Below are 449,975 nucleotides of genomic sequence, written 5' to 3'. Positions count from 1 at the left end.
GGAAGTTTTATAAAACAGGCCGGTTATGCGGTTATTGATGGGGGCCGTACAAACGGAGACGGCGCTAATATTAGCGCCGCACATTTAACCGGGTGTTTTTTCGGATTGACCGTTACCATCGCAAAGTCTGCGAGGCTTTGGATGCTGTGCTTTTAAGAAAAGCGAACGTTTTCAAGCGGTTTTGGCGGCGGGCTTGCGCTTCAGCATCAGGGCTGCGGCCGCAACGGCCTTCAGTCCGAGCGGTCGGTAGTGGCTATTGAGGTCGGGCTTCGCCTGCGGCTGTGCCTTCGTCTCGTTCGTCATTTCTCTTTCTCCACAATTCACGTCAATCGCCGTTTCGATGCGTGTGAGCTACTTCTTTCGTGGGTAATCTTGACGGATTCGAGGCGAAAGAAAGCGAAGCCCGCTTTTCGGGCTGCGACATTTTGTGTCACGTCAAACGACGGTTCGTGGGAGAAAAATAATACCTGCGGTTTCAAATACCGCGATCGAGGCCGTTGCCGCCATTGGCGTCGTCATGCGCGTCTTCCTCAATCGTCAGCGTGCCATAACGGCGGTGCCAGAGGCGGGCGCTGATGGGGATGAACACGAGATAGGCAGCAACCGTCAGAACCAGTACCTCCCAGGTGAAGCTCATCAGCATCGCGACGTAAAGCACGACGACGAGGATCATCGGCAGCACCAGATCGCGGCGAATGCGGCTGGTACCTGACTTCCCCGACCAGACCGGCAGGCGGCTGATGAGAAGATAACCGATCAACACGGTGTAGGCGGCGGCGATATAGGCGAAGGGCTTGCCCGGCTCGACACCAAGGAAGCCGAGATAAACAGGCAGGAGCACCAGCATGGCGCCCATCGGCGCCGGAACGCCCACGAAAAATTCGTTCTGCCACGGCGCCTTCACCGGGCGCTCGATCATGACATTGAAGCGCGCCAGACGAAGGCCTGCGGCAATCACGTAGATGAGGGCGGCGATCCAGCCTATAGAACGCGCCTGATCGAGCATATAGATATAGACGACGAGGGCAGGGGCAACGCCGAAATTGACGATGTCTGCCAGACTATCCATTTGTTCGCCGAATTTGGATGTCGCCTTCATCATCCGGGCGATGCGCCCGTCGATGCCGTCGAGGAAGGCGGCAAGGAGCACCATGCCCACGGCCAGCTCGAACCGGCCTTCAATGGCAAGGCGCACGCCGCTCAGGCCCGCGCAGATGGCCAGAACGGTGATGAGGTTGGGTATCACGAGGCGAAAGGGAATTTCCCTCAGGCGCGGCCCACGGCCGCTGTCGTTGCGGCCCTCATGTTTTCCGTTCTGTTGCGGCTCCGAGATCGGCGTTTCCATGGCGCATGCCCTTCCTGTTTTCGTCAGCCGCGACGGCTAAGGACCGGACCCTTGGCGGAGCCGAACTCGGCCAGAACGGTTTCGCCGGCAATTGCCGTCTGGCCTACCGAAACGCGCGGCTGAAAACCTTCGGGAAGGAAGATATCGAGGCGCGAACCGAAACGGATAAGACCGAAACGCTCGCCGGCATCAACTGGTTCATTCGGCTTGACCCAGCAGACGATACGGCGGGCGACCATGCCGGCAATCTGCACCACGCCAACCTTGCCATGCGCTGTCTCGATGACGAGGCCGTTGCGCTCATTGTCTTCGGAGGCCTTGTCCACTTCCGCATTGAGGAAGAGGCCGGGGCGGTAGGCGACATTGACGATGCGGCCGCGCACGGGCGCGCGGTTCACATGGCAGTTGAACACGTTCATGAACACCGAAATGCGCACCATCGGCTCCTTGCCGAGTTCCAGCTCCAGCGGCGGAACGACGGTCTGGATGGCGGACACCTTGCCATCGGCAGGGCTGATGATCAGGTCGTCATCCTGCGGCGTCACGCGCTCGGGGTCGCGGAAGAAGTAGGCGCACCAGGCCGTCAGCACCAGACCGACCCAGAACAGCGGTTCGGATATCCAGCCGAGCACCAGCGATGCGACGAAGAAGGCGGCCACGAAGACGTAGCCTTCCTTGTGGATCGGTACGATGGTGTTGCGAATGGTGTCGAACAGATTCATAAGTTTCCTTGCTCCGGTTTCCGCCTGCCGTGTCTGTATATGGTCGTGATACGACATCATCCATACGGGCATGCGACAAAGTTCGCTTAGCTGGTTACAGCCAAACTCCCCGCCCGGCAATGGTCCGGTTGGTGTGCCGCCCTGTTGTCAGGGGTTTATGCCCGTCAATGCGCGGGTTCGCCGCGGTCCACAACGCCAAGATCGTCGGTTTCGCGAACATGGCGCAGCATTTCCTCTGCGCGAATGGCTTCGCGCTGGCGGCTCCACATCGAGGCATAAAGCCCGTTCTGTGCCATCAGCGAGGCGTGGGTTCCGCGCTCGGCGATCAAACCTTCCTTCAGCACGATGATTTCATCAGCGCTGATGACGGTGGAGAGGCGATGGGCGATGACCAGCGTCGTGCGGTTTTTCGAAACGATATCAAGCGCGCTCTGGATTTCCTGTTCCGTGTGGGTGTCCAGCGCAGAGGTCGCTTCATCGAGAATGAGGATCGGCGGCGCTTTCAGAATGGTTCGGGCAATCGCCACGCGCTGCTTTTCGCCGCCGGAAAGTTTCAAGCCGCGTTCGCCAACCATGGTGGCGTAACCCTCCGGCAGTTTGCCGATGAAAGCGCTGATCTGGGCCGCATCCGCCGCTGCCGTGACCTCCTCGGTCGTTGCCGAAGGGCGTCCGTAACGGATGTTGTAGGCGAGAGTATCGTTGAACAGCACGGTATCCTGCGGCACCATGCCGATCATCGAGCGCAGGCTCTTTTGCGTCACGTCGCGAATGTCCTGCCCGTCGATGGTGACGGCGCCTTCCTGAATATCGTAGAAACGATAAAGCAACCGCGAGATCGTCGATTTTCCGGCACCCGAAGGACCGACGATCGCCACCGTCTTGCCCGCAGGCACATCGAAGGAAATGCCCTTCAGGATCGGTCTTTCCGGATCGTAGGCGAAATGCACGTCGCGAAAGGAAATGGCACCCGGTCCGGCCACAAGCGGCTTCGCATCCGCCCTGTCGGTAACCTCGGCCTCGACCTCGAGAAGTTCGAACATCTGTTCGATGTCGGTCAATCCCTGGCGAATTTCACGATAGACGAAACCGATGAAGTTCAGCGGTACCGAAAGCTGCAGCAGAAGCGCATTGATGAACACGAAATCGCCAATGGTCTGCTCGCCGCGTTGCACGGCCATCGCCGACATCACCATCATGACAGTGGAGCCGATGCCGAAGATCACGCCCTGGCCGAAGTTCAGCCAGCCGAGCGACGTCCAGATCGAGATCGCCGATTTTTCGTAACGCTCCATGGCGACGTCAAAGCGCTTCGCCTCCATCTCCTCATTGCCGAAATATTTGACGGTTTCGAAGTTCAACAATGAATCGATCGCCTTGGTGTTGGCGTCGGTATCGCTGTCGTTCATGGCGCGGCGAATAGAGATGCGCCAGTTGCTGGCCCGCACGGTGAACCAGATATAGGCCCAGACGGTGACAACCGTGACCAGCACATAGGAAAAGCCGTAGGAGGTCCAGAAAATGATCGCCGTCAGCAGGAATTCGATGAAGGTCGGTGCGGTGTTGAGAATGGTGAAACGGACAATGGTTTCGATGCCCTTGGTCCCACGCTCGATAACCCGTGAAAGCCCGCCTGTCTTGCGCTCCAGATGGAAACGCAGGGAAAGCCGGTGCATGTGCACAAAGGTTCGGTAGGCGAGCTGGCGCACGGCATGCTGGCCGACGCTGGCAAACAGCGAATCGCGCAGCTGGTTGAGCCCGACCTGTATCAGCCGCGTCAGATTATACGCGATGACAAGCGCGACAGCACCGAGCAGGAAGGCCGGAACCAGCCCGACCATGTCCAGCTTGCCGTTCAGCGCATCCGTTGCCCATTTGAAGAAATAGGGAACGAGGATCAGCACCAGCTTGGCGATAACGAGAAACGCCGTCGCCCAGATCACCCGCATTTTCAGGTCAAGGCGGCCTTCCGGCCACATGTAGGGCCAGAGGTTAATGAGGGTTTGCGTGGGATTGCTGGAATCCGCCGAAATGGTTTTTTTCTTGGTGGCCATCATTTGCTCCGGGCACTGCCGGAAGCCGACAGCAGGGCGGCGGCTCTGGAAAGCCGCCGTGCTTGTCACAGGTAGGGTTGTTGCTGGGTCACCGCAATGTCTTGAACGATCAGGAACCGCTCTTCAGACGCTTGCGATGAAGTTCTTCCGCATTCGGCAGTGCCTTCTCCGGCACACCGAAAATCTGGCCGGGCTCGATCAGGTCAGGATTTTTGATCTGATCCTCGTTGGCGAGGTAGATCGTGGTGTAACGCACGCCCTGTCCGTAAACGCGACGGGAAATCTGCCACAGCGTATCGCCGCGGCGGATGATGACGCTGTTCTGGCTTTCGGCAAGTGGCGGCTGCTCGAACGTCTGCGGACCGGCGGGCGCCTGCGGTGCAGGTGCGGGCGGCGCGATGATGTGGAGGTCGGCAAGGCGGCTTGCCAGCGTGGCGATGCCCTTGCCGATCCCGGCAACGTCGTTCGGCCATGCCTCTACCGATGTCAGCAGCTGACGTGCCTTAGCGGCGATATCGCCGGCAAAGGCGGTAAAGGACGGCTCGGTGCCGGCGGCAGTGCGGAACTCGGAGAGCGACTTGAGGCCGATCACCACGGCGGAGCGGCCGGCAATGGCCTGGTCGAGCGCCGGTGTGGCCTGATCCTTGTAGAGATTGGACAGAATGCCGAAGGCCTTGGCGACATCCGTGCGCAGCTTTTCGAAGGCAGCGCGGTCGCTTGCCGTGCTCTGGTTTTCAGCGGGCGCGGTCGTCGTGGCGGCGGATGGCGTTGCGGACGGTGCCTGCATGGCGACGGTTGCCTGGTCGGTCTGCGGGCGCTCGAAAGGAACGCGCACGCGCACCTTCACCGTGCCATCGGCATTCAGCTCTTCGACAGTGATGATATGGCTGCCGACGGAAAGATCGACATTGCCTTCAATGACGAAATGGCCGGAGGCCTCCGTGGTGCTTTTGCCGATTTCCTTGTCATCGACCAGCGCGCGCACGCTCGAAGCGGCAGGCGCGGAACCCGCAACGAAAATCTTCGAGCCTTCGAATTCGACGGCGGTTACCTGAACGGTCGAAGTCAACGGAGCGKCGGCAGCGGACGGAGCCGGGGTACCAGCGGCAGGCGCGGGCGTCGTGGTGGCGGCAGCTGTTGCCGACTGGCCCGGTTGCGCGGCTTGCGGGGGCTGGAGTGCTGAAGGTGCCGCCTCCGGCATTGCCAGCACGCGGCTTGCTTCACCGGGCTTGGACACCATTGCCAAGAGTTCGCCCGCCTTGCCGTTGGGCACGGAAACGGTTGCGACTTCTTCGGATTGCGTTGCCTTGCCGCTGGCGTCGGTCGAGCGCAGCACCAGCTCATGGTCGCCCGGTGGCAGGGGATTGTCAAAAACGGCGGCGAAATCGCCTGATCCGTCGATGGTCGTCTGCGCGATCACCTTGCCGTTGCTGAGAATTTCAAGCTTGGAGCCGGGCTGTGCCTTGCCTGCGACCACAGCCGAACCATCGGGCTCGACGCGAAGCACGTCAAAGGTCGGTGCGCCCGATGTGGACTGCGCTGCATCGGCGGCAGGAGCGGCGGGTTGGGTCTGCTGTGCAGCACCATCGTCGGTGCCGGTGAAGACGCCCGCCAGACGGCGAACCTGCGCCGCCGCCGCCGCTGCACTATCCGGCAGACCGCGCAGGAAAGCGGTGGTGCGTTCGGCCGCAGTGCGCGCCGTGGTGATGAGGCGCGACGTCGTTTCATCGAGCGTCTCGGGAATTTCGATATTGGTCAGTTCCTTGAGCGATGCCTCGACCTTCTTGCGTGCTGCCGCAAAGTCGGCGTCGGACGGAACCTTGCTGTCGGCGAAAAGCGTGGTCAGATCCTTGATCGACTGGGTTGCGGAAGCCGCGAGGCGCCCGACCTTGTCGGCGATATTGGCGGTCTCCTGAGCGGCGTCGGACAGGATGTCGCCCGCCTTGTCGCTGCCCATTTCAACGCTGTTCTTCACCGCGTTGCCCGCTTCGTTGATGGCATCGCCGATGGGTTTGCCGTCATTGGAAATTCTAGGCAGGACGAAAAAGATCATGAGCAGGGACGCGATGCCCAGCACGATCAGTGCCAGCAAACCGGCTTTATTGTTTTTCATCCTGGAATCTCCGGGTATTGTAAGCTTTTTACACGAGTTGAGATTGCTAGCGTCTTACCTTGCCCCAGACAAGCGGCGTGGCCGTAAAAGGCCATATTTGCAAGGGATTTCCCAAATTTTCTTGACGTGTCGCATCCGGCATAGTTCCTTCCCATCATGACGGACAAAAATACAGCGATTCGATCCATCTGCGTTTATTGCGGCTCCCAGCCCGGACGTGACCCGGCTCACATGGAAGCAGGCCGCGCGCTTGGGAAATCCATTGCCGAAAACGGCATTCGCCTGGTCTATGGCGGTGGCACCAAGGGCATCATGGGCGCGGTCGCCAGCGGCGTTCTTTCCAACGGCGGCGAAGTAACGGGTATCATACCGGAATTTCTGGTCGATATGGAGGCTACACGCCATTCTCTCGGACAATTGAACGAGCTTATCGTCACCAAGGACATGCATGAGCGCAAACATATGATGTTTGAGCGCTCGGATGCTTTCGTAACGCTGCCGGGGGGCGTCGGCACGCTGGAAGAGATCGTCGAAATCATGACGTGGGCGCAGCTCGGCCGTCACGCCAAGCCGATTGTCTTCGCCAATATCAACGGCTTCTGGAACCCGATGCTGGAACTCGTGCAGCACATGCGCGATCAGGGTTTCATCCATCGCGCCCATCTTCTGAACCCGCTGGTCATCGATGAGGTCAAGGACATCGTGCCCGCCATCATCGACCGGGCGCTTGCGCAGCAGAACCCGGACGGCGACCCTTCGGTAATTTCCCGTCTCTAGGCATCGAATAACTGTTAACGAGCCGCCTCGCGGTTCGTTACAATTTTAAGTGTATATTAATAGAGATTTGACTGCCGCATCGCACCGCCCGCTGTTTTCATGGCTCCGCGCCCGATCCTGTGCCAGCGTCTACAAGGCGTAGGCTGAGCGCGGAATTTGATTTTCGCCGCCATGATAGCGGGGCTCATTGGGGAATGATTGCTTTTTTGGTGCGGCTGAAAAGCCGGACGCATTTTATTATTCAGAGAAGTCCGTTTCAGGGCAGGGATGCGATCCTCGGTTCCGCTGCCCGCCGCCGGGTGGACGCGAAAAAGCGGCTCGGAATATTGATCGCCGTCTTTGCCGTTATCTATGGCGTCGTTGCAGCACGGCTTGTCCAATACGGCCTTGCCGAACCCATTGCGACCGCATGGATCAATACCGGCGCTACAGCAGTCGCCTCCCGTCCCGATATCCTCGACCGCAACGGCACGCTGCTCGCGACCGATCTCAACATGGTGTCGCTTTATGCGGATCCGCGCCGGGTCGTGGACGCGGATGAGGTTGTCGAGAAGCTCGCAACCGTCATCCCCAATCTCGACTGGCGCGAGACGCACCGCAGATTGCGCTCGGACACCGGCTTTCAATGGCTGCGGCGCCAGCTGACGCCGCGCCAGCAGGCCGATATTCTCAACCTCGGCATCCCCGGCATCGGTTTCCGGCCGGAGAAACGGCGCTTTTATCCGGGTGGCCCCGCAGCCTCGCATATCATCGGCCACGTCAATGTCGACAATCAGGGCCTTGCGGGTATGGAACGTTATCTCGACCAGCAGGGACTGGCCGACTTGCGCGCGACCGGCCTTGCCAGCGGTGCACCGCTGGAGCCGGTGAGGTTGTCGATCGATCTGCGGGTGCAGAACATCGTTCGTGAGGTCGTGCTCAAGGCGAAAACCGCCTATCAGGCGGAGGCTGCCGGTTCAGTGATACTGGATGTGGAGACGGGCGAGGTGCTAGCCATGGCATCGGTGCCGGATTACGACCCGAACGAGCCTTCCCGCACCCTTGCCGATGGCAGCATCGACAGGGAGTATGAAAAGGGCTGGTTCAACCGCATGAGCAATGCGACCTTCGAGATGGGATCCACCTTCAAGAGCTTCACACTTGCCATGGGACTGGATGCAGGTGCCATAACGCTCAACTCGGTGGTTGACGCGTCGCGGCCCATCCGCATGGGCGGCTTCACCATCAAGGATTTCAAGGGTCGGAACCGCCCGCTGTCGATCCCGGAAGTGTTTCAATATTCATCGAATATCGGCACGGCGGCTGTTGCCGACAAGGTCGGGGTCGAAGGCCACCAGCAGTTCCTGACGAAACTGGGACTTCTTTCCAGAATGGATACGGAAATGCCTGGCGTTGCCACGCCCACCCAGCCGAGAACATGGAAGAAGATCAATTCCGTCACCATTTCCTTCGGCCATGGCGTTGCCACTACGCCTTTGCAGACGGCGGTTGCAGCAGCTGCTCTCATCAATGGCGGCAGCCTTATTTCGCCGACCTTCCTGCCGCGTTCCCGAGAGGATGCGGCAGTGCTTTCCCGCACCGTCATCAACGGAAAGACGAGCGCCGATATGCGTTACCTTTTCAACTGGAACGGCATCAAAGGGTCGGGCAGGGGTGCGCAGGTGGAAGGATTTCACGTTGGCGGCAAGACCGGAACCGCCGACAAGGTCATCAATGGCCGTTATGCCAAGGATATCAATTTCAACGCCTTCGTTGCCGGTTTTCCGATGCACAAGCCGAAATATGTCGTGCTGACGATGATCGACGCGCCCAGGACCGGCGTGAACGGAGGACGCACGGCTGCCTCGACGGCCGCACCCATGACCCGTGAAATCATCACCCAGACGGCTGGACTTCTCGGCGTCAAACCGCGCTTCGGTTATGACGCGACACCGCAATTGCTGGTCGATTATTGAAGACCCACATTCCCGTTACAGATACGGGAATGTGGAGAGCTGGCATGACGCGGAAGGTTATCGCTTCAGCCGCATCAGGCTAGATGCGGTATAGATCGCCAGCGCCACCCAGATCATTGCAAAGGCCGCCATCCGCACCATGTCGAACGGTTCCTTGAAGATGAAGATGGCGATGAGGAAGATCATCGTCGGAGCGATATATTGCATGATACCGATAGTCGACAGCCGCAGAAGCTTTGCACCATTGCCGTAAAGAATAAGCGGAACGGCGGTGACGATGCCGCTGGCCGCAAGCAGCCAGGTGTCGGTCGCATTGCCGGCCATGAAATGCGCCTGTCCGCTAATGGCAAGCCAGGCCAGCACCAGCACGGCCGGAACGGAAAGAAGCATGACTTCAAGCAGGAAGCCCTGCGTGGCGCCGATTGGCAGCGTCTTGCGGAAGAAGGCGTAAAAACCCCAGGACACGGTGAGCGCAATGGAAACCCATGGCAGGCTGCCCGCATGCCAGGTGAGGATCGCAACGGCCAGCCCCACGAGGCCGATGGCGGCGATCTGCGCCGGATAAAGCTTTTCCTTGAGCAGTACCGCGCCGAGGAAGATGCTGAACAGCGGATTGATAAAATAGCCGAGCGCGGCATCGAGTGCGCGGCCCGCGCCGATCGCCCAGATATAGATGCCCCAGTTGATGCTGATGAGCGCGGCCGTGAGGCTTGCCATGGCGAGCATTTTAGGGGTTTTCAGCGCAGTGCGGATTTCCGCCGTGCGACCGAGAGCGATGAGGACGGCGGCGCCGATCGGCACTGACCAGATGACGCGGTGCACGATGACCTCTATCGGCGAAATATGCGCAACCGCCTTCATGTAGATGGGAAGGAATCCCCACAGCAGATATGCGGAGAGCGCGAAAGCAAAACCGCGTGCGCTATCGCCGCCCTCTTGGGCCGGAAGCGTTTTATCGAGTGCCATGGGAGTACCGCCAATTATTAGGGATTGCCCTTCATAACGGATCGGCGTAGCGCGGGCCAATTCATTTCCGTGAAGCGTTCATGAGAAAAACTGCATGAATAAAAGGCGATTTGCTCTTGAAACAGGCGACTTTGCGATCGGAGGGATGATCCACGCACGAAAATCTGCGTGAATCATTGTCTCATCAGGCCGCTTCAAGCATCTGAAAGGCCTGCCTATTTCCCCCCGAAACGATCGGTTGCGCGGATCAGCTGGTCAAGAATACCGGGTTCGCTCAGGGCATGCCCGGCTGCCTCGACAATATGGAAATCCGCCTTCGGCCAGGCCTTGGCAAGCTGCCAGGCATATTTCAGCGGGCAGGGCATATCGTAACGCCCGTGCACGATGACGCCCGGAATATCGCGAAGCTTGCCGGCATCGCGCAGCAATTGCCCTTCCTCCAGCCAGCCGCCATTGACGAAGAAGTGGTTCTCGATGCGTGCGAAGGCGATGGCGTATTTATCCTCGCCGAAATCCTCGACGCGCGCCGGATCGGTAACAAGGGCGATGGTTGCGCCTTCCCACTGGCTCCATGCTCGCGCGCATTCGAGTTTCTTGGCTTCGTCCATACCGGTGAGATAGCGATTATAGGCCTGCATCATCTCGCCGCGCTCGGCTTCAGGAATTGGCGCTATGAAGTTTTCCCAGCGATCGGGATACATTTCAGAAACGCCGAACTGGTAATACCAGTCCAGTTCCGGCCTGGTGACCGTGTAGATGCCGCGCAGCACCAGTTCGCTCACGCGTTCGAGATGAGTCTCGGCATAGGCGAGTGCCAGCGTCGAGCCCCAGGAGCCGCCGAAAACCAGCCATTTTTCAAAGCCGCACAGCGCACGGAGCCTTTCAATGTCGGCAACCAGATGCCAGGTGGTGTTGGCTTCCAGTTCCGCATGCGGCGTGGAGCGACCGCAGCCGCGCTGATCGAACAGGATGACGTCGTAAAGTGCCGGGTCGAAAACGCGGCGATGCGTGGGATTTACCCCGCCGCCCGGACCGCCATGCAGGAAAACCGCCGGTTTCGCACCGCGTGTACCAACCCGCTCCCAATAGATCGTGTGCCCATCGCCGACATCGAGCATGCCGCTCTCGAAGGGTTCGATCTCGGGGTAAAAGCTGCGCAATTCTTCGGTCATGTCTTACTTTCCTTCGGGTGGCCATTCGGCCGTGTCACGATCCGGGTGTTGCCGGTTGTTGACCGGTAGCCGGTTTTCATCCGGCGCAGCTTCCGGCTCGACCGGCAAGCCGTCAAGGTCACCGAACCAATGCATTTTGCTGTCGAGATTTGATTGCGCCTCGGGCTTTATCAGCTCCGGCTCGTCCAGCGAACCAAGCGTGATGTTGATGAAATCGGCGTCCGGCATGTCATAGAAAAGCGGCGTGCCGCACCGTTCGCAAAAACCGCGCCGCACGTGATCGGACGACTGGAACCACGAAGCCTCGCCACGGGTCATTCCAAACTTCGCGCGGGTACTTGCTGCAAGCGGCATGAAATAGTTGCCCGATGCCTTCTGGCACATGCGGCAATGACACAGATGCGGATAGCGCAACCCGCCATCGATCCGGTAACGCACGGCGCCACACTGGCATCCGCCGCTGAGGCTTTCTGAACCGTTCATGCGCGGTCATCTTCCGGCGGCCAGACCTTGGTGTCGTGGTCCGGGTGTTGGAAGGAGGTGATATCAGCCTCATCGACGCTCTGCTCGATTGCAGGTTTTGAAAACAGCTGCTCGATCCAGGGCATGCGCTTGTGGATATTGACCTGCACCTGCGGTTCGATCCGCTCCGGATGATCGAAAGCGCCGATCGCGATCTCTACGCCGCCAGGATAATGATAGGTCAGCGGCGTGCCGCATTTGTTGCAGAAGCCGCGATGGATTTTCGCAGATGAACGGAAGAGGGAAGGCTGGCCGCGCGTCCATGTCAGATGCGCCTGATCGGCGGTGACGAGTGCACCGAAGAAATTGCCGAAATGCTTCTGGCACATGCGACAATGGCAAATGGAGGGGCGACCGATCTTGCCCGCATGAAACCGCACGGCGCCGCACTGGCAGCCGCCGGAAAAGCCTGTTTCGCTCATCGTTTATTCTCCGGGGGCCAGCTCTCGGTGTCATGGTCGGGGTGCTGGTAGGAAACGAGGTTGGTCAGATAGTCGACCGAGGTCAGATCGTCTTCCGTTGGGACGGCGGGTAGCGTGTGGATGCTGTCGACGAAATCGATTTTGCGTTCCACGCCCCACTGAATGGTGGGCGGCAAGGCGGCGGGATCGTCGAAAGCACCGGCCGCAACCGCCATGCCATCCGGCGCCTCATAGGTCAGCGGCGTGCCGCATTCGGGGCAGAAGCCGCGCTTGACGACGCTGGAGGACTGAAAACGTTTCGGCTCCCCCCGCGTCCATTCGAAATCGACGCCGCGCACCGAAACCAGCGGCGCGTAATAGGCCCCAAAAGCCTTCTGGCACATGCGGCAATGACAGATGGAACTGTCCTTGAGATCGCCGGTCGCGCGGAACCGGATCGCGCCGCACTGGCATCCGCCGGTGTAGGTGGTCATGGTTGGCTCTCCTTTACCGTCCGGATAATGTGGAGACAGACATTGTCGATGTCTTTCACAACATCTTCGTTCCAGAAACGCAGAACCCGCCAGCCACACTGCTCCAGCGTCTCCGTTCGTTGCCGATCATAGTCTGCCGCAGCATCTTCCGCATGCTGAAACCTGTCTAACTCGACAATGATCTTATGCGACGGGCAGGTGAAATCAACGATGTATCCTGCGACAGGCAGCTGGCGTCTGAAAGACAGACCTGCAAGACGATGGGCACGGACGGCGTTCCAGAACTTGAGTTCGGCGCCTGTCATGACCTTGCGCATCTGCCGAGCATGTTTCCGATGTCGGGGGCTGACCTTGGCATGGGGCATCGGGATGCTCGCGACTTGATCGGTTGCCGCGAGATTGTAGCATGGTGTGGACGAAATCAAGGGCCTGTCGTGGGGCATCACCACCCTCTGCCCTGCCGGGCATCTCCCCCTCAAGGGGGGAGATCGACAAGCGGCTAGCACCCTACCTATGGAATGCGCGGGGACTTATCGCACTAGCGCGCGGCATCTGATCTCCCCCTTGAGGGGGAGATGCCCGGCAGGGCAGAGGGAGGTAAGTCCCAAGCCGCAGCAGCAAATTACCGCTTCAACTCCCAGGTCGTCGTCCGTTCCCCGGTTTCCTTATCCTTGCCATCCTTCAACTGAATGCCCTTTTCAGAAAGCTCGTCGCGCAAACGATCCGCCTCTGCAAAGTTCTTCGCCTTCAGCATTTCCAGACGCAGTTGCACTAGGGCATCGACTGCCGAAACGATAGCCTCGTCCACTTCCGCTTTCTTCGGCAATACGCCGAGCAGGGCGGCGCTGGCCGCAAAGGCGGGCAGGCGGGCAGGATCGGTATTGGCGGCATGTGCCAGCGCGTGAAGCGCCTGCACGGCGGCAACGGTGTTCAGGTCGTCGGCAAGCGCATCAAGCACGGTTTCGTCCGGTGCCGCGTCGGAGGCTTCGGCCGCCGGCCACTTGGCGAGAAGACGTTCGGCCTCTTCGAGACGCTTCACCGAAAAATCGATTGGCTCGCGGTAATGCGTCATCAGCATGGCAAGGCGAAGAACCTCGCCCGGCCATTGGCGGCCGCCGAATTTTTCGGTGTGCAGCAATTCATAGATGGTCACGAAGTTGCCCTCGGACTTCGACATCTTGCGGCCTTCCACCTGCACGAAGCCATTATGCATCCAAACATTGGCCATCACCTGCGTGCCGTGGGCGCAGCGGGATTGCGCGATTTCGTTCTCGTGATGCGGGAAAATGAGATCGAGCCCGCCGCCGTGAATGTCGAACACTTCGCCGAGGTAGCGACCGGCCATGGCCGAGCATTCGATGTGCCAGCCCGGACGGCCGCGGCCCCAGGGGCTTTCCCAGCCGGGCTCATTATCAGAGGAAAGTTTCCACAGCACGAAATCGCCGGGGGTCTTCTTATGTGCTTCCACCGCCACGCGCGCGCCGGCCTGCTGTTCGTCCAGCGGGCGTTTGGACAACTGGCCGTAATCGGCCATCGAGCGGGTGTCGAACAGCACTTCGCCGCCCGCCGCATAGGCATGGCCGCGTGCGATCAGCTTCTCGATGATGTCGATCATCTCGGCGATGTAGTCGGTGGCGCGCGGTTCAACGGTCGGCTGCAGGCAGCCGAGTGCTGCCACATCCTCATGGAACTGGTCGGCGGTCTTTTTCGTCACCGCGTGGATGGCGTCATTCAGCGGCAGATGCGGATAGTCGCGCAGCGCCCTTGCGTTGATCTTGTCGTCGAGATCGGTAATGTTGCGGGCGTAGGTCACATGGCTTTCGCCATAGACGTGGCGCAGCAGCCGGTAAAGAACATCGAAAACGATGACCGGGCGCGCATTGCCGATATGGGCGAAATCGTAAACCGTTGGTCCGCAGACATACATGCGCACGTTGTCGGCGTCGATCGGCGCAAATTCCGTCTTTTCGCGTGTCAGGGTGTTGTGGAGTTTCAGGCGCAAGGACATGCGGGCGTTCCCTAAAGGCAGTCAATTGTCCTGGCCGGACCGTTTGTCTGTTGGACCTTGCGGGGAGACGAAAACGATCTGGCCGGTGGTGAACCAGCAAAAATTATTCAGCAGCAGGTGCAGATCGTTGTTTTCATGCCTTGCCTTATGGCGTGCCGGTGTTTCGCGGTCAAGCGTTTCTCGCAGGCGCCAGAAGCACCTTAAGAGACCGCCTTGACCAAAAGCCTATTCCGGCTGGCGGTAATCCAGGAATTTGCCTTCACGCACCACGAAGAGCTTGCCGGTTTCGGTAAGCTCAGGCGAGGCGAGTTGAACAATGGCGGCGGCAACTTCAGAAGGGTGTGGCACGTCTGCGGGGTCTTCGCCGGGCATGGCCTGGGCGCGCATGGCGGTGCGTGTCGCGCCGGGATTGATGCTGTTGATGCGCAGTGCGGTTTTATCGGTTTCCGCAGCCCAGGTCCGGGCAAGTGCCTCAACGGCGGCCTTGGAGGTGGAATAGACGCCCCAGAAGGGACGACAGCTATGGGCAGCACCCGAAGACAGGATCAACGCGCGCCCCGCATCCGATCGCAGGAGCAACGGTTCGACAGAGCGGATCAGCCGCCATGTAGCGGTGACATTGATGGTCATGACCCTTTCGAAGACTTTCGCTTCGATATGGCCGACCGGCGAGATGACGCCGAGAACACCGGCATTCGCGACCAGAATATCGAGCTTGCCCCAGCGCTCGAAGATATTGGCGCCCAGCGCATCGATGGCGTTCATGTCGGCGAGATCGAAGGGAACCAGCGTCGCGGTGCCGCCGACGGCCTTGATGGCGTCGTCCAGATCCTCGAGACCGCCGACCGTGCGGGCGCAGGCAATGACGTGCGCACCGGCCTTGGCAAGTTCCAGCGCCGTGAAATAGCCGATACCGCGCGACGCGCCGGTGACGAGCGCGATCCTGCCCTTGAGATTGATGGTCATTTTGCCCCCTCCGAAATTCATTCCGCTTGTTTTATGAAGCCCCTGACGCCAACCGCAAGCGATCAAAACGCCGCAGCGGGCACGGTTTCAATCGCCCGCCACAAAAAAGCGGCCACCGGAAGCCGGTGGCCGCTTGTTATTTCAAGATTATCAGCCGTTGCTGGCCAGCACGGAAATCTTGCTGCCCATCGCCTCGCCGTTCTGGTCGAGAAGGCGGGTAGGGTAGTCGCCGGTGAAATAATGGTCCGTGAATTGCGGACGCGCATTGTTGCGGTTCTCGCCACCGACGGCGCGGTAAAGACCGTCGATCGACAGGAAGGCAAGCGAATCGGCGCCAATGAATTTCGCCATGGCGTCCACATCGGCATATTGGTTGGCGAGCAGCTTGTCGGCATCAGGCGTGTCGATGCCGTAGAAATCCGGATGGAAAATCATCGGGCTGGCAACGCGGATATGCACTTCTTTCGCGCCCGCTTCGCGGATCATCTGCACGATCTTCAATGAAGTCGTGCCGCGCACGATCGAATCATCCACCAACACCACGCGCTTGCCTTCAATCATCGCCCGGTTGGCGGAGTGCTTGAGCTTGACGCCAAAAGCGCGAATCTGCTGCGTCGGCTCGATGAAGGTACGGCCGACATAGTGGTTGCGGATGATTCCATATTCGAACGGAATACCGCTTTCCTGCGCAAAACCGAGCGCTGCCGGCGTGCCGCCATCGGGAACCGGAACGACAACGTCAGCTTCCAGCGGCGCTTCCTTGGCAAGGTTCATGCCCATGTTCTTGCGCGTCGTATAGACGTTGCGGCCGCCGACGACGGAATCGGGGCGGGCGAAATAAACATATTCGAACAGGCAGAGACGTTCCGGCTGCGGCTTCGAAGGCTTGCGCGCATCGATGGTGATCGAACCATCAGGCTGAATTTCACAGATGATGACTTCGCCGTTTTCGACGTCACGCACGAATTTCGCGCCGATGATATCGAGAGCGCAGGTCTCCGAGCAGAAGATCGGCTTGCCGTCCAGCTCACCCATGACGAGCGGGCGGATGCCGATCGGGTCGCGGGCTGCGATCAGCTTGGTGCGGGTCATCGCCAGCATCGAATAGCCGCCTTCCATCTGGCGGATGGCGTCGATGAAACGGTCGGCAGTGGAGCTGTGACGCGAACGGGCGATGAGGTGCAGCACGACTTCGGTATCCGATGTCGACTGACAGATGGCGCCGGTGGCGATGATCTGTCGGCGAAGCGTCAGGCCATTGGTGAAATTGCCGTTATGGGCAATCGAAATGCCGCCTTCTTCCAGCTCGGCAAACAGTGGCTGCACGTTGCGCATCGCCACTTCGCCTGTTGTGGAGTAGCGGGTATGGCCAATCGCGATGGAGCCGGGCAGGCGGGCAAGGGTTGCCGGATCGGTATAATGATCGCCGACGAGGCCCATATGGCGTTCCTGATGGAAGCGCTTGCCATCGAAGGAGACGATGCCTGCTGCCTCCTGGCCGCGATGCTGAAGCGCATGCAGGCCCAGTGCAGTCAGGGCGGAGGCATCGGCGTGGCCGAGAATGCCGAACACGCCGCACTCTTCGTGCAGCGTGTCGCCGTCGATCTCTTCATTGAAAGTGGAATGCGAAAGCGGCTCAATCATCCGGCTTGCCCTTGCTCTCTACCGAGAAAAACGAAAGACCTCTCCGGTGAGCTTGTCTCCCGGTCGGCCAGTCTGTGTCGTGCTTGATATTTAGCACAAATAGCGCGCCTTGCATGCATTGCAAGGCGCGACACTGTGTCAATTATTCGTTGCCGGCGGATTTGTCGCCGGTACATCTTCCGCAGGCGTCTGCGCGGCTGCCGGTTCCTGCGGTTTTCCGAGGATACGGGCGCGGATCTGCGGCTCGATATCGTCAGGCAGAACCGCTTCCAGCTTGCCCACCAGCCCGTCGAGGAAAGGCTTGGACTTGGCCTGGGTTACCCATTGCGGCTGCGTCTTCACATCCACCAGCCAGTTCCAAAAGGCAACCGCGACGACCAGCAAGAGAATGCCGCGCGCTGCGCCGAACAGGAAACCCAGCGTGCGATCCAGCGCACCAATGCGGCTGTCGATGATGAAATCGGCAATGCGCGAGGTGATGAAGGAAATGACGACAAGGGAGATGAGGAAGACGACGCCTGCCGAACCGGCGATGGCGATCTTGTCGTCATCGGTATAGTTGCGTGCATAGGGCAGCAGGATCGGGAAAAGATAATAGGCGGCGGCGACCGAACCGGCCCAGCTCGCGATGGACAGAATCTCGCGGGAAAAACCGCGCACCATCGCGAGAATGGCGGAGAAAAGAACAACGGCGATGACGATGCCGTCGAAAATTGTAATGGGCATATACCAACTCCGGAGGTGCGACGCCCTGTCAGGCGCTGCCTTGCCAATTGTGCGATCCTCTTACACCACTGTTTCCCTTGGCGAAAGGATCAATCTTAGTCGTCCTCAACCTGTTTGAACCGGTTGCCGGAACCGGCGATGCGCGCCACGAGGTCCGGCAGGCTTTCTATTTCCGTCCAGCGCCCCTTGCCCGCTTTCGGCAATTCAGCCGAAGCAGACGGCAGAAGTGCGGCGGAGAAACCGAGTTTTTCAGCTTCTTTCAAACGCTGGCCCGTATGCGAGACGGGCCGTACCGCGCCCGACAGGCTGATCTCGCCGAAATAGACGCAATCGGCGGGCAGGGCAAGACCGGCAAGCGAGGAAACCAGCGCAGAAGCTATCGCCATATCCGCAGCCGGTTCGGAAATGCGGTATCCGCCGGCGACGTTCAGATAAACGTCGTGCTGACCGAGCTTCACGCCGCAATGGGCTTCCAGCACGGCAAGGATCATGGCGAGCCGCGAACTGTCCCAGCCGACCACGGCGCGGCGCGGCGTGCCGAGCGAGGTGGCCGCGACCAGCGCCTGCACCTCGACCAGAATGGGACGGGTGCCCTCCATGCCGGCAAAGACCGCGGCACCGGGAGATTTCTCGTTGCGCTCGCCAAGGAACAGTTCGGACGGGTTGGAGACCTCGCGCAATCCGCGGTCGGACATTTCAAACACGCCGATCTCGTCCGTCGGCCCGAAGCGGTTCTTGACGGTGCGCAGAATGCGGTAATGGTGGCCGCGGTCGCCTTCGAAATAAAGCACGGCGTCGACCATGTGCTCCACCACGCGCGGACCGGCGATCTGGCCTTCCTTGGTCACATGGCCCACCAGCACCATGGTCGCGCCCGTCTGCTTGGCGTAACGGATCATTGCCTGCACGCCGGTGCGCACCTGCGTTACCGTGCCGGGAGCGGAATCGGCCGTGTCGCTCCATAGCGTCTGGATGGAATCGATGATGACGAGATCGGGGCGTTTGCCCTCGGAAATCGTCGCCAGAATATCCTCTACATTGGTTTCTGCCGCCAGCAGCACGTCGGTTTCCGCCGCACCCAGCCGCTGGGCGCGCAGACGCACCTGCGCTACCGCTTCTTCGCCAGAAACATAGATGACGCGATGTCCGCGCCGTGAAAGGGCAGCTGCCGCCTGCATCAGCAGGGTCGATTTGCCGATGCCGGGATCGCCGCCGATCAACACCGCCGAACCGCGCACGAAACCGCCACCGGTTGCCCGGTCCAGTTCGCTGATGCCGGTCGGAATGCGCGGCGCCTCCTCGATCTCGCCCGAAAGCGCCGTGAGCGCGACCGCCCGGCCCTTTTTCGGCGTCTTGCCGGGGCCGGAGCCGATGCCGCCCATCGGATCTTCTTCGACGATGGTATTCCATTCGCCGCAGCCTTCGCATTTTCCCGCCCAGCGGGTATGAACCGTGCCGCAGTTCTGGCACACGAATTGGGTCTTGGCTTTGGCCATCTATGTCAGTTTTCTTTTTCGATTACGTCTTCAGCATCAATGTGCTGGTGGCCATGGACGACACGCAATATGCGCAGTTCATTCTCTTTAACGCGAAAATAGATAAAGCGATTTTTGTGGTGCACGGCGCGAAGGCCGTTGCTGATCCAGTCTCGAGACACTCCCGTGAGGCCCAATCGAGCCGTGTCTTTGATCTTGCGCTCAATGGATGACACGAGCCGTTCGCCTGCGATCGGATTTTTATCATCCAGAAACTTATAAATATTGATGAGATCGCGAATGGCCTGCGATGACAGAGAGTAGGTGCGGGCCGTTATCACTTTTCGTTTCTGGCTCGTTCGATGATGTAGGCGGTTAGATCATCGGCCGTCGTAAACGTCACATACTCGCCCCGCTCAAACTCTTCGTCAGCCTCGCGAATCATGTTCCGAAGCTGAACGATCCTTCCCTCATCGCTGCTCAGTAATTGCAGGCTCGCATGAATAACGGCGTCCGCATCGCTATAGACACCCGCAGCCACCTGCTCTTCGATGAACTTTTCGTCCTGCTCGCTCAAATGGATTTCGGGCATTTCGATCTCCTTTTGTTCTCTTTTAGCACAGGTCGCTTCCGCTTTCCAAGAGCTAAAGACGTGGTTCAGTCGTCAGCCATCAGATATTGCCGCTCGTAGCGCAAACCAAGCCCCGTCAGCATTTCGTAACCGATGGTGCCGGCGGCGCGCGCCACCTCATCGAGCGGCACTTTCGGGCCGAAAAGCTCGATATAATCACCGGTGCGGACGGCATTTGCCGGTATGTCCGTGATGTCGAAAATGGTGAGATCCATGGTTACACGACCGGCGGCCGGCGCCTTGTGGCCGTTGACTATGCCGTAAGCACCGCCATGGCCCATTTCGCGCAATGGAATGCCGGAACCGGAAAGCGACCGCTGGTATCCGTCCGCATAACCAACGGAAGCGATGGCAAGGCGGCTCGCCCGTTTCAGCAAATAGGTGCCGCCATAGCTGACTGTCTGGCCTTCGCCGGCCTCGCGAATCTGGATGATCCGCGCTTCGGCCTTTGCGACGGGCCGCATCGGGTTTGCCACATCGTTGATTGCCTCGCCGCCGTAAAGGGCAATGCCGGGGCGGGTGAGATCGAAATGATAATCCGGCCCCAGAAAGATTCCGGCAGAAGCGGAAAGGCTTGATTCAATTCCTTCGAAAGCAGCGCTAACCTTGCGGAATGATTCGAGCTGGACCTTATTCATGGGCGAAGACGGCGTGTCGGCGCAGGCGAGGTGGGAGAGCACCAGAACCGGATCGAAACTCGCCGGCCTGGTCACGTCGTCTGCCAGAAACAGCGCGTCGTCCAGCGGCAGGCCAAGCCGGTTGAAGCCGGTATCCACATGCAGCGCGCAGGGGTGTTCGCCGCGTTCGGCAACCGTCGCCATCCAGAAGGAGAGCTGTTCCTCCGAGGCCAGAACCGGCACGAGATCATTGTCGAAGACCTGACGCTCCTGGCCCTGCCAGATGCCTGACAGCACGAAGATGCGCGCTTCCGGTGCATAGGATCGCAAGGTCGCACCTTCGGACACCGTTGCCACGAAGAAGTCGCGTGCGCCGGCATGGTAGAGCGTCGCGCCGCAATCCTCGATACCGAGCCCGTAGGCATCTGCTTTCACGACAGCCGCCGTCCGCGCCTTGCCGGACCGCTTTTTCATGTCGCGCCAATTGTCGGCAAGCGCGCCGAGATCAACGGTCAGCCTCAGCGGCGCATGTTCGAAAGCGTCGGTTTCGTGTTCGGTAAATGTGTCTTCGAAGTCGTCTGTCATGCCATGCGTCCGGTTGATTTGGAACCGGTTCGGACCCTAGCACTTTTGTTCAAGACGGTAATGACCGATTGGTTTAAAGTCGTTCTATGCACAATGTTTCGCAGGAACAGGCCATAGACGTCATGCCGGTTGCAGCGACGGAAACGACGCGTTTCTGGCGCGACCCGCGTTTTGGCGGCATGGAATGTCTGAGCGCGACGTTCCTGACACATGAATATTCGCCGCACGCGCATGATACCTTCTCGATCGGCGCGATCGAAAGCGGCTCGCAGATTTCCACCATTCAGGGCACCAGGGAACAGACCGGGCCGGGGCATCTCTATCTCATCAATCCGGACGAGATTCACGATGGTGCGCCGGGTGGCGGCGGTTATCGTTATCGGATGATCTATCCCGACGCAGCGCTGCTGCGTGATATTATCGAGGATGTGACGGGCAGGGCTTTCCACGGAATGCCGTCCTTTCCAAGGTTTCTGCCGCGTGATCCGCAGATGGCCGCTGCTTTTCAGATGGCGCATCGCAGGCTGGAGGCCAAGTCCGGCGCTCTTGAGGCAGATGAGGGCATGTTCTCGGTTCTGGCGGCACTGTTCGGCAGGCATGGCAGCGCCATTATCCTGGCCGTTGAAACCCGCGAGAAGACGGCGGTCTATACCGCCCGCGACTATCTCTCCGATAATTACGAGACCGATATCGGCCTTGAGGAATTGGCGTCCATCGCTGGTCTCAGCCGCGCGCATCTCATCCGGGCCTTCCGCAAGGAGTTCCACATCACCCCGCATGCCTATCTGACGGATGTGCGCATAAGGCGCGCGCGCCGTCTTCTGCGTTCCGGCGAAATGCCGGCCGAGGTGGCTGCGCTGTGCGGTTTTGCCGATCAGGCGCATTTTACGCGGCATTTCAAGGCGCGCACCGGCGTCACGCCGGGACAATTCCGGACGGCGTGATTTTGGTGGCCATTCCGAAGCACAACGTCACTTTCATTCAAGACTGGAAAAACTTGCAGGCGTAATCGCATGTCTCTGAAAAGGAGAATGCAATGTCCGTACTGGAAAAACGTGCAGAGCTTGGCGCAGGCCTGAGAGCTGCGGCACCCCTGCTGGTCGCCATGGTGCCGATCGGCGCCGTGTTCGGTGCGGTCGCGGTCGGCAAGGGATTGTCGCCGCTGGAAGCCTCGTTGATGTCGATTCTCGTCTTTGCAGGTGGCTCACAATTCGTCGCCATGGATCTGTGGACGCATCCGGCAAGCTGGAGCGCGCTCGGTTTTGCCGCGCTGCTGGTCAATCTTCGCCATGTGCTGATGAGTGCTTCCATCGCTGGCAAGCTCGATGATTTTACCGGCTGGCGAAAATATGCGGCCATGCTGGTGCTGACGGACGAATCCTGGGCGCTATCGGAATTCAGGGCAGTTGCCGGTAGGCTGACGGCCGCATTTTTCACCGGCGCTGCGCTGCCAATCTACCTCGTCTGGAACATCGCCACGCTCACGGGCGCGCTTTTAGGCTCGGTGATGGGCGACATGACGGTCATCGGTCTGGACTTCGCTTTTCCGGCCGTGTTCATCGTGCTGCTGATGGGGTTCTGGAAGGGCAGGGAAACCGGCCTGGTGCTGCTGGCAAGCGCTGCCGCCGCCTTTGTCACGCACGCGCTGGTCCCAGGCGCCTGGTACATAGCCGCCGGTGCGCTTGCGGGGCTTTCCGTCGCAGCCTTCGGCCGCGAGGACGAGGTGGAGCAGCCTGCATGACGCTTGATACGAACACCCTGCTGGCGATCCTCGCCATGATGGCGGCCACCGTCGCTACGCGTCTCGGGGGTCTGCTGCTGGTAAACCATTTCACCCTGACGCCGCGTCTGAAAAAAGCGCTCGGCGTGGTTCCGCCTGCCGTCTTGATGGCTGTGGTGACGCCAACGGCATTCTCAAGCGGAATGGCGGAAACAATCGCCTGCGCGGTGACGGCAGTCGCGGCACTTCGCCTCAGCCTGCTCCCAGCCGCAACGCTCGGCGTCGTCACCGTGGCGCTTTTGCGCGGAATCGTATTGTGAGGTAACTCTGCCAAAGCCCTGAAAAGGCTCCACTTTGGCGTAGTGAACATCAAAATGAAATCTCGAGTGATGGAAAACACGTGTTGATATAATCAACTTATAGTATAGTCTTGAGCAAGGCTTACGTGTATTCTTAAGTATGCGCCTTTATTTTGCTTTAAATTTCACTGGGGTCGAATAGATGGGTATGAATAATATTCTATTAGTGTCAATTGTTGTCGTGCAGGCATTTTCATCGACATCGTTGATAGCGGCAGAAAAATGCAACATGAATAATATCGTTACTCACGGTGATAAAAAAGTAGAGATTTACTCATCATCACATAAGGTGAAATCATTATATTACGCTACGGATATGGCGGTGAATACGGATGGAACAGCTCGCTCTTATCATCCGCAAGATCCGTGGGCAACGAAAGGCCTAGCCTTTAATAATATGGGAAATGCCATAACTAATATTTATGACGAAAAAGGAAAGTTGGCGAATTGCGGAGAAAGAAAGGGGGCGTGCTACAAAAAAATAATCAATACTTTCGAAAAGGCGCGGGACTCTGGATACAATCCTGCAGGCTATCCGAGGGTCGAAACAGACCAGATCATACCGTGGAAGTATGATAACGCCTTGCGAAGAATGGTGCCCTGCACAATTCTTAGTGGTCCGTTCAAGGGCTATTTTGTGTCTCAGACGTCTATTCACGTCGACACGAGCAGGCCTGAATGCGATCAAAATCGCTATCTTGACAGCCGTGAATTCAAAGCAGTCGTTTTGCCCAAAAATGTCGATTGGCGTTCTGGGGGCATACGAACTGATGACGGAGATATTGTTGTCGTTAGAGACGCAGAATCTGGTCGCATAGCTTATGCGATCAATGGCGATCGCGGCCCCGCTAAGGCCATTGGAGAAGGTACGATTGCGCTTACGTCTTATCTCAGCGGTAAAACCATAAAAAACGATTCAACATATGAAGAAATCAAGAAACTGCATCGTAAGCGAGTGCAGTACGTCACTTTTCCTGCCGATGATATTCGCAAGAAAAAAGCTACGGGTATTTTCACGCAGGCTGATATCGACCAAGAAGGTGAAAAGCTTTTCGAAGCATGGGGTGGACAAGAGCGGCTTAAGGCGTGTGAATCGCTGCCTTGAAAAATTAAGATTACATTTCTATGGGCGTCTATGCGGCTTAGCATTGTGTGTTTCAAAGCCGCCTGGAATTATGAGTATGGACAGAGTATTGAGCGCGAAAACCTGTTCGCCCTCAATACTCAATACTCAATTCCGATCAATGCTCTTCGTACTGGCTGAAGCTCGGGTCGGCCAGATCCGCGAAGCGGGTAAATTCGGACTGGAACGCGAGTTTCACTGTGCCGGTGGGTCCGTGACGCTGCTTGGCGATGATGACGTCGGCGGTGCCTTTCACCTTGTCGAACAGGGCCTCCCACTCGGCATATTTCGGATCGGAAATATCGCGCGGCTCCATGTTCTTGACGTAATACTCCTCACGGAACACGAACAGCACCACGTCGGCGTCCTGCTCGATCGAGCCCGATTCACGCAGGTCGGAAAGCTGCGGGCGCTTGTCTTCACGGCTTTCCACCGCACGGGAGAGCTGTGAAAGCGCGATGATGGGAACATTGAGTTCCTTGCCGAGCGCCTTAAGGCCCGTGGTGATCTGGGTGATTTCCTGCACGCGGTTCTCACCGCTCTTGCCGGCGCCAGTCATCAGCTGAATATAGTCGACCACCAGAACGTCAAGACCACGCTGGCGCTTCAGTCGACGGGCACGGGCGGAAAGCTGGGCGATGGAGATACCACCGGTCTGGTCGATGTAAAGCGGCACCTTCTGCATCATCTGGGAGCAGGCGACGAGCTTCTCGAAATCGGCCTCGGTAATGTCACCGCGGCGGATTTTCGAGGAAGACACTTCCGTCTGCTCTGAAATGATACGGGTTGCCAGCTGTTCGGACGACATTTCGAGCGAGTAGAAGCCGACAACGCCGCCGTTTTTCGCCTTGAACGAACCATCAGGCTGTACTTCCTGATCGTAGGTCGCGGCGATGTTATAGGCGATGTTGGTGGCAAGCGAGGTCTTGCCCATACCCGGACGACCGGCAAGTACGATAAGGTCGGAACGCTGCAGGCCGCCCATGCGGGCGTCGAGCGAGTGGATGCCGGTGGAAATGCCGGAAAGATTGCCGTCACGCTCGAAGGCGGCGCCCGCCATGTCGATCGCCAGCGCCACGGCGTCGTTGAAAGACTGGAAGCCGCCATCGTAGCGACCGGTTTCCGCCAGTTCGAACAGGCGGCGCTCGGTGTCTTCGATCTGCGCTTGCGGCGGCATGTCCAGCGGCGCATCATAGGCGATGTTGACGACATCCTCGCCGATCTGGATCAGCGCGCGGCGCAGCGCCAGATCGTAAATCGCCCGGCCGTAATCTTCCGCATTGATGATCGAAACGGCTTCTGCCGCCAGACGCGCCAGATATTGCGCCACCGTCAGGTCGCCGACCTTGTCGTCTGCGGGCAGGAAGGTCTTGATGGTCACCGGATTTGCGGTCTTGCCCATGCGGATGATGTCGCCCGCCACTTCGAAAATCTTGCGGTGCAGCGGTTCGTAAAGATGCACGGGCTTCAAGAAGTCCGACACGCGGTAATAGGCGTCGTTGTTAACGAGGATGGCGCCCAGCAGCGCCTGTTCGGCCTCGATATTGTTCGGCGCCTCGCGGTAATGCGGTTCCGCCGGTTGCGCGGGGGTGATCTTTCTCACAGCGTCGTTCATGGTTTGCACGATCTCCCTTTGCCTTGCCACTACACTTCGGGTTTGGCTTCCTTGGCCATGGCAGTCAATGATATTGTTGCAACACTCTATGGCAGCCTGACGTCCTGTCTGCGAAGCTGGATCACATCTTCAGTTGTCCCCAGCAATCCACAGGCGGGTGGGGACAAGGGGCGGGAAATTCCCGGCAACGTGATTCGCTGCCATGAGTTTATCGCATGGCAGACCCGACGTGAAAGAAACTTGAAAATCGGCAGGCTTCCAAATAAATAGGCAGAAAATAAGTAGTGTGCTAATTATAAGGCTTGCTGACATGTCCCGCGAAACCGACAAGGAACAGCTTCTGGACGAGGTGTCCGCCTTCACCCGCAAGCTGCGCGCATTTTTTGACGCGCGGGTAGGGGAAAGCGGCCTGACTTTGGCGCGTGCGCGTGCGCTTTTCGCGCTGTCGCGACGCGGGCCGCTGACCCAGACGGAGCTTGCAGAGGAAATGGAAATCGAAACGCCGACGCTGGTGCGCGTGCTTGACGGCATGGAGAAACAGAACCTCATCGAGCGACGCTCCGACGAAACCGACCGCCGCGCCAAACGCATCCACATGACGGAGGAGGGCGAGAAAACCTCCGAAACGGTGCAGGCGGTGGCAAAATCGCTCCGTTCTGAAATCGCCGCCGATGTTTCCTCGCAGGATCTGGCGATGGCGCTGGATGTCATGCGCAGGCTTTCGGCCAATCTGCAAAATCTGGCAAGCGGGAGGGCGCTATCGTGAGTACCGTGGTGCCGCAAACGGCAGACGAGAACGCCTCTGAAAATGCCGACGTGACGGTAAAGCCGGCGAGCGCGCCGGAATCTGCTGCTGCGGCCGCCGCGCCGCAACCGGTGGAGCGGCCAGTGTGGCTGCGGCTGTGTTTCATCTTCGCGGGCCTGGCGTTCTTCATCACCCAAGGGTTGGGCATGAACCTCGTCATGGCCAATCTATACCAGTTGCAGGGCGAATTTTCCGCCACGGTGGCCGAGGTCGCCTGGCTCTCCGCCGCCTATATGGCCCCCTATGCCACGTTTTCCATCGCGCTGTTCAAGGTGCGAACGCAATATGGCCTGCGTCCCTTTGCCGAACTTTCGATCATCGTCTTCGTGGTTGCCTCCTGCCTCAACCTGTTCGTGACAGATTTGCATTCGGCGATCGTCATCCGCTTCCTCAGCGGCATGGCGGCGGCACCTCTTTCTTCGCTCGGCTTTCTCTACATTCTGGAGGCCTTTCCGCCGGCGCGGAAATTCTCGCTGGGCTTCAGCATCGCGCTCACCGGAACCTTGCTGTCTGCACCGCTCGCGCGCATCGTCTCGCCTTCCTTGCTGCAAATCGGCGGCTGGAATGCCCTCTACACGATGGAAATGGGCTTCGCGCTGATCTCGCTCGCCTTGATCTACCTGTTGAAAGTCACGCCGCCGCCGCGGGCGAAAGTCATCGAGCGCACGGATATTCTGAGCTACCTTCTGTTTGCGGGTGGCCTTGGCTGTCTTGCGGTCATGCTCACGCTTGGCCGGTTTTACTGGTGGTTCGAAACATGGTGGCTGGGCGTGCTTCTGGCCACGTCGATCACGCTTCTCACGCTGATGGTCGTCATCGAGTTGCCGCGCAAGAACCCGCTGCTTGACCTGCGCTGGATTTTTTCGAAAACCAACCTGCATGTCATAGCGGTCCTGCTCATCTACCGTGCAGTTTCCTCCGAGCAATCCTCTACGGCGGTGAGTTTCTACCAGCAGCTTGGCCTTTTGAACGACCAGACGATCACGCTTTATGCTCTGGTGCTTTTGGCGACGGTTCTCGGCGGTGCCGCCTGTGCCTGGCTGATGCTGACGAAATATGTCGATACCGCTCATGTGATTGCGCTTACCCTGATTGCGGCCGGCGCTTTTCTGGACAGCCAGTCCAACAACCTGACGCGGCCAGCGCAGATGTATCTGAGCCAGATGATGATCGCCTTCGGTGCGGCCATGTTCCTGCCGCCCGTTATGGCAAAGGGGTTCGCTGCCGCACTTGCGCGCGGAGCGCCCTATCTGGTGAATTTCATCACCATCTTCCTGTTCACCCAGATCACCGGATCGATGTTGATGACCGGGCTGCTCGGCAGTTTCGTGACGCTGCGCGAAAAATTCCATTCCAATATTCTGGTGGAAAATATCCTGCTCACCAACCCATTGGTCGCCCAGCGCGTGTCGCAGCTTTCCGGCGCCTACAGCCACGTCATCACCGATCCGGCGCTGCTGAAGGCCGAGGGGCTTTCCCTCCTTGGCCAGCAGGTTACCAAGGAAGCCTATGTGCTCGCCTATAACGATACGTTCCTGTTGATTTCCACCGTTGCGGCGCTGGCGCTCATGGCGCTTTTGCTCCACCTTGCATGGCTGCGCATCCGTCCCCGCTTTTTCCGGGACAATGTCGATGCCGCGCCGGCGCCACAGTCTTGAACCTCCAAGAGTGATAATATGCTGAAGAAGATTTTTACCCCCGTTTCCATTCTCGTTCTGCTCGGTGGCCTCGCCGGCGTCGCGCTGGTGCTCTATGCATGGCGCCTGCCGCCATTCCTTTCCACCGTCGAAATGACCGACAACGCCTTCGTGCGTGGTTACGTGACGACGATGAGCCCGCAGGTGAGCGGTTATGTCGTGGATGTGCCGGTGAAGGACTATCAGGAGGTCAAACAGGGTACGTTGCTGGCGAAGATCGACGACCGCATCTACCGCCAGAAGCAGGCGCAGGCGGGAGCCGCGCTGGATACGCAAAAAGCGGCACTGGACAATTCCCGCCAGCAGGAAAACGCCGCCAACGCCAATATCCGTTCCAGCGAGGCGGCGGTCGATAGCGCGCAGGCATCTCTGAAACAGGCGCAACTGGCATCAGACCGTCAGGACAACCTCATCAAAAGCGGTGCCGGCACCTCCAGCCTGCAGGAAGAGGCGCATGCCGCGCTTGAAAAGGCGAGGGCATCGCTCTCGCAGGCGAAAGCGGCACTTGAGGTCTCGCGGCAGGATTTGCAGACGATCATCGTTAACCGCAGTTCCCTGCAGGCCGCTGTCGCCAATGCCGAGGCTGCGGTCGAACTCGCCAGGATCGATCTCGACAATACCGAAATTCACGCGCCGGTGGACGGCAGGCTCGGCGAAATCGGCGTGCGCACCGGTCAGTATGTGACAGCCGGAACGCAGTTGATGGCGGTTGTGCCGCATGATGTCTGGGTCATCGCCAATTTCAAGGAAACCCAGCTCGCGGGCATGCAGGTCGGCCAGCCGGTGACGATCTCGGTGGATGCCCTGCATCGCCGCAAGCTCAACGGCCGCGTCGAGCGGTTCTCGCCCGCCACGGGATCGGAATTCGCTGTCATCAAGCCCGACAATGCCACCGGCAATTTCGTGAAGATCGCCCAGCGTCTCGGCGTGCGTATCGCAATCGACGCCGATCAGCCGCTGGCAGCGGATCTGTCGCCGGGCATGTCGGTGGTCGTGCATGTGGACAAGAGCGTGGCGCCTGAGGGGGCGGAGACGGCGGCGAGGTAGTCTGGCTATTGGAGTATGCCGAGAGGCGCCCCCTCTGTCCTCCCGGACATCTCCCCCACAAGGGTGGAGATCGAATTGTGGCTTGCGCTCGACAACCTCAACGTTGCGGCTATTAGCGATGTGGGATCGCCCTGCTGATCTCCCTCCTTGTGGGGGAGATGCCCGGCAGGGCAGAGGGGGGGGGTAACCTCTCCGCACACTCCAGTCACAAAACCAAAAAAACCCCGGATGTCGCCATCCGGGGTTTTCCTTATGACCACAAGGCCAAATCTTATTCGTCGTCGTCGTTGCCGTCAGCTTCCGGATCGAAGAAGTCTTCCGGACGCAGGGCGTCTTCGTCAACGCCGTAGATGGCGTCGGCGGAGGTGAGGCTTTCGCCCTTGGACTGACGCTCGGCTTCTTCGGCAGAACGGGCAACGTTCAGCTCGACCTGAAGCTCGACTTCGGCGTGCAGGTGCAGGGTAACGTTGTGCAGGCCGATGGTCTTGATCGGCGTGTTCAGTTCAACCTGGTTGCGGCCGATGTTGAAGCCTTCGGCGCCGAGGATTTCAACGACGTCGCGAGCAGCAACAGAACCGTAAAGCTGACCGGTTTCGCCAGCCGAGCGAACGACGATGAAGGACTTGCCTTCGAGTGCTTCGGCAACCTTCTGGGCTTCCGACTTGCGCTCGAGGTTACGGGCTTCAAGCGTTGCGCGCTCGGTTTCGAAACGGGTCTTGTTGGCGGCGTTGGCGCGCAGCGCCTTGCCCTGCGGCAGCAGGAAGTTACGTGCGTAACCGTCGCGAACCTTTACGGTTTCGCCCATCTGGCCGAGCTTGTTGATGCGTTCGAGAAGAATAACGTCCATCTTCTTGATCCTTTCTATGTGTTGGTTTCGTTCGTATTGTCAGTTTTCCGCGTTGGGGTGAGGGAGATCGTGCTGCGCACGTCGCTCAATCCCAAAACGAGAATGATAAGCAGCGGGAAGACAAAGACCGCCGAGAGATAGGCGAGGATGAGAACCGGCAGACGCCAGTCCTTTCCACGCGCGCGTTTGTGCAGCGAGGCGTAACCCGCCATCAGGAAGCCCGCGCCGAAGGTGCCGCAGACGACTGCGCCGACCATGGCGGCGACGCCCCCGAAGAACATGGCGACGATGCCGCAGAGAAAAACGAAGATGGCGTTGCGGTGCATGCGCAGTGCGGAAGGAATGTCCTCGCGTGGGCGAAGACCCTTGCCGAAGGAACCGACCAGCCGGGCCGCGAAATAATAGGCCGCAAACAAAAGGATGACCCACAGGCCGCCCTGAACGATCGGCAGCATCAGAACCAGCAGCGACTTCGTCTGCGCCAGTGCCTCGACATTGGGTTCGAACAGCGGTTCGCGGCTCTGCACGGAGGTCATCATCAGATCGACCATGCGCGCGACGAGATCGGGACCGTAACCGATCATCCAGCCGAGAATGACGACGGCAACCGAAACCAGAAGGCAGAGATGCAGGACGATGCCGGACAGCGGATACCAGGCAAGCAGGTCATCCGGGCCGCCGAGTTCCGAGGCCGGGCGCGCCAGATTGGCAAGATGCGAAAGCCAGCCCGCCGGGATCAGCGTGAAGATCGCAATGGTCAGCGAGAAAAGCGGCGATATGACGAGCGCGCCGATGATAGCCGTGGTGATGATCGCAACGACGGCTGCGCGATTTCCCCAGCCCATGCCGGCGATGAAGATGGGCATGGCGGAACCGGCGTAAAGCAGGAAGGAAAAGGACGACTGTGCCGTTGCGCCAAGCGTTAGAAACGCGGCGCATATGCCGGCGAGAACGCCGGTGATCAGCACTGTCTGGTTCAACTTTTGCACTTCGCTGTCCTGCTGGAAACTTGAGCAGTTAGAGGACCGGTCCAATCAGGATCGTCGTCCCCAACATGGGTTTTATGGTATCGATCCGCGCCCAACGCGGAAGGATTTGAACTCGCAACCTACTGATTAAAAGTCAGTTGCATCGTGGAAGACGAGGCCGCGCCAAAGCGCGGCCTCGCTTCAAATCATTACGCTACGACGTAAGGCAGCAGGCCGAGGAAACGGGCGCGCTTGATCGCCTGGGCGAGTTCGCGCTGCTTCTTCTGGGAAACGGCCGTGATGCGGGAAGGAACGATCTTGCCGCGCTCGGAAATGTAGCGCTGCAGGAGACGAACGTCCTTGTAGTCGATCTTCGGAGCGTTTGCGCCGGAGAAGGGGCACGTCTTGCGACGGCGGTGGAACGGGCGGCGTGCCTGGGAAGAGGATGTATCAGCCATTGGTCAATTCTCCTTATGCACGGTCTTCGCGCGGACGGCGCGGACGGTCTTCGCGGTCGCCGAAGCCACCTTCGCGCGGTGCGCGGGGACCACGATCTTCACGCGGGCCACGATCCGGACGGTCGCCATCGCGGCGCGGACGGTCGTCACGGTCGCGCTTCTGCATCATCGCGGACGGGCCTTCTTCGTGGGCTTCGACGGCGATGGTCATGTAGCGAAGAACGTCTTCGTTGATGCGCATCTGGCGCTCGATTTCGTGGATCGCAGGCGCCGGAGCGTCGATGTCCATGAGAGCGTAGTGAGCCTTGCGGTTCTTCTTGATGCGGTAGGTGAGGGACTTCAGACCCCAGTTCTCGACGCGTCCGACTTTACCGCCGAACGATTCGATAACGCCCTTGTACTGCTCGACAAGTGCGTCGACCTGCTGGGCAGAAATATCCTGCCGGGCAAGGAAGATGTGTTCGTAAAGAGCCATTTAAGCTTTGCCTTTCTTGCGTTTCGTCCTTCACCCGGCAACGGCGCTAAGCCTCAACGACTGCTCCTGGTTAGGCTGCGAAGCCTTAAAGCAAGAAAAGCGTTGTTCGAGACGGTCGAGAGCGGAGACACGGGAGGCCGGAAAAACCTTATGGTTCCTGCTGTTTCGTTACCGAAACCAGCCCTCCGTTCAGCCACCAGCCAATTGGACCGGGTGTTGTGAACAGCGCGCTTATACCCATTTTTGCCCGGAATGCAAGGACCGGAGGCGAAAAAGCGCGCTGCGCTGTCGTCAGATCGGCATCGGATATTGCCGATGGATCGCGGCGATGCCTTTCAGGACGTCGTCGGACAAGGTGACATCGGCTGCTGCGATATCCACCTTCAGCTGCTCCATGGTCGTTGCCCCGATGATGGCGGAGGCCATGAAGGGGCGTGTCAGGCAGAAGGCGATGGCGAGCTGGGCCGGATCGATGCCGTGTTGTGCGGCTAGCTCCAGATAGGCCTTGACCGGCGCTTCCTGATGCGGCTGCAGGCGACCGCCGAGGTCCTTGTTGATGGTGCCGCGCGAGCCCGCAGGGCGTGCGCCGTTCTGATACTTGCCGGTGAGCAGCCCCGCCGCCAGCGGCGAGTAGGCCAGCAGGCCGACATCTTCGTGATGGGCGACTTCCGCCATGTCGAGATCGAAGCTGCGATAGAGCAGGTTATATTCGTTCTGGATGGTTGCGACGCGCGGCAGGCCGCGGGCCTCGGCAATATCGATATATTTCTGCGTACCCCATGCGCTTTCGTTGGAAAGGCCGATAGCGCGGATCTTGCCGGCCTTTACCAGCTCGCCGAGCGTGTCGAGCTTTTCGGTGATCTCGGCAAGCGTGCGCTCCTTTTCCTGACCGGAAGCATCAAAGCTCCAGGCGCCGCGGAAGTGATAGGTACCGCGGTTCGGCCAGTGGATCTGATAGAGGTCGATGTAATCCGTTTTCAGGCGCGTGAGGCTGGTATCTACTGCCTCGCGGATGGCGCTCGCATCGATATCGCGCCCGCCGCGAATATAGTCACGCCCGGAACCGGCGACCTTGGTGGCGAGCACGACCTGGTCGCGCTTGCCGGTCTTTTCGAACCATGTGCCGATATAGTCTTCCGTCCGTCCCTGCGTTTCGGCGGAAACGGGGGTGGTGGGGTAAAGCTCGGCCGTATCGAAGAAATTGAGGCCGTTCTCCAGCGCGTAATCCATCTGCGCATGCGCTTCGGCTTCAGTGTTCTGCGTGCCCCACGTCATTGTGCCAAGGCAAATTTCGGACACGGAAATGCCCGTGCGGCCCAATAGTCTCTGTTTCATGGAAATGTCCCGGTGCTTGGCCAGATATTTGAAAGGTGGCATGAAAGTAATGGGGAATTGCCGCAGTGCAAGAAAAAATATGATGAAAAGAAAGGGGAAAATAGATCGGCAAAACCGCGTCGATGGGGTGCCGAAGGGCTTCAAGCCTTGACTCCGCAGGCCGGAATGTGAATGGAAGTCGAAAAGAATAAAGGCAAGGCCAGACAAGAAGGACCACATCCCATGGGTATTGCATTCACATTTCCCGGTCAGGGAAGCCAGGCCATCGGCATGGGCAAGGAACTCGCCGATACCTATCCGGAAGCACGGGCTGTGTTCCAGGAGGTCGATGACGCGCTCGGCCAGAAGCTTTCCGACATCATGTGGAATGGCCCGGAAGAAACGCTGACGCTGACGGCCAATGCCCAGCCGGCGCTCATGGCGGTGTCCATGGCGGTCATGCGGGTTCTGGAAGCGCGGGGTCTGAAGCTCTCCGACGCCGTCTCTTATGTCGCTGGCCATTCGCTCGGTGAATATTCCGCGCTCTGTGCTGCCGGCACCTTCTCGGTTGCCGATACCGCACGGCTTCTCCGCATCCGCGGCAATGCCATGCAGGCTGCCGTGCCGGTGGGCGAGGGCGCGATGGCAGCGATCATCGGGCTGGAGCACGATGCTGTTTCGGCAATCTGTGAAGAGGCTGCCATTCTCGGCGTCTGCCAGATCGCCAACGACAATGGCGGCGGCCAGCTGGTCATCTCCGGCGGCAAGGCGGCTGTCGAGAAGGCGGCTGCGATCGCTTCCGAAAAGGGCGCCAAGCGCGCCATCATGCTGCCGGTTTCCGCGCCCTTCCACTCCGCGCTGATGGCGCCGGCGGCGGAAGCCATGCGCGAGGCGCTGGCGGCTGTCGAAAAGAATAACCCGGTCGTGCCTGTTATCGCCAATGTGCGTGCCGCCCCCGTTTCCGACGCCAATGAGATCGCCGCTTTGCTGGTCGAGCAGGTGACGGGCCAGGTGCGCTGGCGCGAGACGGTGGAATGGTTCGCCGCCAACAATGTGACGCAGCTTTACGAGATCGGCTCGGGCAAGGTGCTGACGGGTCTTGCCCGTCGCATCGACAAGACGGTGAACGGCGTTGCCGTCAACGGCGCTGCCGATATCGACCAGCTTCTCGCCACTCTTATCGGTTGAGACGGGCTTCGCCCCGCATCGGCTTTTTGTTTTACGGTAATTCCCGATGCAATTCCGCTAAAAGGCTTTTGCGGAATTGCTCTAAAGAAGGAACGGAACATGTTTGATCTGACAGGCCGCAAGGCTCTCGTAACCGGCGCGACCGGCGGCATTGGCGAGGAAATCGCCCGCCTTCTGCACAGCCAGGGCGCAACCATCGGCCTGCACGGCACGCGCGTTGAAAAGCTCGAAGCCCTGGCGGCGGAACTTGGCGACCGCGTCAAGATTTTCCCGGCCAACCTTGCCGATCGTGCCGAGGTCAAGGCGCTGGGCGAAAAGGCCGAGGCCGAGCTGGAAGGCGTCGACATTCTCGTCAACAATGCCGGGATTACCAAGGACGGCCTGTTCGTGCGCATGAGCGACGAGGACTGGGACAACGTCATCGAGGTGAACCTGACAGCGATGTTCCGCCTGACGCGTGAACTGACGCATCCGATGATGCGCCGCCGTTTCGGCCGTATCATCAACATCACCTCCATCGTCGGCGTCACCGGCAATCCCGGTCAGGCGAACTATTGCGCCTCCAAGGCCGGCATGATCGGTTTTTCGAAGTCGCTGGCACAGGAAATCGCCACCCGCAACGTCACCGTCAACTGCGTGGCGCCTGGCTTCATCGAAAGTGCGATGACCGGCAAGCTGAACGACAAGCAGAAAGACGCCATCATGGGTGCCATTCCCATGAAGCGCATGGGGACGGGCGCCGAAGTCGCTTCGGCCGTACTTTATCTTGCTTCCAATGAAGCTGCCTACATGACCGGCCAGACCTTGCACGTCAATGGCGGCATGGCGATGATCTGACGCCACCTGAAAGGCGTCTTGAAACGATTGCGGCGCTGTTTCTGCACCTTGTTTGGTGTCGGGCGCCGCAAGACCCTCCATGCCGGTTTCCGGCGAAATTGCCTGTCATACGTTGTGCTTAGCGCGTTTTCAGGCTTTTCGACCGGTTGAAACCGTGTTAATCGGGCCAAGACTGTGAACAGTCGTCCCGGAGAGACAGGAAGCCGTTGCGATTTTGCGCGACGATGTCTAGCTTGGACCGGGTTGAACGGGTTTGCCAGCAGTGCCGGATTTGAACGGCGCATGAGGGCTTCTAACAGGGCAGGGTGCCGTAAGGCATTCCCTTCAAAATAAAGGTCGAGGAAACCGACATGAGCGATATCGCAGAACGCGTAAAGAAAATTGTAATTGATCATCTGGGCGTCGACGCCGACAAAGTTGTTGAAGGCGCAAGCTTCATTGACGATCTGGGCGCTGATTCGCTCGATACCGTTGAACTGGTCATGGCTTTCGAAGAAGAATTCGGCGTCGAGATCCCAGACGACGCAGCTGACTCGATCCTGACTGTTGGCGACGCTGTCAAGTTCATCGAGAAGGCCCAGGCCTGATCGACCTGTATTGGGGAGGTGTAACAACCTCCCGTCTTGGCCCGGCTTGTCCGGGCCAATATTTTATCGTGAAACAGAACGCGCCCGAAAGACGTGCGTCCTGACGAATGCATAAGTTTCCGAACCGGCTCCGGCCTGGGGAAGATTATGCGGACATTCAAAATGGTGCAGCGCCTGTTCCCGCCATTCCATGGTGTGTGGCGTTGCAAAAAGACCGATGATTTGGATAAGGGCGGAGCGTTGGCGATGAGGCGTGTCGTTATCACCGGTACCGGCATGGTATCTCCTCTTGGATGCGGAACGGAAATCACCTGGGAACGGCTGCTTGCCGGCCAGAACGGTGCCCGTCTCGTGACTGAGTTCGAAGTCGAAGACTTGCCCGCAAAGATTGCCTGTCGCATTCCCGTCGGCGATGGCTCCAACGGCACGTTCAATGCCGATGACTGGATGGAACTCAAAGAGCAGCGCAAGATCGATCCGTTCATCCTTTTCGGTGTGGCCGCTGCCGACATGGCGCTTGCGGACGCCGGCTGGCATCCCGAAACGGACGAGGACCAGATCGCCACGGGCGTTCTGATCGGTTCCGGCATCGGCGGTCTGGAAGGTATTGTCGAGGCGGGTTATACGCTACGCGACAAGGGCCCCCGCCGCATTTCTCCATTTTTCATTCCCGGCCGTCTGATCAACCTGGTTTCCGGCCACGTTTCCATCCGTCACAAGCTGCGCGGGCCGAACCACGCCGTAGTGACGGCTTGCTCGACCGGTGCGCATGCCATCGGCGATGCTGCCCGGATGATTGCGTTCGGCGATGCCGAGGTCATGGTCGCAGGTGGCGCCGAATCGCCGGTCTGCCGCATCGCGCTTGCCGGCTTTGCCGCCTGCAAGGCGCTTTCCACCCAGCATAACGACGATCCGCAGAAGGCATCGCGTCCCTATGACCGCGACCGTGACGGTTTCGTCATGGGCGAAGGTGCCGGCATCGTCGTTCTGGAAGAGCTGGAACATGCCAAGGCCCGCGGCGCAAAGATTTATGCCGAAGTCGTCGGTTACGGCCTTTCCGGTGATGCCTATCACATCACCGCACCGTCTGAAGATGGCGATGGCGCCTACCGCTGCATGGCAATGGCGCTGAAGCGCGCCGGCCTCACGCCTGACGATATCGACTACATCAACGCCCACGGCACCTCCACCATGGCCGATACGATCGAGCTTGGTGCGGTCGAGCGGCTGGTTGGTGACGCGGCGTCGAAGATTTCCATGTCTTCCACAAAGTCGGCCACCGGCCATCTTCTCGGAGCAGCTGGCGCTATCGAGGCGATTTTCGCCACGCTTGCGATCCGCGACAACATCGTTCCGCCGACGCTGAACCTCGACAATCCCGACGTGGAGACGAAGATCGATCTGGTGCCGCACAAGGCGCGCAAGAGGCAGGTCAACGTCGCCTTGTCGAACTCCTTCGGGTTTGGCGGCACCAACGCCTCCCTCGTACTGCGTCGCTACGAAGCATAAATCACGACGAAAACCCGGCGCCGCAAACCGCCTAAAGCGGTGCGGCTCCCTCCCGCCGGGTGCCTGAGAGCGCTCTTCTTTGAAGAACGCATTGCGGCTTGCGAAAGCCATTTCGATTTTCGCGCCGATATTGTAGTCGTTTACGGAAGACGGTTTGCCGGTTTCGGAATGATTTCCTGCTGCGGGTGAATTTCCCGCCGCAGATGGCTTTCCTTGACCGGCTTTGCCGGAAACGACGATTCGTGAAGGAGGACAATGAGGTCTTCACGATGTCTCTATGTGGTGCAGGAAGGCATTCCGAACCTGTTTTTGCCGCATTACCTGCGCAAAAAGCGCTGACAACGCCGAACTGAAAAGGACCGACGGTGAGCGACACGAACCAGAACAGCCAGGGACCATACGGACGAGACGGCGCGGGTGAGGGCAATCGCGGCCCGATCATCCCGAAATCCCCGACCGAAGCGCTTCGGCCGGAAAAAGTGCCGGCTCCACCGAAGCGCTCCCGCAAGGCCCATGGCCAGCTGGTGATCTTCCTGAATTTTCTGATGACGCTTGCGGTTGCCGTCTGTGTGCTTGCTGTCGCAGCCTTCTATTACATGATCAATGCGTTCCAGGAGCCCGGTCCGCTTCAGACGAACACACATTTCACGGTGCGCAACGGCGCAGGCCTCATCGAGATCGCCAATAATCTAGAGCGCAATGACGTCGTATCCAATGCCCGTGTCTTCCGCCTGATGACGGGCAGCTACCTGCAAAAGGACCAGACGCTGAAGGCGGGCGAATACGAAATCAAGGCCGGCGCATCGATGAAGGATATCATGATGCTCTTGGAGTCGGGCAAATCGATCCTTTATTCCGTATCGTTGCCGGAAGGTCTGACCGTCAAGCAGATGTTCGCGCGGCTTGCCGCCGACGAGGTGCTGGATGGCGAATTGCCCGCCACCCTGCCGCCAGAAGGCAGCCTTCGCCCCGATACCTATCGCTTTACCCGTGGTACGAAGCGTGAGGAAATCATCAACCAGATGAGCGCGGCGCAGGAGAAGCTGATCGACATGATCTGGGAACGTCGTGACCCAGACCTGCCGATCAAGACGGTCGAGGAATTCATGACGCTCGCCTCGATCGTGGAGAAGGAAACCGGCAAGGACGACGAGCGCGCCCATGTCGCTTCGGTGTTCTACAACCGGCTGAAGAAGGGCATGCGCCTGCAATCCGACCCGACGATCATCTACGGTCTCTTCGGCGGCGACGGCAAACCGTCCGACCGTCCGATCTACCAGTCGGACCTGCAAAAGCAGACGCCGTTCAACACCTATGTCATCAAGGGCCTGCCACCGTCTCCCATCGCCAATCCGGGCCGGGCCGCACTCGAGGCGGTTGCCAACCCGTGGCGCACCGATGACATCTACTTTGTTGCCGATGGCACCGGCGGCCATGTGTTTGCAAAGACGCTGGACGAACATAACGCCAATGTGCGCCGCTGGCGCAAGATCGAGGCCGAAAAAGCGGCTTCCGGCGCCAATCCCGATGTTGTCGTGGATGGTCAGCCCGGCGGCACCGAGGCGGAAAAACCGGCCAATAACTGATAGTTCTGACCGGGCCTTGTCATCACAAGGCCCGGTTTTTTGCACGGCATGATGGGGGCTTTCTGAATATGACATTGCAATCGATGACCGGGTTCGCGCGCAGCGAAGGAACCTCCGGCCGTTACCGCTGGGCGTGGGAATTGCGCTCGGTGAACGGCAAGGGGCTCGATGTGCGCCTGCGCCTGCCAAACGGTCTGGAAGCGCTGGAAACGGGCCTGCGGGAAATCGCGGCACAGCATCTTTCCCGCGGCAATATTCAGGCGGGATTGACGCTGGCGATTGCGGAAAACCGGCTGGAGGCGGTGATCAACCGCGATGCTCTTGCCGCAGTTCTCGCTCTCAAGAAAGAACTGGGCGACGTCGTCGACGACAAGCCGCTGAGCTTCGATACGCTACTGTCGCTGCGCGGGCTCGTCGATTTTCGCGAGGCGGAAGATGATGCCGAGGCGCAGGCCGCGCGCAACGCCGACGTGCTTGCGGGCTTTGCCGCCGCCGTCGAGAAGCTGAAGGACATGCGCGAGCGGGAAGGGGCGTCCCTGTTTGCCATCCTGTCCGGGCAGATCGACAGGATCGAGCAACTCGTGAACCTCATCGAAAACGATCCTTCCCGCCAGCCGGAACAGATCGCTGCAAGGCTTGCCCAGCAGATTGCCCTTATTGGCGATGGCATGCACGGGCTCGATCGCGACCGTCTGCACGCCGAGGCCGCATTGATCGCTACCAAGGCGGATCTGCGCGAAGAGGTCGACCGGCTACACGCACATGTCCAGGCATCGCGCGAACTTTTGGCTCATGGCGGGCCAGTTGGCCGCAAGCTCGATTTTCTTGCACAGGAATTTAACCGCGAGTCGAATACAATCTGTTCCAAATCGAACGCCAGTGCGGTAACCGCAGCAGGCATAGAGCTGAAAGTGGTTATCGACCAGTTCCGCGAGCAGGTCCAAAATCTGGAGTAGACCCATGGTTCCGGTGAACAATTCCCCTGTTACGATTGCCCGCAGAGGGCTGATGCTGGTGATTTCATCGCCATCGGGCGCTGGTAAATCCACGATAGCGCGCAACCTGCTCGACAAGGACAAGAACATCAGCCTGTCCGTCAGCGTGACGACGCGCCCGCGCCGCCAGAGCGAGATTGAAGGCATCCACTACCACTTCATCTCCAAGCGCGACTTCGAGCGGCTGCGTGACAGCGATGAGCTTCTGGAATGGGCCGAGGTTCACGGCAATTTTTACGGCACGCCGCGCGAGCCGGTGGAAGTGGCGATGGCGGCCGGACGCGACATGCTGTTCGACATCGACTGGCAGGGCGCCGAACAGCTTCAGGACAAGATGAAGGCCGACGTCGTGTCGATCTTCATCCTGCCGCCAACCATGACCGAGCTGCAATCGCGCCTGCACCGCCGCGCCGAAGACACCGAAGCGGTGATCCAGACCCGGCTTCTCAATTCCCGCGCCGAGATCGAGCACTGGCGCGATTACGACTACGTCATCCTCAACGACGACCTGCAGGCGGCCTTCGAGGCCGTAGAAGCGATAGTCAAGGCCGAACGTGTGCGCCGCGACCGCCGCCACGGCATGTTCGATTTCGTGCGCGGACTGCTTGCGGAAGAACCGCAGCTCTGATTTGGCAGTTAAAGCGGCGTGTTATCTCTAATGCTGACGTAGCCATTGCCGGGACAGGCGCTCGTCTGCCGCGTTTGCTGCCCAGCCGTGGCCTGTGTCGAGTGTCTCCAGTACCACATCCGCGCCCGCAGTCGAAAATTGATCGGCCAAATGGGGCGCATCATCGCGATGCCGCCGCTCATCATGTGCACCTGCCAGCAGGAGCGCAGGATATCCGGTGAGCTTCGGAAAATGCTCGTTATTGCGGGGGGATAGTGGCCGAAGCAGAATTGCACCCCTCGACAGATGACGATTCTGGCAGATTGTTTCAGCCGCGATGATCGCACCGTTTGAATACCCCGCGAGAAAGGGTCTTTGCCCCGTCTGCTGAAATACGAATTCGATAAACCGGCAAAGCCCGGCGGCTTGATGTTTCAGGTCGTCGATATCGAGTTGTCTGTCGGGCTTTCTGCGAAAAAACGCAAAGCCATTTTCCCATGGCACAATGCCTCTCGGAGCATACAGAATGCCGTTGGGAAAAACGGCACGGCCAAACGAAGCGAGATCTTCCTCCGTTCTTCCCGAACCGTGTAGCAACACGACCGCGCAATCAGGCGATCCGACGGGCATGTGGAGCTTGTAGTGAAAACCGGCACTCTCCACGCGCTTGTCCTCTAATTCTGTCACCCGCGTTAGAAGTGCCGAAACGTCGCCTTCAATTAGAGGCAGTTCGCTAGCGTCACAAATTCCTCGACCGACAGCGTTTCAGCCCGTCGTGTCGCGTCAATGCCTGCCTTTTCCAGCAGAACTTCACCGCCAAGGCTTTTCACGCTCTGGCGCAGCATCTTGCGGCGTTGGCCGAAGGCGGCTTCCGTTACCTTTTCGAGCTTCGCGACATCGCAGGGCAGCGGCTTTTCCTTTGGCAGCAGATGCACGACCGTCGAGGTAACCTTAGGCGGTGGGCTGAAGGCCTGCGGCGGGACGTCGAAGGCCATTTCCGAAACCGTGCGCCAGCCGGCGAGAACGCCAAGGCGGCCGTAATGGTTGTCGCCTTCTTCTGCCACGATGCGCTGGCCGACTTCCTTCTGGAACATCAGCGTCATGGAGAGCCAGAAAGGCGGCCATTCTTTCGGCAGCAGCCAGTTGACCAGCAGTTGCGTGCCGACATTGTAAGGCAGGTTGGCAATGATCCGCACCGGTTCGCCAGCGGGAACCAAACCCTCGAAATCGGTCTTCAGCGCATCACCCTCGATGACCTCAAGACGTCCGGGATAGTGCGCTTCGATCTCCGCAAGTGCTGGCAGGCAGCGGCTGTCCCGCTCAATGGCGATAACCTTTTTGGCCCCGAGCGATAGAATGGCGCGGGTGAGGCCGCCAGGCCCGGGGCCAACCTCAATGACCGTCACGCCGTCAAGCGGCCCAGCGGTTCGGGCGATCTTCTGGGTGAGGTTGAGATCGAACAGGAAGTTCTGCCCGAGCGACTTCTTAGCGTCTAGCCCATGGCGCTGAATGACATCGCGTAGCGGCGGCAATCCGTCAATGGCGGCCATTATGCGCCGACCCGGCTGCGAAGAGAAATCTCCGCCGCCATCTTCAGCGCTGCGACAAGGCTCGTTTCGCTGGCAATGCCCTGGCCGGCGATGCCGAAGGCGGTGCCGTGGTCGGGCGAGGTCCGGATGAAGGGCAGGCCGAGCGTGACATTGACGGAATCGTCAAAGCCAAGCGCCTTGGCCGGGATAAGGGCCTGATCGTGATACATGCAGACGGCGACATCATAGCGCCTGCGGGCGGCATCGTGGAACATCGTATCGGCGGGCAGTGGGCCGAAAGCGTCGATCCCGTCTTTCCGCAACCGTATGGTCGCAGGGTGAACCACATCGCGGTCCTCCGTGCCCAATGCCCCATCTTCACCCGCGTGCGGATTGAGACCGGCGACCGCCAGTCGTGGTGCTTCAATGCCGAATTTCTGCCGCAGATCAGCATCGATAATGCGGCAGGTCGTAACGATCAGCTCTTCCGTCAGCGCCGAAGGCACGTCTTTTACTGGGATATGGATCGTTACCGGCACGACGCGGACCTTGGGTCCGGCAATCATCATCACCGGCATCACCTGTTTGCCGGTCAGGCGCAAAGCCAGATCGGCGAGAAATTCCGTGTGACCGGGAAAACCGAAGCCTGCTTCGTAAAGCACGGATTTCGCAATCGGATTGGTGACGACGGCGGAAGCCTTGCCCTCGACCGTCAAGGCAACGGCGAGCTCGATCGCCTTGATCGTCGCATGAGCGGCTCCGACATGCGGCTGGCCGGCCTGAACCTCGAAACCGACGGGAAGAGGAAGAACGGGAAAAGCACGGTCGAACACGCCGACGGCATCCGCCGCTTCGCAGGTCTCGATATTGACCGGTATGCCAAGCAGCGCCGCACGGCTCGCCACCACATCGGGATCGCCGATGAAGATGAATGGCGCCACGCCGTTCTCCCGGCGGTTGGCCCAGGCGGCAATGGCGATATCAGGGCCGATACCGGCTGGATCTCCCTGTGTCAGGGCAAGCGGCAGGGATGCATGTGTCACGGAAAGGCCGGCTCTCGTATCAGGTGTTGACGATCTGCGCCTTCTTGCGCAGCTCATCCATATATTTCTTCTCGTTCGGGTTTTCGCCACCCTTGGCCTTCATCAGGTCTTCGGACTTGAACACCATTTCCGCTGCGTAATCGTCGGAAACCTGACGCTGCTTGCAGATTGCCAGATATTCGACGCCCTTTTCGGTCACGCGTGTTCCTGTGGTGCCGCCTTCCTTGGTCTTTTCCACGAGAGGCTTCCACTCTTCCGGCAGTTCGGGCGCCAGAATCCGTCCAAGATCCTTGATCGCCACGTCCCGCATGGTGGCCGCGAAAGTCATGGCCTGGTCGCAGCCGGGATAACGCTTGCGCGAGGCTTCAGCCTCGGCCTTGCGCTTGCCGGTGATGGCATTACGCTTCGATTCCGGAATGACAAAGATCACCTGTTGCAGGAAATATTCCGTCGTTACCGGCTTGTCGCCGCGTTCCCTCAGGCGGGTGACGAGGTCCTGGTTAGACATCTTGCCACGCGCACCATAACGGGCGTTCACAAGGCGCGGCCAGCTCATCTGCACGGCAATGAAGGCTTTGAAGTGGTCGGCGCCGACACCGGCCTTGGAGAGGATCTGCGTCAGCTGTTGCGGGTTCATCTTGTTGTTTGCAGCAAAGCGCGCAAAAGCCGCATCGACTTCTTCGGTGCTGACCGACATTTTCACACGGCCGATTTCTTCGCGCTTTAGCGCCTCATCAACCAGCTGCTCGCGTGCCTTTTCGGCGAGATTGCCGGATTGACGCTGCAACTTCAGAAAGGCGACACGCCTGGCAATATCGTCGTTGGTGATGGGGGTCTTGTTGACGACGATCTTGACCGTGCTGTCGGCGAAGGCCTGGCTGGCAAAGGGCGCAACGGCCATGGGAACGGCGAATATCGCAAAGGCGAAAGCAGCGCCACGCAAAGCCGTCTTTCCGAAATTCATCATATCCTTCTCCCTTTCGTCGGGCGGGGGTCTGTTTCCCCGTCCCGCCAATCTGTTCTGTCTGCCAATGGGGAATATTCCTTACCCCGGCTTTTCAGATCTGCACCTGTGCATCCGCACCGCGAATTTGCCACGTATATATCATCGCGATCTGCAAGACGGCAATGTGTCGGTTTGTTGAAAGAAACCCGATGGTTCTATACCGGACGAACCCTGGCGCGTTGTTGCGGCAAAACCGTGACTTTTACTGGCTGGATGGCAAAAAGGCAGGCCACGATGCTGTATGGCCTGCCTTTAAACTCAGTAATTGTTCGGTTTCCAGCCGATATCCATATCGGCCCAGTCCTCGTTTGCGGAGCCTATGCTGACATCGCCGAGCGTGCGGAATGCCAAACGGGCATTGATCGACCAGTCATTGGCGGCCTGCCGGCTGGAATTGATATTGCCCTCGTCGGAGTAGCTGACCGTCAAGATCGTGCATTCATCCTGATAGGCGATGCCAATACGGCGCTCGGCGGCAAATTTTCCGTTCAGATCGTAGTTGATCGAGCCGAACAGCGACCAGTTGTCGTCCATGCGCAGTGTACCGGACGCCTGAACGATATCGCGGTCTTCATTGTAGCCGTACTGCGGCTGCGCCTTGACCTGCGTATAGCTGAGCTTGCCGGTGAGGCGGCGGTCCGAATAGCTGACGCCTGTCTCGGAACGGTTGATCTCGAGATTGTCCTTGTCGAAGCGCAGGCTCGACGACAGCGAAAGACCGATTGGCGCATCGAAGGCTGCCATGGCGACGTAATCCGAGCGGTCGGATTCGAGACCGGAATTCGCGCCGACATTGACGAGATCGTAGGAGGCGAAAGAATTGTCGCCCGCCAGGTGGAAAGACTGACCGGCAATGGCGCGAATGCCGTAGCCATTGTCGAATGTGCCGTTGTAGCGCAGACCGATGTTTGCGCGCGTGCCGCCCTCGATCCGGTCGAAACCGGAGAACTTGTCACGTTCGAACAGGTTGGTCGCGTCGAACACGAAAGCCTGCGAATCTTCGTTGGGGAAGCGGCCGGCATATTGTTCGTTCGGACGCACGAAAATCTGCGCAATCGGCTCGATCACGTGGTTGCTGTTAAGCGCCGTGAACAGCCAGGGGTAACGCACTTCCAGACCGCCGGTTACCATGCCTCGCAACGCCGCATCGTCCTGCATCATGCCCTGATAGGCATAAGACGTGCCACCCGATGTAAAGCTTGCAGCCGACATATCCGTCCACAGCGCATCGCCACGGGCGGCAAGGATCGGCGTGATCTGCAGGCCGCTATCCATCGTGAAGGTGCGCTTCCATTCGGCTTCGGTGGAAAGGCGCGTATAGTTTCCTTCAAGCCCGTTGAACCGCGAATAGCCTCCAAGCGCGTAGGCATCCTGTTTCTGGCGGGTGATGCTGGTCAGGTTGGTGGTCAGCGAAAGTTCGCCGCCATAGATCGGATCCGGTACGAAATAACGGTAGTCGACAACCGGATGAACGATGGCCTGCTTGCGTTCGTTGGATTCGTTGTTGTCCGTATCCTGAACGTTGAAATAATAGCCGCGGGCATCGAAGCTGTTCCGCTCGCCTGCGCCAGCCAAATAGATCTGATTGGTCTGGACGTCGTTCTTGTAACCCTTCAGCCCATAGGTACGCGAAAAGTTGTTGTCGGTCTGCACCATGGCATCCCAACCGAACGCCCAGCGCGGATTGATGGAGAAGTTACCCTTGCTGGCAATCATGCCGCGATTGTCGTTGAGGGCGTCACTGGTTCCGGCAGTAAATGTATCGGACTTCAGCTGGCTGATGCCGGCGACGGTCACGGTGTGCATGCCGGTTTCGAAACGCTGGCGCAGTTCCGCCTGCAGAAGCAGACCCTGCGTCGTGTAATAGGTCGGGGTAACGGTCACATCCGAGGTGTCGGACAGAACCTGGAAATAGGGCACGCCGATGCCGAAACCGAGGTTGTCGGTAATGCTCATCTGCGGAAACAGGAATCCGGACTTCCGCTTCACCGTATTGTCCGGAACCGTCAGGAACGGCACATAGGCGATCGAATGGCCGAAAAGCTGCAAGCGGGCTTTTTCCAGCCGGATCGTATGGGTCTTGCCGTCCTGAATGACACGTTCAGCCTTGACCTGCCACAGCGGCGCCTTTTCGGGCCGTTCGGCGCATGGCAAACAGGCAGTGTAGACGCCGTTATTGAGGACCATGCGGTCGCCTTCGAGCCGTTCGGCACTTTCACCCGCGATGCGGGTATTGTCCGGGGTCTCGACGCGCAGCGCATTGACGAAGCCCTGACCGAAATCGTCAGTGACATCCATCTCGTCGGCATAGATCTTGTTGCCGCCGGGCTCGATCAGCTCGATGTTGCCGTGCGCAATCACGCGGCCCGTCTGCTGATTATATTCCACTTGCTGGGCCACCATACGGTAGCCCGAATAATGCATGCGAACCACACCCTTCGCGATGACCCGCTGGGAATCGCGATTATAGGTCAGTTCATTTGCCGTAAGCAGGAGTTTCGAATCGTCTTGGCTTCCGGGCGCAAGCAAACCACCCTGGCCGAAAGCGACCGGGCTGGATGCCAAATATGCGCACACAGCGGCACCTGTCAGAAGGGCCGTCCAAAGCCGCCTGATATTCCCGCGGTCATATACCGCCACTAGCCGTCCTCCTGATGAAGCAGAATGGTTGCCCCCAAAGCCAACGCCACGATGACTGGAACCCAGACCGCGACGGTGGGAGGGACAACGCCACCACTCCCGAATGCCCTTACGAGCACGGTTACTACATAAAGCACGAAGCCGGAAACGATTCCACCCAGAATCACGGAGCGCGACTGGGCGAAGCGGCTGAACTTTAATGAAACTGTCGCGGCGATCAAGGTCATCGCAACCAGAAGCAGGGGGGTCGATAGCAGGAAATGATACTGCGTCTCAAGCGCTTTCGAAGACAGTCCAAAAGACTTTGCAACTTCGATCTTGTGAGAAAGATCAAAGAAAGCAACGGTTTCCGTCTGTGTCATGCGTTCCTGAACGAATTCCCGTCTCAGATTGGTACTGATCCGCGTGCTCTCTTGCCGAACTGGCACATGTCCCGCGCGGGTTTCCGCGACGCCGTTAAGAAGCCAGTAACCATCTTCCAACTTTGCCGACTTCGCGTCCTGCCGGGAGACGATGTTGCCGGCCTTGTCGAGGTGTATCAGAACCACGTCGAGAAGCATGGTCCCGTTGTCTTCGAAGCTCTTGGCGCCGATGATCGTATCCTGGCCGCCGCTCGACTGGCGCATCCAGGGAATGATATCCTGCTGGCGGCCGCCGCTGCCTTCGTTACGCCAGCCCGCTTCCATCGACAGCGACTGGTTTTGCCCCCAGGCGGCGATAGGGTTGAGGACGAGGACGGACAGGATGCCGAGAAAGACCGCACCAAGGACAAAAGGAAGGATGAATTGCCAGGCGGAGACGCCTGCCGCACGCGTGACGACGAGCTCGTAACGCCGGTTGAGCGAGATCAGCGTCGTCATGCCGACAAAGAGTGCGATGAAGGGAATAGTCTGCTGCAGGATCAACGGCAGGCGAAGTGCGGTGAGACCAAGTGCGCCTGGAACCGAATAGCCCGGCACGCTGGACATGCGCCGCGCAGTTTCGCTGAAATCGGCAAGATAGATAATTGCAGATACGCCGAGCAGGAACCAGATGGCCGTGATCAGATACCGTTTGAGGAAATACCGGGCGAGGGTGCTGAAAATCATGCGTTACCGCTCCCCGAGCTTCGCGCCAGCCGGCTGGAGAAAAGACGGCGCAGACGGCTGGCCGTATCCGCGATGATCTTCGGCATTCTCGGCTTGCGACCCGTGATGAGAATAAAGGCGGCGGCGGCGCCGCTGAGGCCCGGCACGGCATAGACCAGCGGAATGAAGGCCGCGCTCTGCTTGACCTGGTTGGTGACGTAAAAACCGAGCCAGCGCAGCATGAAGGCCGTCACCAGCGCAGCGACCATCGGATGCATCCGCGCTTCACGATGCGAGCGCGCATCAGCGGCTATGACCAGCGATATCAGTGCGAAGGCGAAGGCGAACATCCAGTCCGACAGGCGCTTGTGCAGCTCACTGCGGAAGCTTTCGGGAGACCGCTTGTAACTCGCGTTGTTCTCGTCTGGCGAGAGAAGGAAACCGAGGCTCGCATCGCCCGGAGAAAGCGACGGTTCGGAAGTCTGCTTTTCCGACATGGTCGAAAGGTCGAAGGCATAGGACAGGAACTTGACGATGGAGACCTTGCCATCAGGTGTTTTCTGCTGGACTTCGCCGTCGCGCATCGTCAGCGACGTGCCGCTTTCATCGATCATGCCTTCCTTGGCGTAATAGATAAGATCGAAATTCGGATCGCGGCGGTCGGCGACGAACAGGCCCTTGAGGATACGGCCCTGACGCTGGGCGATCTGCACATAGAGGCCGTCCTGAACAGCGCGGAAGGTCTTTTCCTCGATCACCGACGAGAGGAGGTCGGCATAGGCAGCCGCCACCATCTGCCTGGCCGAATTTCGGGCAGGCGGCTCGATGAAGTTGGTGATGGTGAAGGAAAGCGCACTTAGAACGGCAGCCAGAATGATAACCGGGCGAAACATCACAGAGCGCGACGATCCGGCCGCATCGATGATGGCGAGCTCGGAATCGTTGTTCATCGCCGTGAACGTCTGGGTGATGCCGATGACGAGGGCGAAAGGCAACACGACGGGAATCAGCGTCGGCAGGATCATCGTCGCCAGCGCCATGAAGGAGCCCATCGACTGGCCGGTATCGGTGACGAGGTTGATTCTCTGGAGAACCTGGATGGTCCAGATGATGGCCAGCACCGGCAGCAGCGCGACCAGAAACATCTGCGTTGTCCGTCGCAGGATATAGTTCTCGAGAAGCTTCATACTGCCCTTGTCGACATTGTTTTTCTGCGCGATCGCTCGCCGGATTTCCGCCTATCTAATCGCATCGTTTGCAATTGGCTATTCCGGCACGCTCACAAAAATGTTTTGCACGATGATTTTTCCACCGCCTGTGTCTTTTTGTGGAACAAGCTGTCGGTTTCATGACGCGATCGGCCATTCCACAAAAATGCCTTTCCTTTAGCGAATGTCGGCCGTTAAAGAATGTGAGCCTTTAAAAATGCAGGGTTGCGCCGGGGGCCGAAAAGGCCATGATCGGGCGCACACGCAAGTTATCCACGAAGAGCAGGAAAACATGTCCGCCAAATTCGATATTTCTTTCGCCAATTCCGCCTCGCTTGAAAATACCCTTGCCGTTGTGCTGCAAGCCTCGGGTGAGGCGCAGGCAGCTGCCGGCGCATCGGAAGCCGATCCGGGCGGCGTGCTTGAACGGGCGGCAAAGATTTCAGGCTTTTCCGCAAAGTCCATGACGACACTCGACGTGATTGCGCCGCAGGGTTCGGGCGCCGACCGGCTTCTCGTCATTGGCCTCGGCAAGCCGGCGAAACTTGTCGCCCATGACTGGTTGCGTGCCGGCGGCACCGCTGCCGCCAATTTCAGGAAGGCGGACAAGGTAGCCGTCTATCTAGATGCCCCGGGCGTCGATGTCGGTGCGCAGGCGGCTGCGGATTTTGCGCTTGGCCTGCTGCTGCGTGCCTATAGCTTCGATGCCTATAAGACCAAGAAGAAATCCGATGATGAGAAGTCGCCGAAGAAAGTAGAAATCGTCATCGTGACGGCAGTCCATCAGGAGGCGGAAAAGGCCTTTGCCGTGTCCGAGGCCGTCGCGGGCGGCGTTGTCCTGGCGCGTGATCTCGTCAACCTGCCGCCGAATGTTCTCGGTCCTGTCGAATTCGCTGAAAAGGCGGAAGAGTTAAAGAAGCTCGGTGTCGAGGTCGAAATTCTCGGCGAGAAGGAGCTGAAGAAGCTTGGCATGAACGCGCTTCTCGGTGTGGCGCAGGGTTCGGCGCGTCCGCCCCGGCTTGCGGTCATGCAGTGGAACGGCGGCTCCAAGAAGGATGAGCCTATCGCCTTCGTCGGCAAGGGCGTCGTGTTCGATACCGGCGGTATCTCGCTGAAGCCCGGCCTTAACATGGAAGACATGAAGGGCGACATGGGTGGCGCTGCCGCCGTGACCGGCCTCATGCAAACGCTCGCGGCCCGCAAGGCGAAAGCCAATGTGATCGGCGTCATCGGTCTGGTGGAGAACATGCCTGATGGTAACGCCCAGCGTCCCGGCGATATCGTCGCCTCCATGTCCGGCCAGACCATTGAGATCATAAATACCGACGCCGAAGGCCGGCTGGTTCTCGCCGATGCGCTCTGGTACACCAAGGAGCGTTTCAACCCGAAATTCATGATCAACCTCGCCACCTTGACGGGAGCGATCACGGTTGCACTCGGCAATCTTCAGGCTGGCCTTTTCTCGAATGATGACGAGTTGGCTGCACGTCTTTCGCAGGCGGGCGATGTTACGGCGGAAAAGCTGTGGCGCATGCCGCTGGGCAAGGATTACGACAAGATTATTGATTCCAAATTCGCCGACATGAAGAACAGCTCCGGCCGTCTGGCGGGCTCTGTCACCGCCGCTCAGTTCCTCAAGCGTTTCGTGGGCGAAACACCCTGGGCGCATCTCGATATCGCCGGCACCGCCATGGGTTCGCCGATGACCGAGATCAACCAGTCCTGGGGATCCGGCTATGGTGTGCGGCTGCTGAACGAACTCGTTCGCGCCCATTACGAAGATTGATGCGACCGGAGCTGCAAGTCCGCAGATGACTGAAATCCTGTTCTACCATCTGACGGAATCGAAGCTGGAGGATGCATTGCCGCCCTTGCTCGAAAAATCGCTGGAACGCGGCTGGAAGGTCGCGATCCAGACGGTGGACGAGGAGCGCCGCGATTTCCTCGACACGCATCTGTGGACCTTTCGTGACGACAGTTTTCTGCCGCACGCAACGGATAGCTCTGCCGCGCCGCAAAATCAGCCGATTCTTTTGACGGCGTCGAATGCGAACGGTAACGAGGCGAGTGTCCGCTTTCTCGTCGACGGTGCCGAACCTCCGGCGGTGGAGGGCTATGAGCGGATAGTGTTCATGTTCGACGGATACGATGCCTACCAGCTGGAAATGGCGCGGAACCACTGGAAAAGGCTGAAGACCGAAGGTCATGCGCTGACCTATTGGCAGCAGTCGCCGGAAGGCCGCTGGCAGAAGAAGGCCTGATCACAGTTTCCCACACAAAAAGACTGGCAAAAATTCGCATGTGGCGCCGCCTGTCGGTTTTCGCATTATGAGCCGAATCAGACATAGCTGTCTGATCCGGCCGACAGGTGACGGACGGTGGCGGCTGCCACAGACGAAACAGCAGAAGGACATCATCATGGGACAGGCGATTTCACGGCCCGACGGGGAAATAGAGCGTCTGGTCGCGGTGCGGTCAATCATGTCCGTCAAGAATGCCGAGATGCCGGAACTGGAAGTGCTGTCTCGATTGGGGCAGGGCGTCTTTGACGTCCCGCGTGCGGCCGTCCATATCGTCGACGAGGACTGGCTCCATATTGCCGAACAGGCGGGAATGCAACTTTCGGAATGCCCGCGCGATCTGTCGATCTGCAACCGAGTAATTGCCAGTCAGGATGTCGTGGTCATTTCCGATCTGACCCAGCATCCGGATTTCCGCTTCATGTCCTATGTGAAGGGCGGTCCCGGATTGCGTTCCTATGCTGGCGCGCCGATCGAGCTGGAACCGGGTCTTGTGGTCGGCGCCTTTTGCCTTGTCGATACGGTGCCGAGAAAATTCTCTCAAAGCGAAATTGACAATCTGAAGCACTTTGCGCTGCTGGCGGCCGCACTCCTGCGTCTACAGAAGGCCAATTTCACAATGAGTCTGGCGGAGCGTGAATTGCGGGATGCGGTGATGACTGATCCGTTGACCGGCTTTTACAATCGCAAGGCGCTGGAGGCGATTGTCGATGGCCAGCTTGGCGCGGCTCTGCGTGAGAACGAGGCCTTCGGCGTGCTCTATCTTGATCTGGACGGTTTCAAGGCGATCAATGACACGTTCGGCCACCCGGCGGGTGACAGGGTGCTGACCGCTGCCGCCGACCGCATTCGCAATTCGATCCGCAGCGAAGATACGGTGGTGCGCATGGGAGGCGACGAATTCGCCATTTTCATTCCCCGTCCCAGCAGGTCTGAGGTGATGAACGGACTGGCAGACAGGCTTCTGGCAGCCTTCCGTGAACCCTTTGATGTTGACGGGCAGGCGGTCGGTGCGCGTCTCAGCATTGGCGGCGCCATCGCCCCTCAGGCCGGTGCTGACCGCGCCACGCTTTTGCGCAGCGTTGACGAGGCACTGTATCAGGCAAAAAAGTCAGGGCGCGACCGTTTCGTCAGCCGCGCCCTTTGATGCACCTGTCTTCCGGAAGGCTTCCAAAAGCCTTTCGGCTCCTCAGTCGTAGAAGGAATCCACGAATTTGTGGCGGCCGAGCAGGAAGGCATCGGCCACATGAGTCAATGGCGCAAGATCGACATCAGAGCGTCCGGCCTTGATGATTTCCGCAAAACGCTCGTAGAGCGCCGGATATTCCCGCTCAGGTTCCGACACCGCCTGCTCGCCATTGATGGAGAGCTTCGCGCCGCCTTCCGAAAGCACCATCTGCCCGGCCGCCGTTTCGGCAACGATATCCCAGCTCTGCTTGCCGGTCTGGCGCCAGTCGAACTCGGCGCGCACGGGCATTTTCGTAACATCGGAAAAATGCAGCTCGGCAGCGATGGGCGCGTCGCGGTTTTCCGGGAACTCAAGCGTTGCCTTGGTCAGGAACAGCGCGCGGGGCAGGATGTGGGTGATGATCGACAGCGCATTGATGCCGGGATCGAACACACCGAGACCGCCCGCCTGCCAGATCCATGCCTGGTTGGGGTGCCAGTGGCGCACATCCTCTTTCCAGATGACATGCACGCTGTCGATTTTTGTCGAGGCGAGAAACGCCTTTGCAGCTTCAACGCCCGGCGCATAACGCGAGTGCCAGCTTGCAAATAGCGAAAGACCCTTCGAATCCGCAAGACGAACGAGATCCTGAACTTCCGAAAGCGTTGCGCCCGGCGGCTTTTCGAGGAAAACGTGCTTGCCGGCATTCAGCGCCGCATAAGCAGCCTCGTAACGGTACTGCGGCGGCATGCAGAGCGATACGGCCTCGATATCCTCGACGGCCTCCAGCATGGTCTCGATGGTGCCGTAAGAAGCGACGCCATCCACGGTACCGTGGCGGCTGGCCGTGCAGATCAATTCAAAATCCGGATTGCCTGCGATGGCGGGAAGGTGCTGGTCGCGAACGATTTTGCCGACGCCGACGATGGCAAGCTTGGTGGCTGACATGAAGTGGGACCCATTTGTATGATGCGTGGGATAAAGTGTGACTTTACGAGTTTTTTAACAGAAACGCTCAAAGGAGCAAGGCGATCGTCCTTGCAGGTCTCGTCTTTTTTCGGTGCGTAACGGCATGGCAAAAATCGGTATGCATATTTTATGTTGCCTAATATTTGAAATGTGAAAATATTGTTTCAAATTTAAAAGTATTGATTTTCATAACTTAATGCTTTTAAAATTCGAAATCGAAGTTAAGTTCCGAAATATTAATGTATAGTATATATTTAAATCAATATAAATTTCATTATTAAATGTATTATAATCAGAATTGAAAATACCTCGTTATATGGATTTTTTCAGGATTTCAGCGAAGGCAATTGTCAAATAAATACATACAGCGTAATTCTCGCATCTTATCTACACTAAGTTCTTTAGTGTCGGCGTAAAATTCGTGCGGCAGACTGTCTCGATGGTTTTTTCGTTTGGTTGTTGGTTGGCGCTTCGCTTCGTTTCTTGATTTTCCTGCTCGGCATTGTGCGACGCCGGCGGTGAGGAGGTACTCGAACTCGTGTCTTGTCAGTCGCTTGCTGTTGGCACCTGTCCGGCGATTTCGCCGAGGGCAGCCCGCGGTGGAGCGAGAGGTCGTGTGGAGCGATTGGCTATATGTACTGATTTTCCTGCGTAAACGCGGGATTTGTGAAGGTCAAACGCCGGAACCACGGCAAAAGAATAGTAATGACCGGGGGACATGCAGAGATGATGGAATTGATCGCCGCCCAGGCGGCCGCGTCAGCCGCCGAGTTGCCATTCCTGCTGCTCCAGGCTGCGGCCCTTGTCGGCATGGTGTCGGTGCTGATCCTTCTGCAGCGAAACATCGCTCTCGATGACGCTCGTTACAAAATCTACTACGGCATCATCTTCGGGGTTACCGGTTTCTTGCTGACGCTACTGGTATCCGAGTTCATCAAGCTGCCTTCCAAGCCCTATATCCGCTCTGACCTGCTGTTCCTGGCTGGCGTGTTGGGGTCCTGGCAAGGCGGCTTGATAAGCCTGGCGCTCGTCTCCGCAGGGCGATTTTTGTTTGGTGGTCCGGCACTCTTTGGGGCCGCTTTTCTGGATATGAGCATTATCTCGGCTTTCGGGATGGCAATGTATGGCTGGATGCGCCGGCGCAGTCTCACTGAACTCGGCGTCCGCGAGGTCTTCGGCGTATTCGCGGTCAGGATTTTCGCGGCGTTGTTCGCTGTTTGCGTGACCTATAGTCTCAGCATGATAAATCAGGACGTTTTTCTCAGTAACGTCGGACGGCGCATCTTCGGTTCGTTGGTCGGGTTGCCGATGATCGCCTGTCTGTTTCTGTTGCTGCGCAGCGAGGCGCGGGCGCGTGAAGAGGCAAGGACACGCGATGCTGCGGCGCGGACGGATTCGTTGACGGGCCTGCCCAACAGGCGTGCCCTCAAAGACCATATCGAAGTCGTGATGCGGCAGGAGCCGGCCGTTCCGCACGCTCTCCTTCTCATAGAAATCGTCAATATGGCCGATGTCGCCGCCTGCCAGGGCGAGGATTGGGGCGATCTTTTCTGGCCGAGGCTGGCACAGGAAATCTGCAACGATGACAACGGTCTGCTGTCGAGTTCCAATGCACCGCGCAGCTTCATGTTCGGCGATACCACGCTTGCAGTCGTCATGTCGGGGATTTCGCTCGAGAAGTCGGAAAGCACAAGGCTGATAATGCGTCTCCACGACGGGTTAAGTACATTTTCACGGTCTGCGGATCCAGAACCGGTGCCGCATCTGAAAATCGGTGCCGCTAATCTGGATAAGCTTTCCCGGCAGAACGTGGCTTCCTTCCTCCGGCAGCTTAGTCTTGCGCTGCGAGGAAGCGAAAATCCGGTGCAGATATTCCCCTTCTCCTTCGCCGATAAGGCCACGCGGGACGAGGGGGTGCGCCAGATGCTGGTCAACTGGATCAGATCCGGCAAGCCGCCGATATTTTATCAGCCGAAATTCGAAATGCACAATCGCCGCATGATTGGCGCGGAGGCTCTTTTACGGGCCGTGGATGCGTGCGGACAGCCGCTTTCGCCCTATTACGTGCTGGAGATTGCCGAGCGTCACCGGCTGCTGGTGGAGTTTGAATGGTCGACGATCGAAGCCGTCGTCCGCGACCTCATCGACCTGCGGGGCCTCGACCCGGACTTTCATCTGGCGGTGAACATTTCGGCATCGTCTTTTGCCACTGCGGGCTTCGGAGAGCGGGTTGTGGCCTTTTTGAACGAGATGGGGGTCCCGGCGCACCGTCTGTCGATCGAAGTGACGGAGATGAGCAGGATACCGGCCATCGACATCGTGCAGCAGAATTTCGACAGATTGAGCGAAGCGGGCGTGCGGCTGGCGCTCGATGATTTTGGCACCGGTTATGCGGCACTCACCCTGCTTGCGCGGTTCCCCTTCAAGGAGGTCAAGATCGATCACTGGATGACGTCCCGGCTTGAACAGTCGCGGTTCCGGGAGGCCATCGCGCTCGCCTTCGAAAGCGCCGAACGTTACGGCGCCACGCTGGTGACGGAAGGTATAGAAACGGAAGAGCAGAGCAGGCTGCTCATGCAGATGGGAATCCGTTTCGGTCAGGGCTATCTTTATTCGCCCGCCGTGCCGCTCGAGCGGCTGCAGCCTCGCAGGGAATGCGCTTAGATTTTCGCACCAGCATGATGACGCATCACTGCGTCATCGCATCCTCATATTCGCTCGAAAGCATCAGCCACTGCTCCTCGGCGTCCGAAAGCTTACTCGCGGCTTCGCCACGCTCTTTGACTTTCTGCGCGGCCTTGGCAGGTGCCTTTTCGTACAAAGCAGGGTCCGCCAGTTCCTTGTCGAGCGACTGAATCATTTTCTCAAGCTTCGCCGTCAAAGATTCGATTTCATTGATCTTTTTCTTCAGCGGCGCAAGCTGAGCGCGTTTTTCGGCGTTGGCCTTGCGCTGGTCGGCTTTCGATGTCTGGTCGGCGGCGGCTTCTGTCTTCTCTTCCTTCTTTTTTCCGGAAGAGACGACGAGGTCGCGATATTCCTCCATGTCGCCTTCAAAGGTCTTCACCGTGCCGTCGGCCACCAGCCACAGGCGGTCGACAGTTGCCTCGATGAGATGCCGATCGTGCGAGATGAGGATGACGGCGCCGTTATAGTCGTTCAGCGCTTCGATCAGCGCCCGGCGACTGTCGATGTCGAGATGGTTGGTCGGTTCGTCGAGGATGAGCAGATTTGGCGCATGGAAGGCCGCAAGTCCCATCAGCAGTCGGGCCTTTTCACCGCCGGACAGGTCTTTCGCAGCCGTCGCCATCTTCTCCGTCGCAAGGCCCATCTGCGCCACCCGCGCCCGCACCTGCGCTTCAGACGCCAGCGGCATCAGCTTGCGCACGTGTTCGACCGGTGTCTGGTCCGGCACGAGATCGTCCAGCTGATGCTGCGCAAAGAAGCCGATCTTCAGGCCCGGGGCGATGCGAAGATCGCCCGCTTGCGGCGCAAGCCTGCCGGAGATGAATTTCGCAAAGGTCGATTTGCCGTTGCCGTTGGAACCGAGCAGCGCGATGCGGTCGTCATTATCGATGCGAAGATTGAGCTGCTTCAGAATGGATTTGCCCGGCTCGTAACCCACGGCACCGCCATTGATGGCGACGATGGGTGAGGCGGGCTGCTTTTCCGGCTCCGGGAACGTGATCGGCTGGACGTGGTCCTCGATCACGGCGGCGACGGTGCCCATGCGCTCCAGCGCCTTGATACGGCTTTGCGCCTGGCGCGCCTTGGTGGCCTTGGCGCGAAAACGGTCGATGAAGCTTTGCAGATGTTTGCGCGCGGCGTCGTTTTTCACCTTCGCCTTCATCTGCAATTCGTCTGCTTCGGCTTTCTGGCGCTCGAACTGGTCGTATCCGCCGCGATAGAAGGTCAGTTTCTTCTGGTCCAGATGCACGATGGAATTGACGGCATTGTTCAGCAGATCGCGGTCGTGGCTGATGATGATGACGGTATGCGGATAACGCCGGATATAGTCTTCCAGCCAGAGCGTGCCTTCAAGGTCGAGATAGTTGGTCGGCTCGTCGAGCAGCAGGAGGTCGGGTTCGGCAAACAGCACGGACGCGAGCGCCACGCGCATGCGCCAGCCGCCGGAGAACGAAGAGGCGGGGCGAAGCTGCGCCTCGTGATCGAAGCCAAGACCGGCAAGAATGCTGGACGCGCGGGCTTCGGCCGAATGCGCGTCGATATCGACCAACCGCACCTGAATTTCTGCGATCCGGTGCGGGTCTGTTGCGGTTTCCGCCTCGGCCAGCAGCGCGCTGCGCTCCTTGTCGGCGGAAAGCACGATGGAAATCAGCGATTCTTCCGTTCCCGGCGCTTCCTGCGCAACCTGGCCGATGCGCGCCAGTTTCGGGATCGTTACCGAACCGCTTTCCGCTGAAAAGTCACCGGTGATGACCCGGAAAAGAGTGGATTTGCCGGCGCCGTTGCGGCCAACGAGGCCCACCTTCACGCCAGCCGGAAGCGTCACGCTGGCGTGGTCGAGAAGCAGGCGCCCGGCGATGCGGGCGGAGAGATCGGTAATCGTAATCATGGCGCCGTTTTGGCCGAACTGCGTGGCCAAGGCAAGAGCGCGCGCGCCACACCAGATCAGATATGCAGCTTCAACAGCCGAGCTGCGCCAGATAGCTGCTGCGGCTGCGTTGAGCCACGTCCCGGGAGTAGCCTATGACGCAATTGCGCGTGCCGCAGCGTGCGGACAGCAGGGCGAGCTCGGCATGGCTGAAAAATTCCGCTGATGTCGCGGTGCAGTCCACTGCCGCAACGCCGATCGAGACGGTCAAATGCTCGCCGTCTCCCTCACTGGTGACGAAACGCAGCGCCTCGACGTTCTGCCGCAACCGCTCTGCAATTGCTTCAGCCGTATTTTGCGAGACGTCGGCGAACAGAAAAGCGAACTCGTTTCCGCCGATGCGGGCAACGAAATCGTCCTTCTTGATCGTCTTGCGGAAAAGCGCTGCCAGCCGGCGCAGCGCCTTGTTGCCGGCGGTGGGGCCGTATTTGCCGTTGATTTCGCGGAAATGGTCGATGTTGAGCAGCACAAGCGATGTGGCGGATGCTCTCTGATCGCCCGAAAACAGGTCGCCGAGCTTCTCGAGGAAAGCCGCCCGATTGGGAAGCGCCGTCAAGGCATCACGCAGGGAACTCGCCTGAAGATCGGTCCGGCTTTTCTCAACCTCGCGGATTTTCATCAGCCCCATGGAAACGAAATGCCGGAGACTCGTTTGTTCCTCGTGAATATCGCCCATCAATTGCGCAAGCCGCTCCGTTGCAGGCAGCTCTGAGTGATCTTGCCCGGAAAGACTGGCAATAAATGTTTCGGTGCGTTGCAGGCCGGCTTCCAGTCGCGCGGAAATCTGCTTCAGCGTCTCGAAGGCCGTCGCTGCCATCTGCTCGGCCTCGATCTTCGAAAAACCCGGCAGATTGTGTCTCTGGCCGACAATATCGATTTCATGCTGTTGCGGCGCGTTGCCAAGGGCGAGAATATCACGTCCCATCGCCGGGTTATGCCCCGACAATATTTCGTAGATCAGTTCGTAGTTTCGCGGCAGCGGTGCAATATTCATCTTGTCGATGAACTGAGCAATTTTTGTAAAGACGAGACCGTTCCTTGCCTTCTCGCGTTTTTTATCGCCCGCCGTTGACGTCACTGACAGCCCCAATACCAATAAATTATGAATGCACCGGTGATAACCGATTGTTGAACACGATTATTCTTACAAGCAACGGTTTAAAATAGGCTAAACCTGACGAGGTTTTCATTGCCGTGAGACCCCAATTCTCGTGGAGGGGACGGTTGAGCGCCGGATGCGTTTGTTGATCAGTAGTATGACAAATCCTGATTTGATTTCAGGCGGCGGTCGTTTTTATATCGCATCATCGATGTAGCAGAAGAGGGTGCAGCCTATGACGACCTCCAGAACCTTATATTCACTTTGCGGAAGCGATAGCGCACGGCCGTTCTCCCCCCATTGCTGGAAAACCGTGCTTTCGCTGGCGCATAAGGGGCTGGAGTTCGAGGAGCGTCCCTTGCCCTTCACGGTCATCCCGACGGTGGAGGACGGTTTTTCGAGGACCGTGCCGATCCTTCGTGATGGCGACCAGCTGGTGAGCGACAGTTTCGAGATCGCCCTTTATCTGGATGAGGCCTATCCGGAGCGGCCGTCGCTGTTTAACGGGGAAGGCGGCAAGGCGATGGCGCGTTTCGTTGAAAGCTGGTCGCAGACGGTACTGCACCCGGCCATCACCCGCATTGCCGTGCTCGATATCCACAATATGCTTGATGAGCCTGACCGCCTTTATTTCCGCGACAGCAGGACGAAGGCGCTCGGCCGGACGCTCGAGGATGTGGTGGCGAACCGTGAGGCGGAAATCGCGGCCTTCCCAGCGCTCCTGGCGCCGATCCGCCGCATGCTGGGCTTCCAGCCTTTCATCGGCGGCTCATCGCCGCTGTTTGCGGATTACATTGTTTTCGGTGCGCTGCAATGGGCAAGGATTACCACCGGAGCGGATCTGTTTTCCGAAAACGACCCCGTCCGTGACTGGTTCGAAGGCTGCCTTGACCTCCACGACGCCAGAGGCCGCAGTGTGACAGCGGCGTGAAATGTCTGCAGCCATCGTCGCAATGTGGTTGATCCCCCTTGTTTTCGGGCCTTTGGGCGGGTAAAGACCGCCCACTTTCTCTATAGGAAAAGGAAACGGACACATGGCGATTGAACGCACATTTTCGATGATCAAGCCGGACGCAACCAAGCGTAACCTGACTGGCGCGATCACCAAGGTATTTGAAGACAACGGTCTGCGCATCGTCGCCTCCAAGCGCGTCTGGATGAGCAAGCGCGAAGCAGAAGGCTTCTACGCCGTTCACAAAGAGCGTCCCTTCTTCGGCGAACTCGTTGAAGGCATGACCTCCGGCCCGACCATCGTTCAGGTTCTGGAAGGCGAAAACGCTATCCTCAAGAACCGCGAAATCATGGGCGCAACCAACCCGGCCCAGGCTGCTGAAGGCACCATCCGCAAGAGCTTCGCGCTTTCCATCGGCGAGAACTCCGTTCACGGTTCGGACGCTCCTGAAACCGCCGCACAGGAAATCGCCTACTGGTTCGCCGAAACCGAAATCGTCGGCTGATTCAAAATATCAACGGCTTGAATCGCCATCTCAGGCGATGGCATGAAGCCGCTGAAAAGACTCGATGAAACGGAGCCGAAAGGCTCCGTTTTTTTTGTTTTATTGCCGATAGAAGTTTACGCCGAAGCCATCCCCACGGGCCTCAGTCCTGTGACGAGCCCATGGATGAGGGGAGGTTTTCACGACGCCGGACACCCCTCGACTGGCCGCATATCCGTCGTGCCGTCCGCTTTGAACACGTCCGGGTTGGGCGTGTAGAGCGGGCCGATCGTCAGCGGTTTGGCGGGAAGGAGCGATTGGTCGGTGTCGGAGCGGATGGTGGTCTCTATCGTCTGCAGCACATCGCCTTCCGGCCCTTTGATGCGGATCGTGACCTTGTAGGGGCGGTCCTGCTTGACGCATTCGACCGGCGGACTTTGAACGGCGATCTTTTCATCTGCCGGGAAAATCTTCTCCCTGGTCGTCAGCTCGGTGCCGCCGCGGGGATTTTCGAAGGTCGCTTCCAACGTGCTGCCGTCGCGGATGGGGGCGATGCGCTGCAAGGTCACGAGATAGGTGGCAATCGCCACACGGTAATTGAAGACGAACATGCGGCCGGAAACCTTCGCGACATCGCGCGGCTCGTCCCGCTGACAACCGCAAAGACCGAGCACCATAGTGATCGCCAGCAACGGAATGGTTATTCCTTTCATGCCTGCGCTTCCTTCTTGCGGTGATAATGCCGGCTGGCTTTCTGCCGGTTGCCGCACACCGTCATGTCGCACCAGATGCGGCTTCTGTTCTTGCTGCGGTCGATGAAAAGCCAACCGCAATTGCCGCAAATCCGCAGCCGTTTCCGCGTCTCCGCCGCAAGCAGCGACAGAGCTGAATGGGCGGTCGCATTGGCAAGGCTCTCTCGCAGAGGAAACAACTTTAGTGCCGTGCCGCAAGCGAAGAGAAGCCCTGCCAGCCGGCCGTCGTCATCGTCGCCATTCGTCATCGAAGCGCGGAAATAATCGTCGATCGCCTCGCGAAGATCGAGAAATACCTGCCTCATGTCCGCTTCGGGCACGATGAGTGCGGGAAACCTGTCGCGCTCCGCTCCGAGTCGGGTCGACGCCTCGGCAAAGGTGGCGATCTGCTCAGGCACAGCAAAACGGTCGACCGATTTTGCCGCGTCCGCGCGCAGGATGACGCTATTGGCGACATCGAGGGCCAATGCGCCGCCTGCGAAACGATGTTCTGTCCAGCGAAATGTCATGGCGACATTATAACTATCAAAATGGATTTTAATAGTTATAATGCGATGGGGAGAACGGATTGGCTTATTTCCTGCAACAATTGCTGAATGCCGTACCGGTAGCCTCGCTTTATGCGGTTCTGGCGTTCGGCTATGCCATCGCCTTTTCGGTCACGAAACGGGCCGATGTCACCTATGGCGCGATTTTCGCTTTCGCCGGTCAGACCTGTCTGCTGTTTGCCGATTTTGGCTGGAACCGGCTGTGGCTGATCTTGCCTGCAACACTCGCGCTTGGGGCAGGGGCCGGTCTTTTCGGCGGTCTGTGGGCGGCGGCTTTCATCGGCAGGGCGGTGATGCGGCCCCTGGCGAAAGCCTCCCCCAATGCGGTGACGGTCGCCGCCATTGGCGTGCTGATCGCGCTCACCGAAAGTGCCAGACTTGCCGCCGGCACGCGACAATTATGGCTGCCGCCGCTTTTGTCGGAGCCGGTGCGATTCTGGGCCGATGGAAGCTTCGCCGTCACCCTGACGTCGATGCAGATGCTGAACACGGCTGTCTTCTGCCTGCTCGTTCTCACAGGCACTTTCTACCTCCAGCGTTCCGGCTTTGGCAGACGCTGGAAGGCGGTGTCGGACGATGCTTTCGCCGCGTCACTGTGCGGGGTAAATGCAGGCAGGGTGTTCCTGCTGTCTTACTGTGCAGCGGGTCTGCTTGCCGCCATCGCCGGCGTCCTCGCCACGTTTTATTACGGCACCATGGATTTCGGTGCCGGTCTGGTGTTCGGCCTGAAGGTCGTGCTGATTTCGGCAGCGGGCGGTTATGCAAGCCCGCTCGTCTGCGCGCTCGGGGCTGCTGCCGTCGGGTTCGCGGAAACGCTATGGGTCGGTTACGGCCCGGTTATCTGGCGTGATGCGGCGGTTCTGGCGCTTCTGGTGGGCTGGCTGATCGTCATGCGCAGCAGAGTGGAAGCGCCCTAGAGCATTTCCAGGAGGGGTGGCGTCCGGTTTTCGTCCGGAAGTGCGGGAAAACACAACGCGTTACCGCCATTTGTCCTTGGCCGTGTCGTCGGTCGTCTTTGCGGCAACCCAGTCGCCCTTCGTGCCATCCTTGCCGTGTTCCTTTTTCCAGAATGGGGCGGACGTCTTGAGGTAGTCCATCACGAAATTTGCACCGTCAAAAGCGGCCTGCCGGTGCCGGGAAGCGGCAATGACGAGGACGATATTCTCGCCGGTGGCGATCTTGCCATGGCGATGAATGGCGGTGAGGCCGAGGAGGTCGAAGCGTTCGATGGCGAGTTGCGCGATACGGGTCATTTCCGCTTCGGCCATGCCGGGATAATGCTCGAGTTCCAGCGCCGCGAGCGTGCCGCCATCATCGCGACAAAGCCCGGTGAAGGCCACCACCGCGCCAATGCTCTTGTCGCCTTCCGTCAGCCTGCGGGTTTCTTCCGCAGCGTCGAAATCCTGTGCCTGCACGCGGACCGTCGGCTGCATCCGGTTATCCCCCCGTCATGGGCGGGAAAATGCCGATCTCGCGCGCACCGGCAATGCTTTCGTCATGTTCAACATGTTCCTGATTGACCGCAACGCGGATCACATCCGGAAATTCGAAGGCGGCTTCGTAGTTTTCGCCAAGGGTTGAGAGATAGGCGATCAGCTCACCGGCCGTGGTAACGGAGGAGGGGATATCCAGCTCCTCTTCCGCCGTGCCGATCTTTTCGCGAACCCAGGCGAAATAAACGATCCGCGTCATCATTCTTCGTCCACGATGTGCTTGAGACCCGCCTTGAAGTAGTCGTAGCCGGTGTACATGGTCAGCGCTGCTGCAAGCCAGAGAAGCGTAATTCCCATCTCGGTCGTGTAGGGCAGAACCTTGTCTCCCGCGGGACCGGCGAGAAGAAAGGCGATGGCTACCATCTGGATGGTGGTCTTCCACTTCGCGATGCGGGTGACGGGAACGCTGACCTTCAGCGCCGCCAGATATTCACGCAGGCCCGAGACCAGAATTTCGCGGCAGAGAATGGTGATGGCGGCCCAGAGCGACCAGCCGGCAATGGTGCCGTCCGCTGCCATCAAGAGCAGCACTGAGGCGACCAGCAGCTTGTCGGCGATCGGGTCCAGCATGCGGCCGATATTGGAGGTCTGGTTCCAGATACGCGCCAAATAACCATCCAGAAAATCGGTCAGCGAGGCGACGATGAACAGCCAAAGTGCCGTCCAGCGCGCAAAATCCGAGCTTTCCAGCTTTCCTTCGATGTAAAAACACAAAACGATGACGGGAACCGCCAGAATGCGGGCATAGGTGAGAAGGTTGGGAATGCTGTATGCGCGCGAAGCCATGGGAAACCTGTCAGTCTGGATAAGCTGCCTTGATGCCGCCCCTGACGCATAGGGTCAACACGTTATTATGTTTTTTTAGCAGTTCGTTGCGACAGTGCGCCTTCAATCACCACTGCTCTCATGGAAGTGATTGTAGATTTGCCGCGCTACTGCTTCTGAAATGCCGGTGACATTCATTAGATCGTTGAGGCCTGCGCGTGAAACTGCCTTGGCCGTACCGAAATGCTGCAACAGCGAGCGCTTGCGTCCTGGGCCGATCCCCGAAATTTCATCCAGCGGATTGCGCACCATTTCCTTCTTGCGTCGCGCCCGGTGTGAGCCGATGGCAAAACGGTGGGCCTCGTCGCGCATGCGCTGGATGAAGTAAAGCACGGGATCGCGCGGCGGCAGGGAAAAATCGCTGCGGCCATCCGCAAAGAAGCGCTCGCGGCCCGCCTCGCGGTCCACACCCTTGGCGACACCGATGGCAATCACGCTGTCGCGAATGTCGAGCTCATCGAGGATGGCACGCACCGCCGTCATCTGTCCCTGACCACCATCGATCAGGATAACGTCCGGCCAGGCGGGGAAGGGCATGTCCGCGGCTTCCTCGGGTGTGGGCGTCAGCGTCTGCGCGCGGTCAGGCTTGCCCTCTTCCTTCAACAGGCGCGAGAAGCGGCGGGTCATGACCTCACGCATCATGCCGAAGTCGTCACCGGGAGTGATATCGGTCGATTTGATATTGAACTTGCGATACTGGTTTTTCACGAAGCCTTCCGGCCCCGCCACCACCATGCCGCCCACGGCATTGGTGCCCATGATGTGCGAGTTGTCGTAAATCTCGATCCGGCGCGGCACGTAAGGAAGGTTGAAGGTTTCCGCGAACCCCTTCAGCAACCGCGCCTGAGACGAGGTTTCCGCCAGCTTGCGGCCATGCGCCTCGCGGGCATTGGCAAGAACATGGTCGGTGATGTCCTTCTTCTCGCCGCGCTGCGGCACGCTGATCGTGACCTTGTGTCCGGCTTTTTCGCCAAGAGCAGCGGCCAGCAATTCCTGTTCCTCTACGGTTTCGGAAAGCAGGATCTGTTTCGGCACCGGTTTGTCGTCGTAAAATTGCGCCAGAAACGCATTGAGGATTTCCGAGCCGGGCAGGGACGGGTCGGCCTTAGGGAAATAAGCGCGGTTGCCCCAGTTCTGGCCGGTGCGGAAAAAGAACACCTGGATGCAGGATATGCCGCCCTCGTGATGGATGGCGAAAACATCCGCCTCCTCGATGCCGGCCGGATTGATGCCCTGATGGCTCTGGACGTGCGAGAGCGCTGCCAGCCGGTCGCGATAGACGGCGGCGCGCTCGAAGTCGAGATCCTCGGCCGCCTCGTTCATCTGCCGGGCAATCGCGGTCTTGACGCTCTGGCTCTTGCCGGACAGGAAATCCTTTGCTTCCTTGACGAGTTCCGCATACCCCTCATCGCTCACCTCATGTGTGCAGGGGCCGGAACAGCGCTTGATCTGGTAAAGAAGACAGGGACGCGTGCGGGTTTCGAAAACGCTGTCGGTGCAGGTGCGGATCAAGAACGCGCGTTGCAGTGAGTTGATCGTGCGTCCAACGGCTCCGGCAGAGGCGAAGGGTCCGAAGTAGTCGCCCTTGCGCGCCCGCGCACCCCGGTGCTTGAAAATCGCCGGTGCACGATTGTCGGCTGTGATCAGGATATAGGGAAATGACTTGTCGTCGCGCAAAAGCACGTTAAAGCGCGGCCGCAAGCGTTTGATGAGATTCGCCTCGAGGAGAAGCGCCTCGGTTTCCGTACGGGTGGTGACGAATTCCATATGGGCGGTCAGCCGCACCATCTGCGCAATGCGGTTGGAATGCACGCGACCCTGGGCATAGTTACCGACGCGCTTCTTCAGCGAGCGCGCCTTGCCGACGTAGAGAACGTCGTTCGCCTCGTTGAACATGCGGTAGACACCCGGCGAGTTCGGCAGGTGTTTGACGAATTCGCCGATCAGATCCATGCCCTTCAGGCCGGATTCGTTTTTCCAGCCGGCATTCCAGTCCATGCCGGCAACGTCGCGCGGTGCCTCGGCCGCGTCTGTCGCGGCAAGGTTTGCATCGTCGTCTTCGTCATCGGTTTCATCGAAGAGAATACCGCCGTCAGGCAGCTTCTTTCCGTTCATTCAGGTATCTCCGCCACATCAGGGGTTTCCCAGCCAAGATGCTGGCCGCCATCGAGCGCGATCATTTGTCCGGTGATCGACGGCGTATCAAAAAGAAAGCGAATCGTCCGCCCGAACTCGTCGGGTTCCGGACCGCGCTTTAATATAAGGCCGTCGATCTGCGCCTGAAAGTCCTCCGGCGCCTGTCTTTCGCTTTTGAAGGAGGGACCCGGCCCGATGGCGTTGACGCGCACCCGCGGCGCAAAACTCTGCGCCATCGTCCGTGTGGCTGTCCAAAGTGCCGATTTCGAAAGCGTATAGGAGTAAAAACGCGGCGTAAGCGCAAGTACGCGCTGATCGATGATGTTGACGATCAGTCCGGATTTATCCTGAGGCAATTGCTGAACGAAGGCGGCCGCGATGAGGGAAGGCGCCCGCACGTGCACGGAAAAATGCGCGTCGAAGATTGCCGGATCGGGCGTTTCTGCCGAATCGTCCAGAAAAATGGATGCATTGTTGACGACCACGCCTATCGGGCCGAGCGCCGAAGATGCCTGTTCGACAAGCGCCATTGTTGGCGATGATTGTGTCAGATCCGCCTGAACGGCAACGGCCTTGCCGCCTTTTTGCCTTATTTCGTTAGCGAATTCCTCGGCTTGCCCCATAGAGGCGTTGGCGTGGACGGCAATCGCAAAGCCATGCGAGGCCAAATCCGTGGCGATCGCCCGCCCGAGCCGCCGGGCGGCACCCGTTATCAAGACTGTCTTCGGTATATTTTCTTTCACAGCGGACCTGCATTTGCTCATACACGCCCTATTTGCTGGATATAATCGCAAATCGCAAGCTGTCCGTGGGCCGTAAAAGAATTGTGTGGATTTTTATTGGTAATGTAATTTAAATTTAATTTGAATATAACTAAGTTTAAATTCGATATATTAGAAATTAAGTTTCCGGTAGGGTTAATAAAACCCTTGTGGCAATTAGGCAACGTCTAATTCTAGTCACGTGTCTGCCCCAAACAATTCACATTTTGGCTCTTTGATCTCCGCATTCTCCCATCAAATTCAATTTTCAGAGGGGCGATTAACCCGACGAATTTACCGCGTCTAAAAACAATGTTTTGAGTACGGCGCGGTCCTGAAAGGAGAATAACATGCGTATTTTCGTAGCAACCATTATGGCTTCGACCATTGCAGCTGCCGGTTTCTCGGCTGCTCACGCCGCTGACGCCGTAAACGACGTGCCGCAGGCACCGGTAGCCTACGACCAGCCCGCTCCGGTCAAGAACTGGACCGGCGCTTACCTCGGTGGTACCGCCAACTACGATTGGGGCCGTTTCAGCTCCAGCAACGACGGCCGTGACGCCAAGGGTGCCGGCGGCGGCATCTACGGCGGTTACAACATGCAGAACGGCCAGATCGTTTACGGTGCCGAAGCAGACGTTAACCTCGGCCGCGAGCGCGGTTCCGCTGGTACGGTTGGTGGCAACGCCGTCGAAGGCAAGCAGGGCGTCAACGGCTCGCTGCGTGCTCGCGTCGGTTACGACATGAACCCGTTCCTGCTGTACGGTACGGCTGGTCTCGCAGCCTCCGACAACAAGGTACGTGACGCGACCTCCAAGGACAGCGCAACCGCCCTCGGCTACACCGTTGGCGCCGGCGTTGAAGCCATGGTTACGGACAACATCACTGCCCGTCTGGAATATCGCTACAGCGACTACCAGAAGAAGGACTACAGCCTGGACTCCGGCGCGTTCTCGCGCGGCTTCGACGACCACTCCGTCAAGGCCGGTATCGGCGTCAAGTTCTGATCCTTCGAGGATCGGTAAAAGAAAAGCCGGGGTTTACGCCCCGGCTTTTTCGTTTTTGCCATCAGCTACAGCATCCATGCCCGGCGATCAGGCCAGGCATGGCGCTCACATTGGCGTCAGGCGGCAGCCCTCATGTCCTTATAGGCTTCGAAACGCTTGCCGAATGTTTCCGGCCATTGCGCCAGCGCCTCGTGCCCTTCGGCCCATTCACCTGCAAAACGCAGATCGAGATAACCGATCAACGCCGCAAGGGCGAAATGTCCGCCATGCAGCTTCTTGCCGGTTTTCGGCAGGTTGGCGTTGAGATGATCCAGACCCTTCACCGCCTTTTTCCACTGCTTGTCGATCCATGGCTGGTGAACTCTGTCCTCCGGGCGGGAACGGCGCTCGTAAACGATGGCCAGCAGGCAATCCATGATGCCGTCGCAGAGCGCTTCCAGAATTTCCGCTTCGGTGCGCTTGCCGTTCTTTTTCGGGTAGAGCTTGCCGCCCGAAAGGCGGTCTAGATAGTGCATGATCGCGACGCTGTCATAGACCGAGCCGCCATCGTCCAGAAGCAGGACCGGAATTTTGCCGAGCGGATTGTTGTCAACCAGCGTCGCGGGCTCGGCATTGGTGTCGACGGCGACGTTGGTAATGTCGATGCCTAGATGGCGGGCGGCCATGCGCACCTTGGCGGAGTAGGGGGAAGTGACGGAATAAAGCAGTTCCATAGTCGGGTCCTGACATATGTTGATGTGTGGGTATTAGCGAATGGGGACGATTTCGGTAGCGCTGACGCGGCAGCCCTTGCGGTCAAGCTCAGGGCAATCGCGGAATGTCATGTCCTTGTTGAGGCAGATACGGACTTCCTCAAGGCGTTTTCCGTCGCAGCTGATCGAGACGCCGCGTTTCGACATGCCGGGGTTGGCGTCGGTGAAGGCGGTTTCGATGGCGTCGGCGGAAAGGGTGGCGCCTTTAGCGCCCGAGGCAATCGTCTCCGGCAGCTTGACCGCCTCGAAGGCGGTTCGTGTTGCCGAAAAATAATCCTTCTGCGAAAGGCCGGAGCAGGAGCCGTGCTTGCGCCACTGGTGGCCGATCAGGCCCATGGAGGGCATGATGTCGAACATCGTGCGGCCGATTGCGTCGGGTACACGGTCCGGCTCGCTGCTCGTGCAGAATTCGGGGTATCCGGTTTCGTTTTGCGGCCAAAGCCCGTGTACGACGAAACCGTACCGCCTGTTGCTGCCGCATTGCTGGCGATTGCCGGAACCTTCGGAGCTGGCGCAGAACGCCGGCGACCAGGAGAGCGAAAGCACATAAAAATCGAAGCCTGTTCCGGCGGGCACAGGGTTTTTGCCCGTGTCTCGTCGGGCAATTTCCGGCTGGGATTTTTCGGGCCTGGAATTGCCGGCGGGCTGCGTTTGGGATTGGGTCTGCCGGTTGGTTGCAGAACCGGTCGGGGCCGGATTTTCCCGCGAAAACCACAGGGCCGCAAGCGACAGAAGACCGAGGGCGATGAAACCGGCATAACGCTTCATTTCGTGCACGTTCTCCGGAAAATGGACGACCTCGTATCGCCCGCAGACGACAAAGCGGTCTTACATAAATTTGTGAACGAGGCAAACGGGCAAAAAGGTTGAAAGCTTCGCCGCATAACGAATAGAGTCGAACGAATCTTCTGCGGAGTGCGGAAATCGGGTTGGGGTGAAGCTGGGGGAAATAGGCGGGCATGACCGCATGACATTGAAGAAATACATCTGGCCCATCATTGGTCTGGCAACGATCGGTTTTTCGGCCTGGCTGCTCTATCACGAGCTGCGCGGCCTTTCACTCGATGATCTATGGGAAAGCCTCACGGCCATTCGCGCGCGGGACTGGGTGTGCTCCGGCCTGTCGACGCTTGTCGCATATGCCGCCCTTGCCGGTTACGACCGCATTGCTCTCCAGCATCTCGGCCGGAAGGTAAACTGGTTCTTCATCACGCTCACCTCCTTCACCACCTACGCGCTTTCCCACAATGTCGGGGCATCCGTGTTTTCCGGTGCCGTCGTCCGATACCGGGCCTATACGTCCAAAGGGTTGAGCGCTGCCGAAGTCGGCATTCTCGTCGGCCTTTGTTCCTTCACCTTCATCATCGGAACGATCATGCTCATCGGTCTGGTGCTGGTCTATGAACCGGACATTACCGAGCGCTTTACCGGCATCCTGCCCGTGGAAGCATCAACGACAACCGGCGTCCTGCTGCTCGCCATCGTCGCACTTTATGTGCTCGGCAGTCTTTTGAAGCTGCGGCCGCTGAAAATCGGTTCGTTTTTTCTGCCATATCCCGTGCCGAAACTGGTGGCGCAACAGCTTGTCATCGGTCCGATCGAACTGATCGGAGCTGCAGGCATCATCTATTTCGCGCTGCCGGAAGCCGGAAATCCCGGTTTCATGATCATTCTCGGGATTTTCCTGATTTCCTTTTCCGCGGCGCTCATCTCGCACGCGCCGGGCGGGCTTGGCGTGCTGGAGCTGGTGTTCGTCACCGGCCTGCCGGATATGAACCCGGCTGACGTGATTGCGGCGCTGCTGGTGTTCCGGCTGTTCTACCTCATCATCCCGTTCATCATGGCGCTGTTCGTGATCCTGTTCTTCGAACGATCGCAGCTTGCACAGGCGCGGAAGGGGTTAGGGTAAGCCCTCAATCCTCTTCCGGCTTTTCCTCGCCGCGCAGCCAGAAGGCGCGGTGCGAGGCGTATCTGTCCTGCGCCATCACCGTCTTCAGGAATGGCAGCAGCGTGTGCAGCTCGTCCTTCAGCGTGTAGGGCGGGTTGACGACGATGAGGCCTGAGCCGCTCAAGCCTTCCAGCCGGTCGCTTTTCACGGAAAGTTCCGCGCACAGCATCTTCGGAATATCGAAGGATTGCAGCCGCTCGTGGAAATCCTTGATCGGTGCGCCTTTTTTGAGCGGATACCACAGGCAATAGGTGCCGGTGGAGAAACGCCGATATGCCTTGTTCAACCCATCCGCCAGCCGCTGATATTCATTTTCAAGCTCGAAAGGCGGATCGACGAGGATGAGGCCGCGTTTTTCCTTCGGCGGCAGATGCGCGCCAAGCGACAGCCAGCCATCGAGCTCCGTCACCCGAACCTGATAATCTCCCTCGAACAGACGCGCCAGCGCGCGTGCGTCGTCCGGGTGCAGTTCCATGGCCGAAAGCCTATCCTGCGGGCGGAACAGCATGCGCGCGAGCTTCGGCGAGCCGGGGTAGAACTGCATGCCGCCTTCGGGGTTAAGCTCTCTCATGGTGGAAAGATAGGGTTCGAGCAATTCGGCGACAGGGGCCGGCAGATCGGCGTCCATCAGCTTGCCGATGCCGGTCTGCCATTCGCCAGTCTTCTGCGCCTCTTCCGATGACAGGTCGTAGAGGCCGATGCCGGCATGAGTATCCAGCACCCGAAACGCCTTGTCCTTGTTCTGCAGGTAACGGACGAGACGGGCGAGAACGGCGTGTTTGAGAACATCCGCGAAATTGCCGGCGTGGTAGATGTGGCGATAGTTCATGGGATGTGTCTCGCTTCCCGATGGGGATGATGAATATTCTTGATGGACGTCACTTCGGCCTTTTTGCCGCGTCGCTGATGCAATATAGAAAAGACATGAACCTTGCGACCCCGATTTCCGCTAAAAACGCCGCCCCGAAAGCCGAAAGTGCCACGCGCATCGGCCACACGGTCTGTCCGCACGACTGTCCGAGCGCCTGCGCGCTGGAAGTGGACATCAATGCCGATGGCCGCATCGGCCGCGTTCGCGGCGCCAATGCCAATACATACACTGCCGGCGTCATCTGCGCCAAGGTGGCGCGTTACTCAGAGCGTATCTATCATCCCGGCCGTCTTTTGACCCCGAAGCGCCGCAAGGCTGCGAAGGGTGCCGGCGACTGGCAGGAGATATCCTGGGCGGCGGCATTGGACGAGGTTGCTGACGCCTTCGTCAAAGCCGAGGCAAAGCACGGCGCCGAGGCCGTCTGGCCTTATTTCTATGCCGGAACCATGGGACAGGTTCAGCGCGATTCCATCGAGCGCCTGCGTCACGCCAAGAAATATTCCGGCTTTTTCGGATCGATCTGCACCAACATGGCCTGGACGGGTTATGTGATGGGTACAGGCGCGCTGCGCGGGCCCGATCCGCGCGAAATCGGCAAGGCCGATGTCGTTGTCATCTGGGGTACGAATGCTGTCGCCACGCAGGTCAACGTCATGACCCATGCGGTAAAAGCCCGCAAGGAACGTGGTGCGAAGATCGTCGTCGTCGATATCTATGACAATCCGACCATGAAACAGGCCGATATGCGCATCGTCCTGCGTCCCGGCACCGATGCGGCGCTCGCCTGCGCCATCATGCACATTGCCTTCCGCGATGGTTATGCCGACCGCGATTACATGGCGCGCTTCGCTGACGATCCGGCGGGACTTGAAGAGCATCTGAAATCGAAGACGCCGCAATGGGCGTCCGAAATCACCGGTCTTTCCGTGGAGGAAATCGAGGATTTCGCAAGGCTCGTGGGCACGACGAAAAAGACGTTCTTCCGGCTCGGTTATGGTTTCGCCCGCCAGCGCAACGGCGCGGTCGCCATGCATGCCGCCCTTTCGATCGCCACCGTTCTTGGCTCCTGGCAATATGAAGGCGGCGGCGCCTTCCACAATAACGGCGATATCTTCCGGCTCAACAAGGCGGAACTGATGGGCACAGCCTATGCCGACCCCAACGTGCGCCAGCTCGACCAGTCGCAGATCGGCCGCGTGCTGACGGGGGATGCGGAAGCGCTGCGACATGGTGGCCCGGTGACGGCGCTGCTCATCCAGAACACCAACCCCGTCAATGTCGCACCCGAGCAACGGCTGGTGAAACAGGGTTTCCTGCGCGACGATCTTTTTGTTGCCGTGCATGAGCAATTCATGACGGAGACGGCCGAGTTGGCCGATATCGTGCTGCCGGCCACCATGTTCCTTGAACATGACGACATCTACCGCGCCGGTGGCCAGAACCACATTCTGCTTGGCCCCAAGCTGGTGGAGCCGCCGGAAACCGTGCGCACCAATCTCTTCGTCATTGAAGAACTGGCGAAACGTCTTGGTATTGACCATATGCCGGGCTTCGGTCTTTCAGCCCGGGACCATGTCGATCATATGCTGAAAGTCAGCGGCTGGGGCGATTTCGATACGTTGGCGGAAGAAAAATGGATCGATGCGCAGCCCTCTTTCGAGGTGGCGCATTATCTCGAGGGTTTTGGTTATGGTGACGGAAAATTCCGTTTCAGCCCCGAATGGGCGACAGGGCCGTCTCCAAACAAACCGCCGAAAAATATCGGCGTTATGGGGCCGGTTGCGCAATTTCCGAAATTTCCGGATCAGGTAGATGTCATCGAAACCGCCGACGGAGAGCATCCTTTCCGACTGGCGACATCGCCAGCGCGCAACTTCCTCAACTCCACCTTCGCGGAAACGAAAACCTCCGTGCAGAAGGAAGGCCGTCCGGAAGTGATGATCTGTTCCGAGGACGCCACCCGCAACGGTATAGCCGATGGCGACATCGTGCGTATCGGCAATGGCCGCGGCGAAGTGCGCCTCCATGCGAAAATCGTGGAGGGTGCGAGGCCCGGCGTTCTGGTTGCCGAAGGGTTGTGGCCCAACAAGGCGCATCTGGACGGCGAGGGTATCAATGTTCTGACGGGCGCCGATGCCGTCGCCCCCTATGGCGGCGCGGCTTTCCACGACAACAAGGTGTGGCTCCACCGCGACGAGGAAGCCTGAAAGGCTTGATATTGCACCGCAACAGGGCCAAGCTGAACACTTCCGCGACAGGCAAGGGAATATCCGGTGACACAGACGCAAGCGAAAAACGTTCCGGCCGACACTGATTCCGGCAGGGTCCGGCTGGTGGAAAAGGAAACGGTGTGGAAGGGCTTCGTGCATATGCAGAAGCTCATTTTCGACCAGCGCATGCCGGATGGCAAGACAATCCGCATCATCAGGGAAGTCCACGATCACGGCAGCGCCGCCGCCATCCTTCTATACGATGCCAAACGCGACAGCGTGGTGATGGTGCGCCAGTTCCGCCCTGCTGTCTTCGTGAACGGCGATCCAAGCTTCATGATCGAAGTGCCAGCGGGGCTCCTCGATGACGACAACGCCGCCGACGCCATTCGCCGTGAGGCGATGGAAGAATCTGGCTACGCGGTGGAAAAGGTGGAATACCTGTTCGACATGTATGCCAGCCCGGGAACGCTCACCGAAAAAGTCAGCCTCTTCGTCGCCCGCATCGATCTCGACGTGCAGGCCGGTAGCGGTGGCGGTCTGGAAACCGAAGGCGAGGATCTGGAGGTTCTGACCTACGGCCTCGACGAAGCCTTCGCGATGATCGCGTCCGGCGAAATCACCGATTCCAAGACGATTATTCTGTTGCAGTGGGCGATGTTGAACCGCGCGGCTCTACGCAAACCTTAAGCGAGCGCAACGTTTTCCAGCTTTGCCGCAGCCGCAAGCTTCCTGTCATGTGTTGCTAAAGGCACATTGTGCGAAATCGCAAGCGAGAGGTAGGCAGCATCATAGGCGGGAAGCGCATGTTTTGTGCCAGGCGGATGATAGAGACGTGATCGGCGATTGTGCCGTCCTCGTCAGGCAGGAACTAAGCCGCGACTACCGAGCCGTCAACGACAAAGGCCATTACTTGCGGCCTTCTTCTTTCCACGCCTTGACCTCATCCGGAGTTGTCTTTTTTCGTTGCGACCGTTTTGTCCGCATCGCAGAGATGAGCTGTCGACGAGATTGAGGATCGCTCGCTTTTACGAGGCATGCCACAGCTTCGTTCTGCGTGCGATAATAACATCTTCTCCCGCCTCAACCGGAAACCGTCAACTCAGAATCTGCCCTTTACGCCGGCCCCAACGAAAAGCGACTGCATATCGCCGCCCGCCGTATCTTTATAAAACAGGCCGGTAGTTCCGCCAGTCGGTGTGAGGGTTTTGTCACCGCGACCGAAGCTCGTATATTCGTATGCGCCATCCAAGTAGAGGGAGGCATTCTCAGTCAGGGCATAGGCGATGCCAGCTTTTGCTCCGAACATGCCGCCAACATGGAATTTGTCGGTGAAGCGGATCGAACGCATCCAGTGATCGTCCGTGGCTTTCGCATAGATCATTGCGCCGCCTTCGAGGCCGGCATTCAGCGACCAGTTCCCGAATTTGCGCCCACCGGTCACATTGCCGTAAAATACGGGGATTTGCTGCCGGTAGGTGATGGCTTTTTCGCTATTGTTGAACTCACCGACATTATTGCGAAATCCTCTCCAACTGTAGATGTAGTCACCGCCATAGGCGGACCACTGCACGTCGGTATAGCGAAAGCCGATACCGGCACTGAGGTGATGCAGCGGGTCTTCCAGCAGTGTTCTGTTGAGTTCGATGCTTCCGGTCAGGTAGTGGTCGAGGCGAGTGTCGCCGTGCTGTGAGCGGTCGCTCCATCCAGTTTTCGATGTATCCCTGTAATAAGGAGGCAGCCAATCGTAGTCGGTCATGTAGCCATCGCCAGCAAAGCCGATTCGACCTTCCGTTTTTATGCGCCACTCGGGTGACAGCTCAAGTCCAAGCGATCCGCGTAACGCCATGGCATTTGTTGTTTTCCAGTCAAGTTGACTGTTTTTGTGGCTTCCGTTGTAAAAGGTCTCGGTGGCCTTGATGTTTAGAACGCCGGCATCGAGCGAAGCGGTGATGCCGCTTTGCTCGGCGGCGAGCGGCAGGCTCGTGCCCACCAGTAAAACGGCCGAAAGCGGCAGGGAAAACCTCGAAAATAGCATAATCGCTCCTTAATGACCGGAGGGCTCCAAAATGCGGGGCCGTTGCGGGCATTAGAGGTGATTATGGTAAACGTTCGGTTTATTTTATAGGAAATACCACTTTAAGTATCTTTGTACTTTAGTGAAATATTTATCAGTAAACAGAAATCAGGCTGGGATACTCGGATTTACTTGCGTCGCCGCTGGAAATGGCTTTTCCACCTTCCATCCGCACCTTGCCTTCCGCAAGCTGCTTCAGGGCAAGTGGATAAAGCTGGTGTTCGACGGTGAGTATCCGCGCTGCCAGCGTCTCGGCCGTGTCGTCGGAAAGAACCGGCACCGCGCCCTGCGCGATCGTCGGGCCTTCGTCCATGCCTTCGGTTACAAAATGTACGGTGCAGCCGGAAATCTTCATGCCGCTGTCGATGGCGCGCTGGTGGGTGTGCAGGCCGGGGAAAAGCGGCAGCAGGGAAGGGTGGATATTGATAATGCGGCCTTCATAGGGGGCGATGAAATCCCCGGAGATCAGCCGCATGTAACCGGCAAGACAGATGATATCAGGCGCAATCTCGCCAAGTGCGGCCAGAATGGCGCCCTCATGCTCGGCTTTGCTGGCATAGGTCTTGCGCTCGAAAACGAGCGTGGGAATACCGAACGCCTGTGCCTTTTCCAGCCCGCCTGCCGACGCCTTGTCCGAAATTACACAGGCGATCTCGGCCGGAAAATCCGTCTCCTGACAGGCCTTGGCAAGCGACACCATGTTGGAGCCGCTGCCGGAAATGAAAACGACGACACGTGCGCGGCCAGATCGAAAGGCGGCGCTCATCATAGGCTGAGGGCGCCCTTGTAGATCGTGCCGTGCGCACCCTCTTCGCGGGCGACCATGCGGCCGAGCGGGAACACGGTCTCGCCTTCCGCCGTCAGAGCATCGGTGACCTTGGCGGCATTTTCAGCCGAAACGACCACGATCATGCCGACACCGCAGTTGAACGTGCGCAGCATTTCTTTGGCTTCAACGCCACCGGTTTTTGCAAGCCACGAGAACACAGCCGGAACCTCGATCGCGTCGAGATCGATCTCGGCGGCGAGATGCTTGGGCAGAACGCGCGGAATATTTTCCGGGAAGCCGCCGCCGGTAATATGCGCTAGCGCCTTCAGCGCGCCGGTCTCGCGGATTGCCTTCAAAAGCGGCTTTACATAGATGCGCGTCGGCGTCAGCAGTGCTTCGCCAAGCTTCTTGCCATCTGCGAAGGGTGCCGGGGCGTCCCAGTCAAGACCGGAGATCGAAACGATCTTGCGCACCAGCGAAAAACCGTTGGAATGAACGCCGGAGGACGAAAGTCCGAGAATGACGTCGCCTTCGGAAATATCGCCGGCGGGCAGAAGCTGGCCACGTTCGGCAGCACCCACGGCAAAGCCCGCGAGATCGTAGTCGCCATCGGAATACATGCCGGGCATTTCAGCGGTTTCACCACCGATCAGCGCACAGCCGGATTCGCGGCAGCCGGCTGCAATGCCGGAAACGATGGCAGCGCCCTGATCCGGGTCGAGCTTGCCGGTCGCGAAATAGTCGAGGAAGAACAGCGGTTCTGCGCCCTGCACGACGAGATCGTTGACGCACATGGCAACGAGATCGATGCCGACGGTGTCATGGAAATTCGCGTCGATGGCGATCTTCAACTTGGTGCCGACGCCGTCATTGGCGGCCACCAGAACCGGATCGGTAAAGCCTGCGGCCTTCAGATCGAACAGGCCGCCGAAGCCGCCGATTTCGCCATCCGCGCCGGGACGCCGCGTCGAGCGCACCGCCGGTTTGATCTTTTCGACCATCAGGTTGCCGGCGTCGATATCCACACCTGCGTCACTATAGGTAAGACCGTTCTTGCCCGACTGGCTCATCGCTCTCGTCTCCGCTGGTTCCTTTGGCGTCGCCATTCGCACGGGACGGGGCCTGATGCAAGGGTTTGAGTGGCAAAAGCTCCGGTTTTTAACGGCTTTGCGACGGTTTGACGTTTTGTGTGCCTCGGGCCTCTCGACAGCGATATGCGCAGCGCAGACTTGAAAACCCGTCGTCGTTGCACAGACCTGGCAACCGCCGTGTCTATCGCTACCGGGCCACCGGCCTTGACCATGTGCATATGCGCATCCTATCTCCATCATGGGCAATGACGGCACGGCGACAAGAGGATGAACGGATGCAACCCCATGTGAGCGGTACGAGCCTGCGCCGGCAGGTTTTTTTCTGGATAGGCGTGCTTGCCGTCTTTATCTTTTTCCTGATGGTCTTCAGCTCTATCCTCCTGCCTTTCGTGGCGGGCATGGCACTTGCCTATTTTCTCGATCCGGTTGCCGACTGGCTGGAGCGCCGAGGCCTGAGCCGGTTGATGGCCACCGTCGTTATCCTCGTCTCCTTCGTGCTGATTTTCGCGCTGTCGCTCATCATCATCATTCCGCTGATTGCCGCCCAGGCATCCGAATTCATCACGCGCATCCCGCAATATGTCTCGTCCCTGCAGCAGTTGATCGCCGGTGCGGACGCCAATCTGCTGCCTGACTGGGTGAGCAACCAGATCAATGCAGTGAAGGAGAATTTTTCCAAGCTGCTGACCGAAGGCGCAGGCTTCATCGGCACCCTGCTGACGCAGATCTGGAATTCCGGTAAATCGCTGGTCGATGTCATGTCGCTGCTGGTCGTCACACCCGTCGTCGCCTTCTACCTGCTGCTCGACTGGGACCGGATGATCGACAAGGTCGATAGCTGGATACCGCGCGACTACGTGCATACGGTCCGCCAGATCGCCCGCGACATGGACAGGACGATTGCCGGCTTCGTGCGCGGGCAGGGGTCGCTCTGCCTCATCCTTGGTGTTTATTACGCTGTCGGCCTGTCGTTGGTGGGCCTGAATTTCGGCCTGCTGATCGGCCTTTTCTCCGGCCTTATCAGCTTCATTCCATATATTGGTTCGATGGTCGGCCTCATCCTTGCCGTCGGCGTCGCCATCGTGCAGTTCTGGCCTGATTATATCTATGTATTTCTGACACTTGCCGTGTTCTTTTCCGGCCAGTTCATCGAAGGCAACATCCTGCAGCCGAAGCTCGTCGGCAGCAGCGTCGGCCTGCATCCGGTGTGGCTGATGTTCGCATTGTTCGCCTTCGGTGCGCTTTTCGGTTTCGTCGGCCTTCTGGTCGCCGTACCGGCGGCGGCAGCCGTTGGCGTGCTTGTCCGCTTTGCATTGTCGCGATATCTTGAAAGCGATCTTTACCATGGGCACGCCGCCAACCTTCCCTGGGAAGAACAGGAAACGTCCTCCGGCAAGGTTGACTCTCAGGGCTAACGATGACTGACCAAATCAAAAACGACAACGCCCGGTCGAAGGCCGAGCAGCTGCCGCTCGCATTCTCGCACCAGTCCGCTTCCGGAAGGGACGATCTTCTCGTGTCCGACTCGCTCAAGGCTGCCGTCAGCCTTGTGGATGAATGGCCGAACTGGCCTTCGCCCGTAGTGGTGCTGGCCGGGCCTCCGGGTTCGGGAAAATCGCATCTCGCCAATATCTGGAAAAATATCAGCAGCGCGCAGGATATCCACCCGCAAGCCGGTGTTGGCGCTGCGCGTCTTGCCGAAACCGGAGCGGTTCTGTTCGAGGATGCCGATCGCCGCGGTTTTGACGACACCGAACTTTTCCATGTCATCAACAGCGTGCGCCAGCACGGCACCACGCTTTTGATGACCAGCCGGCAATGGCCGGCCGCATGGCCGGTGACCTTGCCGGACCTGCGCTCACGCCTGAAAGCCGTGACTGTGGTGGAGACAGGCGAGCCCGACGAGGGTCTTCTGGCACAGGTTCTGGTGAAACTCTTCGCCGACCGGCAGCTTTATATGGATGACAAACTCATAGGCTACATCGTCAACAGAATGGAGCGTTCACTCGATACGGCGCAGACGATTGTGGACCGTATCGACAGGCTGGCGCTCTCGCGTGGAACAAGGATAACCCGTCCCTTGGCGGCGGAAGTCCTTAACGCGATGGGCGAAGGGACAAGGGGTAGCGGGCTGGAGGTCGATTGACTGTCACAGTTCCGTCGTCAAACTGTTATACGGGCAAGAGGGACGATCGCGGGATGCAGCAGGATCACGGGACGGAAAGTCAGGGGATGGTACAGGACATGGACGCTATTGTGCAGGACGACTTCAACAAGGTTCAGCCGATGACCGAGGGCGAGAACCTCTGGGACAGCCCCGCGCGCTTCATCAACCGCGAATTCTCCTGGCTCCAGTTCAATCGCCGTGTTCTGGAAGAAACGCTGAACACGGATCATCCGCTGTTGGAGCGGCTGCGTTTTCTGTCCATCTCCGCCGCCAACCTCGATGAATTCTTCATGGTCCGCGTCGCCGGCCTCGAAGGCCAGGTGCGCCAGAAGATTACGGTCAAGACACCTGACGGCAAGACACCGGCCGAGCAGCTGGAAGATATTCTGAAGGAAATCGACAATCTTCAAATGGAGCAGCAGGCTTCGCTTGCGGTTCTGCAGCAATATCTCGCCAAGGAAGAAATCTTCATCGTGCGGCCTGCCGCACTTTCCGAAGCGGATCGTACCTGGCTGGGCACTGAGTTCGAGGAACGTATTTTCCCGGTGCTGACGCCGCTGTCCATCGACCCTGCGCACCCGTTCCCCTTCATTCCGAACCTTGGTTTTTCGATGGGCCTGCAGCTCGACAGCGTCAACGGCCGCGAGCCGATGACAGCGCTGTTGCGTCTCCCGACGGCGCTCGACCGCTTCGTTCGTTTACCGGATGAGAAAAACGCTATCCGCTACATAACGCTTGAAGATGTAGTCGGCCTGTTCATTCACCGTCTTTATCCGGGCTATACCGTCCGGGGATTCGGCACGTTCCGCATCATCCGTGACAGCGATATCGAGGTGGAGGAAGAGGCGGAAGATCTGGTCCGCTTCTTCGAAAGCGCGCTGAAGCGCCGCCGCCGCGGTTCGGTTATCCGCATCGAGACCGACAGCGAAATGCCGCAGTCGCTCCGCCAGTTCGTGGTGCACGAGCTTGGCGTGCCTGATAATCGCGTTGCCGTTCTGCCCGGCTTGCTCGCGCTCAACACCATCTCGGAAATCGTGCGCGCACCGCGCGACGACCTGAAGTTCGAGCCTTACAACGCCCGTTTCCCCGAGCGCGTGCGTGAACATGCCGGCGATTGCCTTGCCGCCATCCGCGAAAAAGACATGGTGGTTCACCACCCCTATGAAAGCTTCGACGTGGTTGTGCAGTTCCTGTTGCAGGCTGCGCGCGACCCCGAAGTGCTCGCCATCAAGCAGACGCTTTACCGCACCTCCAACGACAGCCCGATCGTTCGCGCGCTGATCGACGCGGCGGAAGCCGGCAAATCCGTGACCGCGCTGGTCGAATTGAAGGCGCGTTTCGACGAAGAGGCGAACATCCGCTGGGCGCGCGATCTGGAGCGGGCCGGCGTGCAGGTGGTGTTCGGCTTCATCGAACTCAAGACGCATGCCAAGATGTCTATGGTGGTGCGCCGCGAGGACGGCAAGCTCAGAACCTATTGCCACCTCGGCACCGGCAACTACCACCCGATCACGGCCAAGATCTATACCGACCTGTCCTTCTTCACCTGCAACCCGAAGATCGCCCACGACATGGCGAATATCTTCAACTTCATCACGGGTTACGGCGAACCGGAAGAGGGCATGAAGCTCGCCATTTCGCCCTATACGCTGCGTGCGCGCATCGTGAAGCACATCAACGAAGAGATCGAGCACGCCAAGCGCGGTGCGCCGGCGGCGATCTGGATGAAGATGAACTCGCTGGTCGATCCCGAGATTATCGATACGCTTTACCGCGCCAGTGCGGCTGGCGTGGAGATCGATCTCGTCGTGCGCGGCATCTGCTGCCTGCGCCCACAGGTTGCGGGTCTGTCGGACAATATCCGCGTCAAGTCGATTGTCGGCCGCTTCCTCGAGCACAGCCGAATCTTCTGCTTCGGCAATGGTTTCGGCCTGCCGTCCGACAAGGCGCTGGTCTATATCGGCTCCGCCGACATGATGCCGCGCAACCTTGATCGCCGCGTTGAAACGCTGGTGCCGCTCACCAACCCTACCGTGCACGAGCAGGTTCTTTCGCAGATTATGCTGGGCAATCTCATTGACAACCAGCAGAGCTACGAGATACTTGCGGACGGAACGTCGAGGCGCATCGAGGTGCGTAAAGGCGAAGAACCGTTCAACGCGCAGCACTATTTCATGACCAATCCCAGCCTTTCCGGACGTGGTGAAGCCCTGAAATCAAGTGCGCCCAAATTGATTGCCGGGTTGATTTCTTCCCGCAAGAAACAGGCTGAATGACTCGATCAGAAGCACAGGGGCGGCTGACCGGCCTTGCCCCCGTTTCCGTCATAGATATTGGTTCGAACTCCGTTCGTCTCGTCGTATATGAAGGTCTTTCCCGCGCGCCCGCCGTGCTGTTCAACGAAAAGGTCCTTTGCGGTCTCGGCAAGGGACTGGCCCTCACGGGCCGGATGCATGAGGAAGGCGTTAGCCGGGCTTTGATGGCACTGCGTCGCTTCCATGCGCTTTCCGAACAGGCGCAGGCGCAGCAACTCTACGTACTGGCGACAGCGGCAGCGCGTGAAGCGGAAAACGGCCCGGATTTCATCCGTGAAGCCGAAGCCATACTGGGTTGCGAGATCGAGGTCCTATCCGGCGAAAAGGAAGCGCTTTATTCCGCCTATGGCGTGATCAGCGGTTTCCACGACCCGGATGGCATTGCAGGCGACCTGGGCGGCGGTTCGCTGGAACTCATCGACATCAAGGGCAAGAACTGCGGCGAGGGCATCACCCTGCCGCTCGGCGGCCTTCGGTTGTCGGAGCAATCGGATGGTTCGCTGGAGAAGGCGACGACCATTGCCCGCAAGCACGTCAAATCCTTCGCAAAGCTGCTAGCGGCCGGCGAGGGGCGTACCTTTTATGCCGTGGGCGGCACGTGGCGAAACATCGCCAAGCTGCACATGGAGATCACGGGTTATCCGCTGCACATGATGCAGGGATATGAATTGCCGCTGGCGGAAATGCTGAATTTTCTGGAAGAAGTCATCGTCTCCAGGGACAGCAAGGACCCGGCCTGGCAGGCGGTCTCCAAGAACCGCCGTTCGCTTCTGCCGTTCGGCGCCATCGCCATGCGTGAAGTTCTAAAGGCGATGAAGCCGGCAACGATCGCCTTCTCGGCGCAGGGCGTGCGCGAAGGTTATCTTTATTCGCTGCTGACGGAAGCGGAGCGGGATACCGACCCGCTGCTGGTCACGGCCGACGAGCTTGCCATTCTGCGTGCCCGTTCGCCCGAACATGCGCGCGAACTGGCCGACTGGAGCGGCCGCACCTTTCCGGTCTTCGGCATCGAGGAGACGGAAGAGGAAAGCCGTTACCGGCAGGCGGCCTGCCTTCTCGCCGATATCAGCTGGCGTGCACATCCGGACTATCGCGGTCTGCAGGCGCTCAACATCATCGCCCACTCCTCCTTCGTGGCGATCACCCATCCGGGCCGCGCTTATATTGCGCTTGCCAATTATTACCGCTTCGAAGGGTTGAACGACAACGGCACCACACAGCCGCTCGCCGCCATGGCGGGTGACCGCCTGCTGGAACTCGGCAAGTTGCTCGGCGGCCTGCTGCGCGTCGTTTACCTCTTCTCAGCCTCCATGCCCGGTGTCGTCGATCACCTGAAATTCCGCAAATCCACCAATCCGGATCTGGATCTGGAATTCGTCGTACCACACGCCTATTGCGATTTTGCCGGCGAGCGTCTGGACGGACGCCTGCAGCAACTGGCGAAACTGACGGGCAAGCGGTTGGCGTTTGTGTTCGAGTAACGGGCAGACGCCGGCCATTTGGCACCGCAGACAGTTGTGGAGCTATACTAGGACCAGCGCTGACAAAAGGCGTCGATATCGCTTGATTGAAAGTCGGCTAGCCGCGCCATGATCGTCTCGAAGGGCCAGTCCCACCAGGCGATTTTGGCAAGCTTCCCCGCCACGGTTTGCGAAAACCGCTCGCGAATGATCTTCGCGGGAACACCGCCGACGATGGTGTAGGGCGGCACGTCCTTGGTGACGACCGCGCCTGCTGCGAGCACGGCGCCGTCTCCAACCTTCACGCCCGGCAACACGATGACCCCGTGACCGATCCAGACATCGTGACCGATGACGGCGCGATCCTCCTTGCGGCGATCGAAAAAAGCGTGGTCGCGCACCGCCTCTGTAGCGTAATATTCCGGGCAGTAGCTGAAACGGTGCATGGACGGTCGGTCCATTGGATGGTTCGGTGCGCCAATCCTGACGTCCGCGGCAATAGCGCAGAATTTCCCGATTGTCGCATCACCGACAATACAACGGGGTCCGAGGTAGGAGTAATTCCCGAGTTCGACGTTGTGCAGAGAGGTATCGGCCAAAATTTCGCAGCAGCTACCTATGTTCGAGTCCCTTATGCTTGCCGTCGAATGGATAACTGTCTCTGCGAGCTTGGGGCGATTGAGTTGTGCGGTTGAGTGCATGCCTGTCTCCGGATTTCGGCCTGCGTAACCGGGGACTATGAAGGGCATATGACATGAAATTGCGAAGGCAAGCCGATTAGGCCAGATATCCTTTTGAAATGCAGATCGTGTACGCGCTTTGCTTGGAACGAAATCAGGCTTCACACAGCGCCGTCAGCCGCCGGAACCATCCGCGGTCGCAGCTTTTTTACTTCCAGTAATGATCGGATATGTTTTGGGCATTCTGAATGATGTGACGCGCGACTTCGGGATCTCCGCCCTCGAATGTTTCCAGGTCGGCTCCGCATAGCAGCAGGAAAAGCTGCTGGTGTGCGACAGCGGCAAAATAGTCATGAGGCGGTGGCTGTATTTCAGACCCGATTGACTGGAGTTCGTCAGCAGCCTGTTTGCTTGCCCGCTCAAGCGCTGCGAAAATAGTGGACACCATCGCCGATTCTGTCCGTTGCAATATATCCTGAACCTGCCGTTCGGCGGGCGTCAGGACCGGGCAGCTCTCACTCATCGCACAACTCTCCTCTCGGCACACCTCGTTTACCTGCGGTACTATGCCATGGATTGTGTCTGCTTTGAGAGGAGAAGCTGAAGTTGTGGATTTGAAACCGCAAACGAAAAACACGACAGACCGAAATCGGTTTGTCGCCGAGACAAACCGGTCGCCTCGCTACAAGCCGTTATTATTCAACCGTGCCCCAGCGCCTTCCTGATACAGGCGCTGAGATAGGCATATTGCAGGGGCGTGGCCCTTGCCATCGCCTCCGTGCGGGTGGCGGGCCTGTCCTCGTAACCGACCGGAATATCGAACTGGGTGAAGGTGAAATCCCAGCGGATGCCGTTGACGATATTGTAGAAATGGTCGGCGCCGCTAACGACGGTTTTGGCGAGGTCGCCACCGAAAATATCCTGCACCACAAGAGCTGTAACGCCGCCTTGCCCCCTGGCTGGGTTTTCTCTCGACCACAGGCTGCTGGTTTCCAGCGACCAGCTTTTCCTCAGGGCGTAATACAGTCGTTCGGCATTGTCCTGCATGACGGGTCTTTCCTGTTTCGGAACCGGGTTCCGGGTCAGGTTGGGTCGGTACAGTAACGGAGCGCCTCGCTTCCTTTTGCAGGCCGCAGGAACGCTCCGTTCAGTTGAGATTGCGCCGATGCGCTGACGGTGCCGGAACGAATTCCGGCACCCTTTTCCTTACTTCGCGTCGAGAAGGTCCTTGACTTCCAGCAGGACGAACTCGTTGTCGTCAGCCTTGTCCAGCGCACGACCGGCCGAGAAGGGCAGGTTGTTGTCGTTGCCGACGATGATATGGGTGGCGTCGACACGGTCGACATTCTCGATGGTCACGAACGGCATGTCGTAGAAACCGTTGCCGCCGCCCTGACGCTTCCTGTTATCAGGATCGGAGATCTTCAGCAGATCGATATAGCCGATCTTGCGCGCTGCCTTGCCGGCATTGGCGTCGTTGAATTCGATCTTGTAGATGCGCTTGACCTTGGAAGGTACGGCAAAGCAGTTTACATCCGGCTTCTTCGGGTCAGCGCAGGCCTTGTCGGCGGTGCCGGCGCCATTGTCACGCTCGATGACCAGCGCGGTGCTCTCGTCCAGCATGTTGAAATCGCCGATGGCTTCGCCACCTTGCGCCAGCGGGTAGAGCCAGGTGCGGCCTGTCCATTCCTTCTTGGCGGTATCGAGCTCGATGATGCGAAGGGCGGTTGAGCCGTCTTCGGTCTTTTCGACCTGACCTTCGGCGGTGTAGAGCGGGCCTTCGAGAAGGCCGTAAAGCTTCGAGCCGTCCTTGGAGAGCGCCATGCCTTCATAACCACCTGATCGTTTCAGGTTGAAAGCGGGCATTTTCTGCGTGGGGTTGCCGGGCAGTGCCAGGGTCGGATGATCCGGGGACTTCACCTCGATATCGCCGGCCTTGGTGGCGATGACGTCGGTCAGCTTGCCGTCGCGGGTGAATTTCAGGATGTAGGGACCGAACTCTTCGCCCACCCAGAAGCCGTCGGCAACGGGCTGAATGGATTCGACGTCGAAGTCGGCGCCCGTCAGGTAACGTTTGGTCGAACCTTCCATGACGATGGGGAAGGGAGCTTTCTTGTCCGGGTCGGAAAGGAACACCGTCTCCAGCGCGTTGACCTTGCCGGCATCCCAGTCGAATTTGATGTGGTGGAGCATCAGCATGGCGTCGCTGGAGTTGAGCTTCGAGCCGAAACCATTATCGGAAAGGCTCCAGAAGCTGCCGTCCTCCATGGCCTTGATGCCGGAAAAGCCCTGCATGGCCTGGCCGTTGAACGGCATGGAGAGGCCGGTCGGGCGAACGCCATCCTTGCCGGGCACGGTGCCGAGACCCTCGGCGCGCTTGCGGTCGGCCGTCGTGAACTTGGCGGATGTCTTGAGGTATTCCGGCGCATCGGCAGGTGCTGCGATGATGGTGTTGGCGGGCAGAATGGCGTGCGAGACCAGCTTTGCCGAAAACTCCTGCTCTGCATGGGATGCGGTTGCGAGCGCAAGAACGGCGAAAGGTGCGAAAAGAATATGCTTCATGGTGGAGACCCCTCAATGCCTGTTGAAGACAGGACTGAGGCGATAGGGGTGCCACATGACAGGCAGGTGATTGCAGTTTGAAGCTTTGATGAATTTTGATGACGGGCGGCCTCGGAAACGAAGCTACCCGTTTGTTTTCAGGGGTTTTTTCAGGCGGCTGGGGCCTGATATTGGCTGAGCGTACACACGCCGAGCGTCTGCCCGCGTCCCTTGACAGCATGTTCGCCGAGATATTCGCTGCGAACACCTTTGGGTAGCACCAGCTGATGGGCGAGATCGGCAGAAATCAGCACGGGATGGCCGAGCATCTTGCTCAGTGATTCGAGCCGCGAAGTGGTGTTCACCGTGTCGCCAAAATAGGTGATCTTGTGGTGATCGACGCCGATTTCGGCTGTTATGACCGGCCCGCCATGAATCGCAAAGCGAAGGCGCGGCACTTCGCCGAAACGGGCGAGCCACATGTCGCGCTTGTCCTCGATGGTCGCCTGGATATCGAAAACACAGCGCACGCAGGCTGCCCGCCTTATCGCCATGTGATAGGGCCAGGTGATGATGGCCGCGTCGCCGATGTAGTCGTCAATGACGCCGCCATGTCTTCTGACGGGGGCTGCGTAGCTCGCGAAGATTTCGCCCAGAAACTCCTGCGCCTTCAGGTCGCCATGGGTTTCGGCAAACGAAGTGGAGCCGACGAGGTCGATGAAGATGAAGACGCGGTCTTCGCTGACTGGACGGCGATAGCGCCCAAGGATGAGATCGATGAAGATGTCACGGCCCAGCAGTTCGCGCACGCGCATGATGAAAACGATGATGCCGCAGACGATGAGGGTGAAGATCAGTGTCTGCACCTCGGCATGCACCGCCCGTTTCCAGGTGCCGGGAAATATGCCGCTAACCCACAGAATGGTACCGCCAAGCCCGAAGCCACAGAAGACGAGGACGGCGTAGATGATGAGGCCGACGGCAATATAGGCCGGTGTCGGCAATGCGCTTACCTGCCGCGACAGACCGGGCAGCACGTAACCACGCTCGAAGGCGAGGATTGGCGCACAGGCGAACAGCGCATAGGTGGCGCCAATGAGCGCGCCGCCGCCATATTCCAGAAACGCGTAGGCCACCCCGCTGCCGGCCACGGCAACGAAGAGCACCACGTAATCCAGAATGGGCAGCAATTTTCTCATGTCGGTTCTTGATCTCGGGGAAGGGAAGCGTCGTGCCCCCGTCAGGCGAAGCTTCTGTTCAGGTCATATGCGACATTAATGTGGAAAATGCGCTGCAAAAAGTGACCATTCGGTAAGGTCACATGAAGGATTGGAAAGGCTGTTGCCCCGTTGCCGCAAAAGGGCTGTGCACCCGGCTCTACTACTTAATAGGATGTTCTGTAATAGACCGTTTCAAGCGGCGATTGCGGACGGTCGTCCGGCGAGCGGTTCGACCATGTGACGGGGAAGGCGGCAAAACGCAGCCGGTTGCCGTCTATCCATGCCCGGTCGAACAGGGTTTCTCCCTTGCTGGCAAAGGTGATGGCCGCGCAGGTCCGACCATCGACATCGAAGGGAATATTCTCTTTCCAGCCAGTCAACCCGCAGCCGATACCCTTCGGGTCACCATTATAATGCTCGACAACCGCGGGGTCGTTGGGCGTCATGGCGATTGAGGTGACGGTATGGGCAAAGAGCATGCTGTCGTTGTCCTTCAGGCCACCATCCAGCGTGCCTTCGTAACGCACCTGCACCGTGGGCTGCTGGCAGCTGCTGCGGGCGTAAATCTGTGAGACAGCATGCATGCGGCCACCGCGTATGGTGATGCGCGTGACGATGCCGTGACGATCGTTCTTGCCGATCTTAAGGCAATCGGTCGTCCATTCGCCCTGAAGATCGACCTTGCCGTCATCGGCGCGCGCTGACGTGGATGAAAAAGTAGGGAAAATGCCTGCGGCCGCGATAGATGCGGCCAACAGCAGAGCACGGGCAGGTTTCATGGAAATACCCTCAAAGCGAGACCATCTGCAAAGAGATGGACCGCGATGCGGGCAAAATTTGGGTTGGCGCAGGTCCGGTAAAAGCAGAAGCGCTTTCGCGTCCGCACAACGCGCAAAACTGTGCGAGGCGCGGGCGATCAGGCCTCGCTCACCGCCACATCAACCGCCTCGACCTTCTTGCCGGCGAAACGCAATGCTACTTCGCCATTGATGAGCTTCAGCGCCACATCGCCAAACAGTTCGCGCCGCCAGCCGGTCAGCGCTGCCACGGTGGCAGCCTCGCCCTCGGAAGCGATCTTGTCCAGATCTTCGCTGTTGGCGATGACCTTTGCTGCGACGCCGTGCTTGTCTGCCGTCAGCTTCAGGAGAACTTTCAACAGCTCCACGGCAGCGCCGGAGCCTTCCGGTGCGTGGCTGTGACGTGGCGCCTTCGGCATTTCCTCTTTCGGAAGTGCCAGCGCCGCATTCACGGTCTCGATGATGGCCGTACCGGAGGAGGAGCGCTCCCAGCCCTTCGGGATGGTGCGAAGCCGCGACAGCGCCTCGGTGTCCTTCGGCTGCTGCTGTGCGATTTCGAAGATCGCATCGTCTTTCAGCACGCGTGAGCGCGGCACGTTGCGCGACCGCGCCTCACGTTCACGCCATGCTGCTACAAATTTGAGGATGGCGAGTTCAGTCGGCTTGCGCAGGCGCGATTTCAACCGCAGCCAGGCATCGTCGGGATGCATGTCATAGGTTTCGCGCGATTCCAGAATGTCCATCTCTTCGGTCAGCCAAAGCGAGCGGCCTTCACGCTCCAGCTGCGCTTTGAGCGCTAGATAGACATCACGCAGATGGGTGACGTCGGCCAGCGCATAATCCAGCTGCTTTTCCGTCAGCGGGCGGCGGCTCCAGTCCGTGAAGCGTGAGGATTTGTCGATCTGCACATTCTTGATCCTCTGGACCAGCTGGTCGTAAGAGATCGAATCGCCGAAACCGCAGACCATGGCCGCGACCTGCGTATCGAAGATCGGGTGCGGAATAAGCCCGCCAAGATGATAGATGATTTCGATATCCTGACGCGCCGCATGGAAAACCTTCACGACATCGGGATTGGCCATGAGTTCGAACAGCGGCGTAAGGTCGAGACCCTTGGCGAGCGGGTCGACCAGTACCTCAAGGGTAGGGCTCGCCATCTGCACGAGACAAAGCTCGGGCCAGAAGGTCGTCTCACGCAGAAACTCGGTGTCGATGGTAATGAATTCCGATTTCGCCAGTTCCGTGCAGGCTTCGGCGAGGGCGGCAGTCGTTTCAATCATTGCAAATGGCCACTCGTGAAAATTATCCGTCTTACTTTCCCTTTGCCGGGCGCATGTCAATACAAAGCCCGCTTTTGAAGGCTCAAGGATCGTTTTTCTCAGGTGGTTTTGGCGTCGGCCCGTCGTTTTTGGGTGGTGCAGGGGCGGCCAGCTTCTGAAAATAGGCCGAGGTGCGCAAAAGCGGGCGGAACCGCCAGTTCCGCTCCTCAACGGGTACTCCCTCGCGCACCCGTAGCCGGTATATGGTGTAGGCGATGAAAACGATCTGGATCGCGGCCGTGTAGCTGAACAGCGCTTTGGGACCGAACTGGTCGATCAGGACGGAGGCGAGCAGCGGCCCGACGGTTGCACCCACCGACCAGAAGAACAGCAGCCCGGCAGACACCATCGCATGTTCGCCCTCTTTGGCATGGTCGTTGCCATGGGCGGAACTCAGTGAATAGAGCGGCAGGGCAAAGGCGCCGAACACGAAGACGCCGATGATGTTGCTCCATTCGTCCGAGCCGGCGAACAGGGCGAGAAACAGACCGACAATCACGGAGCAGGCCGTGGTAGCGAGAATGATGATGCGGCGGTCGTAACGGTCGGAATAGACGCCGAGCGGATATTGCAAGACCACGCCGCCGATGATGCCCGCACTCATGAAGGTGGCGATGGCGGTGACGGAAAGGCCGATCTGTTCGGCATAGATTGGCCCGATGTTGCGAAAAGCCGCCATGCTGAGGCCGACAGCCACGCAGCCGACGACGGCAAGCGGTGAGATGCGCCACACCGCGAAAAGATTGAACGGGATCTGTTTCGGCGGCGCGGGGTTGGATTTGTCGGCAATCGAGATCGGCACCAGCGACAGCGTGAGCGCCATGGCGATCAGCGAAAACACCACAGGCCCGTCAATGCCGGCGACGGGGATGATATATTGGGCGAGCGTTACGGAACCGAGATCGACGAAACGATAGATGGACAGCGTGCGCGCACGGTTGGAATTCGTCACCTGCGCATTGATCCAGCTTTCGATCGCGGCGAAAAGACAGGCGACCGCAATACCGATGACGAAGCGCATCAACATCCAGAACAAGGGATGAAGGACAAGCGGCATGGCGATCGAGGCGGCCGATGCGACCGCCGCCATAGTGGCGAAGGTGCGGATATGGCCAATCTTGCGCAGAAGGCGCGTCACCGAAATGCAGCCGAGCGCGAATCCGATGCTGTAGGCGGCGCTGATGAGGCCGATGGTGCTGGCCGAAAACCCTTCGGACAGGCCCCGCAGCGCGATATAGGTTCCCTGCAGACCGTTGCCGCCAATCAGAATGCCGGCGGTGACGAGAAGCGGGATAAGAGGTCTGATCTGGCTCATTGCGGGCCGACTCGGTTTGGCGGGCTGAATAAGCACTATCTAAAGCGAAGGTGCGCGAAAGGACAGGCTGAACGCGACATTGTTGTGCTTTGCCTTGACAAATCGGGCTGGTCATGCGCTTTTCCGGCAAATTTCGACAGTGCCGCCCATCTGGCCCACGACACGCTCCAGGATATTAAAATGCATCGTTACCGCAGCCACACCTGTGCCGCTCTCCGCAAGTCCGACGTCGGCGAAACCGTTCGCCTTTCCGGTTGGGTTCATCGCGTGCGAGATCATGGCGGCGTTCTCTTTATCGACCTTCGCGACCACTACGGCATTACCCAGGTCGTGGCCGATCCCGATAGCCCGGCCTTCAAGGTTGCGGAAACCGTGCGCGGTGAATGGGTGATCCGCATTGACGGTCTCGTCAAGGCGCGGTCCGAAGACACCATCAACAAGGGCATGGCCACTGGCGAGATCGAGCTTTATGCGCAGGAGATCGAGGTTCTGGGCGTTGCCAAGGAACTGCCGCTGCCGGTCTTCGGTGAGCCTGAATATCCCGAAGATGTTCGCCTGAAGTATCGCTTCCTCGACCTGCGCCGCGAAACCCTGCACAAGAACATCGTCAAGCGTACGCAGATCATCTCCTCCATGCGCAAGGGTATGGGCGATCTGGGCTTTGCCGAATATACGACGCCGATCCTCACCGCATCCTCGCCGGAAGGCGCGCGCGACTTCCTCGTTCCCTCGCGCATCCACGAAGGCCAGTTCTTCGCGCTGCCGCAGGCCCCGCAGCAGTACAAGCAGCTTCTGATGGTGGCCGGTTTCGACCGCTACTTCCAGATCGCTCCATGCTTCCGCGATGAAGACCCGCGTGCAGACCGTCTACCGGGCGAATTCTACCAGCTCGACGTCGAAATGAGCTTCGTGACCCAGGAAGACGTCTGGACCACGATGGAGCCGATGATGACGGCCGTTTTCGAACAGTTTGCCGAAGGCAAGCCGGTGACGAAAGAATGGCCGCGCATTCCCTATGACGAATCGATCCGTAAATACGGCTCCGACAAGCCGGACCTGCGCAACCCGATTGTCATGGAAGCCGTGACCGAACATTTCGATGGCTCGGGCTTCAAGGTTTTCGCCAACATGATCGCCTCCAACCCCAAGGTGCAGGTTTGGGCTATCCCGGCCAAGACCGGTGGGTCGCGTGCATTCTGCGATCGCATGAACGCCTGGGCGCAGAGCCAGGGCCAGCCGGGCCTCGGCTACATCTTCTGGAAGGAAGAAGAAGGCAAGGTTGCCGGCTCCGGTCCGCTTGCCAAGAACATCGGCGAGGAACGCACCGAGGCGCTGCGCCAGCAGCTCGGCCTTGAGGCGGGCGACGCCTGCTTCTTCGTCGCGGGCGATCCCACCAAGTTCTACAAGTTTGCCGGCGAGGCGCGCACCCGTGCCGCCGACGAGCTGAACCTGATTGACCGCGACCGTTTCGAAATGTGCTGGATCGTCGATTTCCCCTTCTTCGAATATAACGACGAAGAAAAGAAGATCGATTTCGCCCACAACCCCTTCTCCATGCCGCAGGGTGGCATGGAAGCGCTGGAAGGACAGGATCCGCTCTCCATCAAGGCTTTCCAGTATGACGCGGTCTGCAACGGCTTCGAAATCGCCTCCGGCTCTATCCGTAACCAGTCGCCCGAGCTGATGGTCAAGGCTTTTGAAAAGGTCGGCCTGTCGCAGAGCGACGTGGAAGAGCGCTTCGGCGGTCTCTACCGCGCCTTCCAGTACGGTGCGCCTCCGCACGGCGGTTGCGCCTTCGGTATCGACCGTGTGGTCATGCTTCTGGTTGGTGCGAAGAACCTGCGCGAAATCACGCTGTTCCCGATGAACCAGCAGGCGCAGGACCTGCTGATGAACGCGCCGTCCCCGGCAACGCCGACCCAGCTTCGCGAGCTGGCGCTGCGCGTGGTTCCGTCCAAGAAGGACTGATCTCAACCGCCACGGGTTTTGAACAAAAGGGCTGGCGGCGACGCCGGCCCTTTCTGTTTCTGCAACGAACGTGGGAAAGTCACAATTTTACCGCGAGTTTAACGGAATTCCGAACGTAATCAGCCGGAATCCGATTCCAGTATAGTTTTGCGCTCATTTTGGGGACGCAAAGACTATCGGGGATTTTAAACTTGGGACAGCGCCAGCCGAACTTCGCTTGGGGTTGCGGCGCGATCATATTTATAAGGACTTCAGAATGGCACATGAATCGGAAAAAGACCTCGCCCCGGCCGGTGGGCAGATGCCGCCAGCCCCGCCTCGCAACGGCTTCGCCGTCAGCCTGCGCTCACCGGGCGCCAAGTTTCTGATGATCGGTTTCATATCGATGGTTCTGCTCGTACCGCTGCTTCTCGTCTGGGCGCTGACGGAAGAGCGCGCCTCGCGGGCCGAGGATGTTTCGGGCCGTATCGCCAGCGGCTGGGGTGGCGATCAGGTGGTGAACGGCCCTTATCTCGCCGTGCCTTTCGACGTGGAAAGACGCCGCGAGGTGAACGGCCAGAGCATCGTCGATCGCACGACCGAATGGGCGCTGGTCATGCCGGAAACGCTTGATGTCACGGCCGATCTGAAGACCGAGGAGAAGCGGCTGTCGATCTACAGCCTGCCGGTCTATAATGGCGACCTTGTCCTCAAAGGCCGGTTCGGTGCCGGCATCCTTCAGGATCTCGCCCGCTTCTCCGGCACGCCCCGCCTCGACAGCGCCATTCTCGTTCTCAGCATACAGGATATGACCGGCATTCGCTCGAGCGCCGGTGTCAGGATCGATGGCGGTTCCGTATTGCCGTTCGATCCCGGCATGCGTGATATCTCTGTCATAGCGCCCCGCACGGGTGCGCAGGACATGTCCATCAGGTCCGATGCCGGCGTGCACAGATCGATCGAAAGAGGCCTTGTCGAGAAAGGCTTCGATTTCGATATATCCTTCTCCCTGAATGGTTCCGGCAGCTTTGCCGTCGCGCCCGCCGGCCAGACCACCAGTTTGGCGGCCAAGGCCAACTGGCCGCATCCCGGCTTTGAAGGCCTGTTCCTGCCGGAGGAAAAGACCGTCACAGCCTCGGATTTCACGGCCAACTGGACAATCCCCTATCTCGCAAGGGGCATAGACCGCGTGGTCGAGAGTTCGCGCCTGCCGCTGACCGACAGCCTGATGAGGATCAACCTCGTCGAGCCCGTGAAATTCTACCAGATCATCGCCCGGACACTCAAATATTCGATAGGCTTCATCTCTCTGGTGTTCCTGGCCGTCTTCATCGTCGAACTGAGGGGCGGCAGCAGCGTGCACTGGATCCAGTACGTGCTGACGGGGCTGGCGCTGATCGTTTTCTACGTGCTGCTGCTCGCACTTGCGGAACATACGGGCTTCACCATCGCCTATGCTGCGGCGTCGCTTCTGACAGCGCTCCTGATCTCCTCCTATCTCGGAAGCGCAACCGATAGCCGTCAGAACGGGATAGCCCTGTTTACGGTTCTGGCGGTGGCTTATGGGGTCATGTATCTGGTTCTGAATGAGGATGAATATGCGCTGCTGGCCGGCGCGTTGATATCTTTCATCGCCATTGCTGCCACCATGTTCGCAACCCGCAGGGTCGACTGGTCGGGAACCGGCCCAACCCAGCACAACACCAATATTGGTCGCAGCGAAGCCTCGTAAGGCGCATCGCCAGCATCGAAAGGCGGGTAGACAACTTGCTGCCCGCTTTTTTGCCGTCTATAGGTGGAGCATTCACCACGGACCCGGTGAAATTCCGGGTGGCTCTTCTGGCCGCCGATCCGCCAGACAACGCAAAGCACCGACATTCTTTTTCAATCTACCGGACACGTTTCCGGCCGGTGCGTGATACTTTGCGAAAAAATCAAATGAACAGATTTCAGACTTACAGACGTGAGTGGTTTTCCAATATTCGCGGCGATGTGCTTTCCGGCATCGTCGTCGCACTCGCGCTCATTCCCGAAGCAATCGGCTTTTCCGTCATCGCCGGCGTCGATCCGAAGGTGGGGTTGTTTGCTTCTTTCGCCATTGCCTGCGTCTGCGCCTTCACCGGTGGCCGTCCGGGCATGATTTCCGCGGCAACCGCCGCCACAGCCGTCCTGATGGTGACGCTGGTGAAGGAACACGGCCTGCAATATCTCTTTGCGGCGACCATCCTCATGGGTGTGCTGCAGATCGCTGCGGGCTTTGCAAGGCTCGGGCGGGTGATGCGCTTCGTCTCGCGCTCGGTCATGACCGGCTTCGTCAATGCGCTGGCGATCCTGATCTTCATGGCGCAATTGCCCGAGCTGATAGGCGTGCCTGTCGCAACCTACGTCATGATCGCGGCTGGTCTTGCGATCATCTATCTCTTCCCGCTGGTCACGAAAATCATCCCGTCGCCGTTGGTCGCCATCGTCGTTTTGACCTGCGTGGCGGTGTTTTTCGGCATGGATATCCGCACCGTCGGCAATCTCGGCGAGCTGCCCTCGACGCTGCCGGTCTTCGCCCTGCCACAGGTGCCGCTGACTTTCGAAACGCTGCAGATCATCTTTCCCTATTCCGCAGCGCTGGCTGCCGTCGGTCTCCTGGAATCCCTGCTGACGGCACAGATCGTTGACGACATGACAGATACCGGCAGCAACAAGAGCCGGGAGTGCATCGGGCAGGGGACAGGCAACATCGCCTCCGCGCTGATCGGCGGGATGGGCGGCTGCGCCATGATCGGCCAGTCGGTCATCAACGTCAGATCCGGCGGCAGGGGCAGGCTGTCCACTTTTGTGGCGGGCGCCTTCCTGCTGTTCCTCATTCTGGTGCTGGATGATCTTGTCCGCATCATTCCAATGGCCGCTCTTGTGGCTGTCATGATCATGGTTTCGATCGGCACCTTCTCGTGGCGTTCGATTCTCGATCTCAGCCGCAATCCACCGTCTTCCAGCATCGTCATGCTGGTAACGGTCGGGACCGTGCTGGCGACCCATGATCTCGCAAAAGGCGTGCTCGCAGGCGTGCTTCTCTCCGGCGTGTTTTTCGCGGGGAAGGTTTCAAAACTCTTCCACGTTCGTCCAGAGCTTGTCGCGGATGGTCGGCACCGCATCTACCGCGTCGACGGGCAGATTTTCTTCGCCTCGACGGAAAGCTTCATCGCCGCCTTCGATTTTGCCGAAGACGTGGAAACGGTCACCATCGACGTCACACAGGCGCATCTGTGGGATATCTCGGCTGTCGGTGCGCTGGACAAGGTCGTGCTGAAATTCCGCAAGACCGGCAAGACGGTCGAGGTGATCGGCGTCAACGAAGCGAGCGCCCATATGATCGACCGTTTCGCCCTGCACGACAAGCAGGATGGAGCGACAGCCTCAATCCACTGACCAGAAGTAAAAAGCCCCGGCGGAACCGGGGCTTTTTGTTGTGCTATTCGTTTGCCGTCACCGTGACGCCGAGCATTGTCGGCAGGGTGTTCGGCGCGCCCATGGCGGCGCCCATGATCATCGGGAAGGGAACCGGCTTTTCCGGTTCGGCCGAGATAGAGAAGCTCTTCGGATTATCGATATAGGCGTTGATCGCAGCCGACACCATGTTCTGCAATTCCGGAACGTTGAGCGAAGCCATCATGATCGGCGCCATGCCCTTGATGGTCTGGGAAAGCTGATCGCTGGTCATACCCTGCTGGCTTGCAGCGTAGTCGATGGCGCGCTTGGTGATGCTGGCATCTTCGAAGCTGATTTCGGCATTAACGAAGGAAAGCTGCTGCATCAGGCCGAGCATGGCAAGGCCCGCTGCCTGTTCCGCCTGTTCCTTGTTCGGATTTGCAGCCTGCGCCTTCACCGTCTCCTGCATCGATTTGATGAAGGCGAGTGTGTAACCGGAGAAACCGAACGACATGTTGAGACGGCCGACCTTGTCGAGGTCGATGGCATATTCCTCGACGTCTACGGTGCCGGAGGCGACTTCCCAGCTTCCGCTCATGGTCATGTTGCCGGAAAGGGCCTGCAGATTGAGCTTTTCAATTGCGTCCTTCGTGGCCGGATCGTTGACTTCACTGAGATCGGCTTTGAAGCCGGATGCGTCGAGATCGAAGCCGATCGAGGCCTTGTCGTCGCTGACTGACATCGTTGCGCTGCTTTCCTCGAGCGAGAAAGCCTGCTTGCCGTCGATGGAGACGGAAATCGGACCGCTATGCGCCTCGTCGTAGAACATCAGCGCGTCAATCGTGCCCGTCGTCGCATCGGCAGGGATGGTGAGACCTGACATGTAGATGTCGTTAGCCTTGATCTCCACGTTTTCCTGCTTGTAATCGACATTGTCGAAGCGCGCGTTCTTGATCTTGTAGCCGCCGTTGTTTTCCTCGACGCCTTCAAGGGTGACGTTGCCGACCGGAATTTTTTTGGCCGGATCGGCAGCCGCATTGAAGGTCACGCCGTTCAGCGTCACCGTGTCGCCGTTGACGGCGACGGATCCGGCGGCAATTTCACCGCCCTGCGCGGCGTAGGCGGCATTGATCTTTTTCAGAACGTCGTTGCCATCCAGTGCGAATGCCGGTGCGGAAAGCGCGAGAAGCGCGGCACTTGCGAAAAGAATCTGCCGGGTGGATTTCAGTCTCATAGTGTTTCTTCCCTCAATGTGCGGATGTGCACCGTGTTCTAAATGTGAATGGTGACATTTATATTCGCGATTATTCAAAGGTCTACAGGATTTAGATCGATTCGTATGACGGCGGCATTGCGGCATTCGCAACGCAGTTAATAAAAATCCTCACAAAAGGCGTCGTTTCGTCCACAGCCGAGACCCCCGAATTCCTTGCCGGGAATCGGCATTTCCGCTAGTCAAGCACCATGGGAAAAAATCTTGTACCTCCGTCAGGCGGAGACGATAACATTCATCCGGTCGATTTGAAGGCGGCGCTTGAAGAGCGCTACCTCGCTTACGCCTTGTCCACGATCATGCATCGTGCGCTGCCGGATGTACGCGATGGACTGAAGCCGGTTCACCGCCGCATCATCCACGCCATGAGCGAAATGGGCATCCGCCCCAACTCGGCTTTCAAGAAATGCGCCCGTATCGTCGGTGACGTTATCGGTAAGTTCCATCCGCATGGCGACCAGTCGGTCTACGATGCGCTGGTCCGTCTCGCGCAGGATTTCTCGCAGCGTTATCCGATCGTGGACGGGCAGGGCAATTTCGGCAATATCGATGGCGACGGCGCCGCCGCCTATCGTTATACCGAAGCACGCATGACCGATGTGGCAGCGCTGCTGCTCGAAGGCATCGGCGAGGACGCGGTTGACTTCCGCGCTACCTATAATGAGGAAGACGAGGAGCCGGTCGTCCTGCCGGGCGCGTTCCCCAATCTGCTTGCCAACGGTGCCTCCGGCATCGCCGTCGGCATGGCGACGTCCATCCCGCCGCACAACGCCCATGAACTGTGCGACGCAGCTCTGCATCTCATCAAGCATCCGGATGCGACGGTTGAAAAGCTGGTGGAATTCATTCCCGGCCCCGACCTGCCGACCGGCGGCGTGATCATCGAAAGCCGCGAGAATATTCTCGAAGCCTATAAGACCGGGCGCGGTGGTTTCCGCGTGCGCGCCAAATGGGAAACGGAAGACCTCGGACGTGGCGGCTATCAGATCGTCATCACCGAAATCCCGTTCCAGGTGCAGAAATCGCGGCTGATCGAAAAGATCGCCGAGCTGCTGCTTGCCCGCAAACTGCCGCTGCTTGAGGATGTCCGCGACGAATCGGCCGAAGACGTGCGTATCGTGCTGGTTCCGAAAAACCGCACTGTCGACGCGACGCTGCTGATGGAATCGCTGTTCCGTCTGTCCGACCTTGAAAGCCGCCTGCCGCTCAACATGAACGTACTGTCGCTTGGCAGGGTGCCGAAGGTCATGGCGCTGAACGAGGTGCTGAGCGAATGGCTGGCACACCGCAAGGACGTGCTGGTCCGCCGTTCCCGCCATCGTCTCGCGGCCATCGATCGCAGGCTCGAGATTCTGGGCGGCCTGCTGGTCGCCTATCTCAATCTCGATGAGGTGATCCGTATTATCCGCGAGGAGGACGAGCCGAAACAGGTGATGATGGCCAAGTGGTCGCTCACCGATAATCAGGCCGAAGCCATCCTCAACATGCGTCTGCGCAATCTGCGCAAGCTTGAGGAATTCGAAATCCGCAAGGAGTTCGACGAACTCAGCAGCGAGAAGGCTGAAATCGAGGGTCTGCTCGCCTCCGATGAAAAGCAGTGGCAGACCGTCGCCTGGGAAATCGGCGAGGTCAAAAAGAAATATGCCAAGGCAACGGAGATCGGCCGTCGCCGCACGCAGTTTGCGGATGCGCCGGATGCCGACATCGAGGCCATCCAGCAGGCGATGATCGAAAAGGAACCGGTCACCATCGTCATCTCGCAGAAGGGGTGGATCAGGGCGCTGAAGGGGCATATGTCCGATACGTCGGCTCTGACCTTCAAGGAGGGCGATGGCCCGAAGCTCGCCTTCCCGGCGCAGACGACCGACAAGTTGCTTCTGCTGACCACCGGCGGCAAGGCCTACACGCTCGGCGCAGACAAGCTGCCGGGCGGTCGCGGCCATGGCGAGCCGATCCGCATCATGGTCGATATGGAGAACGATCAGGACATCCTGACGGCCTTCGTTCACGATCCGTCGCGCAAGCTTCTGCTCGTCTCGACTGGCGGCAACGGCTTCATCGTGGCCGAAAGCGAAATGGTCGCAAACACCCGCAAGGGCAAGCAGATCATGAATGTCGCCATGCCTGACGAAGCCAAGCTCGCCGTACCTGTTACGGGCGACCATGTCGCCGTCGTTGGCGAAAACCGCAAGCTGCTTGCCTTCCCGCTGTCGCAGGTGCCGGAAATGTCACGCGGCAAGGGCGTGCGCCTGCAACGCTACAAGGACGGCGGCGTCGTTGATGTGAAATGTTTCGCGCTCGCAGACGGCTTGAGCTGGTCCGACACGGCCGGGCGCCTCTTCAGCAAGGTCGGTGAGGAATTGCGCGAATGGCTGGCAGACCGCGCCACCGTTGGCCGCACCGTACCGAAGGGCTTTCCGCGTAGCGGGAAATTTGGCGGGTAAATCCGTCCTCTCTCGATATAAACAGAAGAAGCGCCGCATATCGAAAGACGTGCGGCGCTTCCGTTTAATCGAGTGGGACGACGTGGTCGCGTAGAAAAAGATAAACGCCGTCCTCATCAATGTTGCCGGCAGCGACGTCGAGAACAAAAGCGATGACATCAGCTTGCTCGGCGTGGATTTCATGGCCGTTGATGAACAAGAAGGTGTAGGCCGCTAGAAACGCGGTTCGTTTGTTTCCATCTGAAAATGGGTGGTTGCGGGCTATCCCGTAAAGATAGGCGGATGCAAGCCTTAGAGCGTCTTCCTCACCGTAGGCGGCTTTGTGAAGGGGGCGTGCCAAAGCTGCCTCAAGTGCGTTCTCGTCTTTTAGACCTTGCAGGCCACCATGTTCAACAAGTTGTTCCCGATGTATTATTTCAATGGAAGTTCGGGACAGCCACTTAATTTTTTTCATTTTGCGAGTTCTCTCAGCGCCACATGGTATTTCTTCATGCCGCGCCGGGCAGCTTCAAGCTGCTCGCTCAAATCCGCTTGTTCAGGGACGAGTTCGATATTCCCGGAGACTTCCCTTAGTTCAAGGGTATCACCCGTCTTGAGACCCATGCGATCCAGGACTTCTTTTGGGATGATAATGCCTTCGGAATTACCGATTTTCCGGATTGTGATGTTCATGACGCCAACTCCTGTTATAACTGAGTTATAACATTGTCATCACGGTGAGACAATGCCGGTGTTGGATTGGATCTACTCGGCTGTCTCTACCGCAGGCACATAAACCTCCCACCCACGCGGTGTCAGATGCTCCTGCGGGTGGTAGCGCGTCTTGTAGCCCATCTTTTCAGAGCCATCGACCCAGTAGCCAAGATAGACGTGCGGCAGGCCGAGCGCGCGTGTGCGGGTGATGTGATCCATGATCATGAAAGTGCCGAGCGAGCGCTTTTCTAGATCGGGGTTGAAGAAGGAATAGACCATCGACAGCCCGTCGCTCATCACATCGCTCAGCGCTACGGCGAGAAGTTCACCTCGTTTGCTGGAATCGATGCCGGAGCCGGGCTCTCGCACACGGTATTCGATGATGCGGGTGTTGACGTGCGTGTCTTCGATCATGATCGCATAGTCGAGCGCCGACATGTCGGACATGCCGCCTGACTGGTGCCGATGGTCGAGATAGCGGCGAAACAGTGAGAACTGTTCGGTGGATGGCTCAGCGGCATGAACGGTAGCGACGACATCCTTGTTGATGGAGAGAACGCGCCGCATCGATTTCGTCGGCTGGAACTGTTCGGCAAGGATGCGCACGGAAACGCAAGCTCGACAGGTTTCGCACGCCGGACGATAGGCGATGTTCTGTGAACGCCTGAAGCCGCCCTGGGTCAGAAGGTCGTTCATTTCCGACGCACGCGGGCCGACCAGATGCGTGAAAACCTTCCGCTCCATCTGGTTCGGCAAGTAGGGGCAGGTGGCCGGTGCCGTAAGATAGAATTGGGGAGAGGGCGTCGCCTGCGTGTTCATCGAACCGTGATCGCCTCCTGCGTCTGTTGTGAAAGCGCGCCGCGATTTCACGGGGTGCGGCGACGCTTCAAGCGACATGCATAATGTCACAGAATGGCAAAATGACGGAAAACGTCAACTGCACCATGCGGTATTTGCCTGATATGGAAGCCACGTTTTCGTGGCTTTCCCTTATATCAGTAGGTTCTGACCATGACGGTGCCGAGCAGGAAGTCATGAACGAGGCGCGAGCGCTCCGTAAACAGGCCTGCAAGCAGGATAAGCGGCGTCAAAACCGAGTTGATGATCCAGAAAAGCGCAATGTGCACGGTGGCCAGAAGGAAATCGATTCGCCGTCCGTCCATGCGCGCCATCGCGATGCCCATCGCCCGCATGCCGGGTGAGGCCTGCGACGGGCCGCTGAGCGTTACGCCGAAATAAAGGACCGCGACGATGACGAACAAGGCCGGATAGAGGAAGAAGCCGAGACCCAGCGTAATCACGCCGAGAAAGAAGACGATCACGGCGGCTGGAATGCACAGCAGGAGAACGATCGCGTAATCGATCAGAAAAGCGAAGATGCGTCGGCTCAGTACGCCGCTATAGGCGCGCCAGTCGTCCGGTGCGACATAGGTAGGGTTCTGGTCGAGGTTCATCGGTCGTTTTCTCCTGAGAAGACATGACAGCTCGAAACGCGCTTTTCGTCAGGCAGCATTCCGTGTCAGCAAACAATATGGGAAGAAAACGACCGAATACAATAAGCGTCGGCTGTCAGCCCTTCGCGAGTTTGCGCGCGGCTTCCACTGCGAAATAGCTCAGAATGCCATCGCAGCCTGCACGCTTGAAACAGAGAAGCGTTTCCATCATCACGCGCTCGCCGTCGATCCAGCCATGCATGGCCGCTGCCTTGATCTGGGTATATTCACCGGACACCTGATAGGCGAAGGTGGGCAGCCCGAAATTCTCTTTCAGCCGCCAACAGATGTCGAGATAGGGCAAGCCGGGTTTGACCATCAGCATGTCAGCACCTTCTTCCACGTCGAGCGCGGCGTCGCGGATTGCCTCCATGCCGTTAGCGGGGCTGATGTAATAGCTGTTCTTGTCCCCCTTCAGCAGTCCGGCCGTCGAAATGGCCTCGCGATACGGACCGTAATAGCCGGAGGAGAATTTCGTGGCATAGGCCATGATGCCGACGTTCTGGTGCCCGGCCGCATCCAGGCCGCGGCGGATGGCGCCAATGCGGCCATCCATCATCTCGGACGGAGAAATAATGTCCGAACCGGCATCGGCCTGAAGGATTGCAGCACGAACGACCTGGTCCACGGTCTCGTCATTGACGATTTCATCGCCGCGCAGAATGCCGTCATGCCCATGGCTGGTGAAGGGATCGAGCGCAACATCGGTGATCATGCCGATATTCGGAACCGCTTTTTTGACCGCGATGGTCGCCTGATTGATGAGGTTGTTGGCCTCGAGCGCATTCGAGCCGGTCTCGTCGCGCAAGTCCATCTCGATATTCGGGAAGGTCGCAATCGCCGGAATGCCGAGATCGGCGGCTTCCTTCGCCGCTTCGACCAGCTTGTCGACGCTCATGCGGTTTACGCCGGGCATCGCCGGTATGGGATCGAGGATATTGCTGCCCGGTACGATGAAGACCGGCCAGATGAGATCATCGACGGTCAGGCGGCTTTCCTGAACCAGACGGCGAGTCCAGTCGGCCTTGCGATTGCGGCGCATGCGGCGATGGCCGGTGATCGCGTCGACCAGATGCGTTTTGTCCTGCATGTAAGAATGTCCTTCGTATCCCACCCAAGTCAGGAAAGCTGCATAACACGAAGCAAGCGCCGTGCGAATGCGACAATGTTTCCCCCTGGACTTCTCCGGTGGGCGAGGGTGCTTTGACAAGGCAAGCCGCCGAATTCAATATGGGCTGGTCGCCCGCCCGTCGAAACCGTATCTTCCGGCCATGGAACCTGATTCTCAACCTCTGCCGAAACGTCCGCTGACGGAAATCCTCTTTCTGGTCTTCATGAGGCTGGTCGCGGTTTCCTGTTTCTGGTTCGGCCTGCAATATTGGGCGATGCTGACGGGATATTCTCTCGGCGGGCATGGGCGGTTCGATATGCTTAACCTGCCATGGCGAGTGGCGGGTAGTGCGCTTGCGGTGATTTTCCCGGTCGCGGCGCTTGGTCTCTGGCTCGGCGCCTCCTGGGGGGCAGTCATGTGGGTCTTGGGTGCCGGCACCCAGATCGCCATGTATAAGGTGTGGCCATATATCTTCGGCGCCAACACGCTTGTACCCGTCATGCACGGTCTCGTGGCAACCATTTATATACTATTCCTGGTCGCTTTTTGGCTCGATCAGCGCCAGAATGAAGAGCGCGCAAGAATTGATTTACCATAAGAATAAAGCAATTCAGCCTGGTTTTCGGTCGAATTTTATTGCTAAGTCTTTGATTTGTAATGCATGGTGATAAGCCAGTCCCGCTTCGCCACAAGTTTGACCCACTTGGGAAAATGCAGGTAAGCATTTGTTAATCGTAGCTTTTAAGTAGAATTTTATGCGCATTGATTAGGTTCTCACTCAAGGCGGGAGACAAACAAACACACCGCCAAACAAAACAGTGAGGCAGTCATGATCAATAGCAAAGCAAAGCCGCAGGCCGTTGTTGCCGACGCACATGAAGATACCATCCGTTCGCTCTACATGGAGTCGCTGCACCTGGTGGAACGTCTCCACCGCCGCCTCCTCGATGTCATCAAGGACGAGTTCGATCGTCAGGGTCGCGATGATGTCAACGCCGTTCAGGCGCTCCTGCTGTTCAACATCGGCAATTCCGAACTGACGGCCGGCGAGCTTCGTTCGCGTGGTTATTACCTCGGATCGAACGTCTCCTACAACGTCAAGAAGCTGGTAGACCTCGGTCTCATCAACCACCAGCGCTCGCGTGTCGACCGCCGCTCGGTCCGCATCAGCCTGACTGAAAAAGGCCAGGAAATCGCCGAAACGGTTGCTCACCTCTACGAGCGCCACGTCGGCTCGATCGAAAAGGTCGGCGGCATCGGCACCGGCGAGTTCTCCGAAATGAACAAGCTGCTGCAGCGCCTCGATCGCTTCTGGAACGACTCGATCGCTTATCGTCTCTAATTCCGCGGCGGTTTCACTGTTAGAGCCGGGGGCATCGGTTTGCCTCCGGCTTGCGGATTCGTGTTGGAGGCGCCTTTCACCTGTGCGTGTCAAGCCCGGTCTCTCAGGTGCGTTTTCGCCCTGTTTTGCAGGCATACACAGCTTCGTGAGAAAAGGCCCGTGACACGAATTGGCCATATTGATATGGGACCCGCAAAGGTGAAGGAGCCGGCGGTTTCTCCTGCTGTCGTGGCAAGTCCCGACTGTTCTGCCAGACAATAGCGCCCAGACCATGGGTATTGAGCATTACCGGCCGGCAGACACGTTGTACGTGTTTGTTAATCATATTGATTTAGGCATTGTTGAGAATGCCGAAGAGAGTGGCTGGTAGGTAGAATGACAAAAAAATCCGTTTCCGAATCCGTATCGCGCCGTGCGCTTCTGCGCTCGGCTGTTTCCGTTGGTGTTGCCGCGCTTGCCGCGCCCGCCCTGGCGCAGAATGCGCTCAACGATCTCATGGGCTCGTCGCGCCGCGGCAACTGGGATGACCAGTTCGACGCGAATTCGTCGCGTTCCGCCGTTGGCGTCGTTTCCAACAACCCGGTTCTCGGACGGGAAGCGCCTGTCTACATGCAGCAGGCGATCATGCAATATCAGCAGATCGTGCAGAATGGCGGCTGGCCGGACGTACCCGTCACCCAGCAGCGTCTCCAGATCGGCGTTTCCGATCCTTCCGTTCAGGCGCTTCGCCAGCGACTGATGGTTTCCGGCGACCTGCCGCGCGAAGCTGGCATTTCCAGCGCCTTCGATTCTTATGTCGATGGTGCGTTGAAGCGCTTCCAGGCCCGCCACGGCCTTCCCGCCGATGGTGTCAGCGGCGAATACACGACCAAGGCGCTCAATGTTTCGGCCCAGATCCGTCTGGCGCAGTTGCAGACCAACCTCGTGCGCATTCAGTCCATGTCCGGCGATCTCGGCCAGCGTCACCTGATGGTGAACATTCCGGCCGCTGCCATCGAGGCGGTTGAGAATGAGCGCGTCGTCCTGCGCAACACCGCCGTCGTCGGTCGCGCCAGCCGCCCGACGCACGTCATCAATTCCAAGATTTACGAAGTCATCCTCAACCCTTACTGGACAGCGCCGCGCTCGATCGTCGAAAAGGACATCGTGCCGCTGATGCAGAAGGACCCGACCTATCTGGAGCGGAACAACATCCGCCTCATCGACGGCAAGGGACAGGAAGTTTCGCCGACGGCGGTCGACTGGTTTGCGCCAAAGGCACCGAACCTGATGTTCCGCCAGGACCCCGGCAAGATCAACGCCATGTCCTCGACGAAGATCAACTTCCACAATCCGAACAACGAATATATGCACGACACGCCGCAGCAGGGTCTGTTCAACAAGCTGATGCGGTTCGAATCGTCCGGCTGCGTGCGCGTACAGAACGTGCGCGACCTCACAAGCTGGCTGCTGCGCGACACGCCCGGCTGGTCGCGTCAGGAAATGGAACGCGTCATCGCCACCCGCGTCAACACACCGATCAAGCTGGCGCAGGAAGTGCCTGTCTATTTCGTCTACATCACCGCATGGTCGGCGAAGGACGGCGTGGTGCAGTTCCGCGACGACATCTATGAAAAGGACGGCAACGCCGAACTGGCGCTCAACACCACCACCGGCATCGAACAGCCGGCTGGACCTGTCGACGACGACCTGTTGCCGCGCAACTGATCCGGCGCTGCCATCAGGTTTTTATATTTAAGTGAAAGGCCGCACCCCGTCGGGTGTGGCTTTTTTCATTTTCGCTGCTGGTTTTGAAAAAACAGCTGCCGTTTTTTGTCGCAACGTCGCAGTTTGACGGGCAAATCTCGCTGCCCGTATTGCTCTTGTTCGGGCAGGGCGCTAAGACGCCATCGCATTACTGTTTCAGGAGCCTTCACCATGTCGAACACAGATGCTTTCTTCTCCCGTCCGCTTGCCGAAGTCGATCCGGATATTTTCGGCGCGATCGAGAAGGAACTGGGTCGCCAGCGCCACGAGATCGAACTGATCGCCTCGGAAAACATCGTTTCCCGCGCTGTGCTTGAAGCGCAGGGTTCGATCATGACCAACAAATATGCCGAAGGTTATCCGGGCAAGCGTTATTACGGCGGCTGCCAGTTCGTAGACATTGCTGAAGAGCTTGCCATCGAGCGTGCCAAGAAGCTGTTCGGCGTCAACTTCGCCAACGTCCAGCCAAATTCCGGTTCGCAGATGAACCAGGCCGTGTTCCTCGCGCTGCTCCAGCCGGGCGACACCTTCATGGGTCTCGACCTGAACTCCGGAGGCCATCTGACGCACGGTTCGCCGGTCAACATGTCCGGCAAGTGGTTCAACGTCGTGTCTTACGGCGTGCGCGAAGGCGACAACCTGCTCGACATGGACGAGGTGGAGCGCAAGGCCAAGGAAACCCGGCCGAAGCTTATCCTTGCCGGCGGCACCGCCTATTCCCGTATCTGGGACTGGAAGCGCTTCCGCGAGATCGCCGATGAAGTCGGCGCCTATCTGATGGTCGATATGGCCCACATCGCTGGTCTCGTTGCCGGTGGCCAGCATCCGTCGCCGTTCCCGCATTGCCACGTTGCCACCACGACGACGCACAAGTCGCTGCGCGGCCCGCGTGGTGGCATGATCCTCACCAATGACGAGGATCTGGCCAAGAAGTTCAACTCCGCCGTTTTCCCCGGCCTGCAGGGCGGTCCGCTGATGCACGTCATCGCCGCAAAGGCAGTTGCCTTCGGTGAAGCTTTGCAGCCGGAATTCAAGGATTACGCCGCACAGGTCGTCAAGAACGCCAAGGCGCTTGCCGAAACGCTGATCGAAGGTGGTCTTGATGTCGTCTCCGGCGGCACTGACAACCACCTGATGCTGGTTGACCTTCGCAAGAAGAACGCCACCGGCAAGCGTGCTGAAGCAGCTCTCGGTCGCGCCTACGTCACCTGCAACAAGAACGGCATTCCTTTCGATCCGGAAAAGCCTTTCGTCACCTCGGGTGTGCGTCTCGGCACGCCGGCCGGCACGACGCGCGGTTTCAAGGAAGCGGAATTCCGCGAAATCGGCAAGCTGATCGTCGAGGTTCTCGATGGTCTGAAGGTCGCCAACTCGGATGAGGGCAACGCTGCTGTTGAAGCTGCGGTGCGCGAAAAGGTCGTCGCCCTGACTGACCGTTTCCCGATGTATCCGTACATGTAAGGACGTAAAGAGATGCGCTGCCCATTTTGCGGTTCCGAAGACACACAGGTCAAGGACTCGCGTCCGGCGGAGGATAACACCTCCATCCGCCGGCGGCGCATCTGCCCCGATTGCGGCGGCCGCTTCACGACCTATGAGCGCGTGCAACTGCGCGAGCTGATGGTCATCAAGAAAAGCGGCCGCAAGCTGCCCTTCGACCGGGAAAAGCTGGTGCGATCCTTCGAGATCGCGCTACGCAAACGCCCGGTTGACCGCGACCGGATCGAGCGGGCCGTCTCGGGCATCGCTCGCCGTCTGGAAAGTTCCGGCGAGACGGAAATCCCCTCGGAAGAAATCGGCCTCCAGGTGCTTGAAGCGCTGAAGAGTCTCGATGACGTGGCCTTCGTACGCTACGCCTCGGTCTATCGCGATTTCAGCCATGCCGAGGATTTCGAGAACGTGATTGCCGAAATCAACGCCAAGATCGCCCGAGATACAGACGCCGGAGCATAGACGTGACGAGCCGCGCCGATGACGAAAAATTCATGGCCCGGGCAATCGAGGTTTCCCTGCGCCATCAGGGTCAAACCCAGACCAATCCCTCCGTCGGTTGCGTTCTCGTAAAGGACGGAAAAATCATCGCCGAAGCGGTGACCGCCATTGGCGGCCGCCCCCATGCTGAACGCCAGGCGCTGGAAATCGCCGGAGAAGCAGCGCGCGGCGCAACAGCCTATGTCACCCTTGAACCCTGCTCGCACTGGGGCAAGACGCCGCCCTGCGCCAATGCGCTGGTCGAATACGGCGTCGCCCGTGTCGTTGTGGCGGTTGACGACCCGGACGAGCGTGTTTCCGGTCGTGGTTACTCCATCCTGCGGGAGGCGGGCATTGTCGTGGAAACCGGCCTGCTGCGCGAACAAGGCAAGAGAGCGCTTGCGGGTTACCTCACACGCCAGGTGAAAAAACACCCGCATGTGATTCTGAAGCTTGCCATTTCTGCCGATGGCATGATCGGCAGACAAGGGGAGGGGCAGTTAGCGATCACCGGTCCGCAGGCCAGGCACGCCGTGCATGAACTGAGAGCGCGCTGCGATTGCATCCTCGTGGGCATCCGCACCGCGATAGCGGACGATCCGGAACTGACCGTTCGAATTGCAGGTCTCGAAGATCGTTCTCCGGTCCGAATCGTGCTTGATCGCAAGTTTGAACTACCGTTGACGTCTAAGCTGGTGGGAAGTGCACGCGAGGTGCCGGTAATCGTCGCGGCGTTATCCCCCTCTGACCTGCCGGGTATCTTGCCCTCAAGGGGGGAGGTGCCCGGCAGGGCAGAGGGGGGTAGCCACGACCGCCGCCAACAACTGATCGACGCAGGCGTCGAAATCCTTGAAGCACCAACCCTCGAGAACCTCCTTCACATTCTCGCTGAACGCGGCATGTCGGAACTTCTGGTCGAAGGCGGCGCTTTTGCCGCAAAATCGTTCCTTGAAGCCGATCTCGTGGACCGTATCATGCTGTTTGAAAGCCCGGTCGTGGTTGGTGAAGGCGGGATTGAAACGCCGCTCAGCCGTGCCGATATTCCGGGCGATTATGTTTTGGTCAGCGAAACCGCCTACGGGCCGGATCGCTGCTTCGATTATGAAAGGCCGCTTTGATGTTTACCGGAATTGTCACCGATGTTGGAACCGTGTCCGAGCTTGAAGCTCTGGCGGAAGGCATTCGTCTGCGGGTGGCGACCAATTACGATCCCAAGACCATCGATATGGGCGCATCGATCTCCCATGGCGGCGTCTGCCTGACGGTGACCAAACTGCCCGAAGACGGCAGCAACGAGCGCTGGTACGAGGTCGAAGCCTGGGAAGAGGCATTGCGCCTGACGACGATTGCGGGCTGGCAGAAGGGCACGCATGTCAATCTGGAGCGCGCCCTGAAGATTGGCGACGAGCTTGGCGGTCACATCGTTTCCGGCCATGTCGATGGCAAGGCGGAGATTCTGTCTGTCGAGCCGGAAGGTGAGGCGGTCCGTATCCGCCTGCGCGCGCCCGACCATCTGGCGAAATTCGTGGCGCCCAAGGGTTCCATTGCACTCGATGGCACTTCTCTGACCGTCAATGCGGTCGACGGAACGGATTTCGACGTGCTCCTGATCCGCCATACGCTCACAGTCACCACATGGGGTGAGCGCCAACCGGGTGATTTCGTCAATTTCGAAGTCGACACCATGGCGCGATATGCCGCAAGGCTTGCAGAGTTCCCCTCGGCGTAACACCGTTCGGCATCTATTGTGCTGAAATACACTCCCGGCCTTGAGCCGGTATCCAGCCAGCCCAAATCCTTGGGCTGAAAAGACTCTTGCCGTCGCGCAGACGCGCGTTGACTGGATTACCTCTCAAGGCCAGAATGCCGGATAGACTTTACAGTCCTCCGCCATCGCGACAGATCAGTTGTTGTCCCGCACTCCGCTTTCGATTGACGCGCAAACACTATAAAGACGTCTTTAGGCCCAAACGGGGTAGGGGGATTACGACATGCCGTCTTTCGAACTGCTGACAGCCTTTTTCATCACCACCGCCCTGTTTGCCTATATTCCCGGCCCGGCCATGCTTTATGCGGCGGCGCAGACCATGGCGCGCGGCCGTTTTGCCGGGCTGATGGCGGTGCTTGGCATCCATGTCGGCTGCTATTTCCATATCGTCGCCTCTGCGGCGGGGCTTTCGGTGCTGTTCCAGGCGGTGCCGTGGCTTTATCTGGCCGTGAAGCTGTGTGGCGCGCTGTATCTCATCTGGCTCGGCTTCTCGATGCTGCGCAGCAAGCTTGAAGGTGAGACCGTCAATCTGACCATCGAACCGAAATCGGCAAGGCGTGCCTTCATCGACAGCATCATCGTCGACGTGCTCAATCCGAAGACGGCGCTGTTCTTTCTGGCGTTTCTGCCGCAATTCGTTGATCCGGCGGCGGCCTTTCCGATCTGGCTGCAATTGCTGATCCTCGGTATTGCCGTCAATTTCATCTTTTCCTCCGCCGATCTCGTTGGCGTGCTTCTGGCGGGCGCGATGGTCGGGCGGCTCAAGCGCTCCAGCAGGGTGCAGGTGCTTGCCCGTCGCACTGCGGGAACGGTGCTGATGGGGCTTGGCGTGCATCTGGCTTTCCAGAAAACCTGATTTTCGTAAGCCTCGCCGGATAAGGCGAAAACCTGCGCAATTGTCTGGTAAACGGGGCCTCTTGCGCGGGTGACACATGAAATTACTTGCCAAAAACGGCCAGCCGTGGTTTGACCGCCGCAAAAGCCGGTATGATCCGGCCCGAACCTTTTCAGGAAAATCCCATGTCCAAACCCCATCTTCTTATCGTGGAAGCACGCTTTTACGACGATATGGCAGACGCTCTTCTCGAAGGCGCGAAGTTCGCGCTGGATGAGGCTGGCGCAACCTATGACATCATCACCGTTCCCGGCGCGCTCGAAATCCCCGCTGCCATTGCCATGGCGCTGGATGGCGGCGACAACGAAGGCACGGAATATGATGGTTTCGTAGCGCTCGGCATGGTCATTCGTGGCGAGACCTACCACTTCGACATCGTTTCCAACGAATCCTCCCGCGCCCTGATGGATCTCGCCGTCAGCGAATCGCTGGCCATCGGCAACGGCATCCTCACCGTCGAAAACGACGATCAGGCATGGGCACGTGTTCGCCGTTCTGACAAGGATAAGGGCGGTTTTGCGGCCCGCGCGGCGCTGACGATGATCGAGCTCAAGAAAAAACTGGGTGGCTGAACGCATGTCGGATGTTGAAAATGGCGGCGAACCGCGCCAGCCTTCGGTAAAGCCCGCCAACCAGCGTGGCGCTGCGCGCCTCGCGGCCGTGCAGGCACTTTATCAGATGGATGTCGGCGGCACCGGCGTGATGGAAGTCGTGGCGGAATACGAGGCACATCGTCTCGGTCAGGAAGTCGATGGCGATACCTATCTGAAGGCCGATCCTTCCTGGTTCCGTTCCATCGTGTCCGGCGTCGTCCGCGATCAGACGAAGATCGACCCACTGGTGCGCTCCGCACTTCTGGAAGACTGGCCGCTGTCGCGTCTTGATGCCACCGTTCGCGCTATCTTGCGTGCCGGCGCTTTTGAGATTCTGGAGCGCAAGGACGTGCCGGTCGCCGTCATCGTTACGGAATATGTCGAAATCGCCCGTGCTTTCTTCGAGCATGACGAGCCGAAGCTGGTGAACGCGGTTCTGGACCGCATTGCCAAGCAGGTACGCGGCGAGGCAAAACGCTAAAATACGTTAGGTGAGGAAGATATGAGCGCCGTTTCCGTCCCCGGACTTGAAGTTCAACTGGACGAGGCGAAGCGCAACGTCTTCCTCCTGACCGCCGCACAGGCGATTATGGGCTCGGCAGCACCTATGAGCTTCTCGGTTGGCGCGCTTGCCGGTTACCAGTTGCTCGGGGCTGACAAGTCGCTGGCAACGGCGCCGCTTACCGGTTTCAACATCGGCGTGGCGCTGGGCGCCATCTGCGTTGCCGCAGCATCGCGTTTTCTCGGCCGCAAGGCGGGTTTCATGGTCGGCGCGCTGATGTGCTCCATCGGCGGCGGCATTGCTGCCGTGGCACTCTTCCGCTCCGACTTCTGGCTATTTGCGATCGGCCTGCTGCTGATCGGCATTTCCGGCGGCTTCACGCAGAAAATCCGCTTCGCTGCTGCCGACGCATCCCCCTCTTTCTACAAGCCGAAAGCCATTTCCTGGATATTGGCGGGTGGCATCGTCTCGGCGATCATCGGGCCGCAGCTTGCCATTTTCGGCAAGGATGTCTTCGCACCGGTCACCTTCGCCGGTGCTTTCATCGCGCTGGTGCCGCTCGGCATCATCGCGATTGCCATTCTGGCATTCCTGAAATTGCCGGACCCGAAGGCCGCCTCTGTCCACGCGCAGGCGGCACGGCCCTTGTCGGAAATCGTGCGCACGCACCGGTTTGTTACCGGCATGGTCTGCGGCATCGGTTCCTATGCGTTGATGACCTTCATGATGACCGGCGCGCCGCTCGCCATGGTGGTCGGCTGCGGGTTTCCCACCGAACTTGCGACGCTCGGCATCCAGTGGCACGTTCTCGCCATGTTCGGCCCAAGTTTCTTCACCGGTATGTTGATCGCGCGATTCGGCGCGGAAAAAATCGTTGCAGCCGGTCTCGTCGTGCTGATGGCCTGCGCCGTCGTCGCCCATATGGGCATCGAATTGTGGAACTTCTGGGCGGCGCTCATTCTCCTCGGTCTCGGCTGGAACTTCGGCTTCATCGGCGCTACCGCCATCATCACCTCCAGCTACCGCCCGCATGAGGCAGACAAGGTACAGGGCTTTCACGATATCGTGCTGTTCGGCACGGTAGCGCTGTCGTCCTTCTCTTCCGGCAAGGTGTTTACAGCCTGGGGCTGGTCGGTCATGAACCTCGTTATCTGGCCGGTTGCGGGGCTATGCCTCGTGCTGGTGGCGTCGCTGTTGCTGACCCCGCGCAGAAACGCCGCGTAAGATCGCCTTCGATCTCTACCCCTTTCATGTTTCAGGCAAATTTGTGGGCTTGACGCCACGCCTTTCGCCAACGCAATCTTGCCGCGCAGGTCATTTTTCCTTGGGAGGGGAAGAATGGCCACGACAGGACAGGCCGCGCATTTGATCGCTCCTGTCCTTGCACATGGTTCGCCACGCCGGGGAGGGAGTGAGACCCGGCCTTTTGGGAGGTAAGTGCGCATGACCGTAATACCCATAGTGATTTTATGTGGGGTCCTGTCCGTGGTTTACGCGGTATGGACGACCAGGAGCGTTCTCGCTGCCGATCAGGGCAACGAGCGTATGCGTGAAATAGCAGGTTTTATCCGTGAAGGTGCGCAGGCTTATCTCACCCGTCAATATCTCACCATCGCCATCGTCGGATTGATCGTCGCCGTTCTCGCCTGGTATCTGCTGTCGGCTCTCGCGGCCATCGGGTTCATCATCGGCGCCGTGCTTTCGGGTGCTGCCGGTTTCATCGGCATGCATGTCTCCGTCCGTGCCAATCTGCGCACCGCACAAGCCGCATCCCACAGCCTTGCCGCCGGTCTCGACATCGCGTTCAAATCAGGCGCCATCACGGGCATGCTGGTGGCTGGCCTCGCGCTGCTTGGCGTGTCCATCTATTATTTCATCCTCACCTCGGTACTCGGCCATGCGCCCGGATCGCGTGAGGTGATTGACGCGCTGGTGTCGCTCGGTTTCGGCGCTTCGCTTATCTCCATCTTCGCCCGTCTCGGCGGTGGCATCTTCACCAAGGGTGCAGATGTCGGCGGCGATCTCGTCGGCAAGGTCGAAGCAGGCATTCCAGAGGATGATCCCCGCAACCCTGCAACCATCGCAGATAATGTCGGCGACAATGTCGGCGATTGCGCCGGAATGGCGGCCGACCTTTTCGAGACCTATGCCGTCTCGGTGGTGGCAACCATGGTGCTTGCGGCGATCTTCTTTGCCGGAACGCCGATACTGGAAAGCGCGATGGTCTATCCGCTGGCCATTTGCGGCGCCTGCATCCTGACCTCGATTGCCGGCACCTTCTTCGTCAAGCTCGGCACCAACAACTCCATCATGGGAGCTCTCTATAAAGGGCTGATTGCCACCGGTGTCTTCTCGATTGCGGGGCTTGCCGTGGCAACTTACGCGACCGTGGGCTGGGGTACCATCGGCACTGTTGCCGGAATGGAGATTACCGGCACAAACCTCTTCCTGTGCGGGCTGGTCGGCCTTGTGGTAACAGCGCTTATCGTCGTCATCACCGAATATTATACCGGCACCAACAAACGCCCGGTCAATTCCATTGCGCAAGCTTCGGTCACGGGCCACGGCACCAACGTCATCCAGGGTCTTGCAGTCTCGCTGGAATCGACGGCACTGCCGGCGCTTGTCATCGTTGGCGGCATCATCGGCACCTACCAGCTCGGTGGCCTGTTCGGCACGGGCATCGCGGTCACCGCCATGCTTGGTCTGGCGGGCATGATCGTGGCGCTCGACGCCTTCGGTCCGGTGACTGACAATGCCGGCGGCATTGCCGAAATGGCCGGTCTCGACCCGGATGTGCGTAAGGCGACCGACGCGCTGGATGCCGTCGGCAACACCACCAAGGCGGTGACCAAGGGTTACGCCATCGGCTCTGCCGGTCTCGGCGCGCTGGTGCTGTTTGCCGCCTATTCCAACGACCTGTCCTATTTCGCTGCCAATGGCGATACCTATCCTTACTTCAAGGATATCGGCGAAATATCCTTCAGCCTTGCCAATCCTTACGTCGTTGCCGGTCTGCTGTTCGGCGGCCTCATTCCGTATCTCTTTGGCGGTATCGCCATGACGGCGGTGGGCAAGGCGGCAAGCTCGATCGTCGAGGAAGTTCGCCGCCAGTTCCGCGAAAAGCCTGGCATCATGGCAGGGACGGAAAAACCGGACTACGGCAAGGCGGTCGATCTTTTGACCAAGGCGGCGATCAAAGAAATGATCATTCCGTCGCTGTTGCCGGTTCTGGCGCCGCTCGTCGTTTATTTCGGCGTGCTGCTTATCTCAGGTTCCAAGGCCTCTGCCTTTGCCGCACTCGGTGCATCGCTGCTTGGCGTCATCATCAACGGCCTGTTCGTGGCGATTTCCATGACCTCCGGTGGTGGTGCGTGGGATAACGCCAAGAAAAGCTTCGAGGATGGCTTCATCGACAAGGACGGCGTGCGCCACGTCAAGGGTTCGGACGCCCACAAGGCGTCGGTTACGGGCGATACGGTGGGCGATCCCTACAAGGATACCGCCGGTCCGGCCGTCAACCCGGCTATCAAGATCACCAATATCGTGGCGCTGCTGCTATTGGCGGTTCTTGCCCACTGAAGGCTGAGGTTCCGACGAATGAAAAAGGCCCGGGGAGCGATCCCCGGGCCTTTGATTTTGCCGTTCTTCAACGATCAGGGGGTGTTGCCGCCCTGGCCAAGAATGCTCTTTGCGATATTGGCGCCCGAGGTGCCGCCGGACAGCAGCTGCTGCAGGAAGGTAAGATCCTTGCCGCCTGTCGGGGTGGTACGCGAAATCGTGTCGAAGACCTTGCCGTCCTGCAGCGCGTAATTGGCCTTACGCTCGATTACGCCGTCCTTGTTGAAATAGATCGCAAGAATGTTCTGTTCGACCAACGTCGGCTTCATGAAAGCGGCGCGGCGCACACGCTTCTGCGAGATGTAATAGAAAACCTCGTTGCCGAACGTCGCCGTGGTGGAGGGCGTGCCCATGGTCAGCAGAACCTGCTCGCGGCTGGAACCTTCCGGGATCAGCTGAAGCGACTGCTCGTCCATGACGTAGCCGTTGTGGAACACATCGGTGGTGCTGGTGCAGGCGGAAAGCAGGGTGGACGCGACGACGATTGCGATGGCGGTCTTGCCCAGAATTTTGCCGTGACTTGCGGATTTCTGCTTGCTCAACTGCTTTTCCCCGACTGCGATCATGAATGGCACCTTCCGGCATTGCGTGGTGCACAGTGTCTGTGCACATGATTGTGTCAATCCGGGGACGGAAAATCCCGATCACCCCCCAAATTCAACGCTTTCACGGCCTTTGGAAACTCCTCCGGTCTCTTAGACTGTTTCAGCCGAAAGACGAACGTGACCGCGACAGCATTGCAATTCGTGGATGCTTCGGTAAACCAGCTTTGGCGATCATGCAACAAGTGCGATAGGCGGGTGAGCGAATTCACCAGCCCCGTTCGGAAAAAAACGATGATATTCGGGCTGTTCAGACAGAAAAACAACAACCGCGCCATAGTAGACCGGCAATATGCGATCCTGACGGCTGCGGCCCGCACGCCCGCTTTTTATCTTGATCTCGGCGTTCCCGACACGGTGATGGGCCGCTTCGAGATGCTGTCGATCATCATGATTCTCTATTTCCGCCGCACCAAATCCTCCGGTGTGAGCGGGCAGGAAATCGCGCAGGAGATCGTCGACGCCTTTTTTCAGGATATCGACCATTCCATCCGTGAGCTCGGCATTGGCGACCAGGGCGTGCCGAAGCGCATGAAGAAATTTGCCGGTATGTTCTACGGGCGGCTCGAATCCTATGCGGCGGCGCTGGATGCATCCGACACCGTTGCCCTTGCCGCAGCGCTCCGGCGCAATATATACCCCCAGACAGATGAGAAGGCACCGGAACTGGACGGGCTTGCGGGCTGGATGATGGAGGCGTCTTCCACCCTTTCCGCAGGCTCCGAAGAAACGATAGCAACCGGAAGCCTGAAGCTGCCTTTGCCTGGACTATGAGGTTTACGATGAACGCGCGACACGCCGCAAATGACGATCTGCCTTTTTCCTACCCCGTAAAGGTAGGCCATATTTCCGCCAATCCGGTGAGGATTGGTCTTGAAGCCAATGCCGAGGAACTGAAGGCACTGGCGAAATTCTGGGATGTGGTTTCCGTCGAATATCTGAAGGCGGAACTGCAGGTTACCCGCTGGAAGAGGGATGGCGTGAAGATCAAGGGCGAGGTGCATGCGGCCGTGACCCAGTCCTGCGTCGTGACGCTGGAGCCGGTTTCCAGCAAGATCGACGAKAGCGTCGAGCATATTTTCGTGCCGGAAGGATCGAAGCTGGCGCGGATGGTCACCAATGAGGAAGGGGAGATCGTACTCGATCCCAATGGCCCTGACATTCCCGACCAGTTCACCGGCGACAGCATTGATGTTGGCGCGACTGTTGCGGAATTCGCAGCCCTTGCGATCGATCCCTATCCGCGCAAATCGGATATCGAATTTACCGATACGACCGAAAATGAGCCTGAAGAAGAAAAGCGTCCGTCGCCTTTCGCCGTGTTGAAAGACTGGAAAAAAGACTGAATGCGCCGCCGGGCTGAAATAATTTTATTGTAACACAGGCCGGAACAGGTATTTTCGCGCAAAATCCGCTTGAGTGGCGGCAAAAAGGATAAGGGACGAGTGATCAGAATAGCGATTGACGTCATGGGTGGCGATTTCGGCCCTGATGTTGCCATACCCGGTGCCGCCAAGGCGCTTGAACGGCACAACGATGTGACTTTTCTGCTCTACGGGCAGAAAAGCAAGTGCGACCCCATTCTGGCACAATATCCCGCACTTCGGGAAAAGTCGGTCTTTCACGATTGTGAAATCTCGGTCGCCATGGACGAAAAGCCAAGTCAGGCGCTTCGTCGTGGCCGCTATGTCTCCAGCATGTGGCGCGCCATCGAGGCCGTGAAGCTCGGTGAAGCGGACGTCGTCGTATCCGCCGGCAATACCGGCGCGCTGATGGCCATGGCCAAATTCTGTTTGCGCACCATGGCGCGGGTAGAACGCCCGGCCATCGCCGGCATATGGCCGACGCTGAAAGGCGAAAGCATCGTGCTCGATGTTGGCGCCACGATTGGCGCCGATTCCCAGCAATTGCTCGATTTTGCCCTGATGGGCGGCGCCATGGCGCGTGCGCTTTTCGATATCGACCGTCCGACCGTCGGTTTGCTGAATGTCGGTGTCGAGGAGGTGAAGGGTCAGGAAGAGGTCCGTGAAGCCGGACGGCTGATCCGCGAGGCCGATCTAGGCACCATCGATTACCGCGGTTTCGTCGAGGGTGACGACATTGGCAAGGGCACGGTGGATGTGGTGGTGACCGAAGGTTTCACCGGCAACATTGCGCTCAAAGCCGCCGAAGGCACGGCGCGCCAGATCACCACGCTTCTGCGTGAGGCGATCTCCCGCAGCTTCTTTGCCAAGATCGGTTATATTCTCGCGAAAAGCGCTTTCGATGTGCTGCGAGAAAAAATGGACCCGCGCAAGGTCAATGGCGGCGTGTTTCTCGGCCTGAACGGCATTGTCATCAAAAGCCATGGCGGCACGGACGCCATCGGTTTTGCCTCCGCGGTCGATGTCGGCTACGACATGGTCCATAACGGTCTTACGGCAAAAATTGAAAACGATCTGAAGATTTACCACGCAAGACGGCTTCCGCCCCCGGCGCCCGAAGCTCTCGTGGCTGACGAGGAATAAGGGAATGATCCGCTCTATCGTACGTGGTTTCGGGGCAGCGCTTCCGAAGCGTGTCATGACCAATAGTGAAATCGAAGGGGTCGTAGAGACTTCCGATGAATGGATCGTGCAGCGCACGGGCATTCGTCAGCGCTACATAGCGGGAGAAGGCGAGACCACCGCTTCGCTCGGCGAGGCTGCGGCGCGTGCGGCGCTCGACAATGCCGGCCTGACGCCCGATGACATCGACCTCATCATTCTGGCAACCTCGACACCGGACAATACATTTCCGGCAACGGCGGTAAACATCCAGAACCGTCTCGGCATGACCCACGGTTTCGCCTTCGACATGCAGGCCGTCTGCTCCGGCTTCGTCTATGCCGTGGCCACCGCCGATCTTTACATTCGCGGCGGCATGGCCAAGCGCGTGCTGGTGATCGGCGCCGAAACATTCTCGCGCATTCTCGACTGGAAGGACCGCACCACCTGTGTTCTGTTCGGTGATGGTGCAGGCGCGCTCGTAATCGAGGCAGGCGAAGGCGAGGGTACTTCCAGCGATCGTGGCATCCTCACCTCGCAGCTGCGCTCCGACGGTTCGCACAAGGACAAGCTTTACGTCGATGGTGGACCTTCCACGACCGGCACGGTCGGCCATCTGCGTATGGAAGGCCGGGAAGTGTTCAAGCACGCTGTCGGCATGATCACCGACGTCATCGAACATGCTTTCGAGGCGACAGGCACGACGGCTGATGATCTCGACTGGCTCGTTCCGCATCAGGCCAACAAGCGCATCATCGACGGATCGGCAAAAAAGCTCAATATCGATCCGGAAAAAGTCGTCATCACCGTCGACAAGCACGGCAATACGTCGGCCGCATCCATTCCGCTGGCGCTTGCCGTTGCGGCCAGTGACGGACGCATCAAGAAAGGCGATCTGGTCATGCTGGAAGCCATGGGCGGCGGTTTCACCTGGGGCGCAGTGCTGCTGCGCTGGTAACGGCAAATTTTAGCGTTTACCGGGGCGCTGGCACAAAATCGGTTGTGATTTTTGCGGCAGTACCCCGTTCAAACGCGCTGAAGCGACCCCCGCGTGCGGCAAAACCGCGTCAGTCGCTCTAAGCCATTGCACTGATTGCCGAAAGCCTCAAATGAATCTGGAACAATCCCTTGACCGGTCGCCACAAGGGAAATAATCTCGGCGGCTCCTAGAGAAAAATTCAGACACGGTTTGTGGGGAAAAATGGCCGGGAAGACAGTGACACGCGCAGATCTTGCAGAATCTGTGTTTCGTAAAGTCGGGCTGTCCCGCACCGAATCCGCCGAACTGGTCGAAACGATCATCGACGAGATTTGTAATGCGATCACGCGCGGCGAGGTCGTCAAGCTCTCGTCCTTCGCGACATTTCAGATCAGGGAAAAGAACGAGCGTATCGGCCGCAACCCGAAAACGGGTGAGGAAGTTCCGATTTCGCCACGCCGCGTCATGACCTTCAAGGCGTCAAACGTGCTGAAACAGCGAATCCTGAAGGCGCATACGGCTCGCAAGACCAAGCAAAAGGGTCAGAAAGCCGGGGCGTAAGCCGGCTGTAACACGGGTTTTTTGCCGCATGGCAAGCCTTTATCCCCATTCTTCTTGTGAACATGCTTGAATTTCGACGTGCAAGCCGTTGAAATCTGGTCGACTCACATCATAATCAATTTTAGATAAATGGTATCTTGCCGCCACGGGCATCGGTGCGAGGATCGGGTTCGATTTTTCGCAAGACATGATGCACGGTATCGGCTGGTGAAAAGCGTTCTTGTTCAGTGTCCGGCTGGGTGCATGGCGCTCAAGGTCCGGATGGGAGTGGAAGTTTGGACAAAAGCCCCGACGCGTTTCGGACGATCAGTGAAGTGGCGGATGAGCTGAACCTGCCGCAGCACGTGCTGCGTTTCTGGGAAACGCGCTTTCCGCAGATCAAGCCGATGAAACGGGGCGGGGGCCGCCGTTATTACCGGCCTGATGATATCGATCTCCTCAAGGGCATTCGTCATCTTCTTTATGACCACGGCTACACCATCAAAGGTGTGCAGAAACTTCTGAAAACCAACGGAAACCGTTTCGTGGCAGCAATCGCGTCGGGCGATCTTGCTACCATGGAAGCCATCATGGCAGCGAGCGGCGAAAAGGAAGTTGCCGAACCGCGCGTGCTGGATCCGGACGGAGACGAGGTCGTCGGCCGCCCGAAAGCCAAGCCGAGCGGCCGATTTTTCGGCTTCGGTGGCGGTAACAGCGATACCGAGATATCGGTCGGCAAATCTGGCATCGGCAAGGATGACCAAGCGCTGTTGCAGGAGGCGCTGTTCGATCTTCTCGAATGCAAGCGGCTGCTTGATCAGGTTCGCTGATCGTTTATCCACAACTCTGTTCGAGCATTTTCAGGAAAAGCGAAGGCGCTCTGGAATGCCAACCTTTCAGAAACTCTCTTGACCGATAATGCGGCTCCGTAAAAAGGAGTCTGATCGTGAGCAATCGAAAACCGACAACGCGACGCCGTACGGCGAAGAAATCGGCCGGCGGCAGCGTTTGGCCCTGGGTGCTGATGTTGGGCGTCGTGGCCGGCGGCATTCAGGCTTACGAACATCGCGACAGTCTTATGCCGCAGCGGCATGTCGCGAAGGCAACATCCACGACGACAAATTCCCCCAAGATCGCCGTAGCCGCCAAACGCGAGACGGCCGCACCGGAGAAGGTGGCGGCCATCCGCCCCGCATCGCCGGTTTCACCGATCAATGGTCCGTTGCCGCCACGCTCGATTGCCATGCCGCCTGCGGCACAGCAGAGCCAGGTTGCCGCTATCCTGCCGGAAACACGCCCTTCGGTCGAAAAAGTCTCGCTGGGAGAAAAAAGCGGCGCCTTCGCCTTTTGTGGTCGCTCAGGTCTCACCAATTGCGTGGCCGATGGCAATACCTTCTGGATGAAGGGCGTGAAAATGCAGCTCGCTGGCATCGAGGTCCCGCAGATCGACCGGGCGCGATGCATGGAAGAGCGTCAGCGCGGTTTCATTGCCAAGGTGCGGTTGCGGGATATGCTGAATGCCGGCGCATTTGATGTGGCGTCGTCGGCAACAGCCGGTGGGCAAGCCATGGAACGCAAACGGATTTCACGTTCGGGCGTATCCTTTGCCGATCAACTCGTGCGGGAAGGTCTGGCTCATCCGGTCTCGGCAAAAAATCAGTCCTGGTGTGGCTAAGGCCCGGTTGACCGAAACGGTGCGGCCTGTGTAGATGTGGCGCTGTCGGTGCTTGGGGTCAGGGTCTCGTTCGATCCTGCGCCTGAGGAATGACAAGGCAATTTTGTAGCGCCGGGGCCTGTTGGCACGCGGCGCGACAATGCGGACGTGGCGAAATCGGTAGACGCAGCAGACTTAAAATCTGCCGACCATTGGTCTTGCGGGTTCAAGTCCCGCCGTCCGCACCATTTCCATCTCCAATTAAAAGATTTCTCTGCCGTTTTCCTGCGACATGCGGGCATTCAGGATGGATTCTGCGCCGGGATAGTCGATATCCGGGCAATCGATTGCATCATGATGCATGAGTCAGCCTAAAAAATGGGCTTGTTCACGCTCGCGGCATTTCTCCGTGAAAATCATCCAAAAGAGCCTATTGACCTTGCCACGATGGGAAGCCCTATCTTTTTTTTGTAAAGAGAAAAAGAGGTCATGCGCATGTCACAAATCCAGATACAGGCGAACCATTCGATAGCCATCGAGGGAATGACATGTGCCTCCTGCGTCGGTCGTGTCGAGAAGGCTATTGCCAAGGTGCCGGGGGTCGTCAAGGCTTCGGTCAATCTTGCGACGGAGCGCGCCGATATTGCTTTTTCAGGAGCGCCCAACGTTTCGGCCGTTGTCGATGCCGTGCGAAATGCAGGCTATAGCGTCGACGAGAAAACCATCGAACTCGATATCGAAGGCATGACTTGCGCGTCCTGCGTCGGCCGTGTCGAAAAGGCGCTGAAGGCCGTTTCCGGTGTCTCCGACGCGAGTGTCAATCTCGCAACGGAGCGCGCCACCGTGCGTGTCGCCGGCAATGCCGTCTCTGCCGCCAGGCTGGCCGAAGCAATCAGCCAAGCCGGTTACAAGGCAAACGAGATCGTCGCCGACAAGGCCAAGGGTGACGAGCCGGACCGGCGCGAAGCCGAATTGCGCGGTTTGAAAATCAGCCTGGCCACCGCTGTTGCCCTGACGCTGCCGGTCTTCATTCTGGAGATGGGCTCGCATCTGGTGCCCGCCATCCATGATTTCGTGATGGAAACCGTCGGCATGCGGGAAAGCTGGTATCTGCAATTCGCGCTGACCACGCTTGTCCTCTTCGGGCCGGGCCTGCGGTTCTTCAAAAAAGGCATCCCCGCACTTCTGCGGCTGGCGCCGGATATGAATTCGCTGGTGGTGCTGGGCACTGCCGCCGCCTGGGGGTTCTCGGTCGTCGCCACCTTCGTGCCCGAAATCCTGCCGAGAGGCACGGCCAATGTCTATTATGAGGCCGCAGCGGTGATCGTCACGCTTATCCTGCTCGGCCGTTTCCTCGAGGCGCGCGCCAAGGGCCGCACCAGCGAGGCGATAAAGCGGCTCGTCGGCCTGCAGGCCAAGTCGGCCCGTGTGATGCGCAATGGTGAAACCATCGATGTGCCGCTGCAGGATGTTGCGACTGGCGATGTCATCGTCGTCCGTCCCGGCGAGAAAGTGCCAGTCGATGGTCTGGTGCTTGATGGTTCTTCCTATGTCGACGAATCGATGATTACAGGCGAGCCGGTGCCGGTGACCAAGACGGCTGGGTCCGAAGTCGTGGGCGGTACGGTCAACAGAAACGGCTCCTTCACGTTCCGCGCCACGAAGGTCGGTGCCGACACGCTGATCGCGCAGATCATCCGCATGGTCGAGGAAGCGCAGGCCGACAAACTGCCGATACAGGCGCTGGTGGACAAGGTGACCAACTGGTTCGTACCTGCAGTCATGCTCGCTGCACTCGCCACCTTCATCGTCTGGTTCATTCTCGGGCCGGACCCGGCCTTGACCTTTGCGCTGATTAACGCCGTCGCTGTCCTCATCATCGCTTGCCCCTGCGCCATGGGCCTTGCCACCCCGACCTCGATCATGGTCGGAACCGGCCGTGCAGCCGAAATGGGCGTGCTGTTCCGGCGCGGCGATGCTCTCCAGACTTTGCGTGATGCCGATGTCATCGCCGTCGACAAGACCGGCACGCTGACGCTCGGCAAGCCGACACTGGTGCATTTCACCACGACCGAAGGCTTCGATCAGGATGAGGTGTTGCGCCTTGTCGCCTCGCTTGAAAGCCGTTCCGAACATCCCATAGCCGAAGCGATCGTCGAGGCGGCAAAACATGGTGGCCTGACGCTTGCCGACGCGGCCGGCTTTGAGGCGACCCCCGGTTTCGGCGTTGCGGCAACGGTTGACGGCCGCAAGGTCGAGGCGGGCGCCGACCGCTTCATGGTGAAGCTCGGTTACGACATTGCGAAGTTCGCCGACGATGCCGACCGGCTCGGCAGGGAAGGGCAGTCGCCGCTTTATGCCGCTGTCGATGGCCGGCTGGCCGCCATCATCGCGGTTGCCGATCCGATCAAGCCGACGACGCCGGAGGCGATCGCAGCGCTGCATGCGCTTGGTCTCAAGGTCACGATGATAACAGGCGATAACCGCCGCACGGCCGAAGCCATTGCCCGCCGTCTTGGTATCGACGAAGTGGTGGCGGAAGTACTGCCTGACGGCAAGGTCGAGGCCGTTAAAAGACTTGCGGCCGATGGCCGGCGGGTGGCCTTCGTCGGTGATGGCATCAACGATGCGCCGGCCCTTGCGGCGGCCGATGTCGGTCTCGCAATCGGCACGGGTACGGACGTCGCCATAGAAAGCGCCGATGTGGTGTTGATGTCTGGCGATTTGCGCGGTGTCGCGAATGCCATTGCGTTGTCCAAGGCGACGATCCGCAATATCCGCCAGAACCTGTTCTGGGCCTTTGCGTATAATGCCGCACTCGTTCCCGTGGCGGCCGGAATATTGTATCCTGCCAACGGTGTTCTGCTGTCGCCTGTCCTTGCTGCCGGAGCCATGGCGCTTTCCAGCGTGTTTGTCTTGACCAACGCGCTGCGTCTCAAAAGCTTCCGCCCGCCGCTGCTGGACAGATCGTCCGGCATGCAACTCGCAGCGGCAGAATAGGGGGCGGATGTGATGACGCCTGGAAACACAGTCTATTTGCCACGTATCGGACGCAGCATTGTGGCAGCGCATGGCGAGACCGTCCTTCAGGCCGCCCTTGCCGCCGGAATTTCCTATCCGCACGGCTGTCGCATGGGCCGGTGCGGGGCGTGCAAATCGCACCTCGTCTCAGGCGAGATCGACCTTCTCAAGCATACGCCTTTTTCGTTGACCGAGGAGGAAAAGGCGGAAGGACTGACACTCGCGTGCCGCGCCGTGCCGTTGAGCGACGTGACGATCGGCTGGCTCGACGGTGAGGATGAGTTTGCCGATATTCCGGCCGGCCGCTTTGATGGCGTCATCGCGGAAGCGGTGGATGCGACGCATGATATCAAGCTCATCCGCATCAGGCTCGACGATCGCGAACTGTTTACCTTCAAGGCCGGCCAATATGTGCGCCTGCTTTATCCGGACTGTTCGCCGCGTGACTATTCCATTGCGAGCCGCATCGATGAGGACCTGATCGAATTCCATATCCGGCATGTCCCCGGCGGCGTCACGAGTGGCCATATTTTCGCGAACGCCAAGGCGGGTGACCCTGTCGTGCTGGTCGGTCCCTTCGGGTCTTCGTATTTGCGGGAAAAGCATTGCGGACCGATCCTCGGCATTGCCGGCGGTTCGGGGCTGGCGCCGGTGAAGGCGGTGGTAGAGGCTGCGCTTGCCACTGATCGGACCACGGGCCGGCAACGCCCGATCCATGTCTATTTCGGCGCCCGCGCTGAGCGTGACCTCTATATGGTCGACCGTTTCGAAGAACTTGCCGTAAGCCACGGCAATCTGAGCTTCGTTCCGGTTCTCTCGAATGAAGACCATGCGCAGATGCGGCGCGGTTATGTCGGTTCCGCGGTGGCGGACGACTTCGACGATCTCGATGGCTGGAAAGCCTATCTGGCCGGACCGCCGGCGATGATCGAGGCAACGGTGCCGCAGCTCCTGGCAAGGGGCATCCGCACCGCCGACATTCATGCAGACGTGTTTTTCACCCCGGAAAGATAGGAGCAGGATCGATGAACATTGGTACAGCCGCCACCGCATCCGGTGTTTCCGCAAAGATGATCCGCCACTACGAGACGATCGGGCTGATCAAATCCGCAAACCGCACGGAATCCGGTTATCGGGTCTATACGACCAACGATCTGGAGACGCTGCGTTTCATCCGCCGCGGCCGCGACCTCGGTTTCTCGATCGAAAAGATCAGGCAGCTCATGACCCTGTGGCGCGATCCCGGCGGTGCATCCTGCGACGTCAAGCGCATCGTCATGGAACATGTCGTAGATCTCGAGGCCAAGATGCATGCTCTTCGGGAGATGGCAGACACGCTGCGAAATATCGCGACCTATTGCCCTGACAATGGTGAACCGGATTGCCCTATCATTCAGGATCTTGCCCAATCTGAAGACCCCGATTTTACGCCGGTGGCGATCCTGCCCAAGCGTTCCGGCATGCTGAAGGGCACGTCCGGTGTGGTGACGGATTTGCCGCGCCTCATGAAATAAACCGCATTTCCCCGGCGGGGACCGATCATCAATTGCAGTGCAATGGCCATTTTCGGCGAAGGAGAACAGGCAATGTGGATACAGATAATACAACGCTTCCTTATTCTGTGCCTTATGCTGATGATCGTCTCCGTCATCGCGTTTCTTTTGCCCTACATGGCCGGTGGCGATCCTGCTCGCACCATTCTGTTTTCGCGCATGCGCGATACGGCGCTCGATCCGCATGCAGTCGAGGCCCTTCGGTTAAGCCTCGAGCTCGACCGGCCGCTTTACGTCCAATATTTCGCATGGCTGTCGGGAGCGCTGCGCGGTGATCTGGGCTTTTCCTTCACCAGCAGCCAGCCGGTGGCGGGTGAGCTTTTGCGCTCTCTCGGCGTGTCCGTGACATTGGCACTGACGGCGCTGGCGATTGCGGTCGCCGTCGCCCTGCCGCTCGGCACGTTGGCGGCGATGCGCCCGGGTGGCCGGCTGGACAATTTCGCAACGCTGATGATCCAGACCTTCGTTGCCACGCCGGAATACTGGTTTGCGCCGATGTCGGCGCTCGTCTTTGCGCTTTATCTCGGCTGGTTGCCGTCTGCGGGCTGGGATAGCTGGCGCTCGCTGGTACTTCCCGCTTTGACGTTGACGCTGCGCCCACTGGCCTATTTCACGCAGGTGACGCGCGCCGCCATGGCTGAGGTTCTGCGCGCGCCTTACATCACGGCGGCCCGCAGCCGCGGTCTCGGCATGCATGGCACGGTCATGCGCCACGGCATTCGCAACGGTTCGCTTCCGATCGTCACCTTCTTTGCCCTGTGGCTTGCGGGCCTGCTTGGCGGATCGGTGGTCGTGGAGGTGATATTCGCCATCCCCGGAATGGGCCGGCTTCTTTACGACGCCGTGGTCAATCGGGACATCCCCATGCTGCAGGGCGGTTTCATCTGCATCGTCGCCCTTTCCATCCTGATCAATACCCTGGCCGATGGCCTCTATGTCCTGATCAATCCAGCAATGCGAGGTCAACATGACCATTAGTCACTTCCCGAGCGCGCCGGTAGCCGCCATGCCAATGACCTTGCCCAAGCGCCCCTCGACACTTTTCCGGTTCACGGATTTCATCCGCCGGCGGCACTGGACGTTCTACGCGGGTTCGGCGATTTTTCTCGTCATCATCTTGCTGCTCGTCATCGCGCCGTGGATTTCGCCCTATAATCCCGCGCAGCAAAGCCTTCGCCTGCGGTTGAATGCGCCAAGCGCCGCCTACTGGCTGGGCACTGACCATCTCGGGCGTGATGTCTTGAGCCGGCTGCTGATCGGCGGACGCTTCACGGTCACGATTGCCGCCATCACCGTCATTCTGTCGGTCGCCATCGGAACATTCATCGGCATCATCAGCGGTCGCAGCCGCGGCGTTGTCGATGAAGTCCTGATGCGGGTGGTGGATCTGCTCATCGCCATCCCTGACGTGGTGATCGCGATTTTCCTCGTCGCCATCTTCGGCCCGGGATATGGAACATTGATCGCGTCGCTGACGATCGTCGGTTGGACACCTTTTGCGCGACTGGCACGCGGGCTGACGCTTTCGATCAATTCCCGAGAATATATGCGCGCCGCCGAGGTGCTTGGATGCACACGCCGCTTCATTATTTTCCGGCATGTCATTCCCAACACGATCTGGCCGATCGCAGCCGTTGCCTTCCTGCGCTTCGGCCACAAGCTGATCACGGTGGGCGGACTGTCGTTTCTCGGCCTCGGCGTGCAGCCGCCTGCCGCAGACTGGGCGCTGATGTTGGCCGATGCGCAGGCCTATGCGGAACGTATGCCCATTCTCGTGATCGCACCAGGTCTGGCGATTTTCCTGTCGGCGTTGAGCGTGACATGGATCGGCCACGGCCTGAACATGGATACCAGGAAACCGAACGGCCATTGACGCCTGCGGTTAGAGCAATGACCGGCGCCCGCGCCGATCAAACATACACAGGGCACGATAGCCCTAAGGAGAGTATTATCGTCTGAAGCCGCTTGAAAATACGCCCATGCCTCCGATGCAATAATAATAAGGGGAACTCTTATGAATATCGAAGGACACACGCATGCCAATACGGCCATCGCCCCGGAACGGACACCGCTTCTGGAAATCGAGGATCTGCACGTTTCGGTGCCGTCTGCAAATGGCCGCAAGTTTGTTATCTCCGGTCTGACGCTCTCCGTCGATGCCGGAGAGGTCGTTGCACTGGTCGGCGAATCCGGATCCGGCAAGAGCATGACGGCTCTGTCGCTGATGCGGCTGTTGCCGCACGGCGCGGAAATCAACTCCGGCCGCATTTCCTTTGCCGGGCGCGACATTCTCGCTCTCTCGCCCTCCGAGCTTGATGCGTTGCGCGGCGCCGATATCGGAATGCTTTTTCAGCAACCGCAGGCCATGCTCGATCCGACCAGCCGGGTGAGGACGCAGGTCGCCGAGCCACTGTGGGTCCACCGCAAGATGAGCCGGCATGCGGCACTAGGCCGGGTTGTCGGCATGCTCTCGGATGTTGGAATTCCCGATCCGTCGGCGCGGGCGCAATGCTTCGCACATGAACTCTCCGGCGGCATGGCGCAGCGCGTCATGATTGCTGCGGCACTCTCCGGCAATCCGCAACTGCTGATCGCCGATGAACCGACGACGGCACTCGATGTCACCGTCCAGGCACAAATATTGCGCCTGCTCGACGATGAGCGTCGGAAGCGGCGGCTCGCCACGCTGCTCATCACCCATGACCTCTCGGTCGTTGCCGCTTTCGCGGACCGGATTGCGGTGATGTATGCTGGTCGCATTGTCGAGGAGGGGCCGACGCAGGCAATCCTCAAGGCGCCGCAACATCCCTATACCAAGGCGCTCATCAGCTGCTCGCTTCTGACGACCGACAGCGAGGGGCAGCTGCTGACGATCCCCGGCTCCAGCTCGCAGGCCCATGAAATGTCCTGCGGTTGCCGTTTCCATCCCCGCTGCGCGCTTGCACAGTCGGCCGGCATGGGCGGCCGTTGCATGGCAACGGAGCCGGATCTGAATGCCTTGCCGGAAGGCCGCAAGGCGCGGTGCTGGGCGGTCGACGACGACCATGCCGGCAGCCATGCCAGTCACACAGTCTGCTGAAGGAGGGTTGCGATGCTATCGACAGTGAAAACACCGAACCAGCCTCAGGCGGATGGCAAGATCAAGCCCTATGTGGTCGCAAACAACCTGTGCAAATATTATCCGATATCGGGTTTCGGCAATCGCGTGGTCAAATCCGTGGACGATGTTTCCCTCACGATCGGCGAGGGCGAGGTTCTTGGTCTCGTTGGCGAATCCGGCTGCGGCAAAAGCACTGTCGCCGGGCTGATAACGCGGTTGACCAACGCGACGAAAGGCGAGGTCAGCATCGGAGACCACGATATTCTGCACATGCAGGGCGAGACGCTGCGGCGCATGCGCCGTGTCGTGCAACTGGTGTTCCAGGATCCCTATTCCGCGCTCGACCCGCGCATGCGCATAGGGCAAAGCATGGAAGCGCCGCTTGCCCAGCACGGCATCGGCACGCGCGAAGAACGCATCGCGCGCGTGTTCAAGATGCTGGAGGAGGTCGGCCTCGATGCCTCCTATTATGACCGTTATCCGAGCCAGTGCTCCGGCGGGCAGTTGCAACGCGTGGTCATAGGCCGCGCGCTTCTTCTCAATCCAAGCTTCCTTGTGTGCGACGAACCGACATCGGCGCTCGACGCCTCCATGCGCACGCAGATCCTGAACCTGCTGATGGACATGAAGCGTCGTCATGGTTTGACGGTGCTGATGATTTCCCATGACCTGCGCGTGGTGCGTTATCTCTGCGACCGTATCGCGGTTATGTATCTCGGGCGGATCGTTGAAATCGCCGACCGGGATGAGCTTTTCCGGGCGCCTAAGCATCCCTATACGAAGGCTCTTATTGCCTCTTCTATGCTTGATGAAACCGGACTATATGCACCGGAAATGCTTCTGGATGGTGATTTGCCAAGCCCGCTCAATCCTCCAAGTGGCTGCAAGTTTCACACCCGCTGCAAATATGCGACGCAGATTTGCAGCGAACAGGAACCGGTTCTGGAAGACGTTGCCGGGGAGCATTTCGCTCGTTGCCATCACTGGCGCGAATGGGGCTGAGGAGCAGCGCAGTTACAGTCTTCTGGTTCTGTAAAAACAGATGAATTGTGCGTTTGTGAATTAATATCGGAATTAAATTCCGAGTATAAAAACATAAAATGAATGATATTCAAGCGGATGTTCGTGGAGCGTCCGAAGGATATTCTTATGTCTTTCGAGATCTATTTTGTGAAGATATTAAATCTCGTGAGACGACTGACTTTTGAGCGTTGTCATCAAAAATAAAAGGGGAATATTCAATGATAAAGCACGTACTTTTGGCGACAAGCGCCATTGTGGTTTCGTTTTCAGTTCAAACGGCCAAGGCCGATACGATTACCTATGACGACAATTTCGGTGTCAAGACCGGCTGGCAAATGGCGTCGGACGACGCCTATCTCGGCTCACGCGCGGGTTGTTTCGAGAGCTTCGTGCGGGTCGGCTACGACATGAAACTGGAGGCCAGTCTTGCCGAAAGCTGGAAGCAGACGGACCCTAAGGTCTGGGAATTCAAGCTGCGCAAGGGTGTGAAGTTCCAGAATGGCGAGCCGCTCAATGCCGCAACCGCAGTCAATGCGCTGACCAATCTTCTGAAGGCGCCGGTTCCAGCCCGCGCCTTCTCGCCGAAGTTGATTGCTTCTGTCGAAGCGAGCGGCGACGACAGCGTGAAGATAACCACCATCGAACCATCGGTGATGCTGCCGGCGCAAATGGCGAGCCCTGCCACGTCAATCCTTGCCCCCGCCGCTTATAAGGACGGGAAAGTCGATCCGGTCGGGACCTGCACCGGACCTTTCAAGATCACGGAGGTCGACCCCAGCCAGTACATGCTTCTTTCCGCCAACCACGATTATTGGGGCGGCATGCCGAAGCTTTCCGGAGGCCGCGTCAACTTCGTTCCCGATGCCGACACCCGCGCCACCCAGGTCCGAACCGGCGAAGCGCAGATTTCGCGCCTTGTGCCACCATGGACGGTCAAGACCATCGAATCCACCGACGGCGTCAAGGTCGCGCCAATTCCTTCGCCGCGCATTACGGAACTCCTGCTGAACAACGCGAAGGCGCCTTTCAATAATGTGAAAGTGCGTCAGGCGATTCAGGCTGCCATCGACACCACCGGTATCGCCGACAGCATTTATGAAGGCGCGGTAAAGGGTGCTACCCTGCCTTTCGCAGCGGGAGAGCCATGGGCCGCGAAGGAAGTCGAGCCCGCCTATAATGTCGAGAAAGCAAAGGCTCTGCTGAAAGAGGCAGGCGTAGCGCCAGGCAGTCTGAAGATCGCGCTCCTCGCCTATACGGCAAAAACGGAACTGAAGGATGTCGCGGCCATTATCCAGGCCCAGTTGCAGGAAATCGGCATCAAGGTTGATGTTCGCGTCGCCGATTACAGTGCAATCGAGCCAGATCTGCTGTCCGGTAATTTCGACATGGCGCTCCTGTCCCGCGGTTATGCCACAGATGTTGCCGAACCGGCCGGCTTCCTAAATGCCGACTATACCTGCGGCGGCAGCTACAATATCTCGCATTATTGCAACGAAGACACCGACAAGCTGATCAAATCGGCCTATGCGACGGCCGAACCTGCCAAGCGGTATGCAATTTACGGCGAGGCGGCAAAGAAGCTGTATGAGGAGGCCGTCACCGTCTTCCTGATCCATGAGACCGTATTCGACGCCTATTCGGAGAAGCTTGCAAACTACAAGCCCCATCCCATCAACTACTTCGTCATGACCAAGGATCTGGCAACGAAGTAAGGCGTGCGACATTGCCGATGAAGCCCAGCCCGGCTCGCAAGAGCCGGGTTTTTCGTGTGCACAGAGACGATTGATGCCGGCGTTTGACGAATACGGGTTTGAAATCCGGAAAACCTCCGCTGTCATCCCTGGGAAGGGAGAGGGCATATGCAGCCTGGGGGAGGTAAGAAGGGGCGGACGTTGGTATCGTCCAGCGGCTGTCACGCAAGCTCGGCGTGAAGCGGGGGCAGGCAGGTCGATCCGGCGGCAGGGATGAAGGCCGCCGCCGGCATCTCGTCAAATCAGGCGCGCGCTTCTGGCGTATAGCCTGCAGCGGTGATGATTTCAGCAATACGTGCCGCGTCGGAGACGCCGCCAACCACAACCGTGCGGCTTGCCGGATCAGCATGAACGGCGGCACCGGGAACGGTCTTTTCGATTGCGCCCTTGATCACACCGGCGCAGTGACCGCAGGTCATGTCTTCAACGTGGAAAGAAAGGTCGGCATCAACAGGTGCGGCAGCGGTTTCGGGGTGATGCTGGTGGGCGGTGCACATAGGCGGTTCTCCTTGGGTTGGAACTTGTAACAGCAGGAGCCTGGACTATTCCAACGTGGGAAGGTCAAGCGCTTTATTAAGGCAGCCAAAATAAGCGCACCGGCATTTTAGTTGCGCCAGAAAATCGGCATCAGCAGCACGAGAACGGTGAGGATTTCCAGACGTCCAAGCAGCATCAGGACAGACAGGAGATAGAGCGCCGGATCACTGATCGTGGAGAAATTGCCGACAGGCCCGATGATCGGGCCGATGCCGGGCCCGACATTGGCAAGTGCGGTCGCAACGCCCGAGGTCGCAGTCAGGAAATCGTAACCCATAAGGCTCATTGCAAGGCTGCCGGCGATCCAGAGCGCGATGAAACAGCTGACGAAAAGGAAGATCGTCCGGATCGTGTCGGGATCGACCACCTGCTGGCCGTAACGGACCGAATAAACCGCGTTCGGATAGATCAGCTTTTTGAGGCCCGCCCGAACGACATTGAACATGATCAGGAAACGATAGGCCTTGATACCACCCGCCGTCGAGCCGGAGCAGCCGCCCATGAAGGTTGCGAAAAAGGCCACGACGACAACGAACGGACCCCACAGCGTGTAGTCGTCGCTCGCAAAGCCACCGGTCGAGAGGATTGATGTCATGTTGAAGAAGGAGTGGCTGAGCGCAGTATCCAGCGGCACGCCGTTTCTAAGGTGGTGATAAACGCCGACTGCGATGGAAATCGCGCAGAGATAGCCAAGGAAGACGGCTATCTGCGGGTCGCGCAGCGTCTCCAGCCTGCGGCGCACCGCAAGCAGGATCATCACCGAGAAGGGCAGGCTGCCGAAGATCAGGAAGATGGTGGCAATCCAAAGCAGCGCCGTGTTGTTGAAATAGGCAAACGAGGCGTCGTGGGTGGAAAAACCGCCGGTCGCAACCGTCGACATGGCATGGTTGAGGGCATCGAAATGCGACATGCCGGCAAAATCGAAAGCCACCGTGCAGGCGATGGTCATGATGATGTAGATCGCCACGAAAGCGCGGGTGAAGCTTGCCAGCCGCGCGAAGGGCCGGTCATTGCCGGTGTCGGATGATTCCATGCGGAAGAAGGTCATGCCGCCGACGCGCAAGAGCGGCAGGATGAAGAGGCCAAGCGCGACAATACCGATGCCGCCGAGCCAACAGAGCAACGACCTCCACAGAAGAATGCCCTGCGGCGCATTATCGAGGCCGGATATGGCGGTCGATCCCGTCGTCGTGATGGCCGATACCGATTCGAAAAGGGCCTGACCGGGCGTCAGGTCAAGCTCGGACAGATAGAGCGGAACCGCTCCGACAATGGAAAATACAAGCCAGAGCACGTTGACGAGCAGGAAGCCGAAACGTTTGTTGAAGGACGCGATCGGTGCGCGCGTGGCCAGCGCACAGGCAAGTGCAAAGCCGCCGCACATGAAGCCTGAAAGCGCAAACACCGTCCAGTCGTCATTGCCGTAATAAAGGTCCGTCAGCGCGGGCAGGAACATGGCCGTCGCGAGATAGAGCCCGAAGATGGACGCCACATATATGACCGAGCGCAGAAGATTGCTGTTCAAGAAATGAAACCCAGGGTTCGTGGCAGCGTGAAATGAGTCTTTGTCTCTGACGCCTTCCTATGGCATAGCGGGTGCCATTATGAATTTCAATGGATTGACAATCGTGGACAAGCAGCTTGTGGAGGCAGCGCGGCGGGAAGTGCGGGAGATATTCCCGGAAACGCCGTTGCAGTTGAATGAACATCTCAGCCGTCGGTATGGCGCGTCGATTTGGCTGAAGCGTGAGGATCTGTCTCCGGTTCGTTCCTACAAGATTAGAGGCGCATTCAACTTTCTCCGCAAGGCTGTCGCGAAGGCTGGCAAGGACAAGGTTTTCGTCTGTGCTTCGGCCGGTAACCATGCGCAGGGCTTTGCTTTCGCCTGCCGCCATTTCGGCGTTCACGGTGTTGTTTTCATGCCGGTGACCACGCCGCAGCAGAAGATCGACAAGACCCGTATCTTCGGTGGTGAATTCATCAGCATCCGTCTGGTGGGCGATATTTTCGACCAATGTTACGCCGCCGCGCGCAAATACGTCGAAGACAATGACGCCTACATGGTGCCGCCCTTCGACCATCAGGATATCATCGAAGGCCAGGCGACGGTTGCTGCCGAAATCATGGACCAGCTCCCCGAAGGCACCAAACCGGATATGGTTGTCATGCCGGTTGGCGGCGGCGGGCTTTCGGCAGGCCTTACCGGCTTTCTGGCGGGCACCGTTGAAAAGGGCAACTTCGTGTTCTGCGAGCCGGAAGGCGCGCCGAGCCTGAAAAGGAGCCTCGAGCGCGGCGAAGCGGTAACGCTCCCCAAGGTCGACAATTTCGTCGACGGCGCCGCTGTTGCCCGCATCGGCGATCTCAACTTTCAGGCGCTGAAGGATTTTCCGGCCGAGCAGGTTTTGCTCATCCCCGAAAACGCCATCTGCGTGACCATCATCGAGATGCTGAACCTCGAAGGCGTGGTGCTGGAGCCAGCGGGTGCGCTGTCCATTGCCGCGCTGGAGAAGCTCGGCCGCGAGAAACTGGAAGGCAAGACGGTTATCGTCGTCGTCTCCGGCGGCAATTTCGATTTCGAGCGCCTGCCTGACGTCAAGGAACGCGCCATGCGTTACACCGGTGTGAAGAAATACTTCATTCTGCGCCTGCCGCAGCGCCCCGGCGCGCTGCGCGATTTCCTCAATCTGCTTGGCCCGGACGACGATATCGCCCGTTTCGAGTATCTGAAGAAATCGGCCCGCAATTTCGGTTCGATCCTGATCGGCATCGAAACCAACGCGCAGGAAAACTTTGCAGGGCTTCTGGAGCGTTTCGAGGCTGCGGGCCTCGGCTATGAGGATATTACCGAAAACGAGATCCTGTCGAACCTGATCATCTGATCGGGATAAGAGCGACGGGGAAGGGCGGAGCATATCCGCCCTTCGAAATGCGAGACAGTTTAAGGGAGTGAAAGCCATGGCATCGTTTTTTTCCAAAATCCTTTCGGCCTTCGGCTCCGGCCAGTCCGCGGATGCGCCGCAGAAGGCAGCGCAGTCGGAACCGCATGTGCATGGAGACTATCTGATCTATGCGACGCCGCTGAAGGAAGGCGGCCAGTTCCGTTTGGCGGGCCGCATCGAGAAAAAGGACGGCGAGGAAACGCTCGTACATGAATTCGTGCGCGCCGATGTCTTCACCAGCATGGACGATGCGGTTGAGTTCACCATCCGCAAGGCAAAGCTGATCATCGACCAGAACGGTGCGTCGCTTTTCCCAGGAAAATGATGGCGGTTTCTTCTGCTGGACATTAAGATTCCGTTGGTTGCTTCGGCCTATCGTCTTCAGAGGGCATGAAGTCGCGCCGATGAACCGGCGCGATGTGGATCGATAGGGCGTATGCCGATGCAATGGGCAAATCTGGCCCTCTTTGTGGCGGAAGCCATAGTCTATTTTTCGGTAATGACGGCATTCCTTCATTACCGGCATATTCTCGGCATCGGTGTTTTTCTCACCGCGCTTGGCGTCATGCATTTCCTAGAAACCTACCTGGCGGCGGTCTTTTACGTCGAGCTGCCATTTGGCGTGGTATCACCCGGCTCCTCGATCCTTTTTGCCGGCAAACTGATGATGATCCTCATGCTCTATATGCGCGAGGATGCGGCAGTCGTCCGCCAGCCGATCTACGGCCTGTTTCTCGGCAATATACTCACCATCATCATGGTGCAGATCATCCGCTTCCATCCGACGGTGGCAATTGTCCCCGGACAGTCGGTAGATACCGGATTTCTGGATGAGATGGGCGTGCTGATGGTCTGGGGAACCAGCCTGCTTTATATCGACGCCATCGCCATCATTCTGTTTTACGAAAAGCTGGGACGCTATTTGCAGCGCCATATTGTCCTGCGCTTCGCAATCTGTGGCGTGGTGATTTTGAGCCTGGATCAGGCAGGCTTTTACGCGGCGCTGCGATATATGCTGAACGCGCCGGTCGATGTCTTTTACGATGGCTGGAAAGCGAAGATGGTGGCCGTTGCCATCTATGCTCTGCTCTTTGCCATTTATCTGAAGTTAACGGCGGCGAAAGGCCGCTTCCTGACGCGCCGCAGCGTTGCCGATGTCTTCAATGACCTCACCTTCAGGGAACGCTACGAGGAGCTTTTGTCCCGTTCCGGCCGCGACATGCTGACCGGTGTGTCTGACCGCGCCCGCATGGAACTCGATGCGCCGTCGGTCGTCGTGGAATGTCTGGAAAAGAAACGTCCCGTCAGCGTGCTGATCGTCGATATCGATCACTTCAAGACCGTCAACGACACCTTTGGGCATTTGCAGGGCGATGAGATGTTGCGGGAATTCGCCGCCGTTCTGAAACGCATCGTGCAACCGCACGGCCATCTCTACCGGTTCGGCGGCGAGGAGTTCGTCGCCCTGTTGCCGACGATGACCCATGAGGGGGCACTTGCCTTTTCAGCAGGTCTGCGGACGGCGATATTGAAGGATCTGCAACGGCCAGACGGTTCGCCGCTGACTGTCAGCATCGGCGTCGCCACGGCTTTCGAGGACGGGCAGCTTTTCCGCGCGCTGCTATCGGAAGCAGATGCGCGGCTCTATGCGGCAAAAAATAACGGCCGCGATCAGGTGCACGGCCGTTACGGAGTGTGGGTCGGCTGATACCGGCAATCGAGCCGGCATCACCACGTGTCAAATGGCGCCTCAGGCGGCCTGCGCCAGTTCGGCAACCTTTGCTTCGGCTGCCGCAACGGCTTTCTCAACGGCTTCCGGTCCGAATGCCAGACCTTCGACATAGATCACTTCAACGTCCGTCATGCCCATGAAGCCAAGAACGGTCTTGAGGTAGGGAACGGCGTGGTTCATCGACACAGCCGGGCCTTCTGAATAAACGCCGGCGGCGGCCAGCACGATGTAGACCTTCTTGCCGGTGGCAAGACCAACCGGGCCGGTTTCGGTGTACTTGAAGGTCTGGCCAGCGCGGGCGACGTTGTCGATCCACGACTTCAGGCCGGAATAGATATTGAAGTTGATGAGGCCGGTGCCGATGACGACAGTGTCGGCGGCCATAAGCTCTGCAACCAGCTTGTCGGAATAATCGGCTGCAACCGCTTCTTCAGCCGTGCGCTGGTCTGGAGCCTTGCGGATCGCAGCGGTCTTGACGGTGTCGAGATGCGGAATGGGGTCGGCAGCAAGATCGCGGTGGACAAGGGTGTTGGAAGCCGACTTGGCCTTCAGCTTGTTTGCGAGTTCGCCGGAAAACTTGTTGGAAACCGACTCGTCGCCACGCGGGCTGGAGGTGATGAGCAGAATGTTGGACATGGTCTTTCCTTGCATAAGCGATGAATTGACGGGCGCCTTGGGAGGGCGGGAGAGCACGATGCCCTTCCTTTGCCCCCTATATGACCAATTGATGCCATCAAGAAAACTGTGATAATGTGGAAGCGACCTATCGATGAAATGGATGGAACATGGACGCGAACCCGACGCTCGACCAATTGCAGGTGTTTTTGACGGTTGCCGAAACCGGAAGTTTCTCTGCCGCGTCACGGGCGCTCAATCGCGCCCAGTCTGTTGTCAGCTACACCATCGCCAATCTCGAGGCGCAGCTTGAAGTCAGCCTGTTCGAGCGCAATGGCGTACGCCAGCCTCGATTGACGGACGAGGGTCGCGCCATGCTGGAAGATGCAAGGCGCATCGTGGCCGGTCTGCAGGAAATGCGTGCGCGCGCCAAGGGTTTGAAGCAGGGGCTGGAGGCCGAGCTTTCTGTCGCCATCAGCACCATGGTGCCGGCGGAAGCCGTCGTTGCGGTGCTTCGCGATTTTCGCAAGGAATTCCCCACCGTTACCCTCAGCCTCAATGTGGGTGAGTTGGGCATGGTGATGGATATGGTGCTCTCCCGCAAGGCTGGGATTGGCATCGGCGGGGCGCTGTTGCGCCAGGATGACGAACTCGTCGTCGAAAAGGTCGGCCATTCCTTCATGCTGCCGGTCGTCGCCGCCGATCATCCACTGGCACAGATCGAGAGGCCGCTGGTTCTGGGCGATGTCCGCGAGGAGGTCCAGCTCGTCGTCACCGATGCGTCGGGGCTGACCAAGGGGCGCGATTTCAACGTGCTGTCCTACAAGACATGGCGGGTCAGCGACATTGCCACGAAATACCAGCTCATCAAGGGCGGTCTCGGCTGGGGCGGTCTGCCCGCATCGATCGTGCGCAACGACCTGACCAATGGCAGCCTGAAGGCACTTGATCTCGAAGCTTATGAGCAGGGCGAATATCCGATCTTTGCGCTGCGCCGGGTGGATTCACCCGCCGGTCCCGCTGGCCAGTGGCTTGCCACGGCCTTTCAGCAGCGTCTGTCGGCATGCCCGAACCAGAAGGATTTCAACAGGATAATTGCCGGAGGCAAACAGCGGACTATTTCTGTCGCCGCTGAGTGACATGGGTTGACTGAGTGACCAATTGACGAAGGTGAATGGCCTGCCTTATACAGGAAACACGGTCAGCAGTTCACCGAGGCATCGCCGTCCCGCAAGGGAAGCTAAACCTGCATTTTGAAAGATTGACAGCACTTATCCCGTGCCTAGTCGGAAGCCGGCGATCAGCGACACCTCTTCGGAATGGCACTCGAGGGTAAGTCATGCCACGTTCGATCTTTTCCATTGATATCGCCGACCTCTCCACCTTTGCCAAATCGCTAAGCGAACAAATCGGCAGGCTGGACCGCCAGCCAAGCCATGTGGAGATGCTCAATCTCCTGAGCCGGGCTGCCGGGTTTCGCAACTTTCAGCATCTGCGCGCCGCGCGCACGCCACCCGTAGCAAGTGGCTTGCCGCCATCGCAGACACGACCGGAGACAATGCCTGCCAATGAGGGCAGGGTGCTGAAGACCGCGCGGACTGTCGATGCTGCCGGTAGATTGGTGCAATGGCCGGCCCGCCGCTCCCAGCAGGAACTGTGCCTCTGGTATCTGTGGGCAAGAATCCCAGCCGGTCGCAGTTTCTCAGAGCGCGAATTCAGCAGCTTTCTCGATGGTCTGCACCTGTTTGGAGATGCCGCGATGCTGCGGCGTGACATGGCGGGTCTCCGGCTCATCCGCCGTAATCGCGATGGCAGCGACTATCAACGCATCGAGCAGAAGCCACCGCCGGAACTGCCACTGCTGTTGCGTATCGTGAGTGACCGCAATTGAGTAAATGCCCTCCCGGCCGATGAAACGCCGGGAGGGCTGCAAGCTCTAGAGAACGAGGCGGAACTTTGCGAAACCTTCGGCGCCGTCGCCGGCATCCTCGATTTTTGCGCCCTTGATGTCAGCCGCGTAATTGCGACCCTTCGGACCAGTCTCGAAGATGGCGGTCGTATTGGCAACTGGGGCGAAGGACCAGTTGGCATCCGCCGACGGGTTAATGGTGCCCTGATCGATGATATAGCGCACGATCACGTCGCGGTTGGTGTCGGGCGCCACGAAGATCACCTTGTCGGCGGCGATATCGGGGAATTTTCCGCCGCCGCTTGCACGGTAATTGTTGGTCGCCACCACGAATTTCTGCTCGGGGTCGATCGGCTTGCCATCGAATTGCAGATTGACGATGCGGTTGCTGTCGGGATTGACGGCCTTGCCGTCCTTGTCGAACTTTGCCGGTTTGGAAATGTCGATCTGGTAGGTGACACCGTCGATGACGTCGAAATTATAGGACGGAAAATCCGCGTTTAGGAGCGGCGCATCCTTTGCGCCGGCCTCGACCGTGTTGAACATGCCGGCGGACATTTCCAGCCAGTTCTTCACCTGCGCACCGTTGATCAGCACCGCCTGCACCGTGTTGGGGTAGAGGTAGAGATCGGCGACGTTCTTGATGGCGATGTCACCGGCAGGGACATCGGTGTAATAATCCGCACCACCGCGACCGCCAGACTTGAAGGGCGCTGCTGCCGAAAGCACGGGCAGATCCTTATATTGCCCTTCCTTCAGCATGTCCTTGATGTACCACGTCTGGGCATTGGAGACGATCTGCACGGACGGGTCGTCGGCCACCAGCGCAAAGTAGGAATAGAGTGGCGCCGATGTCTTGCCGACCGGGCGACGCACATAGGCGAGCGCCGCTTCGTGATCTGCCTTGGCGGCGGCTATGACCTCCGGTTTGTCCGTGACATCTGCAACGACCTTGCGATTGTCGTCGCGGTGGTAGATCGGCCGGGCCTCGGAGGTGAAATCGACGATCTTCCAGCTTTTGCCGTCCTTTTCGAGCAGAAGGTCAATGAGGCCCATATGCGAGCCCCAGAAACCGGCCATCACGGCCGGCTTGCCCATCAGGGTACCCTTGACCGCATCCGCACCCTCGATGCCGTCCCATGTCTTTGGACCGGGGAAGACCAGATGCTGGTGACCAGTGAAGATGGCGTCAATACCTTCCACGCCCGCCAGATAAAGCGAGGCGTTTTCCATGCGATCGGTCTGGCCCTTGCCATCGATGCCGGAATGGGAAAGCGCGATGACGATATCGGCACCTTCTTCCTTCATGACCGGAACCCAGGCTTTAGCCGCCTCGACGATATCGCGCGTCTGGGCCTTGCCCTCCAGATTCTTGGAATCCCACATCATGATCTGCGGCGGCACGAAACCGATGATACCGACCTTGACCGGGCTGGTTACGCCTGCACCATCGCGGATCTGTTTCTCGAGGATGACGTAAGGCTTGAAGAACAGCTCATCCTGCTTGGGATCGGAAGCCAGCTGACCCTTGGTGAGGTTGGCGCAGACATAAGGGAAACCGGCGCCCGCCAGCGTATTGGACATATAGTCGAGGCCGTAATTGAATTCGTGGTTGCCAAGCGTGCCGCAATCATAGCCAAGGACATTCATGGCGTTGATGACGGGATGCTTGTCGCCGGCCTTCATGCCGCGCTCATAGGCGATGTAATCGCCGAGCGGATTGCCCTGCAGGAAGTCGCCATTGTCCACCAGCATCGAGTTTCCGGCCTCGGCACGGATGGCGCCGATGATCGAAGCGGTGCGCGCCAGACCCATCGTGTCGTTCGGTTTGTCGGCGTAATAATCATAGGGAAAGACGTGAACGTGGATGTCAGTCGTTTCCATGATGCGCAGATGCGCCTGGTTGGCTGCGGCGCGCGCGGCGAAGGGATGCAACAGCACCAGAGCCGAAGAGGCGGCGATGCCACCCAGAAGCGAACGGCGAGTGATGGGGTGGAGAGCGAGAAGCGACGACATGGGAACTCCTTCGTATGAAGCTTGCTCTGTCAGGAAAACGACAAGGTAGAAGCAATCCCCGAGGAGTCCATCATCAAAATGACAAGCCCGTGACGGACGGGCCAGTTTTCAACCGTTTGATAAATTTTTTGTCACAAGGTGGCCGCGCGCGCATGGTGCGCTTCGGGAATGCGCTATGTCCGGTCTGCGCATTCCCCTTGTCGGAAACGTCTGCTTAGCGGGCGAGAGTCGGTTTTACTTCTTCGTGGAAGAAGCGGAAATAAGACGACAGCTGTGCCAGCGTGTTGGTGGAAAGTTTGAGTTGCAGGCCGAGCCGGTTCATGTGCTGCCATTGCACGACACCCTCGATGAAACCCAGATCTTCACTCTGCACCTTCACCCGGCTTCCCTTGGCGGCAGCGAAAGGTCCGTCCAGTTCGAGCGCCATGCCGGTGGCGGACAGGTCCACCACGCGGCCTCGGGTCGACTGGCTGAAATAGTGCACGGTCGCGTAGATCCGGGTCTTGCTACGGGTCGCAGTGCGGGTCGCCATATTGAGGTTGTTTGTCATTTCGCTACTCAAATCAATTGTTTCCGATGCTTGCATCATGACGTAGAAAGTTTGAGAGCCGTTTAGCCGTTTGCTTAAAATTGCAAGTAATCGCGCGATTATGCTGTGTCGATACGGCACTGGTAGCAATTGTTGCGGGCGGAGCGCACATGCACATAAGCGACGTCTGCCCGCTCCAGAAGATGCGCTGCGCGTGAAAGGATTTCGTCCGTCGCCGTCACCGCTCCGGTGCCGTAGACGATGCGGTCGTCAGTGCCATAACCGCGAACGATATAATCGGGGCTGTTAAGCATCGGGGGAAGGGCATCCGTCTGCGGATAGTGCTCACAGGCCTCAGCGTGAAGAAAGACTGGCCCCGTTTCCGCATAGGGCTGGAGCGAAGGGAAGGGCCGGTAGGCGAGGATCAGCATTCCTTCGCCTTCATTAATCTGGGAAAGGCAATGGCGGCACGGCATGCCGCCTGGAGAAATGGCCTTTTCCGGCGGGTTGCCATAGGCGTCGGCGGCTCCCGCCCGGAAAGCTTCAGCTTCCTTAGCCGGCATTGCTGTAAAGACGAGATCGGTCATGGCGAGGTCCTTCTGTTGGGATCGGCGTTGCTTCTTTGCAGCTATGATCCCGAAACAGACCTCTATCCACCCGATTCTTGACGGGTGATGCAACCAGCCCATTGCGTGACTCGTTAGCATCGGGAATCAGTGGCGCTCCTCGATCCCGGAAGGTCTGATTTTATGTTCCGTCGTTTTCTGGCCGCCGTTCCGCTGGCTTTCGTTTCTTTGACGGTTCCGATCGACACGCAGGCGCAGGTCGCCTCCGGTCTCGATGGCCTGTCCGACGATCAGCTCCAGCAGGCGGTCAATTTCGTCATCGGCAATGCGATCTTCTCGCTTTATCACGAGGGTGCACGCATGCTGATCTCGGATTTCGGCGCGCCGGAGACCGGCAGCGCGCAAGCAGCTGCCGATCAGCTGGCGGGCACGCTCATCCTTCAGGCCAACGAGGAATGGCTTGATACCGCACTCGTCAACGCTACCGACAGCTGGTATCTGGCGCGCGAGACGGAGGCTTTGCCCCAGCACGAAGCACCGGTGTTTTCGGCGCTTGTTCCCGACAGGAGCCGCGATCGCAACATGGCCTGCCTGATGGTCGGCCGCGACAAGGACGGCTATGGTGATCTTGCCACCATGATGGGGCTCGCCAATGACGAATTTGCCAAATGTGGCGCCGCCTATCCGCGTATCGCATCGGCGTGGGAAGATTTTCTGACGCCCCACCGCGCGCAGACACCATCCAGATTTACCGTGAGCTACGTGCCGCCGCGCGATCCTGAGCTGGAACCTTACGCCATCATGGTCAAGGAATCGAAGGTTCTCGATCTTATCAGCCGCAGTTTCGGCGTTTACGGCTTGAAAGGTGAGGTCAAGTTGACGGCGAAGTCCTGCGGGCGTCCCGATGTCTACTGGTCGGCCGAAAAACGTGAGATCACCTATTGCTACGAGCTGGGTAAATTCCAGGCGGAGCTGATTGCCGATCATCTCCTCAACAGCGTTACCGAAGACAAAGGTTCCGCCGGCGGGCATACCCCGACGGCCGTCACTCTGGAAAGAGAAATCTGAGGCCAGTTACCGGATGCACGGCAACCTGTCCTCTTGAAACGGGAGGATATTGCCATGCCGAAGGTTGTCGTTCGAAATTTCGCCATTTCGATTGACGGATACGGTGCCGGGCCGGATCAAAGTCTTCAGAACCCGCTGGGTGTGAATGGCGAAACCCTGCATCAATGGGCGTTCAAGACCCGCACCTTTCACCGCATGTTCGGCAAGCAAGGCGGCTCGACCGGCACGGACGAGCAGTTTTCCGAGAAGAGTTTCGAAAATATCGGCGCCTGGATCTTGGGCCGCAACATGTTCGGCCCTATCCGCGGTGCTTGGCGGGATGAACACTGGAAGGGCTGGTGGGGGGAAGAGCCGCCTTATCACGTGCCGGTTTTCGTGCTGACGCACCATGCGCGCGCCTCCTTTGCGATGAAGGGCGGCACCGTGTTCCATTTCGTCAACACGGGCATCAAGGCCGCCCTCGACATGGCGTTGGAGGCGGCAAACGGCAGGGACGTCCGGATCGGCGGCGGCGTTTCAACCATTCGGCAATATATGGCCGGAAGCATGATCGACGAACTGCATCTGGCGCTGGCCCCGGTCTTTCTCGGCAAGGGCGAAAACCTGTTCGAGGGGCTGGATTTGCCTGCGCTTGGTTATCGCTGCACCGGGACCTCGGCGGGTGAGGGCGCGACCCATTTGATTATCGATAAAGCCTGAGTCGCAAACTGCACAATGGTATCATACGCGGTTGCCTCCCACTCCCTCATTCCTGTGACAAGCACAGGAATGAGGGAGGAGTAGTCGGATCTGCTCTACAGTCGGGGAATAGCGCGGGCCATCCCCGACGTGACGAACTCAGTTGCGCAGCGAGATTTCCAGAAGCTCCGTATCGGACAGCGGCTCTACCCAGGCCTCATAGGTACCAACAGGCGAAAATCCCATCATCTGGTAGAGTTGCAGCGCGCGGGGATGGTCAAGCGTGTTGGTGGTCACCGTCACGCGCTTCGGATTGTCCTGCCAGGCGGCGTAAAGCGCCTGCAACAGGAACCACTTGCCGACGCCAGCACCGATTGCCTCTTCGAGAAGCCCGAAATAGGAAAGCTCGGTTACCTCGTCGCTTGCCTTGTTCAGCTCGAAGAAACCGGCGGGTGCACCGTTCATATAAAGGACGGTAACGCTGTTGTTCGGGTCCTTGAGGACGGCGGACAGTTCCGCATCGCTCATGCGCATGCGTTTCTGCCAGTGCCAACGTTTTCCCACCCGCCAGTACATGTAGCGGTAGAAGTGCAGGGGAATATCGGTGACCCGCATCAGTGCCGTCTGGATGTTGACGGGGATAGCAAGGCTGACCTTCGGCGGCGCCGTCATTTCAAGCTGCGTGACATGCGCCTTCAACGGCCCATGTGACACCACGGGAAGAGGTTCGGCAGGGCCGGTGACAACAGGCGTGTCTTCCAGTCCACCCCATTCCGACCACGAACCGTCATAGAGCGAATTATCCTGGTGGCCGAGCGATTCCAGCGCCAGCGTAATGACGGCGGCGGTAACGCCCGAGCCGCAGCTCGTCACCACAGGCTTGCCAAGATCGATACCGGCATCCGCCACCATCTTGCGGATGGCGGTGAGGTCCTTGAAGTGGCCGTTCTCGGAAAATGCGGTGGCGGGCAGGCTGCGAGCACCAGGCATATGGCCCGAACGCATGCCGGCACGCGGCTCGGCCTCGTCGCCGGTGAAACGTCCCGCGCCGCGGGCATCGGCAATCTGCTTTTCACCACTGTCAACGATGCCGCGCATGGTCGATAGCGAGGTCACGCGCTTTTCGTTGAAATCGGGTGTGAAGGTGGCAGGCTCGATTTCCGGCGTGCCGGTTTCTAGCGGCCGGCCTTCGCGCTTCCAGCCGTCAAGACCGCCATCCAGCACGTAGGCCTTGCGCACGCCCATCACCCGCAGCATCCACCACACGCGCGGTGCGGAAAAGAAACCGGGGCCATCATAGACCACGATGGTATCGGTGTCGCTGAGGCCAAGCTCTCCCGCCTGTTCCGCAAAGAACTCCGGCGAGGGCAGGGAATGCGGCAATCCGGTTGCATGATCGGCGATCTTGTCCTGATCGAAGAACACGGCACCGGGCAGGTGACCCGCCGCAAATTCTTCCGCACCGTTGCGTTTATGCGCCGGCAGATACCACGAGGCATCAACGAGACGAAACCCGGCCGTGCCGAGCTGCTTTTCTACCCAGTCCGCCGAAACGACGAAACGGCTCTTATCCGTGCTCACGATGTCTCTCCTGATTTCAGGCAGCAGCTTCAGGCGTGCCGAAACGAATGCGGAACCGCCTGTTCTCCTTGCCCTTCTTTTCTATCTTGGCAATGTGAATATCGCCCACTTCCTGCGTTTCGGAAACATGGGTGCCGCCGCAGGGCTGGCTGTCGATGGTAGAATTTTCGCCGATGCAGACAAGGCTGACCCGGCCAAGGCCGATTGGCGGGCGCACATTCTTGGATTTGACGATGCCCGGATTGGCCTGAAGTTCTTCGTCGGTAATCCATTGCAGGAAAACGGGATGGTTGGCTTTCACCAGTTCCATCAGCTTTGCCGTCACTTCATCCTTGTCGATGGTTTCCGACATGTCGAAATCGACGCGCGATTCGTCTTCGCCGACGGCAGCACCGGTGATTGGCCACTGGCAGACGACTGATAGCAGATGGCAGGCCGTGTGCATGCGCATCAGCTTGTAACGGCGCGGCCAGTCTACGTGCAGGGTCAGTTTTTCACCGACTTCGGGGGAAGGCTGACCTTCCAGCGGCACATGGATGATAACGCTCTTGTCGGCGCCATTTTTGGTAATGCCGAGTTCGATGCGCGAACCATCGGCCCGCTCGAGAAAGCCGCTGTCGCCCGGCTGGCCGCCGGACGTGGCGTAAAAGCAGGTCTGGTCGAGCTCGATGCCGCCATCCTCATGCACCGCCGTGACGATCGCTTCTGCGGTGGAAAGATAAAAATCGTCACGGAACAGGGCATTCACAGGCATTTCGGCATGTCCTCAAACGGTTTCGTACGGAACCGCAATCTCGCTTTTCGTTGCCAGCCACTGGGGAACCGGAAGCCCCTTGGAGCGCAGGAAATCCGGATTGAACAGCTTCGACTGATAACGATTACCGTAGTCGCAAAGTATCGTCACGATTGTATGCCCCGGACCAAGCTCGCGGGCAAGGCGGATTGCGCCGGCAATGTTGATGCCGGAGGAGCCACCGAGGCAAAGACCCTCTTTCGTGACCAGATCGAACAGCACCGGCAGGGCTTCCGCATCCGAAATACGATAGGAGAAATCCGGCGCGAAGCCTTCCAGATTTGCGGTGATGCGCCCCTGGCCGATGCCCTCGGTGATAGAGGAGCCTTCCGACTTCAGGACGCCATGCTTGTAAAATTCGTAGAGGGCGGCGCCCTCAGGGTCGGCAAGGCCGATCTTTATATCGGGATTGAAATCGCGCAGGCCGTCAGCCACGCCCGCAAGCGTTCCGCCGGAACCGACGGAGCAAATGAAACCATCGACCTTGCCGTCCGTCTGGTCCCATATTTCCGGTGCCGTTGTCTCAATATGGGCCTGACGGTTGGCGATATTGTCGAACTGGTTGGCCCAGATCGCGCCGTTTTCATCCGTCGCGGCCAGCTGTTTTGCCAGGCGGCCGGAAACCTTCACGTAATTGTTCGGGTTGGAATAGGGTGCCGCCGGAACCTCGACCAGCTTTGCGCCGAGAAGCTTCAGCGCATCCTTCTTTTCCTGGCTTTGCGTCTCAGGAATGACGATGACAGTCTTGTAGCCGAGCGCATTGGCCACCAGCGACAGGCCGATGCCGGTATTGCCTGCCGTGCCTTCCACGATGGTGCCGCCCGGCCGCAGCTGTCCGCGCCGTTCCGCATCGCGGATGATGTAAAGCGCGGCGCGATCCTTTACCGATTGGCCGGGATTGAGAAACTCCGCCTTGCCGAGGATTTCACACCCCGTCGCTTCAGAGGCAGCTTTCAGACGGATAAGCGGCGTGTTGCCGATAGCACTGAGCGCAGAGGGATGAATGGTCATGATTGAGCCTTCTTGTCTGAGCGGAAATTAGGTGCCGTTATGTCCCGTTACAACCGCCTCAAGGCAAGAAATTATCTTCCCGCCTTAGGCTTCGCCACGCAAAATTTTGCCGATACCCAATTTTATGCGTTGTTCTTCACTGCGGCGTAGGATGCAAGTGCTCTTTCCCGTGCCTTCCCATGGTCGACGATCGGCAGGGGATAGGTCTTGCCGAGCTCGATACCCGCCTTTTTAAGCACCTCTTTCGGTGCTTCAAACGGCTTGTGGATGTATTTTCGCTCAAGCTTTTCAAGCTCCGGCACGAAGCGGCGCACGTAGTCTCCCTCGGCATCGAATTTCTCCCCCTGCAATATGGGGTTGAAAATGCGGAAGAACGGCGAGGCGTCCGCGCCCGAACCCGCCACCCACTGCCAGTTGGCGGCGTTGGAGGCCGGATCGGCATCAACAAGCGTATCCCGGAACCACTTCTCGCCTTTGCGCCAGTCGATAAGTAGATGTTTGATGAGGAAGGATGCAACTATCATGCGCACCCGGTTGTGCATGGTGCCATGTTTCCACAATTGCCGCATGCCGGCATCCACGATCGGATAACCCGTCAGGCCACGCGTCCAGGCGTTGAAGGATGTCTCATCGTCCCGCCAGCCGAAGGCGTCGAAACTGTCGTTCCAGTTTTTCTCGTCCAGCTCGGGAAAGTGGAACAGCAGATGGTAGCAGAATTCCCGCCAGACGAGTTCCTTGCGGAAACGGCTGATATCGTTGGACGCGATATGGCGTGATAGCCCCTTCGTCGCATGCCACACGGCGGCGGGCGATATTTCGCCGAGCGCCAGATGCGGCGCAAGAAGCGACGTGGCGTCCTTCGCCGGAAAATCGCGGCCTTCCTCATAACCCTTCAAGGCACCATCGATGAAATCATCGAGTTTTTCCCGCGCGGCATTTTCGCCGGGTGTCCATATCTCGCTGAAACCCCTGGCCCAGTCCGGTTTGACCGGCAGAAGCTTCCAATCATCGAGTTTCTCCGATTTTGGCCATGTCTCAGGTGCCTTCAGGCTCTGCGGTGCATCCGCCGGCGTATGTGGCTCCTCGCCGCCCTCCAGAGCCCGCCAGAAGGGCGTGTAGACCCGGTAGGGACCGCCGGATTTGGTCTGCACCCGGGATGGTTCATGCAGGAGGTGTCCGGCAAAGCTGCGAACTGTCAGGCCGTCGTCCCCAAGCGCCTCTTTTAGTGTCTTGTCCGTTGCCATGCCGGTCGGCTCATAACGACGGTTCCAGAGGACTGCATTCGCGCCGGTTTCGGCTATAAGCCGGCGCAGCGTCTCCTCTGCGTTGCCGCTTCTGAGCAGTAGACGGCTGCCGCATTTTTCCAGCGCCGCGGAAAGAGAGGCAAGCGAATGGTGAAGCCACCATTCCTGCGCGCCGCCCAGCGGGCCGCTGGATGTCTCACGGATATAGATCGGTATGACGGTGCCGCCATGCTCCACCGCTGCGAGAAGGGCGAGATTGTCCGCAAGACGCAAGTCCTTGCGGAACCAGACGATAACAGGAGAGGATTTTGTTGGCATGAAGGGATCCGGTTCACTTCCGCTTGAACGAGTGTTGAAACGCTTTGTTCCTCAAATCGCGTAGAATGGAAAGCTGGAGGCACATGGTTTTTCGAGGGCTATTTTTTCGACCTTGAAACCAAAAGTGAAGGGAACCAACTGGAGGAGCCGGCGTTTTTCGCTGGTTAATAGAGCATGGAAGTACAATCAATGTTGCTGAAAGACGTTAAGTGGGAAAAGCCTGTTACCATATCCTTGGAAAACGGTGCTCCCCGGATTTTCAACGGCGTTTACGAGGCCTTCGATTTTCTCCAGCACGAATGGCCACAACGCGGTGACAAGGCGCATGAGCAGGCCCTGCGTCTGTGCCGCGCCTCGCTGATGGGGGACGTGGCTGGAGAGATTGCGCGCGCCGCCTTCGTTACCGCAAGCCGCCAGGCGCAATGCCTCTTGGAGGCCGGAAACAAGGTGGAAGATCAGGGCAAACTTGCATCCTGACAGCGTTCCCGGATTGAGATGTGAAAGGCCACCCGTAAAGCCGGGTGGCCTTGTTTTATCCGCCGCCAGAAACGGGTTGTGTCGAACGCAGGATATGGCATCGTGCGCGTGCAAAGCGGATGAATACGGCAATGACCAACCACTACGGCTATATTGTTTTCCCGACAGCTCTCGGCCATTGCGGCCTCGCATGGGCAGAGCGCGGTATCGCCCGTCTGCAATTGCCCAGCGCAGATGCCGGTGAAACCGAGAAACTTATCCAGAAACGCCTGCCGTCATCTTCCATTGCTGTACCCGACACACGCGCCCGTGAGGCGATTGCGATGGTTACCCGCTATTTCGATGGTGAAGAGATTGATTTTACGCCCGTGGAACTCGATCTTGCCGGGCAGGAGCGGTTCTTTCTAGATGTCTATGAGGTGGCACGGCATATCGGCTGGGGCCGCACGACGACCTATGGCGGTATCGTAAAAACGCTGGGCCTCTCCATGGAAAAGGCCCGCGACGTCGGGCAGGCCATGGCGAAAAATCCCGTGCCGCTGATCATTCCCTGCCACCGTGTTCTGGCGGCTGGCGGCCGGCTGGGTGGCTTTTCCGCGCCGGGCGGAACGAACACCAAATTACGTATGCTGGATCTCGAAAATGCCGGCCGCAGCCGTGCTGACGATGCACAGGGCAGCCTGTTTTAAAGCAATGACAGATCAGTTCACATGAATAGCCGTCTGATTTCTGCCCTTTTCTCGTCAAATTGTCGCTAAATTGTCACAATACACGGACGCCCTCTAACATAAGGGCGAGACGTTTGAGAGTATCCGCGTTAATTCTATCCGTTGCCTTGGCTTTTACAGTCGTGGCACCCGCGTCGGCTGGCATGCTGAACCAGGCTGAAAAATACACCGGACTGCATGAATCCAAAAACAACAAGAGCCTGAAGAATATTCTTGGGGCAAATCCCCGCAGCACACCGTGGTGTGGCCTGTTCCTGCACGCCGTTGCCAGCAAGGCCGGGCGCGCATCGCCCAAATCCTATGGATTTGCAAAATCCTGGACGTCATTCGGTTACGCCGTACCCGTCGCCGCCGCCAAACCGGGCGATGTTGTCGTCATTCGCAACGGCCGCGGTTATCACGCCGGAATATTGAAGAGCATGAGCGGCAAGACAGCGCAAATTCTCGGCGGCAATCAGTCCGGCCGGGTACAGGTGTCGAACTTCAACCGCAAGGCCATCGTTTCTGTGCGTCGCTGAACACCGGACCAACTTACTACGATCCTTATAAAGGCGGGCTGTGGCCCGCCTTATGCGTTTTAAGGCCCCTATGGCTGTTCCCTTGTGCCGGGTGCCGCATCGCGCTGGTCATCGTCCTCAAGGTCTGTGGCGACGATGAAGGCATCCTCGTGTTGCCGCGCTGCCTGCCGGCGTGCGCGCAGGCTTATCGATTCATCGGGGTAAATCTCACTTTCTTTAGATTTGAGTTCGCTGTCCGTTTCGAAACGCGGCAAATCTTCGTCTTTGATATCGAGAGGTTCGTTTTTCTTCTGTTTCGGATCGCTCATGGATGGTCCTCCTGCGGGTTCCTGCCGGGCAAACGATCCTGCAGTGAGTAGGGTTCCCTTTTTTCAGGGAAATGCGCATGTGCAATCTCCGGACGCGGAACAATTTCCGGCCATTTCTGTTTTTCAATTGGCACAGTCAAAGCCGATGCGACGCAAAGAGGAGGACGTTATGAACCATGATCGCGAAGCAGCAATCCGCGAAAAAGCCCGCGCAATATGGGAGAGGGAAGGCAGGCCGGAGGGACATCACGAACGCCACTGGATGGAGGCGGAACGGGAGGTCTCGGCAAGCACGGAAACCGGAAAGACTAATGGCAAAAATGGCGCGAAGAAACCCGCTGCCGCCAAGCCCTTGGTCCAGAAGAAGGTGACTGCGGATAAGGCTTCGGCAAAAAATGCCAAATCACCAGCGGTAAAATCTCTTCAGAAAGAGCAAAAAGCGGAGACCAGCCGAAGAGACGACGACCTGACCGAAAGCCTGGAGGAAAGTTTCCCGGCAAGCGATCCGCCGGCACTCACCAACGCGTCTACTGCGACGAAGCGTGTGGCGAAGAAGACCTGAGGTCAATAGCGCCCAGCTACGCGCCTATGCCAAGATCGATATAGAGCGAATGCTGCGGCATCTCGCTCGTCATGCCATATTTTGGAAAAAATGGCTCCCCGGGCCGGATTCGAACCGGCGACCTGTCGATTAACAGTCGAATGCTCTACCGCTGAGCTACCAGGGAACGTGCGCTGCTTGGCGCGGTGTGAGCGGGGTAATACAAATGCTTTTCCGATTTGCCAAGCGCTTTTTTCAAAAAAAACGCATTCATCTTGTTTTATCTCGCCGGAGTCCCGATTTTCCGGGCTTATCGACGGTGAAAAAATTATCCACAGGCCAGATGTTAAAGGGCAGTATGGAATGAAATTTGGAATGGACCACAGAACGGGTCGTCTCAATCTCGGAAAATGGAGCGTCGCAATGCCGCGTTCGCGCGTCGGCAGGATCGCCACCGGCTCGGCGCTGGTGGTGGGCGGAACGCTCGGGTTTTTGCCCATCCTCGGTTTCTGGATGGTCCCGCTTGGTCTTATCGTGCTTTCCCACGATTTGCCGGCGGTTCGCCGCAGGCGGCGGCGGCTGGCAGTCTGGTGGGCATCGCGACGCAATGGTCGCAACACCCGCAATAGAGGTGGACAATAAGGCTCAGCCGCCCATCGAGCTGCTGAGGCCCTGTCCAGCCCAGAAGGCGGCGTAGGCGAGTGCTGCAAAATAAATCGCTGTCAGGATGAGAAACAGATACCCGCCGAGAACGGTCACACCGTCCCTCTGGATCATACCCGCCGAAAAAAGCAGGATGGCGACGCCAGGCAGGGTGTTGGAGAAGGGAATGAAGCCGAGCGGCATCATCAGCAACACGCCAGCGGTCATCAGCGCAAGTCCGTTTACTCTATTGGCGACGATGCCCGCCGTCAGCGCCGGAAGGCGCGGGCGGATGAAGCGATCGAGCCTGGAGACGATGGCGACGCCTTTCTGCAGTGCCGGTACCAGCTTTGCCGTTTCCATCTGCCGGTCGAGAATCCTGGCCGGCAGCCATGGCAGACGGTTGAGGGTGATGGCCAGACTGACGAGAATGATCGCTGCGCCAAACACGGTGCTGACGCCGGGAATGGAGACCGGAATGAGGAAGGGCAGGGAAGCTATGGCACAGATGAGCAGCAGGCCCTGTTCGCCGATTGCTTCCATCAGCTCGCGCAATGTGATCGTCTGACCTTGCAGTTTCCCAATCAGCTTTTCAAGCGTGGTGCTGAGCTTTTCAGACGTATCAGTGAATGCGAATTCGTTCGACATCAGGCTTCCCGGAAGTTGCTTTAACTCCGGGTTTGATAACATTCATCAGGCCGAATGCCTACCGCCGATGGAAAATCAGCGTCTTTTCGGGCCGGTGCTGTTGCCCGCCTTTGTCAGTGGGAAACCCAGCTGCTGTAGGCGCCTGCAAGAAGAACAATCAGCAGGATGACCAGTATGACCGGATTGATCGACGTAATGAAGCTTACATAGTCCATGATAACTTCCTCCTCTTTCCGCCACACCTTATTCTACCGCAAAAAGGCCGGTTTATCTACCTGAAGATGAAATTTCGCATCGCAGCAACCATCCGTCGCTGCGGTCTGGAATTGTTTGTTTTTCTCATTTGCCGCAACGCAAAAAATAAATCTTCCAACATTTGCCATTCTCTTGCGTTGTCTCTAATCCTGATTTGGCGGCGGTCGATAGTCAGACCGTCCGCCGCTGACAAACCGCCACTGAGATGCCTTGGCTCCCGCCTTGCCTTCGGTCTAAAACGATCTTCCCGAGGACATTAAATGCTGAAAAACATCTATGCCTGGACGATGGCGCTTGCCGCGCGCAAAAGCGCCGTGTGGTGGCTGGCGATCGTGGCCTTCGTCGAAAGCTCCGTCTTCGTTGTGCCAGCGGATGTGCTTTTCCTGCCCATGGTGCTGGCAAAGCCAAAAAAGGCGATGTTTTATGCGCTCGTAGCAACGGTCGCTTCCGTTCTCGGTGGCATTGCCGGCTGGTTTCTCGGCCACTATGCTTTCGAGAGTATCGCGCGGCCAATTCTGGAATTTTACGGCAAGCTGGACAGCTTCGAGCAGCTCAAGAATTCGGTAAATTACGAGACCATCATTCTCCTGCTGGTGACATCGGGCTTTGCGCATCTGCCGCCGATCAAGGTTGTCACCATCCTCTCCGGTGCGGCCAATATCAGCCTCGGCCTGTTCATTCTCTCGGCTGTCGTCACGCGCGGCGCGCGCTTTTTCATCCTCGCCGGGTTGCTGCAAAGATACGGTGAACCGGTGCGCCACTTCATCGAAAAACGCCTTGGTGTTATCGCCGCCGCTGTGGCCGCAGCGCTCATCGCCATCTATGCGGTCTACGTTTTCGTGCGCTGACTAAACGCAGTTTTTCTACTCTTACAATACTGTCGCATAACTTTCAGCCTACTGTCAGAATCCAGCTGTATCGGTTGTCTCGTCCAATGAGAGAACCGATTTATTATGCGAAGATTATGGAAGTGCTCCTTGGGGGGCATGGGTATTGCTGTGCTTGCCGCAGGCGGTTATCTCCTCGCCATCCAGCTTCTCGGCAACTTTCACGAGGTGGTGGCAGGGCAGCTTTACCGCTCCAACCAGCCAAGCAGTGAGCAGCTGGTCCGCTATACCAGGGACCATGGCATCAAGACGGTCATCAATCTCCGCGGAGAGAATGAATCCGAGGACTGGTACAAGGATGAGATCAAAACCTCGCGCGAGCTTGGGTTGACCCATATCGATTTTGGCATGTCAGCCCGCCACGAACTCGACATGACCAAGGTGAACCAGTTGGTCGCGATCATGCGTGATGCGCCGAAGCCCATCCTCATTCATTGCAAGTCCGGTGCGGACAGGACAGGCCTTGCGACCGCGCTTTATCTCGGCCGCGTCGCGTATCTCGGTGAAAAGGCGGCTGAGAGCCAGCTTTCCGTCCGCTACGGCCATATCGGCATCCCCTATCTGTCTGAAACCTATGCGATGGACCAGACCTGGGAAAATGTCGAACACATGTCGATCGCCGACGACTTCACAATTGCTTCAAACGAGTTTTGAAAAAGGTCGGGCATAACGTCCGCAAAATTGCTGATCGATCTCCTGAAGCGGGATTTTGCGTTCTGTTCTGATCGCGCAACGGTCGGGACGGGGCCCAAACGCTTGGTTTCTTAACTGTTGAGTTTTCAACGACGCAGCCTGTCTTTCATCAGGCGACCCGCTTTCTCCCTCTCGAGGTTCGTCGGAAATCACATTTTTTGTCTATATATTAGTAACTTATGCGATCCAACAATTAAGTTGACTCCTTTAATCATCTTTTATAGAGCGACGTTGTTTCAACTTCTGGATCGCATCATGACCCCAAAATCATTTATGAGCGGCCTTGCCGCATCGCTCTTGTCTATTCTCTTTACCGCCCCTTATGTAATGGCTGAACAAAAGACCATCACAGATGTCATCGGACGCGAAGTGAAGGTTGACCTTCCAGCAAAGCGCGTTGTTCTCGGTTTCTACTTCGAGGACTACATGGCGGTCGGCGGCGAGAAAGCCTATGATTCCGTCGTCGGCATTTCTCGCGAAGCCTGGGAAGGCTGGGTACCCGCCAACTGGAAGATGCACCTCGCGCATCGCGCCTCGCTTGCCGACATTGCCGATGTCGGTGAAGTGGAAGCGCAGACTTTCTCGGTCGAAAAAGTGTTGAGCCTCAATCCCGACCTGGTGATTCTGGCAGACTGGCAATACAAAGCGCTTGGTCTCGATGCCGATCGTCTGGAAGAAGAAGGCATTCCCGTCGTCGTCGTCGACTACAACGCCCAGACGGTCGAGCGGCACGTCGCCTCGACCCGGCTTTTTGGCGACCTGACCGGCCAGGAGAAGCGTGGCAAGGAAATTGCCGACTTCTATGCCGGTTCGCTGAAAGAGGTCGCTGACCGGGTCGCCAAGTCCGGAAAGCCGAAACCGAAGGTCTATGTCGAGTTCGGCAATAAGGGCCCGGCCGAATATTCTTTCACCTACGGCAAGAACATGTGGGGCGCCATGTCCACTGCGGCTGGCGGCGACAACATTGCCGCTCCCTTCGTCGAATGGTGGGGACCGATCAATCCAGAACAGGTTCTGGCGTCCAAGCCTGACGCCATCTTCATTTCCGGTCGCGAAAACAACAAAAACCCGGCAGCGCTGCCCATGGGACAGGCGGTGAAGGCGGCAGACGCAGGCGAGAAACTCAAGGCATTTGAGGCCCGTCAGGGCTGGAGCGAATTGCCCGCCATCAAGAACGGCCAGCTGTTCGGTGTTTACCAGGGTGCGTCGCGCACGCTCTCCGATTTCGCCATGGTTCAGTACATCGCAAAGCAGCTATATCCCGAGCAGTTCAAGGATGTCGATCCGATCGCCAACTATCTCGGCTATTACAAGAAGTACCTTCCGGTAACGCCTCAAGGCACTTTCGCCATCGCCGTCAAGGATTGATATCGCGCTTGCCTGTGGCGGCGCAGAAACGTGCTTTCTTCGCCGCCACAGTGGCGAAATCTCGCGCACGCCGCCGTTGCGGCGTCCGCTTTTCCAGACAGTCCTTTCAGGCAGGTTTTCATGACAATTGCTGCCCGCAACGCCGAGGCCATCGGTGCGCACCGGCTGCGCGAGCGCCGTCGCTGGCGTGTCGTCTCTATCTTCTTCGTATTGATGGCAGTGAGCCTCGTTCTCGATATCGCCACTGGTCCTTCGCTGCTGTCGCCCGCCGAAGTGGTGAAGTCGCTGACCGGCCTTGGCGAACGGGCCGCCATGACCGATTCCATCGTGCGCGGCCTTCGCCTGCCCATGGCGTTGATGGCGCTTGCCGTCGGTGCGGCACTCGGGGCAGGCGGCGCGCAAATGCAGACCCTGCTCAATAATCCCATGGCGAGCCCCTATACGCTCGGTATGGCCGCAGCGGCCGGTTTCGGTGCGGCGCTGGTACTGGCGCTTGGCGGTCTTGGGCTGGATGCCACGATTGCCGTTCCGCTGGGCGCGTTCGTCTTTTCCATGCTCGCAGCACTTTTTCTCTTCACGCTGGCCTCCATGCGGCAGATGACGACCGAAACCATCATTCTCGGCGGCATCGCGCTTCTTTTCCTGTTTCAGTCGCTGCTGTCGCTCATCCAATTCCTGTCCTCACCGGAGCTGTCCCAGCAGATCCTTTTCTGGCTGTTCGGCAGCCTGACTAAGGCGACCTGGCCGACGCTTGGCCTGACCGCTGCCGTGACCGCCCTCTGCTGCACCCTGCTGATGGCGGATTGCTGGAAGCTGACCGCGCTCAGAATGGGGGAGATGCGGGCGGCAAGCCTCGGCATCAATGTCCGCTGGCTGCGCATGAAGGTTCTCGTCATCGTCGCCATCATGACCGCGACGGCCACCAGCTTCGTCGGCGTCATCGGTTTTATCGGGCTGGTCGCGCCGCATATCGCCCGCATGACCGTGGGCGAGGATCAGCGCTTCTTCCTGCCCATGTCGGTGCTGAGCGGCGCGCTGATGCTGTCGGCTGCCTCGATCCTCTCCAAATCGATCGTTCCCGGTGCGCTGTTCCCGGTTGGCATCGTCACGGCCATTGTCGGCGTGCCGTTTCTGATGTGGCTGATTTTCGCTCCGAAGAGGCGCGGCCGATGATGGTTCTCGATTCGATTTCCGCCGAGCGCGGCGGACAGACTGTTGTGAAAGGGCTGTCGGCGCGTCTGGAGGCGGGGCATATTCATGCCGTCATCGGCCCAAACGGAACGGGCAAGACGACCCTTCTGAGAGCGATCTTCGGCGATCTGCCACTTGCTGCCGGTTCGATCAGCCTCGGCGTCCGCCGTCTTCGGGCCGGGGAGCGGGCGGGGCGGTATATAAGGCAGTGGCGCGATGGCTTTGCCTACATGCCGCAGGACACCACGGCCGATATTGCGCTCAGCGTGCTGGAGGTGGTGGCACTCGGCCGTTTCGGGCGTCTGTCGCTGCATATTGACGACGAGACGCTCGACCTGGCCATGACACGCCTGCATCAGGCGGGAATAGCGCATCTGGCGGGCAGGGAGATCGCCTCCCTCAGCGGCGGGCAGCGGCAGATGGCGCTTTTCGCGCAGGTTCTGATGCGCGAGCCGCAGGCGATGCTGCTGGACGAGCCGGTCAGCGCGCTGGACCTCAAACATCAGGTGTCGCTTCTCGATCTGGTGCGGCAGGAAACCCGCGCCAATGGCTGGGTAACGCTGGTCGTGCTGCATGATCTCAACCTCGCCTGCCAATATGCCGACAACCTGCTGGTGATTTCCGATGGCGCATTGAAGGCGACCGGTGCGCCGGGAGATATCGTTACGCCGAAACTCATTTCCGAGACCTACGGGGTGACGGTGGAAGTTTTGCGGGACAGGCGCGGCAATCCCGTCATTCAGCCGGCTGGCGACCCGCTGCCCGAACATTTGAAAACCCTTGAAGGAATAATTGCATGAAACGATTTTTGATGACGTTTGCCGCGGCTTTGGCGGTAACCTTTTCTGTCGCGCCGTCCTTTGCTGCCGAACACAAGGTGCTGATGCTCAATTACGGCACGGACGGCAGCATGGTGTTTGAGCCTTCCTATGTAAAGGCAGAGCCCGGCGACACCATCACCTTCGTGCCGCAAAATTCCAGCCATTACGTGCAGTCCTATGCCGTTCCGGAAGGCGTAACGCCCTGGAAAGGCAAGCTCGATGAGGCCTTCACCGTTACCGTCGAGAAGGAAGGTGTCTATCTCTATTATTGCCCGCCGCATCTGATGATGGCGATGATCGGTGTGATCCAGGTCGGCAAGCCCGTCAATCTGGAAGCGGTCAGGCAAAAGGCGGAGAAGCTGCGCCCCAAACTGGTCATGAAGGGCGAAAGGCTGGACGCGGCTCTGGCACAGCTAACGCCGGCGCAATGACGCCATCTCCGTGCTCGACCGGATGGGACGCTCGATCCCTCAAATCTCGCTCGCCGGGTGTGTGAAGCAGCCCACACGAAAAAATTGGCTGCAATCACCATAACAAGGATAAACCAATGGCAAATAAACTAGTCGAAACGACATTGAACGACCTGCTCAACGGCGAATTGCGCGCCCACCACGCCTATCTTCAGGCAGCCGCCTGGGCGGCTGAGCGCAATCTCGATGGTTGCTACAAGTTTCTGCTTGGCCATGCTGCCGAAGAGCTGGAGCATATGCACCGCATCTTCAGCTTTCTGAACGATCTCGGAGCTCCAGTTATTTTCACCGAGCTGCCGGCTCCACAGGTCACTGCAAACGATATCAAGGGGTTGTTTGCAATTGTCGCGCAACACGAATCGCGTGTCACCGCCGCCATCAACGCGGCGGTTGATCTCGCGCGGTCTGAAAAAGACCATGCGACCACATCCTTCCTGCAATGGTTCGTGAACGAACAGCATGAGGAGGACAGCCTGTGCCGCACGATAATGGGCAAGATCGAGCTGATCGGTGACGGTCCCAATGCGCTTTATCTGATTGACCGCGAAATCGGCGAACTGGCTGAAAAGGCCTGAAGGCTGCGCAGCATTCAGTGATATTCCACAAGCTGCATCAAACGCAGCTTGTGGCTGGTTCAGTCACTTCCCAAATCCGGCGTCCATCCACGCGTATAGCCTTTTCCCATGATGGCAACCGCAAGGGAAAGCTGTTCCTGCAAATGTTCAATTTCGCCCAGCAGCGTTTCAACAGCCGCCTTCGCATCGCCATCATGACACTGGATGACATATCCAGCTATGTCGTCAGGCCGTACAGGGGTGATTTTTTCCGCATCGGGCATATCGGTTGACCTCTCGTTTGTTCACTAAATGTTCTAATTTTAGCAGAGAGTCAACAAGGCAAATGCGTGCCGTCTCTGGACGGTCACAGGCTTTGCAATAAGAGTATATTTCTGGAATTATCGTTGAATGCACTCGCGCCCGCCACGGCCTCGCACCGCAATGTCAAGCGTCAATGAACGGATGGATCTTCGCCGTCCAGGAAGCTGCGAATTCCATCTTTCTCACAGGTGGCCAGGAATTCTTCCCAGGCGTCCTTGTCTGTCGTGAAAGGTTCTTCCCAGGTGGTGACATCATCATGCTCGCTGATAACCTCGAGCGTCCAATCCTGCTGGGTGCCAGCCGGCCGGTAGATATCAACCAGAACCGTGATACCGTCGTCTTCAAATTCGCCTGAGAATTCCGAGTGTTCAATTTTTGTTTTTTTGACCATCACAGCACACCTCGCTCTCAGGCTTGGATAAACGCACACCCACACCGCATCTTGTCAATTCGCGCATGGCGCCGGCGAGAATGTGGCTGAAAAAATTATAGCCAGCTCTGGGGGAACTGGCTATCTATCTGTTTTTAATGGTCGGAGCGGCGGGATTCGAACCCACGACCCCTTGACCCCCAGTCAAGTGCGCTACCGGGCTGCGCTACGCTCCGAACCTGAAAGCCATTTATATATAAGCCTGTTAGGGCGCAAGCGGAAAATAGCCTTTTCTTGAAAAAAGGAACAAAGGCTGTGGACGGTGGGCAGGGACTTTCTTCCCGAAGATGTTGCCCGTCAAACGCGTGACACATCATCCTTCCATCATGGCGGGAACCTGCCGTGTTCTTTGGCGTTCCAATCTAAGCGAAACTGAAATTCAGGGAGATGAAACATGTCCGAACTCGTCGTTGTCGGTTTTGACGGAACGGAAGAGGCCGACCGGGTCCTTCTGAAACTTGCTGGAATGAAAAAGGAATATCTGGTCGATCTGGAAGATGCCGTCGTCGTCGTTCGCGATGAAAACGGCAAGGTGCACCTGAAGCAGAGCGTCAATCTGACGGCGATCGGTGCAAGCTCCGGTTTTCTCTCCGGTGGTCTCTGGGGCGGCCTCGTTGGCCTGCTGTTCCTCAATCCGCTCGCGGGATTTGCGATTGGCGGCGCGATCGGTGCGGGAACGGGTGCGCTTGCGGGGTCGCTGACGGATTACGGCATCGACGACGATTTCATCAAATCTCTGGGTGAAACCATCCCGAATGGCTCTTCGGCGTTGTTCGTGCTGATCCGCAAGGTGCAGCCGGAAAAGGTGATGGCTGAACTGGAAGGTCTTCGTGGGCGGGTCATCAAAACCTCGCTTTCGCCAGAGCAGGAAGCGCAACTGCAAAAGGCGCTTTCCGGCGGAACGGAACAAGCCGCAGCGCCTGCCGTCTGAACGAGGCAGGGAGAAGATGCTGCGGCATGATTCATGTCGCAGCAGATCTATAAAAGTGCGGCGGCGCTCTTTGCGACCCTCACCGGAAACGTTGGCTTAAACCGTCAGCGTTCCGGTTTTCGCCTGCGGCCAGGTCAGATAATAATACCGACTGCCGACATTGCCAAAAAATGCGTTGTCGCCGGAAATACTGTCGACATAGGCGCCACCGGTGGTTTTTGCATAAGCCGAACCGTCGCGCTTGAGGTGGTCCTTCAGAAAATCGCTCCAGCCGGTCGTGGTGATCTCGGTTGCCGGTTTTGAGGTGGTTGTCTTGTCGGCCTCCACGTCCCAGGCTTTTATCTTTGCGCCTTCGGTCGGATCGGAGACTGTCAGCGTTCCAGCGGCCAGCGCTTCCAGCATTGCCTTGGCTTGCGTAGCTTTGCTGGGGTCCTTGGAGAGTTCTTCCAGCGTCGTCTTCAGGCTTGTCATGAAACTGGCCTGTGTAATGTCGCCGGATGGCGCCTGTGTGCTGGTGTCGTCGGTCTCCGCGTCATTGCCGGAGACTTGCGCATATTGCGCCAGAAGCTGTGTCAGCCGCGTATTGGTGGAGGAGGGCGAGGTGTCGATCCCGTAGGAGTCGAGGATCGCAGTTCGTGGCGAGGAGGTCGAAGCGGAATTGTCCTCCTGCTCCTTGATGGCCTTGAGTGCGAGTTTGGTGGAGTTGATGCGTGTGGACAGGTCGACGGAGGAGACCATTGCGCTCACTGTTTCCATGATCAGGCCGATACACGTCATGCATACCGAACCGGCTCGGCGAAGATCCTCGATCCCGCCTTTCGTCTCCTCTCATAAGAAGACCGGGTGTATCCGCAGCCGTCTCAAGCTTGGGATGCACCCGGTCTAATAGCCGAACTTTGCGCGACGCTTGCGGACATATAGTGCGTCTCTAATCAACGGAAGCGTTGGACGCACTCAATGCCTTGGTTTCAGTCATGAAACCGCTACGCATTTTACTGGAAGTGCTCAGTTTTCCTGCACGGAAACACCGTTCGGGCCGATATTCATCTCGATCCCCTTCGGTTTGCTTTCTTCGTGCCAGACATAGGCTCCAAGGCCGACAAGAACCACCAGGAGTGCGCCAATGATGAAATAGAGATTGTTCGTCTGCGTCATAGGATGTCTCCCCGTTTGACAATCATGATCGCGGGCTAAACGCATGAAATAATGTAAGGTTCCGTAAGGGTAAGGACTTTAGGTGGCACTTCTGCTTTGGCGCAGGCTTTCGCGCTTTTCCAGAGCCATGCATCCCCACAATATGCCGAGCAGCAGGAAGAAATGCCGCCAGTGGTCGGTGTCAATGACGTTGCCGATCATCACATGCCCGACAAAGGTTACCCAGGAAATGATGAGAAACGGCTGCCAGGGCCGCTGGCGCAGCAGCAGTTTGAAGCAGGCGGCAATGGTCCAGCAGATCAGCGTGAGATAGATGACGAAGCCGAACCAGCCATGCGTGGTCAGGCTCTTCAGCCAGATATTATGTTCCGCGGCGGGAAAGATGTCGTCGAACACCATGGGGCCGATGCCGAGCGGATGTTCCATCGCCATCAGGAAACCGAGATAGTGGCGGGCAAAACGCCCGAGATGGCCACCATCATAGGATTGCACCGCCGAGGCGCGGCTGGAGAACAGGTCTGCTACCTGCTTGAATTGCAGGGCGATGATGACGGCTGCTACCATCAATGCCACGGCGACGAGAAACAGAACGAGGATTTTCAGCCGGAATGCCGCCGTACGCTCTTTCAGCAGCATGACGAAAACCAGAAGCACTGCGGAAAACAGGAAAAGGCCCCATGCGGCGCGTGAAAACGACAGGAACACGGCAAGAGACAGAATGAGCAGGCCAAGGATCCGCCATGGCGCATGCATCGCCTTGCCGGAGAGCAGGCCGTAAATCAGATACAGCGACGGCGTCACCAGGAAGGGACCGAAGACGTTCGGGTCCTGAAAGGCGCCCTTGGCGCGATCGTAAAGGGTAAAGACCTCGAAACCGGGAATGGCGTGAAAATATCCGATGATGCCGAGCAGGGAGGTAATCAACGCTGCGGCGAGCCAGGCCCGGAAAATCAGCAGCAGCCGCTGGTGCTTGTCCTCGATGATGGCAGCATAAAAAACCGAGGTCAGCGCCAGAAAGGTCGATACGGCGAGATAAAGCGGCCCCTCGTCAAGATTGGCCATGGTGGTGAGCGAAAGATAACCGCCGACATTGAAGGCAAGCAGCAGGCACAAAAGCAGGACGACGGTGCGCGAAAGGCGCAAGCCCAGCAGGAACCAGATTGCCACTTGCCCTACCATCATCAGCTCGTAGGGCGCCGGTTCGGAAATCACGAAGCCGGAAAGAAAGACGCCGAAGGCAATGAAGAACGCGCCGACCAGCCGCATGGCGGCAAGCGGTGCGTCAAAATCCGGTGCGTGCTGGTAACCGGTGTGGGTCAATAGGCATTTTCCGATTTGAGCAGCCGGATCGGCGTCAGAAACAGGATCTTTAGATCGAGAAGCAGCGACCAGTTCTCGATATAATAGAGATCGTATTCGGTGCGGAACTTGATCTTGTCGCCGTGGTCGATCTCACCACGCCAGCCATTGATCTGCGCCCAGCCGGTAACACCGGGCTTGACCTTGTGCCGGGCGAAATAATGCTCCACCACCTCGGTATATTTCAGGTCGCCCGTCTGGGCGTGCACGGCGTGCGGACGCGGCCCGACCAAAGAAAGATCGCCGTAAAGAACGTTGAAAAGCTGTGGCAGCTCGTCCATCGAGGATTTTCGCAGGAACCGCCCGACCGGCGTGACACGCGGATCGTTTTTCGTGACGGCCTTTTTCGCCGTGGGGTCGCTGAGTTCCGTATACATGGAACGGAACTTCCAGACATTGATCGTTTCATTGTTGAAGCCATGACGCTTCTGCTTGAAGAACACCGGGCCTTTGGATGTCGTCTTGACGGCAATCGCTGCGCCCAGCATCACCGGCCACAACAGAACGATGCCGATAATGCTGAAGACGATGTCGAACACCCGTTTCCCGACCGAATCCCAGTCGCGTATCGGCTTGTCGAACACGTCGAGCATCGGCACTGCGCCGACATGGGAATAGGCGCGGGGGCGGAAACGCAATTTGTTGGCATGGGCCGCGATACGGATATCGACGGGTAGCACCCACAGCTTGCGCAGGAGCTGGAGGATACGCGCCTCGGCACTGAGCGGCAGGGCGATGATCAGCATGTCGAGCTTCGTCAGGCGGGCGAATTCCACCAGTTCCGCGAAGGTGCCGAGCTTGGGGTAGCCGGCAACCACATCGGGTGAACGCTCGCTTTTCCGGTCGTCGAAAATGCCGCAGATGCGGATATCATTGTCCGTTTGCTGTTCGAGCGAGCGGATGAGGTCCTTGGCGGCATCGCCGCCACCGACGATCACGGCGCGACGCTCCATCACGCCGTTGCGGCCCCAGTGGCGAATGGCGAAGCCGAGGATCAGCCGTCCGGTGAAAATGGCGATTGCGCCGGTGGCGTACCAGATGGCAAAAGTCTGCCAGGAATGCAGCGCTTCCGGCAAAAACAGGAGAAGGATGCCGGCGACGGTGACGAAGGACAGGCAGACGGCGCCCTGAATGCGGGCAAACATTTTCAGCGGCGCGCGCAGCGTCGGCAACTGGTAACAGTCGCCGGCCTGCAAAAGAAACACGCAAACCGCCGCGCCCAGCACCCCAATGCCGAAAACCGCAAGAAAGGTTTCAAGCCCCTGCCGGGCAGCGATGCCATTGACGATAGCCGCGATGATCGCCAGCATCGAAAATTCGAGAAGACGCAATTGGCCGATGACCATGTTTGGCGAATGGTTGCCGGCGCGAAGCTGGTTGGCGATCTGCCGTGCAAGCGGATTGAGAACAACGCTTTCCGATGCGGAAGGCTCACCCGCATCGCGCTCGGAGATTTGCTGGCGCAACGTCGCCAGATCGAATTCAAGTCTTCCCTTGTCAGCCTTGGTCATTGCTTTGGTCCGCACCCTCCAGCCCATCGGCCCGAAAACCGGAATCGATTTTCGAAGGGAACGATGCGCAACTTCAAAGTGGTAGAGCACAGTTTTCGCATCCGTGCGGATACGTGCGCTCTACGAGCAGGAAACTAGCCGAAACATGCTAAGAAACGTTTATGATGAGTTTCTACAGGACGGCGGAATATACAATTAAAAATCGTGTTTTTGAAATGTTTCTAGAGCGAAAGCAGGTGACGATAGAGCTTCATCATGTCGTCGGCCATGACAGGCGTTGAAAATTTCGCCTTGAAGCTGTCGGGGCGGGGCATCACCCGTTTCCCCCAGTCCGGGCTCTCGGCATCCTTGACCATTATCTTTGCCAGCGCATCGGCGTCTCCAGCCGGAACGAGCGCCTCGCTGTCTTCTCCCAGAACCTCAGCTATGCCTCCAACATGCGAGGCGATGACGGTTTTCCCCGCAGCAAGCGCTTCCAGCACGATGTAAGGCATCGCCTCGGCGCGTGAGGGAACCACCACTGTGGTCGCCAGCGCGAATGCCTGTCTGGCGGGCATGGCGGCATGCATGGATATCCGCTGCGAAAGTCCGGCCTTGGCGATCATATCAGCATATTTGTCCCTGTCCGGCCCATCGCCCACAATGACGCCGGACATGGGCTGGCCGATGCTGCGTTCCATCTTGGCGAATGCCTTGATGAACACGTCGGGGCCCTTCAGGTCACGCAACATGCCGATATAGAGAAAGCGCGCGGCCCCTTCGCGGGTGGGCACGGTTTCAAACTCGCTTTCCTGCACGCCGTTATAGATCATCGCCGTGCGGGTGCGTGGTTTGCCGACCTTGGTTTCGTAGGTTTCCTGTTCGAAATTGCAAACGAAACACAGGGCGTCGGTGAAATGCTCCTGAAACCGCTCGATACGCAGGAATAACTGCCCTTTAAGGCTTTTGCGATCGTAATGCAGGCTGCCGCCGTGCGGCGAATAGAGGCGGGCTACGCGATACTTGTTCACCCGCAACAGTGAGCCGATCAGCCGGGCCAGAGCGCCACCCTTGGCGCTGTGCCCATGCAAAATATCCGGCCGCAAACTTTTGATATGGTTGTAGGACTTAACGAGCGCCCACAGGTCGCCGGGGCTGATCGACCGCTTGATCGGCAGGCGGGTCAACCCTAGCTCCAGCATCGGGGCGATCTGCGCGAAAAGCCGTTCCTCATGCGCGCCGCCGGTCGAACTATCACAGACGATGCCGACCTTGTGGCCCTGCTTGACGTGTTCTTCGATCAGGTCGCGGACATGGCGGAACACGCCACCGACGGGAGAGCGGAAACAGTGAATGATGCGCAGGGGAGGACCGTCATCCGCCATGTCAGCCGCTCCGTTTTTCAGAAGAAGCGTTCACGCACATAGACCGTATCGCCCGCAAGAATTGGTGCGGTGATCCCGATCCGGCCGGTCATCACCTCGGTATTGATCTTGCGGGTGATATCGACATCGGCCTGATTGGCGCGTGGCGTGAAGCCGCCGGCGATGGCGATGGCGTTCTGCGCCGTCATGCCCGGCACGTAGGAATATTGGCCGGGACGGCCGACTTCGCCCATGATGAACACGGGGCGATAACGATCGATCTCGATCGTCACATCGGGATCGCGCAGATAACCCTGACGCAACTTGGCGGCAATGGCGGCTTCGAGCTGCGGCAGCGTCTTGCCTCGGGCGGGAACCTGACCGACGAGCGGGAAGGCGACATAACCAGCCTGATCGACCGTATAGGTATTTGTCAGCCCGGTCTGTTCGAACACGTTGATGCGCAGCCTGTCACCGCTATCTACATGATAGGGCTGCAGGGCGCCCTCGTGAAACGCCTTGGGCGCAGGTTGATATGCCGCGCAACCGGAAAGGGCCGTTAGAACGGCAAGTGTCAGTGCGGTGACATGTCGTGATCCGGCGAGCGGCATCTCATCTGGCTCCGAGTCGAACTATGAGCATTCTTATCGTTCTGTTAGGGTTAATGGGCGGTAAACAGCCAGTCGCAAGGACGGTAATATCGGCTTTATTTCGTGGGTTTCGTCACAATTAACTGTTGTGTTACCGGAAAGACTTAAACTTCGCGAAAATTGGCCTCTATATTTGAGCGCCCGAGGTGTATCTCGGTTACGGAGCCCGTATGAACGGCGATCGCATTGATGACAGGGATGTGGATATCGATCTCGCGCGGCTCGTCGCTGCCATATGGCAGCGCAAGGGCAGGATAGCGGCGATCACGCTGCTTGCCGGGGGCGCCGCCTTCGTTGTCGCAAGCATGATGTCGCCCGCTTACAAGGGCGAGGCGCGCGTCCTCATCGAATCGCGCGCAGCCTCCTTCGGTGCGTCGCAGCAGTCGAATGCGCCCGCCGAACCCGTGCTCGATGAATTGACCATCTCCAGCCAGGTGCAGATCCTGCAATCTGTTGACCTCATCAAGCAGGTCGCGAAAGATATGAAGCTTTATGAGCGGCAGGAGCTTGACCCGGCGGCGCGTCCTTCTCTCGTCTCGAAGCTGCTGGTTGCTGTCGGCGTCAAGAAAGATCCGCAGCAGGTGCCGCCAGAGGAACGGATACTGAAAGCGTTCCAGGAGAGGTTGCAGGTCTACCAGGTCGAAAGCTCGCGCGTCATCACGGTCGAGTTCTCGTCCGAGGACCCCATGCTTGCGGCAGCAGTCCCCAACGCGATGATGAAGGCCTACATCGCGCTGCAGAGCGGCGCGAAACTGGACACAAGCACGGAGGCGGCACGCTGGCTGGAGCCGGAAATCGCCAGTCTGCGTGAGAAGGTTCGCGATGCGGACAGGAAGGTCGCGGATTACCGCGCCTCGTCCGATATTCTGTCGGCAGGGCAGGGCGAAACGCTCGCCACCCGGCAACTCAGCGATATCTCGACCGAACTTGGCCGTATCCGCGGCGAGCGGGCGAATGCGGAGGCGCGGGCAGAAGGCGTGCGCAACGCGCTTTCGAGCGGCCGCCCACTCGATACTTTCCCCGACGTCGTCGCCTCGCCGATGATCCAGAGACTGAAGGAAAGCGAGGCTGCCATGCGCAGCCAGATTTCCGATCTGTCTTCCTCGCTGCTGGAAGGCCATCCGCGTATCAAGGCGCTGCGCAGCCAAATTGACGGCATACAGCGGCAGATTCAGGAAGAGACCCGCAAGGTGCTCGCAAGTCTCGAAAACGAGGCCAATGTGTCCCGCCTGCGGGAGCGGCAACTGGTTCAGCAGTTGAACGTGCTGAAAACGGAAAGTGTACGCGCCGGTGAGCAGCAGGTTGGCCTCAACGACCTGGAGCGCGAGGCCTCGGCCCAGCGCCAGCTTCTTGAAACCTATCTCGCCCGTTATCGCGAGGCGACGTCGCGCGCCGGTTCAGCCGAATCCACGCCCGCCGATGCCCGCGTGATTTCAACGGCAGTGGAGCCGCGCGAACCCTATTTCCCGAAGACCGGCGCCATCACCATTGTCGTCACGCTGGCGGCCTTCCTTCTCTCCTGCATCGTCGTCATGCTCGTGGAACTGTTCACCGGGCGGGCGTTGAAGCCGGTTGGCAAGACCCATGTCCCGCCGCTGTCCGATCCGCCACCACCCGCCAAAGCGCGTGCTGACACGGATGAGACACCGGATACGCCGGAACAACCGCTCCCCGCACGTCAAGAGGATGCGCCGCCTGCGGTTCGTTCCATGCCTGCCGCTGCCCGCCAGTCCATTCTCGAACAGGAAGCGCAGATACCGGTCGCGGCTGTCGCTGCCACATCGGCCTTGCCAGTTGCAGACGCCATGGCTGCGAAAGCGGACGCTGCGGAAGAAGAGATCGACAACGCCGACAATTTCTCGATCGACGCCGTCGCGTCTTTCCTCGCCACCCGTCTTGCCAAATCCGTCGCAGCGGTCGTGTCTCCAGCTGGTGATAGTGGTTCGACCACCACCGTCATGCTGGCGCGCGCCCTGTCCGAAATGGGCCGTTCGGTCGTTCTCGTCGATATGACGGCATCGGCCTGTCCGACGCGCCTGATGGCGCCTGAGACCGGACTGCCGGGCGTCATGGACCTTTTGGCGGGTGCCGCCGCCTTTGGCGAAACCATTCACGGCGACCGGCTTTCCGATGCCCATATCGTGCCGCGCGGCAATGCGCAGCCGCGTGAGGCCATGCGCGCCATCGACCGGCTGACGATGATCCTCAGCGCGCTTTCCGACGCCTATGACACGGTTCTCGTGGAGTGCGGCGCGGTTCAGATATCGAGCCTTGAGAAAATGCTGCGCAATCTGCCGGCGGAAATCGTCGTGTCCGTTCCCGGTAATGATAGCGAATTGCTGGAAAAGACCCTCGGAGAACTGGTTGCCCACGGCTACGAGCAGGCATTGCCGATGACCGGCATGCGCAAACCGGACCGTCTGAGCGCCGCCTGAGATGCTGTGGCCGATAACCGGTCAGTCGGCAGCGGGCGTTGCGTCCATGCTCGGCCGACCGGCGCGGAAACGCTGAATGAACGCATAGAGTGCCGGATTGGATTTGATCAGGCTCTTTGTCCGGGCAATGGCAACATAGGCAGAGGCCGCCGCGCGGCCCTTCAACGTCACCGGCAGGAAAATATCATGCTGCACGGTGAAAAGCGGACACCAGCTGCGTTTGTAGGGCTGGTCACCGACGCCGAAATCGAAGATCGCCGCATTTTCACTGCAAGCCCGTTCGATCATCAGCCAGAACAGCAGCTCACCGGGGCTGATTTCCGCGAAGGTCTCATCGATAGAACCGAACTGGCAGATGATGTGATCCTGCTTGCGCGAAAGGCCGGATATGGCAGCGATGAAACCTTCATTTTGACCATGCAGACGAATGGCGTGGAGTTCCAGAAGACTGTCTGTGCCGATCTCCGGAAAATTTGCGAGGTCATAGAAAAAGTCTTTTACCGATTGATCGCGAAAAACATCCGGAATGCCCTGCGATGCGAACCGGGCTGCCTTCTGTCGGAAAAACGTCTGCAATAATTCGCACTTTTCCCGTGGCGAACGGGCGATCACATGGCTGTAACCACCCATTTCCTCGGCTCTCCGGCTCTGGATGCGGAATTTCTTCCGGCGCCTCTTGGCGTTGATCTGCCGAAGCGTGCTCTCAAAATTTGCCAGTAAGGGAATCTGGAAGGCCGGGTTCTGGTTTTCGACGGATGCCAGATGCGAGAGCGGGTTGGTCCTGCCACGCCAGATCAGCGGTATGTTCTGCAGGGCCAGAATATCCGCCTGGCCACGCAGCAGCTTTCGCGCTTCGCGGGCAATGGCTGCCGCCGTTTTGTGGCTGGCTGCTTCGGCGAAGGACCGGTCGAAAAGCCCGGTATTGATATTGTTGAAACGGCCGCCGGGAAAACGTGCTTTGCGGATGCCGCCTTCCAGAACGATTTCGAGCGGCAGCAGGAACACGGTCTTTCCGCTTTGCCTGCCGCGAATGATGAGGAGGGGTCTGTCCTGCGTTTGCCCCCAGATGGAGCACCAGCCGTAACCCTGATGCAGCGAATTGAGCGGGTCGCTCTCCAGCTGTTCCCAGTCGGCGCGGATAGTGGAGGCATCGTCGACGAGATCGATAGCCAGGCGATCGGCGCCCCGCCGCTCGTTTTGCACGGCGGCTGGTCCTTCACCCTCGCTGACTATGACCGGCGCTTCAGCCGCCATCCACGCTCTCCGGTTGTTTCGGTGAGACTATATCGTTGAGCGGCAAACAAGAGGTTTATAAAATTGCGACCTCTGGATGTCCCGTAGAAGGCAGGTGCCTATTCCTGTTTTTTGGAGCCGGCCATCCATTTGATGACCAGCATGGCGGGCAGTATCCACAAAAGCCCACTCAGCACGAAGTAGGCAAGATGCACCCACCATGGAGATTGCGCCAGCGTCGCCGACGCGATGGCTGTCGCCGCTACGGCGTAGATGACGACGAGGCAGATGATGACGATGGTGCCGATGAGCGATCTGAGGCGAGGGTGCATGAAATCTTCCGTAACCGAGCATGTATCCCAAAAGTGTCATCGGTTTTGGGGAAAAGACATGCGTAAAACAAAAAATCTAGATCGTATTGGTGATTCGAAGCAGAGACAGGACGATCTAGTGTCTGGCGAAACTATACCGCCGCGACCGGATGCCGCAAACCCTGAGGCCTTGTTTTGTTGTGCCGGTTGGGGCTAATCAACATGACTGTATGATGGAGACCTCAAAGATGCATTCGAGCGGCATGACGATGGCAAATGGTTCTGCGGAAATGGTGGTGGAGGCTGCCCTGCAGAAACAGGAGAAGGATCGCCGCCTGCTGCGCATCTGGCTGCGCGTCGTCCTCTTCACTCTGTTCTGTCTCGTGCTTGTCGGCGGCGCCACGCGGCTGACCGAGTCTGGCCTGTCAATTACCGAATGGAAGCCCATCCACGGCGCCATTCCGCCGCTTTCCGTTGCCGAATGGGAAGAGGAATTCCAGCTCTACAAGCGTATTCCCCAATATCAGGAAATCAACCGGGGCATGTCGCTCGATGAGTTCAAGACGATCTTCTGGTGGGAGTGGGCGCATCGACTGCTTGCCCGCGCCATCGGTCTCATCTTCGCCCTGCCGCTCGCCTTCTTCTGGCTGACCGGCCGCATCGAAAGGCGCTTGCGCCTGCCGCTCATCGGCCTTCTGGGGCTTGGCGGCTTTCAGGGCTTCGTCGGCTGGTGGATGGTGTCTTCCGGCCTCGTCAACCGTACAGATGTCTCGCAATATCGCCTGGCAACGCATCTGACGATCGCGTGCCTCATCTTTGCGGGCTGCATGTGGATATTGCGCGGCCTGTCGCACCATTCGCCCGATGCTGCCAATGAAACGACCGGCCGCCGTTTTGCCGCGCTGCTGACCTTCCTCTGTCTGTTCCAGATTTATCTCGGCGCGCTGGTGGCGGGGCTGAATGCCGGCCTGTCCTACAACACGTGGCCGCTGATGGACGGCTCCCTGGTGCCCGGCGATCTTTTCCTGCAACAGCCCTGGTGGATCAACTTGTTCGAAAACCCGAAGACGGTGCAGTTCGTCCACCGCCTCGGCGCCTATACGCTGTTTGCCGCCACGCTGTGGCATATGGTGTCCTTGGCTCGCGCCTTGCCCGGCACGCCGCATGCCCGCCGCGCCGTACTGTTCTTCGTGTTGATCTCCATTCAGGCGGCGCTCGGCATCACCACGCTTCTGATGCATGTGGACATTCATGTGGCGCTCGCCCATCAGGGCATGGCGCTGCTGGTGCTTGGTTTTGCAGTCGCCCATTGGCGAGGCTTCCTCGGCGAATACCCGGCACCTGTCGCGGTTGAGATCAGGGACTGAAAACCATTAAAATTGCTTCAGGACAGACTTGATGGTTGTCGCGACGGCCAGTTCGTCGTCGCGTTCGCGCGTGTTGCCATCTTCCTCGTGCCATGCCGCCGAAAGGCAGCCGTAGGCGAACGCATATTGCAGAAGCACCCGTTCGTTCCGTTTGAGCGCTTTCGCAAAAGTCGACGCCATGGAGGCGATGCGTGCCTCGCTGCGTGTCAGATCGAAGCGGTCGAGCGGATTGGAGAACATGTTGGCGACGTCGAGTGCTGCATCGCCGATCAGGCCTGCCGGGTCGATGATGATCCAGCCACGCGCACTGCGCATGATGTTTTCGTGATGCAGATCGCCGTGCAGCGGTCGAATATTGCTTTGGTGCCCGATAAGCTCCTCGGCAAGCGAAGCGGCTTCGATGTAGGGGCTGTCGGTGCCTTCGCTGCGATCGTGCTCGGCTTTACGGAACAGACTTTCGAAATATTGCGGCAGCGTCAGCAGGCTTGCTGGTGGCGTCTGCGTTGAAGGCTGGTGATAGTGAAGGAGAACATCGGCGGCGATTGCGGTCGTGGCATCATCGTCGCCGTCGCGAAAAAGCACGTCGCGCAATGTCTCATTGCCGGCATGTTCCATGAGCAATATGTCGTCGGAGCGATCGAGCAGCTTCACGCAGCCGACACCTGCCCGCCATTCGATGAAATCCGCCCCGCGAAGGCTGTCTTTCAGAACCTTGTGTTTAAGTACCTTGGCGATGGCAAGGGAACCATTGCCAAGTCTGACTTCGTAAACCACCCCGGCCGGCGTATCGGCAATCTGTTTTGCGGCCTCGATATTCCACGAGGCCGGAAAAAAGGGGATAGCTCGGTTCACGCAGAAAGCCTCATGCCGAGAGCATCAGCTCCATGTTCTGGACAGCCGCACCCGATGCGCCCTTGCCGAGATTGTCGAGCAGCGCGACGAGATTAATGTGTTCGCCGCCCGGCGTGCCGAAGACGAACAGCTTCATCGTGTCCTTGCCCGCCAATTCCTCGGCATCGATGCGGGACAGCCCCTTGCTTTCGGCAAGCGGAACGACGCTGACGATGTCCTGTCCGGCATAATGGGCGGTGAGCGCGGCATGCACGGTCTCGATGGTCGTGCCTTCCTTGAGGTCGGCGGCAAACAGCGGAACCTGCACGATCATGCCCTGCGGGAAGCGCCCGACGGAGGGTGCAAACAGCGGCGCGCGGTCCAGCTGGCCGTGAATGGTCATTTCCGGCACGTGCTTGTGTGCAAGCGTCAGGCCATAGAGGAAGTTGTTGGCACTGATCGCATCGTCCCTGCTCTGATCTTCCATCTGCGCGATCATCTGCTTGCCGCCGCCGGTATATCCGGACACGGCGTTGACGCTGACGGGATAACCATCGGGCAGAATGCCGGCGGCGCGCAACGGACGCAGAAGGCCGATCGCGCCGGTCGGGTAGCAGCCCGGATTGGCGACGAAGCGGGCGGAACGAACCTTTTCGCCCTGTTCCTTGTCCATTTCGGCAAAACCGTAAGCCCAGTCCTTGTGAATACGATAGGCGGTCGAGGTGTCGATGATGCGGACATTGTTGTTGCCTGCCACCATGGTGACAGCTTCTCTGGAAGCATCATCCGGCAGGCAGAGAATCGAAATGTCGGCGTTGTTGAGCATGTCCTCGCGGATAGCGGCGTTGCGGCGCTCGGCTTCGGGAATGGACAGCAACTCGATATCGCGGCGACCAGCAAGGCGCGTGCGGATCTGCAGACCCGTTGTGCCGTGTTCGCCATCGATGAAGATCTTCGCTGTCATGTCCTTGTCCTGACTTTTCAGAGGGTTGCGAGGGTAATCGGATTCAGTTTGCTAAGCGCCCGGGCGTCGGTTCAGCCGGCCTTCGCCAGCCGTTCGGCGCGCAGGCCAAGCATATACATTGCAACGGTCGCTCCGGCAATGGCAGTGATATCAGCATGGTCGTAAGCGGGCGCGACCTCCACCACGTCGGAGCCGCGAATATCGAGCTGGCCGAGTCCGCGAAGGACGGACAATATCTTGGCGCTTGTCGGCCCACCGGCCACGGGCGTACCGGTTCCGGGAGCGAAGGCTGGATCGAGGCAATCGATATCGAAGGTCAGATAAGTGGGCATCCCTGCCGTGTGCTTGATGATCAGCGAGGCGATGTCGCTCGCCCGCATCTCCTCCACCTCGTAACCGTGGAGAATGCGGATGCCGAAATCCTCAGGCGCATGGGTGCGAATGCCGATCTGGATGGAACGATCGGCATCGATCAGACCATCGCGCACGGCGCGTGCCACGAAGGAACCATGGTCAATGCGTTTGCCGTCGTCGAACCAGGTATCCTGATGCGCATCGAAATGCACCAGCGCCAGCGGGCCGTGCTTTGCCACATGCGCCTTCAGCAGCGGCCAGGTGATGAAATGGTCGCCGCCAAGCGTCAGCAGATAATCCGTCTTGGAGATGATCTTACGCGCTTCCTTTTCGATTGTATCAGGCGTTTTCCAGTGATTGCCGTAGTCGAGCAGGCAGTCGCCATAATCGATGGTCGGCATATGGGCGAAAAGATCGCGGGCGAAGGGATATTGCGGGTCGTTGTCGAAAATCGCGGAGGCGCGGCGGATCGCCTGCGGCCCGAAGCGTGCACCCGGCCTGTTGGATGTCGCTGCATCGAAGGGGACACCCCAGACGGCCGTCGATACGCCCTTGAGGATCTTGGTATATTTGCGCCGCATGAAGGAGAGGACGCCCGCATGGGTCGGGTCGGTCGCAGCCGATGTCAGCGTTGCTGCGGTGAAGGCATGGTCGATGGTTTTTGATGGCATTGATCACCCCATTGCGGTTTACGCTGAGGGTGCTGTCTTCTCGCCGAAAAAACAAGGAGGATGGCAATGAAAAAAGGCGGAGCCGAAGCCCCGCCTTTTCGAAGTTTTGAACGAACGGTTCCGAGAAGCGATTAGCGCTTGGAGAACTGGAACGAACGGCGGGCCTTGGCCTTACCGTACTTCTTACGTTCGACAACGCGGCTGTCGCGGGTCAGGAAGCCACCCTTCTTCAGAACGGCGCGCAGGCCCGGTTCGAAGTAGGTGAGGGCCTTGGACAGACCGTGGCGAACGGCACCGGCCTGACCGGACAGACCACCACCGGCAACGGTAGCGATGATGTCGAACTGGCCCGTGCGTGCAACGGCAACGATCGGCTGCTGAAGGATCATCTGCAGAACCGGACGTGCGAAATACGTGGTGAAATCGCGGCCGTTGATGATGATCTTGCCAGAACCCGGCTTTACCCATACGCGGGCAACGGCGTTCTTGCGCTTGCCGGTCGCGTAGGAGCGGCCGAGAGTGTCAACCTTGCGGACGTGCACGGGAGCAGAAGCTTCCGATGCAGGGGCGAGGTCTTTCAGAGAGGAAAGATCGGCCATTATCAGGCGCTCCTTACGTTCTTCTTGTTGAGCACGGCTACGTCGAGAACGACGGGCTGCTGTGCTTCGTGCGGGTGGTTCGAGCCGGCGTAAACGCGCAGGTTCTTCATCTGACGACGGCCGAGCGGGCCGCGCGGGATCATGCGCTCGACGGCCTTTTCAACGACGCGCTCCGGGAAGCGACCTTCGATGATCTGGCGAGCCGTACGCTCCTTGATGCCACCCGGGTGACCGGTGTGCCAGTAGTACTTCTTGTCGGCGTACTTGTTGCCGGTGAAGGCAATCTTTTCCGCGTTGATGACGATGACGTTGTCGCCATCATCGACGTGGGGGGTGTAGGTGGCCTTGTGCTTGCCGCGCAGGCGGGTTGCAATGATGGTGGCGAGGCGACCAACAACGAGGCCTTCGGCGTCGATGATGACCCACTTCTTCTCCACCTCAGCAGGCTTCTGAACGAAAGTAGACATGGATTTCACTTTCTAACGTGGACCCGTCATCCTCTTTTAAAGTAAGAGCATACGGGCGTTTCTTGTTGCTTGGTTTGGTCACCCGAAGGCGACCGCAAATGACCATATTCCCTTTAGAATCCGATCTGGCGCGCTTATACGGTGTGCTGGATGAAGCGTCAATATGACGGATTTTGCTGACTGTAAAAATAAATCAATAAAAACAATGTTTTATTTATGTGGTATTATTTTACCCCATAGATCTACCTGTTTCATCCCAGCCGCATGACCAGAACACCCGCTGCGATGATGCCGCCAGCGAGATAACGCCAGACGCTGGCGCGTTCTTTGAGGATGACGACGGAGATCACCAGCGCAAACAGAATTGAGGTTTCGCGCAGCGCCGCGACAACGGCGACGGGGGCCTTGGTCATGGCGTAGAGCGCCAGCCCGTAGGAGAGGATGGAGCCGCCGCCGCCGATCAGGCCGCGCCACCAGTTTCGCCGCACATGGTGCGTAACGGCGCTTACGCCGCGCTGGTAAAAGGCAAAACCGAAAAGCAGCACAGGCGGCAGAAGCGACATCCACAGCGTATAGGAAATCGCGTTGCCGGAAAGCCTTGCGCCGACACCATCAACGAAGGTGTAGGAGGCAATCACGAAGGCGTTGATGAGCGCGACAATGATCGCCTTTCCGCCGCCGCGCCGCGCCTCGAAGGCAAGCGTCAGGATGCCGCCGGAAATGATGGCAATCCCGGCAAGCGCAAGCGGGCTTAAAATCTCGCCGAGGAAAAGGCTGCTCGTCGCTGCGACGATCAGCGGCGCCACGCCACGCATGACGGGATAGACGAGGCCGATATCGCCGATCGTATAGGCGGCGGCGACTAGGCGGAAATAGGCAAATTGCAGAACGGCCGAGGCGATGAGAAAGGGAATGGCCACCGGCGCGGGAAACGGCAGGAAGGGCAGGAAGGGTAAAGAACAAGCTGCGGCGCCCGCCGCGATCAGCGAGGCGTCCAGCGACTTGTCGGATCCGGATTTTACCAGCGCATTCCATCCGGCATGCAATATCGCGCCCAGAAGCACCAGAATTAGAATGTCAAATGTCACGATAAAGACTCGCTCATGGGCTATTCTAGGCAACCTACAGCATCGGCTTGAAAACCGGAATCCATTTTCCGTGGTGGCTGTGGGAGACGCAAATCCTCCTGTCGTAAGCGGTTGCTTCTTTGCGGATTATGACGCGTGTCAAGTTTCGGGTTTGTGCGTGTTGCGGGATGGAGTGGGTAACTGTGCGAGAGGCGATATGCGGCCGTGCTCACGATTTCATCAGCAGGACATACGCGCCGATGCCGGATGCACAGCTTATGGTTTTGCTGTGGAACGTGTTTTTCGCAAAAATGCGACCGATTGCGGCGATTATTCCTGCTCAAAATTGCCCATATCCAGAAGATAAAACTGTATCAATCAAGCGAGCACATGCAGGCTCAAAATGAAAAGAAGTTTCAATTCATTACTGAATGGCTCGCTACAACGTTACAGTTTTACCTATAACTTGATTTACAGAATAACTTTCTGAAAATTAGATACGCCTAATGCATCGGTGAACGGAATGAAAACAAACAGGAGACGAAGGGCGCATAAGATGCACGCAAATGTTGTTTCAGCAAATATTCATCGAAATGTATGCTTTTGAAAAACTGGATAAAAATACTCAGCACAACGCCGCTTAAGGTGTTTTTGTGAAATCATTTTGCGCAAACTAGGTGTACTTTCGTGACACCACGAGTCCGGCTTGTTCAATATTTTCATTCGGGCGGGGGTTCAAGAGAAGGATGAGGGTTCCTAGATTTAGGAAAGCGGCCGCAAAAAAGCGGTGCGAAAAGCTCGTCCGCGGATTTATGCGGGAGAGGCAATTCTCGCTGGGCCGCTGAGCGTCGAGCCAGCGCATGAGGTCCTTGAACCGCGCGATATGGCAGAGGGAAAAGTTGACATGCAGCATGATACCTATGAACCGGATTACCTCAGAAAAATTCTGACGGATGTCAGGACCATCGCCCTGCTTGGCGCCTCTCCCAATCCGGATCGGCCGAGCCACGGCGTCATGCGCTTTCTGCTGTCCAAGGGTTACCGCGTGTTTCCGGTCAATCCTGGTCAGGCGGGCAAGGAGATATTGGGGCAGAAGGTGTATGCGCGGCTTGCCGACATTCCCGAACCCGTTGATATGGTCGATGTGTTCCGGGCGCCGGAATATTTGTCGGCAATTGTCGAAGAGGCGATATTGCTGCCGCAGCGGCCATCGGTGATCTGGGGCCAGCTGTCGGTCAGAGACGACAATGCGGCGGCCAAGGCCGAGGCCTACGGCATGAACGTGGTGATGGACCGTTGCCCCGCAATTGAATATCCGCGTCTCAATATTGTGCGATAGTTGGTACGGATTGGACTTATCATTTGGCGGCAAGGCATTATGATCCCTCCAAAATATCATTGGAGGAAACATCATGCCGAGCAGCAATCCCGGGTTCTCAACGTTGGCCGTGCACGCGGGCGCACAGCCCGATCCGACCACCGGTGCGCGCGCGACGCCGATCTACCAGACAACGGCCTATGCCTTCCGTGACGCCGATCACGCAGCCGCGCTGTTCGGATTAAAAGAGTTCGGCAATATTTACACGCGCATCATGAACCCAACCCAGGCGGTTCTGGAGGAGCGTGTCGCAGCGCTTGAAGGCGGCACGGCGGCACTTGCCGTTGCATCCGGTCACGCCGCTCAATTGCTGGTCTTCCACACATTGCTGCAACACGGCGACAATTTCGTCGCGGCACGCCAGCTTTATGGCGGCTCCATCAATCAGTTCGGCCACGCCTTCAAGGGTTTCGACTGGCAGGTGCGCTGGGCCGATGCGGCTGATCCGGCCAGTTTCGAACGGCAGATCGACGACCGCACACGCGCCATCTTCATCGAAAGCCTCGCCAACCCGGGCGGCACATTCGTGGATATCGCCGCGATTGCCGATGTCGCTCATCGTCACGGCCTGCCGCTCATCGTCGATAACACCATGGCAAGCCCCTATCTGTTGCGGCCGCTGGAACATGGCGCGGATATCGTATTGCATTCGTTGACGAAATTCCTCGGCGGCCATGGCAATTCCATGGGTGGCATCATCGTCGATGGCGGCACTTTCGACTGGTCGGCCACGGATAAATATCCGTCGCTGTCGCAGCCCCGGCCAGAATATTCCGGCGTCGTGCTGCACCAGACCTTCGGCAATTTCGCCTTCGCGATTGCCTGCCGCGTTCTTGGCTTACGCGATCTCGGCCCTGCGATCTCGCCCTTCAACGCCTTCCTCATCCTCACAGGCATAGAGACCCTGCCGCTGCGCGTTCAGCGCCACTCCGACAATGCCCTGGCCGTCGCCAAATGGCTGAAGGCGCACCCGAAGGTCGGCTGGGTGCATTATGCCGGGCTGGAGGACAGCGACAACTACGCAATCCAGCAGCATTATTCGCCAAAGGGCGCTGGTTCCGTCTTCACCTTCGGCATCAAGGGCGGTTATGCCGCCGGCAAGGCGCTGGTGGAAGGTCTGCAACTCTTCTCCCATCTCGCCAATATCGGCGATACACGCTCTCTCGTCATCCACCCGGCTTCCACGACACATGCGCAGCTGACACCGGAACAGCAGACGGCGGCGGGTGCCGGACCGGATGTGGTGCGCCTCTCGATCGGCATCGAGGATGTCAAGGACATCATCGCCGATCTCGAACAATCGCTTGCGAAGCTCTGAGAGACCGGGGTCGTCATGACGAATTTTCTCGCATTCGAAGATACACGAACCGCTACGGCCGGTGATGTCGAGGCGGACGTGGAGCACAGTGCACCCGCACCGGAAAGGCTGATTTCCGGCGACCCCAAATTCACCACGTGGAATCTGGAGGAAGCGCCCGGTGGCATCTATGCCGGCATCTGGCAGTCGACACCCGGCAAATGGCGGGTGGTCTATGACGAATGGGAATATTTCAACATCCTCGAGGGTCACTCGATCCTGACGGAGGATGGCGGATCCCCGCGCGATCTGAAACCGGGCGACAGGCTGGTCCTGCGGCCGGGCTTCAAGGGAACCTGGGAGGTCATCGAAACGACCCGCAAGGATTATGTCATCCGGTTGTAGGGGCCGGATGATTTCTATTGGTCCATCGCCGGGATAAAGGTTGTTCCCGGCGTGGCTGTCACCAGCTGAGATCGAGCCGTTCCAGACCATGGAAGTGATAGACGTCCTTGACCTTGGGTGGCTCGGCAATCTTCAGGCCCGGCAGTCGCTTGAAAAGCAGAGGCAAGGCTAGGTTCAGCTCCAGCCTTGCCAGCGGCGCGCCAATGCAGAAATGGATGCCGGCGCCGAAGGAGACGTTGGCGCCTTCGTTTCGGTCCGGCCTGAATGCCAGGGGATCGGAAAACTTGGCCGGATCGAGATTGGCGGCCGCCAGAATGAGGCTGACCTTATCGCCGCGTTTGAATTCCACGCCGTCGATCTCGACCGGCTCCAGAACCCAGCGCTGGAAAATATGGACGGGCGCGCAGATACGCAGCGTTTCTTCCACCGTGCGTTCGGTTGCCGTCTCGTCGTGGAAAAGTGTGTCGGGCGAGATGCCGCTTTCCAGAATGATGCGCACGGAATTGCCGATCTGGTGCACTGTCGCCTCGTGCCCGGCGTTCAACAGAACAATGGTAGTCGAGATCAGCTCGTCGTCGGTCAGATACTGGCCCTTGTGCTCCGTATGGATCATGTGGCTCAGCAGATCGTCTTTCGGCTCCGCCCGGCGCTCCGCGATCACACTGCGCACATAGTCTGAAAACTCATGTGCTGCCCTGTCGGCCAGAAGCTCGTCCTCGGGCGTGCGCTTGAACATGTACATGCCGACATAGGCATGTGACCATTTCAGAAGCTGCGGCCCCATTTCCTCGGGAATGCCGATCATGCGCGCGATCATCGTGACGGGGATGATGTCGGCATAGGAGGAAAGCAGCTCCGTCTTGCCGTTTCCCTCAAAGGCGTCGATCAGCCGGTTGGCGAGTTCCTCGATTTCCGGCTTCATCTTGTCGACATGCCGCGACACGAAGGCGCGGTTGATGAGGGTGCGCAGCCGTGTGTGCTCCGGCGGCTCCAGCTCCAGAAGCGAGTGCTGCTCTGCGGCGTCGAAATGCTTCACATGCTCGAGCGGCTCTGCCAGACCGATCTCCTCGCGGCTCGCAACATGCAGGATCTGCCGTCCGAACCGGCGGTCGCGCAGGAGGGCGCTGACATGGTCGTATTCGGTGAAAAACCACTGCCGCTGCTCTTCCCAATAGAAAGTGGGACATTGGGCATGCAGGGCAGCATAGACCGGGTTCGGATCGTTGTAGAAAGCCGGATTGCGGGCATCGAGTGAAACACGACGCGTGGCGGGATCGATTTTGAGAAAGGGAAATGTCGCTGTCATGTCCATGGTTTATTCCGCGCGCCGCACTTTGGGAAGGGCGTGAAAATACCGTTCCGTGTGTTTATCCGCATGTCACTGTGTGGTTACTTTGTCACCGGTTGGCKATGGCCGCTATCCGGTTCAGCGCCGCAACCTGCCGGTTGGCATTGTTGTCCATCGGGTTTTCGTTCCGGTCCGGGGAGGGGACGACAACATTGGCTGAATTGAGGTGGATCACGGTGCGGTTGCGGCCGGCCTTCTTGGCCGCGTAAAGCGCGCGGTCGGCCTCCGTCATCATCACGCTCAGGTCCGCATCCTTGATCATGGCTTCGGATATGCCGACGCTGGTCGTGACCTCGATGTTTTCGCCGCGTGCGCTGATCTTCGAAAGGCGCAGGTTGCTGCGGATGGCTTCCGCAAGCGTCACGGTGCTGGAGGGGCTTTCCACTTCGGCGACGAGCGCGAATTCTTCTCCGCCCATCCTGACGAACAGGCCGCGCTCACCGATGACCCGCTGCGCCATATTGCAAAAATGCACAAGCACCGCGTCTCCCGACTGATGGCCGTATTTGTCGTTGATCTTCTTGAAATGGTCGATGTCGAACAGCGCCAGCGCCACGTAACGGCTGGAGCCGGGCGACCTTTTCTTGATGTGTTCGAACTCTTCAAGCAGCCCTCGCCGGTTGAGGACGCCGGTCAGGTGGTCGGTCATGGCCAGCCGGTGCAGGCGGGTTTCCGTGTCTTCCATGATGATCTTGGCACTCATCATGACGATGATGGTAAAGCCGAGAATGCCTGAAAAGGCGAGCGCTGCCGTCAGCGGAATGGCGTTGGGGGCGGCGGCGTTGACGGGAATGACGATGGACGCCACGAGCGCCCCGCAAAATGCCTGCACGATGAAGGTGGCCGCCAGCACCTTGCGGCTGAATGACGCGCGTGCCTTGCTGGCCAGAAGAATGCCGGCCAGCATGAAATAACCGGTGGCGGCACAGATGTGATAGAGGAGGATGCGCGGGACCATGTTTTCGCGTACGGGGCCGATCAGCATGCCCGCCACCCATAACAGCGGCGGAATGGCGATCCAGCCGGCGGTCTTGCGCTGTTCGAAGGACAGGAGACCGGCGAGCCAGAAACTGAAGGCCGAAAGGGCAAGCGTATTGCCGACTTCGATCGACAGGAAGTTGGGAATATCGCCGCGCAGCGCCACCATCACCGTGCCGGCGCTCGTTGCGGCAAAACCGGCGGCGAAATAGATATTGTGCCGGCGGGCAGGGCGGTGCAGCCACAGGGTTCCCAGCAGCAGGGCAAGGGTCAGCGTTTCCGACGCCCAAAGCAGCATGCCCGTCTTTGCATCCAGCATTGCAAAATCCTATCTGCGCTATCATGCCGTAAAAGCGGTTCGCTGCACGATGTGCGCAATGCCCGCCGAATTGGTGGAGATGCCATTTCGCCTCAAAAGAGGCTCCCGCCCCCTTACGGGAAACCGGAAATTCGCGGTCGTAGTATCAGCCGCAAATACCTAACGAGTTCTTGCCAGTGAGAAGTTATATCTGGGCAACACACCGGTTTTTGCGTTTGCGGTTTGCTCCTGTTAAAAAATAATGCGGGCGACAGAGAATGGTCCGGTTGGCATCGGCTTGTCCATAGCCGTTACCCCGCGGGTGGAAAACGCCCGTAAACGCTGTTGAGCCGTTAAGGATATGCGGCTTCGTGTCTTGAAGTACCGGGCAGGGACACTCTATGTAGGGAGAACGAAGGTTAGAAGTGATTCCGGAGCGGTTTTCCGCGAAGGGCAGAGTTTGACAAAGGACGGACATGAAAAATCCAGTTGATACCGCCATGGCTCTGGTGCCGATGGTCGTAGAGCAGACCAATCGCGGCGAACGCTCCTATGACATATTTTCCCGTCTTCTCAAGGAACGCATCATTTTCCTCACCGGACCGGTGGAAGACCAGATGGCCTCGCTCGTCTGCGCGCAGCTGCTTTTCCTCGAGGCTGAAAACCCGAAGAAGGAAATCGCGCTCTACATCAATTCGCCGGGTGGCGTCGTGACCGCCGGCATGGCGATCTACGATACGATGCAGTTCATCCGTCCTGCCGTTTCGACGCTTTGCGTCGGCCAGGCCGCATCCATGGGCTCGCTGCTTCTGGCTGCTGGCGAAAAGGGAATGCGTTTCGCAACTCCGAACGCCCGCATCATGGTGCATCAGCCCTCCGGCGGCTTCCAGGGGCAGGCTTCGGATATCGAGCGTCACGCCCGCGACATCATCAAAATGAAGCGTCGCCTTAATGAAGTCTACGTGAAGCACACCGGCCGTACGCTGGAAGAGGTTGAAAAAACCCTTGATCGCGACCACTTCATGGATGCCGACGAGGCCAAGGACTGGGGTGTGATCGACAAGATCCTCACCTCGCGCCAGGAAATGGAAGGCGCCGCCGCGAATTAAGGCGCGACGCTTTTTGACGGTTGTTTAACCCCGCAAAGTAATTTCGGGGCTTTCAACCGCAACAGAAAGCGATATTAGTATATATAAAGGCTGTGTTGAATTTTTATGACGTGGCCTTTGGTTTGATGGGGAATTCGTTGCAGCCGGTTGTCAGCTCATGTATCTGATACCGGTTAGTACCCCGGGAAACGAGGCGGATACGGCGATGCACCCAAGGGCGGCCGTATCGGCGGGCGGTAAGTTGACCGCGATCCGTTTGGCGGACCTGCGGCGTGCTGGAAGGAAAGTGATATGAGCAAAGTCAGCGGCAGCAACGGCGGCGACTCTAAGAATACACTCTATTGTTCATTCTGCGGCAAGAGCCAGCACGAAGTCCGGAAACTCATTGCCGGACCGACGGTATTCATCTGCGATGAATGCGTCGAATTGTGCATGGACATCATCCGCGAGGAGAACAAGACGTCGATGGTGAAGTCGCGCGAGGGTGTTCCCACCCCGCAGGACATCATCAAGATCCTCGACGAATACGTCATCGGCCAGAAGCAGGCGAAAAAGATCCTGTCGGTGGCCGTTCACAACCATTACAAGCGCCTCGCGCACGCCTCCAAGAATGGCGATGTCGAGCTTGCGAAGTCGAACATCATGCTCGTCGGTCCGACGGGTTGCGGCAAGACCTATCTTGCCCAGACGCTCGCCCGCATCATCGACGTTCCCTTCACAATGGCGGACGCAACAACGCTGACCGAAGCCGGTTATGTCGGCGAGGACGTCGAAAACATCATCCTGAAGCTGTTGCAGGCTGCGGATTACAATGTCGAGCGCGCCCAGCGCGGCATCGTCTATATCGATGAAGTCGACAAGATTTCCCGCAAGTCGGACAACCCGTCCATCACGCGTGACGTGTCGGGCGAGGGCGTTCAGCAGGCGCTTCTGAAGATCATGGAAGGCACGGTCGCTTCCGTTCCGCCGCAGGGCGGCCGCAAGCATCCGCAGCAGGAATTCCTGCAGGTGGATACGACCAACATCCTGTTCATCTGCGGCGGCGCGTTTGCCGGCCTGGACAAGATCATCTCGGCCAGGGGCGAAAAGACCTCGATTGGCTTCGGTGCGACCGTCAAGGCGGAAGACGATCGCCGCGTTGGCGAGGTGCTTCGCGAACTGGAGCCGGAAGATCTGGTGAAATTCGGTCTTATTCCGGAATTCATCGGCCGTCTGCCGGTTCTGGCTACGCTGGAGGACCTTGACGAGGATGCGCTGATCCAGATCCTGTCCGAGCCGAAGAACGCGCTGGTCAAGCAGTATCAGCGTCTGTTCGAGATGGAGGATGTGGAACTGACCTTCTACGAGGACGCGTTGCGCGAGATTGCCCGCCGGGCGATTACCCGCAAGACGGGTGCCCGCGGTCTGCGCTCGATCATGGAAAAAATCCTTCTGGATACCATGTTCGAACTGCCGACGCTGGAAGGCGTGCGCGAAGTGGTGATCTCCAACGATGTCGTCAGCGGCATTGCTCGCCCGCTCTACATCTATGCGGATCGTCAGGAAGAAAAGGCCAATGTTTCGGCTTGATTGACCGATCCGACGCTTTGATGAATTCAAAAGGCCCGCACTCGTGCGGGCCTTTTCTGTTGTGGCAGGTGCGAAACTTGCCGCTAACTTGGAGTAACCCGATTTTGCGTTTGGAGCGGATTGCGCTTTGCTGATAAAGTCTTAAAACTGATTTGCATCGCGATATGACGGAAATGTGAATTACCGTCGGCGACCCGGTTCCTGATCCTGTGGGATAACCGGAAATGTCGGGAGTAATAGCCGGCGCTGTATTTGTTTGAATTTTACGGCCGTGCCGTTGCGCGGGGTCGTCTCTTCCGGTGACTTGAAATCGGCGTTCCGAAACTCCACTTTCAGTCTCGAGAAATGAATATGCCGGACGCCCCAAGACGTCAGGCAAAGTGTCCTGAAAGGGACCATGAAAGGAAATGATATGACGAACATCACGTCTGCGGCATCCGGCGGTATCTATCCGGTACTTCCCCTGCGCGACATTGTCGTTTTCCCGCATATGATCGTTCCCCTGTTCGTCGGGCGGGAAAAATCCATTCGCGCTCTCGAAGAGGTCATGGGCTCGGACAAGCAGATCATGCTTGTTACCCAGATCAACGCCAGCGATGACGATCCGTCCCCGGAAGCCATCCACAAGGTCGGCACGGTCGCTAACGTCCTCCAGCTGCTGAAGCTGCCCGACGGCACCGTGAAGGTGCTTGTGGAAGGCAAGGGCCGCGCCCAGATCGAGGCCTATACCGACCGCGAGGATTTCTACGAAGCGTCTGCGACGCCGCTGCAGGAGCCTGCGGAAGACCCGGTTGAGATCGAGGCGCTGTCGCGTTCCGTCGTTTCGGAGTTCGAGAGCTATGTGAAGCTCAACAAGAAGATTTCGCCCGAGGTTGTCGGCGCTGCCGGCCAGATCGACGATTATTCGAAGCTGGCCGACACGGTTGCTTCGCACCTGTCGATCAAGATCACCGAAAAGCAGGAAATGTTGGAAACCGTCAGCGTGAAGCAGCGGCTTGAAAAAGCGCTCGGCTTCATGGAAGGCGAAATTTCCGTGCTTCAGGTCGAGAAGCGTATCCGCTCGCGCGTCAAGCGCCAGATGGAGAAGACGCAGCGCGAATATTATCTGAACGAACAGATGAAGGCGATCCAGAAGGAGCTCGGCGACGGCGAGGATGGCCGTGACGAGATGGCCGAACTGGAAGAGCGCATTGCCAAGACCAAGCTTTCCAAGGAGGCCAAGGATAAGGCCGAGGCGGAAATGAAGAAGCTTCGCCAGATGAGCCCGATGTCTGCGGAAGCGACTGTCGTGCGCAACTATCTGGACTGGCTGCTCAGCCTGCCCTGGGGCAAGAAGTCGAAGGTCAAGGTTGATCTCAACAGCGCCGAGGCGGTCCTCGATCAGGATCATTTCGGTCTGGACAAGGTCAAGGAACGCATCGTTGAATATCTGGCCGTGCAGGCTCGCGCTTCGAAGATCCGTGGCCCGATCCTGTGCCTCGTCGGTCCTCCCGGCGTCGGCAAGACTTCGCTCGCCAAGTCGATAGCCAAGGCGACCGGCCGCGAATATGTGCGTATGGCGCTGGGTGGTGTGCGTGATGAGGCGGAAATCCGCGGTCACCGCCGTACCTATATCGGCTCCATGCCGGGCAAGATCGTTCAGTCGATGAAGAAGGCCAAGAAGTCCAATCCGCTCTTCCTGCTCGACGAGATCGACAAGATGGGCATGGATTTCCGTGGCGATCCGTCTTCCGCACTGCTGGAGGTGCTCGATCCGGAACAGAACTCCACCTTCATGGACCACTATCTTGAAGTGGAATACGACCTGTCCGACGTGATGTTCGTGACCACGGCCAACACGCTGAACATTCCAGGTCCCCTGATGGACCGTATGGAGGTGATCCGCATCGCCGGTTACACGGAGGACGAAAAGCGCGAAATCGCCAAGCGTCATCTGCTGCCGAAGGCGATCAAGGAACATGCCCTGCGTCCGGAAGAGTTCTCGGTCAGCGATGACGCTCTGATGATCGTGATCCAGCAGTACACCCGCGAGGCGGGCGTGCGCAGCTTCGAGCGCGAGTTGATGAAGCTTGCCCGAAAGGCCGTGACCGAGATCATCAAGGGCAAGGTCAAGTCCGTGGAAGTCACCGCAGCCAATGTCCCGGATTATCTGGGCGTTCCGCGGTTCCGCCACGGCGAAGCCGAGCGTGAGGATCAGGTTGGTGTCGTCACCGGTCTGGCATGGACGGAAGTCGGCGGTGAGTTACTCACCATCGAAGGCGTGATGATGCCGGGCAAGGGCCGCATGACGGTCACCGGCAACCTCAAGGAAGTGATGAAGGAATCCATTTCGGCAGCGGCATCTTATGTCCGCTCGCGCGCCGTGGACTTCGGCATCGAACCGCCGCGTTTCGACAAGAGCGACATCCACGTTCACGTTCCGGAAGGGGCTACCCCGAAGGACGGACCGTCTGCCGGTGTTGCCATGGCAACCGCCATCGTCTCCATCATGACCGGTATCCCGGTCTCCAAGGATGTGGCGATGACGGGTGAGATCACGCTTCGTGGTCGCGTGCTGCCGATCGGCGGCCTGAAGGAAAAGCTGCTTGCGGCGCTTCGCGGCGGCATCAAGAAGGTGCTCATCCCGGAAGAAAACGCCAAGGACCTGGCGGATATTCCTGACAATGTGAAGAACGAGATGGAGATCATCCCGGTTTCTCGCATGGGTGAGGTCATCAAGCACGCGCTGCTTCGCATGCCCGAGCCAATCGAGTGGGACGGTAGCATCGAAACGCCTGTTATCGCAACTGTCGACGGTGTCGACGAGGGCGGACAGACGATCGCACATTGATTGCCACGTCGTTGTGAAAGCCAGAATCGGTTTTCGCGACACCTGTGCATAGATTCAATGTGTTAGATGCCGAAAGGCGCGATGCTTCTTTGATGCTCGCAGAACTGGTGCGAAATTGGCACGTTTAAGGGAAAGGCCGGCAGAAATGTCGGCCTTTTTTGTGAAAAACCCCGCAGACCCCTTGTTTTTCAGGCGATTCCAGCGCTTTTGAGTTGCTGCGCGCGGATACAGACGTATTCTGCGCCGGCTTAATTTGAGTCGTTTCAAACCATTGAAAGGGGTGGAAACATGAACAAGAACGAGCTCGTCTCTGCTGTTGCCGAAAAGGCTGGTCTCACGAAGGCAGATGCTGCTTCCGCTGTTGATGCCGTATTCGAAACCGTACAGAACGAACTGAAGAGCGGTGGCGACATCCGTCTCGCTGGCTTCGGCAGCTTCTCCGTAAGCCGTCGTGAAGCCTCCAAGGGTCGTAACCCTTCCACGGGTGCTGAAGTCGATATCCCGGCTCGCAACGTACCGAAGTTTTCCGCAGGCAAGGGCCTGAAGGACGCCGTCAACTCGTAAGGTTTCCGAAAGGCCGTGACGTCCGGCGGCGGGCGGGCGGCTTTTCAGGTTCACGAGGAAACATGTTTTGACGCCCTGACGCCATCATGCCGGCACGTAAACCGGGCGGCTTTTCGAATTGCTTTTTCGGATGGCCCTTTTTTCGAACCGGCAAGATGTACTTGAAAGTAGGAGAGCGCGCCTGTGTAGCCTCCATCCGGTCACACGGCGCTCTGATACGCGGAATGTGCGCACGAACAGGAAAGCCCGGCCTTCATGGTCGGGCTTTTTGATTCCTCCGACAGGAAATGTCATGCCGCTGTCATGTCTCTGACGCAGAAGCCATAGGGTGTTTTTTTGGATCCAAGGGGGATTTATAATGGCGTTCCGACTTTCTCAGATGGCTTTGACTGCTGCTCTGCTCACGTCCGCGGCCTTTCCGGCTGCTGCCGAGCCGGTTTTCAACCGCATCGCATCTTTCCCGGTCGTAAAGAACCTGCCAGCGGACAAGGACGCGAAGGCCGTCACTTCAGCTGAAATCGTGACCGCCAGCGAAGATGGCAAGACGCTGGTCTATTCGGACAGCCCGCTTGGCGGCATTGGTTTCGTTGACATCACCGACGCGAAGGCACCCAAGGCTGGCGGCGCGTTGCTGCTGGAAGGCGAACCGACCTCGGTTGCCGTTGCTGGCGCCAAGGTTCTGGCCGGTGTCAACACGTCCGAAAACCGCGCCAAGCCGTCCGGCAAGCTGGTGACGGTCGATATCGCCACCAAGAAGATTGAAGCGAGCTGCGATCTCGGCGGCCAGCCAGATTCTGTCGCAATTTCCCCGGACAAGACCTTCGCCGCCATCGCGATCGAAAACGAACGCGATGAAGAGGTGAACGAAGGCGCCCTGCCACAGATGCCCGCCGGTTATCTGGTGACGGTCGGTCTGAAGAACGGTGTTGCTGACTGCGCGACGCTGAAGAAGATCGACGTGACCGGCCTTGCCGAAATCTCCCCGGAAGATCCGGAGCCGGAATTCGTCTCGATCAATGCCAATGGCGAGATCGCGCTCACGCTGCAGGAAAACAACCACATCGTCATCATCGACGGCAAGACCGGTACGGTAAAGACGCATTTCTCCGCTGGCACGGTTGATCTGGAAGGCGTCGACACGAAGACGGACGGCCAGATCAAATTCACCGACAAGCAGGAAGGCCGCAAGCGTGAGCCAGATGCCGTGAAGTGGCTGGACAATGACCGAATCGTCATCGCCAATGAGGGTGACTGGCAGGGCGGCGCGCACGGCTTCACCATTTTCGACAAGACCGGCAAGCTTCTTTATGAAGCCGGTGCCACCCTTGAGCACGCTGCCGCCAGCATCGGCCACTATCCGGAAAAGCGTTCCAAGGCCAAGGGCATCGAGCCGGAAGGTCTGGAGGCGGCAACCTTCGATGGCCAGAAGTACTTCTTCGTTCTTGCCGAGCGCGCGTCTCTCGCTGCTGTCTACAAGGATACGGGCGGCACACCGGAACTGGTCCAGCTTCTGCCCTCGGGCATTTCGCCCGAAGGCGCCGTCGCCATTCCGTCGCGCAATCTTCTCGTCACTGCCAACGAAGCCGATCTCGTCGAAGATGGCGGCGCTCGCTCGCATGTCATGATCTATGAACGCGCAGAAGGCCAGATTGCCTACCCGCAGCTCGCGTCCGCCACCGTTGACGGCGCACCGATCGGCTGGGGCGCGCTCTCCGGTCTGGTGGGCGATGCTGAAAAGCCTGGCATCCTCTATGCCGTGTCCGACTCGGTCTATGGCAACCAGCCGTCGATCTACACCATCGACGCAACGAAGAAGCCCGCCACCATAACCAGCGCCCTGCGCATCAAGCGCGACGGTATCGCAGCCCAGAAACTCGACATCGAAGGCATTACGCTTGACGGTAAGGGCGGCTTCTGGCTGGCCTCGGAAGGTGACAGTGCCAAGCTCGTGCCCCACGCACTCTACAATGTCAGCGCCAAGGGCGAGATCAAGGCTGAGATCGCTCTGCCGAAGGAACTGCTGGCTGGCGAAACCCGCTTCGGTTTCGAAGGCGTGACCATGATCGGCAAGGGCGACAACGCGACGCTGTGGATGGCCGTACAGCGCGAGTGGGGCACGGACGAGAAGGGTGTCGTCAAACTCGTCTCCTACAATCCGAAGTCCAAGGAATGGGGCGCCGTGCGTTACCCGCTCGACAAGACCGAGGCAGGCTGGGTCGGCCTTTCTGAAATCGCCGCACAGGGCGACTATGTCTATATCGTCGAGCGCGACAATCAGGTCGGTGACAAGGCAAAGATCAAGAAGCTTTACCGCGTCGCGATCGCTGACCTGAAGCCGGGCAAGATCGGTGGCGAACTGCCGCTGGTGGCCAAGCAGGAAGCACATGATTTCCTGCCGGACCTCAAGGCCCAGACGAATGGCTATACCGTTGACAAGCTGGAAGGCTTCACCTTCGACAAGGCAGGAACGGCCTATGTCGTCACTGACAATGACGGCGTCGACGGATCTTCCGGCGAAACGCTGTTCTTTACCGTCGATCTAAAGGCGATCAACTGATCGGTCCGAATAGAATCGCAAATGAGAAAAGCCGGGCATAGCCCGGCTTTTTTGTGCGGCGGAAGAAACCCCGATCTGGGGAATGCCGATTCCCCACGATGAGTCGCATACCAGCCGTTAAAACCGGCATGGTCGCGTCGCTATCGCATAATCGAGGGTGTTATCCGGAGGACTTCCATGAATGTGCAGTGGACCAGATCGCTAGAGATCACCGCCCCATGGAATTCTTGCTTTTGGGAGTGCTGTCTTTTTCTGAGTCCTGCTGGACCCAGCGGAAAAAAATATAAACAGGCAGCGCAATAAGCGCGAGTGTTACAAACGCGTCGACCGACATGGTTTCATCCATCATTTATACCGTTCATCATGAAACGGCTCGAAAACAATGCATGAAATCTCTTTAAAAAGTCTGAATCTGCTTATTTTTCGGTATGTTGCGGGGTGGCACACCTATTGGAGCCGGCCTGTATGAATGTGGAACAGAAGTGCCGATCTGGCATAAACTCATGCCGGAAAAGCCGCTCCACCAGCCCAAGGGCGCGGCCGTCTACAGAATCGGGGGCAGGGCCCGTGATTCCCAATGCCGGAAGTTTACGGCGAAACGCACCGACATCCGAAAGAGCTTCGGCTTGTTAATGCGCACAATTTGAAGAAGCTGGAAAATGGTGGGCGATGAGAGACTCGAACTCCCGACATCCTCGGTGTAAACGAGGCGCTCTACCAACTGAGCTAATCGCCCTTCGCGTCTTGCAGACCGTGTCTGCCGCGTCGGTGGCCGTGATGTATTCGGATCGGAAAAAAACCGCAAGGGCTTTTGTGAAGTTTTTTTGTTTTTTTTCCGGACAGCTTTGCCCATTGGCAGGGGTGATCGGCAAAAAGCCGGGAACTGCGGGCTTTTCTATAAAAACAAAGCCCGACCGTTACCTTTGGCGGTATGCTGAAATCGCGTTACGGACGCCCCGGCTGTGGACAAGTTTTTTGTTTTTGTTGGGAAAAGCCCGGAAAACAAGGCATTCGCTGCAATGCCGGTCAAAGGCCTTTCAGTTTTTTCCGATCAAAATGAAGAAGCTTATTCTTTTGTCGTGAAACCTGCTTGACACCCCCGCACGAACGCCGTAGTTAGCCGCTCAACGAACAGCCGAGGCTGGTTCGTACGGCGAGACTAAGGTCTTGTCGGTCAGGATAAGCGGGTGTAGCTCAGTTGGTTAGAGTGCCGGCCTGTCACGCCGGAGGTCGCGGGTTCGAGCCCCGTCACTCGCGCCATCCTGTTCCTCGGAAAAAAACGCAGACGAATGTCTGTGGAGCGCGGGTGTAGCTCAGTCGGTTAGAGTGCCGGCCTGTCACGCCGGAGGTCGCGGGTTCGAGCCCCGTCACTCGCGCCATTTCTTTCACCGAAATGACACTCCCAAACGAAGCAAGCAGGCATCGTCCTGCCATATCGGCAATGGCGATTTCAGCGCCTGTTTCCGACATTCGCGAGCGCGGTTTTTCCTGCTGTTTTTAGTCAAGTTTCGATATCGAGAGATCGTCACTTCGCTGCCATTTTGACGTAAAATTCGTGTGACTTTTTTGCGGTTGCGTCGTTCAATCGATTATTATTGTATTTGAGGGGCTTAGCCCGGAATTGTGGCCCAAATTTGCGTCAATTCCGGCAATATTGTTGCCAATCAATGCGGCAGGTGTCTTGAAATGGTGCCTAAACTCTTGCAGAGAGAGCGCGGCTGCGCTAACCACTTTGGCGTTGCAACATATTTGTGCGCCTTTAGACTTTCAGTCGCAAAGGCAGGTCCGGCACCCGGCCGGACAGGGAAGAGACCATGACTGAACTCCTCAGTTCCTATATTCCGATCGCAATCTTTATCGGTATCGCTCTTGTCATTGGCCTGGCGCTTCTCATCGCGCCTTTCGCTGTCGCTTATAAGGCGCCGGACCCGGAAAAGCTCTCCGCTTTCGAGTGCGGTTTCAATGCCTTCGACGACGCCCGCATGAAGTTCGATATCCGGTTTTATCTGGTGTCCATTCTCTTCATCATCTTCGACCTGGAAGTCGCCTTCCTGTTCCCCTGGGCTGTGTCCTTCGGTGATATGGGCTGGTTCGGTTTCTGGTCTATGATGGTGTTCCTCGCCGTTCTCACCATCGGCTTTATCTATGAGTGGAAGAAGGGAGCGCTGGAATGGGCATGAGCCAGAACAACAGCACGCTCGTTGCACCGCAGCCGAAGGGGATCATCGATCCCGCGACCGGCAAGCCTGTCGGCAGCAACGATGCCTACTTCACGGAAATCAACGACGAGCTGGCCGACAAGGGCTTTCTCGTCACCTCGACCGACGAGCTGATCACCTGGGCGCGTACCGGCTCCCTGATGTGGATGCAGTTCGGTCTTGCCTGCTGCGCCGTCGAGGGTCTCATGCAGGCTTCCGGCCCGCGTTACGACATGGAGCGCTTCGGTGTCGCCCCGCGCGCCTCGCCGCGCCAGTCGGACGTGATGATCGTCGCGGGAACGCTGACCAACAAGATGGCGCCGGCACTGCGCAAGGTCTATGACCAGATGCCTGAGCCACGTTACGTCATCTCCATGGGCTCCTGCGCCAATGGCGGCGGCTATTACCATTATTCCTACGCCGTCGTGCGCGGCTGCGACCGAGTCGTGCCGGTGGATATCTACGTTCCGGGCTGTCCCCCCACGGCGGAGGCGCTGCTTTACGGCGTGCTTCTGCTGCAGAAGAAGATCCGGCGTACCGGTACCATCGAGCGCTAAGGGCAAAGGACGGATTAAGGAATGAGCGAAGCTCTAAACGATCTTGCTGCTTACGTTAAGGAAGCGCGTGGTTCCCTCGTGGTTTCGGCCGATATCGCCTATGGCGAGCTGACGCTGAACACGACGACGGAAAGCGTTATCGCGCTTTTGACGTTCCTGCGTGACGATGTGCAGTGCGGTTTCGTCAACATCATCGATATTTGCGGCGTCGACTGGCCGCAGCGCGAGAAGCGTTTCGACGTCGTCTATCACCTCTTGTCGCCGCGCCAGAATCTGCGCGTGCGCATCAAGCTGCAGGTGGCGGAAGACGAGGGCGTTCCCTCGGCAACCTCCGTTTACATGGGTGCAGACTGGTTCGAGCGCGAAGCCTGGGATATGTACGGCATTCCTTTCGAAGGCCATGCGGATCTTCGCCGAATCCTCACCGATTACGGTTTCGAAGGTCATCCGCTGCGCAAGGATTTTCCGGTTACCGGCTTTGTGGAAGTACGCTACGATGACGTTCTGAAGCGGGTTCTCTATGAACCGGTCGAACTGAAGCAGGAATTCCGCAATTTCGATTTCCTCTCTCCCTGGGAGGGGACTGACTATGTTCTCCCGGGTGACGAAAAGGCCAAGCAATGAGCGAAGCCCCCGCGACAGAGCACGGACAATGTCTTTGCGGCGCCGTTGGCTTCAATGCCAGCATCGGCGCCCGCGAATTCGGCGTTTGCCATTGCTCGATGTGCCGCCGCTGGTCCGGCGGGACATTTCTGGCTGTCGAATGCGCTGACGTCGCCATCGAGAACGAGGAACATTTCGGTGTTTATACCTCGTCGGAATGGGGCGAGCGCTGCTTCTGCAGGAATTGCGGCAGCACGCTGATGTGGCGCTCCAAGGATGGCAAGCATTTTGCCGTCTCGTTGCAGGCTTTCGACAACCCTTCCAGTTTCCATTTTGCGTCGCAGATTTTCACGGATGAGAAGCCTTCGAGCTATTCTTTCGCGCAAACCACGCAGAACATGACCGGCCCCGAATTCATCGCCATGATCACCTCGGCGGAGCACTAGAATGACTGAGCATAACGTCCGCAATTTCACGATCAACTTCGGTCCGGAACACCCTTCCGCGCACGGCGTGCTGCGCCTGGTTCTGGAACTGGACGGCGAAATCGTCGAACGCGTCGATCCGCATATCGGTCTTCTGCATCGCGGCACCGAAAAGCTGATCGAGACCAAGACCTACCTTCAGGCGGTGCCTTATTTCGACCGTCTCGACTACGTCGCGCCGATGAACCAGGAACACGCTTTCGCGCTCGCCGTCGAAAAGCTTCTGGGTCTCGAAATCCCGATGCGCGGCCAGTTGATCCGCGTGCTTTATTCGGAAATCGGCCGCATCCTGTCGCACATCATGAACGTGACGACTCAGGCCATGGACGTCGGCGCAATGACGCCGCCTGTCTGGGGCTTCGAGGAACGTGAAAAGCTGATGGTGTTCTACGAGCGCGCCTGTGGCGCCCGCATGCACTCGGCCTATGTCCGTCCGGGCGGCGTACATCAGGATCTGCCGCCGGAACTGGTCGAAGATATCGGCAAATGGTGCGATCCCTTCATTACCGTTCTCGACAATATCGAAGGCCTGTTGACCGACAACCGCATCTACAAGCAGCGTAACGTCGATATCGGCGTCGTCTCGCTTGAAGATGCCTTTGCCTGGGGTTTCACGGGCGTCATGGTGCGCGGTTCGGGTGCTGCCTGGGATTTGCGTCGCGCGCAGCCTTACGAGTGCTATTCCGATCTGGAGTTCGATATCCCCGTCGGCAAGAACGGCGACTGCTATGACCGTTACCTGATCCGCATGCAGGAAATGCGCGAATCGGTGAAGATCATGAAGCAGTGCGTCGATCTTCTCTCCGGCAAGCACCGCATCGGCCCGGTCTCCTCGCTGGATGGCAAGGTGGTTCCGCCCAAGCGCGGCGAGATGAAGCGTTCGATGGAAGCTCTTATCCATCACTTCAAGCTCTATACCGAAGGCTATCACGTTCCCGCCGGCGAAGTTTACGCCGCCGTCGAAGCGCCGAAGGGCGAGTTCGGCGTCTACGTGGTCGCCGATGGTTCGAACAAGCCCTACCGCTGCAAGATCCGCGCGCCGGGTTATGCACATTTGCAGGCGATGGATTTCCTGTGCAAGGGCCATCAGCTTGCCGACGTTACAGCCGTGCTCGGCTCCCTCGACATCGTGTTCGGGGAGGTCGACCGCTGATGCGTCTGCCGCTGGCCATCTTGGCTTTTCTTGCTGCGATGTCGACCTCCGTTCTCGCCCAGACGGCGACGGACGAGGGGGGCGTATCGCTATCAAGCAGCGGTGGTTCCACCATCAAGCAGCTTCTGTCATCGGGATACGAGATCAAGGCCTCGGTTCCCAATGGCAGCAAGTTCATCGTGTTCATGCAGAAAGACAAGGCGGCTTATGCCTGCGAATTCGTCACGGTGGCGAGATCGCGTTGTGAGACGTTAAACTGAAAAGGCGTGAGGAAGTATGTCCGTTCGTCGACTAGCCGAAGATCAGTTCCAGCCCGTGGCATTTGCCTTTAACGCGGATAATACCGCATGGGCGGAAAAGACGATCCAGAAATATCCGGAGGGACGCCAGCAATCGGCGGTTATCCCGCTGCTTATGCGTGCGCAGGAGCAGGACGGCTGGGTTACCCGCGCCGCCATCGAAAAAATCGCCGACATGCTGGATATGGCCTATATCCGCGTCATGGAAGTAGCGACCTTCTACACCCAGTTCCAGCTGAAGCCGGTCGGCACACGCGCCCATGTTCAGGTTTGCGGCACAACGCCCTGCATGCTGCGCGGCTCCGAAGCGCTGATGGATGTCTGCCGCAAGAAGATCCACCATGATCCGCTGCACACCAACGAGAGCGGCACGCTGTCCTGGGAAGAAGTGGAATGTCAGGGCGCCTGCGTCAACGCGCCGATGGTCATCATCTTCAAGGATGCCTATGAGGATCTGACGCCCGAGCGCCTGGAAGAGATCATCGACACGTTCGAGGCAGGCAAGGGCGACACGGTCAAGACCGGCCCCCAGATCGACCGTCACCAGTCGGTGCCCGTTGGCGGCCTGACGACGCTGACGGAAGAGATCAAGCCAGATCGCTCCAATCTCGACAAGCCTGCGGAAGCTCCGGCGGAAGCAGCCCCCGTTCTTCCTTCGAATGCCGCCAAGCCGAAGACTGACGCACCGGAAACCGATCCGAAGCTGAAGACGCCTGCGAACGAGCCCAAGGCTTCTGCGGAAAACGCAAAGGCAGGGGAACAGCAATCGGCAGGCAAGGAAGCGACAGCATCCAGACCGTCGCTTGAGTCAGCCGACCGTCCGGCAGGCATTGAAAAGCCCGCTGCGCCCGATGACCTGAAACTCATTTCAGGCGTCGGCCCGAAGATCGAAGGCACGCTTAACGAGCTCGGTATCTTTACCTATGCGCAGATTGCCGGCTGGAAGAAGGCCGAGTGCGACTGGGTGGATGGTTATTTGAATTTCAAGGGCCGCATCGAACGCGATGAGTGGATCAAGCAGGCCGAGGCGCTCGCCAAGGGTGGCGAAGCCGAGTATATCAGGGTCTTCGGCAAGAAGCCGCGGTAAAGGGTGAAGCATGTTAAAAGATCAGGATCGCATCTTTACCAATCTCTACGGCCTCAAGGACAAGTCCCTGAAGGGCGTGAGGGCGCGCGGCCACTGGGATGGCACCAAGCAGATCATCGAAAAGGGTCGTGACTGGATCATCAATGAGATGAAGGCTTCCGGCCTTCGCGGTCGCGGCGGCGCAGGCTTCCCGACGGGTCTCAAGTGGTCCTTCATGCCCAAGGAAAGCGACGGCCGTCCGCATTATCTCGTGGTCAACGCCGACGAATCCGAGCCCGGCACCTGCAAGGACCGCGAAATCCTGCGCAACGATCCGCATACGCTGATCGAAGGCTGCGTGATCGCCGGTTTCGCCATGGGTGCGCACACCGCCTATATCTACGTGCGCGGCGAATATATGCGCGAACGTGAGGCGCTTCAGGCCGCCATCGACGAATGTTACGATGCCGGCCTGCTCGGCAAGAACAACAAGAACGGCTGGGATTTCGACATCTACGTCCATCACGGCGCAGGTGCCTATATCTGCGGCGAAGAGACGGCCCTGCTCGAAAGCCTCGAGGGCAAGAAGGGCCAGCCGCGCCTGAAGCCGCCGTTCCCGGCCAATATGGGTCTTTACGGTTGCCCAACGACCGTCAACAACGTCGAATCCATCGCCGTTGCTCCGACCATTCTGCGCCGAGGTGCGGCATGGTTCTCGTCTATCGGCCGTCCGAACAATGTCGGCACCAAGCTGTTCATGGTCTCCGGCCATGTCGAGCGTCCATGCACCTTCGAAGATGCGCTGGGCCTGTCCTTCCGTGAGCTGATCGAACACCATTGCGGTGGCATTCGTGGCGGCTGGGACAATCTGCTTGGCGTCATCCCCGGCGGCGCATCCTGCCCCATCGTGCGCGGTGAGGACATGAAGGACGCCATCATGGACTTCGACGGCATGCGCGAAGTGAAGTCGTCCTTCGGCACCGGCGGCATGATCGTCATGGACAAGTCCACCGACGTCATTAAGGCGATCGCCCGCATCGCGGCGTTCTTCAAGCATGAAAGCTGCGGCCAGTGCACGCCGTGCCGTGAAGGCACCGGCTGGATGTGGCGCGTGCTGGAACGCATGGTGAAGGGCAACGCGCAGAAGCGCGAAATCGACATGCTGTTCGAAGTGACGAAGCAGATTGAAGGGCACACCATCTGTGCGCTCGGCGACGCCGCCGCATGGCCGGTACAGGCGCTGATCCGCAATTTCCGTCCGGAAATCGAAAAGCGCATCGACCAATATACCTACAGGGCCATGGATGATGGCGCTGTTCTGGAAGCTGCCGAATAAGCTTTTCGCAGTTTGCATGCGGCGCGGGGATGATCCCGGCGCCGGAAAACCATGAAGCGCCTGACCGACGAGATGAAGTGTCGGGCGCGATTAAGGATTTGTTGCGGACCGTGTGAGAGACACGGGACGAACAGGCAACAGGACGTAAGTAGAACCATGGCAAAGCTCAAGGTTGACGGTAAAGAGATCGAGGTTCCGGATCATTTCACGCTGTTGCAGGCGTGCGAGGAGGCTGGTGCTGAAGTTCCGCGCTTTTGTTTTCATGAGCGCTTGTCGGTCGCGGGTAACTGCCGCATGTGTCTCATCGAGGTGAAGGGCGGACCGCCCAAGCCCGCCGCATCCTGCGCCATGGGCGTGCGCGACGTTCGCGGCGGCCCGAATGGCGAATTGCCTGAGGTTTTCACCAACACGCCGATGGTCAAGAAGGCCCGCGAAGGCGTGATGGAGTTCCTTCTCATCAACCACCCGCTCGATTGCCCGATCTGCGACCAGGGCGGCGAATGCGACCTGCAGGACCAGGCCATGGCCTTCGGTATCGCCGGTTCGCGTTACGCGGAAAACAAGCGTGCGGTTGAAGACAAATATATCGGCCCGCTCGTCAAGACGGTGATGAACCGCTGCATCCACTGCACCCGCTGCGTCCGTTTCACCACGGAAGTTGCCGGCATCGCCGAACTCGGCCTCATCGGCCGCGGCGAGGACGCTGAAATCACCACCTATCTCGAGCAGGCTATGACCTCCGAGCTTCAGGGCAACGTCGTCGATCTTTGCCCGGTCGGTGCGCTCACCTCCAAGCCCTTCGCTTTCACTGCCCGTCCGTGGGAACTGAACAAGACCGAAACCATCGACGTGATGGACGCTCTCGGTTCGGCAATCCGCGTCGATACCCGTGGCCGCGAAGTCATGCGCGTCATGCCGCGTGTCAACGAGGCGATCAACGAAGAGTGGATCTCCGACAAGAGCCGCTTCATCTGGGACGGCCTGAAGACGCAGCGTCTCGACCGCCCTTACGTCCGCAAGGATGGCCGCTTGCAGCCCGCAAGCTGGGGTGAAGCCTTCGGCGCTATCAAGCAGGCGGTTGCCGCAACCAGCGGCAGCAAGATCGGCGCGATTGCCGGTGACCTTGCTTCCGTCGAGGAAATGTTCGCGCTGAAGTCGCTTCTGGCGTCGCTCGGCTCGGCCAATGTCGATTGCCGTCAGGATGGCGCAGCGCTTGATCCGTCTTTGGGTCGCGCCAGCTACCTGTTCAATTCCACAATCGAAGGCATCGAGCACGCGGATGCGCTGCTGATCGTCGGCGCCAACCCGCGTTATGAAGCGGCCGTGCTCAATGCACGTATCCGCAAGCGCTGGCGTCGCGGTGGTTTCCCGATCGGCGTGATCGGCGAAGCCGGTGAGCTGCGCTACAATTATGAATATCTCGGCTCCGGCGCGGAAACGCTTTCCGATCTCGCCAATGGCTCTCACAGCTTCGTTGAGAAGCTGAAGTCCGCCAAGAACCCGCTGATCATCATCGGCCAGGGCGCTCTGGCACGCCCCGATGGTGCAGCCGTTCTCGCGGCCGCTGCGAAGCTTGCCGTTTCGGTTGGCGCAATCAGCGAAGAGTGGAACGGCTTCTCGGTGCTTCACACTGCCGCTGCCCGCGTCGGTGGTCTCGACATCGGCTTCGTGCCGGGCGAGGGCGGTGTTGCTGCTGCCGAAATGGTAACGTCCATGGACGTTCTCTTCCTGCTCGGCGCCGATGAAATCGACCTGTCGAACAAGGGCGCCAAGTTCACCGTCTACATCGGCAGCCACGGCGATCATGGCGCGATGAACGCCGACGTCATCCTTCCGGGTGCGGCCTATACCGAAAAATCCGGTATCTGGGTCAACACCGAAGGCCGCGTTCAGGTGGGCAACCGCGCCGGTTTCGCACCGGGCGAGGCCCGTGAAGACTGGGCGATCCTGCGTGCGCTTTCCGACGTGCTCGGCAAGAAGCTGCCGTTCGATTCGCTGTCGGCGCTGCGCGGCCAGCTTTATGTCGCGCATCCGCATCTGGCGGAAACCGATGAGATCGTTGCCGGCAACGGCGCGGATGTCGAGGCACTTGCCGCTCGCGCGGGCAGCCTCAAAAAGTCTGCGTTTGCCTCGCCGGTAAAAGACTTTTATTTGACGAACCCGATTGCGCGCGCATCCGCCGTCATGGCCGAGTGTTCCGCATTGGCCCGCAACAATTTCCAGGCTGCGGCAGAGTAAGGGTAGGGGATTATGGAATCGTTTTTCTGGAGCTACGTCTGGCCCGCGCTGATCATGGTCGGCCAGTCCCTGCTGCTTCTCGTTTGCCTTCTGGTGGCCATCGCCTTCCTTCTGCTTGCCGACCGTAAGGTCTGGGCAGCCGTGCAGTTGCGCCGTGGTCCCAACGTCGTCGGCCCCTTTGGTCTGTTCCAGTCCTTCGCCGACCTTTTGAAATTCATCCTGAAGGAGCCCGTCATTCCCGCGGGCGCCAACAAGGCGGTCTTCCTTCTGGCGCCGCTGGTTGCCGTAACGCTGGCGCTCGCCACCTACGCGGTCATCCCCTTTGCCGATGGCTGGGTCGTTGCCAATATCAATGTCGGCATTCTCTACATTTTCGCGATTTCCTCGCTTGAAGTGTACGGCATCATCATGGGCGGCTGGGCTTCGAACTCGAAGTACCCGTTCCTCGGCGCGCTTCGTTCGGCGGCGCAGATGGTGTCCTACGAAGTGTCGATCGGCCTCGTCATCGTCACCGTGCTTCTGTGCGTCGGCTCGCTCAACCTCACGGATATCGTTCTGGCGCAGCGTACCGGCCTCGGCACAATGATAGGTCTGCCGGCCTCGTTCCTCGACTGGCACTGGCTGTCGCTGTTCCCGATGTTCATCGTGTTCTTCATCTCGGGCCTTGCCGAAACCAACCGTCCGCCCTTCGACCTTCCGGAAGCGGAATCGGAACTGGTGGCCGGTCACATGGTCGAATATGGCTCGACGCCTTACATGATGTTCATGCTCGGCGAATATGCTGCGATCGTTCTGATCTGCTGCCTGACGACGATCCTGTTCCTTGGTGGCTGGCTGCCGATCGTGGATGTGTGGTTCCTGAACTGGATTCCGGGCATTGTCTGGTTCGCGCTCAAGGGCTGCATGGTTTTCTTCATGATCGCTCTGGTGAAGGCCTTCGTTCCGCGTTACCGCTATGACCAGCTCATGCGCCTTGGCTGGAAGGTGTTCCTGCCGCTGTCGCTCGCCATGGTCGTTATTGTTGCATTCGTATTGAAGCTGACGGGGTGGGCCGGTTGATGTCCGTACGCCTCGCTCAGAAATCTGGAGTTTGAGATGGCCAGCCTTTCCCAAGCCGTCAATTCACTGTTCCTCAAGGAGTTCGTCGGTGCGATCTTCCTGACGATGCGCCACTTCTTCAAGCAGAAGGCCACGGTGAATTATCCTTTCGAAAAGGGCCCGGTGTCTCCGCGCTTCCGCGGCGAGCATGCGCTGCGCCGTTATCCGAACGGTGAAGAGCGCTGCATCGCCTGCAAGCTGTGTGAGGCGATCTGTCCCGCTCAGGCGATCACCATCGAAGCCGGTCCGCGCCGCAATGACGGCACCCGCCGCACGGTGCGTTACGACATCGACATGGTGAAGTGCATCTATTGCGGTTTCTGCCAGGAAGCCTGCCCGGTGGATGCCATCGTCGAAGGCCCGAACTTCGAATTCGCGACGGAAACCCGCGAGGAGCTTTATTTCGACAAGCAAAGGCTTCTCGACAATGGCGACCGCTGGGAGCGTGAAATTGCGCGCAACCTCGCACTGGATGCGCCTTACCGTTAAGGCGCAACCGTCTTTCCGGGGGAGACCCCGGGAAGCGAAGAAAGAGTAAAAGAGCCTGCACGGTTATCGCCGGCGGGGACGAAACGGGTAGAGCGCGCGATTGCGCGGTCTTTGCCCGGATGAGGACAAGAAGGCACCAACATGGGTCTGCACGCTGTATTCTTTTATATATTCGCTTTCGTCGCCGTGGCGTCTGCGTTCATGGTCATCGCATCGAAGAACCCTGTTCATTCGGTGCTGTTTCTGATTTTGACCTTCTTCAACGCAGCCGCGCTGTTCCTGCTGACGGGGGCCGAATTCCTCGCCATGATCCTGCTCGTCGTTTATGTCGGTGCGGTGGCGGTGCTCTTCCTCTTCGTCGTCATGATGCTGGATGTGGATTTTGCGGAGCTGCGCTCCGGCGTGCTGCAATATGCGCCGATCGGTGCGCTGATCGGTATCATCCTCGCGGCTGAACTGATCGTCGTGGTCGGCGGCAGCGTGCTCAACCCGCAGGCGGCCAAATCGATTACCATGCCGATCCCGTCACCGGCCGTGCGCACCAATACGGCCGCGCTGGGCGACGTGCTCTATACCAATTACGTCTACTTCTTCCAGCTTGCCGGTCTCGTGCTGCTGGTGGCCATGATCGGCGCCATCGTGCTGACGCTGCGTCACCGCACCGACATCAAGCGGCAGAACATATCCACGCAGGTCGGACGTGACCCGAAGACCGCCGTCACCACGGTCAAGGTCAAGCCGGGCCAGGGCATCTGAAGGCGCGAACGGATCCAAGGAAACAGAATATGGAAATCGGTCTTTCCCACTACCTGACGGTCAGCGCGATCCTCTTCACGATCGGCATCTTCGGTATCTTCCTCAACCGGAAGAACGTCATCGTCATCCTCATGTCGATCGAGCTCATCCTGTTGGCGGTCAACATCAACATGGTGGCGTTCTCGGCTTTCCTGAACGACATCGTCGGCCAGGTCTTCGCACTGTTCATTCTGACCGTCGCAGCCGCCGAAGCGGCCATCGGTCTTGCAATACTCGTTGTCTTCTACCGCAACCGCGGATCGATCGCTGTCGAAGACGTCAATATGATGAAGGGCTGATAAGGCTATGATCTACAAGGCTATCGTCTTTCTTCCCCTGATCGGCTTCCTGATTGCCGGCCTGTTTGGCCGGTCGATCGGCGCCAAGGCTTCGGAATATCTCACCACCGGTCTGATGATCGTGGTCGCCGTCCTGTCGTGGATCGTCTTCTTCTCCGTCGCGCTTGCCCATGGCGAGCCGGGCGAGGTGATCAAGGTCACCGTGCTGCGCTGGATCCAGTCCGGCGGCATCGACGTCGAGTGGGCGTTCCGCATCGATACCCTGACGGCCGTCATGTTCGTCGTCGTCAACACCGTCTCGACGCTGGTGCACCTCTATTCGATCGGATACATGCACCACGATCCGCATCGTCCGCGCTTCTTTGCCTATCTTTCGCTGTTCACCTTCGCCATGCTGATGCTGGTGACCTCCGACAACCTGCTGCAGATGTTCTTCGGCTGGGAAGGCGTTGGTCTGGCGTCGTACCTGCTGATCGGTTTCTGGTTCAAGAAGCCTTCGGCGTCTGCTGCTGCCATGAAGGCGTTCATCGTCAACCGCGTTGGCGACTTCGGCTTCATTCTCGGCATATCAGGCGTCTTCGTGCTGTTCGGCTCGATCAATTTCGAAACCATCTTCGCTGCCGCCAGCACCTATCTGCCGGCTGAAGGTGCAGCTTCCACCGAAACCGTCATCAACCTGTTCGGCATGCAGCTGGACAAGGCCAATGCGATGACGGGCGTCTGCCTGCTGCTCTTCATGGGCGCCATGGGTAAGTCGGCGCAGTTCCTGCTGCACACCTGGCTGCCGGACGCGATGGAAGGCCCGACCCCTGTGTCCGCCCTCATTCACGCCGCAACAATGGTCACCGCCGGTGTCTTCCTGGTTGCCCGCATGTCGCCGCTGTTCGAATTGTCGCATGATGCGCTCACTGTCGTGACGCTGGTCGGCGCCATCACCGCCTTCTTCGCAGCGACCGTCGGTCTCGTGCAGAACGATATCAAGCGCGTGATTGCCTATTCGACCTGCTCGCAGCTCGGTTACATGTTCGTGGCACTTGGCGTCGGTGCTTATGGCGCGGCCGTGTTCCACCTCTTCACGCATGCCTTCTTCAAGGCACTGCTGTTCTTGTGCGCCGGTTCGGTTATCCATGCCGTCGATGGCGAGCAGGACATGCGTTACATGGGCGGCCTGCGCAAGCATATCCCCATCACCTTCTGGACGATGACCGTCGGCACGCTTGCGCTGACAGGTGTGGGCATTCCGGGCACGATGATCGGCTTTGCCGGCTTCTTCTCGAAGGACGTGATCATCGAATCCGCTTATGCGTCCCATTCGGTGCTGTCGGGTTTCGCCTTCACGCTGCTGGTCATCGCAGCGCTGTTCACCAGCTTCTATTCCTGGCGTCTGGCGTTCATGACCTTCTTCGGAAAGCCGCGCGCTTCGGCTGACGTGATGCACCATGTGCATGAATCGCCGATGGTCATGCTGATCCCGCTCTTCATCCTCACCGTCGGGGCGATCTTCGCCGGTGTTGTCTTCGAAGGTTACTTCTTCGGCCATGAATATGCCGAGTTCTGGAAGGGTGCTCTCTTCACGCTTCCGGAAAATGAAATCCTTGACGAGTTCCACCATGTTCCGCTGTGGGTCAAGTGGAGCCCGTTCTTCGCCATGGCGCTTGGTTTTGTCACCGCATGGTACATGTATATCAAGTCGCCGGAGACGCCGAAGCGTCTGGCAGCGACCCATCGCGGCCTCTATCAGTTCCTCTTGAACAAGTGGTATTTCGACGAGCTTTACGACTTCCTCTTCGTGCGTTCCGCAAAGGCGCTTGGCCGCTTCCTGTGGAAGAAGGGCGACGTGGCCGTCATCGACCACTACGGACCGAACGGCATTGCAGCGCGTGTGGTTGACGTGACCAACCGCATGGTCCGCCTGCAATCCGGTTACCTTTATCACTATGCCTTTGCGATGCTGATCGGCATCGCGGCGCTTGTCACCTGGATGATGCTCGGGAGTGCGTTTTGATGACCGATTGGCCAATTCTTTCAACGGTCACCTTTCTGCCGCTCGTCGGCGTGGTGCTCTTGCTGCTGACCAATGAGAACGGCCCTTACGGTCGCCGCAACATTCTCAACGTCTCGCTGCTGACGACCGTTTTCACCTTCCTGGTGTCGCTGTTCGTCTGGATCGGCTTCGATAATTCGAACCCCGGTTTCCAGATGGTGGAAAAACACGCATGGTTCGGCAACATCGCCGCCTATCATCTGGGCGTCGACGGCATCTCCATGCTGTTCGTCATCCTCACCACCTTCCTCATGCCTTTCTGCGTGCTGGCAAGCTGGCAGTCGGTTGAAAAGCGCATCAAGGAATACATGATCGCCTTCCTGCTTCTGGAAGTCGTCATGATCGGCGTCTTCGTGGCGCTGGATACGGTTCTTTTCTACGTCTTCTTCGAAGCAACGCTGATCCCGATGTTCATCATCATCGGCGTTTGGGGCGGCAAGGATCGCGTCTACGCATCCTACAAATTCTTCCTCTACACGCTGCTTGGCTCGGTTCTGACCATGCTCGCCATCATGGCGATGTACTGGCAGTCCGGCACGACCGATATGACGGAATTGCTGAAATACGGCTTCCCGGCCGGCATGCAGACCTGGCTATGGCTTGCCTGTTTCGCCGCTTTCTCGGTCAAGATGCCGATGTGGCCGGTACACACCTGGCTGCCGGATGCGCACGTGCAGGCGCCGACCGCGGGTTCCGTCATTCTGGCAGGCGTCATGCTGAAGCTTGGCGGTTACGGTTTCATCCGTTTCTCGCTGTCGATGTTCCCCTTGGCGTCGGACTATTTCGCTCCCTTCGTCTTCACGCTGTCGGTTCTCGCCATCATCTACACCTCGCTCGTGGCGATGATGCAGGACGACATCAAGAAGCTGATCGCCTATTCCTCCGTTGCCCACATGGGTTACGTGACCATGGGCATCTTCGCGGCCAATGTGCAGGGCGTGCAGGGCGCAATCTTCCAGATGCTGTCGCACGGCATCGTGTCGGGCGCGCTCTTCCTCTGCGTCGGCGTCGTTTACGATCGGCTGCATACCCGTGAGATCTCTGCCTATGGCGGCCTCGTGAACAACATGCCGAAATATGCCGTCGCCTTCATGATCTTCACCATGGCCAATGTCGGTCTGCCCGGCACCTCCGGCTTCGTTGGTGAATTCCTGACGCTGATCGGCGTATTCCGCGCCAACACGCTGGTCGCGCTGTTTGCGGCAACCGGCGTCATCCTCTCGGCCGCTTACGCGCTGTGGCTTTACCGCCGCGTGATTTTCGGTGCGCTTGAGAAGGAAAGCCTGAAATCGATGCTAGATCTGTCGACCCGCGAAAAGGTCATCCTTTATCCGCTGGTTGCGCTGACGATCTTCTTCGGCGTCTATCCGGCTCCGGTTTTCGATGCGACAGCCGCTTCGGTCGATCTTCTGGTAAACAACTATACGGCTGCATTGCAGGCGGCGCAAAATGTTGCGCTTTCTATGAATTGACGACAGGACCCGTTGGACATGACCGCTGAAATTCTTTTTGCCAGTCTGCACATCGCGACGCCCGAACTGATCCTTGCGGTCGGCGCGCTGGCGCTGCTCATGATTGGCGTCTTCTCGGGCGACAAGTCGACAACGACGGTCACGGGCCTCTCCGTGGCCTTGCTGCTCGTCGTCGGTCTCTGGATCGTCTTTGCGCCCGCTTCGGGTGTGGCTTTCGGCGGCGTTTACGTCGCCGATGCCTTCGGCAACTTCATGAAGGTGCTGGCGCTGATCGGGTCGATCACCGCCATGATCCTTTCTGTCGGCCAGAGCCGTTTCGAGCCGGTCGGCCGGTTCGAGTATCCGGTGCTTCTGGTTCTGGCGACGCTCGGCATCCTGCTGATGATTTCGGCCAACAACCTGATCTCGCTCTATATGGCGCTGGAGCTGCAGTCGCTTGCGCTCTACGTCGTCTGCGCCATCAACCGGGAAAGCCTGCGCTCCACCGAAGCGGGCCTGAAATATTTCGTTCTCGGTGCGCTCTCCTCGGGCATGCTGCTTTACGGCATGTCGCTGGTTTACGGCTTTACCGGCAATACCGGCTTTACCGAAATCGCCCAGGTTCTGACGGCGGAGACCCGTTCGCTCGGCCTCGTCTTCGGTCTGGTTTTTGTTCTTGCCGGTCTGGCATTCAAGATTTCCGCCGTGCCGTTCCACATGTGGACGCCTGATGTTTATGAGGGTGCGCCGACACCGGTCACAGCCTTCCTGTCTGCCGCTCCCAAGATCGGCGCCATGGCGATCTTCGTTCGCATCGTCGTGGACGCTTTCCAGCCGGTCTTTGCCGACTGGCAGCAGATCGTCGTCTTCATCTCCATCGCTTCCATGCTGCTCGGCTCGTTCGCGGCAATCGGCCAGAAGAACATCAAGCGCCTGATGGCCTATTCTTCCATCGGTCACATGGGTTACGCGCTGGTTGGTCTTGCGGCGGGCACCGAGGCGGGTATCTCGGGCGTCATTCTCTACATGACCATCTACATGGTCATGACGCTCGGCACCTTCGCCTGCATTCTCTCCATGCGTCGCAAGGAAATCGGCAATGTCGAAAATGTCGAGGATCTGGCCGGGCTTTCGTCCACCAACCCCTTCATGGCAGTTGTTCTGACGATCCTGATGTTCTCGCTTGCCGGCATTCCGCCGCTCGCCGGATTCTTCGGCAAGTACTACGTCTTCCTTGCTGCCATCGAAGCCAAACTCTATCCGCTTGCCGTCATCGGTGTGATCGGCTCGGTTGTCGGTGCGTATTATTATATCCGCGTCGTCAAGGTCATGTGGTTCGATGAAGCCAAGGGCAGCTTCGAGCGTCCGGCTGGCGAACTGAAAATCGTTTATGCGCTCTCTGGACTGTTCGTCGTCGCTTTCATCGTCTTCGGTGGTGCGCTCGGCAATGCAGTCACGGTTGCGGCAAAGACGTTCTTTTGAGCAATACGCACAAGCATACGGGCCGGATGTCCATCGATGACTTCCGGCACGAGGAGATGGCGGAAACGCCATCGACCAACATCGAATGTTTCGCCCGCGCAAGGGCAGGCGATGGCGGCAATCTGTGGATCACCGCCATCCGCCAGACTGGCGGGCGCGGTCGCCGCGGCCGGCCTTGGGTGTCTGAACCAGGCAATCTCTACGCTTCGCTTCTTCTCATCGATCCCGCGCCAATGGACCGCATCGGTTCATTGCCGCTTGCCTTTGCGCTCGCCGTCTACCGCGCCATTCGCGCTGTGCTGCCGACGGGTGGCGATCCGCTAGAGATAAAGTGGCCGAATGACGTGCTGATCGGGCGCCGGAAGACCTGCGGCATTCTGATGGAAGCCGAACTTCTGCCGGATGGACGCCGCGCCATCGTCATCGGCATCGGCATCAATATCGCCCACAAGCCTGAAAATCCGCTTTATCCCGTCACCATGCTGTCCGAACACGGGGCGTCGTGCTCCCCCGACGAGCTGTTCGCGCATCTCTTCCGCGAGACAGCGGATGTGCTGCAAAGCTGGGATGAGGGCAGGGGCGTTTCCGGGGTCATGGCCGGATGGCGGGCGGCTGCCTGCGGTATCGGCGAACATATCACCGTCAATTTTCCGGATCGCTCGATCGGCGGGCGTTTCGTTGGAATTGATGATAATGGTTATCTGCTGCTGGATGAGGATGAGGGCACAAGGCGCTCCATCGCCGCCGGCGACGTGTTTTTTGGATGAGGTGGACGGCGTGTCTTCAAGGACCCGCGCCGAACCTCTTCCCACAGGTTGGAGCTTTCCTGCTGCTCATGAAAAGCAGGGTGACAGACCGGCTCCGCATCGGCCCGGTCGATCATATGATGTTTCATGTCCGATGCTGTTAAACGGGCGGCTGGGCGCGGCATATTGCCGTCGCCAGCGCGCTCTCGTGAGTGGATAAGAAGAACAATGACTAAACAGGACGAACTGGTATTTTTGCCGCTTGGCGGCGTCGGCGAAATTGGCATGAATCTGGCGCTGTACGGCTACGGTCCGGAAAACAAGCGCCAATGGATCATGGTGGATTGCGGCGTTACCTTTGCCGGCCTMGATCTGCCTGGTGTCGATCTGGTTCTCCCCGATATCAGCTATATCGCCGAGCAGAAGAAGAACCTCAAAGGCATCATCATCACCCACGCCCATGAGGATCACTACGGCGCGCTGAACGATCTGTGGCCGGGCCTCAACGTGCCCGTCTATGCCTCGGGTTTCACCGCCGGCATGCTGGAGGCAAAGCGCGCCTACGAGGGCAGTCGTGCCGAAATTCCAATCACCCCGTTCAAGGCGGGTGATCGCATCAATGTCGGCCCTTTCGAAATCGAGGCCGTCGGCGTCAACCATTCGATCCCCGAGCCGATGTCGCTGGTCATCCGCACGCCGCTTGGCAATGTCATCCACACGGGCGACTGGAAGATTGACGAGGCGCCGTCTCTCGGTCCGTTGACGGATGAGGCGCGTTTCCGCGCCATCGGCGAGGAGGGCGTGCTGGCGTTGATGTGCGACAGCACCAACTCGCTGCGTGACGGCGTATCGCCTTCGGAGCACGAAGTGTCTGAGGGGCTGCGCCAGATCATTGAAAATGCCGAGGGTCGCGTGGCCATCACCACCTTCTCCTCCAATGTTGGCCGTATCCGCTCCATCGCGCAGGCTGCGGAAGCTGCCGGACGCGAAGTGCTGCTGCTCGGCTCGTCGCTGAAGCGCGTCGTCAACGTTTCGCAGGATCTCGGCATCATGGAAGGTATCAAGCCGTTCCTGGCTGAAGACGAATACGGCTATATTCCGCGCAACAAGGTGGTCGTCATTCTCACGGGTTCGCAGGGTGAGCCGCGGGCAGCCCTTGCCAAGCTTTCGCGCGATGAGATGCGTAATGTGGCGCTGGCTGCCGGTGATACGGTGGTATTTTCCTCGCGCGCCATTCCGGGCAACGAAAAGGCGATCATCGAGATCAAGAACGGCCTGATAGAGCAGGGCATCCATATCGTTACCGACAATGAKGCTTTGGTGCATGTCTCCGGCCATCCCCGCCGTAACGAACTTCTGAGGATGTACGAATGGACCAAGCCGCAAATCCTGGTGCCGGTGCATGGCGAGGCGGCGCATCTGGTGGCGCAGAAGGAACTGGCCGAACAGGCCGGCATTTCTCAGGTGCCGAAGGTTCGTAACGGCAACATTCTGCGTCTGGCGCCTGGTCCTGCGGAAGTCATCAACGACGCACCGCACGGCCGCGTCTTCAAGGACGGCAACCTCATCGGTGACCTCGACGAGATGGGGATCAGCAACCGCCGCAAGCTTTCCTTCGCCGGCCATGTCTCCGTCAATGTGCTGCTGGACAGCCGCTACGACTTCCTCGGAGATCCCGATGTCGTACCTTTCGGCCTGCCGGAATTCGATGATGAGGGCGAGGACATGGAAGATACGCTCTATGACGCCGTACTGGGCGCCGTGGAAAGCATCCCCCGGGCCCGCCGCAAGGACCTTGCGCTGCTGCGCGAGTCAGTGCGCCGCGCCGTACGCGCCGCTGCCAATCAGGCATGGGGCAAGAAGCCGATCGTGACGGTTTTCGTCACCAAGGTCTGAACCGGAAAATACCGGGTTTTCAAACCGTCACGCCCCGTCATGTCCGGACCATCTCGGACATGACGCAATCGCTGTCCGCGATCGTTCCTTCTCCTCTCTTGCAGCTTTTTACACATCTTGCAGGGAAGTGATTCCGGTTCGCGGATGAATGCGTTACAAGGGGCGCACCACGCAGGAGGACGTCATGCCGCTTCTTTCGGTCTTCGCCATTTATTTCATCGTCTGGTGGACGGTGCTTTTCGTTGTGCTGCCGATTGGCCTTCGCACCCAGGAGGAAGACGGCGATGTGGCGATCGGCACGGTTGCAAGCGCCCCGTCAAGGTTCAGGGGCGGGCGCATCGTGTTGTGGACAACGCTGATATCGGCTTTGATCTGCGGGCTCTGGTACGGCGTAACCTGGTGGTTCGGCGTCAGCATGGACGACCTTCCGAGAATTATCCCGGTTTTCGACTGAAGCACTTCACCCACGCGCCAGGATTAAGCGCGCCGTAGAATTTGCAGCGTGGCGGGCTTCCTGATGCGATTTAAGGCAACATAAGCCGTGCTGCCGTTTTATGCACGGTCGCCAAAAGATGCGCCAGTGCTGTCACATGGATGTCATATCAGTCGTGCACACACCATGAGAGTGTCTGGCGGGCAATTCTCTGTCACAATTTTACCGGAATAACCATTCGGGGTTGTGAACTTCGCCGGAATCAAAAAAAAACAAGGCATTTCAGCCTTGTTTTTCAGGTTTCGCGTGATCTGTAACCGTTACCGGGGCAGCGACAAGCGCGCCTAAGATCGAATCCTCCCAAGACTGACCGCGAAAACGGCAAGAATTTAGACTTCCTGCCTCTTTTGTGAGCTAAAGTTAGCCCAATCACCCATGCTTGTCATCTCATTTTTTGCATATTTGTTACAGTCGGCAAAAAATTCCCTGTGGTGCAATTTGTCGCACCGGATCAAGAATAATATTCCGGCCAAAGCGTTTTGACGCGAATTAGCTATCGCGAAAATGCCACGAAATCGCCTAGGCAGGTCTTTGCATGGCGGGTTTTCTTCTTGGTCAGAAACAGCTATGTACGGCGCCAATATCCCTCTATTCGGGGCGATTCCCGCGCCTTTGCGTGTTGTTGCCCATACCAATGGAAGTCGTCATGCGTCTCAGCCGTTATTTCATGCCCATCCTGAAGGAAAACCCCAAGGAAGCGGAGATTGTCTCCCATCGCCTCATGCTGCGTGCGGGCATGATCCGGCAGCAATCGGCTGGCATCTATTCCTGGCTACCGCTGGGCAAGCGCGTTCTGGACAAGGTCAACAGGATCATCCGCGAGGAGCAAGACCGCTCGGGCGCGATCGAGCTTCTGATGCCGACGCTGCAGACCGCTGAGCTGTGGCAGGAGAGCGGCCGTTATGACGATTACGGCAAGGAAATGCTGCGCATCAAGGACCGTCAGGACCGCCAGATGCTGTATGGCCCCACTAACGAGGAGATGATCACTGACATCTTCCGGTCCTATGTGAAATCCTACAAGAACCTGCCGCTGAACCTCTATCATATTCAGCTGAAGTTCCGCGACGAGGTGCGCCCCCGTTTCGGCACCATGCGCTCGCGCGAGTTTTTGATGAAGGATGCCTATTCCTTCGATCTGACCAAGGAAGACGCGATCCACTCCTATAACAAGATGTTCGTGGCTTACCTGCGCACCTTTGAGCGCCTTGGCCTGCGCGCCATTCCCATGCGTGCCGATACCGGCCCGATTGGCGGCAATCACAGCCACGAATTCATCATTCTGGCCGATACCGGCGAATCCGAAGTCTTCTGCCACAAGAGCTTCCTCGACCGCGCCATCCCCGCCGATGATACCAACTTCGACGACGTCGCAGCCCTTCAGGGCGTTTTCGACGAATGGACGGCCGACTATGCCGCCACCTCGGAAATGCACGACGAATCTGCTTATGAGGCCATTCCCGATGGCCAGCGCCTTTCCGCGCGCGGCATCGAAGTCGGCCACATCTTCTATTTCGGCACCAAATATTCCGAGCCGATGGGCGCCAAGGTGCAGGGTGCTGATGGCAAGGAACACCCCGTTCACATGGGGTCCTACGGCATTGGCCCGACACGCCTTGTTCCCGCCATCATTGAAGCATCGCATGACGAAAACGGAATCATCTGGCCGGCTTCGGTCGCTCCTTTCGATGTCGTGATTATCAACATGAAGGCAGGTGACGCAGCCTGTGATGCGGCGTGCGAAAAGCTGTATTACTCGCTCTCCAATGCCGGCAAGGATGTTCTTTATGACGATACGGACGACCGCGCGGGCCAGAAGTTCGCGACTGCTGACCTGATCGGCGTGCCGATGCAGATCATCGTCGGCCCACGTTCGGCAGCGAACGGTGAAGTCGAGGTGAAGGATCGCAAGACCGGCGACCGTCAAACCGTCACAATCGAAGCGGCAATGAACAGGGTGCTTGGCTAAGCGCGAAATGGTGAAAGTGACGAGCGGTTTTCGCCTGAAATCCGCTCCAGCTTTATGAGATCAAGATCAGGGGTCGGTTTTTTGTGAAAACCGGCCTTTCAAGTTCAGATCAGGGAGACGACATGGCAAAAGCCGAGGCTGACAAGGGTGCGGCTCCTTCCGCCCGGGAAAGGACCGCCCGGCCGTTTTCTGCTTTCGAGCGCATGGTGGCCTGGCGCTATCTGCGGTCGCGGCGCAAGGAAGCGTTCATATCCGTCATCGCCGGCTTTTCCTTCGTCGGCATCATGCTGGGCGTCGCGACGCTTATCATCGTCATGGCTGTCATGAACGGTTTTCGCACGGAGCTGATTTCGCGCATTCTCGGCATCAACGGCCATATGATCGTCCAGCCGATCGATCAGCCCTTCAACAATTACGATGAGCTGGCGAAGAAGTTCTCCGCCATTCCGGGCGTGACGATGGCCCTGCCGCTGGTAGAGGGGCAGACATTGGCCTCCGGTCGCGGTGGCGCCGGCTCCGGTGCGCTCGTGCGCGGCGTTCGCCAGGACGATATCGACAAGATCAAGGAAGTCGCCACCAACGTCAAGACCGGCGATCTCGTCGGCTTCATGGCGGGCGACGGGGTTCTGGTTGGCTCAAGGCTTGCCGCACAGCTTGGCGTGACGGCGGGTGACGATATCACCCTCATTTCGCCTGAAGGCGATGTGACGCCGATGGGTGTCAACCCCCGCGTCAAATCCTACAAGATTTCGGGCGTCTTCGAGATCGGCATGTCGGAATATGACGCGTCGATGATCTATATGCCGCTGTCCGAAGCCCAGCTTTATTTCAATGCCGAAGGCCTGGTGCAATCCATCGAGCTTTACGTCAGTCGCCCCGACAATGTAGACGGCATCCGCCCGCTGGTGGAGCAGGCAGCTGAACGGCAGATCTATATCACCGACTGGAGACAGCGTAACCAGACCTTCTTTTCCGCCCTGCAGGTGGAAAGAAACGTGATGTTCATGATACTGACGCTCATCGTTCTGGTGGCGGCGCTCAACATCATTTCTGGCCTCATCATGCTGGTTAAGGACAAGGGCAGCGATATCGCCATTCTGCGCACCATGGGCGCCAGTTCCGGCGCCGTCATGCGTATCTTCTTCATGACGGGAGCTGCCATCGGCACGGTGGGCACATTCGCCGGTGTGGCACTCGGCGTCATCGTCTGCCTCAATGTGGAATCCATCCGGCAGTTCTTCTCCTGGGTATCAGGCACGGTGCTGTTTGATCCGCAGCTCTATTTCCTCAGCCAGCTTCCGGCCGAAATGGATATCAGCGAGACCATTACCGTCGTCATCATGGCGCTGACGCTTTCTTTCCTGGCAACCATCTTTCCGGCATGGCGGGCTTCCAAGCTCGATCCGGTGCAGGCCCTGCGTTACGAATAAGGACCGCTTCACAATATGGCAAAAAAATCAGTGCTGCGGCTTACCGGCGTCGAGAGGACCTATGGTCAGGGCGAGACGTCGCTCTCCATTCTGCGCAAGGCCGATTTCGAGTTGAAGAGCGGTGAGATGGTGGCGCTTGTTGCCCCCTCGGGCACCGGCAAATCCACGCTGTTGCATCTCGCTGGGCTTCTCGAACATCCGGATGCTGGCGAGGTTTTCATCAATGACGCGCCCTGCAATGGTCTGCCGGATGAAAAGCGCACGGCGATCCGCCGCAGCGACATCGGTTTTGTCTACCAGTTCCATCATCTGCTGCCGGAGTTCACGGCGGTGGAGAACGTGATGATGCCGCAGCTCATCGCCGGTCTGACGCAGGGCGAGGCCCGCAAGCGTGCGAGCGCGCTGCTCGATTACATGCGCGTCGGCCATCGCGGCGAACATCGCCCGGCTGAGCTTTCCGGCGGTGAACAGCAACGTGTGGCGATTGCGCGCGCCGTTGCCAACGCACCGCTCCTGCTTCTCGCCGACGAGCCGACCGGCAATCTCGATCCCGAGACCGCGCATTACGTGTTCGATGCGCTGGAGGCGCTGGTGCGCCAGTCCGGCCTTGCCGCACTGATCGCCACCCATAATCATGAGCTTGCCAACCGCATGGACCGCCGCGTGACGCTTGCAGACGGCAAGATCGTAGACTTCTGATCGTGATGCAATAAGGCGACCAGAACGCCGCCTTTGCGATCTTTTCTGCGGCTGAGTCTGTCTACGGTCAGGTTTCCCGCGAGGCCACTCGTCCTTCCACAATTGAATTTTCACGAACCCGGAGGTGTTTTTGCCTCCGGGTTTTTTTGCTTTGGAGTCAGTGGCTTGCCATTCACGAAGGTGGAACCGCAGCCGATTCTGCCGCGTTAGCAAGGAGACTATCAATAAAAGCCTGTTGACAATCGAACAAAATGAGAACAAAGTTAGAACATAACGAGTAAGGAGAGACCAATGACTGATTTCATCCGTGACGTTGCCGCTTTCGCCTCCATCGCTGTGTTTGTCGCCAGCTTTTCGGTGATCCTCACTGCCCTGTGAAGGGCACACCGGCGCAGAAGCCTGTATAGACGCCGAAAGGCGGTGGACTTTGAAGGCCGAAAATCGGAAAATCGCCCCCTCGATTCAGAATGACAGGATGACGATATGGGCGAGACGGTTACGCGTGGAGAGACCTCTAGCGAAACGCTGAAAACACCCGGTTTCGTCCATCTGCGGGTTCACTCCGCTTACTCCCTGCTTGAGGGGGCTTTACCCCTCAAGAAAATCATGTCCAAGGCCGTTGCAGACGGCCAGCCGGCCATAGCCATTACCGACACCAACAATCTTTTCGTCGCGCTGGAGTTTTCCGAAAAGGCGCGTGATGAGGGCTTGCAGCCGATTATCGGCTGTCAGGTGTCGATCGACATGCAGGATGCGGTGGATGATCGCCGCAACCACAACAGCCACCTTGCCAAGCTTCCGGCCATCGTGCTGCTCGCGGCGGATGCCGGAGGGTACGAGCGGCTGGTGGACCTTATCAGCCGCGCTTATCTGGAGGGCGAAAGCGGTGGCCAGTCCGTGCATATTACCCGTGCATGGCTGGAGGAAGCCTCCAATGCCGGGCTGATCGTGCTGACGGGTGCCTCCGGTGGTCCGGTGGATATGGCTCTGAAGGAACGGCATACGGCGCAGGCGAGAGAACGCCTGCTGGCGCTGAAATCACTCTTCGGTGACAAGCTTTATATCGAATTGCAGCGTCAGTCCGGTTTCGACCGCGCCCATGAGCGGCGTATGATCGGGCTTGCTTATGAACATGATATTCCGCTGGTCGCCACCAACGAGGCCTTCTTCCCTTCGAGGGCCGATTATGAGGCGCATGATGCATTGATGGCGGTGGCGCATAACGCCATCGTTTCTGATGACAGCCGATTCCGCCTGACCCCCGACCATTATATGAAAAGCCGTGAGGAGATGGCGGAGCTGTTTGCCGACCTTCCGGAGGCACTGGAAAACACCGTCGAAATCGCAATGCGTTGCTCGTATGTGCTGAAGAAGCGTGGGCCGATCCTGCCGCGCTTCACCGGTGCCAGCGACGATCCCGAAGCGGCACAACGGGCAGAGGCCGAAGAGCTTCGCCGTCAGGCCGTCGAAGGTCTTGATCTTCGCCTTGCGGCCCTCGGCATGGCACCTGGCTACACAGAGCAGGAATATCGCGACAGGCTGGATTTCGAGCTTGGCGTCATCGAACGCATGGGTTTTCCAGGTTACTTCCTGATCGTTGCGGACTTCATCAAATGGGCCAAGCAGCAGGATATTCCGGTCGGCCCCGGCCGCGGTTCGGGTGCAGGCTCGCTCGTGGCCTATGCGCTGACCATCACCGATGTCGATCCTCTGCGCTTCTCGCTGCTGTTCGAACGCTTCCTCAATCCCGAACGCGTGTCGATGCCCGACTTCGATATCGACTTCTGCCAGGACCGCCGCGAAGAGGTGATCCGCTACGTGCAGCGCAAATATGGCCGCGAGCAGGTGGCGCAGATCATTACCTTCGGTTCGTTGCAGGCGCGCGCGGCATTGCGCGACGTCGGCCGCGTGCTGGAAATGCCCTATGGGCAGGTGGACAAGATCTGCAAGCTGGTCCCCAACAACCCGGCCAATCCGACGCCGCTGTCTAAAGCGATCGAGGAAGAGCCGCGTCTGCAGGAAGAGGCGGACAAGGAACCCGTCGTTGCCCGACTTCTGGATATCGCCCAGAAGATCGAGGGGCTTTACCGTCACGCCTCCACCCATGCTGCCGGTATCGTCATCGGTGACCGGCCGCTGTCGAAGCTGGTGCCGATGTATCGCGATCCGCGCTCCGACATGCCGGTTACCCAGTTCAACATGAAGTGGGTGGAAAGCGCAGGCCTCGTCAAATTCGACTTTCTCGGTCTGAAGACGTTGACGGTGCTGAAGGTTGCCGTCGATTTCGTTGCCAAACGCGGCATCAAGGTCGATCTCGCCGCAATTCCGCTGGACGACGCCAAAACCTACGAGATGTTGTCACGCGGCGAAACCATCGGCGTGTTCCAGGTGGAAAGTGCCGGCATGCGCAAGGCGCTTATCGGCATGCGCCCGGACTGCATCGAGGACATCATTGCGCTGGTGGCGCTTTATCGTCCGGGTCCGATGGAAAACATTCCGGTCTACAATGCCCGCAAGCATGGCGAGGAGGAGCTGGAGTCGATCCACCCCACCATCGACCATCTCCTGAAGGAAACGCAGGGCGTTATCGTCTATCAGGAACAGGTGATGCAGATCGCCCAGGTTCTGTCAGGTTATTCGCTCGGCGAAGCCGATCTTCTGCGCCGCGCCATGGGCAAGAAGATCAAGGAGGAGATGGACCAGCAGCGCGAGCGCTTCGTAGACGGCGCGATCAGAAACAGCGTGTCGAAGCCGCAGGCCAACACCATCTTCGACCTTCTGGCGAAATTCGCCAATTACGGCTTCAACAAGAGCCACGCCGCCGCTTACGCCATCGTGTCCTATCAGACCGCCTATATGAAGGCGCATTATCCGGTTGAGTTCCTTGCGGCCTCCATGACGCTGGATATGGCCAACACGGAAAAACTCAATGATTTCCGCCAGGATGCCAGCCGTCTCGGTATAGAGGTCGTGGCACCTTCGGTGCAGACGTCCTTCCGGCAGTTCGAGACGGGTGAGAACCGCATCTATTATTCGCTGGCCGCCATCAAGGGCGTGGGCGAGGGCGCGGTGGAGCACATCGTTACCGTGCGCGACGGCAAGCCATTTGCGAGCCTGGAGGATTTCTGCCTGCGCATCGATCCGAAGCAGATCAACCGGCGTGTGCTCGAAAGCCTCATCAATGCTGGCGGTTTCGATTGTTTTGGCCGCGACCGTGCCGAGATGATCGGCGGGCTGGACCGTATCATCGGTTATTCGCAACGCGCGCAGGAAAGCCGCGTTACCGGCCAGTCGGACATGTTCGGCTCAGGCGGCGCAAGCGGCCCGGAAAAGCTCATCCTGCCTGCCTTCCAGCACTGGCTCGCCTCGGAGAAACTGCTGCGCGAATATCAGGTGCTCGGTTTTTACCTGACCGCACATCCGCTCGATACCTACCGCCCTGTATTGGAAAAGTTGCGGGTGCAGAATTTCGCCGATTTTTCCGCGGCAGTGAAACAGGGGGCGACCGCCGGGCGTCTGGCCGGCACCGTCACCGGCAAGCAGGAGCGCAAGACCCGCACTGGCAACAAGATGGGTATCGTCACCTTCTCCGATGCCTCCGGTCAATATGAGGCGGTGTTGTTTTCCGAAGGGCTTGCCCAGTTTCGCGATCTGCTCGAGGTGGGCAAATCCCTTGTTATCACCGTGCAGGCGGAAGAGCGCCCGGAAGGCATCGGTCTGCGCATCCAGACGGCGCAATCGCTCGAGGAAAAATCCGTCCAAATGCAGAAGGCGTTGCGGGTTTATGTGCGAGATTCAGGCCCGCTGAAAACCGTTGCCCGCCACCTCAATACCAAAGGTGACGGATCGGTTTATTTCATCGTCATCAAGGACGAGGGGAGCCGTGAGATCGAGGTGGAGCTGACGGAGAAATATCGTATTTCCCCTGAGATCGCCGCCGCACTTCGCTCTGCCCCCGGCGTTGTTGATGTGGAGCTGGTGTGAGGCCTCAAGCCCTCAAACCGGCCCTTCCTTTGTCACGGTAATGAAGTCCGTCCCCATCCCTGTCTCCATCTGGTGACTGAGGTCGGAAACGGTAATCGAACTACCGGTTGAAAGCTCTTTCTCGATTCGGGAGCGAATTTCGGCCGGTATTTCAAGGCGGCCTAGTACGGCGCTTAGCTGGTCAAAGCCACCGGGCGCTTCGGTAACGGTGATGCCAAGCCGCTTGCGGGCTGCGGCCGGCAGATGGTTTTCCAGTGTTACGCCATTCCATTCGGCGGTTCCGGCTGCGCGGTTGACGGCAACGGCTTCGAAGAAATGCGTTCCGAGTGCCACCTCGGGATCCTTGATGTCGATCGCAGCCTCGAATAGTGGCTTGAAATCCTGTCGCACCATGATCTGGCCATTCGGTGGATGATCTTCGCCGGCGGATGCGTAAAGCGCAGCGACGAAATCGTCGGTCAGTAGCGGCCCGGTGGTTTTCAGCCCCTTCCAGCGCTTGAACCCGTTGACGGCGCTGATCGTCATTTCTCCGGTATAGCCGTCCGGTGCGCCGGCATCGAAGCCAAGGCGCGTCAGCACGGCCTGAATATCCATCACCTTTTCGCGCTCGCCGCGCCGGGTGATGAGGATGCGCAAGGGCGAGGGCTCCTTGCCTTTGGCCATCGGTTTGATGGCTTGCGTTTTTTCATTCACGGCCACCTCAACGGTGCCCAATGCGGCGTCGAAGGTCGCGGGGCGCAGCTCGACGTCGGATAAAAGCAGCTTGCCGTCATCGGCATCGTCCCGCGGCTCAAACAGGGCTGAATGTTGTACGGAGCGCAGAGAAACCGGCCGGTCGGTGATGATGACATGCACGCCGTAGCGGGTCTCGCCGAACAGCGACTGCGCGAATTTCGAAGGCAGGCGCACGCAGCCATGCGAGGCCGGGTAATTTGGCACCTTGCCTTCGTGCAACGCGATGCCCGACCATGTCAGTCGCTGCATGAAAGGCATAGGCGCGGCCGAGTAGATGTTCGATTCGTGGTATTTGCGTTTTTCCAGAATCGAAAAAATGCCGCTCGGCGTCTCATGCCCGGCCTTGCCGGTTGAGACCTTGGATGTAGCAACGATCTCGCCGTTCTCGTAAAGCGCCAGCGATTGATCGCTTTTCGAAACGACGATCTGCAGGGACTTGTTGTCGGCGGCAAGCGCCGGAAAGGCAAGAATGCTGGCCGACAGCATGCCGGTCAGAAGACGGAAGCGAAGGGACATGACGCAATACACCACATGCACAAAACTTCGTTTACTCAACCACGCGAAGTTTAATGAAGTTTAAGGATACGGCGTCTGCCACATCACTAATTTGTGTAATATCTAAAATAGGGGCGGGGTGTTGCAGGCCGCAGGGTTTCACGGCGTTTGCAAGCGGCATGGCCGCTATTTGCGTGTGCCGAAAGTGTAGCCGGTCTCGACGCTGCCCTTGCCGAACTTGTCGCGCAGCTTGTCCATTGCCGCTTCCGCCGCCGCCCGCCGTTCCGCCTGCCTGTCGACGAGATCGGGAGGATCGGCAAGGTCCGCATCGCGCAGATCACTGACGCCTATGCCGATCAGGCGAAACTTGGTGCCGTCGGTTTCTTTCGCAAGCAGCGAAAGGCCGGTGCGGAATATGCGGTCGGCAAGCTGGGTAGGGTCATCAAGCTTGCGGTTGCGGGTGCGGAGTTTGAAATCGGCCGTCTTCATTTTCAGCACAACAGTCTGGCCGGAAATGCCGCTCTTCTTCAGGCGCCAGGCAACTTTTTCGGAAAGCGACCGCAGGATCGGTACGAGGTCCTCGTGGCGGGAAATATCGTTGAAGAAGGTGGTCTCGGAAGACACGCTTTTCGCGGGGTCGTTATTGTGCACGTGCCGTTCATCGATGCCGCGCGAAAGCCGGAACAGCCGTTGTCCCATCACGCCATAGCGGCGCATCAGGTCGCCTTCCTCCATCTCCTGCAACTGCGCGATCATGCGAATGCCGTCCGCCTCCAGCGTCGCCGCAAACGCCTTTCCAACGCCCCATATCGTCGTGACGGGCCGTGCTGCCAGAAAGGAAAGCGCTTCCGCTTCGCCGATCACCGAAAAGCCGCGCGGTTTTTTAAGGTCGGACGCGACCTTGGCCAGAAATTTGCAGTAGGACAGCCCGGCCGAGACGGTCACGCCCACTTCTTTTTCCACCCGTTTCACAAATTTCGCCAGAACCCGGGCAGGTGGATCGTGATGCAGCCTCTCCGTTCCGGAAAGATCGAGAAACGCCTCGTCTATGGAAAGCGGCTGCACGAGCGGTGTCAAATCCTGCATCATGGTTCGGATCTGACGGCCGACGCGGCTGTATTTTTCCATGTCGGGCTTTATGACCACGGCGTCCGGACAGGCTTCCAGCGCCTTGAACATCGGCATGGCGGAGCGCACGCCTTGGATGCGGGCAATGTAGCAGGCAGTGGAAACCACGCCGCGTTTTCCGCCGCCGATGATCAACGGCTTGTCGGCAAGATCGGGATTGTCCCGTTTTTCAACGGAGGCGTAAAAGGCGTCGCAATCGATATGGGCGATGCTGAGGTCGTAGAGTTCGTCATGGTAGACGAGGCGGGGACTGCCACAGGCGCGACAACGCCTCAGGTCCGCTGGCTGGCCGACCAGACAGTCGCGGCAAAAACCGGGATCATAGAGATGCGACGTGGACATGGGCCGAAAACAAAACCAGAACGTCGCCAACCATACTCCGGCCGTGACGGTGGCTCAAGGGGTGGCCTGTCAATACTCACCCGAATCCAACCCCGGGCCGGAAAAATGGTGCCAGGCGGCGGCAACCGTTTCGGGGGATGTGTCGGTCGCCGCGCAGAAGGCCATGAGGTCTGGTTCGTGGCTCATCAGAAAATCGGTGAGCCCCGCCAGAAAGCCGGGATCGTGGGCGGCATGGCGCAGCATATTGGCCTGCAATCCGCTCAGCGCCAGAAAACGCCCGAGCATTTCCGGCTCGTTTGCCAGCCAGCCAAGTATGGCGGCCGCCGTTTCTTGCGGATCTTTTCCGGCATTGTCTTTGTTTTTTGTATCTCTCAGCATTTCTCTACCGAAGTTACCTATTTTGAAACCAAATCGTTCTAGCCTTGCGCAACAAATGGACGATGGAATCGGTTCTCTGGCACCCTATATGTCTAGAAGAAGGTTTCAAAGCGAAACGGGGACTGCCCACCATGCCCAAGCAGGTCATGATAGTCGAAGACAACGAGCTGAACATGAAGCTCTTTCGTGACCTGATCGAGGCGTCTGGCTATACGACGATCCAGACACGCAACGGCATGGAAGCGCTGGATCTTGCCCGCAAGCATCGCCCCGACCTCATTCTCATGGATATTCAGCTGCCGGAGGTTTCCGGGCTGGAGGTGACGAAATGGCTGAAGGAGGATGATGAGCTGCACGTCATTCCGGTCATCGCGGTAACCGCCTTCGCCATGAAGGGGGATGAGGAGCGCATTCGTCAGGGCGGATGCGAGGCCTATGTGTCCAAGCCGATCTCCGTTCCGAAATTCATCGAAATCATCAAGACCTATCTAGGCGATGCGTAAGGCGGTTGGGGAACTGTTATGACGGCGAGAGTTCTGGTTGTTGACGACATACCCGCAAACGTAAAGCTTCTCGAAGCCCGGCTTGTCGCGGAATATTTCGACGTCGTAACCGCCGAGGATGGTTTCAAGGCGCTTGATATTTGCGACCAGGAACAGGTCGATATCATCCTGCTGGACATCATGATGCCTGGCATGGACGGTTTCGAGGTCTGCGAACGGCTGAAGGCCAATCCGAAAACGGCGCATATTCCTGTTGTCATGGTCACCGCACTCGATCAGCCCTCAGACCGCGTGCGCGGCCTGAAAGCCGGCGCCGATGATTTTCTGACCAAGCCCGTTAACGACCTTCAATTGATCGCCCGTGTCAAAAGCCTCGTGCGCCTCAAGGCCGTCAGTGACGAATTGCGGCTGCGGGCCGAGACCGCGCGCGAGATCGGCATCGAGGAGATGCTGCGCAGCGATGGCCTCATGCAGACGCCTGGCCGCGTTCTGGTGGCGGATGGCCGCGCCAGCTCGCAGGAACGCATCGTCAGGGCGCTGAAGCCGATTGCCGAGGTCGATGCCGTCACGGAGCCTCAGGCGGCCCTGTTGAAGGCCGCGAGCAACCCCTTCGAGCTTGTCATCGTCAATTCCAATTTTGAGGATTACGATCCGCTGAGACTGTGTTCGCAGCTTCGTTCGCTGGAGCGTACCCGGTTCCTGCCGTTGCTTCTGGTAGCGGAACAGGGGGCGGACGACATGGTGGCGCGGGCGCTCGATCTTGGCGTGAACGATTATATTCTCCGCCCGATCGATCCCAACGAACTTGTCGCCCGGTCCCTGACGCAGATCCGGCGCAAGCGCTATAACGAGCATCTGCGGCTCAATCTCCAGCACACGATGGAGCTTGCTATCGTCGACGGGCTGACTGGTCTTAACAATCGCCGTTATCTCGACAATCATCTGAAAATACTTTTCGACCGCGCCGCTGTGCGTGGCCGCCCGATTTCCATTTGCATGACCGATATCGACCGCTTCAAGCTGGTCAACGATACCTATGGCCACGATGTCGGCGATGAGGTTCTGCGCGAGTTTGCAGCCCGCATCCGCAGCACGGTGCGCGGCGCCGATCTTGCCTGCCGTTATGGCGGGGAGGAATTCGTGGTTGTGATGCCCGACACGCCGATGGAGCTTGCCACAAGCGTTGCCGAACGCCTGCGGGCAATCATCGAGGACAAGCCGTTTCACGTTCGTTCCATCGACCGCGAGTTGAGTATCACGGCTTCGCTCGGCATCGCCACCAGCAGCGGAGCATTCGGCGCGCCGGACGAGCTTCTGAAGCAGGCCGACAGGGCGCTCTACGAGGCGAAACACACAGGACGCAACCGCGTCGTGGCGGCCGCCGCCTAAAGGCGCAGACCCATGACGCTGACAATCCATGCCGCCTTTTGAGACTTTCGACGTTTACCGTTATCGATAGCCGCCCAAAGACCTGACGGCAAACTGTGGCAAGCGCGAAGTCCCTGACCTTGCCAGTATTTTATCTTCTTACAATGAGGGGGTGAAGTCTAACAGGGTTAATAGAGTTCAAGTTGAAAAATACGTTGAATTCAATCGCTCACGGAACTATAGTGTGCCAGCGTTGTATATTTAACCATGTTTTCCAGGTGATGTATCTCTGGCTTAAGAATTTGTTGATTTTTATTTTACTTCTGCGCACACTCCCAATCGAGAATAACAGTTCTTCCGGCGGTTTTTCCGTCTAGTGATGAAGAAACGATGGCGGTTTACACCGCTGATGTTTCGGTCGTCAGGGGCTGGTATTGCGTAGTTTGAATGCCCCATGATGCTCAGGTCCGCCGCATCTCCTGGATCGTGGGGTCGGTCGGCTGACGATGTCCGAATCGGTTCCTCGTGCCGTGATCACATCGTTAGCCGACCGCCTTATCTCCCAAAATATTCTGTGCTTGTGCTGCCGCTTATAGCGCAGCACATCCGGCTGCGCGCGCAGGCAGCGCGCTGTCGCAGCGGTTGGCGCATTTGGCCGATGAGACGCTGATTAGGAGAGGCGCTGGTTAGGCGAGACGGTGATAAAGAGCTTTACCGCAGTGCCGATAGCGCCGACTGGGTTCCAAACTCAAGAACCGCAACTAGGAAGGTTGCGATTTGTTGGCCCGTGGCGGGCCTTGCGAGGGCGCTGGCGCAAAGAATGCCGTTGGCGGCAATCCTTTCCGTACAAACAAAAAACGCGCCCGTTGGGCGCGCTTTTGCCGGAGAACCCGATCAAGAATTACTTGATTTTGGTTTCCTTGAATTCAACGTGCTTGCGTACAACCGGGTCATACTTCGTCTTCGTCATCTTGTCCGTGAACGTACGGCTGTTCTTGGTGGTGACGTAGAAGGTACCGGTGTCGGCTGTCGACAGCAGCTTGATCTTGATTGTTGTAGCTTTCGCCATGGTCGTCCTGCCTTTAAACAAAAGAGAAGCCGCAGGCGCTTCTCACCTCGGCTAAATCTGGCGCGAAACTACGTATCGCGCCTGAAAAGTCAAGTCTGTTTTGCCCTGAAAACAAAACGGAAGGCATAAAGCACCACGTAAAGCCCGAAAAACACGGCAAGCGCCCAGGCGAAACCGTCGGTACCCGCAACATCCATGGAAATGCCGACGGCCTGTGGTCCGGCTATAGTGCCCATGGCATAGCAGAAGATGAAGGCGGCGTTGGCGGCCACCAGATCGGCCCCTTTGAGACGCGATCCCAGATGGGTAAGGCCGACGGTATACATGCCGGATACGAGGCCGCCCCAGAACAGCAGCAGGGCCGCGACGAGAATCCATCTATCCACCAGCAAGGGCAGCGCCAGCGTGCCGCAAACGCCTGCAAAGGCCATCAGCGCCAGCATTGTGCGCCGGTCTTTCATCCGGTCCGAAAGCAGGCCGATCGGTATCTGGAAGACCATGTTGCCGATGCCCATCACGGTCAGCAGAAGTGCCGCCTGCGATTCGTTGAAGCCTTCGCGGGTCGCATAGATGGGAAAGAGCGACAGACCGCCCGCTTGCACGGCGCCGAACACGAAGGCCGCCGCAGAAGCCATCGGCACCAGCCATATATAACGGGCGAAATGGTGGTTAGGCCTTTCGCTCAGCTCCGGGCTTTCGCCGCGCGCGAGGAAGATCGGGATCGCGGCAAGCAGTATGATTGCTGCCCCGACCAGAAACGGCAGGATGCCATCGCTGCCGACCACGGAAAACAATAACGGGCCAACCGCAAAGCCAACCGCAAGTCCGGTGGCGTAGATGCCGAGAACCATGCCGCGTTTTTTCGGCGGTGCGGTCATGTTGATCCAGTATTCGGAGAGGATGAACAGCGTGGTGGTTGCGCCATGGAAGACGATTCGCAGCGGAAACCACATCCAGAAGGCGTCGGCAAAATAGAAACAGAGCGCACTCAGAGCCGACACGACAACGGCAAATAGCATCGTTCGCGCCACGCCGAAATCATGGGCGATCTTGGTGGTCACCGGCGCTGCCATCATCGCCGCAACGCCGGCCATTGCCGAATTTACCCCGATCATGGTGGAGGAGATGCCGCGCTTCTCAAGGATGATCGACAGGAGCGGCAGGCCCAGGCCGATGGCGACACCGACCGCACTGATGGCGGAGATGGCGGCGATCAGTGAGGGCCAGTGAATGGCGTCCGCTTCGCATTTCATTTGTGACATGACGGCCTTTATACAAAGTCTCGAATGAATCGGCCGTGGCGCGTGACATAGAGCCGCGCGGGGCTTTCAAAGGGCAGTGACGGATCACCTATCATGAGTTTTGTGACATCTTCGAGAACCGTGCGTGTGATTTTCGGCATGTTCAGACTGGAAAGCGCTGTCATGTCAAGCCATTGCACATTGTGCAGCTCATCTGAATCCCTGATTAGCCGGGTATCCAGCCGCAACTCGTCGGCGTAACAGCAAAAGAATCGCGTGTCGTAACGCCTGATATTGCCGGGCGGGGTGATTGCGCGCGCCACATATCGAAAACGCGAAAGATCCGGACCATCGGCGTCCATGCCCATATCGACGCCGGTTTCTTCCACGAGCTCGCGCGCGGCGGCAAGCGCCAGCGCCCGTGCCCCGGCAGCGCTCAGGCGGCGCGCGGCAGACGTGGTGAGGCTGCGCAGCACGGCGGGGTGCAGATCGCCGGAGAAGGGCAGGGCGTGGTCGCGCGGATCGCGTTTGCCGCCGGGAAACACGTAAGCGCCGGGCATGAATATGTGGGCATTACTGCGCCGGCCCATCAGCACGCGAATAGCAGGGCCGGAACGATCAAACAGGATGATCGAGGCGGCATCGCGCGGCCGCAGTGGGCCGCTCGCCGCTTGGGTGCTCGAGGGAAGCTCGGACACGTTCAAATTCCCACCCGCCGTCAGTGGGAGGAGCCGTCGATCTGCACTTTTGGCTGTTTTCCGTCGAAGCCGTGCATTCTAAGTGCCCATTGCAGGCCGATGACGCCACCCTTGATCGGTTGCAGCGTCAGAAGCGCGGCCAGAATGGTGATAGGCACCCAGATGGCGAAGTGTACCCACATGGGAACGGAAAGCACGAGATCGGTCATCATGAAGCCGCCAACGGCGATATGGCCGATGATGACGATGGAAATATAGGGCGGCAGGTCGTCGGAACGGTGATGATGCATTTCCTCGCCGCAGGCCGCGCAATTGTCCACTGGCTTCAGGAAGGCCCGAAACAGGCGACCGCTGCCACAGGCCGGGCAGCGATTGGCCATGCCCCGCATGATCGAGCGGCCAAGCGGACGCTCCGCGCTTCCATCTCCGAAGGTAACCGTTTCCGAGCCCTGATTTGCACTCATCCTGAAGTCCTTCTCCCGTTTGTCTTAACCGCTTGACGCGGTCTTGTTACCGACGTCCTCTCGGCGGCCTTGTTCCCGGCTTGGCGGAAGGACGTGATGTCCGCCGGCCTGCCTTGTGGAACGACCGCGAGCCGACCGGCATCTTGCGCCCCGGGCTCAGCATTTCAAACCGCAGCGCACCAGCCAAGGGTACCGCTTCTGCAAGCCGCACCTGAACCGTATCGCCGAGTTGATAACCGAGACCAGTCTTTTCCCCCGTCAGAGCCTGATGAGCTTCGTCGTAGAGGAAATAGTCGGTTCCAAGTGTAGATATAGGAACAAACCCGTCGGCGCCAAACTGCGGCAGCGCGACAAATAGTCCCGCCTTGGTGACACCCGCGACGCGGCCATCGAACTCCTCACCGACGCGCTCGGAAAGATGGTGCGCGATCAGCCGGTTGATGGTGTCGCGCTCTGCGGCCATGGCGCGGCGCTCGAAGGTCGAGATTTCGGCGGCGATATCGTCAAGCGTCGCCTCTTCCTGCGGGGTGATGCCGCCTTCGCCGAGGCCTAGCGATCCGACCAGCGCCCGATGTACGATCAGGTCGGCATAACGGCGGATCGGTGAGGTGAAATGCGCGTACTTCATCAGGTTGAGGCCGAAATGGCCGATATTTTCCGGGCTGTAGATCGCCTGGCTCTGGCTGCGCAGCACCATCTCGTTGACCATGATCTGGTGCGGCGTGTCGAGTGCGCGCGCCAGAATGCCGTTGAAGGAATTGGCGCGCATCGCGACACCCTTGGCCATGGAGATGCCGATGGTGCCGAGGAATTCGCGCAGCACTTCCTGCTTGGTAAGTGTGGGGGCGTCATGCACGCGGTAGACCAGCCGCTGCTTTTTCTTTTCCAGGGTCTCTGCGGCGGCGACGTTCGCCTGGATCATCATTTCCTCGATCAGCTTGTGCGCATCGAGGCGTTCGGGAATGACGACCTTGTCCACCGTGCCGTCGGGCCTGAGCTGGATCTTGCGCTCCGGCATGTCGAGTTCCAGCGGCTGGCGGCGATCGCGGCCGCGCTTCATCACGGCATAGGCGTGCCACAGCGGCTTCAGGATCGGCTCCAGCAGCGTGCCGGTCTTGTCGTCCGGGCGGCCGTCGATTGCGGCCTGCGCTTGCTGGTAGGAGAGCTTGGCGGCACTCTTCATCATGATGCGATGGAAAGTGTGGCTCGCCTTGCGGCCTTCCTTCGAGAACGTCATCCGCACAGCAAGGGCAGGGCGGTCGACGCCTTCCTTCAGCGAGCAGAGGTCGTTGGAGATGCGTTCCGGCAGCATCGGCACGACACGATCAGGGAAATAGACGGAGTTACCACGCTTCAGCGCCTCGCGGTCGAGCGGTGCGCCTGATCGCACATACCAGGACACGTCGGCGATAGCGACGGTGACGATCACTCCATCAGGATTGTCGGGCGAAGGGTCGAGTTCGGCATAGACCGCGTCGTCATGGTCCTTGGCGTCGGCCGGATCGATCGTGATCAGCGGCAGGTCGCGCCAGTCTTCACGGTGAGACATGGTCGCGGGTTTTGCGGCATCCGCCTCGGCCAGAACATTCGGCGGGAAGATGTGCGGAATACCGTGGGCATGGATCGCGATCATCGAGATCGCCTTTTCCGAGGCGACTGAGCCGACGACCGAAAGAACCTTTGCGCGTGTCAGGCCGTAACGACCGCTGTTGCGCGAGGTATCCACCTCGATCAGGTCGCCGTCCTTGGCATCGCCCACACCCTCGGGGTCGATGACCATTTCCTCGCCGCGCCGGTCGATCGGCATCAGGCGTCCGCCGCCGCCTTCCGTTTCCTTGAACACGCCAAGCAGTGCGTTCTGACGACGGTCGATCAGCTTGACGACGCGGGCCGTGTAGGCCGGGCCGACGCTGTCCTTGGAAGGGAATATTTTTGCCAGAATGCGATCGCCGAGACCGGCGGCAGGGGCTTTCTTACTGCGATCCTGCGAGGACTGGCGGATGAGCACGGCGGGGGCCGCGCCCTGATCTTCAGGCCATTCGGCAGGCCGGCCGATCAATTCGCCGTCCTTGTCGCGGGTGGTGATGTCGAGAACCGTCACCGGCGGCAGGCCACCCGGTCGCGTCAGCGTCTTGCGGCTCTTCTGCACCATGCCGTCGGTTTCAAGCTCCTTCAGCAGTGCCTTGAGCACAACGCGGTCGTCGCCCTTCAGCCCGAAAGCCTTGGCGATTTCGCGCTTGGAGGCCTGCTGCGGATGCTCGGCGATGAATTTCAGCAGCACTTCGCGGGAAGGCACCTCGCCATGGATGATGCCTTCACCTTCATTTGTCCGCTTGCCGCGCCCGGTACGTCCGAAGCCGTCGCTGGCGGAACCCTGTCTCTGACGCGGCGCCTTGCTCACGATTCTGCCTTCTTGGGTTTGGCTGCGGCCTTCGGCTTGGCAGCCGTCTTGCTTTTCGTTGCGGCCTTGGCTTTTGTCGCCTTCGGCTTTGCGGCTGTGTCGCCATCGGCCTTCTTGGCAGCAGGTTTCTTGGCCTTGGCGGGCTTGCCGCCGGTTCCGGTCTTGGCGATACGCTCGGCAATCAGCACCAGCGATTCGTCCAGCGTCACGGAGGTCGGATCCTGCCCCTTTGGAATGGTGGCGTTAACTTTGCCCCAGTTGACGTAAGCGCCGTAACGCCCGTCGCGGACGGTGATCGGGCCGCCATCCGGGTGATCACCCAGTTCCTTCAGCGCCGCAGGCGTGCCGTTGCGGCCGCGCCCCGGTCCCTTGCTCTGCTTCTCGGCAATGACGGTAACGGCACGGTTGAGGCCGATCGAGAACACATCTTCGATGCTTTCGAGGTTCGCATAGGAACCGTCATGCAACAGGAAGGGTCCGTAGCGGCCAAGCCCGGCGGAAATCATCTTGCCGGTTTCGGGATGCTTGCCGATATCGCGCGGCAGGTTGATGAGCGCCAGCGCCTTTTCGTGGTCGATCTCCTCAGGCTTCCAGCCCTTGGGCAGCGAGGAGCGCTTGGCCTCCTTGCCATCGCCGCGCTGGATGTACGGGCCGAAACGGCCAGACCGAAGCGTCAACTCCTCGCCGGTCATCGGATCGGCACCCAGCGCTTTCGGCTCGTTGGATACGGAAGCTTCGGCTTCCGAGCCATCGGACGTGAGCTGGCGGGTAAAGTTGCACTCCGGATAATTGGAGCAACCGACGAAAGCGCCATATTTGCCGAGCTTCAGCGAAAGGTTGCCGGTGCCGCAAACCTGACAGATGCGCGGATCGGAGCCGTCCTCACGCTTGGGGAAGACCAGCGGGGCCAGAACTTCATTGAGCGCATCCAGCACGTTGGTAACGCGCAATTCCTTGGTATCTTCGATCTGCGCGAAGAAATCCTTCCAGAAATCGCGCAGCACCTGCTTCCAGTCCAGTTCGCCCGCGGAAATGCGGTCGAGCTTTTCTTCCAGATCGGCGGTGAAGTCGTATTCGACATATTTGGCAAAGAAGCTCTCGAGGAAAGCCGTCACCAGCCGTCCGCGCGAATGGGGAATGAGCTTGCGCTTGTCGATGATGATATATTCGCGGTCACTTAGCGTCTTCAGTGTCGCCGCATAGGTGGAAGGACGGCCGATGCCGAGTTCTTCCATCTTCTTGATGAGCGATGCTTCCGAATAACGCGGCGGCGGCTCGGTGAAGTGCTGGCTGGCGTTGATCTTCTGCTTGGCGAGGTTCTCGCGCGCATTGATCTGCGGCAGGCGGCCTTCATCGTCACCGTCGTCGCTCTGCTCGCCATCTTCTTTCTGGTCGGTATAGGCGGCAATGAAGCCGTCGAAGCGGATGACGGAACCGACGGCACGAAGCCCGGCCTTTTCACCGTCCTTGTCGGCAAGGATTTCCACCGTGGTACGTTCGATTTCGGCAGATGCCATCTGGCTCGCAATGCCGCGCTTCCAGATCAGGTCGTAAAGACGCAACTGGTCGGCATCGAGGTAACGCTTCACCTGATCCGGTGTGCGGTTAAAATCGGTCGGACGGATAGCTTCGTGCGCTTCCTGCGCGTTCTTTGCCTTGGTTGAGTAGAAGCGTGCTTTTTCCGGCACATAGCGGTCGCCGAACTGCTCGCCGATGGCGCGGCGTGCGGCATCGATCGCTTCCGGCGCCATCTGCACGCCGTCGGTACGCATGTAGGTGATCAAACCAACGGTTTCGCCGCCGATGTCGATACCTTCATAAAGCTTCTGGGCCACCTGCATGGTGCGCGAGGCGGAAAAGCCCATGCGCGAGGAGGCAGCCTGCTGCAGCGTCGAGGTGGTGAAGGGCGGGCCGGGATTGCGCTTGACGGGTTTCGCCTCGACCGTATCGACAATATAGGTCGCGCCTTCCAGGAGCGCCTTCAGGCGGTTGGCGTCATCTCCTGTCTTGATCGAACGGCCTTGCAGCTTCTTGCCATCGGCGGAAACCAGCTTCGCCTCGAACTCGTCACCGCGCGGTGTCTTCAACAGCGCGCTGATGTTCCAGTATTCCTCGGAGACGAAACGCTCGATCTCGGCTTCGCGGTCGCAGACGAGACGCAGCGAAACGGACTGTACGCGGCCGGCGGAACGGGCGCCCGGCAGCTTGCGCCACAAAACCGGCGACAGGTTGAAACCGACGAGATAATCCAGCGCACGGCGGGCAAGATAGGCATCGACCAGCGGCACGTCGATGTCGCGCGGGTTCGCCATCGCGTCCAGTACCGCCTTTTTGGTGATGGCGTTGAAGACCACGCGCTTCACCGGCTTGTCGCCGAGAACGCGCTTCTTCTTCAAGAGATCAAGCACATGCCAGGAAATCGCTTCACCCTCGCGATCCGGGTCGGTTGCGAGAAACAGGCCGTCGGAGGATTTCACCGCGTCGGCAATGTCCTTCATGCGCTTGGCGGATGCGCTATCGACCTCCCAGGACATTTCGAAGTCCTGGTCGGGCAGCACAGATCCGTCCTTGGCAGGAAGGTCCCGGACGTGGCCAAAGGATGCAAGAACCTTGTAGCCCGGACCAAGATACTTGTTGATCGTCTTGGCTTTGGCAGGAGATTCTACGACGACGACATTCATATTGTTTTTCTCTGGAACTGGTCCGTTAACATAGCCGGGTCACGGCATAATGCCGCAATTCGCCTTCTTTATAATTCGACATGGACAGGTAATGCGCGCGGGTCAAGAGGCAAGCCCGATTTTATCGCTCCAAGGCAATTGCAACCTATGGATAATCTGTCGTTGTATTGCAATCTTTGGTAAATTTGTTATAGTGACCAACATGATTTGAATTGACGTAATGATCTTTGTTTCAGGTTGAAATTCCAGGATAGATATATGGTCCCGAACGCAACAAACAATAATGCCGATAATGAAGGGACCAGAGAGAACTTGGCTTACATTCGCCAGATGCTCGCGGAACTGAGGCTCGTCGCCAATCGCGAGGGCGCCGACATGCTGTGCTATCTGATTGAAATGGCCTATGTGGAAGTCGGCGATATCCAGAGCGGGCGGCGTAAGCTTTCAATCCGCGAGGAGCGAAACCCGCCCCCCGGCGTGCCGGTTTAACCGCCCGGCAATATCGAGTTCCAGCAGCACCATGTGAACCGTGGCCGCGGAAAAACCCGTGTGGCGAATGATATCGTCCGTTTCGACGGGCGAGTGCCCGAGAGCGGCGGCAACGATGCTGCGCTCGTCATCTCCGGGCGGTGACATTTCCGCATCGGATCGTGGTTCCTCGACCTTGCGGTCATAGGGCAATCGCGGTTCCATCAGCGGTCGTAGCGCATCGAGAATATCGGCCGCCCCTGTGGTCAGCATCGCGCCTTCCTTGATCAGCCGGTTGGTGCCTTCGCAGCGCGCATCGAGTGGGGAGCCTGGCACGGCGAAAACCAGCCGTCCCGCTTCGCCGGCAAGCCGCGCCGTGATCAGCGAACCGGATCGTTCCGCCGCTTCCACTATGACGATGCCGAGCGAGACGCCTGATATCAGCCGGTTGCGGCGGGGGAAATCCCGCGCGCGTGGCTCCCAGCCGAAGGGCATTTCGCTGATCGTCGCGCCACCCTGTTCGTAGATGTCCTGCAAGAGCCCAAAATTTTCCTGAGGGTAGGGACGGTCGAGACCGCCCGCCAGCATGGCCACCGTGCCGGTTGCAAGGCTTGCCCGGTGCGCTGCCGCATCGATGCCGCGCGCCAGCCCGGAAGCGATCGTATAGCCCGCACGACCGCAATCGCGCGCCAGCATCGCGGCGAATTTCGCGCCGTTGATGGAGGCGTTGCGTGATCCGACGATGCCGACGCAAGGTCTTGTTGCGGTGGATGCTGATCCCTTCATGGCGATCAGTGGCGGCGCGCCGTCGAGCTGTCGCAGGGCAGGCGGGTAGTCCTGCTCACCGATGCCGACGAAGCGAGCGCCGAATCTTTCAGCCGTTTCGATTTCGCCTTCCGCTTCCGCCTGTGTGGCAATGCGCGGACTGCGCAATGAACCGCCGCGCCTTGAAAGCTCGGGCAGGGCAGAGAGCGCTTTTTCAGCGCTGCCAAAATGATTGATGAGTTCGCGGAAGGTGACGGGGCCGATATTGTCGCTGCGGATCAGCCGAAGCCATGCGACCCGCTGCCGCGCGGAAAGCTCTATGCCCTGCCGTGTCGTTTCCTCATGCGGCATGACTTATCCTTAAAGCTTGCCTTAGCCCTTTTGCCCGATCCTGCTTTCCGTGCCGGCCAGAAGCCGTGCGATGTTTTCCCGGTGTTTCCACCAGGAAATCACGCTCAGCAACGTTACCAGAAGCGCCGTCTTTTCAGGCCCGACTATCCAGAGGGCGACCGGGATCACAAGCATGGCAACCAGCGCCGACAGCGAGGAATACCGGGTGATGAACGCGGTTGCGAGCCAGATCAGCGCAAAAGCCAGCATCATCAGGGGGGCAGCGCCTAAAAGCACGCCGATATAGGTCGCCACGCCCTTGCCGCCCTTGAAACCGAGCCACACCGGAAACAGATGGCCGAGAAAGGCAAAGAAACCGGCAACCAGCGACGCCTCGTAACCCCAGAGCGCATTGGCGACGAGCACTGCGGCGGTGCCCTTCAGCGCATCAAGCAGCAATGTCGCTGCGGCGAGCTTCTTGTTGCCGGTGCGCAGCACATTAGTGGCGCCAATATTGCCGGAACCAATCTTGCGCACATCGCCCAGCCCCGCCATGCGGGTAAGAAGCAGGCCGAAGGGTATCGAGCCGAATAGATAGCCAATCAGCGCCGCAAGCGCGAGAAGGGCAGGCGCCGTCTGCCAGTCAGTCAAAGCACTCATTCAACGTTCCCTCTCGTCGCGCGCCTGCGTGATCCCATGCCCGTGATCTTATGCCAAGGAATGAACCGCTTTGCCAGCCACATAAGTGGCGACAGCGCGGCCGCTGAAACGGGCATCCTCAAACGGCGTATTCTTGGATTTCGACACCAGTTGATCTCTTGCAACCAGCCAAGGCTCGTCCAGGTCGATCAGCGTGATATCAGCCTTCGCGCCGGCATTAAGCGTTCCCGCATCCAGTCCGAAGATTTTCGCCGGGCGGGTGGAAAGCGCATCGATCAGCCGCATCAGCGGAACCTCGCCGCTATGGTGAAGGCGAAGCGCCGCCGCCAGCATGGTTTCCAGCCCCACCGCACCGCTTGCCGCATCCGAAAAGGGCAGGCGCTTGGTGTCCACGTCCTGCGGGTCGTGCGAGGAAACGATGATGTCGATCGTGCCATCCTTCAGCGCCTCGACCATGGCCTTGCGGTCGTCTTCGGCGCGCAAGGGAGGTGAGAGCTTGAAGAAGGTACGGTATTCGCCGATATCGTTCTCGTTCAGCGTCAGATGGTTGATCGAGATGCCGCAGGTCGCCTTGACGCCCCGCTGCCGGGCAAGACGGATCGCTTCTGCCGACTCCGGCACGGAAATCTTGGCGGCGTGATAGATCGCTTGCGTCAGACCGGCAATGCGCAGGTCGCGCTCCAGCGGAATGATCTCGGCCTCCTTGGGGATTCCGGACAGACCGAGCCAGCTTGCGAAAAGCCCCTCGTTCATGTCGCCGCCGCCGATATATTTGTCGCGGGTCTCAAGTGCAATCACCGCACCCAATTCGCGCGCATAGGTCATGGCGCGGCGCAGCACCAGCGTGTCGGAAAGCGCCCTGCGGCCATTGGTGAAGGCAACCGCACCGGCTTCCTTCAGCATGCCGATCTCGGTCATTTCCTCGCCGTTGAGGCCCTTGGTCAGGGCTGCGGCGGGATGCACATTGACGAGCGCCTTGTCGCGTGCCGCCTTTTTCACATATTCTACCAGCGCAATGTCGTCGATAACGGGGTCGGTGTCCGGCATGACGATGATGCTGGTGACGCCGCCGGCCGCTGCCGCGCGGGAAGCGGATTCGATGGTTTCACGGTGTTCGCCACCCGGCTCACCGACAAAGACGCGGGCATCCACCAGACCGGGAACGGCCAGCAGCCCCTTGCAGTCGCGAACCGTCGCACCCTCGGGCACACCCTGGTTGTGTGCCTGCCCGCCGGAGGCGAGGATCGTGCCGTCGGCACCGATGACGATGCTGCCCACCTCGTCCAGATTGCGGGAGGGATCAACGATGCGAAGGTTTTTGAGAACGGTCACGGCACTCATACGCGCTCACCCTGATTTTGCGAGACAAGCAGGGTTTCCATGACAGCCATGCGCACGGCAACCCCCATTTCCACCTGGCTTTCGATGACGCTCTGCGGACCATCAGCCACTTCGGATGAGATTTCCACGCCACGGTTCATCGGGCCGGGATGCATGACCAGCGCGTCTTCTTTCGCTGCCTTCAACTTTTCGGCATCGAGACCGTAATAGTGGAAATATTCGCGCACCGAAGGCACGAAGGAGCCGGACATGCGCTCGCGCTGCAGGCGCAGCATCATCACAACATCGGCGTTCTTCAAGCCTTCCTTCATGTCATGGAAGACCTCGACGCTCATGTCGCGGATACCGGAGGGAAGAAGCGTTGCGGGAGCCACGACGCGCACGCGCGCGCCCATCTGGTTGAGCAGAATGATGTTGGAGCGGGCAACGCGCGAATGCAGTACGTCGCCGCAGATCGCCACCGTTATTCCCGAAAGATCACCCTTGGCGCGGCGAATGGTCAGCGCGTCGAGAAGGGCCTGCGTCGGGTGTTCATGCTGGCCGTCGCCGGCATTGACCACAGAGCAGGCAACCTTCTGCGCGAGAAGGGCTGCGGCACCGGCCGAGGAGTGACGCACGATCAGCACATCGGGGCGCATGGCGTTCAGCGTCATCGCCGTGTCGATCAGCGTTTCGCCCTTCTTCACCGAGGAATTGCTGACCGACATGTTCATCACATCGGCGCCAAGCCGTTTTCCGGCAAGTTCGAAGGAGGATTGTGTCCGGGTCGAAGCTTCGAAGAACAGGTTGATCTGCGTGAGGCCCCGAAGCGTCGAGGTTTTTTTCTCGCGCTGACGGCTGATTTTCACCGCTTCGTCGGCCTTGTCGAGAAGCAGGGTTATATCCTGATGGGAAAGCCCCTTTATGCCGAGGAGATGGCGGTGGGGAAAATAGACCATGGAAATTGTCCTCCGGGTCGCAATAGTCAACGGGTCTATAAAGACAGGTGGCTTTGCGGGCAAGCATGCGATAAGCCGGGTTTTGGCATATACACGCAATAAAGCACGAATCCCGATAGAAGGATGCGAATGACAGGCATGAACCGGACAGAAGAATCGCTCGCCGAACTAAACCAGCCTAGCCTATGGTCCGGTATTAATGCCTATCGTTCCGATCCGCTGATCGTCGACCTCACATCCGGCCTGTCACGCAATCTGAGAGACGAGTTCGACCAGCTCGGCCGTTACGTCACCTCGCACGAAGCGCAGGAACTGGCGCGCATGGCCAATCAGGGCGTGCCGCAGCTGCACACGCATGGCCCGCGCGGCGAACGTCTCGATCAGGTTGAGTTCCATCCCGCATGGCACGCACTGATGCGCCGTTCCATGTCATCGGGTCTTCATTCCAGCGTCTGGGAAAATGCGGCTGAGACGCGCGGCAACGAACACAAGGCGCGCGCCACCAAATTTTATCTGACCGCGCAGCTCGAGGCCGGGCATCTCTGCCCGTTGACCATGACCAGCGCCTCCGTTGCCGCCATCATGACCTCGTCGCGTGTGCAGAAGGAATGGGTGCCGAAGATACTGTCGCGGAAATATGATTCCTCGCAGAAGCCGGCCTTGCAGAAAACCGCCGTCACCGTCGGCATGGGCATGACGGAAAAGCAGGGCGGCACGGATGTGCGCGCCAACCGCAGCACGGCGGAGCGGGTGGGCGAGGGCATCTATCGCCTGTCCGGCCACAAATGGTTCCTGTCCGCGCCGATGAGCGACGGTTTCGTCATGCTGGCGCAGATGGGCGACGGCATGGGCTGTTTCCTGGTGCCGCGTTATCTGGAAGACGGTTCCGCCAACGGCCTGCATTTCCAGCGCCTGAAGGACAAGCTCGGCAACCGCTCCAATGCCTCCGCCGAAGTCGAGTTCACCGATGCTTTCGGTTATCTTTTGGGTGAACCGGGCAGCGGTGTGCGCACCATTCTCGACATGGTGACGCTGACGCGGCTCGACTGCGCTTTGGCATCATCAGGCATGATGCGCGCTTCGCTCGCCGAAGCCGTGCATTTCGCACGCGGCCGTTCCGTCTTCGGCAAGACGCTGGTCAGCCAGCCGATCATGACGCGTGTTCTCGCCGATATGGCGCTGGATGTCGCAGCCGCAACGGCACTCTCCTTCCGGCTGGCATCGGCATTCGATGCCGCCCGCAACAATGCCGCCGAGGCGGCCTATGCGCGGGTGATGACGCCGATTGTGAAATACTGGTGCTGCAAGATCGCGCCGGCGTTGATTTACGAGGCGATGGAGTGCCTTGGCGGTAACGGATATGTGGAAGAACGGCCGATTGCCCGCCACTACCGCGAAGCGCCGGTCAATGCCATCTGGGAAGGCTCCGGCAACGTCATGGCGCTGGATGTGCTGCGTGTTCTTCAGCGCGGCAAGGATCTGTTCGATCTCGTTTTCCAGACGCTGGAGCGCGACCTCGGACCCGCCGGAAAAAAGACCACGGATGTGCTGCGCGCCGCAATCGCGCTTGCCGAACGCGATGAGGGTGCTGCCCGCCTGCTGGTGGAGCAATTCGCACTTGCTGCCGCTGCCGCCGAGCTTTGCCGGCTCGGCGCCGGCAAGATCGCAGACGCCTTCCTCGAAACCCGTCTGGCGGGTGGTTGGCGACATACTTACGGCATGCTCGATTCTCGCTTTGATCCGAATTATATAATCGATTTATTGTATCCGCCCGCGTCCTGACCGATAAAGGGTGGAAGGCTGTTGTTGCAGTCCCTGTGGGAGGGGTATCGGATTTGAGAAAAGGCGTTGGCGTGGGGCGTATTTCTGTCTTTAAGTCGTTGGGCGCGTGCGCGCGCATGGAGATGGGGGTCGATAGCAGATGCTGACCTTCCGCTCCGCCCGTCCTGAAGATGAAGAGGCGCTCTACGCCATCAGTCTTGCCACCGGCGATGCCGGGCAGGATGCCACCCCGCTTTATCGCGATGGCCGCATGGTGGGGCATATTTATTCCGTGCCTTATCTGCATCTGTGGCCCGATGCCGTTTTTGTGGCGGAAGACGAAGAGGGTGTCTGCGGTTACATCGCCGGCGCGCTCGATACCGCCTTGCATGATGAGCGGCTGGAGCGTGAGTGGTGGCCGCATCTGCGCGCCCTTTATCCCGACCCCGTTGGCGACCAGCAAACATGGGACGCCGATCAGCGCCGTGCACATTTCATCCACCACCCGCGCCACACGCCAACCTGGCTGACCGATCCGTTTCCGGCCCATATCCACCTGAACCTTCTGCCACGCACACAGGGCAAGGGCGGCGGCACGCGGCTTTTGTCGCGCTGGCTCGATATGGCGAGACAAAACAACGTCTACGGCATCCACCTCGGCGCCAGCGAGCGCAACCAGGCGGGTATCCGCTTTTGGGAAACCCGCGGCTTCAAACGTCTCGAAACCCACGACACACCAGGCACCGTGTGGTTTGGAATGGCGCTGGAGTGATTATTTGCGGGGTACGGGTCCTCGATCTTCATTCATCCACAGGAACCTTCTCCCCAGCCGCTGCGCTGCATTGTCCTCGTCTTCATGCTTTGTTAACCCGTTGGGTCAGGCCTTTTAAAAGACGGGTAGGGAAGCATGCTGGCGACCGCAGAGGTGATTTCAGCCGACAAGCCGGAAAAGCGCATCAAGGATCGCGCCGCGACCGAGAAGGCGATTTTTGAGGCAGCCCGGTCGCTTCTGGCCGAAGAGGGCTTTCAGGGTTTTGGCATCAATGCCGTTGCCCGCCGCGCCGGATGCGACAAGCAGCTGATCTACCGTTATTTCGGCGGTCTGGAAGGGTTGATCGAGGCGATCGGCGAGGATCTCGGATCCTGGGTGAAGGACCGTATTCCTGAAGATACCGGCGGCATGTTCCTGTTGACCTATGGCGATCTCATGGAAAAGCTGGCGCTTTATTTCATGGATGCGCTGCGCAGCGATCCTCTCGTCTGCAAGATCATTGCCTGGGAAGTGTCGGATGGCTCGCCGCAGGTCAGGCAGCTTGCCGAAGCCCGTGCCAAATCGCTCGGCAAATGGCTGGAGCGCATGCGCGGATCGCTGGCAGCACCCAAGGGCGTAGATACCGCAGCCGTCAATGCCGTGTTGTTCGCCGCCATCCAGCATCTCGTGATTTCCGCCGCCACCAGCGGCCAGTTCGCCGGCGTGCCGTTGAAGTCGGACAAGGACTGGGACAAGATTGCAACCGCCGTCAAAAGACTGGTGCGCGGCGTTTACGGCTGAGCGCGGCGTAACGAGCCGGGCGAGATGGTCGCCTCAACAAAATCGGCCGTTATTTGACGAAAAATCAACCATGTTTTCAGCGGTCCGGCAACCTTGCGGCATCGCATGCCGTTGGCTTCGTGAGGGGTGTTTTCCACAGCCGGACCCGCCACCGTTAACCATAACGACAGCTTTCATTTGCTTAGCCATGGTTACCGGTCCAGTGTGCATTAACAAAATGTTAACCATGCGCAATGACTGCGTATAAGGGAGCCGCAAGTGAGCCGCTGGACAGCTTTGGGCGTCATGATGACGTTTTTTGCTATGCTGCCGTTGGATATTGACGCGCCAGCGTTTAACCTTTGCCTGATGGCTCTGGTGCGCTGGGCGGTGCTTGCTGGCATTCCCGATACGATTTTCACGCGGGAGCAGACTGCATGAAGTGGTTTTTGATCCTCTGGGCCGGTCCCGTTGCATTGCTCGGCAGCTGGTACTGGCTATCATATTACGACTTGAGCTTCGGCTTCTTCATGCTGACGCGCCAGACGCATGATCTGGTATTCCAGATTTACGGCAATATCCTCGGCCTGCCGCCGGAAAGCCTGCCGCCGCTGGTCGCGCGCGCCATAGCGGTCGACAGCCTGATCGTTTTTGCGATCCTTGCTTTCCGCAAGCGAAAACAGATTGCCAATTGGTGGCAGGGACGTCAGCCCGTTGCGCGGGCGAGTGCCGAAAGCCTGTCCAGCGCGCCCTGAAGAATGAAGCTTGCGGCTGCCGAATCGATGCGTTCGGCCCGTTTGGCGCGAGAGACGTCCATTTCCAGAAGCACACGTTCGGCGGCGACCGTTGAAAGCCGTTCATCCCAGAAAATGAAGGGCAGGGCGGTTTTTTCCCCCATGGTACGAACGAAGGCGCGTGTTGCCTGAGCGCGTGGTCCGGCCGATCCATCCATGTTTATGGGCAGGCCGATGATGAAAGCGGATACCTTTTCCTTTTCGGCAAAGGCCAGCAGCACCTCGGCATCCCGAGTGAATTTGACCCGTTTGATGACGGGGCGCGGCGTGGCGAAGCGCCGCGACAGGTCCGACATGGCAAGTCCGATGGTTTTCGTCCCAAGGTCGAGGCCCGCAATCGCCTGTGCCGGCTGAAGCGTTTCCGCGAGCTCCTCGATGGTAAGTATCGCCATGTCGTACGCTGTCCTTTATCTTTTTCGGACGAATTCGGTGCGCAGCACCAGACCCTTGACCGTCTCGTGCCTGCAATCGATTTCTTCCGGATTTCCGGTCAGGCGGATCGATTTGATGACAGTGCCCTGCTTGATGACCGTATTGGTGCCTGTGACCTTCAGATCCTTGATCAGCGTTACCTGGTCACCATCCGCAAGCACGTTGCCTGCCGCATCGCGCACTTCGTTCGCGCGCAAAGCTTCTGCGGCCAGCTCGGACGCAGGCCGCCATTCGCCGGTCGCCTCGTCATACACGTAATCGTCATTATCCGCGGCCATTGTCGCCTCTCTGAAATATCGGTAGTGCGGTTGTTCAAGCCGTCCTATGTCATAATATACGGGCAATACAAAGGAGAACTTCCCATGAAAATCACCTGGCTCGGCCATTCCGCCTTCCGCCTTGAAAACGGCAGCGCGAAGATCCTTATCGATCCGTTTTTCACCGGCAATCCCGGTTTTGCCGGACAGGATGCGAAAAGCGCGGCTGAAGGCATCACCCATATTCTCCTGACCCACGGCCACGGCGATCATGTGGGGGATACCGTCCAGCTTGCTCGCGAAACGGGCGCGACGGTGCTTGCCAATGCCGATCTCGCCGCTTGGCTTTCCACCAAGGGCGTGGCGAAGGTCGATATGGGTAATACCGGCGGCACGGTACATTTCGACGGTTTTTCCGTAACCTTTACCAATGCGCTGCATTCGTCCGCCCAGATCACTGAGGATGGCGTTTCCCATTCACTCGGCAACGCCAATGGACTGATGCTGCATTTCGAAGACGGTCCGGCCGTCTATCATATGGGCGATACGGATATTTTCTCCGACATGAAGCTCATCAACGAATTGCACCAGCCGGATATCGGTCTCGTGCCAATCGGCGACCGCTTCACCATGGGTGGTGCGGTGGCTGCACTCGCCTGCCAGCGCTTTTTCAAATTCGCCAACGTCATTCCCTGCCACTATGGTTCCTTCCCGATCGTTGACCAGACGCCGGAGAAGTTCGTGGCCGGCATGGAAGGCTCGGATGCGCGCGTCCACACGCCGAAGCCGGGCGAAATACTGTCCTTCTGACATTTTGCTGACGCATGTCGCTACAGCAAAACCGCTACACAGTTTTACGCGACATGCTTTCTACCGTTGCGAATGGCGGACATGGTGATTATAGCGGTTAGGAAAATTCTGACCGGAGTAGAACCATGTCCGTCGATCTCGCCACCGTAAAGCGCGTTGCGCGCCTTGCCCGTATCGCTGTTACTGAAGACGAAGCACAAAATATGCTTGGCCAGTTGAACGGCATACTCGGTTTCGTGGAGCAGCTTTCGGAAGTGAATGTTGACGGCGTCGAGCCGATGACCTCCGTTACCCCCGTGGATATGAAAAAGCGTGCCGACGTCGTGACCGACGGCAACAAGGCGGAAGACATCGTCGCCAATGCGCCTGCTACCGACCGGGACTTCTTCATGGTTCCGAAAGTGGTCGAGTAATCCGACCGCCGTTTGCCGCCCGATTTTTTCAAGATTTCGAAAGCCGTTGCCGACCATGACCGACCTGACGAGCCTGACCATTGCCGAAGCCCGCGAAAAGCTCAAGGCGAAAGAGTTTTCCGCCCTCGAGCTGACCGACGCCTATATTGCCGCCATCGACGCCGCCAACGGCGCGCTGAACGCCTATGTTGCCTTGACGCCTGAAAAGGCGCGCGACATGGCGAAAGCCTCCGATGGCCGCATCGCCGCAGGCGCGGCGGGCGAGCTGGAAGGCGTTCCGCTCGGCGTGAAGGACCTTTTCGCCACCCGTGACGTGCACACTCAGGCGTGTTCGCATGTTCTCGATGGCTTCAAGCCGAAATACGAATCGACCGTCACCCAGAACCTCTGGGACCAGGGCGCCGTCATGCTCGGCAAGCTCAACATGGACGAGTTCGCCATGGGCTCGTCCAACGAAAGCTCCTGGTACGGTCCGGCCATCAACCCCTGGCGCGCCAACGGCTCAGAGCAGAAGCTGGTGCCCGGTGGCTCCTCCGGCGGTTCGGCCGCAGCCGTTGCCGCGCATCTGTGCGCCGGCGCCACGGCAACCGACACCGGCGGCTCCATCCGCCAGCCAGCTGCCTTTACCGGCACCGTCGGCATCAAGCCTACTTATGGCCGTTGCTCGCGTTACGGCATCGTTGCTTATGCTTCCTCGCTCGATCAAGCCGGCCCGATCGCACGTGACGTGCGCGACGCCGCTATCCTGTTGAAGACGATGGCGAGCGTTGACGCAAAGGATACGACCTCCGTCGACCTGCCGGTGCCGGATTACGAAAAGGCCATCGGCCAGTCGCTCAAGGGCCTGAAGATCGGTATCCCCAGGGAATATCGCGTCGATGGCATGCCGGAAGAAATCGAAAAGCTCTGGGCAAAGGGCGTCGAATGGCTGCGCGATGCCGGTGCCGAAGTGGTGGATATCTCGCTGCCGCACACCAAATACGCGCTTCCGGCCTATTACATCGTCGCGCCCGCGGAAGCTTCGTCCAACCTCGCTCGTTATGACGGCGTACGTTACGGCCTGCGCGTGGACGGCAAGGACATTGCCGACATGTACGAGAAGAGCCGTGCAGCCGGTTTCGGCAAGGAAGTGCAGCGCCGTATCATGGTCGGCACCTACGTGCTGTCAGCCGGTTATTACGACGCCTATTACCTGAAGGCGCAAAAGGTCCGCACGCTGATCAAGCGCGATTTCGAAAACGTCTTCCATGAGGGCGTCGACGCCATTCTGGCGCCGATTACCCCGTCTTCCGCCTTCGCTGTCGGCGATGAGGAACTCGCCTCCGATCCCGTCAAGATGTACCTCCAGGACGTCTTCACCATCACGGTCAACATGGCCGGTCTTCCCGGCCTCTCGGTGCCTGCCGGCCTGGACGGCAAGGGCCTGCCGCTCGGCTTGCAGCTCATCGGCAAGCCTTTCGAAGAAGAGACGCTCTTCAAGACGGCGCATGCCATCGAGCAGGCTGCCGGCAAGTTCACGCCTGCAAAGTGGTGGTAAGCGGCTGAACAAAAGCTCTATAATTGTCACGGGCGGCATCAAGTGCCGCCCGTTTGTTTTTATCGATTGTCCAGCTCACCCCGTACGAGTTCCAAGCCACGCGTCGTGATGCGGTAAGGCTTGCCGCCCGAGGAGGCGATGGCTCTCTTCTGCTTCAGTTTGCGGAAGGTGAGGAGATCGAGACCGCTGAAAATCCAGCCGTCGCGCGTATAGAGCGCGAGTTTTTCGATTTTGTGATGCTCGTCTCGAACGAGTTCGATGCTGCCGCCCTGGGCGAGCAGGTGAAGAATGCGCTGTTCGGCGCGGGAAATGTCCATTGTCGGAAATCCGGTCGGCGTCTTCTAGACGCATGAAAACAAGTCCGGGTGCCGTTAAGGCATCCAGGTCGGTTTCATCATGGCCCGGCGCGCAAGAAACTTGCGGGCAGGGCCGTTACCGGGACTCCGATTGAGCGAACATAAAAGCTCCTTGTTTGCTCTTTTTGGTTAGCGGGGGAGACCTGCGCGGTCAAGTCCCACGGGCATCACCCGACTGGGCGGGCAGGGCGGTGTGGAAACCGCACTGGCCGAATCGCACCGCCGGTGCTTTACTTCGTTGGGCCATGGAGGGCGCGGCTTGATCGTCATTCGCAATGCGCAGGAGCAGGAAGCGGAGGTTCTGGCAGCCATCGGCCTCAGGGCGTGGCGGCAGGCCACAACGGCGCTCGGCATTACCGCGACGCTTTACGATAACGCCGCCAGTGCCTTTTCCAATTTCACCCGCTCGTCCTGGCTTGCCATCCGCGTGGCCGAGTTCGGGGGCGCGGTTGCCGGATGGGCGGCACGGGAACATTTCAACGAGGCGATTTCCGATTTCTGGATCGATCCGGATTTTCAGCGCAGGGGTATAGGCAGCCTCCTGCTTGCGGATATCGAACGGCAGATATTGCAACGTGATTTCGAAACCATCCGGCTTGAAACCCATGCGCAGAACGAACCGGCGGTCGCCTTTTTCCGTCATCACGGTTACAGCGTCCACTGGCTCTCCGTCTCCTATGCGCCGAAGCTTGATCGCGACGTGCAATCCGTCGGCCTGCAAAAGCAGCTGGTCGAGGTCGAGAGCGGCCTTTATGGGCCGGGGTTCTGAGAGAGCGTCTGCAAGCCGGTTACAAGGCGTATCGGCCAGTCCGGCATGATGGCGAGGGACGCGACAAGGCCCACCTGTAGAATTACGATGGATATCAGGATGCTGCGGAAGGGTTCCTTGCGGGTTTTGTGGCGCAGCAGTTGTTGAGCCGAGACTGCGCCCATGCTGCCGCCAATGAAAGCAAGCAATAACAGAGTACTTTCCCGAATGCGCCAGCCACCGTTTCTTGCCGCCTCCTTGTCCCACCAATAGACAAGAAAGACGAAAACATTGAAGGCCATATAGGTCATGAAGCAGAGAGCGATCATGGTCATGACGTGAATTGAAACTGAGAACCGTAAAAAACGCGTATCCGGTTCCGGCGAAAATCCGGTGCCTGGCGCGACAGGGTGCAAGATGTCTTGCGCCCGCGCTCCATTTGTTCTACCCACCAAAGCCAAAGAACCCGTATATCGTGAGCTTCATATGACCCTTGTAGACGTGCGCACCCCCGACCCGAAACGCTTCATTCCCGGCGCCACCGGCGATTGGGAAATCGTGATCGGCCTGGAGGTGCATGCGCAGGTTCTCTCCAATTCCAAGCTGTTTTCCGGCGCTTCGACCACTTTCGGCAATGCGCCGAACTCCAACGTGTCGCTGGTGGACGCCGCCATGCCCGGCATGCTTCCCGTCATCAACGAGGAATGCGTCAAGCAGGCCGTGCGCACCGGTCTCGGCCTGAAGGCCAAGATCAACAACCGTTCGATCTTCGACCGCAAAAACTACTTCTATCCGGATTTGCCGCAGGGCTACCAGATTTCGCAGTTCAAGGACCCGATCGTCGGTGAGGGCATCATCACGATTTCACTCGGTCCGGACCGTCAGGGCAACTTCGAGGATATCGAGATCGGCATCGAGCGCCTGCATCTGGAGCAGGACGCCGGCAAGTCCATGCACGACCAGCACCCGACCATGTCCTTCGTGGACCTGAACCGTTCGGGCGTGGCGCTGATGGAAATCGTCTCCAAGCCCGACATGCGCTCGTCGGATGAGGCAAAGGCCTATCTCACCAAGCTGCGGTCCATCGTGCGTTATCTCGGCACCTGCGACGGCAACATGGACGAAGGCTCGATGCGCGCCGACGTCAACGTCTCCGTGCGCCGTCCCGGCGAAGGTTTCGGCACACGCTGCGAGATCAAGAACGTCAACTCCATCCGCTTCGTCGGCCAGGCCATCGAATATGAGGCGCGCCGCCAGATCGCCATTCTCGAAGACGGCGGTGTCATCGATCAGGAAACTCGCCTGTTCGATCCCGGCAAGGGCGAGACGCGTTCCATGCGCTCCAAGGAAGACGCGCATGACTATCGCTATTTCCCTGATCCGGACCTGCTGCCGCTCGAATTCGACGATGCTTTCGTCCAGGCGCTGAAGGTCGATCTGCCGGAACTGCCTGATGACAAGAAGGCCCGTTTCGTCGCCGATCTTGGCCTGTCGGTCTACGACGCCTCGATCCTCGTTTCGGAAAAGGCCATCGCCGATTATTACGAGGCGGTTGCTGCCGGCCGCGACCCGAAGGCCGCCGCCAACTGGGTCATCAACGATCTTCTCGGTGCGCTGAACAAGTCAGGCAAGGACATCGAGACGACGCCGGTTTCTCCCGAACAGCTGGGCGGCATTATCGATCTCATCAAGGCAGAGACCATTTCCGGCAAGATCGCCAAGGATGTGTTCGAAATCGTCTGGAACGAGGGCGGCAACCCGGCCGAAATCGTCGAGACGCGCGGCATGAAGCAGGTGACGGATACCGGCGCCATCGAAAAGGCCGTGGACGAGATCATCGCCGCCAACCCAGATCAGGTCGAGAAGGTGAAGGCGAAGCCGGCGCTTGCCGGCTGGTTCGTCGGCCAGGTCATGAAGGCGACGGGCGGCAAGGCCAACCCGCAGGCCGTGCAGGCGCTGGTGAAGGCCAAGCTCGGCATCGAGGACGAGTAAGCGGACGCTGCTTCCCGTGCCGGTACAATGGCATTGAAGTAGCAAGTTCTCGTCCGTCATTCTCGGCATAAGCCCGAGGATGACGTCGAGCACTGGGACTGACATTGATTTATGCCGGGATCACGCCCGGCATTTCTGTTTCGAGACGGAGCAAACATCATGTTTTTTATACGCACGGCAAGCCAGCGCGATATCGAGCCGGTCCGGGCGCTTCTGGCTACCACCTGGCATGCGACCTATGACGCGATCTACGGCGCAGACAAGGTGAAGGAGCTGATTGCCGCATGGCATTCGCCACAGGCCATGAAGGACCGCATCGAGAAAAAGGGCGGCGAATTTCTGGTGGCCGATAATGGCCGGCAGATCGGCGGTATGGCTTATGCTTCCATGTCTGCGAAGATGAGCAAGACAGCCCTGTTGCACCAGCTTTATGTCGGGCCCGAATTCCAGCGTCAGGGGGTCGGCCGCGATCTCTTCGCCGAGCTTGAAACCTGCTTTCCGGATGCGGAAATCATGCGTCTGGAAGTGGAGCCCAAAAATACTGTCGCAATAGCCTTTTATGAAGGCGTCGGATTTAGCGAGGTTGACCGAATCGAGCGCATGGCGGGTATCGATGGTTTTCCCGGTATCGTCATGGAAAAGAGCCTGAAACGATGAATGCGACATTAGATACGCTGATAATCCGCGCGGCACGGCAAGAGGATGTTCCCGCACTCGCGGCCATCTATGCCGCTGACGAAATCGGAGGCCACGGCGATACGGCCGACGAATCGGCGCTGCCGGACTATCTCGCAGCCTTCCGCGATATCGAGGCGTCCCCCACCGAGACGCTTTACGTGGCGGAACTGGACGGCGAGATCGTCGGCACTTTCCAGACGGCCATCCTGACCAAGCTTATCGGGCGCGGCGCCAAATCCATGGTGATTGAAGCGGTGCAGACGCGGCCCGACATGCGCGGCCGTGGCATCGGTGCGGTCATGATCAACTATTGCCTTGATGAAGCGCGCGCCAAGGGCATGAAAGCCGTGCAGCTCACCTCCAACGTGGCGAGGCTCGATGCCCATCGCTTTTACGAGCGGCTGGGTTTCGAGAAGCGGCATTTCGGTTTCAGGATGAAGCTGAAATAGCGCGGATATATCGGGAAATACTGGACAATCGCCGTGAGGGGCGGCATAAGCTTGTCTTGTGCCGTGCACGGAAAATCGCTGCGGCGCATTCAAGCCCGAGGAACGCATAATGAAGACTCTCCTGACGCAAATCTTCACCTGGTGGAACGGCCAGACGATCGGAACGCGGTTTCACACCTGGCGTTTCGGCAAGAAGGTCGGACAGGACGAGTTGGGCAACACCTATTACGAAGGCGGCACCACCTCCTGGGGCATGCCGCGCCGTTGGGTGATCTATAACGGTTATGCTGAAGCTTCGGCCATTCCGCCCGGCTGGCATGGCTGGATGCACTACCGCACCGACGTGCCGCCGACCCAGGAAACATACGTTCCCCGGGAATGGCAGAAGGCGCATCAGGCCAACCTTACCGGCACATCCAAGGCCTATCGCCCACAGGGATCGCTGGCGGTCGCAGGCGAGCGTCCACGCGTAACCGGCGACTACGACGCCTGGACCCCCGGCAACTGAGCAGGGGAAAAATGAGCATTGCGATGCGCGGTGTTGTGCAAAACGCCGCGCTTGGCACACGACCTCACCGGTTTTTGCCACATTCCGCCCTTACGCGTTGATCCGGTCGTCGTCCCGACACAGGCAATTTTTTGGAGACATATCGTATGAGGATATTCACGCGGGATCGTTCTTTGCGTGCGCTGACAGTCTCGCTGTTTGCAGCGATCTCTGCTGTCATCCTCGTATCGCCCGTCTCCGCCGCCCGTCTTGAAAACCGCGTGGCAGTGTTTTCCGGCATCGACAAGATCACCGGCCGCATTACGTCTTTCGATGTCTATATCGACGAAACGGTTCAGTTCGGCGCGCTCCAGGTGACGCCTAAGGTCTGTTACTCGCGCGACCAGACGGAAGCCCAGAAGATCGATGCTTTCATCGAGGTGGATGAAATTACTCTCGACCGCAAGATAAAGCGGATTTTCACTGGCTGGATGTTCGCCGACAGCCCCGGCCTCAATGCCGTCGAGCACCCGATCTACGACGTATGGCTGACTGGCTGCAAGCAGGACTCCGAAGTTCCCGCTCCCTCAACGGCAAGCAAATAACGTTACGTTATGATTTTTAGAATTGCAGGTCTGGCTGGTTGACGGCCTGATCGAGCATTTTCGCGTATTGCTGCTTCGGCACGTCGATCGCGCCGAATGTCTTCAGATGCTCGGTGGTGAATTGAGTGTCGAGCAACACGAAACCGCTTGCTCTCAGCCGCTCCACCAGATGCACGAGGCAAATTTTCGAGGCGTTGGTGCGGCGGGAAAACATGCTCTCGCCGAAGAATGCGGCCCCAAGCGATACGCCGTAAAGTCCGCCGACAAGTTCCTTGCCATCCCACGCCTCGACACTATGGGCATGGCCGATCTGGTGCAGTTCGGTGTAGAGTTTGCGAATTGTGGCGTTTATCCAGGTGCTCGGCCTGTCCGGCGCTTCAGCCGCACATCCTGCCATCACCGCTTCGAAAGCGGTATTGAAGCGTATCTCGAACGGCTTCTTGCGCATCGCCTTGGCGAGGCTTTTGGAAATGTGGAAATCGTTGAGCGGAATGATGCCGCGTATTTCCGGCTCGACCCAGAAAAGCTCTGGATCATCAGCCGAATCGGCCATCGGAAACAGGCCGGCGGAATAGGCGCGCAGCAATATATCGACGGTTATGCCGTTATTTTTGCTGCGCCGCCCAACCATATCTCTTAGTGAGACGCATCACCGGCCAGGTATTTTTCCAGCCAGTGAATGTCGTAATTGCCGCTGAGGATATCTTCGTTCTGAAGAAGATCCTGGAAAAGCGGGAGCGTGGTCTTGATGCCGTCGACGACGAACTCGTCCAGTGCCCGGCGCAGACGGCGGATGCATTCGTCACGGTCGCGACCGTGAACGATAAGCTTGCCGATCATGCTGTCGTAATAAGGCGGGATCTTGTAGCCCTGATAGGCACCCGAATCGACGCGCACGCCAAGGCCGCCCGGCGTATGGAAATAGGTCAACGTGCCGGGGGAGGGAACGAATGTGCGCGGGTCCTCGGCATTAATACGGCATTCGATGGCATGGCCATGGAATTCGATATCCGCCTGCGTCACCGACAGGCCCTGTCCCGAAGCAACCCTGATCTGTTCCTGCACGAGGTCCATGCCGGTGATCGCTTCCGTGACTGGATGTTCCACCTGAAGACGCGTGTTCATTTCAATGAAATAGAACTCGCCGTTTTCATAAAGGAACTCGATGGTGCCGGCACCGCGATATTTCAGCTTGCGCATGGCGCTTGCACAAATTTCGCCGATCTCCATACGCTGTTCAACGGTGAGGGCCGGGGAGTTCGCCTCTTCCAGCACCTTCTGGTGACGGCGCTGCAGCGAGCAATCGCGTTCGCCAAGATGAATGGCGTTGCCTTCCCCATCGCCGAAAACCTGCACTTCGATATGACGCGGCTTGCCGAGGTATTTTTCCATATAAACGGCGTCGTTGCCGAAGGCAGCTGCCGCTTCGGAGCGGGCCGTCGAGACCGCCTCGTCGAGATCCGCTTCCGTCTTCGCCACCTTCATGCCGCGACCGCCGCCGCCTGCCGTCGCCTTGATCAGGACCGGGAAGCCGATCGTCCGGGCGATTTCGAGCGCATTCTCGGGCTTCACTTCGCCGTCGGAGCCGGGAACCACGGGAATACCGAGTTCCTGCGCCGTCTGCTTGGCGGTGATCTTGTCGCCCATAAGGCGGATATGCTCTGCGGTCGGTCCGATGAAGGTAATGCCGTGCGCGTCGAGGATATCGGCGAACTTGGCGTTTTCCGACAGGAAGCCGTAACCGGGGTGAACGGCGTCCGCACCGGTGATTTCGCAGGCCGCAACGATCTGGTGGATGTTGAGGTAGCTGTCACGCGAAGGCGGCGGGCCGATGCACACACTTTCGTCGGCAAGGCGCACATGCATGGCGTCCGCGTCTGCGGTGGAATGCACGGCGACTGTCGGAATGCCAAGCTCCTTGGCAGCGCGCAGGACGCGCAGCGCAATCTCGCCGCGGTTGGCTATGAGGATCTTCGAAACCATGCTGAACCGCCTTTATTCGATGACCACGAGAGCTTCACCATACTCCACGGGCTGTGAGTCGTTGACGACGATTTCCACGACCTTGCCGGACTTCGGAGCCGGAATCTGGTTCATGGTCTTCATGGCTTCGACGATGAGGATGGTCTGGCCTTCCTTGACGGTCGCGCCCACTTCGACGAACGGACGTGCGCCCGGAGCAGGCGACAGGTAAACCGTGCCCACCATTGGCGAGGTAACGGTATTGGCCGGGTTGCGGGCAGGTGCTGCGGCGACCGCAGGTGCTGCCGGAGCGGCAACTGCCGCCGCTGCAGGGGCTGGCGCCGGTGCTGCGTAACCGGTGGGCGCTGCGGCATAGACCGTGGTGGGCGGAGCGGCGCGGGAAACGCGGATGCGCAGGTCTTCCTGCTCCACTTCGATTTCCGAAAGGTCGGTATCGTTGAGGATATTCGCGAGCTCGCGGATCAGTTCCTTGTCGATACCCTGTTTCTTTTCAGACATGACAAACCCTATTCTTTGTTTCTTTTTATGCCGTGATGTTCTTCAGCGCGTGAAGCGCCATGATGTAGCCATATGGTCCGAAACCGCAGACCATGCCCTTCGCGGCGGGCGATACCATCGATTTGTGACGGAACTCTTCCCGCGCGTGGATGTTGGAAATATGCACTTCCACGACGGGCGTGGAAATCGCACGAATGGCGTCATGCAGCGCGATCGAGGTGTGGCTGTAGGCGCCGGGATTGATGACGACACCTGCCGCTCTCTCTCCCGCCTCATGCAACCAGTCCACGAGCACGCCTTCGTGGTTGGACTGGCGGAATTCCACAGCGAACCCGAGATCTGCACCAGCAGCAAGACAATCATTCTCGATGTCTTTCAGCGTCTTGCCACCATAGATACCCGGTTCCCTTTTTCCCAGCATGTTGAGATTGGGGCCGTTGATGACGATGATGATGTTGCTCATTCGTGTTTCCATAAGAAAATCAGCGACACCTATAGACTGCGCAGCCTTCAAGGAAAAGCCCCCGAAAGCCGTAAACAGCCGGCAGGCCCGGCATCCACAGGGAATGCAGCGGCTTTTTGCGGAATCAGGAGCAGGTGGCTTTTCCGCAGCTGCGCATATTGGCGATTTTTTCCTTCAACGGGTCCGCACCAACAGCGCCGAAAACAGCCTCGTTGCCGACGATATAGGACGGTGTTCCTGTTATGCCGAGGCTGTTGGCGAGCTTGTAGGTTTCCTGCACCTGCGCGTCGTTGGGGTTTTCTGCCATCGATTTGCGGATGTCGGCTTCCTTGAGACCGAGCGACGTCGCGACTTCCATGGCGCTGTCTTCATTCGCCCGTCCGCGGCCGCCCAGCAAGGCGCGCTGAAATTCGGGATATTTGGCAGGCGCAAGCAGCTTGACTGCGTTGGAGACCCGATGCGCTGCGACCGATTCCGGCCCGAGGATCGGGAATTCCTTGAGCACGACGCGCACTTTCTTGTCCGTCTTCAGAATATTGTCCATGTCGCCCATGGCGCGTTTGCAATAACCGCAATTGTAATCGAAGAACTCGACCAGCGTGACGTCGCCGTCCGGATTGCCGAGCGCCAGATCGTATTTCGATTCGAAGATGGTCTTCTGGTTGTCGGCCACGGCTTCCGCCGCCTTGGCGTTGCGGGTCGCATATTGCTTGCGTTCAAGCGCGTCCTGAACTTCAAGCATGATCTCGGGGTTCTCGATCAGATATTGCTTGATGAACTCGCCCATTTCCTTCTTTTGCTTGTCATCGAGGGCATGGGCGGGCAGAGAAGCGAAAGCCATGGAAAGGGCCGTTACGCTGGCGAGAAGGGTTGAACGGAGAAGATGCGCCATATCGGTCCTCATACTGTGCGGCCAATGCCTCATGAATGTTATGATGCAATTACCTTACTTTAAGCCAAATGCCATACGCCAAAAATAGTTGTCCGCATTATGGTCGCACGATTGTGAAGCGTGTGATTCTGGGGCAAGTCTCTGAAATACGGTTCAGGAAAGAGCATGCCCTTGATAACGATGTCGAAGCGGAGCGCAGTCGAACCCTTTCACGCCATGGATATTCTGGCGGAGGCGAACCGGCGACGGCAGGCGGGACGCCCCGTCATTTCCATGGCGGTTGGCCAGCCTTCCCATCCCGCACCGAAAGCCTCTCTGGCGGCCGCGCAGGAGGCGCTGAAGCATGGGCGGATCGGCTATACCGATGCGCTGGGCCTGCGTGAATTGCGCGAAGCGATTGCCGGTCACTACCGGCTGCGCCACCAGGTTATCGTCGATCCGGCGCGCATTGCCGTTACCACCGGGTCTTCTGCCGCTTTCAACCTCGCCTTCCTCAGCCTTTTCGATGCCGGTGATCATGTCGCGATCGCAAGACCCGGTTATCCCGCCTATCGCAATATCTTGAAAGCGCTTGGCCTCAATGTCGTGGAAGTGCCGGTAACGGCGGAAACCGGCTATACGCTGACGCCTGCCAGCCTCGAGCGGGCGGAGACGAGGGCGGGCTGCAAGTTAAAGGGCGTGCTCCTGGCAAGCCCGGCCAACCCAACCGGCACGGTCACCGGCCGCGAAGCGCTGAAACGGCTGGCAAACTATTGTGAAAGCCGGGATATCGCCTTCATTTCCGACGAGATCTACCACGGCCTGACTTTCGTCGGCGAGGAAACGAGCGCGCTCGAACTCACCGACAATGCCGTCGTCATCAATTCCTTCTCGAAATATTATTGCATGACCGGCTGGCGCATCGGCTGGATGGTCCTGCCGGAAAATCTCGTCCGTCCGGTCGAATGTCTTGCTCAGAGCCTGTATATTTCACCGCCGGAACTATCCCAACTGGCGGCAACCGCAGCCTTTTCGGCGGCAGAGGAACTCGACGTCTACCGGGAAAGCTACCGCACGAACCGCGATTTCCTGATGACGCGCCTTCCGGAAATCGGCCTGCCGCTGGCGTCTCCCATGGATGGCGCATTTTACGCCTATGTCGATACCAGCCGCTTTTCCAACGACAGCATGGATTTCGCCAAACGCATGCTGGCGGAAATCGACGTGGCGGCGACGCCCGGCATGGATTTCGATCCAGAGGAGGGCCACAGGGCGCTGCGCATTTCCTATGCGGGTTCGGTGTCGGATATTGCCGAGGCCGTTGGGCGCATTGCTGGTTGGCTGAAATAAGCCCTTGGGTTTTTCTCCCCTTGGCGGGGATCAGGCGGGCGAACAACCGAAGGTGCTGGCAAAGGCCTTTTCACCCTTTGTGGTGAAGGTCAGCACGCGCCCGTTTCCTTGCCGCAGCCAGTCGCGCTGCTGCATGGCTTTTAGAAGCGATGCGCCGAGCCCGCCGCCGAGGTGGTGACGACGTTCGCTCCAGTCCAGGCAATGCAGGCAAACCGGGCGCCTTGCCTTTTCCAGCGGCGAAAGATCAATGCCGAAGCTCGAGAAGAAATCCCGCCCGCTATCCGTAAGTGCGGGATCGTCGCCTGACGTTACGAGACCTTTTGCGGTGATAGTCGAAAGCAGTGCCACGCCGCTTTCTCCGGCCAGATGATCGTAACAGATGCGCGCCTCGCGAAGCGCGGTGTCCTTTGGTCCGGTACGCACGCGCACGGCCCCGGTGCGCTGCGCAAGTCCCATCAGCGCTTCAAGAACCTGCGCTACATCCGCGTCGGAAAGCCGGAAATAGCGATGCCGCCCCTGTTTTTCCGCTTTGAGCAATTGGGCGTCGGAGAGTTTTGACAGATGCCCGCTAGCAGTCTGCAGTGTCACGCCGGCGGCTTCGGCAAGCTCGCTTGCTGTCAGCGCGCGTCCGTCCATCAGCGCCGTCAATATGTTGGCGCGGGCGGGGTCGCCGATCAGGGCGGCGACATTTGCGATCAAGGGTCCGTCTTTCATAGTTCGATGATAGCCGAAGCATTGATGTGAGGCAATGGCGTAGACAGGCAAGGCAGAACACGAGGAGACCGACGATGCTGACCTGTTTCATCCGTTACGAGATCGACCCCTTCAAGGTCGATTCTTTCGATCAATATGCCCGCAACTGGGGTGAGGCGATACCGCGCTGCGGCGCCGATCTGATCGGCTATTACGCGCCGAAAGAGGGATCGAGCACTATTGCCTACGGCGTCTATAACATCGAAAACCTTGCCGCGTACGAAGCCTACCGGGCGCGACTTGCCGCCGACCCGGCAGGGCGGGAAAATTATGAATTTGCCCGGCGCGAGCAATTCATCCGCCGTGAGGACAGGCTGTTCCTGAGGCTGGCATCTGCGCCGCACGGCGGAGGCGGACGATGATCGCCGTCATCTTCGAGGTCTGGCCGGCTGAGGGCGAAAAACAGCATTATCTCGATATTGCCGCCAGCCTGCGCGCCGAGCTCGAAACCATCGACGGCTTCCTGTCCGTCGAACGCTTTCAGAGCATCAGCAATCCCGACAAGATGCTTTCGCTGTCATTCTTCAGGGATGAGGAGGCGGTGAAGGCATGGCGCAACACCGCGCCGCATCGAGCAGCACAGTCGCTGGGACGGTCAGGCGTCTTTTGCAATTACCGCCTGCGTATCGCCACCGTGATGCGGGACTATGGTTTGAAGGTGAGGGAGGAGGCCCCGACCGACAGCAGACAGGTCCATGCGGCGGATAATCAAGTGCGGCGTTGACGGGCGTTCAGATCAGTTTTTCTGCAAGCCGGTCCAAGGCTTTCTGGTTCGAACTCGCTGCCAAAACCCGCTATAGATGGAGCGGGTTATGGATGGAGAAGGGCTGCCACGCGGCGGTCCGCCCGATTGGACATGGAGAGAAGAACGATGTCGGCAGAAAAAGTGGCGATTGTGACGGCAGGCGGCAGCGGCATGGGCGCGGCCGTGGCGAAACGTCTAAGCGCTGATGGTTACAAGCTCGCGATCCTGTCGTCCTCCGGCAAGGGAGAGGCGCTGGCGAAGGAACTGGGCGGCATCGGCGTCACCGGCTCCAACCAGTCCAACGACGATCTCAATCGACTAGTGGAGCTGACGCTCGAAAAATTCGGACGTATCGACGTTCTCGTGAACAGTGCAGGCCATGGCCCGCGCGCCTCCATCCTCGATATCACCGATGAGCAATGGCACACGGGACTTGATGTCTACCTGATGAACGTCATCCGCCCGACACGGATTGTGGCTCCATTCATGGTGAAACAGAAAGCCGGGTCGATCGTCAACATCTCGACTGCCTGGGCTTTCGAGCCGAGCAGCATGTTCCCGACTTCTGCAGTGTTCCGCGCCGGCCTTGCTTCCTACACCAAGATTTTTTCCGATACCTATGCGGCCGACAATGTGCGCATGAACAATGTTCTGCCCGGTTGGATCGATAGCCTGCCAGCCACGGAAGAGCGCCGCCAGGGTGTGCCGATGCAGCGTTATGGAACGAGCGAGGAGATAGCCGCAACCGTTGCCTTTCTCGCCTCGGAAGGTGCGGGTTACATCACCGGCCAGAACATCCGCGTCGATGGTGGTCTGACACGGTCTGTTTGACGATTGGCATATCGGGCTTCCGTCACCCGGACTTAGTGCTTTGCCAACGCGGTCAAGTCCTTGATCGGGAGAGATTTCTTTCACGGCGCAGGCGCGCCGTGGCTGGATGCCGGATTGATTACGGCAGGAGATAAACCTAACATCCGCCAACAAAGCAAAACGCCCGCAACATGGTTGCGGGCGTTTTTCGTTTCAGTGTCTTCTATCAAAAGAAGCCTTTGCGCTGCCACCAGCCGCCCTTGCGCGGCTTCGGCTCGTCGCCGTCAGGGTTGGCGGGCGTGCCCGAAGAGGTCACGACCGGCTCCGAATTCGAGACATTGCTGCCCCGGTTCGCGCGAACCTTTTCTTCCGTCGCCGGTGCTCYGGCTTCCGAACCCAGATCGGCCGAGGCTTCACCCACTTCGTCGAGGGCGACATCGACGACGGTTTCCACAACGACTGCGGGCTCGACGATCACCGGCTCGACCGTTTCAACGGTTTTGGCTGCGACTTCAGCCTGCGGTGCCGCTTCAGCCGGCGGTACGTCTTCGGTCTTGGCCTTCGCCTTGCGGGTGCGGCGCGGTTTCTTCGGGGCTTCCGCTTCCACGACGTCGGCAACCACACCTTCCACCACTTCGGCAGCGGTAGGCTCTTCGGTTACGGATGCTGCGGCGGAAACCTCTTCGCTTTCGCCTTCCGTTTCGCCTTCTTCGCCGGACTCAGTGCCTGCGGCATCGAGAGCCTCGTCTTCAGCACGGTTGCGACGGCCGCCACGCTTGCCACGACGGCGACGCTTGCGCTTACCCTCTTCATCAGAGCTTGCAGCTTCGTTCACACCGTTTTCATCAGCGTCGTCTGCGGCTTCATCGGTTTCGACGCCATCTTCGTCGTCCGCATCATCAGCGCCGGTGTCATCGCCAGCCTGCGCATCAACTGCACCGTTCTGGTCGTTCTGTCCGCCCTTGCCACGACGGCGACGACGACGCTTGCGCTTACGCTTGCCGTCTTCACCATTGTCGCCCTGCTGCTGTTGCTGGCGCGGCTCGCTGGCCTGCGCCTTGACGATTTCTTCCTCTTCCTCGTCCTCTTCCACCTCAACAACGAAATCGTCTTCCTCTTCCACGAAGCTCGGGAGCATCTGGATAAGGCTTTCGATCTTCACCGGATTTTCAACCGCTTCACCACGATCGATGGCGAAATGCTGCGCGCCGACGCCGGCATCGGCCGCAATGATGATCGCCACACCGAAGCGGCCTTCATAATCGACAATCGTGCCGCGCTTGTGGTTGAGCAGATAGAGAGCCGTTTCCGGCGTGCAGCGCACGGTGATGTTGTGGGTCGTGTTGCGCAGCAGATATTCCTCAACGCCGCGCAGCACGTGCAGCGCGATGGAGGATTCCGAGCGAACGTGACCCGTGCCGCCGCAATGCTGGCAGACCTGCGTGGTCGATTCCAGCACCGAAGCGCGGATGCGCTGGCGCGACATTTCCAGAAGGCCGAAATGCGAGATACGGCCGACCTGGATGCGCGCCCGGTCGTTTTTCAGGCAGTCCTTGAGCTTCTTCTCGACGGAGCGGTTGTTGCGCTTTTCTTCCATGTCGATGAAGTCGATGACAACAAGACCAGCAAGGTCGCGAAGACGCAGCTGGCGAGCCACTTCTTCCGCCGCTTCCAGATTGGTCGTCAGCGCCGTTTCTTCGATGGAATGCTCGCGGGTCGAACGACCGGAGTTCACGTCGATGGCAACCAGAGCTTCCGTCTGGTTGATGATGAGGTAACCGCCCGATTTCAGCGTAACCTGCGGCTGCAGCATGCGGTCGAGCTGGGCTTCAATGCCCGAGCGCGAGAAGATCGGGTGGATGTCGCGGTAAGGCTGAACCACCTTGGCGTGGCTCGGCATCAGCATCTTCATGAAGTCTTTTGCTTCACGGTAGCCTTCTTCGCCCGAAACGATGATCTCGCTGATATCCTTGTTATAGAGATCGCGGATCGAACGCTTGATGAGCGAGCCTTCCTCGTAAACGAGGCAGGGGGCCGTGGAGTTCAGCGTCAGCGTGCGGACGTTTTCCCACAGGCGCATCAGATATTCGAAGTCGCGCTTGATCTCGACGCGGGTGCGGTTGGCGCCTGCGGTACGCAGAATGACGCCCATGCCCTGCGGAACTTCCAGATCGCGCGCGATTTCCTTCAGGCGCTTGCGGTCGGTCGGCTGGGTGATCTTGCGGGAAATGCCACCGCCGCGTGCGGTATTCGGCATCAGCACGGAATAACGGCCGGCAAGCGACAGATAGGTGGTGAGTGCGGCACCCTTGTTGCCGCGTTCTTCCTTGGCAACCTGCACGAGAAGGATCTGGCGGCGCTTGATGACTTCCTGAATGCGATACTGCTTGCGCGGCTTGCGGGCAACGCGATCGGGAACCTCTTCCATGGCGTCTTCGGCGCCGACGGATTCGATCACTTCCTTTTCGTGATGATCGTCATCATCGTCGTCGTCATCATCGTCATTGCCACGGCGAAGACCCTCGACTTCCTCGGAAATCGTATCTGTATCGACCATGGCAGCCATTTCGCCGCCCGTGCTGCCGTCTTCTTCGGAAGAGGCCTCAGCAGTAGTGTCGGAAACGGCTTCTTCTTCCGCGACCTTCTTCTTGGCGCGGGGGCGGCGGGTACGCTTCTTCGGTGCTTCTTCCGCAACGGCCTCGACGGCCACAGCAGTCACGTCTTCGGATACCTCTTCGGCAGCGGCAGCGGCAGCGGCAACGGTTTCGTCCACGACCACGGCGTCAGTCGTCTCGCTGACGGCAACGATGCCGACATCCGGCTGGTCCGCCTGCGATAGATCGACAGCCGGTGCGCCGGGCTCGGGGGCGTCAGCCGATTCAAAGTCGTCGCTGCGGCGATGATCCTCGGCTTCCGCCTTGAGGAGCGCCTGACGGTCGGCGAGCGGGATCTGGTAATAGTCAGGGTGGATTTCCGCAAAAGCGAGAAACCCGTGGCGATTTCCACCGTAATCGACGAAGGCCGCCTGAAGGGAGGGCTCAACCCTCGTGACCTTGGCAAGGTAGATATTGCCGCGGATCTGTTTCTTGTGTTCCGATTCGAAGTCGAATTCCTCGATCCGGTTCCCACGGACAACGACTACGCGTGTCTCCTCTTCGTGGGAGGCGTCGATAAGCATTTTGTCTGCCATGTAAGCTGTGCTCCTCGGCGCAGCCTTGTTTTATACGAGAACAGGCCCGCCACACGGACGAGCCTTTCATATGAGTGCAAGGATGTGCCGGAAATGAAGTCTCCAGCCGGGCCTCTGTAAACTGGCAGCATCCGGACCGACGGCGAGGCGCTTGGCCTGCTCCTGGTATCCGGTTCATATGAAAACTGCTGCGACATCATTGGCCAGGCGGAACGACAATAATATATAGACCCCTTGGGGTCCGATGAATTTGCTCTCCTCAGAGCAGCGGTGGCATTGCCACCGGGTAGGTCTCCGGCCACGGCCGGAATTGATCCAGTTTCAGGATAAATGTAACGACGGCAGATGATTGCCCGTTTTGCAGCGCCAGCGTCTTTTTCGATTGGCAGCCGGCGGGCATCTATCCCGTCAACACTTTTAACCCTCATCCTTGTTGTATGTTTTCTCTGTCATAATAGCAATAGGCTGGCTAAATATGCCATATTGTTGGTGGAATTTCCGGGTTAACAATTGGTTCACCAACGCCTGCGATTGTGGGGCGCAAACGCACAAACACGTGTCCGGCGTGGCCGAAATTACGACGTTCCCGGCACTTTGCCGCACCATTTATGAAAAATGACTGAAATACGGAATTTCTTGAAGACCATGAATTTCACGCGCAGCGCAGCGATATTCGATGGGGCAGGGCCGCTTGGCGCGCGAATCGCGCGGCTTGCGGGTGCCCTTGTTTTGCCGGTTGTCTTTTCGGTCGCCGCATTCGTCTCCTGCGTTCCACAGGTCTTCGCCGTGGAGCCGCTCATCGCCAATCAGGCACGCATCATCGGCGACGAGGCGCGCACGCGCATCGTTCTCGATTTTGCCGAGGAGCCGGAATTCGACATTCACTATCTCGATTCGCCCGCCCGCATCGTCGTGGACTTTCCGGCGGTGAATTTTGCGTTCCCCGCATCGGCTCTGGCGCCAACCGGCCTTTTCTCGGACATTCGCTTCGGTAGCATGGGGCAAGACAGCGCCCGCATCGTGCTGACGGCAAAAAAACCGGTTCAGGTGGCCGTTGCCGAAACCAAGAAGGGCGAGGACGGCACATCGTTCCGTTTCGTCCTGGATGCGGAGATCACCACCAAGGCCAAATTTGCTGAACTGGTGAAAGAGCAGCAATGGCGCGCGCCGGCGCCGGTCTCGACAGCGGCGATCACGCCTGACGACAAGACATCGCGGCAGACGGATTTCGTCATCGCTGTTGATGCCGGCCATGGCGGCATCGATGCCGGCGCTTCCGGTGGCGTAACCGGCACGGAGGAAAAGGTCATCACGCTGACCTTTGCCAAGGAACTTGTGGAGCGGATGAACCGGGAGCCCGGCATCAAGGCGTTCCTGACGCGTGATTCCGACACGTTTCTCGCTCTGTCCGAACGGGTCACGATCGCCCGGCAGAACAATGCCAACCTGTTCATTTCATTGCACGCCGATACACTGAAGCAGAAGGGCATCCGAGGCGCGACCGTCTATACATTGTCAGACCGCGCCTCAGACCGCAGGGCGCAGGAGCTGGCCGAGCGCGAAAACAAGTCCGACCAGATTGCCGGTGTGGCAGCCTCCAGCGAGCCGCCTGAGGTGGCCGATATCCTTCTCGATTTCACCCGGCGCGAAACGCAGGCCTTTTCGGTGACGCTGGCAGAAAATATCGTATCGTCCTTCGAGGGACAGGTCGGCCTCATCAACAATCCGCATCGTTATGCCGGTTTCATGGTGCTGCGCGCCCATGACGTGCCATCGGTGTTGCTGGAACTCGGCTTTCTCTCCAATCCGGAAGATGAAAAACTCCTTCTTGATGCGGAATGGCGCAAGAAGGTCGCCGATACGCTTGCAACTGCGGTCGGACGATACCGCACCAAGGCCATGGCGAACGGCGGCTGAAGGGCCGGGCGGGCGAGTGGCGCCCCCGTTGTCGCCGTGCCCCTTGCTGCCGAAAAGCTGTTCAATTCTTGGGCCTTGCGGACGATTACGTTGGCGAAGCCCTATTTTACTCACATTCGCCGCGTTATTGCGGAAGCGGATTCTGTGGTGATCCGCCATTGCGGCTGGAACCGCAATTGCGGCAGTCGGCCCGGTAACATATCAGCGAATGCTGTCGTTCCGGCTTGTCATCGAAGGTATGGTGTGCAAAACGGCACGCGATATGCAAGGATGCGCCCGTATCATCGGGCGTTGATGGTTACGATTCGAATTATCGGTAGCTTGGTATGATCAGACTGATTGGATATTTTTTCGGCTTGGCCAGCGTGCTCTTTCTGTGCGCCGCCGCCGCCGGTGCAATTTATTTGCACGGCGTGACGAAGGACCTGCCGGATTACGCAGTTCTGAGCACTTATGAGCCGCCGGTGACAACCCGCGTGCACGCCGGCAACGGCGCGCTCATGGCGGAATACGCCCATGAAAAACGCCTGTTCCTGCCGATCCAGGCTATCCCGGACCGGGTGAAGGCAGCCTTCCTTTCGGCGGAAGACAAGAATTTCTACAACCATCCGGGTGTGGACATCTGGGGTCTCGGCCGTGCCGTTCTCGTCAACCTCCAGAATATCGGCTCCGGCCGTCGTCCGGTCGGCGCGTCCACAATCACCCAGCAGGTGGCAAAGAACTTCCTGCTCACCAACGACCAGACCTTCGACCGCAAGCTCAAGGAAGCGCTTCTGTCCTTCCGCATCGAGCAGACCTATTCCAAGGACAAGATCCTCGAGCTTTATCTCAACGAGATCTTTTTCGGCCTGAATTCCTACGGTATCGCGGGTGCGGCACTCACCTATTTCAACAAATCGGTCACGGAACTGACGATCGCGGAAACCGCCTATCTCGCGTCGCTGCCGAAGGGCCCGGCCAACTACCATCCGATCCGCCGCGAGAAGGCGGCGCTGGAACGCCGCAACTGGGTGATCGACCGCATGGCCGAGAACGGCTACATCACGGTCGGCGATGCCGAGGATGCAAAGAAGCAGCCGCTTGGCGTCAATCTGCGCCGTGGCGGCGCGCATATCTTCGCGTCTGACTATTTCGCCGAGGAAGTCCGCCGCCAGATCGTCGAGAAATACGGCGAGCAGGCGCTTCTTGAAGGCGGCCTTTCGGTTCGCACCTCTTTCGATCCGCAGATCCAGATGGAGGCGCGCAAGGCGCTTCAGGACGGTCTGGTGCAATATGACGAGCGTCGCGGTTTCCGTGGACCCGTCGAAAAGATCGAGACAACCGGTGACTGGACTGCGGCGCTCGCCAAGGTAAAGGGCCTTCGCGACGTTCCCGAATGGAAGATCGCAGTTGTCCTCGCCGTTGCTGCAGATGGCATTGATATTGGCGTGCAGGTCGATCCTGATGCCGAGGATGGCGACAAGCGCACACGCGGCCATATCTCCGCTGAAAACATGCGTTGGGCCTATCGCGATGCCACAGGCAAAAAGCCGACGGCTAAGTCTCCGGTTGGCGTTCTGGCTGTTGGTGACGTCGTTTACGCACAGCCGCTGTCCGGTTCCGGCAACGAATATCGCCTGCGCCAGCCCCCGAAGGTGCAGGGCGGCATGATGGTGATGGATCCGCACACCGGCCGCGTTCTGGCCATGGTCGGCGGCTTCTCCTATGCGCAATCGGAATTCAACCGCGCCACGCAGGCGATGCGCCAGCCCGGCTCCTCCTTCAAGCCGTTCATCTATGCGGCTGCACTCGACAACGGCTATACCCCGGCCTCGGTCATTCTAGACGCGCCAATTGAGGTTGTTTCGGGCGGCCAGGTCTGGAAGCCGCAGAATTACGGCGGGGGTTCCGCCGGTCCTTCGACCCTGCGTCTCGGCATCGAAAAATCCCGTAACCTCATGACAGTGCGTCTGGCGCAGGACATGGGCATGAATCTGGTCGCTGAATATGCCGAACGCTTCGGCATCTACGACAAGATGCCGCCGCTTCTGGCAATGTCGCTCGGTTCGGGCGAAACAACCATCATGCGCATGGTCTCGGCCTATTCTGTGATCGCCAATGGCGGCAAGCAGATCAAGCCGACGCTGATCGACCGCATCCAGGACCGTTACGGCAAGACGATCTTCCGGCATGAGGAGCGTGCCTGCGAGGGCTGCAACGCCACCAGCTGGCAAAATCAGGACGAGCCGGTCATCGTTGATAACCGCGAGCAGGTTCTCGACCCGATGACCGCTTACCAGACGACCTCCATGCTTGAAGGTGTCGTGCAGCGCGGCACGGCGGCGGGCAAGATCAAGGTCGATCTGCCGGTTGCTGGCAAGACGGGCACCACCAACGATGAAAAGGACGCCTGGTTCGTCGGTTACACGCCGGACATGGTTGCCGGTCTTTATATCGGCTTCGATTCGCCCGCACCGCTTGGGCGCGGCGGCACCGGTGGTTCGCTGTCGGCACCGATCTTCGGCGAGTTCATTGCCGATGCGGCCAAGCACCTGGAACCGAGCAAGTTCATCGTGCCTGAAGGCATGAAGTTCATCGCCGTCAACCGCAAGACCGGCATGGCCGCTTCGGAAGGCGAACCTGATACGATCATGGAAGCCTTCAAGCCGGGCACCGGCCCGGCCGATACCTTCTCGGTGATCGGCGCGGAAGGCATGTCGCAGGAGGATATTCTGAAGACCTCGCCACAGGCCCAGCAGGCCATCACCGGCGGTGGCGGCGGTCTTTATTGATACCAGTCTTATGTTTGGCGGGGGGCGCGGGTCTTTACATCCGCGCCCCCCGCATTTATTTGAGCTACCAGTTTAAATGAAGGCGAAGAACCAGCGAAATGCGCAATGAAATTGTGAACGTAGTCGACGAAATCAAGCAGGCCATAAGCCTGCTGAGGAGGCATCTTTGACTGGGACCAGGCGATAAGACGACTGGACTGGTTGAATAACAAGGCAGAGGACCCGACCCTCTGGAACGATGCCACCGAAGCGCAGAAACTGATGCGCGAGCGCCAGCAGCTGGATGACAGCATCAATGGCGTGAAGGCGCTTGAGCAGCAGCTCAAGGACAATGTCGAGCTGATCGAACTCGGCGAGATGGAAGGCGACGACGAGATCGTCAAGGACGCCGAAGATGCGCTGAAGGCGCTGAGGAGCGAGGCGAACCGCCGTCAGGTGGAAGCCATGCTTTCCGGTGAAGCTGATAGCAACGATACCTATCTCGAAGTTCATTCCGGCGCCGGCGGTACGGAAAGCCAGGACTGGGCCAACATGCTGCTGCGCATGTATACCCGCTGGGCTGACCGCGAAGGCTTCAAGGTTGAAGTGCTGGAAGTTCATGACGGCGAAGAGGCCGGCATCAAGTCCGCGACGATCCTCGTCAAGGGCCACAATGCCTTCGGCTGGCTGAAGACGGAATCGGGCGTACACCGCCTCGTCCGCATCTCGCCTTATGACAGCAATGCGCGTCGCCACACATCGTTTTCCTCCGTCTGGGTTTACCCGGTGGTCGATGATTCGATCCAGATCGACATCAACGAGAGCGATTGCCGCATCGATACCTATCGTTCGTCCGGTGCAGGCGGCCAGCACGTCAACACCACCGATTCGGCCGTGCGTATTACCCACATACCGACCGGTATTGCTGTGGCCTGCCAGCAGGAGCGTTCCCAGCACAAGAACCGCGCCAAGGCGTGGGACATGCTGCGCGCCCGTCTCTACGAGGTGGAACTGCAAAAGCGGGAAGATGCGGCAAACGCTCAGGCCGCATCCAAGACGGATATCGGCTGGGGCCACCAGATCCGCTCCTACGTTCTGCAACCCTACCAGTTGATCAAGGACCTGCGCACCGGCGTGGAAAGCACCGCACCCGGCAACGTGCTGGATGGCGATCTGAACCAGTTCATGGAAGCGGCCCTCGCGCACCGCATCAGCGGTGGCGCAGACGTGGAAGTGGCTGATATCGACTGACGCGCCACAGCGTCGCGTGAAAAAATCACCCCTCGCAAACCCATTGCGAGGGGTTTTTCGTTGGAGGAGATGCATGAAACAGGCGCTTTACATCGTCGACGTTCAGCCGAGCTTCAATCCGCCGGCTGCGCTTGTGGCGGACATATCCGCCCTGGCCGCCACCATGCCAAGCGTTGCCAGCGTCGAGCGCCATGATGAAAGCGTCACGCCTTTCGAGCGGCAACTCGGCTGGAAGCCGGGCAGGGACGACTGCTCGCTGGTTGCGGCGGACTGGATTTTCATAAAGCACGGCTACGCGCCGCCAAGGGCGGCTATCGACCACCTCCTGTCTCTAAAGCTCGATAGGGTGCTGGTCTGCGGCATTCAGGCCGATACCTGCGTGCTAGCTGCGGGTTTTGCCCTGTTCGATGCGGGGCTTCATCCCACGCTTCTGCCATGGCTGACGGTGGGCTCCAGCCTCGATCGCAGCGGCGAACTCGGCGCCAGACTATGGAAACATCATTTCGGCGCGGTTCTGGCCGGGCCGCATGAGCTTAACGCGTAGAGAGTTTCCAGTAGAACTGCGTGTAATCAAAGGGGTAGAGAAACCTCCAACGATTCCGTTCAAACCGACGTTCTCTCGCCCTCAGTTCGAGGCCTTTTCGATCTTCATCTCGCCGAGTTCGTCGATCAGGATCGTCCAGCTTTCCGCTTCCCTGATCTGCGGATCGGTTTTCAGATAGACGGTCACAAACAGGCCGGGCGAGGCCGATGCACCGTTTGAGCTTTCGGGGCGAATATCCGTGACGTAGGACTTCATCTGGCTGAACTCTTCCAGCTCGATGTTTTCGAGAAGGTTCGGTCCGTTTGCGGTAGTGGCGATGCGCTGCAGATAGACTTTAGCGGTGCCATCGCCCTGGCGGATTGCAACCACCTTGTAATAACCGCGCGAGGGTGTCGCTGGCGGCGGCCGCAACTGGCCGTCAGGACCTTTCACCGGCTCAAGATTATGCTCTTCCCACATGCCGCTGCTGACAACGAAGATCGCCGATACCGGCAAGTTGTCGATCGCCTCCGTTTGCGCCCGCACGGGAAGCGCTGTGGCGGCGAAAATGAGGGCGGCAAGAAGAGGTTTTTTCAGGGGCATGGCCATCATCAGTGGTTGGCGTCAATTGTTGAATTGTTCGGCGAGTACGCGGTCTGACCATGAACGGTCTGGGTCCGAGAGAATTCTGGCCGTCCTGTCCTGCGATTGCGCAATCCGCACATGCCGTACGGATTTCACCTCCGTATGGTCGGCGACCGCGTTCACCGGACGCTTGTCGCGCTCTAGAACGTGAATATCGACCGTCACCTTGTTGGGCAAAAGTGCGCCGCGCCAACGCCTTGGCCGGAAGGCGCTGACGGGTGTGAGCGCCAGAAGCGGTGATTCCAACGGCAGGATCGGTCCATGGGCTGAGAAGTTATAAGCTGTCGATCCTGCCGGTGTCGCAACCATCATGCCGTCGCAAATCAACTCTTCAAGCCGCGTCTTGCCGTCCACCTCGACACGAAGCTTGGCGGCCTGATGCGATTGCCGGAACAGGCTGACCTCGTTCATGGCAAGCGCCGTAAATTCATCGCCGTCGGAATCCGTCGTCGTCATGCGCAGCGGATGAAAATCATTGCCGGTCGCCACCGCAATACGCTCGACCAGGCCGTCTACCCGGTAGTCGTTCATCAGAAAGCCGACCGATCCCCGGTTCATGCCATAGACCCGCTTGCCGGAATTCATCGTTTCGTTGAGAATTTGCAGCATGAAGCCATCGCCGCCGAGCGCCACGATCACTTCCGCCTCGTCGAAGGGCGTGTTGCCGTAAGCGCCTTTCAGCTCCTCCAGCGCCCTCTGCGCCTCCTCGGTTGCGGAGGCCACGAAGGATAGTGAACAGTTAGAATGCGACATTCGCTTCCCTCGGCAACGACGCATACCGGAATCGATATGCGGACGATGCTGTAACCTGTTGAAGCAGCTCATAATCTCCAAACGTCGATAAAATGGTCGATCGCAAGCCACAAGACGCATCCTTGGTACATGAAGACGGCAGCAGGCGACAAGGCCTTTCCGGCGGACAGGCGTTCGCAGCAGGCGGGTTTGCCCGCGTGCGGTCCACAGCTTCTTGGTTTCCGGCCTTCGACAAGGGTTGCGATGCGGCGCGACGTGAGGCAACTTGCGCGAAACAAGCGGAACGGCGAGTGGCAGGAGACGGGCGTGGTGCTGAATTACAATATCTACGATGTCTTTACCGAGACCAAAATGGCGGGAAATCCGCTGGCGGTCATGTATGACGCGGATGGCCTCGACCAAGTGACGATGCAGGCGATAGCCAGAGAAATGAACCTCTCCGAGACCGTTTTCGTCAACCGCTCGGGCAACCCGGCCCACGCGGCTTCGCTGCGTATCTTCACGCCTTCAGGTGAGTTGCCTTTCGCTGGCCACCCGACTGTTGGCGCAGCGATCGCGATAGCCGAGCGCAATCGCAACGAAGGTGACGACGATATCGATATGGTCTGTGTGCTGGAGGAAAAGGTGGGTCCGGTCCGCTGTGCGGTGAAAATGCGCGCCGGTGCGGTCAGCTTCGCCGAATTCGACCTGCCGCGCAAATCGTCCCGCGTCACCCTGCCGCTCGATCATGCCGCACTTGCCGATGCGCTGGGCGTGAGCGAAGGCCATCTCGGCTTTGAGAACCACGTACCGTCGATCTGGACGGCCGGTGTGCCGTTCCTGCTCGTGCCGCTGCACAATATTGCCGCTATCAGCGAAATGGATTTCGACGCCAATCTCTGGCTGCGCACCGCACCGCTGGTGGAGGGGCGCCTGACGGCGGCCTATATCTACTGTCGCGGCGGCGTCAATCACGCGGCAAAGTTCCATGCCCGCATGTTTTCCCCGGAAATGGGGATTTCGGAAGACCCCGCCACCGGTTCCGCCGCCGCCGCCCTTTCTGGCGCAATCCATCATTTCGACGGCCTGACAGACGGTCACTATCCGCTCTTGATAGAGCAGGGCGTGGAGATGGAACGTCCTTCCCACATCCATCTGCGCATGGACATCAAGGACAACGAAATCGCCCGCGCCCGCATCGGTGGCCACGCGGTCCGTGTAGCATCGGGTACGTTCGAGATCTGATTTCAACGTGTGCGACTGAACTACAGTCGAAAAGCTACCTGCCAACCAAAAAGAAAAACCCCGGCCATGACCGGGGTTTTATTGTTTCTGGTCTTAACCAGAGATCAGTTGAACCGACCCGCCGCATGGGCAAGCATCGTGTAGACCTTGCCGGTATCGGAGGTGAGGTAGGACTGGGTGACTGTCCGGTCACGGTCCGTGCGGGCGACATCAGCGAGCAGCTTTTCGAAATCGGTGATGTAGCGGTCCACGGCGGTGCGGAATTCGGCCTCCCGCTCGTATTTGCGCTTGATCTCGTCAAACGTCGTCTGGCCCTTCAGCGTATAGAGGCGACGGGTGAAGACGTCACGTTCGCCGCGCTGGTACCGGCGCCACAGTTCCACCGACGCATCGTGGTCGATCGCGCGGGCGATGTCGACGGACAGCGAGTTCAGCGATTCCACCATGTGACGCGGATTGCGGGTATCGGCAGCACGGGTCGGCTGCTGATCGCCGCTTGCGCGGGGTGTGGAAGCGGCGGCCGATTCCTGCGAGGCACCGCGCAGAAGATCGCTGATCCAGCCACCGCCTTCTTCGCGGCGTGCGGCAGGCGCCGCAGCCGCCTGGGACGGGGCAGGCGCCTGACGGTTTTCGACCTGGCGGTTCTCAAGCGGCAGGGCGCCACGCAAGGCGGGTGCGGCTGCCGGCTGCGGCTGAGCCGGGCGTGGTGGCTGTGCCGGCGTGGCTGCTGCCGGCTGCGGACGCGCTTCGACACGGCGTTCAGCGGCAGGCTGGGTCGCTGCAATGGCGCGGGCGACGGGTTCGGAAACTTCCATCTGTTGGGTCGAGCGACCGACAAGCTGGGAAATATCCTGCAGGGCCTTGATCTGCTCGGAAACGGCGCGGCGCATCGCTGCGGCGCTTTCCTTGGCCTCTTCCGGCAGGTCGAACGCGCCACGCTTCAGTTCGGCACGGGTCGCATCCAGCTCGCGGCGGATATCGTGGCTGGAGCGGCGGATTTCGTCCGTCGCGCCGGCAAAACGGCTGACAGCTTCCTCAACTGCCTGACGCAGCGTTTCCTTGAGGTTGGCGGCGGCGGCATTGGATTTTTCCGAGGCACTGCCGAGCAGGTTGTCGACTTCCGAAAGCGAGGATTCGACACCGCCACGCAGGCGGTTGACCAGCTCGTCGGAATATTTCTGCGCGTCGGAAAGCGTGCTCTCGATCGAACGGCTGGCATCCTGACCAGCGGCGAGCAGGGCGCCCCGCATGGTCTGTGCTGCCGAGCGGGCGCGCTGTTCCGTCTCGTCGAGCGAACGGCCGATATCGGAGAAGGATGCCTGCAGATTGTCACGCAGGTTGCCGGCGACGTTCTGCGAACGCTCCTCGGCCTCGTTGAGCGTGGTTTCCACCACGCTGACGACGCCGCGCATGGCAGTTTCGATTTCCTCGGAACGCTTGACTAGTCCGACAGACAGGCTGCGAAGTGCATCCTGACGCTCTTCCAGCGTACCGACAAGGCTAGACTGCGCGGCATTGAGCAGTTCGGACGCCTGGCTCAGAACCTTTGAATGTTCCTCGAAACGTCCGACGATGCCGGCAACCTGCGCCAGTGTCTGGCCAGAAATATTCGACAGACGATCGATCTTTCCTTCCAGCAGACGGCTGGAGCTGGACACCATGTCGGCGGCCTGCGAGGCGGACTCGGAGAAGCGGGTGGCCGATGCGTTCAACGCTTCGTCGGCCGTGCCGAATTCCTGCGCGGCGCGCTCAACCGCAGAGTTGAAGTTGTTTGCCGACTTTTCGACGATTTCGGCCATGCTGTTATGGGTCTGCGACAGCATATCCGTGCTCTGGCGCGTGGCGGCGACAAGCTTGTTTGCCACATCGCTTCCCGTGCGGGTGTATTTGTCGATACCCTCTTCGACGGCGTCGGCCATGGCCGTATGCGTCTGCGACAGCATGTCCGTGCTCTGGCGGGTTGCCGCGACAAGCTTGCTTGCTGCCTCGCTTCCGGCATTGGCATAATCGCTGATCGCCTGTTCCACCATGCCGACCATGCCGCTGTTGCTCTGCGACAGAAGTTCGGCGCTCTGCTGGGCGGCGGAGACGATCTTTTCGGCGGCTTCGCGACCGATGGTGGCGTATTCGTCGACGACAGGCTTTGCCTTCTCTTCGATCAGACGCGACAGTTCAGCAGAACGGCTGGCCAGCATCGAGTTGAGTTCGCGGGTGCGGTTGTCCAGCGCCGAGCGGATGGATTCGCCGCGCGCATCGAGAGCGGATTCGACACCGGTCAGGGTCTCGGAAATGACGCCCACCTGCGAGCGCACGACCGCTTCGGCCTCGGCAACCTTGTTGACGATGATGTTGCCCGCCTCGGAGAAGGTCTGGGCGACGGCTGCCGCCTGGCCGGACAGGCGTGTCTGTGCATCCGAGATGCGGTTGACGATCTCGCCGGAGCGTTCTTCGATCGCCTTGGTGAAGGCGTCGTTCTGCGCCTGCACCTGTTCGGCAAATTCCGAGCCGGTTTTCGCAAGCAGGGCGGTGGAACGAACTGCTTCCTCGTCGATGCTCTGGGTGGCGGAAATGACCGCTCCACGCAGGCCGACCGCAAGCTCACTCGCCTTGCCTTCGATGGTGCGGTTGACGTTTTCGAGGCCGATCGTCAGCGCGCGGTCCATGGTGCCGAGGCGTTCATCGATGCGGGCCGAACCGGCATCGAAGGTTTCCGCCAGACGGCTGGTGCGGCTTTCGAACGTGTCGGCAACCCGTATCGTCTGCTCGTCCAGAATGCCGGTGATACGTTGAGCCGCATCGTCGCTGGTGCGGGCGAAGGCGGCTGTCTTGTCTTCCAGCGCGTCGGCAAAGCGACGTCCGGCATCCTCGATCGACGTGTTGACGTTGCCGAGATCGCTCGACACACGCTCCTGCAGCGCTCCGAGCGAAGTCTCGATGCGGGTGCCGGTCTGGTCGAGCCTGCCCGTGACGCTTCCGATCGAGGTTTCGATCCGCGAGGAGAGAGCATCGGTCGCACCGCCGATTTCGCGGGCGGCCTCACCGATCTTGACGGCAATATCGCCGGCACTGTTGCGAAGACGCTGTTCCAGCGTGGCTGCACTGCCGTCTATGGCCTTCTGCAACGTCTCCTGCTGGGTTTCGAGCGAGAGTTCGAGCATGCTGGCGCTGGATGCAACGGTGGTGCCGATCATCATCGCCTGTTCGGAGAGCATGTCGCCCATCTGGGTCGTGGCTGAGCTCAACGTCGCGGCGATATCCGCCTGGCGCTGCTCGAGCGCGGTACGGATGTCTTCATGCGATTGCGAGAGGTTGTTTTCGAGGCGGGAGACGCCTTCTTCCACCGTCTGCGCAAAACGGCTGCTGCCGTCTTCCACGACGCTTTCGATGCGGCTGGCCGCGCCGGAGACGCTCTGCTCGATCAGGCCGCTATTGCGCTCAAGCGAACCGGCAATGCGTTCGGCCTGCGAACCGAGCATGGTCTCCAGCCGCTCGTGGCCGCTGGCAAGTGCGTTTTCAAGCGTGAAAGCCGTCGATTCCAGTCGCTGGCCGACACCTGCGGCCGCGAGCGACAGTGATGCGGTTCTGGCATCCATCGCCTCGGAGATACGCTCCTCAACGCCAGAAATCGTCATGTCGAGCGCCATGGTGCGGCTGTCGAGCGCGTCCGCGATGCGTTCTTCCGCACTGGAGACAATGCCGGAAAGGGCGGCGGTGCGGCTGTCCAGGGCGTCGGCAATACGATCTTCGACTCCGGAAACCGCCGAGTGAAGCGCAGCAGTGCGTCCGTCGAGGATGTCGGCGATCTTTTCCTCGACACCGGAGAAGCTCAGGTCGAGCGCCATGGTGCGGCTGTCGAGCACGTCCGTGATCCGCTCTTCCGCGCCGGATACAACATTTTTGAGCGAAGCCGTGCGGCTGTCGAGTGCGCTGGCAATGCGGGTCTCGGCACCGGCCACCAATTCGCCAAGAACGGCGGTGCGGGTATCGAGCGCTTCGGTAATTTTTTCCTCGGCGCCGGAAAACGCCATGTCAAATGCCATGGTGCGGCTGTCGAGTGCATCCGCAATGCGTTCTTCAACGCCGGAGACGACGGCGTTAAGCGCCGCCGTGCGGCCATCGAGCGTTTCCGCGATACGGGTCTCGGCACCGGCCACCAATTCGCCAAGCACGGCGGTGCGGGTATCGAGTGCTTCGGTAATTTTCTCCTCGGCGCCGGAAAACGCCATGTCGAGTGCCATGGTGCGGCTGTCGAGTGCATCCGCAATGCGTTCTTCAGCCCCCGAAACGACGGCGTTGAGTGCTGCCGTGCGACCATCAAGCGTTTCCGCGATACGGCTCTCGGCGCCGGCAACCACGTCGCCGAAGGTGGACGTGCGGCTGTCGAGTGCGCCCGCAATCCTCTCTTCGGCACTTGCCACAATGCCGGACAGAGCGGAGGTACGGTTGTCGAGCGTTTCCGACAGCCTTTCCTCGACGTTGGCGAAGGTCATGTCGAGCGACAGCGTGCGGCTGTCCATCGTGTCGGCGATGCGTTCCTCGACGCCGGAAATGGCGCTGGAAAGAGCGGCCGTGCGGCCATCCAGCGTCTCGGCAATACGGTTTTCCGCACCGGATACGACGTCGTGCAGGGCAGCCGTGCGGCTTTCCAGCGTATCGGAAATGCGGTCCTCGATGCCGGAAACGGCGCCGGTGATGGCGGCGGCGCGGGTTTCGAGCGTTTCCGAAAGACGGCGCTCGACATCGGCAACGACGCTGTTGATTGCGGCTGCACGCTCCTCAAGCATCGCGGCTAGACGTTCCGCCGTGCCGGAGACCGAGCCGGTAATGGCCAGCGAACGGCTTGCAAGCGCCTCGTCGAAACGGTCCTGGCTTGCCGAAAGCGCGCCAAACAGGGCATTGCTGCGCTCCGCCAGCACGCCGTCGATCTTCTCGTGCGAATTGGCGAAGGCATCGGTGATTTCAGCGGTGCGCTGGCCGATTGCGTCGCTGAACGCGCGGGTACGGGTCTCAAGCGCGCTTTCGAGCATTTCCTGGCCGGTGCCCAGTGCGGTTGCAAGTGCAAGCGACTGATCGGTCATGGTGTTGCCGATGCGCTCAAGTCCGCTGGTCAGCATGGTGTCGAGGGCTTCGGAGCCGCCGGCAACGGTTTCGTTGATCCGGGCGAGGCTCTCCATCAGCTTGCTGTCGAGGCTGCCGGCGCGCTGGTCGAAGGCACTGGCGAAATCCGCCACATGTTCGTCGAAGGCGGAGTTGACCTGGCCGACAGTCGCCTGCAGGCGTTCTTCATAGAGGCCGGAGCGAAGATCGAGGTCCATGATCGCGTCATCAGCCGTGCTTTGCAGGCTCTGGCGGAAGGACAGGCCTTTTTCTTCAAGCGTCGTGGACAGCTTGTCGAGCACGTTATCCAGCGAACCGCCGATGATCTGCTGGCCGCGATCGATATTGCGGTTGAGTTCGAGTGTGCGGGTGGAAAGGGTCTCGTTGAGCTGGCGGGTGCGTTCCTCGAGTGCGCTGTTGAGGCTTTCCGCGCCGCTGTCCAGCGTCGAGGCGTGGATCGCGAAGCGTTCCAGCAGCACTTCGCCGCGCTCGTCCAGCGTCGAGGTGAGGTTGTGCAGACGCATGTCGAATTCGCTCGACAGCGTTGCGCCCGAGGAATTCAGTGCCTGAAGCAGGTTTTCGGTCTTGGCGGCAATCAGGCTGCCCATCGCCTCAGTCGAGGCGCGCGATTTTTCGAGCAGCGCGGCCGAGCGTGTGTCGATCATCGAGGCGAAGGCCTCGCCGGTGGTGGAAAGCCGCATCGAAAGCTCTTCGCCGACGATGGAAAGCTCTTCCTTGATCTGTTCCTGCGCGCCGACGATGGAGGAGCGGATGCGCTCCGCATGGTTGACGATGGCGTCACGCTCAGCGCTCAGTTCCTGCACGAGGCTGCGCACGCGCAGTTCATTGTCTGCATAGCTGCGCTCAAGCGCGTTGACTTCAGAATGGACGAGCGTTTCGAGTTCCGTCGCGCGGGCAATGGTGCGCTCGATGCCGTCGTTCATGGCCGAGACTTCTCGGCGAACCGCCTGGCCGACGGACATGATCCGGTCGGAGGCGACAGTTTCGGGTTCGGCAAGACGAAGGGCGACTTCTGCCATCGACCGGGCAGCGTTGCGCAGATCGCGGGCACGCGCCATCATGATCGCGAAGGCGAAGAACAGCATGATCGGAACGACGATGCCGACGACGATCGCCATCAGCCCAGGTATTGCGGCGAGATCGGCAACCGAGCCGATGTTCCAGAGTGCACTGCCGTAGATAAGATGCGCGATGCCGAGGCCGCCGAGCGCCCAGATCACCGACATGATCGTCGCGTTTCTGAGCGCGCCGCCGATGGAGCCGCCTTCGAGCGATTTCAGGATCATGGCCGGGCTGCGCTTGGAGCCGTCGTTGGCAGCTTCCAGATTGGGGGATCTGGGCGCCTGTTCGGCAGGCGCGCGCGCGGCCTCGGGAGCAGGGGTCTGTCTGCTTGCTTCCTTCAATCTGGCCTCCGGCTGCTTTGGCGCTGTCGTCTTCCGCGATTCCGGCTTGTCTTCGAAAGCACCAAGCTGCAGGGCGTCTTCCAACGCCTGAAATGCAGTCTCGTCGACAGAGTCGCTGATCTTGTTATTCGCCATGCGGTTACGCCTCGTTACACATACGCCCGGCTTCATGCCGTTTGACCATCTGCGACCCGCAAATGGACTGCCGCCATCATGCCAGCGGAACATTATCCCGTTAAAGAGAACAATTCCGCCACTACCAATCCCGAATTGCTGGTGGTCCAGCTTTCGGGCGAAATTACATCACTGTGCCGGAATAACAAAGCTTGAGCATAAGCCTCGTCGGAACGGCAGTACCGTAGTGACACATTTAGGTGTTCGAAACAATTAATGCGGGTTTGCCGCAGCAGCGAAGTGTCGGCTTTTTAACAGTTTTTAAACCTGAGTTTCACGCTGAACGCCTTGTTTCGCATAAGTTTAACATAAATTAACCATAGCAGAAGATTTTCGCCCGCGTCACGCCGTAATTTAAGCTGATAGCACCGGCTTCAATGCGTAAATACGACACAGATGTGACACGAAACAGGAAACGGCGAGACAAAGGAATTTCAGATATGGCAGCCGTCAGTATTGCTTTCGAAGCTCCGGATAATTTTGGTGGTGCGCCGGCCGCCGCGACAAGACCAATCGATTTCGAACATCTCGCCCGCCAGACGATGGGCGACAAGGAACTTGAAATCGAGGTGCTGCAACTCTTCAGCCGTAACGCCCGTGCTGCCCTGCATGAAATGGCCGGCGCTGACGACAAGACCGTCAAGGCAACTGCCCATCGTCTGAAGGGGGCCGCGCAGGCGGTTGGTGCCTCCACCGTTTCCACGGCGGCGGCGGCAGTGGAGGACAAGGGCAACGATAGCGCGGCCGTAGCCAGACTTGCGGCAGCGATTGTCGAAGCTGAAAATTTCATCCTCAAGCTCTGCCGTTAAGGCGAACCCAGTCTGTTTTACAGGGCCGGTTGCGCTTGGCGCCTGCGAGAAGCGGGTTGCCAAGGCGAACCGGCCTTTCTATGTGTTTGTTTAGAACAGTTCTTAGACACCATTTTGGATCTCCGGCATGACAAAACTGACCATTGTTGCCTTTGACGGCACGCCCCATGAACTCGACGTAAGCAACGGTTCCACAGTCATGGAGAATGCCGTGCGCAACTCCATACCCGGCATCGATGCGGAATGCGGCGGCGCCTGTGCCTGTGCGACCTGTCATGTCTATGTGGATGACGCATGGGCGGAACGCGTCGGCGGACCCGAGCCGATGGAAGAGGACATGCTGGACTTCGCATTCGAAGTACGCCCGACCTCGCGTCTTTCCTGTCAGATCAAGATGAAGGACGAGCTTGACGGCCTTGTCGTTCACGTTCCCGAACGTCAGGGCTGACGGCAAGCCGAATTATACGCCACAGAAAAAGCCCCGCTCACCTGTTAGCGGGGAGCGGGGCGAGGCGGGTACGCAGCATGCAAGCGAGGGAGGAAACACCTGCGAGCCTCAAGTGCGCACCGGGAGAACCGGAGGTGGTTTCGAACGCCGGACCCCTGCGGATCACCACCGTTAAAAACCATGTGAACAAGCTACAATGAGTCTTGTCGACCGCACCATGACGAGAAGTCACGGGTGATATCGAACATGACGTAACGTCATGTTAGCGTTGCGTTTCGCGTCCAGGGGAGTATGGGCGGAAAGGCGGCTCAGCGCCGGTTCTGGCCCTGTTCGATCCGGTTCTTCAAAAGCCGGGTCATGCGCGCGTCGAAGTTTTTGGATTCCACGATATCGAACCGCAACTGATCCTTGTCGTGCTCGTCCATGACGGTCTGGGTGATCTTGCCGACCATTGCCTGTAGCGTTTCACAGTCTTTTTGCGGACGAAGCGCCGTCAGTTGCCTTTCGAGCGAGCGGGCATGGGTGCGGGCGATTTCCGCGTGCCGTTCCTCGTGGCGCTTGATATCTGCAAGCAACGTATCCCAGATGAAGGCCAGTTCCGCCGTGGTGCGGCGGCGGTTTTTCCATTGCGGCAGGAGAATACGGGTGTTCAGCAACACCTTGGTGCTTCCAACGCTGCACATGCCGTTTTTCTCGACATAGGTGAGTTCGCCGCCGAATTTGATCTCGGTGGCACCGGGATGGCGTGCGCCGGTGTTGCGCGTCAGCGGGCCATGCTTGGAAAGCTGCTTGTCGAGGTCAGCGGCGGTTTTACCGCTGATCGAAAAATAGGAATAGGTCTTGCTGACGATGGTTTCGGAAAAGGCCGATCCGGGCATGGAAAGGGCTAATGCGCCAGCGAAAACGGCGCAAAGAGCACGTGAAGATATGGTCATAACCCGGCCTTCCGGTTGAACTTGAAAAACGTTTGCTGCATAGGCGGAGCGGAACTTATAAGAATTGGCATAACACTCCGTTATTCCCGAAAGGCGCGTGTTACGTGATAACAGCCGGCAGCAATGTGTGGCAAGCGGCCCATGGTCGCTCCCTGAAACTTGATGGACGTGGCCGTATTATGGCCATCGTCAATGCGACGCCCGATTCCTTTTCGGATGGCGGCCGTTATCTTGCCGTTGATGCGGCTTTTTCCCATGCCCTGACCTGTGTTGAGGAGGGGGCGGATATCATTGATATCGGCGGCGAATCCACCCGCCCGGGCGCGGCCGAGGTGACCGAGGGTGAGGAACAGGATCGCGTGCTGCCGGTTATCGAACGGCTCCGTCGCGAGACGGATGTTCTGATTTCCGTCGACACCTACCGCGCATCCACTGCAAGGCTGGCGATCGAGGCGGGTGCCCATATCGTCAACGATGTTTTCGGCCTGCAGAAGGACGGGAACATGGCGGGCGTGGTTGCCGCCGCGCGCGCGGGCGTCTGCATCATGCATACCGGGCGCGACAGGCAGAAGCGCGCCGATGTTATCGAGGATCAGTTCGAATTCCTCAATCGTTCGCTTGAGATGGCGGAAGCTGCGGGAATCGCCCGCGACGCCATCGTGCTCGATCCCGGTTTCGGTTTTGCCAAGGACGAGCGTGAAAATGTCGAGCTGATGGCGCGCTTTGGCGAACTTGCCGCGTTTGACCTGCCTGTTCTGGCCGGGACGTCGCGCAAGCGGTTCATCGGGTCGCTGACGGGCAGGGATGCGGCCCACGAACGCGATATCGGAACAGCAGCGACGACAGTGATCCTCAGGCTGGCGGGTGCCGCGATTTTTCGCGTGCACAATGTCGCCGTAACACGCGATGCGCTGGCAATTGCCGACGCGGTTCTTGCCAAAGCGTCGGCAAGGCCCGATGCATAGATCAATAGATGCCGGAGTGCCGCATGCCTTAAAAGAGGCCGGCTATTCCGGTATAACCCCGCCATGGAGGCGATGCGATGAGCCGCTACACCATTATTCTGAAAAACTGTTCCTTTTTCGCCCGTCATGGCCTTCTCGAGCAGGAGGAGGTGCTGGGCCAGCGCTTTTTCGTCGATGCCGAGATGGAGGTTGAAGCGGGTAACGCGCTCGAGACCGACGATATCGAAAATACCGTCGATTATGGCGTCGCCTTCGCCGTTATCGAAAAGATCGTCGTCGGCCAGCGCCGTTACCTGATCGAGGCCCTCGCGAACGATATCGCCAAGGCCCTGCGCGCGCGTTATCCGCAGATTGTCTGGCTGCGTATCACGGTTCGCAAGCCCTCTGCGCCGGTTCCCGGCATTCTCGACTATGCGCAGGTGAGTGTTGAACACCGTGCCTGACAGGATGACAGTTGCCGCACTAGGCCTTGGCGGGAATATCGGTGACCCCGCCGCTGCAATGGCCAGAGCCTTGCGCGAACTGGATGCACACGGCTATTGCCGGGTGCTGTCTGTCTCCGGGCTTTATCGCACGCCGCCCTGGGGTAAGACGGACCAGGCGGATTTTTTCAATTGCTGTGCGCTGGTCGAAACCTCGCTTTCAGCACCCGCACTGCTGCAATTGTGCCTCGATATCGAAAAGGGCATGAAACGGGTCAGAACGGAGCGCTGGGGGCCACGCACCATCGATATCGACGTGCTGACCTATGGTAATGATGTTGTCGTTACGGAAAGCATGGAAGTGCCGCATCCGCGCATGACGGAGCGTGCCTTCGTGCTGATGCCGCTAGCCGATATCGCACCCGATCTCGAAGTCCGGGGCAAGCCCGTGCGGGAATGGCTGCGGCAGGCGGATACAACCGGCATCATCAGCGCAAACGAAAAACGGGAGTGGTGGACACTCCCGCTTGGCGATGGCTGAAAAGGTCGCGGGTTTTACGGCTTGATCGAACCGACTGCGATCTGGTCGATGTCGCGCGCGAGTGTGACGCCGATAACCGGGATCATCTGGTCGGCGACCTTGACGGAAATGGTGATGTTCATCGAATTGTCGTTCGAGACGCGGGCGACCATGGCACCGTTGAGCTTGGCGCGATTGATGCCCACAACGACCTTGTCGCCGCTGACCTGCCCGGAAATGATGTCCAGTCCCTTGCCTTCGGCGCCGTCGAGGAACTTGCCCTCGTAAGAGCCGCCCTTTTGGCTGATGACCGCGGACATGGGCTGGCTGAAGACGCCGACGCGGCAGGTGCCGGCGAGCTTGATGCCCGTCTGCTTGTCGTCGAGTGGCTCGCCCGTCAGGTCGCAGGTGAACTTGGTGCCCTTGTACTTGCCGGCGACGATTTCGCCCGGACCTTTCCAGCTTCCGGCAACGGAACGGAAAAACACGTCGTCGCGATCGCGCGATGCGGCATGGACGTCAGACAGGCCGAAGCTGCCGCTGACGGACAATATGGCGGCAAGTCCGCCCACAAGCGAAAAGAAGCGCGAATACATGATACTTTCCCCGGCGAAGAAGCCTGTTCGATAAGCGGCAATCTACCGGCGGAATGGTTAATGCTTGGTTTATTTCGGCTTTATTTACACCTTCGTCCGTAACCTTTTGAGCCGTACAAGTCCGGCTGATCAGGCTTTTTGACCGGTTTTTCCGCCACCAAGATCGGGAGTGAGGTCAGACATGAAATCACCTATGCCGGGTCGCTTTACCGCCTTGAAGGGTAGCGGGCGGCAGAGATCCATCGCCGCAATGCCGATTCGCGCCGTCATCAGACCGTTGATGACACCTTCACCCAGGCGTGCGGAGAGTTTTGAGGCAAGCCCGTGACCGAGAACCTGCTGGGCAAGCCCATCACCGACGGCGATCGAACCTGTGACCGCGAGATGGGCGACGACGTCACGCAAAAGCCTGAGCATGCCGAGCGTGCCCGGCCGGCCGCCGTAAAGTTCCGCCATGGCGCGCACCAGCCTTGTCACCTCGAACAGCACATAAGCGAGATCGACCACGGCGCGTGGGCTGACGGCGGTAACGACGGAGACGCGTTTGGAGGAGTTGAGGATCAGCGCGCGGGCCTGCCGGTCGAGCGGCACCAGCAATTCGCGTTCGGCAAGCTCGATCAGATGCGGCCCGTCGATCACGTCGTTTTCGGTGTCCTTGAGTGCGGCGCGCCCCTTGGCCGTTTCGGCGCGGTGGGAGAGAACTGCATTGAGGCGGGTAACGATGGCGCGGGCGGGTTTCGGGCTCTTGTCGAGGCTGGCCGTCTCCGCATCGGCTTTCAGCGATTGGACGGCGTTGAGCCGCATGATGCCGAACACTTCTCGTCCGACCAGAACGAGGACGGCAAAAAGCGCAACAAGGAGCGCAATGCTCGCCGTGTAACCCAGCCAGTCGGAGCGGGAAAAGAGATTGCGGATAAGCTGATCCGCCCAGAGCCCGAAGGCCAGCGAGAACAGCACGCCGAGTGCACCAAGCGCGAGCTTGCCGAAGGAGAAGCGGCTTTTCTTCGGCACGGCCACCGGCAATGCGGCGGAATCCGTCTCTTCAGGTGCTAAAAATGGATCATCCTCATCGGGCGTCAGGGAAATCTCGGTGTCGAAGCTGCGCGGTGCGCGTTTTTGCGCGACGGTTGGCCGTGCCGTTTCTTCGGTTTCGAGCGTGAAAGCCGCCGGGCGGCGTGTCTGCGGATCGTTTGGTATGGGAGCCTTCATGCGAGCTTGTCTCCAAACAGGAACTGCATGGCGCGGTCGAGCCTTATGTGGGGAACGGAAAGCCGGATGCCGCCGCTGCCGGGTTCATCGATATTGGGGGGGCGGAAACGCACGACATTGACGTCCGGCAACGTCGCCTTGTCGCCATCTCTGTCGATGCTGCGGAAAAGCGGCTCCGGGTCTTCGGGCAGGTCGCCGGGAAAGATCGCCGTCTTACGGTTGCCGTCAAATATCTCGCCGTTGATGGTTTCACCCGCCATCGGTGTGCCGACGATGACCGGAAGCTCGTGACCGTCCTGTCTCACGCTTGCTTCCCGCGTAGCGCGCACGGAAGCCAGCGCCATGACCTCGATGCCGGCACCACTCATGCCGATGGTGGTGATGGCGCGGTCCACCAGACGGCGGGTTAGCCGTTCCAGCCGGTCGTGGCTTTCATGATGCAGGTGGTCGGCCTTGGTGGCGGCAATCAACACCTTGTCGATGCGCCGGCCCAGCAGCGATGACAAAAGACTGTTGGTGCCAGGGCGGAAACAGGCGAGAACATCGCCCAGCGCCCGTTCCAGATCCTGCACCGCCTCCGGGCCGCGATTGACCGCCTGAAGAGTGTCGATCAGCACGATCTGCCGGTCGAGGCGGGCGAAATGTTCACGGAAAAAGGGTTTCACCACGATTGCCTTGTAGGCGTCGTAGCGCCGCTCCATCATGGCGCGCAGCGACCCCTTTGGTGCCTTGTCGTCTGTCAGGCCCGGCAGGGGCGCAAAGGTCAGCGCCGGTGATCCTTCGAGATCCCCCGGCATCAGCAGACGGCCCGGCGGCAAGGTGGAGAGCGACCGCTCGTCGGATTTGCAGGCCTTCAGATAGGCGGCGAAGCTTTCCGCGAGGCGTCGCGCCGTCATCTCGTCGGCGGGCGCATTGATGTCGAGCGAGGAGGCTATTGCCAACCATTCCTGCGCGAGTTCGGCGCGGATGCCATTTTGCGCCAGCGCGACGGTGCTGTCGCTGAAGCTCTTGTAGTCCTGCGAAAGCAGCGGCAGGTCGAGCAGCCATTCGCCGGGATAATCGACGATATCGATGGAGAGCTTGCCTGAGGAAAACCAACGGCCCCAACCGCTGGCGCTCTGGTAGTCGAGCGTGATCCGCAGTTCAGAGATTGCCCGTGTCGAATCCGGCCAGAGCCTGTCGCGTACCAGAGCCTGAATATGGTCCTCATACTGAAACCGGGGAATGGCATCGTCCGGTTGCGGCTCCAGACGCACATTCGAGACGCGCCCAGAACGCATGGCCTCAAACAGCGGCAGACGACCACCATTCAGAAGATTGTGGACGAGCGAGGAGATGAAAACCGTCTTGCCCGCCCGCGAAAGACCGGTGACGCCAAGCCGCAATGTCGGATTTGTAAGGGTGCTCGCACGGTCGGCCAGATTGTCGAACGCAATGAGCGCACTGTCTGTCAGGGACGTAAGAGAAGGCGGCAATGGCAGTTTCCCAGCTATTTTTCACGGTCACAGCTGCAATATAGGAAGGGGCGGTTGCCCAAAAAAGAAGCGCGCCAATGGATTTTCAACGAGTCCGGCTTCGGCAACGCATTGGTCACACGCTGCTGCGGCTATTTGCCGGGCGAGAGAAAATCGACCAGCCGCCAGCGATTTTTACCATTCCCGGCACTGTCGTCGTGATCGAGAACCGCAAGACCGGATGTCGGAAAACCGGAGGGCAGTGCGGCATGCAGCAGGTCCTCGCCAATCATCGCCTCGAGCGTCGCCTCCATTGTGGGGTTGTGCCCGACCAGCATCACGGACTGTGCGTCCGTTTGCGCGGCGATGAGAGAAAGATAGGTTTCGCTGCGCGCATTGTACATTTCGTCGATATAGACGATGTCGATGCCCTCGTTGAAGGCCCGCTGCCAGGCCTGCGTGGTCTGTCGGCAGCGCGTGGCCGTGGAGGACAAGAGCACGTCCGGGCGGTAGCGCCGGTCGGCGGCAAGGTCGGCGATGATCTCCGCCTCGGCAAAACCGGCCTCGTTCAATCCCCGGTCGAAATCGCGTTCTCCCGGTGTCGCCCAGGCGGCCTTGGCGTGGCGCAAAAGATACACTCGGCTCGGAGAAGATGCTGTCAAGGGCGGGGACCGACGTTCGAATGGGAGGCAATGGAGGAATGCTACAGGATAGGGTTGCATGACCGCAAGTCCTCTTTCCTGTTGGTAAGTCGCGTTTAAGTGATTTAAGAAGAGATCGCTTGAATACGAATAAAGGATAAAAATTAGTCATTTAGATGATTTTTGTGTCAGTTTTAAAAATGCCTGAAAACTGATCTGTAGACTTGAATCAGCCTATATCATTGGAGTATACACCGCCGCATTGAGATGTTCTTCGAGGAGAATCGCGTTGAGTGAGAAGATCGATCTTAGCAAATATGTGCTCTCGGAAGACGACGAGTTCATGAATGCAAACCAGCGTGCCTACTTCCGCGCGAAGCTGGTGGCCTGGAGAAACGACATCCTGAGAGAAGCGCGCGAGACCCTCGGACATCTCGCCGAAGAAAGCGCCAACCATCCCGACCTAGCCGATCGGGCATCTTCGGAAACTGACCGGGCGATCGAACTTCGCGCCCGTGACCGCCAGCGCAAGTTGATCTCCAAGATCGACTCTGCCCTTCAGCGGATTGATGACGGCACTTACGGTTACTGTGAAGAAACGGGTGAGCCTATTGGTCTCAAGCGCCTCGACGCACGACCGATAGCGACCCTGTCCATCGAGGCGCAGGAACGTCACGAGCGTCGTGAAAAAGTCTACCGCGACGAATAAAGCCAGCGTTGTTCCGGGCGCTTCGGCGAGTCGGCCAGCGAACAGAACCAAAAATGACAAAGGGCACGGATTTGTTTCCGCGCCCTTTTTTTGTTTTGAATGTCTGTCTGCCGACAGATGTGAACCTGTCAGCGGTCGCGGGTAACGGAAAGTTCGCCGAAAATACGCGCCATTTCCTTCTGCATGTCGCCATCCGGCGTTGCACCGGTAACAGGCGGCGAGACGGGTTCGGTTTTTGGCTTTTCCGCAGCAGCGGCGACTGCCTGTTCGCTATCCGCATCCTTGCTCTTGGCGATCTCCGCCTCAAGAAAGCTTTCGAAATCGCTGGCAAGGTCATCGGAAAACTTCGGCTCGGCGTTAGCGGAGACGACAGGCGGATTTTCAGGCTTTGGCGCAAAGGGCGCAGGCGCATCTTGCCCCGGTTTCAGGCCGGGTAGAACGCGCTCGCGCGCGGCATCCAGAAAATCTGCGGCATTCGTTTGGTCGATGACCGGTTCGCGCGCGGCAAAAACCGGCGGGGCAACGACCGTCGGCCGTTCTTCAGGAACCGTTGCCTGGACAGGCGGTGCGGGCGGCGCCGAGGGTAGAGGGGCCGGCGCGAAGGGATCAGGGCGACGCTGTTCCGGTCGCTCGGCGGGCATGTCGAGCGATGCGGCGGCGAGAGGCAGAACAGCGGCGGCCGGTGCCGCAACGACCGATGCCGGTGGTGGCGCAGGACGGGTAGCATCCCTTTCCGGGGCGGCAGGTCTTATCGGTGCAACGGGCTCGCGTGCCGTCGTGGGCGTGGATACGGGTTGCGGCGGCGTAGACGGACGTGGTGGCAGCGATGCGGCCGGTGCAGGGGTGGGTGCTGCACGAGCAGTCGGGGCAGGCGGTTCCGGCCGCTGCGGCTGCTTTACGGGCTCTTCCGGCAAGGAGGCTGGAGATGCCGCTGCGATTGGCTGCTGTGGCAAAGCTGGGCGGCTTTCGCGAGGGATCGGCGGTTCAGCCCTTTTAGGTTCGCTGTCCTGACGCGGCAGCGCCTTGAGTTCCGCTTCCTGCGGTTCGCGCACTTCCCTGACGATTGGGATCGCGCCGATACCACTCTCGATGACGATATCGGTTGGACCGCCAATCATGACAAGATGCTCGACATTGTCGCGGCGCACCAGCACCAGACGGCGCCGGGCGTCCACCGCCGTCGCATCGAGAACCTGCAAGCGCGGCTGCCGGTTGCGACCGCCACGGATAAACGGGGCCGCCCCGCCGCGCCTGCGCAGTATCCAGAGAACAATTGCCAGAACAAGCAGGGCGAGACCGACACCGACGACGGCGACGATGAGATTGTTTCCATAGGTGCCGATAAAATCTTCCATCATGGAGATCATCCCTTCAGATTTTTTCGTGCAATTAATATTGCCGTGGTTCTTATAATGTGAACGTCAAGCAGGAAAAGACGATTTTTTTAAGCGTGATACAAGGTTTATTCATTTCGTCCCCAGGATCGCTTCATAGGATCGTCTCGTCAGCCGGCCGGGCGCCTCCAAAGCGCCATATCTTTCCCTTCAATGCCGGGGAGCAATGAAGGTTGCAATTCTCTCTTCGAAGGAGCGATTGTAAATGCTTGCGAAATTGCTCGTTGACGGGTTTCCGGTAAGAGTTTTCATTTTTGTTGTTTTATTTGGATTGCCAGGATTTGTTTTTCCCGCTCAGGCCGAGACGGCGGATGACAAGGCGTCCGAAAATCCTGCGAACATGATTGAGTTCGTAAGAGACAATCCATCCTGTATCGATTTCACGGATGGATGCTCGGTTTGCACGGTTGCGGATGGCAATATTGTCTGCTCCGCGCCGCGCATTCAATGCCAGGTTAAAGCGTTGACCTGCAGCCGCAAAATAGGCTTCTGAGGCATTTGCGCCTCTTTAGGGCCGTTTCTCTGTGCGATTTTAAGCCTTTGTGGTGCAGCGGAGCTTTTTGACGGTCAAGCGAGTTGCTACAAGAAATTCTACTGCCCGATTCCGTTGAGGAAATAGGGCTGACCGAATGACGACCTGCAGGACTGCGAGGCCAAGATGACACGGGTGCGCGAGACAAGCGACAACGACCTTCCGCTGGTGGACAGGCGTGCCCGTTCCGGCACGGTTCTGCGGATTCTCCTGCTGGCGCTGGTGCTCATCGCCGCGGCCGCTGCTTTCGTCTATTTCAAGGATTCGCTGGAAAACGAAATCGTGCTCGGCATTCTCGGCGTGCTGGCGATGATGGGTATCTTTTTTCTGGTGTCGTCGATCATCGGTTTCATCGAGGTCATGCCGCAGTCGCAATCGGACGGGCTGGCCCGCCGTTTCCTGTCGGCGCACCCGGACGGCACGCTGATCACCGATGCCAAGGGGCATATGGTCTACGCCAACGCCACCTATTGCCGGATGAGCGGCACCACGAAGGCGAGCGATATCCAGAGCCTGGAGACGCTGCTCTCGCGCAGCCGGGAATCGACCGAGGCGCTGTATCGCCTCATCAATGTTTTGCGGGAGGGGCGTGACGGTTACGAGGAGTTCCGTCTGCTGAAACCGCTCGGGGAGGCCACTTCCGGCGGACCGCACTGGTACCGACTGAAAGGTCGGGTGCTGAAGGATGCGGGCGGCGAGGCGCTGCACGTCTTCCAGATTGCCGATATCACGCCTGAGCGGGAAGATCAGGAACGCTTCTTCCGCGAATTGCAGAACGCCATCGATTATCTCGACCACGCGCCGGCCGGTTTCTTTTCCGCAGGTCGCAAGGGTGAGATCGTTTATCTGAACGCCACCCTGTCCGAATGGCTCGGCATCGATCTCGCGCAATTTTCGCCCGGTTCGATGACTGTGTCGGACATCGTCGCCGGCGAGGGTATGGCGCTGATCGAATCCGTCCATCCGCAGGGTTCAGCCAAGCGCACCGAGATTCTCGATCTCGACATGCGCCGGGTCAACGGCCAGAGCATGCCGGCCCGCCTTGTGCATCAGGTTACCTCGAAGGACGGCGCGCCCGGCGAAAGCCGGACGATTGTTCTGATGCGTCCGAAAGGGCAGGAGGATACGGAATCCTCGTCCGCCATGCGCTTCACGCGTTTCTTCAACAACACGCCGATGGCGATTGCCTCGCTCGACGGCGAGGGCCGCATTCTTCGTATCAACGCGCCATTCCTGAAGCTATTCTCCGGCGTCGTCGGGCGTGACGATATTGATCGCGGTGTTGCCCTCGAAGCCATCATCCACGACAATGAGAAACCCAGGCTTGAGCAGGCGCTGGCCGAGGCGAAGGACCGGCAGGGCGATATCGCCCCGTTCGATTCCCGCCATCCGAGCGACGAGGGCCGCCATTTCCGTTTCTACGTCAATGCCGTCATCGATCAGGACGACGAGGCGCCCGAAGAGGTGGCAATCGTTTATGCGATCGAGGTGACGGAGCAGAAGGCGCTCGAAACCCAGATGGCGCAGACGCAGAAGATGAACGCCGTCGGCACGCTGGCAGGCGGCATCGCCCACGATTTCAACAATGTGCTGACTGCCATCCTGTTGTCATCAGACCATCTGCTGTTGCAGGCCCGGCCCGCAGACCCGAGCTTCGCCGACCTGATGGAGATCAAGCGCAACGCCAACCGCGCGGCGGTGCTGGTGCGACAGCTTCTCGCTTTCTCGCGCAAACAGACGATGCGCCCGGCGATCCTCAACCTGACCGACGTTATCGGCGACCTGCGCATGCTGGTGGACCGGTTGATTTCCGGCACCAATGTCAAGTTGGAAGTGGATTACGGCCGCGATCTCTGGCCGGTGAAGACCGACCTGTCGCAATTTGAGCAGGTGCTGATCAATCTTTGCGTCAACGCGCGCGATGCCATGCCCGATGGCGGCAAGATCACCATCCGCACGCGCAATGTGGATGCGGATGAAGCCGCAGCGCTCGGTCGGCCGGAAGTCCCGGCGGAAGACATGGTCATGGTGGAAGTCGCCGATAACGGAACCGGCATTCCGCCGGAGATCATGGACAAGATTTTCGAGCCGTTCTTCACCACCAAGGATGTCGGCAAGGGCACCGGTCTCGGCCTGTCGATGGTCTATGGCATCGTCAAGCAGTCCGGCGGTTACATCTATCCCGAATCGGAAGTGGGCAAAGGCACTGCGTTCCGCATCTATTTGCCGCGCCACGTGGTGGAAGTGGTGCACGTTCCGGGCCAGCAGCCCGGTGAAGCGGCACTCGCCCCTGTGGCTCTGCCCGAACCGGTGAAGGAAGAGCCGCTGGATCTGACCGGCAACTCCGCCGTCGTGCTTCTGGTGGAGGACGAGGAGGCAGTGCGGCGCGGCGGCAAACGCATGCTGGAAACCCGTGGTTACACCGTTCATGAGGCGGGTTCGGGTGTCGAGGCGCTGGAGGTGATGGAAGAGCTGGAAGGCAAGGTCGATATCGTCGTGTCGGACGTCGTCATGCCGGAGATGGACGGTCCTTCACTCCTGAGGGAATTGCGCAAATCCTATCCCGATCTTAAATTCATCTTCGTTTCTGGTTATGCCGAGGACGCGTTTGCGAAAAACCTTCCGGCGGATGCCAAGTTCGGCTTCCTGCCAAAACCCTTCTCGCTGAAACAGCTGGCGATCGCCGTTCGCGAAATGCTCGACAACAAGGAATGACGGTGGATGGCGCGGGCGTGAGATTAGGTCCGCTGTTGCTCGCGATTCCCTTGCAGGCGCTTGGCGTCAAGGCTGAAACCACGTCAGGAAAGGCGGATAGCACCGCGCTTTCCCGCAATGCTATCGCAAGCCCCCTGTTTTTCCCAAGGTTTGCCTCTTCGCAAACGCAATAGTGATTGCACCGTTTCACAGGGGGCTTAAAATCCGATCTTAACGACCTAGATATGTAGAGGCGAAGTTCTCCCTCCTGGTGATGACTGCCGGTTTGAGAACGGTTTGGAGAATGATGAAAGATGATCGCTGAGCCGATCTACATGCAGGGCGAGGGCGACGGGGAAGACGGCGGTACGAACCGCGGAACGTCCGTTATAACCCGCGTCAAGCCAAAGACGAAAAGACCGAATTTGTACCGTGTTCTTTTACTGAATGACGATTACACTCCAATGGAGTTCGTCATTCATATTCTGGAGCGTTTTTTCCAGAAGGATCGCGAAGCGGCGACCCGCATCATGCTGCACGTGCACCAGCACGGCGTAGGAGAATGTGGGGTGTTTACATATGAGGTCGCAGAGACGAAAGTAAGCCAGGTCATGGATTTCGCCCGACAGCACCAGCATCCGCTGCAATGCGTCATGGAAAAGAAATGAGGATCGCAACGTGCCAACTTTTTCCCCAAGTCTCGAGAAGGCGCTGCACCAGGCACTGACCTTTGCAAATGAGCGTCACCACGAATATGCGACGCTGGAACATCTCCTTCTGGCGCTGATCGACGACGCGGATGCCGCTGCCGTGATGGGCGCCTGTAATGTCGATCTCGATGCGCTGCGCAAGACTGTCAGCGATTACGTCGACAACGAACTGACCAACCTCGTGACCGGTTATGACGAGGATTCCAAGCCCACATCCGGCTTCCAGCGGGTTATCCAGCGGGCTGTCATTCATGTTCAGTCGTCTGGCCGCRAGGAAGTGACCGGAGCGAACGTGCTTGTGGCCATTTTCGCCGAGCGCGAAAGCCACGCTGCCTACTTCCTGCAGGAGCAGGAAATGACCCGTTACGATGCGGTCAATTATATCTCCCACGGCATCGGCAAGCGTCCGGGCACGTCGCAGACCCGCGCTCCGCGTGGCGCAGACGAGCCGGAGGCCGACCCCAAGGCTGCACGCAGCAATCCCGAGGAAGAAGGCTCATCCGCCAAGAAACAGCAGGATGCGCTGAAGGCCTATTGCGTCAACCTCAATGAAAAGGCGAAAAACGGCAAGATCGACCCGTTGATCGGCCGTCATGAGGAAGTCAACCGCACCATCCAGATCCTCTGCCGCCGCTCCAAGAACAACCCGCTGTATGTGGGCGATCCGGGCGTGGGCAAGACGGCGATCGCCGAAGGTTTGGCCAAGCGTATCGTTGAAGGCAAGGTGCCTGAAGCGCTGGCCAATGACACGATCTTCTCGCTCGACATGGGCACGCTTCTGGCCGGAACCCGCTATCGTGGTGATTTTGAGGAACGCCTGAAGCAGGTCGTCAAGGAGCTCGAGGAATATCCCGGCGCAGTCCTGTTTATCGACGAAATCCACACCGTCATCGGTGCGGGTGCGACGTCTGGCGGCGCAATGGATGCATCGAACCTATTGAAGCCGGCGCTCTCGTCAGGCGCGATCCGCTGCATCGGTTCGACCACCTACAAGGAATATCGCCAGTTCTTCGAGAAGGACCGGGCGCTGGTGCGTCGCTTCCAGAAGATCGACGTCAACGAGCCGTCGATCGACGATGCTATCGCGATCATGAAAGGCCTGAAGCCCTACTTCGAGGATTATCATCACCTCAGATATTCCAACGAAGCGATCAAGGCTGCGGTCGAATTGTCGGCCCGCTACATTTCCGACCGCAAGCTGCCGGACAAGGCGATCGACGTAATCGACGAGACCGGTGCGGCGCAGATGTTGCTGCCGGCGTCCAAGCGCCGCAAGCTGATCACGGAACGGGAAATCGAAGCAACCATCGCGACGATGGCTCGCATTCCGCCGAAGACCGTTTCCAAGGATGACGAGATGGTTCTCGCCAACCTCGAAAAGGAACTGCGCTCGGTCGTTTATGGTCAGGACATCGCCATCGAGGCGCTGGCCACCGCCATCAAGCTGGCACGCGCCGGTCTGCGCGAACCGAACAAGCCGATCGGCTCATATGTCTTCTCCGGCCCGACCGGCGTGGGCAAGACCGAAGTGGCCAAGCAGCTCGCCGCCTCGCTCGGTGTCGAGATGTTGCGGTTCGACATGTCGGAATATATGGAGCGCCATACCGTTTCGCGTCTGCTCGGTGCACCTCCCGGTTATGTCGGCTTCGATCAGGGCGGTCTCTTGACCGATGGCGTCGATCAGCATCCGCATTCCGTGGTGTTGCTGGACGAGATCGAGAAGGCCCATCCGGATATCTACAACATCCTGTTGCAGGTGATGGACCATGGCTCGCTGACCGACCATAACGGCAAGAAGATCGACTTCCGCAACGTCATCCTCATCATGACGACCAATGCGGGTGCTTCCGAAATGGCAAAATCGGCCATCGGTTTCGGTTCTTCGCGACGCACGGGAGAGGATGAAGAGGCGATCAATCGCCTGTTCACACCGGAATTCCGCAACCGTCTGGATGCGATCATTCCGTTCTCGCCGCTGCCGACTGCCGTTATCCACAAGGTGGTACAGAAGTTCGTCATGCAGCTCGAGACCCAGCTCTCCGAGCGGAATGTCACCTTCGATCTGCACGAAGACGCGATCTCCTGGCTGGCGGAAAAGGGTTACGACGAAAAGATGGGCGCTCGCCCGCTGTCGCGCGTGATCCAGGAACACATCAAGAAGCCGCTCGCCAACGAAATCCTCTTTGGCAAGCTCAAGAAGGGCGGTGTCGTCAGCGTCACCGTCGGCAAGAAGGACGATGGTTCCGACGGCCTCAAGCTCGAGGTCCTGCCGGAAACAGCGCCGGTAAAGCCGAAGCCGGAAGCAGAGCTCAATGCTGCCAAGTCTCCGGGCAAGGCGTCTAAGGCCAAGACGAAGTCCGCCTCGAAGGCAGCGATTGCCAATGAGGAAGCGGATGTTCTGGTTGCCGAGGCGAGCAAGCCCGACGAGGAGAGCAAGCCGCGCCGCAAGGCGAATACGGTGCCGAAGGTGCCGAAGAAGAAATGATAACGGTCTTCCGACCGACAAATTGGTGCCGGGCGAAAGCCCGGCATTTTCATGCCTGAAGCGCGTCGGATTTTACCGGATTCGTGAAACGCGCTTTATTTTTCTTGTCATTCCGAAACCGCTGCGCACTTTCGGACGACATGCATTAGTGGACCAAGCAATGCAATCAGCAGACAGCGATACAATCCCCCTGCGCGGCTGGTTTTTCAGGGGAATGCGGGGCATATTCTCGCTGCCCTCGCTTATTCTCATGACATCCTTCGTCGGTTTTAGCGCCTTCGCGCTGGAATCGGGCGTTCAACGTGGGGAAGCGGTGTTTATGACGCTGGTTATCTGGGCTTTGCCGGCCAAGATGATCCTGATCGGCTCGATGGTCGGCGGCGCCAATCTTGCCGCGTGTTTTCTGGCAGTGACGCTGTCATCGGTGCGAATGATGCCCATGGTTGCCTCCATCGTTCCGGAGATGCGTGGCGCAAAAACGCCGACATGGATTTTGTTGTTCCTCTCCCACTTCGTGGCGATCACCGCCTGGGTCTTCGCCACGCAAAACCTTTCCAAAATACCGCGCGAAGCACGGGCTGCGTGGTTTGCCGGTTTCGGCATTACCCTTACCGTCGTCAACGCTATCATTGTCGGCCTTTGTTACGGCGTCGTCGCGGCTTTTCCACCGCTTGTCGCAGGCGTGCTGTTTTTTCTGACGCCTGTCTATTTCATAGCGTCGATCTGGGCGACCGCCCGCCATTCCGTCGTCAAGGTCGCCTTCATCATCGGTGTGATCGCGGGGCCGGTCTTTGCGGTAATCGCGCCGGAATTCGACATTCTCTATGCCGGGATCGGTGGCGGCACGGTGGCTTATCTGATCGACCGTTTCGTCTTTCGTCGAAAAATCATTCCCGTCTCACCGGAGAGCGAACCATGATGACCGAACAGTGGTGGGCGCCCTACCTCTTCATCGCCATTGCCGGCTGGCTGGCGACCGATCTCTGGCGCTGGCTCGGCGTGCTCGCCGGCAACCGGCTGAAGGAGGATTCCGAGGCGCTATACTGGGTGAGGGCAGTCGCCACCGCGCTCGTGATGGCCGTCACCGCCAAGCTGATCGTCTTTCCAACCGGAACGCTTGAAGCTTCACCGCTATGGCTACGCATCGGCGCGGCAGCACTCGGTTTCACAGCGTTCCTGGCCGCCGGCCAACGCGTCATTGTCGGCGTAGCCGTGCCCATCGCACTTTTGGCAGCCGGGTTGTTTGTGCTCGGTTTTTAGTACTCGTCTTATCCGAATATTAAGCGCTCTACTCTACTTTACTGCTGGCTTGAACCGGGGCGTCAATTCAATGCGACTATTTGCGGCAGAACGTTTTGTACTTGTCTTTATCGCCATCTTGTTCTTAACAGATGCAGTATTGATCTTTGCCAAAGGTATTCACGTCGATTACGCCGGATATTTTTTATGCGGACTCGCGGGTGCCGGCATTTTTATCCTCGGTCAGTTCTATCGCACAAGCGGCCGCGATCTGCGCATAGCCGCCGCTCTGATTTCTGGTGGACTGTTCATTCTGTTTACGCTTGTCGCGTCCGTCTTTAATTACATGTTTCTGCCCGTCTCTTTCCCGGCAATCGATCACTTGCTTTTCCGCGTGGACGCGGCCTTCGGTTATAGCTGGACAGGCATCGTCATATGGGCTGCAACATACCCATGGATCGGAAAAATCCTGTTTTTGGTCTACGCGACGTCGTTGCCACAGCTTTTGGCAATAATCATAATTCTCGGCTTTACCGGCAAGGACCGGATGCTGCACCAGTTTCTGGTAACAGGGGTGCTTGGGGCCTTTACGAGCATCATCTTCTGGATTTTTTTTCCAACCTACGGAGCCGCAGCATATAACGAACTCCCACAATGGGTTTTGGAAACCATTCCCATCGCACTTGATCCTGCGTACGGTCGTGAGACCATGCGGCTGGGTCAGGAGGGAGTAGCGTATATATCTCCGCGAAACGTTTTAGGTTTAATCAGTTTCCCATCGTTTCACACCTTCATGGCGGCGATGTCCGTCTGGTTCGTTCCACGTCACTGGTTGGTGATGGTGGTAATCTTACCGATCAATCTCTTGATGTTGCCCGCCGTTCTCGTTCAAGGCGGTCATCATCTTTCTGATATTTTCGGTGGTCTCATCGCCTTTGCAATCGTCTGTGCTGCCTCGACTTGCCTGCTCAATTGGCTGTCGGTGAGAGAACGGGCGAACGAGACGACAGCCGCTTCGACTCAAGTCGTCGCAGCAGAGTAATTGCTCCGGTTTCCGCTCTCGCGGGCCTCAGCAACCAGCCAGTCCGACAGGAGTCGGGCCGATGCGGTCATCTCTTCTGCTTCAATCAACCAGTAATATTTGTCCGCATCGGCCGCCCGATCGAAAAGCACGGTCAATTGACCGTCGGCGATTTCGTCGCGAAGAAGCGCTGTCGGGCAAAGGCCGATGCCGTGTCCCGCCTTGAGAGCGGTCACGAGCAGATTGAAGTCGGCAAAGATTGGGCCAGTGCCCTGGAACAGGGATAGGCCAGCAGTCGCCAGCCAGTCCCGCCATGCCGTCTCGGTGGCGTCATGCAGCAATTCAGCCCGCCGCAGGCTTGATACATCGTCGAAGGGACCGGACTTCGTGGAGTAAGCGGGTGCGCATGTCGGGCGCGTCTCGGCACTGAAAAGCGCCACGGCTTTTTGCGCAGGGCGTGGGCCGTGGGTGATGCTGAGATCGGGCTGCGTGGTCTCATTCCTGCCGGAATAGCTGATTGACACCTGTATGTCTGGATAGAGCGCGCGGAAACGGGGCAGGCGGGGTGTCAGAAAATGCGCAACTACTGAAGGCAGGCTGGCCAGACGAACGGTGATGCGGTTTCGGCCCCGGCTGATCCGTTCCGCACCGGAAGCGATCTGCCCCAAGCCGGACGAAACCGTCATGCCGAATTCCTGACCCGCCGGTGTCAGTCTCACGCCTCTCGCATGGCGCTCGAAAAGCGGCGCGCCGAGCCATGTTTCCAGATTGCGCACATGCTGGCTTACGGCCGTCGCCGTCATGCCGAGTTCCTGCGCGGCCAGGGAAAAACTTGTCCTTCTGGCCGCAGCTTCAAACACGCGGAGGGTGGCGAGCGGTGGCAGTTTCATGATGCTGCGAGGCTAAGTCAGACTTGCTCTGAGCGCAAGAAAAACCCGTCTTGTCATCACGCCATTCATACCGCAATTTCGCGTCACATTTTCATCCATCCGAGGATTTCATGACCCCCGTGTCCGCCGCCGAACCCATTGATGCCGCCGCGCGCCGCGCCGTCCGTCCCGTCGTCGTTTATCCGAACGGCACACTTCAGACACCGGATCTGGCGCGTCTTGAACAGGCTAAAAAAGCCATGGTGAAGATAGACGAAGTCATCGTGCCACCGCGCGAGGGCGGCACTTTCAATGTTCCGAAGGGACACTTTTTCCGCATCGTCAGCACCGAAGGCCCGCAGGTGGGGGATTTGAACCTCTGGAATGCCCATGATCTGACGGAGCGCTTTTTCAGCGGCAAAACCCGCGCCCTGCATGCGACCCATGTTTCCGTAGGCAACCACCTGTGGAGCAATCTGCCGTCCCTGCGACCGATGGCGACCATCACCCATGATACTTTGTCATGGTATGGCTGGGATGAAGATGGCGGTGGCGTGCATGATGTGATCGGCACCCGGTGCGATCCCTACACCAACAAGCTTTTGAGCGGCGGCGACTATCACCATTGCTGCCATTCGAACCTCACCAATGCCCTCGCCGCGGCCAAAGGCCTGTCATTCGGCGAGGCGGAACCGCATGTACACGATGTTCTGAACGTCTTTATGTGCACGGGTTTCACCCGCGATACGCATCAGTATTTCATGAAGGCAAGCCCGGTGCGGCCGGGCGACTATCTGGAACTCTTCGCGGAAATTGATCTCATCGGCGCGCTCTCCGCTTGCCCCGGCGGCGATTGTGGTGCCAGCCATTCGAGCGACGCGGTCCCGTGCTATCCCCTGAAGGTGGAGATATTCCGGCCGGATATGGCGGTGCTTGAAGGCTGGCCCTGGCCGGAGAGGAATGCCTACCGTCCCGTGGAATGATGATAAGCACCACGGTCGTCATGCCGGACTAGATCCGGCAACCAGCCAAGGCGCGTCTGCGCCGAGAGGAATATTGCGCGATCAAGGACTGGATCGCGCCGCACCCCGGATAAGCTCCGGGGTGACGGTGTGCGGATGCCGCCATTCTGCCAAACGCTTGGGCGTCTTGGCAAACATCACGAGGCAAGCGCTGCCTTTATCTTTTCCGCATGGGCCTTCAGCACTTCGCCATCGGCCATAGCGCCGGAATGCGGCTTCAGCGGCTCGCCTTCTTTGCGCGGAATGACGTGGAAATGCAGGTGGAACACGGTCTGGCCAGCCGCCGGTTCGTTGAACTGGGCGATAAAGACGCCGTCCGCGTCGAAGGCTTCCTTTGCTGCGACTGCCAGTTTCTGCACCACGGCAATGGTCTTTGCCAGCACCTGCGGGTCGGCATCGAGCAGATTGCGCGAGCCGGTTTTCGGAACGACCAGAAGATGGCCGGGTGCCTGCGGCATCACATCCATGAAAGCCAGCGTATGCTCGTCTTCATAGAGCTTGTGGCTCGGAATTTCGCCGCGCAGGATTTTCGCGAAGATATTGTTGTCATCATAGGCGCTGGCGGTCATCGGTGGTCTCTCCTCGTAACGGACTAAAGCATGTCGCCTAAAAGCGTGTAGCGGTTTTGCGATAACGACATGCGACGAAACAAAGGCATAAAGCGTGGGCAGCGAATCTGAAAGATCGCGACAGCTTTATGTATCCGGCTCGTGCTCCTGTCGCTCACCCTTGCGGAAGGGCGTGTGGTCTTCCAGATAGTCGCCAATATGTTCGACCTCTTCACGCTCGCGCTGAAGATAATCGGCAATGGCGCGGCGCAGACCCGGATGAACGATGAAATGCGCTGAATGGGTGGTGACCGGCACGTAACCGCGCGCCAGCTTGTGCTCACCCTGCGCACCCGCCTCCACCCGCTTCAAACCCTTCGACAGCGCGAAATCGATCGCCTGATGGTAACAGACCTCGAAATGCAGGAAGGGATGATCCTCGATACAGCCCCAGTGTCGGCCGTAAAGCGCATCCGAGCCAATGAAATTGATTGCACCGGCGATATAGCGTCCCTCGCGTCTGGCCATGACCAGCAGAACGTCGTCAGGCATGCGCTCGCCGATCAGCGAATAGAATTCCCGCGTCAGATAGGGCCGTCCCCATTTGCGGCTGCCGGTATCCATGTAGAAGGCGAAGAACTGGTCCCAGATCTCCTCTGTCAGGTCGCTTCCGGTCAACCAGTCGATCTCGATGCCATTTTCCAGCGCTGCCCGACGTTCCTTTTTCAGCCCCTTGCGCTTGCGCGATGAAAGGGCATCGAGAAAATCGTTGTGATCGCGATAGCCGTCATTGATGAAGTGGAACTGCTGATCGGTCCTGTGCAGGAAGTCCCGGGGCAGAAGCGCGGATAGGTCGGCGTCTTCCAGAAACGTGACATGCGCGGAAGAAACGCCGATCTTTTCCGTCACCTGGACAAGGCCGGATACCAGAAGCGGTTTGAAGCGCGTCTCGTCTTCGGTTTCGGATACCAGCAGCCGCGGCCCGCTCGCCGGCGTAAACGGCACCGAACATTGCAGCTTCGGATAATAATGGCCGCCGGCTCGCTCAAAGGCATCCGCCCAGCCATGGTCGAAGACATATTCGCCCTTGCTGTGGTTCTTCAGATAGGCCGGAACGGCTCCGACGAGTTCGCCCGACGCGTTTTCGAGAAGCAGATGGTGCCCAAGCCATCCGGTCTTGGCAGTGGCGGATCCGGAATCTTCCATCGAGGATAGAAATGCGTGGGAAATGAAAGGATTGTACGGTTTTCCTGACACATTGCGTGATGTTCCGGAAAGCCGTTTCCAGCTGTCCGGATCGATATCCCTCAGGGATTGCGCAACGCGTATGGAATAGTCTTCTGTCATGCCGTGGCGGAGGGGTTCTCTCTCGGGTCGAAACCTTCGAATGTCATCTGGTCTGCATATTTATAGGTAGTCTCGCGCGCATTTTCATCCCTGACAGTCCAGGTAATCACGGGAAGCCCAAGTTTTCTTTGCGCCTCGATGAAACTATTGGGCAAATGACCCCAATGATAGGAGATGAAATCAACACCGATCTGCATCGCCTCGTCGTGTTTGAAGAAGTCTTCCGGCTTGGCGCCTTCGGCGGTAAGGCCGAGCGGCCAGGGCGAACCTGCAGCCTTCAGGTCTCTGAGGAGGTGATGGTCGAAGCTCATCAGAGCCACCTGGCCCTTGTAGCCCTCGAGATCTTCCAGCACCGCTTCGGCAAACCCGTCATCGACGCCTTCGCCCTGACGTCCTTTCAGTTCGATCACCAGCGGCACCTTGCCGGCGCATAGCGTCAGAAGCTGTTTCAGCGTCGGTATGCGGTCCTTGGTCTGACCGACCGAAAGCAGAGACAATTCACTGGCGGTATGTTCGCGCACGTCGCCCTTGATACCCGTCAGCCGGGCCATGTCGTCGTCGTGAAAAATCACCGGCACGCTATCGGCGGCCAGCTGCACGTCGCATTCGATGACAAAACCAGCGTCGATGGCGCGCGAAAATGCGGATAGCGTGTTTTCCCAGACCGCCTTGTTCAGGTCATGATAACCGCGATGGGCGACGGGCTGGGCGGTAAGCCAGGAAAGTTTAAGGGTCATACGTCGATTTCCACGATCGCGTCGATCTCGACGGCGGCATTGAAGGGCAGGCAGGCCATGCCGACGGCGGCGCGGGCGTGCTTGCCGGTATCACCCAGAACGTTGGCGAGGAGATTGGAGGCGCCGTTAATGACGAGATGCTGTTCAACGAACTCCGGAACCGAGGCAACGAAGCCGTTCAGCTTGAGGATACGACGGATTTTCGAGAGGTCGCCGTTCAAGGCAGCCTTGACCTGTGCGAGAATGTTGACGGCGCATAATTCGGCGGCGCGCTGGGCGGTTGCAACGTCAACATCGCGGCCAACGAGGCCAGTCACCGCAATCTTGCCTGATTCCATCGGCAGTTGACCCGATACATAAAGAAGATTGCCGCTGATGGTGAACGGAACGTAGTTTGCGGCAGGTGCTGCCGCTACGGGAAGAGTAAAGCCCAGTTCCTTGAGGCGGCCTTCGATGACATCAGACATTTTCGTCTCCGGTTTTGTTGTAAATCCTTCAAGAATCCGGCATTCAGAAGATGTTGATCCAAAAGCCGGGCGGTTGCTTGTACAATATGAGCAGCGAGTCCAACAGGAGATATTGAATGTTTGTCAGGACGCTTGGTTTCGTTGCCGCCACAGGGCTCATGACCGGCCTGTCGAACGGTGCCAATGCCTTGCCCGTCACGGTTCCGGACCTCATCGCCCATCGCGCCGTCTACGATCTCGAACTCAAGGACGCGACGGATCGTTCCGGTATCGAGGGTATGACGGGCCGCATGGTCTATGAATTCACCGGCTCTGCCTGTCAGGGTTACAAGACGGATTTCCGTTTCGTGACACAGATCAACACCGGCGACGCGGTCCGCATGACCGACCAGCAGACGACGACCTTCGAGGACCTGGCGGCCAGGAAGTTCACCTTCGAGACCAAGTCCTACACCGACGACAAGCTGGACAAGGAAGTGCAGGGCGCTGCAATCGACAACAAAGAGGGTGTGAAGGTTGATCTGACCCGCCCGGACCCCCGTCAGATCGATCTCGTCGCCAGCGAATTTCCGACCGAGCACATGTTTCAGGTCATTGAAAACGCCAAGCAGGGAAAGCGCATCTTCGAATCCCGTATTTTCGACGGCTCGGATGACGGCGATGAAAGCCTGATCACTTCGACGCTGGTCGGCAAGGCGCAGATGCCGAAGGACGGCGATGCCGAGGCCGGCAAGGCGGGCGAATTCGGCAAAGCCGCGTTCTGGCCGGTGACGATCGCTTATTACAACGACAAGACAGGCACCGACGCCCTGCCGATCTACCGCATGTCGTTCAAGCTTTACGATAACGGAATCACCCGCGATCTGACGATGGATTACGGCGATTTCGTTCTGACCGGCAAGCTCGCGAAGCTTGATATCCTCAAGCCGGAAACCTGCGAAAACAAGCCGGTTCGCTAAAAGACGGACCGTTTGCGTGGTTTTTTCGCAGAAATGCTTGCTTTTTATCTGAGGCGACTGTATGCGCCTCACCATTCCACACGCGAAGCTTGGGATGTTCCGGGAGAAATCCGGTCCGTTCCGCCCGGTGGTGTCGATGAAAATCGGCGCTGTTCGCTTCGCGGGGGTTAAACCGGAAAAGGAGTAACTAGGCATGGCATTGCCCGATTTTTCTATGCGTCAGCTTCTGGAAGCTGGTGTTCACTTTGGTCACCAGACACATCGCTGGAACCCGAAGATGAAGCCGTACATCTTCGGCGACCGTAACAACATCCACATCATCGACCTGGCTCAGACCGTTCCGATGCTGTCGCGCGCCCTTCAGGTCGTGTCCGACACCGTTGCTCGTGGCGGCCGCGTTCTGTTCGTCGGCACCAAGCGTCAGGCGTCTGAAATCATCGCCGACAGCGCAAAGCGTTCGGCCCAGTATTACGTCAACTCCCGCTGGCTCGGCGGCATGATGACCAACTGGAAGACGATCTCCAACTCGATCCAGCGTCTGCGCAAGGTTGACGAGATCCTGAACTCGGAAGGCACCGGCTATTCCAAGAAAGAGCGTCTGACCCTCGAGCGCGAACGCGAAAAGCTTGAAAAGGCTCTCGGCGGTATCCGCGATATGGGCGGCGTTCCGGACCTGATGTTCATCATCGACACCAACAAGGAAAAGATCGCGATCGAAGAAGCCAAGCGTCTTGGCATTCCGGTCGTTGCGATCATCGACTCCAACTGCGATCCGGATCACATCGACTATCCGATCCCGGGTAACGACGACGCATCGCGCGCGATCTCGCTCTATTGCGACCTGATCGCCCGCGCCGCCATCGACGGCATCCTGCGTCAGCAGGGTTCGTCCGGCCGCGACATCGGCGCTTCGGAAGAAGCTCCGATCGAGCCCGCGCTCGAAGACGAGGCTGGCGCCTGATATAGGCCCTGTCTGGCGGCGATTTCTTGTCGCCGTCTCCTCGACCAGGATATGACAAGGCCGTCAAAGACCTTAAATGGGTTGACGGCCTTGTTCGTTTCAAACCGCTCCGTCGGGGCTTCGGTGAAGTCTCTGGCGTTTTGATGCGGATGAAATCCGGTGGCAGCCTTCATAACGCTGTCACACTTGAGCGGCACCCATCGTTTCGATGTATGGAGACGCCGCAGCACTTGGGAATGCGCATGCCCCTTTCCGAAATCGTCCCGGTTTCAAAGGGTGTGCGGCCGGGTACACTCATCACCCAGAACTTCGGCACGGCGAATTCAGCCGGCTGACCGATCGAACCGATAAGAGGCAAACAATGACCGAAATCACAGCCGCAATGGTGAAGGAACTGCGCGAGAAATCCGGCGCAGGCATGATGGACTGCAAGAAGGCTCTTGCTGAAACCAATGGCGACATGGAAGCGGCGATCGACTGGCTGCGCGCCAAGGGCATCGCAAAGGCCGACAAGAAGTCTGGCCGTACGGCTGCCGAAGGTCTGATCGGCGTCGCCACCATGGGTCACAAGGCTGTTGTTGTCGAACTCAACTCCGAAACCGACTTCGTTGCTCGCAACGACGCGTTCCAGGATCTCATTCGCGGCATTGCCCAGGTAGCGCTCTCCACCGACGGCACCGTTGAAGCCGTCAGCGCCGCCACCTATCCGGCAACCGGCAAGTCCGTTTCCGACAGCATCAAGGACGCGATCGCCACCATCGGCGAGAACATGACGCTGCGCCGTTCGGCAGCACTCGAAGTCGAGCACGGCGTTGTCGCGACGTACATCCACAATGCTGCCGGCGAAGGCATCGGCAAGCTTGGCGTTCTCGTTGCCCTGAAGTCGGTTGGCGACAAGGCCGTTCTGAGCTCCATCGGCCGCCAGGTCGCCATGCACATCGCTGCAACCAACCCGCTCGCCATCCGCGCCGAGGAAGTTGACGCAGCCGTGGCCGAGCGCGAACGCAACGTCTTCATCGAGCAGGCCCGTGAATCCGGCAAGCCGGAAGCCATCATCGAAAAGATGGTTGATGGCCGCATGCGCAAGTTCTTCGAAGAAGTCGCTCTTCTGTCGCAGGCTTTCGTCATCAACCCCGACATCACTGTCGGCGCTGCCGTCAAGGAAGCTGAAAAGGAAGCCGGTGCTGCCATCGAAGTGACGGGCATGGTTCGCCTGCTGCTCGGCGAAGGCGTCGAAAAGGAAGAAAGCGATTTCGCAGCAGAAGTCGCCGCAGTCGCCAAGGGCTGATTATATTTACCCAATCTTGGGAAAACGGGAGGGCATCGCGTGACAACGCGGTGCCCTTCGTGTATCCGCGTTTCGGTTACATTTCCGAGGAGTCATGATGTCTTCCAAGCCGATCTACAAACGTGTTCTTCTCAAGGCTTCCGGCGAAGCCCTTATGGGCGATCAGGGTTTCGGTATCGATGTGGCGGTTGCAGACCGTATCGCCTCCGATATTGCCGAGGCGAGGGCGATGGGCGTTGAAGTCGGCGTTGTCGTCGGCGGTGGCAATATTTTCCGCGGCGTTGCCGTGGCGTCCAAGGGCGGTGATCGCGTTACCGGCGACCATATGGGCATGCTGGCCACCGTCATCAACGCGCTGGCGCTCGCAACCTCCCTGCGCAAGCTCAGCATTGACACCGTCGTTCTGTCCGCAATCGCGATGCCGGAAATCTGTGAGAGCTTCTCGCAGCGTGCAGCGCTCCACCATCTGGCGCAGGGCCGCGTGGTGATTTTTGCCGGCGGCACGGGCAACCCCTTCTTCACCACCGATTCCGCTGCAGCGCTGCGCGCCGCGGAAATGGGCGCGGAAGCAATCTTCAAGGGCACCCAGGTGGACGGCATCTATTCCGCCGATCCGAAAAAGGACCCGACAGCCACCCGTTTCGACGAGCTGACCCACAGCGAAGTGCTCGGCAAGGGACTGGCGGTCATGGATATTGCAGCTGTCGCGCTTGCCCGCGAGAATCACATCCCGATCATTGTTTTCTCGATCCACGAGAAGGGCGGTTTCGCGCAGATATTGACCGGCGGCGGCCGCAAGACCATCGTGCACGACAAATAATCAAAAAACGATGTCGCCCCTGTGGCGTATTCCGGCCGCCACGGCCGATAGAGATGGAGTATCAAGATGAGTGGTATTGACCTCAACGATATCAAGCGCCGCATGGATGGTGCCATCAATGCATTCAAAAGCGATATCGCATCGCTGCGCACCGGCCGCGCTTCGGCCAACATTCTCGATCCGGTGACCATCGAGGCCTATGGCTCGCGCGTTCCGCTAAACCAGGTCGCAAACATCACGGTTCCGGAGCCGCGCATGCTCGGCGTCAACATCTGGGACAAGTCGATGGTGAACGCCGTCGACCGTGCCATCCGTGAATCCAATCTCGGCCTCAACCCGATCGTTGATGGTCAGAACCTGCGTATCCCGCTGCCAGAACTCAACGAGGAGCGCCGCAAATCGCTCGTCAAGGTAGCTCATGACTACGCCGAGAAGTCCAAGGTGGCGATTCGTCACGTGCGTCGCGATGGCATGGATGGTCTGAAAAAAGCCGAAAAAGACGGTGATATCGGCCAGGACGAAAGCCGTGGACAGTCGGAAAAAGTGCAGAAAATCACCGACGACACGATTTCGGAAATTGAGCGCTTGCTTGGCGAGAAGGAAAAGGAAATCATGCAGGTCTAGTATCGCTTGCGATAGACCTGTATTTTATTCGTTTTAATTCCGCGCTGCCTGTTACTGGATCGATATGCCGACGACGACACGTTCCTCAATACCCGAGCACGTCGCCATCATCATGGATGGAAATGGGCGATGGGCAAAACAGCGCGGTCTTCCGCGCGTGATGGGGCATCGCCGCGGGGTCGAGGCTGTGCGCGAAACGGTGCGTGCGGCCGGCGACTGCGGTGTCCGCTATCTCACACTTTTCGCGTTCTCGTCGGAAAACTGGCGCAGGCCCGAATCCGAGGTCAGCGACCTGATGGGGCTCTTGAAGGCTTTCATTAGGCGCGACCTTGCGGAACTGCACCGCGAAAACGTGCGTGTGCGCATCATCGGCGACAGGCAGGGGCTGAAAAACGATATCCGCAGTCTTCTCGAAGAAGCGGAACACATGACGGCTGATAACACCAGGCTGACGCTGGTGATTGCCTTCAATTACGGCAGCCGTGACGAGATCGCCCGCGCGACAATGGCTATTGCCCGCGATGTCGCCGAAGGCCGGCTGGATGCAGAATCGATCACGCCGGAGATTATTTCGGCAAGACTTGATACATCAGGCATACCGGATCCTGATCTGATCATCCGCACCAGCGGCGAGGAACGGCTGTCGAACTTCCTGCTCTGGCAGGCTGCCTATTCCGAGTTTCTGTTCGTTCCCGAATATTGGCCCGACTTCGACCGGCAGCGGTTTTTTTCCGCAATCGAGCAATATGCAACGCGTGATCGCCGTTTTGGCGCTCTGGCCGAGCAGGTTGCCGTGGCAGGCGCCTGATGAGCCGTGAACTCAGACTGCGGATCATATCCGCAATCGTCATGGCGGCGGTCATTTTGGCTGCGACCTGGTATGGCGGCATTCTGTTCCGCATCGTGGCCGGTCTGCTGGCGATCCTCATCTATTATGAATGGGCGACAATCACCCGCATGTCGGAAACCAATTCCACCGGCAATGCCTGGGGCTGGTTTGCGGTCGCCGTCATCGCCGGCAACACGATTTTCGGCGAACCTTCGCTCGACCTGCCTCTACTCTCTGGCTTCACGCTAACGGCGGCACTTTTTCCCGTCTTGCGTGGCAGAAACTGGTGGCTGGTGGGCGGCATCGTTTATGCGGGTCTGAGCGGCATATCGCTGGCCGCCATTCGCGGCGATGAGCTGACCGGTTTTGTCGCCATCCTGTTCATTTTCGCTGTCGTCTGGTCAACGGATATTCTCGCTTATTTCGTCGGGCGCGCCATCGGCGGGCCAAAGCTTGCGCCGTCGATCTCACCGGGCAAGACTTGGTCAGGCGCAATCGGCGGAGCGGTGGCCGCATTGATCGGCGGCGGCGCGGTGTCTCTTGCCTATCACGGCAGGATCAGCCTGCTGCTGCTTGGACTCGCTCTCATTCTTTCGGTGTTCAGCCAGATAGGCGATCTCTTCGAATCCTTCGTGAAACGGCGTTTTCAGGTCAAGGATTCGAGCCATCTCATTCCCGGCCATGGCGGCTTCATGGACCGGGTTGACGGTCTTGTTTTCGCCTGCTTTACGGTATTCCTCATTGCTTTCGTGCATGCGGCGGCAACCGGCGACGTGCCCGGATCGGGCGGCGGCCTGTTGCCGGGCTTTTAAGCGGCACGCAAGGTCATGAAATAAAGGGCAGATTGTCATGAACACAGTAATGGCGGCGACCGGTTTTCTGACCGGCTATATCGTGCCCTTCGTCCTCGTACTTTCCCTGCTCGTTTTCGTCCATGAAATGGGCCACTACCTTGTCGGCCGCTGGAGCGGCATTCGCTCCACCGCCTTTTCCATCGGTTTTGGCCCGGAGCTGATCGGCTTTACCGACAGGCACGGCACGCGCTGGAAGATTTCCGCCATACCGCTCGGCGGCTATGTAAAATTCTTCGGCGACGAGGATGCGTCCAGCAAGCCGGATAGTTCCGGCCTGTCGCATATGTCGCTTGAGGAGAGGGCGCAGACGCTTTCCGGCGCTAAGCTGTGGAAAAGGGCGGCGACGGTTGCCGCCGGACCTATTGCCAATTTCATTCTCGCCATTCTCATCTTCGCGGTCCTGTTCGGTGTCTATGGCCGTATGATCGCCGATCCGGTCGTGGCGGAAGTGCGTGAAAACAGCGCGGCTGCGGCCGCCGGCGTGCACCCCGGTGACCGCCTCGTTGCGATCGACGGTGAAAAGGTCAAGACGTTCGAGGACGTACGCCGTTATGTCGGCATCCGTCCGGGCACGCCGATCACCGTGACCGTCGAAAGGGCAGGCGAGGAGCTGAAGCTGCCGATGGTTCCGACCCGCACCGAAACCACGGACCAGTTCGGCAACAAGCTGGAAATGGGCATCATCGGCATTGTCACCGACCAGAACAGCGGCAATTTCCGCCACATCGAGTATTCGCCGTCTGAGGCGCTGCTTGAGGGCGTGCGTGAAACGGGCCACGTCATCACCGGTACTTTCAACTATATCGGTAACCTCGTGACCGGGCGCATGAACGCCGATCAACTGGGCGGTCCAGTCCGCGTAGCACAGGCTTCGGGCCAGATGGCGACGCTCGGTATTTCGGCCGTCATCCAGCTTGCAGCGGTTCTTTCCGTATCGATCGGTCTTTTGAACCTGATGCCTGTGCCGGTTCTGGACGGCGGACATCTGGTGTTTTATGCAATCGAGGCCATCCGCGGCAGACCGCTTGGTGCCGGTGCGCAGGAGGTTGCGTTCCGTATCGGCATGGCAATGATTTTGGGTCTTATGGTTTTTGCAACATGGAATGATATCAGCAGCTTGATTGGCTGAGGATAGTGTTTTAACGGTTTTGTTAGTCGATTGTTTACCCTGTTTTTATCCCGAAGTGGCGAATGCGCCACTCTGGATCACGAAGTAAACAGAATTTAACGTTCTGACTTGCTTGTAGGGGAAAAGCAGGTAAAACGACGCACATGGCCGGAGTCGGGTTCCGCCCGCTGAGGGACAACGTAAAAAGGTAAGAATTGAAATGAAGGCTGGTTCAAGATTTTTGAACGCGGTGTCGGCGGTTGCGCTGTCTGCTGGTGTTTCTTCGGTTGCGGGCCTCGGCGTGCTTGCCTCTGCTGGTGTTGCGAATGCAGCCGTCATCAGCAAGATTGATGTTCGTGGCGCTGAGAGATCCGGTGCGGACTCCGTACGCTCCAACATTACCATTGCGCCGGGTAAGAACTTTTCCAATTCGGATATCGATGAATCGGTGAAGCGTCTTTACGCCACCGGTTACTTCTCGAATGTCTCCATGCGCGTTTCCGGCAGCACGCTGGTTGTAACGGTCAACGAAAACCAGCTCGTCAATCAGGTGGTTTTCAACGGCAACCGCAAGATCAAGGACGACAAGCTCGCTGGCGTCGTGCAGACCCAGCCGCTCGGCCCGTTCAATCAGGCAATCGTTACTGCCGATATCGCGCGCATCAAGGAAGCCTATTCCGCGATCGGCCGCAGCGACGTCGAAATCACCACCCAGACCGTTTCCGTTGGTCAGGGCCGTGTGAACATCGCTTTCGTCATTAACGAAGGCGAGCGCACGAAGATCGGCCGCATCGATTTTGTCGGCAACAATTCCTATAGCGACGGTCGTCTGGCCGCTGTCATCAATACCAAGAAGTCCAACATGCTGTCGTTCCTGACACGCAAGGACGTCTATAACGAGGACAAGCTGCGCGCCGACGAAGAGGCGCTGCGCCAGTTCTACTACAACCGTGGTTATGCCGACTTCCGGGTCGTGTCGTCCGACGCGGTGCTTGATGAGTCCAAGAACGAATACACCATCTCCATCACGGTCGACGAAGGCAAGAAGTACGACTTCGGCAACGTCGCAGTCGAATCGACTGTTCCGGGTATTGACGGCTCCGAGCTTCAGGGTCTCGTGGAAACCCGCCAGGGCGCTAGCTACAGCGCCAAGGAAGTCCAGCAGAGCATGGAAGCGATTTCCAAGCGCGTTGCCGGTGAGGGGTATCCTTTCGCCCGTGTAACGCCGCGCGGCGACCGCGATATGTCCGGTAACACCATCGGTGTGACCTATATCGTCGATCAGGGCGAGCGCGCCTATGTCGAGCGTATCGAAATCCGTGGCAACACGCGTACGCGTGACTACGTCATTCGCCGCGAGTTCGATATTTCCGAAGGCGATGCTTTCAACCAGACGGTCATCACGGCTGCCAAGCGCCGCCTTGAAGCGCTCGGTTATTTTTCGAAGGTCAATGTCTCGACTGCCGGCGGCAGCGCGCCTGACCGCGTCGTCATCGTTGTCGACGTGGAAGATCAGTCGACAGGTTCGTTCGGTATCGGTGCGGGTTACTCGCAGAACGATGGTGTGCTGCTTGAAGCATCGATCGAAGAGAAGAACTTCCTCGGTCGCGGCCAGTACATTCGTCTCGCCGCCGGTGCGGGTGAAGACGATGCACGCAGCTACACGCTGTCCTTCACCGAGCCGTATTTCCTTGGTTACCGTCTGGCCGCAGGTTTCGACCTGTTCAAGAGCCAGAGCCGCAGCGAAGACTATTACGATTACGACGAGCAGGGCTTCGCACTGCGCGTGACGGCGCCGATCACCGAGAACCTCTCGACGACGTTCAAGTACACCTACAAGCAGCTCAACTACGACGGTGAGGGCGATTGGGAAACCGGCAGCAATCTTGCCGAGCCCTATAAGGCTCTGATCCGTGGCGGTGACTGGACACAGTCCATCATCTCCAACACGCTGAACTACAATACGCTCGACGACCGCAACATGCCGCGCGAAGGCTGGCAGGCTGCCTTAACGAACGAATTTGCAGGCCTCGGCGGCGATTCCGAATATTACAAGATCTACGCCAAGGCGCGCTTCTACTACACGCTTTCGGACGAGTACGATGTTATCGGCTCGCTCACCGGTCAGGCGGGTCACGTCGTTCCGACGGGCGACAATCTGCTGGTGTTCGATCAGTTCAAGTTCGGTGGTCGTCAGGTTCGCGGCTTCAAGAACGATGGTATTGGCCCGCGTATCGGTTCCGACTCCATCGGCGGCACGACCTACTTCGCGGCTTCTGCTGAAGTCACGGCTCCGATGCCAGGTGTTCCGGAAGATTTCGGCCTCCGTCTCGCCGGTTTCGTCGATGCCGGTACGCTGTACGGCAACAAGGTTGCCAACAGCGCAGGCGTGAAGGATGACAACTCCATCCGCGCATCCGCCGGTATCGGCGTGATGTGGGCATCGCCCTTCGGCCCGATCCGCGTCGACTATGCAGTTCCGATCGCCAAGGAAGACTACGACGAGGAACAGCGTTTCCGGTTTGGCATGTCCAACACTTTCTGATATCGGCAGTCCAGAACTGCAACTTTGAACGTTCTGGAGTGTCCGGCTAATGGAATACAACGCGTTTTTTCCGCCCCACGAGGGACTGCGATTGAAAGACATCGCAGACCGTTTTGGGGCGGAACTGTCTGATGAGGCGGCGGGAGAACGGATCATCAGGTCCGTTGCGCCGGTCTACCGGGCAAAACCCGACCAGCTCTGCTATATTCTTTCTCGCAAAAACCGCGATGAGTTGCCGACCTGTGAGGCTGGTGCCGTCATTTGTGACGCTGCACTTGCGGATATGCTGCCGTCTCACATCCCGGCGCTGATATCGAAAAACCCGCACACGCTTTTTGCGCAGGTAGGTGCCTTGTTGCATCCCGCCGCGATGCGTCCCGGTACGATTGTGGTGATGGAAGCTGAAGTTTCCCATACCGCGCATGTCGATCCGTCTGCAAAGCTGGAAGCTGGCGTGATTGTCGAGCCGCTTGCCGTGATTGGCGCTGGTGCCCATATCGGCGCCGGTACCCGGATCGGGCCTGGTGTCATCATCGGCGCGGATGTTCAGGTGGGGCGTGATTGCACGATTGCCGGCGGCGCGAGCATTCTTGCCGCTCTCATCGGCAACAATGTGATTATTCACAACGGAGCGCGCATCGGTCAGGACGGGTTCGGTTATGCGCCCGGTCCGCGCGGCATGCTGAAAATCGTGCAGATCGGCCGGGTTATCATTCAGGATAATGTTGAGATCGGCGCTAATACGACGATCGACCGTGGCACGATGGACGATACGGTCATCGGCGAAGGTACCAAGATCGACAATCAGGTTCAGATCGGCCACAACGTCCGCATCGGCCGCCATTGTGGCATCGTCAGCAAGGTCGGCATTGCGGGCAGCACCCGCATCGGCGATGGTGTGATGATCGGCGGCGCGGCGGGTATCAACGGCCATATCACTATTGGTGACGGCGTGCAGATTGCGGCGATGAGCGGTGTTGTCGCCGACGTTCCGGCCGGCGCCCGTTATGGTGGGACGCCAGCGCGTCCGATGAAGTATTTCCTGCGCGACATGGCCGATATTCTGGCGCGCGCTGAAGGGCGTGACAAAAAAACAGGAGAAAAAAACGATGACTGAAGAAACCAAGACGACGCTCGGCGCGGCTGACATTCTGGAAGTCATGAAGCTTTTGCCGCATCGTTACCCGTTCTTGCTCATCGACAAGATCATCGAGATCGATGGTAATAATTCGGCGATTGGCATCAAGAACGTGACGGTCAACGAACCGCATTTCACCGGTCATTTCCCGGATCGCCCGATCATGCCGGGCGTTTTGATCGTCGAGGCCATGGCCCAGACGGCAGGTGCGATCTGCGCCCGCAGCCAGGGTGAAGGCGGTTATCTCGTCTATTTCATGACAATCGACAATGCGCGCTTCCGTAGACCCGTCGTTCCCGGCGATCGTCTGGAAATTCATGTGGTCAAGCAGCGCCAGCGGGGCAATGTCTTCAAATTTCATTGCGAGGCCAAGGTCGAAGGCGCGCTGGTGGCGGAAGCTGACGTCGGTGCGATGATGATCCCCGAGGACCAGCAATGAGCACTATCGCGGCTTCGGCAAAAATTCACCCGACCGCCGTTGTCGAAGACGGCGCGGTTATCGGTGAAAATGTCGTCATCGGTGCCCTGAGCTATGTCGGCGCGAAAGTCACTCTGCAAGACGAGGTCACGCTGCACAATCATGCCGTCGTCTCCGGTCTCACCGTCATTGGCCGTGGTTCGGTCATCCATCCAATGGCCGTTATTGGCGGTACACCGCAGGCAATTCGCCACGATGGCTCGGAAACGACGCTCGAGATCGGTGCGCGCTGCATCATGCGCGAAGGCGTTACGATGAATGCGGGCAGCTCCGATGGCAGCGGCAAGACGATTGTCGGCGATGACAACCTGTTCCTCGCCAATTCGCATGTGGCGCATGATTGTCGCCTCGGCAGCCATATCATCCTGTCGAACAATGTGATGCTGGCGGGACATGTCACCATCGAGGACCGCGCTATCCTGGGCGGCGGCTGTGCCGTGCACCAGTTCACCCGAATCGGTCGTCAGGCCTTTATCGGCGGGTTGTCGGCGGTCAATTATGACGTCATTCCCTATGGCATGCTGAACGGTAATCCCGGCATTCTCGGCGGGCTGAATGTCGTTGGCATGACGCGTTCCGGTATAGACCGCGCGGATATTCACAAGGTCAGGCGCGTCTTCAAGCAGATCTTCGAAGGCGAAGGCGCTATCCGCAGCAATGCGGCTGCGATTGACCGCGCAGAATATCTCGATTGCCCCCAGGTCATCGAAATCCTCGATTTCATCGGTGCGGATAGCGACCGCGCGCTTTCCTCGCCAAACCGGGGCAAGTGAGCCGTGACAGGCGGCGGGCGTCTCGCCATCGTGGCCGGCAGCGGCCAGCTGCCGCTGCATGTCGCGGCGGCTGCGCGCGAGATGGGGGAGAACCCCTTCATTGTACAGCTGCGTGATGATTCCCAGTTTGACTGGAGCGGTTTCGACAATGCGGTGATTAGCGTCGGCGATGTCGCCGGGCTTGGTCGCCTGCTGCGCGAAAACCAGGTGGACCGCGTCGTGCTTTCCGGCGCAGTGGCGCGACGCCCTGAATGGCGGGAAATCCGCCCCACGATAGGCATATTGCTGAAACTGCCATCCATCGTCCGCACCCTGCTGTCGAGCGGCGATGACGCCGTTTTACAGATGGTCATCAAGGTCATCGGCACGCTTGGGGCAAAAGTCATTGGCGCCCACGAGATCGCACCCGGTCTGCTTGCTACGACCGGCCCTTTCGGTGCGCATAAACCTGCTGAAGACGATCTGCGCGACATACGCAAGGCCGCGCAGGCCGCACTGGCACTCGGCACGCTTGATGTCGGGCAGGGCGCAGTCGCCGTTGGCGGCCGTATCGTTGCACTGGAGGGCGTCGAGGGCACAGACGCGATGCTGGCGCGTGTCGCGGCATTACGCGCTGAGGGCCGCATCTCGACCCGTCGCAAGGGTGTTCTGGTGAAGCTCTGCAAGCCGCAGCAGGATATCCGCGCTGACCTGCCGACTATCGGCGTGGAAACGGTGGAGAACGCGCATAAGGCCGGGCTGGCGGGGATCGCCGTTGAAGCCGGGCGCGCGCTGGTACTTGATCGCGATGAGATGTTGAAGGCGGCAGATCAGGCCGGCATATTCGTCTGCGGTATTGATACGTCACTCGGTGAAGACATGATGGGCGGAGACATGGTGGGATGACGGCAACGTTGAAGGTGGCGGTTATAGCCGGCGAGGTATCCGGCGATCTTCTGGGCGCCGATCTCATCCGGTCCCTGAAAGGCCATTATTCGGGTTCTGTCGAGCTGATGGGCGTCGGCGGTGAGGCTCTGGAGGCGCAGGGGCTGGTTTCGCTGTTCGATTATTCCGAACTCTCCATCATGGGCTTCACGCAGGTTCTGAAGAAGCTGCCGAAGCTGATTTCGCGGATCAACCAGACTGCGCAGGCAGTCATTGTCGCCAAGCCGGATATTCTGCTGATCATCGACAGCCCGGATTTCACCCATCGTGTTGCGAAAAAAGTCCGCAAACAATTGCCGCATCTGCCGGTCGTCAATTATGTCTGCCCCAGCGTCTGGGCGTGGAAGGAATATCGCGCCACTGCGATGTTGTCCTATGTCGATCACGTTCTGGCCTTGCTTCCATTCGAGCCGGAGGCGATGCGGCGTCTCGGCGGCCCGCCGACAACCTTTGTCGGCCATCGCCTCAGCGTCGATCAAGACGTGCTCTCCGTGCGGCAGAGGCGGGCTGAGCGGCCCCTGCCTGCCAACGGCGAACCGAAAACCATTCTGCTCCTGCCGGGGTCACGTTCCACCGAAACGACCCGGTTGATGGAGCCGTTTCAGGAAGCGGCAAAAGCATATGTCGAGCGCAACGGCCCGACGAAGTTTCTGCTGCCGACAGTGCCGCGCCAGGAAAACCGCATCCGCGAACTGGCGGCAACATGGCCGCAGGATATCAGGCCTGAAATCGGCATCGATCCCGCCTTCAAGTGGAATGCATTTGCGCGCGCCGATGCGGCGATTGCCGCCTCCGGCACCGTTATTCTCGAACTCGCGCTCGTCGGCGTACCAACCATATCGGTCTACAAAACCGACTGGATTTTCACGATGCTGAGCAAACGGGTGAAAACCTGGACAGGTGCGCTTCCGAACCTGATTGCCGACTATGTCGTGGTGCCGGAATATTTCAACGAGGTGGTACGGGCAGGGTCGATGTTGCGCTGGGCCGAACGGCTCTCGTCCGACACCACCGAACGGCGGGCGATGCTGGACGGCTATGCTCTGGTGCAGGAGCGTTTGCACACCGAAGTGCCTCCTGGCGAAACCGGCGCCCTTATCCTTCTCGATGTGCTGAACAGCCGCAAGCAGCAAGGCTGAACCGGTAGCGATCCTGTCTGCTTCCTGGGGTTGGCAGGGCAGGTTTCGCTATTCTTATCGATGATCATATCCAACAAAAAAGCCGGCGGATAAAACCCGCCGGCTTTTTTATGTTGGTTGGTTTCCCGGCTTAACGCTTGGAAACCGGAACGTAGTCCCGCTTGCCGGCGCCCGTGTAGAGCTGACGCGGACGGCCGATGCGCTGCTGCGGATCCTCGATCATTTCGTTCCACTGCGCGATCCAGCCGACGGTGCGGGCCAGTGCGAACAGCACGGTAAACATGGTCGTGGGGAAGCCAAGCGCCTTCAGCGTGATACCCGAATAGAAGTCGACGTTCGGGTACAGCTTCTTCTCGACGAAATAAGGATCGGAAAGAGCGATCTTTTCGAGTTCGAGCGCGACCTGCATGATCGGATCGTCGGAGTTGCCGGTGGCTTCCAGCACTTCGTACATCGTCTTCTGCATGATCTTGGCGCGCGGGTCGTAGTTTTTGTACACGCGGTGGCCAAAGCCCATCAGGCGGAACGGATCGTTCTTGTCCTTGGCGCGGGCAATATATTCCGGAATGCGGTCAACCGTGCCGATTTCGTTGAGCATGTTGAGCGCCGCTTCGTTGGCGCCGCCATGTGCCGGACCCCAGAGGCAGGCGATGCCCGCTGCAATACAGGCGAACGGGTTTGCACCCGACGAACCGGCAAGACGCACCGTGGAGGTGGAAGCATTCTGCTCGTGATCCGCATGCAGGATGAAGATGCGGTCCATGGCCCGGGCCAGAACCGGATCGACCTTGTACTCTTCGCAAGGCACGGCAAAGCACATGTGCAGGAAGTTGGAAGCGTAATCGAGGTCGTTCTTCGGGTAAACGAAGGGCTGGCCGATATGGTACTTGTAGGCCATGGCGGCGATCGTCGGCATTTTCGCGATCATCCGCAGCGAAGCGACCATGCGCTGGTGCGGATCCGTAATGTCCGTCGAGTCGTGATAGAAGGCCGAGAGAGCGCCGACCGTGCCGCACATGACAGCCATCGGATGTGCGTCGCGACGGTAGCCGGTGAAGAAGCGGCTCATCTGCTCGTGCACCATGGTGTGGCGCGTGACGCGGGTGTCGAAGTCCTTCTTCTGCGCAGCTGTCGGCAATTCGCCGTAAAGCAGCAGATAGCAGGTTTCCAGGAAGTCGCCCTGTTCGGCAAGCTGCTCGATCGGGAAGCCGCGGTGCAGAAGAACGCCTTCGTCACCATCGATATAGGTGATCTTGGATTCGCAGGAGGCTGTCGAGGTGAAGCCGGGGTCGTAGGTGAAGGAGCCCGTGTGCTTGTACAGCGTGGCGATATCGACGACGCTTGGTCCAATCGTGCCTTCCCTGACCGGGAGTTCGACCTGTTTTTCGCCAAGTGTCACTGTAGCGCTTTTTTCCGTCATACTGATCCTCCGAAAACATGCGGGTGGGGGCGTTGAGATACGCCCCGCGGTTAAGCGTCTACCGATTAGCTATATGATCCTTGCGCGGATGCCAAGCTATCCAAAGGTCAAATTGTGCATTGCGGCAAACGCAATCGCGTTGCTTCAGGCTTTCCCGGCAGCAGCAATTCAATCTCGGTCAACGCATCGTTAAAGTAAAGGATTGCAATCCCCAGCGCTGGTCTGCAAACCTGTTTTTGGTGCGGCAAGGGGCGGTGGGGATTGCTCGGTCAAGGGGAAAAACAGCATTTCGAATATGCTAAAACGATGCAGGGAGACTTGCCCGGCACGCGGGAAATTCTGTTTCCTCTCCGCCGAAGCAGTGATGCGGCAACATATGACACTCCCGCCATTATTCCCGAGATTAACCGCAACACTACCGTGGCCGAAAAAATCGCCACGTGCCTGGCCGAGGAGCGCGCATTCGGCCACGATTTTCTTTTCATTCCCGTTTCCATCGGCTGCGGCGCGGTATTCTGGTTTTCTCTAGATGCCACGCCTTCCCCGGTCGTTTTGATTGCCACATTTCTTTTTGTCGCCGTTCTGGCGCTCTTTGTGAGATACAAGGCTGGCATTGCGGCGGCGGGTTGCGGCCCCTTCGCTTTTCTATTGCTCGGCATGCTTCTGGCAGATTTCGAAACCCGACGGGCAGGGACCGTGGTGCTGGATACCCCCGTGACCACCACCATCACCGGCACCGTGGCGCGCCGGGAGGTCGATGCACGCGGCTACTGGCGATATGTCGTCGATCTGACCGCAACAGCGGACCCGACATTGTCGCGTCCGCCGCAGAGGATATCGGTGCTTTCGCGTGGCGGAGGCGAGCCGATCGCACTCGGCGCAACACTTCGCGGCAAGGTCCGCCTCTCGCCGCCATCCGGCCCGGCCTTACCGGGACTGAACGACTTCGCCTTCACGTCCTATTTCAGAGGCATAGGCGCGACCGGTTTCTTTTATAAATCACCGGATGCGCTTATATCACCCGTTGGTGACGCAAGGCCTGACAAGGGTTGGTTGGAATGGGCCGATATGCGGCTTTACGGCCTTCGCAGCGCAATTGCCGAACGCATCCGCACCACCATCGGCGGTGATGCCGGAGCCTTCGCCGCCTCCATCATCACCGATGAGAGACAGGCTATATCGGCGGAGACGATGGAGGCGTTGCGGCTCTCCGGCCTTGCCCATATCGTTGCCATATCCGGGCTCAACATGGCACTGGCCTCCGGCATATTCTTTGTTGGCCTTAGACTGGCTTTCAGCCTGTTTCCCGCCTTTGCGCAGCGCTGGCCGGTCAAGAAGATCGCGGCTTTCGCGGCACTGCTGATGACGCTTGCCTATTATCTGATTTCCGGTTTCGCCGTTTCCGCCGAGCGTGCCTGGCTGATGATGTCTGTGATGCTGATCGCGGTCCTTTTCGATCAGCCATCACTCAGCCTCAGAAACGTTGCCATTTCCGCCCTGATCATTCTGGCTTTCTCGCCCTCGGAAATCATGGGTCCGAGTTTTCAGATGTCATTTGCGGCCACCATAGCGCTTGTGTCCGCCTATGCCTTCTGGAGCCGTTGGCGCACGGACCGCGAACGGCTGTTCATCGGGCGCAAGCCCGCATGGCTGAAGGTGGCGGAAATGATGGGCGCGGTCATTGGCGGCGTTATCACGACGTCGCTGATCGGGGGCCTTTCGACGGCGATCTATTCAGCCGAACATTTTCACCGTGTCACCACCTATGGACTGTTCGCCAATCTGGCTGCGATGCCGCTCATGTCGCTGATCGTCATGCCATTCGCTCTTATCGCAATGCTGCTGATGCCCTTCGGGCTCGACGCGCCGTTCCTGAAGATCATGGGTTATGGCATGGCACTCGTCATCGAGGTTGCAAACGAGGTGGCCTCCTGGGGMGGCAGCGCAGCGACTGGGCGTCCGCATGGCTGGTTTGTCGGTTTGGCTTCGGTGGGTTTCCTGCTGCTGACATTGCTGCGCAGCCGGCTTGCGCTTCTTGGCATCCCGTTTCTGCTCTTCGCCTTCGGCGTGTCGGCAGTTACGGCCTATCGTGATCTACCGGATCTATTGATTCACGAGGACGGCGAATTGGTGGCACTCGTGGAGGACGGCAAGGTCTCAACCACAAAAGCCCGTCCGCAGGGCTTCGTTTACGGCCAGTGGCAAAGGGCGCTGCTGCTGCCGGAAAAAACCGTGCCGCCAGATTTTATAAATGATGAGAGCATGGCAAATACTGCTGGTTCTGACTCGAGATCGAAACTGTCGCCCGAAGACATGGCTGTGGTGGTACGCGAGATGACGGCGGCGCTCAAAGACGCCAAAGTTGGCGTCTTCACCTGCAGGAAAGACATATGGTGCGTAGCGAGCGCCGCAAGCGGAGAGTGGATCGTCGTTCTGGACGATGGCCGCTTCGCCGGAAAAGCCTGCGATATTGCCGATATCGTCGTTGTTTCCCGCAGAACCTCTTTTTCGCAGTGCCGCTCGGGTGCACTCCTGCTCAGCCGTGACATCTTGCGGCGTCTCGGTTCTGTGGAAATAGATTTTGCTAACAAGAGGGAGGAGGGTGTGGCGAGCGGGCTGCGCGCCGCAATCGCCGGAACGGACAGGCCCTGGAGCCAGCACCGTTATTACGACTGGAAAAGCGGACGTTTCGACCGTGATCTGCCGCAGCCCATCATCCGGCTGCTGGCGGCGTCGCAATGACTGCCGCCAGCATGGATGATCATCGGGCCTTGGCGCGCAAATCTTCAGTCAATTCGCCGATCTCGCCAACTTCCTCTTCATGACCAGCGTCGCGCCAGCTCTCCTTCAAACCGGCCTCGTACCATTCTTGCATGGCAGGCAGGGCGAGCAGCCGGTCGCAATAGGCTTTCGCTGCTGGCGAAAGATCCGCGCTGCCATAGGTCTGGAAACGGAATGCAACCGGGCAGAAGAAAGCATCGACCGCCGTGAACTTCTGACCGGCAAGATATGGCCCGCCGAATTTTGTAAGACCCTCGCTCCACAACGCATCGATCCGCTTTATATCGGCCTTAAGCCCGGCATCGCCGCCCCTGGGTTTGACCCGAATGCCCACCGACATGGGATAGAGATTGCGCAGCGAGGAAAAGCCAGCATGCATCTCACTTGCGGCCGAACGCGACCAAGCCCTTGCATGCTTGTCGCTTGCCCAGACGCCCTGGTGTCTTTCAGCAAGATATTCGACGATCGAAAGCGTTTCCCAAACCGTCATACCCTCGTCGACTAGGCAGGGCACCTTGCCCGTCGGCGAAAAGGAGGAGAAGGAGACGCCTTCGCCGAACGGAATGAGCTTTTCATCAAAGGCGATACCGAGCGTGCGCATCAATACCCACGGCCGCAGCGACCATGAAGAATAGTTCTTGTTGGCTATATAAAGATCGTACATGGCGTATCTCCCAGATATGACGCGTATTTCTACACCTGCCAAGCGTTCACGGAATATCGAAAATTATCCATGGCTCCCATAAACGCCGTTGATGAATGGTGATGTGGGATCGCTGAGAGCGCGCCTTGCGATAAGTCACCCTTTGGTGACCAATAAAACTGACTGCGCAACACGACAGAACAACGTCGCTAAAAAACAGCGGATGGGATCGCTTCGACAATTACAGCGAGCAGCCCACTCGCCACCATGCCTGTAGCGAAACCGAAGCATCTTTATGGAGCAGGAACTCAGTTTAGAAAGGGCAACGCGCATAGGCTGAATGGCGCATATCCTCGTGCACCCGCAAAAGCACGCCACGTTTGGAAACAGCCAAACCATATATAGGCGCCATCTTCACGATGACGCCTATTGTAAAGTGAATACACTCGGTTCGATAAGATCAATGGTAGCGGCGGATCAGCCCCACCAGCTTGCCCTGAATTTTAACCCGGTCGGGCCCGAAGATACGGGTCTCATAGGCTGGGTTTGCCGCCTCGAGCGCGATGGAGGCACCCTTGCGGCGGAAGCGCTTCAGCGTGGCTTCCTCGTCATCCACCAGAGCCACAACGATATCCCCGGGATTGGCGGTGTTGCCGTTGCGGATGATGACTGTGTCGCCGTCGAAAATGCCGGCCTCGATCATCGAATCACCCTTGACCTCAAGAGCGTAATGTTCGCCCGTGCCAAGCATGTCTACTGGCACTGCCACATCATGCGTGTTGTTCTGGATGGCGGAAATTGGCACGCCCGCAGCGATGCGGCCCATGACCGGCACGGTGACAGCCCCGCCCAGATCGTTGGCCGGCGTCTTGGGGGCAGGGGCCGGTTCCGGCGTCTTGGGCTTGCCAAGGCTGCCTTCGATAACGCTTGGCGAAAAGCCGCGCTGCGGCCTTGCACCCGGCGTATAAGCCTCGGGCAGCTTGATGACTTCCAGCGCCCGAGCTCTATTCGGTAGCCGACGAATGAATCCTCGCTCTTCGAGAGCGGTTATCAGGCGGTGGATGCCGGATTTCGAAGCAAGATCGAGTGCGTCCTTCATTTCATCGAAGGAGGGCGGCACGCCGGACTCTTTCATTCGTTCATGAATGAAGAGAAGCAATTCCTGCTGTTTGCGCGTGAGCATGAGGAAAACACCCTTTAGAATCGTAGTGGAAGTCGCGAAACAAATACAGAACGAACACTATATGTTCCATATGTGTTCTGCAATCCCCTAAAATTTCGTGAAGGTGCCATCTGTTGCTGTGATGATTTGCCTCTTAGCACGCAATTGTGCTTTTGTGCGGTCAAAACCGTCCCGGCATGCTCCGGGCGGAAGGCCAGCAGGATACATGTCATGACGAAACCCCATAGCGTTGACCATCTCGTTTTGCCCGTGGAAGTCATAGGCGTCGCCGTGAAGCGCCTCGTCAGTCTTGGCTTTACGGTTGCGCCGGAGGCACTGCATCCTTTCGGCACCCAAAATGCCTGCGTATTTTTCGCCGATGGCACCTATCTGGAGCCGCTCGCAATTGCTGATCCGGCTAAATATAATGCCTCAATAGAGAGGGGTGATGTGTTCACCGGCAGGGATGTGGCCTTCCGGCAACGGGACGGGCAGGAGGGTTTTTCGGCTCTTGTCGCCAGGACTGAAGACGCCTTGGTTGACCATGAGCGGTTTCGGGCAGCCGGCCTTTCGGCGGGCGACGTTTTCGAGTTTTCGCGGCCTGTTCGGATGCCGGATGGCTCGCAAGGCGAGGCGGCGTTCCGGCTGGCTTTTGCGGCAAGCGGGGCGGCCGCGGATTTCTTTTTGTTCAGTTGTCAACGGCTTCAAGCCCTTCCGGGCGATCGCACCATGCTGGAGCGCCACGCCAATGGTGTCACCGGCCTGAGTGAAATCGTCCTGTTTTCCGGCGGCGACATGAAGGTGGCGGGCCTGATCGAGACAGTGTTTGCCTGTGAAGGCAAATGGTCTCCGGGCGGTGATATGGTTTTTGCGACCGGCAATGCCAGCATCAGATTGACCGGAAAACCGGCTTTCAGCGGGCCGGCCCTGAATGCTCAGGATGGCAACGAAGGCGGATTGCGCGGCGCGGGCATTGTCTTTTCGTCGCACGATCTTGCCGTGACAGAGGCGGTGCTTACTGCTAATGGCGTGTCCTGCGCAAAAGCGGACGGCCGTCTGGTAGTGCCCGCGGCACCCGGTCAGGGCGTTGCCTTCGCCTTCGAGGAAAAATGATGAGCGTTACGAACAATCTTAAAGTCACTGCCGGCGATGGCGCCAGCAAGGTTTCCTTCTCGAATGCCGAGCGGTTTTCGCTGATTGCCGGTCCGTGCCAGATGGAAAGCCGCGAACATGCCTTCATGATCGCTGGCGTCCTGAAGGAGCTTTGCGACAAGCTGGGAATAGGGCTTGTCTACAAGTCCTCTTTCGACAAGGCGAACCGCACTTCGCTTTCCGGAAAACGCGGCATCGGCCTGGATAACGCGATGCAGGTTTTTGCCGATCTCAAAAAGGAATTCGGTTTTCCTGTTCTGACCGACATCCACACGGAAGAGCAATGCGCCATCGTTTCCGAGGTAGTGGACGTGCTGCAGATCCCGGCGTTCCTCAGCCGCCAGACCGATCTTCTCGTTGCTGCCGCCAAAACCGGCCGCGTCATCAACGTCAAGAAAGGCCAGTTTCTGGCGCCCTGGGACATGAAGAACGTGCTTGCCAAGCTCAATGAGAGCGGCAATCCGAATGTGATGTTGTGCGAGCGCGGCGCGTCCTTCGGTTACAACACGCTGGTTTCCGACATGCGCTCGTTGCCGATCATGGCAGCGCTCGGCGCACCTGTCGTGTTCGATGCCACCCATTCGGTGCAGCAACCGGGCGGGCAGGGCGGCTCCACAGGTGGCCAGCGCGAATTCGTCGAGACGTTGGCGCGTGCGGCTGTTGCGGTTGGCGTGGCTGGTATCTTCATCGAGACCCATGAGGATCCGGACAATGCGCCGTCAGACGGCCCTAACATGGTCCACCTGAAGGACATGCCGAAACTGCTCGAAAAGCTTCTGGCTTTCGACGCGATTACGAAAGCCTGATCGGCTGACCGTGACGGCGGGCACTTTTGTGCCAATCGATTTTAATGGCGGGCGGGCCGTTTCCGCTGTCCACCGTCATTGTAATTTCTTCGCCATCGTCTAAGACAGGCGACGGAAAATATCTGTTCCATTCCCAAGGGAGAGACCATGACTGCCATTACCGATATCATCGCGCGCGAAATTCTCGACAGCCGCGGCAATCCGACCGTTGAAGTCGACGTTTATCTCGAAGACGGCTCCATGGGCCGTGCCGCCGTTCCCTCCGGCGCCTCCACCGGCGCGCATGAGGCGGTTGAGCTGCGCGATGGCGGCAAGCGTTATCTCGGCAAGGGCGTGGAAAAGGCGGTCGAAGCCGTCAATACAGAAATCTTCGACGCGATTGGCGGTTTCGACGCTGAAAACCAGATCCAGATCGACCAGATGATGATCGCGCTCGACGGCACGCCGAACAAGTCGCGCATCGGCGCCAACGCCATCCTCGGCGTGTCGCTCGCCGTTGCGAAGGCTGCCGCTGAAGCCTCCGGCCTGCCGCTTTACCGTTATGTCGGCGGCCCGAACGCGCATCTTCTGCCGGTTCCGATGATGAACATCATCAACGGCGGCGCGCATGCCGATAACCCCATCGACCTCCAGGAATTCATGATCCTGCCGGTCGGCGCAGAAAACATTCGCGAAGCCGTGCGCATGGGCTCCGAAGTCTTCCATACGCTGAAAAAAGAACTGTCCGCACAGGGCCACAACACCAATGTCGGCGATGAGGGCGGTTTTGCACCTGGTCTCGAAAGCGCGCCGGCAGCACTCGATTTCATCATGAAGTCGATCGAAAAGGCTGGCTACCGTCCGGGCGACGACATGTTCATCGGTCTCGACTGTGCGGCGACCGAATTCTTCAAGAACGGCAATTACGTTTATGAAGGCGAAGGCAAGACCCGTTCGCCGATCGAGCAGGCCGAATACCTGGCCGAGCTCGTGGCGAAATATCCGATCATCTCCGTCGAAGACGGCATGGCTGAAGACGACTGGGATGGCTGGAAGGCGCTGACCGATCTCATTGGCAACAAGTGCCAGCTGGTGGGCGACGATCTTTTCGTCACCAACTCCGCCCGCCTTCGCGACGGTATCAAGATGGGTGTCGCCAACTCCATCCTCGTCAAGGTCAACCAGATCGGTTCGCTTTCCGAGACGCTGGACGCAGTCGAAACGGCGCACAAGGCAGGTTACACCGCCGTCATGTCGCACCGTTCGGGCGAAACGGAAGATTCCACCATCGCCGATCTCGCGGTCGCAACCAACTGCGGTCAGATCAAGACCGGCTCGCTTGCCCGTTCCGACCGGCTCGCAAAGTACAACCAGCTTATCCGCATTGAAGAGATGCTGGGCCCGCAGGCTGCTTACGCCGGCCGTTCGATCCTGCGCGGATAATCCGCGTTCGGGTTTCGCGATATGGCCCGCCGCCTGGCGGGCCAGTCTCAGGGATGGGCGGTTTATCCGCACTGCTCACTCCCGAGTTGATCCGGGGTTCAGTCAGCCCAGGTCCCTGGGTTGAAAGGGCTCTTTTCACGGCGAAGACGCGCTGTGGCTTGATGCCGGATCACGCTCGGCATAACGAACTCTCTCTGATATCGTCGTCATTATTAGCCCGCCTCTGGCGGGCTTTTTTGCGTCTATCAGCCGTACGGAATTTAAGGTCAACGGATAGTTAAACAATCCGCATTAGTCTCGAGACTCACATTATGCGTTTTAAGGCTTCTCTCCGGCATGTGGACCAGACATCATAAAAAGAGACGATTCGGCCGTTTGATCGTTCCGGCCATTACGATCGCTTTTCTTTCCTATTTCGGGTATCATTCCATCCACGGCGACTTCGGCCTTCAGGCGACGGAGCGGCTGGAGCGGCAGCGTATTGCCAGAACGGCAGAGCTTGCCAAGCTGACGCAGGCGCGCGTTGCGCTGGAGCGGCAGGTCGAATTATTGAGCGACGGTTCTCTCGAACGTGACATGATTGACGAGATTTCCCGTTATCAGTTGAATATGTCCCGTACGGACGAAATTGTCATCATGAACACCTACTTCTAATTAACCGAAATCAAGTTAATTAATGATTTGTGATTTATTCACAGCACTTTAGCATGAATATGTGCCATGCGTTTAAAGCATTGCTGCATGGCATTTTCTTGCATATGGTACGCGCCAATCTATCCATTCAAACGACAACTCAGGGAGGGATGAATGGCGCCGCGAAAAACCGCGTCCGTATCCGGCCGAAAGACAACGGCAAAGGCTGCAGGCGAATTCACCGGTAAGAACAGCCCGGACTTTTCGAAGGAAGAAGAGCTTCACGCCTATCGTGAGATGCTTCTCATCCGTCGCTTCGAGGAAAAGGCCGGCCAGCTTTACGGCATGGGCTTCATCGGTGGTTTCTGTCACCTCTACATCGGTCAGGAAGCCGTTGTTGTCGGCATGCAGATGTCTCAGAAGGAAGGCGATCAGGTCATCACCGCTTACCGTGACCACGGCCATATGTTGGCTCTGGGCATGAGCGCGCGTGGCGTCATGGCTGAGTTGACCGGCCGCAAGGGCGGCCTGTCGAAAGGCAAGGGCGGCTCGATGCACATGTTCTCCAAGGAGAAACATTTCTACGGCGGCCACGGCATCGTCGGTGCGCAGGTTTCGCTCGGAACCGGTCTTGCCTTCGCCAATAAATATCGCGGCAACGACAATGTCTCCGTGACCTATTTCGGTGACGGCGCCGCCAACCAGGGTCAGGTATACGAGAGCTTCAACATGGCCGCTCTCTGGAAACTGCCGATCATCTATATCGTTGAAAACAACCGTTACGCCATGGGCACCTCGACCGCCCGCGCCACCGCCCAGTCGAACTATTCGCTGCGCGGCCAGTCCTTCGGCATTCCCGGCATTCAGGTGGATGGCATGGATGTGCGCGCCGTAAAGGCCGCCGCCGATCAGGCGCTGGAACATTGCCGCTCTGGCAAGGGCCCGATCATTCTGGAAATGCTGACCTACCGTTACCGTGGTCACTCCATGTCCGACCCGGCGAAATACCGTTCGAAAGACGAAGTGCAGAAGATGCGCTCCGAACATGACCCGATTGAGCAGGTCAAGGCACGGCTTCTGGAGCAGGGCTGGGCAAGCGAAGACGAGTTGAAGGCCGTCGACAAGGATGTCCGTGATATTGTCGCCGATAGCGCAGACTTCGCCCAGAACGACCCAGAGCCGGATGTATCCGAGCTCTACACCGACATTCTGCTCTGATCGGGAAAGGGAAACCCATGCCAGTAGAAATTCTTATGCCCGCCCTTTCCCCGACCATGGAGGAAGGCACGCTTTCCAAATGGCTTAAAAAGGAAGGCGACAAGGTCACATCCGGCGACGTGATTGCCGAGATCGAAACCGACAAGGCGACCATGGAAGTGGAAGCTGTGGATGAAGGTGTTATCGGCAAGCTGCTGATCGACGCCGGCACCGAAGGCGTCAAGGTCAACACGCCGATCGCCGTTCTCATCCAGGAAGGCGAAAGCGCTGCCGACATCTCTTCTTCCGCCAAGAAGGAAGAGCCGAAGGCCGAAGCTGCAAATTCCGATTCGGATGCCGCAGGCGGCAAGACCCGCGAAGCATCCGAGGAGCCGAGCGCTGCCAAGGAAGCCGCAAAGGTTCCGGCAGCACCTAAGATCGAAGTCGCTGCCGATCCAGATATTCCTGAAGGCACCGAAATGGTGATGACGACGGTGCGTGAAGCGCTGCGCGACGCCATGGCCGAAGAAATGCGCGCCGACGAAAAAGTCTTCGTCATGGGTGAGGAAGTCGCCGAATATCAGGGCGCTTACAAGATTACCCAAGGCCTGTTGCAGGAATTCGGCGAACGCCGCGTTATCGACACCCCGATCACCGAGCACGGTTTTGCCGGTATCGGCGTCGGTGCGGCAATGACGGGCCTGCGGCCCATCGTCGAATTCATGACCTTCAACTTCGCCATGCAGGCGATCGACCAGATCGTCAACTCGGCTGCGAAGACGCTTTACATGTCGGGCGGCCAGATGGGTGCGCCGATGGTGTTCCGTGGCCCCTCGGGTGCTGCTGCCCGCGTTGGCGCTCAGCACTCGCAATGTTACGCCGCATGGTACAGCCATATTCCGGGCCTCAAGGTCGTCATGCCCTACACGGCAGCGGACGCCAAGGGTCTCCTGAAGGCAGCCATCCGTGACCCGAACCCGGTCATCTTCCTTGAGAATGAAATTCTCTACGGCCAGAGCTTCGAAGTGCCGAAGCTCGACGATTTCGTGCTGCCGATCGGCAAGGCGCGCATTCACCGCAAGGGCAAGGATGCGACGATCGTTTCCTTCGGCATCGGCATGACCTACGCAATCAAGGCTGTTGCGGAACTCGAAAAGCTCGGCATCGACGTCGAACTGATCGACCTTCGCACCATCCGTCCGATGGATCTGCCCACCGTCATCGAATCGGTCAAGAAGACCGGTCGTCTGGTCACCGTCGAGGAAGGCTTCCCGCAGTCATCGGTTGGTGACTTCATCGCCAACCAGGTCATGCGTGCCGCTTTCGATTATCTCGATGCGCCGATCCTGACGATTGCCGGCAAAGACGTTCCGATGCCTTACGCGGCAAACCTCGAAAAGCTGGCTTTGCCGAACGTCGATGAAGTCGTTCAGGCTGTCAAAACCGTCTGCTACAAGTAAGGGGAGGCGTTTCGATGCCGATAAACATCACCATGCCTGCCCTTTCTCCCACCATGGAAGAGGGCAATCTGGCCAAGTGGCTGGTCAAGGAAGGCGACAAGGTCGCACCCGGTGACGTGATCGCCGAGATCGAGACCGACAAGGCAACCATGGAAGTGGAAGCCGTCGATGAGGGCACGGTCGCCAAGCTCGTGGTTCCCGCAGGCACGGAAGCGGTCAAGGTCAACGCCCTGATCGCTATCCTCGCCGCCGATGGCGAGGATGTGGCTGAGGCAGCAAAGGGCGGCAATGCTGCTCCTGCCGCGTCCCAGGCCAAAGCCGAGGCTCCGAAGCAGGAAGCTGCGAAGGCTGAAGCGCCAAAGGAAGAAGCCGCCACGGCCAAGGCTGAAAAGCCAGCTGCCGACCAGGCCTCCGCACCTTCCACCCCGGCGCCGGTTGCAAAATCCGGCGAGCGCATCTTCGCTTCGCCGCTTGCCCGTCGTCTCGCAAAGGAAGCCGGTCTCGACCTCACGGCCGTGTCCGGTTCAGGCCCGCATGGCCGTATCGTCAAGACAGACGTAGAAAAGGCCGCCGCTTCTGGTGGTGCGAAGGCAGCTCCTGCCGCCGCAGCATCCGCAGGCGCACCGGCTGCCGCACTTGCCAAGGGCCCGTCCGAAGAAGCTGTTCTCAAGCTGTTCGAACCCGGTTCTTACGAACTGGTGCCGCATGACGGCATGCGCAAGGTCATCGCCAAGCGTCTGGTCGAATCCAAGCAGACCGTTCCGCATTTCTACGTTTCCGTGGATTGCGAACTGGATACGCTTCTGGCGCTGCGCGCCCAGCTCAACGCCGCCGCTCCCGAAAAGGACGGCAAGCCCGCCTACAAGCTTTCGGTAAACGACATGGTCATCAAGGCGCTGGCTCTCGCGCTGCGCGATGTGCCTGATGCCAACGTCTCCTGGACGGAAAGCAACATGGTCAAGCACAAGCATTCGGATGTCGGCGTTGCCGTTTCCATTCCGGGTGGCCTGATCACGCCGATCATCCGCAAGGCGGAAGAGAAGTCGCTCTCCACCATCTCCAACGAGATGAAGGACTACGGCAAGCGCGCCAAGGAGCGCAAGCTGAAGCCCGAGGAGTATCAGGGCGGCACGACGGCCGTGTCCAACATGGGCATGATGGGCGTCAAGAGCTTCTCCGCCGTCATCAACCCGCCGCACGCCACCATTCTGGCAGTCGGCGCGGGTGAAGAGCGCGCTGTCGTGAAGAACGGCGAGATCAAGATCGCCAATGTCATGACGGTTACGCTCTCTACCGACCACCGTTGCGTCGATGGCGCGCTCGGAGCCGAACTGATCGGCGCCTTCAAGCGCTACATCGAAAACCCGATGGGCATGCTGGTTTGATCGGAGAGTGAGATGGTGAAGTCGGTCCTCTGCTTTGGCGATTCCCTGACATGGGGATCAGATGCGGAAACGGGTGGCCGGCACAGCCATGACGATCTTTGGCCGAGCGTCTTGCAAAAGGCGCTCGGGCCTGATGTGAAGGTGATTCACGAAGGGCTGGGTGGACGAACCACCGCCTATGATGATCATACCGCTGATTGCGATCGCAACGGCGCAAGGCTCTTGCCGACGCTTCTGCACAGCCACGCGCCGCTTGATCTGGTCATCATCATGCTCGGCACCAACGACTTGAAACCGTCGATTCATGGCTCGGCCATCGTCGCGATGAAGGGTGTGGAGCGGCTGGTCAAACTGGTGCGCAACCATGTCTGGCAGGTGCCGGACTGGGAAGCGCCGGATGTTCTGATCGTCGCGCCGCCGCAACTGTGCGAAACGGCCAACCCCGTGATGGGCGCTATCTTTCGCGATGCGATCGATGAATCGGCGATGCTCGCGCCGGTCTACCGGGATTTGGCCGACGATCTCGATTGCGGATTTTTCGATGCGGGGTCAGTTGCCCGCACGACGCCCGTAGACGGCGTTCATCTCGATGCTGAAAACACGCGGGCCATCGGGCGCGGGCTGGAGCCCGTCGTTCGCATGATGCTCGGACTTTGACAACAATTCTCGTTTCGGAACGGCATGCCGTGACCCGATAGGACAAGGCAGGATACCTATGGCTCAATCTTATGACGTCATCATCATCGGTTCGGGACCGGGCGGTTATATTGCCGCGATTCGCGCAGCCCAGCTCGGCATGAAGGTTGCCGTGGTCGAGCGCGAGCACCTTGCAGGCATCTGCTCCAACTGGGGCTGCATTCCCACCAAGGCGCTGCTGCGCACTGCCGATGTCTTGCATACGGCTCAGCACGCCAAGGATTACGGCCTGACGCTCGAAGGCTCGATCAAGCCTGATGTCAAGGCGATCGTTGATCGTTCGCGCGGCATCGCGCACCGCATGAACAACGGCGTCGGTTTCCTGTTCAAGAAGAACAAGGTCGATATCATCTGGGGCGAGGCCAAGATCACCAAGCCCGGTGAAATCGTAGTTTCCAAGACCCAGAAGAAGCCCGTCGAACCGATGGGCCCGGTTCCGAAGAACACGCTGGGCGAGGGCACCTATACCGCCAAGCACATCATCGTCGCCACAGGCGCCCGCCCGCGCTCGCTTCCAGGCATCGAACCGGATGGCAAGCTGATCTGGACCTATTTCGAGGCGATGAAGCCGGAAGAACTGCCGAAGTCGCTGCTCGTCATGGGTTCCGGCGCCATCGGCATCGAATTCGCCAGCTTCTACCGCACCATGGGTGTCGACGTTACCGTCGTTGAAATCATGAGCCAGGTGATGCCGGTCGAAGATGCGGAGATCTCTGCCTTCGCCAAGAAGCAGCTGGAGAAGCAGGGCATCAAGTTCCATCTGGAAACCAAGGTTGCCAAGGTCGAGAAGGCTGCTAATTCGGTTACTGCGACGCTCGAGAAGAAGGACGGTTCGTCCGAGAAGATCACCGCTGACCGGATGATTTCGGCTGTCGGCGTCGTCGCCAACATCGAAGGCATCGGCCTTGAGGCCGTCGGCGTGAAGACCGATCGCGGCTTCATCGTCATCGACGGTTACGGCAAGACCAACGTGCCTGGCGTCTACGCCATCGGCGATGTCGCCGGCCCGCCGCTGCTCGCCCACAAGGCCGAGCATGAGGCCGTGATCTGCGTTGAAAAGATCGCCGGTCTGCCGAATGTTCACCCGATGGACAAGCTCAAGATCCCCGGCTGCACCTATTGCAACCCACAGGTCGCCTCTGTTGGTCTCACCGAAGCCAAGGCGAAGGAACTGGGCCGCGATATTCGCGTCGGCCGCTTCTCCTTTGCGGCCAACGGCAAGGCCGTGGCGCTCGGTGAAGATCAGGGCATGGTCAAGACCATCTTCGACAAGAAGACAGGCGAGTTGATCGGCGCGCACATGGTTGGTGCGGAAGTCACCGAACTCATTCAGGGCTTCGTGGTCGCCATGAACCTCGAGACCACCGAAGAGGAACTGATGCACACGATCTTCCCGCATCCGACCATTTCCGAGTCGATGAAGGAAAGCGTGCTCGACGCCTACGGACGTGTGCTGAACGCATGAGTGCCCCGTGATGCCCGGCATTGTCTAACCATGCCGGGTGTCCCATATGTCTCAACGCTGGTTCTATAAGGGAGCGCGGGAATGGAAAATATCGGCTGGATTGCGGCAATCATCATCGGCGGTCTTGCCGGCTGGCTCGCCGGCAAACTCATGGATATGCGTTTCGGCATCTTCATGAATATCGTTCTCGGCATCGTCGGTTCGGTGGTTGCCGTTGCGGTGCTGAGAACCTTCGACGTTTTCGTGCAGGACAGCAGGCTCGGTTATTTCGTAACGTCCTTCATCGGCGCCAGCCTGTTGTTGTTCATGGCTAAGCTGGTACGGCGCTGACTAGGCTTCGTGCCCGGAAGGGGCTTACGCTTTTTCTGGAATTGTTCTAAAGCATCGCGTCAATAAATGTGATGATCGCGGCAAGCGATAGAAACAGGTTTCTTATGGTCACTATTCTCGACAGGACTTCGTCCGAAGAAAAGCGTATCCGCCACCCGGAAAAGGCCCATCGGCCTGATACCGAGGTCATGCGCAAGCCGGAATGGATCCGCGTCAAGGCGCCGACATCCAAGGGCTACCACGAGACGCGCGAACTGGTGCGCAGTCACAAGCTTGTGACGGTGTGCGAGGAAGCCGGCTGTCCAAATATCGGCGAATGCTGGGACAAGAAACACGCGACCTTCATGATCATGGGTGAGATCTGCACCCGCGCCTGCGCCTTCTGCAACGTCGCGACCGGCAAGCCCAATGCGCTTGACATGGACGAGCCGGAAAACGTCGCCAAGGCCGTCAAGCAGATGGGACTCAGCCACGTCGTCATTACCTCGGTCGACCGCGACGATCTCGCTGATGGCGGCGCGGAGCACTTCGAAAAGGTGATCTGGGCGATCCGCGCTGCGTCTCCCAACACCACCATCGAAATTCTGACCCCGGACTTCCTGAAGAAGCCCGGCGCGCTGGAGCGTGTCGTCGCGGCGAAGCCCGATGTCTTCAACCACAATATGGAAACCGTTCCCGGCAATTACCTCACGGTTCGCCCCGGTGCGCGTTATTTCCATTCCGTGCGCCTGTTGCAGCGCGTCAAGGAACTGGACCCCACCATGTTCACCAAATCAGGTATCATGGTCGGCCTTGGCGAAGAGCGCAACGAAGTGCTGCAGTTGATGGACGATCTGCGCAGTGCTGACGTGGACTTCCTGACTATCGGCCAGTATCTGCAGCCGACCCGCAAGCACCACAAGGTCGAGGCTTACGTCACGCCGGAGGAATTCAAATCCTATGAGACGGTCGCCTATACCAAGGGCTTCCTGATGGTCTCCTCCAGCCCGCTGACGCGTTCTTCTCACCATGCGGGCGACGATTTTGCACGCCTGCGCGCAGCCCGCGAGAAGAAGATTCTGGCCGCTGCGGAGTAAGTGGGCGGGGCGGGCAATTTCTCTCACACGTCATCCTTGGGCTTGTCCCGAGGATGACGTTGCGGCTTTCACCTGAAGTCAGGCCACAACCTTCTCCGGCCGATGCGCGCGCATGCACAGGATGACGCTCAGCACGACTGAGGAAATCGCCAGGACTTCGACGATTGTTGGCCCACGACCTTCCCAGAGGAAACCATAGAGCAAGGCAAAGAGCGTCTCGAACAGGATCATCTGCCCAACCATGGTGAGCGGCAGCAGGCGGCTCATGCGGTTCCAGAGAGCATTTCCGAGAATGGATGCGGTGAAACCGAGACCGGCGGCGATGGCCGCAAAATGCAGCCAGTCCTCGGAGCTATGGCCTTCCCCGCCGAAAGCAAAGGCCGGTATGGCGAGCGCCAGCGCCAGCCCTCCGGTCACCACACCCGTCATCATGTTCCAGTCGTCGGCGCTGACATCGTGAAGGCGTGACAGCCAGCGGGCATTGCCAACCGCAAAGGCCGTCCATGAGGCGAGCGCGCCAAGCGCACAGGCCAGCCCGATCAGGCGGGATACATCCAGCCCCGCATCGCTTTCCGTCAGCGACTGCCAGGATATGCCGATAATGCCGATTGCGCCAAAGGCGAGCGACGGCCACAGACGCTTGAGCGATACCGCGCCATGATCGCGCGTGCCGATGATGGTGACGGCAACCGGCAGGAAGCCGATGATGATGGACGTGAAGGCAACGCCGCTCAGTTTCACCGCCGTTGATATGAAGACATAATAGGCGATGTTTCCGATCATGCTCAGCCAGCCGAGCGCGATCCATTCGCGCGCACCGAAATGGGCCGATACCCGTTTCAGGCGCGGTCCGATGATGATGAGCGAAATCAGCCCGTAGGTCAGGTAACGGGCCGTCGACAGTTGCAGGGCGGAAAAATCCGGTACGAGTTTCGGGGCGAGAAAGATCGCACCCCAGAGAGCGCCCGCCATCATGCCGTAGATAACACCGAGGCTTGTCTTGTTCATGTCATGTCACATCCGCATTCACGATTGCCCGCGATGTGCCACAGCCACGTACGGCTGTCTTGACAAAAACTCCTGAGAGGAGAGGTGCTGTGCTTTCAGTGAATTCCGAAGGCCCGGCGATAAGCGGCAGGCGTTTTGCCCATCGCGTTGCGCATGGCGCGCGTCAGTGCCGTCTGGTCGGAAAAGCCGGCCCGCAAGGCAATTTCCGCAATCGGCAATGTGGAGTGGCGCAGCAATGCGCAGACCTTGTCCATGCGCAGCTCTGCAAGCCAGCGGTGAGGAGGGAGGCTGAACTCTTCCAGAAACAGCGCATGCAGGCGGCTATCGCTGATCGCGGCGCAGGATGCGAGCGTCTCGATGGTCCAGGGGAAAAATGGCTCCGCTCTGACGATCTCGCCCAGCGCATGCAGGCGGTGGCGGATATCGGTCTTTTCAGTCGCAAGGCTGTCGATCAGGAGTGGTGCCCAGAGGTTGGCAATATCCTCACGCGGCCCATCCGATCCGATGACGCCGCGCATGTAAGCGATCAGCTGCCGTGTATCCCGTGCGATATCTAGAAACGGCTTGTGGACAAATCTCTCCAGCACCTGTTCGGGAACAGCAGTTTCGTCGATATCGACCACCAGCGACCGGTTGATCGTCGTCGCTTCCTGTGTGTGCGATGTGTTGGGATGAATGAAGACCGCGCGCCCGGTGGACAATTCGTCCTGTAGCCCTGCTACATCGATCCGCAGACATCCCGAGACCGGAAGAACGATCTGCACGAAGCCGTGCCGTTCCTTCGGTCTTTCCTGCGTATAGGTTCTGATATCGGCGGATGCGGCGATCATGAGATTGTCATTTCCATCGTGCAAAGAAACGGCCGCCTCAAAAAGCGGCCGGATTCAGTCCTGATTATGACATCGTCTTGAAGATTGGGCCAGCCGGCTTTATCGAGCCGGCGTCTAACATTCTTCCTTGGCGGTCGATTCGCCGCGTTTGCGCTTGCGCAAAACCGGCTTGTTCTCTCTCGCCTCGCATTTCGCAACGTCGATGAGATAGGCAAGCATCGGCATTTCGTTCATCGATGCAAGTTGCTTGGCGGATTCGAGAAGGTTGATGATGTTGGAAAAATCGTCCATCGGCTCACTCAGTGGCTCAAAGCGGGTTATGTGGGTGTGAACCCAGGGATGAATAAGCGCGGTGAAAATGGGAGGTTCCAGCGCCGTTGCATCCCATGGGTGTAATATTAGTCGCAAATAAATAGCAATCCCTGCGAGGGGGTTGCAATAGTTAAATTTCCGTAACATCGGACGCCGCGGCCATGCCGCCGCAGAGTAATAGCCGCGCTATTTAAAAATGGCATGGTGGCGAAGACGAGGTTTATTCGATGCCGAACTATCTTGAAAACGTGGAGGACGCGGCTGCGATTATCGCATCTGCGCAGCGTATTTCGGTCGTCGGTTGCTCCGGAGGCGGAAAATCGACGCTTTCCCGGAAGCTCGTAAGACGCTTTGGATTTGAATACATTTCCATGGATCGCGATATTTTCTGGTTGCCCGGCTGGCAGGCACGCCCGCGCCAAGAACAGCGGCAAAGGATCGCCGCCATCGTCACCAAAGACCGGTGGCTGATGGACGGCAGCAATCCATCGTCTTTCGACATGCGTCTGCCGAGATCCGACATCGTCCTTTGGGTGCGCATGCCGCGTTGGCTTTGCCTTTGGGGCGCCATCACCCGGATTGCCAAGGGGTATGGCAAGGCGCGTCCTGAAATGGCTGAAGGCTGCCCCGAAAGACTGGATCTCGATTTCCTGCGCTATATCTGGAATTTCGAACGCCGACACGCTCCGATCTTCGAGCAGAATTTCGCGCTTTATGGTCCCAACGTGCCGGTATTCCAGCTTAAAAGCCGAAAACAACTTCGCCGCCTTCTTGATCTTCTTGTTATCGAGGATTAACTCCCGCTCATGCCACAGTTCGAAACGCATCGCCTTGTAAAACATTCACCCGATCGCATGTACGACCTCGTCGCCGATGTGGAGAAGTATCCGCAGTTTCTGCCGCTTTGCGAAGCGCTGGTCATCCGCTCGCGCAAGGAGCGGGACGGCAAGACCCTGCTGGTGGCTGATATGACGGTGGGCTACAAGGCCATTCGCGAGACCTTTACCACGCAGGTGCTGCTGAACCCGGCAGAGCGCGCTATCGACGTGAAATATATCGACGGCCCGTTCAAATATCTCGACAATCGCTGGCGTTTTGAAGCCTCCGCAGAGGGCGGCTCGGCCATTCATTTTTTCATCGAGTATGAATTCAAGAACCGGCTGCTCGGTGCGGTCATGGGATCGATGTTCGACAGGGCCTTCCGCATGTTCGCCGAAGCCTTCGAGACCCGCGCCGATAAAATCTACGCGGACCCGGCCTGATTGAGGGTAATCAGCATCTCGAGCGCCGTCCTGACGGTCGCAAGACGGATTTCCGTTCGCCCGATCTCTCCGTAGTGCATTTCATGGTGCAGGATTTTACCGCTGCGCGCCCTGGCGGCCAGATGCACCAGCCCCACCGGTTTTTCAACCGAACCTCCGCCCGGACCGGCAATGCCGGTCACGGCTACGGCAAAATCCGCCCGGGAACGAAATAGCGCGCCATGCGCCATTTGCAGCGCGGTCTGTCGGGATACGGCGCCGAAATTCGCCAGCGTCTCAGTTCCAACCCCAAGCATGTCCATCTTGGCCTGGTTCGTGTAGGTGACGAAGCCGCGATCGACGACGGCAGAAGAGCCGGCGATTTCCGTCAGCGAACCAGCAATCAGGCCGCCCGTACAGCTTTCCGCCGTCGAGACCATGAAGCCGCCGGCGGTAAAGTCAGAAATGATCCGCCGCGCCAGTTCTTCTATATCCGCAGGAAACAGGCTCATAGCGGTCTGCCCTTGTAGACCACAGTGGCAGTGGCAATCGCAGCAATACCTTCGCGGCGGCCGACGAAGCCGATCGTCTCGTTGGTGGTAGCCTTGACCGAGCAGCGCTCCAGCGCGATGCCGAGAATGTCGGAAAGCGCCTCACGCATGGCCTGCCGATGCGGTCCGATGCGCGGCGCTTCGGCAATCAGCGAGACATCGGCATTCATGATCGTGCCGCCATTGCCGCGGACTACCTTGGCCGCGTGTTCGAGGAAGATGCGCGAAGCGGCACCCTTCCATTGCGGATCGGAAGGCGGGAAGTGATCGCCTATGTCGCCAGCGCCGCAGGTGGCGAGCAGGGCATCCGTCAGCGCATGCAGCGCCACATCGGCATCCGAATGGCCTTTGAGTTTCTGGTCGTGTTCGATGAAGACGCCGCACAGTGTCACACCGTCTCCTGCTTCCAGCTGGTGCACGTCGTAACCATTGCCGGTGCGCACGTCAGGCAGTCCGTAGGAGAGCTTTTCATCGGCCATGGCGATATCCCGCTTGAGAGTGAGTTTCACATTGTCGACCGAGCCTTCGGTCAGCGTCACAGGCAGACTTGCCCACTCGGCGATCGAGGCGTCATCGGTAAAGTCGGTTTTTCCAGATGTGGCAGCAGCGCGATGCGCGGCGAGGATTTCGTCATAGCTGAAGCTTTGCGGTGTCTGCGCCGCATAAAGACCCTGCCTTGAAACCGTCTCCGCGACAGAATCGCCTGCGCCACGCTTCAGCGTATCAGTGACGGGCAGGGCAGGCAGAACGCCGACAGCGCCCGCCTTGTGCAGCGCCACGATGCGTTCCAGCATGTCAACGGCGATGAAAGGCCGCACGGCATCGTGGATCATCACATGTGTGAGGTCTTGCGCGGCCAGCGCTTCCAGACCAGCGAGCACCGATTGCTGCCGGGTTGCGCCGCCCGTGACGGTGACGATCCGCTTTCCGGCATTCAGCCGTTCAAGGATTGGTGACAGGAGTGCCGCATCGTCGGCATGGATAACGACCACGATAGGGGATGTGTCTGCCCAGGCAAGAAAGGTCGACAATGTATGCTCGATCACGGCCTTGCCACCGATCGGGCGATATTGTTTCGGCCCTTCCTCGGGGGAGCCGGCTCTTTCTCCGCGTCCTGCGGCGACAACGACGATGCCGAGTTTCATAGTACTTTCCTGCATTGGTCTTATGCTTTGTGCGCAACCCTTAATGGTTGACAGTCCTGCTCTAGCGTTTCAAAACCCGAATGGCCAGCCCGATAAGCCGCCCACCCGCACCCACATGCCGCAGGATCGGTCATCCCGTTTGTTCAAACCTGCACAAATTGCCGCCGCCAGCAAAACAGGCAGGCAGGCCACGCGCAAATAAAAGGTGCAACCCTGTAAAAGTGCTTGGCAACTGCGCAAACACTGTCTAAAAATAATGCATATAACTCTTCTGCACGAAAGATCATCACTTGCCCCTTCCGGAGTTGTCAGTCCCGTTCAGCATCGGCTCAGTCGCGATCCGTAATCGCGCAGTGCTGGCGCCTATGTCGGGCGTGACAGATTTGCCTTTCCGTCAGCTCGCCTGGCGTTACGGCGCGGGCCTTGTGGTGACTGAAATGGTCGCAAGCCGGGAACTTGTCGCCAATCGTGGGGAATCCTGGGCGCGGCTGAAAAATGCCGGGATGGTTCCGCATATGGTGCAGCTCGCCGGACGCGAAGCGCATTTTATGGCGGAAGCGGCAAAAATTGCGGCTGACAATGGCGCTGGCATCATCGACATAAATATGGGTTGTCCGGCCAAGAAGGTGACGGGCGGTTACTCCGGTTCGGCCTTGATGCGGGATCCTGATCATGCGCTGTCATTGATCGAGGCGACCGTCGGCGCGGTCGATGTGCCCGTGACGCTGAAGATGCGGCTCGGCTGGGATGAAAACACCATCAATGCACCCGAAATTGCTCGCCGCGCTCAAGCCGCTGGCATCCAGCTCATTACCATTCACGGCCGCACCCGCATGCAGTTTTACGAAGGACGGGCGAACTGGGATGCCATTCGCGCCGTGCGCGAGGTGATTTCCGTGCCGCTGATCGCCAATGGCGATGTCGAGACCGCTGAAGATGCGCGTGAAATCCTCAGCCGTTCCGGCGCGGATGCCGTTATGGTCGGTCGCGGTGCACAGGGTCAACCCTGGCTGCCGGCGGTACTGGCCGGACATGCAGCGCCGCAACGCGCCGATATTGCCGATATCGCCGTCGAACATTACGACATGATGCTCGAATTTTATGGAAGGGAAGCCGGTCTTCGGCATGCCCGCAAACATCTGGGCTGGTATCTCGACCGTTTCGCGACGGAGATCGCCACCACCGACAAGGCTAAAATCATGACATCGCGTGATACGGGGGAAGTGGCTGATCTGCTGCGCTCCGCCCTTTGCGACAATGCGGGCGAAGAAGCCGCAAGGAAGGCCGCATGAGCGCTGATAAACACAGCCCGGCAGATGCGAATCCGCTCGCCATGGCGGTTCTGAACGCGGTGCAGAATCCCGTTATTCTGGTGGATGCCGAAGGTTTCATCGCTTTTGCCAATTGGGAAGCAGAAGCTTTTTTCGGGGCCAGCGCCTCCCATCTCGCCCGCTACCGCGTCTCCACCTTCATTCCCTTCGGCAGTCCGCTGCTTGCGCTGATCGATCAGGTGCGGGAACGCCGCGCGCCGGTAAATGAATATCGGGTCGATCTGAGCTCCCCCCGGCTTGGACAGGACAAGCTCGTCGATCTCTATGTCGCGCCTGTTGTCAGCGAGCCGGGGTCTGTTGTCGTCGTCTTCCAGGAACGGTCGATGGCTGACAAGATCGACCGGCAATTGACCCATCGGGCTGCTGCACGCTCTGTCACCGGCCTTGCCTCGATGCTGGCGCATGAGATCAAGAACCCGCTTTCGGGCATTCGTGGTGCCGCGCAGCTTCTCGAGACATCGGTTGCCGATGAGGACCGTGCACTGACGCGGTTGATCTGCGATGAGACCGATCGTATCGTCTCGCTGGTTGACCGCATGGAAGTGTTTTCCGACGAGCGTCCGGTGGACCGCGTGCCGGTCAACATCCATTCGGTGCTCGACCATGTGAAGGCTATAGCCAAGGCTGGCTTTGCCCGCAACATCAAGATTTCCGAGAATTATGATCCATCGCTGCCGGCGGTCTATGCCAACCGCGACCAGCTGGTGCAGGTCTTTCTCAATCTGGTGAAAAACGCGGCGGAAGCCGTCGGAAATCAGTCGGAGGGCGAGATCGTGCTGACGACGGCATATCGTCCCGGCATGCGCATGTCCGTGGCAGGCAGCCGCGAACGCATCTCGCTGCCGCTTGAGTTTTGCGTCCATGACAATGGGCCGGGAGTGCCGGCCGATCTCCTGCCGCATCTCTTCGACCCCTTCATTACCACCAAGACGAATGGTTCGGGCCTGGGTCTGGCGCTTGTCGCCAAACTGATCGGCGCCCATGGCGGCATCGTCGAATGCGACAGCCAGAACCATCGCACGACTTTCCGCGTATTGATGCCCGTCTCGCCTGAAGTGGCGCTGGACGACCGCATCTTGCCGAACTCGACAGGAAATGACAGATGACAGCTACTATCCTCGTCGCCGATGATGATGCCGCGATCCGCACCGTGCTTAATCAGGCGCTCAGCCGTGCCGGTTACGATGTGCGCATCACGTCCAATGCCGCAACGCTCTGGCGCTGGGTTTCTGCCGGCGAGGGCGATCTGGTCGTTACCGATGTCGTGATGCCCGATGAAAACGCCTTCGATCTGCTTCCGCGCATCAAGAAGGCCCGCCCGGACCTGCCGGTTCTGGTGATGAGTGCCCAAAACACTTTCATGACCGCGATCAAGGCCTCGGAAAAGGGCGCTTACGATTACCTGCCCAAGCCCTTCGACCTGACGGAGCTGATTGCCATCATCGGCCGCGCCTTGTCGGAGCCGAAGCGCAAGCCCGCCAAACTGGACGACGATATGCAGGACGGCATGCCGCTCGTCGGCCGCTCGGCCGCCATGCAGGAAATCTACCGGGTTCTCGCCCGCCTGATGCAGACCGACCTGACGCTGATGATTACCGGCGAATCCGGCACCGGCAAGGAACTGGTGGCGCGCGCGCTGCATGATTACGGCAAGCGCCGCAACGGCCCCTTCGTCGCCATCAACATGGCGGCAATTCCGCGTGATCTGATCGAATCGGAACTGTTCGGCCATGAGAAGGGCGCCTTCACCGGCGCGCAGAACCGCTCGACCGGCCGTTTCGAACAGGCCGAAGGCGGCACGCTGTTTCTCGACGAAATCGGCGATATGCCAATGGACGCCCAGACGCGGCTGCTGCGCGTATTGCAGCAGGGCGAATATACGACGGTGGGCGGACGCACGCCGATCAGGACCGATGTTCGCATCGTCGCCGCCACCAACAAGGACCTGAAGCAGTCGATCAATCAGGGCCTTTTCCGCGAAGACCTCTATTACCGCCTGAACGTCGTGCCGCTGCGGCTGCCGCCGCTGCGCGACCGCGCTGAGGATATTCCCGATTTGGTGCGCCATTTCATCCAGACGGGTGAGAAGGAGGGGCTGGAAGGAAAGCGTTTCGAGACCGAGGCGCTGGAAGTCATGAAGGCCTATGCCTGGCCCGGCAACGTGCGCGAACTCGAAAACCTGATCCGTCGCCTGATGGCGCTTTATCCGCAGGAAGTCATCACCCGCGAGATCATCGAGCAGGAATTGCAGTCGGATGTTCCAGACAGCCCGCTCGACAAGATGGCGGTCCGCACCGGCTCGTTGACCATTTCGCAGGCGGTCGAGGAAAACATGCGGGATTATTTCGCAAGTTTCGGCGAAGGCCTGCCGCCGCCGGGTCTCTACGACCGTGTTCTGCGCGAACTGGAATATCCGCTCATTCTCGCCGCCCTGACGGCGACGCGCGGTAACCAGATCAAGGCTGCCGATCTTCTTGGCCTCAACCGCAATACGCTGCGCAAGAAGATTCGCGAGCTTGGCGTTTCCGTGTATCGCAGCTCCCGGCCCAGCTGAGAATGTTGACAAGGCCGCGGTTGTCGTTGCATTTTCGCCACATTGTGTTGCTTGGAAAACACTAGGATGGAGAGAGATTCGCCGGCACGAGGCGGATTCGCCCATTTTCATGAATGTGGTGCTGGCTAGCCAGCGATTGGGAGAAATGCATGCGGAAACCCGCCGCCGAGAAAGCCGTTGCCGAAGACGCAGCGGGAATGGTGGTAGCCGATCGCAGGATGTCTTTCGCTCTGCCGGGGCTGGTGCTTGCCGGTGTCGCCCTTGTTTGCGCCATGCTGACACTTTTCGTGCTTCTGGGCGTAACACCGATTGCGCCGACATCGAATGTCGTCATCGCCTCGGTCGTCATCAATTCGGTCTTTGTGATCGGACTGATCTTTCTCATCGGTCGGGAAATCAACCGCCTGCTGAAAGCGCGGAAAAAGGGCAGGGCGGCGGCACGATTGCATGTGCGCATCGTCGTGCTGTTTTCCATCGTTGCGATTACACCGGCCGTTCTCGTCGCCATCTTCGCCAGTCTGACGCTGAATGTCGGTCTCGACCGCTGGTTTGCGCTACGTACCCAGTCGATCGTCGATTCCTCCAGCAATATTGCCCAGGCCTATATGATGGAGAATGCCGGTTATCTTCAGGGACAGACCCTGTCGATGGCCACCGACCTCGACCGCAATCGCGCGCTCTTTTATCTCGACCGCACCGGCTTCGTCGATCTCATGACCCGTCAGGCCAAGGGCCGTGGTCTTCTCGGCGCATTCCTGGTGCAGGAAGACGGCGACGCCGTCGCGCAAGCCGATATCAAGACGGAAAAGCCGCTTCCGGCCATTCCGCACGATGCGCTTGAAAAGGCCGCCGCTGGTCAGCCAACCCTTATTCCGCCTGGCATCACCAATCTCGTCGGCGCCATCATCAAGCTCGAGGGCATCAGCGGTACGTTTCTTTATACCGTGCGTGCCGTCGATCCCAAGGTAATGGGCGCGATGCGGCTGATGGAAGAGAACCGCGCCGAATACAAGGCGATGGAGGCCGGCCGTGCGCCGTTGCAGATTGCGTTTGCAATCCTTTATCTCGGTTTCGCGCTGATCGTGCTTCTGGCGGCGATCTGGACCGCGATTGCGGTGGCCGACCGTATCGTGCGTCCTATCCGTCTCCTCATCAGCGCCGCAGACAGTGTAGCCACCGGGAACATGCATGTGCTGGTTCCCGTTCGCGCCATCGATGGCGACGTTGGCCGCCTGTCGCGCACCTTCAACAAGATGGTCTCGGAACTGCGCAGCCAACAGGAACAGATCATTGAAGCGAAAGACGACATCGATGATCGCCGCCGCTTCATCGAGGCCGTATTGTCGGGCGTTACCGCCGCCGTTATCGGCATTGATGAAAACCGCAGGATCACCATCGTCAATCCTTCGGCTGAAGAATTCGTGGCGCTTTCCTCCGACCAGCTGATCGGCGCGCAACTATCTGATATCGCGCCTGAAATCGAAGAGGTCGTGACCGAGGCCAACACCTGGTCGCGCGGCAATTTCCGCAAGCAGATCAACATCATGCGGCGCGGCACCGAACGGACGCTCAATGTGCAGGTGACCCGTGAGGATGCACGCGACAGCCGCGACAGCTACGTCATCACGCTCGACGATATCACCGATCTCGTCATTGCCCAGCGCTCGACCGCCTGGTCCGACGTCGCGCGGCGTATTGCGCATGAGATCAAGAATCCTCTGACACCTATCCAGCTTTCCGCCGAGCGCATCAAACGCCGCTTCGGCAAGCAGATCGACGAGAACGATCGCGCCATCTTTGACCAGTGTACGGACACCATCGTCCGGCAGGTTGGTGACATCGGCCGGATGGTGGATGAATTCTCGGCCTTTGCGCGCATGCCGAAGCCCACGAAGGAAAAGTCGGACCTGCGTTCGATCTTGAAGGACGCGGCATTCCTGCGCGAAATAAGCGCCGCAGACACGAAATTCTCCACGGAATTTGGCGATGTCCCGCTGGAGGGCATGTTCGATGCCCGCATGCTGGGACAGGCGTTCGGCAATCTCATCAAGAATGCAACGGAAGCGATCGAGGCGGTGGAAGGCGAAAAGCGGCCAGGTAAAATCCTGGTGCGCGCATCCTTCGACGAGGCCAATTCGCGGTTCGTGGCTGACATCATCGACAATGGCAGAGGCCTGCCCGTCGAGAACCGTCACCGCATTCTCGAACCCTATATGACGATGCGGGACAAGGGCACGGGCCTCGGCCTCGCCATCGTCAAGAAAATCATCGAAGAGCATGGCGGGTATCTGGAACTCCACGATGCCCCGCCGGAGTTCGACCATGGCCACGGTGCCATGATCAGAGTGCTGCTGCCCTATATCGAGGCGGTCGGCGGCAAAAATAACAAGGAAGCAGCATATGGCGTCTGATATTCTGGTCGTGGATGACGAGGCGGACATTCGCGAAATCGTAGCGGGCATTCTTTCCGATGAAGGCCACGAGACGCGCATGGCGTTCGACAGCGACAGCGCGCTGGCCGCCATTTCCGAACGCGTTCCGCGTCTCATCTTTCTCGATATCTGGATGCAGGGGTCGAAGCTCGACGGTCTGGCCCTGCTGGACGAGATCAAGAGCCGCCATCCCGATATCCCTGTTGTGATGATTTCCGGTCACGGCAACATCGAAACCGCCGTCAACGCCATCAAGCGCGGCGCGTTCGATTTCATTGAGAAACCGTTCAAGGCAGACCGCCTGATCCTGATTGCTGAACGCGCGCTGGAGAACTCCAAGCTGAAGCGTGAGGTGCAGGAACTCAAGAAGCGCACTGGCGACGCGGTTGAACTCGTCGGCGCGTCGCTTGCGGTTTCCCAACTTCGCCAGACCATTGACCGCGTGGCGCCCACCAACAGCCGCATCATGATTCTCGGCCCCTCCGGTTCCGGTAAGGAGCTGGTGGCGCGCATGGTGCACAAGAAATCCTCGCGTGCCACAGGACCTTTCGTTGCGCTGAACGCTGCGACCATCACGCCGGACCGCATGGAAATCGCCTTGTTCGGCACGGAAGGCCTGCCCGGGCAGCCGCGCAAGGTGGGCGCTCTGGAAGAGGCCCATCGCGGTGTTCTCTATCTCGATGAAGTCGGCGAGATGCCGCGCGAAACCCAGAACAAGATCCTGCGCGTGCTGGTCGATCAGCAGTTCGAGCGCGTTGGTGGCGGCAAGCGGGTAAAGGTGGATGTGCGCATCATCTCCTCAACCGCCCATCACCTCGAAAGCCTGATCGCCGAAGGCCAGTTCCGCGAAGATCTCTACCATCGCCTCGCCGTGGTGCCGGTGAAGGTACCGGCGCTGTCCGAGCGGCGTGAGGATATTCCTTTCCTCGTCGACATGTTCATGCGGCAGATTTCCGAACAGGCCGGCATCCGCCCGCGCAAGATCGGCGATGACGCCATGGCCGTTCTCCAGACGCATGACTGGCCGGGTAACATTCGCCAGCTCCGCAACAATATCGAGCGGCTGATGATTCTGGCACGGCCCGAAGGCGGTGAGGCACCAATCTCGGCAGACATGTTGCCGGCGGATATTGGCGACATGCTGCCGAAGATTTCGGCGCAAGGCGATCAGCACATCATGACGCTGCCGCTGCGCGAAGCACGTGAAATGTTCGAGCGGGACTATCTGGTCGCCCAGATCAACCGCTTCGGCGGCAATATTTCACGAACGGCGGAATTTGTCGGCATGGAAAGATCGGCACTGCATCGCAAACTGAAATCTCTCGGCGTATAAGACACGAAGGCCCAAGTCGTCGTAATCGATTATTCCGTCAGAGAGACAGCATGAAAGTCATCATTTGCGGCGCAGGGCAGGTGGGTTACGGCATTGCCGAACAACTGTCGCGCGAGGATAATGAGGTATCGGTCATCGATACCTCCGCGACCCTCATTACCGCCATTACAGAGACGCTGGATGTGCGCGGTTATGTCGGCCATGGCGCCCATCCCGACATGCTGGCAAAGGCCGGTGCGGACCAGGCCGACATGATCATCGCCGTGACCCTGCATGACGAGATCAATATCGTCGCCTGCGAGGTCGCGCATGCGCTGTTCAGCGTTCCGACCAAGATCGCCCGCATCCGCGACCAAAGCTATCTGAAACCGGAATATGCCGATCTGTTCAGCCGCGAAAACATGTCGATCGACGTGACGATTTCGCCTGAAGTCGAAGTCGGCAAGATGGTACTCAGGCGCATCGCCTTTCCGGGTGCCACCGATGTCGTGCGTTTCGCCGACGACACGGTCTTCATGCTGGCAATCGAGTGCATGGAGGACTGCCCGGTCATCAACACGCCGCTGCAGCAGCTTTCCAACCTCTTTCCGGACCTTATCGCAACCGTGGTAGGTGTCTACCGGAACGGCATCCTCAAGGTCGCGCACTCCTCCGAGCAGCTGCGCGTCGGCGACCTCGCTTATGTCATCTGTCAACGCCAGCACGCACGCCGCACCCTTGGCCTCTTCGGCCATGAGGAGCAGGAGGCCCAGCGCATCGTGATTGCGGGCGCCGGCAATATTGGCCACTTCGTCGCGCAGAAGATCGAGGAGTTGCAGCCTAAGACGCGGGTAAAGATCATCGAGGCGGATCGCGACAGGGCTATTGCCGCATCGGAACAGTTCAGCAACACCATTGTCATGCATGGTTCGGCGCTGGACCAGAAGATTTTGCTGCAGGCCGATATTCAGGATGCGGATCTGATCGTGACGCTCACCAACAGCGATCAAACCAATATACTGGCGGCGGTGATGGCCAAGCAGCTTGGCTGCAAATCCAACCTTGCATTGTTGAACAGCTCGTCCTTTCACGAGGTTGCGGATTCACTCGGTCTCGACGCCTATATCAATCCCCGGGCCGTTACCATTTCGCGCGTTCTCCAGCATGTGCGCAAGGGCCGTATCCGGTCGGTTTATGCCGTTCAGCGCGGCTCGGCGGAGGTAATCGAGGCAGAGGCGCTGGAGACTTCGCCGCTGGTGGGCCAGTCCTTCCGTGACATCGATATGCCTGATGGCGTGCGCATCGGCGCGATCTATCGCGACGGTGTGGTGATCCGCCCGGACGGCAGCACGAAGATCAAGGCGAAGGACCGCGTCGTGCTGTTTGCATCTGCCGATGCGGTGCGCGACGTGGAACAGCTTTTCCGGGTTTCGATACAATATTTCTGACTGTTTCGAATCGAAAAAGCAGGTCAATACTCGTACTCATTCGGCTGTTTTCGCCGTTGCGGAACAGGACACGATTTGATACCAGAGTTGCAGGTCGGCCAAGCGGGGGACTAGACTCGGCCGGCTTATTATTGATTGATTATTTTCCGGTATCCCTGCCGGCAAAAAAGAAAGAAGCGGCGCCATGGCGGAACGTTCTCAAAACCTTCAGGATCTTTTCCTCAATACCGTTCGTAAGCAAAAGATTTCGCTCACGATTTTCCTGATCAACGGCGTCAAGCTGACGGGCGTTGTCACCTCCTTCGATAATTTCTGCGTGCTTCTGCGCCGTGACGGTCACTCGCAGCTTGTTTACAAGCATGCGATCTCCACCATTATGCCCGGCCAGCCGATGCAGATGTTCGAGAGCGAAGAAGGCGCAGCCTGATCAGGCTCCCTCAACGGTATCTTCGATATAAGCTGACCTGAACCGGGAACATTTCCGGTTCAATCAGGTTAATCCAGATAGTCGTCCGCACGGATGCGGTCGGCTGCAATGTCATTTCTTGATAAGGCTGAACCCATTACGACGCGCGACACCTCGAACGAATCGATCATTCCCGAACAGGAAAAGCACCGCGACGACATGCGTGCGGTGGTCATCGTGCCTGTCCTCAAGCAGCAGCGCGAAAGCCGTGATGCGGTGGCGGGTCCGGTTTCTCCTGTACGGTCTGTTGAGGCCAAGCTTGAGGAAGCAAAGGGGCTGGCGCTCGCCATTGATCTTGAGGTGACGCAAGGTCTTGTCGTGCCGGTCAACCAGCCGCGTCCGGCGACTTTGTTTGGAACCGGCAAGATCGAGGAAATCGGCCATCTTCTGGATGAAACCAATTCCGGTCTGGTGATCGTCGATCATCCTTTGACCCCGGTGCAGCAGCGCAATCTTGAAAAGCAGTGGAATGCCAAGGTCATCGACAGGACGGGCCTGATCCTCGAAATCTTCGGCCGCCGTGCCTCCACCAAGGAAGGCACGTTGCAGGTCGATCTTGCGCATCTGAACTATCAGAAGGGCCGCCTCGTCAGAAGCTGGACACACCTTGAACGCCAGCGCGGTGGCGCGGGCTTCATGGGCGGTCCGGGTGAAACGCAGATCGAGGCCGACCGTCGGCTGCTGCAGGATCGCATCGTCAAGCTCGAGCGCGAGCTGGAGCAGGTGGTGCGCACCCGCCAGCTTCACCGCGCCAAGCGCCGCAAGGTGCCGCATCCGATCGTGGCACTGGTCGGTTATACCAATGCCGGCAAGTCCACCCTGTTCAATCGTATTACCGGCGCTGGCGTTCTGGCGGAAGACATGCTGTTCGCGACGCTCGATCCAACCTTGCGCCGCATGAAGCTGCCGCATGGCCGCACGGTTATCCTTTCCGATACCGTCGGTTTCATCTCCGATCTGCCGACACATCTCGTCGCCGCTTTCCGCGCAACGCTGGAAGAGGTGCTGGAAGCCGATCTTATTTTGCACGTGCGCGACATGTCCGATCCGGATAATGCCGCCCAGTCGGCCGATGTGCTGCGCATTCTTGGCGATCTCGGCATCGACGAAAAGGAAGCCGAAAAGCGCATCATCGAGGTTTGGAACAAGGTCGATCGTCTCGAACCAGAAGCGCATGACGCCATCATTGAACGTGCCGAGGGCCGCTCCGATATTCGCGCCGTTTCGGCGGTCACGGGCGAGGGCGTCGATGCCCTGATGGACGAGATTTCCGGCCGCCTGTCAGGTGTCCTGACGGAAACGACTGTCGTCCTCTCCGTCGAGCAATTGCCGCTGATCTCATGGGTCTACAGCAACTCCATCGTGGATAGCCGCGAAGACAATGAGGACGGTTCGGTTTCGCTTGATGTGCGCCTGTCGGAAGCGCAGGCCACCGAGCTGGAACGCAAGCTTGGAAAGGCAACCATCCGCGAGCGGGAAGACTGGGAGCAGTGAGCGCTCCGAGAACGATTGCGGTATGTTCCCTTATACTCAACGTCATCCTTGGGCTTGTCCCAAGGATCTAAAAACCCAGATACAATCAGGGCATAGCAGATGCTCGGGGCAGGCCGGAGCGTGACGCAGGAGAGGTTCTAGGTTTTCGTCACCACTGTCGAAAGCACCGGGCACTCTGAATTTTTCGGCATATCCGGGTGATCAGGACGAAACCATATCCAGCGAGCGTTCTATGCGTTTTGCCGCCTGCCACAGGTCTTCCATTCTCTCAAGGCTCGCTTCCTGAAGCGTTTCGCCATTTTCGGTGAGCGACGTCTCGATGTGATTGAAACGCCTGCGGAATTTCGTATTGGTGCCGCGCAGCGCGTCCTCCGGATCGGCTTTGACATGGCGGCCGATATTGACCAGCGCGAAGATGAGATCGCCAAGTTCATCAGAGACCTTCTCCGGCTTTCCCTCCGCCAGCGCCTCACGCAGTTCGGCGATTTCCTCCTCGATCTTGTCGAGAATGGGGGCTGGATCCGACCAATCGAAACCGACACGCGCAGCCTGTTCCTGCAACTTCAGAGCCTCGGTCAGAGCCGGCTGGCTACGCTGCACACCGCCTAAAAAGCCAGCCTTGAAATCCTCGGTGATGCCGCGGCGGGCGCGGCGTTCCGCACGCTCGCGCTTTTCCTCGGCCTTGATCTGGTCCCATTGCAGCTTGACGCTGTCAGGCGTATTGGCGGCGGAAACGGCAAAGACGTGCGGATGGCGGCGGATCATTTTGGACGTCACGGCCTCAACCACGTCGCCAAAGGCGAATTCGCCCCGTTCCTCGGCGATGCGGGCATGGAAAACCACCTGCAGCAACAGGTCGCCCAGTTCTTCGCAAAGATCATCCATATCCTTGCGCTCGATGGCGTCGGCAACCTCATAAGCCTCTTCGATGGTGTAAGGCTTGATCGTCTCGAAGGTCTGGACGACATCCCAGGGGCAGCCGGTTTCCGGCTGGCGCAGGGCTTCCATGATCTCGATCAGGCGGGAAATATCCTTCGAGGCTTCCATAGTCTTTCAAACCTTCGTTCTTTATTTTCATACATATCCAGGCGGACAACCGTCTAGAAATGCTCTAGTTCAGCGGAATATCGTTGCCGCTCTTCGATGACTGATAGCTGGTGGAAAGCTCGTCATAGGCAGCCTTGATGCGGGCCGTCTGCGCCTTCAGCTCGGTCTTCAGCGGATCGTCTTCGCTCTCCACCAGATCCGCAATGAAGAAAGAGTTCCAGAAGGCGTTGCTGCGGCGATACCCGCCCGGCTCCAGCCCGAAAACTTCCTTGAGGATTTTCAGGTCGTGCGGAATGGCGAAAGCGTCGCGCGAATCCTCGTGGCTGAAAAAGGAGTAGAAATTGTCGAAGCCGGCCCAGGTGATGGCGGACATGCACATGGTGCAGGGTTCATGGGTGGAAAGGAAAATCAATTCCTTGGTGTTCGGCTTCTCACCCAGCTCGTAAAACCGCTTCAGCGCGTGCACTTCGCCATGCCAGAGCGGGTTTTCCAGCTCGTTATTCGTCTCCGCGATCACCAGCGACAGGTCGGATTTACGCAGGATCGCCGCACCGAAAACCTTGTTGCCGAGGCTGACGCCGCGCGTCGTCAGGGGCAGGATATCGTGTTCGATAACATCGAGAAGACGGGCGGCGATGGTCGAGCTGGTCAAGGGTCTGATCCTTCGTACCGCCTCAGGGGGAAGCGGTTTTGCATGGAGATATCGACGAAAATAGTCCCTTCTTGTTCGGCGCGAGGGCCTGGTTTGTCAAGGGATTCTCATGGGATTTCGAGGCGTTCGACAGGGTTGATAAAGGTGCGCCGGTTAGTTTTCCTCAAAAACAGGGGTGTTCGAGAAATAAAAATCCAGGTGCCGGAAAGGCTTGAATTTCTGTTTCTTCAATCTTGCGCCGCAATGCGGGATAAATGCCCGATGCACAACGAACATGATTTTTCCGCTACTGGCGATCGCCTTTCGACCTTCCCCGCGTTCTTCCGGGTTGAGGGACGGCAGGTCGCTGTTTTCGGCAATGGCGACGAGGCCTTTGCGAAGGTAAGGCTGCTTGCCAATACCAATGCACATGTCATTGCTTATGCCGACGAGCCCGAAGCGGATTTTGCGCGCTATATCAGCGAAAACGGCATCGATCATCGGGCCTTGAGTTTCGCAAGCCCGCTGATTGAAGGCGCGACGCTGGTTTTTGCCGCCACTGGAGACGAGGCACTGGACCGTGAGATCGTTTTGGCTGCGCGCGCCAAGAAAATCCCCGCCAATGCGGTGGATCAGCCGGAGTTCTGCGATTTCTTCACGCCCGCACTCGTCGCCCGCGCACCCGTCGCCATAGCCATTGGCACCGAAGGCGCCGGCCCGGTTCTTGCCCAGATGATCCGCGCGCGTATCGATCAGATGCTGTCTCCGTCGCTGGGCAAGCTTGCGCGTCTCGCCGTGCAATATCGTCACGCCGCCGAGCAGAATGTTCCCAAGGGCGCGTTGCGGCGCAATTTCTGGCGCCGGTTCTTTTCCGGTGCTGTCGCAGATGCCGTCGCTCTCGGCGATACATCATCCGCCCGCCATGCCGCTGACCGTTTGCTGCAATCGCCCGAGCGCAGCGAAGGCCGCGTCTGGCTTGTGGGCGCTGGTCCCGGTGCTGAAGATTTGCTGACGCTGCGCGCGCAGCGCGTGCTGATGGAAGCGGATGTGATCGTCTATGATGCGCTAGTGCCGCAGGCAATCGTTGACATGGGGCGCCGCGACGCCGAGCGGCTGTCCGTCGGCAAACGCAAGGGGTGCCACAGCAAGTCGCAGGATGAGATCAACCGCCTGCTGGTGCGTCTTGGTAAAGACGGCAAGCGCGTCGTGCGCCTCAAATCCGGTGATCCGCTGGTCTACGGCCGGGCGGGAGAGGAAATGGCGGCGCTGCGCGATGCCGGTATAGGTTACGAGATCGTTCCGGGCATCACCTCCGCCTTCGCCGCTGCTGCGGATTTCGAATTGCCCTTGACGCTGCGCGGTGTCGCTTCGTCGCTGATTTTCACCACCGGCCACGATCTGACCGGCGATGTCCTGCCGGACTGGGCGCGGCTTGCCGTATCTGGTGCTACCATTGCTGTCTATATGGGCCGCAGCGTTGCCGCGTCGGTCGCGACGAGGCTGATAGAGGCAGGTCTGGGCGTGGAAACGACCGTAGCCGTCATCGAAAATGCCAGCCGCGCGGATCGCCGCCTGCTGCATGGCACTTTGAACGATCTGCCCGACCTCGAACATCGCGACGAACTGACCGGTCCGGTCATGGTCATCATCGGCGATGCGGTGGCGGGCGCCAATTTTGACAGGTCCGAGGCGCTCGCGCTTGTTGCGCGGCCAGCGAACCTTAAAAGGGAGTATGCAAATGGCTGACAAGGTTTTGACCGCCAACCGCCTGGGCGATGGGATCGCTGTATGGCTCGATGCCAATGGCGAATGGACGGAGAACCTGCAGGACGCAATCGTCGCCCGCCACGCAGAGGCCGTCGCTTCGTTCGAGGAAATCGGCAAGCGGGATTTTTCCGCCAACAAGGTCGTTGACGTGAATGTCATCGACGTGGTGGAGGAGAATGGCAAGCTTTGGCCGACGCGGCTTCGTGAGCGCATTCGCGCCGCTGGCCCGACCATGCACTATGCCAACGGCTTCAAGCCGGCCGATGCAGCATTCATCGCAGTCTGAGGAAGAATATGTACCGTTACGACGAGTTCGATCACGCATTTGTTGAAGGCCGCGTGGCACAGTTTCGCGATCAGGTCGAGCGCCGGTTGTCCGGCGAGCTTGCTGAGGACGCGTTCAAGCCGCTGCGCCTTATGAACGGTGTCTATCTCCAGCTCCATGCCTATATGCTGCGCGTCGCCATTCCCTACGGCACGCTGAATTCGCAGCAGATGCGGATGCTGGCCCATATCGCCCGCAAATATGACCGGGGTTACGGCCACTTCACCACCCGCCAGAACATTCAGTACAACTGGCCGCGCCTGTCCGACACGCCCGATATCCTCTCCGAACTGGCAAGCGTGGAAATGCATGCGCTGCAGACCTCGGGTAACTGCATTCGCAACGTGACCGCCGACCATTTCGCGGGCGCCGCCGCAGACGAGGTCGCCGATCCGCGTCCTTATGCGGAAATCCTGCGTCAATGGTCTTCCGTGCATCCGGAGTTCTCGTTCCTGCCGCGCAAGTTCAAGATCGCTGTAACGGGTGCCGAGCGCGACCGCGCCGCGATTCAGGTTCACGATATCGGCCTGCATCTGAAAAAGAACGACAAGGGCGAGATCGGTTTTGCCGTCTATGTCGGCGGCGGGCAGGGCCGTACGCCGATGATCGCCAAGAAGATCCGCGACTTCCTGCCGGAAGAAGACCTGCTGTCCTATACCACGGCCGTCATGCGCGTTTACAACCTGCACGGCCGCCGCGACAACAAGTACAAGGCGCGTATCAAGATCCTCGTGCATGAAACCGGCGCAGAAGAACTGGCCCGCCAGGTCGAGGTCGAATTCGCGCAGCTGAAAAACACGGAATTGAAGCTGCCGGATGCCGATATTGCAGCCATCACCGCCTATTTCGCACCGCCAGCACTTAAGGACCGTCCTGAGGGCTGGGAGAGCCTGGCGCGCTGGAAGCGGGCGGATGAGGGTTTTGCCCGTTTTGTCGAGCAGAACGTCCAGCCGCATAAGCATCCGGACTACGGCATGGTGACGATTTCCCTGAAGCCGATTGGCGGCATTCCCGGCGATGCGACCGACGAGCAGATGGAACTCGTCGCCGATATCGCCGCCGAATACGCGTTTGACGAAATCCGCATCAGCCACGAGCAGAACATTATCCTGCCGCATGTGGCACTGGCCGATCTCGAGCCGGTCTATCGCGCACTTGTAGGAGCCGGACTGGCGACTGCCAATGCCGGGTTGATCACCGATATCATTGCCTGTCCCGGGCTGGACTATTGCGCGCTTGCCAATGCGCGCTCCATTCCGGTGGCGCAGGAAATCTCCACCCGTTTTGGCGCGCCGGAACGTCAGGCGGAAATCGGCGAGCTTAAGATCAAGATTTCCGGCTGCATCAATGCCTGCGGCCACCACCATGTCGGCCATATCGGCCTTCTGGGTGTTGAGAAGAAGGGTGCGGAACTCTACCAGATCACGCTTGGCGGATCGGGTGATGAAAACACGTCGATTGGTGAGATCATTGGCCGTGGTTTCGAGCCGGAAAAAGTGACCGACGCGGTGGAAACTATCGTCGACACCTATCTGGGCTTGCGTCTTTCGAAGGAAGAAACCTTCCTCGAGGCCTATCGCCGCGTCGGACCGCAGCCGTTCAAGGATGCGCTCTACGGTTCCGCCGCTGAAGCCGCCTGAGGAGATTGCCATGACGAAAATCTGGAACCGCGACGGCTTCGTGGAAAACGATCCCTGGGTGATCGAAACGGAAGAAGTGAAGGCAACTGCCGAGCAGAAACCGGTGCTGTCGCTTGCTGATTTCCTTGTCCGTGCGGCCGAAAGCAATGATGTCGGCCTCGGCGTTCTGATTGCGCCTGCCGACGATGTCACCCGGCTCGAGCCCTATCTCGACCGTATCGACCTTGTCGCCGTCAGCTTCCCGGCCTTCAATGACGGGCGTGGTTTCAGCCATGCCTCGTTGCTGCGCAGCCGTCTTGATTTTGCCGGTGAAGTGAGGGCGGTTGGCGATGTTTTGATCGACCAGGTGCCGCTGATGCTGCGCACCGGCTTCACCAGCTTTGCGGTCACGAACGAGACGGCGATCCGCCGCCTGTCCGAAAATCGCCTGCCGGAAATCCCGGTCTATTACCAGCCGACGGCCCTTCCGGCCAACGGTGGAGAGGCCTATAGCTGGCGCCGCCGTGCGGCCCAATGACGCGTTGCGCGGAAATATGAGTTTTAGATGCATATTTTCTGCGCGCATGGCAGTATTGATATTCTCATGCCTTCAAACCGCGGCAAAAATGGTATAATTGCCCGGTCGAAGAATGTCGCTTATCGAATGAATGGACGGAACCTGAAATGAACGCGCCAGCCAAGACGGAAGATTTCGCGATCAAGATACCTGATGGTGTTTACGCCGAGACAGTTTTGTCGGTGGAACACTATACGGATCACCTGTTCCGTTTCCGCATGACGCGTCCGGCCGGCTTCCGTTTCCGTTCCGGCGAATTCGCCATGATCGGCCTGATGGTCGGCGAAAAGCCGATCTACCGCGCCTATTCCATCGCCAGCCCTGCCTGGGACGAGGAACTTGAATTCTTCTCGATCAAGGTTCCGGATGGCCCGTTGACCTCGCATCTTCAGGCGATCAAGCCCGGCGATACCGTGCTTATGCGAAAGAAGCCGACAGGCACTCTGGTTCTGGATGCGCTGACACCAGGCAGACGGCTCTATATGTTCTCGACCGGCACCGGCATCGCACCCTTCGCAAGCCTGATCCGCGATCCCGAGACCTATGAAAAGTTTGAAGAGGTCATCCTCACCCATACCTGCCGCGATGTGGCCGAACTGAAATACGGTTTCGATCTGGTCGAGGAAATCAGGAACCATGAATTCCTGAACGAGATCGTCGGCGACAAGCTCAAGCACTATGCGACTGTCACGCGCGAGGATTATCCCTTCAAGGGCCGCATCACCTCGCTGATTGAGAACGGCAAGCTGTTTGCGGATCTGGGTGTTCCCGCACTCGATCCCTCTATCGATCGCGGCATGATCTGCGGTTCTTCGGCCATGCTGAAGGACACGAAGGAGCTTCTTGAAAAGGCCGGGCTTAACGAAGGTGCGAACAACAAGCCTGCCGAGTTCGTCATCGAGCGCGCTTTCGTCGGATAACAGATATTTGCGCAAGTTGGATGAAGGAGGCCGTGAGGCCTCCTTTTTTATTTGTACGGTTTACTGAGGCAGTGCTTCGTCGGCCTGCTTCGGGGCAATCTCGTTTCGGTAGATGAAGAAGAGAGCGATGGCGATGGCCGATATGCCGCCGCCGACCAAGTGCGAAAGGGCGTAACCGCCTTTGGTTACCAGCCAGCCGGCAACGACGTTGCTGAGGGACGCACCAATGCCTTGCACCATCATGACGCTTGCAAGGCCGACATTGAACCGGCCGGTTCCCTTGAGAATGCGTTCGGCGGCCACAGGCGTCACGATGCCCAGAAGGCCGGCACCGATACCGTCAAGCAACTGTACCGGAAAGATTACCCAGAAATCGGTGAAGGCGGAAGCCAGCAGACCGCGGATCGGCAGGGCCGCAAGCGCGATCAGGAACACCGTCGCAAGACCGAAGCGCCGGATAAGCCACGGCGCCAGGGCCGCAACGAAGATCATGGCAAATTGCGCGACACCGGTAATGATCGCTGTCGTGCGAAATGGTGTCTGCAGTTCGATGGCAAAATTCTGCGCGATAAGCCGCCCCATCGGCGCGTTGCCGAAGTGGAAGATGAGAAGAATGATCGCGAGGAATATCAGACCGCGTTCGTGAAGCAGCACGTTGATGCCTGAAGGCCCCGGTTCGCCCTTGTCCTCGCCAAGGCCCCGCGCCACCTTGTGGTCGATCCTGTCGGGGTCGATGGCGGCGGCGGCAACAAGTGCGCCGGCAGCCGTCAGAAGCATCAGTCCGATGACGCCATGCAGGCCGAAGAAGGAAACGGCAACGTAAGTGGCGAAGAGCGATGCGAAATTGCCGCCATGGTTCCAGAATTCGTTTCTCGATATCTGACGGGAGAACAGGCGTTCACCGACCAGACCAAGCGTCAGTCCGGCCAGAGCCGGTCCCACGACGGCGCCGACAACCGCAGTCATGATCTGGCCGGTCCAGACGATCCACGCATCGGGAAAGATCAGCGTAATCAGCGCGCCGACGGTCACGAGAACGACGGGGATGGCAATCAACGTTCTTTTCCACGTCGTGCCGTCCACCAACGCGCCGCAGAGCGGTGTGGCAAGCAGACCGACGAGGCCGCCGACCGTGGCAATCATCCCCAGAGAAAGCGAAGACCAGCCCTGTGTCGCCAAAAATGCGTCCAGGAACGGCCCTAGCCCGTCGCGAGCATCGGCCAGAAAGAAATTAAGCGCCGCAAGGGCAAAAAGCGTGCGGTCTGACATACCACCGCTGCGAGGCAGACCACCGGAGGGGAGGCTGCCGCGCGGTGCCAAAACGCCGATCGTCGTCATGAAATATGCTCCGAAAAATATGCGGTAGGTGATCAGAAATTGATCGACGCTGGCGAGAAACATCTATGCCTGCATTTGGTTGCATCGGCACGATAGAAACATGAGCCTCTCGAATTTTTTGACAGTTGCTAAATAAACGGGAGGAACGTTTGACGGTGCAAGCGAGTTAGTCTTCGTGAAAAATTGGATACGCGCCATGAAAACGACGGCTATCACGAGTTTATTTTTTGCAGGGCTGCTCGGTGTGCAGCCGGCATTAGCGGACGAACGCGAATTCCTTTCGTCGCTGAAAGGCACATGGGCGGGGAAGGGAACCGTGATCACCCGCATTGGCACGCCACCAATCAACGTCAATTGTACGCTGAATTCCAAAACGGGGACCTCGTCGCTCAATATGTCCGGCACATGCCGTGGCCTTCTGGTGGTCAGGCGCGCAATTGCGGCCGACCTGTCGGAGAAAGGTGGACGTTACAGCGGCGCTTACACCGGACCCTCCGGCCGACCGTCTGCCCTTTCCGGTACGCGGCAGGGAAATGCAATCAATCTGACGGTTCGCTGGAACCGCGACATCAACGGCGACCGCGTCGCAGCCATGACAATCGAAAAAGTCGGGCAAAACGGCCTGCGGCTTCGCACCACCGACAAGGACGGCAGGACCGGCAAGACGGTGGTGACGAGCGATATTCGGCTCGTGCGCTGACCAAACCGTGAGATGAAGACAACGACCGATAAGGCGGCTTAAGCCTCTAGCTGAATTCGAGCAGCAAGGGGCAATGATCCGAGACTTGTGGCTGTCTCACCACATCAAAGTGATCGACCTGCACAACCGGGTTGACCAGCATGTAATCTGCAAAACGGTTTTGTTTGGCATAATGCGAGGTGCGCGTGTCTGTGAAACCACGTGTCGTGACGAGTTCGATGAGATCCAGTTCCTTCAATATCGTGAAGGTGTCGCTCTCAGGCAGAACGTTAAAATCGCCGCAGACGATGATCCGGTCACCATCCTCCGCGATGTCTTTGACGAGTTTCACGAGGCGTTTTGCCTGCATCAGACGGGCGGGAATATCGTGTTTACCGTTGGGGTCACGCAGCCCATGCATATGGGCGATGACGGCTGGCTGGCCGGTCGTGAAGTCGAAAACCCTGACAGCATGGCCCGTGCGCGAACGCGGGTGATCTCCGTACCCATCCGCAGAAAAGCAGCCGTGCACGAAACCTTGAGCCTGCGCAACAATCGCGATGGATTTACGCACGAAAGTCGCCAGCCCCCATTGTGAGGGATATCGTGTCTCCCCGTGCCAGAGGTCACCCTGTGCCGCCGGGCAAAAGATTGCCAGATGATCGGGTAGGGCTTCTTCGACATCGCGAAGGAAGTTCGCCCTTTGTGGCAGGTCCCTACCGTCATCGCGATAGCTCAGCCAGTCCTCTTCGGCTGCCGGTGTATGCACCACTTCCTGCAAACATAGAATGTCGGGATCGGACGCGGAGATATAGGGAACAAGCTCGTCATGGAGCTTTCCGCCCCAACCATTCAGGCAAATCAAACGCATTCAAACTCCATCACCGCTTAAATTGCAGCATCCGGTTTAGCATGGAACGGGTTACGATCAATCGCATGTGACGTGGTCGCCCGGTCTTGGGGCTTGTGTCCGGAACGAAAAAGGCCCGGATCGCTCCGGGCCTTCATAAGTTCGTTCGTACCGATGCCTTTATTCGGCGGCCTCGGCATAAGCCTCCATCGGCGGGCAGGTGCAGATGAGGTTGCGGTCGCCATAGACATTGTCAATGCGGTTTACCGGCGACCAGTATTTGTCAATGCGGAAGGCTCCGGGCGGGAAGCAACCCTGTTCGCGGCTGTAGGGACGATCCCACTCGCCGACGAGATCTTCCACCGTGTGCGGTGCGTTCTTCAGCGGATTGTTGGTCTTGTCCGCACGGCCTTCCTCGATGTCGCGGGCTTCCTCGCGGATCGCCAGCATGGCATCGCAGAAACGGTCGATTTCCGCCTTGGTCTCGGATTCCGTCGGCTCGATCATCAGCGTGCCGGCAACCGGCCAGCTCATGGTCGGCGCATGGAAACCGCAGTCGACGAGACGCTTTGCAACGTCGTCCACCGTCACGCCGCAGCTGTCTGCCAGCGGGCGGGTGTCGATGATGCACTCATGCGCCACTCGTCCCGTTTCGGACTTGTAGAGCACGTCGTAAGCGCCCTTCAGCCGTTCGGCGATGTAGTTGGCGTTGAGGATCGCAACCTTGGTCGCCTGCGTCAGCCCTTCGCCGCCCATCATCAGGCAATAGCTCCAGGAAATCGGCAGGATCGACGGCGAGCCGAAGGGGGCAGCCGAAACCGCACCTTCACGACCGTCCGTCGTCGGATGGCCGGGAAGATAGGGAGCAAGATGCGCCTTGACGCCGATCGGCCCCATGCCCGGACCGCCGCCGCCATGCGGGATGCAGAAGGTCTTGTGCAGGTTGAGGTGGCTGACGTCGGAACCGATATCGCCGGGACGGGCAAGACCGACCATGGCGTTCATGTTGGCGCCGTCGAGATAGACCTGACCACCGTGTTTATGGGTGATCTCGCAAATCTCGCGAACCGTCTCCTCAAACACGCCATGGGTGGACGGATAGGTGATCATGCAGCACGAGAGGTTTTCCGCATACTGCTCTGCTTTTGCTTGGAAATCGTCGATATCGATGTCGCCATTTTCCCGCACTTTCACCGGCACCACTTTCATGCCGACCATCTGCGCGGAGGCTGGATTGGTGCCATGCGCCGAGGTTGGAATGAGGCAAACGTCGCGATGTGCGCCGCCATTGGCGATGTGGTAGTTGCGGATGGTCAGGAGCCCCGCATATTCCCCTTGCGCGCCGGAATTCGGCTGCATGGAGAAGGCGTCGTAACCGGTGACAGAGCACAGCTTTTCCGAGAGGTCATCGATCATCTCCTTGTAGCCGAGCGCCTGATTGGCCGGCACGAAGGGATGGATGTCGGAAAATTCCGGCCACGTTATGGGCAGCATTTCCGCAGTTGCGTTCAGTTTCATGGTGCAGGAACCGAGCGGGATCATCGAGCGGTCGAGCGCGAGATCACGGTCCGAAAGACGGCGGATGTAACGGGTCATCTCGCTTTCGGCACGGTTCATGTGGAAGATCGGATGCGTCATGTACTGGCTGGTGCGCAGCAGTTCCTTCGGCAGGCGATATTCCAACTCGAAATCCGAGATCGAGAAATTGCCGCCGAAAGCGCGCCAGACCGCCTCAAGCGTCGCGGGACGCGTGCGCTCGTCAAGGCTCATGCCGATCTTGGTCGCGCCGACCTTGCGCAGGTTCACACCTTCCGCAACGGCCGAGCGCAGGATGACGCCCTGCATATGGCCGACTTCGACGGTGATGGTGTCGAAGAAGGTTTCCGGCTCGATGACGTAGCCTAGTTTCTCCAGGCCCTTGGCCATCAAAACGGCTTTCTGGTGGGTCTGCTGGGCAATCGCCTTGATGCCCTGCGGGCCATGGAAAACGCCATACATCGACGCCATGACTGCAAGCAGCACCTGCGCGGTGCAGATGTTGGAGGTAGCCTTCTCGCGGCGGATATGCTGCTCGCGGGTCTGCAGCGACAGACGATAGGCGCGATTGCCGCGCGCATCGACTGAGACGCCGACCAGACGGCCAGGCATGGAGCGCTTATGTGCATCCTTGACGGACATGTAAGCCGCATGCGGACCACCATAGCCGACCGGAACGCCGAAACGCTGCGAGGTGCCGATGGCGATATCCGCACCCATTTCACCGGGTGACTTCAACAGCGTCAGCGCCAGAAGATCGGCGGCAACGGCAGCGATGGCACCCGTCTGGTGCAGGCGGGAAATCAGGCCCGAGAAATCGCTGACATGACCGTGGGTGCCCGGATACTGGAAGATCGCGCCAAACACGTCGACAGGATCGAGATCGGTAAAGGGATTGCCAACGATCACCTTCCAGCCGAGTGGCGCCGCACGTGTCTCGATCAGCGCGATGGTCTGCGGATGGCAATTGGCATCGACGAAGAAGGCGGTCGCCTTGGACTTCGCGACGCGCTGGCACATCGCCATGGCTTCGGCAGCGGCGGTCGCTTCATCAAGCAGCGATGCGTTGGCTACATCGAGGCCGGTCAGATCGCAGACCATCGTCTGGTAGTTCAGCAGCGCCTCAAGGCGGCCTTGGCTGATTTCTGGCTGGTAAGGCGTATAGGCGGTGTACCAGGCCGGGTTTTCCAGAATGTTGCGCTGGATCACCGGCGGCGTGATTGTACCGTAATAGCCCTGGCCGATCAGCGAGGTCAGCACCTGGTTCTTGTTGGCCGTTTCGCGCAGACGGTCGAGCGCCTCGCGTTCGGTCAGCGCTGTACCCCAGGTCAGCGGCACCTTCTGGCGGATTGACGAGGGAACGGTGGCGTCGATCAGGGCATCGAGGCTCTTGTAGCCGATGACCTTCAGCATCTCCGCCATTTCCGACGGCGACGGCCCGATATGACGCCGGTTGGCGAAATCATAGGGCTGATAGTCGGTGAAATGGAATTCCGTGGGCGTCGTCATTACGCGATCAGCTCCTTGTAGGCTGCCTCGTCGAGCAGCGTATCGGCATCCGCGGCGTTGGAGAGCTTCAGCTTGAAGAACCAGCCAGCACCCTGCGGATCGGAATTGACCAGCGAGGGATCGTCGACGATGGCCTGGTTGATTTCCACCACTTCGCCATCCAGCGGACAATAGACATCGGAAGCCGCCTTGACGGATTCAACGGTCGCCGCGTCGCCATTCTTGGAGAAGGTGGCGCCCACTTCCGGCAATTCGACGAAGACGAGGTCGCCAAGCTGTTCAGCGGCGTGGCTGGTAATGCCAACGGTGGCGATATCGCCTTCGAACTTCAGCCATTCGTGTTCTGCGGTAAATTTCAGCATCGTATTCTCTCCGGAGATGGGATGAAGATTATCGTTTGTAGGTAGGCTTGATGAAGGGCAGGGCAGCGACGGTGACGGGCAGATATTTGCCGCGCACTTCCGCAAAGATCGCCGTGCCGGGAGCAGTATAGGCCGCAGGGACGTAACCCATGGCAACGGGACCTTCGACCGACGGACCGAAGCCGCCGGAGGTTACTTCGCCGATTTCCGTCTTGCCTTCGGCATCCGCGAAAAGCTTGGAATGACCGCGCACCGGTGCCTTGCCCTCTGGCTTCAGGCCGACGCGACGGCGCGATGTGCCGTCCTTGAGTTCACCGAGAATACGCTCCGCCCCAGGGAAACCGCCTTCGCGATCACCACCGGCGCGGCGCGCCTTCTGGATCGCCCATTCAAGCGAGGCTTCGATGGGGGACGTCGTTGTATCGATATCGTTGCCGTAGAGACAAAGGCCAGCTTCAAGACGCAGGCTGTCGCGCGCTCCAAGCCCGATCGGCTCGCAATCAGGGTGCTCAAGCAGGGCCTTGGCGATCTCTTCCGCCTTTTCGGCAGGCACGGAGATTTCAAAACCATCCTCGCCGGAATAACCGGAACGGGAAACGATGCAGGGAACGTCGTGCAGCGGAACTTCCAGCACGTCCATGAACTTCATTTCGGAAACACCGGCCCAAAGCTCGGCCAGAACCGCTTCCGCGCGTGGTCCCTGAAGCGCAATCAGCGCACGATCATCGAGAAGGGTAATGTCGCAAGTGTCAGAAAGATGCGCCTTCATATGGGCGACATCGGCGTCCTTGCACGCCGCGTTGACGACGACGAAAAGGTGATCGCCGCGATTGGTGATCATCAGATCATCGAGGATGCAGCCGTTTTCATCGGTGAAGAAACCGTAACGCTGGCGGCCTTCCTTTAGGCCGAGAATGTCAACCGGCACCAGTTTTTCAAGCGCGATTGCAGCGTCGGCATTGTTGCCCGACTTCGCCTTCACGATAACCTGGCCCATGTGGGACACGTCGAAGAGGCCAGCAGAGGTACGGGTCTGAAGATGTTCCTTCAGCACGCCCGCCGGATATTGCACCGGCATGTCGTAACCGGCGAAAGGCACCATGCGGGCGCCAAGGGAAACATGCAGGGAATGGAGCGGCGTGATTTTAAGCTCGGCGGTATCGTCCAAGGACGCCTCCAGGGTTGCGCGAAAGATCGCGCGGGCTCAGGTCATGACGCGAAAAACGCGCCGGGTTCAAGAGCCCCCTCTGTCCTTGTCGCCTGAGATTGTTATCCCTTCGGCGAGCCGTCCTTATGAAAGGTGGCTTCTCTCCAGAGTTCCGTCGTCACCGGTGGTCCTTTTGCCTGAGAGTTTCCGGGGCGGTTGCTCCTTCGGCACCGCAATGAAGCGGTTTCTCCCAACGATGATGCGAGGCTCATTATCTTCGAAGCCCGGTCATTGGCAAGGACGAAATGACGCATCTGAACAGATTTTTGCTCCATCTGCGCCATCGCTGGCTAGATACACGGCGAGTTCCATGCGTGAGGCGTGCCGTCAGTCTGATTTTTTCTCCGGCAGACCCTTGCGCTTTGTCGACGCCAATTCATCAAGTTCCTTTTCTGTCATGGACTTCTCCATGCTTTTTGAAGCACCTTGTAAACTGGATTTCTTGACTTCACCGCGTTTGGCGGCCAGCGCCGCACCCGCGGCTTTCTGCTGGGCTTTCGATTTGGCTGGCATGTCGGTACTCCTTCCGAAACGATCCGTATTGGAGAGGAAATGCCGCCCTGTATCGATTGTTCCTTTGAGCGGTTGGGCCTGCGGCAAATTTCCCCTTTGAAATCGGAAAGAAAGAGGGGTATCGCCAGAAGATGGACGCAAATCGAAAACGACCGCTGACAAGGGTGGAGAAAATGCTTCGCATTTTCTGTGCGCTTTTGATGTTGTCGCTTGGTTTTGCCCACAAGCCCGCGCTCGCCGCGGCACCTGCCGTTCTTCTGGATGAGAGTTACCGGCTGCCGGACGGCACCTTTGCCGAAATCTGCCTAGGCCACAGCGGCGGGGTAAATGCCTCGCACCCCAATGACGGCCCCGCCCATTCAAGCGATGCGATCCTGTTTTGCGAGGCCTGCCTGCTGGCCTCGTCCATTCTCTTGCCGGTGCCCGATGCGGCCGGCTGGCTGAGGACGGAATTCGCCTGGCTCGACAATCGCCTGACCGCGGAATGGGGCTTTCACTCGGTCCAGACGATCCGCAAACCGTCCGCACGCGGCCCACCAACCCTGTCCGCCTGATCTCTTCGTTTCACAGGATCATCGCCGCCGGGTGGCGGCACGGAGCAGCTGCCCGGGCCAATGGCGCCGCAGTCTCAAGGACAAACAAATGAAAACCACCAAGATCATCACCTGCACCCTGTTCGTCGCCTCCGTCTCCACGGCGCAGGCCTTCGCCCATACGACCTTCGTTGACGGTTCGGCCGAACAGGAAAGCACCATCGTTGCCGCACTTCAGGTGCCGCATGGCTGCGATGGCGGACTTGCCACCACAGAAGTGCAGATCAAGCTGCCGGAAGGCTTCATCACTGCCAAGCCGCAGCCCAAGGCCGGTTGGGACCTTGAGGTCATCAAGGGCGACTATCAGAAAGCCTACAAGAACCACGGAAAGGACATCAAAAGCGGCGCGGTCGAAATCCGCTGGAAGGGCGGCAATCTGCCGGATGAATTCTATGACACCTTTGCCGTTCAGGGAAAAATCTCCGGCATAGAGGCCGGGCAGGACCTTCCCTTCAAGGTGACGCAGCTTTGCGGCGACAAAGGCAAGGTTTCCTGGGACGAGGTGGCGGCCGCAGGCGTCGATCCGCATTCGTTGAAAAGCCCGGCGCCGACCATCCGCGTTACCGCAAAAGCCCATGCCGGCGGGCATGATCATTCCGCTATGGCCATGGATATGGATATGGACGTGGTGAAGGCTGGCAGTCTCGAGCTTTCGGCTGGCGCGACAAAGGCGATGCTGCCCGGTCAGCCCGTGGGCGGCGGTTATGTGACGATCAAGAATACCGGTTCCAGCGACGACAAGCTGATCGGCGTCGAATCCTCCGCCGCCGGCCGTGCGGAAATTCACGAAATGGCCATGGTCAACGACGTCATGAAGATGCGCAAGCTGGATGACGGCATCGTCATTCCCGCCGGCGAGACAGTGGAGCTGAAGCCCGGCGGCCTGCACATGATGTTCTTCAACGTGAAGAAGCCGTTCGCCGAAGGCGACAAGGTGCCGGTGACGCTGATCTTTGAAAAGGCTGGCAAGGTCGAGATTGTGCTTTCCGCAGGCTCGGCCAAGGGTGGTGACGACAAGAACGCTCACCAGCACAACTGACGCAAAAAAGAGGCTGCCGGAACGCAATACTCATCCGGCAGCCTCAGCTTGTTCGACCAATATTATTTTGTAACAGTCAGCTTGGCCTGCATACCCGCTTCGTAGTGACCTTTTATGTTGCATAAGAGGAGATATGTGCCGGGCGTAAGCTTTGCCTTGAGCTGACCATCGCCGCCGGGCTTCAGGTCGGCCACTTCGCCAAGACTTTTAAGCTGTTTTTCATCGACACGGTGTTTCGCGGTATTGAGCGGTATTTTTTCGTCTGCAGACTTCAGCTTGACGAGCACCATTTCGTGCTGCTCGCTCATGGCATCGTTATGCACATGAAACACGGCTTCACCGGCTTTGACCGTCGTCTGGTCCATAACGAGTGTCATTGGTCCGCCACCTTCACCGCCTTCGGTGACCTTGATGGTCGTGGCCGCGAAAGCCGGCGCCGAAACAAGGAGCGCGATCGTGGTGGCTGTGACGTGACGGGCAATATAAATCATGATCTTCCTCCAGTTGGTACCGAAGGACTAAAATTTGAATCTGACAACAACCTGAACGGGCGAAATGCGCACCAAAAAACTCATAAATCGATTTAATAAATATGGATATAGAATTGATATTATAAGTTTTTATTGGATTGATTTTCTTCGTAGGCCTGCACGGCCTGATCGAGTGTTGTCTGGGGGGCGTGCCGATGGCTGGCGCTTGTCAGGAAATAGAGGGTCAAGGCCGGCGGCTTGATGGCGGTGAGCAAGGCTCTCAACTGGAAATCGTCTCCCTGTTCGGCCTTGCGCGCCAATTCGTGAATGGCTTCCTCAACCTCGCTTCTGCGCGATACACGCTGCGACGGCTTCACGGCCTCCAGTGCGTAGGCCGCAGTGTTTGCAGAAACGGAAAGAACCTGTGTCATCCAACCTCCGGCCATCCTTCGCCGACCCGTAAAACCGCAGATTAGCACCTGCTTCTTGTTGGAAGCCTAAATCGCGGACGTGCAATTTAATCGAGTTTTAATCGAAAAAAGGTCGGGACGAGGGGGTTTCACCACCCGTGGCTATGTTCTAGAAAACGTCTTCAACAGACCCGTCGGGTATTTCTCCGGAGACATTCCCCAAATGCTGAATATCGCTCTTGTCGCAGCAGGCGGCGCAATCGGTTCGGTTTTCCGCTATCTCGTGGGTCTGTTGAGTGTGCGCCTTGTCGGCATGACTTTCCCTTGGGGAACGCTGGCGGTGAATGTGGTCGGATCCTTTCTCATCGGTTTCCTGGTTGAGCTTGTTGCAAGGCGGCTGAACGCGTCCATGGAAATGCGTCTGTTTCTGGTCACCGGCGTTCTCGGTGGCTTCACCACCTTTTCGTCCTTCTCGCTGGATGCGGTAGCGCTTTTCGAACGTGGCGCGCTCGGCCTTTCAGCGGTTTACATCACGGCAAGCCTGGTGGTTTCCATCGCGGCGGTTTTCGCCGGGCTGGCCTTGGGCCGCAGTTTGTTCTAAAGGCTTGCTCCAAACGGTGCGCCGGATAACAGGGCGCGCGATCAAGACAGAGAGACTGGAAATTTCATGGCAGGTATCGAGCATATCAAGGTCGAGGCCGACGAGGCCGGTATGCGCCTCGATCGCTGGTTCAAGATTCACTATCCGGGTCTGGGGTTCGGGCAGCTGCAAAAGCTTCTGCGCTCCGGACAGGTGCGTGTGGACGGCGGCCGGGTGAAGACGGACGCACGGGTGCAGCCGGGGCAGATGGTGCGTGTGCCGCCTGTTGATTCCGACCTCAAGGTCAAAAGCGGACCAATCGGATCCAGGGACCTCAAACATTCGGCAGACGGCGAACTTCTGGCGCGCATGCTGCTGCATGAGGACGACAAGGTTCTGGTGTTCAATAAGCCGGCCGGCATTGCCGTGCAGGGCGGCTCGGGCGTCAACCGTCACATCGACGGGCTTCTGGAAGCATGGACCAGCCCGAAGGGCGAAAAGCCGCGTCTGGTGCACCGTCTGGACCGTGACACGTCGGGCGTGCTGGTGGTGGCCCGCACCCGAGGTGCTGCGCAGAAGCTGACGGCCGCTTTCCGCGAGCGCGATACCAAGAAGACCTATTGGGCGCTGGTTCGCGGCGTACCGCGCAAGCATCAGGACAAGATTTCCACCTGGCTGGTCAAGGAGCAGACCCCCGACGGCGACCGCATGCGCATTGCCAAGCACGGCGAGGAGGGGGCAGATCACGCCATTTCCTATTACCGTGTTATCGATACCGCCGCGCAGAACCTCGCCTGGCTGGAAATGGAGCCCTATACCGGCCGTACCCACCAGCTGCGCGTTCACGCACTGCATATGGGGCACCCGATCATCGGCGATCCGAAATATTACATCGATGATCCGAACTGGGATTTTCCGGGCGGTGTACAAAAGCGTCTGCACCTGCATGCACGCCATATCGACATTCCGCACCCGAATGGCGGCCGGCTTCGCGTCAGCGCGCCTTTGCCACCGCATATGGTACAGACTTGGAACCTGCTCGGCCTCGACGTGGCCGATGGCGACAGGGAAGGCTGATATCAGATGAAACTCGTTCTTTTCGATTGTGACGGCACGCTGGTCGACAGCGCCGGCCTTATCCATGCCGTCATGGTCGATACCTTTGCCGATTTCGGAAAGCCACGGCCTGATATTGCGCAGACCAAGGCAATTATCGGCCTGACGCTCGACATCGCCATCGCCCGCATGCTCGGTAAGGCGCATGTGGATGACGAGGCGCGCGCGATGACTGAGCGCTATCGGGAAATATATCACCCGATCCGCGCCCGACCTGGCATGATCGAGCCGCTGTTCGACGGTATCGCGCCCTTGATCGACACGCTCGCCAGGCGGGATGAGGTGCTGATCGGCGCGGTCACCGGCAAGGGCCGTCGCGGGTTGACCCATATTCTCGAAACGCATGGTTTTGCCGAGCATTTCATCGTGTCGCGTACGGCGGATGATTGCCCTTCCAAGCCGCATCCGGCCATGGTGATGGAATGTTGCCATGAAACCGGCATGGTTCCGGCCGACACTGTCGTCATCGGCGATGCTATCTATGACATGCAGATGGCAAAGGCCGCCGGCGCAAAGGCCATCGGCGTTGGCTGGGGCTACGCCTCGGTCGATGATCTCTGGAAGGCAGGCGCAGACGCCGTCGTCAGCCATCCGAGCGAAATTCCGGCCCATGTTCCCGCCGATATTCTTGAATGATCCTTTCTATTCGACTGATGAGGACGTGCCATGCGTGATCTCCTGAACGACCTTTCGGAAGGCCTCAGCCACCCCGATCCGATCCTTCGCGCCCAAATCCAGATGCAGCGGCCCCTGCCGAAACGTTTCTATAAGGACGTTACCGTTGCTGACGTGGAAGACGGCGGCTTCACCATCCATCTCGATGGCAAACCTTTGCGCACGCCCGCCAAGAAGCCGCTTGTCTTGCCATCGAAGGCGCTTGCGGATCTGCTTCGCGATGAATGGGATGCGCAGAAAGAAGTGGTGAACCCGGTCGTCATGCCGGTCTCGCGACATGTGAACACCGCCATCGACGGTATCGCCAGCGACACCCAGGCGGTTTTCGAGGACATACTGCGCTTTTCCTCTTCCGATCTCCTGTGCTACCGCGCAGGTCAACCGGAAGCGCTTGTGGCGCGGCAGGCGGACCATTGGGATCCGGTCATCGACTGGGCGGCCAATGTTCTCGGCGCACGCTTCATTCTCGTCGAAGGCGTCATGCATCGCGATCAGCCTCGGGAAGCCGTTGCAGCCTTTGCCGTGACGCTCAAAAAATACGATACGCCGATCGCGCTTGCCGCCCTGCACACCATGACGTCGCTGACCGGCTCCGCCATTCTGGCGCTGGCACTGGCGGAAGGGCAGCTGACGCTGGAGGAAACCTGGGCGCTGGCCCATCTTGACGAGGACTGGACCGCCGAACATTGGGGCGAGGACGAGGAGGCGCTGGAGCGCCGCGCCACCAGGCTCATCGACATGCGTGCAGCACTCAACGTTCTGGAGGCGTTGAAGAGCGCGCCTTAACGCTTTTCTAACCCTGATGACCGAATATGCGGTTACCTCACGTTAGGGGAGCCGCAGATCATGAACACTCGATTGAAACGCCTTGGCATTGTTGTGCTGGCGTGTTTCACGCTCATGTCTTTCAGGCTGGAACCGGAGGCGACCAATGCCGACCGGCTGCTTTATGATGTGCGCGGCGCCTTTGTAGCGGCACGGCCGGATGTAGCGCCGGCATTGATGCAATCCATTCATGCGCAACTACAGAATGCCATCAAAACGACGGCACGCGGCGAAATCAGACCGCGCGTTGTGCTGACCATTCGCCTCGCATCCGTCACCCGCGGCCCCTTCCTGTTTGGAGAACGGGCATCGGCCCGTGTCATCGTTCGTGCGGCCGCCGTGGCGACGGGCGAGGTGATCGCCGAGGCCAAATTCACCGCCACCGTCGTCAGCTTCGACAATCAGTCGATCGAGCAGGATCTCGCTTACGGCGTCGCGGAGCGCGTGATCCGCGAGTTCCGGCTGAGCCGACCCGGACCGACAACGCTCGCGACGGCGTTGTTTCCGTGAACAAGTATGGTTTCCAGATAGAGTTTAAACTGGTTTCACAAGAAGGCCGGTGGCCATGGACTGGAAAGCCTCGACAGCCTTCGGCAGCACCTTCACGGGATCGTCACTGGCGGCGATCCATAGCGCAGCATTAAGTGCAGCGCCGCTTAGAAGCCGGGCAGCAGCTTCCGCATCGACTGACTTGATGACCCCCTGTTCGATGAGGCTCTGAACCGTTTGCTTGGTCGCCTGCAGACAACTGCTMTGGCTAGGCCACTGCGACGGATCACCCAACACCGCAGGCCCGTCGAGCAGAACGATACGTTGTACTTCCGGATCAAGCGCCATTTCGATATAGGCGGCGCCCTCGGCGAGCAAACCTTGCCAATCGTCCTCGGCCAGTGCCCCGATCTCTTGAGCGCGAGACGCCATTTCAGAATCGATCTGATCGACCACCGCCGCCAGCAGCCCACGCTTATCTCCGAAATTGTGATAAAGCGCCCCACGCGTCAGACCAACCTGAGCAGTCAACTCGTCCATTGATGCGGAAGAGTATCCCTTTTCGGCGAAAATCTTTCGTGCAGCCGCGATCAGTTTTACGCGATTTTCCTCCATCGTTTCCGCGCGTCGTTTCGCCATACTCTCCTCAATTTTACATACGTGACGTATACGGGTTGACATACGGAACGTATGCCACCAAATTCAAATACGCACCGTATATCAAATAAGGCGTTATGTGAAGCGCTCGAAGCGTAACGTTCCGCCCAGAGAGTGCACTTGATTACAAAGAAGAGAGATTTAAAAATGGCGAAGCGCGAAGCAATCTTTCCCGCAAACAGACATGCTCTTTACGAGGAGCACGGCTATTCGGCGGCTATCCGATCCGGGGACCTTTTGTTCGTTTCCGGGCAGGTGGGCAGCCGTTCCGATGGAACGCCAGAACCCGATTTTGAACGTCAGGTACAATTGGCTTTCGAAAATCTCAAAGCCATGCTGCATGCAGCGGGTTGTACATTTGATGATATTGTCGACGTGACGACATTCCATACGGACCCCGAAAAACAGTTCGGAACCATCATGGCCGTCAAGGAGCAGATTTTCAGCACGAAGCCTTACCCGAACTGGACTGCAATAGGCGTGAACTGGCTCGCGGGCTTCGATTTCGAGATCAAGGTCATCGCCCGCATTCCTTTGGATGCATAAATCTCCGAAAGCCATGGCGAAGACGGCGTACTGAAAACGCCGTCACGTCGCTGTTCAAGATGTCGGACGAATCCAAACCGCGCAGGTTAAGCTTCCCCTTTCGCAGCCTTAGCCAAGTCGCTCGGCATGCCATTTCAGATGGTCATCCATGAAGCTGGAGATGAAATAATAGGAGTGGTCGTAACGCTCGTGCATGCGCAGCGTCAGGCCGATATCGGTTCCTTTGATCGCCTCTTCGAACAGCCAGGGACGCAGGCCTTTATCGAGGAAACTGTCGGCCTTGCCCTGGTCGATCAGGAATTCCGGAAAACGGGCGCCGTCTTCGACCAGCGAGCAGGCGTCGTATTGCCGCCATGCGGCACGATCCGTTCCGAGATATTTTTCCAGCGCCGGTTCGGACCAGTCGGCAGAGGAGGGGGCGACGATTGGGGCGAAGGCGGAGCAGCTCTTGAAGCGGTCTGGGTTCTTAAGCGCAATCGTCATGGCGCCATGGCCGCCCATCGAATGGCCGAAAATGCCCTGACGGCTCAAATCCGCGCGGAAATGCTGGCCAATGAAGGCTGGCAGCTCTTCCGTCACGTAGCTGTACATATGGTAGTGCTCCGACCAAGGCTCCTGCGTGGCGTCGAGATAAAAGCCCGCGCCCTTGCCCATCTGCCAGTTGGTCACTTCATCAGGCACATCGTTGCCACGCGGGCTGGTATCCGGGCAAACGATGATTAGCCCGAGTTCGGACGCCATGCGGCGATATTCGCCTTTTTCCATGACATTGGCGTGGGTGCAAGTGAGGCCGGAAAGATACCACAGAACCGGGCACGGCTCGCTGATCGCCTTCGGCGGCACATAGACTGCAAATGTCATCTCGCATTTCAGGGTTTCGGATGGGTGCGAAAATACGCCCTGCATGCCGCCAAAGGCCGTATTTTGCGAGATGATATTCATGAAGCGATTCCTTTATGAAGAGTTTTTTCCGGTTCAGCCCGCAAGCGCGACCGCAGCATTGACCGCCGCTGCTACCAGAACCGTGTTGAAGAAGAAGGAGACGATGGAGTGCAACAGCGTGACCTTGCGCATCGGTGTCGTGGTTACAGCAACATCCGAGGTCTGAGCCGTCATGCCGATGACAACAGCGAAATAGAGGAAGTCGTAACCGCAGGGTTCCTTCGTTGCCGGGAAATCCATGCCGCCGCGATGCTTGCGCTTGCCATCAACGGTTTCCGGACGCCAGTAAAGATGGGCGTAGTGCAAGGCGGTCATGGTGTGGATTGTCAGCCACCCGAAAATCACGGAGCCGAAGGCGAGCAGCAGCGTCCAGACGGTTTCGCCGGAATGGTTGAGTGCCTGGAAAAGTGAAACGACGGCGACGGTGGCAGCGATCAGCGTAATGGCGATGATGGCCATTGCCGGCAGGTCATCACTATCGGCATGCGCTTTCAGGTGCTGGGCCGTTAATTTCGGAAGCCGAAAGGCCACCAGCCCGAGATAGGTCAGGAAAAACAGAATGGCTGCAATTTCGATGGCGAGCGGCCGTGCGAATGCCAGCGCCAAGCCAAGGCCGAAGGCGCCAACAAAAAGAGCGACGAAGAAAGGCTTATGGCGGCTGTAGGTGTTGCTATGCGGATTGGCCGGGGTCATGGGCTGCGCCTTCCTGTTTACGCGGTCATTTTTTGACACGGCGGCAGAAACGGTCAAGCGTCTCCAGAAAAGCAGACCGGTCGCGCGGCGAAAAAGCCGCGTTATATCCCTTGCTCTCACCGGTTTCGCGCAGGTGTGCGCCAAGGTCGCGCATCGCAGTTGCCATGCCGATGTTGGTTTGGTCGAAAACGCGGCCGGTCGGTCCTGTCACCAGCGCGCCCCTGGCAACGCAACGCCCGGCGAGCGGCACATCGGCGGTAATGACGATATCGTTTTCGCCCGCACGCTCCGCAATCCAGTCATCCGCCGCATCGAAACCGGCCGATACGATCACGTTTTTCACCATCGGATCGCGCGACGGGCGCAAACCGGAATTGGCAACGAATGTCACCTCCAGCCCATGCCGTTCCGCCACCTTGAGAATCTCGGGTTTCACGGGGCAGGCGTCGGCATCGACATAGATTTGCGGGGTCTGCGACATGGGCACTCTTCGAGGATCATTTATGCATCGCTTTTAAGGGCAAACGCTGCGATTACCAAGCCGCCATCTGTGAAAATATGGCGACAGGCAGGGTAAGGAATACGCTTGCGACCTTCACACAAGTCCAGTATGTTCACTTTATGTTCCTGATGTGAGGTATTCCCGATGCTGGAAGAATTCATCGTGCAGGCCAAGTCCGCCACTTATGTGGGCGGCGGCAACAAATCCTCGACGCCCACCCGCATCGGCTCACACGACCTAGGTTTTCAAAGCGGCGACTGGAACTATATCGATAGCTATTTCGGCGGAACCGACTTCATCGGTCAGGAGGTCGTCTGGCATCAGGGAATTCCACTTTGGGCCATGAATTATTACGGCCGCATCATCCGCCCTGAGCTAATCGACGGCACGGTGGCGGGCAGGGTGATCCAGCGATCGCTTTCCACGCTATACAGGGAAGGGCGCTTCCTCGGCGGCTTCACCCACGAGGTCGAAGACATGATCTATGTCGATACCAATGAGGGCGAATTCCGGACTTTTACCGGCGTGGAGCGCATATATCGGGACAGCGTTGAGGTGTACCGGCTCGACTACCACGGCGGCGTGATAAAGCCGTAGCTGCGCCGCGAGTAAGATTAAAGAGGGACGATGGAGATCCATCGCCCCCTTTATCGATTTCAAATCAGCCGGGCTGCTTCGTCTTGCGTAGGTATGGAAGAACAGTGTCATAGGAGCCGAAACGGGCAATCGCATCCTCGTTGGAGACGGCGGCGGTGATAATGACGTCTTCGCCCTGTTTCCAGTTTGCCGGTGTCGCCACCTGATGTTTAGAAGTCAGCTGGATGGAATCGATCGCGCGAAGAATTTCGTCGAAGTTGCGCCCGGTGGTCATCGGGTAGGTGAGGACCAGCTTGATCTTCTTGTCGGGACCGACAACGAAGACGGAGCGCACGGTGGCGTTGTCAGCCGGCGTGCGGCCTTCGGAACTGTCACCAGCGCCCGCCGGCAGCATGTCATAGAGCTTCGCGACTTTCAGGTCCTTGTCGCCGATCAGCGGATAATCGACATTAAAGCCGGTCGCGGTGCGGATGTCGTTTTTCCATTTCTCATGGCTTTCGACCGGATCGACCGAAATGCCGATGATCTTGACGCCGCGCTTTTCGAATTCCGGCTGCAGGCCGCCCATCGCGCCGAGTTCCGTGGTGCAGACCGGCGTGAAATTCTTCGGATGTGAAAACAGGACCGCCCAGCCGTCGCCGATCCATTCGTGAAAGCTCACCGGACCGTGTGTGGTCTCGGCGGTGAAATCGGGTGCGATGTCGTTTATACGCAGGCTCATCTGATGGTTTCTCCCTAATGATTTAAATTGAAATCCTGAAGGTTTTGGCAATCCGCGTCCGGCGCAGGAGCTTAGAGTTTTTGCGTGAAATGGCCAGCCCTTTCCACGGCAAACGGCACGCTAATGACCTGTCATGGAAACGTACAAGGATTGTTTTCGTTCTGGCAAACGCCTATTCTGACGCGCTGCCTTTTCCGGCCGGCGCAAAAAGCTGATGCTCGACCACAATGAGCCAATAGTCTCCAAACAGACGCGATGGGGAACAGCAATGACGATCACGATTACCGCTTTTGAACGCTCGCCCGATGGCGGCAAGGGTCTGGCCCGCGACATGCGCGTCCGCTGGGCGCTGGAGGAAGCGGGACTGTCCTACGATGTTCGCCTTCTCTCCTTCAAGGCGATGCGGGAACCTGCGCATCTGGCACTTCAGCCGTTCGGACAGATCCCGACCTATGAGGAGGGCGACCTCGTACTGTTCGAATCCGGCGCGATCATTTTCCACATCGCGGAGCGCAATGCCGGCCTGTTGCCGCGGGATGTGAATGCGCGGGCACGGGCGATAACCTGGATGTTCGCCGCGCTCAACACAGTGGAGCCGCCAATCGTTGACCGCTCGATTGCCCGATTTCTGGAGGGCGACAAGAGCTGGTACGAAGAGCGCTTAGCGATGATCGATAAAAATATCCGCAAACGGCTCGGCGAACTCTCCCGCTGCCTCGGTGACGACGACTGGCTCGACGGTGCGTTCAGCGCTGGAGATCTGTTGATGATATCGGTGCTGCAAAGGATAAAAAGCTCAGGCATCCTCGACGAATATCCAAACCTTTCAGCCTATGTGGCTCGCGGTGAGGCGCGTCCGGCCTATCAACGCGCCTTTGCCGACCAGCTTGCCGTCTTCAAGGCCGCCTCGAGCGCTTGAACGTCGGTGAATAGCGAGGGCCTTAGGTAAGAACCCACTACACTGTCTGTACAGGATCGCCCGCCCTCAAAGGCTCCCGCAGCCGCTTCGGTGATTGTTGTGCCTCTATCGCAGCCGGTTCTACTTCTTGATTGAAATTGAAATCTGCGATAGTGCTAATATTGAGGTACGTACCTCAAACTTAGAAGCAGCTCAAATGCGGACAGAGAAGAACAATCGATATGTCAGCAATATCTAGGCGTTTTCGTCTGGTGAAGCTGATGGGAACAACGGGGCAACGTCACAAGGGTGAGGTATGATGACGGCGTTTGAACTTGATCCGGAATTTGCAATAACAGATGAGCCATCGCTTCGAGGATTGTTCGAGGCCACCCACGCGCTGGCGATATTGAAGTGTCAGGACACCATTGGCGAGCATGCGCGGGAATTTATCAGACGCTCTCCGTTCCTGTGCATAGGAACGCAGAATCTGGCGGGAAGTGCTGACGTAAGCCCTCGTGGCGACCCTGCGGGGTTCGTCAAGATTCTTGATGAACGCACACTCGCGATACCGGATCGGCCGGGTAACAATCGTCTGGATACGTTGACAAATATCATTGCCAATCCAAGCGTCGGGCTGTTGTTTGTCATACCGGGATTTGACGACACGTTGCGTGTGAACGGGCAGGCAAAGCTCGCAACCGACCCGGAACTTCTGAGAAGCATGAGCATCAATGATCGTGCGCCCAAACTCGCGATTGTCGTCAGGGTGAGTGAGGTTTTCATGCATTGCGCCAAGGCGTTTCGGCGGTCTCATTTGTGGAGCCCGGATCATTTTCAGGATCGCTCCGAGATGCCGTCGCTCATCAAAATCATCCTTGACGAAACGACGGGGGCGCCCAGCAACAAGGATGAGATGCGGAAATTGGATGACGATCTGGAAAAGGACTACCAGAGAACACTTTATTAGCTATTTTCGAGGGGAAGCGGTGCGGCTCCTGTTGTCTGCAGCAGCCCTGAAAGGGATCATGCGCCGAAGCGTTGGATCTTTGCGGACGAAATGGTGCCACAGCGCTGCTGCCACATGAAGAACGACGATAACTGCGGCAAGATAGGCCAGAGTGGCGTGAACCTCAGTCCAGAAGGCCTCGGCTTGGTCGGAGATCGCCATGGGTAGTCCCGGCACGACGACAAGATCGAAGACATAACTGGGGATCTGCAGAGGAGACGTCGACGCGACGGCCCAACCGGCAAGGGGAACGGCAAGAGTAAGGAACAGCAGCGCGGCGTGAGCCGACCGTGCGGCTAACCTCGAAGCCATCCCTTCACCATCCAGAGCCCGCGGTTTCCTGCTGAAAACCGACCAGATGAAGCGGGGGGCGGCAAGGGCCAGAACCAGAAACCCAATCGACTTGTGATACTGAAAAAGATTGAACTGAAGCACCGGATCGATGTCGCGGCTCATAAAATATCCCAGCGCAAGCTGCGCGAGGAATAGGAGCGCGATCGTCCAATGGAAAACGATCGCCACCAAACCAAAGGAGGCGGGCGTGTTTCGCCATCTCCTTACGCCGCTCGTCGCTCTATCGGAATGACCCTTGAGATATTGCATCGGCTAACTCAGCTGTTGATAGGTGTCTTTGGCAATAGCATCCATGCGGTCAGACGGCAGGCTGCCGACCAGAGCGCAGCGGATTGTTTCGTCATCCCAGGACACTGTTTCCAGCGCGTCGACATTGGAGCGCCGCATGGCGGTATCGCTCGTTTCAGCCGCAGCCACGATGTAAAGAGTGACACGCTGCCCACTTTTGTCTTCATACATCAGTTGAGCTGCGGCGCCTTCGGAACTGGGCAGCACCCGGCCGCCGACAAGGGACAAGCCATGGTGGGTGAGGTCCGGCACGTTCAGTTTACGGTCGAGCCGTTTTGACAGCCATTTCGGCAGGCTGGAACCGTTCTCGGCATCAGCCCGAACTTCGACAGGGTGCAGAACCTCGCTTGCAAACAACTTATGCGCCTGTGTCGCATCCGCCACGATGGAATGGGCAGGTGCCTCGACCTCCGACACAAGTCCGCGCCCGAACCAGCCACCTGTCAGTCCAACTGCCAGAACGAGAACGGATGCCGCTGCCAGATTGCGCCAATTTGCACGCTCCGATCGCAAGCGCCGCTCCATCCGATAAACATCGAGGCGCTCGGGTAAAACATCGACATCAGCAGGGCGATAGAGAGCCGTAAGTGTCGCATTCTGCCGCTGCCATATCTCGACCTTGCGCGCATCGGCCGGATTGGAGGCGAGGTGTGAGCGAACGGCATCACGTCGCTGGTCTTCGAGCTGCCCGTCGACATAGGATATCAGATCGGCTTCGGTTATCTGCGGCTCGTTGCCAGTCATTTTATCACCTTGAGATTTGGCTGGTCTTCCTGGGTCATGCGGGCCAAGGCTGTTCGGGCGCGCCCCAGACGGGACATCAAAGTGCCCAACGGAATTTCCAGAACCTTTGCCGCTTCCGCATAGCTCAGGCCTTCGACGACGACGAGGAGGAGGGCCTCACGGTGCTCGCCTGACAGTTTTTCGATGGCACGGGCCATTTCGGCAAGCGCGATCCGGCCCGTCTGCGGCGCCGGCACAAACATGTGTTCGGCAACATCATCAATCGGGATTTGCGAGGGCCGGCGGTTTCTGCCGCGCAGATTGTTGCGGTAAACGTTGACCAGCACCCGGTACAACCATGGACGTAACGGCCCCTGCGGCCGCCACAGCGCCTTTTTGCGGATGGCTCTTTCCAGGCAGTCCTGAACGAGATCGTCAGCCGTGTCACGGTCGTGCGTGAGCGCATTCGCGTAACGTCGAAGCGCCGGTATGCAACTTGTGATCTCGTCAAGAAAATCAGGCATCGGTGCTATTCCTTGGCAACGTGCCAGACGCCACCAACACCATCACCTGTGACATCGCCGGGCTTCTTGTCCATCTGCCAATGATACAGCGGCTTTCCATCATGCGACCACTGCATCGTGCCATCCCTGCGGGCGAGTGGTCTGTAGTCGCCATCCGCCTGKTCGGTTTTGGCAGCCGCAAGCGGCGGCCATTTCTTCGCGCAGCCGTCATAGCAGGCTGACGAGCCATTGCCATCATTGTCGAATGTATAAAGGGTCATGCCCTTGGCGTCAGTCAGGATCGTGCCCTTTGCCGTCGCCGTTTCAACCACCGCGCCACCGGCATATGGTTCGGCAAGCGCGGCAGTGGAGGCGAGCGCGAGAGCGCCTGCCAGAATGAAATGATGTTCACGCATGAGATCGTCCTTTGAGAGGTAACGGTGCGGACACCATGTCCGATACAAGACAGAACACCGGCCAGCGTCCATTAATCCCGTCCCGCCGATTTTTTTGACGTTCCGTCGTTTTTATCTGACGCCCTTCAAATCTATGTCGAAGGCAACCGTGTTCGAATAGAGCGGCACGCCAACACCCATGCCATAGGGAAGGCGAGGGATATTTCCGGTGACATGGAAGGTGACAGAACCCTTTTGCTGCTCAACGAATGTTGCGTGAAACGTCTCGGCTCTGGAGACGCCTCGGGCCGTGAGCACGCCTTCAACGACCGCGCTGCGCGGCCCGTCCTGCGTAACGCGGTTGGAGCGAAACACGATCTGCGGATAGGCGGCGATGTTGAAAACTGCGCTGGACCGCAGGAAATTTTCCACCCGTTCCTGGCCTGTCTTCACGCTGGAAGGGTTCAAACTGATTTCTACATAGGACTTGGACGGTTGGTCCGGATCGATATCGAAGCGGCCGGATATATCGGGAATAGTGCCGTTGATGCCCGGACCGGCAACCTGCGCAATCGAAAACCCAATGTGCGAGGCGGGATCGATACGGTAACGTCCGGCGGCGGACGAAAACGGGCTTGCAGATACAGGCGTGCAGGCCAATGTGGCAATAACGAGTGTGATGGAGTAGAGGTGCTTCACGGCGCAGGCTCCTTCATGAGTACGTGATCGTACCCGTGAGAACACCGCTGGCCACTATTTAATCCCCATCAGTTCCGACAGATCATCAAAATCTTTGCCGCATCAGCCAAAGCATGGGCATTTCGTCAGCGGGGGGCGGGTGAGGGAATGCCTATTCGGCTTTAGTTTCCTCAGCAGGGTGCATAATCTGCCTTGGCAATCAACAGGCATTCCGGGTATGAGATCAAACCCTAAGTGCAGGATAATCCCACGATGACTGCAAACGGCGACGGGCCTCTTTTACAAGGTCAAGGTAGTCTGCCCTGAAGGGTGCAACCAGCTGCTTTTCGAGACCGGCAAGCAGTCCGTGCAGCACAGCGCATTCGGCAGGGCTCTCGAAACAGGACGCGCTTGGCGTGGGAGCGCTGCTCTCTTTGCACCAACGAGAAAGAAGCTCAAAAAGAACCAGAGCTTCGTCTGGAGCAAGGTGGATTTGTGTATGATCGGAAGAAGTTTGTTGTTCGTCTTTCATAACGTGAAACTCGCATGCGCCGCTGACGTCTGCAATAGACCGCTGGCATTCAACGTCGCCAGTTCATTCCGCCGCTTCCATCCGCGCCAGCGCCTTCTGCCTTTTGGCAATCACCTCCTGGTCGTTCATGAAGTCCGTCCGCCGGCCGGGCTTGCGGCCGCGCTTCCGTGCTGTAGTAGCCGTCATAATCTGGCAGTTCACGGTCATGAAACGTGTTGCGCTTGATCTCACGGTAAATGGTCGAGCGATGACGGCCAAGCTGACGCGCCATCTCGTTGACGGGAACCTTTGCCGCCACCAGATGATGAAGACGGCGGCGATCGGCAAGGGTGATCTGCGTATAGCATCGGGACATGCCAAAATCTCCAAAGTGAAGCCATTGAAATCATTGGCATGTCGCACTTGAAAATAGAATGTACCTCGCCACATACGATAATCGCATAAGATAGATTATGGAACTTTTTCTGGTTTAAATGTCTTGTGTTTTCAGTCCAAATGACCCTTTAGGCAACCTTCAGAACTCGTTTTGAACCTTATCTGGTTGTCGCGTTATCGCACTGAGTCGAAGCGTAACGAATCCTTTCGCTCTAGACAAAACACCACTCAATTCCGCCTCACATTATTGCCTCAAGCGATACTGATGGAGGTCGCTCTTGCTGCGAGTATGCCTTGTCAGTCGATAAGCAGGCTATGATCTTCAACCACATCTACATTGTACGGTTGATCAGTATTGAGCTTGCTGACGTCAATCGGCGCGGTGCAGGTCGCCGTTTACTTCAACAGCCAAAATGGCAACAGCAAAACCCATATCTATGACCCAGAACGCCAAGGCGGTCCGCTATTAGAAGAGCCGGTAAGGCGGCGTGACGACGCAACCATCTCTGAGAAGACGGCGTCACCCTCGCCCGTTTCTCGACCTTCCACCAAGTGACGTCAGACCCGGGCCCTTCGCGGCGAGATACACGATTGTGAACCCTAAGGCGTTTTCCAGGTCTTCAACAGCATTTCCACGAATTTCTCCGCGGCGGGAGATAAGGCGCTGCTTCTTCTTTGCACGATACCGATGGTTCGGGAGACCACGGGATTAACGATCGGCCGCGTAACTAGGAAAGGATGGTCATCCTGTGGGGTAGCCAGTCGCGGCAACACGGAAATCCCCAACCCAGCCTCCACCAGGCCAAGCGACGTATTGAGATGGGTCACCTCGTAGAACCAGTTCAGCTTTAGATTGTGCCGCGCGAGTGCGCCATCCAGAAGCGTTCTATTGCCGCTGGAGCGATCGACGACAACCAGCGGGTAAGGCTCCAGTTGATTCCATTGGATCGTTTCGAAAGCCGCCAGAGGATGGTCTTTCCGCATCGCCAGCACAAATGGGTCATCGATGAGAGGTTCGAATGCCAGGTCTGGATCAGAATTACCCATGAGGTTTATCCCGAACTCCACCTCGCCCCGCGCAACCGCCTGCAGCCCCTCGTTTGCCGTAAGGTCTCTGATACGCAGCCTAATATGCGGATATTGCTTGCTAAATGTTCTGATCACGGTGGGTAGAAAATAAAACGCTGCGGTTGGAACGCAGGCCATCGTGATGAGGCCGCGCCGATGTGCACCATCTTTCATCGCAAAAAGCGATCCGTCGAACTCTTCCAGCATGCGCCGGACAAGCGGCATTACCTCCTGACCCATCGCTGTCGGGGCAACGTGGCGTGTGGTCCTTTCCAGGAGTGGCGCGCCAATGGCCTGTTCCAGTTTCTGGATGCGCCGGGTAAGCGCCGGTTGCGAAATATGCAACGCGTCGGCAGCCCTATGAAAACTTTCAAGCTCAACTACTGCTTGAAATGCTCTTAGATCCAGAATTTCGCAATTGATGCTCATATCGCAATAATACCTCCGAACATTGCATTTAACAGATTAGATTCTTTTGCTCATATTGCAACAACAAGGCGGATTGATCCACCAAATGCAAGATTGAGGCGATAAATGAACGACCTGCTTAAGATACCCTGTGTGCTGATGCGCGGCGGAACATCTCGTGGACCGTTCTTCCTGGCGTCTGACCTTCCGCGTAATCGAGCGGAACGGGATGCGGCACTTTTGTCCATCATGGGTTCCGGTCATCCGCTGCAGATCGACGGGATAGGAGGTGGCAATCCGGTCACCTCGAAAGTGGCGATCATAGGTCCTTCCACCGTCGAAGGCGCAGACATCGACTATCTCTTCGCCCAGGTTCGTACCGACAGGCAGTATGTCGACTATTCGCCCAATTGCGGAAATATGCTGGCCGCTGTTGGTCCCTTTGCGATCGAAGCTGGACTTGTCGAGGCTCGGGGAAGCGATACCGTGGTTCGCATCCACAACGTGAACACCGGAAAATTGATCGAGGCAAAGGTGCCGACGCGTGGTCGCGAAGTAATTTATCTCGGAGACGCATCCATCGACGGCGTTCCGGGTCTGGCTGCACCGATCGCCCTGACTTTCGTGGATGCGGCGGGTGCGAAAACCGGAAAACTGTTGCCGACCGGAAACCCTGTCGACACGGTTGAGGGAATAGATGTGACGGCGATAGACTGCGCAATTCCGATGGTCCTCATGCGTGCGGGAGACCTCGGCGTCACGGGATATGAAGATCCGCAGACCCTGACTTCCGATAGCGATCTCATCGAACGATTGACCCGCATTCGCATTCAGGCAGGCAAATTGATGGGGATGGGGGATGTAACGGATATGGTCATACCAAAACCCGTGATCGTAGCGCCGGCCCGCAAGGGAGGCACTCTGTCTGTCCGGTACTTCATGCCCAATGAGTGCCACCCTGCCCTGGCAACGACCGGCGCCGTTGGCATAGCAACCGCAGCGATCACGGAAGGCTCCGTGGCATTTGAACAAGCGGGAAATCGATCTGTTCCGACCCAGATCTGCATCGAGCATCCCGCCGGTCGGCTGGACGTGCAACTTGAGATGCGGAATGGAGCAATAACAGCCGGGCTTGTGAGAACGGCCCGCAGACTTTTCGAAGGCTTTGCCTTCGCCAAGCCAAACGCTGCGATTGAAGACGCAGCCTAGACAAAGCCATACTGGCTCAAAACATAGCAAAACTGGGAGGAGACCCTCATGCGTAAATACTTGCTTGCAACAGCGGCGCTCTGTGCGCTGGCAGCGTCGGCAAATGCAGAATCCGTCAGAATGAGTGTTGGTTCGTACAACCTCAACAACCTGCCTTTTCCGGTGGCGGCCAGCCTCGGCTTCTACAAGGACGAGGGCCTTGAGGTGACGACCGAGAACTTTGCCCAAGGCGGTTCGAAAGTCCTGCAGGCGCTCGTCGCAGGGTCCACGGATGTAGCCGTCGGTTTCTACGATCACACGATCCAGATGCAGTCCCAGAACAAGCACGTGGTTGGCTTCGTTCAGCTTGCCCGCAATTCCGGGCTGGTTCTCGCAGGAAAGAACGATACAGACTTCGATCCGGCAAAACCTGAAACCATCAAGGGCAAAAAGGTCGGGATCACCTCGCCCGGGTCTTCGTCCGATTTCTTCATTCGTTATTACATGAAGCAGCACAATCTGAGCGACAACGACATCGCCATCATCGGCGTTGGCTCCGGCGCTGCTGCTGTTGCCGCTCTGCAGCAGGGCAAGATTGACCTGTTGGTCAATTACGATCCGGCTGCGACGATCGTGGTTGAGCGTGGTCTTGGCAAGATCTTGATCGATGCCCGCAGCGATCAGGGCGCCAAGGATGTCTATGGCGGGATATACCCCACCTCCGTCTTGTATGCGACGCAGGAATACATCGATGCACATCCCGAGGTGATCCAGAAGGTTACCAATGCCACGGTAAAGGCGCTGCATTGGATGAAGGAGCATTCGGCCGAGGAAATCGTTGCAAAGCTTCCCGATGATTTCGTGTCCGGCGACAAGCAGACCTACATCAAGGCCGTCGAAGCCGCCAAGGCGATCTTCTCCGAAGATGGAACCTTCAACCAGGCCGATCTGGAAACCCCGTTGGCGGTTTTGAAAAGCTTCAACGACGCAGTCGCGAAGGCCGCGATCGATCTCAACACGACCTACACCAACAAGTTCGTCGAGGCTGCGGCTTCGAAGGGCGTAAACTGAGGGTCTTCAATGTCTTTGCCAATTAGAAAGTTAGAACCCGTGGCGGAACTCAATCTTCAGCCAATGGTGGCAATCGAGAACGTAACAATGGCCTTTGGCGCGTTCGTTGCGGTCCAGGATGTGAACCTGAAAGTTGGAGATGGTGAGTTTCTCTCGATTGTCGGCCCAACCGGATGCGGCAAGTCCACCATTCTCAATGCCATCGCGGGTTTGCTGAAACCGGCGCATGGAAAGGTCTCCATCGATGGCTCGGCCGTGCAGGGCGTGCAGAACAACATCGGATATCTCTTCCAGCAGGATGCGCTGCTTCCCTGGAAAACGGCCTATCAGAATGTCGAGCTTGGCCTGCTGTTCCGCGGCGTGTCCGAACATGAGCGCCGTACCAAAGTTCTGGCCTGGCTGGAAAAAGTTGGCCTGAAGGGGTTTGAAGAGCGCTTTCCGCATCAACTTTCAGGCGGACAGCGCAAACGTGTCCAGATGGCGCAGGCACTTATCACCGAGCCGAAGGTCATCCTGATGGACGAGCCCTTTTCCGCACTCGACATTCACACGCGCCACCTCATGCAGAATGAACTCCTGAGATTGTGGCAAGAGGATCGCCGTGCAGTGGTCATGATCACGCACGATCTCGAAGAGGCGATTGCACTCGGGGACCGGGTTGTCGTCCTTGCTGCCGGCCCCAAGAGCCGGGCTATCGAGAGCTTCCCGGTTGATCTGGAACGGCCCCGCAACGTGGCCGAAATCAAGCTCGATCCGAAATTCATGACCCTATATCGCGATATATGGGCGTCTTTGCGCGGCGAAGTGGAGAAAAGCTATGCAAGCCGTTAATGTTCGCATCATCCAGATCGTGCTTCTGGTCGTGCTCCTGGGTGGGTGGCAACTCGGGGTAAGCTCCGGGGCGATCGACCGCTTCTTCTTCCCGGCACCCATCGACATCGTCAAGCAGGTCATCACATGGGTTGCCGATGCCGGCTTTTACAAACATGTCGGTATCACCTTGAGTGAAACGGTTCTCGGTTACCTCATCGGTACAGGTCTCGGCGTCGGCGCCGGTGTCTGGCTGGGACTCAGTCCCTTTGTGGCCCGTGTGTTGGACCCGTTCATCAAGGCCGTGAATGCCATCCCGCGTGTGGTCCTCGCGCCAATTTTCGTCCTTTGGCTGGGGCTTGGCCTCTGGTCAAAGGTCGCTCTTGCGGTCACCCTCGTCTTCTTCGTGACGTTCTTCAACGCTATGCAAGGTGTTCGCGAAGTAAACCCCGTCGTGCTTTCCAACACGCGCATTCTCGGTGCAAAGCGCTCTGATCTCTTGCGTCATGTTTATTTTCCGGCGGCAGCCAGCTGGATTCTGTCGTCGCTGCGCACATCCGTCGGATTTGCGGTGGTTGGCGCGATCATCGGCGAATATCTCGGGTCTTCCGCAGGCCTCGGTTACCTGATCGCCCGTTCGGAAGGTAACTTCGACGCGGTCGGCGTTTTCGCCGGTATCATCATTCTCGCCATTTTTGTTCTCGTCATCGATCTTATTCTCGATGTCGCCGAAAGAAAGCTGATCACCTGGAGGCCGAACGCGGGCGAAGAACGGCCTGCTTGAGGTTTCGACCCAGTCTCATATCAAGCGGGGCGGCCAGTTGGTCGCCCCGTTTTTGTTCTACTGACGTCATCACGCCGATTTCTCGGCTATCGGACGCCGGCAGACCTGCTCACGGACAATATGCAAAAAGATCGTGGATCCCCTACCCTGTAAAACAGGAATAATTCACTTTGTCGTAGGAACCAAATTCCCATTCAAACATTTTAGGGAACCGTTACCTTCAGGACCCTGCATGAAAGATAATGATCTCCTCCGGCAGGATGCTCAAGACGCTGGAGAGCGTCTAGTATCTGGCCACGCTTCTGAAGATCCGTTTGCGGCAGCCTTCAAGGCCACCCGCATGCCCATGATCATCACAAATCCACTCCTCAACGACAATCCAATCATCTTCTGCAATGCTGCTTTCAGCAGATTGACGGGCTATTCCGCCGAAGAGCTGGTTGGTCAAAATTGTCGTCTGCTCCAAGGTCCAGACACGGATCCTGGCTCAGTTACGAAGCTGCGTGAGGCAATCGCAGCCGAGCAGGATTTGGCGATCGACATCCTTAATTATCGCAAGGACGGATCAGAGTTTTGGAATGCTCTCTTCGTAAGTCCTGTTCGCGATGCTTCCGGAACCGTCATCTATTTTTTCGCCTCGCAACTCGACTTCACCGATATCAAGAGCAAGGAAGCCGAACTCGCTCGCGCCCGCCACATCGCGGAGGGAGAGGTGGCGCTGCGAACGGCGGATTTGACTGAGGCATTGCGGGCAAAAACAACCCTCGTCCACGAAGTTGATCATCGCGTAAAAAACAACCTCCTGACAATCGCCTCAATCGTGAAGCTTCAGGCGCGGATGACTGATAACGATGTTGTGGAGCGGACATTGATGTCTGTGCTGAACAGGGTCGAAGCACTCAGCACCGTTCAGCGCAAGCTTCTGAACGATGAAGATGTAGGGCATTTCGATGTCGCGGATTTTGCCAATACATTGATGCTCGACAAGATCGGCGCCTTAAAGCGAACCGACATCATCCTCACCACCGATCTTCACGAGGTTGTGGTTCCGGCGACCAAGGCGTCCCCCCTTGCCTTGATCATCAACGAACTCATCGGCGACGCCATTCGCAGAGGATTGAAGGATCGTGGCGGGCAATTGCACCTGGAGGTCAAGCGCCTCAACGGCCACTTCCTTGTCAGGGTTGCCGATACCGTCACGCCGGGCGAAGTGGACAAGGAAGAAGCAGCCTTTAGCAAAAAGATGCTGGAAGCATGCGTAAAACAATTGCGTGCTACGATAGTTCGGACGGTTGAAGGTAGCCTCTCGGATGTTCGTGTCACGCTTTCTGTAAAAGACTGAAAGGATCTCCTGTGAAAATCTTGATCGTAGAGGACGAAGCTCTGCTGGCAATGGAACTTGAAAGCGAAGTGGAGGATGCCGGACACGAGATTGTGGGGATCGCTGCCGACAGCAAGGAAGCTATCGAGCTTGCCAATAAGGCACTGCCGCAATTCGCATTTGTAGACATTCAATTGCTGGATGGTCCAACGGGCATAGAAGTCGGCCGATATCTTTCCTCGAGCTCCATCCCCTATGTTTTTGTTTCGGGTAACCTGAAGAGAATACCTGAGGACTTTGCGGGCGCACTTGGAGCGATCGAGAAACCCTACACTATGAACGGTTTGCAAAATGCCTTGCAGTTCATTGAAGGCATCGTTATTGGCGCAGAGCGCTCCGCTACCCCTCCTCCCAGCCTTGTTGTTTCGCCCAAACTGCTTGCCGCCTTGTCGGCTTGACCAACGCCGCCCCTGTGCGGATAAGGATTGACCTTGAATTCACCGTCGGAACGCATTGACGCAGTTCGAAACTCTGGGCTGCTTGATGTCCAGAGCCCACCCGAATTCCAGGATATTATCGAGGTCGTCAAAACCGGCCTGAAATGCCCAGTGGCTTTGATCTCCATTCTGGACGAGCACCGGCAGGTTTTCATCGCTCATGTCGGGTTACCACCCAAATGGGCTGAAGCAGCGGAAACGCCACTCACGCATTCATTCTGTCAGCATGTGGTTCGCGACAGACAGCCTTTGATCATCGGGGATGCGACGGTTCATGATCTCGTCAGAAATAATCTGGCCATAACCGATCTGGGCGTGATCTCCTACATGGGAGTGCCTGTAACCCTCCCTGATGGCATGGTGATCGGCGCGCTCGCAGCAATCGATGGAGAACCACGCACATGGACGGAAAGCGAGCTGCAGTTACTGAACCAGATCGGAAGGGTCGCCTCGAACCAGATTGCGACCTTCCTTTCCGAGCGGCGCTGGGGTGCGCTTTTCCAGCAATTGGAGGAAGGCATCGTCGTAGGATCGGTGATCCGTGACGTCGACGGAACGATTGTCGATTGGCGGTACGAGACGGTCAATCCCGCATGGAGCACTCTTCTTGGATTGCCAGGCGATAATGTGCCTGGTCGAACCATGCGCGAACTCTTTCCAGAATTCGAGAATGAGTGGGTTTCCGATGTGGTGGAGGCCGTCGAGACGCAACAAAGCAAGCGTTTCACCCGCAAGATCGGATCGATGGACCGGTGGTTTGACGGCTATGTTCAAGCCACTGGTGAAGATACGTTCGTCATCATGTTCGTTGAAGTTACTGATCGTATGCAAGCCCAGGAGGCTTTACGCGACAGCGAAACGAAGCTTCGCCTGATCGTCGAAGGCGCCAAAGACTATATTATCATGACGATCGATGAAGACCAGCGCATTACAAGCTGGTTTGGTGGAGCGCAGGAGACATTTGGCTGGTCGGAAGCCGAGATGCTCGGACGGCCGTTTGAGTCGATTTTTACTGAGGAGGACCGGGCAGCCGGCGTTCCTGCGGCTGAAGTGAGCAGAGCCACGTCCGAAGGGGTTGCACCCGACCGCCGATGGCACCTCGCTGCCGATGGCTCCAGCATCTTTCTGGACGGCACGATCCGGCCGATGTCCAACCATTCGTCGCCCAAGGTCCCGGGATATATCAAGGTCGCACGCAACGCCACCGCTCAAAAACTGTCGGAGGACAGGCAGCTTGCATTCCTGGAACTCGGCGAAAAGATCCGCGAGCTGGATACTGTTGCGGAAGTGGCATTTGCCGCCGCCGAGATTTTGGCACGGAGTCTGAGAGGCGCGACGCGGGCGGGCTACGGCATCGTTGACCCTATCGCCGAGACGGTGCAAATGCTTCCCGACTGGTGTGCGGAGGGAATGTTCACCGTCGCGGGGCTCCATCATTTCAGGAATTACGGATCCTACATCCAGGATTTGAAGCGGGGTGAGACGGTCATCATACCCGATGTGGCGACAGATCCGAGAACCTCCGCTTCAGCCGGGCTTCTACACTCATTAGGCATCTCCGTCCTCGTGAATGTGCCAATCATCGAAAGAGGTGCATTCGCGGGGGTCATGTTCGTACACTATGACAAGCCGCATGAATTCTCGTCCGAGGAGCGTGATTTTGTGCGTGCGATAGCGGACCGCACGCGTGAGGCGATCTCCAGGATTCGGGCTGAGCAGGAACAGCAGGTTCTCAATCACGAGATCAGCCACCGGCTCAAAAACACGATGGCCATGGTTCAGGCGATTGCGACACAGACGCTTCGCCCTGTTACCGACAGAGCCCCTGTCGAAGCCTTCACGAGCAGATTGCGCGCGCTTTCCAATGCGCATGAGGTTCTCCTGAACCAGGACTGGTCGTCGGCGCGCATGGTGGCAGTGATCGATTCCGTGCTTCGCCAACTTTCTCTTCCCGAGCGATACCGCATATCGGGCACCGACATGGAAATCGGGCCTAGGACTGCGCTGTCGCTGGCTCTCCTGATGCACGAGCTTGGCACAAACGCCTTGAAATATGGAGCCTGGTCTTCTGATGCCGGAACCGTCGTTATTTCATGGACGATAGAAGATGCAGGCGGCGAGAACGCGCTTGTTCTGGAATGGAAGGAGCAGGACGGCCCGCCGGTGACCGCTCCATCGGGTAAAGGTTTCGGATCGAAGCTCATCCAGCTTGGTCTGATGGGTACAGGCGGTGTCGAGGTAAATTTTGATCCTGACGGCCTGCGGGTAACGATGCAGGGACTGGTTTCCCATTTGAGACAGTCATGATGACCGTGACCTCGAATGCTGCCGATGTGGCAACCATACTCGTCGTTGAGGATGAGCCGCTGCTACGCCTTGCCGCCGTGGATCTGGTTGAAACCGCAGGATACACAGCGCTTGCTGCGGCAGATGCTACGGAGGCGGTCAATATCCTTGAGGCACGCGCAGACATTCGGATCGTCTTCACTGATATCGATATGCCACGCGGCGTCGACGGCCTGCAACTGGCAGCCATTGTTCGTGACAGGTGGCCCCCAATCAAAGTTATACTGGTTTCCGGCCATCTCGAAGATCCCGGTCATATGATCGCGGCAGATACCGCTTTCTTTACGAAACCCTACTGCGAAGAGCAGATCGTGGAGACGATAAGGCAGATGCTGCGGTAGCCGAGGATTTTTGCGGCTACCGGCATTCACCGCTCCGCTTGAAATTTGGAGATGGTGACAGAGTCGGATAAGGCTTGGCAGTCGATCTGCCGACTGATTGCCGCTGGTCGCTGAGGTTGGAATTGACGGACAAATTACCTGCTGAACTTGATGGTTTGCATCGCAATACCTTTGAATATTTCTGGTCCGGGAGCCACCCGGAGAGTGGCCTACCGCGGGATCGTATGCGATCCGATGGTCTTTCGATCCATGAAATCGCGTCGGTCTCCGGTATCGGGTTTGGTTTTCTTTCGCTCATCGTTGGTGTCCGCCGTTCTTGGATAACCGAACAGGAAGCCATCGCCCGGGCGAGCCGGATGTTGAGATCGCTGGCAAGTGTGAAGCGTTTTCATGGCGCCTTCCCTCACTTCATCGATGCGTCCAGCGGAAGAACGATACCCTTCGCGAAATTCGACGACGGCGGAGATCTCGTTGAAACCGCTCTTCTGGTTCAGGCGCTGATCTGCGTCAGACAGTTTTTTGGCGCGCAGACATCCTCCGAAATCGATTTACGCCGGTCCATAAATGAAATCGTCGAGACGGTGGAGTGGGGCTGGTTTACCAGGGGAAAGCCCGGGCCGCTGTTCTGGCATTGGAGCCGTCGGTATGCATGGGCGAAAAACTTGCCGATTGTGGGCTGGAACGAGGCCCTCGTCTGTTATGTGCTCGCGGCGGGTTCAACGACGCATGCAATCAGCGCCGATTCTTATCATTCCGGATGGGCAAGCGATGGCGAAATCCGGAACGGATCGATGTATCTCGGTGTTCGGCTGCCGCTTGGCCAGCCGTATGGAGGACCGCTTTTCCTGTCGCACTATTCCTTCTGCACACTCGATCCGCGCGGTCTCGGCGATGTTTATTGTCATGACTATCTCGAGCAGGTTCACGCGCATTGCATGATCAATTACCGCTACTGCCGCACGCGCTACCCAAGTGAGGCCGGGTGGGGTCTGTCTGCGTGTGATGGGCCAAAGGGCTATGTCGTAAACTCTCCGACCGACGATGACGGCATCATTGCGACAACGGCAGCCCTCTCGAGTATGCCCTTCTTTTCTCATCGCTCACGCGAGGCGGCGTTGCGTTTTCTGCAATGGAACAATGGTGCACTCATCGGCCGCTTTGGCCTCATGGATTCATTCCAGCCCTCAACCGGCTGGGTGTCCGGAACGCATCTTGCGATCAATCAAGGGCCTGTTGTTGCGATGATGGAAAACTATCGCAGCGGCCTGATCTGGGATTTATTCATGAACGCGCCGGAGGTGAAAAACGGCTTGGCCAAACTGGGCTTCCATCAGGACAGGTCTTTCGAAAAGTCGAGCCTGCAGGAAGGACGGACCGACCCCTGAGAACCGGTGTTTGAGTACCGCAAATGCATCCTTGAAGACAACGCCGGAAGGCCTTGGCAATTCCTTGGCAAGGCCTTCGGCGCGCAGGATATGCTGGGGTAAAGTCGTGGTCATCGTCTCAAAACTGCGGGAGTTTTGATGTTCGATAAACGGCGTGCTGTCATTCGGCTGGTTTCGAAGACGCGCTTTCGATATAGGCGATAAGATTATCCAGTTCTTCCGGTTTGCTGATGCCCGCCAAGGCCATCTTGTTTCCGGGGATTTTCTTCTTGGGAGCGCTGAGAAAGTCTCGGAGTTCCTCCGGTGTCCACACCAGCCCTTCCCCGCCTGCTTTTTTCATAGCATTCGAGTAATTATAGTCCGGATCGCCGCCCGCAGTGCGGCCGATGATCCCGTTAAGCTGCGGGCCGACCTTGTTTTTCGCGCCCTCGCCGATGGCGTGACAGGCGGAACAGCGCTTGAAGGCCGCCTCCCCCTTGGCAACATCGCCCTCTGAAAAAGCGGGAATGGCGCTTGCTGCCAGCATCGCCGCCGTGATGATCATTCTCTTGCGCATCGTGTCATCCTTGTTCTGCCGTATGAACGCGCCCGCCTGCGAATGCAGGCGGGCGGCTTGTTCTCAATTCAGGTCGTGCCCCAGGCGGGCGTACCCTTCTTGTAGGGAACGCAGGTCTCAAAGCCGCTGGGGATTTCGTCGTAAACGAGAACCTCGGTGGCGCCGATCTTCGAGGTGAAGAAACCGAGCAGCGTCAGCTGCTTGACGAGTGTGAAGGGATGCGGTGCGGTCGGTGTCTGTTCCGCCCGTGCCTGTTTGTCCAGCGCAGAAATCAGCGTCTGCCGCTCCTGCGACGTCAGCTCCAGAAACGCCTTCTTGTATTCCGTCCGGCTGCGGTTTTCGATGTCAGCCATAGCGGAGACGAAGAGTTTCCGCTGTTCGCCCGTGTAGCAATCGGCCGCATAGACTGCCATGAATGCGCCAACGGCGGCGTCCTTCGCACCCGGGGTGGATGTGCGAGGGATGATCGTTTCAGCCACCTCGTCCAGAAGCCGGATTTCCTCCGGGCTGAAGACGTGGACGTCGCCGGCAGGCTTGGCGGCGTTTTCCGCCGCAGTGACCACGTCAGCGCCGATCAGCGGAAGACCGGAGGCAATGGCTATCAGTTTCAGCAGTTCACGTCTGTTCATCACAGATTCCCCTTCTTGCGTTCGGAAACGGCAAATTCCGCGGCACGCGCCGTCAGCGCCATGTAGGTGAGCGACGGGTTGACGCAGGAGGCCGAAGTCATGCAGGCACCGTCAGTAACAAAGACGTTCGGCGCATCCCAGACCTGGTTGTTGCCATTAAGCACGGAAGTTTTGGGGTCGCGTCCCATGCGGGCCGTACCCATTTCATGGATGCCCATGCCCGGCGCATAGCTGCCCCTCGACGGTTTAACGTTCTTGATGCCGACCGCTTCGAACATCTCGACTGCGTCATTGACCATGTCTTCGCGCATATCGAGTTCGTTCTGCTTCATCTCGACATTCATCGACAGGACCGGCAGGCCCCATTTGTCCTTCTTGTCGTGGTCCAGCTTCACGCGGTTCTCGTGATAAGGCAGCATTTCACCGAAGGCAGTCATGCCGATAGTCCAGGCGCCCGGCTGGGTCAGCGCTTCCTTGTAGTCGGCTCCGATGTTGAGTTCGGCGATTTCCCGTTCCCAGCGCGAACGGCTGGCGGATCCCTGATAACCGAAACCGCGCAGATAGTTCCGCTTGTCGTCGCCGGTGTTGCGGAAACGGGGAATATAGAATCCCGCCGGGCGGCGGCCCTTGAAATAAAACTCTTCGAAACCGTCCACCTCGCCGGTGGCGCCCATGCGGAAATGGTGATCCATCACATTGTGGCCGAGTTCGCCCGAGCTGCTGCCGAGCCCTCCCTCCCACACGTCGGTGGCCGAGTTCATCAGAACCCAGGTCGAGTTGAGCGTCGAAGCGTTGAGGAAGATCACATCGGCGGTGTATTCATAGGTCAGGTTCGTTTCGGCATCGATGATCTCGACACCGCGAGCCTTCTTCTTGTCCTTGTCGTAGAGGATTTCCTTGACGATGGAGAAAGGCCGGAGCGTAAGATTTCCAGTAGCGAGTGCCGCCGGCAGGGTCGATGACTGCGTGCTGAAATAGCCGCCGAAAGGACAGCCCAACCGGCACTTGTTGCGGAACTGGCAGCGCGTGCGCTCCTGATCGGGAAGTTCCTGGGTGATGTTGGCGCAGCGCGAATTGATGAGGTGGCGTGTGCCTTTAAAGGCGGTTTTCAACCGGCGTGCCACATCCTCTTCAACGCAATTCAGCGGAATAGGCGGCAGGAATTCACCATCAGGAAGAATGTCCAGCCCCTCGCGGCTGCCGGAAATGCCGGCGAAACGCTCAACATAATCATACCAGGGAGCAATGTCCTGATAGCGGATCGGCCAGTCAACGGCGATCCCTTCTTTGGCATTGGCCTCGAAATCGGTCTGCGACCAGCGGTAGGTCTGGCGTCCCCACAGCAGCGAACGGCCGCCGACGTGATAACCACGGAACCAGTCGAAACGCTTTTCTTCGACATAGGGCGTTTCCTGCTCGTCGGCCCACATGCCGAGCGTGGCCTCTTCCAGCAGATAGTCGCGGCTGAGCACCGGATACTTCGCCTTCATCTCCTGCGTGGCGCGGTTGCGATGGGGATAGTCCCAGGCTTCCTTGTCGGCATTCTGATAGTCGGTAATGTGCTCGATGTTTCTGCCGCGCTCCAGCAGCAGAACCTTCAGGCCTTTTTCCGTGAGTTCCTTTGCAGCCCAGCCTCCACTTATGCCTGAACCGACAACAATCGCATCATAATGATTGTCCGCCATGATAACTCCTCCGATTGGTACTTGGGTAAAAAGTCGACGAGACAATGCGCTCCCCGTCGCAACGCGGCGGAAACTTCATCATGCGTCTGTCGAACCTTATGCGCCCCGGCGAAACCGGCCGCCGGGGTGCGGTTCTGGTTTTACTGGCAGTGTTTACTGAATGGTCGGCAGGCGCTCGCTCAGGAACGCGTTGCCCTTGGTCACGACCGCTTCGGCATCGAGCGGAAGGTCGTGTTCAAGAATGAACCATTGTGCGCCGGCATGTTTGGCCGCCGGCAGGATCGTCTTCCAGTCGAGAACGCCGGTGCCAATCGTTGCAAAGCCGCGCTCGTTTTCGGCCGTGCCGGCCGGTGCATTGTCCTTGGCGTGGATTGCAAAAACCCGACCGTTCAGAGTGCCGAGGAACTCAGCCGGATCATTGCCGCTGCGCGCCACCCAGGCGACGTCGAGTTCGCTCTGCAGTTTCGGACCTGCGGCATCGAGCAGCAGTTCAAGCGCCGTCTTGCCGTCGAACTTGACCATTTCAAAATCATGGTTGTGATAGGCCATGGAGAGGCCAGCCGCGGAAAGCTTGTCGGCATATCCGCCAAGTTCCTTGCCGAAGGCTGTCCAGCCTGCGGCGTCCTTAGGGCGGTCTTCGGGCTTGAGGAACGGCACGGTCACGACCGGATTGCCGACAGCCTTCTGCTCGGTGATGACATCGTCGAGATTGCCGCGAAGCTTGTCGATCGGCACATGCGAGGAAATGACCTTGATCTTGTGCTTTTCCAGAAGCGCGTTCAGCTCGCTGGCGCTGACCTTCTGCATATCCACCGTTTCCACGGCGGATACGCCCGCGCGGTTGAGGATGGCAAGCTGCTCTTCAAGCGTTCCGGCGTTGCGCAATGTGTACATCTGCGCGGCAATCGGCAGCGTCTTGCTGTCATCGGCAAAAACCGGATTTGCGATACCGGCCGCCAGTCCGACGACGAATGCCATCTTTGCGAATTTTGACTTCAACGTTTTCAAACGCGTAACTCCCTTTCCGTTTGATCAATATGACGACACGCCTGCCCGTGATCTTCCGAACAATTAGTCGGGTAATGCTGGGCACAACCTCCGATGCCCTGCGTCGTCAGTCCCCGATATCCAGTGATCAAGATGTCGATCTCTACCCAGGACGAGGTCAGGCTGGACCGCACGGCCGCATCGATGAATGCGAGACCCGCAAGGCCGTCCTCTATGCCGGGATAAATCACATCCCCGGCGGCTGCTTTTCCCTCCCTTTTTGCGATGATTGCGTCTGCGGCTTCACGGTAGATCGTCGCAAAACCCTCGAGATATCCCTCCGGATGCCCTGATGGCACACGGCTGACGCGGTTTGCGGCAGCGCCTGCGCCCGCGCCATTGCGCGTAATCAGCCGCTTGGGCTCGCCGTAAGGTGTGAACCAAAGCTCGTCCGGCACGCGGTGGTGCCATTCAAGGCCGCCCTTATCGCCATAGACCCTGAGCGACAGGGCGTTTTCATTGCCGACAGCGATCTGGCTTGCCCAGAGCATGCCCTTCGCGCCGCTTTCGTAACGCAGCAGAATATTGGCGCTGTCATCCAGCTGCCTGCCCGGAACGAAGGAAGTGAGATCTGCGTAGAGGCTCGCGGGAATTTCACCGGTCACGAAGGCGGCGGCGTTGAAAGCGTGGGTGCCGATGTCGCCGATTGCCCCGCCCGCGCCCGAGCGGCTCGGATCTGTGCGCCATTCCGCTCCCTTTGCGCCGGTCTTTTCGACCGCTTCGGTCAGCCAGTCCTGCGCATATTCGGCCTGGACATGGCGCAGCTTGCCGATGGCGCCGTTGGCCACCATCTCCCGCATCTGCCGCAACATGGCATAGCCGGTGTAATTATGCGTGAGGATGAACAGCCTGTCGGATGCCCTCACGATCTTCGCCAGCTCCTTGGCCTCCTCCAGCGTCGCGGTGACGGGCTTGTCGCAGATGACATGGATGCCAGATTCGAGAAAGACCTTGGACGGGGCGAAATGCAGGTGATTGGGAGTGACGATGGCGACCGCCTCGATACCGTCTTCACGACCGGCCTCGGCCGACGCCATCTCCTCAAAAGAAGCGTAGGACCGCTCGGGCGCAATGCCGAGCAGGGTTGCCGAAGCGCTGGCGCGTGCCGGGTCGGAGGAAAGCGCACCGGCGACCAATTCGTAACGGTCGTCGAGCCGCGCGGCGATACGATGCACCGCGCCGATAAAGGCACCCTGACCGCCACCCACCATGCCGAGACGAATGCGGCGGCTATTAAATCTTGCTGTTGCGGAGGACATGTCTATCCCTTTCAAAGCCCGAGAAGGCGACGGTTGGCGGCATCATCGGCGCCGCTCTTGGCGAAATCGTCGAAAGCCCGCTCAGTCACGCGGATGATGTGATTTTCAATGAAGCCGGCACCTTCACGCGCCCCGTCCTCCGGGTGTTTCAGCGCGCATTCCCACTCCAGCACGGCCCATCCTTCGAAGTCGTATTGGGTGAGCTTGGAAAACACCGCGCCGAAATCGACATGCCCGTCGCCGAGTGAGCGAAAGCGCCCCGGCCGGTCGACCCAGCCTTGATAACCGCCATAGACGCCGGACCGGCCGGTCGGATTGAACTCGGCATCCTTGACGTGAAAGGCCCGTATGCGCTCGTGGTAGATATCGATGAAATCAAGATAATCCATCGCCTGAAGCACGAAGTGCGAGGGATCATAAAGGATGTTGGCGCGGGAATGATTGCCGGTCGCCTCCAGAAAACGCTCGAAGGTAATGCCGTCATGCAGGTCTTCGCCGGGATGCAGCTCGTAGCAGAGATCGACGCCATTCTCCTCGAATGTATCGAGAATGGGCGTCCAGCGCTTGCCGAGTTCAGCAAAGGCCATTTCGACAAGACCTGCGGGGCGCTGCGGCCACGGATAAACGAAAGGCCACGCCAGCGCGCCGGAAAAACTCGCATGGCTCTCGAGGCCCAGATGCTGCGAGGCTTTCGCCGCGCACTTCAGCTGGTTGACCGCCCATTCCTGACGCGCCTGCGGTTTGCCGCGCAGTTCGGCGGGCGCAAAACCGTCGAACATCTCGTCATAGGCAGGATGAACAGCGACGAGCTGGCCCTGAATATGGGTTGAAAGCTCGGTGATCTCGACGCCTGTCTCGGCCAGACGTCCCTTGATATCATCGCAATAAGCCTTGGAAGCGGCAGCTTTCTCGAGATCGAAGAGCTTGGGATCGGTCGGCACCTGAATGCCCTTGTAACCAAGGGAAGCCGCCCATTGGCCGAGATTGTCGAGCGTGTCGAAGGGTGCCTTGTCCCCGACAAATTGCGCGAGGAAAATCGCCGGGCCTTTGATCGTCTTCATGTCCTTACACTCCTTGCATTCACAGTCTGGCCGCTACCGGTGCGGCGAACGGCAGGGCGCGACCGAGCCGCGCACCACCAGTTCCGTATCCAGCACGATGGTTTCGGCCGTGCGTTTGCCATTAAGCCGGTCGACCATCAGCGCCATGGCTTTGCGGCCCATTTCCTGCCGGGGCTGGCGCACTGTCGTTAGCGGTGGTTCGAAGGCATTGGCGAAAATTATATCGTCGAAGCCAATGACCGAGACATCGGTCGGCACGGACAGCCCGCGCCCGCGCAGCTCGCTGATCGCGCCAATCGCCATCTGGTCGCTCGAGGCGAAGATGGCGGTGAAGGAAATGCCGTTTTCGAGAAGTCCGGCAATCGCCTGTCTACCGGCTTCGATGCTGTAATCGCCTGTCACGACGAGTTCATCCGCGTAACCGATACCCGCTTCCTCAAGCGCGTCGCGGTAGCCCTCGAAACGCTCCTGTGCCAGACTTTCCGGAAAAGGTCCGGCGAGATGCGCGATCTTCGTGTGCCCTGCTTCGATCAGATGATGCACGGCGTTTTTGGACGCGGCGCGGTTATCGACCTTGACGGTGGGCAGCGCGATGCCTGGCACGGTTTCCGAAGCGATGACGATCGGCGGCAGCGCGTCACCCTGACCGAGAAGCTCTGAAGGAAACTGGCCGGTCATCAGGATGAGGCCGTCAGCATGTTTCTGCCTGACCATGTCGATATGTGTCGCCACGCGGTTTTCGTCGTTACGGGCGTCGCCCATGAGCACCTTGAAGCCCGCCTCCCCCGCCGCTTCCTCCACGCCCTTGTAGATCTCGAGATAAAAGGGGTTGCCGATATCGCGAACGAGAAGAATGACAGTGTTGTTGGATTGACGCCTGAAGCTTGCGGCCTGGGCGTTGGGAACAAAGTTCGCCTGCCTGACGGCATCGAAAACCTTCTTCCTCGTTTCCGGGCGGACTTTGTCGGGTTGTTGCAGCGCCCGTGACACGGTCGCGATCGAAACGCCCGCGAGAGCTGCAACTTCCCTGATATTCGAACCTTGGTCTTTGCTCATCTGTCACACACGCAACTGCTTTTGGCGGCCATAAAGCAGCATCAGCGCAAGTAACGTGACTCCGAATATGATCTGCCGGGCCCATACATCGAGGTTGAGCGTTATCAGTACGCTTTGCAGAATGGTGAGCGCAACTGCCCCGGCCATGGTTCCGATATATCCGCCCGCACCACCGGCAAGCGAAGTGCCGCCGATGACAACAGCGATGATCGATGGAAGGACATATTGGTCGCCGACAGAAATGAAGGAGGTGCCGGTATAACCGATCACGCAGACCCCGGTCAGACCGGCAAACAGGCCGGACAGGCCGTAAAGCAGCGTGCGGATCAAAGACACGGGCAATCCGACCAACGTCGCCGCCCGCTCGTTGGAGCCGATGGCGTAAATGGAGAAGCCGAAGGCCGTGCGGCGCAGCACGAACAGCATGATCGCGGCAATGCCAAGCCAGACGAAGAGGACGCCGGGAATACCGAAAACGAGAGGCCGGTTGATGAAACCCGCCAGGAGGGGCGCCGCCGCACCTGATGGAACGCCCTGCGAATAGACCACAAGCCCGCCCTGGATCACCGCTGTCATGCCGAGTGTCATGACCAGCGGGGGAATGCGCACGAAGGTGATGCCGAGGCCATTGATGAGGCCGATCAGGAAGGGAATGCCACCTGCGACCAGTATGGCGAGCGGTATTCCGACATTCTGTCCGTTCATCATGTTGCCGGCAAGGACCGCGCCGAGCGAGATCATCGCGCCGACGGACAGATCGATGCCTTCGCGTCCGCCGAGGATCACAAGATTTTGGCCCGCCGCGACGATGCCGAGAATGGCGGCGATCGTCAGCAGCCGCACGATCTGCGACCCCTGTGCGAAGCCGGGCGACAACAGTTCGCCGACCAGCAGCAGGAAGACTGACGCGCCAATCGCAATGGTCAGCGGATCGGTGATGATGGATTTGATTTTCAAACCGGAATTTGTCATCTCAACGCCTCGTCACCAGAACGCCGCCGGCAAGTGCCGTCAGCACGATCAACCCCTGCACCAATGTCTGGTACTCGAAGGGCAAGCCCGCAAAGAAAATCACATTGCCAATCATGCCCAGCACCAGCGCGCCGGCGATCGATCCTGTCGAGCTGCCGAAGCCGCCGGAAAGTGCTGTGCCGCCAAGAACGACCGCCGAAATGGAGGAGAGCGCCAGGCTTGCACCGAGCAAGGGGTCGCCGGAGGCGGTCTCGCCCGTCAGGCACAGCGCTGCGAGCGCTGAAAACAGACCGGAAATCATGTAGGCGCCAATGCGAATGCCGGAGAGGCGCAGGCCCGTCTGGAAAGCGCCCGTGCGATTGCCGCCCACGGCCAACAAATGCACGTGAAACGGAATGCGCGACACAACGAGCGTAAAGGCAATACCAGCCAACAGCATCCACAGCACGAAAGGCAAACCGATGAAGCTGCCGGAATAGGTCTGCCAATAGGCTTCCGGCACGGGAAGACCGGCCTGCGGCAGAACCCAGATCGCCAGACCGGCGAAGATGATGCCCGTCGCGAATGTGGTGACGATGGGCTGGAAACGCAGGCCGGATATGAACAGGCCGTTGACCAGCCCACAGATCAGTCCGACCGCAACTCCCGCTCCCATGCCTGCAACGACGGCACCTGCCGTTCCGCCAAGTGCAGCGATGACGCTGACGGTAACGACATTGGCGAGCGCTACGATGCTTCCGACCGACAGATCTATATCCCCGGCCAGAATGACATAGGTCTGACCGATGGCGACCAGGATCAGGGGAAGAAACGTCGTCAGGTTCGACTGCAATACGGCCGGCTGCACGAAAGACGGCTGCAGAAACGTGTTGACGCCGATGAGAACGGCCAGAACCACAAGAGTTATGATCCAGGGTTGCTTGCGCACAAAACCGAGGGAATTCATGCGGCGTCTCCATAGGCGGCGCGGGTCATGTTGACGGATGTCATGTCGGCTCCGGTCAGCTCCGCAGAAATGCGTCCGCCGTTGAACACGAGAATGCGGTCGGCATATTCGAGGATTTCCGCATCTTCCGAGGAATAGAGAAGAATGGTCGCGCCCGCGTCAGCCTGCTGGCGCATAAGCGCGAAGAGATCGGCCTTGGCGCCAAGATCGATACCCTTGGTCGGATCATCGAGCAGCAGCAGTTTCGGCGCGGTGGCAAGCCAGCGGGAAATGAAGATTTTCTGCTGGTTGCCACCTGAGAGCGTGCCTATCGGCATATCCATGCCAGCAAACTTCGTCTTCATGTCGTCCGCGACCTTCTGCACACGCGGCTTCAGCGTCGCGGGCCGGACCAGTCTCATCTTTTCGCGCACCATCAGAGCTGCAACGAGATTTTCGAAGATCGACCGGCCCTGAAGCGAGGCATCACGCCCGCGGTCGCCCGACACATAGGCAAAACCGTTATGGACCGCCTGCGAAGGCTTGCCGATGGCGACATCACGGCCCTCGAAGTGGATTTGCCCGGCGGCAAAGGGGCTTGCGCCAAACAGGCCCTTCAGCAAGGCCGACTGGCCCTGCCCCTGCAATCCCGCCAAACCGACGATTTCACCCGGATAGGCTTCAAGACTGACACCGCGAACACCCTCGCCCGCAACGTCCGTCACCTTCAGGCTGGGCGCTGCACCTGCGCGTCCCTGCTGGCGGGCAGGCGCGGCGCGGACATCGCCGACCATGTCATGCACCACGGCCTCGCGGGTGGTAGCGGCGGTGTCGAGTTCCGAAATGGTCGCACCGTTACGCATGACGGTTATGCGGTCGCAGACAGCAAAAACCTCATCGAGCCGGTGGGAAATCATGATGGTGGAGATACCGTCCGCCTTCTTGGCTCTGAGTATCTCAAAAAAACGCTCGGACTGGCGGCCATCAAGTGCCGCCGTTGCCTCATCCATGATCATGAGGCTGGCATTCTGGGCGAAAACTTTCAGGATTTCGACGAGCTGGCGCTGATCGGGCGGCAGATTGCCGACGATCGCATCCGGCTCCAGACCGGTGCCGGCAACACCGTCAAACAGCGCGATCAGCCTGCGCGCCTCGGCTTTCAGGGCCTTGCTGTCGACAAAAACGCCGCGCTTCGGTTCGCGACCGAGAAAAATATTGTCAGCGACGGAAAGCTGCGGAATGAGGCTTAGCTCCTGATAAAACAGCGCAATGCCGGCATTTTCGGCGTCACGCGGGCTTTTGAAGCGCACGTTTTCGCCGTTGAACCGGATGGTGCCGCTGGTCGGCGCGACCGCACCTGCAACGATCTTGCAGAGCGTGCTCTTGCCGCAACCATTGGCGCCCAGCAGCGCGTGAATTTCACCGCGACCAACGGTCAGCCTGCCGTCGGAAAGCGCACGCACGGCGCCAAAATTCTTCTGTATGCCGGCCGCTTCCAGAGCGTTCGCCATCGCATGTCCCCGAATTTTACTTGTCATTGTGCTTCGTCACTGGCGGACGCGCGCAATACGCGGTCCACATTCGAATTTCAGGTTTCGGGCTGGCGTTTGCGGCCAGCCCGAGACTGATCTTACTTGAAGAACTCGCCAGCCTGTTCCGGCGTCACGGTTGCCGTGACAGACCAATAGCCCGGCTTACCTTCGGCCGACTTGATGTTGTCCGCGAGGTTGTCGTTGCTGACGAAGGGGATCGGAATATAGATGGCGTTTCCGTAGGTACCGCCGAAAATGCCGTCCTTGAATTCCTTGCCCTGCAGCTTCAGAACCGCAACGTTGAGCGCGCTGGCCATGACACCCGGAGGATTGACGGAGGCGCCGGAGTTGAACTTTTCCTTCTCCCAGCGCGTCATGAAGTCCTTGCGGATTTCACCTGTCGCGGCGATGTCCTTGGTCTTGCCGGCGGCTTCGATTGCGCGCCATGCGCCATCGGCCATGCCGTCTTGTACCCACACACCGCTGATATCGGGATAGGTGGCGAGAAGGTTCTGCATCGCCTGCTGGCCCTGCGCCTGATCCCAGCTCGCATTGGCTTCGTTCAGCACCTTGATATCAGGATATTTCTTGAACACTTCGCGGTAACCGGCGACGCGGGCTTCGTTGGCGGGATTGCCGGCGATACCGTTGATCGCGACGACGCTTCCCTTGCCCTTCAGCGAATCCGCAAGCCACTGTGCGGACTGTGCCGCCCAGGCCTTCTGGTCGATGCCGACATAGATCGCGTCCTTAGAAGACACTTCCGCGTCGGTTGCGATGACGAGAATGTTGCGTGCCTTCGCCTGAGCGAAGATCGGATCAAAAGCAGTCGGGCTGCCGGGATTGATGAGGATCGCATCAACGCCCTGGTTCATGAAATTGCGGATATGGCCGATCTGCCCCTGCACATCGACATTACCGCTCTGAACGACGACTTCGACCTTCACGCCCTTTTCGCCCCACGCCTTTGCGGCAGCCTGGGCTTCCTCGATCATCTGCGTGCGCCACTCGCTGCCGACGAAAGAATTGGAAAGACCGATCTTGAAGCTCTGTTCCTGAGCATGCACGGACGTGCCCGCCGCCAGCACCATAGCGGCAGCAGCCATCAAATGTTTAAACATGAAAATTTGCTCCTCCAAGCACGGTTTTTAACCGATGAAACCGTTTACATCAGTAAATGTAACCGGTTTCATAAATGAGTCAACCCAGCTGGGATTTTTTATGCACCCGTTGCCACAACGAATTGCCGACCCTTTGGCGGAGAGATGGGGCGGCAATTTAAGGAGGAACAGCGGCATCATATTGGCGTGGATTGCAGGGCTGATAACGCCCCAATTTTGTTCGTGTGCAGACAGCTTGAAGCTCCGCTACTTCAACAAGAACAAGCTGCTGGCGTGCGTCTATAGACCGGTTGGCGTGAGACTAATTGCCCCCATTCACCATCTTGGTACGGGCCAAAGCGTCCGCGAGATCGTTCCCGGCTATACCGGAATGTCCCTTGCACCACGCTATCTCGACGTTCGGATTACAAAGGAGCAAACGATCCACATTCTGCCACAGAACGCCATCTGGTATCTGTCGTTTGCGTTTTCGCGAATCTGGATTGATGCGCTTCCACCCGTTGCTACGCCAAATTTCGCGCCAGCGATGGCAACCTTCCATCACGTGAGCGGAGTCTGTCCAGAGCTTGGCTGGCCGGCCTGGAGCCTGTGCATCGAGCCATAAAAGTGCATTCATGACCGCCATGACTTCAAACGAATTGTTCGTAAGTCCGATTTCCGTTCCTCGCGCAGCATGGATCTGCCGCTCGGTTTCAAACACGATGAATGCCCAGCTTCCCGATAATGCTACAGGGTCGTATGAACCATCCGCGTAGATGACGAGTGGAGCAGTCATGGAGCTCGTTTCCTTGCGTCAGAGGCGCTTGGAAAGAATGACAGCGCTTTCGGGTGTTTTCTGTAGATAGCTTGTACAATCATCTTATTCGAGTCAGATTCACGTCCAGGGATGAAACATGATCTTCAAACGCATCGTCGCAGGAATAGTCGATCTCATCTTGCTCATCAGTGTGGCGTTTGCACCGACATTCATCGCCGCAGAGTGGCTACCGCAGTATATGGACGCTCCAGCGGGGCAACCGCCGACACCTCTGATGGGCGTAACGCTTTTATGGCTGGCATCCGTGTTGTTTTGCTATTTCCCGGCCTTCGAAAGCAGCGCCTTCATGGCAACTCCCGGAAAACTGCTAATGCGATTAAAGGTCGTCCGGCGCACCGGCGAAAGACTGACTTTTACGCAAGCGCTCTATCGCATGGTCTTCGGCCCGCTCGCAATATGGTTTCTGCCCTGGTACCGCGACCATTTCTCGGGTGGTGCAATTGTAAAGGACCGCTGAGTTCGTGGTTGTATGATTTCACACTCAACCCCTCACCTTTCCCGTTTCCCATTACCAGTCCCGTTTCAAGGACGGCGGCAGGTCAGGATGAAACGACGGTAGACAAAAGTTCGCAGCCTGTTGCGCAGGTTGGTGTTTTTCCGCTGCGCTCTCGCAATCGGGGCATGTGAGTGCAGTTCGATGCCGGTAAAGCCGGCGGCGATCAGGAGCGGCGTCAGCATCTGCGGGCGCAACCCCTGCCCGAACGGAAGCGCCTTCATGATTGCGGCATGATGGCTGCTTTGGGCGCCATCGTAATTCTTGTCGGCCCCCACCGAAAGATCGATGAGCCGGATCAAAAGGCTGGCGAGACGCCCTGCCGGTTTTGGCGTTGCCCAGTCACCATCGAAAAACAGGAGCCGACCGCCCGGACGAAGCAGCCTGAACCACTCGCGGAAGGTCTCCTCAGGCTGCGTCAGTGTCCAGACCAGATGCCTGCAAATGATCGCATCATAGGACGCATCCGGCTCCATGGTGTTTTCGGCATCCGCCATCACGAAACGTAGCCTTGGTTTTTCCGCATGTTTGGCGCGCGCTACGGATAACATCGCTTCTGAAAAGTCGAGTGCCGTGACCTCGTGGCCGAGATCATGAATAAGCCGCGTCACCTCGCCGGTGCCACAGGCCAGTTCAAGGATATGTTTCGGCTCAGGTCCCACCGGGTCGCGGATCGGCTTCTGCCATGCATTGGCCTCGGCGCCAGCTGCTATCTTGTGTCCAAAGGCCAGATCGAAAGTCTCTGATCTTTTCGACCAATAATCGCGGATTTCCTCCTTGAGATCGAAGTTGCCGCCATCCATGGTCTATTCCTTTAAGTACTCAAATCGCATCCGCTGCGGCGAATGATAGCTTGCTTCACAATGTGATGCCAAGTTAGCCCATGCGACATCACTGGAAAATCAGAAGTCTGTCGCCCCAAGATATGGATAATAAAAAACATATCTATTTCAACATATAAGTGCAGTTTCCTGATGTGATTTATAACTCTCCTGATGCCTCCCGGCGCCTTTGCTCGAGCTCTTCGCTATACCGCCTCAGCGTATGGCTTTCCGTCAGCAGGCCAACGGGTCGGTTTTCAATCTTGTCGTTGACGACAACGAGAGCTTCGCTTTCCGTAGCGTCGAAGGCTGCCGCCGCCTGACGTGCGTTCATCGCCGGCAGCAGCACGTCGTTCCTGTAATTGAGGTAGGTCTCGAGGCTGATCTTGGAGGGATCGCGATCCATCGGATCGGCGTAGATTTCCGGCACGAGGACCATGCCGGCATAACGCCCGTCATCATGTGTCATGATAACCCGCTGCGTCGAGCCTAGCGGAAACTTCTCCTTGAAGGCCGGAAGTCCCATGCTGACATTAGCCTTGCGAATATCGGCGCGCATCATCTTGCCCACCGTCAGGTCGCGGATCCAGCCGATATCGTGGGCGCTGCGAATACTTTCGCCCCGCAGGTGAAAACGCCAGGTGGCGAAGGAGTAACCGAAGGTGGTGCGTACCACGAGCGATGTCGTGATGACGGCCGCCAACACCAAAGCCGTGATCTGGAAGTCTCCGGTCAGTTCCAGCGCCAGAAACGTCATCGTCAGAGGACCGCCGATAATGGCGGCGGCAAAAGCACTCATGCCGACCACGGCGTAGACCACGGGTGCTGTCGAGCCATATCCGATATAGGGTGCGCAGAGTGCGAAAATCTTGCCGACCAGCGACCCCATGAACAGCGAGGCAAAAAACAGACCGCCGCGGAAATTCGAGCCGATGGAAATCGCGCTCGCCGCAGCCTTCAGCAGGAAAAGCCCGGCCAGCCCGTATATCGTCAGATCGGCATCGATGTTGAGATGGAGCGCACCGTGGCCGCTCGACAGGACCTGCGGTGAAATCAGCGCAAGTGCGCCCACCGCCACGCCACCGATTGTTGGACGCAGCCATCCGGGAATGGCGCTTTTGCGGGCCGTTTCCTCGATAAGAGAGACCGTCTGCATCAGCACGATGCCGATAAACGCGCATACCACGCCGAGAAAGATGGCCGGTACATAATCCGGCGGCGTCACACGGCTGGCATCGTAGATATCGATGGACAAGCCATGTCCGCCGATAAGCCCTGCCACGATGCTGGCCACCAGCGCCGAGACAATGAGCGGCGCGAGTGTCACAACGGTATAGGTGCCGATGATGAGTTCTATGGCATAGAATGCCCCGGTCAGAGGCGCGTTGAAGGCAGCGGCAATGGCACCAGCAGCACCACAGCCGACGAGGATGCGCATGTCTCCTCGTCTCAGCTTAAGCTTGATGCCGATCTTGGAGGCCACACCGCTGGCGATCTGCGTATAGCCTGCCTCAAGCCCGACAGATGCGCCGAAGCCGTTTGAGACGATGTTCTGCACGCAGACGATGATGCTGTCCGTCAGCGACAGGCGGCCGCCATGCAGCGCATTCGCCTCGATAGGGTCGACCATCGGCTTTTTGCGGGTTTTCGAAAGAATGAAGAGGATCAGGCCGAGTACGATGCCGCCAATGACCGGCCCGGCAAGCACGATCCAGCCGGAGAGTTCACTGCTACTCAGCCGCTCGACACCGAAGACCAGCACATGCAGGGCCGTACTCAATCCGCCGATCAGCGCCACCAGAAGGCCGGCCGCAATGCCGATGAGGACGGCGAGAGCCACCAGCCCCAGCTCGCCGCGCCGGAACATCGCCCGCAGGCGACTGGAGCGCAGATTGTCGAAGAAGCTCGCCATACTGGGTGCACGGAAAGGCCGGGTCGACATGCTGTTCCTTTTCAGGCGATATTAGGGCGCTTCAATCTCGAGTTCGACTTCGAAACGCATCTGGTCGTATGCCGGTTCAACATGATCAGGCGTTTCGCGCATCACCGTGTCATAATCGAGCGGAATGTGCATATGGGTCAAGATCGCCCTTTTGGGTGCAAATCTATCGATCCAGCCGAGCGCCTGTTCGAGCGAGAGATGGCTGGGGTGATAACGGTGCTGCAGCGCATCGATGACGAGGACGTCGAGACCGGCAAGCTTGGGCACGCTTTCGACCGGAAAATCGCTTACATCGGTGCAATAGGCGACATTGCCAATCCGGAAGCCGAGCGAGTGCACGTCACCATGCTGCTGCATGTGCACGTTGAAAGGTATCGACCCGCCTGCCCCGTCGATGATCAGGGTCGCGTCGATATCGGCGATGATCCGCGGCTCGACGATCGGCGGATAATTGCTGCCCGGAGGCGTTTCCAGGCAATAGGCAAAACCATCCCAGATGCGCGCCATGGTGACTGGATCGGCATAGATCGGAATGCGGCTCTGCTGAATGGCGAAATAGATGCGCAGATCGTCAATACCGTGCAAATGGTCGGCATGGGCATGAGTGTATAGAACCGCATCGACTGCCTCCACTTTGGCGGCAATCATCTGCTCGCGAAAATCAGGCCCAGTGTCGATGACGACGGTGGTCTTACCGCCATCAGGCCCGATCTGCTCCACCATGAAGGCCGCACGAGTACGCCGATTCCTGGGGTTTTCAGGATCGCAGGCGCCCCAGTCGCCGTTGATGCGCGGTACGCCGGGAGACGACGAACATCCGAGAACCGTAAAGCGGCGACGGTAGATTGCCACGCCTACACCCTTGTCATCTTCGAAAAGCAGCGGAAAGCATTCTCGGTGGTGATTTCGGCCATGCGCTCGAACGAGATGCCATGTACCTCGGCCAGCACTTCTGCCGTGTTTACTACATAAGAAGGCTCATTGCGCTTGCCGCGCCAACGCTTGGGCGCGAGATAAGGCGCATCCGTTTCCACCAAGAGACGGTTGAGCGGCACGGTGGCTGCAATATCGCGGATATCCTGCGATTTCGGGAACGTCAGAATGCCGGAAAAGGATACGTAACCGCCAAGTTCGACGCCGGTTTTGGCGAGATCGGGACCTGCGGAAAAGCAGTGCAGAATAAAGGGAAAAGCACCCTTGTCGCTTTCTTCACGCAGAATCGCAGCCATGTCCTCATCAGCGCTGCGGCTGTGGATGACGAGCGGAAGCTTGGTTCTCCGCGCCGCCTCGATGTGGCGAACGAGGCCGGTCTTCTGGTCTTCCGGCTTTTGCGTGTCGTAGAAATAATCCAGCCCCGCCTCGCCGATCGCCACGATCTTGTCGTGGCTCTCGGCAAGCCGCACAAGCTCGTCGGCCGAAATGTCGAGTTCTTCGTCGGCATTGTTCGGATGCGTGCCGACCGAGCAGAAAACCGACGGATATTTTTCCGCAATCTTCAGAAGCTCGGGCAGACGGCGCACCCGGGTCGAGATCGTCACCATCTGGGCAACGCCGGAAGCATGGGCGCGGGCGATGATATCGTCGCGCTCAGCCTCGAAATCGGGAAAATCCAGATGGCAATGCGTATCGATCAGCATGGTCGTCGCCTTCACGCTTCCGGTGCGACGTAACGCGGGAAGACCGGCTTCGGTGCCTCAAGCGGCGTTCCCGGAACCAGACGTCCGGCTTCGCCGAGTGCGGCAAAATCCCGTTTGTCGGCAGGGGCAGCGACGAGATCGAGCAGCTTCTCGCAGGATCCCGGCATGAAGGGCTGCAACAGAATGCCGATCTGGCGGACGACTTCCGCCGTCACGTAAAGCACGGTGCCCATGCGTTCTGGGTCGGTCTTCTTCAGAGCCCACGGCTCCTGCGACGCGAAATAGCGGTCGGTTTCCGAAACGACGGCGATGATGGCCGCAAGCGCGCGATGGATGAGCTGCTTGCCCATCTCCTCACGGCAGAGTGCCAGAAGCCCGTCGGCGGAGGCGAGCATCGCCTTGTCTTCATCGGTCAACGGCCCGGGCGTCGGGATCTGTCCGTCACAATTCTTGACGATCATCGACAGCGAACGGCTGGCCAGATTGCCGATGCCATTGGCAAGATCTGCGTTGATGCGGGTGGCGATGCCCTCTTCGCTATAGCTGCCGTCCTGGCCGAAGGAGACTTCGCGCATGAAGAAATAGCGGACCTGATCGAGACCGAAATGGTTGACCAGATTGACCGGATCGACGACGTTGCCGAGCGACTTAGACATCTTCTCGCCCTTGTTGAGCAGGAAGCCGTGCGCATAAACCCGCTTGGGCAGCGGCAGCTTGGCGCTCATTAGGAAGGCCGGCCAATAGACCGCGTGGAAGCGAATGATGTCCTTGCCGATGATATGCACGTCGGCCGGCCAATATTTTGCGCGCGGACCGTTCTTGTCTTCGATGTAACCCGTAGCGGTAATGTAGTTGGTCAGCGCATCGACCCAGACATACATGACGTGCTTCGGATCATCAGGAACCTTGATGCCCCAGTCGAATGTCGTGCGGGAAATCGACAGATCCTTGAGGCCGGATTTGACGAAGGAGATGATCTCGTTGCGACGCTCAGCGGGACCGATGAAATCCGGGTTCTCCTCGTAGAGCTTCAGCAGCTTGTCCTGATATTCGAAGAGCTTGAAGAAATAGCTCTCCTCCTCGACCCATTCGACGGGCGTGCCCTGCGGCCCATAGCGAACGCCGTCGGCGCGCACTTCCGTCTCGTCCTCGCCGTAATAGGCCTCGTCGCGCACGGAATACCAGCCGGCATAGCTGTCCTTGTAGATGTCGCCGCTGTCGGCCATCAGGTTCCAGATATTGCGCGAGGTCTCATGGTGACGTTCTTCCGTGGTGCGGATGAAATCGTCGTTAGAGGCGTTAAGGAGCTTGCCCATCTCGCGGAACTGATCGGAATTGCGCTGCGCCAGCTCTTCCGGCGAAATGCCTTCCGCCCGCGCTGTCTGCTGCATCTTCTGGCCGTGTTCGTCGGTGCCGGTCAGGAAGAAAACATCCATTCCATCCAGGCGCTGAAAGCGTGCCATGGCATCCGTCGCAATCAGTTCGTAGGCATGGCCGATATGCGGCTTGCCGTTAGGATAGGAGATTGCGGTGGTGATGTAGAAGGGTGTCTTGTCTGTCATGACGGTCTATCGACTTTACAGGCTGTTTTTTGGATAGACCGCTCTTAAACGATTGTTCGCAACAGCGAAAGCAAAAGCGTACGTTCCGTACGATCTCTTGGGTCTCACACGCCGCGAACATCTTCCAGAATGGAAAGCACCATCTGCTTCTTGTCGAGATTATAGGCCTGCGCCACGGTAATTCGTTCCGAAAGCGTCGACGAAAGGCGCGCATGTTTCTCTGCCGCCGAGATATCACCGGCCATCGCCGCCGCTCTTGCACGCGCCATCAACTCCTCCGTCACGTGCTCCATGAAGAAGCCGAGAACGATATCGCCATCCTTCTGTGCCAGAACTTCGGCAAGCTTGTGCATCTGCTTGCGTGCACCGGGCCCTTCGGCCGTCATGACGGAGGCGAGCGCCTCCACAATGTCGGAGCCGCCGTAATTCATCAGTTTTAATGCCTGCGCGACGCTGCCCTTGGAGGCGGAAAGCAACGCATCCCGCTTTTCGCCAGCCGGGCTGATACCGAGATGATCGAGCGACTGCACCATATCCGCATCCGAAAGCGGCAGCAGACGGAGCGGCATGCAGCGCGAGCGGATTGTCGGCAGCAATTTGCCCGGCGCATGCGACAAAACGAGGAACATCGCCCGCTTTGGCGGCTCTTCCAGTATTTTCAGAATGGCGTTTGCGGCATTGCGGTTTAGATCGTCAGCCGGATCGATGATGACGATACGCCAATTGCCGGTGCCCGAGGTCTGCGAGAAGAAGTGCCCTGCCCGCCGCACCTCATCCACCGTGATGGCGGATTTCACGCGGCCGGTCTTTTCATCCGCCGGGCGGGTCAGATGCAGCAGATTATGCGACGCACCCGACGTTATCTGCCGGCTGACAAGCGATTCCGTATCGGGATCGGCCAGGAAATCCGGTGCTGTGGCTGGATCGGGATGGGTAAGTACGTAGTTGGCGAAACGGAAAGCGAGTGTTGCCTTACCAATGCCTTCAGGGCCTTCGATCAGGATCGCATGGTGGCCCTTGCCGGAGCGATAGGACTGCGCAAGAAACGCCTCCGCTTCGCCATGGCCGAAAAGCTTCGTGTTCTGCTGCGGCGCAATTGCGCCGTCGAGAACGCCCTGAACCTCACTCATGCGCCGTGCCCGCCGCAGTCTCCAGCCGCTCGAGCAAAGGCTCGACAAATGACATGACGTCTTCCGTCACTTTTTCTTCCGGCTGATCGGCATTGACGATCCGACAACGACGCGGCTCGGCAAGCGCAATATCCAGATAGGCTTCACGCCGCTTCTCGTGGGTCTCGATTTCCTCTTTTTCGAAACGGTCCGGTGCGGCACCCTCATCCGCACGCTTTCTGGCCCGGGCAAGGCCCTTTTCGGCGGCGATATCGAAGATCAACGTCAGTTCCGGTACGACGCCATCAATAGCAACGCGTTGCAGCGTCTCGATGAAATCCGGCTCCAGATTGCCGGTCGTACCCTGATAGACACGTGAGGAATCAAGAAACCGGTCACAAAGCACGATTGCGCCACGTTCCAGTGCCKGGCGAATGACCTCCTCGACATGGTCGTTGCGCGCTGCCGCAAACAGGATTGCCTCCATGCGCACGCCGAAGGATTCGGCAGCACCCGACAGCAGAACATGGCGAACGGCCTCCGCCCCCGGCGAACCGCCCGGCTCACGGGTCACGATCACATCGAAACCACGGTCGCGAAGCGCCTCGGCAAGCGTGCGAATCTGCGTCGACTTGCCAGCGCCTTCGCCGCCCTCGAAGCTGATGAACAATCCGGTCTTTTCGGCCAATGTCACGTCCTGTGAGGAATTCTCAGAAATATCGAAATGCCTGTTTACAGCATCGAACCGAAAAGTGTGAAGCGCTTTTCAGAAAATCCGGTGTCTGAACAAAAGCATAGGGAAAGTTGCGGCTTGCGGGATAGGCATCAGAGCCAGAACAGCAGCAATTCCTTGAGCGCCCCGGCTGCATTCTGCGTCAACGTGCCCTTGCCGACTGCCGTTCTCGTGTAAAGCGGCACTTCCCGCAACAGTCTTTCGCCCGAAAAAACCTTGAGTGTGCCGACATTCGCACCAGTGTCGAGCGGTGCATTGAGCGGCCAGCGATAGACGATCCGCCCGGAAATACGCTCGGGATTATTGACCGGTACCAGCACGCTGACATCTTCCCGGGGCGACAGGTCTATATGCGAGACATCGCCACCGTAGACGCTGACCGAACCTACAGCTTCGTCCTTTGCAAAAAGATGGCGTTTTTCGAAGGCCGTCAGCCCCCAGTCAACCACCCGGCGTGCTTCGTCCTGGCGCGTCTTGTCGTCGGCGATGCTGCCAAGCGCCAGATAGACCCGGCGGCCTTCCCGCTCGGCCGAAACGACAGCTGCGAAACCGCTGCCTTCCGCAAAACCAAGCCCGAGACCGTCTATGCCGTTACCCAGCAGAGAGTTCTTGTTGCGCTGGAAAATCCGGTTCCATTCGAAATCCGGCTTGGTGAAAAGCCCATAGCGATCGGGATAGGTATCGCGCAGATGCTGGGCGAGAAGCACCATATCCTTCGCGGTCGTCTGGTTGCCCGGATCGGGAAGACCCGTCGAATTGGCAAAGACACTGCGGTTCATGCCGAGTTCGCCGGCTCTCACCGTCATGCGCTTGGCGAAAGCGGAGTCGGACCCTGCCATGCCTTCGGCGACAATGATGCAGCCATCATTGGCGTTCTGCACAATAATTCCCGTCAGAAGATCGTTGACGCTGACGGAGGATTTCAGCGCTGCAAACATGGTCGAGGTCCGCGACGGCGCACCACCCGTGCGCCAGGCATATTCAGAAACGGGATAAGCTGTCTCGGGCGTTACCTGCCCTTTGGCCAGCGCATCCAGAATCACCTCCACAGTCATCAGCTTGGCAAGCGAAGCGGGCGGAAAGGATTGATTTTCATTCTGGGAAAGCAGCACCGTGCCGGTTTCGGCATCGATCATATAGGCCTGTTCGGCCTTGGCGATGAAAGGTGCTGTTTGCGTTTGCGCTTGCGCCGGACCGTTACCGAAAAACGCAAATGCGAGCGCTGCCGCGACCGGGAGAAAAGAACGATGAATGGCCTTGTGCATGAAACCGCCCAGCTTTCCCTGCCGCAACCCGCCGCTCGCGACGAAAACGCAAGTCAGCCATAAACTCTTCAACCCGTCAGCGCGTCTTCGCCTGCTGACGCTTCACATGGGCAAGTATGGAATCCTCGTTGAGCGCTCCGCGATCGACGAGCACGCTGTCGAACGCACGTGAGGTTCTCGAAACGGCAGAGGACTCCTCGGAATAAGCCGCTGCATATTTGGATGATGGCGTTGGCACGCGCAGATAGTTGCCGCCAGGTGCTGCCGGCTCACGCGTGAAATTGCCTTCCGGGCGCTCCGCCAGGAACGGACCGATTTCCGGCAGAATTGCAAATTGTTCGAAGGCCGGTGCGGGGCCGTTGACCAGCGGCATGGCCTGGAGCGCTGCATTCTTTTTGGTGCCAACCAGCGCCGTCTGCGTCGAAGCACCGTAATTCGGGTTGGATGTCGGGGCCGGCACGAAATTCGGCGAAGCCGAAGCCACCATGACACCAGTCGCGATCTGCCCTTCCGGCGCAACACCCGGAGAACGAGAGCCCTTCGGAACATAGGACGCCATCAGATAAGGCATGTCGTGCCCATCAAGCGGCGCGCGGCCTGCATATTGCACCCGCACATTCGCCGTTCCAGTGCCCTTCATGTCGAGAAGATCTGCGGTCTTGCTGGAAACGTCGATCAGGCGACCTTCATGGAAGGGTCCGCGATCGTTGACGCGCACCAGAACCGATGCACCGTTTTCCATATTGGTGATGCGCGCATAGCTCGGTAGGGGAAATGTCGGATGCGCAGCGGAAAGATGTTCCTTGTCATAGACCTCGCCATTTGCCGTCAGGCGGCCGTGGAAGGCGGAACCATACCAGGAGGCAAGACCGGTCTTGTTGTAACCCGGCTCTTCCTTCGGAAAATAACGTCGGCCCTTGACGGTATAGGCATTGCCGAGAAGCTCGCGCCCGCCGCCCTTGGGAATGTTCTGGCCGTCGGCCACGCGCGGGCTGGCTTTGACGCCATATTCCGATTCGGAGAAATATTCCTTGCTGCGCTTCTGCTTCGGTTTGGTCTCAGAGGTGGTGGAACACGAGGCTGTCGCGGCGCAAAGCACGGAAATTGCAAGCCACTTCACGCCCGATCTGGCGTTGATGCCGAGTTTCTTGACCGTAGATTTMAAATCGTCTGCCCCACGCTGCTTGCAGGCTCGAAGAACCGCACCCTCATTTGCCTCGATGCATGCCCCTGCCATCGAAGCACCTAACAGTCGCTTAATCTTGTGCATAACGTGGCAAAAATGCGAACGACTTCTGCAAATTCGATAAAATTGTAACGAACGTAGTTAACGATTTATGTCTTTTCCGCAGAGCGTGAAGCCTGATGGGCCTTTAAACGCGCCGTCTTGAGATGTCTCCTGCTCAAGGAACAAACGAAGCCCGACCGCGTTTTCTCCTCGCAAACACACGAGCTTCCGCCGGTTTTCGGCTGAGTGAGGGAACATGATCAAGTCAATAAAAACCGCCGGCCTGGCACTCGGCATCGCGCTGGTGTCCATTGCCGCGCCTATTCACGCAAGTGCGCAGGACATGGAGCTGCGGATCGGCCCCGACGGCGTTCGCCCGGTTATACGTGATCGCGACCGCGACATGGACCGACGAGGACCTCCGCGCATGCGTGGCTGCGGCGAACGCGAAGCCCGCGCCGCCGCCCGCGAGGCAGGCCTGCGCGACCCCGAAGTCGTGCGCGTCACCCCCGGCCGCGTCGTCGTCCAGGGCTTCACCCGCCGAGGACCGGAGCGCATCACATTCGCGAACGAACGCGGCTGCCCTGAACTCTAATACATTAATCAACGGAACCCGCCGAAAGGCGGGTTTCTTCATTTCGGTGATACAAGAAATTTCCAAGCCAAGAGAACACCGCGTCGCTAACGCTGCCGGTTCTCTTGATTTCAAACTCTCTGTTTGGAGTTTTATGGCAGATGGGGTGGGATTCGAACCCACGGTACGCTCTCACGCACGCCGGTTTTCAAGACCGGTTCCTTAAACCACTCGGACACCCATCCATCGGTGGTGAGGCTTTATAGCGTTTTGAAAAAGGCCGTCAATCCCGATGGCGCACGCGCGCACAGCCTCTTCGCATCCGTCAGCAACTCATTGTCCTTGTGTCGTTGCCGGCGGCAGCAGAGACCCCTCGCCCGAAGGAAGTGCCGGACTTTGCTGAGGCGAGTGGAATAGCGCCAGACTCAGCACGATTGCAACAAGCACCAATAAAAGCGCCACGAAGAAGATTCCGGATTTATCCATGCGTCTGCTCATGTCCCGTTATGTTAGGCGCGAATATGTGCAATTCGAGGCAATCGAAGAATAAAACGACCTCCTGTCAAGTTGCCTGACAGATTTGGCCAGTTGATATTCCTAAATTCTTCCTGCTTGAGCAAATTTTATGCGTCGGCGTACTGTTTGGGACGGAAGTGGCCTATCGCGTCAGTAATATTGTCATTTATATAGCCGCATCGCTCCCGGGCATTGCCCAACTTTCCCCGAGCGATCAACCTGCCCCGCCCGTTTGCGGGGCTTTTTTCTTTTATACTACCGAAAAACTGCGACCGGCGGATAAAGGCTGGGTGTGCGTTACCTGCTTTATGGTTCAGACACCGATGCTCGGTCCGCCGTCGACGTGCCGAAAACCGCCCCGGAAAATATCCTCGAAAAGGTTCAGCAGCGCCGGCGGTAACGTGTCGGAAAACTCCATAATGATCTCGTTGGCGCGATTGTAGGAATAGATGGTGCAAAGCGTCAGCACCAGCAGCACGATCCACGGCCAGATTGGCTTGCGCTTAGGCGGCGCCCCATTGGGTTGTTGCGGTACAGTCATCCCGGCACCTTCCGTTCAGGCCTTGACGCGCGGTTCGCCTCCCGGCGCATAGGCGGTTTTTTGCAGGAAACGGAATATGTTGCCGCACTGACCGCAGCGGATCATGAATTCCGTTGGATCGACCGAGGCACGCTCGGTGCGGAAGCCACGCGGCATTTCATCAACGCGAAAATCGAGGTTACGGCGGCCTTTCTCATCCGATTCCGACACCTCGGCAAAACCCTGATGACCGCATTTGGAACATTCGAGTTTCCGGGAATATCTGTCGCGCGCTGCCATATGCCGTCCTTTGCTTGCACCCTATCAGGTAGCAGCGGCAAAACAGCATTTCAATGGCGATCGCCGCAGGTTAAAGCTTTGCCCGTCTGTTTTCAGTGTGGAAAACGCGTCCAGTGGCAAGAACAAGTCGGAAGCTCATGCACAACGAAGCCCCCCTGCTTTCATCCTCCCTGATACGGCGCGCCGTCATCATTGCCGTCATTATTATATGCTTTGTTGCTGCCCTTAATATCGGCGTTAAATGGTACGGCGAGCGGATCCTTCAGGCGGGCCATACAACAGCAACCGATGCGGTGGAGATCACAATCGGCAATGACCGGCTGAAACTTGCGAAAAACACGCTGCGTGTACCTTCCGACCGCCATGATGGAGAGCGAGAGCGGGCCGATCTTTATCTCACCTGGCCGGATCTCAAGGGATATGAAGACTCCAATCGCGCTGTTTTCGATGATCCGGCGCAGGCAGCAGGGCTTATTTTCATCCAGCTATCGCAAAGCACGATGTCTGAGGACATGTCCGGCCGTTTCGGGCCGATCTATGCCCGGTTGACGGAAGGAGAGCCTGTGCCGCTGAAACACGGCCTCACACTGCACCGCCTGCGTGCCGACGCAGGTTACGGCAAGGAAGTCATATTGACCGGGCAGCGAGAGGGCGAAAGCGACTATGTCGTGCGCTGCCTTCTGCCGCAAACCCAGCAGGCGTCGACGGGCAGCGACTGCCAGAGGGATATCCACGCCGGCCAGGACCTCAGCCTGTTCTACCGATTCTCCGCAACCTTGCTGCCACAATGGAAAGAACTCGACGCAGGCGTGAAACGCTACATCGAGCAGCGCCTCGTAAAAGACTGAAATCCGTGAAAAGGCGTGAGACAGATTGCGCCCGAAAAGTCGCATTTTATGGAGCGTGGATACCTTTCATAAACCACTTGGTAACGCCATCCCGATAAAGTTTCTTCCCGGAGCACTCGGGCGGGGCGCGTCCGAGCGGAACAGAAATATGCGATTGAAGAGTTCAGCAGTGTTGAAAAGTCTATTTGGGGCAGATTCGCGCAAAGCGGGTGCGACGTCTTTGGTAAGGTTCGTTGCGTTGACCCTTGCTGCGGCGTTCATAACCGCAACATCCGTTGGCACCGCACAGGCGGACCCGAAATATGCGGGCATCGTCATTGATGCCAAGACCGGCAAGGTTCTCTATGGCGAGGATCCGGATGGCCTGCGCTATCCAGCCTCGCTGACGAAGATGATGACGCTTTATCTTACGTTCGAGGCGCTTAATTCCGGGCGCATTTCGCTCGATTCCAAGGTGCCGGTTTCGGCCAACGCCGCCAAGGAGCCTCCTTCCAAGCTAGGCGTGCGCGCCGGTGGCAGCATCACGGTCGAGCAGGCAATTCTTGCGCTCGTCACCCGTTCCGCCAACGACATGGCCACCGCACTCGGTGAATATATCGGCGGCTCCGAAGACCGTTTTGCCAGAATGATGACCGCCAAGGCCCGTGCGCTCGGCATGACGCGCACGACGTATCGTAACGCCAACGGCCTGCCTAACACGGCGCAGATGACGACGGCGCGTGACCAGGCCCGCCTCGGCATCGCCCTTCGCCAGCATTTCCCGCAATATTACGGCTACTTCTCCACGCGCACCTTCAATTTCGGCAAGCAGGTCATCGGCAACCACAATCGTCTCGTGGGAACCGTGCGCGGCGTAGATGGCATCAAGACCGGTTATACCCGTGCTGCCGGAAGCAATCTTGCAACATCGGCACAGCTAGACGGTCGCTCCATCGTCGCCGTCGTTCTTGGCGGCCGCTCGAGCGCTGCCCGTGACGCCACCATGCGCAAGCTTGTTGCGACCTACCTGCCGCAGGCCTCCCGCAGCGGCAACAGCAACCTGATTGCGCAGACGAGATCGGCACCTGTCGAAGAGCCAGTCGCTGTGGCGGTTGCTGCTCCACCTGTGGCAGTCGCGGCTCCGTCCGCAGCTGTCGCTGCGACAGATTCCGGCCTGCCGCATGCCGGCCCCGTACCGCAGACCCGTTACGAGGACGCGCCGGTTACTGCCTTTGCAGGCTCCTCGTCCAATGCGGCCGTAAAGGCCATGGAAGCCGCCACCTGGCAGAAGGGCAAGGATCCTATTTCTCAGGTAGCCGTCGCGCCTGACCGCAAGTTGATTACCAACTCGACCAAGGTGGACAATATCGTCACCGCGTCCACACCGGCATCTGTACCCTCCACCCCTTCCGTTTCGGTAAAGGCTGAAGCTCCGCAGGGCGGTTGGGTGATCCAGATTGGCGCATCGCCGGATGAAAACTCGGCACGTGGCCTGTTGCAGAATGCGCAGGAAAAAGGCGGCGCCGCCCTTCGGTCCGCAAAACCCTTCACGGTGGCCTTCAGCAGAGAAGGCTCCCAGGTATACCGCGCCCGCTTCGGCGGCTTCGACGGCCAGGCCGCCGCGGTAAATGCATGCAATGCATTGAAAAAGAAAGGCGTCAGCTGCTGGGCGTCACTCCAGTAATCGACGTTCGCGCAGGCGGTGGCTTATTTGTTGAAACATCGCCTGTCTCCTCGAATTGTGTAATGTGTAGCGAGGCTTTCCAAGATGGCAGTTAACGAGAACTATTCGGACATTGCGTCTGGCAACGGGCAAGGCAGTCTGTCGGTTCTGCATCCCATTCACGAGGCGGCAATGCGCATTGCCGATCTCGGTCTTAACCGCTCCAAGGCAAAGACGCGTGATCTCGTCAGCCTGCTTCTGTCGCACGGCGCCCGCGCCTGGCGTGCCAATCAGCCGGAAGCAAATATCCACCTTCATGTCGGCCGCCGCTCCGGGCGTGCACCGGTCCATATCCGGATCCGCTGACAAACCGAACATAACCGGACGAGACAAAGAAAACCCCGCGGAGCCTGTGCACCGCGGGGTTTTTGTTGATTGACAATGAAGAAACGAGGCGGCTTACGCCTCGCTCTCCGGTGCCTCCGGCGTATCCGGCAGAGTGTCTGCCACATCTTCGCCATTGCCGTTTTCCGCCTCTTCGTCGCCTTCCGGCTCGTTGATACGTTCCACGGAAACCACCTTCTCATCCTTGGCGGTGGAGAAGATCGTCACGCCCTTGGTGGCGCGGCTTGCGATACGGATGCCGTTTACCGGCACACGGATCAGCTGGCCGCCATCGGAAACCAGCATGATCTGGTCGCCTTCGTCCACCGGGAAGGCCGCAACGAGTTCGCCGATTTCCGTCGTCTTCGAGGTATCGGTGGCGCGAATGCCCTTGCCGCCGCGACCCGATGTGCGGAAGTCGTAAGACGAAGAACGCTTGCCGTAGCCTTTTTCAGAGACGGTCAGCACGAATTCTTCGCGTGCCTTCAGTTCCTGATAACGCTCTTCGCTGAGTTCGCCTTCTTCCGCGACTTCCTCACCAACCAGTGCGATATCTTCCTCATCGACCCCGGCGGCACGCCGCTCGGTAGCCGAACGCTTGAGGTAGGCCGCACGCTCCCACGGTTCAGCTTCCACATGGCCCACAATGGTCATGGAGATAATGCGGTCGCCATCGGCCATGTTGATGCCGCGCACGCCAACCGAGTTGCGGCCGGCAAAGACGCGGACATCGTCCACCGGGAAGCGGATGCACTGGCCGAGTGCCGTCGTCAGCAATACGTCATCCTGGTCGGTACAGGTTTCGACGGAGAGGATTTCATCGCCCTCCTCCTCCAGCTTCATGGCGATCTTGCCGTTGCGGTTGACCTGCACGAAATCGCCGAGCTTGTTGCGGCGAACCGTGCCGCGCGTCGTCGAGAACATCACATCGAGCGTTTCCCAGGTCGTTTCGTCCTCGGGCAACGGCATGATGGTGGTGATGCGCTCGCCTGGTTCCAGCGGCAGCATGTTGATGAGGGCCTTGCCCTTCGACTGCGGCGTACCGATCGGAAGGCGCCAGACCTTTTCCTTGTACACGATGCCGCGCGAGGAGAAGAACAGCACCGGCGTATGGGTATTGGCGACAAAGAGACGGTTGACGAAATCTTCGTCGCGCGTCGCCATGCCGGAACGGCCCTTGCCGCCGCGACGCTGTGCCCGGTAGGTGGCCAGCGGCACGCGCTTGATGTAGCCGAGATGCGAAACGGTGACGACCATATCTTCGCGGGAGATGAGGTCTTCATCATCCATGTCAGGACCGCCTTCGACGATCTCGGACCGGCGTGGCGTGCCAAACTCGTCGCGGATGGCAATAAGCTCATCCTTGACGATCTGCATGATGCGCAGCCGTGAAGACAGGATTTCGAGATATTCGCTGATTTCCGCACCGATCTTGTTCAGCTCGTCGCCGATTTCGTCTCGGCCAAGCGCCGTCAGGCGGGCAAGGCGCAATTCGAGAATGGCGCGTGCCTGCTCTTCGGAGAGATTGTAGGTGCCGTCTTCATTGATGCGGTGGCGCGGATCGTCGATGAGACGGATCAGGCTTTCCACATCCTGCGCCGGCCAGCGCCGCGTCATCAGCTCCTCACGGGCCGAAGCCGGATCGGGAGCATGACGAATGACGCGGATGACTTCGTCGATATTGGCAACCGAGATCGCCAGACCGACCAACACATGCGCGCGGTCGCGCGCCTTGCGCAGCAGATACTTCGTGCGGCGGCTGACGACATCCTCACGGAAGGACACGAAGGCGCGCAGCATGTCCAGCAGCGTCATCTGTTCAGGCTTGCCGCCGTTCAGCGCCACCATGTTGCAGCCGAAGGAGGTCTGCAGCGGCGTGTAGCGATAGATCTGGTTCAGGATGACTTCGGCATTGGCGTCGCGCTTCAGCTCGACGACGACGCGATAACCCTGGCGGTCGGACTCGTCGCGCAGATCGGAAATACCCTCGATGCGCTTTTCCTTGACCAGTTCGGCCATCTTCTCGATCATCGTCGCCTTGTTCACCTGATAGGGAACCTCGGTGATGATGATCTGCTCGCGGTCGCCGCGCATCGGCTCGATGGTCGCACGGCCACGCATGATGACCGATCCGCGACCCGTCTCATAGGCAGAGCGAATGCCGGAACGGCCCATGATGAGCGCGCCGGTCGGAAAGTCCGGGCCGGGAATGATCTGCATCAGTTCAAGCAGCTCGATCGCCGGATTGTCGATGAGGGCGATACAGCCGTCGATGACTTCGGAAAGATTGTGCGGCGGAATATTCGTCGCCATGCCGACGGCGATGCCGCCTGCCCCGTTGACCAGAAGGTTCGGGAATTTCGCGGGAATGACGACCGGCTCATGCAAGGTGCCGTCATAGTTGTCGCGGAAATCCACCGTTTCCTTGTCGAGATCGTCGAGAAGCGAATGCGCTGCCTTTTCGAGACGGCACTCGGTGTAACGTTCGGCCGCCGGCGGATCGCCGTCGATGGAGCCGAAGTTGCCCTGTCCGTCGATCAGCGGCAGGCGCAGAGACCAGTCCTGCGCCATGCGCGCCAGCGCATCGTAAATCGCCGCATTGCCGTGCGGATGGAATTTACCCATCACGTCACCGGTGACGCGGGCGCATTTGACGTATTTCTTGTTCCAGTCGATGCCGAGTTCGGACATGCCGTAAAGAATACGGCGATGAACCGGCTTCAGACCGTCACGGACATCGGGAAGCGCGCGGGAAACGATAACGCTCATGGCGTAATCGAGATAGGACCGCTGCATTTCCTCAATGATGGAAATCGGTTCAATGCCTGGCGGAAGTTTTCCGCCGCCGGGGGGGCTCTGGTCAGTCAAAACGGATCACATTCTCTGTTAAGAATCGGATGGATTTTTATAGCGGAAACAGCCACGTTAAGCCAATTTCCAGGCGAGTTTTGAACAGTCTTTTGCGTCATTTGCAAGACATACCCCGCTTTTCGCCATTTAGGTTGGCAAAAGCGACGCCGCTCCCTTTTAAAGCGTGTACGACTTGCGTAGGCTCCGGCCTAAAAACAGAACAGGCGGGGAAAGAATGGCCAGCAGCGAAACGCTCATCAACGCGCTTACAACACTTCTGGTCACGCTCGATCCGCCCGGTCTAGCGCCGGTATTTCTCGCACTCACGGTTGGAATGACGCGCGACCAGCGCGCCCAGGTGGCCTTGCGTGGTTCGATCATCGCCTTCGGCATTCTCGCCATCTTCGCCCTGTTCGGTCTCACCATCCTCAACCTTCTCGGAATTTCTCTGGGTGCCTTCCGCATCGCCGGTGGCCTGCTGCTGTTCTGGATTTCCTTCGAGATGATTTTCGAGAAACGCCAGGAGCGCAAGGAAAAGACCTCGGAGATTGCCATCACCAAGGACCATCTGCACAATCTGGCGGTCTTTCCGCTCGCCTTGCCGTTGATCGCCGGGCCTGGCGCCATTTCCGCGACCGTGCTCCTGGCGGGAACGATGAAGACGACGCTCGAAATGGTCGTGCTTATTCTCATCCTCGCCTTCGCCATGGCCCTCGTCTACGCCACCCTGATCGTCTCGGAACGCATGGACCGTTTTCTCGGCAATACCGGCCGCGCGATCCTGACAAGGCTGCTCGGCGTCCTTCTTGCCGCGCTTTCCGTGCAGTTCGTAGTGGACGGCATAAAATCGGCCTTCGCATTCTGACGACCATCGCTTCACAACAAAATGCCGCAACCGGCCGGATTTGCGAAAAATCCGCCCTTTGAATCCGGCTCCTGCCTCGGTTAAAAGACGCGCATCTTTTTTCCGCACCAGAAAGCTCTCTCCATGCGATCCACGCTGCGCCGCCTCATCCCGGATGCCGCTCCCGTCAGTAACCGGGAAAGGCTGCGCGCTGCGGCGGGCGCCTTCGTCGGCATTTCGCTGACCGGACTTCTGGGCAGCCTTGCTTTCCGCTTAGACCCTACCCTGCCCGCCATGATCGCGCCGATGGGCGCCTCAGCGGTGCTTTTATTCGCCGTGCCATCCAGCCCCCTTGCGCAGCCCTGGTCGATCCTCTGCGGCAACATCGTGTCGGCTTACGTGGGCGTGACGGTGGCTCTACTCGTTCCGGATATTTTCCTTGCCAGCGCGCTTGCCATAAGCCTTGCCATTGCTGCCATGATGGCGCTGCGCTGCCTGCACCCGCCAAGCGGCGCGGTGGCGCTGACGGCCGTTCTCGGCGGCCCCGCCGTGCATAGTCTCGGCTATGGCTTTATTCTCTGGCCGGTCGCCGGAAACTCGCTCATCCTTCTCATCCTCGCGCTCGTTTATAACAATGCCACCGGCCGCGCCTATCCGCACAGCCTGAGGTTTGGAAAGGCCAGCCACGGCACGGCAGACCCGACGCCGATACAGAAAATCGGCTTTTCCTCAGCCGATCTGGACGAGGTGCTGAAGGAATATGACGAGGTTCTCGATATTGATCGCGATGTGCTGGAGATGATTTTGCGCAAGACGGAATTGCGCTCCTGGCGCCGCCGCGCCCTCCACCTCGATTGCGCCAGCGTCATGTCGCGCGATGTGGTCGGTGTCGCCCCGGATGATAGCTTGCGCCACGCCCATTCACTGATGCGCAACCGCCATTTCAAGGCGCTGCCCGTGACCAACGACAGGGCCGAAATCCTTGGCATCGTCACTCAGACGGATTTTCTTGAAAAGGCTAGCTGGAGAAACGGCCGCCCTTCCATCGGTTTCCTGCAGCGCCTGCGCCTTATTCTCTCAGGCACAAGCGCACCCAACGATACCGTCAAGGATATCATGACATCGCCTGTTAGAACCGTGCAGCCGGAAACGGCGATCGAGGAAGCAATCATCCGCTTTGCGGAGGAAGGGCTGCATTACCTGCCGGTGATCGACGCCAACGGCAAGATGGTGGGTATTCTTTCGCAGTCCGATGTCATGGTTGCGATGCTGGCGGACAAAGCCGCGGCATAGGTCGTCGCCACCTTGAAGCGGGCAACCGGTTTCGACCGGCTCCCGCCCCGTCAATCACGGTCCCGATCAGAACGGGATATCGTCGTCCATGTCACTGGAGAAGCCGCCGGAAGGCTGGCTGCCGCCACGCGAGGCACCGCCGCGGGCCGCCGGCTGCTGGTCGTAACCGCCACCGTAGTTACCGCCGCCGCTGCCATAATCTCCACCGCCGATGTCGCCACCGCTGCGGCTGCCGCCGCCACCTTCGCCGCGACCGTCGAGCATCGTCAGCGTGGAGTTGAAGCCCTGCAGTACCACTTCGGTGGAGTAACGGTCGTTACCGGTCTGGTCCTGCCACTTGCGCGTCTGCAGCTGGCCTTCAATATAGAGCTTGGCGCCCTTTTTCACATATTGTTCAACAACCTTGCACAGGCCTTCATTGAAAACGACGACCGTGTGCCATTCTGTCTTTTCCTTGCGCTCGCCGCTGTTGCGGTCCCGCCACGTCTCCGAGGTGGCGATACGCAGATTGGCGATCGGACGGCCGTCCTGCGTCCGGCGAATTTCGGGATCGGCGCCAACGTTCCCAATCAGAATTACCTTGTTTACGCTACCAGCCATCTCGTCATCCTGTCCGCCAGCCATCGACCGGCAATTGCATTTCAAAAAATCCCGCACACAATAACCATCGCCGCCCGCAAAGGGCACCGCAACGGGGAACAATCCACAGCGAATAATCCTGACTTTTTCAGATAGTATATTCGCACTTGCAATTTGTTCCTTTTTTGTTCTATTAAATCACGAAATTCGAGTCAAGTGAGCCGAAAAGCCATCGATCGATAGGGAATAAACCTCGACACGTCCGGTTGCGTCACTACATAAGGACGCGCCGCCATCAGGCCTGTTAATTTTGTCCGAGCTTTATCATGAGTGAACTGAAGACGATTTCCATCCGTGGTGCCCGTGAGCATAACCTCAAGGGTATCGATCTGGATCTACCGCGCAATAAGCTGATCGTCATGACCGGGCTCTCCGGCTCGGGCAAGTCGTCGCTCGCCTTCGACACAATCTATGCTGAGGGCCAGCGCCGTTATGTCGAGAGTCTCTCGGCGTATGCGCGCCAGTTCCTAGAAATGATGCAGAAGCCGGATGTAGACCGCATCGACGGTCTTTCTCCGGCGATTTCCATCGAGCAGAAAACCACCTCGAAGAACCCGCGCTCCACGGTCGGCACGGTCACGGAAATCTACGACTATATGCGCCTGCTGTTTGCGCGTGTCGGCGTGCCATACTCGCCGGCGACGGGCCTGCCGATCGAGAGCCAGACGGTCAGCCAGATGGTCGACCGTATCCTTGCCTTCGAGGAAGGCACGCGCCTTTATATTCTCGCGCCGATCGTGCGCGGCCGCAAAGGCGAATATAAAAAGGAACTCGCCGAGCTGATGAAGAAGGGCTTTCAGCGCGTCAAGGTGGATGGCCAGTTCTACGAGATCGCTGACGTTCCCGTCCTCGACAAGAAGTACAAACACGATATCGATGTGGTGGTGGACCGCGCCGTCGTGCGCCCGGATATGGCAGCACGCCTTGCCGACAGTCTCGAGACCTGCCTCAAGCTTGCCGACGGGTTGGCAGTGGCCGAATTTGCCGACAAGCCCCTGCCGCCGGAAGAAACCTCGGCTGGCGGCTCCGCAAACAAATCGCTCAATGAGACCCACGAGCGTATGCTGTTTTCGGAAAAATTCGCCTGCCCGGTCTCCGGCTTCACCATCCCGGAAATCGAGCCCCGGCTTTTCTCCTTCAACAATCCCTTCGGCGCCTGCCCCACCTGTGACGGTCTCGGCTCGCAGCAGAAGGTGGACGAAAACCTGATCGTGCCCGAACCTGCACGCACCCTGCGGGATGGCGCGATCGCCCCCTGGGCCAAGTCGTCTTCCCCCTATTACAACCAGACGCTGGAGGCGCTGGGCAAGGCCTTCGGTTTCAAGCTGTCGAGCAAATGGACGGACCTTTCGAAAGAGGCGCAGCACGCCATTCTCCAAGGCACTGACGACAAGATCGAGTTCAACTATCAGGACGGTGCGCGCTCCTACAAGACGGTGAAGAATTTCGAAGGCATCGTTCCCAATCTGGAGCGTCGCTGGAAAGAGACTGACAGCGCCTGGGCGCGCGAGGAAATCGAGCGTTATATGTCGGCGGCCCCCTGCCCGGCCTGCGCCGGCTATCGCCTGAAGCCGGAAGCGCTCGCCGTCAAGATCAACAGGATGCACATCGGCGAAGTCACCCAGATGTCGATCCGTATGGCACGCGACTGGTTCGAGACGCTGCCGGAAAATCTGAACGCCAAACAGAACGAGATCGCGGTTCGCATTCTCAAGGAAATCCGCGAACGTCTGCGATTCCTCAACGATGTCGGGCTGGATTATCTCAGCCTGTCACGCAATTCCGGCACGCTTTCCGGCGGAGAAAGCCAGCGCATCCGGCTTGCTTCGCAGATCGGCTCCGGCCTCACCGGCGTTCTCTATGTTCTGGATGAGCCGTCCATCGGCCTGCATCAGCGTGACAATGCCCGTCTGCTCGATACGCTGAAACATCTGCGTGATATCGGCAATACGGTGATTGTGGTCGAACACGACGAGGATGCCATTCTGACGGCGGATTACGTTGTCGATATCGGCCCTGCCGCCGGCATCCACGGCGGTCAGGTGATCGCCGAAGGCACGCCGCAGGAGGTCATGGCCAATCCGAAATCGCTGACCGGCAAATATCTATCCGGCGAACTTGGCGTCGCCGTGCCGGCAGAACGCCGCAAGCCGAAGAAGGGCCGCGAAATCAAGGTTTTTGGCGCACGCGGCAACAACCTGAAGAATGTGACTGCGGCCGTTCCCCTTGGCGTTTTCACCGCCGTTACCGGCGTGTCGGGTGGTGGCAAATCCACCTTCCTGATCGAGACGCTCTATAAGTCGGCAGCACGCCGGGTGATGGGAGCGCGCGAAATTCCGGCCGAGCATGACCGCATCGATGGTTTCGAATTCATCGACAAGGTGATCGATATCGACCAGTCGCCAATCGGCCGCACGCCACGATCAAACCCCGCCACCTACACCGGCGCATTTACGCCTATCCGTGACTGGTTCGCCGGTCTGCCGGAGGCGAAGGCGCGCGGTTATGCACCTGGCCGTTTCTCCTTCAACGTCAAGGGCGGCCGCTGCGAAGCCTGCCAGGGCGACGGCGTCATCAAGATCGAGATGCACTTCCTGCCGGATGTCTATGTCACCTGCGACGTCTGCCACGGCAAGCGTTATAATCGCGAGACGCTGGATGTGACCTTCAAGGGCAAGTCCATTGCCGACGTGCTTGATATGACGGTGGAAGAAGGCGTTGAATTCTTCGCCGCCGTTCCGGCCGTGCGTGACAAGCTGCAAGCGCTGTTCGATGTCGGCCTCGGTTACATCAAGGTCGGCCAGCAGGCCAATACGCTCTCCGGCGGCGAGGCGCAGCGCGTCAAGCTCGCCAAGGAACTGTCGAAACGCTCCACCGGCCGCACGCTCTACATTCTCGATGAGCCGACGACGGGTCTCCATTTCCACGACGTCAACAAGCTTCTGGAAATGCTGCAGGCGCTGGTGGATCAGGGCAATTCCGTCGTGGTAATCGAGCACAATCTCGAAGTCATCAAGACGGCCGACTGGATCATCGATATTGGCCCAGAAGGCGGCACGGGCGGCGGCGAAGTGGTGGCAACCGGCACGCCGGAAGACATCGTCAAGAACGAGCGCTCCTATACCGGTCATTTCCTGAAGGAACTTCTGGAACGTCGGCCAGCCGGAAAACGCGAGGCTGCGGAGTAATCCGCACCTTTCGCAGCAAGGGTACGTAAGGCCGATAGCCCGAGGAGGAACAGTATATGTCGACATCAGGCACGATCCGCACCGGTATCGGCGGCTGGACTTTCGAGCCGTGGGAAGGCACGTTTTATCCGGAAAAACTGCCGAAGAAACGCCAGCTGGAACATGCCAGCCGGCAATTGACGGCGATCGAGGTGAACGGCACCTATTATAGCAGCCAGAAACCCGAGACCTTCGCCAAATGGGCGGCGGACGTGCCTGAGGATTTCGTTTTCTCCCTGAAGGCAAGCCGCTTCGTCACCAACCGCAAGGTCCTGGCCGAGGCGGGTGAATCCATGACGAAGTTCCTGACGCAGGGACTGACGGAGCTCGGCCACCATCTCGGCCCGATTCTCTGGCAATTCGCGCCGACTAAAAAATTCGACGCCGAGGATTTCGGGGCGTTTCTGGCATTGCTGCCCGAAAAACAGGACGGCATCAGCCTTCGCCACGTGGTCGAAGTGCGAAACCCGACATTTCAGGTGCCGGAATTCATCGATCTTCTCGCCAAACACAAGGTCGCGGTCGTCTGCGCCGACCATCACGATTATCCGATGCTGCCTGACGTAACTGCCGATTTCGTCTATTCCCGCCTGCAAAAGGGCGAAGACGATATCGAGACCTGTTATCCGAAGGCCGAGATTGATCGTTGGGCAAAACGGGTCAAGACCTATGCGGCGGGCGGTGTTCCGGATGATCTGACGCTGATCGCTCCCGATAGAAAAGTCGAGAAGACCCCTCGCGATGTCTTCGCTTTCTTCATCACCGGCGGCAAGGTCAATGCACCAAACGGCGCACAGGTATTGCAGAAATTGGTCTGACTGGCTCAGCCAGCCATTTCTTTCGCCGGGTTGAAATCGACTGCCGCGAACGCCGCCTCGATCACCTCGGTTCCAGCTCCCGGCCGTGTGGCGTCGCTGGAAAGGATTTGCCGGAAACGGCGCGCGCCGGTCATGCCCTGAAACAGGCCGACCATGTGGCGGGTGACGTGATTGAGGCGCCCGCCGGCGGCGATATAGTCGGCGGCGTAGGCCATCATCGCATCACGCAGCCCCATCCAGTCAGCTTGCCGGGCCTCCTCGCCATAAATGCTATGGTCGACATCGGCAAGGATGGACGTATTGTGATAGGCCGCACGGCCCAGCATCACGCCGTCCATATGCTGCAGATGGAGGCTTGCCTGATCGAGATCGGAGATACCGCCGTTGATGCCGATGAAGATGTCAGGATTTTCCCGCTTCATGCGATAGACGAGATCATAATCGAGCGGCGGCACCTCACGGTTTTCCTTCGGCGAAAGCCCTTGCAGCCAAGCCTTGCGCGCATGGATCCAGACCGCATCCGCGCCCGCCGCCACAACCCGCGAAAGAAAATCCGGCAGCACGGCTTCCGGCTCCTGATCGTCCACGCCGATGCGGCATTTGACCGTGACCGGCACCTTCGCAACGGCCTTCATCGCTGTCACGCATTGCGCGACAATCTCGGGCTCGCGCATCAGACATGCGCCGAAAGTGCCGGATTGCACACGGTCCGAAGGACAGCCGACATTGAGGTTGATCTCGTCATAGCCATAATCGCCGGCGATCCGCACCGCCTCCGAAAGCTTTACCGGATCCGACCCACCGAGTTGCAGTGCGACCGGATGTTCCTGAGTATGATAGTTGAGCAACCTGTCGCGCTGGCCATGGATGATGGCGTCGGCAACGATCATTTCAGTATAAAGCAGCGCACGCTTCGACAATTGCCGGTGCAGAAATCTGCACCTCGTGTCCGTCCAATCGATCATCGGGGCCACGGCAAAGATGCGAGACCCTGATGTCACCGCTTTTTTATAGAAATTCAACTATTTACGCTCGCTTACTAGGGTAAAATTCTGTGATAGTTTTTCATTGAGCAGCACCAATGTTCATGACTGTCGGTCACTATCACGGCGAGAAGATAATAGACGTCTCGATTGATTATACCGCGCAGATCCTTTGAAAAAAAGGCGAGCGTGTAGTTTTTAACAAGGCGAAGAAATTCGACCACAACCCTAATGCTGAAGCACACACGGTTTCTCTACACCGAAATCGATGAGGCTGGTGGGCTTGAACGGTTGAATTCGGATCGCTTATCGCTATCCGATGCGAGCGACCGCTAGGTCAAAAATTGTGGGCGATGCTGCCGCTCGTCACGAGCCTCAGCTCGTTCTGGGAACAATTCCCAAGGTCGCGCATTAGTGGTCGTAGACGGCACTAAACACGTACCAATACGCCAAGCAGCGCGGGCGTCGTCCAATTCTTAATGCAGATTACTTTTCGGGCTCATAGAGTCGGACCGAAGTTCGGTTCCGAAATGAGAAATTATATAATCGCCTGACCAGTATTCTCTGATCGACGTAATATTAATCTTTGTGGGGCGCGGATGAGTTTTGGTTCGAAATTTTTGAAAAGTTTGTTTCAAAGTTCTCGTGAGGCGGAGCTTGAAAAATCATGGCCGACTGATTTTTACTCTACTGTTCCACATCGCTATTCCGTAAATCTTCACAGGTACAAAAAGATAGAGGATCAGCTCGATCCCAAAGCATTGTCAAGCGGCTTTACTCACAATGAAGAGCATCATAAACGTGACATGAACCGCTTCTTCACTTTTTGCCTCATATATGATCAAATTAAAAAAGAAAATATATCGGGTGATATCGCTGAACTTGGAGTATATAAGGGAAACACTTCTTATATATTGGCGAATTTCGCAAGGGCGCTGGGGCGTACGGCATATCTGTTTGATACCTTCGAAGGCTTCGATCCGAAAGATATTCAGGGCATTGATTCATCGATCCCTTTGCAGTTTTCCGATACCAGTCTTGAAACGGTGCGGGAATTTGTAGGCGAGGACAATGTCGTCTACGTAAAAGGGTATTTTCCAGAGTCGGCTACGCAAATTCCGGACAACCTAACGTTTTCCGTCGTTCATCTTGATTGCGACCTTTACAATCCGATGATGAGTGCGCTGAACTATTTCTACCCAAAAATGGTCGAAGGTGGGTTTATCGTTGTCCATGATTATTCGAGCTTGCACTGGGATGGCGCCGAGAATGCAGCTGACGAGTTCTTTTCAGACAAGCCTGAATGTTTGATACCATTAGCGGACAGCGGCGGCAGTGCGATAGTGCGAAAGACACGGGCATCCTCCGATAAATTCAACAATTGGCGAATTAAGCGACTTCATGATTTGTCGGTAGGAGCCTGGGTTTCCACCCGACTTTTAAAAACTTATTTGAAAGACGGATGGGCGGACGTTGAAGACTGGGGCGTCTGGGGCCTGGGCGAACGCCATACGATGTCCTTGATAATTCCATTCGTACCGGAAACGGCCATTAGACTGATATTTGATGCCGATGCTCTATTACTTGGCAGACAGATAGAGCAGACTGTTGCCGTTCTGGTCGATGGTACCAATGTTGCCGAGTGGAAATTTACATCCAAAAATAAACGTGGCGATCGGGAATTGATCATTCCTTTACACTTGCTACGAAGGGACCAGAATGATGAATCTCCCCCGACAATTTTCTTCGAATTTAGACCCGAGTTTTTTACATCTCCACATTCCCTGAAGCCATCAAGTGAGGATACGCGTCCACTTGGACTTGCGATTCACAAATTGAAGATAGAGGTTGAGTAGAGAAACTGGCCATTGCCCCATTTCGAGAAGGTCTCGGGTCTTTTTTTGCCGCTGGCTTTTCTGACGGGGTACGCTACCGACCAAGCGATGATCAACGATTGAGTTTTCCGAGGATCGTCTTGCAAACTCGCACATATATCAGGGCGGAGAACTCGGCCTCTGAACGATCGTCTGGTCGCTGGCGGTACCCACCTGCTCCTGCCGCAAAAGAAGATTAAGTTCGGTCGGCCAGCCGGGAATTCGTCTAACAAGGAGGTCGGGCGCGAATATGTGATTGTCTTTGTGTTTCGGCTACCAGGTGGTGACGGGAAGGGAACTAAGCCCGCAACTGCGCGTTGTCTAAATGGTAATCAACAAACCGGAGGAATCCCATGAAAACACTTGCGGACATTTTCGAGCACACATTGCAGGACGTCTACTATGCGGAGAACGCCATAACGAAAGCGTTGCCCAAAGTCGCGAAGGCAGCCAAAAGTGCCGAACTAAAGAAGGCCGCCGAAGATCACCTTGCAGAGACCAGGGATCAGATCAAGAAGCTTGACCAGGTCTTTAAATCCATTGGAAAGAAAGCCTCCGGGGAAAAGTGCGACGCCATTGAGGGCTTGATCAAGGAGGCCGAAGGTCTCATGGAGGAGGCAGAAGGAACTGCGCTCGACGCTGGCCTCTTGGCGGCCTGCCAGGCAGTCGAGCACTACGAGATCGCTCGCTACGGTTCGCTCCGCGAATGGGCGAAGGATCTCGGCCACGATGAAGCCCACAAAATTCTGAGCGAAATCCTCGACCAGGAGAAAGCAACGAACAACAAGCTGACTAACCTTGCGGTGACGGCCATCAATAAGACGTCCGCCGCCAAGAAAGCTGCGTAACTCGCGTTTGCGAAGGTCTCCCCAATTTGGGAGACCTTACTTTTTTGAACACTTAAAACGCGAGCCTTACCCTCCTTCAAGTCTCATCTTGAGCCCACCTTACTGCAGCCTCGACGCGAGCCTAAATTTCACACCTCGTAACCGCCGAATCGAGAGACCTGTAAGAGCTGCTATTTTCACTGAGCAAATTCGATCATCGGGTGCCAAGGCTAAGATTTTTTCGCCGTTTGCAAGCGCTTGTCTGTACCGGAACTACCTCTTTACGGCTGCGGTCATTTTGAACTGGAAATCACCCAGGAATCGCGGGACAAGACTTGCAGTTCTAAAAAAGACGACAGGAAATCCCATGGCCGCCACCGTCATTCCAGTTCCAGAACCCGTTCTTCTGCCCGTAGAGGGCACAAACGAGATGTTCCCCGTGCGGCGGGTCTATTGTGTCGGCCGCAATTATGCCGATCACGCCATCGAGATGGGCCACGATCCTTCGAGGGAACCGCCGTTTTATTTCCAGAAAAATCCGGACAACCTTCTGCCTGCGGGTCAGGATTTCCCCTACCCTTCGCTGTCGTCGAACGTGCATTACGAAGTCGAATGCGTCGTGGTGTTGAAAAGCGGCGGTGTGGATATTCTGGCAAGCGATGCGCTGGGCCACGTCTGGGGTTACGCGGTTGGCATCGATATGACACGCCGCGACCTTCAGGATGGTTTGAAGAAGATGGGACGCTCGTGGGAGGGCGCAAAAGCGTTCGAATATTCCGCGCCGGTCTCCGCCATCGTTCCCGCAGACAAGATCGGCCATCCGTCGACCGGTACAATCTGGCTCGATGTCAATGGTGAGCGCAAGCAGACAGGCGATCTTGCGCAGATGATCTGGAAAGTGCCGGAAGTAATTGCCGAGCTTTCCAAGCTGTTCACGCTTGCCGCTGGCGATGTCATCATGACCGGCACGCCCGCAGGCGTCGGCCCTATCGTGCGCGGCGATCGGATCGAGTGTGGTGTAGACGGTGTCGGCACCCTGTCCGTTACGGTCGCTTGATCGCTATCGGCGCATAATCCAAAGGGAGAGAACCGCCATGCCGCTTTATCGCCTCGCAGATCGGGTGCCGCAGACCCCTGCCCCGGATCGCTACTGGGTTGCACCCGATGCGAATGTCATTGGCTCGGTGATACTTGCCGAGGATGTCGGCATCTGGTTCGGCGCGACGCTGCGCGGCGATAATGATCCAATCAGCATCGGTCGCGGCACCAATATTCAGGACGGCGTGATGGTGCACAGCGATCTCGGTTTTGCCGCCACGATCGGCGAAATGTGCACCATCGGCCACCACGCCATCATCCACGGCTGCACCATCGGCGACAATTCGCTCGTCGGCATGGGCGCAACGATCCTCAACGGCGCAAAGATCGGCCGCAACTGCCTGGTCGGCGCCAATGCGCTGGTGACGGAGGGCAAGGAGTTTCCCGACAATTCCCTGATCGTCGGATCGCCGGCGCGTGCCGTCCGAACGCTGGATGACGAGGCCGTCGCCAGCATCCGCCGCTCGGCGGAAAATTACATCGAAAACTGGAAGCGTTTTTCGAAGGATCTGGAAGTCATCGAAGAATGACGGATGGCGGGCAAGAACGCCCGCTGTCGCCAAACGGAGTTACCCCGCGCAGGCGGCACACAGACCACGAATTTCGATAGTGGTCTTTTCCGCTTTGAACCTGCTGTCCTTGACCCAGCGCTCGAGGCGATGGTCGATCTCGTGATCGTGGAACTCGTTCACCTGGCCGCAGGATTCGCAAATGGCAAAGGCGACGGTGCCATGGTGATGCGAGCAGCATTCGGCTTGCGTATGGGTGCAGGCAACAAAGGCGTTGAGACTTTCAAGCCGGTGCACGAGACCATATTCCACCAGCTTTTCCAACGCCCGGTAGACCTGCAGCGGCGCGCGAAAACCATCGTCGCGCAGCTTGTCGAGGATCACATAGGCGCTGAGCGGCGCATGCGCATTCGACAGGGCATTCATGACCAGCGACTGGTTTTTGGTAAGGTTCTGCGCATTCATGACTTGCCTCCTTCATCTGCGGAGCGGGAAAAACCCGGTGCCGGCAACAGGCTTATAACGAACAGGATCACGGCGGCAACCACGATGGACGGCCCTGATGGCGTGTCGTAACTCAGCGATCCGAACAGGCCGCCAACGACGGCAACCGCTCCGATCAGAGACGCGACCACAGCCATCACCTCAGGCGTGGAAGAAAAACGTCTGGCTGTCGCCGCCGGTATGATGAGCAGTGATGTGATCAACATGATGCCGACCACCTTCATGGCGATGGCAATCACCAGCGCCATCAACAGCGTGAAGATGAGCTTGGCGCGTTCCGGGTTCAACCCCTCGGCCTCGGCCAACTCGGTATTGACTGTGGAGGCCAGCAGAGATCGCCACAGGAACACCATGGAAACCAGCACCACCAGCCCGCCGCCCCAGATCAGCGCGATATCGCTGCGGGTAACGGCCAGAATATCCCCGAACAGGAAGGAGACGAGATCGATGCGCACCCAGCTCATGAAGGCAACGATGACGAGACCGATCGCCAGCGCCGAATGCGAGAGTATGCCGAGGAGCGCATCGGCGGAAAGCGCCTGCCGCCGTTGCAGGAAAATCAGCAGGATCGAAACCGCCGAGGCTACAAGAAAGACGCTGACGATGAGGTTGATCTGCAACAGCAGCGACAGCGCAACGCCAAGCAGTGCCGAATGGGCCATCGTATCGCCGAAATAGGCCATGCGCCGCCACACAACGAAGCAGCCAAGAGGACCGGCGGTGAGCGCAACACCGATGCCGGCGATCATGGCGCGAACGAAGAAATCGTCAAACATGCCGCTCTCCCTGCTGATGGCTTGAAGTGGCATGTCCGTCATGCTCGTGGCCGCAGCCGCAGTCCCCATGGTCATGATTATGGTCGTGATGCTGCTCATGCGCATGATGATGGCCATCATCGGGGTGGCAATGTTCGGTCACCGAACCATCCGCGTGCTGCACCCGGCCATCGGGCAGATGGGTGTGGTCGTGATGGTGGCTGTAAACGGCAAGCGCCTTGGCGGCCGACCCACCGAAAAGTCGCATATATTCCGGGCTCTGGCTCACCGCCTGCGGCGTTCCCCGGCAGCAGACATGGCCGTTCAGGCATATTACGGTATCGGTTTCCGCCATGACCACATGCAGGTCATGCGAGATTAACAGAATTCCGCAATTATTTGAATTCCTGATATTTTTTATCAAATCATAAAGCGCGATCTCCCCGGAGAAATCAACGCCCTGCACAGGCTCGTCGAGAACCAGCAGATCGGGCTTGCGCGCAATGGCGCGGGCAAGCAGCGCCCGCTGGAACTCGCCGCCAGAAAGATGCTGCACCTCCGCGTTTGCCAGATGCGCGATACCCGTGGCGTTCAGCGCGGCGTCGATTTCGCGCGCGGGAAGAGGCCCGGTCAGCGTCATCAACCGGCGCACAGAAAGCGGCATGGTCCAGTCGACCGAAAGCTTCTGCGGCACATACCCGACCCTCAGACCGGCAATGCGCGATACCGCGCCTTCGCTCGGCTTCAAGACCCCGATCGCCATTTTCGCGCTGGTTGATTTGCCCGAACCGTTCGGCCCGATCAACGTGACGATCTCACCCTTGCTGACGGAAAACTCCACGCCGCGCACGAGCCAGCGACCGTTGCGCTGCACGCCAGCATTGGAAAGTGACACCAGTATCTCTTTGCCCTCATGGGCGGAATGAAGCATGGGATTGTCCGATCGGCGATGTTGCTTACCGCTATCGCATACGTTATAGAGTTACGCAATAAATGTAATAACATAACTATACTTCTTCAAGTGGAGTGCATTTCATGAGATCGTTCGTGATCCCGGTCATGGCATCGGTAGCAATAGCGGCGGCCGCCTCCGGCGCCACCGCCGCCCCAAATGTCGTGGTCTCGATCAAGCCTGTCCATTCCCTCGTCGCGGCAATCATGCGTGGCGTGGGCGAACCGCAACTCATTGTCGACGGCGCAGCCTCACCGCATACCTATAATCTGCGGCCTTCCAATGCCCGCACGCTGGAAAAGGCCGATCTGGTCTTCTGGGTCGGGCCTGGACTGGAGGCATTTCTGCAGAAGCCGCTGGAGGCGTTGACCAGCAAGGCAACAGTGGTCGAACTGGAAGACGCCAAGGGGCTGGAAAAGCTTCCCTTCCGCGAAGGCGGCCCTTTCGAGGCGCATGACGATGGCGAAGAGGCCCATGGAGAACATGCCGGCCATTCGGACAGCGAAGACGCTCATGCTCATGATCATGCGCACGATGACGGCGACCATGAACACGGCGCGTACGACACTCATCTGTGGCTCGATCCGGCCAACGCCAAGGCCATGGCCCAGACGATAGAAACCGCGCTGATTGCCGCCGATGCCGGCAATGCGGAAACCTATCAGGCCAATACGAAAAAACTGATCGACGATCTCGATGCGCTCGACAGCGAAATTGCGGAAACGGTCAAGCCTGTGAAGGACAAGCCCTTCATCGTCTTCCACGATGCCTATCAATATTTCGAGCATCGCTACGGCGTAAAAACGGCGGGATCGATCACCGTCAGCCCCGAAACCCTGCCCGGTGCCGATCGCGTCAGGGAGATGCAGGAAAAGGTTCGCCAACTTGGCGCGACCTGCGTTTTTGCCGAACCGCAATTCGAGCCGAAACTGATCTCCGTCATAACCGAAGGCACGGCGGCAAAGTCTGCGACGCTCGATCCCGAAGCGGCCACGCTTGAACCGGGTCCCGATCTCTACTTCAAGATGATGCGCGGCATCGCCGGCTCGCTGAAGGATTGCCTGTCCTGATCCGGACAGGCGTTCCTTCTATCAAGGCTTCGGCGCCATTGAGGACCAGACCGGGCGGCTGATGCTTTGCAGCGTTTCTGGCGGCGCACCGTTGATGCGTGCCAGCAGAGCCTTGGCAAGCTCCCTGCCCGCAAGCTTGATGTCCTCGTTGACTGTGTGGATTTGCGGCTGGATCCAGTTCAGGAATTCTGCGGACTGTTTCGACACGATATCGATATCCTTGCCGATCCTGACACCGGCTGCCTCAAACCCCGCCACAAGCGCAATCGTGCTGCTGCCGCTGATGGAGACAATGCCGTCAGGGCGATCGTCTGATTGCATCAGGCGCTTGCCGAAATCGCGGATCTTGTCGAGCGGCGTCTCGATGGTGATGGCATCCAACGGGAATTCGGAAACGCCGAAATCCCTGATACCGCGGGTGAACCCCTTGCGGGCGTGGTCGTGGAACGCAAACCGCGATGGCGGCACGATGATGGCGATCCTCTTTCGCCCACATTGCGCCAGCCGCTCCACGGCCTCATAGGCATAAGCCTCGTTATCGAAATCGTGATAGGCGTGCTCAATGCCCATGTCGGACCGCCCATGCGTAACGAAGGGCATTTTGCGCTCCGTCATGAAACGCACGCGCGGATCGTTCGGCTCGATTTTGGAGATAATCACCCCGTCCGCCGAACCGGTTTCGAGAATGTAGCGGATCGGCACCATGGAATCCTTGGCGTGGGTGTGAGGGGTAACGACGAGGTGATATTGCGTCGTCGCAAGGACCTCGGTGATGCCGAATACCATCTGGCTGGTGAAGCCCATCAGTTCCTCGTCGACGCTCAGCACCAGCGCGATCACATTGGTCTTGCCGGTGCGAAGGCGCACACCAGCTCGGTTCGGCTGGTAACCGATCTGCTGGGCAATCAGCCGCACGCGCTCCTTGGTTTCCGCGCCGATGTCAGGCGCATCCTTCAGCGCGCGTGACACGGTGGTGATGCCAAGACCCGTCATGTAGGCGATGGTCTTCAAGGTCGGGCGCTCGCCCGTTGTCGCCTTCGCTTCGTCCCTGCCGGAATTACCAGTATCGTTCATGTCATTTCGCCACGCTTTGCAGAACAATAATCATAGATAGCTTTTTGTTTCTTGCAAAGGCAAACGTCGCCGGTCGCCGTCACACCCGATCCGGTCTTCGGGCCTTTGGCTATAACGATGTAGGTCGTGAAAAATATCGAACAGACTTATCCCGGATTACCGACCTTACGCGCTCTCGAAAATTCTGTTCGAGAGAGAAACAATGCCAAGAAACTAGATTAATTAGTATCAATAATTAATTGATATTTATAAATAAAATTCAATAGATATCAAGCCATCCGTATCCGTGGTTTTCCAATAGTACCAACGGGCATTTTTCGCGCATGAAGTTTCACTCCGAAGACATGACGGAACGATTGTTTTACGGTAACGTTGCCGGAGGGAGGAGATTGCCGAGCTGAGCGAGCTGGATAACGGCTGGCTGGCGGGCATGCATCTTCCCCAGATTCCGACACAAGCCTGCGTCATAATGGCCAGCTTATCCTATTTGAATTCGTCCATGCAGGGTCCCATCATGATTTCTTCCTCCACGCCCGAAACCGTCATCGATCTGGCCGGGCTCTGGCGCCTGACCTCGCTGGAAGGAGACTACACGACCGACCTTACCGTGCCGGGAGACGTTCACAGCGCACTCAAAAACGCGGGCATCATTCCAGATCCCTATCACGGTGCCAATGAAAATGCGGTGCAATGGGTCGCGCATCGGGACTGGATCATAGAGCGGACCTTCATCCTCGATGACGCCGATGCCAGCTGGTATCTCGATATCGATTATCTCGATACCGTCGCGATCGTCTTCGTCAACGATGTCCCGGTCTTGAGTTCGGACAATTGCTTCCGACGTTACCGTCCCGATGTGTCTCGCGCCGTGCGGCCCGGTGAAAACACCATTCGTATCCATTTCCACTCCAACATCGCAGCCGGGGCGGAACGGCAGGCGCGACAACCTTTTTACATTCCCTATCATGAGGGCAACTCGCCGATTGCCAACGGCAACATGTTGCGCAAGCCACAGTGCCATTTCGGCTGGGACTGGAATATTGCGATTGCTCCGCTCGGCCTTTACGGCAAAATCCTGCTGAAGCGCCTCGATACGGCACGGGTCGAACACGTCGTCACCTCACAACATCATGTCGAGGGCGGCGTCGAGCTGCATGTGGCCATCACGCTGTTTGCCGAAGGTCCGGCGAGCCTTCCGCTCTACCTTTCCCTCAACGACGAAAGGCTGCGGCTCGATTGCGGCGTGGGTGCGGGTGAGACGGTGGTGCGCCACGTCTTCTTCGTGGAAGATCCCGCGCTCTGGTGGCCGGCGGGCAGCGGCGAACAGACGCTCTACACGTTGGCGGTGGAGTTGCCGGATGAAACCGTCACCCGCAGGATCGGCTTCAGGACCATTGAACTTCTGACGGACAAGGATGAGGCCGGTAGCCGATTTGCCTTCCGCATCAACGGTCGGGAAATCTTCTGCCGTGGCGCGAACTGGATTCCATCCGATGCGCTTTATTCGCTGACCAGCCGCGAAAAAACCGAAGACCTTCTATGTTCAGCCGTCGAGGCCAATATGAACATGATCCGCGTCTGGGGCGGCGGATTTTACGAGGAAGACTGGTTCTACGATCTCTGTGACCGTCTCGGTCTTCTGGTCTGGCAGGATTTCATGTTCGCCTGCAACCTTTACCCCTGCAGCGAAGACTTTCTCGACAATGTGGAACACGAGGTCGACTATCAGGTAAAACGCCTTTCCTCCCATCCGTCCATCGCGCTCTGGTGCGGCGACAACGAATTGGTGGGTGCCCTCACCTGGTTCGAGGAGCCCCGCAACAACCGCGACCGTTATCTCGTGGCTTACGACCGCCTCAACCGCACCATCGAAAAGGCGCTGAAAAAAGCCGCCCCCGAAGCACTCTGGTGGCCCTCCAGCCCGGCTTCAGGCTACCTCGATTATGGTGATGCCTGGCATGCGGATGGTTCCGGCGACATGCATTACTGGTCCGTCTGGCACGAAAACAAATCGTTCGACAATTACCGCTCGGTCAAGCCGCGCTTCTGCTCTGAATTCGGTTTTCAGTCCTACACCTCCATGCCTGTCATCCGCACCTATGCGGAAGAGAAAGACATGAACATCGCCTCCCCGGTGATCGAACTGCACCAGAAGAATGTCGGCGGCAATGAGCGCATCGCTGGCACCATGTTCCGCTATTTCCGCTTTCCGAAGGATTTCGAAAATTTCGTGTATCTGAGCCAGGTACAGCAGGCGCTGGCCATCCGAACCGCGGTCGACTACTGGCGCTCGCTGAAACCCCATTGCATGGGAACGCTCTACTGGCAGCTCAACGACACCTGGCCGGTTGCCTCATGGTCGAGCCTGGACTACGGCGGCGGCTGGAAGGCGCTGCACTATGCTGCCCGCCGGTTCTTCCAACCGGTGACCGTCTCGGCCATTCCCTCCGAGGATGGACGCCGAGTGAGCTTCTCCATGGTCAACGACACCGCGGAAGACGTCGAGATCGACATGAATATTGTCGCCCTCACCATGGAGGGTAACCGCGTGCCGCTGAAATCTGCCAACGGCGCGTGCGCAACGGACAAGGCGGCGACGCTGACCGAAATCGACATGGACAGCCTGCCTGATGGCTTCATTCTTGCCTGGAACTTCATAGCATCCAACGGCATGACAGGCGAAGGCCATCATGTGCGCGACACCTACAAGTCTCTGGAGCTCCAGCCCGCTGGACTGACGTTCTCCACCGGCACATTGAAAAACGGCCAGCTCGAAATCGACGTCACCGCAGCAGGTCTTGCCCTCTTCGTCATGCTGGAGGCCGATCAGCCCGGGCGTTATTCCGACAATCTGTTCGATCTCGCAGCTGGCGAAACACGTCGGATCATCTTCACCCCGAAGGCGGGCAGCGGACAGCCGCAGTTCCGTATCTTCGATCTTTATACCTGCCAATCCTCGCATTGAAACCACGCGGCGAAAGGCTTAACCATCCTTAGCGGAACGGCAGGCAACGTTGCGCCTGCCCTCATCTTTCAAAGGTTTGCCGGCTTCTCCGGCAACCATTCATCAGCAAGTGGAGGAAGACCCATGGTTTGGCAACCGGCCGAAAACCGATATACATCCATGAAATACAATCATTGCGGAAAGACTGGCCTGAAGCTGCCGGCGATCTCGCTTGGGCTGTGGCACAATTTCGGCAACGACACACCGCACCAGACCAAACAAGCCATTTGCCGCCGCGCCTTCGACCTCGGTATTACCCATTTCGATTTGGCCAATAATTACGGCCCACCGCCTGGCAGCGCCGAAACCGCCTTCGGCGAAATCCTGAAGACGGATTTTAGAGGCTACCGCGATGAAATGATCATCTCGTCCAAGGCGGGCTACAACATGTGGCCCGGTCCCTACGGTGAGTGGGGCAGCCGCAAATATCTGATATCGTCCTGCGACCAGAGCCTGAAGCGCATGGGGCTGGACTACGTTGATATCTTCTACTCCCACCGTTTCGATCCCAACACGCCGCTTGAGGAAACCTGCGGCGCACTGGACCAGATCGTGCGCTCGGGCAAGGCGCTGTATGTCGGCATCTCGTCATACAACTCGAAACGCACCCGTGAGGCCGCCGCGATCCTGAAAGATCTCGGCACGCCCTGCATCATCCACCAGCCGAGCTACTCCATGATCAATCGCTGGATCGAGGAAGACGGTCTGGTCGATACGCTGGAAGATCTTGGCATTGGCTCCATCGTCTTTTCGCCGCTGGCGCAGGGCATGCTGACGACGAAATATCTGGGTGGCGTGCCTGATGGCAGCCGTGCATCGCAGAGCAAGTCACTCAACCCCGCCTTCCTCAACGAGCGCAATGTCGAAAACATCCGCGCGCTCAATCGCATTGCCGAGCGGCGTGGCCAGACGCTCGCGCAGATGGCAATCGCCTGGGTGCTGCGCGGTGGTCGCATCACGTCGGCGCTCATCGGTGCGAGCCGTGTCGAACAGGTCGAGGATTGCGTCAAGGCGCTCGACAATGCCGATTTCTCCACAGAGGAGCTTGCGGAAATCGACGGTTACGCGAAGGACGCGGATATCAACCTCTGGGCAAAATCCGCTGAACGCGTTTAATACTTGAAACAGGGTGCCCGGTTTCCACCGGGCAGCCTGATCGACGCAAAAGCTGGACTGAAATCTCCAACAGAAAGATTAACGTCCCCGTCTAACCATTAACAACCATTACATAAATGTAATTTTAAATTCAGTTTCCGTTCATTCGTTTATTCGTAAGTTCTCCTTATCGAAACACGAGAGGAAACATTCATGAAAAAGTTCGTCACCATTCTTCTGGCCGCAACTGTTCTTGCTGCTCCAATGGCCCAGGCACAAAGCCGCCACGACGATCGTCATCGCGGTGTAACCGTCGAGCGTCACACGACCACCAAAAAGGTCATCGTCAAGAAGCACCGTTGGGATCGCGGTCAGCGCCTCTCGCCAGCAGAGCGTCGTCATTTCGTCGACCGCCGCGACTATCGCCGTTACCGCCTGGCAGAGCCGCGTCGCGACCAGCGCTGGGTACGCGTCGACAACCAGTTCCTGCTCATCAACGCCGTCACCGGCCTGATCGTTGGCCTTTCTGCGGCACGCTAAGTAAATCGACGGATGAAACGAAAAAGGCCCGCTTGCGCGGGCCTTTTGTTGTTTATCGTTATAGCCGATCAGAAAATGTCGGCGCCGCTGCCCCATGGGCCATGCGACTTGTCGACACCGTCGGTGCGTTCGAAGCCATGCGCCCCGAAGAAATCGCGCTGCGCCTGAATAAGGTTCGCGCTGCCGCGGGCGCGACGATAGGCGTCGAAATAACCAAGCGCGGAAGCGAGTGCCGAAACCGGCAGACCGGAGAGAACCGCGTAGGAAACGACACGGCGCAGGGCGGCGTCGGTGTCCTTGACGATGCCGGAGAAGGCAGGCGTCACGATGAGGTTGGCCACATGCGGATCCTTGGTGAAGGCCGAGGTGATCTCATCGAGGAATTCCGAGCGGATGATGCAGCCGGCGCGCCAGATGCGGGCGATCGTCGGCATCGGCAGGTTCCAGTTGAACTCCTTCGATGCGGCCGACATGACGGCAAAGCCCTGTGCGTAAGCACCGACCTTGGCGGCCAGAAGCGCGCTTTCCAGATCAGCGATAAAGGCCTTTTTGTCAGCCGGTGCAGCTGCAACGGTCGGCAGGCCGAAGATCTTCTCGGCAGCTTCGCGCTCGTCCTTCTGCGACGACAGGATACGGGCAGCCACGGCGGCCTCAATGGCAGTTGCGGCGACGCCCATGTTCTGCGCCTCGATAACCGACCACTTGCCTGTGCCCTTCTGGCCGGCCTTGTCGAGGATCAGATCGACCATCGGCTTGCCGGTGATCGGATCGGCAGCGCGCAGAACCTTCTCGGTGATTTCGATCAGGTAGGAGTTGAGACGGCCCTTGTTCCATTCACCGAATACATCGGCAATTTCAGACGCACTCATCTTCAGGCCGTCACGCAGGATGCCGTAGATTTCGGCGATCATCTGCATGTCGGCATATTCGATGCCGTTATGGATCGTCTTGACGAAATGACCGGCACCGTCGTTGCCGAGCCATGCCACGCACGGATCGTCATTATACTTGGCGGAAATGGAGGTCAGAACCTTCTCGACGCGCTTCCAGCTATCTTCGGTACCGCCGACCATGATCGACGGTCCGTGACGCGCACCTTCTTCACCGCCGGAAACGCCCATACCGATAAAGGTCAGACCGCTATCCTTCAGATTGTCGAAACGGCGGATCGTATCGCGGAAATTCGCATTGCCGGCGTCGATCATGATGTCGCCGTTCGAGAGATGCGGCTTCAGGATTTCCATCTGCTGGTCAACCGGATCGCCGGCCTTGATCATGATGATGATCGGGCGCGGAGGACGAATGGCGGCGACGAATTCCTCGATGGTTTCGCAAGGGATCAACTGCCCCTGCAAGTCCCCAGCCTCGGCGTAGAATTTTTTCGTCGCTTCAGGGGTTCGGTTGAATACGGCAATCTTGTTGCCCTTTTCCGCGATGTTCAACGCCAGGTTCGAGCCCATGACGCCGAGACCGATCAAACCGATTTCTGCCTGTTCCACGGATGTGCCTCCATCTTGCTTTTAGGTGGTCGTGTTGTGGCACTGTAATGAACAAACGGCAAGGCTAGGGGCGACTGAAACGATTAAATTTTGATGACGCAAATCAGCTTTGCATATTTGCGACAGGTCGGGGGAAGGTCGTAACCAATGCGCCTCCCCTAGGAAGGTCGTGGCCGGTCGTCGCCATCCTCCAGCGCTCGCCAGGCAGCGCCGTCCATATCCTCATATTGCCCTGATCGCACAGACCAGAGGAAGGCGAAAAGCCCGAGCGCTCCGAGAAACAGGGCGACGGGGATGAGATAGATCAACATGTTCATGCCGGTTGCGCCCCCTCGCCCGCAAATCCGGTCGGCACGCTCTGTTGCGCAGAAACGGCTTCAGCCGTTCCCGCAAGACGCAGCGCATTTGCAACAACGATGAGCGACGATGTCGACATGGCGATGGCCGCGATCATCGGCGTCGCGTAACCGGCAATCGCAATCGGCACGGCAATGACATTGTAGCCGATGGCAAGCGCGAAGTTCTGCCGGATAAGCCGTCCGGCCCGCCGCGATGTCTCGATGGCGACAGGAACGGCATCCAGATTCTCGTGCATGAACACGAAGTCGGCGGCCTGCCGGCCGATATCGGCGGCGGTTGCCGGTGCCATGGAAACATGTGCTGCAGCCAGCGCCGGCGCATCATTGATACCGTCGCCCACCATCAGAACCTTGCGTCCCTCGCCTGCCAGTGCCCCACAGCGCCCCGCCTTGTCTTTCGGCGACAGGTCGGCGTTCCATTTCGCAATGCCCAGACGCTGCGCCATGGCCTTTACGGCCGGGACCCGGTCACCGGACACGATTTCCAGCACCAGTCCTCGCACAGAAAGGCTGCGCAGTGCCTGTACGGCGCCAGGACGCGGATTGTCCTCGAAACCGAAACTCGCCAGATACCCGCCGTCAAGCGAAAGCACCACTTCCGATCGAGCGTCGCCGTTTTCCATTTGCGATTCATCCGGGCAGGCAAAACGGCGGTTGCCGAGCCGGTAGGTTCCCGCCGGCGTGAGAGCCTCAACACCGGAGCCGGGAATTTCACGCACCGCTTCGTAGACCGGTAAAATTCCGCCATAGGCTGCATGCAGGGCTTTGGACAGCGGATGGCGTGAATGGGCGGCAAGGCCAGCCGCAATCGCCATCGTGGCGGGGTTCACATCGCCGGTTTCCACCAGTCGCGGCTTCCCGACCGTCAGGGTGCCTGTCTTGTCGAACAACACGGTGTCGATTTCGGCCAGTCGCTCCATCGCCGAGCCTTCCTTGACCATGATGCCATGCCGAAAGAGCCGGCCTGCCGCCACAACCTGCACCACCGGAACAGCAAGGCCAAGCGCACAGGGGCAGGTGATGATGAGAACCGCAATCGCGATCAGCATCGCCTGCTTCCAGTCACCGCCCAAAACGCCCCAACCGAGAAATGTCATGAGAGCAAGGAGATGTACGACGGGCGAATAATAGCTCGCGGCACGGTCGGCAATCCGCCGATAGCGCGCACGCCCCCCTTCCGCCGCCTCCATCAGCCCGATCACTTCCGACAGAAACGAATCCTTTGCCGATGCGGTCACCCGCGCGGCGAGCGAACCGGTGAGATTGAGCGTGCCTGCCTGAAGCAGATCGCCCGCCTCCACCCGACGCGGCGCGCTTTCGCCGTTGACAATGGACATGTCGAGATCGCTGCTTCCGCTAATGACCATCGCATCCACCGCCACGCGGTCACCGGCAGCAATCGCAATCGTCATACCGGGTAGCACATCGCCAAGCGGGCGATATTCCCGCGTTCCGTCCTCACCGATAACGGTTGCGCCGCGTGGTGAAAGCCGGGCCAGGCCCGCAATGGCCGAGCGCGCCCTGTCACGCATGATATGGTCAAGCGTGCGGCCGATCAGCAGGAAGAACAGCAGCGACACGGTCGCGTCA

General features: G+C 58.6%; 432 protein-coding genes, 7 tRNA genes, 2 pseudogenes, 1 riboswitch and 1 other annotated feature (1 of these 443 only partly in view). Of the genes and pseudogenes, 240 read left to right on the top strand and 201 right to left on the bottom strand.

The genetic code is table 11. The annotated features are described in order from the left end of the window. Positions 1-171: 171 nt before the first annotated feature. The 5 genes from AC1DCP_RS09115 to AC1DCP_RS09095 form a co-directional block, all read right to left on the bottom strand. Positions 172-303, bottom strand: coding sequence for a hypothetical protein (locus AC1DCP_RS09115; RefSeq protein WP_003496883.1), 132 nt, complete (start codon positions 301-303; stop codon positions 172-174). A gap of 172 nt (positions 304-475) precedes the next feature. Next, complete coding sequence (pssA, locus tag AC1DCP_RS09110) at positions 476-1,345, bottom strand: CDP-diacylglycerol--serine O-phosphatidyltransferase (protein ID WP_003512304.1); 870 nt, start codon at positions 1,343-1,345, stop codon at positions 476-478. 23 nt (positions 1,346-1,368) lie between these two features. Then, positions 1,369-2,067 carry a phosphatidylserine decarboxylase gene (locus AC1DCP_RS09105; protein WP_003512305.1) on the bottom strand — a complete coding sequence of 233 codons (699 nt, stop codon included), beginning with the start codon at positions 2,065-2,067 and terminating at the stop codon, positions 1,369-1,371. A 164-nt stretch (positions 2,068-2,231) separates the two neighbouring features. Beyond that, complete coding sequence (locus tag AC1DCP_RS09100; RefSeq protein WP_112152841.1) at positions 2,232-4,118, bottom strand: ABCB family ABC transporter ATP-binding protein/permease; 1,887 nt, start codon at positions 4,116-4,118, stop codon at positions 2,232-2,234. Positions 4,119-4,227: 109 nt separating this feature from the next. After that, positions 4,228-6,231, bottom strand: a complete 2,004-nt coding sequence (locus AC1DCP_RS09095; RefSeq protein WP_476774220.1) for a LysM peptidoglycan-binding domain-containing protein — start codon at positions 6,229-6,231, stop codon at positions 4,228-4,230. 156 nt (positions 6,232-6,387) lie between these two features. Here AC1DCP_RS09095 and AC1DCP_RS09090 point away from each other — a divergent pair, with 156 nt between their 5' ends. Both AC1DCP_RS09090 and AC1DCP_RS09085 read left to right on the top strand, forming a co-directional pair. Beyond that, a complete protein-coding gene (locus AC1DCP_RS09090; RefSeq protein WP_065688176.1) occupies positions 6,388-7,008 on the top strand; it encodes an LOG family protein in 621 nt (206 codons plus the stop codon). A 194-nt stretch (positions 7,009-7,202) separates the two neighbouring features. Then, positions 7,203-8,963: a peptidoglycan D,D-transpeptidase FtsI family protein gene (locus AC1DCP_RS09085; protein ID WP_038490500.1), complete on the top strand. Its 1,761-nt coding sequence runs from the start codon at positions 7,203-7,205 to the stop codon at positions 8,961-8,963. Between the two features lie 57 nt (positions 8,964-9,020). Here AC1DCP_RS09085 and rarD read toward each other — a convergent pair whose 3' ends face one another. From rarD to alr, 14 genes are all read right to left on the bottom strand, one after another. After that, on the bottom strand, positions 9,021-9,929 hold the full coding sequence (gene rarD / locus AC1DCP_RS09080; RefSeq protein ID WP_003512314.1) for an EamA family transporter RarD: 909 nt from the start codon (positions 9,927-9,929) through the stop codon (positions 9,021-9,023). A 215-nt stretch (positions 9,930-10,144) separates the two neighbouring features. Continuing rightward, positions 10,145-11,101 (bottom strand): prolyl aminopeptidase, encoded by a 957-nt coding sequence (gene pip / locus AC1DCP_RS09075; RefSeq protein ID WP_065688177.1) that lies wholly within the window; start codon positions 11,099-11,101, stop codon positions 10,145-10,147. 3 nt (positions 11,102-11,104) lie between these two features. Beyond that, complete coding sequence (locus AC1DCP_RS09070; RefSeq protein ID WP_038490509.1) at positions 11,105-11,584, bottom strand: GFA family protein; 480 nt, start codon at positions 11,582-11,584, stop codon at positions 11,105-11,107. Then, complete coding sequence (locus AC1DCP_RS09065) at positions 11,581-12,045, bottom strand: GFA family protein (RefSeq protein ID WP_003512324.1); 465 nt, start codon at positions 12,043-12,045, stop codon at positions 11,581-11,583. Before AC1DCP_RS09065 ends, AC1DCP_RS09070 begins: the two co-directional genes overlap by 4 nt. Beyond that, positions 12,042-12,518, bottom strand: coding sequence for a GFA family protein (locus tag AC1DCP_RS09060; RefSeq protein ID WP_065661170.1), 477 nt, complete (start codon positions 12,516-12,518; stop codon positions 12,042-12,044). Before AC1DCP_RS09060 ends, AC1DCP_RS09065 begins: the two co-directional genes overlap by 4 nt. After that, positions 12,515-12,883: an endonuclease domain-containing protein gene (locus tag AC1DCP_RS09055; protein WP_075807490.1), complete on the bottom strand. Its 369-nt coding sequence runs from the start codon at positions 12,881-12,883 to the stop codon at positions 12,515-12,517. The genes AC1DCP_RS09060 and AC1DCP_RS09055 overlap by 4 nt, the downstream gene beginning before the upstream one ends. Positions 12,884-13,140: 257 nt before the next feature. After that, positions 13,141-14,526: a cysteine--tRNA ligase gene (gene cysS / locus AC1DCP_RS09050; RefSeq protein WP_013635827.1), complete on the bottom strand. Its 1,386-nt coding sequence runs from the start codon at positions 14,524-14,526 to the stop codon at positions 13,141-13,143. A 225-nt stretch (positions 14,527-14,751) separates the two neighbouring features. After that, positions 14,752-15,492, bottom strand: coding sequence for an SDR family NAD(P)-dependent oxidoreductase (locus AC1DCP_RS09045; RefSeq protein WP_019565381.1), 741 nt, complete (start codon positions 15,490-15,492; stop codon positions 14,752-14,754). Positions 15,493-15,642: 150 nt separating this feature from the next. Next, entirely contained in the window at positions 15,643-17,136 is a 1,494-nt protein-coding gene (gene purF / locus AC1DCP_RS09040; protein ID WP_003512343.1) for an amidophosphoribosyltransferase, read from the bottom strand. Between the two features lie 138 nt (positions 17,137-17,274). Next, complete coding sequence (locus tag AC1DCP_RS09035; protein WP_003512345.1) at positions 17,275-17,862, bottom strand: CvpA family protein; 588 nt, start codon at positions 17,860-17,862, stop codon at positions 17,275-17,277. 95 nt (positions 17,863-17,957) lie between these two features. Beyond that, a complete protein-coding gene (radA, locus tag AC1DCP_RS09030) occupies positions 17,958-19,358 on the bottom strand; it encodes a DNA repair protein RadA (protein WP_003512347.1) in 1,401 nt (466 codons plus the stop codon). A gap of 5 nt (positions 19,359-19,363) precedes the next feature. Beyond that, positions 19,364-19,678, bottom strand: a complete 315-nt coding sequence (locus tag AC1DCP_RS09025; RefSeq protein WP_081308525.1) for a type II toxin-antitoxin system RelE/ParE family toxin — start codon at positions 19,676-19,678, stop codon at positions 19,364-19,366. Then, positions 19,675-19,929: a type II toxin-antitoxin system ParD family antitoxin gene (locus AC1DCP_RS09020; protein ID WP_025592949.1), complete on the bottom strand. Its 255-nt coding sequence runs from the start codon at positions 19,927-19,929 to the stop codon at positions 19,675-19,677. The genes AC1DCP_RS09025 and AC1DCP_RS09020 overlap by 4 nt, the downstream gene beginning before the upstream one ends. A 65-nt stretch (positions 19,930-19,994) precedes the next feature. Further along, a complete protein-coding gene (gene alr, locus AC1DCP_RS09015; RefSeq protein ID WP_065688178.1) occupies positions 19,995-21,170 on the bottom strand; it encodes an alanine racemase in 1,176 nt (391 codons plus the stop codon). Between the two features lie 86 nt (positions 21,171-21,256). On the opposite strand from alr, the gene AC1DCP_RS09010 reads away from it, so the two are divergent. The 4 genes from AC1DCP_RS09010 to AC1DCP_RS08995 all read left to right on the top strand — a co-directional run bounded on the left by AC1DCP_RS09010 (position 21,257) and on the right by AC1DCP_RS08995 (position 24,354). After that, positions 21,257-22,114 (top strand): AraC family transcriptional regulator, encoded by an 858-nt coding sequence (locus AC1DCP_RS09010; protein WP_013635830.1) that lies wholly within the window; start codon positions 21,257-21,259, stop codon positions 22,112-22,114. Between the two features lie 92 nt (positions 22,115-22,206). Further along, positions 22,207-22,911, top strand: coding sequence for an AzlC family ABC transporter permease (locus AC1DCP_RS09005; RefSeq protein WP_065688179.1), 705 nt, complete (start codon positions 22,207-22,209; stop codon positions 22,909-22,911). Further along, positions 22,908-23,210: an AzlD family protein gene (locus tag AC1DCP_RS09000; RefSeq protein ID WP_065688180.1), complete on the top strand. Its 303-nt coding sequence runs from the start codon at positions 22,908-22,910 to the stop codon at positions 23,208-23,210. The genes AC1DCP_RS09005 and AC1DCP_RS09000 overlap by 4 nt, the downstream gene beginning before the upstream one ends. 181 nt (positions 23,211-23,391) lie before the next feature. Then, positions 23,392-24,354 (top strand): glycoside hydrolase family 75 protein, encoded by a 963-nt coding sequence (locus AC1DCP_RS08995; protein WP_081308526.1) that lies wholly within the window; start codon positions 23,392-23,394, stop codon positions 24,352-24,354. 136 nt (positions 24,355-24,490) lie between these two features. On the opposite strand, the gene AC1DCP_RS08990 is transcribed toward AC1DCP_RS08995, so the two are convergent. Then, complete coding sequence (locus AC1DCP_RS08990) at positions 24,491-25,987, bottom strand: replicative DNA helicase (RefSeq protein ID WP_003512358.1); 1,497 nt, start codon at positions 25,985-25,987, stop codon at positions 24,491-24,493. Positions 25,988-26,297: 310 nt separating this feature from the next. On the opposite strand from AC1DCP_RS08990, the gene AC1DCP_RS08985 reads away from it, so the two are divergent. The 3 genes from AC1DCP_RS08985 to AC1DCP_RS08975 are packed head-to-tail and all read left to right on the top strand — an operon-like array spanning position 26,298 to position 29,536. Beyond that, the gene (locus AC1DCP_RS08985; RefSeq protein ID WP_065688182.1) at positions 26,298-26,753 is read left to right on the top strand and encodes a MarR family winged helix-turn-helix transcriptional regulator; all 456 of its coding nucleotides are present in this window, start codon (positions 26,298-26,300) and stop codon (positions 26,751-26,753) included. Beyond that, entirely contained in the window at positions 26,750-28,450 is a 1,701-nt protein-coding gene (locus AC1DCP_RS08980) for an MFS transporter (RefSeq protein WP_019565390.1), read from the top strand. The genes AC1DCP_RS08985 and AC1DCP_RS08980 overlap by 4 nt, the downstream gene beginning before the upstream one ends. A gap of 18 nt (positions 28,451-28,468) precedes the next feature. Next, complete coding sequence (locus AC1DCP_RS08975) at positions 28,469-29,536, top strand: HlyD family secretion protein (RefSeq protein ID WP_003512361.1); 1,068 nt, start codon at positions 28,469-28,471, stop codon at positions 29,534-29,536. 271 nt (positions 29,537-29,807) lie between these two features. On the opposite strand, the gene rplI is transcribed toward AC1DCP_RS08975, so the two are convergent. The 5 genes from rplI to AC1DCP_RS08950 form a co-directional block, all read right to left on the bottom strand. Further along, positions 29,808-30,383, bottom strand: coding sequence for a 50S ribosomal protein L9 (gene rplI, locus AC1DCP_RS08970; RefSeq protein WP_003512362.1), 576 nt, complete (start codon positions 30,381-30,383; stop codon positions 29,808-29,810). Between the two features lie 14 nt (positions 30,384-30,397). Then, positions 30,398-31,372, bottom strand: a complete 975-nt coding sequence (locus AC1DCP_RS08965) for a YybS family protein (RefSeq protein ID WP_025592960.1) — start codon at positions 31,370-31,372, stop codon at positions 30,398-30,400. Between the two features lie 188 nt (positions 31,373-31,560). After that, on the bottom strand, positions 31,561-31,809 hold the full coding sequence (gene rpsR, locus AC1DCP_RS08960; protein ID WP_003496832.1) for a 30S ribosomal protein S18: 249 nt from the start codon (positions 31,807-31,809) through the stop codon (positions 31,561-31,563). A 13-nt stretch (positions 31,810-31,822) separates the two neighbouring features. Then, a complete protein-coding gene (rpsF, locus tag AC1DCP_RS08955) occupies positions 31,823-32,284 on the bottom strand; it encodes a 30S ribosomal protein S6 (RefSeq protein WP_003512373.1) in 462 nt (153 codons plus the stop codon). 291 nt (positions 32,285-32,575) lie between these two features. Then, on the bottom strand, positions 32,576-33,619 hold the full coding sequence (locus AC1DCP_RS08950; RefSeq protein ID WP_065688299.1) for an aldo/keto reductase: 1,044 nt from the start codon (positions 33,617-33,619) through the stop codon (positions 32,576-32,578). Positions 33,620-33,841: 222 nt separating this feature from the next. On the opposite strand from AC1DCP_RS08950, the gene fabD reads away from it, so the two are divergent. The 7 genes from fabD (at position 33,842) to gmk (ending at position 40,928) form a co-directional block, all read left to right on the top strand. Beyond that, positions 33,842-34,786 (top strand): ACP S-malonyltransferase, encoded by a 945-nt coding sequence (gene fabD, locus AC1DCP_RS08945; RefSeq protein ID WP_065661162.1) that lies wholly within the window; start codon positions 33,842-33,844, stop codon positions 34,784-34,786. 99 nt (positions 34,787-34,885) lie between these two features. Continuing rightward, positions 34,886-35,623 (top strand): 3-oxoacyl-[acyl-carrier-protein] reductase, encoded by a 738-nt coding sequence (gene fabG / locus AC1DCP_RS08940; RefSeq protein WP_065688183.1) that lies wholly within the window; start codon positions 34,886-34,888, stop codon positions 35,621-35,623. A gap of 350 nt (positions 35,624-35,973) precedes the next feature. Further along, the gene (locus AC1DCP_RS08935; RefSeq protein WP_003502080.1) at positions 35,974-36,210 is read left to right on the top strand and encodes an acyl carrier protein; all 237 of its coding nucleotides are present in this window, start codon (positions 35,974-35,976) and stop codon (positions 36,208-36,210) included. Between the two features lie 246 nt (positions 36,211-36,456). Continuing rightward, positions 36,457-37,719: a beta-ketoacyl-ACP synthase II gene (gene fabF / locus AC1DCP_RS08930; protein ID WP_026330798.1), complete on the top strand. Its 1,263-nt coding sequence runs from the start codon at positions 36,457-36,459 to the stop codon at positions 37,717-37,719. A gap of 365 nt (positions 37,720-38,084) precedes the next feature. Continuing rightward, entirely contained in the window at positions 38,085-39,305 is a 1,221-nt protein-coding gene (gene mltG / locus AC1DCP_RS08925) for an endolytic transglycosylase MltG (protein ID WP_476774219.1), read from the top strand. A gap of 68 nt (positions 39,306-39,373) precedes the next feature. Beyond that, positions 39,374-40,261, top strand: a complete 888-nt coding sequence (locus tag AC1DCP_RS08920; protein ID WP_065688184.1) for a YicC/YloC family endoribonuclease — start codon at positions 39,374-39,376, stop codon at positions 40,259-40,261. A gap of 4 nt (positions 40,262-40,265) precedes the next feature. Continuing rightward, on the top strand, positions 40,266-40,928 hold the full coding sequence (gmk, locus tag AC1DCP_RS08915; protein ID WP_003512388.1) for a guanylate kinase: 663 nt from the start codon (positions 40,266-40,268) through the stop codon (positions 40,926-40,928). 27 nt (positions 40,929-40,955) lie between these two features. Here gmk and AC1DCP_RS08910 read toward each other — a convergent pair whose 3' ends face one another. The 7 genes from AC1DCP_RS08910 to AC1DCP_RS08880 form a co-directional block, all read right to left on the bottom strand. Further along, positions 40,956-41,570 (bottom strand): alpha/beta hydrolase, encoded by a 615-nt coding sequence (locus AC1DCP_RS08910; RefSeq protein WP_065688300.1) that lies wholly within the window; start codon positions 41,568-41,570, stop codon positions 40,956-40,958. A gap of 56 nt (positions 41,571-41,626) precedes the next feature. After that, positions 41,627-42,457, bottom strand: a complete 831-nt coding sequence (gene rsmA, locus AC1DCP_RS08905) for a 16S rRNA (adenine(1518)-N(6)/adenine(1519)-N(6))-dimethyltransferase RsmA (protein WP_003512392.1) — start codon at positions 42,455-42,457, stop codon at positions 41,627-41,629. After that, entirely contained in the window at positions 42,457-43,479 is a 1,023-nt protein-coding gene (gene pdxA / locus AC1DCP_RS08900; RefSeq protein WP_065688186.1) for a 4-hydroxythreonine-4-phosphate dehydrogenase PdxA, read from the bottom strand. The genes rsmA and pdxA overlap by 1 nt, the downstream gene beginning before the upstream one ends. A gap of 19 nt (positions 43,480-43,498) precedes the next feature. Then, entirely contained in the window at positions 43,499-44,446 is a 948-nt protein-coding gene (locus AC1DCP_RS08895; RefSeq protein ID WP_003512396.1) for a SurA N-terminal domain-containing protein, read from the bottom strand. 297 nt (positions 44,447-44,743) lie between these two features. Further along, positions 44,744-47,125 (bottom strand): LPS-assembly protein LptD, encoded by a 2,382-nt coding sequence (locus tag AC1DCP_RS08890; protein ID WP_003512398.1) that lies wholly within the window; start codon positions 47,123-47,125, stop codon positions 44,744-44,746. Then, on the bottom strand, positions 47,125-48,213 hold the full coding sequence (lptG, locus tag AC1DCP_RS08885; RefSeq protein WP_003512400.1) for an LPS export ABC transporter permease LptG: 1,089 nt from the start codon (positions 48,211-48,213) through the stop codon (positions 47,125-47,127). Before lptG ends, AC1DCP_RS08890 begins: the two co-directional genes overlap by 1 nt. Beyond that, positions 48,210-49,379, bottom strand: a complete 1,170-nt coding sequence (locus AC1DCP_RS08880) for an LptF/LptG family permease (RefSeq protein WP_003512402.1) — start codon at positions 49,377-49,379, stop codon at positions 48,210-48,212. Before AC1DCP_RS08880 ends, lptG begins: the two co-directional genes overlap by 4 nt. Before the next feature lie 313 nt (positions 49,380-49,692). Here AC1DCP_RS08880 and AC1DCP_RS08875 point away from each other — a divergent pair, with 313 nt between their 5' ends. From AC1DCP_RS08875 to AC1DCP_RS08865, 3 genes are all read left to right on the top strand, one after another. Then, entirely contained in the window at positions 49,693-51,186 is a 1,494-nt protein-coding gene (locus AC1DCP_RS08875; protein ID WP_065688187.1) for a leucyl aminopeptidase, read from the top strand. A 25-nt stretch (positions 51,187-51,211) separates the two neighbouring features. Then, entirely contained in the window at positions 51,212-51,661 is a 450-nt protein-coding gene (locus AC1DCP_RS08870) for a DNA polymerase III subunit chi (RefSeq protein ID WP_003512404.1), read from the top strand. Positions 51,662-51,818: 157 nt separating this feature from the next. Further along, positions 51,819-52,847: a sensor domain-containing diguanylate cyclase gene (locus tag AC1DCP_RS08865; RefSeq protein WP_038492754.1), complete on the top strand. Its 1,029-nt coding sequence runs from the start codon at positions 51,819-51,821 to the stop codon at positions 52,845-52,847. A 42-nt stretch (positions 52,848-52,889) separates the two neighbouring features. Here the strand turns inward: AC1DCP_RS08865 and AC1DCP_RS08860 are convergent, their stop codons facing one another. Next, a complete protein-coding gene (locus tag AC1DCP_RS08860; RefSeq protein ID WP_003512408.1) occupies positions 52,890-53,816 on the bottom strand; it encodes a Gfo/Idh/MocA family protein in 927 nt (308 codons plus the stop codon). Between the two features lie 747 nt (positions 53,817-54,563). On the opposite strand from AC1DCP_RS08860, the gene AC1DCP_RS08855 reads away from it, so the two are divergent. Next, the gene (locus AC1DCP_RS08855; protein WP_065688301.1) at positions 54,564-56,501 is read left to right on the top strand and encodes an EAL domain-containing protein; all 1,938 of its coding nucleotides are present in this window, start codon (positions 54,564-54,566) and stop codon (positions 56,499-56,501) included. Positions 56,502-56,526: 25 nt separating this feature from the next. On the opposite strand, the gene AC1DCP_RS08850 is transcribed toward AC1DCP_RS08855, so the two are convergent. Continuing rightward, positions 56,527-58,410 (bottom strand): ABC-F family ATP-binding cassette domain-containing protein, encoded by a 1,884-nt coding sequence (locus tag AC1DCP_RS08850; RefSeq protein WP_025592992.1) that lies wholly within the window; start codon positions 58,408-58,410, stop codon positions 56,527-56,529. Between the two features lie 70 nt (positions 58,411-58,480). Beyond that, entirely contained in the window at positions 58,481-59,527 is a 1,047-nt protein-coding gene (locus tag AC1DCP_RS08845) for a GGDEF domain-containing protein (protein ID WP_065688188.1), read from the bottom strand. A 256-nt stretch (positions 59,528-59,783) separates the two neighbouring features. Here AC1DCP_RS08845 and AC1DCP_RS08840 point away from each other — a divergent pair, with 256 nt between their 5' ends. Both AC1DCP_RS08840 and ndk read left to right on the top strand, forming a co-directional pair. Continuing rightward, on the top strand, positions 59,784-60,479 hold the full coding sequence (locus AC1DCP_RS08840) for a glutathione S-transferase family protein (RefSeq protein ID WP_013635852.1): 696 nt from the start codon (positions 59,784-59,786) through the stop codon (positions 60,477-60,479). Positions 60,480-60,582: 103 nt separating this feature from the next. Further along, positions 60,583-61,005, top strand: a complete 423-nt coding sequence (ndk, locus tag AC1DCP_RS08835; protein WP_003502118.1) for a nucleoside-diphosphate kinase — start codon at positions 60,583-60,585, stop codon at positions 61,003-61,005. A gap of 179 nt (positions 61,006-61,184) precedes the next feature. Here ndk and AC1DCP_RS08830 read toward each other — a convergent pair whose 3' ends face one another. Further along, positions 61,185-61,697 (bottom strand): hypothetical protein, encoded by a 513-nt coding sequence (locus AC1DCP_RS08830; RefSeq protein WP_065688189.1) that lies wholly within the window; start codon positions 61,695-61,697, stop codon positions 61,185-61,187. After that, on the bottom strand, positions 61,694-62,245 hold the full coding sequence (locus AC1DCP_RS08825; RefSeq protein ID WP_065688190.1) for a CGNR zinc finger domain-containing protein: 552 nt from the start codon (positions 62,243-62,245) through the stop codon (positions 61,694-61,696). Before AC1DCP_RS08825 ends, AC1DCP_RS08830 begins: the two co-directional genes overlap by 4 nt. Positions 62,246-62,304: 59 nt before the next feature. On the opposite strand from AC1DCP_RS08825, the gene AC1DCP_RS08820 reads away from it, so the two are divergent. Further along, a complete protein-coding gene (locus AC1DCP_RS08820; RefSeq protein ID WP_065688191.1) occupies positions 62,305-63,201 on the top strand; it encodes a branched-chain amino acid ABC transporter permease in 897 nt (298 codons plus the stop codon). A 60-nt stretch (positions 63,202-63,261) separates the two neighbouring features. Here the strand turns inward: AC1DCP_RS08820 and AC1DCP_RS08815 are convergent, their stop codons facing one another. The 5 genes from AC1DCP_RS08815 to AC1DCP_RS08795 form a co-directional block, all read right to left on the bottom strand. Next, the gene (locus tag AC1DCP_RS08815) at positions 63,262-63,717 is read right to left on the bottom strand and encodes a molybdenum cofactor biosynthesis protein MoaE (RefSeq protein WP_013635855.1); all 456 of its coding nucleotides are present in this window, start codon (positions 63,715-63,717) and stop codon (positions 63,262-63,264) included. Between the two features lie 4 nt (positions 63,718-63,721). Continuing rightward, a complete protein-coding gene (gene moaD / locus AC1DCP_RS08810; RefSeq protein ID WP_065688192.1) occupies positions 63,722-63,976 on the bottom strand; it encodes a molybdopterin converting factor subunit 1 in 255 nt (84 codons plus the stop codon). Continuing rightward, the gene (pgsA, locus tag AC1DCP_RS08805) at positions 63,976-64,563 is read right to left on the bottom strand and encodes a CDP-diacylglycerol--glycerol-3-phosphate 3-phosphatidyltransferase (protein WP_003512433.1); all 588 of its coding nucleotides are present in this window, start codon (positions 64,561-64,563) and stop codon (positions 63,976-63,978) included. The genes moaD and pgsA overlap by 1 nt, the downstream gene beginning before the upstream one ends. Before the next feature lie 102 nt (positions 64,564-64,665). Further along, positions 64,666-66,717 (bottom strand): excinuclease ABC subunit UvrC, encoded by a 2,052-nt coding sequence (gene uvrC, locus AC1DCP_RS08800; RefSeq protein ID WP_013635857.1) that lies wholly within the window; start codon positions 66,715-66,717, stop codon positions 64,666-64,668. Next, positions 66,714-67,502, bottom strand: a complete 789-nt coding sequence (locus AC1DCP_RS08795; protein WP_003512437.1) for an SDR family oxidoreductase — start codon at positions 67,500-67,502, stop codon at positions 66,714-66,716. Before AC1DCP_RS08795 ends, uvrC begins: the two co-directional genes overlap by 4 nt. A gap of 347 nt (positions 67,503-67,849) precedes the next feature. Here AC1DCP_RS08795 and AC1DCP_RS08790 point away from each other — a divergent pair, with 347 nt between their 5' ends. Further along, positions 67,850-68,506 (top strand): outer membrane protein, encoded by a 657-nt coding sequence (locus AC1DCP_RS08790; RefSeq protein WP_003512439.1) that lies wholly within the window; start codon positions 67,850-67,852, stop codon positions 68,504-68,506. A gap of 116 nt (positions 68,507-68,622) precedes the next feature. On the opposite strand, the gene AC1DCP_RS08785 is transcribed toward AC1DCP_RS08790, so the two are convergent. Then, on the bottom strand, positions 68,623-69,219 hold the full coding sequence (locus AC1DCP_RS08785) for a glutathione S-transferase (protein ID WP_003512441.1): 597 nt from the start codon (positions 69,217-69,219) through the stop codon (positions 68,623-68,625). A 33-nt stretch (positions 69,220-69,252) separates the two neighbouring features. Further along, on the bottom strand, positions 69,253-70,026 hold the full coding sequence (locus AC1DCP_RS08780) for a ribonuclease T2 family protein (protein ID WP_065688193.1): 774 nt from the start codon (positions 70,024-70,026) through the stop codon (positions 69,253-69,255). 199 nt (positions 70,027-70,225) lie between these two features. Between AC1DCP_RS08780 and AC1DCP_RS08775 the strand changes: the two genes are divergently transcribed. Further along, positions 70,226-71,167 (top strand): lysylphosphatidylglycerol synthase domain-containing protein, encoded by a 942-nt coding sequence (locus tag AC1DCP_RS08775; RefSeq protein ID WP_065688194.1) that lies wholly within the window; start codon positions 70,226-70,228, stop codon positions 71,165-71,167. A gap of 4 nt (positions 71,168-71,171) precedes the next feature. On the opposite strand, the gene AC1DCP_RS08770 is transcribed toward AC1DCP_RS08775, so the two are convergent. Beyond that, positions 71,172-72,035, bottom strand: coding sequence for a 23S rRNA (adenine(2030)-N(6))-methyltransferase RlmJ (locus AC1DCP_RS08770; RefSeq protein WP_065688195.1), 864 nt, complete (start codon positions 72,033-72,035; stop codon positions 71,172-71,174). Between the two features lie 29 nt (positions 72,036-72,064). On the opposite strand from AC1DCP_RS08770, the gene AC1DCP_RS08765 reads away from it, so the two are divergent. Continuing rightward, positions 72,065-74,284 carry a molybdopterin-containing oxidoreductase family protein gene (locus tag AC1DCP_RS08765; protein ID WP_065688302.1) on the top strand — a complete coding sequence of 740 codons (2,220 nt, stop codon included), beginning with the start codon at positions 72,065-72,067 and terminating at the stop codon, positions 74,282-74,284. Positions 74,285-74,350: 66 nt separating this feature from the next. After that, the gene (locus AC1DCP_RS08760; RefSeq protein ID WP_025593009.1) at positions 74,351-74,977 is read left to right on the top strand and encodes an NUDIX domain-containing protein; all 627 of its coding nucleotides are present in this window, start codon (positions 74,351-74,353) and stop codon (positions 74,975-74,977) included. 412 nt (positions 74,978-75,389) lie between these two features. Here AC1DCP_RS08760 and AC1DCP_RS08755 read toward each other — a convergent pair whose 3' ends face one another. The 3 genes from AC1DCP_RS08755 to purM form a co-directional block, all read right to left on the bottom strand. Continuing rightward, the gene (locus tag AC1DCP_RS08755) at positions 75,390-76,325 is read right to left on the bottom strand and encodes an omptin family outer membrane protease (protein WP_065688196.1); all 936 of its coding nucleotides are present in this window, start codon (positions 76,323-76,325) and stop codon (positions 75,390-75,392) included. Positions 76,326-76,458: 133 nt separating this feature from the next. Next, positions 76,459-77,133, bottom strand: a complete 675-nt coding sequence (purN, locus tag AC1DCP_RS08750) for a phosphoribosylglycinamide formyltransferase (protein ID WP_065688197.1) — start codon at positions 77,131-77,133, stop codon at positions 76,459-76,461. Next, on the bottom strand, positions 77,130-78,203 hold the full coding sequence (purM, locus tag AC1DCP_RS08745) for a phosphoribosylformylglycinamidine cyclo-ligase (protein WP_065688198.1): 1,074 nt from the start codon (positions 78,201-78,203) through the stop codon (positions 77,130-77,132). Before purM ends, purN begins: the two co-directional genes overlap by 4 nt. Before the next feature lie 296 nt (positions 78,204-78,499). Between purM and AC1DCP_RS08740 the strand changes: the two genes are divergently transcribed. The 4 genes from AC1DCP_RS08740 to ppx all read left to right on the top strand — a co-directional run bounded on the left by AC1DCP_RS08740 (position 78,500) and on the right by ppx (position 84,187). Beyond that, on the top strand, positions 78,500-79,639 hold the full coding sequence (locus AC1DCP_RS08740) for an AI-2E family transporter (RefSeq protein ID WP_003512458.1): 1,140 nt from the start codon (positions 78,500-78,502) through the stop codon (positions 79,637-79,639). 2 nt (positions 79,640-79,641) lie between these two features. Next, entirely contained in the window at positions 79,642-80,370 is a 729-nt protein-coding gene (hdaA, locus tag AC1DCP_RS08735; RefSeq protein ID WP_003512460.1) for a DnaA regulatory inactivator HdaA, read from the top strand. A 98-nt stretch (positions 80,371-80,468) separates the two neighbouring features. After that, a complete protein-coding gene (locus AC1DCP_RS08730) occupies positions 80,469-82,667 on the top strand; it encodes an RNA degradosome polyphosphate kinase (protein ID WP_075807550.1) in 2,199 nt (732 codons plus the stop codon). Further along, positions 82,664-84,187 (top strand): exopolyphosphatase, encoded by a 1,524-nt coding sequence (gene ppx / locus AC1DCP_RS08725; protein WP_003512464.1) that lies wholly within the window; start codon positions 82,664-82,666, stop codon positions 84,185-84,187. Before AC1DCP_RS08730 ends, ppx begins: the two co-directional genes overlap by 4 nt. A gap of 47 nt (positions 84,188-84,234) precedes the next feature. Here the strand turns inward: ppx and AC1DCP_RS08720 are convergent, their stop codons facing one another. The 8 genes from AC1DCP_RS08720 to AC1DCP_RS08685 all read right to left on the bottom strand — a co-directional run bounded on the left by AC1DCP_RS08720 (position 84,235) and on the right by AC1DCP_RS08685 (position 92,038). Beyond that, complete coding sequence (locus tag AC1DCP_RS08720) at positions 84,235-84,867, bottom strand: DapH/DapD/GlmU-related protein (RefSeq protein WP_025593022.1); 633 nt, start codon at positions 84,865-84,867, stop codon at positions 84,235-84,237. 187 nt (positions 84,868-85,054) lie between these two features. Next, positions 85,055-85,369: a hypothetical protein gene (locus tag AC1DCP_RS08715; protein WP_003512466.1), complete on the bottom strand. Its 315-nt coding sequence runs from the start codon at positions 85,367-85,369 to the stop codon at positions 85,055-85,057. 176 nt (positions 85,370-85,545) lie between these two features. Beyond that, entirely contained in the window at positions 85,546-85,893 is a 348-nt protein-coding gene (locus AC1DCP_RS08710; protein WP_065688200.1) for a YunG family protein, read from the bottom strand. A 159-nt stretch (positions 85,894-86,052) separates the two neighbouring features. Then, positions 86,053-87,408, bottom strand: coding sequence for an esterase-like activity of phytase family protein (locus AC1DCP_RS08705; RefSeq protein ID WP_065688201.1), 1,356 nt, complete (start codon positions 87,406-87,408; stop codon positions 86,053-86,055). Between the two features lie 149 nt (positions 87,409-87,557). Beyond that, the gene (locus AC1DCP_RS08700; protein WP_003512469.1) at positions 87,558-88,586 is read right to left on the bottom strand and encodes an adenylate/guanylate cyclase domain-containing protein; all 1,029 of its coding nucleotides are present in this window, start codon (positions 88,584-88,586) and stop codon (positions 87,558-87,560) included. Positions 88,587-88,771: 185 nt separating this feature from the next. Beyond that, positions 88,772-89,386 (bottom strand): hypothetical protein, encoded by a 615-nt coding sequence (locus AC1DCP_RS08695; RefSeq protein WP_065688202.1) that lies wholly within the window; start codon positions 89,384-89,386, stop codon positions 88,772-88,774. 137 nt (positions 89,387-89,523) lie between these two features. Continuing rightward, positions 89,524-90,684 carry a ribonuclease D gene (gene rnd, locus AC1DCP_RS08690; protein WP_003512471.1) on the bottom strand — a complete coding sequence of 387 codons (1,161 nt, stop codon included), beginning with the start codon at positions 90,682-90,684 and terminating at the stop codon, positions 89,524-89,526. Positions 90,685-90,766: 82 nt separating this feature from the next. After that, entirely contained in the window at positions 90,767-92,038 is a 1,272-nt protein-coding gene (locus AC1DCP_RS08685) for an MFS transporter (RefSeq protein ID WP_003512472.1), read from the bottom strand. A 180-nt stretch (positions 92,039-92,218) separates the two neighbouring features. Here AC1DCP_RS08685 and aspS point away from each other — a divergent pair, with 180 nt between their 5' ends. From aspS to AC1DCP_RS08670, 3 genes are all read left to right on the top strand, one after another. Continuing rightward, positions 92,219-94,006, top strand: a complete 1,788-nt coding sequence (gene aspS / locus AC1DCP_RS08680) for an aspartate--tRNA ligase (RefSeq protein ID WP_476774218.1) — start codon at positions 92,219-92,221, stop codon at positions 94,004-94,006. A 256-nt stretch (positions 94,007-94,262) separates the two neighbouring features. Next, complete coding sequence (gene creD / locus AC1DCP_RS08675; protein WP_065688203.1) at positions 94,263-95,717, top strand: cell envelope integrity protein CreD; 1,455 nt, start codon at positions 94,263-94,265, stop codon at positions 95,715-95,717. Positions 95,718-95,793: 76 nt separating this feature from the next. Next, positions 95,794-95,849 (top strand) — a sequence feature (sul1 is cis-regulatory element that is thought to sense ions involved in sulfur or methionine metabolism; They are found in Alphaproteobacteria). Positions 95,850-95,923: 74 nt separating this feature from the next. Beyond that, complete coding sequence (locus AC1DCP_RS08670) at positions 95,924-97,405, top strand: SulP family inorganic anion transporter (RefSeq protein WP_065688204.1); 1,482 nt, start codon at positions 95,924-95,926, stop codon at positions 97,403-97,405. Between the two features lie 43 nt (positions 97,406-97,448). Here AC1DCP_RS08670 and AC1DCP_RS08665 read toward each other — a convergent pair whose 3' ends face one another. Continuing rightward, positions 97,449-98,639 carry a hypothetical protein gene (locus AC1DCP_RS08665; RefSeq protein ID WP_003512485.1) on the bottom strand — a complete coding sequence of 397 codons (1,191 nt, stop codon included), beginning with the start codon at positions 98,637-98,639 and terminating at the stop codon, positions 97,449-97,451. A gap of 230 nt (positions 98,640-98,869) precedes the next feature. On the opposite strand from AC1DCP_RS08665, the gene parC reads away from it, so the two are divergent. After that, on the top strand, positions 98,870-101,122 hold the full coding sequence (gene parC / locus AC1DCP_RS08660; protein ID WP_019565424.1) for a DNA topoisomerase IV subunit A: 2,253 nt from the start codon (positions 98,870-98,872) through the stop codon (positions 101,120-101,122). A gap of 64 nt (positions 101,123-101,186) precedes the next feature. On the opposite strand, the gene AC1DCP_RS08655 is transcribed toward parC, so the two are convergent. From AC1DCP_RS08655 to hemB, 5 genes are all read right to left on the bottom strand, one after another. Further along, positions 101,187-101,576: a type II toxin-antitoxin system death-on-curing family toxin gene (locus AC1DCP_RS08655; protein WP_065688205.1), complete on the bottom strand. Its 390-nt coding sequence runs from the start codon at positions 101,574-101,576 to the stop codon at positions 101,187-101,189. Next, the gene (locus AC1DCP_RS08650) at positions 101,573-101,794 is read right to left on the bottom strand and encodes an AbrB/MazE/SpoVT family DNA-binding domain-containing protein (RefSeq protein ID WP_038490623.1); all 222 of its coding nucleotides are present in this window, start codon (positions 101,792-101,794) and stop codon (positions 101,573-101,575) included. The genes AC1DCP_RS08655 and AC1DCP_RS08650 overlap by 4 nt, the downstream gene beginning before the upstream one ends. 72 nt (positions 101,795-101,866) lie before the next feature. Beyond that, positions 101,867-102,634, bottom strand: coding sequence for an arginyltransferase (locus tag AC1DCP_RS08645; protein ID WP_038492769.1), 768 nt, complete (start codon positions 102,632-102,634; stop codon positions 101,867-101,869). Between the two features lie 176 nt (positions 102,635-102,810). Continuing rightward, the gene (locus AC1DCP_RS08640) at positions 102,811-103,269 is read right to left on the bottom strand and encodes an RDD family protein (RefSeq protein ID WP_003512493.1); all 459 of its coding nucleotides are present in this window, start codon (positions 103,267-103,269) and stop codon (positions 102,811-102,813) included. Between the two features lie 115 nt (positions 103,270-103,384). Further along, entirely contained in the window at positions 103,385-104,398 is a 1,014-nt protein-coding gene (gene hemB / locus AC1DCP_RS08635) for a porphobilinogen synthase (protein ID WP_003512495.1), read from the bottom strand. 181 nt (positions 104,399-104,579) lie between these two features. Between hemB and AC1DCP_RS08630 the strand changes: the two genes are divergently transcribed. From AC1DCP_RS08630 to AC1DCP_RS08575, 12 genes are all read left to right on the top strand, one after another. Continuing rightward, the gene (locus AC1DCP_RS08630; protein WP_003512497.1) at positions 104,580-105,017 is read left to right on the top strand and encodes a DUF6163 family protein; all 438 of its coding nucleotides are present in this window, start codon (positions 104,580-104,582) and stop codon (positions 105,015-105,017) included. Positions 105,018-105,251: 234 nt separating this feature from the next. Next, positions 105,252-105,761, top strand: a complete 510-nt coding sequence (ldtR, locus tag AC1DCP_RS08625) for a transcriptional regulator LdtR (RefSeq protein WP_025593036.1) — start codon at positions 105,252-105,254, stop codon at positions 105,759-105,761. 375 nt (positions 105,762-106,136) lie between these two features. Next, positions 106,137-107,468, top strand: coding sequence for a L,D-transpeptidase family protein (locus AC1DCP_RS08620; protein WP_003512501.1), 1,332 nt, complete (start codon positions 106,137-106,139; stop codon positions 107,466-107,468). A 210-nt stretch (positions 107,469-107,678) separates the two neighbouring features. After that, positions 107,679-108,968, top strand: a complete 1,290-nt coding sequence (glyA, locus tag AC1DCP_RS08615; protein WP_065688206.1) for a serine hydroxymethyltransferase — start codon at positions 107,679-107,681, stop codon at positions 108,966-108,968. A 12-nt stretch (positions 108,969-108,980) separates the two neighbouring features. Continuing rightward, positions 108,981-109,460, top strand: a complete 480-nt coding sequence (nrdR, locus tag AC1DCP_RS08610; protein WP_003512508.1) for a transcriptional regulator NrdR — start codon at positions 108,981-108,983, stop codon at positions 109,458-109,460. A 2-nt stretch (positions 109,461-109,462) separates the two neighbouring features. After that, complete coding sequence (gene ribD / locus AC1DCP_RS08605; protein ID WP_476774217.1) at positions 109,463-110,596, top strand: bifunctional diaminohydroxyphosphoribosylaminopyrimidine deaminase/5-amino-6-(5-phosphoribosylamino)uracil reductase RibD; 1,134 nt, start codon at positions 109,463-109,465, stop codon at positions 110,594-110,596. Further along, positions 110,596-111,207 (top strand): riboflavin synthase, encoded by a 612-nt coding sequence (locus tag AC1DCP_RS08600; protein ID WP_003512512.1) that lies wholly within the window; start codon positions 110,596-110,598, stop codon positions 111,205-111,207. Before ribD ends, AC1DCP_RS08600 begins: the two co-directional genes overlap by 1 nt. 262 nt (positions 111,208-111,469) lie before the next feature. Next, on the top strand, positions 111,470-112,102 hold the full coding sequence (locus tag AC1DCP_RS08595) for a LysE family translocator (protein WP_003512513.1): 633 nt from the start codon (positions 111,470-111,472) through the stop codon (positions 112,100-112,102). Positions 112,103-112,266: 164 nt separating this feature from the next. Next, a complete protein-coding gene (gene ribH / locus AC1DCP_RS08590; protein WP_013635886.1) occupies positions 112,267-112,713 on the top strand; it encodes a 6,7-dimethyl-8-ribityllumazine synthase in 447 nt (148 codons plus the stop codon). 4 nt (positions 112,714-112,717) lie between these two features. Further along, the gene (gene nusB, locus AC1DCP_RS08585) at positions 112,718-113,215 is read left to right on the top strand and encodes a transcription antitermination factor NusB (protein ID WP_013635887.1); all 498 of its coding nucleotides are present in this window, start codon (positions 112,718-112,720) and stop codon (positions 113,213-113,215) included. 21 nt (positions 113,216-113,236) lie between these two features. Further along, entirely contained in the window at positions 113,237-114,460 is a 1,224-nt protein-coding gene (locus AC1DCP_RS08580) for an MFS transporter (protein WP_065688208.1), read from the top strand. Between the two features lie 219 nt (positions 114,461-114,679). Continuing rightward, positions 114,680-116,818 (top strand): sodium-translocating pyrophosphatase, encoded by a 2,139-nt coding sequence (locus AC1DCP_RS08575; protein ID WP_065688209.1) that lies wholly within the window; start codon positions 114,680-114,682, stop codon positions 116,816-116,818. 74 nt (positions 116,819-116,892) lie between these two features. Here AC1DCP_RS08575 and AC1DCP_RS08570 read toward each other — a convergent pair whose 3' ends face one another. Further along, a complete protein-coding gene (locus tag AC1DCP_RS08570; RefSeq protein ID WP_003512524.1) occupies positions 116,893-117,423 on the bottom strand; it encodes an outer membrane protein assembly factor BamE in 531 nt (176 codons plus the stop codon). Positions 117,424-117,693: 270 nt separating this feature from the next. Between AC1DCP_RS08570 and AC1DCP_RS08565 the strand changes: the two genes are divergently transcribed. The 16 genes from AC1DCP_RS08565 (at position 117,694) to AC1DCP_RS08490 (ending at position 133,566) form a co-directional block, all read left to right on the top strand. Then, complete coding sequence (locus AC1DCP_RS08565) at positions 117,694-118,233, top strand: ubiquinol-cytochrome C chaperone family protein (RefSeq protein WP_065688210.1); 540 nt, start codon at positions 117,694-117,696, stop codon at positions 118,231-118,233. 8 nt (positions 118,234-118,241) lie between these two features. Continuing rightward, the gene (locus tag AC1DCP_RS08560; RefSeq protein WP_476774216.1) at positions 118,242-118,805 is read left to right on the top strand and encodes a YceD family protein; all 564 of its coding nucleotides are present in this window, start codon (positions 118,242-118,244) and stop codon (positions 118,803-118,805) included. A gap of 99 nt (positions 118,806-118,904) precedes the next feature. Next, positions 118,905-119,966 (top strand): phosphate acyltransferase PlsX, encoded by a 1,062-nt coding sequence (gene plsX / locus AC1DCP_RS08555; RefSeq protein WP_003512528.1) that lies wholly within the window; start codon positions 118,905-118,907, stop codon positions 119,964-119,966. Between the two features lie 4 nt (positions 119,967-119,970). After that, positions 119,971-120,942, top strand: coding sequence for a beta-ketoacyl-ACP synthase III (locus AC1DCP_RS08550; RefSeq protein ID WP_065688211.1), 972 nt, complete (start codon positions 119,971-119,973; stop codon positions 120,940-120,942). Between the two features lie 243 nt (positions 120,943-121,185). Beyond that, positions 121,186-121,524 (top strand): integration host factor subunit alpha, encoded by a 339-nt coding sequence (locus tag AC1DCP_RS08545; protein WP_003512530.1) that lies wholly within the window; start codon positions 121,186-121,188, stop codon positions 121,522-121,524. A gap of 275 nt (positions 121,525-121,799) precedes the next feature. Next, positions 121,800-122,333 (top strand): MerR family transcriptional regulator, encoded by a 534-nt coding sequence (locus AC1DCP_RS08540; protein WP_003512531.1) that lies wholly within the window; start codon positions 121,800-121,802, stop codon positions 122,331-122,333. Positions 122,334-122,449: 116 nt separating this feature from the next. After that, the gene (locus AC1DCP_RS08535) at positions 122,450-123,178 is read left to right on the top strand and encodes a nuclease (RefSeq protein WP_065688213.1); all 729 of its coding nucleotides are present in this window, start codon (positions 122,450-122,452) and stop codon (positions 123,176-123,178) included. Between the two features lie 141 nt (positions 123,179-123,319). Then, positions 123,320-123,405: transfer RNA gene (locus tag AC1DCP_RS08530), tRNA-Leu, on the top strand. 247 nt (positions 123,406-123,652) lie between these two features. After that, complete coding sequence (locus AC1DCP_RS08525) at positions 123,653-126,157, top strand: heavy metal translocating P-type ATPase (RefSeq protein ID WP_065688303.1); 2,505 nt, start codon at positions 123,653-123,655, stop codon at positions 126,155-126,157. Between the two features lie 12 nt (positions 126,158-126,169). Next, the gene (locus tag AC1DCP_RS08520) at positions 126,170-127,192 is read left to right on the top strand and encodes a 2Fe-2S iron-sulfur cluster-binding protein (RefSeq protein WP_065688214.1); all 1,023 of its coding nucleotides are present in this window, start codon (positions 126,170-126,172) and stop codon (positions 127,190-127,192) included. An 11-nt stretch (positions 127,193-127,203) separates the two neighbouring features. Next, complete coding sequence (gene cueR / locus AC1DCP_RS08515; RefSeq protein WP_013635893.1) at positions 127,204-127,692, top strand: Cu(I)-responsive transcriptional regulator; 489 nt, start codon at positions 127,204-127,206, stop codon at positions 127,690-127,692. Between the two features lie 72 nt (positions 127,693-127,764). Then, positions 127,765-128,709 (top strand): ABC transporter permease, encoded by a 945-nt coding sequence (locus AC1DCP_RS08510; protein WP_065688215.1) that lies wholly within the window; start codon positions 127,765-127,767, stop codon positions 128,707-128,709. Then, positions 128,699-129,604, top strand: coding sequence for an ABC transporter permease (locus tag AC1DCP_RS08505; protein ID WP_025593200.1), 906 nt, complete (start codon positions 128,699-128,701; stop codon positions 129,602-129,604). Before AC1DCP_RS08510 ends, AC1DCP_RS08505 begins: the two co-directional genes overlap by 11 nt. A 141-nt stretch (positions 129,605-129,745) precedes the next feature. Beyond that, positions 129,746-130,810, top strand: coding sequence for an ABC transporter ATP-binding protein (locus tag AC1DCP_RS08500; protein WP_112152844.1), 1,065 nt, complete (start codon positions 129,746-129,748; stop codon positions 130,808-130,810). Positions 130,811-130,822: 12 nt separating this feature from the next. Beyond that, entirely contained in the window at positions 130,823-131,833 is a 1,011-nt protein-coding gene (locus tag AC1DCP_RS08495) for an ABC transporter ATP-binding protein (protein ID WP_065704744.1), read from the top strand. Positions 131,834-132,072: 239 nt separating this feature from the next. Next, complete coding sequence (locus AC1DCP_RS08490; protein WP_038490653.1) at positions 132,073-133,566, top strand: ABC transporter substrate-binding protein; 1,494 nt, start codon at positions 132,073-132,075, stop codon at positions 133,564-133,566. Positions 133,567-133,847: 281 nt separating this feature from the next. Here AC1DCP_RS08490 and AC1DCP_RS08485 read toward each other — a convergent pair whose 3' ends face one another. Continuing rightward, a complete protein-coding gene (locus tag AC1DCP_RS08485; RefSeq protein ID WP_003496638.1) occupies positions 133,848-134,102 on the bottom strand; it encodes a heavy-metal-associated domain-containing protein in 255 nt (84 codons plus the stop codon). 107 nt (positions 134,103-134,209) lie between these two features. Beyond that, on the bottom strand, positions 134,210-135,667 hold the full coding sequence (locus tag AC1DCP_RS08480; protein WP_003512541.1) for a TrkH family potassium uptake protein: 1,458 nt from the start codon (positions 135,665-135,667) through the stop codon (positions 134,210-134,212). Between the two features lie 79 nt (positions 135,668-135,746). Between AC1DCP_RS08480 and ilvA the strand changes: the two genes are divergently transcribed. From ilvA to AC1DCP_RS08465, 3 genes are all read left to right on the top strand, one after another. Next, a complete protein-coding gene (gene ilvA / locus AC1DCP_RS08475; RefSeq protein WP_029658759.1) occupies positions 135,747-137,021 on the top strand; it encodes a threonine ammonia-lyase in 1,275 nt (424 codons plus the stop codon). 76 nt (positions 137,022-137,097) lie between these two features. Continuing rightward, entirely contained in the window at positions 137,098-137,406 is a 309-nt protein-coding gene (locus tag AC1DCP_RS08470) for an HlyU family transcriptional regulator (protein WP_013635901.1), read from the top strand. A gap of 117 nt (positions 137,407-137,523) precedes the next feature. Next, the gene (locus tag AC1DCP_RS08465; RefSeq protein ID WP_026330810.1) at positions 137,524-138,789 is read left to right on the top strand and encodes a GGDEF domain-containing protein; all 1,266 of its coding nucleotides are present in this window, start codon (positions 137,524-137,526) and stop codon (positions 138,787-138,789) included. A 42-nt stretch (positions 138,790-138,831) separates the two neighbouring features. Here AC1DCP_RS08465 and AC1DCP_RS08460 read toward each other — a convergent pair whose 3' ends face one another. Next, positions 138,832-139,449 (bottom strand): FMN-dependent NADH-azoreductase, encoded by a 618-nt coding sequence (locus AC1DCP_RS08460; protein ID WP_003512545.1) that lies wholly within the window; start codon positions 139,447-139,449, stop codon positions 138,832-138,834. A 149-nt stretch (positions 139,450-139,598) separates the two neighbouring features. Here AC1DCP_RS08460 and AC1DCP_RS08455 point away from each other — a divergent pair, with 149 nt between their 5' ends. After that, positions 139,599-140,567 (top strand): LysR family transcriptional regulator, encoded by a 969-nt coding sequence (locus AC1DCP_RS08455; RefSeq protein ID WP_013635904.1) that lies wholly within the window; start codon positions 139,599-139,601, stop codon positions 140,565-140,567. Positions 140,568-140,767: 200 nt separating this feature from the next. Then, positions 140,768-141,319 (top strand): DUF2087 domain-containing protein, encoded by a 552-nt coding sequence (locus AC1DCP_RS08450; protein ID WP_065688217.1) that lies wholly within the window; start codon positions 140,768-140,770, stop codon positions 141,317-141,319. A 45-nt stretch (positions 141,320-141,364) separates the two neighbouring features. Here AC1DCP_RS08450 and AC1DCP_RS08445 read toward each other — a convergent pair whose 3' ends face one another. The 3 genes from AC1DCP_RS08445 to AC1DCP_RS08435 all read right to left on the bottom strand — a co-directional run bounded on the left by AC1DCP_RS08445 (position 141,365) and on the right by AC1DCP_RS08435 (position 144,469). Next, entirely contained in the window at positions 141,365-143,353 is a 1,989-nt protein-coding gene (locus AC1DCP_RS08445; protein WP_003512549.1) for a bifunctional 2',3'-cyclic-nucleotide 2'-phosphodiesterase/3'-nucleotidase, read from the bottom strand. A gap of 214 nt (positions 143,354-143,567) precedes the next feature. Then, positions 143,568-143,903: a PilZ domain-containing protein gene (locus AC1DCP_RS08440; RefSeq protein WP_003512551.1), complete on the bottom strand. Its 336-nt coding sequence runs from the start codon at positions 143,901-143,903 to the stop codon at positions 143,568-143,570. Positions 143,904-144,001: 98 nt separating this feature from the next. After that, positions 144,002-144,469, bottom strand: coding sequence for a DUF1203 domain-containing protein (locus tag AC1DCP_RS08435; protein ID WP_065688218.1), 468 nt, complete (start codon positions 144,467-144,469; stop codon positions 144,002-144,004). 162 nt (positions 144,470-144,631) lie between these two features. Between AC1DCP_RS08435 and AC1DCP_RS08430 the strand changes: the two genes are divergently transcribed. Together AC1DCP_RS08430 and AC1DCP_RS08425 are read left to right on the top strand one after the other, a co-directional pair. Beyond that, positions 144,632-145,516, top strand: a complete 885-nt coding sequence (locus tag AC1DCP_RS08430; RefSeq protein ID WP_065688219.1) for a DUF4344 domain-containing metallopeptidase — start codon at positions 144,632-144,634, stop codon at positions 145,514-145,516. Positions 145,517-145,570: 54 nt separating this feature from the next. Continuing rightward, a complete protein-coding gene (locus AC1DCP_RS08425) occupies positions 145,571-146,215 on the top strand; it encodes a dihydrofolate reductase family protein (RefSeq protein WP_065688220.1) in 645 nt (214 codons plus the stop codon). A 138-nt stretch (positions 146,216-146,353) separates the two neighbouring features. Here AC1DCP_RS08425 and sseA read toward each other — a convergent pair whose 3' ends face one another. The 4 genes from sseA to AC1DCP_RS08405 all read right to left on the bottom strand — a co-directional run bounded on the left by sseA (position 146,354) and on the right by AC1DCP_RS08405 (position 151,141). Beyond that, positions 146,354-147,775, bottom strand: coding sequence for a 3-mercaptopyruvate sulfurtransferase (gene sseA, locus AC1DCP_RS08420; protein ID WP_112152845.1), 1,422 nt, complete (start codon positions 147,773-147,775; stop codon positions 146,354-146,356). A 16-nt stretch (positions 147,776-147,791) separates the two neighbouring features. Next, positions 147,792-148,529, bottom strand: coding sequence for an alanyl-tRNA editing protein (locus tag AC1DCP_RS08415; protein ID WP_003512557.1), 738 nt, complete (start codon positions 148,527-148,529; stop codon positions 147,792-147,794). Positions 148,530-148,541: 12 nt separating this feature from the next. Further along, positions 148,542-149,579: a cysteine synthase A gene (locus AC1DCP_RS08410; RefSeq protein ID WP_003512558.1), complete on the bottom strand. Its 1,038-nt coding sequence runs from the start codon at positions 149,577-149,579 to the stop codon at positions 148,542-148,544. Between the two features lie 122 nt (positions 149,580-149,701). Then, on the bottom strand, positions 149,702-151,141 hold the full coding sequence (locus tag AC1DCP_RS08405) for a cryptochrome/photolyase family protein (protein ID WP_112152847.1): 1,440 nt from the start codon (positions 151,139-151,141) through the stop codon (positions 149,702-149,704). A 189-nt stretch (positions 151,142-151,330) separates the two neighbouring features. Here AC1DCP_RS08405 and AC1DCP_RS08400 point away from each other — a divergent pair, with 189 nt between their 5' ends. The 3 genes from AC1DCP_RS08400 to AC1DCP_RS08390 all read left to right on the top strand — a co-directional run bounded on the left by AC1DCP_RS08400 (position 151,331) and on the right by AC1DCP_RS08390 (position 152,864). Beyond that, on the top strand, positions 151,331-151,618 hold the full coding sequence (locus tag AC1DCP_RS08400; RefSeq protein ID WP_003512562.1) for a DUF982 domain-containing protein: 288 nt from the start codon (positions 151,331-151,333) through the stop codon (positions 151,616-151,618). 131 nt (positions 151,619-151,749) lie between these two features. Continuing rightward, complete coding sequence (locus AC1DCP_RS08395; protein WP_038492779.1) at positions 151,750-152,307, top strand: methylated-DNA--[protein]-cysteine S-methyltransferase; 558 nt, start codon at positions 151,750-151,752, stop codon at positions 152,305-152,307. 113 nt (positions 152,308-152,420) lie between these two features. Continuing rightward, positions 152,421-152,864 (top strand): TIGR02594 family protein, encoded by a 444-nt coding sequence (locus tag AC1DCP_RS08390; protein WP_081308529.1) that lies wholly within the window; start codon positions 152,421-152,423, stop codon positions 152,862-152,864. 68 nt (positions 152,865-152,932) lie between these two features. Here AC1DCP_RS08390 and AC1DCP_RS08385 read toward each other — a convergent pair whose 3' ends face one another. Beyond that, on the bottom strand, positions 152,933-153,172 hold the full coding sequence (locus tag AC1DCP_RS08385; protein WP_013635919.1) for a hypothetical protein: 240 nt from the start codon (positions 153,170-153,172) through the stop codon (positions 152,933-152,935). Between the two features lie 169 nt (positions 153,173-153,341). Here AC1DCP_RS08385 and AC1DCP_RS08380 point away from each other — a divergent pair, with 169 nt between their 5' ends. After that, complete coding sequence (locus AC1DCP_RS08380) at positions 153,342-153,734, top strand: DUF2934 domain-containing protein (RefSeq protein WP_065688224.1); 393 nt, start codon at positions 153,342-153,344, stop codon at positions 153,732-153,734. A gap of 91 nt (positions 153,735-153,825) precedes the next feature. Here the strand turns inward: AC1DCP_RS08380 and AC1DCP_RS08375 are convergent. Beyond that, positions 153,826-153,900, bottom strand: a tRNA-Asn gene (locus AC1DCP_RS08375). Between the two features lie 176 nt (positions 153,901-154,076). Between AC1DCP_RS08375 and AC1DCP_RS08370 the strand changes: the two genes are divergently transcribed. Then, positions 154,077-154,355, top strand: a complete 279-nt coding sequence (locus AC1DCP_RS08370) for a hypothetical protein (protein ID WP_013635921.1) — start codon at positions 154,077-154,079, stop codon at positions 154,353-154,355. 3 nt (positions 154,356-154,358) lie between these two features. Here the strand turns inward: AC1DCP_RS08370 and AC1DCP_RS08365 are convergent, their stop codons facing one another. After that, positions 154,359-155,003 carry an exopolysaccharide biosynthesis protein gene (locus tag AC1DCP_RS08365; protein WP_003512591.1) on the bottom strand — a complete coding sequence of 215 codons (645 nt, stop codon included), beginning with the start codon at positions 155,001-155,003 and terminating at the stop codon, positions 154,359-154,361. A 515-nt stretch (positions 155,004-155,518) separates the two neighbouring features. Here AC1DCP_RS08365 and AC1DCP_RS08360 point away from each other — a divergent pair. The 7 genes from AC1DCP_RS08360 to AC1DCP_RS08330 all read left to right on the top strand — a co-directional run bounded on the left by AC1DCP_RS08360 (position 155,519) and on the right by AC1DCP_RS08330 (position 161,263). Beyond that, entirely contained in the window at positions 155,519-156,106 is a 588-nt protein-coding gene (locus tag AC1DCP_RS08360) for a YqaA family protein (protein WP_003512594.1), read from the top strand. Positions 156,107-156,244: 138 nt separating this feature from the next. Next, positions 156,245-156,799: a dual specificity protein phosphatase family protein gene (locus tag AC1DCP_RS08355; protein ID WP_003512595.1), complete on the top strand. Its 555-nt coding sequence runs from the start codon at positions 156,245-156,247 to the stop codon at positions 156,797-156,799. A gap of 312 nt (positions 156,800-157,111) precedes the next feature. Beyond that, entirely contained in the window at positions 157,112-158,206 is a 1,095-nt protein-coding gene (locus AC1DCP_RS08350) for an ABC transporter substrate-binding protein (RefSeq protein ID WP_035198131.1), read from the top strand. 120 nt (positions 158,207-158,326) lie between these two features. Further along, on the top strand, positions 158,327-159,379 hold the full coding sequence (locus AC1DCP_RS08345; RefSeq protein ID WP_065688305.1) for a FecCD family ABC transporter permease: 1,053 nt from the start codon (positions 158,327-158,329) through the stop codon (positions 159,377-159,379). After that, a complete protein-coding gene (locus AC1DCP_RS08340; protein ID WP_065688225.1) occupies positions 159,376-160,197 on the top strand; it encodes an ABC transporter ATP-binding protein in 822 nt (273 codons plus the stop codon). Before AC1DCP_RS08345 ends, AC1DCP_RS08340 begins: the two co-directional genes overlap by 4 nt. Beyond that, entirely contained in the window at positions 160,194-160,649 is a 456-nt protein-coding gene (locus AC1DCP_RS08335) for a pseudoazurin (RefSeq protein WP_065658036.1), read from the top strand. Before AC1DCP_RS08340 ends, AC1DCP_RS08335 begins: the two co-directional genes overlap by 4 nt. A 116-nt stretch (positions 160,650-160,765) precedes the next feature. After that, complete coding sequence (locus AC1DCP_RS08330; RefSeq protein ID WP_003512602.1) at positions 160,766-161,263, top strand: ferritin; 498 nt, start codon at positions 160,766-160,768, stop codon at positions 161,261-161,263. 59 nt (positions 161,264-161,322) lie between these two features. On the opposite strand, the gene AC1DCP_RS08325 is transcribed toward AC1DCP_RS08330, so the two are convergent. From AC1DCP_RS08325 to AC1DCP_RS08315, 3 genes are all read right to left on the bottom strand, one after another. Beyond that, positions 161,323-161,526, bottom strand: a complete 204-nt coding sequence (locus AC1DCP_RS08325) for a hypothetical protein (protein WP_013635930.1) — start codon at positions 161,524-161,526, stop codon at positions 161,323-161,325. Positions 161,527-161,696: 170 nt separating this feature from the next. After that, entirely contained in the window at positions 161,697-161,957 is a 261-nt protein-coding gene (locus tag AC1DCP_RS08320; RefSeq protein WP_003512603.1) for a hypothetical protein, read from the bottom strand. A 138-nt stretch (positions 161,958-162,095) separates the two neighbouring features. Next, positions 162,096-162,172, bottom strand: a tRNA-Pro gene (locus tag AC1DCP_RS08315). A 218-nt stretch (positions 162,173-162,390) separates the two neighbouring features. On the opposite strand from AC1DCP_RS08315, the gene AC1DCP_RS08310 reads away from it, so the two are divergent. Beyond that, entirely contained in the window at positions 162,391-162,927 is a 537-nt protein-coding gene (locus AC1DCP_RS08310; RefSeq protein WP_003512604.1) for a DUF1269 domain-containing protein, read from the top strand. A 96-nt stretch (positions 162,928-163,023) separates the two neighbouring features. Here the strand turns inward: AC1DCP_RS08310 and AC1DCP_RS08305 are convergent, their stop codons facing one another. From AC1DCP_RS08305 to uppC, 6 genes are all read right to left on the bottom strand, one after another. Further along, entirely contained in the window at positions 163,024-163,704 is a 681-nt protein-coding gene (locus AC1DCP_RS08305) for a hypothetical protein (RefSeq protein WP_065688226.1), read from the bottom strand. Positions 163,705-163,932: 228 nt separating this feature from the next. Then, entirely contained in the window at positions 163,933-164,082 is a 150-nt protein-coding gene (locus AC1DCP_RS08300; RefSeq protein WP_003512607.1) for a hypothetical protein, read from the bottom strand. A 78-nt stretch (positions 164,083-164,160) separates the two neighbouring features. Beyond that, positions 164,161-165,402 carry a polysaccharide biosynthesis O-antigen ligase family protein UppF gene (uppF, locus tag AC1DCP_RS08295; RefSeq protein WP_065661100.1) on the bottom strand — a complete coding sequence of 414 codons (1,242 nt, stop codon included), beginning with the start codon at positions 165,400-165,402 and terminating at the stop codon, positions 164,161-164,163. Further along, positions 165,399-166,952 (bottom strand): polysaccharide biosynthesis glycosyltransferase UppE, encoded by a 1,554-nt coding sequence (gene uppE, locus AC1DCP_RS08290; RefSeq protein WP_003512611.1) that lies wholly within the window; start codon positions 166,950-166,952, stop codon positions 165,399-165,401. The genes uppF and uppE overlap by 4 nt, the downstream gene beginning before the upstream one ends. Before the next feature lie 221 nt (positions 166,953-167,173). Next, positions 167,174-168,316, bottom strand: coding sequence for a polysaccharide biosynthesis type 4 glycosyltransferase UppD (gene uppD / locus AC1DCP_RS08285; RefSeq protein WP_065688227.1), 1,143 nt, complete (start codon positions 168,314-168,316; stop codon positions 167,174-167,176). A 17-nt stretch (positions 168,317-168,333) separates the two neighbouring features. Beyond that, positions 168,334-168,906: a polysaccharide export protein UppC gene (gene uppC, locus AC1DCP_RS08280; RefSeq protein WP_003512614.1), complete on the bottom strand. Its 573-nt coding sequence runs from the start codon at positions 168,904-168,906 to the stop codon at positions 168,334-168,336. 209 nt (positions 168,907-169,115) lie between these two features. On the opposite strand from uppC, the gene uppB reads away from it, so the two are divergent. Further along, positions 169,116-171,380 carry a polysaccharide biosynthesis protein UppB gene (gene uppB, locus AC1DCP_RS08275; protein WP_038490704.1) on the top strand — a complete coding sequence of 755 codons (2,265 nt, stop codon included), beginning with the start codon at positions 169,116-169,118 and terminating at the stop codon, positions 171,378-171,380. A gap of 21 nt (positions 171,381-171,401) precedes the next feature. Here the strand turns inward: uppB and uppA are convergent, their stop codons facing one another. Together uppA and AC1DCP_RS08265 are read right to left on the bottom strand one after the other, a co-directional pair. Then, the gene (gene uppA, locus AC1DCP_RS08270; RefSeq protein WP_003512617.1) at positions 171,402-172,634 is read right to left on the bottom strand and encodes a polysaccharide biosynthesis GNAT family N-acetyltransferase UppA; all 1,233 of its coding nucleotides are present in this window, start codon (positions 172,632-172,634) and stop codon (positions 171,402-171,404) included. Between the two features lie 98 nt (positions 172,635-172,732). Beyond that, positions 172,733-172,945 (bottom strand): DUF2842 domain-containing protein, encoded by a 213-nt coding sequence (locus AC1DCP_RS08265; RefSeq protein ID WP_003512618.1) that lies wholly within the window; start codon positions 172,943-172,945, stop codon positions 172,733-172,735. Positions 172,946-173,172: 227 nt separating this feature from the next. On the opposite strand from AC1DCP_RS08265, the gene AC1DCP_RS08260 reads away from it, so the two are divergent. Further along, positions 173,173-174,291, top strand: a complete 1,119-nt coding sequence (locus AC1DCP_RS08260) for a COX15/CtaA family protein (protein ID WP_003512619.1) — start codon at positions 173,173-173,175, stop codon at positions 174,289-174,291. A 6-nt stretch (positions 174,292-174,297) separates the two neighbouring features. On the opposite strand, the gene AC1DCP_RS08255 is transcribed toward AC1DCP_RS08260, so the two are convergent. The 6 genes from AC1DCP_RS08255 to AC1DCP_RS08230 form a co-directional block, all read right to left on the bottom strand. Beyond that, positions 174,298-175,143 carry an aminoglycoside phosphotransferase family protein gene (locus tag AC1DCP_RS08255; RefSeq protein WP_003512620.1) on the bottom strand — a complete coding sequence of 282 codons (846 nt, stop codon included), beginning with the start codon at positions 175,141-175,143 and terminating at the stop codon, positions 174,298-174,300. Positions 175,144-175,153: 10 nt separating this feature from the next. Further along, on the bottom strand, positions 175,154-176,086 hold the full coding sequence (argC, locus tag AC1DCP_RS08250) for an N-acetyl-gamma-glutamyl-phosphate reductase (protein WP_003512621.1): 933 nt from the start codon (positions 176,084-176,086) through the stop codon (positions 175,154-175,156). A 71-nt stretch (positions 176,087-176,157) separates the two neighbouring features. Continuing rightward, positions 176,158-177,111, bottom strand: coding sequence for an agmatinase (gene speB, locus AC1DCP_RS08245; protein ID WP_003512629.1), 954 nt, complete (start codon positions 177,109-177,111; stop codon positions 176,158-176,160). Positions 177,112-177,242: 131 nt separating this feature from the next. Beyond that, positions 177,243-177,710 carry a 30S ribosomal protein S9 gene (gene rpsI / locus AC1DCP_RS08240; RefSeq protein WP_003512631.1) on the bottom strand — a complete coding sequence of 156 codons (468 nt, stop codon included), beginning with the start codon at positions 177,708-177,710 and terminating at the stop codon, positions 177,243-177,245. Between the two features lie 2 nt (positions 177,711-177,712). Continuing rightward, a complete protein-coding gene (gene rplM, locus AC1DCP_RS08235) occupies positions 177,713-178,177 on the bottom strand; it encodes a 50S ribosomal protein L13 (protein WP_003512633.1) in 465 nt (154 codons plus the stop codon). Positions 178,178-178,428: 251 nt separating this feature from the next. Continuing rightward, complete coding sequence (locus tag AC1DCP_RS08230) at positions 178,429-179,265, bottom strand: EamA family transporter (RefSeq protein WP_065658002.1); 837 nt, start codon at positions 179,263-179,265, stop codon at positions 178,429-178,431. A gap of 239 nt (positions 179,266-179,504) precedes the next feature. Here AC1DCP_RS08230 and AC1DCP_RS08225 point away from each other — a divergent pair, with 239 nt between their 5' ends. The 4 genes from AC1DCP_RS08225 (at position 179,505) to AC1DCP_RS08210 (ending at position 182,324) form a co-directional block, all read left to right on the top strand. After that, positions 179,505-179,651 (top strand): hypothetical protein, encoded by a 147-nt coding sequence (locus tag AC1DCP_RS08225; protein WP_162163069.1) that lies wholly within the window; start codon positions 179,505-179,507, stop codon positions 179,649-179,651. A gap of 497 nt (positions 179,652-180,148) precedes the next feature. Continuing rightward, a complete protein-coding gene (locus AC1DCP_RS08220) occupies positions 180,149-180,583 on the top strand; it encodes a CoA-binding protein (protein ID WP_025593243.1) in 435 nt (144 codons plus the stop codon). Between the two features lie 73 nt (positions 180,584-180,656). Then, the gene (locus tag AC1DCP_RS08215) at positions 180,657-181,940 is read left to right on the top strand and encodes an O-acetylhomoserine aminocarboxypropyltransferase (RefSeq protein WP_035198148.1); all 1,284 of its coding nucleotides are present in this window, start codon (positions 180,657-180,659) and stop codon (positions 181,938-181,940) included. A gap of 15 nt (positions 181,941-181,955) precedes the next feature. After that, a complete protein-coding gene (locus AC1DCP_RS08210; protein WP_025593247.1) occupies positions 181,956-182,324 on the top strand; it encodes a cupin domain-containing protein in 369 nt (122 codons plus the stop codon). 58 nt (positions 182,325-182,382) lie between these two features. Here the strand turns inward: AC1DCP_RS08210 and AC1DCP_RS08205 are convergent, their stop codons facing one another. Beyond that, positions 182,383-183,636, bottom strand: a complete 1,254-nt coding sequence (locus AC1DCP_RS08205) for a cytochrome P450 (protein WP_065688228.1) — start codon at positions 183,634-183,636, stop codon at positions 182,383-182,385. An 85-nt stretch (positions 183,637-183,721) separates the two neighbouring features. Beyond that, positions 183,722-184,969: a GGDEF domain-containing protein gene (locus AC1DCP_RS08200; RefSeq protein WP_476774215.1), complete on the bottom strand. Its 1,248-nt coding sequence runs from the start codon at positions 184,967-184,969 to the stop codon at positions 183,722-183,724. 455 nt (positions 184,970-185,424) lie between these two features. Between AC1DCP_RS08200 and clpP the strand changes: the two genes are divergently transcribed. The 5 genes from clpP (at position 185,425) to AC1DCP_RS08175 (ending at position 193,577) form a co-directional block, all read left to right on the top strand. Further along, on the top strand, positions 185,425-186,057 hold the full coding sequence (gene clpP / locus AC1DCP_RS08195; protein ID WP_003496491.1) for an ATP-dependent Clp endopeptidase proteolytic subunit ClpP: 633 nt from the start codon (positions 185,425-185,427) through the stop codon (positions 186,055-186,057). Between the two features lie 291 nt (positions 186,058-186,348). Then, positions 186,349-187,626 (top strand): ATP-dependent Clp protease ATP-binding subunit ClpX, encoded by a 1,278-nt coding sequence (gene clpX, locus AC1DCP_RS08190; protein ID WP_476774214.1) that lies wholly within the window; start codon positions 186,349-186,351, stop codon positions 187,624-187,626. A 412-nt stretch (positions 187,627-188,038) separates the two neighbouring features. After that, complete coding sequence (gene lon, locus AC1DCP_RS08185) at positions 188,039-190,456, top strand: endopeptidase La (RefSeq protein WP_003512645.1); 2,418 nt, start codon at positions 188,039-188,041, stop codon at positions 190,454-190,456. Between the two features lie 288 nt (positions 190,457-190,744). Next, positions 190,745-191,020 (top strand): DNA-binding protein HupB, encoded by a 276-nt coding sequence (hupB, locus tag AC1DCP_RS08180; RefSeq protein WP_003496481.1) that lies wholly within the window; start codon positions 190,745-190,747, stop codon positions 191,018-191,020. Between the two features lie 358 nt (positions 191,021-191,378). Further along, positions 191,379-193,577 (top strand): esterase-like activity of phytase family protein, encoded by a 2,199-nt coding sequence (locus tag AC1DCP_RS08175; RefSeq protein WP_476774213.1) that lies wholly within the window; start codon positions 191,379-191,381, stop codon positions 193,575-193,577. A gap of 208 nt (positions 193,578-193,785) precedes the next feature. On the opposite strand, the gene AC1DCP_RS08170 is transcribed toward AC1DCP_RS08175, so the two are convergent. Together AC1DCP_RS08170 and AC1DCP_RS08165 are read right to left on the bottom strand one after the other, a co-directional pair. Beyond that, positions 193,786-193,926 (bottom strand): hypothetical protein, encoded by a 141-nt coding sequence (locus AC1DCP_RS08170; protein ID WP_003512649.1) that lies wholly within the window; start codon positions 193,924-193,926, stop codon positions 193,786-193,788. Positions 193,927-194,237: 311 nt separating this feature from the next. Continuing rightward, positions 194,238-194,313, bottom strand: a tRNA-Val gene (locus AC1DCP_RS08165). A 226-nt stretch (positions 194,314-194,539) separates the two neighbouring features. Between AC1DCP_RS08165 and AC1DCP_RS08160 the strand changes: the two genes are divergently transcribed. From AC1DCP_RS08160 to dnaE, 26 genes are all read left to right on the top strand, one after another. Then, positions 194,540-194,671: a hypothetical protein gene (locus AC1DCP_RS08160; RefSeq protein ID WP_003512651.1), complete on the top strand. Its 132-nt coding sequence runs from the start codon at positions 194,540-194,542 to the stop codon at positions 194,669-194,671. Between the two features lie 89 nt (positions 194,672-194,760). Beyond that, positions 194,761-194,837 (top strand) — tRNA-Asp (locus AC1DCP_RS08155). 42 nt (positions 194,838-194,879) lie between these two features. Then, positions 194,880-194,956, top strand: a tRNA-Asp gene (locus AC1DCP_RS08150). 435 nt (positions 194,957-195,391) lie between these two features. Continuing rightward, entirely contained in the window at positions 195,392-195,757 is a 366-nt protein-coding gene (locus AC1DCP_RS08145; protein ID WP_003512653.1) for an NADH-quinone oxidoreductase subunit A, read from the top strand. Continuing rightward, the gene (locus AC1DCP_RS08140) at positions 195,748-196,332 is read left to right on the top strand and encodes a NuoB/complex I 20 kDa subunit family protein (protein WP_003512655.1); all 585 of its coding nucleotides are present in this window, start codon (positions 195,748-195,750) and stop codon (positions 196,330-196,332) included. The genes AC1DCP_RS08145 and AC1DCP_RS08140 overlap by 10 nt, the downstream gene beginning before the upstream one ends. 21 nt (positions 196,333-196,353) lie before the next feature. After that, a complete protein-coding gene (locus tag AC1DCP_RS08135; RefSeq protein ID WP_003512657.1) occupies positions 196,354-196,956 on the top strand; it encodes an NADH-quinone oxidoreductase subunit C in 603 nt (200 codons plus the stop codon). Then, the gene (locus tag AC1DCP_RS08130) at positions 196,953-197,381 is read left to right on the top strand and encodes a GFA family protein (RefSeq protein ID WP_003512658.1); all 429 of its coding nucleotides are present in this window, start codon (positions 196,953-196,955) and stop codon (positions 197,379-197,381) included. The genes AC1DCP_RS08135 and AC1DCP_RS08130 overlap by 4 nt, the downstream gene beginning before the upstream one ends. A 1-nt stretch (position 197,382) precedes the next feature. Next, a complete protein-coding gene (locus AC1DCP_RS08125) occupies positions 197,383-198,573 on the top strand; it encodes an NADH-quinone oxidoreductase subunit D (protein WP_003512668.1) in 1,191 nt (396 codons plus the stop codon). Next, complete coding sequence (locus tag AC1DCP_RS08120) at positions 198,573-198,833, top strand: hypothetical protein (protein ID WP_025593255.1); 261 nt, start codon at positions 198,573-198,575, stop codon at positions 198,831-198,833. The genes AC1DCP_RS08125 and AC1DCP_RS08120 overlap by 1 nt, the downstream gene beginning before the upstream one ends. 16 nt (positions 198,834-198,849) lie before the next feature. Then, the gene (locus AC1DCP_RS08115; protein WP_025593256.1) at positions 198,850-199,959 is read left to right on the top strand and encodes an NADH-quinone oxidoreductase subunit E; all 1,110 of its coding nucleotides are present in this window, start codon (positions 198,850-198,852) and stop codon (positions 199,957-199,959) included. Between the two features lie 10 nt (positions 199,960-199,969). Next, the gene (gene nuoF / locus AC1DCP_RS08110; RefSeq protein WP_003512673.1) at positions 199,970-201,274 is read left to right on the top strand and encodes an NADH-quinone oxidoreductase subunit NuoF; all 1,305 of its coding nucleotides are present in this window, start codon (positions 199,970-199,972) and stop codon (positions 201,272-201,274) included. Positions 201,275-201,430: 156 nt separating this feature from the next. Then, the gene (gene nuoG, locus AC1DCP_RS08105) at positions 201,431-203,512 is read left to right on the top strand and encodes an NADH-quinone oxidoreductase subunit NuoG (protein WP_112152848.1); all 2,082 of its coding nucleotides are present in this window, start codon (positions 201,431-201,433) and stop codon (positions 203,510-203,512) included. 12 nt (positions 203,513-203,524) lie between these two features. Beyond that, the gene (nuoH, locus tag AC1DCP_RS08100) at positions 203,525-204,571 is read left to right on the top strand and encodes an NADH-quinone oxidoreductase subunit NuoH (RefSeq protein WP_013635951.1); all 1,047 of its coding nucleotides are present in this window, start codon (positions 203,525-203,527) and stop codon (positions 204,569-204,571) included. A gap of 36 nt (positions 204,572-204,607) precedes the next feature. Next, positions 204,608-205,099, top strand: a complete 492-nt coding sequence (nuoI, locus tag AC1DCP_RS08095; protein WP_003512679.1) for an NADH-quinone oxidoreductase subunit NuoI — start codon at positions 204,608-204,610, stop codon at positions 205,097-205,099. A 141-nt stretch (positions 205,100-205,240) separates the two neighbouring features. Beyond that, complete coding sequence (locus tag AC1DCP_RS08090) at positions 205,241-205,855, top strand: NADH-quinone oxidoreductase subunit J (protein ID WP_003512680.1); 615 nt, start codon at positions 205,241-205,243, stop codon at positions 205,853-205,855. Between the two features lie 29 nt (positions 205,856-205,884). Further along, positions 205,885-206,193, top strand: a complete 309-nt coding sequence (nuoK, locus tag AC1DCP_RS08085; protein WP_003496445.1) for an NADH-quinone oxidoreductase subunit NuoK — start codon at positions 205,885-205,887, stop codon at positions 206,191-206,193. Between the two features lie 7 nt (positions 206,194-206,200). After that, positions 206,201-208,198 (top strand): NADH-quinone oxidoreductase subunit L, encoded by a 1,998-nt coding sequence (gene nuoL, locus AC1DCP_RS08080; protein ID WP_065688234.1) that lies wholly within the window; start codon positions 206,201-206,203, stop codon positions 208,196-208,198. Next, positions 208,198-209,709: an NADH-quinone oxidoreductase subunit M gene (locus AC1DCP_RS08075; protein WP_013635953.1), complete on the top strand. Its 1,512-nt coding sequence runs from the start codon at positions 208,198-208,200 to the stop codon at positions 209,707-209,709. Before nuoL ends, AC1DCP_RS08075 begins: the two co-directional genes overlap by 1 nt. A gap of 18 nt (positions 209,710-209,727) precedes the next feature. Then, positions 209,728-211,170 carry an NADH-quinone oxidoreductase subunit NuoN gene (gene nuoN / locus AC1DCP_RS08070; protein ID WP_003512691.1) on the top strand — a complete coding sequence of 481 codons (1,443 nt, stop codon included), beginning with the start codon at positions 209,728-209,730 and terminating at the stop codon, positions 211,168-211,170. A 26-nt stretch (positions 211,171-211,196) separates the two neighbouring features. Continuing rightward, positions 211,197-211,937, top strand: a complete 741-nt coding sequence (locus tag AC1DCP_RS08065; protein ID WP_065688307.1) for a biotin--[acetyl-CoA-carboxylase] ligase — start codon at positions 211,197-211,199, stop codon at positions 211,935-211,937. Positions 211,938-212,144: 207 nt separating this feature from the next. Next, on the top strand, positions 212,145-213,812 hold the full coding sequence (locus tag AC1DCP_RS08060; protein ID WP_476774212.1) for a ribonuclease J: 1,668 nt from the start codon (positions 212,145-212,147) through the stop codon (positions 213,810-213,812). A gap of 148 nt (positions 213,813-213,960) precedes the next feature. Then, positions 213,961-214,266 carry a DUF1467 family protein gene (locus AC1DCP_RS08055; RefSeq protein ID WP_065688235.1) on the top strand — a complete coding sequence of 102 codons (306 nt, stop codon included), beginning with the start codon at positions 213,961-213,963 and terminating at the stop codon, positions 214,264-214,266. Between the two features lie 685 nt (positions 214,267-214,951). Further along, on the top strand, positions 214,952-216,274 hold the full coding sequence (gene proS / locus AC1DCP_RS08050; protein ID WP_065688308.1) for a proline--tRNA ligase: 1,323 nt from the start codon (positions 214,952-214,954) through the stop codon (positions 216,272-216,274). Between the two features lie 122 nt (positions 216,275-216,396). After that, positions 216,397-217,704: a lipoprotein-releasing ABC transporter permease subunit gene (locus AC1DCP_RS08045; protein ID WP_003512696.1), complete on the top strand. Its 1,308-nt coding sequence runs from the start codon at positions 216,397-216,399 to the stop codon at positions 217,702-217,704. Positions 217,705-217,719: 15 nt separating this feature from the next. Further along, entirely contained in the window at positions 217,720-218,403 is a 684-nt protein-coding gene (locus AC1DCP_RS08040; RefSeq protein WP_013635957.1) for an ABC transporter ATP-binding protein, read from the top strand. Between the two features lie 483 nt (positions 218,404-218,886). Next, positions 218,887-222,387, top strand: a complete 3,501-nt coding sequence (gene dnaE / locus AC1DCP_RS08035) for a DNA polymerase III subunit alpha (RefSeq protein ID WP_065688236.1) — start codon at positions 218,887-218,889, stop codon at positions 222,385-222,387. Positions 222,388-222,399: 12 nt separating this feature from the next. On the opposite strand, the gene AC1DCP_RS08030 is transcribed toward dnaE, so the two are convergent. From AC1DCP_RS08030 to AC1DCP_RS08020, 3 genes are all read right to left on the bottom strand, one after another. Then, positions 222,400-223,638, bottom strand: coding sequence for a L,D-transpeptidase family protein (locus tag AC1DCP_RS08030; protein WP_025593265.1), 1,239 nt, complete (start codon positions 223,636-223,638; stop codon positions 222,400-222,402). 165 nt (positions 223,639-223,803) lie between these two features. Continuing rightward, positions 223,804-225,087, bottom strand: a complete 1,284-nt coding sequence (locus AC1DCP_RS08025; protein ID WP_112152851.1) for a DNA polymerase IV — start codon at positions 225,085-225,087, stop codon at positions 223,804-223,806. Positions 225,088-225,156: 69 nt separating this feature from the next. Beyond that, complete coding sequence (locus tag AC1DCP_RS08020; protein WP_019565486.1) at positions 225,157-225,465, bottom strand: DUF3572 domain-containing protein; 309 nt, start codon at positions 225,463-225,465, stop codon at positions 225,157-225,159. Positions 225,466-225,596: 131 nt separating this feature from the next. Here AC1DCP_RS08020 and AC1DCP_RS08015 point away from each other — a divergent pair, with 131 nt between their 5' ends. Further along, on the top strand, positions 225,597-225,968 hold the full coding sequence (locus AC1DCP_RS08015) for a response regulator (RefSeq protein WP_003496409.1): 372 nt from the start codon (positions 225,597-225,599) through the stop codon (positions 225,966-225,968). 18 nt (positions 225,969-225,986) lie between these two features. After that, positions 225,987-227,357 (top strand): PleD family two-component system response regulator, encoded by a 1,371-nt coding sequence (locus AC1DCP_RS08010; RefSeq protein ID WP_065688238.1) that lies wholly within the window; start codon positions 225,987-225,989, stop codon positions 227,355-227,357. A gap of 880 nt (positions 227,358-228,237) precedes the next feature. Here AC1DCP_RS08010 and rpmG read toward each other — a convergent pair. The 6 genes from rpmG to topA all read right to left on the bottom strand — a co-directional run bounded on the left by rpmG (position 228,238) and on the right by topA (position 235,890). After that, a complete protein-coding gene (gene rpmG, locus AC1DCP_RS08005; protein WP_003496403.1) occupies positions 228,238-228,405 on the bottom strand; it encodes a 50S ribosomal protein L33 in 168 nt (55 codons plus the stop codon). A gap of 89 nt (positions 228,406-228,494) precedes the next feature. Further along, positions 228,495-229,658, bottom strand: coding sequence for an MFS transporter (locus tag AC1DCP_RS08000; protein ID WP_019565488.1), 1,164 nt, complete (start codon positions 229,656-229,658; stop codon positions 228,495-228,497). Between the two features lie 17 nt (positions 229,659-229,675). Continuing rightward, the gene (locus AC1DCP_RS07995) at positions 229,676-230,344 is read right to left on the bottom strand and encodes an NUDIX domain-containing protein (RefSeq protein ID WP_112152896.1); all 669 of its coding nucleotides are present in this window, start codon (positions 230,342-230,344) and stop codon (positions 229,676-229,678) included. Positions 230,345-230,364: 20 nt separating this feature from the next. Next, positions 230,365-230,808, bottom strand: a complete 444-nt coding sequence (locus AC1DCP_RS07990) for a DUF983 domain-containing protein (RefSeq protein WP_003512717.1) — start codon at positions 230,806-230,808, stop codon at positions 230,365-230,367. A 46-nt stretch (positions 230,809-230,854) separates the two neighbouring features. Continuing rightward, on the bottom strand, positions 230,855-233,209 hold the full coding sequence (gene rnr, locus AC1DCP_RS07985) for a ribonuclease R (RefSeq protein WP_013635963.1): 2,355 nt from the start codon (positions 233,207-233,209) through the stop codon (positions 230,855-230,857). Next, a complete protein-coding gene (topA, locus tag AC1DCP_RS07980) occupies positions 233,206-235,890 on the bottom strand; it encodes a type I DNA topoisomerase (protein ID WP_041694374.1) in 2,685 nt (894 codons plus the stop codon). The genes rnr and topA overlap by 4 nt, the downstream gene beginning before the upstream one ends. A gap of 258 nt (positions 235,891-236,148) precedes the next feature. On the opposite strand from topA, the gene AC1DCP_RS07975 reads away from it, so the two are divergent. Then, positions 236,149-236,379, top strand: a complete 231-nt coding sequence (locus AC1DCP_RS07975) for a hypothetical protein (RefSeq protein WP_019565491.1) — start codon at positions 236,149-236,151, stop codon at positions 236,377-236,379. On the opposite strand, the gene dprA is transcribed toward AC1DCP_RS07975, so the two are convergent. Genes dprA through AC1DCP_RS07955 form a run of 4 tightly spaced genes read right to left on the bottom strand, consistent with a single transcriptional unit; the run spans position 236,335 to position 240,392 of the window. Further along, positions 236,335-237,474 carry a DNA-processing protein DprA gene (gene dprA / locus AC1DCP_RS07970; protein ID WP_065688239.1) on the bottom strand — a complete coding sequence of 380 codons (1,140 nt, stop codon included), beginning with the start codon at positions 237,472-237,474 and terminating at the stop codon, positions 236,335-236,337. The two genes, AC1DCP_RS07975 and dprA, sit on opposite strands and share 45 nt — an antisense overlap. Before the next feature lie 21 nt (positions 237,475-237,495). Further along, complete coding sequence (plsY, locus tag AC1DCP_RS07965) at positions 237,496-238,113, bottom strand: glycerol-3-phosphate 1-O-acyltransferase PlsY (protein WP_003512722.1); 618 nt, start codon at positions 238,111-238,113, stop codon at positions 237,496-237,498. Between the two features lie 48 nt (positions 238,114-238,161). After that, positions 238,162-239,454, bottom strand: a complete 1,293-nt coding sequence (locus AC1DCP_RS07960) for a dihydroorotase (protein ID WP_003512723.1) — start codon at positions 239,452-239,454, stop codon at positions 238,162-238,164. Further along, positions 239,451-240,392, bottom strand: coding sequence for an aspartate carbamoyltransferase catalytic subunit (locus AC1DCP_RS07955; RefSeq protein WP_003512724.1), 942 nt, complete (start codon positions 240,390-240,392; stop codon positions 239,451-239,453). Before AC1DCP_RS07955 ends, AC1DCP_RS07960 begins: the two co-directional genes overlap by 4 nt. 129 nt (positions 240,393-240,521) lie before the next feature. Here AC1DCP_RS07955 and AC1DCP_RS07950 point away from each other — a divergent pair, with 129 nt between their 5' ends. The 5 genes from AC1DCP_RS07950 (at position 240,522) to AC1DCP_RS07930 (ending at position 244,439) form a co-directional block, all read left to right on the top strand. After that, positions 240,522-242,174, top strand: a complete 1,653-nt coding sequence (locus AC1DCP_RS07950) for an acyl-CoA dehydrogenase family protein (protein WP_003512726.1) — start codon at positions 240,522-240,524, stop codon at positions 242,172-242,174. 139 nt (positions 242,175-242,313) lie between these two features. Continuing rightward, entirely contained in the window at positions 242,314-242,925 is a 612-nt protein-coding gene (locus AC1DCP_RS07945) for a GNAT family N-acetyltransferase (RefSeq protein WP_003512727.1), read from the top strand. Positions 242,926-243,060: 135 nt separating this feature from the next. Then, positions 243,061-243,705 carry a TetR/AcrR family transcriptional regulator gene (locus AC1DCP_RS07940; protein ID WP_003512728.1) on the top strand — a complete coding sequence of 215 codons (645 nt, stop codon included), beginning with the start codon at positions 243,061-243,063 and terminating at the stop codon, positions 243,703-243,705. Positions 243,706-243,963: 258 nt separating this feature from the next. Continuing rightward, positions 243,964-244,125 (top strand): hypothetical protein, encoded by a 162-nt coding sequence (locus AC1DCP_RS07935; protein WP_013635969.1) that lies wholly within the window; start codon positions 243,964-243,966, stop codon positions 244,123-244,125. Beyond that, complete coding sequence (locus AC1DCP_RS07930) at positions 244,122-244,439, top strand: DUF6105 family protein (protein WP_003512730.1); 318 nt, start codon at positions 244,122-244,124, stop codon at positions 244,437-244,439. Before AC1DCP_RS07935 ends, AC1DCP_RS07930 begins: the two co-directional genes overlap by 4 nt. On the opposite strand, the gene ruvX is transcribed toward AC1DCP_RS07930, so the two are convergent. Beyond that, on the bottom strand, positions 244,391-244,870 hold the full coding sequence (ruvX, locus tag AC1DCP_RS07925; protein ID WP_003512731.1) for a Holliday junction resolvase RuvX: 480 nt from the start codon (positions 244,868-244,870) through the stop codon (positions 244,391-244,393). The genes AC1DCP_RS07930 and ruvX overlap by 49 nt on opposite strands. Positions 244,871-244,885: 15 nt before the next feature. Then, positions 244,886-245,188 (bottom strand): alkylphosphonate utilization protein, encoded by a 303-nt coding sequence (locus AC1DCP_RS07920; RefSeq protein ID WP_476774211.1) that lies wholly within the window; start codon positions 245,186-245,188, stop codon positions 244,886-244,888. An 84-nt stretch (positions 245,189-245,272) separates the two neighbouring features. Here AC1DCP_RS07920 and AC1DCP_RS07915 point away from each other — a divergent pair, with 84 nt between their 5' ends. The 3 genes from AC1DCP_RS07915 (at position 245,273) to gatA (ending at position 247,927) form a co-directional block, all read left to right on the top strand. After that, positions 245,273-245,977: a metal-dependent hydrolase gene (locus AC1DCP_RS07915; protein WP_003512733.1), complete on the top strand. Its 705-nt coding sequence runs from the start codon at positions 245,273-245,275 to the stop codon at positions 245,975-245,977. A 125-nt stretch (positions 245,978-246,102) separates the two neighbouring features. Continuing rightward, on the top strand, positions 246,103-246,390 hold the full coding sequence (gatC, locus tag AC1DCP_RS07910) for an Asp-tRNA(Asn)/Glu-tRNA(Gln) amidotransferase subunit GatC (RefSeq protein ID WP_003512734.1): 288 nt from the start codon (positions 246,103-246,105) through the stop codon (positions 246,388-246,390). Between the two features lie 55 nt (positions 246,391-246,445). Beyond that, positions 246,446-247,927, top strand: coding sequence for an Asp-tRNA(Asn)/Glu-tRNA(Gln) amidotransferase subunit GatA (gene gatA / locus AC1DCP_RS07905; RefSeq protein ID WP_003512742.1), 1,482 nt, complete (start codon positions 246,446-246,448; stop codon positions 247,925-247,927). A 59-nt stretch (positions 247,928-247,986) separates the two neighbouring features. On the opposite strand, the gene AC1DCP_RS07900 is transcribed toward gatA, so the two are convergent. Next, the gene (locus AC1DCP_RS07900; protein ID WP_013635972.1) at positions 247,987-248,244 is read right to left on the bottom strand and encodes a YjhX family toxin; all 258 of its coding nucleotides are present in this window, start codon (positions 248,242-248,244) and stop codon (positions 247,987-247,989) included. Between the two features lie 298 nt (positions 248,245-248,542). Between AC1DCP_RS07900 and AC1DCP_RS07895 the strand changes: the two genes are divergently transcribed. Beyond that, positions 248,543-249,052 carry a GNAT family N-acetyltransferase gene (locus AC1DCP_RS07895; RefSeq protein WP_003512748.1) on the top strand — a complete coding sequence of 170 codons (510 nt, stop codon included), beginning with the start codon at positions 248,543-248,545 and terminating at the stop codon, positions 249,050-249,052. Here the strand turns inward: AC1DCP_RS07895 and AC1DCP_RS07890 are convergent. Continuing rightward, complete coding sequence (locus AC1DCP_RS07890) at positions 249,034-249,366, bottom strand: DUF1294 domain-containing protein (RefSeq protein ID WP_162696057.1); 333 nt, start codon at positions 249,364-249,366, stop codon at positions 249,034-249,036. The genes AC1DCP_RS07895 and AC1DCP_RS07890 overlap by 19 nt on opposite strands. Positions 249,367-249,517: 151 nt before the next feature. Between AC1DCP_RS07890 and gatB the strand changes: the two genes are divergently transcribed. From gatB to AC1DCP_RS07865, 5 genes are all read left to right on the top strand, one after another. Next, a complete protein-coding gene (gatB, locus tag AC1DCP_RS07885; RefSeq protein ID WP_112152853.1) occupies positions 249,518-251,023 on the top strand; it encodes an Asp-tRNA(Asn)/Glu-tRNA(Gln) amidotransferase subunit GatB in 1,506 nt (501 codons plus the stop codon). A 159-nt stretch (positions 251,024-251,182) separates the two neighbouring features. Continuing rightward, positions 251,183-251,680: a GNAT family N-acetyltransferase gene (locus tag AC1DCP_RS07880; RefSeq protein ID WP_025593289.1), complete on the top strand. Its 498-nt coding sequence runs from the start codon at positions 251,183-251,185 to the stop codon at positions 251,678-251,680. Beyond that, positions 251,677-252,150 carry a GNAT family N-acetyltransferase gene (locus AC1DCP_RS07875; protein WP_112152854.1) on the top strand — a complete coding sequence of 158 codons (474 nt, stop codon included), beginning with the start codon at positions 251,677-251,679 and terminating at the stop codon, positions 252,148-252,150. The genes AC1DCP_RS07880 and AC1DCP_RS07875 overlap by 4 nt, the downstream gene beginning before the upstream one ends. Positions 252,151-252,259: 109 nt before the next feature. Beyond that, positions 252,260-252,658 (top strand): NADH:ubiquinone oxidoreductase subunit NDUFA12, encoded by a 399-nt coding sequence (locus AC1DCP_RS07870; protein ID WP_003512753.1) that lies wholly within the window; start codon positions 252,260-252,262, stop codon positions 252,656-252,658. A 146-nt stretch (positions 252,659-252,804) separates the two neighbouring features. After that, positions 252,805-253,242, top strand: a complete 438-nt coding sequence (locus AC1DCP_RS07865) for a DUF2155 domain-containing protein (RefSeq protein ID WP_003512756.1) — start codon at positions 252,805-252,807, stop codon at positions 253,240-253,242. Between the two features lie 16 nt (positions 253,243-253,258). On the opposite strand, the gene aat is transcribed toward AC1DCP_RS07865, so the two are convergent. The 5 genes from aat to AC1DCP_RS07840 all read right to left on the bottom strand — a co-directional run bounded on the left by aat (position 253,259) and on the right by AC1DCP_RS07840 (position 257,078). Then, positions 253,259-253,873 (bottom strand): leucyl/phenylalanyl-tRNA--protein transferase, encoded by a 615-nt coding sequence (gene aat, locus AC1DCP_RS07860; RefSeq protein WP_003512757.1) that lies wholly within the window; start codon positions 253,871-253,873, stop codon positions 253,259-253,261. A gap of 5 nt (positions 253,874-253,878) precedes the next feature. Beyond that, positions 253,879-255,225 carry an acetyl-CoA carboxylase biotin carboxylase subunit gene (gene accC, locus AC1DCP_RS07855; RefSeq protein WP_097171841.1) on the bottom strand — a complete coding sequence of 449 codons (1,347 nt, stop codon included), beginning with the start codon at positions 255,223-255,225 and terminating at the stop codon, positions 253,879-253,881. A 12-nt stretch (positions 255,226-255,237) separates the two neighbouring features. Next, on the bottom strand, positions 255,238-255,723 hold the full coding sequence (gene accB, locus AC1DCP_RS07850; protein ID WP_003512759.1) for an acetyl-CoA carboxylase biotin carboxyl carrier protein: 486 nt from the start codon (positions 255,721-255,723) through the stop codon (positions 255,238-255,240). A gap of 25 nt (positions 255,724-255,748) precedes the next feature. Beyond that, a complete protein-coding gene (aroQ, locus tag AC1DCP_RS07845) occupies positions 255,749-256,186 on the bottom strand; it encodes a type II 3-dehydroquinate dehydratase (protein ID WP_003496340.1) in 438 nt (145 codons plus the stop codon). A gap of 124 nt (positions 256,187-256,310) precedes the next feature. Beyond that, complete coding sequence (locus tag AC1DCP_RS07840) at positions 256,311-257,078, bottom strand: DsbA family protein (RefSeq protein WP_003512760.1); 768 nt, start codon at positions 257,076-257,078, stop codon at positions 256,311-256,313. A gap of 171 nt (positions 257,079-257,249) precedes the next feature. Between AC1DCP_RS07840 and AC1DCP_RS07835 the strand changes: the two genes are divergently transcribed. Next, complete coding sequence (locus AC1DCP_RS07835) at positions 257,250-258,407, top strand: pyridoxal phosphate-dependent aminotransferase (protein ID WP_025593298.1); 1,158 nt, start codon at positions 257,250-257,252, stop codon at positions 258,405-258,407. Between the two features lie 30 nt (positions 258,408-258,437). Here the strand turns inward: AC1DCP_RS07835 and AC1DCP_RS07830 are convergent, their stop codons facing one another. Next, positions 258,438-259,121: an ArsR/SmtB family transcription factor gene (locus AC1DCP_RS07830; RefSeq protein WP_038490782.1), complete on the bottom strand. Its 684-nt coding sequence runs from the start codon at positions 259,119-259,121 to the stop codon at positions 258,438-258,440. Between the two features lie 74 nt (positions 259,122-259,195). On the opposite strand from AC1DCP_RS07830, the gene AC1DCP_RS07825 reads away from it, so the two are divergent. From AC1DCP_RS07825 to AC1DCP_RS07815, 3 genes are all read left to right on the top strand, one after another. Then, entirely contained in the window at positions 259,196-259,522 is a 327-nt protein-coding gene (locus tag AC1DCP_RS07825; RefSeq protein ID WP_065688246.1) for an NIPSNAP family protein, read from the top strand. Further along, on the top strand, positions 259,519-259,884 hold the full coding sequence (locus AC1DCP_RS07820) for an antibiotic biosynthesis monooxygenase family protein (RefSeq protein WP_065688247.1): 366 nt from the start codon (positions 259,519-259,521) through the stop codon (positions 259,882-259,884). The genes AC1DCP_RS07825 and AC1DCP_RS07820 overlap by 4 nt, the downstream gene beginning before the upstream one ends. Before the next feature lie 147 nt (positions 259,885-260,031). After that, a complete protein-coding gene (locus AC1DCP_RS07815; protein WP_025593304.1) occupies positions 260,032-260,736 on the top strand; it encodes an SDR family oxidoreductase in 705 nt (234 codons plus the stop codon). Positions 260,737-260,941: 205 nt separating this feature from the next. Here the strand turns inward: AC1DCP_RS07815 and AC1DCP_RS07810 are convergent, their stop codons facing one another. After that, positions 260,942-263,905: an Rne/Rng family ribonuclease gene (locus tag AC1DCP_RS07810; RefSeq protein WP_476774210.1), complete on the bottom strand. Its 2,964-nt coding sequence runs from the start codon at positions 263,903-263,905 to the stop codon at positions 260,942-260,944. A gap of 645 nt (positions 263,906-264,550) precedes the next feature. Here AC1DCP_RS07810 and AC1DCP_RS07805 point away from each other — a divergent pair. The 4 genes from AC1DCP_RS07805 to AC1DCP_RS07790 all read left to right on the top strand — a co-directional run bounded on the left by AC1DCP_RS07805 (position 264,551) and on the right by AC1DCP_RS07790 (position 270,367). Further along, positions 264,551-265,822, top strand: a complete 1,272-nt coding sequence (locus AC1DCP_RS07805; protein WP_065688249.1) for an N-acetylmuramoyl-L-alanine amidase — start codon at positions 264,551-264,553, stop codon at positions 265,820-265,822. Between the two features lie 326 nt (positions 265,823-266,148). After that, positions 266,149-268,593, top strand: coding sequence for a penicillin-binding protein 1A (locus tag AC1DCP_RS07800; RefSeq protein ID WP_003512768.1), 2,445 nt, complete (start codon positions 266,149-266,151; stop codon positions 268,591-268,593). A 98-nt stretch (positions 268,594-268,691) separates the two neighbouring features. Next, a protein-coding gene (gene prfB / locus AC1DCP_RS07795) for a peptide chain release factor 2 (RefSeq protein ID WP_097102382.1) occupies positions 268,692-269,823 on the top strand; the annotation gives its coding sequence in 2 pieces (ribosomal slippage) (positions 268,692-268,760 and positions 268,762-269,823; 1,131 coding nt in all). 73 nt (positions 269,824-269,896) lie between these two features. Then, on the top strand, positions 269,897-270,367 hold the full coding sequence (locus AC1DCP_RS07790) for a cysteine hydrolase family protein (RefSeq protein WP_003512771.1): 471 nt from the start codon (positions 269,897-269,899) through the stop codon (positions 270,365-270,367). A gap of 81 nt (positions 270,368-270,448) precedes the next feature. Here the strand turns inward: AC1DCP_RS07790 and AC1DCP_RS07785 are convergent, their stop codons facing one another. Together AC1DCP_RS07785 and AC1DCP_RS07780 are read right to left on the bottom strand one after the other, a co-directional pair. Further along, positions 270,449-270,949, bottom strand: a complete 501-nt coding sequence (locus AC1DCP_RS07785) for a hypothetical protein (protein ID WP_065688310.1) — start codon at positions 270,947-270,949, stop codon at positions 270,449-270,451. A gap of 21 nt (positions 270,950-270,970) precedes the next feature. Further along, positions 270,971-271,744, bottom strand: a complete 774-nt coding sequence (locus tag AC1DCP_RS07780; RefSeq protein WP_003512774.1) for an NAD kinase — start codon at positions 271,742-271,744, stop codon at positions 270,971-270,973. 306 nt (positions 271,745-272,050) lie between these two features. On the opposite strand from AC1DCP_RS07780, the gene AC1DCP_RS07775 reads away from it, so the two are divergent. Further along, a complete protein-coding gene (locus AC1DCP_RS07775) occupies positions 272,051-272,968 on the top strand; it encodes a PhzF family phenazine biosynthesis protein (protein ID WP_025593313.1) in 918 nt (305 codons plus the stop codon). Between the two features lie 104 nt (positions 272,969-273,072). On the opposite strand, the gene AC1DCP_RS07770 is transcribed toward AC1DCP_RS07775, so the two are convergent. Then, positions 273,073-279,624, bottom strand: coding sequence for an apolipoprotein A-IV repeat region-like domain-containing protein (locus AC1DCP_RS07770; protein ID WP_476774209.1), 6,552 nt, complete (start codon positions 279,622-279,624; stop codon positions 273,073-273,075). A gap of 479 nt (positions 279,625-280,103) precedes the next feature. Between AC1DCP_RS07770 and AC1DCP_RS07765 the strand changes: the two genes are divergently transcribed. Both AC1DCP_RS07765 and AC1DCP_RS07760 read left to right on the top strand, forming a co-directional pair. Further along, positions 280,104-280,472, top strand: a complete 369-nt coding sequence (locus AC1DCP_RS07765; RefSeq protein ID WP_003512780.1) for an Hpt domain-containing protein — start codon at positions 280,104-280,106, stop codon at positions 280,470-280,472. 127 nt (positions 280,473-280,599) lie between these two features. Then, positions 280,600-280,920 carry a 2Fe-2S iron-sulfur cluster-binding protein gene (locus AC1DCP_RS07760; RefSeq protein ID WP_003512782.1) on the top strand — a complete coding sequence of 107 codons (321 nt, stop codon included), beginning with the start codon at positions 280,600-280,602 and terminating at the stop codon, positions 280,918-280,920. 308 nt (positions 280,921-281,228) lie between these two features. Here AC1DCP_RS07760 and AC1DCP_RS07755 read toward each other — a convergent pair whose 3' ends face one another. Further along, positions 281,229-281,855, bottom strand: a complete 627-nt coding sequence (locus tag AC1DCP_RS07755) for a DUF922 domain-containing Zn-dependent protease (RefSeq protein WP_003512784.1) — start codon at positions 281,853-281,855, stop codon at positions 281,229-281,231. Positions 281,856-282,034: 179 nt separating this feature from the next. On the opposite strand from AC1DCP_RS07755, the gene folP reads away from it, so the two are divergent. The 3 genes from folP to folK all read left to right on the top strand — a co-directional run bounded on the left by folP (position 282,035) and on the right by folK (position 283,783). Further along, positions 282,035-282,820 carry a dihydropteroate synthase gene (folP, locus tag AC1DCP_RS07750; RefSeq protein ID WP_081308532.1) on the top strand — a complete coding sequence of 262 codons (786 nt, stop codon included), beginning with the start codon at positions 282,035-282,037 and terminating at the stop codon, positions 282,818-282,820. A gap of 77 nt (positions 282,821-282,897) precedes the next feature. Next, on the top strand, positions 282,898-283,263 hold the full coding sequence (gene folB, locus AC1DCP_RS07745; protein WP_013636000.1) for a dihydroneopterin aldolase: 366 nt from the start codon (positions 282,898-282,900) through the stop codon (positions 283,261-283,263). A 4-nt stretch (positions 283,264-283,267) separates the two neighbouring features. Beyond that, positions 283,268-283,783 (top strand): 2-amino-4-hydroxy-6-hydroxymethyldihydropteridine diphosphokinase, encoded by a 516-nt coding sequence (gene folK / locus AC1DCP_RS07740; protein WP_081308533.1) that lies wholly within the window; start codon positions 283,268-283,270, stop codon positions 283,781-283,783. A 14-nt stretch (positions 283,784-283,797) separates the two neighbouring features. On the opposite strand, the gene AC1DCP_RS07735 is transcribed toward folK, so the two are convergent. The 4 genes from AC1DCP_RS07735 to AC1DCP_RS07720 form a co-directional block, all read right to left on the bottom strand. Next, positions 283,798-284,358 (bottom strand): hypothetical protein, encoded by a 561-nt coding sequence (locus tag AC1DCP_RS07735; protein ID WP_003512790.1) that lies wholly within the window; start codon positions 284,356-284,358, stop codon positions 283,798-283,800. A gap of 129 nt (positions 284,359-284,487) precedes the next feature. After that, the gene (locus AC1DCP_RS07730) at positions 284,488-285,567 is read right to left on the bottom strand and encodes a YcjF family protein (RefSeq protein ID WP_065688253.1); all 1,080 of its coding nucleotides are present in this window, start codon (positions 285,565-285,567) and stop codon (positions 284,488-284,490) included. Then, on the bottom strand, positions 285,564-287,042 hold the full coding sequence (locus tag AC1DCP_RS07725; protein WP_065688254.1) for a YcjX family GTP-binding protein: 1,479 nt from the start codon (positions 287,040-287,042) through the stop codon (positions 285,564-285,566). Before AC1DCP_RS07725 ends, AC1DCP_RS07730 begins: the two co-directional genes overlap by 4 nt. A 131-nt stretch (positions 287,043-287,173) precedes the next feature. Further along, entirely contained in the window at positions 287,174-287,683 is a 510-nt protein-coding gene (locus AC1DCP_RS07720; RefSeq protein WP_065688255.1) for a SixA phosphatase family protein, read from the bottom strand. Between the two features lie 268 nt (positions 287,684-287,951). Here AC1DCP_RS07720 and dksA point away from each other — a divergent pair, with 268 nt between their 5' ends. Further along, on the top strand, positions 287,952-288,371 hold the full coding sequence (gene dksA / locus AC1DCP_RS07715) for an RNA polymerase-binding protein DksA (RefSeq protein WP_003512796.1): 420 nt from the start codon (positions 287,952-287,954) through the stop codon (positions 288,369-288,371). Positions 288,372-288,499: 128 nt separating this feature from the next. On the opposite strand, the gene AC1DCP_RS07710 is transcribed toward dksA, so the two are convergent. Then, positions 288,500-289,738, bottom strand: coding sequence for a flagellar biosynthetic protein FliO (locus tag AC1DCP_RS07710; protein WP_065688256.1), 1,239 nt, complete (start codon positions 289,736-289,738; stop codon positions 288,500-288,502). Between the two features lie 232 nt (positions 289,739-289,970). On the opposite strand from AC1DCP_RS07710, the gene AC1DCP_RS07705 reads away from it, so the two are divergent. From AC1DCP_RS07705 to AC1DCP_RS07675, 7 genes are all read left to right on the top strand, one after another. After that, positions 289,971-290,258, top strand: a complete 288-nt coding sequence (locus AC1DCP_RS07705; RefSeq protein WP_065688257.1) for a hypothetical protein — start codon at positions 289,971-289,973, stop codon at positions 290,256-290,258. A gap of 165 nt (positions 290,259-290,423) precedes the next feature. Then, a complete protein-coding gene (cckA, locus tag AC1DCP_RS07700; RefSeq protein WP_003512808.1) occupies positions 290,424-293,012 on the top strand; it encodes a cell cycle histidine kinase CckA in 2,589 nt (862 codons plus the stop codon). A 293-nt stretch (positions 293,013-293,305) separates the two neighbouring features. Then, positions 293,306-293,659, top strand: coding sequence for an ATP-dependent Clp protease adapter ClpS (gene clpS / locus AC1DCP_RS07695; RefSeq protein ID WP_003512812.1), 354 nt, complete (start codon positions 293,306-293,308; stop codon positions 293,657-293,659). Between the two features lie 10 nt (positions 293,660-293,669). Next, entirely contained in the window at positions 293,670-296,186 is a 2,517-nt protein-coding gene (gene clpA, locus AC1DCP_RS07690) for an ATP-dependent Clp protease ATP-binding subunit ClpA (protein WP_476774208.1), read from the top strand. Between the two features lie 160 nt (positions 296,187-296,346). Further along, positions 296,347-297,105, top strand: coding sequence for an AzlC family ABC transporter permease (locus AC1DCP_RS07685; RefSeq protein WP_013636011.1), 759 nt, complete (start codon positions 296,347-296,349; stop codon positions 297,103-297,105). After that, entirely contained in the window at positions 297,102-297,446 is a 345-nt protein-coding gene (locus AC1DCP_RS07680; RefSeq protein WP_003512818.1) for an AzlD domain-containing protein, read from the top strand. The genes AC1DCP_RS07685 and AC1DCP_RS07680 overlap by 4 nt, the downstream gene beginning before the upstream one ends. 70 nt (positions 297,447-297,516) lie before the next feature. After that, complete coding sequence (locus AC1DCP_RS07675) at positions 297,517-298,467, top strand: phosphatase PAP2 family protein (protein WP_065688259.1); 951 nt, start codon at positions 297,517-297,519, stop codon at positions 298,465-298,467. Here AC1DCP_RS07675 and AC1DCP_RS07670 read toward each other — a convergent pair. Beyond that, positions 298,446-299,336: a LysR family transcriptional regulator gene (locus AC1DCP_RS07670; RefSeq protein WP_065688260.1), complete on the bottom strand. Its 891-nt coding sequence runs from the start codon at positions 299,334-299,336 to the stop codon at positions 298,446-298,448. The two genes, AC1DCP_RS07675 and AC1DCP_RS07670, sit on opposite strands and share 22 nt — an antisense overlap. Positions 299,337-299,446: 110 nt before the next feature. On the opposite strand from AC1DCP_RS07670, the gene AC1DCP_RS07665 reads away from it, so the two are divergent. After that, positions 299,447-300,298, top strand: coding sequence for an urea carboxylase-associated family protein (locus tag AC1DCP_RS07665; RefSeq protein ID WP_065688261.1), 852 nt, complete (start codon positions 299,447-299,449; stop codon positions 300,296-300,298). A 176-nt stretch (positions 300,299-300,474) separates the two neighbouring features. Here the strand turns inward: AC1DCP_RS07665 and AC1DCP_RS07660 are convergent, their stop codons facing one another. From AC1DCP_RS07660 to AC1DCP_RS07645, 4 genes are all read right to left on the bottom strand, one after another. Continuing rightward, complete coding sequence (locus tag AC1DCP_RS07660; protein ID WP_019565530.1) at positions 300,475-300,906, bottom strand: HIT family protein; 432 nt, start codon at positions 300,904-300,906, stop codon at positions 300,475-300,477. 126 nt (positions 300,907-301,032) lie between these two features. Continuing rightward, complete coding sequence (locus AC1DCP_RS07655; RefSeq protein WP_065688262.1) at positions 301,033-302,232, bottom strand: GNAT family N-acetyltransferase; 1,200 nt, start codon at positions 302,230-302,232, stop codon at positions 301,033-301,035. After that, a complete protein-coding gene (locus tag AC1DCP_RS07650) occupies positions 302,229-302,969 on the bottom strand; it encodes a glycerophosphodiester phosphodiesterase (protein ID WP_476774207.1) in 741 nt (246 codons plus the stop codon). The genes AC1DCP_RS07655 and AC1DCP_RS07650 overlap by 4 nt, the downstream gene beginning before the upstream one ends. Further along, positions 302,966-303,436, bottom strand: a complete 471-nt coding sequence (locus tag AC1DCP_RS07645; protein ID WP_367079003.1) for a RidA family protein — start codon at positions 303,434-303,436, stop codon at positions 302,966-302,968. Before AC1DCP_RS07645 ends, AC1DCP_RS07650 begins: the two co-directional genes overlap by 4 nt. Before the next feature lie 116 nt (positions 303,437-303,552). Between AC1DCP_RS07645 and AC1DCP_RS07640 the strand changes: the two genes are divergently transcribed. From AC1DCP_RS07640 to lpxB, 15 genes are all read left to right on the top strand, one after another. Beyond that, entirely contained in the window at positions 303,553-304,395 is an 843-nt protein-coding gene (locus AC1DCP_RS07640; RefSeq protein ID WP_019565533.1) for a cell envelope integrity EipB family protein, read from the top strand. 61 nt (positions 304,396-304,456) lie between these two features. After that, entirely contained in the window at positions 304,457-304,582 is a 126-nt protein-coding gene (locus tag AC1DCP_RS07635) for a hypothetical protein (RefSeq protein WP_003512833.1), read from the top strand. Between the two features lie 6 nt (positions 304,583-304,588). Further along, complete coding sequence (gene rpsB, locus AC1DCP_RS07630; protein WP_003512836.1) at positions 304,589-305,356, top strand: 30S ribosomal protein S2; 768 nt, start codon at positions 304,589-304,591, stop codon at positions 305,354-305,356. 361 nt (positions 305,357-305,717) lie between these two features. After that, positions 305,718-306,644: a translation elongation factor Ts gene (gene tsf, locus AC1DCP_RS07625; protein ID WP_003512838.1), complete on the top strand. Its 927-nt coding sequence runs from the start codon at positions 305,718-305,720 to the stop codon at positions 306,642-306,644. A gap of 97 nt (positions 306,645-306,741) precedes the next feature. Next, on the top strand, positions 306,742-307,464 hold the full coding sequence (gene pyrH / locus AC1DCP_RS07620; protein WP_003502561.1) for a UMP kinase: 723 nt from the start codon (positions 306,742-306,744) through the stop codon (positions 307,462-307,464). A 66-nt stretch (positions 307,465-307,530) separates the two neighbouring features. After that, positions 307,531-308,088, top strand: a complete 558-nt coding sequence (frr, locus tag AC1DCP_RS07615) for a ribosome recycling factor (RefSeq protein WP_003512840.1) — start codon at positions 307,531-307,533, stop codon at positions 308,086-308,088. 64 nt (positions 308,089-308,152) lie between these two features. Continuing rightward, entirely contained in the window at positions 308,153-308,896 is a 744-nt protein-coding gene (locus AC1DCP_RS07610) for an isoprenyl transferase (RefSeq protein ID WP_003512842.1), read from the top strand. Next, positions 308,896-309,729 carry a phosphatidate cytidylyltransferase gene (locus AC1DCP_RS07605; RefSeq protein WP_003512845.1) on the top strand — a complete coding sequence of 278 codons (834 nt, stop codon included), beginning with the start codon at positions 308,896-308,898 and terminating at the stop codon, positions 309,727-309,729. The genes AC1DCP_RS07610 and AC1DCP_RS07605 overlap by 1 nt, the downstream gene beginning before the upstream one ends. Positions 309,730-309,778: 49 nt before the next feature. Then, positions 309,779-310,900, top strand: coding sequence for an RIP metalloprotease RseP (gene rseP, locus AC1DCP_RS07600; RefSeq protein WP_019565535.1), 1,122 nt, complete (start codon positions 309,779-309,781; stop codon positions 310,898-310,900). Between the two features lie 199 nt (positions 310,901-311,099). Next, positions 311,100-313,424, top strand: coding sequence for an outer membrane protein assembly factor BamA (gene bamA / locus AC1DCP_RS07595; protein ID WP_019565536.1), 2,325 nt, complete (start codon positions 311,100-311,102; stop codon positions 313,422-313,424). 49 nt (positions 313,425-313,473) lie between these two features. Beyond that, complete coding sequence (lpxD, locus tag AC1DCP_RS07590) at positions 313,474-314,541, top strand: UDP-3-O-(3-hydroxymyristoyl)glucosamine N-acyltransferase (RefSeq protein ID WP_013636019.1); 1,068 nt, start codon at positions 313,474-313,476, stop codon at positions 314,539-314,541. After that, complete coding sequence (gene fabZ, locus AC1DCP_RS07585) at positions 314,534-315,001, top strand: 3-hydroxyacyl-ACP dehydratase FabZ (RefSeq protein ID WP_013636020.1); 468 nt, start codon at positions 314,534-314,536, stop codon at positions 314,999-315,001. Before lpxD ends, fabZ begins: the two co-directional genes overlap by 8 nt. Continuing rightward, a complete protein-coding gene (lpxA, locus tag AC1DCP_RS07580; protein WP_013636021.1) occupies positions 314,998-315,813 on the top strand; it encodes an acyl-ACP--UDP-N-acetylglucosamine O-acyltransferase in 816 nt (271 codons plus the stop codon). The genes fabZ and lpxA overlap by 4 nt, the downstream gene beginning before the upstream one ends. A 3-nt stretch (positions 315,814-315,816) precedes the next feature. Beyond that, the gene (locus AC1DCP_RS07575; protein WP_003512855.1) at positions 315,817-316,698 is read left to right on the top strand and encodes an LpxI family protein; all 882 of its coding nucleotides are present in this window, start codon (positions 315,817-315,819) and stop codon (positions 316,696-316,698) included. After that, a complete protein-coding gene (gene lpxB / locus AC1DCP_RS07570) occupies positions 316,695-317,876 on the top strand; it encodes a lipid-A-disaccharide synthase (protein WP_065688263.1) in 1,182 nt (393 codons plus the stop codon). Before AC1DCP_RS07575 ends, lpxB begins: the two co-directional genes overlap by 4 nt. A gap of 130 nt (positions 317,877-318,006) precedes the next feature. Here the strand turns inward: lpxB and gltA are convergent, their stop codons facing one another. After that, on the bottom strand, positions 318,007-319,296 hold the full coding sequence (gene gltA / locus AC1DCP_RS07565; RefSeq protein ID WP_003496202.1) for a citrate synthase: 1,290 nt from the start codon (positions 319,294-319,296) through the stop codon (positions 318,007-318,009). 306 nt (positions 319,297-319,602) lie between these two features. On the opposite strand from gltA, the gene AC1DCP_RS07560 reads away from it, so the two are divergent. Continuing rightward, positions 319,603-322,038: a ComEC/Rec2 family competence protein gene (locus AC1DCP_RS07560; protein ID WP_476774206.1), complete on the top strand. Its 2,436-nt coding sequence runs from the start codon at positions 319,603-319,605 to the stop codon at positions 322,036-322,038. Between the two features lie 19 nt (positions 322,039-322,057). Here AC1DCP_RS07560 and AC1DCP_RS07555 read toward each other — a convergent pair whose 3' ends face one another. Further along, complete coding sequence (locus AC1DCP_RS07555) at positions 322,058-322,741, bottom strand: glutathione S-transferase family protein (protein ID WP_019565539.1); 684 nt, start codon at positions 322,739-322,741, stop codon at positions 322,058-322,060. Positions 322,742-323,180: 439 nt separating this feature from the next. Continuing rightward, on the bottom strand, positions 323,181-323,903 hold the full coding sequence (gene lexA, locus AC1DCP_RS07550) for a transcriptional repressor LexA (protein ID WP_003512859.1): 723 nt from the start codon (positions 323,901-323,903) through the stop codon (positions 323,181-323,183). A 210-nt stretch (positions 323,904-324,113) separates the two neighbouring features. Between lexA and AC1DCP_RS07545 the strand changes: the two genes are divergently transcribed. The 11 genes from AC1DCP_RS07545 (at position 324,114) to lipA (ending at position 335,504) form a co-directional block, all read left to right on the top strand. Then, a complete protein-coding gene (locus AC1DCP_RS07545) occupies positions 324,114-324,995 on the top strand; it encodes a VOC family protein (protein WP_065688265.1) in 882 nt (293 codons plus the stop codon). Further along, a complete protein-coding gene (kdsA, locus tag AC1DCP_RS07540) occupies positions 324,995-325,840 on the top strand; it encodes a 3-deoxy-8-phosphooctulonate synthase (protein WP_080798622.1) in 846 nt (281 codons plus the stop codon). The genes AC1DCP_RS07545 and kdsA overlap by 1 nt, the downstream gene beginning before the upstream one ends. Before the next feature lie 147 nt (positions 325,841-325,987). Beyond that, complete coding sequence (eno, locus tag AC1DCP_RS07535) at positions 325,988-327,262, top strand: phosphopyruvate hydratase (protein WP_476774205.1); 1,275 nt, start codon at positions 325,988-325,990, stop codon at positions 327,260-327,262. Positions 327,263-327,598: 336 nt separating this feature from the next. Then, a complete protein-coding gene (locus tag AC1DCP_RS07530) occupies positions 327,599-327,916 on the top strand; it encodes an FtsB family cell division protein (protein ID WP_003512872.1) in 318 nt (105 codons plus the stop codon). Positions 327,917-328,069: 153 nt separating this feature from the next. Next, positions 328,070-329,113, top strand: coding sequence for a pyruvate dehydrogenase (acetyl-transferring) E1 component subunit alpha (pdhA, locus tag AC1DCP_RS07525; protein ID WP_065688267.1), 1,044 nt, complete (start codon positions 328,070-328,072; stop codon positions 329,111-329,113). A gap of 17 nt (positions 329,114-329,130) precedes the next feature. Continuing rightward, positions 329,131-330,552, top strand: a complete 1,422-nt coding sequence (locus tag AC1DCP_RS07520; RefSeq protein WP_003512876.1) for a pyruvate dehydrogenase complex E1 component subunit beta — start codon at positions 329,131-329,133, stop codon at positions 330,550-330,552. 14 nt (positions 330,553-330,566) lie between these two features. Beyond that, positions 330,567-331,937: a pyruvate dehydrogenase complex dihydrolipoamide acetyltransferase gene (locus AC1DCP_RS07515; protein ID WP_065688268.1), complete on the top strand. Its 1,371-nt coding sequence runs from the start codon at positions 330,567-330,569 to the stop codon at positions 331,935-331,937. A 12-nt stretch (positions 331,938-331,949) separates the two neighbouring features. Further along, positions 331,950-332,594, top strand: coding sequence for an SGNH/GDSL hydrolase family protein (locus tag AC1DCP_RS07510; protein ID WP_003512881.1), 645 nt, complete (start codon positions 331,950-331,952; stop codon positions 332,592-332,594). A 58-nt stretch (positions 332,595-332,652) separates the two neighbouring features. Continuing rightward, complete coding sequence (gene lpdA / locus AC1DCP_RS07505) at positions 332,653-334,098, top strand: dihydrolipoyl dehydrogenase (protein WP_065657945.1); 1,446 nt, start codon at positions 332,653-332,655, stop codon at positions 334,096-334,098. A gap of 81 nt (positions 334,099-334,179) precedes the next feature. Then, positions 334,180-334,428: a GlsB/YeaQ/YmgE family stress response membrane protein gene (locus tag AC1DCP_RS07500; protein ID WP_003512885.1), complete on the top strand. Its 249-nt coding sequence runs from the start codon at positions 334,180-334,182 to the stop codon at positions 334,426-334,428. 104 nt (positions 334,429-334,532) lie between these two features. Beyond that, positions 334,533-335,504, top strand: a complete 972-nt coding sequence (lipA, locus tag AC1DCP_RS07495; protein ID WP_065688311.1) for a lipoyl synthase — start codon at positions 334,533-334,535, stop codon at positions 335,502-335,504. Positions 335,505-335,582: 78 nt separating this feature from the next. Here the strand turns inward: lipA and AC1DCP_RS07490 are convergent, their stop codons facing one another. The 3 genes from AC1DCP_RS07490 to AC1DCP_RS07480 form a co-directional block, all read right to left on the bottom strand. After that, complete coding sequence (locus AC1DCP_RS07490; RefSeq protein ID WP_065688270.1) at positions 335,583-336,512, bottom strand: DMT family transporter; 930 nt, start codon at positions 336,510-336,512, stop codon at positions 335,583-335,585. Between the two features lie 95 nt (positions 336,513-336,607). Further along, complete coding sequence (locus AC1DCP_RS07485; protein WP_025593361.1) at positions 336,608-337,342, bottom strand: helix-turn-helix transcriptional regulator; 735 nt, start codon at positions 337,340-337,342, stop codon at positions 336,608-336,610. A gap of 114 nt (positions 337,343-337,456) precedes the next feature. Then, positions 337,457-337,633 carry a hypothetical protein gene (locus AC1DCP_RS07480; protein WP_003512893.1) on the bottom strand — a complete coding sequence of 59 codons (177 nt, stop codon included), beginning with the start codon at positions 337,631-337,633 and terminating at the stop codon, positions 337,457-337,459. A gap of 248 nt (positions 337,634-337,881) precedes the next feature. On the opposite strand from AC1DCP_RS07480, the gene AC1DCP_RS07475 reads away from it, so the two are divergent. Both AC1DCP_RS07475 and AC1DCP_RS07470 read left to right on the top strand, forming a co-directional pair. Beyond that, positions 337,882-338,451 (top strand): P-loop NTPase family protein, encoded by a 570-nt coding sequence (locus AC1DCP_RS07475; protein ID WP_065657942.1) that lies wholly within the window; start codon positions 337,882-337,884, stop codon positions 338,449-338,451. A gap of 9 nt (positions 338,452-338,460) precedes the next feature. Then, positions 338,461-338,916: a type II toxin-antitoxin system RatA family toxin gene (locus AC1DCP_RS07470; RefSeq protein ID WP_003512897.1), complete on the top strand. Its 456-nt coding sequence runs from the start codon at positions 338,461-338,463 to the stop codon at positions 338,914-338,916. Here AC1DCP_RS07470 and AC1DCP_RS07465 read toward each other — a convergent pair. Then, positions 338,898-339,407 carry a CinA family protein gene (locus AC1DCP_RS07465; RefSeq protein ID WP_019565546.1) on the bottom strand — a complete coding sequence of 170 codons (510 nt, stop codon included), beginning with the start codon at positions 339,405-339,407 and terminating at the stop codon, positions 338,898-338,900. The two genes, AC1DCP_RS07470 and AC1DCP_RS07465, sit on opposite strands and share 19 nt — an antisense overlap. Further along, entirely contained in the window at positions 339,404-340,591 is a 1,188-nt protein-coding gene (locus tag AC1DCP_RS07460; protein WP_065688271.1) for a bifunctional 2-C-methyl-D-erythritol 4-phosphate cytidylyltransferase/2-C-methyl-D-erythritol 2,4-cyclodiphosphate synthase, read from the bottom strand. The genes AC1DCP_RS07465 and AC1DCP_RS07460 overlap by 4 nt, the downstream gene beginning before the upstream one ends. Positions 340,592-340,896: 305 nt before the next feature. Between AC1DCP_RS07460 and dusB the strand changes: the two genes are divergently transcribed. The 8 genes from dusB to hflX all read left to right on the top strand — a co-directional run bounded on the left by dusB (position 340,897) and on the right by hflX (position 351,628). Beyond that, on the top strand, positions 340,897-341,883 hold the full coding sequence (gene dusB, locus AC1DCP_RS07455) for a tRNA dihydrouridine synthase DusB (RefSeq protein ID WP_371414565.1): 987 nt from the start codon (positions 340,897-340,899) through the stop codon (positions 341,881-341,883). After that, positions 341,880-343,028: a two-component system sensor histidine kinase NtrB gene (locus tag AC1DCP_RS07450; RefSeq protein WP_003512904.1), complete on the top strand. Its 1,149-nt coding sequence runs from the start codon at positions 341,880-341,882 to the stop codon at positions 343,026-343,028. Before dusB ends, AC1DCP_RS07450 begins: the two co-directional genes overlap by 4 nt. Further along, the gene (gene ntrC, locus AC1DCP_RS07445) at positions 343,025-344,476 is read left to right on the top strand and encodes a nitrogen regulation protein NR(I) (RefSeq protein ID WP_003512914.1); all 1,452 of its coding nucleotides are present in this window, start codon (positions 343,025-343,027) and stop codon (positions 344,474-344,476) included. Before AC1DCP_RS07450 ends, ntrC begins: the two co-directional genes overlap by 4 nt. Positions 344,477-344,625: 149 nt before the next feature. Further along, positions 344,626-346,887: a sensor histidine kinase NtrY-like gene (locus AC1DCP_RS07440; protein ID WP_112152859.1), complete on the top strand. Its 2,262-nt coding sequence runs from the start codon at positions 344,626-344,628 to the stop codon at positions 346,885-346,887. Next, entirely contained in the window at positions 346,877-348,241 is a 1,365-nt protein-coding gene (gene ntrX / locus AC1DCP_RS07435) for a nitrogen assimilation response regulator NtrX (protein ID WP_003512918.1), read from the top strand. The genes AC1DCP_RS07440 and ntrX overlap by 11 nt, the downstream gene beginning before the upstream one ends. Before the next feature lie 50 nt (positions 348,242-348,291). Then, on the top strand, positions 348,292-349,668 hold the full coding sequence (gene trkA, locus AC1DCP_RS07430) for a Trk system potassium transporter TrkA (protein ID WP_476774204.1): 1,377 nt from the start codon (positions 348,292-348,294) through the stop codon (positions 349,666-349,668). Between the two features lie 184 nt (positions 349,669-349,852). Then, positions 349,853-350,095 (top strand): RNA chaperone Hfq, encoded by a 243-nt coding sequence (gene hfq, locus AC1DCP_RS07425; protein ID WP_003496145.1) that lies wholly within the window; start codon positions 349,853-349,855, stop codon positions 350,093-350,095. 108 nt (positions 350,096-350,203) lie between these two features. Continuing rightward, positions 350,204-351,628, top strand: coding sequence for a GTPase HflX (gene hflX, locus AC1DCP_RS07420; protein ID WP_019565550.1), 1,425 nt, complete (start codon positions 350,204-350,206; stop codon positions 351,626-351,628). Between the two features lie 201 nt (positions 351,629-351,829). Here the strand turns inward: hflX and mazG are convergent, their stop codons facing one another. Both mazG and AC1DCP_RS07410 read right to left on the bottom strand, forming a co-directional pair. Further along, positions 351,830-352,675 (bottom strand): nucleoside triphosphate pyrophosphohydrolase, encoded by an 846-nt coding sequence (gene mazG / locus AC1DCP_RS07415; protein WP_003512925.1) that lies wholly within the window; start codon positions 352,673-352,675, stop codon positions 351,830-351,832. 64 nt (positions 352,676-352,739) lie between these two features. Beyond that, on the bottom strand, positions 352,740-353,327 hold the full coding sequence (locus AC1DCP_RS07410) for a deaminase (RefSeq protein WP_003512927.1): 588 nt from the start codon (positions 353,325-353,327) through the stop codon (positions 352,740-352,742). Between the two features lie 261 nt (positions 353,328-353,588). Between AC1DCP_RS07410 and cysG the strand changes: the two genes are divergently transcribed. From cysG to AC1DCP_RS07385, 5 genes are all read left to right on the top strand, one after another. Continuing rightward, the gene (gene cysG / locus AC1DCP_RS07405) at positions 353,589-355,052 is read left to right on the top strand and encodes a siroheme synthase CysG (RefSeq protein WP_003512931.1); all 1,464 of its coding nucleotides are present in this window, start codon (positions 353,589-353,591) and stop codon (positions 355,050-355,052) included. Beyond that, complete coding sequence (locus AC1DCP_RS07400; RefSeq protein WP_003512933.1) at positions 355,045-355,359, top strand: DUF2849 domain-containing protein; 315 nt, start codon at positions 355,045-355,047, stop codon at positions 355,357-355,359. Before cysG ends, AC1DCP_RS07400 begins: the two co-directional genes overlap by 8 nt. A gap of 8 nt (positions 355,360-355,367) precedes the next feature. Beyond that, complete coding sequence (locus tag AC1DCP_RS07395; protein ID WP_111795849.1) at positions 355,368-357,038, top strand: nitrite/sulfite reductase; 1,671 nt, start codon at positions 355,368-355,370, stop codon at positions 357,036-357,038. A gap of 10 nt (positions 357,039-357,048) precedes the next feature. Beyond that, positions 357,049-357,555: a DUF934 domain-containing protein gene (locus AC1DCP_RS07390; protein ID WP_038492802.1), complete on the top strand. Its 507-nt coding sequence runs from the start codon at positions 357,049-357,051 to the stop codon at positions 357,553-357,555. A gap of 146 nt (positions 357,556-357,701) precedes the next feature. Next, positions 357,702-358,514 carry a ferredoxin--NADP reductase gene (locus tag AC1DCP_RS07385; protein WP_038490916.1) on the top strand — a complete coding sequence of 271 codons (813 nt, stop codon included), beginning with the start codon at positions 357,702-357,704 and terminating at the stop codon, positions 358,512-358,514. Between the two features lie 60 nt (positions 358,515-358,574). Here AC1DCP_RS07385 and AC1DCP_RS07380 read toward each other — a convergent pair whose 3' ends face one another. After that, complete coding sequence (locus AC1DCP_RS07380) at positions 358,575-359,915, bottom strand: MFS transporter (RefSeq protein ID WP_029658762.1); 1,341 nt, start codon at positions 359,913-359,915, stop codon at positions 358,575-358,577. Between the two features lie 133 nt (positions 359,916-360,048). Here AC1DCP_RS07380 and AC1DCP_RS07375 point away from each other — a divergent pair, with 133 nt between their 5' ends. After that, positions 360,049-360,552: a hypothetical protein gene (locus AC1DCP_RS07375; protein WP_003512942.1), complete on the top strand. Its 504-nt coding sequence runs from the start codon at positions 360,049-360,051 to the stop codon at positions 360,550-360,552. A gap of 46 nt (positions 360,553-360,598) precedes the next feature. On the opposite strand, the gene AC1DCP_RS07370 is transcribed toward AC1DCP_RS07375, so the two are convergent. The 5 genes from AC1DCP_RS07370 to AC1DCP_RS07350 all read right to left on the bottom strand — a co-directional run bounded on the left by AC1DCP_RS07370 (position 360,599) and on the right by AC1DCP_RS07350 (position 366,508). After that, entirely contained in the window at positions 360,599-361,402 is an 804-nt protein-coding gene (locus AC1DCP_RS07370) for an endonuclease/exonuclease/phosphatase family protein (protein ID WP_065688276.1), read from the bottom strand. A gap of 159 nt (positions 361,403-361,561) precedes the next feature. Further along, a complete protein-coding gene (gcvP, locus tag AC1DCP_RS07365) occupies positions 361,562-364,426 on the bottom strand; it encodes an aminomethyl-transferring glycine dehydrogenase (protein WP_065688277.1) in 2,865 nt (954 codons plus the stop codon). Continuing rightward, positions 364,426-364,788, bottom strand: coding sequence for a glycine cleavage system protein GcvH (gcvH, locus tag AC1DCP_RS07360; RefSeq protein WP_003512948.1), 363 nt, complete (start codon positions 364,786-364,788; stop codon positions 364,426-364,428). The genes gcvP and gcvH overlap by 1 nt, the downstream gene beginning before the upstream one ends. A 28-nt stretch (positions 364,789-364,816) precedes the next feature. Further along, positions 364,817-365,956: a glycine cleavage system aminomethyltransferase GcvT gene (gcvT, locus tag AC1DCP_RS07355; protein ID WP_013636050.1), complete on the bottom strand. Its 1,140-nt coding sequence runs from the start codon at positions 365,954-365,956 to the stop codon at positions 364,817-364,819. 154 nt (positions 365,957-366,110) lie between these two features. Continuing rightward, positions 366,111-366,198, bottom strand: a riboswitch (glycine riboswitch). A gap of 124 nt (positions 366,199-366,322) precedes the next feature. Further along, positions 366,323-366,508: a DUF3008 family protein gene (locus AC1DCP_RS07350; protein ID WP_003496099.1), complete on the bottom strand. Its 186-nt coding sequence runs from the start codon at positions 366,506-366,508 to the stop codon at positions 366,323-366,325. A 173-nt stretch (positions 366,509-366,681) separates the two neighbouring features. Between AC1DCP_RS07350 and AC1DCP_RS07345 the strand changes: the two genes are divergently transcribed. Next, the gene (locus tag AC1DCP_RS07345; RefSeq protein ID WP_081308534.1) at positions 366,682-367,062 is read left to right on the top strand and encodes a hypothetical protein; all 381 of its coding nucleotides are present in this window, start codon (positions 366,682-366,684) and stop codon (positions 367,060-367,062) included. A gap of 88 nt (positions 367,063-367,150) precedes the next feature. Beyond that, positions 367,151-368,140: a copper chaperone PCu(A)C domain-containing protein gene (locus AC1DCP_RS07340; RefSeq protein WP_019565561.1), complete on the top strand. Its 990-nt coding sequence runs from the start codon at positions 367,151-367,153 to the stop codon at positions 368,138-368,140. 62 nt (positions 368,141-368,202) lie between these two features. On the opposite strand, the gene AC1DCP_RS07335 is transcribed toward AC1DCP_RS07340, so the two are convergent. Together AC1DCP_RS07335 and AC1DCP_RS07330 are read right to left on the bottom strand one after the other, a co-directional pair. After that, positions 368,203-368,631, bottom strand: coding sequence for a plastocyanin/azurin family copper-binding protein (locus AC1DCP_RS07335; protein ID WP_065688278.1), 429 nt, complete (start codon positions 368,629-368,631; stop codon positions 368,203-368,205). 119 nt (positions 368,632-368,750) lie between these two features. Continuing rightward, positions 368,751-369,041: a hypothetical protein gene (locus AC1DCP_RS07330; protein WP_019565563.1), complete on the bottom strand. Its 291-nt coding sequence runs from the start codon at positions 369,039-369,041 to the stop codon at positions 368,751-368,753. Positions 369,042-369,243: 202 nt separating this feature from the next. On the opposite strand from AC1DCP_RS07330, the gene crcB reads away from it, so the two are divergent. The 5 genes from crcB to AC1DCP_RS07305 all read left to right on the top strand — a co-directional run bounded on the left by crcB (position 369,244) and on the right by AC1DCP_RS07305 (position 372,726). Further along, positions 369,244-369,621 (top strand): fluoride efflux transporter CrcB, encoded by a 378-nt coding sequence (crcB, locus tag AC1DCP_RS07325; protein WP_013636055.1) that lies wholly within the window; start codon positions 369,244-369,246, stop codon positions 369,619-369,621. 66 nt (positions 369,622-369,687) lie between these two features. After that, positions 369,688-370,677, top strand: coding sequence for an RluA family pseudouridine synthase (locus AC1DCP_RS07320; protein WP_003512960.1), 990 nt, complete (start codon positions 369,688-369,690; stop codon positions 370,675-370,677). Between the two features lie 6 nt (positions 370,678-370,683). Further along, entirely contained in the window at positions 370,684-371,352 is a 669-nt protein-coding gene (locus AC1DCP_RS07315; protein WP_065688280.1) for an HAD family hydrolase, read from the top strand. Between the two features lie 30 nt (positions 371,353-371,382). Further along, a complete protein-coding gene (locus AC1DCP_RS07310; protein WP_003512964.1) occupies positions 371,383-372,177 on the top strand; it encodes an ATP12 family chaperone protein in 795 nt (264 codons plus the stop codon). A gap of 60 nt (positions 372,178-372,237) precedes the next feature. Beyond that, complete coding sequence (locus AC1DCP_RS07305; protein WP_013636057.1) at positions 372,238-372,726, top strand: hypothetical protein; 489 nt, start codon at positions 372,238-372,240, stop codon at positions 372,724-372,726. 24 nt (positions 372,727-372,750) lie between these two features. On the opposite strand, the gene AC1DCP_RS07300 is transcribed toward AC1DCP_RS07305, so the two are convergent. Next, positions 372,751-373,344, bottom strand: a complete 594-nt coding sequence (locus tag AC1DCP_RS07300; RefSeq protein WP_476774235.1) for a TetR/AcrR family transcriptional regulator — start codon at positions 373,342-373,344, stop codon at positions 372,751-372,753. 165 nt (positions 373,345-373,509) lie between these two features. Between AC1DCP_RS07300 and AC1DCP_RS07295 the strand changes: the two genes are divergently transcribed. After that, positions 373,510-373,908, top strand: a complete 399-nt coding sequence (locus tag AC1DCP_RS07295; RefSeq protein ID WP_476774203.1) for a RidA family protein — start codon at positions 373,510-373,512, stop codon at positions 373,906-373,908. A 108-nt stretch (positions 373,909-374,016) separates the two neighbouring features. On the opposite strand, the gene fghA is transcribed toward AC1DCP_RS07295, so the two are convergent. Genes fghA through AC1DCP_RS07280 form a run of 3 tightly spaced genes read right to left on the bottom strand, consistent with a single transcriptional unit; the run spans position 374,017 to position 376,024 of the window. Beyond that, positions 374,017-374,850, bottom strand: a complete 834-nt coding sequence (gene fghA / locus AC1DCP_RS07290) for an S-formylglutathione hydrolase (protein WP_065688283.1) — start codon at positions 374,848-374,850, stop codon at positions 374,017-374,019. Between the two features lie 33 nt (positions 374,851-374,883). Then, complete coding sequence (locus AC1DCP_RS07285; RefSeq protein ID WP_003512974.1) at positions 374,884-375,543, bottom strand: DUF1345 domain-containing protein; 660 nt, start codon at positions 375,541-375,543, stop codon at positions 374,884-374,886. A gap of 25 nt (positions 375,544-375,568) precedes the next feature. Then, the gene (locus AC1DCP_RS07280) at positions 375,569-376,024 is read right to left on the bottom strand and encodes a YaiI/YqxD family protein (protein ID WP_003512976.1); all 456 of its coding nucleotides are present in this window, start codon (positions 376,022-376,024) and stop codon (positions 375,569-375,571) included. A 165-nt stretch (positions 376,025-376,189) separates the two neighbouring features. On the opposite strand from AC1DCP_RS07280, the gene AC1DCP_RS07275 reads away from it, so the two are divergent. Further along, positions 376,190-376,642, top strand: a complete 453-nt coding sequence (locus tag AC1DCP_RS07275) for a DUF5680 domain-containing protein (protein WP_003512978.1) — start codon at positions 376,190-376,192, stop codon at positions 376,640-376,642. Positions 376,643-376,706: 64 nt separating this feature from the next. Here the strand turns inward: AC1DCP_RS07275 and AC1DCP_RS07270 are convergent, their stop codons facing one another. Continuing rightward, positions 376,707-377,363 carry a peroxiredoxin gene (locus AC1DCP_RS07270; protein WP_003512980.1) on the bottom strand — a complete coding sequence of 219 codons (657 nt, stop codon included), beginning with the start codon at positions 377,361-377,363 and terminating at the stop codon, positions 376,707-376,709. A 268-nt stretch (positions 377,364-377,631) separates the two neighbouring features. Here AC1DCP_RS07270 and AC1DCP_RS07265 point away from each other — a divergent pair, with 268 nt between their 5' ends. After that, positions 377,632-378,282, top strand: a complete 651-nt coding sequence (locus AC1DCP_RS07265) for a glutathione S-transferase family protein (RefSeq protein WP_065688284.1) — start codon at positions 377,632-377,634, stop codon at positions 378,280-378,282. Between the two features lie 298 nt (positions 378,283-378,580). Continuing rightward, positions 378,581-379,231 (top strand): pyridoxamine 5'-phosphate oxidase family protein, encoded by a 651-nt coding sequence (locus tag AC1DCP_RS07260; protein WP_013636066.1) that lies wholly within the window; start codon positions 378,581-378,583, stop codon positions 379,229-379,231. Here AC1DCP_RS07260 and AC1DCP_RS07255 read toward each other — a convergent pair whose 3' ends face one another. From AC1DCP_RS07255 to AC1DCP_RS07220, 8 genes and pseudogenes are all read right to left on the bottom strand, one after another. Then, the gene (locus AC1DCP_RS07255; protein ID WP_065688285.1) at positions 379,232-379,873 is read right to left on the bottom strand and encodes a cytochrome b; all 642 of its coding nucleotides are present in this window, start codon (positions 379,871-379,873) and stop codon (positions 379,232-379,234) included. It abuts the gene before it with no gap. Between the two features lie 3 nt (positions 379,874-379,876). Next, positions 379,877-380,656 carry an anti-sigma factor family protein gene (locus tag AC1DCP_RS07250; RefSeq protein ID WP_019567423.1) on the bottom strand — a complete coding sequence of 260 codons (780 nt, stop codon included), beginning with the start codon at positions 380,654-380,656 and terminating at the stop codon, positions 379,877-379,879. Beyond that, entirely contained in the window at positions 380,653-381,159 is a 507-nt protein-coding gene (locus AC1DCP_RS07245) for a sigma-70 family RNA polymerase sigma factor (protein ID WP_065688286.1), read from the bottom strand. Before AC1DCP_RS07245 ends, AC1DCP_RS07250 begins: the two co-directional genes overlap by 4 nt. Positions 381,160-381,164: 5 nt before the next feature. Next, positions 381,165-381,554, bottom strand: coding sequence for a COG4315 family predicted lipoprotein (locus AC1DCP_RS07240; protein WP_476774202.1), 390 nt, complete (start codon positions 381,552-381,554; stop codon positions 381,165-381,167). A 111-nt stretch (positions 381,555-381,665) separates the two neighbouring features. Beyond that, on the bottom strand, positions 381,666-382,232 hold the full coding sequence (locus AC1DCP_RS07235) for a YceI family protein (protein WP_038490955.1): 567 nt from the start codon (positions 382,230-382,232) through the stop codon (positions 381,666-381,668). A 223-nt stretch (positions 382,233-382,455) separates the two neighbouring features. Beyond that, positions 382,456-382,743 carry a hypothetical protein gene (locus tag AC1DCP_RS07230; protein WP_075807477.1) on the bottom strand — a complete coding sequence of 96 codons (288 nt, stop codon included), beginning with the start codon at positions 382,741-382,743 and terminating at the stop codon, positions 382,456-382,458. A 145-nt stretch (positions 382,744-382,888) separates the two neighbouring features. Next, positions 382,889-383,098 (bottom strand): annotated as a pseudogene (locus AC1DCP_RS07225) (helix-turn-helix domain-containing protein); the annotation flags it as partial. A 620-nt stretch (positions 383,099-383,718) separates the two neighbouring features. Continuing rightward, complete coding sequence (locus AC1DCP_RS07220; RefSeq protein WP_065687383.1) at positions 383,719-384,615, bottom strand: LysR family transcriptional regulator; 897 nt, start codon at positions 384,613-384,615, stop codon at positions 383,719-383,721. A 105-nt stretch (positions 384,616-384,720) separates the two neighbouring features. On the opposite strand from AC1DCP_RS07220, the gene AC1DCP_RS07215 reads away from it, so the two are divergent. The 9 genes from AC1DCP_RS07215 to AC1DCP_RS07175 all read left to right on the top strand — a co-directional run bounded on the left by AC1DCP_RS07215 (position 384,721) and on the right by AC1DCP_RS07175 (position 394,337). Beyond that, a complete protein-coding gene (locus AC1DCP_RS07215) occupies positions 384,721-385,803 on the top strand; it encodes a 4-oxalomesaconate tautomerase (RefSeq protein WP_065687382.1) in 1,083 nt (360 codons plus the stop codon). Positions 385,804-385,851: 48 nt separating this feature from the next. Continuing rightward, positions 385,852-386,853: an ABC transporter substrate-binding protein gene (locus AC1DCP_RS07210; RefSeq protein WP_065687381.1), complete on the top strand. Its 1,002-nt coding sequence runs from the start codon at positions 385,852-385,854 to the stop codon at positions 386,851-386,853. 63 nt (positions 386,854-386,916) lie between these two features. Beyond that, on the top strand, positions 386,917-387,684 hold the full coding sequence (locus AC1DCP_RS07205; protein WP_065687380.1) for an ABC transporter ATP-binding protein: 768 nt from the start codon (positions 386,917-386,919) through the stop codon (positions 387,682-387,684). Then, positions 387,671-388,447, top strand: a complete 777-nt coding sequence (locus tag AC1DCP_RS07200; RefSeq protein WP_003515221.1) for an ABC transporter permease — start codon at positions 387,671-387,673, stop codon at positions 388,445-388,447. The genes AC1DCP_RS07205 and AC1DCP_RS07200 overlap by 14 nt, the downstream gene beginning before the upstream one ends. Before the next feature lie 232 nt (positions 388,448-388,679). Further along, positions 388,680-389,789: a PAS domain-containing protein gene (locus AC1DCP_RS07195; protein ID WP_065687379.1), complete on the top strand. Its 1,110-nt coding sequence runs from the start codon at positions 388,680-388,682 to the stop codon at positions 389,787-389,789. An 11-nt stretch (positions 389,790-389,800) separates the two neighbouring features. Then, on the top strand, positions 389,801-390,226 hold the full coding sequence (locus tag AC1DCP_RS07190) for a response regulator (RefSeq protein ID WP_003515224.1): 426 nt from the start codon (positions 389,801-389,803) through the stop codon (positions 390,224-390,226). A gap of 27 nt (positions 390,227-390,253) precedes the next feature. Further along, entirely contained in the window at positions 390,254-392,572 is a 2,319-nt protein-coding gene (locus AC1DCP_RS07185) for a GAF domain-containing protein (protein ID WP_309582985.1), read from the top strand. Next, positions 392,569-392,952 (top strand): response regulator, encoded by a 384-nt coding sequence (locus AC1DCP_RS07180; protein ID WP_025593416.1) that lies wholly within the window; start codon positions 392,569-392,571, stop codon positions 392,950-392,952. Before AC1DCP_RS07185 ends, AC1DCP_RS07180 begins: the two co-directional genes overlap by 4 nt. Before the next feature lie 224 nt (positions 392,953-393,176). Then, on the top strand, positions 393,177-394,337 hold the full coding sequence (locus AC1DCP_RS07175) for a glucoamylase family protein (protein WP_065687378.1): 1,161 nt from the start codon (positions 393,177-393,179) through the stop codon (positions 394,335-394,337). 160 nt (positions 394,338-394,497) lie between these two features. Here AC1DCP_RS07175 and AC1DCP_RS07170 read toward each other — a convergent pair whose 3' ends face one another. The 12 genes and pseudogenes from AC1DCP_RS07170 to AC1DCP_RS07115 form a co-directional block, all read right to left on the bottom strand. After that, positions 394,498-394,893 (bottom strand): c-type cytochrome, encoded by a 396-nt coding sequence (locus tag AC1DCP_RS07170; RefSeq protein ID WP_003515228.1) that lies wholly within the window; start codon positions 394,891-394,893, stop codon positions 394,498-394,500. A 68-nt stretch (positions 394,894-394,961) separates the two neighbouring features. Continuing rightward, positions 394,962-395,522, bottom strand: coding sequence for a gluconate 2-dehydrogenase subunit 3 family protein (locus tag AC1DCP_RS07165; RefSeq protein ID WP_065687377.1), 561 nt, complete (start codon positions 395,520-395,522; stop codon positions 394,962-394,964). Then, complete coding sequence (locus AC1DCP_RS07160) at positions 395,522-397,207, bottom strand: GMC oxidoreductase (protein WP_065687376.1); 1,686 nt, start codon at positions 397,205-397,207, stop codon at positions 395,522-395,524. Before AC1DCP_RS07160 ends, AC1DCP_RS07165 begins: the two co-directional genes overlap by 1 nt. A gap of 153 nt (positions 397,208-397,360) precedes the next feature. Then, positions 397,361-398,215 (bottom strand): sugar phosphate isomerase/epimerase family protein, encoded by an 855-nt coding sequence (locus AC1DCP_RS07155; protein ID WP_065687375.1) that lies wholly within the window; start codon positions 398,213-398,215, stop codon positions 397,361-397,363. A gap of 131 nt (positions 398,216-398,346) precedes the next feature. Then, a pseudogene (locus AC1DCP_RS07150) lies at positions 398,347-399,513 on the bottom strand (Gfo/Idh/MocA family protein); the annotation flags it as partial. Between the two features lie 11 nt (positions 399,514-399,524). Continuing rightward, positions 399,525-400,574 (bottom strand): sugar phosphate isomerase/epimerase family protein, encoded by a 1,050-nt coding sequence (locus AC1DCP_RS07145; protein ID WP_065687373.1) that lies wholly within the window; start codon positions 400,572-400,574, stop codon positions 399,525-399,527. A 33-nt stretch (positions 400,575-400,607) separates the two neighbouring features. Further along, positions 400,608-401,630, bottom strand: a complete 1,023-nt coding sequence (locus tag AC1DCP_RS07140) for a LacI family DNA-binding transcriptional regulator (protein ID WP_003515235.1) — start codon at positions 401,628-401,630, stop codon at positions 400,608-400,610. Between the two features lie 3 nt (positions 401,631-401,633). After that, positions 401,634-402,602, bottom strand: coding sequence for an ABC transporter permease (locus AC1DCP_RS07135; protein ID WP_003515236.1), 969 nt, complete (start codon positions 402,600-402,602; stop codon positions 401,634-401,636). A gap of 1 nt (position 402,603) precedes the next feature. Beyond that, positions 402,604-403,548, bottom strand: a complete 945-nt coding sequence (locus tag AC1DCP_RS07130) for an ABC transporter permease (RefSeq protein WP_019566277.1) — start codon at positions 403,546-403,548, stop codon at positions 402,604-402,606. Beyond that, positions 403,545-405,038, bottom strand: coding sequence for a sugar ABC transporter ATP-binding protein (locus tag AC1DCP_RS07125; protein ID WP_065658518.1), 1,494 nt, complete (start codon positions 405,036-405,038; stop codon positions 403,545-403,547). Before AC1DCP_RS07125 ends, AC1DCP_RS07130 begins: the two co-directional genes overlap by 4 nt. A gap of 119 nt (positions 405,039-405,157) precedes the next feature. Then, positions 405,158-406,180: a substrate-binding domain-containing protein gene (locus AC1DCP_RS07120; protein WP_003515239.1), complete on the bottom strand. Its 1,023-nt coding sequence runs from the start codon at positions 406,178-406,180 to the stop codon at positions 405,158-405,160. A gap of 301 nt (positions 406,181-406,481) precedes the next feature. Then, on the bottom strand, positions 406,482-406,955 hold the full coding sequence (locus AC1DCP_RS07115) for a ribonuclease H family protein (RefSeq protein ID WP_065687372.1): 474 nt from the start codon (positions 406,953-406,955) through the stop codon (positions 406,482-406,484). A gap of 118 nt (positions 406,956-407,073) precedes the next feature. Here AC1DCP_RS07115 and AC1DCP_RS07110 point away from each other — a divergent pair, with 118 nt between their 5' ends. Beyond that, a complete protein-coding gene (locus AC1DCP_RS07110) occupies positions 407,074-407,454 on the top strand; it encodes an RDD family protein (RefSeq protein WP_013636091.1) in 381 nt (126 codons plus the stop codon). Between the two features lie 65 nt (positions 407,455-407,519). Here AC1DCP_RS07110 and AC1DCP_RS07105 read toward each other — a convergent pair whose 3' ends face one another. From AC1DCP_RS07105 to AC1DCP_RS07065, 9 genes are all read right to left on the bottom strand, one after another. After that, positions 407,520-408,293, bottom strand: a complete 774-nt coding sequence (locus AC1DCP_RS07105) for a class I SAM-dependent methyltransferase (protein ID WP_476774201.1) — start codon at positions 408,291-408,293, stop codon at positions 407,520-407,522. 178 nt (positions 408,294-408,471) lie between these two features. Next, on the bottom strand, positions 408,472-410,253 hold the full coding sequence (locus tag AC1DCP_RS07100) for a chloride channel protein (RefSeq protein WP_081308413.1): 1,782 nt from the start codon (positions 410,251-410,253) through the stop codon (positions 408,472-408,474). A 21-nt stretch (positions 410,254-410,274) separates the two neighbouring features. After that, a complete protein-coding gene (locus AC1DCP_RS07095; RefSeq protein ID WP_065687370.1) occupies positions 410,275-411,105 on the bottom strand; it encodes an MBL fold metallo-hydrolase in 831 nt (276 codons plus the stop codon). Positions 411,106-411,107: 2 nt separating this feature from the next. Then, on the bottom strand, positions 411,108-411,890 hold the full coding sequence (locus AC1DCP_RS07090; protein WP_003515245.1) for a TatD family hydrolase: 783 nt from the start codon (positions 411,888-411,890) through the stop codon (positions 411,108-411,110). A gap of 11 nt (positions 411,891-411,901) precedes the next feature. Then, the gene (gene metG, locus AC1DCP_RS07085; protein ID WP_065687369.1) at positions 411,902-413,452 is read right to left on the bottom strand and encodes a methionine--tRNA ligase; all 1,551 of its coding nucleotides are present in this window, start codon (positions 413,450-413,452) and stop codon (positions 411,902-411,904) included. A gap of 104 nt (positions 413,453-413,556) precedes the next feature. Then, complete coding sequence (locus AC1DCP_RS07080) at positions 413,557-414,582, bottom strand: DNA polymerase III subunit delta' (RefSeq protein WP_065687368.1); 1,026 nt, start codon at positions 414,580-414,582, stop codon at positions 413,557-413,559. Beyond that, positions 414,575-415,249: a dTMP kinase gene (tmk, locus tag AC1DCP_RS07075; protein ID WP_476774200.1), complete on the bottom strand. Its 675-nt coding sequence runs from the start codon at positions 415,247-415,249 to the stop codon at positions 414,575-414,577. Before tmk ends, AC1DCP_RS07080 begins: the two co-directional genes overlap by 8 nt. 137 nt (positions 415,250-415,386) lie before the next feature. After that, a complete protein-coding gene (locus AC1DCP_RS07070; RefSeq protein WP_013636097.1) occupies positions 415,387-416,559 on the bottom strand; it encodes a D-alanyl-D-alanine carboxypeptidase family protein in 1,173 nt (390 codons plus the stop codon). Positions 416,560-416,635: 76 nt separating this feature from the next. After that, positions 416,636-417,796 (bottom strand): septal ring lytic transglycosylase RlpA family protein, encoded by a 1,161-nt coding sequence (locus AC1DCP_RS07065; protein WP_476774199.1) that lies wholly within the window; start codon positions 417,794-417,796, stop codon positions 416,636-416,638. Between the two features lie 247 nt (positions 417,797-418,043). Between AC1DCP_RS07065 and AC1DCP_RS07060 the strand changes: the two genes are divergently transcribed. Further along, the gene (locus AC1DCP_RS07060; RefSeq protein WP_013636098.1) at positions 418,044-418,382 is read left to right on the top strand and encodes a hypothetical protein; all 339 of its coding nucleotides are present in this window, start codon (positions 418,044-418,046) and stop codon (positions 418,380-418,382) included. Between the two features lie 134 nt (positions 418,383-418,516). On the opposite strand, the gene AC1DCP_RS07055 is transcribed toward AC1DCP_RS07060, so the two are convergent. From AC1DCP_RS07055 to AC1DCP_RS07040, 4 genes are all read right to left on the bottom strand, one after another. Beyond that, a tRNA-Ser gene (locus tag AC1DCP_RS07055) sits at positions 418,517-418,606 on the bottom strand. 88 nt (positions 418,607-418,694) lie between these two features. Beyond that, on the bottom strand, positions 418,695-418,847 hold the full coding sequence (locus AC1DCP_RS07050) for a hypothetical protein (RefSeq protein ID WP_034502322.1): 153 nt from the start codon (positions 418,845-418,847) through the stop codon (positions 418,695-418,697). A 343-nt stretch (positions 418,848-419,190) separates the two neighbouring features. Further along, complete coding sequence (locus AC1DCP_RS07045) at positions 419,191-419,418, bottom strand: hypothetical protein (protein WP_065658524.1); 228 nt, start codon at positions 419,416-419,418, stop codon at positions 419,191-419,193. 15 nt (positions 419,419-419,433) lie between these two features. Beyond that, positions 419,434-419,697, bottom strand: coding sequence for a hypothetical protein (locus AC1DCP_RS07040; RefSeq protein WP_065658525.1), 264 nt, complete (start codon positions 419,695-419,697; stop codon positions 419,434-419,436). Positions 419,698-419,834: 137 nt separating this feature from the next. On the opposite strand from AC1DCP_RS07040, the gene AC1DCP_RS07035 reads away from it, so the two are divergent. The 3 genes from AC1DCP_RS07035 to AC1DCP_RS07025 all read left to right on the top strand — a co-directional run bounded on the left by AC1DCP_RS07035 (position 419,835) and on the right by AC1DCP_RS07025 (position 422,553). Continuing rightward, positions 419,835-420,545 (top strand): hypothetical protein, encoded by a 711-nt coding sequence (locus AC1DCP_RS07035; RefSeq protein ID WP_065658526.1) that lies wholly within the window; start codon positions 419,835-419,837, stop codon positions 420,543-420,545. 148 nt (positions 420,546-420,693) lie between these two features. Further along, on the top strand, positions 420,694-422,208 hold the full coding sequence (locus tag AC1DCP_RS07030; protein ID WP_081308412.1) for a D-alanyl-D-alanine carboxypeptidase: 1,515 nt from the start codon (positions 420,694-420,696) through the stop codon (positions 422,206-422,208). An 84-nt stretch (positions 422,209-422,292) separates the two neighbouring features. Beyond that, positions 422,293-422,553 carry a hypothetical protein gene (locus AC1DCP_RS07025; RefSeq protein WP_003515258.1) on the top strand — a complete coding sequence of 87 codons (261 nt, stop codon included), beginning with the start codon at positions 422,293-422,295 and terminating at the stop codon, positions 422,551-422,553. 93 nt (positions 422,554-422,646) lie between these two features. On the opposite strand, the gene gyrA is transcribed toward AC1DCP_RS07025, so the two are convergent. Next, the gene (gyrA, locus tag AC1DCP_RS07020) at positions 422,647-425,439 is read right to left on the bottom strand and encodes a DNA gyrase subunit A (protein WP_476774198.1); all 2,793 of its coding nucleotides are present in this window, start codon (positions 425,437-425,439) and stop codon (positions 422,647-422,649) included. A 217-nt stretch (positions 425,440-425,656) separates the two neighbouring features. On the opposite strand from gyrA, the gene AC1DCP_RS07015 reads away from it, so the two are divergent. Together AC1DCP_RS07015 and AC1DCP_RS07010 are read left to right on the top strand one after the other, a co-directional pair. After that, entirely contained in the window at positions 425,657-426,286 is a 630-nt protein-coding gene (locus AC1DCP_RS07015; protein ID WP_003515260.1) for a MarC family protein, read from the top strand. Between the two features lie 123 nt (positions 426,287-426,409). Further along, a complete protein-coding gene (locus AC1DCP_RS07010) occupies positions 426,410-427,558 on the top strand; it encodes an HPP family protein (RefSeq protein ID WP_112152861.1) in 1,149 nt (382 codons plus the stop codon). 66 nt (positions 427,559-427,624) lie between these two features. Here the strand turns inward: AC1DCP_RS07010 and AC1DCP_RS07005 are convergent, their stop codons facing one another. Further along, on the bottom strand, positions 427,625-428,158 hold the full coding sequence (locus AC1DCP_RS07005) for a single-stranded DNA-binding protein (protein ID WP_065687409.1): 534 nt from the start codon (positions 428,156-428,158) through the stop codon (positions 427,625-427,627). A gap of 305 nt (positions 428,159-428,463) precedes the next feature. On the opposite strand from AC1DCP_RS07005, the gene uvrA reads away from it, so the two are divergent. Then, the gene (uvrA, locus tag AC1DCP_RS07000) at positions 428,464-431,385 is read left to right on the top strand and encodes an excinuclease ABC subunit UvrA (RefSeq protein ID WP_065687365.1); all 2,922 of its coding nucleotides are present in this window, start codon (positions 428,464-428,466) and stop codon (positions 431,383-431,385) included. A 56-nt stretch (positions 431,386-431,441) separates the two neighbouring features. Next, complete coding sequence (locus AC1DCP_RS06995) at positions 431,442-432,242, top strand: DUF72 domain-containing protein (RefSeq protein ID WP_065687364.1); 801 nt, start codon at positions 431,442-431,444, stop codon at positions 432,240-432,242. A 5-nt stretch (positions 432,243-432,247) separates the two neighbouring features. On the opposite strand, the gene dusA is transcribed toward AC1DCP_RS06995, so the two are convergent. After that, complete coding sequence (gene dusA / locus AC1DCP_RS06990; protein ID WP_081308411.1) at positions 432,248-433,264, bottom strand: tRNA dihydrouridine(20/20a) synthase DusA; 1,017 nt, start codon at positions 433,262-433,264, stop codon at positions 432,248-432,250. 560 nt (positions 433,265-433,824) lie between these two features. Between dusA and AC1DCP_RS06985 the strand changes: the two genes are divergently transcribed. The 4 genes from AC1DCP_RS06985 (at position 433,825) to AC1DCP_RS06970 (ending at position 437,554) form a co-directional block, all read left to right on the top strand. After that, positions 433,825-435,081 carry a TylF/MycF/NovP-related O-methyltransferase gene (locus AC1DCP_RS06985; RefSeq protein WP_367078999.1) on the top strand — a complete coding sequence of 419 codons (1,257 nt, stop codon included), beginning with the start codon at positions 433,825-433,827 and terminating at the stop codon, positions 435,079-435,081. Positions 435,082-435,452: 371 nt separating this feature from the next. Further along, positions 435,453-435,947, top strand: coding sequence for a YciE/YciF ferroxidase family protein (locus tag AC1DCP_RS06980; protein ID WP_003515270.1), 495 nt, complete (start codon positions 435,453-435,455; stop codon positions 435,945-435,947). Between the two features lie 346 nt (positions 435,948-436,293). Then, on the top strand, positions 436,294-436,983 hold the full coding sequence (locus tag AC1DCP_RS06975) for a fumarylacetoacetate hydrolase family protein (RefSeq protein WP_065687361.1): 690 nt from the start codon (positions 436,294-436,296) through the stop codon (positions 436,981-436,983). A 37-nt stretch (positions 436,984-437,020) separates the two neighbouring features. Continuing rightward, entirely contained in the window at positions 437,021-437,554 is a 534-nt protein-coding gene (locus AC1DCP_RS06970) for a gamma carbonic anhydrase family protein (RefSeq protein WP_038491019.1), read from the top strand. 39 nt (positions 437,555-437,593) lie between these two features. On the opposite strand, the gene zur is transcribed toward AC1DCP_RS06970, so the two are convergent. The 3 genes from zur to znuC are packed head-to-tail and all read right to left on the bottom strand — an operon-like array spanning position 437,594 to position 439,723. Beyond that, entirely contained in the window at positions 437,594-437,998 is a 405-nt protein-coding gene (gene zur, locus AC1DCP_RS06965; protein WP_013636160.1) for a zinc uptake transcriptional repressor Zur, read from the bottom strand. After that, complete coding sequence (gene znuB, locus AC1DCP_RS06960) at positions 437,995-438,813, bottom strand: zinc ABC transporter permease subunit ZnuB (protein ID WP_013636161.1); 819 nt, start codon at positions 438,811-438,813, stop codon at positions 437,995-437,997. The genes zur and znuB overlap by 4 nt, the downstream gene beginning before the upstream one ends. Next, a complete protein-coding gene (gene znuC, locus AC1DCP_RS06955; protein ID WP_065687360.1) occupies positions 438,806-439,723 on the bottom strand; it encodes a zinc ABC transporter ATP-binding protein ZnuC in 918 nt (305 codons plus the stop codon). The genes znuB and znuC overlap by 8 nt, the downstream gene beginning before the upstream one ends. A 104-nt stretch (positions 439,724-439,827) precedes the next feature. Here znuC and znuA point away from each other — a divergent pair, with 104 nt between their 5' ends. Beyond that, a complete protein-coding gene (gene znuA / locus AC1DCP_RS06950) occupies positions 439,828-440,814 on the top strand; it encodes a zinc ABC transporter substrate-binding protein ZnuA (protein ID WP_065687359.1) in 987 nt (328 codons plus the stop codon). A gap of 21 nt (positions 440,815-440,835) precedes the next feature. Here the strand turns inward: znuA and AC1DCP_RS06945 are convergent, their stop codons facing one another. After that, positions 440,836-441,888: a LacI family transcriptional regulator gene (locus AC1DCP_RS06945; protein WP_019566256.1), complete on the bottom strand. Its 1,053-nt coding sequence runs from the start codon at positions 441,886-441,888 to the stop codon at positions 440,836-440,838. A gap of 499 nt (positions 441,889-442,387) precedes the next feature. On the opposite strand from AC1DCP_RS06945, the gene AC1DCP_RS06940 reads away from it, so the two are divergent. The 3 genes from AC1DCP_RS06940 (at position 442,388) to AC1DCP_RS06930 (ending at position 446,527) form a co-directional block, all read left to right on the top strand. Then, on the top strand, positions 442,388-444,853 hold the full coding sequence (locus tag AC1DCP_RS06940) for a beta-mannosidase (RefSeq protein ID WP_476774197.1): 2,466 nt from the start codon (positions 442,388-442,390) through the stop codon (positions 444,851-444,853). 123 nt (positions 444,854-444,976) lie between these two features. Then, positions 444,977-446,008, top strand: a complete 1,032-nt coding sequence (gene mgrA / locus AC1DCP_RS06935) for an L-glyceraldehyde 3-phosphate reductase (RefSeq protein ID WP_013636166.1) — start codon at positions 444,977-444,979, stop codon at positions 446,006-446,008. Positions 446,009-446,200: 192 nt separating this feature from the next. Beyond that, complete coding sequence (locus AC1DCP_RS06930; RefSeq protein ID WP_003515287.1) at positions 446,201-446,527, top strand: RcnB family protein; 327 nt, start codon at positions 446,201-446,203, stop codon at positions 446,525-446,527. Between the two features lie 68 nt (positions 446,528-446,595). Here the strand turns inward: AC1DCP_RS06930 and gndA are convergent, their stop codons facing one another. The 3 genes from gndA to AC1DCP_RS06915 form a co-directional block, all read right to left on the bottom strand. Then, positions 446,596-448,026 (bottom strand): NADP-dependent phosphogluconate dehydrogenase, encoded by a 1,431-nt coding sequence (gene gndA / locus AC1DCP_RS06925; protein ID WP_065687357.1) that lies wholly within the window; start codon positions 448,024-448,026, stop codon positions 446,596-446,598. A 158-nt stretch (positions 448,027-448,184) separates the two neighbouring features. After that, positions 448,185-448,343 (bottom strand): cbb3-type cytochrome oxidase assembly protein CcoS, encoded by a 159-nt coding sequence (gene ccoS / locus AC1DCP_RS06920; protein ID WP_038491034.1) that lies wholly within the window; start codon positions 448,341-448,343, stop codon positions 448,185-448,187. Next, on the bottom strand, positions 448,340-449,975 hold the 3' portion of the coding sequence (locus AC1DCP_RS06915; RefSeq protein ID WP_081308410.1) for a cation-translocating P-type ATPase. The gene runs 656 nt beyond the window's last position; the window shows 1,636 of its 2,292 coding nt (coding positions 657-2,292); the start codon falls outside the window, past its right edge; it ends in the stop codon at positions 448,340-448,342. Before AC1DCP_RS06915 ends, ccoS begins: the two co-directional genes overlap by 4 nt.

Source organism: Agrobacterium sp. 10T429 (assembly GCF_056393925.1).
The sequence above is the reverse complement of the archived record's forward strand: the minus strand, read 5'-3'. Positions and strand labels throughout refer to the sequence as shown.

Excerpts from the sequence above, each read along its gene's own strand:
- AC1DCP_RS09115 (WP_003496883.1), bottom strand. The coding sequence starts at position 303 with ATGACGAACGAGACGAAGGCACAGCCGCAGGCGAAGCCCGACCTCAAT.
- pssA (WP_003512304.1), bottom strand. The coding sequence starts at position 1,345 with ATGGAAACGCCGATCTCGGAGCCGCAACAGAACGGAAAACATGAGGGC.
- AC1DCP_RS09105 (WP_003512305.1), bottom strand. The coding sequence starts at position 2,067 with ATGAATCTGTTCGACACCATTCGCAACACCATCGTACCGATCCACAAG.
- AC1DCP_RS09100 (WP_112152841.1), bottom strand. The coding sequence starts at position 4,118 with ATGGCCACCAAGAAAAAAACCATTTCGGCGGATTCCAGCAATCCCACG.
- AC1DCP_RS09090 (WP_065688176.1), top strand. The coding sequence starts at position 6,388 with ATGACGGACAAAAATACAGCGATTCGATCCATCTGCGTTTATTGCGGC.
- AC1DCP_RS09085 (WP_038490500.1), top strand. The coding sequence starts at position 7,203 with ATGATTGCTTTTTTGGTGCGGCTGAAAAGCCGGACGCATTTTATTATT.
- rarD (WP_003512314.1), bottom strand. The coding sequence starts at position 9,929 with ATGGCACTCGATAAAACGCTTCCGGCCCAAGAGGGCGGCGATAGCGCA.
- pip (WP_065688177.1), bottom strand. The coding sequence starts at position 11,101 with ATGACCGAAGAATTGCGCAGCTTTTACCCCGAGATCGAACCCTTCGAG.
- AC1DCP_RS09070 (WP_038490509.1), bottom strand. The coding sequence starts at position 11,584 with ATGAACGGTTCAGAAAGCCTCAGCGGCGGATGCCAGTGTGGCGCCGTG.
- AC1DCP_RS09065 (WP_003512324.1), bottom strand. The coding sequence starts at position 12,045 with ATGAGCGAAACAGGCTTTTCCGGCGGCTGCCAGTGCGGCGCCGTGCGG.
- AC1DCP_RS09060 (WP_065661170.1), bottom strand. The coding sequence starts at position 12,518 with ATGACCACCTACACCGGCGGATGCCAGTGCGGCGCGATCCGGTTCCGC.
- AC1DCP_RS09055 (WP_075807490.1), bottom strand. The coding sequence starts at position 12,883 with ATGCCCCATGCCAAGGTCAGCCCCCGACATCGGAAACATGCTCGGCAG.
- cysS (WP_013635827.1), bottom strand. The coding sequence starts at position 14,526 with ATGTCCTTGCGCCTGAAACTCCACAACACCCTGACACGCGAAAAGACG.
- AC1DCP_RS09045 (WP_019565381.1), bottom strand. The coding sequence starts at position 15,492 with ATGACCATCAATCTCAAGGGCAGGATCGCGCTCGTCACCGGCGCGTCG.
- purF (WP_003512343.1), bottom strand. The coding sequence starts at position 17,136 with ATGATTGAGCCGCTTTCGCATTCCACTTTCAATGAAGAGATCGACGGC.
- AC1DCP_RS09035 (WP_003512345.1), bottom strand. The coding sequence starts at position 17,862 with ATGCCCATTACAATTTTCGACGGCATCGTCATCGCCGTTGTTCTTTTC.
- radA (WP_003512347.1), bottom strand. The coding sequence starts at position 19,358 with ATGGCCAAAGCCAAGACCCAATTCGTGTGCCAGAACTGCGGCACGGTT.
- AC1DCP_RS09020 (WP_025592949.1), bottom strand. The coding sequence starts at position 19,929 with ATGCCCGAAATCCATTTGAGCGAGCAGGACGAAAAGTTCATCGAAGAG.
- alr (WP_065688178.1), bottom strand. The coding sequence starts at position 21,170 with ATGACAGACGACTTCGAAGACACATTTACCGAACACGAAACCGACGCT.
- AC1DCP_RS09010 (WP_013635830.1), top strand. The coding sequence starts at position 21,257 with ATGCACAATGTTTCGCAGGAACAGGCCATAGACGTCATGCCGGTTGCA.
- AC1DCP_RS09005 (WP_065688179.1), top strand. The coding sequence starts at position 22,207 with ATGTCCGTACTGGAAAAACGTGCAGAGCTTGGCGCAGGCCTGAGAGCT.
- AC1DCP_RS09000 (WP_065688180.1), top strand. The coding sequence starts at position 22,908 with ATGACGCTTGATACGAACACCCTGCTGGCGATCCTCGCCATGATGGCG.
- AC1DCP_RS08995 (WP_081308526.1), top strand. The coding sequence starts at position 23,392 with ATGGGTATGAATAATATTCTATTAGTGTCAATTGTTGTCGTGCAGGCA.
- AC1DCP_RS08990 (WP_003512358.1), bottom strand. The coding sequence starts at position 25,987 with ATGAACGACGCTGTGAGAAAGATCACCCCCGCGCAACCGGCGGAACCG.
- AC1DCP_RS08985 (WP_065688182.1), top strand. The coding sequence starts at position 26,298 with ATGTCCCGCGAAACCGACAAGGAACAGCTTCTGGACGAGGTGTCCGCC.
- AC1DCP_RS08975 (WP_003512361.1), top strand. The coding sequence starts at position 28,469 with ATGCTGAAGAAGATTTTTACCCCCGTTTCCATTCTCGTTCTGCTCGGT.
- rplI (WP_003512362.1), bottom strand. The coding sequence starts at position 30,383 with ATGGACGTTATTCTTCTCGAACGCATCAACAAGCTCGGCCAGATGGGC.
- rpsR (WP_003496832.1), bottom strand. The coding sequence starts at position 31,809 with ATGGCTGATACATCCTCTTCCCAGGCACGCCGCCCGTTCCACCGCCGT.
- rpsF (WP_003512373.1), bottom strand. The coding sequence starts at position 32,284 with ATGGCTCTTTACGAACACATCTTCCTTGCCCGGCAGGATATTTCTGCC.
- AC1DCP_RS08950 (WP_065688299.1), bottom strand. The coding sequence starts at position 33,619 with ATGAAACAGAGACTATTGGGCCGCACGGGCATTTCCGTGTCCGAAATT.
- fabD (WP_065661162.1), top strand. The coding sequence starts at position 33,842 with ATGGGTATTGCATTCACATTTCCCGGTCAGGGAAGCCAGGCCATCGGC.
- fabG (WP_065688183.1), top strand. The coding sequence starts at position 34,886 with ATGTTTGATCTGACAGGCCGCAAGGCTCTCGTAACCGGCGCGACCGGC.
- AC1DCP_RS08935 (WP_003502080.1), top strand. The coding sequence starts at position 35,974 with ATGAGCGATATCGCAGAACGCGTAAAGAAAATTGTAATTGATCATCTG.
- fabF (WP_026330798.1), top strand. The coding sequence starts at position 36,457 with ATGAGGCGTGTCGTTATCACCGGTACCGGCATGGTATCTCCTCTTGGA.
- AC1DCP_RS08920 (WP_065688184.1), top strand. The coding sequence starts at position 39,374 with ATGACATTGCAATCGATGACCGGGTTCGCGCGCAGCGAAGGAACCTCC.
- gmk (WP_003512388.1), top strand. The coding sequence starts at position 40,266 with ATGGTTCCGGTGAACAATTCCCCTGTTACGATTGCCCGCAGAGGGCTG.
- rsmA (WP_003512392.1), bottom strand. The coding sequence starts at position 42,457 with ATGGCCGCCATTGACGGATTGCCGCCGCTACGCGATGTCATTCAGCGC.
- AC1DCP_RS08895 (WP_003512396.1), bottom strand. The coding sequence starts at position 44,446 with ATGATGAATTTCGGAAAGACGGCTTTGCGTGGCGCTGCTTTCGCCTTT.
- lptG (WP_003512400.1), bottom strand. The coding sequence starts at position 48,213 with ATGATTTTCAGCACCCTCGCCCGGTATTTCCTCAAACGGTATCTGATC.
- AC1DCP_RS08880 (WP_003512402.1), bottom strand. The coding sequence starts at position 49,379 with ATGAAGCTTCTCGAGAACTATATCCTGCGACGGACAACGCAGATGTTT.
- AC1DCP_RS08875 (WP_065688187.1), top strand. The coding sequence starts at position 49,693 with ATGTCCGCCAAATTCGATATTTCTTTCGCCAATTCCGCCTCGCTTGAA.
- AC1DCP_RS08870 (WP_003512404.1), top strand. The coding sequence starts at position 51,212 with ATGACTGAAATCCTGTTCTACCATCTGACGGAATCGAAGCTGGAGGAT.
- AC1DCP_RS08865 (WP_038492754.1), top strand. The coding sequence starts at position 51,819 with ATGGGACAGGCGATTTCACGGCCCGACGGGGAAATAGAGCGTCTGGTC.
- AC1DCP_RS08860 (WP_003512408.1), bottom strand. The coding sequence starts at position 53,816 with ATGTCAGCCACCAAGCTTGCCATCGTCGGCGTCGGCAAAATCGTTCGC.
- AC1DCP_RS08855 (WP_065688301.1), top strand. The coding sequence starts at position 54,564 with ATGATGGAATTGATCGCCGCCCAGGCGGCCGCGTCAGCCGCCGAGTTG.
- AC1DCP_RS08850 (WP_025592992.1), bottom strand. The coding sequence starts at position 58,410 with ATGATTACGATTACCGATCTCTCCGCCCGCATCGCCGGGCGCCTGCTT.
- AC1DCP_RS08840 (WP_013635852.1), top strand. The coding sequence starts at position 59,784 with ATGACGACCTCCAGAACCTTATATTCACTTTGCGGAAGCGATAGCGCA.
- ndk (WP_003502118.1), top strand. The coding sequence starts at position 60,583 with ATGGCGATTGAACGCACATTTTCGATGATCAAGCCGGACGCAACCAAG.
- AC1DCP_RS08830 (WP_065688189.1), bottom strand. The coding sequence starts at position 61,697 with ATGAAAGGAATAACCATTCCGTTGCTGGCGATCACTATGGTGCTCGGT.
- AC1DCP_RS08825 (WP_065688190.1), bottom strand. The coding sequence starts at position 62,245 with ATGACATTTCGCTGGACAGAACATCGTTTCGCAGGCGGCGCATTGGCC.
- AC1DCP_RS08815 (WP_013635855.1), bottom strand. The coding sequence starts at position 63,717 with ATGCAGCCGACGGTCCGCGTGCAGGCACAGGATTTCGACGCTGCGGAA.
- moaD (WP_065688192.1), bottom strand. The coding sequence starts at position 63,976 with ATGACGCGGATCGTTTATTTCGCCTGGGTTCGCGAAAAGATCGGCACG.
- pgsA (WP_003512433.1), bottom strand. The coding sequence starts at position 64,563 with ATGGCTTCGCGCGCATACAGCATTCCCAACCTTCTCACCTATGCCCGC.
- uvrC (WP_013635857.1), bottom strand. The coding sequence starts at position 66,717 with ATGAACGGAAAGAAGCTGCCTGACGGCGGTATTCTCTTCGATGAAACC.
- AC1DCP_RS08795 (WP_003512437.1), bottom strand. The coding sequence starts at position 67,502 with ATGAGCAAATGCAGGTCCGCTGTGAAAGAAAATATACCGAAGACAGTC.
- AC1DCP_RS08790 (WP_003512439.1), top strand. The coding sequence starts at position 67,850 with ATGCGTATTTTCGTAGCAACCATTATGGCTTCGACCATTGCAGCTGCC.
- AC1DCP_RS08785 (WP_003512441.1), bottom strand. The coding sequence starts at position 69,219 with ATGGAACTGCTTTATTCCGTCACTTCCCCCTACTCCGCCAAGGTGCGC.
- AC1DCP_RS08780 (WP_065688193.1), bottom strand. The coding sequence starts at position 70,026 with ATGAAGCGTTATGCCGGTTTCATCGCCCTCGGTCTTCTGTCGCTTGCG.
- AC1DCP_RS08775 (WP_065688194.1), top strand. The coding sequence starts at position 70,226 with ATGACATTGAAGAAATACATCTGGCCCATCATTGGTCTGGCAACGATC.
- AC1DCP_RS08770 (WP_065688195.1), bottom strand. The coding sequence starts at position 72,035 with ATGAACTATCGCCACATCTACCACGCCGGCAATTTCGCGGATGTTCTC.
- AC1DCP_RS08765 (WP_065688302.1), top strand. The coding sequence starts at position 72,065 with ATGAATATTCTTGATGGACGTCACTTCGGCCTTTTTGCCGCGTCGCTG.
- AC1DCP_RS08755 (WP_065688196.1), bottom strand. The coding sequence starts at position 76,325 with ATGCTATTTTCGAGGTTTTCCCTGCCGCTTTCGGCCGTTTTACTGGTG.
- purN (WP_065688197.1), bottom strand. The coding sequence starts at position 77,133 with ATGATGAGCGCCGCCTTTCGATCTGGCCGCGCACGTGTCGTCGTTTTC.
- purM (WP_065688198.1), bottom strand. The coding sequence starts at position 78,203 with ATGAGCCAGTCGGGCAAGAACGGTCTTACCTATAGTGACGCAGGTGTG.
- AC1DCP_RS08740 (WP_003512458.1), top strand. The coding sequence starts at position 78,500 with ATGCAACCCCATGTGAGCGGTACGAGCCTGCGCCGGCAGGTTTTTTTC.
- hdaA (WP_003512460.1), top strand. The coding sequence starts at position 79,642 with ATGACTGACCAAATCAAAAACGACAACGCCCGGTCGAAGGCCGAGCAG.
- AC1DCP_RS08730 (WP_075807550.1), top strand. The coding sequence starts at position 80,469 with ATGGACGCTATTGTGCAGGACGACTTCAACAAGGTTCAGCCGATGACC.
- ppx (WP_003512464.1), top strand. The coding sequence starts at position 82,664 with ATGACTCGATCAGAAGCACAGGGGCGGCTGACCGGCCTTGCCCCCGTT.
- AC1DCP_RS08720 (WP_025593022.1), bottom strand. The coding sequence starts at position 84,867 with ATGCACTCAACCGCACAACTCAATCGCCCCAAGCTCGCAGAGACAGTT.
- AC1DCP_RS08715 (WP_003512466.1), bottom strand. The coding sequence starts at position 85,369 with ATGAGTGAGAGCTGCCCGGTCCTGACGCCCGCCGAACGGCAGGTTCAG.
- AC1DCP_RS08710 (WP_065688200.1), bottom strand. The coding sequence starts at position 85,893 with ATGCAGGACAATGCCGAACGACTGTATTACGCCCTGAGGAAAAGCTGG.
- AC1DCP_RS08705 (WP_065688201.1), bottom strand. The coding sequence starts at position 87,408 with ATGAAGCATATTCTTTTCGCACCTTTCGCCGTTCTTGCGCTCGCAACC.
- AC1DCP_RS08700 (WP_003512469.1), bottom strand. The coding sequence starts at position 88,586 with ATGAGAAAATTGCTGCCCATTCTGGATTACGTGGTGCTCTTCGTTGCC.
- AC1DCP_RS08695 (WP_065688202.1), bottom strand. The coding sequence starts at position 89,386 with ATGAAACCTGCCCGTGCTCTGCTGTTGGCCGCATCTATCGCGGCCGCA.
- rnd (WP_003512471.1), bottom strand. The coding sequence starts at position 90,684 with ATGATTGAAACGACTGCCGCCCTCGCCGAAGCCTGCACGGAACTGGCG.
- AC1DCP_RS08685 (WP_003512472.1), bottom strand. The coding sequence starts at position 92,038 with ATGAGCCAGATCAGACCTCTTATCCCGCTTCTCGTCACCGCCGGCATT.
- aspS (WP_476774218.1), top strand. The coding sequence starts at position 92,219 with ATGCATCGTTACCGCAGCCACACCTGTGCCGCTCTCCGCAAGTCCGAC.
- creD (WP_065688203.1), top strand. The coding sequence starts at position 94,263 with ATGGCACATGAATCGGAAAAAGACCTCGCCCCGGCCGGTGGGCAGATG.
- AC1DCP_RS08670 (WP_065688204.1), top strand. The coding sequence starts at position 95,924 with ATGAACAGATTTCAGACTTACAGACGTGAGTGGTTTTCCAATATTCGC.
- AC1DCP_RS08665 (WP_003512485.1), bottom strand. The coding sequence starts at position 98,639 with ATGAGACTGAAATCCACCCGGCAGATTCTTTTCGCAAGTGCCGCGCTT.
- parC (WP_019565424.1), top strand. The coding sequence starts at position 98,870 with ATGGGAAAAAATCTTGTACCTCCGTCAGGCGGAGACGATAACATTCAT.
- AC1DCP_RS08655 (WP_065688205.1), bottom strand. The coding sequence starts at position 101,576 with ATGAAAAAAATTAAGTGGCTGTCCCGAACTTCCATTGAAATAATACAT.
- AC1DCP_RS08650 (WP_038490623.1), bottom strand. The coding sequence starts at position 101,794 with ATGAACATCACAATCCGGAAAATCGGTAATTCCGAAGGCATTATCATC.
- AC1DCP_RS08645 (WP_038492769.1), bottom strand. The coding sequence starts at position 102,634 with ATGAACACGCAGGCGACGCCCTCTCCCCAATTCTATCTTACGGCACCG.
- AC1DCP_RS08640 (WP_003512493.1), bottom strand. The coding sequence starts at position 103,269 with ATGAACCTCGACCAGAACCCTACCTATGTCGCACCGGACGACTGGCGC.
- hemB (WP_003512495.1), bottom strand. The coding sequence starts at position 104,398 with ATGCAGGACAAAACGCATCTGGTCGACGCGATCACCGGCCATCGCCGC.
- AC1DCP_RS08630 (WP_003512497.1), top strand. The coding sequence starts at position 104,580 with ATGGAACCTGATTCTCAACCTCTGCCGAAACGTCCGCTGACGGAAATC.
- AC1DCP_RS08620 (WP_003512501.1), top strand. The coding sequence starts at position 106,137 with ATGACAAAAAAATCCGTTTCCGAATCCGTATCGCGCCGTGCGCTTCTG.
- glyA (WP_065688206.1), top strand. The coding sequence starts at position 107,679 with ATGTCGAACACAGATGCTTTCTTCTCCCGTCCGCTTGCCGAAGTCGAT.
- nrdR (WP_003512508.1), top strand. The coding sequence starts at position 108,981 with ATGCGCTGCCCATTTTGCGGTTCCGAAGACACACAGGTCAAGGACTCG.
- AC1DCP_RS08600 (WP_003512512.1), top strand. The coding sequence starts at position 110,596 with ATGTTTACCGGAATTGTCACCGATGTTGGAACCGTGTCCGAGCTTGAA.
- AC1DCP_RS08595 (WP_003512513.1), top strand. The coding sequence starts at position 111,470 with ATGCCGTCTTTCGAACTGCTGACAGCCTTTTTCATCACCACCGCCCTG.
- ribH (WP_013635886.1), top strand. The coding sequence starts at position 112,267 with ATGTCCAAACCCCATCTTCTTATCGTGGAAGCACGCTTTTACGACGAT.
- nusB (WP_013635887.1), top strand. The coding sequence starts at position 112,718 with ATGTCGGATGTTGAAAATGGCGGCGAACCGCGCCAGCCTTCGGTAAAG.
- AC1DCP_RS08580 (WP_065688208.1), top strand. The coding sequence starts at position 113,237 with ATGAGCGCCGTTTCCGTCCCCGGACTTGAAGTTCAACTGGACGAGGCG.
- AC1DCP_RS08575 (WP_065688209.1), top strand. The coding sequence starts at position 114,680 with ATGACCGTAATACCCATAGTGATTTTATGTGGGGTCCTGTCCGTGGTT.
- AC1DCP_RS08570 (WP_003512524.1), bottom strand. The coding sequence starts at position 117,423 with ATGATCGCAGTCGGGGAAAAGCAGTTGAGCAAGCAGAAATCCGCAAGT.
- AC1DCP_RS08565 (WP_065688210.1), top strand. The coding sequence starts at position 117,694 with ATGATATTCGGGCTGTTCAGACAGAAAAACAACAACCGCGCCATAGTA.
- AC1DCP_RS08550 (WP_065688211.1), top strand. The coding sequence starts at position 119,971 with ATGATCCGCTCTATCGTACGTGGTTTCGGGGCAGCGCTTCCGAAGCGT.
- AC1DCP_RS08545 (WP_003512530.1), top strand. The coding sequence starts at position 121,186 with ATGGCCGGGAAGACAGTGACACGCGCAGATCTTGCAGAATCTGTGTTT.
- AC1DCP_RS08525 (WP_065688303.1), top strand. The coding sequence starts at position 123,653 with ATGTCACAAATCCAGATACAGGCGAACCATTCGATAGCCATCGAGGGA.
- AC1DCP_RS08520 (WP_065688214.1), top strand. The coding sequence starts at position 126,170 with ATGACGCCTGGAAACACAGTCTATTTGCCACGTATCGGACGCAGCATT.
- cueR (WP_013635893.1), top strand. The coding sequence starts at position 127,204 with ATGAACATTGGTACAGCCGCCACCGCATCCGGTGTTTCCGCAAAGATG.
- AC1DCP_RS08510 (WP_065688215.1), top strand. The coding sequence starts at position 127,765 with ATGTGGATACAGATAATACAACGCTTCCTTATTCTGTGCCTTATGCTG.
- AC1DCP_RS08505 (WP_025593200.1), top strand. The coding sequence starts at position 128,699 with ATGACCATTAGTCACTTCCCGAGCGCGCCGGTAGCCGCCATGCCAATG.
- AC1DCP_RS08500 (WP_112152844.1), top strand. The coding sequence starts at position 129,746 with ATGAATATCGAAGGACACACGCATGCCAATACGGCCATCGCCCCGGAA.
- AC1DCP_RS08495 (WP_065704744.1), top strand. The coding sequence starts at position 130,823 with ATGCTATCGACAGTGAAAACACCGAACCAGCCTCAGGCGGATGGCAAG.
- AC1DCP_RS08490 (WP_038490653.1), top strand. The coding sequence starts at position 132,073 with ATGATAAAGCACGTACTTTTGGCGACAAGCGCCATTGTGGTTTCGTTT.
- AC1DCP_RS08485 (WP_003496638.1), bottom strand. The coding sequence starts at position 134,102 with ATGTGCACCGCCCACCAGCATCACCCCGAAACCGCTGCCGCACCTGTT.
- ilvA (WP_029658759.1), top strand. The coding sequence starts at position 135,747 with ATGAATTTCAATGGATTGACAATCGTGGACAAGCAGCTTGTGGAGGCA.
- AC1DCP_RS08470 (WP_013635901.1), top strand. The coding sequence starts at position 137,098 with ATGGCATCGTTTTTTTCCAAAATCCTTTCGGCCTTCGGCTCCGGCCAG.
- AC1DCP_RS08465 (WP_026330810.1), top strand. The coding sequence starts at position 137,524 with ATGCAATGGGCAAATCTGGCCCTCTTTGTGGCGGAAGCCATAGTCTAT.
- AC1DCP_RS08460 (WP_003512545.1), bottom strand. The coding sequence starts at position 139,449 with ATGTCCAACATTCTGCTCATCACCTCCAGCCCGCGTGGCGACGAGTCG.
- AC1DCP_RS08455 (WP_013635904.1), top strand. The coding sequence starts at position 139,599 with ATGGACGCGAACCCGACGCTCGACCAATTGCAGGTGTTTTTGACGGTT.
- AC1DCP_RS08450 (WP_065688217.1), top strand. The coding sequence starts at position 140,768 with ATGCCACGTTCGATCTTTTCCATTGATATCGCCGACCTCTCCACCTTT.
- AC1DCP_RS08445 (WP_003512549.1), bottom strand. The coding sequence starts at position 143,353 with ATGTCGTCGCTTCTCGCTCTCCACCCCATCACTCGCCGTTCGCTTCTG.
- AC1DCP_RS08440 (WP_003512551.1), bottom strand. The coding sequence starts at position 143,903 with ATGACAAACAACCTCAATATGGCGACCCGCACTGCGACCCGTAGCAAG.
- AC1DCP_RS08435 (WP_065688218.1), bottom strand. The coding sequence starts at position 144,469 with ATGACCGATCTCGTCTTTACAGCAATGCCGGCTAAGGAAGCTGAAGCT.
- AC1DCP_RS08430 (WP_065688219.1), top strand. The coding sequence starts at position 144,632 with ATGTTCCGTCGTTTTCTGGCCGCCGTTCCGCTGGCTTTCGTTTCTTTG.
- AC1DCP_RS08425 (WP_065688220.1), top strand. The coding sequence starts at position 145,571 with ATGCCGAAGGTTGTCGTTCGAAATTTCGCCATTTCGATTGACGGATAC.
- AC1DCP_RS08415 (WP_003512557.1), bottom strand. The coding sequence starts at position 148,529 with ATGCCTGTGAATGCCCTGTTCCGTGACGATTTTTATCTTTCCACCGCA.
- AC1DCP_RS08410 (WP_003512558.1), bottom strand. The coding sequence starts at position 149,579 with ATGACCATTCATCCCTCTGCGCTCAGTGCTATCGGCAACACGCCGCTT.
- AC1DCP_RS08405 (WP_112152847.1), bottom strand. The coding sequence starts at position 151,141 with ATGCCAACAAAATCCTCTCCTGTTATCGTCTGGTTCCGCAAGGACTTG.
- AC1DCP_RS08400 (WP_003512562.1), top strand. The coding sequence starts at position 151,331 with ATGTTGCTGAAAGACGTTAAGTGGGAAAAGCCTGTTACCATATCCTTG.
- AC1DCP_RS08395 (WP_038492779.1), top strand. The coding sequence starts at position 151,750 with ATGACCAACCACTACGGCTATATTGTTTTCCCGACAGCTCTCGGCCAT.
- AC1DCP_RS08385 (WP_013635919.1), bottom strand. The coding sequence starts at position 153,172 with ATGAGCGATCCGAAACAGAAGAAAAACGAACCTCTCGATATCAAAGAC.
- AC1DCP_RS08380 (WP_065688224.1), top strand. The coding sequence starts at position 153,342 with ATGAACCATGATCGCGAAGCAGCAATCCGCGAAAAAGCCCGCGCAATA.
- AC1DCP_RS08370 (WP_013635921.1), top strand. The coding sequence starts at position 154,077 with ATGAAATTTGGAATGGACCACAGAACGGGTCGTCTCAATCTCGGAAAA.
- AC1DCP_RS08365 (WP_003512591.1), bottom strand. The coding sequence starts at position 155,003 with ATGTCGAACGAATTCGCATTCACTGATACGTCTGAAAAGCTCAGCACC.
- AC1DCP_RS08360 (WP_003512594.1), top strand. The coding sequence starts at position 155,519 with ATGCTGAAAAACATCTATGCCTGGACGATGGCGCTTGCCGCGCGCAAA.
- AC1DCP_RS08355 (WP_003512595.1), top strand. The coding sequence starts at position 156,245 with ATGGGTATTGCTGTGCTTGCCGCAGGCGGTTATCTCCTCGCCATCCAG.
- AC1DCP_RS08350 (WP_035198131.1), top strand. The coding sequence starts at position 157,112 with ATGAGCGGCCTTGCCGCATCGCTCTTGTCTATTCTCTTTACCGCCCCT.
- AC1DCP_RS08345 (WP_065688305.1), top strand. The coding sequence starts at position 158,327 with ATGACAATTGCTGCCCGCAACGCCGAGGCCATCGGTGCGCACCGGCTG.
- AC1DCP_RS08340 (WP_065688225.1), top strand. The coding sequence starts at position 159,376 with ATGATGGTTCTCGATTCGATTTCCGCCGAGCGCGGCGGACAGACTGTT.
- AC1DCP_RS08335 (WP_065658036.1), top strand. The coding sequence starts at position 160,194 with ATGAAACGATTTTTGATGACGTTTGCCGCGGCTTTGGCGGTAACCTTT.
- AC1DCP_RS08330 (WP_003512602.1), top strand. The coding sequence starts at position 160,766 with ATGGCAAATAAACTAGTCGAAACGACATTGAACGACCTGCTCAACGGC.
- AC1DCP_RS08325 (WP_013635930.1), bottom strand. The coding sequence starts at position 161,526 with ATGCCCGATGCGGAAAAAATCACCCCTGTACGGCCTGACGACATAGCT.
- AC1DCP_RS08320 (WP_003512603.1), bottom strand. The coding sequence starts at position 161,957 with ATGGTCAAAAAAACAAAAATTGAACACTCGGAATTCTCAGGCGAATTT.
- AC1DCP_RS08310 (WP_003512604.1), top strand. The coding sequence starts at position 162,391 with ATGTCCGAACTCGTCGTTGTCGGTTTTGACGGAACGGAAGAGGCCGAC.
- AC1DCP_RS08305 (WP_065688226.1), bottom strand. The coding sequence starts at position 163,704 with ATGACGTGTATCGGCCTGATCATGGAAACAGTGAGCGCAATGGTCTCC.
- AC1DCP_RS08300 (WP_003512607.1), bottom strand. The coding sequence starts at position 164,082 with ATGACGCAGACGAACAATCTCTATTTCATCATTGGCGCACTCCTGGTG.
- uppE (WP_003512611.1), bottom strand. The coding sequence starts at position 166,952 with ATGACCAAGGCTGACAAGGGAAGACTTGAATTCGATCTGGCGACGTTG.
- uppD (WP_065688227.1), bottom strand. The coding sequence starts at position 168,316 with ATGGCGGATGACGGTCCTCCCCTGCGCATCATTCACTGTTTCCGCTCT.
- uppC (WP_003512614.1), bottom strand. The coding sequence starts at position 168,906 with ATGCCGCTCGCCGGATCACGACATGTCACCGCACTGACACTTGCCGTT.
- uppB (WP_038490704.1), top strand. The coding sequence starts at position 169,116 with ATGAACGGCGATCGCATTGATGACAGGGATGTGGATATCGATCTCGCG.
- uppA (WP_003512617.1), bottom strand. The coding sequence starts at position 172,634 with ATGGCGGCTGAAGCGCCGGTCATAGTCAGCGAGGGTGAAGGACCAGCC.
- AC1DCP_RS08265 (WP_003512618.1), bottom strand. The coding sequence starts at position 172,945 with ATGCACCCTCGCCTCAGATCGCTCATCGGCACCATCGTCATCATCTGC.
- AC1DCP_RS08260 (WP_003512619.1), top strand. The coding sequence starts at position 173,173 with ATGCATTCGAGCGGCATGACGATGGCAAATGGTTCTGCGGAAATGGTG.
- argC (WP_003512621.1), bottom strand. The coding sequence starts at position 176,086 with ATGACAGCGAAGATCTTCATCGATGGCGAACACGGCACAACGGGTCTG.
- speB (WP_003512629.1), bottom strand. The coding sequence starts at position 177,111 with ATGCCATCAAAAACCATCGACCATGCCTTCACCGCAGCAACGCTGACA.
- rpsI (WP_003512631.1), bottom strand. The coding sequence starts at position 177,710 with ATGGCCGATCTTTCCTCTCTGAAAGACCTCGCCCCTGCATCGGAAGCT.
- rplM (WP_003512633.1), bottom strand. The coding sequence starts at position 178,177 with ATGTCTACTTTCGTTCAGAAGCCTGCTGAGGTGGAGAAGAAGTGGGTC.
- AC1DCP_RS08225 (WP_162163069.1), top strand. The coding sequence starts at position 179,505 with ATGCCGGATGCACAGCTTATGGTTTTGCTGTGGAACGTGTTTTTCGCA.
- AC1DCP_RS08220 (WP_025593243.1), top strand. The coding sequence starts at position 180,149 with ATGCAGCATGATACCTATGAACCGGATTACCTCAGAAAAATTCTGACG.
- AC1DCP_RS08215 (WP_035198148.1), top strand. The coding sequence starts at position 180,657 with ATGCCGAGCAGCAATCCCGGGTTCTCAACGTTGGCCGTGCACGCGGGC.
- AC1DCP_RS08210 (WP_025593247.1), top strand. The coding sequence starts at position 181,956 with ATGACGAATTTTCTCGCATTCGAAGATACACGAACCGCTACGGCCGGT.
- AC1DCP_RS08205 (WP_065688228.1), bottom strand. The coding sequence starts at position 183,636 with ATGGACATGACAGCGACATTTCCCTTTCTCAAAATCGATCCCGCCACG.
- clpP (WP_003496491.1), top strand. The coding sequence starts at position 185,425 with ATGAAAAATCCAGTTGATACCGCCATGGCTCTGGTGCCGATGGTCGTA.
- clpX (WP_476774214.1), top strand. The coding sequence starts at position 186,349 with ATGAGCAAAGTCAGCGGCAGCAACGGCGGCGACTCTAAGAATACACTC.
- lon (WP_003512645.1), top strand. The coding sequence starts at position 188,039 with ATGACGAACATCACGTCTGCGGCATCCGGCGGTATCTATCCGGTACTT.
- hupB (WP_003496481.1), top strand. The coding sequence starts at position 190,745 with ATGAACAAGAACGAGCTCGTCTCTGCTGTTGCCGAAAAGGCTGGTCTC.
- AC1DCP_RS08175 (WP_476774213.1), top strand. The coding sequence starts at position 191,379 with ATGGCGTTCCGACTTTCTCAGATGGCTTTGACTGCTGCTCTGCTCACG.
- AC1DCP_RS08170 (WP_003512649.1), bottom strand. The coding sequence starts at position 193,926 with ATGATGGATGAAACCATGTCGGTCGACGCGTTTGTAACACTCGCGCTT.
- AC1DCP_RS08145 (WP_003512653.1), top strand. The coding sequence starts at position 195,392 with ATGACTGAACTCCTCAGTTCCTATATTCCGATCGCAATCTTTATCGGT.
- AC1DCP_RS08140 (WP_003512655.1), top strand. The coding sequence starts at position 195,748 with ATGGGCATGAGCCAGAACAACAGCACGCTCGTTGCACCGCAGCCGAAG.
- AC1DCP_RS08135 (WP_003512657.1), top strand. The coding sequence starts at position 196,354 with ATGAGCGAAGCTCTAAACGATCTTGCTGCTTACGTTAAGGAAGCGCGT.
- AC1DCP_RS08130 (WP_003512658.1), top strand. The coding sequence starts at position 196,953 with ATGAGCGAAGCCCCCGCGACAGAGCACGGACAATGTCTTTGCGGCGCC.
- AC1DCP_RS08125 (WP_003512668.1), top strand. The coding sequence starts at position 197,383 with ATGACTGAGCATAACGTCCGCAATTTCACGATCAACTTCGGTCCGGAA.
- AC1DCP_RS08120 (WP_025593255.1), top strand. The coding sequence starts at position 198,573 with ATGCGTCTGCCGCTGGCCATCTTGGCTTTTCTTGCTGCGATGTCGACC.
- AC1DCP_RS08115 (WP_025593256.1), top strand. The coding sequence starts at position 198,850 with ATGTCCGTTCGTCGACTAGCCGAAGATCAGTTCCAGCCCGTGGCATTT.
- nuoF (WP_003512673.1), top strand. The coding sequence starts at position 199,970 with ATGTTAAAAGATCAGGATCGCATCTTTACCAATCTCTACGGCCTCAAG.
- nuoG (WP_112152848.1), top strand. The coding sequence starts at position 201,431 with ATGGCAAAGCTCAAGGTTGACGGTAAAGAGATCGAGGTTCCGGATCAT.
- nuoH (WP_013635951.1), top strand. The coding sequence starts at position 203,525 with ATGGAATCGTTTTTCTGGAGCTACGTCTGGCCCGCGCTGATCATGGTC.
- nuoI (WP_003512679.1), top strand. The coding sequence starts at position 204,608 with ATGGCCAGCCTTTCCCAAGCCGTCAATTCACTGTTCCTCAAGGAGTTC.
- AC1DCP_RS08090 (WP_003512680.1), top strand. The coding sequence starts at position 205,241 with ATGGGTCTGCACGCTGTATTCTTTTATATATTCGCTTTCGTCGCCGTG.
- nuoK (WP_003496445.1), top strand. The coding sequence starts at position 205,885 with ATGGAAATCGGTCTTTCCCACTACCTGACGGTCAGCGCGATCCTCTTC.
- nuoL (WP_065688234.1), top strand. The coding sequence starts at position 206,201 with ATGATCTACAAGGCTATCGTCTTTCTTCCCCTGATCGGCTTCCTGATT.
- AC1DCP_RS08075 (WP_013635953.1), top strand. The coding sequence starts at position 208,198 with ATGACCGATTGGCCAATTCTTTCAACGGTCACCTTTCTGCCGCTCGTC.
- nuoN (WP_003512691.1), top strand. The coding sequence starts at position 209,728 with ATGACCGCTGAAATTCTTTTTGCCAGTCTGCACATCGCGACGCCCGAA.
- AC1DCP_RS08065 (WP_065688307.1), top strand. The coding sequence starts at position 211,197 with ATGTCCATCGATGACTTCCGGCACGAGGAGATGGCGGAAACGCCATCG.
- AC1DCP_RS08055 (WP_065688235.1), top strand. The coding sequence starts at position 213,961 with ATGCGTTACAAGGGGCGCACCACGCAGGAGGACGTCATGCCGCTTCTT.
- proS (WP_065688308.1), top strand. The coding sequence starts at position 214,952 with ATGCGTCTCAGCCGTTATTTCATGCCCATCCTGAAGGAAAACCCCAAG.
- AC1DCP_RS08045 (WP_003512696.1), top strand. The coding sequence starts at position 216,397 with ATGGCAAAAGCCGAGGCTGACAAGGGTGCGGCTCCTTCCGCCCGGGAA.
- AC1DCP_RS08040 (WP_013635957.1), top strand. The coding sequence starts at position 217,720 with ATGGCAAAAAAATCAGTGCTGCGGCTTACCGGCGTCGAGAGGACCTAT.
- dnaE (WP_065688236.1), top strand. The coding sequence starts at position 218,887 with ATGGGCGAGACGGTTACGCGTGGAGAGACCTCTAGCGAAACGCTGAAA.
- AC1DCP_RS08030 (WP_025593265.1), bottom strand. The coding sequence starts at position 223,638 with ATGTCCCTTCGCTTCCGTCTTCTGACCGGCATGCTGTCGGCCAGCATT.
- AC1DCP_RS08025 (WP_112152851.1), bottom strand. The coding sequence starts at position 225,087 with ATGTCCACGTCGCATCTCTATGATCCCGGTTTTTGCCGCGACTGTCTG.
- AC1DCP_RS08020 (WP_019565486.1), bottom strand. The coding sequence starts at position 225,465 with ATGCTGAGAGATACAAAAAACAAAGACAATGCCGGAAAAGATCCGCAA.
- AC1DCP_RS08015 (WP_003496409.1), top strand. The coding sequence starts at position 225,597 with ATGCCCAAGCAGGTCATGATAGTCGAAGACAACGAGCTGAACATGAAG.
- AC1DCP_RS08010 (WP_065688238.1), top strand. The coding sequence starts at position 225,987 with ATGACGGCGAGAGTTCTGGTTGTTGACGACATACCCGCAAACGTAAAG.
- rpmG (WP_003496403.1), bottom strand. The coding sequence starts at position 228,405 with ATGGCGAAAGCTACAACAATCAAGATCAAGCTGCTGTCGACAGCCGAC.
- AC1DCP_RS08000 (WP_019565488.1), bottom strand. The coding sequence starts at position 229,658 with ATGAAATGCGAAGCGGACGCCATTCACTGGCCCTCACTGATCGCCGCC.
- AC1DCP_RS07990 (WP_003512717.1), bottom strand. The coding sequence starts at position 230,808 with ATGAGTGCAAATCAGGGCTCGGAAACGGTTACCTTCGGAGATGGAAGC.
- topA (WP_041694374.1), bottom strand. The coding sequence starts at position 235,890 with ATGAATGTCGTCGTCGTAGAATCTCCTGCCAAAGCCAAGACGATCAAC.
- AC1DCP_RS07975 (WP_019565491.1), top strand. The coding sequence starts at position 236,149 with ATGGTCCCGAACGCAACAAACAATAATGCCGATAATGAAGGGACCAGA.
- dprA (WP_065688239.1), bottom strand. The coding sequence starts at position 237,474 with ATGCCGCATGAGGAAACGACACGGCAGGGCATAGAGCTTTCCGCGCGG.
- plsY (WP_003512722.1), bottom strand. The coding sequence starts at position 238,113 with ATGAGTGCTTTGACTGACTGGCAGACGGCGCCTGCCCTTCTCGCGCTT.
- AC1DCP_RS07960 (WP_003512723.1), bottom strand. The coding sequence starts at position 239,454 with ATGAGTGCCGTGACCGTTCTCAAAAACCTTCGCATCGTTGATCCCTCC.
- AC1DCP_RS07955 (WP_003512724.1), bottom strand. The coding sequence starts at position 240,392 with ATGGTCTATTTTCCCCACCGCCATCTCCTCGGCATAAAGGGGCTTTCC.
- AC1DCP_RS07950 (WP_003512726.1), top strand. The coding sequence starts at position 240,522 with ATGACAGGCATGAACCGGACAGAAGAATCGCTCGCCGAACTAAACCAG.
- AC1DCP_RS07945 (WP_003512727.1), top strand. The coding sequence starts at position 242,314 with ATGCTGACCTTCCGCTCCGCCCGTCCTGAAGATGAAGAGGCGCTCTAC.
- AC1DCP_RS07940 (WP_003512728.1), top strand. The coding sequence starts at position 243,061 with ATGCTGGCGACCGCAGAGGTGATTTCAGCCGACAAGCCGGAAAAGCGC.
- AC1DCP_RS07930 (WP_003512730.1), top strand. The coding sequence starts at position 244,122 with ATGAAGTGGTTTTTGATCCTCTGGGCCGGTCCCGTTGCATTGCTCGGC.
- ruvX (WP_003512731.1), bottom strand. The coding sequence starts at position 244,870 with ATGGCGATACTTACCATCGAGGAGCTCGCGGAAACGCTTCAGCCGGCA.
- AC1DCP_RS07920 (WP_476774211.1), bottom strand. The coding sequence starts at position 245,188 with ATGGCCGCGGATAATGACGATTACGTGTATGACGAGGCGACCGGCGAA.
- AC1DCP_RS07915 (WP_003512733.1), top strand. The coding sequence starts at position 245,273 with ATGAAAATCACCTGGCTCGGCCATTCCGCCTTCCGCCTTGAAAACGGC.
- gatC (WP_003512734.1), top strand. The coding sequence starts at position 246,103 with ATGTCCGTCGATCTCGCCACCGTAAAGCGCGTTGCGCGCCTTGCCCGT.
- gatA (WP_003512742.1), top strand. The coding sequence starts at position 246,446 with ATGACCGACCTGACGAGCCTGACCATTGCCGAAGCCCGCGAAAAGCTC.
- AC1DCP_RS07900 (WP_013635972.1), bottom strand. The coding sequence starts at position 248,244 with ATGGACATTTCCCGCGCCGAACAGCGCATTCTTCACCTGCTCGCCCAG.
- AC1DCP_RS07890 (WP_162696057.1), bottom strand. The coding sequence starts at position 249,366 with ATGACCATGATCGCTCTCTGCTTCATGACCTATATGGCCTTCAATGTT.
- gatB (WP_112152853.1), top strand. The coding sequence starts at position 249,518 with ATGACCCTTGTAGACGTGCGCACCCCCGACCCGAAACGCTTCATTCCC.
- AC1DCP_RS07880 (WP_025593289.1), top strand. The coding sequence starts at position 251,183 with ATGTTTTTTATACGCACGGCAAGCCAGCGCGATATCGAGCCGGTCCGG.
- AC1DCP_RS07875 (WP_112152854.1), top strand. The coding sequence starts at position 251,677 with ATGAATGCGACATTAGATACGCTGATAATCCGCGCGGCACGGCAAGAG.
- AC1DCP_RS07870 (WP_003512753.1), top strand. The coding sequence starts at position 252,260 with ATGAAGACTCTCCTGACGCAAATCTTCACCTGGTGGAACGGCCAGACG.
- AC1DCP_RS07865 (WP_003512756.1), top strand. The coding sequence starts at position 252,805 with ATGAGGATATTCACGCGGGATCGTTCTTTGCGTGCGCTGACAGTCTCG.
- aat (WP_003512757.1), bottom strand. The coding sequence starts at position 253,873 with ATGGTTGGGCGGCGCAGCAAAAATAACGGCATAACCGTCGATATATTG.
- accC (WP_097171841.1), bottom strand. The coding sequence starts at position 255,225 with ATGGTTTCGAAGATCCTCATAGCCAACCGCGGCGAGATTGCGCTGCGC.
- accB (WP_003512759.1), bottom strand. The coding sequence starts at position 255,723 with ATGTCTGAAAAGAAACAGGGTATCGACAAGGAACTGATCCGCGAGCTC.
- aroQ (WP_003496340.1), bottom strand. The coding sequence starts at position 256,186 with ATGAGCAACATCATCATCGTCATCAACGGCCCCAATCTCAACATGCTG.
- AC1DCP_RS07840 (WP_003512760.1), bottom strand. The coding sequence starts at position 257,078 with ATGGCGCATCTTCTCCGTTCAACCCTTCTCGCCAGCGTAACGGCCCTT.
- AC1DCP_RS07830 (WP_038490782.1), bottom strand. The coding sequence starts at position 259,121 with ATGAAAGACGGACCCTTGATCGCAAATGTCGCCGCCCTGATCGGCGAC.
- AC1DCP_RS07825 (WP_065688246.1), top strand. The coding sequence starts at position 259,196 with ATGCTGACCTGTTTCATCCGTTACGAGATCGACCCCTTCAAGGTCGAT.
- AC1DCP_RS07820 (WP_065688247.1), top strand. The coding sequence starts at position 259,519 with ATGATCGCCGTCATCTTCGAGGTCTGGCCGGCTGAGGGCGAAAAACAG.
- AC1DCP_RS07815 (WP_025593304.1), top strand. The coding sequence starts at position 260,032 with ATGTCGGCAGAAAAAGTGGCGATTGTGACGGCAGGCGGCAGCGGCATG.
- AC1DCP_RS07805 (WP_065688249.1), top strand. The coding sequence starts at position 264,551 with ATGAATTTCACGCGCAGCGCAGCGATATTCGATGGGGCAGGGCCGCTT.
- AC1DCP_RS07800 (WP_003512768.1), top strand. The coding sequence starts at position 266,149 with ATGATCAGACTGATTGGATATTTTTTCGGCTTGGCCAGCGTGCTCTTT.
- AC1DCP_RS07790 (WP_003512771.1), top strand. The coding sequence starts at position 269,897 with ATGAAACAGGCGCTTTACATCGTCGACGTTCAGCCGAGCTTCAATCCG.
- AC1DCP_RS07785 (WP_065688310.1), bottom strand. The coding sequence starts at position 270,949 with ATGCCCCTGAAAAAACCTCTTCTTGCCGCCCTCATTTTCGCCGCCACA.
- AC1DCP_RS07780 (WP_003512774.1), bottom strand. The coding sequence starts at position 271,744 with ATGTCGCATTCTAACTGTTCACTATCCTTCGTGGCCTCCGCAACCGAG.
- AC1DCP_RS07770 (WP_476774209.1), bottom strand. The coding sequence starts at position 279,624 with ATGGCGAATAACAAGATCAGCGACTCTGTCGACGAGACTGCATTTCAG.
- AC1DCP_RS07765 (WP_003512780.1), top strand. The coding sequence starts at position 280,104 with ATGGCAGCCGTCAGTATTGCTTTCGAAGCTCCGGATAATTTTGGTGGT.
- AC1DCP_RS07760 (WP_003512782.1), top strand. The coding sequence starts at position 280,600 with ATGACAAAACTGACCATTGTTGCCTTTGACGGCACGCCCCATGAACTC.
- AC1DCP_RS07755 (WP_003512784.1), bottom strand. The coding sequence starts at position 281,855 with ATGACCATATCTTCACGTGCTCTTTGCGCCGTTTTCGCTGGCGCATTA.
- folP (WP_081308532.1), top strand. The coding sequence starts at position 282,035 with ATGGCCATCGTCAATGCGACGCCCGATTCCTTTTCGGATGGCGGCCGT.
- folB (WP_013636000.1), top strand. The coding sequence starts at position 282,898 with ATGAGCCGCTACACCATTATTCTGAAAAACTGTTCCTTTTTCGCCCGT.
- folK (WP_081308533.1), top strand. The coding sequence starts at position 283,268 with ATGACAGTTGCCGCACTAGGCCTTGGCGGGAATATCGGTGACCCCGCC.
- AC1DCP_RS07735 (WP_003512790.1), bottom strand. The coding sequence starts at position 284,358 with ATGTATTCGCGCTTCTTTTCGCTTGTGGGCGGACTTGCCGCCATATTG.
- AC1DCP_RS07730 (WP_065688253.1), bottom strand. The coding sequence starts at position 285,567 with ATGAAGGCTCCCATACCAAACGATCCGCAGACACGCCGCCCGGCGGCT.
- AC1DCP_RS07710 (WP_065688256.1), bottom strand. The coding sequence starts at position 289,738 with ATGATCTCCATGATGGAAGATTTTATCGGCACCTATGGAAACAATCTC.
- AC1DCP_RS07705 (WP_065688257.1), top strand. The coding sequence starts at position 289,971 with ATGCTTGCGAAATTGCTCGTTGACGGGTTTCCGGTAAGAGTTTTCATT.
- cckA (WP_003512808.1), top strand. The coding sequence starts at position 290,424 with ATGACACGGGTGCGCGAGACAAGCGACAACGACCTTCCGCTGGTGGAC.
- clpS (WP_003512812.1), top strand. The coding sequence starts at position 293,306 with ATGATCGCTGAGCCGATCTACATGCAGGGCGAGGGCGACGGGGAAGAC.
- AC1DCP_RS07685 (WP_013636011.1), top strand. The coding sequence starts at position 296,347 with ATGCAATCAGCAGACAGCGATACAATCCCCCTGCGCGGCTGGTTTTTC.
- AC1DCP_RS07680 (WP_003512818.1), top strand. The coding sequence starts at position 297,102 with ATGATGACCGAACAGTGGTGGGCGCCCTACCTCTTCATCGCCATTGCC.
- AC1DCP_RS07675 (WP_065688259.1), top strand. The coding sequence starts at position 297,517 with ATGCGACTATTTGCGGCAGAACGTTTTGTACTTGTCTTTATCGCCATC.
- AC1DCP_RS07670 (WP_065688260.1), bottom strand. The coding sequence starts at position 299,336 with ATGAAACTGCCACCGCTCGCCACCCTCCGCGTGTTTGAAGCTGCGGCC.
- AC1DCP_RS07665 (WP_065688261.1), top strand. The coding sequence starts at position 299,447 with ATGACCCCCGTGTCCGCCGCCGAACCCATTGATGCCGCCGCGCGCCGC.
- AC1DCP_RS07660 (WP_019565530.1), bottom strand. The coding sequence starts at position 300,906 with ATGACCGCCAGCGCCTATGATGACAACAATATCTTCGCGAAAATCCTG.
- AC1DCP_RS07655 (WP_065688262.1), bottom strand. The coding sequence starts at position 302,232 with ATGACAGAAGACTATTCCATACGCGTTGCGCAATCCCTGAGGGATATC.
- AC1DCP_RS07650 (WP_476774207.1), bottom strand. The coding sequence starts at position 302,969 with ATGACCCTTAAACTTTCCTGGCTTACCGCCCAGCCCGTCGCCCATCGC.
- AC1DCP_RS07645 (WP_367079003.1), bottom strand. The coding sequence starts at position 303,436 with ATGTCTGATGTCATCGAAGGCCGCCTCAAGGAACTGGGCTTTACTCTT.
- AC1DCP_RS07640 (WP_019565533.1), top strand. The coding sequence starts at position 303,553 with ATGTTTGTCAGGACGCTTGGTTTCGTTGCCGCCACAGGGCTCATGACC.
- AC1DCP_RS07635 (WP_003512833.1), top strand. The coding sequence starts at position 304,457 with ATGCGCCTCACCATTCCACACGCGAAGCTTGGGATGTTCCGGGAGAAA.
- rpsB (WP_003512836.1), top strand. The coding sequence starts at position 304,589 with ATGGCATTGCCCGATTTTTCTATGCGTCAGCTTCTGGAAGCTGGTGTT.
- tsf (WP_003512838.1), top strand. The coding sequence starts at position 305,718 with ATGACCGAAATCACAGCCGCAATGGTGAAGGAACTGCGCGAGAAATCC.
- pyrH (WP_003502561.1), top strand. The coding sequence starts at position 306,742 with ATGTCTTCCAAGCCGATCTACAAACGTGTTCTTCTCAAGGCTTCCGGC.
- frr (WP_003512840.1), top strand. The coding sequence starts at position 307,531 with ATGAGTGGTATTGACCTCAACGATATCAAGCGCCGCATGGATGGTGCC.
- AC1DCP_RS07610 (WP_003512842.1), top strand. The coding sequence starts at position 308,153 with ATGCCGACGACGACACGTTCCTCAATACCCGAGCACGTCGCCATCATC.
- AC1DCP_RS07605 (WP_003512845.1), top strand. The coding sequence starts at position 308,896 with ATGAGCCGTGAACTCAGACTGCGGATCATATCCGCAATCGTCATGGCG.
- rseP (WP_019565535.1), top strand. The coding sequence starts at position 309,779 with ATGGCGGCGACCGGTTTTCTGACCGGCTATATCGTGCCCTTCGTCCTC.
- bamA (WP_019565536.1), top strand. The coding sequence starts at position 311,100 with ATGAAGGCTGGTTCAAGATTTTTGAACGCGGTGTCGGCGGTTGCGCTG.
- lpxD (WP_013636019.1), top strand. The coding sequence starts at position 313,474 with ATGGAATACAACGCGTTTTTTCCGCCCCACGAGGGACTGCGATTGAAA.
- fabZ (WP_013636020.1), top strand. The coding sequence starts at position 314,534 with ATGACTGAAGAAACCAAGACGACGCTCGGCGCGGCTGACATTCTGGAA.
- lpxA (WP_013636021.1), top strand. The coding sequence starts at position 314,998 with ATGAGCACTATCGCGGCTTCGGCAAAAATTCACCCGACCGCCGTTGTC.
- lpxB (WP_065688263.1), top strand. The coding sequence starts at position 316,695 with ATGACGGCAACGTTGAAGGTGGCGGTTATAGCCGGCGAGGTATCCGGC.
- gltA (WP_003496202.1), bottom strand. The coding sequence starts at position 319,296 with ATGACGGAAAAAAGCGCTACAGTGACACTTGGCGAAAAACAGGTCGAA.
- AC1DCP_RS07555 (WP_019565539.1), bottom strand. The coding sequence starts at position 322,741 with ATGTACGATCTTTATATAGCCAACAAGAACTATTCTTCATGGTCGCTG.
- lexA (WP_003512859.1), bottom strand. The coding sequence starts at position 323,903 with ATGCTCACGCGCAAACAGCAGGAATTGCTTCTCTTCATTCATGAACGA.
- AC1DCP_RS07545 (WP_065688265.1), top strand. The coding sequence starts at position 324,114 with ATGACGAAACCCCATAGCGTTGACCATCTCGTTTTGCCCGTGGAAGTC.
- kdsA (WP_080798622.1), top strand. The coding sequence starts at position 324,995 with ATGAGCGTTACGAACAATCTTAAAGTCACTGCCGGCGATGGCGCCAGC.
- eno (WP_476774205.1), top strand. The coding sequence starts at position 325,988 with ATGACTGCCATTACCGATATCATCGCGCGCGAAATTCTCGACAGCCGC.
- AC1DCP_RS07530 (WP_003512872.1), top strand. The coding sequence starts at position 327,599 with ATGTGGACCAGACATCATAAAAAGAGACGATTCGGCCGTTTGATCGTT.
- pdhA (WP_065688267.1), top strand. The coding sequence starts at position 328,070 with ATGGCGCCGCGAAAAACCGCGTCCGTATCCGGCCGAAAGACAACGGCA.
- AC1DCP_RS07520 (WP_003512876.1), top strand. The coding sequence starts at position 329,131 with ATGCCAGTAGAAATTCTTATGCCCGCCCTTTCCCCGACCATGGAGGAA.
- AC1DCP_RS07515 (WP_065688268.1), top strand. The coding sequence starts at position 330,567 with ATGCCGATAAACATCACCATGCCTGCCCTTTCTCCCACCATGGAAGAG.
- AC1DCP_RS07510 (WP_003512881.1), top strand. The coding sequence starts at position 331,950 with ATGGTGAAGTCGGTCCTCTGCTTTGGCGATTCCCTGACATGGGGATCA.
- lpdA (WP_065657945.1), top strand. The coding sequence starts at position 332,653 with ATGGCTCAATCTTATGACGTCATCATCATCGGTTCGGGACCGGGCGGT.
- AC1DCP_RS07500 (WP_003512885.1), top strand. The coding sequence starts at position 334,180 with ATGGAAAATATCGGCTGGATTGCGGCAATCATCATCGGCGGTCTTGCC.
- lipA (WP_065688311.1), top strand. The coding sequence starts at position 334,533 with ATGGTCACTATTCTCGACAGGACTTCGTCCGAAGAAAAGCGTATCCGC.
- AC1DCP_RS07490 (WP_065688270.1), bottom strand. The coding sequence starts at position 336,512 with ATGAACAAGACAAGCCTCGGTGTTATCTACGGCATGATGGCGGGCGCT.
- AC1DCP_RS07485 (WP_025593361.1), bottom strand. The coding sequence starts at position 337,342 with ATGATCGCCGCATCCGCCGATATCAGAACCTATACGCAGGAAAGACCG.
- AC1DCP_RS07480 (WP_003512893.1), bottom strand. The coding sequence starts at position 337,633 with ATGGACGATTTTTCCAACATCATCAACCTTCTCGAATCCGCCAAGCAA.
- AC1DCP_RS07475 (WP_065657942.1), top strand. The coding sequence starts at position 337,882 with ATGCCGAACTATCTTGAAAACGTGGAGGACGCGGCTGCGATTATCGCA.
- AC1DCP_RS07470 (WP_003512897.1), top strand. The coding sequence starts at position 338,461 with ATGCCACAGTTCGAAACGCATCGCCTTGTAAAACATTCACCCGATCGC.
- AC1DCP_RS07465 (WP_019565546.1), bottom strand. The coding sequence starts at position 339,407 with ATGAGCCTGTTTCCTGCGGATATAGAAGAACTGGCGCGGCGGATCATT.
- AC1DCP_RS07460 (WP_065688271.1), bottom strand. The coding sequence starts at position 340,591 with ATGAAACTCGGCATCGTCGTTGTCGCCGCAGGACGCGGAGAAAGAGCC.
- AC1DCP_RS07450 (WP_003512904.1), top strand. The coding sequence starts at position 341,880 with ATGAGCGCTGATAAACACAGCCCGGCAGATGCGAATCCGCTCGCCATG.
- ntrC (WP_003512914.1), top strand. The coding sequence starts at position 343,025 with ATGACAGCTACTATCCTCGTCGCCGATGATGATGCCGCGATCCGCACC.
- AC1DCP_RS07440 (WP_112152859.1), top strand. The coding sequence starts at position 344,626 with ATGCGGAAACCCGCCGCCGAGAAAGCCGTTGCCGAAGACGCAGCGGGA.
- ntrX (WP_003512918.1), top strand. The coding sequence starts at position 346,877 with ATGGCGTCTGATATTCTGGTCGTGGATGACGAGGCGGACATTCGCGAA.
- trkA (WP_476774204.1), top strand. The coding sequence starts at position 348,292 with ATGAAAGTCATCATTTGCGGCGCAGGGCAGGTGGGTTACGGCATTGCC.
- hfq (WP_003496145.1), top strand. The coding sequence starts at position 349,853 with ATGGCGGAACGTTCTCAAAACCTTCAGGATCTTTTCCTCAATACCGTT.
- hflX (WP_019565550.1), top strand. The coding sequence starts at position 350,204 with ATGTCATTTCTTGATAAGGCTGAACCCATTACGACGCGCGACACCTCG.
- mazG (WP_003512925.1), bottom strand. The coding sequence starts at position 352,675 with ATGGAAGCCTCGAAGGATATTTCCCGCCTGATCGAGATCATGGAAGCC.
- cysG (WP_003512931.1), top strand. The coding sequence starts at position 353,589 with ATGCACAACGAACATGATTTTTCCGCTACTGGCGATCGCCTTTCGACC.
- AC1DCP_RS07400 (WP_003512933.1), top strand. The coding sequence starts at position 355,045 with ATGGCTGACAAGGTTTTGACCGCCAACCGCCTGGGCGATGGGATCGCT.
- AC1DCP_RS07395 (WP_111795849.1), top strand. The coding sequence starts at position 355,368 with ATGTACCGTTACGACGAGTTCGATCACGCATTTGTTGAAGGCCGCGTG.
- AC1DCP_RS07390 (WP_038492802.1), top strand. The coding sequence starts at position 357,049 with ATGACGAAAATCTGGAACCGCGACGGCTTCGTGGAAAACGATCCCTGG.
- AC1DCP_RS07385 (WP_038490916.1), top strand. The coding sequence starts at position 357,702 with ATGAACGCGCCAGCCAAGACGGAAGATTTCGCGATCAAGATACCTGAT.
- AC1DCP_RS07380 (WP_029658762.1), bottom strand. The coding sequence starts at position 359,915 with ATGTTTCTCGCCAGCGTCGATCAATTTCTGATCACCTACCGCATATTT.
- AC1DCP_RS07375 (WP_003512942.1), top strand. The coding sequence starts at position 360,049 with ATGAAAACGACGGCTATCACGAGTTTATTTTTTGCAGGGCTGCTCGGT.
- AC1DCP_RS07370 (WP_065688276.1), bottom strand. The coding sequence starts at position 361,402 with ATGCGTTTGATTTGCCTGAATGGTTGGGGCGGAAAGCTCCATGACGAG.
- gcvP (WP_065688277.1), bottom strand. The coding sequence starts at position 364,426 with ATGACGACGCCCACGGAATTCCATTTCACCGACTATCAGCCCTATGAT.
- gcvH (WP_003512948.1), bottom strand. The coding sequence starts at position 364,788 with ATGCTGAAATTTACCGCAGAACACGAATGGCTGAAGTTCGAAGGCGAT.
- AC1DCP_RS07350 (WP_003496099.1), bottom strand. The coding sequence starts at position 366,508 with ATGCCAGCCAAATCGAAAGCCCAGCAGAAAGCCGCGGGTGCGGCGCTG.
- AC1DCP_RS07345 (WP_081308534.1), top strand. The coding sequence starts at position 366,682 with ATGCTTCGCATTTTCTGTGCGCTTTTGATGTTGTCGCTTGGTTTTGCC.
- AC1DCP_RS07340 (WP_019565561.1), top strand. The coding sequence starts at position 367,151 with ATGAAAACCACCAAGATCATCACCTGCACCCTGTTCGTCGCCTCCGTC.
- AC1DCP_RS07335 (WP_065688278.1), bottom strand. The coding sequence starts at position 368,631 with ATGATTTATATTGCCCGTCACGTCACAGCCACCACGATCGCGCTCCTT.
- AC1DCP_RS07330 (WP_019565563.1), bottom strand. The coding sequence starts at position 369,041 with ATGACACAGGTTCTTTCCGTTTCTGCAAACACTGCGGCCTACGCACTG.
- crcB (WP_013636055.1), top strand. The coding sequence starts at position 369,244 with ATGCTGAATATCGCTCTTGTCGCAGCAGGCGGCGCAATCGGTTCGGTT.
- AC1DCP_RS07320 (WP_003512960.1), top strand. The coding sequence starts at position 369,688 with ATGGCAGGTATCGAGCATATCAAGGTCGAGGCCGACGAGGCCGGTATG.
- AC1DCP_RS07315 (WP_065688280.1), top strand. The coding sequence starts at position 370,684 with ATGAAACTCGTTCTTTTCGATTGTGACGGCACGCTGGTCGACAGCGCC.
- AC1DCP_RS07310 (WP_003512964.1), top strand. The coding sequence starts at position 371,383 with ATGCGTGATCTCCTGAACGACCTTTCGGAAGGCCTCAGCCACCCCGAT.
- AC1DCP_RS07305 (WP_013636057.1), top strand. The coding sequence starts at position 372,238 with ATGAACACTCGATTGAAACGCCTTGGCATTGTTGTGCTGGCGTGTTTC.
- AC1DCP_RS07295 (WP_476774203.1), top strand. The coding sequence starts at position 373,510 with ATGGCGAAGCGCGAAGCAATCTTTCCCGCAAACAGACATGCTCTTTAC.
- fghA (WP_065688283.1), bottom strand. The coding sequence starts at position 374,850 with ATGAATATCATCTCGCAAAATACGGCCTTTGGCGGCATGCAGGGCGTA.
- AC1DCP_RS07285 (WP_003512974.1), bottom strand. The coding sequence starts at position 375,543 with ATGACCCCGGCCAATCCGCATAGCAACACCTACAGCCGCCATAAGCCT.
- AC1DCP_RS07280 (WP_003512976.1), bottom strand. The coding sequence starts at position 376,024 with ATGTCGCAGACCCCGCAAATCTATGTCGATGCCGACGCCTGCCCCGTG.
- AC1DCP_RS07275 (WP_003512978.1), top strand. The coding sequence starts at position 376,190 with ATGCTGGAAGAATTCATCGTGCAGGCCAAGTCCGCCACTTATGTGGGC.
- AC1DCP_RS07270 (WP_003512980.1), bottom strand. The coding sequence starts at position 377,363 with ATGAGCCTGCGTATAAACGACATCGCACCCGATTTCACCGCCGAGACC.
- AC1DCP_RS07265 (WP_065688284.1), top strand. The coding sequence starts at position 377,632 with ATGACGATCACGATTACCGCTTTTGAACGCTCGCCCGATGGCGGCAAG.
- AC1DCP_RS07260 (WP_013636066.1), top strand. The coding sequence starts at position 378,581 with ATGACGGCGTTTGAACTTGATCCGGAATTTGCAATAACAGATGAGCCA.
- AC1DCP_RS07255 (WP_065688285.1), bottom strand. The coding sequence starts at position 379,873 with ATGCAATATCTCAAGGGTCATTCCGATAGAGCGACGAGCGGCGTAAGG.
- AC1DCP_RS07250 (WP_019567423.1), bottom strand. The coding sequence starts at position 380,656 with ATGACTGGCAACGAGCCGCAGATAACCGAAGCCGATCTGATATCCTAT.
- AC1DCP_RS07245 (WP_065688286.1), bottom strand. The coding sequence starts at position 381,159 with ATGCCTGATTTTCTTGACGAGATCACAAGTTGCATACCGGCGCTTCGA.
- AC1DCP_RS07230 (WP_075807477.1), bottom strand. The coding sequence starts at position 382,743 with ATGAAAGACGAACAACAAACTTCTTCCGATCATACACAAATCCACCTT.
- AC1DCP_RS07220 (WP_065687383.1), bottom strand. The coding sequence starts at position 384,615 with ATGAGCATCAATTGCGAAATTCTGGATCTAAGAGCATTTCAAGCAGTA.
- AC1DCP_RS07215 (WP_065687382.1), top strand. The coding sequence starts at position 384,721 with ATGAACGACCTGCTTAAGATACCCTGTGTGCTGATGCGCGGCGGAACA.
- AC1DCP_RS07210 (WP_065687381.1), top strand. The coding sequence starts at position 385,852 with ATGCGTAAATACTTGCTTGCAACAGCGGCGCTCTGTGCGCTGGCAGCG.
- AC1DCP_RS07205 (WP_065687380.1), top strand. The coding sequence starts at position 386,917 with ATGGTGGCAATCGAGAACGTAACAATGGCCTTTGGCGCGTTCGTTGCG.
- AC1DCP_RS07200 (WP_003515221.1), top strand. The coding sequence starts at position 387,671 with ATGCAAGCCGTTAATGTTCGCATCATCCAGATCGTGCTTCTGGTCGTG.
- AC1DCP_RS07195 (WP_065687379.1), top strand. The coding sequence starts at position 388,680 with ATGAAAGATAATGATCTCCTCCGGCAGGATGCTCAAGACGCTGGAGAG.
- AC1DCP_RS07180 (WP_025593416.1), top strand. The coding sequence starts at position 392,569 with ATGATGACCGTGACCTCGAATGCTGCCGATGTGGCAACCATACTCGTC.
- AC1DCP_RS07175 (WP_065687378.1), top strand. The coding sequence starts at position 393,177 with ATGCGATCCGATGGTCTTTCGATCCATGAAATCGCGTCGGTCTCCGGT.
- AC1DCP_RS07170 (WP_003515228.1), bottom strand. The coding sequence starts at position 394,893 with ATGCGCAAGAGAATGATCATCACGGCGGCGATGCTGGCAGCAAGCGCC.
- AC1DCP_RS07165 (WP_065687377.1), bottom strand. The coding sequence starts at position 395,522 with ATGAACAGACGTGAACTGCTGAAACTGATAGCCATTGCCTCCGGTCTT.
- AC1DCP_RS07160 (WP_065687376.1), bottom strand. The coding sequence starts at position 397,207 with ATGGCGGACAATCATTATGATGCGATTGTTGTCGGTTCAGGCATAAGT.
- AC1DCP_RS07145 (WP_065687373.1), bottom strand. The coding sequence starts at position 400,574 with ATGAAGACGATCAAAGGCCCGGCGATTTTCCTCGCGCAATTTGTCGGG.
- AC1DCP_RS07140 (WP_003515235.1), bottom strand. The coding sequence starts at position 401,630 with ATGAGCAAAGACCAAGGTTCGAATATCAGGGAAGTTGCAGCTCTCGCG.
- AC1DCP_RS07135 (WP_003515236.1), bottom strand. The coding sequence starts at position 402,602 with ATGACAAATTCCGGTTTGAAAATCAAATCCATCATCACCGATCCGCTG.
- AC1DCP_RS07130 (WP_019566277.1), bottom strand. The coding sequence starts at position 403,548 with ATGAATTCCCTCGGTTTTGTGCGCAAGCAACCCTGGATCATAACTCTT.
- AC1DCP_RS07125 (WP_065658518.1), bottom strand. The coding sequence starts at position 405,038 with ATGGCGAACGCTCTGGAAGCGGCCGGCATACAGAAGAATTTTGGCGCC.
- AC1DCP_RS07120 (WP_003515239.1), bottom strand. The coding sequence starts at position 406,180 with ATGTTTAAACATTTGATGGCTGCTGCCGCTATGGTGCTGGCGGCGGGC.
- AC1DCP_RS07115 (WP_065687372.1), bottom strand. The coding sequence starts at position 406,955 with ATGACTGCTCCACTCGTCATCTACGCGGATGGTTCATACGACCCTGTA.
- AC1DCP_RS07110 (WP_013636091.1), top strand. The coding sequence starts at position 407,074 with ATGATCTTCAAACGCATCGTCGCAGGAATAGTCGATCTCATCTTGCTC.
- AC1DCP_RS07105 (WP_476774201.1), bottom strand. The coding sequence starts at position 408,293 with ATGGATGGCGGCAACTTCGATCTCAAGGAGGAAATCCGCGATTATTGG.
- AC1DCP_RS07100 (WP_081308413.1), bottom strand. The coding sequence starts at position 410,253 with ATGTCGACCCGGCCTTTCCGTGCACCCAGTATGGCGAGCTTCTTCGAC.
- AC1DCP_RS07090 (WP_003515245.1), bottom strand. The coding sequence starts at position 411,890 with ATGCTGATCGATACGCATTGCCATCTGGATTTTCCCGATTTCGAGGCT.
- metG (WP_065687369.1), bottom strand. The coding sequence starts at position 413,452 with ATGACAGACAAGACACCCTTCTACATCACCACCGCAATCTCCTATCCT.
- AC1DCP_RS07080 (WP_065687368.1), bottom strand. The coding sequence starts at position 414,582 with ATGAGTGAGGTTCAGGGCGTTCTCGACGGCGCAATTGCGCCGCAGCAG.
- AC1DCP_RS07070 (WP_013636097.1), bottom strand. The coding sequence starts at position 416,559 with ATGCACAAGGCCATTCATCGTTCTTTTCTCCCGGTCGCGGCAGCGCTC.
- AC1DCP_RS07060 (WP_013636098.1), top strand. The coding sequence starts at position 418,044 with ATGATCAAGTCAATAAAAACCGCCGGCCTGGCACTCGGCATCGCGCTG.
- AC1DCP_RS07050 (WP_034502322.1), bottom strand. The coding sequence starts at position 418,847 with ATGGATAAATCCGGAATCTTCTTCGTGGCGCTTTTATTGGTGCTTGTT.
- AC1DCP_RS07045 (WP_065658524.1), bottom strand. The coding sequence starts at position 419,418 with ATGACTGTACCGCAACAACCCAATGGGGCGCCGCCTAAGCGCAAGCCA.
- AC1DCP_RS07040 (WP_065658525.1), bottom strand. The coding sequence starts at position 419,697 with ATGGCAGCGCGCGACAGATATTCCCGGAAACTCGAATGTTCCAAATGC.
- AC1DCP_RS07035 (WP_065658526.1), top strand. The coding sequence starts at position 419,835 with ATGCACAACGAAGCCCCCCTGCTTTCATCCTCCCTGATACGGCGCGCC.
- AC1DCP_RS07030 (WP_081308412.1), top strand. The coding sequence starts at position 420,694 with ATGCGATTGAAGAGTTCAGCAGTGTTGAAAAGTCTATTTGGGGCAGAT.
- AC1DCP_RS07025 (WP_003515258.1), top strand. The coding sequence starts at position 422,293 with ATGGCAGTTAACGAGAACTATTCGGACATTGCGTCTGGCAACGGGCAA.
- AC1DCP_RS07015 (WP_003515260.1), top strand. The coding sequence starts at position 425,657 with ATGGCCAGCAGCGAAACGCTCATCAACGCGCTTACAACACTTCTGGTC.
- AC1DCP_RS07010 (WP_112152861.1), top strand. The coding sequence starts at position 426,410 with ATGCGATCCACGCTGCGCCGCCTCATCCCGGATGCCGCTCCCGTCAGT.
- AC1DCP_RS07005 (WP_065687409.1), bottom strand. The coding sequence starts at position 428,158 with ATGGCTGGTAGCGTAAACAAGGTAATTCTGATTGGGAACGTTGGCGCC.
- uvrA (WP_065687365.1), top strand. The coding sequence starts at position 428,464 with ATGAGTGAACTGAAGACGATTTCCATCCGTGGTGCCCGTGAGCATAAC.
- AC1DCP_RS06995 (WP_065687364.1), top strand. The coding sequence starts at position 431,442 with ATGTCGACATCAGGCACGATCCGCACCGGTATCGGCGGCTGGACTTTC.
- AC1DCP_RS06985 (WP_367078999.1), top strand. The coding sequence starts at position 433,825 with ATGAGTTTTGGTTCGAAATTTTTGAAAAGTTTGTTTCAAAGTTCTCGT.
- AC1DCP_RS06980 (WP_003515270.1), top strand. The coding sequence starts at position 435,453 with ATGAAAACACTTGCGGACATTTTCGAGCACACATTGCAGGACGTCTAC.
- AC1DCP_RS06975 (WP_065687361.1), top strand. The coding sequence starts at position 436,294 with ATGGCCGCCACCGTCATTCCAGTTCCAGAACCCGTTCTTCTGCCCGTA.
- AC1DCP_RS06970 (WP_038491019.1), top strand. The coding sequence starts at position 437,021 with ATGCCGCTTTATCGCCTCGCAGATCGGGTGCCGCAGACCCCTGCCCCG.
- zur (WP_013636160.1), bottom strand. The coding sequence starts at position 437,998 with ATGAATGCGCAGAACCTTACCAAAAACCAGTCGCTGGTCATGAATGCC.
- znuB (WP_013636161.1), bottom strand. The coding sequence starts at position 438,813 with ATGTTTGACGATTTCTTCGTTCGCGCCATGATCGCCGGCATCGGTGTT.
- znuC (WP_065687360.1), bottom strand. The coding sequence starts at position 439,723 with ATGCTTCATTCCGCCCATGAGGGCAAAGAGATACTGGTGTCACTTTCC.
- znuA (WP_065687359.1), top strand. The coding sequence starts at position 439,828 with ATGAGATCGTTCGTGATCCCGGTCATGGCATCGGTAGCAATAGCGGCG.
- AC1DCP_RS06945 (WP_019566256.1), bottom strand. The coding sequence starts at position 441,888 with ATGAACGATACTGGTAATTCCGGCAGGGACGAAGCGAAGGCGACAACG.
- AC1DCP_RS06940 (WP_476774197.1), top strand. The coding sequence starts at position 442,388 with ATGCAGGGTCCCATCATGATTTCTTCCTCCACGCCCGAAACCGTCATC.
- mgrA (WP_013636166.1), top strand. The coding sequence starts at position 444,977 with ATGGTTTGGCAACCGGCCGAAAACCGATATACATCCATGAAATACAAT.
- AC1DCP_RS06930 (WP_003515287.1), top strand. The coding sequence starts at position 446,201 with ATGAAAAAGTTCGTCACCATTCTTCTGGCCGCAACTGTTCTTGCTGCT.
- ccoS (WP_038491034.1), bottom strand. The coding sequence starts at position 448,343 with ATGAACATGTTGATCTATCTCATCCCCGTCGCCCTGTTTCTCGGAGCG.